General features: G+C 69.7%; 420 protein-coding genes and 12 pseudogenes (2 of these 432 cut by a window edge). 224 read left to right on the top strand and 208 right to left on the bottom strand.

The window, feature by feature from the left end; genetic code table 11:
- Nucleotides 1-710: the 3' portion of a lysophospholipid acyltransferase family protein gene (locus CDO52_RS15270; RefSeq protein ID WP_094932478.1), read on the top strand. It extends 49 nt beyond the left edge of the window; the window shows 710 of its 759 coding nt (coding positions 50-759); its start codon lies off the left edge, out of view; its stop codon occupies nt 708-710.
- Nucleotides 711-877: 167 nt separating this feature from the next.
- Here CDO52_RS15270 and CDO52_RS15275 read toward each other — a convergent pair whose 3' ends face one another.
- Nucleotides 878-1585 (bottom strand): metal-dependent transcriptional regulator, encoded by a 708-nt coding sequence (locus tag CDO52_RS15275; protein WP_026125866.1) that lies wholly within the window; start codon nt 1583-1585, stop codon nt 878-880.
- A 42-nt stretch (nt 1586-1627) separates the two neighbouring features.
- Here CDO52_RS15275 and CDO52_RS28740 point away from each other — a divergent pair, with 42 nt between their 5' ends.
- A complete protein-coding gene (locus CDO52_RS28740) occupies nt 1628-1765 on the top strand; it encodes a hypothetical protein (RefSeq protein WP_232524201.1) in 138 nt (45 codons plus the stop codon).
- Between the two features lie 39 nt (nt 1766-1804).
- On the opposite strand, the pseudogene CDO52_RS29500 reads toward CDO52_RS28740, so the two are convergent.
- Nucleotides 1805-1945: pseudogene (locus CDO52_RS29500) on the bottom strand (hypothetical protein); the annotation flags it as partial.
- A gap of 292 nt (nt 1946-2237) precedes the next feature.
- On the opposite strand from CDO52_RS29500, the gene CDO52_RS28745 reads away from it, so the two are divergent.
- From CDO52_RS28745 to CDO52_RS15300, 6 genes are all read left to right on the top strand, one after another.
- A complete protein-coding gene (locus CDO52_RS28745; RefSeq protein ID WP_017619048.1) occupies nt 2238-5804 on the top strand; it encodes a DNA polymerase III subunit alpha in 3567 nt (1188 codons plus the stop codon).
- 184 nt (nt 5805-5988) lie between these two features.
- On the top strand, nt 5989-6159 hold the full coding sequence (locus tag CDO52_RS27505; RefSeq protein ID WP_157745582.1) for a hypothetical protein: 171 nt from the start codon (nt 5989-5991) through the stop codon (nt 6157-6159).
- Nucleotides 6160-6204: 45 nt separating this feature from the next.
- Nucleotides 6205-7371 (top strand): IS30 family transposase, encoded by a 1167-nt coding sequence (locus CDO52_RS15285; protein WP_152471646.1) that lies wholly within the window; start codon nt 6205-6207, stop codon nt 7369-7371.
- A gap of 42 nt (nt 7372-7413) precedes the next feature.
- A complete protein-coding gene (locus tag CDO52_RS15290; RefSeq protein WP_232524202.1) occupies nt 7414-8103 on the top strand; it encodes a hypothetical protein in 690 nt (229 codons plus the stop codon).
- Between the two features lie 38 nt (nt 8104-8141).
- Nucleotides 8142-8480 carry a SelT/SelW/SelH family protein gene (locus tag CDO52_RS15295; protein ID WP_083919894.1) on the top strand — a complete coding sequence of 113 codons (339 nt, stop codon included), beginning with the start codon at nt 8142-8144 and terminating at the stop codon, nt 8478-8480.
- A gap of 85 nt (nt 8481-8565) precedes the next feature.
- Entirely contained in the window at nt 8566-9186 is a 621-nt protein-coding gene (locus CDO52_RS15300) for an HAD family hydrolase (RefSeq protein WP_017619053.1), read from the top strand.
- A gap of 477 nt (nt 9187-9663) precedes the next feature.
- Here CDO52_RS15300 and CDO52_RS15310 read toward each other — a convergent pair whose 3' ends face one another.
- Nucleotides 9664-10854, bottom strand: coding sequence for an ROK family transcriptional regulator (locus CDO52_RS15310; protein WP_017619054.1), 1191 nt, complete (start codon nt 10852-10854; stop codon nt 9664-9666).
- Nucleotides 10855-11027: 173 nt separating this feature from the next.
- Here CDO52_RS15310 and zwf point away from each other — a divergent pair, with 173 nt between their 5' ends.
- The 4 genes from zwf to eda are packed head-to-tail and all read left to right on the top strand — an operon-like array spanning nt 11028 to nt 15950.
- A complete protein-coding gene (gene zwf / locus CDO52_RS15315; RefSeq protein WP_094932479.1) occupies nt 11028-12506 on the top strand; it encodes a glucose-6-phosphate dehydrogenase in 1479 nt (492 codons plus the stop codon).
- A complete protein-coding gene (gene edd, locus CDO52_RS15320; protein WP_017619055.1) occupies nt 12506-14335 on the top strand; it encodes a phosphogluconate dehydratase in 1830 nt (609 codons plus the stop codon). The genes zwf and edd overlap by 1 nt, the downstream gene beginning before the upstream one ends.
- Entirely contained in the window at nt 14332-15315 is a 984-nt protein-coding gene (gene glk, locus CDO52_RS15325) for a glucokinase (RefSeq protein WP_017619056.1), read from the top strand. Before edd ends, glk begins: the two co-directional genes overlap by 4 nt.
- On the top strand, nt 15312-15950 hold the full coding sequence (gene eda / locus CDO52_RS15330; protein WP_017619057.1) for a bifunctional 4-hydroxy-2-oxoglutarate aldolase/2-dehydro-3-deoxy-phosphogluconate aldolase: 639 nt from the start codon (nt 15312-15314) through the stop codon (nt 15948-15950). The genes glk and eda overlap by 4 nt, the downstream gene beginning before the upstream one ends.
- 472 nt (nt 15951-16422) lie before the next feature.
- On the opposite strand, the gene CDO52_RS15335 is transcribed toward eda, so the two are convergent.
- Nucleotides 16423-17961: an FAD-binding protein gene (locus CDO52_RS15335; protein ID WP_051060773.1), complete on the bottom strand. Its 1539-nt coding sequence runs from the start codon at nt 17959-17961 to the stop codon at nt 16423-16425.
- 518 nt (nt 17962-18479) lie between these two features.
- On the opposite strand from CDO52_RS15335, the gene erm reads away from it, so the two are divergent.
- On the top strand, nt 18480-19292 hold the full coding sequence (erm, locus tag CDO52_RS15340; protein ID WP_017619059.1) for a 23S ribosomal RNA methyltransferase Erm: 813 nt from the start codon (nt 18480-18482) through the stop codon (nt 19290-19292).
- Between the two features lie 49 nt (nt 19293-19341).
- Entirely contained in the window at nt 19342-19518 is a 177-nt protein-coding gene (locus CDO52_RS27510; RefSeq protein ID WP_017619060.1) for a hypothetical protein, read from the top strand.
- A gap of 245 nt (nt 19519-19763) precedes the next feature.
- Here the strand turns inward: CDO52_RS27510 and CDO52_RS15345 are convergent, their stop codons facing one another.
- Nucleotides 19764-22007, bottom strand: coding sequence for an ATP-binding cassette domain-containing protein (locus CDO52_RS15345; protein ID WP_033300458.1), 2244 nt, complete (start codon nt 22005-22007; stop codon nt 19764-19766).
- Between the two features lie 189 nt (nt 22008-22196).
- Here CDO52_RS15345 and CDO52_RS15350 point away from each other — a divergent pair, with 189 nt between their 5' ends.
- From CDO52_RS15350 to CDO52_RS15360, 3 genes are all read left to right on the top strand, one after another.
- Complete coding sequence (locus CDO52_RS15350) at nt 22197-23009, top strand: TetR/AcrR family transcriptional regulator (protein WP_017619062.1); 813 nt, start codon at nt 22197-22199, stop codon at nt 23007-23009.
- Nucleotides 23010-23214: 205 nt separating this feature from the next.
- Nucleotides 23215-24372, top strand: coding sequence for a sensor histidine kinase (locus CDO52_RS15355; RefSeq protein WP_017619063.1), 1158 nt, complete (start codon nt 23215-23217; stop codon nt 24370-24372).
- A gap of 49 nt (nt 24373-24421) precedes the next feature.
- Nucleotides 24422-24688, top strand: a complete 267-nt coding sequence (locus tag CDO52_RS15360; RefSeq protein WP_017619064.1) for a response regulator transcription factor — start codon at nt 24422-24424, stop codon at nt 24686-24688.
- Here CDO52_RS15360 and pabB read toward each other — a convergent pair.
- The 3 genes from pabB to CDO52_RS15375 all read right to left on the bottom strand — a co-directional run bounded on the left by pabB (nt 24673) and on the right by CDO52_RS15375 (nt 27647).
- Entirely contained in the window at nt 24673-26907 is a 2235-nt protein-coding gene (gene pabB, locus CDO52_RS15365) for an aminodeoxychorismate synthase component I (protein WP_017619065.1), read from the bottom strand. The two genes, CDO52_RS15360 and pabB, sit on opposite strands and share 16 nt — an antisense overlap.
- A gap of 93 nt (nt 26908-27000) precedes the next feature.
- Entirely contained in the window at nt 27001-27420 is a 420-nt protein-coding gene (locus CDO52_RS15370; protein ID WP_083919893.1) for a type II toxin-antitoxin system VapC family toxin, read from the bottom strand.
- Nucleotides 27417-27647 (bottom strand): FitA-like ribbon-helix-helix domain-containing protein, encoded by a 231-nt coding sequence (locus CDO52_RS15375; RefSeq protein ID WP_017619066.1) that lies wholly within the window; start codon nt 27645-27647, stop codon nt 27417-27419. Before CDO52_RS15375 ends, CDO52_RS15370 begins: the two co-directional genes overlap by 4 nt.
- A 217-nt stretch (nt 27648-27864) precedes the next feature.
- On the opposite strand from CDO52_RS15375, the gene CDO52_RS15380 reads away from it, so the two are divergent.
- On the top strand, nt 27865-28125 hold the full coding sequence (locus tag CDO52_RS15380; protein ID WP_017619067.1) for a hypothetical protein: 261 nt from the start codon (nt 27865-27867) through the stop codon (nt 28123-28125).
- Nucleotides 28126-28284: 159 nt separating this feature from the next.
- Here CDO52_RS15380 and CDO52_RS15385 read toward each other — a convergent pair whose 3' ends face one another.
- Nucleotides 28285-29718, bottom strand: coding sequence for a sugar porter family MFS transporter (locus CDO52_RS15385; protein ID WP_094932480.1), 1434 nt, complete (start codon nt 29716-29718; stop codon nt 28285-28287).
- A gap of 330 nt (nt 29719-30048) precedes the next feature.
- On the opposite strand from CDO52_RS15385, the gene CDO52_RS15390 reads away from it, so the two are divergent.
- On the top strand, nt 30049-30612 hold the full coding sequence (locus CDO52_RS15390; RefSeq protein ID WP_017619068.1) for a TIGR03086 family metal-binding protein: 564 nt from the start codon (nt 30049-30051) through the stop codon (nt 30610-30612).
- Nucleotides 30613-30629: 17 nt separating this feature from the next.
- Here CDO52_RS15390 and CDO52_RS15395 read toward each other — a convergent pair whose 3' ends face one another.
- On the bottom strand, nt 30630-31838 hold the full coding sequence (locus CDO52_RS15395) for a cation:proton antiporter (protein ID WP_017619069.1): 1209 nt from the start codon (nt 31836-31838) through the stop codon (nt 30630-30632).
- A 279-nt stretch (nt 31839-32117) separates the two neighbouring features.
- Between CDO52_RS15395 and bioB the strand changes: the two genes are divergently transcribed.
- The 5 genes from bioB to CDO52_RS15420 all read left to right on the top strand — a co-directional run bounded on the left by bioB (nt 32118) and on the right by CDO52_RS15420 (nt 35815).
- A complete protein-coding gene (gene bioB, locus CDO52_RS15400) occupies nt 32118-33179 on the top strand; it encodes a biotin synthase BioB (protein ID WP_026125870.1) in 1062 nt (353 codons plus the stop codon).
- 149 nt (nt 33180-33328) lie between these two features.
- Entirely contained in the window at nt 33329-33976 is a 648-nt protein-coding gene (locus tag CDO52_RS15405) for a hypothetical protein (protein ID WP_017619071.1), read from the top strand.
- A 97-nt stretch (nt 33977-34073) separates the two neighbouring features.
- Nucleotides 34074-34505: an ArsR/SmtB family transcription factor gene (locus CDO52_RS15410; protein ID WP_094932481.1), complete on the top strand. Its 432-nt coding sequence runs from the start codon at nt 34074-34076 to the stop codon at nt 34503-34505.
- Nucleotides 34505-35194, top strand: a complete 690-nt coding sequence (locus CDO52_RS15415; RefSeq protein ID WP_017619073.1) for a cation transporter — start codon at nt 34505-34507, stop codon at nt 35192-35194. The genes CDO52_RS15410 and CDO52_RS15415 overlap by 1 nt, the downstream gene beginning before the upstream one ends.
- Nucleotides 35195-35401: 207 nt before the next feature.
- Nucleotides 35402-35815, top strand: coding sequence for a MarR family winged helix-turn-helix transcriptional regulator (locus CDO52_RS15420; protein WP_094932482.1), 414 nt, complete (start codon nt 35402-35404; stop codon nt 35813-35815).
- A 229-nt stretch (nt 35816-36044) separates the two neighbouring features.
- Here the strand turns inward: CDO52_RS15420 and CDO52_RS15425 are convergent, their stop codons facing one another.
- A complete protein-coding gene (locus tag CDO52_RS15425; protein WP_094932483.1) occupies nt 36045-37229 on the bottom strand; it encodes an acyltransferase family protein in 1185 nt (394 codons plus the stop codon).
- Nucleotides 37230-37562: 333 nt separating this feature from the next.
- Nucleotides 37563-38396: a DMT family transporter gene (locus CDO52_RS15430; protein WP_017619076.1), complete on the bottom strand. Its 834-nt coding sequence runs from the start codon at nt 38394-38396 to the stop codon at nt 37563-37565.
- 58 nt (nt 38397-38454) lie between these two features.
- On the opposite strand from CDO52_RS15430, the gene CDO52_RS15435 reads away from it, so the two are divergent.
- Both CDO52_RS15435 and CDO52_RS27515 read left to right on the top strand, forming a co-directional pair.
- The gene (locus CDO52_RS15435; RefSeq protein WP_193373675.1) at nt 38455-39915 is read left to right on the top strand and encodes an aminotransferase-like domain-containing protein; all 1461 of its coding nucleotides are present in this window, start codon (nt 38455-38457) and stop codon (nt 39913-39915) included.
- 30 nt (nt 39916-39945) lie between these two features.
- Complete coding sequence (locus CDO52_RS27515) at nt 39946-40083, top strand: hypothetical protein (RefSeq protein ID WP_017619078.1); 138 nt, start codon at nt 39946-39948, stop codon at nt 40081-40083.
- A gap of 92 nt (nt 40084-40175) precedes the next feature.
- On the opposite strand, the gene CDO52_RS15440 is transcribed toward CDO52_RS27515, so the two are convergent.
- Complete coding sequence (locus CDO52_RS15440; protein ID WP_017619079.1) at nt 40176-40811, bottom strand: TetR/AcrR family transcriptional regulator; 636 nt, start codon at nt 40809-40811, stop codon at nt 40176-40178.
- 44 nt (nt 40812-40855) lie between these two features.
- Nucleotides 40856-42409, bottom strand: a complete 1554-nt coding sequence (locus tag CDO52_RS15445) for an FAD-dependent monooxygenase (RefSeq protein ID WP_017619080.1) — start codon at nt 42407-42409, stop codon at nt 40856-40858.
- 147 nt (nt 42410-42556) lie between these two features.
- Between CDO52_RS15445 and CDO52_RS15450 the strand changes: the two genes are divergently transcribed.
- A complete protein-coding gene (locus tag CDO52_RS15450) occupies nt 42557-43213 on the top strand; it encodes a TetR/AcrR family transcriptional regulator (protein ID WP_017619081.1) in 657 nt (218 codons plus the stop codon).
- 295 nt (nt 43214-43508) lie between these two features.
- Nucleotides 43509-44669 (top strand): macrolide family glycosyltransferase, encoded by a 1161-nt coding sequence (locus tag CDO52_RS15455; protein ID WP_033300481.1) that lies wholly within the window; start codon nt 43509-43511, stop codon nt 44667-44669.
- A gap of 124 nt (nt 44670-44793) precedes the next feature.
- Here CDO52_RS15455 and CDO52_RS15460 read toward each other — a convergent pair whose 3' ends face one another.
- Nucleotides 44794-45573 carry a TetR/AcrR family transcriptional regulator gene (locus tag CDO52_RS15460; protein ID WP_033300468.1) on the bottom strand — a complete coding sequence of 260 codons (780 nt, stop codon included), beginning with the start codon at nt 45571-45573 and terminating at the stop codon, nt 44794-44796.
- A 302-nt stretch (nt 45574-45875) separates the two neighbouring features.
- On the opposite strand from CDO52_RS15460, the gene CDO52_RS15465 reads away from it, so the two are divergent.
- The gene (locus CDO52_RS15465) at nt 45876-46622 is read left to right on the top strand and encodes a hypothetical protein (protein WP_017619084.1); all 747 of its coding nucleotides are present in this window, start codon (nt 45876-45878) and stop codon (nt 46620-46622) included.
- Here CDO52_RS15465 and CDO52_RS15470 read toward each other — a convergent pair.
- Nucleotides 46600-46830, bottom strand: coding sequence for a hypothetical protein (locus CDO52_RS15470; RefSeq protein ID WP_017619085.1), 231 nt, complete (start codon nt 46828-46830; stop codon nt 46600-46602). The genes CDO52_RS15465 and CDO52_RS15470 overlap by 23 nt on opposite strands.
- Nucleotides 46831-46998: 168 nt before the next feature.
- Between CDO52_RS15470 and CDO52_RS15475 the strand changes: the two genes are divergently transcribed.
- Nucleotides 46999-48528 (top strand): sodium-dependent transporter, encoded by a 1530-nt coding sequence (locus tag CDO52_RS15475; protein WP_026125873.1) that lies wholly within the window; start codon nt 46999-47001, stop codon nt 48526-48528.
- Nucleotides 48528-48662, top strand: a complete 135-nt coding sequence (locus CDO52_RS15480) for a methionine/alanine import family NSS transporter small subunit (RefSeq protein ID WP_017619087.1) — start codon at nt 48528-48530, stop codon at nt 48660-48662. The genes CDO52_RS15475 and CDO52_RS15480 overlap by 1 nt, the downstream gene beginning before the upstream one ends.
- Nucleotides 48663-48791: 129 nt before the next feature.
- Here CDO52_RS15480 and CDO52_RS15485 read toward each other — a convergent pair whose 3' ends face one another.
- Nucleotides 48792-50696, bottom strand: a complete 1905-nt coding sequence (locus CDO52_RS15485) for a KedN5 family methylcobalamin-dependent radical SAM C-methyltransferase (RefSeq protein ID WP_152471649.1) — start codon at nt 50694-50696, stop codon at nt 48792-48794.
- A 656-nt stretch (nt 50697-51352) separates the two neighbouring features.
- On the opposite strand from CDO52_RS15485, the gene CDO52_RS15490 reads away from it, so the two are divergent.
- Nucleotides 51353-51826 (top strand): DUF2000 domain-containing protein, encoded by a 474-nt coding sequence (locus CDO52_RS15490; RefSeq protein WP_083919897.1) that lies wholly within the window; start codon nt 51353-51355, stop codon nt 51824-51826.
- A 95-nt stretch (nt 51827-51921) separates the two neighbouring features.
- Nucleotides 51922-52731, top strand: coding sequence for an SAM hydrolase/SAM-dependent halogenase family protein (locus CDO52_RS15495; protein WP_017619089.1), 810 nt, complete (start codon nt 51922-51924; stop codon nt 52729-52731).
- Nucleotides 52732-52910: 179 nt separating this feature from the next.
- Here CDO52_RS15495 and CDO52_RS15500 read toward each other — a convergent pair whose 3' ends face one another.
- Entirely contained in the window at nt 52911-53540 is a 630-nt protein-coding gene (locus tag CDO52_RS15500) for a LysE family translocator (protein ID WP_157745584.1), read from the bottom strand.
- Between the two features lie 102 nt (nt 53541-53642).
- Between CDO52_RS15500 and CDO52_RS15505 the strand changes: the two genes are divergently transcribed.
- The 3 genes from CDO52_RS15505 to CDO52_RS15510 all read left to right on the top strand — a co-directional run bounded on the left by CDO52_RS15505 (nt 53643) and on the right by CDO52_RS15510 (nt 54598).
- A complete protein-coding gene (locus CDO52_RS15505; RefSeq protein ID WP_017619090.1) occupies nt 53643-54119 on the top strand; it encodes an Lrp/AsnC family transcriptional regulator in 477 nt (158 codons plus the stop codon).
- A gap of 106 nt (nt 54120-54225) precedes the next feature.
- Nucleotides 54226-54372 (top strand): hypothetical protein, encoded by a 147-nt coding sequence (locus CDO52_RS27520; protein WP_017619091.1) that lies wholly within the window; start codon nt 54226-54228, stop codon nt 54370-54372.
- Between the two features lie 88 nt (nt 54373-54460).
- Nucleotides 54461-54598 (top strand): methionine/alanine import family NSS transporter small subunit, encoded by a 138-nt coding sequence (locus tag CDO52_RS15510; protein ID WP_017619092.1) that lies wholly within the window; start codon nt 54461-54463, stop codon nt 54596-54598.
- 81 nt (nt 54599-54679) lie between these two features.
- Here CDO52_RS15510 and CDO52_RS15515 read toward each other — a convergent pair whose 3' ends face one another.
- Nucleotides 54680-56107, bottom strand: coding sequence for an AMP-binding protein (locus CDO52_RS15515; protein WP_017619093.1), 1428 nt, complete (start codon nt 56105-56107; stop codon nt 54680-54682).
- 804 nt (nt 56108-56911) lie between these two features.
- On the opposite strand from CDO52_RS15515, the gene mtlA reads away from it, so the two are divergent.
- Together mtlA and CDO52_RS15525 are read left to right on the top strand one after the other, a co-directional pair.
- Nucleotides 56912-57949 (top strand): PTS mannitol transporter subunit IICB, encoded by a 1038-nt coding sequence (mtlA, locus tag CDO52_RS15520; RefSeq protein WP_269769144.1) that lies wholly within the window; start codon nt 56912-56914, stop codon nt 57947-57949.
- Nucleotides 57946-58254, top strand: coding sequence for a hypothetical protein (locus tag CDO52_RS15525; protein ID WP_017619095.1), 309 nt, complete (start codon nt 57946-57948; stop codon nt 58252-58254). Before mtlA ends, CDO52_RS15525 begins: the two co-directional genes overlap by 4 nt.
- Before the next feature lie 54 nt (nt 58255-58308).
- Here the strand turns inward: CDO52_RS15525 and CDO52_RS15530 are convergent, their stop codons facing one another.
- Nucleotides 58309-59256, bottom strand: coding sequence for a ribonuclease Z (locus CDO52_RS15530; RefSeq protein WP_017619096.1), 948 nt, complete (start codon nt 59254-59256; stop codon nt 58309-58311).
- Nucleotides 59257-59591: 335 nt separating this feature from the next.
- Between CDO52_RS15530 and CDO52_RS15535 the strand changes: the two genes are divergently transcribed.
- Nucleotides 59592-60698: a hypothetical protein gene (locus CDO52_RS15535; protein WP_017619097.1), complete on the top strand. Its 1107-nt coding sequence runs from the start codon at nt 59592-59594 to the stop codon at nt 60696-60698.
- A gap of 371 nt (nt 60699-61069) precedes the next feature.
- Nucleotides 61070-61462 (top strand): hypothetical protein, encoded by a 393-nt coding sequence (locus CDO52_RS15540; RefSeq protein WP_017619098.1) that lies wholly within the window; start codon nt 61070-61072, stop codon nt 61460-61462.
- A gap of 91 nt (nt 61463-61553) precedes the next feature.
- On the opposite strand, the gene CDO52_RS15545 is transcribed toward CDO52_RS15540, so the two are convergent.
- A complete protein-coding gene (locus tag CDO52_RS15545; RefSeq protein WP_017619099.1) occupies nt 61554-62105 on the bottom strand; it encodes a MerR family transcriptional regulator in 552 nt (183 codons plus the stop codon).
- A gap of 87 nt (nt 62106-62192) precedes the next feature.
- Between CDO52_RS15545 and CDO52_RS15550 the strand changes: the two genes are divergently transcribed.
- Nucleotides 62193-62987: an MBL fold metallo-hydrolase gene (locus tag CDO52_RS15550; RefSeq protein ID WP_232524204.1), complete on the top strand. Its 795-nt coding sequence runs from the start codon at nt 62193-62195 to the stop codon at nt 62985-62987.
- Nucleotides 62988-63111: 124 nt separating this feature from the next.
- On the opposite strand, the gene CDO52_RS15555 is transcribed toward CDO52_RS15550, so the two are convergent.
- The 3 genes from CDO52_RS15555 to CDO52_RS15565 form a co-directional block, all read right to left on the bottom strand.
- Entirely contained in the window at nt 63112-63831 is a 720-nt protein-coding gene (locus CDO52_RS15555) for a zf-HC2 domain-containing protein (protein WP_017619101.1), read from the bottom strand.
- Nucleotides 63828-64376 carry a sigma-70 family RNA polymerase sigma factor gene (locus CDO52_RS15560; RefSeq protein ID WP_017619102.1) on the bottom strand — a complete coding sequence of 183 codons (549 nt, stop codon included), beginning with the start codon at nt 64374-64376 and terminating at the stop codon, nt 63828-63830. Before CDO52_RS15560 ends, CDO52_RS15555 begins: the two co-directional genes overlap by 4 nt.
- 735 nt (nt 64377-65111) lie before the next feature.
- Nucleotides 65112-65585 carry a GbsR/MarR family transcriptional regulator gene (locus CDO52_RS15565; RefSeq protein WP_026125874.1) on the bottom strand — a complete coding sequence of 158 codons (474 nt, stop codon included), beginning with the start codon at nt 65583-65585 and terminating at the stop codon, nt 65112-65114.
- Between the two features lie 223 nt (nt 65586-65808).
- Between CDO52_RS15565 and CDO52_RS15570 the strand changes: the two genes are divergently transcribed.
- Nucleotides 65809-67080: a cytochrome P450 family protein gene (locus CDO52_RS15570; protein WP_017619104.1), complete on the top strand. Its 1272-nt coding sequence runs from the start codon at nt 65809-65811 to the stop codon at nt 67078-67080.
- An 89-nt stretch (nt 67081-67169) separates the two neighbouring features.
- On the opposite strand, the gene CDO52_RS15575 is transcribed toward CDO52_RS15570, so the two are convergent.
- Complete coding sequence (locus CDO52_RS15575) at nt 67170-67427, bottom strand: hypothetical protein (RefSeq protein WP_017619105.1); 258 nt, start codon at nt 67425-67427, stop codon at nt 67170-67172.
- A 149-nt stretch (nt 67428-67576) separates the two neighbouring features.
- Here CDO52_RS15575 and CDO52_RS15580 point away from each other — a divergent pair, with 149 nt between their 5' ends.
- The 3 genes from CDO52_RS15580 to CDO52_RS29250 are packed head-to-tail and all read left to right on the top strand — an operon-like array spanning nt 67577 to nt 68912.
- Nucleotides 67577-68446 carry a helix-turn-helix domain-containing protein gene (locus CDO52_RS15580; RefSeq protein WP_026125875.1) on the top strand — a complete coding sequence of 290 codons (870 nt, stop codon included), beginning with the start codon at nt 67577-67579 and terminating at the stop codon, nt 68444-68446.
- Entirely contained in the window at nt 68443-68631 is a 189-nt protein-coding gene (locus CDO52_RS15585; RefSeq protein WP_083919900.1) for a DUF397 domain-containing protein, read from the top strand. The genes CDO52_RS15580 and CDO52_RS15585 overlap by 4 nt, the downstream gene beginning before the upstream one ends.
- Entirely contained in the window at nt 68628-68912 is a 285-nt protein-coding gene (locus CDO52_RS29250; RefSeq protein WP_152471650.1) for a DUF397 domain-containing protein, read from the top strand. The genes CDO52_RS15585 and CDO52_RS29250 overlap by 4 nt, the downstream gene beginning before the upstream one ends.
- Here the strand turns inward: CDO52_RS29250 and CDO52_RS15595 are convergent.
- Nucleotides 68795-69439: an ArsR/SmtB family transcription factor gene (locus CDO52_RS15595; protein WP_017619107.1), complete on the bottom strand. Its 645-nt coding sequence runs from the start codon at nt 69437-69439 to the stop codon at nt 68795-68797. The two genes, CDO52_RS29250 and CDO52_RS15595, sit on opposite strands and share 118 nt — an antisense overlap.
- Before the next feature lie 124 nt (nt 69440-69563).
- On the opposite strand from CDO52_RS15595, the gene CDO52_RS15600 reads away from it, so the two are divergent.
- Both CDO52_RS15600 and CDO52_RS15605 read left to right on the top strand, forming a co-directional pair.
- The gene (locus CDO52_RS15600; protein ID WP_017619108.1) at nt 69564-70217 is read left to right on the top strand and encodes a class I SAM-dependent methyltransferase; all 654 of its coding nucleotides are present in this window, start codon (nt 69564-69566) and stop codon (nt 70215-70217) included.
- A gap of 264 nt (nt 70218-70481) precedes the next feature.
- A complete protein-coding gene (locus CDO52_RS15605) occupies nt 70482-71807 on the top strand; it encodes a jacalin-like lectin (RefSeq protein WP_017619109.1) in 1326 nt (441 codons plus the stop codon).
- A 346-nt stretch (nt 71808-72153) separates the two neighbouring features.
- On the opposite strand, the gene CDO52_RS15610 is transcribed toward CDO52_RS15605, so the two are convergent.
- The 4 genes from CDO52_RS15610 to CDO52_RS15625 form a co-directional block, all read right to left on the bottom strand.
- Complete coding sequence (locus tag CDO52_RS15610; protein ID WP_017619110.1) at nt 72154-72813, bottom strand: dioxygenase family protein; 660 nt, start codon at nt 72811-72813, stop codon at nt 72154-72156.
- A 122-nt stretch (nt 72814-72935) separates the two neighbouring features.
- Nucleotides 72936-73862, bottom strand: a complete 927-nt coding sequence (locus CDO52_RS15615; RefSeq protein WP_017619111.1) for a helix-turn-helix transcriptional regulator — start codon at nt 73860-73862, stop codon at nt 72936-72938.
- Between the two features lie 106 nt (nt 73863-73968).
- On the bottom strand, nt 73969-74241 hold the full coding sequence (locus tag CDO52_RS15620) for a hypothetical protein (protein WP_017619112.1): 273 nt from the start codon (nt 74239-74241) through the stop codon (nt 73969-73971).
- Between the two features lie 86 nt (nt 74242-74327).
- The gene (locus CDO52_RS15625; RefSeq protein ID WP_017619113.1) at nt 74328-74657 is read right to left on the bottom strand and encodes an SgcJ/EcaC family oxidoreductase; all 330 of its coding nucleotides are present in this window, start codon (nt 74655-74657) and stop codon (nt 74328-74330) included.
- Between CDO52_RS15625 and CDO52_RS15630 the strand changes: the two genes are divergently transcribed.
- Nucleotides 74637-74819: a hypothetical protein gene (locus CDO52_RS15630; RefSeq protein ID WP_017619114.1), complete on the top strand. Its 183-nt coding sequence runs from the start codon at nt 74637-74639 to the stop codon at nt 74817-74819. The two genes, CDO52_RS15625 and CDO52_RS15630, sit on opposite strands and share 21 nt — an antisense overlap.
- A 43-nt stretch (nt 74820-74862) precedes the next feature.
- On the opposite strand, the gene CDO52_RS15635 is transcribed toward CDO52_RS15630, so the two are convergent.
- A complete protein-coding gene (locus tag CDO52_RS15635; protein WP_026125876.1) occupies nt 74863-75297 on the bottom strand; it encodes an HIT family protein in 435 nt (144 codons plus the stop codon).
- Between the two features lie 940 nt (nt 75298-76237).
- Between CDO52_RS15635 and CDO52_RS15640 the strand changes: the two genes are divergently transcribed.
- The gene (locus tag CDO52_RS15640; RefSeq protein WP_017619117.1) at nt 76238-77428 is read left to right on the top strand and encodes a cytochrome P450; all 1191 of its coding nucleotides are present in this window, start codon (nt 76238-76240) and stop codon (nt 77426-77428) included.
- A gap of 6 nt (nt 77429-77434) precedes the next feature.
- On the opposite strand, the gene CDO52_RS15645 is transcribed toward CDO52_RS15640, so the two are convergent.
- Together CDO52_RS15645 and CDO52_RS15650 are read right to left on the bottom strand one after the other, a co-directional pair.
- Nucleotides 77435-80683, bottom strand: coding sequence for an ATP-binding protein (locus CDO52_RS15645; protein WP_017619118.1), 3249 nt, complete (start codon nt 80681-80683; stop codon nt 77435-77437).
- 74 nt (nt 80684-80757) lie between these two features.
- Entirely contained in the window at nt 80758-81579 is an 822-nt protein-coding gene (locus tag CDO52_RS15650) for an alpha/beta fold hydrolase (RefSeq protein WP_017619119.1), read from the bottom strand.
- 91 nt (nt 81580-81670) lie between these two features.
- Here CDO52_RS15650 and CDO52_RS15655 point away from each other — a divergent pair, with 91 nt between their 5' ends.
- Genes CDO52_RS15655 through CDO52_RS15670 form a run of 4 tightly spaced genes read left to right on the top strand, consistent with a single transcriptional unit; the run spans nt 81671 to nt 83428 of the window.
- Nucleotides 81671-82225: a CGNR zinc finger domain-containing protein gene (locus tag CDO52_RS15655; RefSeq protein ID WP_017619120.1), complete on the top strand. Its 555-nt coding sequence runs from the start codon at nt 81671-81673 to the stop codon at nt 82223-82225.
- Between the two features lie 27 nt (nt 82226-82252).
- Nucleotides 82253-82843, top strand: a complete 591-nt coding sequence (locus tag CDO52_RS15660; protein ID WP_017619121.1) for an AAA family ATPase — start codon at nt 82253-82255, stop codon at nt 82841-82843.
- Between the two features lie 10 nt (nt 82844-82853).
- Nucleotides 82854-83048: a DUF1772 domain-containing protein gene (locus CDO52_RS15665; RefSeq protein ID WP_094932484.1), complete on the top strand. Its 195-nt coding sequence runs from the start codon at nt 82854-82856 to the stop codon at nt 83046-83048.
- Between the two features lie 38 nt (nt 83049-83086).
- Nucleotides 83087-83428 (top strand): helix-turn-helix domain-containing protein, encoded by a 342-nt coding sequence (locus tag CDO52_RS15670; RefSeq protein ID WP_083919902.1) that lies wholly within the window; start codon nt 83087-83089, stop codon nt 83426-83428.
- On the opposite strand, the gene CDO52_RS15675 is transcribed toward CDO52_RS15670, so the two are convergent.
- The 3 genes from CDO52_RS15675 to CDO52_RS15685 form a co-directional block, all read right to left on the bottom strand.
- The gene (locus CDO52_RS15675; RefSeq protein ID WP_198345737.1) at nt 83407-84414 is read right to left on the bottom strand and encodes a helix-turn-helix transcriptional regulator; all 1008 of its coding nucleotides are present in this window, start codon (nt 84412-84414) and stop codon (nt 83407-83409) included. The two genes, CDO52_RS15670 and CDO52_RS15675, sit on opposite strands and share 22 nt — an antisense overlap.
- Nucleotides 84415-84479: 65 nt before the next feature.
- A complete protein-coding gene (locus CDO52_RS15680) occupies nt 84480-85652 on the bottom strand; it encodes a cation:proton antiporter (protein WP_017619123.1) in 1173 nt (390 codons plus the stop codon).
- 4 nt (nt 85653-85656) lie between these two features.
- Nucleotides 85657-86133 (bottom strand): cation:proton antiporter regulatory subunit, encoded by a 477-nt coding sequence (locus tag CDO52_RS15685; protein WP_017619124.1) that lies wholly within the window; start codon nt 86131-86133, stop codon nt 85657-85659.
- A 225-nt stretch (nt 86134-86358) separates the two neighbouring features.
- Between CDO52_RS15685 and CDO52_RS15690 the strand changes: the two genes are divergently transcribed.
- The 3 genes from CDO52_RS15690 (at nt 86359) to CDO52_RS15700 (ending at nt 90236) form a co-directional block, all read left to right on the top strand.
- Complete coding sequence (locus tag CDO52_RS15690; protein WP_094932485.1) at nt 86359-87798, top strand: FAD-binding oxidoreductase; 1440 nt, start codon at nt 86359-86361, stop codon at nt 87796-87798.
- A 136-nt stretch (nt 87799-87934) separates the two neighbouring features.
- Nucleotides 87935-88549 (top strand): TetR/AcrR family transcriptional regulator, encoded by a 615-nt coding sequence (locus CDO52_RS15695; protein WP_017619126.1) that lies wholly within the window; start codon nt 87935-87937, stop codon nt 88547-88549.
- 49 nt (nt 88550-88598) lie between these two features.
- Nucleotides 88599-90236, top strand: a complete 1638-nt coding sequence (locus CDO52_RS15700; protein WP_017619127.1) for an FAD-dependent oxidoreductase — start codon at nt 88599-88601, stop codon at nt 90234-90236.
- A gap of 46 nt (nt 90237-90282) precedes the next feature.
- On the opposite strand, the gene CDO52_RS15705 is transcribed toward CDO52_RS15700, so the two are convergent.
- Nucleotides 90283-90813, bottom strand: a complete 531-nt coding sequence (locus CDO52_RS15705) for a PaaI family thioesterase (RefSeq protein WP_051060776.1) — start codon at nt 90811-90813, stop codon at nt 90283-90285.
- A gap of 68 nt (nt 90814-90881) precedes the next feature.
- Here CDO52_RS15705 and CDO52_RS15710 point away from each other — a divergent pair, with 68 nt between their 5' ends.
- Nucleotides 90882-91340, top strand: coding sequence for a winged helix-turn-helix transcriptional regulator (locus CDO52_RS15710; RefSeq protein WP_017619129.1), 459 nt, complete (start codon nt 90882-90884; stop codon nt 91338-91340).
- Nucleotides 91341-91739: 399 nt separating this feature from the next.
- On the opposite strand, the pseudogene CDO52_RS15715 reads toward CDO52_RS15710, so the two are convergent.
- From CDO52_RS15715 to CDO52_RS15745, 7 genes and pseudogenes are all read right to left on the bottom strand, one after another.
- A pseudogene (locus tag CDO52_RS15715) lies at nt 91740-92560 on the bottom strand (IS5 family transposase).
- A gap of 111 nt (nt 92561-92671) precedes the next feature.
- A complete protein-coding gene (locus tag CDO52_RS15720; protein WP_094932486.1) occupies nt 92672-94405 on the bottom strand; it encodes a DEAD/DEAH box helicase in 1734 nt (577 codons plus the stop codon).
- Between the two features lie 764 nt (nt 94406-95169).
- On the bottom strand, nt 95170-96474 hold the full coding sequence (locus CDO52_RS15725; protein ID WP_017621794.1) for a purple acid phosphatase family protein: 1305 nt from the start codon (nt 96472-96474) through the stop codon (nt 95170-95172).
- 314 nt (nt 96475-96788) lie between these two features.
- Nucleotides 96789-97007, bottom strand: a complete 219-nt coding sequence (locus CDO52_RS15730) for a hypothetical protein (protein WP_017621793.1) — start codon at nt 97005-97007, stop codon at nt 96789-96791.
- 141 nt (nt 97008-97148) lie between these two features.
- Entirely contained in the window at nt 97149-97568 is a 420-nt protein-coding gene (locus CDO52_RS15735) for a hypothetical protein (RefSeq protein WP_094932487.1), read from the bottom strand.
- Nucleotides 97569-97625: 57 nt separating this feature from the next.
- Complete coding sequence (locus tag CDO52_RS15740; protein WP_017621791.1) at nt 97626-98489, bottom strand: hypothetical protein; 864 nt, start codon at nt 98487-98489, stop codon at nt 97626-97628.
- 632 nt (nt 98490-99121) lie between these two features.
- Nucleotides 99122-99772 (bottom strand): TetR/AcrR family transcriptional regulator, encoded by a 651-nt coding sequence (locus CDO52_RS15745; protein WP_017621790.1) that lies wholly within the window; start codon nt 99770-99772, stop codon nt 99122-99124.
- 180 nt (nt 99773-99952) lie between these two features.
- Here CDO52_RS15745 and CDO52_RS29505 point away from each other — a divergent pair.
- Both CDO52_RS29505 and mca read left to right on the top strand, forming a co-directional pair.
- Nucleotides 99953-100864 (top strand): annotated as a pseudogene (locus CDO52_RS29505) (DHA2 family efflux MFS transporter permease subunit); the annotation flags it as partial.
- Between the two features lie 90 nt (nt 100865-100954).
- Nucleotides 100955-101869 (top strand): mycothiol conjugate amidase Mca, encoded by a 915-nt coding sequence (mca, locus tag CDO52_RS29510; RefSeq protein ID WP_033302376.1) that lies wholly within the window; start codon nt 100955-100957, stop codon nt 101867-101869.
- On the opposite strand, the gene CDO52_RS15755 is transcribed toward mca, so the two are convergent.
- The 3 genes from CDO52_RS15755 to CDO52_RS15760 all read right to left on the bottom strand — a co-directional run bounded on the left by CDO52_RS15755 (nt 101859) and on the right by CDO52_RS15760 (nt 103496).
- Nucleotides 101859-102755: an MFS transporter gene (locus CDO52_RS15755; protein WP_026126424.1), complete on the bottom strand. Its 897-nt coding sequence runs from the start codon at nt 102753-102755 to the stop codon at nt 101859-101861. The two genes, mca and CDO52_RS15755, sit on opposite strands and share 11 nt — an antisense overlap.
- Nucleotides 102752-103069, bottom strand: coding sequence for an MFS transporter (locus CDO52_RS27530; protein ID WP_157745586.1), 318 nt, complete (start codon nt 103067-103069; stop codon nt 102752-102754). The genes CDO52_RS15755 and CDO52_RS27530 overlap by 4 nt, the downstream gene beginning before the upstream one ends.
- Nucleotides 103070-103241: 172 nt before the next feature.
- Nucleotides 103242-103496 carry a hypothetical protein gene (locus CDO52_RS15760; RefSeq protein ID WP_017621788.1) on the bottom strand — a complete coding sequence of 85 codons (255 nt, stop codon included), beginning with the start codon at nt 103494-103496 and terminating at the stop codon, nt 103242-103244.
- Nucleotides 103497-103538: 42 nt separating this feature from the next.
- On the opposite strand from CDO52_RS15760, the gene CDO52_RS15765 reads away from it, so the two are divergent.
- Entirely contained in the window at nt 103539-104195 is a 657-nt protein-coding gene (locus tag CDO52_RS15765) for a maleylpyruvate isomerase N-terminal domain-containing protein (RefSeq protein ID WP_026126422.1), read from the top strand.
- Nucleotides 104196-104307: 112 nt separating this feature from the next.
- Here CDO52_RS15765 and CDO52_RS15770 read toward each other — a convergent pair whose 3' ends face one another.
- Entirely contained in the window at nt 104308-104604 is a 297-nt protein-coding gene (locus tag CDO52_RS15770; RefSeq protein ID WP_269769198.1) for a Tn3 family transposase, read from the bottom strand.
- A gap of 273 nt (nt 104605-104877) precedes the next feature.
- Between CDO52_RS15770 and CDO52_RS15775 the strand changes: the two genes are divergently transcribed.
- Complete coding sequence (locus CDO52_RS15775; RefSeq protein WP_017621786.1) at nt 104878-105867, top strand: MBL fold metallo-hydrolase; 990 nt, start codon at nt 104878-104880, stop codon at nt 105865-105867.
- Between the two features lie 267 nt (nt 105868-106134).
- Here the strand turns inward: CDO52_RS15775 and CDO52_RS15780 are convergent, their stop codons facing one another.
- The 5 genes from CDO52_RS15780 to CDO52_RS15800 form a co-directional block, all read right to left on the bottom strand.
- Nucleotides 106135-106971 (bottom strand): alpha/beta fold hydrolase, encoded by an 837-nt coding sequence (locus CDO52_RS15780; protein WP_017621785.1) that lies wholly within the window; start codon nt 106969-106971, stop codon nt 106135-106137.
- A gap of 86 nt (nt 106972-107057) precedes the next feature.
- Nucleotides 107058-107429, bottom strand: a complete 372-nt coding sequence (locus CDO52_RS15785; protein ID WP_017621784.1) for a DUF1048 domain-containing protein — start codon at nt 107427-107429, stop codon at nt 107058-107060.
- 2 nt (nt 107430-107431) lie between these two features.
- Nucleotides 107432-107776, bottom strand: a complete 345-nt coding sequence (locus tag CDO52_RS15790) for a PadR family transcriptional regulator (RefSeq protein WP_198345738.1) — start codon at nt 107774-107776, stop codon at nt 107432-107434.
- A 440-nt stretch (nt 107777-108216) separates the two neighbouring features.
- Nucleotides 108217-108630, bottom strand: coding sequence for a zinc finger domain-containing protein (locus CDO52_RS29680; RefSeq protein WP_449406719.1), 414 nt, complete (start codon nt 108628-108630; stop codon nt 108217-108219).
- A 172-nt stretch (nt 108631-108802) separates the two neighbouring features.
- A complete protein-coding gene (locus CDO52_RS15800; protein ID WP_017621782.1) occupies nt 108803-110197 on the bottom strand; it encodes an MFS transporter in 1395 nt (464 codons plus the stop codon).
- 484 nt (nt 110198-110681) lie between these two features.
- Here CDO52_RS15800 and CDO52_RS15805 point away from each other — a divergent pair, with 484 nt between their 5' ends.
- Nucleotides 110682-111107, top strand: a complete 426-nt coding sequence (locus CDO52_RS15805; RefSeq protein ID WP_017621781.1) for an IS66 family transposase — start codon at nt 110682-110684, stop codon at nt 111105-111107.
- Nucleotides 111108-111267: 160 nt separating this feature from the next.
- Here the strand turns inward: CDO52_RS15805 and CDO52_RS15810 are convergent, their stop codons facing one another.
- Both CDO52_RS15810 and CDO52_RS29515 read right to left on the bottom strand, forming a co-directional pair.
- Nucleotides 111268-111708, bottom strand: a complete 441-nt coding sequence (locus CDO52_RS15810) for a hypothetical protein (protein WP_017621780.1) — start codon at nt 111706-111708, stop codon at nt 111268-111270.
- A 209-nt stretch (nt 111709-111917) separates the two neighbouring features.
- Nucleotides 111918-112457: a DUF4158 domain-containing protein gene (locus CDO52_RS29515; protein WP_086003485.1), complete on the bottom strand. Its 540-nt coding sequence runs from the start codon at nt 112455-112457 to the stop codon at nt 111918-111920.
- Between the two features lie 216 nt (nt 112458-112673).
- Between CDO52_RS29515 and CDO52_RS15825 the strand changes: the two genes are divergently transcribed.
- The 5 genes and pseudogenes from CDO52_RS15825 to CDO52_RS15845 all read left to right on the top strand — a co-directional run bounded on the left by CDO52_RS15825 (nt 112674) and on the right by CDO52_RS15845 (nt 119263).
- A complete protein-coding gene (locus CDO52_RS15825; RefSeq protein WP_017621778.1) occupies nt 112674-113162 on the top strand; it encodes a MarR family winged helix-turn-helix transcriptional regulator in 489 nt (162 codons plus the stop codon).
- A gap of 72 nt (nt 113163-113234) precedes the next feature.
- On the top strand, nt 113235-114377 hold the full coding sequence (locus CDO52_RS15830) for an MFS transporter (RefSeq protein ID WP_094932488.1): 1143 nt from the start codon (nt 113235-113237) through the stop codon (nt 114375-114377).
- Nucleotides 114378-115126: 749 nt separating this feature from the next.
- Nucleotides 115127-116032 (top strand): DUF4158 domain-containing protein, encoded by a 906-nt coding sequence (locus CDO52_RS15835; RefSeq protein WP_086003484.1) that lies wholly within the window; start codon nt 115127-115129, stop codon nt 116030-116032.
- A 353-nt stretch (nt 116033-116385) separates the two neighbouring features.
- Nucleotides 116386-118023: pseudogene (locus CDO52_RS15840) on the top strand (transposase); the annotation flags it as partial.
- A 223-nt stretch (nt 118024-118246) separates the two neighbouring features.
- Entirely contained in the window at nt 118247-119263 is a 1017-nt protein-coding gene (locus CDO52_RS15845; protein ID WP_232524206.1) for a phosphotransferase, read from the top strand.
- A gap of 139 nt (nt 119264-119402) precedes the next feature.
- Here CDO52_RS15845 and CDO52_RS15850 read toward each other — a convergent pair whose 3' ends face one another.
- Nucleotides 119403-120854: an amidase gene (locus CDO52_RS15850; protein WP_026126420.1), complete on the bottom strand. Its 1452-nt coding sequence runs from the start codon at nt 120852-120854 to the stop codon at nt 119403-119405.
- A 340-nt stretch (nt 120855-121194) separates the two neighbouring features.
- Between CDO52_RS15850 and CDO52_RS15855 the strand changes: the two genes are divergently transcribed.
- Complete coding sequence (locus tag CDO52_RS15855; RefSeq protein WP_198345739.1) at nt 121195-122193, top strand: recombinase family protein; 999 nt, start codon at nt 121195-121197, stop codon at nt 122191-122193.
- Nucleotides 122194-122382: 189 nt separating this feature from the next.
- Here the strand turns inward: CDO52_RS15855 and CDO52_RS15860 are convergent, their stop codons facing one another.
- Nucleotides 122383-123588, bottom strand: a complete 1206-nt coding sequence (locus CDO52_RS15860) for a cytochrome P450 (protein WP_017621770.1) — start codon at nt 123586-123588, stop codon at nt 122383-122385.
- A gap of 198 nt (nt 123589-123786) precedes the next feature.
- On the opposite strand from CDO52_RS15860, the gene CDO52_RS15865 reads away from it, so the two are divergent.
- Both CDO52_RS15865 and CDO52_RS27540 read left to right on the top strand, forming a co-directional pair.
- Nucleotides 123787-124437 carry a GbsR/MarR family transcriptional regulator gene (locus CDO52_RS15865; protein ID WP_017621769.1) on the top strand — a complete coding sequence of 217 codons (651 nt, stop codon included), beginning with the start codon at nt 123787-123789 and terminating at the stop codon, nt 124435-124437.
- 329 nt (nt 124438-124766) lie between these two features.
- Nucleotides 124767-124907 (top strand): hypothetical protein, encoded by a 141-nt coding sequence (locus tag CDO52_RS27540; protein WP_017621768.1) that lies wholly within the window; start codon nt 124767-124769, stop codon nt 124905-124907.
- Here CDO52_RS27540 and CDO52_RS29260 read toward each other — a convergent pair.
- Entirely contained in the window at nt 124886-125026 is a 141-nt protein-coding gene (locus tag CDO52_RS29260) for a hypothetical protein (protein ID WP_157745592.1), read from the bottom strand. The two genes, CDO52_RS27540 and CDO52_RS29260, sit on opposite strands and share 22 nt — an antisense overlap.
- 88 nt (nt 125027-125114) lie before the next feature.
- On the opposite strand from CDO52_RS29260, the gene CDO52_RS29265 reads away from it, so the two are divergent.
- Nucleotides 125115-125246, top strand: coding sequence for a hypothetical protein (locus CDO52_RS29265; RefSeq protein WP_017621767.1), 132 nt, complete (start codon nt 125115-125117; stop codon nt 125244-125246).
- Between the two features lie 114 nt (nt 125247-125360).
- Here CDO52_RS29265 and CDO52_RS15870 read toward each other — a convergent pair whose 3' ends face one another.
- Complete coding sequence (locus CDO52_RS15870; RefSeq protein WP_017621766.1) at nt 125361-126200, bottom strand: alpha/beta fold hydrolase; 840 nt, start codon at nt 126198-126200, stop codon at nt 125361-125363.
- A complete protein-coding gene (locus CDO52_RS15875; protein ID WP_017621765.1) occupies nt 126197-126628 on the bottom strand; it encodes a helix-turn-helix domain-containing protein in 432 nt (143 codons plus the stop codon). Before CDO52_RS15875 ends, CDO52_RS15870 begins: the two co-directional genes overlap by 4 nt.
- Nucleotides 126629-126948: 320 nt before the next feature.
- Between CDO52_RS15875 and CDO52_RS15880 the strand changes: the two genes are divergently transcribed.
- From CDO52_RS15880 to CDO52_RS15910, 7 genes are all read left to right on the top strand, one after another.
- A complete protein-coding gene (locus CDO52_RS15880) occupies nt 126949-127206 on the top strand; it encodes a hypothetical protein (RefSeq protein WP_017621764.1) in 258 nt (85 codons plus the stop codon).
- 678 nt (nt 127207-127884) lie between these two features.
- Nucleotides 127885-128331, top strand: a complete 447-nt coding sequence (locus tag CDO52_RS15885; RefSeq protein ID WP_026126418.1) for a helix-turn-helix transcriptional regulator — start codon at nt 127885-127887, stop codon at nt 128329-128331.
- Between the two features lie 5 nt (nt 128332-128336).
- A complete protein-coding gene (locus tag CDO52_RS15890; RefSeq protein ID WP_026126417.1) occupies nt 128337-128747 on the top strand; it encodes a VOC family protein in 411 nt (136 codons plus the stop codon).
- Between the two features lie 214 nt (nt 128748-128961).
- On the top strand, nt 128962-129090 hold the full coding sequence (locus CDO52_RS29115; protein WP_269769145.1) for a hypothetical protein: 129 nt from the start codon (nt 128962-128964) through the stop codon (nt 129088-129090).
- Between the two features lie 165 nt (nt 129091-129255).
- Nucleotides 129256-131643 carry an ATP-binding cassette domain-containing protein gene (locus tag CDO52_RS15900; RefSeq protein WP_017621760.1) on the top strand — a complete coding sequence of 796 codons (2388 nt, stop codon included), beginning with the start codon at nt 129256-129258 and terminating at the stop codon, nt 131641-131643.
- A gap of 252 nt (nt 131644-131895) precedes the next feature.
- Nucleotides 131896-132669, top strand: coding sequence for a hypothetical protein (locus tag CDO52_RS15905; protein WP_017621759.1), 774 nt, complete (start codon nt 131896-131898; stop codon nt 132667-132669).
- A gap of 51 nt (nt 132670-132720) precedes the next feature.
- A complete protein-coding gene (locus CDO52_RS15910) occupies nt 132721-133839 on the top strand; it encodes a GNAT family N-acetyltransferase (RefSeq protein WP_051060947.1) in 1119 nt (372 codons plus the stop codon).
- Between the two features lie 97 nt (nt 133840-133936).
- Here the strand turns inward: CDO52_RS15910 and CDO52_RS15915 are convergent, their stop codons facing one another.
- Both CDO52_RS15915 and CDO52_RS15920 read right to left on the bottom strand, forming a co-directional pair.
- Nucleotides 133937-135184, bottom strand: coding sequence for an aminotransferase class I/II-fold pyridoxal phosphate-dependent enzyme (locus CDO52_RS15915; RefSeq protein WP_017621757.1), 1248 nt, complete (start codon nt 135182-135184; stop codon nt 133937-133939).
- Between the two features lie 7 nt (nt 135185-135191).
- The gene (locus CDO52_RS15920; protein ID WP_094932489.1) at nt 135192-135551 is read right to left on the bottom strand and encodes a DUF4158 domain-containing protein; all 360 of its coding nucleotides are present in this window, start codon (nt 135549-135551) and stop codon (nt 135192-135194) included.
- A gap of 159 nt (nt 135552-135710) precedes the next feature.
- Between CDO52_RS15920 and CDO52_RS27555 the strand changes: the two genes are divergently transcribed.
- The 3 genes from CDO52_RS27555 to CDO52_RS15935 all read left to right on the top strand — a co-directional run bounded on the left by CDO52_RS27555 (nt 135711) and on the right by CDO52_RS15935 (nt 137885).
- The gene (locus CDO52_RS27555; RefSeq protein ID WP_157745594.1) at nt 135711-135899 is read left to right on the top strand and encodes a Tn3 family transposase; all 189 of its coding nucleotides are present in this window, start codon (nt 135711-135713) and stop codon (nt 135897-135899) included.
- Nucleotides 135900-135983: 84 nt separating this feature from the next.
- A complete protein-coding gene (locus CDO52_RS15930) occupies nt 135984-136694 on the top strand; it encodes a VOC family protein (RefSeq protein ID WP_017621755.1) in 711 nt (236 codons plus the stop codon).
- A 705-nt stretch (nt 136695-137399) separates the two neighbouring features.
- Nucleotides 137400-137885 (top strand): DUF1062 domain-containing protein, encoded by a 486-nt coding sequence (locus CDO52_RS15935; protein WP_017621752.1) that lies wholly within the window; start codon nt 137400-137402, stop codon nt 137883-137885.
- Here CDO52_RS15935 and CDO52_RS15940 read toward each other — a convergent pair.
- Both CDO52_RS15940 and CDO52_RS15945 read right to left on the bottom strand, forming a co-directional pair.
- Nucleotides 137882-138702, bottom strand: a pseudogene (locus CDO52_RS15940) (IS5 family transposase). The gene CDO52_RS15935 and the pseudogene CDO52_RS15940 overlap by 4 nt on opposite strands.
- Nucleotides 138703-138758: 56 nt before the next feature.
- On the bottom strand, nt 138759-138938 hold the full coding sequence (locus CDO52_RS15945) for a hypothetical protein (protein ID WP_094932490.1): 180 nt from the start codon (nt 138936-138938) through the stop codon (nt 138759-138761).
- Between the two features lie 656 nt (nt 138939-139594).
- Between CDO52_RS15945 and CDO52_RS27560 the strand changes: the two genes are divergently transcribed.
- A complete protein-coding gene (locus CDO52_RS27560; protein WP_152471536.1) occupies nt 139595-140080 on the top strand; it encodes a hypothetical protein in 486 nt (161 codons plus the stop codon).
- Between the two features lie 752 nt (nt 140081-140832).
- Here CDO52_RS27560 and CDO52_RS15955 read toward each other — a convergent pair.
- Nucleotides 140833-141501: a TetR/AcrR family transcriptional regulator gene (locus tag CDO52_RS15955; protein WP_017617695.1), complete on the bottom strand. Its 669-nt coding sequence runs from the start codon at nt 141499-141501 to the stop codon at nt 140833-140835.
- Nucleotides 141502-141742: 241 nt separating this feature from the next.
- Between CDO52_RS15955 and CDO52_RS15960 the strand changes: the two genes are divergently transcribed.
- Nucleotides 141743-142144, top strand: coding sequence for a cupin domain-containing protein (locus tag CDO52_RS15960; RefSeq protein WP_094932491.1), 402 nt, complete (start codon nt 141743-141745; stop codon nt 142142-142144).
- A gap of 170 nt (nt 142145-142314) precedes the next feature.
- Here CDO52_RS15960 and CDO52_RS15965 read toward each other — a convergent pair whose 3' ends face one another.
- The 3 genes from CDO52_RS15965 to CDO52_RS15975 form a co-directional block, all read right to left on the bottom strand.
- Entirely contained in the window at nt 142315-142758 is a 444-nt protein-coding gene (locus CDO52_RS15965; RefSeq protein WP_206539146.1) for a MerR family transcriptional regulator, read from the bottom strand.
- Nucleotides 142755-143042 (bottom strand): hypothetical protein, encoded by a 288-nt coding sequence (locus CDO52_RS15970; RefSeq protein WP_232524208.1) that lies wholly within the window; start codon nt 143040-143042, stop codon nt 142755-142757. The genes CDO52_RS15965 and CDO52_RS15970 overlap by 4 nt, the downstream gene beginning before the upstream one ends.
- A 218-nt stretch (nt 143043-143260) precedes the next feature.
- Nucleotides 143261-143752, bottom strand: a complete 492-nt coding sequence (locus CDO52_RS15975; protein ID WP_152471537.1) for a DUF6789 family protein — start codon at nt 143750-143752, stop codon at nt 143261-143263.
- 430 nt (nt 143753-144182) lie between these two features.
- On the opposite strand from CDO52_RS15975, the gene CDO52_RS15980 reads away from it, so the two are divergent.
- Complete coding sequence (locus tag CDO52_RS15980; RefSeq protein WP_033299554.1) at nt 144183-145394, top strand: FAD-dependent oxidoreductase; 1212 nt, start codon at nt 144183-144185, stop codon at nt 145392-145394.
- 59 nt (nt 145395-145453) lie between these two features.
- Here the strand turns inward: CDO52_RS15980 and CDO52_RS15985 are convergent, their stop codons facing one another.
- Entirely contained in the window at nt 145454-146251 is a 798-nt protein-coding gene (locus CDO52_RS15985) for an MOSC domain-containing protein (protein WP_017617702.1), read from the bottom strand.
- A 494-nt stretch (nt 146252-146745) separates the two neighbouring features.
- On the opposite strand from CDO52_RS15985, the gene CDO52_RS15990 reads away from it, so the two are divergent.
- Nucleotides 146746-147357 carry a hypothetical protein gene (locus CDO52_RS15990; protein ID WP_017617703.1) on the top strand — a complete coding sequence of 204 codons (612 nt, stop codon included), beginning with the start codon at nt 146746-146748 and terminating at the stop codon, nt 147355-147357.
- A 35-nt stretch (nt 147358-147392) separates the two neighbouring features.
- Here the strand turns inward: CDO52_RS15990 and CDO52_RS15995 are convergent, their stop codons facing one another.
- Both CDO52_RS15995 and CDO52_RS16000 read right to left on the bottom strand, forming a co-directional pair.
- Nucleotides 147393-148034 (bottom strand): DJ-1/PfpI family protein, encoded by a 642-nt coding sequence (locus tag CDO52_RS15995; protein ID WP_017617704.1) that lies wholly within the window; start codon nt 148032-148034, stop codon nt 147393-147395.
- 136 nt (nt 148035-148170) lie between these two features.
- Entirely contained in the window at nt 148171-149175 is a 1005-nt protein-coding gene (locus tag CDO52_RS16000) for a GlxA family transcriptional regulator (protein ID WP_026125604.1), read from the bottom strand.
- 211 nt (nt 149176-149386) lie between these two features.
- Between CDO52_RS16000 and CDO52_RS16005 the strand changes: the two genes are divergently transcribed.
- Both CDO52_RS16005 and add read left to right on the top strand, forming a co-directional pair.
- The gene (locus CDO52_RS16005; protein ID WP_017617706.1) at nt 149387-150232 is read left to right on the top strand and encodes a class I SAM-dependent methyltransferase; all 846 of its coding nucleotides are present in this window, start codon (nt 149387-149389) and stop codon (nt 150230-150232) included.
- A gap of 88 nt (nt 150233-150320) precedes the next feature.
- Entirely contained in the window at nt 150321-151331 is a 1011-nt protein-coding gene (gene add / locus CDO52_RS16010) for an adenosine deaminase (protein WP_017617707.1), read from the top strand.
- Between the two features lie 133 nt (nt 151332-151464).
- Here the strand turns inward: add and CDO52_RS16015 are convergent, their stop codons facing one another.
- Nucleotides 151465-151839: an ester cyclase gene (locus CDO52_RS16015; protein ID WP_017617708.1), complete on the bottom strand. Its 375-nt coding sequence runs from the start codon at nt 151837-151839 to the stop codon at nt 151465-151467.
- A 232-nt stretch (nt 151840-152071) separates the two neighbouring features.
- Between CDO52_RS16015 and CDO52_RS16020 the strand changes: the two genes are divergently transcribed.
- Complete coding sequence (locus CDO52_RS16020) at nt 152072-152941, top strand: RNA polymerase sigma factor (protein WP_017617709.1); 870 nt, start codon at nt 152072-152074, stop codon at nt 152939-152941.
- A gap of 161 nt (nt 152942-153102) precedes the next feature.
- On the top strand, nt 153103-153987 hold the full coding sequence (locus tag CDO52_RS16025) for a haloalkane dehalogenase (RefSeq protein WP_017617710.1): 885 nt from the start codon (nt 153103-153105) through the stop codon (nt 153985-153987).
- A gap of 102 nt (nt 153988-154089) precedes the next feature.
- Here CDO52_RS16025 and merB read toward each other — a convergent pair whose 3' ends face one another.
- On the bottom strand, nt 154090-154731 hold the full coding sequence (merB, locus tag CDO52_RS16030; protein ID WP_017617711.1) for an organomercurial lyase MerB: 642 nt from the start codon (nt 154729-154731) through the stop codon (nt 154090-154092).
- 80 nt (nt 154732-154811) lie between these two features.
- Here merB and CDO52_RS16035 point away from each other — a divergent pair, with 80 nt between their 5' ends.
- Nucleotides 154812-155183 (top strand): ArsR/SmtB family transcription factor, encoded by a 372-nt coding sequence (locus CDO52_RS16035; protein ID WP_017617712.1) that lies wholly within the window; start codon nt 154812-154814, stop codon nt 155181-155183.
- A gap of 124 nt (nt 155184-155307) precedes the next feature.
- The gene (locus CDO52_RS16040; RefSeq protein WP_017617713.1) at nt 155308-156108 is read left to right on the top strand and encodes a maleylpyruvate isomerase family mycothiol-dependent enzyme; all 801 of its coding nucleotides are present in this window, start codon (nt 155308-155310) and stop codon (nt 156106-156108) included.
- 64 nt (nt 156109-156172) lie between these two features.
- Here CDO52_RS16040 and CDO52_RS16045 read toward each other — a convergent pair whose 3' ends face one another.
- From CDO52_RS16045 to CDO52_RS16055, 3 genes are read right to left on the bottom strand one after another with little or no spacing between them, the layout of a single operon-like run.
- Nucleotides 156173-157429 (bottom strand): ATP-binding protein, encoded by a 1257-nt coding sequence (locus CDO52_RS16045; RefSeq protein WP_017617714.1) that lies wholly within the window; start codon nt 157427-157429, stop codon nt 156173-156175.
- A complete protein-coding gene (gene cseB / locus CDO52_RS16050; protein WP_017617715.1) occupies nt 157426-158121 on the bottom strand; it encodes a two-component system response regulator CseB in 696 nt (231 codons plus the stop codon). The genes CDO52_RS16045 and cseB overlap by 4 nt, the downstream gene beginning before the upstream one ends.
- 3 nt (nt 158122-158124) lie before the next feature.
- On the bottom strand, nt 158125-158724 hold the full coding sequence (locus CDO52_RS16055; RefSeq protein WP_157745598.1) for a hypothetical protein: 600 nt from the start codon (nt 158722-158724) through the stop codon (nt 158125-158127).
- A 104-nt stretch (nt 158725-158828) separates the two neighbouring features.
- Here CDO52_RS16055 and CDO52_RS16060 point away from each other — a divergent pair, with 104 nt between their 5' ends.
- The 3 genes and pseudogenes from CDO52_RS16060 to CDO52_RS16065 all read left to right on the top strand — a co-directional run bounded on the left by CDO52_RS16060 (nt 158829) and on the right by CDO52_RS16065 (nt 160572).
- Entirely contained in the window at nt 158829-159104 is a 276-nt protein-coding gene (locus CDO52_RS16060) for a polysaccharide deacetylase family protein (RefSeq protein ID WP_157745600.1), read from the top strand.
- A gap of 19 nt (nt 159105-159123) precedes the next feature.
- A pseudogene (locus tag CDO52_RS29520) lies at nt 159124-159258 on the top strand (polysaccharide deacetylase family protein); the annotation flags it as partial.
- Nucleotides 159259-159384: 126 nt separating this feature from the next.
- Nucleotides 159385-160572 carry a phosphatase PAP2 family protein gene (locus tag CDO52_RS16065; protein WP_094932494.1) on the top strand — a complete coding sequence of 396 codons (1188 nt, stop codon included), beginning with the start codon at nt 159385-159387 and terminating at the stop codon, nt 160570-160572.
- Here CDO52_RS16065 and CDO52_RS16070 read toward each other — a convergent pair.
- Together CDO52_RS16070 and CDO52_RS16075 are read right to left on the bottom strand one after the other, a co-directional pair.
- On the bottom strand, nt 160495-161424 hold the full coding sequence (locus CDO52_RS16070) for an SDR family oxidoreductase (protein WP_232524209.1): 930 nt from the start codon (nt 161422-161424) through the stop codon (nt 160495-160497). The genes CDO52_RS16065 and CDO52_RS16070 overlap by 78 nt on opposite strands.
- A gap of 130 nt (nt 161425-161554) precedes the next feature.
- Nucleotides 161555-162001 (bottom strand): ATP-binding protein, encoded by a 447-nt coding sequence (locus CDO52_RS16075; protein WP_017617721.1) that lies wholly within the window; start codon nt 161999-162001, stop codon nt 161555-161557.
- Between the two features lie 289 nt (nt 162002-162290).
- On the opposite strand from CDO52_RS16075, the gene CDO52_RS28175 reads away from it, so the two are divergent.
- Nucleotides 162291-163163 (top strand): helix-turn-helix domain-containing protein, encoded by an 873-nt coding sequence (locus CDO52_RS28175; RefSeq protein WP_017617722.1) that lies wholly within the window; start codon nt 162291-162293, stop codon nt 163161-163163.
- A 28-nt stretch (nt 163164-163191) separates the two neighbouring features.
- Here CDO52_RS28175 and CDO52_RS16085 read toward each other — a convergent pair whose 3' ends face one another.
- From CDO52_RS16085 to CDO52_RS29120, 4 genes are all read right to left on the bottom strand, one after another.
- Nucleotides 163192-163791 carry a TetR/AcrR family transcriptional regulator gene (locus CDO52_RS16085; protein ID WP_017617723.1) on the bottom strand — a complete coding sequence of 200 codons (600 nt, stop codon included), beginning with the start codon at nt 163789-163791 and terminating at the stop codon, nt 163192-163194.
- Nucleotides 163792-163911: 120 nt separating this feature from the next.
- Complete coding sequence (locus CDO52_RS16090; protein WP_017617724.1) at nt 163912-164745, bottom strand: NAD(P)H-binding protein; 834 nt, start codon at nt 164743-164745, stop codon at nt 163912-163914.
- Between the two features lie 177 nt (nt 164746-164922).
- Nucleotides 164923-165543, bottom strand: a complete 621-nt coding sequence (locus CDO52_RS16095; RefSeq protein ID WP_094932495.1) for a PadR family transcriptional regulator — start codon at nt 165541-165543, stop codon at nt 164923-164925.
- A gap of 86 nt (nt 165544-165629) precedes the next feature.
- Entirely contained in the window at nt 165630-166568 is a 939-nt protein-coding gene (locus tag CDO52_RS29120; protein WP_094932496.1) for a class I SAM-dependent methyltransferase, read from the bottom strand.
- Nucleotides 166569-166906: 338 nt separating this feature from the next.
- Here CDO52_RS29120 and CDO52_RS16105 point away from each other — a divergent pair, with 338 nt between their 5' ends.
- From CDO52_RS16105 to soxR, 3 genes are all read left to right on the top strand, one after another.
- Nucleotides 166907-168181, top strand: a complete 1275-nt coding sequence (locus CDO52_RS16105) for a YcaO-like family protein (RefSeq protein WP_232524211.1) — start codon at nt 166907-166909, stop codon at nt 168179-168181.
- 86 nt (nt 168182-168267) lie between these two features.
- Nucleotides 168268-169206, top strand: a complete 939-nt coding sequence (locus tag CDO52_RS16110) for an alpha/beta fold hydrolase (RefSeq protein ID WP_017617729.1) — start codon at nt 168268-168270, stop codon at nt 169204-169206.
- A gap of 31 nt (nt 169207-169237) precedes the next feature.
- Nucleotides 169238-169765, top strand: a complete 528-nt coding sequence (soxR, locus tag CDO52_RS16115; protein ID WP_094932497.1) for a redox-sensitive transcriptional activator SoxR — start codon at nt 169238-169240, stop codon at nt 169763-169765.
- Between the two features lie 28 nt (nt 169766-169793).
- Here soxR and CDO52_RS16120 read toward each other — a convergent pair whose 3' ends face one another.
- Both CDO52_RS16120 and CDO52_RS16125 read right to left on the bottom strand, forming a co-directional pair.
- Nucleotides 169794-170189 (bottom strand): VOC family protein, encoded by a 396-nt coding sequence (locus CDO52_RS16120; RefSeq protein WP_017617731.1) that lies wholly within the window; start codon nt 170187-170189, stop codon nt 169794-169796.
- 66 nt (nt 170190-170255) lie between these two features.
- Nucleotides 170256-170783, bottom strand: a complete 528-nt coding sequence (locus tag CDO52_RS16125; RefSeq protein ID WP_017617732.1) for a hypothetical protein — start codon at nt 170781-170783, stop codon at nt 170256-170258.
- Between the two features lie 208 nt (nt 170784-170991).
- Here CDO52_RS16125 and CDO52_RS16130 point away from each other — a divergent pair, with 208 nt between their 5' ends.
- A complete protein-coding gene (locus CDO52_RS16130; protein ID WP_017617733.1) occupies nt 170992-171963 on the top strand; it encodes an alpha/beta fold hydrolase in 972 nt (323 codons plus the stop codon).
- A gap of 268 nt (nt 171964-172231) precedes the next feature.
- Here the strand turns inward: CDO52_RS16130 and rnhA are convergent, their stop codons facing one another.
- Entirely contained in the window at nt 172232-172711 is a 480-nt protein-coding gene (gene rnhA, locus CDO52_RS16135) for a ribonuclease HI (RefSeq protein ID WP_017617734.1), read from the bottom strand.
- Between the two features lie 155 nt (nt 172712-172866).
- Between rnhA and CDO52_RS16140 the strand changes: the two genes are divergently transcribed.
- The 3 genes from CDO52_RS16140 to CDO52_RS16150 all read left to right on the top strand — a co-directional run bounded on the left by CDO52_RS16140 (nt 172867) and on the right by CDO52_RS16150 (nt 176324).
- Nucleotides 172867-173868 (top strand): adenosine deaminase, encoded by a 1002-nt coding sequence (locus CDO52_RS16140; RefSeq protein WP_017617735.1) that lies wholly within the window; start codon nt 172867-172869, stop codon nt 173866-173868.
- Between the two features lie 206 nt (nt 173869-174074).
- A complete protein-coding gene (locus tag CDO52_RS16145; protein ID WP_017617736.1) occupies nt 174075-175286 on the top strand; it encodes an MFS transporter in 1212 nt (403 codons plus the stop codon).
- 108 nt (nt 175287-175394) lie between these two features.
- Nucleotides 175395-176324 carry an MBL fold metallo-hydrolase gene (locus CDO52_RS16150; protein WP_017617737.1) on the top strand — a complete coding sequence of 310 codons (930 nt, stop codon included), beginning with the start codon at nt 175395-175397 and terminating at the stop codon, nt 176322-176324.
- A 61-nt stretch (nt 176325-176385) separates the two neighbouring features.
- On the opposite strand, the gene CDO52_RS16155 is transcribed toward CDO52_RS16150, so the two are convergent.
- Nucleotides 176386-177606 carry an RNA-guided endonuclease InsQ/TnpB family protein gene (locus tag CDO52_RS16155; protein ID WP_017617738.1) on the bottom strand — a complete coding sequence of 407 codons (1221 nt, stop codon included), beginning with the start codon at nt 177604-177606 and terminating at the stop codon, nt 176386-176388.
- 182 nt (nt 177607-177788) lie between these two features.
- Here CDO52_RS16155 and CDO52_RS16160 point away from each other — a divergent pair, with 182 nt between their 5' ends.
- The gene (locus tag CDO52_RS16160; RefSeq protein ID WP_017617739.1) at nt 177789-178103 is read left to right on the top strand and encodes a hypothetical protein; all 315 of its coding nucleotides are present in this window, start codon (nt 177789-177791) and stop codon (nt 178101-178103) included.
- A gap of 83 nt (nt 178104-178186) precedes the next feature.
- Here CDO52_RS16160 and CDO52_RS16165 read toward each other — a convergent pair whose 3' ends face one another.
- Together CDO52_RS16165 and CDO52_RS16170 are read right to left on the bottom strand one after the other, a co-directional pair.
- On the bottom strand, nt 178187-178993 hold the full coding sequence (locus CDO52_RS16165) for an alpha/beta fold hydrolase (protein WP_017617740.1): 807 nt from the start codon (nt 178991-178993) through the stop codon (nt 178187-178189).
- Nucleotides 178994-179052: 59 nt separating this feature from the next.
- Nucleotides 179053-179646, bottom strand: coding sequence for a Uma2 family endonuclease (locus CDO52_RS16170; RefSeq protein WP_017617741.1), 594 nt, complete (start codon nt 179644-179646; stop codon nt 179053-179055).
- A gap of 146 nt (nt 179647-179792) precedes the next feature.
- Between CDO52_RS16170 and mftA the strand changes: the two genes are divergently transcribed.
- The 9 genes and pseudogenes from mftA to CDO52_RS29525 form a co-directional block, all read left to right on the top strand.
- Nucleotides 179793-179930: a mycofactocin precursor MftA gene (gene mftA, locus CDO52_RS16175; RefSeq protein WP_198345741.1), complete on the top strand. Its 138-nt coding sequence runs from the start codon at nt 179793-179795 to the stop codon at nt 179928-179930.
- A 20-nt stretch (nt 179931-179950) separates the two neighbouring features.
- Nucleotides 179951-180262, top strand: coding sequence for a mycofactocin biosynthesis chaperone MftB (gene mftB, locus CDO52_RS16180; protein ID WP_017617743.1), 312 nt, complete (start codon nt 179951-179953; stop codon nt 180260-180262).
- Complete coding sequence (gene mftC, locus CDO52_RS16185; protein ID WP_094932498.1) at nt 180259-181548, top strand: mycofactocin radical SAM maturase; 1290 nt, start codon at nt 180259-180261, stop codon at nt 181546-181548. The genes mftB and mftC overlap by 4 nt, the downstream gene beginning before the upstream one ends.
- Nucleotides 181536-183560, top strand: a complete 2025-nt coding sequence (locus tag CDO52_RS16190) for a mycofactocin system FadH/OYE family oxidoreductase 1 (protein WP_017617745.1) — start codon at nt 181536-181538, stop codon at nt 183558-183560. Before mftC ends, CDO52_RS16190 begins: the two co-directional genes overlap by 13 nt.
- A 39-nt stretch (nt 183561-183599) precedes the next feature.
- Nucleotides 183600-185678 carry an oxidoreductase gene (locus CDO52_RS16195; protein WP_094932499.1) on the top strand — a complete coding sequence of 693 codons (2079 nt, stop codon included), beginning with the start codon at nt 183600-183602 and terminating at the stop codon, nt 185676-185678.
- Between the two features lie 367 nt (nt 185679-186045).
- Nucleotides 186046-187059 (top strand): mycofactocin-associated electron transfer flavoprotein alpha subunit, encoded by a 1014-nt coding sequence (locus tag CDO52_RS16200; protein WP_017617748.1) that lies wholly within the window; start codon nt 186046-186048, stop codon nt 187057-187059.
- Entirely contained in the window at nt 187056-188384 is a 1329-nt protein-coding gene (locus CDO52_RS16205) for an FAD-dependent oxidoreductase (protein ID WP_017617749.1), read from the top strand. Before CDO52_RS16200 ends, CDO52_RS16205 begins: the two co-directional genes overlap by 4 nt.
- Nucleotides 188381-188725 carry a ferredoxin family protein gene (locus tag CDO52_RS16210; RefSeq protein ID WP_017617750.1) on the top strand — a complete coding sequence of 115 codons (345 nt, stop codon included), beginning with the start codon at nt 188381-188383 and terminating at the stop codon, nt 188723-188725. The genes CDO52_RS16205 and CDO52_RS16210 overlap by 4 nt, the downstream gene beginning before the upstream one ends.
- Nucleotides 188726-188788: 63 nt before the next feature.
- A pseudogene (locus CDO52_RS29525) lies at nt 188789-189457 on the top strand (mycofactocin-associated electron transfer flavoprotein beta subunit); the annotation flags it as partial.
- A 10-nt stretch (nt 189458-189467) separates the two neighbouring features.
- Here CDO52_RS29525 and CDO52_RS27575 read toward each other — a convergent pair.
- On the bottom strand, nt 189468-189632 hold the full coding sequence (locus CDO52_RS27575) for a hypothetical protein (protein WP_157745602.1): 165 nt from the start codon (nt 189630-189632) through the stop codon (nt 189468-189470).
- Nucleotides 189633-189744: 112 nt separating this feature from the next.
- Here CDO52_RS27575 and CDO52_RS16220 point away from each other — a divergent pair, with 112 nt between their 5' ends.
- The gene (locus tag CDO52_RS16220) at nt 189745-190368 is read left to right on the top strand and encodes a TetR/AcrR family transcriptional regulator (RefSeq protein ID WP_017617752.1); all 624 of its coding nucleotides are present in this window, start codon (nt 189745-189747) and stop codon (nt 190366-190368) included.
- Between the two features lie 470 nt (nt 190369-190838).
- Here the strand turns inward: CDO52_RS16220 and CDO52_RS16225 are convergent.
- The 6 genes and pseudogenes from CDO52_RS16225 to CDO52_RS16250 all read right to left on the bottom strand — a co-directional run bounded on the left by CDO52_RS16225 (nt 190839) and on the right by CDO52_RS16250 (nt 195683).
- Nucleotides 190839-191817: pseudogene (locus CDO52_RS16225) on the bottom strand (exonuclease domain-containing protein).
- A gap of 124 nt (nt 191818-191941) precedes the next feature.
- Nucleotides 191942-192604, bottom strand: a complete 663-nt coding sequence (gene def / locus CDO52_RS16230; protein ID WP_017617754.1) for a peptide deformylase — start codon at nt 192602-192604, stop codon at nt 191942-191944.
- 202 nt (nt 192605-192806) lie between these two features.
- Complete coding sequence (locus CDO52_RS16235) at nt 192807-193220, bottom strand: RidA family protein (RefSeq protein ID WP_017617755.1); 414 nt, start codon at nt 193218-193220, stop codon at nt 192807-192809.
- Between the two features lie 88 nt (nt 193221-193308).
- On the bottom strand, nt 193309-193752 hold the full coding sequence (locus tag CDO52_RS16240) for an SMI1/KNR4 family protein (protein ID WP_017617756.1): 444 nt from the start codon (nt 193750-193752) through the stop codon (nt 193309-193311).
- A gap of 168 nt (nt 193753-193920) precedes the next feature.
- Nucleotides 193921-195030 carry a sensor histidine kinase gene (locus CDO52_RS16245; RefSeq protein WP_017617757.1) on the bottom strand — a complete coding sequence of 370 codons (1110 nt, stop codon included), beginning with the start codon at nt 195028-195030 and terminating at the stop codon, nt 193921-193923.
- Nucleotides 195031-195032: 2 nt separating this feature from the next.
- The gene (locus CDO52_RS16250; protein WP_017617758.1) at nt 195033-195683 is read right to left on the bottom strand and encodes a response regulator; all 651 of its coding nucleotides are present in this window, start codon (nt 195681-195683) and stop codon (nt 195033-195035) included.
- A 1063-nt stretch (nt 195684-196746) separates the two neighbouring features.
- On the opposite strand from CDO52_RS16250, the gene CDO52_RS16255 reads away from it, so the two are divergent.
- Nucleotides 196747-197508, top strand: coding sequence for an SDR family NAD(P)-dependent oxidoreductase (locus CDO52_RS16255; protein ID WP_017617759.1), 762 nt, complete (start codon nt 196747-196749; stop codon nt 197506-197508).
- A 134-nt stretch (nt 197509-197642) separates the two neighbouring features.
- On the opposite strand, the gene CDO52_RS27580 is transcribed toward CDO52_RS16255, so the two are convergent.
- On the bottom strand, nt 197643-197813 hold the full coding sequence (locus tag CDO52_RS27580) for a hypothetical protein (protein WP_157745604.1): 171 nt from the start codon (nt 197811-197813) through the stop codon (nt 197643-197645).
- 61 nt (nt 197814-197874) lie between these two features.
- On the opposite strand from CDO52_RS27580, the gene CDO52_RS16260 reads away from it, so the two are divergent.
- Both CDO52_RS16260 and CDO52_RS16265 read left to right on the top strand, forming a co-directional pair.
- Nucleotides 197875-198249 carry a MerR family transcriptional regulator gene (locus CDO52_RS16260; RefSeq protein ID WP_017617761.1) on the top strand — a complete coding sequence of 125 codons (375 nt, stop codon included), beginning with the start codon at nt 197875-197877 and terminating at the stop codon, nt 198247-198249.
- Between the two features lie 178 nt (nt 198250-198427).
- Nucleotides 198428-199399, top strand: a complete 972-nt coding sequence (locus tag CDO52_RS16265) for a hypothetical protein (protein WP_094932500.1) — start codon at nt 198428-198430, stop codon at nt 199397-199399.
- A gap of 27 nt (nt 199400-199426) precedes the next feature.
- Here CDO52_RS16265 and CDO52_RS16270 read toward each other — a convergent pair whose 3' ends face one another.
- The 6 genes from CDO52_RS16270 to CDO52_RS16295 all read right to left on the bottom strand — a co-directional run bounded on the left by CDO52_RS16270 (nt 199427) and on the right by CDO52_RS16295 (nt 205530).
- Nucleotides 199427-200173 carry an endonuclease/exonuclease/phosphatase family protein gene (locus CDO52_RS16270; protein WP_232524215.1) on the bottom strand — a complete coding sequence of 249 codons (747 nt, stop codon included), beginning with the start codon at nt 200171-200173 and terminating at the stop codon, nt 199427-199429.
- Between the two features lie 273 nt (nt 200174-200446).
- Nucleotides 200447-201229, bottom strand: a complete 783-nt coding sequence (locus CDO52_RS16275) for an SDR family oxidoreductase (protein ID WP_017617763.1) — start codon at nt 201227-201229, stop codon at nt 200447-200449.
- Between the two features lie 95 nt (nt 201230-201324).
- On the bottom strand, nt 201325-202338 hold the full coding sequence (locus CDO52_RS16280; RefSeq protein ID WP_017617764.1) for a LacI family DNA-binding transcriptional regulator: 1014 nt from the start codon (nt 202336-202338) through the stop codon (nt 201325-201327).
- Nucleotides 202339-202394: 56 nt separating this feature from the next.
- Nucleotides 202395-203258: a sugar ABC transporter permease gene (locus CDO52_RS16285; RefSeq protein ID WP_017617765.1), complete on the bottom strand. Its 864-nt coding sequence runs from the start codon at nt 203256-203258 to the stop codon at nt 202395-202397.
- Nucleotides 203252-204253: a carbohydrate ABC transporter permease gene (locus tag CDO52_RS16290; RefSeq protein ID WP_026125621.1), complete on the bottom strand. Its 1002-nt coding sequence runs from the start codon at nt 204251-204253 to the stop codon at nt 203252-203254. The genes CDO52_RS16285 and CDO52_RS16290 overlap by 7 nt, the downstream gene beginning before the upstream one ends.
- Before the next feature lie 8 nt (nt 204254-204261).
- Entirely contained in the window at nt 204262-205530 is a 1269-nt protein-coding gene (locus CDO52_RS16295; protein ID WP_017617767.1) for an extracellular solute-binding protein, read from the bottom strand.
- Nucleotides 205531-205876: 346 nt separating this feature from the next.
- Between CDO52_RS16295 and CDO52_RS16300 the strand changes: the two genes are divergently transcribed.
- Both CDO52_RS16300 and CDO52_RS16305 read left to right on the top strand, forming a co-directional pair.
- On the top strand, nt 205877-207154 hold the full coding sequence (locus tag CDO52_RS16300) for a sensor histidine kinase (protein WP_094932501.1): 1278 nt from the start codon (nt 205877-205879) through the stop codon (nt 207152-207154).
- Nucleotides 207106-207753, top strand: a complete 648-nt coding sequence (locus tag CDO52_RS16305; RefSeq protein ID WP_017617769.1) for a LuxR C-terminal-related transcriptional regulator — start codon at nt 207106-207108, stop codon at nt 207751-207753. The genes CDO52_RS16300 and CDO52_RS16305 overlap by 49 nt, the downstream gene beginning before the upstream one ends.
- 166 nt (nt 207754-207919) lie before the next feature.
- On the opposite strand, the gene CDO52_RS16310 is transcribed toward CDO52_RS16305, so the two are convergent.
- Complete coding sequence (locus tag CDO52_RS16310; protein ID WP_094932502.1) at nt 207920-209926, bottom strand: AMP-binding protein; 2007 nt, start codon at nt 209924-209926, stop codon at nt 207920-207922.
- Nucleotides 209927-210142: 216 nt separating this feature from the next.
- On the opposite strand from CDO52_RS16310, the gene CDO52_RS16315 reads away from it, so the two are divergent.
- Nucleotides 210143-211201: a M14 family metallopeptidase gene (locus tag CDO52_RS16315; RefSeq protein WP_232524217.1), complete on the top strand. Its 1059-nt coding sequence runs from the start codon at nt 210143-210145 to the stop codon at nt 211199-211201.
- 82 nt (nt 211202-211283) lie between these two features.
- Here the strand turns inward: CDO52_RS16315 and CDO52_RS16320 are convergent, their stop codons facing one another.
- Nucleotides 211284-211568, bottom strand: a complete 285-nt coding sequence (locus tag CDO52_RS16320; RefSeq protein WP_094932841.1) for a putative quinol monooxygenase — start codon at nt 211566-211568, stop codon at nt 211284-211286.
- Nucleotides 211569-211967: 399 nt separating this feature from the next.
- On the opposite strand from CDO52_RS16320, the pseudogene CDO52_RS29530 reads away from it, so the two are divergent.
- Together CDO52_RS29530 and CDO52_RS29535 are read left to right on the top strand one after the other, a co-directional pair.
- Nucleotides 211968-212191 (top strand): annotated as a pseudogene (locus tag CDO52_RS29530) (DUF2332 family protein); the annotation flags it as partial.
- Between the two features lie 106 nt (nt 212192-212297).
- Nucleotides 212298-212513, top strand: coding sequence for a DUF2332 family protein (locus tag CDO52_RS29535; RefSeq protein ID WP_394340793.1), 216 nt, complete (start codon nt 212298-212300; stop codon nt 212511-212513).
- A 290-nt stretch (nt 212514-212803) separates the two neighbouring features.
- On the opposite strand, the gene CDO52_RS16330 is transcribed toward CDO52_RS29535, so the two are convergent.
- Together CDO52_RS16330 and CDO52_RS16335 are read right to left on the bottom strand one after the other, a co-directional pair.
- A complete protein-coding gene (locus tag CDO52_RS16330; protein WP_017617775.1) occupies nt 212804-213184 on the bottom strand; it encodes a DUF3037 domain-containing protein in 381 nt (126 codons plus the stop codon).
- Nucleotides 213181-213948 carry a HipA family kinase gene (locus tag CDO52_RS16335; RefSeq protein ID WP_026125623.1) on the bottom strand — a complete coding sequence of 256 codons (768 nt, stop codon included), beginning with the start codon at nt 213946-213948 and terminating at the stop codon, nt 213181-213183. Before CDO52_RS16335 ends, CDO52_RS16330 begins: the two co-directional genes overlap by 4 nt.
- Nucleotides 213949-214250: 302 nt before the next feature.
- On the opposite strand from CDO52_RS16335, the gene CDO52_RS16340 reads away from it, so the two are divergent.
- Nucleotides 214251-214760, top strand: coding sequence for a hypothetical protein (locus CDO52_RS16340; protein WP_017617777.1), 510 nt, complete (start codon nt 214251-214253; stop codon nt 214758-214760).
- Nucleotides 214761-214808: 48 nt separating this feature from the next.
- Here the strand turns inward: CDO52_RS16340 and CDO52_RS16345 are convergent, their stop codons facing one another.
- Nucleotides 214809-215480 (bottom strand): alpha/beta fold hydrolase, encoded by a 672-nt coding sequence (locus CDO52_RS16345; RefSeq protein ID WP_157745606.1) that lies wholly within the window; start codon nt 215478-215480, stop codon nt 214809-214811.
- A 183-nt stretch (nt 215481-215663) separates the two neighbouring features.
- Entirely contained in the window at nt 215664-216233 is a 570-nt protein-coding gene (locus CDO52_RS16350; RefSeq protein ID WP_152471544.1) for a GNAT family N-acetyltransferase, read from the bottom strand.
- 196 nt (nt 216234-216429) lie between these two features.
- Between CDO52_RS16350 and CDO52_RS16355 the strand changes: the two genes are divergently transcribed.
- On the top strand, nt 216430-217203 hold the full coding sequence (locus CDO52_RS16355; RefSeq protein ID WP_017617780.1) for a metallophosphoesterase: 774 nt from the start codon (nt 216430-216432) through the stop codon (nt 217201-217203).
- Between the two features lie 163 nt (nt 217204-217366).
- On the opposite strand, the gene CDO52_RS16360 is transcribed toward CDO52_RS16355, so the two are convergent.
- The 4 genes from CDO52_RS16360 to CDO52_RS16375 form a co-directional block, all read right to left on the bottom strand.
- Nucleotides 217367-218440 carry an ABC transporter ATP-binding protein gene (locus CDO52_RS16360; RefSeq protein ID WP_017617781.1) on the bottom strand — a complete coding sequence of 358 codons (1074 nt, stop codon included), beginning with the start codon at nt 218438-218440 and terminating at the stop codon, nt 217367-217369.
- A gap of 122 nt (nt 218441-218562) precedes the next feature.
- Nucleotides 218563-219390 (bottom strand): ABC transporter permease, encoded by an 828-nt coding sequence (locus tag CDO52_RS16365; RefSeq protein ID WP_017617782.1) that lies wholly within the window; start codon nt 219388-219390, stop codon nt 218563-218565.
- Complete coding sequence (locus CDO52_RS16370) at nt 219378-220322, bottom strand: ABC transporter permease (protein ID WP_017617783.1); 945 nt, start codon at nt 220320-220322, stop codon at nt 219378-219380. The genes CDO52_RS16365 and CDO52_RS16370 overlap by 13 nt, the downstream gene beginning before the upstream one ends.
- Before the next feature lie 348 nt (nt 220323-220670).
- Nucleotides 220671-221831, bottom strand: a complete 1161-nt coding sequence (locus tag CDO52_RS16375) for an ABC transporter substrate-binding protein (RefSeq protein ID WP_232524218.1) — start codon at nt 221829-221831, stop codon at nt 220671-220673.
- Between the two features lie 478 nt (nt 221832-222309).
- Here CDO52_RS16375 and CDO52_RS16380 point away from each other — a divergent pair, with 478 nt between their 5' ends.
- The 6 genes from CDO52_RS16380 to CDO52_RS16405 all read left to right on the top strand — a co-directional run bounded on the left by CDO52_RS16380 (nt 222310) and on the right by CDO52_RS16405 (nt 230392).
- Nucleotides 222310-224718 (top strand): sensor histidine kinase, encoded by a 2409-nt coding sequence (locus tag CDO52_RS16380; RefSeq protein WP_017617785.1) that lies wholly within the window; start codon nt 222310-222312, stop codon nt 224716-224718.
- Entirely contained in the window at nt 224715-225167 is a 453-nt protein-coding gene (locus CDO52_RS16385) for a roadblock/LC7 domain-containing protein (RefSeq protein WP_017617786.1), read from the top strand. The genes CDO52_RS16380 and CDO52_RS16385 overlap by 4 nt, the downstream gene beginning before the upstream one ends.
- 5 nt (nt 225168-225172) lie before the next feature.
- Nucleotides 225173-225541 carry a DUF742 domain-containing protein gene (locus tag CDO52_RS16390; protein ID WP_026125627.1) on the top strand — a complete coding sequence of 123 codons (369 nt, stop codon included), beginning with the start codon at nt 225173-225175 and terminating at the stop codon, nt 225539-225541.
- A 13-nt stretch (nt 225542-225554) separates the two neighbouring features.
- Complete coding sequence (locus CDO52_RS16395; protein ID WP_094932505.1) at nt 225555-226127, top strand: GTP-binding protein; 573 nt, start codon at nt 225555-225557, stop codon at nt 226125-226127.
- 246 nt (nt 226128-226373) lie between these two features.
- A complete protein-coding gene (locus tag CDO52_RS16400; protein ID WP_017617789.1) occupies nt 226374-229577 on the top strand; it encodes a DEAD/DEAH box helicase in 3204 nt (1067 codons plus the stop codon).
- Complete coding sequence (locus tag CDO52_RS16405; RefSeq protein ID WP_017617790.1) at nt 229574-230392, top strand: SWIM zinc finger family protein; 819 nt, start codon at nt 229574-229576, stop codon at nt 230390-230392. The genes CDO52_RS16400 and CDO52_RS16405 overlap by 4 nt, the downstream gene beginning before the upstream one ends.
- 7 nt (nt 230393-230399) lie before the next feature.
- Here the strand turns inward: CDO52_RS16405 and CDO52_RS16410 are convergent, their stop codons facing one another.
- From CDO52_RS16410 to CDO52_RS16420, 3 genes are all read right to left on the bottom strand, one after another.
- On the bottom strand, nt 230400-230816 hold the full coding sequence (locus CDO52_RS16410) for an ACT domain-containing protein (RefSeq protein ID WP_017617791.1): 417 nt from the start codon (nt 230814-230816) through the stop codon (nt 230400-230402).
- Between the two features lie 136 nt (nt 230817-230952).
- On the bottom strand, nt 230953-231480 hold the full coding sequence (locus CDO52_RS16415) for a GNAT family N-acetyltransferase (protein ID WP_017617792.1): 528 nt from the start codon (nt 231478-231480) through the stop codon (nt 230953-230955).
- Between the two features lie 196 nt (nt 231481-231676).
- The gene (locus CDO52_RS16420) at nt 231677-231880 is read right to left on the bottom strand and encodes a cold-shock protein (RefSeq protein WP_017617793.1); all 204 of its coding nucleotides are present in this window, start codon (nt 231878-231880) and stop codon (nt 231677-231679) included.
- Between the two features lie 323 nt (nt 231881-232203).
- On the opposite strand from CDO52_RS16420, the gene CDO52_RS16425 reads away from it, so the two are divergent.
- A complete protein-coding gene (locus CDO52_RS16425; RefSeq protein WP_017617794.1) occupies nt 232204-234531 on the top strand; it encodes an FdhF/YdeP family oxidoreductase in 2328 nt (775 codons plus the stop codon).
- Here the strand turns inward: CDO52_RS16425 and CDO52_RS16430 are convergent.
- The 3 genes from CDO52_RS16430 to CDO52_RS16440 all read right to left on the bottom strand — a co-directional run bounded on the left by CDO52_RS16430 (nt 234528) and on the right by CDO52_RS16440 (nt 236981).
- A complete protein-coding gene (locus CDO52_RS16430; protein WP_094932506.1) occupies nt 234528-234776 on the bottom strand; it encodes a hypothetical protein in 249 nt (82 codons plus the stop codon). The genes CDO52_RS16425 and CDO52_RS16430 overlap by 4 nt on opposite strands.
- A gap of 92 nt (nt 234777-234868) precedes the next feature.
- Nucleotides 234869-235330 carry a DUF6234 family protein gene (locus CDO52_RS16435; protein ID WP_152471545.1) on the bottom strand — a complete coding sequence of 154 codons (462 nt, stop codon included), beginning with the start codon at nt 235328-235330 and terminating at the stop codon, nt 234869-234871.
- Nucleotides 235331-235559: 229 nt separating this feature from the next.
- On the bottom strand, nt 235560-236981 hold the full coding sequence (locus CDO52_RS16440; protein WP_033299616.1) for an amidase: 1422 nt from the start codon (nt 236979-236981) through the stop codon (nt 235560-235562).
- 85 nt (nt 236982-237066) lie between these two features.
- On the opposite strand from CDO52_RS16440, the gene CDO52_RS16445 reads away from it, so the two are divergent.
- Complete coding sequence (locus CDO52_RS16445; protein ID WP_017617798.1) at nt 237067-237654, top strand: TetR/AcrR family transcriptional regulator; 588 nt, start codon at nt 237067-237069, stop codon at nt 237652-237654.
- A gap of 19 nt (nt 237655-237673) precedes the next feature.
- Here CDO52_RS16445 and CDO52_RS16450 read toward each other — a convergent pair whose 3' ends face one another.
- Nucleotides 237674-239218 carry an NAD(P)/FAD-dependent oxidoreductase gene (locus tag CDO52_RS16450; RefSeq protein ID WP_083919764.1) on the bottom strand — a complete coding sequence of 515 codons (1545 nt, stop codon included), beginning with the start codon at nt 239216-239218 and terminating at the stop codon, nt 237674-237676.
- A 139-nt stretch (nt 239219-239357) separates the two neighbouring features.
- Here CDO52_RS16450 and CDO52_RS16455 point away from each other — a divergent pair, with 139 nt between their 5' ends.
- The gene (locus CDO52_RS16455; RefSeq protein ID WP_157745608.1) at nt 239358-241145 is read left to right on the top strand and encodes a hypothetical protein; all 1788 of its coding nucleotides are present in this window, start codon (nt 239358-239360) and stop codon (nt 241143-241145) included.
- Between the two features lie 52 nt (nt 241146-241197).
- On the opposite strand, the gene CDO52_RS16460 is transcribed toward CDO52_RS16455, so the two are convergent.
- Nucleotides 241198-243492: a tetratricopeptide repeat protein gene (locus CDO52_RS16460; protein WP_017617802.1), complete on the bottom strand. Its 2295-nt coding sequence runs from the start codon at nt 243490-243492 to the stop codon at nt 241198-241200.
- A gap of 41 nt (nt 243493-243533) precedes the next feature.
- Nucleotides 243534-244079, bottom strand: coding sequence for a hypothetical protein (locus CDO52_RS16465; protein WP_017617803.1), 546 nt, complete (start codon nt 244077-244079; stop codon nt 243534-243536).
- A 181-nt stretch (nt 244080-244260) separates the two neighbouring features.
- On the opposite strand from CDO52_RS16465, the gene CDO52_RS16470 reads away from it, so the two are divergent.
- On the top strand, nt 244261-244737 hold the full coding sequence (locus CDO52_RS16470) for an RrF2 family transcriptional regulator (RefSeq protein ID WP_017617804.1): 477 nt from the start codon (nt 244261-244263) through the stop codon (nt 244735-244737).
- A 117-nt stretch (nt 244738-244854) separates the two neighbouring features.
- A complete protein-coding gene (locus tag CDO52_RS16475; protein WP_017617805.1) occupies nt 244855-246048 on the top strand; it encodes a globin domain-containing protein in 1194 nt (397 codons plus the stop codon).
- A gap of 133 nt (nt 246049-246181) precedes the next feature.
- Here the strand turns inward: CDO52_RS16475 and CDO52_RS16480 are convergent, their stop codons facing one another.
- The 6 genes from CDO52_RS16480 to CDO52_RS16505 form a co-directional block, all read right to left on the bottom strand.
- On the bottom strand, nt 246182-246514 hold the full coding sequence (locus CDO52_RS16480) for a hypothetical protein (protein WP_017617806.1): 333 nt from the start codon (nt 246512-246514) through the stop codon (nt 246182-246184).
- A gap of 198 nt (nt 246515-246712) precedes the next feature.
- Nucleotides 246713-247777 (bottom strand): methyltransferase, encoded by a 1065-nt coding sequence (locus CDO52_RS16485; RefSeq protein WP_017617807.1) that lies wholly within the window; start codon nt 247775-247777, stop codon nt 246713-246715.
- A 72-nt stretch (nt 247778-247849) separates the two neighbouring features.
- A complete protein-coding gene (locus CDO52_RS16490; protein ID WP_017617808.1) occupies nt 247850-249277 on the bottom strand; it encodes a methyltransferase in 1428 nt (475 codons plus the stop codon).
- A gap of 74 nt (nt 249278-249351) precedes the next feature.
- Nucleotides 249352-250281: an NAD-dependent epimerase/dehydratase family protein gene (locus CDO52_RS16495; RefSeq protein ID WP_017617809.1), complete on the bottom strand. Its 930-nt coding sequence runs from the start codon at nt 250279-250281 to the stop codon at nt 249352-249354.
- Nucleotides 250282-250389: 108 nt separating this feature from the next.
- Complete coding sequence (locus CDO52_RS16500; protein WP_017617810.1) at nt 250390-253221, bottom strand: non-ribosomal peptide synthetase; 2832 nt, start codon at nt 253219-253221, stop codon at nt 250390-250392.
- A 457-nt stretch (nt 253222-253678) separates the two neighbouring features.
- Nucleotides 253679-254056: a DoxX family protein gene (locus CDO52_RS16505; protein WP_017617811.1), complete on the bottom strand. Its 378-nt coding sequence runs from the start codon at nt 254054-254056 to the stop codon at nt 253679-253681.
- 49 nt (nt 254057-254105) lie between these two features.
- On the opposite strand from CDO52_RS16505, the gene CDO52_RS16510 reads away from it, so the two are divergent.
- From CDO52_RS16510 to CDO52_RS16520, 3 genes are all read left to right on the top strand, one after another.
- Nucleotides 254106-254543, top strand: a complete 438-nt coding sequence (locus CDO52_RS16510; protein ID WP_083919767.1) for a winged helix-turn-helix transcriptional regulator — start codon at nt 254106-254108, stop codon at nt 254541-254543.
- Nucleotides 254544-254722: 179 nt separating this feature from the next.
- The gene (locus tag CDO52_RS16515; RefSeq protein WP_193373656.1) at nt 254723-255241 is read left to right on the top strand and encodes a hypothetical protein; all 519 of its coding nucleotides are present in this window, start codon (nt 254723-254725) and stop codon (nt 255239-255241) included.
- A 51-nt stretch (nt 255242-255292) separates the two neighbouring features.
- Nucleotides 255293-255538 (top strand): hypothetical protein, encoded by a 246-nt coding sequence (locus tag CDO52_RS16520; protein ID WP_017617814.1) that lies wholly within the window; start codon nt 255293-255295, stop codon nt 255536-255538.
- A gap of 206 nt (nt 255539-255744) precedes the next feature.
- On the opposite strand, the gene CDO52_RS16525 is transcribed toward CDO52_RS16520, so the two are convergent.
- On the bottom strand, nt 255745-256485 hold the full coding sequence (locus CDO52_RS16525) for a FadR/GntR family transcriptional regulator (protein ID WP_051060678.1): 741 nt from the start codon (nt 256483-256485) through the stop codon (nt 255745-255747).
- A 691-nt stretch (nt 256486-257176) separates the two neighbouring features.
- On the opposite strand from CDO52_RS16525, the gene CDO52_RS16530 reads away from it, so the two are divergent.
- Entirely contained in the window at nt 257177-258328 is a 1152-nt protein-coding gene (locus CDO52_RS16530) for a S1 family peptidase (protein ID WP_026125632.1), read from the top strand.
- Nucleotides 258329-258495: 167 nt separating this feature from the next.
- On the opposite strand, the gene CDO52_RS27600 is transcribed toward CDO52_RS16530, so the two are convergent.
- The 3 genes from CDO52_RS27600 to CDO52_RS16535 form a co-directional block, all read right to left on the bottom strand.
- Complete coding sequence (locus CDO52_RS27600; RefSeq protein WP_017617817.1) at nt 258496-258666, bottom strand: hypothetical protein; 171 nt, start codon at nt 258664-258666, stop codon at nt 258496-258498.
- A complete protein-coding gene (locus CDO52_RS27605; protein ID WP_157745610.1) occupies nt 258663-258809 on the bottom strand; it encodes a hypothetical protein in 147 nt (48 codons plus the stop codon). Before CDO52_RS27605 ends, CDO52_RS27600 begins: the two co-directional genes overlap by 4 nt.
- A 207-nt stretch (nt 258810-259016) precedes the next feature.
- Nucleotides 259017-259592 carry a thioredoxin family protein gene (locus CDO52_RS16535; RefSeq protein ID WP_017617819.1) on the bottom strand — a complete coding sequence of 192 codons (576 nt, stop codon included), beginning with the start codon at nt 259590-259592 and terminating at the stop codon, nt 259017-259019.
- 636 nt (nt 259593-260228) lie between these two features.
- On the opposite strand from CDO52_RS16535, the gene CDO52_RS16540 reads away from it, so the two are divergent.
- The 12 genes from CDO52_RS16540 (at nt 260229) to CDO52_RS16595 (ending at nt 278646) form a co-directional block, all read left to right on the top strand.
- Nucleotides 260229-261974: a fatty acyl-AMP ligase gene (locus CDO52_RS16540; protein ID WP_017617820.1), complete on the top strand. Its 1746-nt coding sequence runs from the start codon at nt 260229-260231 to the stop codon at nt 261972-261974.
- 5 nt (nt 261975-261979) lie between these two features.
- The gene (locus tag CDO52_RS29125) at nt 261980-267067 is read left to right on the top strand and encodes a type I polyketide synthase (RefSeq protein WP_094932508.1); all 5088 of its coding nucleotides are present in this window, start codon (nt 261980-261982) and stop codon (nt 267065-267067) included.
- 265 nt (nt 267068-267332) lie between these two features.
- The gene (locus CDO52_RS16550; RefSeq protein WP_094932509.1) at nt 267333-269522 is read left to right on the top strand and encodes a beta-ketoacyl synthase N-terminal-like domain-containing protein; all 2190 of its coding nucleotides are present in this window, start codon (nt 267333-267335) and stop codon (nt 269520-269522) included.
- 79 nt (nt 269523-269601) lie between these two features.
- Nucleotides 269602-270450 (top strand): 3-hydroxyacyl-CoA dehydrogenase family protein, encoded by an 849-nt coding sequence (locus CDO52_RS16555; protein ID WP_017617823.1) that lies wholly within the window; start codon nt 269602-269604, stop codon nt 270448-270450.
- A 14-nt stretch (nt 270451-270464) separates the two neighbouring features.
- Complete coding sequence (locus CDO52_RS16560; RefSeq protein WP_017617824.1) at nt 270465-270728, top strand: acyl carrier protein; 264 nt, start codon at nt 270465-270467, stop codon at nt 270726-270728.
- A gap of 5 nt (nt 270729-270733) precedes the next feature.
- Nucleotides 270734-271906, top strand: a complete 1173-nt coding sequence (locus tag CDO52_RS16565; protein ID WP_017617825.1) for an acyl-CoA dehydrogenase family protein — start codon at nt 270734-270736, stop codon at nt 271904-271906.
- 1 nt (nt 271907) lies between these two features.
- Nucleotides 271908-273023 carry an HAD-IIIC family phosphatase gene (locus CDO52_RS16570; protein ID WP_017617826.1) on the top strand — a complete coding sequence of 372 codons (1116 nt, stop codon included), beginning with the start codon at nt 271908-271910 and terminating at the stop codon, nt 273021-273023.
- A 163-nt stretch (nt 273024-273186) separates the two neighbouring features.
- On the top strand, nt 273187-274374 hold the full coding sequence (locus CDO52_RS16575) for an oxygenase MpaB family protein (protein ID WP_017617827.1): 1188 nt from the start codon (nt 273187-273189) through the stop codon (nt 274372-274374).
- A 264-nt stretch (nt 274375-274638) separates the two neighbouring features.
- The gene (locus tag CDO52_RS16580) at nt 274639-275103 is read left to right on the top strand and encodes a cupredoxin domain-containing protein (RefSeq protein ID WP_017617828.1); all 465 of its coding nucleotides are present in this window, start codon (nt 274639-274641) and stop codon (nt 275101-275103) included.
- A 168-nt stretch (nt 275104-275271) separates the two neighbouring features.
- Nucleotides 275272-275694 carry a hypothetical protein gene (locus CDO52_RS16585; protein ID WP_017617829.1) on the top strand — a complete coding sequence of 141 codons (423 nt, stop codon included), beginning with the start codon at nt 275272-275274 and terminating at the stop codon, nt 275692-275694.
- A 380-nt stretch (nt 275695-276074) separates the two neighbouring features.
- The gene (locus tag CDO52_RS16590; RefSeq protein ID WP_152471548.1) at nt 276075-277244 is read left to right on the top strand and encodes a chromosomal replication initiator protein DnaA; all 1170 of its coding nucleotides are present in this window, start codon (nt 276075-276077) and stop codon (nt 277242-277244) included.
- Nucleotides 277245-277491: 247 nt separating this feature from the next.
- A complete protein-coding gene (locus CDO52_RS16595; protein WP_017617831.1) occupies nt 277492-278646 on the top strand; it encodes a peptidoglycan recognition protein family protein in 1155 nt (384 codons plus the stop codon).
- A gap of 81 nt (nt 278647-278727) precedes the next feature.
- Here the strand turns inward: CDO52_RS16595 and CDO52_RS16600 are convergent, their stop codons facing one another.
- The 3 genes from CDO52_RS16600 to CDO52_RS16610 form a co-directional block, all read right to left on the bottom strand.
- Nucleotides 278728-279867 carry a FecCD family ABC transporter permease gene (locus CDO52_RS16600; RefSeq protein ID WP_017617832.1) on the bottom strand — a complete coding sequence of 380 codons (1140 nt, stop codon included), beginning with the start codon at nt 279865-279867 and terminating at the stop codon, nt 278728-278730.
- Nucleotides 279864-280931 carry a FecCD family ABC transporter permease gene (locus tag CDO52_RS16605; RefSeq protein ID WP_017617833.1) on the bottom strand — a complete coding sequence of 356 codons (1068 nt, stop codon included), beginning with the start codon at nt 280929-280931 and terminating at the stop codon, nt 279864-279866. Before CDO52_RS16605 ends, CDO52_RS16600 begins: the two co-directional genes overlap by 4 nt.
- A gap of 132 nt (nt 280932-281063) precedes the next feature.
- A complete protein-coding gene (locus CDO52_RS16610) occupies nt 281064-281297 on the bottom strand; it encodes a hypothetical protein (RefSeq protein WP_157745612.1) in 234 nt (77 codons plus the stop codon).
- Between the two features lie 258 nt (nt 281298-281555).
- Between CDO52_RS16610 and CDO52_RS16615 the strand changes: the two genes are divergently transcribed.
- The 3 genes from CDO52_RS16615 (at nt 281556) to pgi (ending at nt 287064) form a co-directional block, all read left to right on the top strand.
- The gene (locus tag CDO52_RS16615; protein WP_232524222.1) at nt 281556-283331 is read left to right on the top strand and encodes an ABC transporter ATP-binding protein; all 1776 of its coding nucleotides are present in this window, start codon (nt 281556-281558) and stop codon (nt 283329-283331) included.
- Nucleotides 283332-283446: 115 nt separating this feature from the next.
- Nucleotides 283447-285291: an ABC transporter ATP-binding protein gene (locus CDO52_RS16620; protein ID WP_017617836.1), complete on the top strand. Its 1845-nt coding sequence runs from the start codon at nt 283447-283449 to the stop codon at nt 285289-285291.
- Between the two features lie 111 nt (nt 285292-285402).
- Nucleotides 285403-287064: a glucose-6-phosphate isomerase gene (gene pgi, locus CDO52_RS16625; RefSeq protein WP_094932510.1), complete on the top strand. Its 1662-nt coding sequence runs from the start codon at nt 285403-285405 to the stop codon at nt 287062-287064.
- 196 nt (nt 287065-287260) lie between these two features.
- On the opposite strand, the gene CDO52_RS16630 is transcribed toward pgi, so the two are convergent.
- The 5 genes from CDO52_RS16630 to CDO52_RS16650 all read right to left on the bottom strand — a co-directional run bounded on the left by CDO52_RS16630 (nt 287261) and on the right by CDO52_RS16650 (nt 305132).
- The gene (locus tag CDO52_RS16630; RefSeq protein WP_017617838.1) at nt 287261-287470 is read right to left on the bottom strand and encodes an MbtH family protein; all 210 of its coding nucleotides are present in this window, start codon (nt 287468-287470) and stop codon (nt 287261-287263) included.
- Nucleotides 287467-297015: an amino acid adenylation domain-containing protein gene (locus CDO52_RS16635; RefSeq protein ID WP_332459822.1), complete on the bottom strand. Its 9549-nt coding sequence runs from the start codon at nt 297013-297015 to the stop codon at nt 287467-287469. Before CDO52_RS16635 ends, CDO52_RS16630 begins: the two co-directional genes overlap by 4 nt.
- Nucleotides 296990-302482 (bottom strand): condensation domain-containing protein, encoded by a 5493-nt coding sequence (locus tag CDO52_RS28800; protein WP_094932512.1) that lies wholly within the window; start codon nt 302480-302482, stop codon nt 296990-296992. The genes CDO52_RS16635 and CDO52_RS28800 overlap by 26 nt, the downstream gene beginning before the upstream one ends.
- 52 nt (nt 302483-302534) lie before the next feature.
- Nucleotides 302535-303545: an iron-siderophore ABC transporter substrate-binding protein gene (locus CDO52_RS16645; RefSeq protein ID WP_017617841.1), complete on the bottom strand. Its 1011-nt coding sequence runs from the start codon at nt 303543-303545 to the stop codon at nt 302535-302537.
- Nucleotides 303546-303659: 114 nt separating this feature from the next.
- Nucleotides 303660-305132 (bottom strand): lysine N(6)-hydroxylase/L-ornithine N(5)-oxygenase family protein, encoded by a 1473-nt coding sequence (locus CDO52_RS16650; RefSeq protein WP_017617842.1) that lies wholly within the window; start codon nt 305130-305132, stop codon nt 303660-303662.
- Between the two features lie 174 nt (nt 305133-305306).
- Between CDO52_RS16650 and CDO52_RS16655 the strand changes: the two genes are divergently transcribed.
- Nucleotides 305307-306254, top strand: a complete 948-nt coding sequence (locus CDO52_RS16655; RefSeq protein ID WP_017617843.1) for a methionyl-tRNA formyltransferase — start codon at nt 305307-305309, stop codon at nt 306252-306254.
- Between the two features lie 106 nt (nt 306255-306360).
- Here CDO52_RS16655 and CDO52_RS16660 read toward each other — a convergent pair whose 3' ends face one another.
- Complete coding sequence (locus CDO52_RS16660) at nt 306361-307008, bottom strand: HhH-GDP family DNA glycosylase (protein WP_094932513.1); 648 nt, start codon at nt 307006-307008, stop codon at nt 306361-306363.
- Between the two features lie 208 nt (nt 307009-307216).
- Here CDO52_RS16660 and CDO52_RS16665 point away from each other — a divergent pair, with 208 nt between their 5' ends.
- Nucleotides 307217-308527: a D-arabinono-1,4-lactone oxidase gene (locus CDO52_RS16665; RefSeq protein WP_017617845.1), complete on the top strand. Its 1311-nt coding sequence runs from the start codon at nt 307217-307219 to the stop codon at nt 308525-308527.
- 45 nt (nt 308528-308572) lie between these two features.
- Here CDO52_RS16665 and CDO52_RS16670 read toward each other — a convergent pair whose 3' ends face one another.
- The 7 genes from CDO52_RS16670 to CDO52_RS16700 form a co-directional block, all read right to left on the bottom strand.
- Nucleotides 308573-308833, bottom strand: coding sequence for an SHOCT domain-containing protein (locus CDO52_RS16670; RefSeq protein ID WP_017617846.1), 261 nt, complete (start codon nt 308831-308833; stop codon nt 308573-308575).
- A gap of 157 nt (nt 308834-308990) precedes the next feature.
- Nucleotides 308991-310082: a DUF2293 domain-containing protein gene (locus CDO52_RS16675; protein WP_017617847.1), complete on the bottom strand. Its 1092-nt coding sequence runs from the start codon at nt 310080-310082 to the stop codon at nt 308991-308993.
- Nucleotides 310083-310100: 18 nt separating this feature from the next.
- On the bottom strand, nt 310101-310517 hold the full coding sequence (locus CDO52_RS16680; protein ID WP_017617848.1) for a DoxX family protein: 417 nt from the start codon (nt 310515-310517) through the stop codon (nt 310101-310103).
- A 167-nt stretch (nt 310518-310684) separates the two neighbouring features.
- Complete coding sequence (gene xylA, locus CDO52_RS16685; RefSeq protein WP_017617849.1) at nt 310685-311842, bottom strand: xylose isomerase; 1158 nt, start codon at nt 311840-311842, stop codon at nt 310685-310687.
- A 55-nt stretch (nt 311843-311897) separates the two neighbouring features.
- Nucleotides 311898-313295, bottom strand: coding sequence for a xylulokinase (gene xylB, locus CDO52_RS16690; RefSeq protein WP_094932514.1), 1398 nt, complete (start codon nt 313293-313295; stop codon nt 311898-311900).
- Between the two features lie 137 nt (nt 313296-313432).
- Nucleotides 313433-314323 (bottom strand): homocysteine S-methyltransferase, encoded by an 891-nt coding sequence (gene mmuM / locus CDO52_RS16695; protein WP_094932515.1) that lies wholly within the window; start codon nt 314321-314323, stop codon nt 313433-313435.
- 20 nt (nt 314324-314343) lie between these two features.
- Entirely contained in the window at nt 314344-316113 is a 1770-nt protein-coding gene (locus CDO52_RS16700; RefSeq protein WP_017617853.1) for an FAD-dependent oxidoreductase, read from the bottom strand.
- A gap of 364 nt (nt 316114-316477) precedes the next feature.
- Between CDO52_RS16700 and CDO52_RS27610 the strand changes: the two genes are divergently transcribed.
- From CDO52_RS27610 to CDO52_RS16725, 5 genes are all read left to right on the top strand, one after another.
- Entirely contained in the window at nt 316478-316801 is a 324-nt protein-coding gene (locus tag CDO52_RS27610) for a hypothetical protein (protein ID WP_026125637.1), read from the top strand.
- Nucleotides 316791-318383, top strand: coding sequence for a HAMP domain-containing histidine kinase (locus tag CDO52_RS16710; RefSeq protein ID WP_017617854.1), 1593 nt, complete (start codon nt 316791-316793; stop codon nt 318381-318383). The genes CDO52_RS27610 and CDO52_RS16710 overlap by 11 nt, the downstream gene beginning before the upstream one ends.
- On the top strand, nt 318380-319039 hold the full coding sequence (locus tag CDO52_RS16715; protein WP_017617855.1) for a response regulator transcription factor: 660 nt from the start codon (nt 318380-318382) through the stop codon (nt 319037-319039). Before CDO52_RS16710 ends, CDO52_RS16715 begins: the two co-directional genes overlap by 4 nt.
- Before the next feature lie 191 nt (nt 319040-319230).
- On the top strand, nt 319231-320310 hold the full coding sequence (locus CDO52_RS16720; protein WP_017617856.1) for a DUF1611 domain-containing protein: 1080 nt from the start codon (nt 319231-319233) through the stop codon (nt 320308-320310).
- Nucleotides 320307-322175 (top strand): ATP-binding cassette domain-containing protein, encoded by a 1869-nt coding sequence (locus CDO52_RS16725; RefSeq protein WP_157745615.1) that lies wholly within the window; start codon nt 320307-320309, stop codon nt 322173-322175. The genes CDO52_RS16720 and CDO52_RS16725 overlap by 4 nt, the downstream gene beginning before the upstream one ends.
- Before the next feature lie 74 nt (nt 322176-322249).
- On the opposite strand, the gene CDO52_RS16730 is transcribed toward CDO52_RS16725, so the two are convergent.
- Entirely contained in the window at nt 322250-323122 is an 873-nt protein-coding gene (locus CDO52_RS16730) for an SDR family oxidoreductase (protein ID WP_094932517.1), read from the bottom strand.
- A gap of 186 nt (nt 323123-323308) precedes the next feature.
- Here CDO52_RS16730 and CDO52_RS16735 point away from each other — a divergent pair, with 186 nt between their 5' ends.
- Both CDO52_RS16735 and CDO52_RS16740 read left to right on the top strand, forming a co-directional pair.
- On the top strand, nt 323309-323740 hold the full coding sequence (locus tag CDO52_RS16735; RefSeq protein WP_017617859.1) for a winged helix-turn-helix transcriptional regulator: 432 nt from the start codon (nt 323309-323311) through the stop codon (nt 323738-323740).
- Between the two features lie 127 nt (nt 323741-323867).
- A complete protein-coding gene (locus CDO52_RS16740; RefSeq protein WP_017617860.1) occupies nt 323868-325154 on the top strand; it encodes a C15 family peptidase in 1287 nt (428 codons plus the stop codon).
- On the opposite strand, the gene CDO52_RS16745 is transcribed toward CDO52_RS16740, so the two are convergent.
- From CDO52_RS16745 to CDO52_RS16755, 3 genes are read right to left on the bottom strand one after another with little or no spacing between them, the layout of a single operon-like run.
- The gene (locus tag CDO52_RS16745) at nt 325141-326082 is read right to left on the bottom strand and encodes an ABC transporter permease (protein WP_083919770.1); all 942 of its coding nucleotides are present in this window, start codon (nt 326080-326082) and stop codon (nt 325141-325143) included. The genes CDO52_RS16740 and CDO52_RS16745 overlap by 14 nt on opposite strands.
- Entirely contained in the window at nt 326072-326842 is a 771-nt protein-coding gene (locus CDO52_RS16750; protein WP_017617862.1) for an ABC transporter ATP-binding protein, read from the bottom strand. Before CDO52_RS16750 ends, CDO52_RS16745 begins: the two co-directional genes overlap by 11 nt.
- A gap of 3 nt (nt 326843-326845) precedes the next feature.
- Entirely contained in the window at nt 326846-327898 is a 1053-nt protein-coding gene (locus tag CDO52_RS16755) for an ABC transporter substrate-binding protein (protein WP_017617863.1), read from the bottom strand.
- A gap of 270 nt (nt 327899-328168) precedes the next feature.
- Here CDO52_RS16755 and CDO52_RS16760 point away from each other — a divergent pair, with 270 nt between their 5' ends.
- Nucleotides 328169-329398 carry a styrene monooxygenase/indole monooxygenase family protein gene (locus CDO52_RS16760; RefSeq protein WP_017617864.1) on the top strand — a complete coding sequence of 410 codons (1230 nt, stop codon included), beginning with the start codon at nt 328169-328171 and terminating at the stop codon, nt 329396-329398.
- Nucleotides 329399-329453: 55 nt separating this feature from the next.
- Here the strand turns inward: CDO52_RS16760 and CDO52_RS27615 are convergent, their stop codons facing one another.
- From CDO52_RS27615 to CDO52_RS16770, 3 genes are all read right to left on the bottom strand, one after another.
- The gene (locus CDO52_RS27615) at nt 329454-329594 is read right to left on the bottom strand and encodes a hypothetical protein (protein ID WP_017617865.1); all 141 of its coding nucleotides are present in this window, start codon (nt 329592-329594) and stop codon (nt 329454-329456) included.
- Nucleotides 329595-329767: 173 nt separating this feature from the next.
- Nucleotides 329768-330160 (bottom strand): rhodanese-like domain-containing protein, encoded by a 393-nt coding sequence (locus tag CDO52_RS16765; protein WP_017617866.1) that lies wholly within the window; start codon nt 330158-330160, stop codon nt 329768-329770.
- A complete protein-coding gene (locus CDO52_RS16770) occupies nt 330157-330711 on the bottom strand; it encodes a cysteine dioxygenase (protein WP_017617867.1) in 555 nt (184 codons plus the stop codon). The genes CDO52_RS16765 and CDO52_RS16770 overlap by 4 nt, the downstream gene beginning before the upstream one ends.
- Before the next feature lie 717 nt (nt 330712-331428).
- Between CDO52_RS16770 and CDO52_RS16775 the strand changes: the two genes are divergently transcribed.
- The 4 genes from CDO52_RS16775 to CDO52_RS16790 all read left to right on the top strand — a co-directional run bounded on the left by CDO52_RS16775 (nt 331429) and on the right by CDO52_RS16790 (nt 334569).
- Nucleotides 331429-332379 (top strand): ring-cleaving dioxygenase, encoded by a 951-nt coding sequence (locus tag CDO52_RS16775; RefSeq protein ID WP_017617868.1) that lies wholly within the window; start codon nt 331429-331431, stop codon nt 332377-332379.
- A gap of 5 nt (nt 332380-332384) precedes the next feature.
- Nucleotides 332385-333155, top strand: a complete 771-nt coding sequence (locus tag CDO52_RS16780; protein WP_232524223.1) for an alpha/beta hydrolase — start codon at nt 332385-332387, stop codon at nt 333153-333155.
- Between the two features lie 213 nt (nt 333156-333368).
- Nucleotides 333369-334058 carry a sulfotransferase family protein gene (locus tag CDO52_RS16785; RefSeq protein WP_017617870.1) on the top strand — a complete coding sequence of 230 codons (690 nt, stop codon included), beginning with the start codon at nt 333369-333371 and terminating at the stop codon, nt 334056-334058.
- A 40-nt stretch (nt 334059-334098) separates the two neighbouring features.
- Nucleotides 334099-334569 carry an NUDIX domain-containing protein gene (locus CDO52_RS16790; RefSeq protein WP_017617871.1) on the top strand — a complete coding sequence of 157 codons (471 nt, stop codon included), beginning with the start codon at nt 334099-334101 and terminating at the stop codon, nt 334567-334569.
- A 73-nt stretch (nt 334570-334642) separates the two neighbouring features.
- Here the strand turns inward: CDO52_RS16790 and CDO52_RS16795 are convergent, their stop codons facing one another.
- Nucleotides 334643-335575: an MBL fold metallo-hydrolase gene (locus CDO52_RS16795; RefSeq protein WP_152471550.1), complete on the bottom strand. Its 933-nt coding sequence runs from the start codon at nt 335573-335575 to the stop codon at nt 334643-334645.
- A 177-nt stretch (nt 335576-335752) separates the two neighbouring features.
- Nucleotides 335753-336640: a serine hydrolase gene (locus CDO52_RS16800; protein WP_026125642.1), complete on the bottom strand. Its 888-nt coding sequence runs from the start codon at nt 336638-336640 to the stop codon at nt 335753-335755.
- Nucleotides 336641-336717: 77 nt separating this feature from the next.
- Here CDO52_RS16800 and CDO52_RS16805 point away from each other — a divergent pair, with 77 nt between their 5' ends.
- Nucleotides 336718-337680 (top strand): LysR family transcriptional regulator, encoded by a 963-nt coding sequence (locus CDO52_RS16805; RefSeq protein ID WP_017617874.1) that lies wholly within the window; start codon nt 336718-336720, stop codon nt 337678-337680.
- A 109-nt stretch (nt 337681-337789) separates the two neighbouring features.
- On the opposite strand, the gene CDO52_RS16810 is transcribed toward CDO52_RS16805, so the two are convergent.
- The 3 genes from CDO52_RS16810 to CDO52_RS27620 form a co-directional block, all read right to left on the bottom strand.
- A complete protein-coding gene (locus CDO52_RS16810) occupies nt 337790-338947 on the bottom strand; it encodes a hypothetical protein (RefSeq protein ID WP_017617875.1) in 1158 nt (385 codons plus the stop codon).
- A 247-nt stretch (nt 338948-339194) separates the two neighbouring features.
- Entirely contained in the window at nt 339195-340871 is a 1677-nt protein-coding gene (gene ctaD / locus CDO52_RS16815) for an aa3-type cytochrome oxidase subunit I (protein ID WP_017617876.1), read from the bottom strand.
- Nucleotides 340872-340880: 9 nt separating this feature from the next.
- A complete protein-coding gene (locus CDO52_RS27620) occupies nt 340881-341204 on the bottom strand; it encodes a DUF3040 domain-containing protein (RefSeq protein ID WP_017617877.1) in 324 nt (107 codons plus the stop codon).
- Between the two features lie 780 nt (nt 341205-341984).
- Here CDO52_RS27620 and CDO52_RS16825 point away from each other — a divergent pair.
- Nucleotides 341985-342641 carry a dienelactone hydrolase family protein gene (locus tag CDO52_RS16825; protein ID WP_033299667.1) on the top strand — a complete coding sequence of 219 codons (657 nt, stop codon included), beginning with the start codon at nt 341985-341987 and terminating at the stop codon, nt 342639-342641.
- A gap of 88 nt (nt 342642-342729) precedes the next feature.
- On the opposite strand, the gene CDO52_RS16830 is transcribed toward CDO52_RS16825, so the two are convergent.
- Nucleotides 342730-343437, bottom strand: a complete 708-nt coding sequence (locus CDO52_RS16830) for a pentapeptide repeat-containing protein (RefSeq protein ID WP_017617879.1) — start codon at nt 343435-343437, stop codon at nt 342730-342732.
- Between the two features lie 133 nt (nt 343438-343570).
- Between CDO52_RS16830 and CDO52_RS16835 the strand changes: the two genes are divergently transcribed.
- Nucleotides 343571-343954, top strand: coding sequence for a PH domain-containing protein (locus CDO52_RS16835; protein ID WP_094932518.1), 384 nt, complete (start codon nt 343571-343573; stop codon nt 343952-343954).
- Between the two features lie 25 nt (nt 343955-343979).
- On the opposite strand, the gene CDO52_RS16840 is transcribed toward CDO52_RS16835, so the two are convergent.
- Nucleotides 343980-345620, bottom strand: a complete 1641-nt coding sequence (locus CDO52_RS16840) for a PucR family transcriptional regulator (RefSeq protein ID WP_017617881.1) — start codon at nt 345618-345620, stop codon at nt 343980-343982.
- 248 nt (nt 345621-345868) lie between these two features.
- Between CDO52_RS16840 and CDO52_RS16845 the strand changes: the two genes are divergently transcribed.
- The 6 genes from CDO52_RS16845 (at nt 345869) to CDO52_RS29130 (ending at nt 354966) form a co-directional block, all read left to right on the top strand.
- Nucleotides 345869-346738, top strand: a complete 870-nt coding sequence (locus tag CDO52_RS16845) for an FAD binding domain-containing protein (protein WP_094932519.1) — start codon at nt 345869-345871, stop codon at nt 346736-346738.
- Nucleotides 346729-347268: a (2Fe-2S)-binding protein gene (locus tag CDO52_RS16850; RefSeq protein ID WP_094932520.1), complete on the top strand. Its 540-nt coding sequence runs from the start codon at nt 346729-346731 to the stop codon at nt 347266-347268. The genes CDO52_RS16845 and CDO52_RS16850 overlap by 10 nt, the downstream gene beginning before the upstream one ends.
- Nucleotides 347265-348617: an 8-oxoguanine deaminase gene (locus CDO52_RS16855; RefSeq protein WP_026125645.1), complete on the top strand. Its 1353-nt coding sequence runs from the start codon at nt 347265-347267 to the stop codon at nt 348615-348617. Before CDO52_RS16850 ends, CDO52_RS16855 begins: the two co-directional genes overlap by 4 nt.
- Complete coding sequence (gene pucD / locus CDO52_RS16860) at nt 348617-351013, top strand: xanthine dehydrogenase subunit D (RefSeq protein ID WP_017617886.1); 2397 nt, start codon at nt 348617-348619, stop codon at nt 351011-351013. Before CDO52_RS16855 ends, pucD begins: the two co-directional genes overlap by 1 nt.
- Nucleotides 351014-351355: 342 nt before the next feature.
- On the top strand, nt 351356-352810 hold the full coding sequence (locus CDO52_RS16865) for an NCS2 family permease (RefSeq protein ID WP_094932521.1): 1455 nt from the start codon (nt 351356-351358) through the stop codon (nt 352808-352810).
- A 248-nt stretch (nt 352811-353058) separates the two neighbouring features.
- Nucleotides 353059-354966, top strand: a complete 1908-nt coding sequence (locus CDO52_RS29130; RefSeq protein ID WP_198345744.1) for a serine/threonine-protein kinase — start codon at nt 353059-353061, stop codon at nt 354964-354966.
- A gap of 243 nt (nt 354967-355209) precedes the next feature.
- Here CDO52_RS29130 and CDO52_RS16880 read toward each other — a convergent pair whose 3' ends face one another.
- The gene (locus tag CDO52_RS16880; protein ID WP_026125646.1) at nt 355210-355428 is read right to left on the bottom strand and encodes a DUF3099 domain-containing protein; all 219 of its coding nucleotides are present in this window, start codon (nt 355426-355428) and stop codon (nt 355210-355212) included.
- A gap of 36 nt (nt 355429-355464) precedes the next feature.
- Nucleotides 355465-356373, bottom strand: coding sequence for an oxygenase MpaB family protein (locus CDO52_RS16885; RefSeq protein ID WP_017617890.1), 909 nt, complete (start codon nt 356371-356373; stop codon nt 355465-355467).
- Nucleotides 356374-356626: 253 nt separating this feature from the next.
- On the opposite strand from CDO52_RS16885, the gene CDO52_RS16890 reads away from it, so the two are divergent.
- Nucleotides 356627-357505, top strand: a complete 879-nt coding sequence (locus tag CDO52_RS16890) for a universal stress protein (RefSeq protein WP_017617891.1) — start codon at nt 356627-356629, stop codon at nt 357503-357505.
- A gap of 105 nt (nt 357506-357610) precedes the next feature.
- Here the strand turns inward: CDO52_RS16890 and CDO52_RS16895 are convergent, their stop codons facing one another.
- A complete protein-coding gene (locus CDO52_RS16895; RefSeq protein ID WP_017617892.1) occupies nt 357611-358333 on the bottom strand; it encodes a CBS domain-containing protein in 723 nt (240 codons plus the stop codon).
- A gap of 403 nt (nt 358334-358736) precedes the next feature.
- Here CDO52_RS16895 and CDO52_RS16900 point away from each other — a divergent pair, with 403 nt between their 5' ends.
- Nucleotides 358737-359534 carry a VOC family protein gene (locus CDO52_RS16900; RefSeq protein WP_017617894.1) on the top strand — a complete coding sequence of 266 codons (798 nt, stop codon included), beginning with the start codon at nt 358737-358739 and terminating at the stop codon, nt 359532-359534.
- 288 nt (nt 359535-359822) lie between these two features.
- Entirely contained in the window at nt 359823-361307 is a 1485-nt protein-coding gene (locus CDO52_RS16905; protein WP_017617895.1) for a catalase, read from the top strand.
- A 54-nt stretch (nt 361308-361361) separates the two neighbouring features.
- On the opposite strand, the gene CDO52_RS16910 is transcribed toward CDO52_RS16905, so the two are convergent.
- The gene (locus CDO52_RS16910) at nt 361362-362060 is read right to left on the bottom strand and encodes a Crp/Fnr family transcriptional regulator (RefSeq protein WP_017617896.1); all 699 of its coding nucleotides are present in this window, start codon (nt 362058-362060) and stop codon (nt 361362-361364) included.
- Between the two features lie 307 nt (nt 362061-362367).
- The gene (locus tag CDO52_RS16915) at nt 362368-362673 is read right to left on the bottom strand and encodes a hypothetical protein (RefSeq protein WP_017617897.1); all 306 of its coding nucleotides are present in this window, start codon (nt 362671-362673) and stop codon (nt 362368-362370) included.
- Between the two features lie 431 nt (nt 362674-363104).
- Between CDO52_RS16915 and CDO52_RS16920 the strand changes: the two genes are divergently transcribed.
- The 3 genes from CDO52_RS16920 (at nt 363105) to CDO52_RS16930 (ending at nt 365328) form a co-directional block, all read left to right on the top strand.
- Entirely contained in the window at nt 363105-363488 is a 384-nt protein-coding gene (locus CDO52_RS16920) for a DUF427 domain-containing protein (RefSeq protein WP_017617898.1), read from the top strand.
- A gap of 65 nt (nt 363489-363553) precedes the next feature.
- Nucleotides 363554-363955, top strand: a complete 402-nt coding sequence (locus tag CDO52_RS16925) for a hypothetical protein (RefSeq protein WP_094932522.1) — start codon at nt 363554-363556, stop codon at nt 363953-363955.
- Nucleotides 363952-365328, top strand: a complete 1377-nt coding sequence (locus tag CDO52_RS16930) for a dihydrolipoyl dehydrogenase family protein (protein WP_198345745.1) — start codon at nt 363952-363954, stop codon at nt 365326-365328. The genes CDO52_RS16925 and CDO52_RS16930 overlap by 4 nt, the downstream gene beginning before the upstream one ends.
- Nucleotides 365329-365335: 7 nt before the next feature.
- On the opposite strand, the gene CDO52_RS16935 is transcribed toward CDO52_RS16930, so the two are convergent.
- The 4 genes from CDO52_RS16935 to CDO52_RS16950 all read right to left on the bottom strand — a co-directional run bounded on the left by CDO52_RS16935 (nt 365336) and on the right by CDO52_RS16950 (nt 369702).
- Complete coding sequence (locus CDO52_RS16935; protein ID WP_017617901.1) at nt 365336-366715, bottom strand: dihydrolipoyl dehydrogenase family protein; 1380 nt, start codon at nt 366713-366715, stop codon at nt 365336-365338.
- Between the two features lie 74 nt (nt 366716-366789).
- A complete protein-coding gene (locus CDO52_RS16940; RefSeq protein ID WP_017617902.1) occupies nt 366790-367632 on the bottom strand; it encodes an SAM-dependent methyltransferase in 843 nt (280 codons plus the stop codon).
- Nucleotides 367629-369314 carry a radical SAM protein gene (locus CDO52_RS16945; RefSeq protein WP_017617903.1) on the bottom strand — a complete coding sequence of 562 codons (1686 nt, stop codon included), beginning with the start codon at nt 369312-369314 and terminating at the stop codon, nt 367629-367631. The genes CDO52_RS16940 and CDO52_RS16945 overlap by 4 nt, the downstream gene beginning before the upstream one ends.
- Before the next feature lie 37 nt (nt 369315-369351).
- Nucleotides 369352-369702: a glutaredoxin domain-containing protein gene (locus CDO52_RS16950; RefSeq protein ID WP_017617904.1), complete on the bottom strand. Its 351-nt coding sequence runs from the start codon at nt 369700-369702 to the stop codon at nt 369352-369354.
- Between the two features lie 227 nt (nt 369703-369929).
- Between CDO52_RS16950 and CDO52_RS16955 the strand changes: the two genes are divergently transcribed.
- The 3 genes from CDO52_RS16955 (at nt 369930) to CDO52_RS16965 (ending at nt 372638) form a co-directional block, all read left to right on the top strand.
- Nucleotides 369930-370400 carry a DUF3179 domain-containing (seleno)protein gene (locus CDO52_RS16955; protein ID WP_017617905.1) on the top strand — a complete coding sequence of 157 codons (471 nt, stop codon included), beginning with the start codon at nt 369930-369932 and terminating at the stop codon, nt 370398-370400.
- A 30-nt stretch (nt 370401-370430) separates the two neighbouring features.
- Nucleotides 370431-371813 (top strand): RNA-guided endonuclease InsQ/TnpB family protein, encoded by a 1383-nt coding sequence (locus tag CDO52_RS16960; protein WP_017617906.1) that lies wholly within the window; start codon nt 370431-370433, stop codon nt 371811-371813.
- A gap of 90 nt (nt 371814-371903) precedes the next feature.
- A complete protein-coding gene (locus CDO52_RS16965) occupies nt 371904-372638 on the top strand; it encodes a cytochrome c biogenesis protein CcdA (RefSeq protein ID WP_157745619.1) in 735 nt (244 codons plus the stop codon).
- A gap of 40 nt (nt 372639-372678) precedes the next feature.
- On the opposite strand, the gene CDO52_RS16970 is transcribed toward CDO52_RS16965, so the two are convergent.
- From CDO52_RS16970 to CDO52_RS16980, 3 genes are all read right to left on the bottom strand, one after another.
- Nucleotides 372679-373113 carry a hypothetical protein gene (locus tag CDO52_RS16970; protein WP_017617908.1) on the bottom strand — a complete coding sequence of 145 codons (435 nt, stop codon included), beginning with the start codon at nt 373111-373113 and terminating at the stop codon, nt 372679-372681.
- A gap of 112 nt (nt 373114-373225) precedes the next feature.
- Nucleotides 373226-373744 carry a hypothetical protein gene (locus CDO52_RS16975; RefSeq protein WP_017617909.1) on the bottom strand — a complete coding sequence of 173 codons (519 nt, stop codon included), beginning with the start codon at nt 373742-373744 and terminating at the stop codon, nt 373226-373228.
- A complete protein-coding gene (locus tag CDO52_RS16980) occupies nt 373741-375405 on the bottom strand; it encodes a multicopper oxidase family protein (RefSeq protein ID WP_017617910.1) in 1665 nt (554 codons plus the stop codon). The genes CDO52_RS16975 and CDO52_RS16980 overlap by 4 nt, the downstream gene beginning before the upstream one ends.
- A gap of 402 nt (nt 375406-375807) precedes the next feature.
- Here CDO52_RS16980 and CDO52_RS16985 point away from each other — a divergent pair, with 402 nt between their 5' ends.
- The gene (locus CDO52_RS16985) at nt 375808-376533 is read left to right on the top strand and encodes a Crp/Fnr family transcriptional regulator (RefSeq protein ID WP_232524225.1); all 726 of its coding nucleotides are present in this window, start codon (nt 375808-375810) and stop codon (nt 376531-376533) included.
- Nucleotides 376534-376689: 156 nt separating this feature from the next.
- Nucleotides 376690-377526, top strand: a complete 837-nt coding sequence (locus tag CDO52_RS16990; protein WP_094932524.1) for a class I SAM-dependent methyltransferase — start codon at nt 376690-376692, stop codon at nt 377524-377526.
- A 117-nt stretch (nt 377527-377643) separates the two neighbouring features.
- Here the strand turns inward: CDO52_RS16990 and CDO52_RS16995 are convergent, their stop codons facing one another.
- From CDO52_RS16995 to CDO52_RS17025, 7 genes are all read right to left on the bottom strand, one after another.
- Entirely contained in the window at nt 377644-378189 is a 546-nt protein-coding gene (locus CDO52_RS16995; RefSeq protein ID WP_017617913.1) for a carboxymuconolactone decarboxylase family protein, read from the bottom strand.
- Between the two features lie 26 nt (nt 378190-378215).
- Nucleotides 378216-378755, bottom strand: a complete 540-nt coding sequence (locus tag CDO52_RS17000) for a heavy metal-responsive transcriptional regulator (RefSeq protein WP_017617914.1) — start codon at nt 378753-378755, stop codon at nt 378216-378218.
- A gap of 10 nt (nt 378756-378765) precedes the next feature.
- Nucleotides 378766-379386 (bottom strand): DUF7482 domain-containing protein, encoded by a 621-nt coding sequence (locus CDO52_RS17005; protein ID WP_017617915.1) that lies wholly within the window; start codon nt 379384-379386, stop codon nt 378766-378768.
- On the bottom strand, nt 379383-381716 hold the full coding sequence (locus CDO52_RS17010; protein WP_232524227.1) for a heavy metal translocating P-type ATPase: 2334 nt from the start codon (nt 381714-381716) through the stop codon (nt 379383-379385). The genes CDO52_RS17005 and CDO52_RS17010 overlap by 4 nt, the downstream gene beginning before the upstream one ends.
- Nucleotides 381713-381934: a heavy-metal-associated domain-containing protein gene (locus tag CDO52_RS17015; RefSeq protein WP_017617917.1), complete on the bottom strand. Its 222-nt coding sequence runs from the start codon at nt 381932-381934 to the stop codon at nt 381713-381715. Before CDO52_RS17015 ends, CDO52_RS17010 begins: the two co-directional genes overlap by 4 nt.
- A 154-nt stretch (nt 381935-382088) precedes the next feature.
- Nucleotides 382089-383342 (bottom strand): cation:proton antiporter domain-containing protein, encoded by a 1254-nt coding sequence (locus CDO52_RS17020; protein WP_017617918.1) that lies wholly within the window; start codon nt 383340-383342, stop codon nt 382089-382091.
- Nucleotides 383343-383360: 18 nt separating this feature from the next.
- Entirely contained in the window at nt 383361-384095 is a 735-nt protein-coding gene (locus CDO52_RS17025) for a flavodoxin family protein (RefSeq protein WP_017617919.1), read from the bottom strand.
- Nucleotides 384096-384289: 194 nt separating this feature from the next.
- Here CDO52_RS17025 and CDO52_RS17030 point away from each other — a divergent pair, with 194 nt between their 5' ends.
- From CDO52_RS17030 to CDO52_RS29540, 5 genes are all read left to right on the top strand, one after another.
- A complete protein-coding gene (locus CDO52_RS17030) occupies nt 384290-385603 on the top strand; it encodes a bifunctional alpha/beta hydrolase/OsmC family protein (RefSeq protein ID WP_017617920.1) in 1314 nt (437 codons plus the stop codon).
- Between the two features lie 475 nt (nt 385604-386078).
- Complete coding sequence (locus tag CDO52_RS17035) at nt 386079-386351, top strand: hypothetical protein (RefSeq protein WP_152471553.1); 273 nt, start codon at nt 386079-386081, stop codon at nt 386349-386351.
- Between the two features lie 342 nt (nt 386352-386693).
- On the top strand, nt 386694-386891 hold the full coding sequence (locus CDO52_RS27625; protein ID WP_017617922.1) for a hypothetical protein: 198 nt from the start codon (nt 386694-386696) through the stop codon (nt 386889-386891).
- A gap of 316 nt (nt 386892-387207) precedes the next feature.
- Nucleotides 387208-387453 carry a hypothetical protein gene (locus tag CDO52_RS27630; protein WP_152471554.1) on the top strand — a complete coding sequence of 82 codons (246 nt, stop codon included), beginning with the start codon at nt 387208-387210 and terminating at the stop codon, nt 387451-387453.
- Nucleotides 387454-387702: 249 nt separating this feature from the next.
- A complete protein-coding gene (locus CDO52_RS29540) occupies nt 387703-388017 on the top strand; it encodes a hypothetical protein (protein ID WP_394296713.1) in 315 nt (104 codons plus the stop codon).
- Here CDO52_RS29540 and CDO52_RS27635 read toward each other — a convergent pair.
- Nucleotides 387995-388162, bottom strand: a complete 168-nt coding sequence (locus CDO52_RS27635; protein ID WP_017617923.1) for a hypothetical protein — start codon at nt 388160-388162, stop codon at nt 387995-387997. The genes CDO52_RS29540 and CDO52_RS27635 overlap by 23 nt on opposite strands.
- A 162-nt stretch (nt 388163-388324) precedes the next feature.
- Nucleotides 388325-388762, bottom strand: coding sequence for a hypothetical protein (locus CDO52_RS27640; RefSeq protein ID WP_017617924.1), 438 nt, complete (start codon nt 388760-388762; stop codon nt 388325-388327).
- 470 nt (nt 388763-389232) lie between these two features.
- On the opposite strand from CDO52_RS27640, the gene CDO52_RS17045 reads away from it, so the two are divergent.
- The 6 genes and pseudogenes from CDO52_RS17045 (at nt 389233) to CDO52_RS29690 (ending at nt 397725) form a co-directional block, all read left to right on the top strand.
- Nucleotides 389233-390558, top strand: a complete 1326-nt coding sequence (locus CDO52_RS17045) for a dicarboxylate/amino acid:cation symporter (protein WP_017617925.1) — start codon at nt 389233-389235, stop codon at nt 390556-390558.
- A gap of 425 nt (nt 390559-390983) precedes the next feature.
- A complete protein-coding gene (locus CDO52_RS17050) occupies nt 390984-391499 on the top strand; it encodes a hypothetical protein (protein WP_094932525.1) in 516 nt (171 codons plus the stop codon).
- A gap of 62 nt (nt 391500-391561) precedes the next feature.
- Nucleotides 391562-392454 (top strand): annotated as a pseudogene (locus CDO52_RS29685) (transposase); the annotation flags it as partial.
- Nucleotides 392455-395251: 2797 nt separating this feature from the next.
- Nucleotides 395252-396400, top strand: a complete 1149-nt coding sequence (locus CDO52_RS17060) for an iron-containing alcohol dehydrogenase (protein WP_083919775.1) — start codon at nt 395252-395254, stop codon at nt 396398-396400.
- A 146-nt stretch (nt 396401-396546) separates the two neighbouring features.
- Nucleotides 396547-396762 carry a hypothetical protein gene (locus CDO52_RS27645; RefSeq protein WP_152471555.1) on the top strand — a complete coding sequence of 72 codons (216 nt, stop codon included), beginning with the start codon at nt 396547-396549 and terminating at the stop codon, nt 396760-396762.
- A 62-nt stretch (nt 396763-396824) separates the two neighbouring features.
- Nucleotides 396825-397725, top strand: a pseudogene (locus CDO52_RS29690) (transposase).
- Nucleotides 397726-397913: 188 nt separating this feature from the next.
- Here the strand turns inward: CDO52_RS29690 and CDO52_RS17070 are convergent.
- Both CDO52_RS17070 and CDO52_RS17075 read right to left on the bottom strand, forming a co-directional pair.
- Nucleotides 397914-400190, bottom strand: coding sequence for a terpene synthase family protein (locus CDO52_RS17070; RefSeq protein WP_017617932.1), 2277 nt, complete (start codon nt 400188-400190; stop codon nt 397914-397916).
- A 453-nt stretch (nt 400191-400643) separates the two neighbouring features.
- Nucleotides 400644-402212, bottom strand: a complete 1569-nt coding sequence (locus tag CDO52_RS17075; protein WP_017617933.1) for an MFS transporter — start codon at nt 402210-402212, stop codon at nt 400644-400646.
- A 111-nt stretch (nt 402213-402323) separates the two neighbouring features.
- Between CDO52_RS17075 and CDO52_RS17080 the strand changes: the two genes are divergently transcribed.
- A complete protein-coding gene (locus tag CDO52_RS17080) occupies nt 402324-405140 on the top strand; it encodes a BTAD domain-containing putative transcriptional regulator (protein WP_026125653.1) in 2817 nt (938 codons plus the stop codon).
- 338 nt (nt 405141-405478) lie between these two features.
- On the opposite strand, the gene CDO52_RS27650 is transcribed toward CDO52_RS17080, so the two are convergent.
- From CDO52_RS27650 to CDO52_RS17095, 3 genes and pseudogenes are all read right to left on the bottom strand, one after another.
- The gene (locus tag CDO52_RS27650; protein WP_157745621.1) at nt 405479-408040 is read right to left on the bottom strand and encodes a tetratricopeptide repeat protein; all 2562 of its coding nucleotides are present in this window, start codon (nt 408038-408040) and stop codon (nt 405479-405481) included.
- Nucleotides 408041-408051: 11 nt separating this feature from the next.
- Nucleotides 408052-408444, bottom strand: a pseudogene (locus tag CDO52_RS17090) (hypothetical protein); the annotation flags it as partial.
- A 212-nt stretch (nt 408445-408656) separates the two neighbouring features.
- Complete coding sequence (locus tag CDO52_RS17095) at nt 408657-409253, bottom strand: ATP-binding protein (RefSeq protein ID WP_017617938.1); 597 nt, start codon at nt 409251-409253, stop codon at nt 408657-408659.
- 285 nt (nt 409254-409538) lie between these two features.
- Between CDO52_RS17095 and CDO52_RS17100 the strand changes: the two genes are divergently transcribed.
- From CDO52_RS17100 to CDO52_RS17150, 10 genes are all read left to right on the top strand, one after another.
- Entirely contained in the window at nt 409539-410312 is a 774-nt protein-coding gene (locus tag CDO52_RS17100) for a helix-turn-helix domain-containing protein (RefSeq protein WP_017617939.1), read from the top strand.
- Complete coding sequence (locus CDO52_RS17105) at nt 410309-410491, top strand: DUF397 domain-containing protein (RefSeq protein WP_017617940.1); 183 nt, start codon at nt 410309-410311, stop codon at nt 410489-410491. The genes CDO52_RS17100 and CDO52_RS17105 overlap by 4 nt, the downstream gene beginning before the upstream one ends.
- 79 nt (nt 410492-410570) lie before the next feature.
- Nucleotides 410571-411119 (top strand): isochorismatase family cysteine hydrolase, encoded by a 549-nt coding sequence (locus CDO52_RS17110; RefSeq protein ID WP_017617941.1) that lies wholly within the window; start codon nt 410571-410573, stop codon nt 411117-411119.
- A 665-nt stretch (nt 411120-411784) separates the two neighbouring features.
- On the top strand, nt 411785-412972 hold the full coding sequence (locus tag CDO52_RS17115; protein WP_017617942.1) for a phosphatidylserine decarboxylase: 1188 nt from the start codon (nt 411785-411787) through the stop codon (nt 412970-412972).
- A 23-nt stretch (nt 412973-412995) separates the two neighbouring features.
- The gene (locus tag CDO52_RS17120) at nt 412996-414402 is read left to right on the top strand and encodes a S10 family serine carboxypeptidase-like protein (RefSeq protein ID WP_017617943.1); all 1407 of its coding nucleotides are present in this window, start codon (nt 412996-412998) and stop codon (nt 414400-414402) included.
- A gap of 178 nt (nt 414403-414580) precedes the next feature.
- Nucleotides 414581-416119 (top strand): FAD-binding oxidoreductase, encoded by a 1539-nt coding sequence (locus CDO52_RS17125; RefSeq protein WP_017617944.1) that lies wholly within the window; start codon nt 414581-414583, stop codon nt 416117-416119.
- A gap of 279 nt (nt 416120-416398) precedes the next feature.
- Nucleotides 416399-416620, top strand: coding sequence for a VOC family protein (locus tag CDO52_RS17130; RefSeq protein WP_026125654.1), 222 nt, complete (start codon nt 416399-416401; stop codon nt 416618-416620).
- A gap of 1258 nt (nt 416621-417878) precedes the next feature.
- On the top strand, nt 417879-418082 hold the full coding sequence (locus CDO52_RS17140; protein WP_017617946.1) for a hypothetical protein: 204 nt from the start codon (nt 417879-417881) through the stop codon (nt 418080-418082).
- 314 nt (nt 418083-418396) lie between these two features.
- Nucleotides 418397-418807 carry a hypothetical protein gene (locus CDO52_RS17145; protein WP_017617947.1) on the top strand — a complete coding sequence of 137 codons (411 nt, stop codon included), beginning with the start codon at nt 418397-418399 and terminating at the stop codon, nt 418805-418807.
- A gap of 255 nt (nt 418808-419062) precedes the next feature.
- Entirely contained in the window at nt 419063-419659 is a 597-nt protein-coding gene (locus CDO52_RS17150; RefSeq protein WP_017617948.1) for a dihydrofolate reductase family protein, read from the top strand.
- A 76-nt stretch (nt 419660-419735) separates the two neighbouring features.
- On the opposite strand, the gene CDO52_RS17155 is transcribed toward CDO52_RS17150, so the two are convergent.
- Both CDO52_RS17155 and CDO52_RS17160 read right to left on the bottom strand, forming a co-directional pair.
- Nucleotides 419736-420539: an MBL fold metallo-hydrolase gene (locus tag CDO52_RS17155; RefSeq protein ID WP_017617949.1), complete on the bottom strand. Its 804-nt coding sequence runs from the start codon at nt 420537-420539 to the stop codon at nt 419736-419738.
- A 491-nt stretch (nt 420540-421030) separates the two neighbouring features.
- Nucleotides 421031-422464, bottom strand: coding sequence for an aminotransferase-like domain-containing protein (locus tag CDO52_RS17160; RefSeq protein WP_017617950.1), 1434 nt, complete (start codon nt 422462-422464; stop codon nt 421031-421033).
- Nucleotides 422465-422578: 114 nt separating this feature from the next.
- Between CDO52_RS17160 and CDO52_RS17165 the strand changes: the two genes are divergently transcribed.
- The 3 genes from CDO52_RS17165 to CDO52_RS17175 all read left to right on the top strand — a co-directional run bounded on the left by CDO52_RS17165 (nt 422579) and on the right by CDO52_RS17175 (nt 424723).
- On the top strand, nt 422579-422938 hold the full coding sequence (locus CDO52_RS17165; protein WP_051060688.1) for a cupin domain-containing protein: 360 nt from the start codon (nt 422579-422581) through the stop codon (nt 422936-422938).
- Nucleotides 422939-423302: 364 nt separating this feature from the next.
- A complete protein-coding gene (locus CDO52_RS17170) occupies nt 423303-423941 on the top strand; it encodes an ABC transporter ATP-binding protein (RefSeq protein ID WP_017617952.1) in 639 nt (212 codons plus the stop codon).
- 2 nt (nt 423942-423943) lie between these two features.
- Entirely contained in the window at nt 423944-424723 is a 780-nt protein-coding gene (locus CDO52_RS17175; RefSeq protein ID WP_017617953.1) for a hypothetical protein, read from the top strand.
- 104 nt (nt 424724-424827) lie between these two features.
- Here CDO52_RS17175 and CDO52_RS17180 read toward each other — a convergent pair whose 3' ends face one another.
- The 3 genes from CDO52_RS17180 to CDO52_RS17190 form a co-directional block, all read right to left on the bottom strand.
- A complete protein-coding gene (locus CDO52_RS17180) occupies nt 424828-426084 on the bottom strand; it encodes an MFS transporter (protein ID WP_157745625.1) in 1257 nt (418 codons plus the stop codon).
- A gap of 54 nt (nt 426085-426138) precedes the next feature.
- Nucleotides 426139-426420, bottom strand: a complete 282-nt coding sequence (locus CDO52_RS28825; RefSeq protein WP_017617955.1) for a hypothetical protein — start codon at nt 426418-426420, stop codon at nt 426139-426141.
- A 562-nt stretch (nt 426421-426982) separates the two neighbouring features.
- The gene (locus CDO52_RS17190) at nt 426983-427528 is read right to left on the bottom strand and encodes a hypothetical protein (RefSeq protein ID WP_152471559.1); all 546 of its coding nucleotides are present in this window, start codon (nt 427526-427528) and stop codon (nt 426983-426985) included.
- 475 nt (nt 427529-428003) lie between these two features.
- Here CDO52_RS17190 and CDO52_RS17195 point away from each other — a divergent pair, with 475 nt between their 5' ends.
- Complete coding sequence (locus tag CDO52_RS17195; RefSeq protein ID WP_152471560.1) at nt 428004-428987, top strand: hypothetical protein; 984 nt, start codon at nt 428004-428006, stop codon at nt 428985-428987.
- A 19-nt stretch (nt 428988-429006) separates the two neighbouring features.
- On the opposite strand, the gene CDO52_RS17200 is transcribed toward CDO52_RS17195, so the two are convergent.
- Together CDO52_RS17200 and CDO52_RS17205 are read right to left on the bottom strand one after the other, a co-directional pair.
- A complete protein-coding gene (locus CDO52_RS17200; RefSeq protein WP_017617958.1) occupies nt 429007-429609 on the bottom strand; it encodes a dihydrofolate reductase family protein in 603 nt (200 codons plus the stop codon).
- A gap of 20 nt (nt 429610-429629) precedes the next feature.
- A complete protein-coding gene (locus tag CDO52_RS17205) occupies nt 429630-430268 on the bottom strand; it encodes a TetR/AcrR family transcriptional regulator (protein WP_017617959.1) in 639 nt (212 codons plus the stop codon).
- 133 nt (nt 430269-430401) lie between these two features.
- Here CDO52_RS17205 and CDO52_RS17210 point away from each other — a divergent pair, with 133 nt between their 5' ends.
- Entirely contained in the window at nt 430402-430641 is a 240-nt protein-coding gene (locus CDO52_RS17210; RefSeq protein WP_017617960.1) for a hypothetical protein, read from the top strand.
- 8 nt (nt 430642-430649) lie between these two features.
- Complete coding sequence (locus tag CDO52_RS17215; RefSeq protein WP_198345746.1) at nt 430650-431240, top strand: hypothetical protein; 591 nt, start codon at nt 430650-430652, stop codon at nt 431238-431240.
- A gap of 21 nt (nt 431241-431261) precedes the next feature.
- On the opposite strand, the gene CDO52_RS17220 is transcribed toward CDO52_RS17215, so the two are convergent.
- From CDO52_RS17220 to CDO52_RS17245, 6 genes are all read right to left on the bottom strand, one after another.
- Nucleotides 431262-432341 (bottom strand): serine hydrolase domain-containing protein, encoded by a 1080-nt coding sequence (locus CDO52_RS17220; RefSeq protein WP_198345747.1) that lies wholly within the window; start codon nt 432339-432341, stop codon nt 431262-431264.
- Complete coding sequence (locus CDO52_RS17225) at nt 432338-433270, bottom strand: DUF6895 family protein (RefSeq protein WP_017617963.1); 933 nt, start codon at nt 433268-433270, stop codon at nt 432338-432340. Before CDO52_RS17225 ends, CDO52_RS17220 begins: the two co-directional genes overlap by 4 nt.
- Complete coding sequence (locus tag CDO52_RS17230) at nt 433270-434001, bottom strand: hypothetical protein (RefSeq protein ID WP_094932528.1); 732 nt, start codon at nt 433999-434001, stop codon at nt 433270-433272. Before CDO52_RS17230 ends, CDO52_RS17225 begins: the two co-directional genes overlap by 1 nt.
- Before the next feature lie 10 nt (nt 434002-434011).
- Nucleotides 434012-434236 (bottom strand): hypothetical protein, encoded by a 225-nt coding sequence (locus tag CDO52_RS27660; protein ID WP_157745627.1) that lies wholly within the window; start codon nt 434234-434236, stop codon nt 434012-434014.
- A gap of 520 nt (nt 434237-434756) precedes the next feature.
- Complete coding sequence (locus tag CDO52_RS17240; protein ID WP_017617966.1) at nt 434757-436334, bottom strand: BCCT family transporter; 1578 nt, start codon at nt 436332-436334, stop codon at nt 434757-434759.
- A 472-nt stretch (nt 436335-436806) separates the two neighbouring features.
- Nucleotides 436807-437721, bottom strand: a complete 915-nt coding sequence (locus CDO52_RS17245) for a sugar-binding transcriptional regulator (RefSeq protein ID WP_026125658.1) — start codon at nt 437719-437721, stop codon at nt 436807-436809.
- A 223-nt stretch (nt 437722-437944) separates the two neighbouring features.
- Between CDO52_RS17245 and CDO52_RS17250 the strand changes: the two genes are divergently transcribed.
- From CDO52_RS17250 to CDO52_RS17270, 5 genes are all read left to right on the top strand, one after another.
- Nucleotides 437945-438955 carry a zinc-dependent alcohol dehydrogenase family protein gene (locus tag CDO52_RS17250; protein ID WP_017617968.1) on the top strand — a complete coding sequence of 337 codons (1011 nt, stop codon included), beginning with the start codon at nt 437945-437947 and terminating at the stop codon, nt 438953-438955.
- A gap of 38 nt (nt 438956-438993) precedes the next feature.
- Nucleotides 438994-440358, top strand: a complete 1365-nt coding sequence (locus tag CDO52_RS17255; RefSeq protein ID WP_017617969.1) for an ABC transporter substrate-binding protein — start codon at nt 438994-438996, stop codon at nt 440356-440358.
- Entirely contained in the window at nt 440358-441320 is a 963-nt protein-coding gene (locus CDO52_RS17260; protein ID WP_017617970.1) for a carbohydrate ABC transporter permease, read from the top strand. The genes CDO52_RS17255 and CDO52_RS17260 overlap by 1 nt, the downstream gene beginning before the upstream one ends.
- The gene (locus CDO52_RS17265) at nt 441317-442234 is read left to right on the top strand and encodes a carbohydrate ABC transporter permease (RefSeq protein WP_033299693.1); all 918 of its coding nucleotides are present in this window, start codon (nt 441317-441319) and stop codon (nt 442232-442234) included. The genes CDO52_RS17260 and CDO52_RS17265 overlap by 4 nt, the downstream gene beginning before the upstream one ends.
- 168 nt (nt 442235-442402) lie before the next feature.
- Nucleotides 442403-443524 (top strand): ArsO family NAD(P)H-dependent flavin-containing monooxygenase, encoded by a 1122-nt coding sequence (locus CDO52_RS17270; protein WP_094932529.1) that lies wholly within the window; start codon nt 442403-442405, stop codon nt 443522-443524.
- 115 nt (nt 443525-443639) lie between these two features.
- On the opposite strand, the gene CDO52_RS17275 is transcribed toward CDO52_RS17270, so the two are convergent.
- Nucleotides 443640-444983: an FAD-dependent oxidoreductase gene (locus CDO52_RS17275; RefSeq protein ID WP_094932530.1), complete on the bottom strand. Its 1344-nt coding sequence runs from the start codon at nt 444981-444983 to the stop codon at nt 443640-443642.
- Between the two features lie 93 nt (nt 444984-445076).
- Here CDO52_RS17275 and CDO52_RS17280 point away from each other — a divergent pair, with 93 nt between their 5' ends.
- The gene (locus CDO52_RS17280; RefSeq protein WP_017617973.1) at nt 445077-445943 is read left to right on the top strand and encodes a helix-turn-helix domain-containing GNAT family N-acetyltransferase; all 867 of its coding nucleotides are present in this window, start codon (nt 445077-445079) and stop codon (nt 445941-445943) included.
- Between the two features lie 121 nt (nt 445944-446064).
- Here the strand turns inward: CDO52_RS17280 and CDO52_RS17285 are convergent, their stop codons facing one another.
- Both CDO52_RS17285 and CDO52_RS17290 read right to left on the bottom strand, forming a co-directional pair.
- Complete coding sequence (locus CDO52_RS17285; protein WP_033299695.1) at nt 446065-447033, bottom strand: cation diffusion facilitator family transporter; 969 nt, start codon at nt 447031-447033, stop codon at nt 446065-446067.
- 193 nt (nt 447034-447226) lie between these two features.
- Nucleotides 447227-448246: an NAD(P)H-dependent flavin oxidoreductase gene (locus CDO52_RS17290; protein WP_198345748.1), complete on the bottom strand. Its 1020-nt coding sequence runs from the start codon at nt 448244-448246 to the stop codon at nt 447227-447229.
- 300 nt (nt 448247-448546) lie between these two features.
- Here CDO52_RS17290 and CDO52_RS17295 point away from each other — a divergent pair, with 300 nt between their 5' ends.
- Nucleotides 448547-448801 carry a hypothetical protein gene (locus tag CDO52_RS17295; RefSeq protein ID WP_017617976.1) on the top strand — a complete coding sequence of 85 codons (255 nt, stop codon included), beginning with the start codon at nt 448547-448549 and terminating at the stop codon, nt 448799-448801.
- A gap of 133 nt (nt 448802-448934) precedes the next feature.
- Here the strand turns inward: CDO52_RS17295 and CDO52_RS17300 are convergent, their stop codons facing one another.
- Together CDO52_RS17300 and CDO52_RS17305 are read right to left on the bottom strand one after the other, a co-directional pair.
- Nucleotides 448935-449492, bottom strand: a complete 558-nt coding sequence (locus CDO52_RS17300) for a hypothetical protein (protein WP_017617977.1) — start codon at nt 449490-449492, stop codon at nt 448935-448937.
- Nucleotides 449493-449502: 10 nt separating this feature from the next.
- Nucleotides 449503-450540: a threonine ammonia-lyase gene (locus CDO52_RS17305; RefSeq protein ID WP_094932531.1), complete on the bottom strand. Its 1038-nt coding sequence runs from the start codon at nt 450538-450540 to the stop codon at nt 449503-449505.
- A gap of 62 nt (nt 450541-450602) precedes the next feature.
- On the opposite strand from CDO52_RS17305, the gene CDO52_RS17310 reads away from it, so the two are divergent.
- Nucleotides 450603-451208 (top strand): flavin reductase family protein, encoded by a 606-nt coding sequence (locus CDO52_RS17310; protein ID WP_017617980.1) that lies wholly within the window; start codon nt 450603-450605, stop codon nt 451206-451208.
- A gap of 270 nt (nt 451209-451478) precedes the next feature.
- Here the strand turns inward: CDO52_RS17310 and amaB are convergent, their stop codons facing one another.
- Together amaB and CDO52_RS17320 are read right to left on the bottom strand one after the other, a co-directional pair.
- Nucleotides 451479-453017: an L-piperidine-6-carboxylate dehydrogenase gene (amaB, locus tag CDO52_RS17315; protein WP_017617981.1), complete on the bottom strand. Its 1539-nt coding sequence runs from the start codon at nt 453015-453017 to the stop codon at nt 451479-451481.
- 140 nt (nt 453018-453157) lie between these two features.
- Nucleotides 453158-454066: a DUF4184 family protein gene (locus CDO52_RS17320; protein WP_017617982.1), complete on the bottom strand. Its 909-nt coding sequence runs from the start codon at nt 454064-454066 to the stop codon at nt 453158-453160.
- A 257-nt stretch (nt 454067-454323) separates the two neighbouring features.
- On the opposite strand from CDO52_RS17320, the gene CDO52_RS17325 reads away from it, so the two are divergent.
- On the top strand, nt 454324-455490 hold the full coding sequence (locus tag CDO52_RS17325) for a C15 family peptidase (protein WP_094932532.1): 1167 nt from the start codon (nt 454324-454326) through the stop codon (nt 455488-455490).
- Nucleotides 455491-455534: 44 nt separating this feature from the next.
- Here the strand turns inward: CDO52_RS17325 and CDO52_RS17330 are convergent, their stop codons facing one another.
- Nucleotides 455535-455804, bottom strand: the 3' end of a protein-coding gene (locus CDO52_RS17330) for a response regulator (RefSeq protein ID WP_017617984.1). 429 nt of this gene lie beyond the right edge of the window; the window shows 270 of its 699 coding nt (coding positions 430-699); its start codon lies off the right edge, out of view — the gene reads right to left on this strand; the stop codon is at nt 455535-455537.

Below are 455804 nucleotides of genomic sequence, written 5' to 3' on the forward strand. Positions count from 1 at the left end.
TATGGCAGCCCAGGGCGGAGGGGGTGGAGAACATCCCGCTGCACGGGCCGGCGATCATGGTCGGGAACCACCTGTCGGTCGCCGATCACTTCTTCGGCGCACTGCCCGTGCCACGCAAGATCAACTTCATCGCCAAGTCGGACTACTTCAGCGGCACCGGCGCCAAGGGGGCGATCGCCCGCCGCTTCTTCCGCGGGGCCGGGGCGATCCCGATCGACCGCTCGGGAGGCAAGGCCAGCGAGTCGGCGCTGCGCGCCGGACTGAAGGTGCTGGAACGGGGTGAACTCCTGGGCATCTACCCCGAGGGCACACGCTCGCCGGACGGGAAGCTCTACCGGGGGAAGACGGGCGTGGCTCGGCTGATCCTCGAGGCCAAGGTCCCGGTGGTTCCGATGGCGATGATCAACGCCGAGAAGATTATGCCGCCCGGCACGACCGTGCCCAAGCTCGGCATCCGTCCCCGGGTGAGGTTCGGCACACCGCTCGACTTCTCCCGCTATTACGGGATGGAAGACGACCACCTGGTACTGCGGTCGATCACCGACGAGATCATGTACGCCCTGATGCAGCTTTCCGGCCAGGAGTACGTCGATCGCTACGCCAAAGTGGTGAAGGAAGAACTGGAGCGGGCCGCCAAGGAGGAGCGGAAGGCGGAGAAAGCCGCGCGAAAGGCAGAAGAAAAGCAGCGAAAGCAGGAGAAAGGCGTGTAACCCGTGAATTGATCGCGCCGTTGCTCCCCCGCCCCTATTCCCCAGGGTTTCCTCCCGCCTTCCCTACCGCCCCTGTGCTCCGCGCAGGGGCGGTACGCACGAAACGCCACCGAGCCGCCGCACCACCCCGGTCCCGTGAAAAGCCCTCTGACCGGGGAAATCGGGCCTTAACTACCGCTGGCGTTCTCCGGCTCGGGCGCGATCCACAGGGCCTCGGCCGCGACCAACCCCAGCGCCTGGTCGCGCTGCTCGCCGGGCGCCCCGATCCGAATCAGCAGTGACCCGCCGAAGGGTTGGCGCTCCACCACCTCGATGCGCATGCCGATGCCGATCCGCTGGTCGGCAAGGTAGCGCAGCAGGTCGGGATCGGTGTCGTTGACCCGCACGATCACCCCGATGGTGCCGGCCTCCGCCTGGGACAGCAGATGGGTGTCGCGCTCCACGATCTGGCCGTCGCGGGTGGGGATGGGGTCGCCGTGCGGGTCCACCAGAGGGTTGCCCAGGTGTTCGGCGATACGGTCGACGAACTTGTCGGAGACGACGTGCTCCAGTTCCTCGGCCTCGTCGTGCACCTCGTCCCAGGAGTAGCCGAGCTCCTCGACCAGGTAGGTCTCCAGGAGGCGATGCCGCCGCAGCACGGCCAGCGCGGCCTTGGTTCCGGTGTCCGTGAGACGGACGTGGCCGTAGCGCTGGTGGTCCACCAGGCCGAGTTCACTGAGCTTGCGCAGCATGCCGGAGACCGAGGAATTGGACACCGACAGCCGCTCGGCCATCCCGGATATCGTCACCGGGCCCGAGCCGCGTTCCTGAAGGTCGTAGATCACCTTCACATAGTCCTCGACCGACGTGGACGGCCTGTCGGATGCGTTCCCCATGGTGGCAACGGTATCGCGAACCGGAAGGAGTCCCGGTTCTCCGTGATCGCCGCGGGCGGCACGGGAACCGGCGCGATCGCGGCGGACGCCCAAGACCCCGGGGCGTTCCGGAACGGCACGACCGCTGCGGTGGAGATCGCGGTGGGCGCGCTGCCAGAGCGGCACTACGTTCACGGCTGACTGTCCCCGCGAACCGACCTGGAGGTCGAACGCGACGCGACGTCCCTCGGCGATGGCCTCCAAGCCTCGGGAGACGCACGAGGAGTCGAAGCGGAGGGAGGGGAGGTCGCCGTCCGGGATGATGTATCCGAACCCCGTGTCAGCGTCGAACGATTCGACCGTGCCCGGGCGCTTGTCCATGAGCTGTCGCCTCCCTACCGGGAACTTCGTTACATAACGTTTCTATTAACTTACCCGGAGTATCGGCGCTATGGTCGGCGAAAGGCTGGTTCGGTCGATATCTGCACCTTCTCCCGGTGGTGTGGCGGCCGAGCGTGAGCGAGCCCACGACGCCTCCGGGTCATCTCCGCAGGCCACGGACCCCAGGGCGGAAGGTCTGCGCTATAATTCGTACATAGGTTCGATATAGGCCCGTCTTCCCCAGGTGCGCCTCACGCACCTCCGGCCACAGCACCAACCTCGGGGGGAGACATTGACGGACGCTTTCACCCACCTCAACGTGGCGTCGTCGGCGTCCATGCGGTACGGGACGGCCCACCCGCCCGCGCTGGTCGAGCGCGCGGCCGAGCTGGGCATGGACATGCTCGCGCTCACCGACCGCGACGGCGTCTACGGCGCCGTCAAACACGTGCGCGCCTGCGAGCGGGCCGGATTCCGGCCCATCCTCGGTGCCGACCTCGCTGTCGCCGCCCCCGAAGGCGGCCGCGTCACCGTTCTGGCCCGGGGGAAGCGCGGCTGGGCCTCGCTGTGCCGACTCATCACCGCCGCGCACGCCGCCGGAGCACGCGGCGTCCCGGCGATCACCCTCGACGCCGTCGCTGAGCACGCCGAGGGGCTGGTCGTACTGCTCGGCCCCGGCTCCGATGTCGGCCTGGCCGCGGGCGACCGCCACCTGCAGCGGGCGCGCCGCCTGCTCGACCGCTGGCGGGAGACCGCCGAGGTGGCCGTCGAGCTGGTCGACCACTACGACCCCGGCCGACACGCGCAGGCCACCGCGCTCCTGCGGCTGGCCACAGAGACCCGCACCCTGGCGGTGCTCAGCAACGCCGTCCGCTACCCCCGCGCCACCGACGCCGACGTCGCCCACGTCCTGGACGAGGTCCACCGCCGACAGCCCGGCGGTGGCGGTGCTCCTGTCCCGGCCGTCTCCCAGGCCTACCTGAAGAGCAGCGAGGAAATGGCCGAGGTCGCCGAGCGGATCTGCGGCCCCGACCGCACCGTGGCGCGGCGCCTGCTCGCCCACACCCGCGCACTGGCCGCCTCCTGCGCCCTGGCCCCCGAGACCGACCTGGGCCTGGACCGCCCCCACCTGCCGGAGTTCCCCGACGCGCGCGACCGGTTGTGGCGGGCCTGCGGCGAGGGCCTGACCCGGCTCGGCCTCCACCGCGACCAGCGGGCCCGCGCGCGCCTCGCCCGCGAACTGGAGATCATCGAGCACAAGGGCTTCTCCTCCTACTTCCTCACCGTCGCCGACATCGCCGACAGGATCCGCGCCCGGGGCATCCGCTGCTCCATTCGCGGTTCCGGGGCGGGAAGCCTGGTCAACCACCTCATCGGGATTTCCGCCGTCGACCCGCTGGCCCACGGACTGCTGATGGAGCGGTTCCTCACCGAGAGCCGCAGCGGGCTGCCCGACATCGACCTCGACGTGGAGTCGGCCCGGCGCCTGGACGCCTACGACGCGATCTTCGACGCCTACCCGGACGCCGCCTGCGTGTCGATGATGGAGACCTACCGCGCCCGCAGCGCCATTCGCGACGTCGGAGCGGTCATGGGGGTCCCACCCCACGAGGTCGACCGGCTGGCCAAGATGTTCCCGCACATCCGCGCCCGACAGATCCGCGCGGCCTGCGCGGACCTCCCCGAACTGCGCAGCGGAGGGCTGAGCGGCCCCTCCTCGGCCGCACTGTTCCAGATGGCCGAACGCCTCGACGGGCTCCCCCGCCACACCGCCCTGCACCCCTGCGGGATCGTCATCTCCAACTCCTCCCTGCGCGACCGCACCCCGCTGGAGCCCGGCAAGCTCGGTTACCACATGACCCAGTTCGACAAGAACGACGTCGAGGAGATGGGGCTGATCAAACTCGACGTCATCGGGGTGCGAATGCAGTCGGCGATGACCCACGCGCTGTCCGAGATCCGACGGACGGAGGAACAAGAGATCGACCTCGACGCGAGTGCGACGCAGCGAGCGAAGGCGTCGACGCCGATAGCCGTAGGCCCGAACGCGTCGGCGGTGCAGCGAGTGAGGAGTACGAGCGCGAAGGGGGGCACTGACGCGAGTGCGACGCAGCGAGCGAAGGCGTCGACGCCGATAGCCGTAGGCCCGAACGCGTCGGCGGTGCAGCGAGTGAGGAGCGCGAGCGCGAGCGCGACGAACAGCAACACCACTATCAAGGTTCCGGCGGACGACCCCGCCACCTACGCGATGATCCGCGACTCCCGCACGCTCGGCTGCTTCCAGATCGAGTCCCCGGGACAGCGCGAACTCGTCAGCCGCCTCCAACCGGCTGACCTGGGCGACCTCATTATCGATATCTCCCTGTTCCGACCGGGTCCGGTGAACAGCGACATGATCACGCCCTACATCGCCATCCGCGACGGCGAGCAGGAGCCGGAGTTCCCCTCCCCCGCGCTGTCCGACGTACTCGCCGAGACCGGCGGCGTGGTCATCTTCCACGAGCAGGTGATCAACGTTCTGCACGCGATGACCGGCTGTGGGCTGGACCAGGCCGAGGCGATGCGCCGCCAGCTGGGCACCGACGCGGGTAAGGAGGAAGTGCGCAAGATCTTCACCGGCATGGCCCAGGAATGCGGCCACGCCGAGGACGTCGTGGAGCGGGTGTGGGAGATCATCGCCGCCTTCGGCGCGTTCGGGTTCTGCAAGGCTCACGCCGCAGCGTTCGCGCTGCCCACCTACCAGTCGGCGTGGCTGAAGCGGTACTACCCGGCGGCGTTCTACGCGGGTGTGCTCACCCACGAGCCCGGGATGTACCCGCGCCGCGCGATTCTGGACGACGCCCGCCGCTTCGGGGTTCCCATCCTCGGGGTCGACGTCAACGCCTCCGACCGCGAGTGGCGGGTCGAGCGCACAGCGGACGGGGCGTGGGCGATCCGCGCGGCGCTGTCCGACGTCAAGGGCATCACCGACGCCGAGATCGACGCGATCGTGTCAGGGCGCCCCTACCTCTCACTGCCGGACTTCGCGAACCGGGCCCGGCCCTCCCGCGACGTGCTGGACCGGCTGGTGCGGGTGGGAGCCTTCGACGCGCTGTACCACGTCGGCGCTGACGGGGGTGTGAGCAGGAGGGACCTGCTGCTGCAGGCTGGCGCGGTGGAGCGTGCCGGACGCAGGACGCTGGGCGGCGGGCAGCTGCCGATCGGCCTGGTGGAGGAGACGCGCACTGGGGAGCTGCCGGAGATGACCATGGCGGAAGAGGTCCAGACGGAGCTGGAGGTCCTGGGCTACGACGCCTCCTGCCACCTGCTCTGCTGCTACACCGACCTGATCGCCGAACTCGTCTCCCACCACGGCGCGGTACGCGCCCACGACCTGCACCGGGCGCGGCCGGGGGAAGAGGTCCTCGTCCTGGGAGTGAAGGTGGCCACCCAGACCCCGGCGGTGCGCTCAGGACAGCGCATCATCTTCACCACCCTGGATGATGCGACCGGCCTGGTGGACCTGACCTTCTTCGAGTCGGTCCAGGACCGCTGCGCCGCGACCGTGTTCGGCTCCTGGCTGCTGGCCGTCCGTGGCCGAATCCGCAGGGTCGGCGGCTCCGGACTGCCCACCATCAACGCGACCCACGCCTACGACCTGGACGAACTGGCCGGGATCTGGACGGAGGAAGGCCGGGAGTCCCTCCACACCCGCCTGACCGCCCCTGGGGCGGCCTCCCCCGTCACCGGTGTCGGCGGCCACCGCATCCGCTACGCCAACGGCTACGCGCTGTCCACCTACGCCGACATCTCCCCCGCGGGCGCCGACTCCGCCCCCAGAAAATTGTGGCATGCCAGTCCAGGAAGTTCCGGCAGGTGAAAACCGACAGTTCTCAGTGCAACGCAGAAATCGTCTTAGCCACCACCTGCCTGGGATATCCGACCGTCCACCAGGCCAAATATCCTCATGCCCGACCTTTTCCCTTCCCGCCAAGCTGCTCCAGCCTGGAGCGATCTCACCAAAAGTGCTCCTGGCTAGATGGTCGTTCCCTAGCCTTCCTGCCGTGCCTTCTCCCCTTCACGACACACTCAACGAACTCTTCCGGGACCGCCCCTCCCTGGCCGTGGAGCTCATTCGCGAGCTGGACGATGTCGACCTGCCAGAGGGACTTCCAGTTCAGCTGGGGGACAACAACCTCAACGATCGCCCCTCAAAGGACGGCGGGCTCAAATGATCAGTGCACCACTCCATCGGTGATCATGTCGTGGTGGAGGTTCAGGTGCGTGACTACGGGTTCTCGGCGGTCCAGCAGGAGGAAATCTGGCGACGGTGGAGGGACGGCGAGTCCTTCAACGTCATGGGGCGTGCCCTCGGCGCCCCAATGCACCACGTCCGCAGGTTTCTCGCGCAGACCGGCGGCGTGCGGCAGATCCAACGGAGGCGCTCAGGCCGGCACCTGACGCACGCGGATCGTGAGGAGATCTCGCGCGGCATCGCAGCCGCTGAATCCGCCCGGCGCATCGCTGGCCGCCTGGGCCGCGCACCGTCGACCGTCTCACGCGAGATCGCACGCAATGGCGGCCGGAACCGCTACCGGGCCACGACTGCGGACCAGGAGGCGTACCAGCGCGCCCGGCGGCCGAAGGCGACCAGGCTCGCTTCCCTGCCCGTCCTGCGGGCCCTGGTCGAGGAGAAGCTCGCGCTGAGCTGGTCACCGGAGCAGATCTCCGGCTGGCTGGATCACCGCTTCCCCGGCAATCCTGCAATGCGTATCTCGCACGAGGCGATCTACCTGTCGCTCTACGACCCGCGCCGCCGCCAGGCCATCAATCGGAAGCTGACGCAACGGCTGCGGACCGCACGTCCGATGCGCCGGCCGAAGAAGGCCCGACGCCCCTCTGGGAGAGGCATCATCCGAGACATGGTCTCCATCAGCGAGCGCCCGGCGGAGGTCGAAGATCGTGCTGTTCCCGGTCACTGGGAGGGTGACCTGGTCATGGGCACGCGGCCGTCGGCCATTGCCACTCTCGTCGAGCGCACCAGCCGGTATACGGCGCTGGTCGCCCTGCCGGACGGGATCAAGGCGGAACAGGTCACCCCGCACCTGACGAGCCGCTTGCTCAGCATCCCTGTCCAGATGCGGCGAACGCTGACATGGGACCGCGGCAGGGAGATGGCCGAGCACCGGGCCATCACGATGACCACAGGAACGCCGATCTACCTCTGCAAGCCCCGCAGCCCATGGCAGCGCGGCACTAACGAGAACACCAACCGGCTTCTTCGCCAGTACCTGCCCAAGCGAGCGGACCTCCGCACGTTCAGCCAGGACGACCTGGACGCCATCGCTGCCGAGCTGAACGACCGTCCTCGCAAGGTCCACGGCTACCGGACTCCATCAGAGGTCTACGCTGAACTCCTGAAGAGCGGTGATGCATTGATCCCTTGAGTGCGCCAACGTTTCCCTGACACCGTCGTCCTCGTCGGCCCGGTGCACCAGCCGCTCCACGCGATCGTCGTGGAGATTCAGCAGGAGAAGTCCGAGTCCAAGCTCAGACAGTTGCCCAGGTACGCCGCCGCGCTGTGGTTGTTCCTGCAGTGTCCGGCCTCGGTCCTCGTCGTGTGCCCCACGCAAACGGCCGCTGAGGAGTACGCCAAACCGATACCGACGACACTTCCCGGCTACGTGCTCCAGTCCGTAGTGGTCGGACCCGATGACATACCCGTGCTCACCGATGCCGAGGCGGTCATCGCCGACCCACAGCTCGCGGTCATGGGGATCATGGCCCATGGCGCGCAGCGCCGGGTAGTGGAAGCCTTTGCTGCCGGGATCCGAAAGATGGATCCCGAGGTAGCTCCCCGATACTATGAGTACGCCTACCGCACAGCTGCGCGATCAGCGCGGCGGCTTCTGGAGGAGATCATGTCCTCGACGTCATGGCCCGTCTACAGCCCCTTCGCTCGGGAGCACTTCGGCCGAGGTAAGGAAGAGGGGCGAACGGAGGAAGCCACCAGGCTCCTTCTGCGGACGTTGGAGGTCCGGGCGATCAATATCTCTGACGAGATCCGCGACCGCATTACGACCTGCACTGACCTTGAACAGATCGAGACATGGCTGGATCGTGCCCTCATAGTTGAACGTGCTGACGACATCTTCGTCCCGGAAGAACCTCAGCTGTAAGGCGCCTGAGGCAGGCCGTATCCCGGGTGCTCGCGTCGATGAAGGAGGCCGACTCCTTCCCAGCTCGGCGCCATGTCCATACTGGGTACGTGGTGGATGAGAAGCCGAGACTTGAGATCGAGTACTGCGTCCAGTGCCGCTGGCTGACGCGAGCGGCGTGGATGGCGCAGGAGTTGCTGACGACGTTCGAGACCGAACTGGGTGAGGTTGCGCTCGTGCCCGGCACGGGTGGCGTCTTCGAGGTGCGGCTGAACGGAGAAGCCGTCTGGTCGCGCAAGAGTGACGCCGCCTTCACCGACGCCGCCGAGTTGAAGCGGTTGATCCGCGACCGGATCGCGCCCGGGCGGCCGCTCGGGCATTCGGATCAGTCGTCCTGACGTTGCCGGGCCCGCCTTCCTTCGTTCTCGAATGGTGGGCGGGCGCCCATAACCGGTCTCCTTCGGCCCTGGCAGACTCTCCGGCATGACGGGATCAGGGTTCGACGCGGTCCTCTGCGATATCGACGGGGTGCTGCGGTTGTGGGACCCCGACCACATGGGAGCGCTGGATCGGCAGCACGGCTTGACCGAAGGGACGCTGGCCGGAGCGGCGTTCGCACCGCACCGGATCACGCCCGCCATCACGGGGCAGACCACCGACGCGCAGTGGCGTACGGGCGTGGCCGATGACCTCGCGGAGGCTTGCGGTTCCCGCAGCCGCGCTGAGGCGATGGTGCGGCAGTGGGCGGCGGTGATGCCGCAGGTCGATCCCGAGGTGCTGCGCACACTGGCTGCGGTCCGCGAGCGGGCACGCGTCGTGCTGGTCTCCAACGCCACGACGCGGCTGGAGGAGGAACTGGACCAGCTCGGTCTGTCCGACATGGCGGACGCGGTGGTCAACTCCTCCCGGCTGGGCGTCGCCAAACCCGACCCCGCCGTGTACCGGGCCGCCGCTGATGCGGCCGGGGCGTCGGTCCAACGCTGCCTGTTCGTCGATGACGCCGCAGCCAATGTGGCGGCGGCCCGCAGGCTTGGCATGGCGGGCCTGCACTACACCGGGTTTCCGGGGCTGCGTGACGTGCTCGCCCCTCTCCTCCGTGGCTGACAAAGGCGAGGCGACGTCGACCACTGCGGCGGCTCAGCCGCCAGGTCGGGGCGGAGGGATCGGCCGTTCGAGGAGCGCGGCGCCCAGTGGTGTGAGGGTATGCAGGACGCGGCTGCCGACACGCTGGCTGTGAACCAGGCCCGCCGCCACCCCTCGAACGCCACACCGCCCTGTCGACCGCCGAGCATGTGCAGGCTGAGAACGATCTCCCAGGCCGGGTCAGGCCCCTCGGCCATGGTGGTGCGGGCCAGATCTTCGGCCGTGAAGTGAATCCGCAACATTGCGTCTCTGGTCCTGCACTCTGTGCATATGGTCTCTGACCTCCGAGTTTATGCACAGGGTAGTGGCGGGCACACAGCTATGTCCGATCTTGGCCTGTCTTGGCCAAATGTGAGGTTTTCTCAACCCTCTGTCGGGCCCGCTGCGCACGGGGCACGACCAGGGTGAATGGGGATGACGTCCGACTTCCGCTGGGACTCAGGAACGCGCGAGTTCCGCGTTGATCGCCTCCGGCGCGAGCAGCCGTTCGAGCACCATAACCGCGCACCCCAGCGGCCCGGCGTCGTCCTCCAGGCGGCTGGGCACGACGCGTAGCTGCCGCGTGGCCAGGGCGGTGGAGCGCTGGAAGACGACCTCGCGTACCCCCGCCACCAGGTGGTCGTAGGCCAGGGCGAGGTCGCCGCCCAGGACGATGACGGCGGGGTTGAGCAGGTTGACCGCCCCGGACAGGACTTCGCCGATCCGGCGGCCCGCGTCGCGGACGAGCCGCACAGCCTCGGGGTCGCCCTCCTGGGCGAGGGCGGCCAGCTCCCGGATGCCGGTGACGTTGCGGTCCAGAGCGGCCAGGTGGCGCAGTAGCGCCGGGCCTCCGGCCACGGCCTCCAGGCAGTCGGTGTTGCCGCACCGGCAGGGCGTGCCGCCGCCGTCGTGGACGGGGATGTGCCCGATTTCCCCGGCCGCTCCGAGGGAGCCGCGCAGAATGGCGCCGTCGGAAACGATGCCGGCGCCGATTCCGGTGGACACCTTCACGAAGATGAGGTCGTCGACCGTCTCGCGGTGCCGCGCCCAGTGCTCGCCCAAGGCCATGACGTTGACGTCGTTGTCGAGCAGCACCGGCACGCGGAAGCGCTCGGCGACCATCGGGCGGATCTCCACGCCGCCCCAGCTGGCCAGGACCGGCGGGCTCGCCGCGCGCCCGGTGGCGAACTCGACCGTGCCGGGGACGCCGATACCCGCGCCCCACACCTCGTCGGCGTTGCGTCCGGCCTTGGCCAGCAACTCCTCCCAGGTGTCCAGCAGCCAGGGCACCACGATGCTCGGCCCCTGCTCCACCTTCGGAGATCCGCTTGTGTGGGCGAGCACGTGCCCGGCGAGGTCGCAGACGGCGAACTGGCTGCGGGAGATGCCCAGCGCGGCGGTAAGCACGACGCCGCCCCCGGCGTTGAACTCCAGACGGCCGGGTGGGCGCCCGCCGCTGGAGGGGCCCTGGGAGCCCTCGCTGACCAGGCCGCGTGCCATCAGCTCGGCGAGGCGTGCGGCGACGGCCGGTCGGGACAGGCCAGTGACGCGGCCGATCTCGGCGCGGGTCACCGCGTCGCCGGTGCGGATGAGCTGCAGCACGTGGCCGCTGGTGGTGTTCGAGGGGGACGGGGCCGTACTGCGGGGCATGTGCCCCATTCAACCACGCTCGCGGCCTGTGGGGTGGTATGTGGGCAGCACTTTTGCCACACAATCGCCAGAAGTCCGACTTGTGCTGTTACGCAAGTTGCCGTTACATTTCGAGTGGTCTAAACCATAACCGGTCTCTGCCATCATTGCCCCAGGAAGGACCGAAGGACCAGATGCCTCACCACACGGCTTCCCCGCCGACCGACCTGGTCGTGTTCGGAGGCACCGGCGACCTCGCGATGCGCAAGCTGCTGCCCGCGCTGTTCCTGTGCGACCGGGACGGAGGCCTCGCCCCGGAGACACGGATCATCGCCGCCTCGCGAGATGGCCTGGCCGACGCCGACTTCCGCGACAAGGCCGCCGCGGCCGTGCAGGCCAGCCCCGCCGTGCTGCGGGCGGGCGACGTCGACCCGCTGACCCTGCGCCGCTTCATCGAGCGGATGCACCACGTCACCGTCGACGTCGGTGGTGAGCTCGCCGCGTGGAAACCCCTCGGCGACCTCCTGCACCCGGACCGTCCCCGCGTCTTCTACCTGGCGCTGCCCCCGATGCTCTTCGGCCGCATCTGCCGCGACCTCGGCGCGGCCGAACTGGTCACCGACGACTCCCGCGTCGTCCTGGAGAAGCCCCTGGGGCGCGACCTCGCCTCGGCACGCGCCATCAACGAGGAGGTCGGGGAGGTCTTCCCCGAGCACCAGGTCTTCCGTATCGACCACTACCTCGGCAAGGAGACCGTGCAGAACCTGCTGGCGCTGCGCTTCGCCAACATGTTCCTGGAACCGATCTGGAACAGCCGCTGGATCGACCACGTGCAGATCACCGCGGCGGAGACCGTGGGCGTCGGCAGCCGCCGCGGCTACTACGACGGCTCCGGGGCGATGCGCGACATGGTGCAGAACCACCTGCTGCAACTGCTCTGCCTAATCGCGATGGAGCCGCCCGCCAGCTTCGACCGCGAGGCCGTCCGCGACGAGAAGGTCAAGGTGCTGCAGGCCCTGCGCCCCCTGACCGATGGCGACGTCGCCGAGCACACCGCACGCGGCCAGTACGTCGGCGGGACGGTGGCCGCCCAGGACGTCCCCGGCTACGCCGACGAACCCGGCGGCTCCGGTGAGCCGAGCAGTACCGAGACGTTCGTCGCCCTGGAGGCCGGCATCGGCAACTGGCGCTGGTCCGGTGTCCCCTTCTACCTGCGCACCGGAAAGCGGATGGCGCGGCACTACTCCGAGATCGTCGTGCAGTTCCGCGACGTTCCGCACGCGATCTTCCCCGGACAGGCGACGGCCGCCAACCGACTGGTCATCCGCCTGCAGCCCGAGGAGACCATCCACCTGCACATGCTCGCCAAGGAGCCGGGCGCGGGAGCACTGAGACTGAGACCCGCCCCGCTCGAACTGAGCTTCGCCGACACGTTCGCCGAGCGCTCCCCCGACGCCTATGAGCGCCTGCTGATGGACGTGTTGGCGGGCAACCCGACCCTGTTCATGCGCCGCGATGAGCTCGAAGCCGCCTGGCGGTGGGTCGACCCGATCATCGCCGCCTGGGACGGCACCACGCCGGAGCCCTACGCGCCGGGCAGCACCGGCCCGGCGGGGGCCCACGACCTGATCGGCCGTTCGGGCCGCACCTGGCACGAAGAGGAACTCACCTGATGACCGACGCCCCGCAGACCCCCCATCCCCGCATCGCCGACGTCACCGAGCGGATCGCCGCCCGCAGCGCCGAGTCCCGCTCCGCCTACCTCGCCCGCATCCGCGCCGCTGCCGCCGAGGGCCCCGCCCGCACCGCTCTGGGGTGCGCCAACCTCGCCCACGGCTTCGCCGCCTGCGGACCCCTCGAGAAGAAGAGCCTCAGCGAATCGGTCAAGCCGAATATCGCCATTGTGTCGTCCTACAACGACATGCTCTCCGCGCACCAACCGCTGGAGACCTACCCGGCCCTGCTCAAGGCCGCCGTCGCCGAGGTCGGCGGCGTCGCCCAGTTCGCCGGAGGCGTCCCGGCGATGTGCGACGGCGTCACCCAGGGCCGCCCCGGAATGGAGCTGTCCCTGTTCAGCCGGGACGTCATCGCCATGGCCGCCGCCGTCGCGCTCTCCCACGACATGTTCGACGGCGCGCTGATGCTCGGCGTGTGCGACAAGATCGTCCCCGGCCTGCTCATCGGCGCCCTGTCCTTCGGCCACCTCCCGGTCGCCTTCGTTCCCGCCGGTCCCATGCCCTCCGGGCTGCCCAACGCCGAGAAGGCCAAGGTCCGCCAGCTGTTCGCCGAGGGCAAGGCCGGGCGCACCGAGCTGCTGCAGGCCGAGTCCGCCGCCTACCACGCCCCGGGCACCTGCACCTTCTACGGCACCGCCAACTCCAACCAGATGCTCATGGAGGTCATGGGCCTGCACCTGCCCGGCGCCAGCTTCGAGCAGGCGGGCACGCCGCTGCGTGAGGCGCTCACCGCCGAGACGGGGCGGCGGGTGACCGGCCTGACCGCGCTGGGCGACAACTACACCCCGATCGGCGAGGTCATCGACGAGCGCGCGATCGTCAACGCGGTGGTGGCGCTGCTGGCCACCGGCGGCTCGACCAACCACACCCTGCACCTGATCGCCGTCGCGGCGGCCGCCGGTATCGAACTCACCTGGGACGACTTCGCCGCGCTGTCCGAGGTGGTACCGCTGCTGACGCGCATGTACCCCAACGGCACGGCCGACGTGAACCGATTCCACGAGATCGGCGGCATGGCCTACCTGATCGGTCAGCTGCTGGACGCCGGACTGCTCCACGAGGACGTCGCCACCGTCACCGGGCCGGGCCTCGGCCGCTACCGCCAGCGCCCCGTCCTGGACGAAGCCGGCCTGAGCTGGGGCGACGAACCCAAGGAGAGCGCTGACACCACCGTGCTGCGCCCGGCCGACGACCCGTTCTCCGCCGACGGCGGACTGCGCATGGTCTCGGGCAACCTCGGCCGCGCCGTCATCAAGGTGTCGGCCGTCGCACCCGAGCGCCACGTCATCGAGGCCCCCGCCAAGGTCTTCGACAGCCAGGCCGCACTGCAGGAGGCGTTCGCGGCCGGTGAGCTCGACGGCGACTTCGTGGCCGTCGTCCGCTTCCAGGGGCCGCGCGCCAACGGCATGCCCGAACTGCACAAGCTCACCCCGCCGCTGGGCGTGCTCCAGGACCGGGGGCAGAAGGTCGCCCTGGTCACCGATGGGCGGATGTCGGGCGCCTCGGGCAAGGTCCCGGCCGCCATCCACGTCTCCCCCGAGGCCGCGGCCGGCGGCCCGCTGGCGCGGGTACGCGAGGGCGACCTCGTCCGGCTCGACGCCGCCGCCGGGACGCTGGAGGTCCTGGCGCCGGACCTGATGGAGCGCGAGCTCGCAGAGACGACCGTCGACTCCTCCACCGGCACCGGACGGGAGCTGTTCGCGGCGTTCCGCTCGGCGGTCGGTCCGGCCGAGCGCGGAGCCGCGGTGTTCGGAGCCGGCCGGTGAGCCGCCTCGCCGCTCCCACCCCGCAGCGGCCCTGGCTGGTGGCCGACATCGGCGGGACCAACGCCCGCTTCGGCTTGGTCGAGGCGTCCGGTGAGCGTCCCGTGCGGGTCCAGCGGATGCCCTGCGCGGAGCACGCCGACCTCGCCTCGGCCGCGTCGGCCTACCTGGAGCGCGAGGGCCAGGGCGCCCGGCCGAGCGCGGCCTGCGTCGCCATCGCGGGTCCGGTGGCGGGCGACCGCATCCGCCTGACCAACGCCAGCTGGGACTGCTCCGCCAAGGCGACGCGCCGCGCACTGGACCTCGACCACCTCGAGGTGCTCAACGACTTCGCCGCGCTGGCGCTCTCGCTTCCGCGGCTGGGCGACGACGACCTGCTACCGCTGGGCGGCCCCGCCCCGCGCACCGACCGGCCCATGGCCGTGCTGGGCCCGGGCACCGGGCTCGGCGTCGCCGGGCTGCGCCCGGTCGCGGACGGGTGGGCCCCCGTCTCCGGCGAGGGCGGGCACGTCGACGTCCCGGCCGTGGAGGAGCGTGAGCTGGAGGCGGTCCGCCTGCTCCGCGCCGAGCAGGGCACCGTCACCGCCGAGTGCGTGCTCTCGGGACCGGGGCTGAGCCGACTGCACGGCGCTGTCGCCCGCATGCACGGGGTGCGTGGTGATGCGCTCTCGGCGGCGGAGATCTGCGCCAACCCCGACGACGCCGTCTGCGCGGAGACGCTGGACCTCTTCTGCGCCCTGCTCGGCGGATTCGCCGGGAACGTCGCGCTCACACTGGGTGCCACCGGCGGGGTGTTCATCGGAGGCGGGGTGCCGCCGCGGATCAGTGGCATTCTGCTGCGCAGCGACTTCAGGCGCCGGTTCGAAGAGAAGCGGCGGATGATCGACTACGTCAAAGACATCGCCACGGTACTGATCGTGGCCCCCACCCCGGCGCTGCTCGGTACGGCGGCCCGGCTCGACCAGTGCTTGGAGACCCGATGAAGCCCGCTAGCAGTGACGACATCTTCGCCCTGGCACCGGTCATCCCGGTGGTCGTGCTCGAGGACGTGGAGACCGCGGTACCGCTGGCCCGCGCCCTTGTCGCGGGTGGCCTTCCGACCATCGAGGTGACCCTGCGGACCGAGGCCGCGCTCCCGGCCATCGAGCGCATCGCCGCCGAGGTCCCCGACGCCGCGGTCGGCGCGGGAACGGTGACCACGCCAGAGCAGGCCCAGGCCGCCGCCAACGCGGGCTCGGCCTTCCTGGTCAGCCCGGGATGCACCGACCGGCTGCAGGGCGCCCTGCACGACACCGGCCTGCCCTACCTGCCGGGCGTCGCCACCGCCTCGGAGGCCATGGCCATGCTGGAGCGGGGGGTGCGCGCCCTGAAGTTCTTCCCGGCCGAAGCAGCGGGCGGCCGGACCTACCTGAAGTCGCTGAGCGGCCCGCTCCCTCAGGCCCGCTTCTGCCCCACCGGCGGCATCACTCTGGCCACCGCCCCCGACTACCTGGCACTGCCCAACGTCGGATGTGTCGGCGGCACCTGGCTGACCCCGGCCGACGCCATCGCCACAGGCGACTGGGGCCGCATCAAGACCCTGGCCCGGGAGGCGGCGGCGCTGCGCCCGACGACCTAACCTGGGCCTGGGCGCCAGGCTGACCCGCAGGGCCCGTTGTCACCAATCAGTGACAACGGGCCCTGTCGTGTATGGACAAATGCCGCGGCAACCGCTTGCCCGTAATCCAGAGAATCGAATGCCACGCCATCAATTTTCGGCGTCGGAATTATAAATTCTTCCGATGCAAGCTCATTGTGAGGCGGCAGTGGCAACTGTGAAAGGTGATGCGCGAAGAAGGCGGCCGCCTCCGCCAAGCGGGAAGTGTCGAATCATTCGGCGCTCATTCAGGTTGCGTCAATATGTGACTACTTGATAAGCAGGAAACAGTCCTCCTGGGTATGCGCGACCGTCCGGCGTATATCTCCGACGCAGGTGCGATGGTCACCGGGATTTGCAGAGGGTGACCTGCGCCGACATCGATGGAGAGAAGCGGGTGGATGGATCGCCGAGCCTGGACCGCAGTACCGGAATCGACCCAAGGGTCGGGCGGCTATGCGTCCGGCAGGGCGGACTCGATCGACTGGGCGTGGGAGAAGACGTTGTTCGGGTCCCAGCGGTCCTTGGCCTGCTGGAGGCGCGGGTAGTCATCGCCGTAGTACAGCGTCGACCAGGGAACTCCGGACTTGTTCCACGTGTTGCTGCTGAGGTCGACGTCGGGATAGCTGATATAGCACCCGTCGGTCGTCTCGTTGGGGATCGGGACGCCACCGGTCTTCGTATACATATTCTGGTATAGCTTGCGCAGCCACTCGATGTGCAGGGCGCCGTCGGTATCGTTCTGCCAGTACACTTGGTGCTGGAGTTTGAGGATCGAATCGCGCTGGGGCACGGCGGTCTCGCCCGGTTTCACTCGGTTGACGGCCGAGCCATAGGAGTCGATCTGCACCACGCCATTGCGGACGCCCTCATACGGCTCTGTGAGGCCGTTCCACAGCGCGGTGACCTGGTCGGTGGGGAGCACCTGGCGCATGTAGGCCGACTTGTACTTGCCCGCTTCCTCGTTCACCGGTACCGGAGGCCTGTTCTTCATCAGTTCCCAGTCCACCACGGTGGCGTCCTTGCTGCCGATGAGCAGCGGGTGGTCACCGTAGTGCTCCTCCAGGTCCGTCAGCGGGGCCGACACGCCGTTGCCGACATAGGTGATGAAATCCCTGACCAGGAGCTCGGCGTCGGGAATATCGGCGTCGAGCTGCACGATCAGGCCGATCTTGTCCCGCGATTTGTGGGTCAGCAGCAGAATTCCGAACAGCGCCGAGTAAGGATCCTCAGCCGTCGCGGCGTTCCCCCGATGGTCCTTGAAGAACGTGCAGAAGTTGCCCACGAGAGTCCGGAAATCCTGCTCGTTGAGCTTCTCCCACTTCCATCCGGCCTCCGACCGCACGACCGCGCTGGGAACGCTCGGCAGGTCGCGGAACCAGTACCGGGTGACGATTCCGAAGTTGCCGCCGCCTCCGCCGGTGTGCGCCCACCACAGGTCGTGCAGGTCGCCGTCGTCGTCGGCCGTCGCCGTTATCAGCCGGACCTGCTTGTTCCCCGTGACGACGGCGACCTCCACCGCGTGCAGGTAGTCGATGGTCAGGCCGTGCTGGCGGGAAAACAGGCCGAACCCGCCGCCGGAAATGTGCCCGCCCACCCCAACTGTGGGGCAGGACCCGCCCGGCAGAAGCAGCCCAAGCTTTCCCGCGAGTTTGCCGTTGAGGTCGCCGTTGGTGGCCCCGGCCTCCACGCACACAGCGTCCATGTCCCTGTCGAGGTAGATGCGGTCCATCATGCCGACGTCGATGATGACGCGGACATCCGGCGAGCAGACGAAGTTCTCGTAGCAGTGCCCGCCGGAGCGGACGGTGATGCGGCGATCGAAATCGGGGTCCTCACGGACCGCCTCCCGAAGTGCGTTTCGGGTCTCCTCGGGGGTGCTGACCACCCGGATGTAGTCAGGGGTGGCGGTCCACCTGGGGTTATAGCCCCGACTCAAGGGTTCGTACCGGACGTGGCCGCGCTCGATCTTGACGCCTGCCGGATCCCACATGTCCACGTTTTTCGCGCCTTTCTCCTCGGGTCGGCAAAACCACTCCGACGACACCCTTCAGGTGCCGACGAAATGAGACACGAGAAGAATTCTCGATGACGAATTGAATCCCAAAAAGGGCTAGGTGGATATGGATATGATTTACACTCGGCCGGATCTGGAAAGCGTGGAATGCATATCTGACTAAGTAGGTTTTGCGGCGCCGTGCTGGTTTCCTTTCCGTTCGGCGGGGTTGCCGTGCCGTGGGCGGTCTCCGGCGGATGGCGCCGCTATCGGCCGGTTGCTCCCGGCCCTGGAAAAACCCATTGGGGCGCGCGCCGACACCCTGCTACAGTCCCCCGCATGTCCATGGGTATCTGCGTGAACAGCGTCTTCTTCATCCGGCCCCGCCGCGCCTAGCGGCGGCGGGCCACCCCACTTTCCCTAGTTCAGGCTCCGCCGCACTCCGGGACCATCGCCGGTGCGGCTACTTCGTGCTGCCCCGGCTCCGATCACACCCATCGCGGAGCACCACACCCATGCACTCGCACGCCCGACACCACGGCGGACGCCACGAACTGGGCCAGAACTTCCTCGTCGACCGCGGCGTCATCACAACGGTCACCGACCTCGTCGCACGGACCAACGGCCCCATCGTCGAAATCGGCGCCGGTGACGGCGCACTGACGCTCCCGCTGAGCCGATCCGGCCGCGCACTGACCGCCGTCGAGATCGACCCCAAGCGAGCCCGGCGCCTCGACCGGCGCGCGCCCGAGAACGTCACCGTCGTCAACGACGACATCCTTCGCTACCGCCTACCCCGCCACTCGCACGTGCTGGTCGGCAACGTCCCCTTCCACCTCACCACCTCCCTGCTGCGCCGCCTGCTGGCCGCCGACGCCTGGCAGGAGGCCGTGCTGCTGGTGCAGTGGGAGGTCGCCCGTCGACGCGCCGGAGTCGGCGGGGCCAGCATGCTCACCGCGGCCTGGTGGCCCTGGTACGAGTTCGCCGTACACTCCCGGATCCCCGCCCGCGCCTTCCGACCCATGCCCGCTGTCGACGGCGGACTGCTCACCATGACCCGACGCGACCATGCCCTGGTCTCCGACCGCCGCGCCTACCAGGACTTCGTCCGCCAGGTCTTCACCGGCCGAGGACGCGGCCTGCGGGAGATCGTGCTGCGCACCGGCCGCGTCGACGGCCGCGCCCTCGACCGCTGGCTGCGGGCACAACGCGTCTCCCGTCAGGCACTGCCCAAGGACCTCACCGCCCACCAGTGGGCCGCTCTGTGGGAGCTCGCCACCCCTCCCAGCACTAGGTCGTGTCGTTCGCATGTGAAAAGCACTTTCTAGCCCGGGCGCCGTCGGCGTCGGCTGGGACACCGGGCTGCTGGGGCTGGCCGTGTACCTGCGCGGCGAGACCTTCGATGAGGAGAGCTGGCAGCACACCCCCGAGGCGAAGGACTTCCTGACCCGCAGCAGCGAGCCGTGGGGCGATGTCTACGCCGCCACGGGCGCCCCGGCCGCCACGGTCGCCTCGGCGGTCAAGAACACAACGAGCTTCTTCGCACCCAGCTAGGGGTGCCGGTCGGAACATCGTGCGGACCAGACGAAGATGCCTGGGCGATGGCCACGCAGGCGGGTGGGGCGTCGGTGGGCAGGCGCGGCGGGCCGAGTTTCGGCTTCTGTTGGGCCAAGGCAGGACGTGGTCGTCCAGATGGACGTAGAGCACGGCCAGAAGGGCGTCCAGGGTGTTGGCCACATATCGACCGTGGACGCCCCTCGCCATGTGCGCAGGCGGTTCAGCGAGCTCCCATGAACGAGCTATGTGCCGAGCCCCGCGGCGTAGGTGCGCAGGTGCCGGGCGGTCAGAGAGTCGCCGTGGGCCACGAGGTCGGCGGGGGTGCCGGTGAAGACCACCTCGCCGCCGTCGTGGCCCGCGCCCGGCCCCAGGTCGATGATCCAGTCGGCGTGGGCCATCACCGCCTGGTGGTGCTCGATGACGATCACCGTGTTGCCCTGGTCGACGAGCCGGTCCAGCAGTTCCAGAAGCTGGTCCACGTCAGCCAGGTGCAGCCCGGTCGTCGGCTCATCCAGTACGTAGGTGGTGCCGTGGTCGGCCATGCGGATGGCGAGCTTGAGCCGCTGCCGCTCGCCGCCGGACAGTGTGGTGAGCGGCTGGCCCAGCCCGATGTAGCCCAGACCCACGTCGGCGAGTCGGTCGAGGATGGTGCGGGCCCGGCCGGTGGTGAAGAAGTCGCGGGCCTCGGCCACCGACATGCTCAGCACCTGGTTGATGTCCTTGCCGCGGAGCTTGTGGGTGAGGACATCGGGGGTGAACCGCTTGCCCTCGCACTGCTCGCAGGTGGAGGCGACCCCGGCCATCATGGCCAGGTCGGTGTAGACGAGGCCGATGCCCTTGCAGTTCGGGCAGGCCCCCTCCGAGTTGGCGCTGAACAGGCTGGCCTTGACCTTGTTGGCCTTGGCGAAGGCCGTGCGGATCGGGTCGAGCAGTCCGGTGTAGGTGGCCGGGTTGCTGCGCCGCGACCCGCGGATCGCGGACTGGTCGACCACGACCACCCCGTCCCGATCGGGCAGGGAGCCGTGGATCAGCGAGCTCTTGCCGGATCCGGCGACACCGGTGACCACGGTCAGCACCCCGAGCGGGATGTCGACGCTCACGTCCTTGAGGTTGTGCATGGTGGCGCCGACGATCGGCAGCCGCCCGTGCGGCTCGCGCACCTTCTCACGCAGTCGGGCACGGTGGTCCAGGTGGCGGCCGGTGAGGGAGCCGGAGGCGCGCAGACCGGCCACGTCGCCGGTGAAGCACACCTGGCCCCCGGCCGCGCCCGCTCCCGGCCCGAGGTCGACCACGTGGTCGGCGATGGCGATGGTCTCGGGCTTGTGCTCGACGACCAGGACGGTGTTCCCCTTGCCGCGCAGGCGCAGCAGCAGGTTGTTCATCCGCTGGATGTCGTGCGGGTGCAGGCCCACGGTGGGCTCGTCGAAGACGTAGGTGACGTCGGTGAGGCTGGATCCGAGGTGGCGCACCATCTTCACGCGCTGGGCCTCGCCTCCCGACAGGGTGGAGGACTCACGGTCCAGGCTCAGGTAGCCCAGGCCGATCTCGACGAGCGAGTCCAGAGTGCCGCTGAGGGTGGTGACCAGGGGCCGCACCGAGGGATCATCGATCCCGCGGACGAACTCGGCGAGGTCGCTGATCTGCATAGCCGAGCAGTCGGCGATGTTGCGCCCATGGATGGTCGAGGACAGCGCGGCGGGATTCAGCCGGGTGCCGCCGCAGGCGTGGCAGTCGGTGAACGCCACCGCTCGGTCCACGAACGCCCGGACGGGCGCCTGCATCGACTCCCGGTCCTTGGCGAGGTAGAGCCGCCGGACCTTGGTGACCAGCCCCTCGTAGGTGATGTTGCCGTGGTCAGTCTTGACCTTGGTGACGGGCTTGTACAGGAAGTCCTCCCACTGGGTGGGCGTGAAGTCCGCGAGCTTGATGTCGGGGTCGAAGAACCCAGAACCGGCGATGACCTGCCAGTACCAGGAACCCACGGCGAATCCCGGGGCGGTGATGGCCCCCTCGTTGAGGGAGAGATCGACGTCCACGACCTGCGTGATGTCGATGTCGGTCACCCGCCCGATGCCCTCGCACTGCGGACACATGCCCTCGGCGCTGTTGAAGCTAAAGGCGGTCGAGGTGCCGACGTAAGGCGTGCCGAGTCTGCTGAAGATGATCCGCAGCATCGTGTGGGCGTCGGTGGCCGTGCCGAGCGTGGAGCGGGAGTTGGTCCCCATCCGCTCCTGGTCGACGACGATCGCCGCGCTGAGGTTGTGCAGGGCGTCGACGTCCGGGCGGCCGACACTGGGCATGAACGACTGGACGAAGGCGGTGTAGGTCTCGTTGATCAGGCGCTGGGACTCCGCCGCGATGGTGCCGAAGACCAGCGAGGACTTGCCGGATCCGGAGAGGCCGGTGAAAACGGTGAGGCGGCGCTTGGGGATACTCAGCGAGACGTTGGCGAGGTTGTTCTCCCGAGCTCCGCGGACCTCGATCATGTCGTGGCTGTCGGCGGCGTGCCGGTGCCCGTTGGGCACCGGACCGGTTTCGGTGACGTGGAGGTGGTGCGTGTCCGTGTGGGCTGGTCGCAGGGTGGTGGGGTCCGGGACCATGGTGCCCTCTCCTGATATTCTTAGGGTGTAAAGAGATAGCTGGAGCACGTTAGTTTATTCCATAAGGAGTTGCAAGTGGTCGTCTTCGCCGGGCAGGGGGACGCACGCCGCTCGATGGCGCTGCTGTGGCGCGGTGCCAAGTCGCAGGAGGTGCGGACCAGCCCGGGACCGAAACCCGGGTTGAGCGTGGACGCGATCGTCGACGCCGCCATCGCCGTCGCCGACGAGGAGGGCATGGCGGCCCTGTCCATGCGGGCGGTGGGTGAGCGGCTCGGACGGACGGCCATGGCCCTCTACACCTACGTCCCCGGCAAGAGCGAGCTGGTCGACCTGATGTACGACCGGGTCCTGGTCGAGCTGCCCACCGACTACGGTGACGCGGCGGACTGGCGGGAGGGCGTGACCGCCTGGGCGCACGACTGCTGGGCGTTCTACCTGCGCCATCCGTGGGTGCTCCAGGTATCGCAGGCGCGTCCGGTGCTGGGCCCCAACGAGTACGTCGTGCTGGAGACGGTAGTGCGGATCCTCAACGGGACCGGGCTTCCCGCCGCCACCCTGCGGCGCGTCGTCGGCACGCTGTTCCACTTCGTGCGCGGGATCGCGAGCACGGCAGCCGAGGCGCGGCAGGCGGCAGCGGCGACCGGGATGTCCGACGACGACCGGTGGTTCACCCGTTCACCCCTGCTGGCGGAGGTCGCGCCCGACTTCGCCGACCGCTTCCCGATGCTGACCCGCATGGAGAGCGAAGGGGCCTTCCGCAACGAGGACGAGAGCGTGCCCTACCTGGAGCAGGAGGCCAAGGAGACCTTCACGGCCGGCCTGGGCGTCATCCTCGACGGCATCGAGGCGGCCCGGAGCCGCGCCGGGCTGACGGCTGCCACGGGCTGAGGTCGGAAGGGCCGCCCGCGAAGCCACCACACGCAGCCGCCCGGCCCCTGTTCCGCGGGCCCGTCGCGCCCGGACTCAGCGGTGCGCGGCACACCTGGCTCGGCCACATTGGCGCCGTCGCCTACCCGTGGTGGGGCTGGCCCCACCACGGGGACGCGTGTGTGGGGGAGTGATCGCGGCGCCCCGGCTCAATAGCGTCGGTGCCATGGAACTTCTCGACCACCCGATCGTGCACCGCCTCGGAAACGACACCCGCTACGTGCTGGTCGGCTTCCCCCTCGCCCTCATCGGGTTCCCGCTGATGGTGACCGGCTTGGCCGCCGGGGCGGGCACCGCCGTCGTCTTCGTCGGACTGTTCATCCTCTCCATGACACTGCTGATGGCGCGCGGCTTCGCCGAGATCGAGCGCGGCCGCCTACGCGAGGTGCTGGACCGGCCCGTGGCACGCGCGCACTATCGCAAACCCCCCAAGGGCGCCGGCCCCATCCGCAGGGCGCTCAACCCGCTCACCTGCGGTCAGAGCTGGATGGACCTGCTGCACGGCATCGTCAAGTCCCCGCTCCAGGTGGGCGCCTTTATCGTCACCGTCGTCTGGTGGCTCGCCGCGCTGCACGGCATCCTCTACCCCCTCTACGGCTGGTCGGTGCACCGCATCCCCGGCTACGTCGACCTATCCGAACTCATGGGGTTCGGCGAGGGCCTGCTGGTCGCCATCGCCTTCCACTTCCTCGTCGGGGTGGTCTTCGCGCTCACTCTTCCCTTTGTCGTGCGCACCTGCGCGATGATCACCGCGTCGCTCAGCCACGGCCTGCTGACCCCGGTCAACGGCCTGAACGACGACGAGATCGACGACGCCCCCGCCGGTCGGATCAACGGGTCGGGCGCACCCGCCGTCGCCGCACGTGCGGCCGAGCGCGTCGACGCCGCGGCCGTGCCCCGCGAGACCCTCGCCGAGCTGCGCGCCCTGTCGCGTGGCATCGCTCCCCCGCTGCTGACCGACCACGGCCTGAGCCCCGCCCTGACCGCGCTGGCCGACCGGTGCACCGTCCCGGTGGAACTCGACATCCAGACCGCCGAGCGCTTCCCCGCCGAGGCCGAGAACCTCGCCTATGTCGTGGTCGCCGAGTCCCTGATCAACGTGGCCGAGCACAGCCGCGCGACCAAGGGCACCGTGACCCTCAGCCACACCGACGGCCTGCTCAACGTCATGGTCGGTGACGACGGGGTCGGCGGCGCGCAGGTGGCCAAGAGCCATGGGCTGGCCGACCTGAGTGAGCGCCTGCGCGCGGTCGACGGCAAGCTCGCCGTGCACTCCCCGCGCGGCGGACCCACGCTGATCGTGGCCGAAGTTCCCTGTAGCTGAGCGAATCGACAGACGACGGTGCCATCCGGAGCGAAGGAGACGTGGAACAGTGCCGAAGCAGATGGACAGGGAGGTGGGCCGCGCGCGAACACGGCGGCACGAGAACCCCCTGGACGTACTCACCCCGAGGGAGCGCGAAGTTCTGGGCCTGATGGCCGAGGGCATGTCCAACACCGCGATCCACCGGCAGCTGATGATCAGCCATGGCGCCGTGGAGAAGCACATCCGCAGCATCTTCGCCAAGCTGCACCTCAACGCCCACGACGGCCAGCGGCACCGGCGGGTGCTCGCGGTGCTCACCTACCTGCGGTCATGAACGCCCACCGCGCCCCTTAGCCCGGCCGCCGGGACCGCCGCCTTGAGCAGCATCTCGGCGTACTCGTCCTCGGGGTCGGAATCCAGCACGATGGCTCCACCCGCACCGATCTCCAGCTCGGTGCCGCTGCGCACGGCGGTGCGAATGACAATGCTCAGATCCGTCGTACCGCCGAAGGAGACGTACCCCAGCGCGCCGGAGTAGACGCCGCGCGCCGAGGACTCCAGGTCATCGATGATCTCCATGGTGCGCAGCTTGGGCGCGCCGGTCATGGACCCGCCCGGGAAGCAGGCGCGGACCGCGTCGACCGCCGCCACATCGGGGCGCAGCCGCCCGCGCACCGTCGAAACGAGCTGGTGCACGGTGGCGTACGACTCGGTGTACATGAAGGCGGGGACATCGACACTGCCGACCTCGCAGACCCGCCCCAGGTCGTTGCGGAGCAGGTCGACGATCATCAGGTTCTCCGCGCGCGTCTTGGCGCCGGTACGCAGCTCTTCAGCGAGCCGCTGGTCGGCCGCGGGGTCGGCGCCGCGCGGCGCGGTGCCCTTGATGGGGCGGCTGTCGGCCACGCCCTCGGCGTCGATGCGCAGGAACCGCTCGGGCGAAGCACTGAACACGCTCGTCTCCCCCAAGCGGAGGAGGGCGGCATACGGTGCGGGCCTGCTACGGCGCAGCCGACGGTAGAAGGCGAGATCATCGGCCGGCGCGGGCAGGCGCACCCGGTTGGTCAGGCAGATCTCGTAGCTCTCTCCGGCGACGAGGTGACCCAGACACTCCTTGACATCCGTCAGGTAGCCCTCGCGGGGCCGCTCCAACCGCGACTCCCATTCGATCTCGGCTGACGCGGAGCCGGAGGCGGCTGACGGGGCTTCCAGCAGTGGGAGGGGCGGCAGGTCGGCGAGGTCGCGCGTGACCGAATCCAGCCAGGCGTCGTCCGCGGCGGCGTCGCCCACAGACACCACGTAGGTGCGGCCCTCGACATGGTCGACGGCGATGAACCGCGTGCAGCGCATCCAGACCGCGTCGGCGACTGCCGACTGATGTGCGGCCTGACCACCGCAATCGGCCTTGAGCTCATAACCGAAGAACCCGACGTATCCGCCGACGAAGTCGAAGGGCAGATCGGCGGCGGTACCGTGCGGCCGGACCGCCACCCGGCGGCGCAGCGCCTCGAAAATGGTTCCGGGCTCGTGGTGTTCATCGCCGTCCTGAGCCACGCTGACGGTTCCCTCCCCGACGCGGTAGGTCAGCACCTCACTCTCGGGGCCGTCGGCGTTTCCGAGGAAGGAGAACCGGGCGGTGCCGCCGACGCGGCTGCTGTCGAGCCAGAACGCGTAGGGCGATGCGGCGAAGAGGTGGGCGAAGGCGCGTTCGGTGTCGACGGCCTCGGACAGCGTCCGGAACCGGACCTCCCCCGATTGCGGCTGCGGGCCCGCTACCGAGGTTTCGGACATCTGCGCTTCGGATCCGCCCATTTCAGAGACGGGAATCGGGGTGTCGGGCGCTCCCACGGGAATTTCGGTCACCTGCCCAGCGGCACTCTCCCGCCGGGTTTCGGACATCGCCGCGACGCCGCTTGAGCCGGCAGCGCGTCCTTCAGCCGAAAGACGGACGGACGTCGAGCGCGCGTCCCGGGCCAGAGCGGCGAAGTTCGCGATGAGACCCCGCCCGTACTCACTGGCCACCGACTCCGGGTGGAACTGCACCCCCCAGCGGGGCAGCGATCGGTGCTCCAACCCCATGACGACGTCGTCCTCGGCCCACGCGGTCGCTGTCAGCAGGTCGGTCAACGGATCCTGCAGCGGGTCGGGCACGGCCAACGAGTGGTACCGGACGGCCGTGAATCCCTGCGGTATCCCCGCGAAGAGCCCGGTGCCGGTGTGCCGGATCGGACTGAGGTGCCCGTGCCGCGGCACCGGCGCGGAGTGCACCGGCTCGTCGGCGAAGTAGGCGATGGCCTGGTGTCCCAGGCACACCCCCAGCACCGGCAACCGCGGATCGGCCAACACCTGCGGCACCCGCCCCAGATCACGCGCATGCTGCGGCCGCCCCGGTCCAGGAGACACAACCGCCGCGTCGAACGCAGCCGGATCGATCTCCGCCCAGCGGGGATCGTCGTTGGTCACGACGACCGGCTCGGTGCCGAGCACACCGGCGATCAACTGGAACAGGTTGTAGGTGTAGGAGTCGTGGTTGTCCACGAGCAGTACGCGCATCCCACGCTCTTCCTCCCCGGGTGCTGATACCCCAGGTTAAGCCGCGCCAGAGAGGAGGAGTACCGGAATTCGATCAGGCGCTGTAGCCGCCGTTCAGCTGCCTGTTGGCAAGACCTCGATCGGACAACGCGCGACGCCGCTTTTCTCGATCCTTGCGTCGCTGGTGATCAAGGGAGTACCGAGAGCCTCGGCGAGTGCGACGTATTGGGCGTCATAGGCCGAAAGGTTCGTTGAGAGGTCGCGTACACGCTGCCACAGGTCGAGCGTTGGATAGCGGTCGATGGGCATAGCGCGAAACCCCTCAAACGCTCGCTGTAGTTGGGTTCTGGTGATCTTCGGTGCTCCACCTCGTCGGCCTCGCGCAAGGCCGACCATTGCCGAAACGATCTCGTAGTCAATTAGCCCGGGTGCGGCGATGATGTCCTCTCGCGCCACCCGCTCGCGCGCTTGCTCTCCTGCTGTGCCGACATCTGTGAAGAAGAAAACGAGCACCGAACAGTCGATGACGATCAACGTCGCTCCCGTGCGTCCTCGATAGCGCCGAGCACATCATCCGTAGTCAAGCTGACGTCTGCTTCTCGTCCAGCTCGGTCCGCTATCTCAGCGAGGGTGGGCTTCTTCGCTTCTCGGGTGAGGACGTCGAGCGCGTACGCCTGAAGGGACTTGCCCTCCTGCGCGGCGCGAACCTTCAGCGCGGTGGCGACGCTATCGCTGACGTTACGTATCGTGATGGCGATCATGCATGCATTATAGCTTCAATGCCTGCATTATGACTGCAAAAGTTGCAGAGGGCGGTTCTATCAGTGGGGCGGAGTACCGTTGGAGCGGAATCGCATGCGACGGCCGTCGTCCCGTTACTCATGGGCGGCCGTTCCGAGGGGTCCGCACTGATCCGGACGATCCGGCGTCAATGCCCTTCGTCAAGCTCGCGGGAATCTACCGCTTTGGGGTGAAGACATGACGCGCGCGATCGCGATTCGTTATCCAGACGGATCCATCCACATCCCGGTCGGTTTCGCTGATCCCTCAGCGCAGACCGTCGCCTGCGGCACCGACATCATCTGTCCCGGTGACGCCGACTACGAGTACTACGCGGCCCACGCGGTCCCAGTCGAGGAATTGCAGAAGCAGCCGGAACGCGATCCCGAACGTGCCGCGGCCCTGAAAGCCGAGTTCAGACGGCGCTATCGGCGGGATCATCGAGGACGCTCAGCCTGATCTCCGGATGCCTGCACGTGCGTTGAGAACGTCTTCCGTGGTCAACGTGGTGTTGGCTGCAGGCCCCGCTCACGTCGATGCGTGGGGAACATAACGTCGGCGGCTGTCCCGGTACCGGGACAGCCGCCGTTACTGACGAACGTAGCGCGGACGCGTCGGCTACTCCACCGCGGTTTGCTGTTGGCCCATCGACTCCAGGGTTTTGCCGTTGGTTTCCGAAATGAACTTCCAAACGAAGAGGAACGACAGCACCGCGAAGCCCGCGTACAGCATGTAGGTGCCGCCGAGGTTCCAGTCGCGCAGGCTGGGGAAGCTCACGGTGACCAGCCAGTTGGTGATCCACTGCGTCGCGGTGGCCACGGCCATCGCCGCCGCGCGGATGCGCAGGGGGAACATCTCCCCGAGCAGGACCCAGGTCACCACGCCCCAGGACAGGGCGAAGAACATCACGAACGCGCTGGCGGAGGTCAGCGCGACGGCGCCCCACCCGAAGGCGAGGGAGGCCGAGTCGCCGACGACGGTGGCGTGGCTGAACGCCCATCCCGTCAGGGCCAGGGAGACCGCCATTCCGGCCGAGCCGATCAACAGCAGCGGCTTGCGGCCGATCCGGTCGACGAGGCCGATGGCGATGAAGGTCCCGATGATGTTGACGATCGAGGTGAACAGGCTCAGCAGGAGCGAGTTGCCCTCGTCGACGCCCACCGACTGCCACAGCGACGACGAGTAGTAGAAGACGATGTTGATTCCGACGAGCTGCTGGAACGCCGAGAGCGCCATGCCGATCCACACGATCGGCAGCAGCCCGAACCGGCCGCCCTTGAGGTCGCTGAGCTTGGGGCGCACCTCGGAGCCCAGGGCCTCGTGGATCTCGGCGATCCGGCGCTCGACGTCGCCGCCCTCGACCTCGCTCAGGACCCGGCGGGCCTTGTCGTCGCGGCCGACGCGCACCAGGTAGCGGGGCGACTCCGGGATCGTCAGGGTCAGCGTGATGTAGAGCAGCGCGGGCAGCATCTCCACGCCCAGCATCCACTGCCAGGCCTGCAACGGACCGAGCGGGTTGAGGGCGCTGCCGTCGGCGGCCGCCGCCACGAGGTAGTTGACCAGCTGCGACAGGGCGATACCGAGCACGATCGCCAACTGCTGCAGGGAGGCGAGCCGACCGCGGTAGGCGGGCGGGGAGACCTCGGCGATGTAGGTCGGCGCGATCACCGACGCCATACCGATCGCGACGCCCCCCACGACGCGCCAGGCGGCCAGGTCGAAGATGGAGAAGGGGAGAGCCGAGCCGACGGCGCTGATCGCGAAGAGCACACCTGCGATCTGCATGGAGCGGATACGCCCGAGACGGTCGGCCAGTGTTCCCGCCACGCCCGCGCCCAGCGCCGAACCGAGTAGGGCGGCAGCGACCGTGAAGCCGGTCATGGCGGTGGTGACCTGGAAGTGCGCCTGTATGGCGTCGACGGCGCCGTTGATGACGGAGCTGTCATAACCGAACAGGAAACCGCCCATCGCTGCGGCGCTGGCGATCAGCGTCACGTGGACGATGTTCAGCTCACCGGCGGACTTCGCACCCACCGGATCCGATGTTGCCACGGCCTCTCCTTGTCGGACTCAGCCCCGGCCCGCGGGGCCGGGGGTCCGTCGAACAACTGCTCCGCCGATGACCGAGACCGGTCGGCAACCGGTACATGTCCGACACACTTCAGACACGTGACATGCGGCAGAAATTTACGATCACGAACCATATCGGACATCCTTATGGCGTGTATCACGAGACTTAGGTAACGATTTATTACAAAAGGGCCACGTCACCCACGAAAACCCCCGAGGGCAGGGCGTCGGGTGGAAGCCGCCGCCCCCAGCTGATTGGGTGGGAAGTGACCGCCATCACACACATGTCGTCCCGCAGAGGGAGTGACACCCATGCCAGAGCTACAGGACCTGCACGGTCAGGCCATGGCGGAGTTCGACCGCCGGGTGCGCGCCGTAAGGGCGACGCAGTGGGCCGATCCGACGCCGTGCACCAAGTGGGACGTGCACGACCTGGTCGCCCATCTGGTGCGCGAGCAGTTGTGGGTGCCGCACCTGCTGGCCGGCTGCGCGGTGGAGGAGATCGGCGACCGATTCGAGGGCGACGTCCTGGGAGAGGAGCCCGTCACCGTGTGGGAGGTGGCCTCCCGCGAGGCGCGCGCCGCGTGGCTGCAACCCAGCGCTCAGGACCGCACCGTCCACCTCTCGGCCGGAGACGCACCCGGTTCGGTCTACCTCTGGGAAATGACCTTTGACCTGGCCGTCCACGCTTGGGATCTGGCCCGTGCCATCGGCGCGGACGAGGCCATCGACCCTGACCTGACCGCAGCGCTGCTGGCATGGGTCGGTGAGGAGGGCATGGCCGGAGCGAACGGGCTGTTCGCCCCACCCGTCCACGTCCCCGAAGACGCCGACCCGCTGATCCGGCTGCTCGCCCTGACCGGTCGCCACGGCTGAGGGCACGGCGTCTCGCCTCACGTCGGGCTTGGGGCCGCCTCCGCAGCCTGGCTGGTCCGCCACAGCCGCAGGCCGATGACCGGCAGTACCAGGACGCTGAGCATGCCCGCCCCGACCAGCGCGGCGGCGACGGCCGGTTCGATGACTCCCGCTTGCGCGCCTATGGTCGTCAGCACCACCAGCAGCGGCAGGGCGGTGGAGGCGAACAGCGCGAGCGCCGGGGGCTGACGCCCGGAGAGGCTGTCGCGGGACAGCAGCAGTTCCGGAAGCCCGCGGACCAGGAGGAACAGCAGGAGGAAGAGCGGTATCAGCAGCACCGCGCCGAGGTCGGCTGCCAACGCCCCCAGGTCGAAGCGCACGCCGGTGACCACGAAGAACACCGGGATGAACAGCCCGAAGGAGACCGCCTCCAGCTTGGACTCGACCTCGTGGACCTCCTGCGGGTGGTTGGTCAGCAGCATCAGCCGCACGATGATGCCCGCGGCGAACGCGCCCAGCAACGTGTCCAGTTGCAGGACACTGGCCAGCCCCACCATCGCGACGATCAGGAACAGGGACAGCCGGACCGCCAGCTGCGCGCTGGTGCCCAGCGTCGCGCGGATCAGTCGGCCCATGCGCTCCGACGTCGGATGGGTGGCCCGCCAGGCCGCCCAGCCAGCGACAGCGAAGAACACCAACAGCAGCAGCGTCCCCTCCAACGGGCGGAATCCGCTGAGCAGCAGGGCGATGACGACGATTGGGGCGAACTCCCCCACCGTCCCCGATGCCAGGAACCGGGTCCCGAACGCCGTGCTCAACGCTCCCGCGTCGCGCAGGATCGGCAGGACCGTGCCCAGCGCCGTCGTTGTCAGGGCCAAGCCGATGATCAGCGTGGCCTGCGAGGCCCCGAAGACCGTCCACGCCGCCCCCAGCCCCAGCGCAAGCGAGCACAGCCACGCCAGCGTCGCCCGCCGCAGCGGCCGCCCCTTGACGCGGTTGAAATCGATCTCATATCCGGCCATGAACATGAGCAATGCCAGGCCGAAGTCGGCGAAGGCCGAAATGACTTCGGTCTCGTGGATCAGGCCCAGCCCGTCCGGCCCCAGAAGGATGCCCAGAGCGATCTCCAGCACCACGGCCGGAACGACCACCCACCGCCCCAGGTGGTCACTGATCAGCGGCGCCAGCACCGCCGCGGCCATGATGATGACCAGGATCCGCAGCGTCTCGGCCATTTCGGCGTGCATCGGAGCCCGCCCCCTTCCCCCTCCTCGCGGCACCCTACGCACCGGACGACCGAGGATCGGCGCAGGACACACGGGAACCGGGATTGTCGCCCACTGGTCGCGCCCCCAGACACAGCAGGAGCGCTATCGCCCCTGGTCACGGCCATGGCGACCCGCGCCGCCTCGGGGGAAGGCCCCCTATCCACCCCTGCCGGAGGGGAGGTCCACAAAACCCCGGCACCGAACTTTGGTGGCTTCAGGGGCTGCGCTCGGGCACCTCCGTGCCCCATGATCTTCGTCATGGTGAAATTCGACGCCCTGGCGGACAAGGCGCTGCGCCGAGAACCGCTCACCCACGACGAAGTGCTGTCCGTGCTCACGAGTTCCGACGACGACCTGCTCGAACTGGTCGCCGCCACGTTCCGGGTGCGGCGGCACTTCTTCGAGCGCCAGGTCAAGCTCAACTACCTGGTGAACCTCAAGAGCGGCCTGTGCCCCGAGGACTGCACCTACTGCTCCCAGCGGCTGGGGTCCTCCGCCGACATCGTCAAATACACCTGGCTGCGCCCCGACCAGACACGCGAGGCCGTCTCCTGCGGCGTCAAAGCCGGGGCGTCGCGCGTCTGCCTGGTCGCCAGCGGTCGCGGCCCCACCGACCGCGACGTCGACCGGCTCGGCCCCACCATCGAACAGATCAAGACCGACCATCCCGGAGTCGAGGTCTGCGCCTGCCTCGGCCTGCTGTCCGACGGGCAGGCCGAGCGCCTGCGCGACTCCGGCGCCGACGCCTACAACCACAACCTCAACACCTCCGGCGAGCGCTACGCCGACATCTGCACCACGCACACCTTCGACGACCGCGTCGACACCGTCGAGCAGGCCAAGCACGCGGGCCTGTCCCCCTGCTCCGGCCTGATCGCGGGGATGGGCGAGAGCGACAGCGACATCGTCGACGCGCTGTTCGCGCTCCGCGAGCTGGACCCCGATTCCGTCCCGGTCAACTTCCTCATCCCCTTCGAGGGCACCCCGCTGGCGGGCCAGTGGAACCTGACGCCGCAGCGCTGCCTGCGCATCCTCGCCGCCGCCCGGCTGGTCTTCCCCGACGTGGAGGTGCGGCTGGCAGCGGGCCGCGAGATCCACCTGCGCGGACTGCAGCCGCTCGCCCTCCACGTGGTCAACTCGATCTTCCTGGGCGACTACCTCACCAGCGAGGGCCAGGAGGGCAAGGCCGACCTGGAGATGATCCGCGACGCCGGGTTCGTCGTCCAGGGCGCCGGCGAGCAGACCCTGCCCGAGGAGCGCCTCGACCTGGTCAAGACGCGCCACCGCGGCGCTGGCACGGACCTGCCGCCCAACGCCTGATCCCAGCGCTCCGCACGGTCCGGTACGGCCCCGTCGGTTGTCCCGCGACGCCCGGCACCCCACCGGGGAGGGAGAGGGAACACGGTCGGTCTCGCCATCGGGCACACCGCTGATGGCGAGACCGACCGGCGCGGGGTTAGCGTTGCGGTATGCGCGCGATCCCTGCCGAGCCCGCCGCACCTGACCAGCTGGTCTGGTACGCGAGCTACGGGTCGAACATGGCGGCGGACCGGTTCGGCTACTACCTCGCGGGAGGTTCACCCCCCGACGGCGCGCGCACCAACCCCGGATGCCGCGACCGCACCCCGCCGCGCTCCCAGCGCGCCGTCTGGCTCAATGGCGGCGTCTACTTCGCGCTGACCTCGCGGATGTGGGGCGGCGGGCTGGCCCTGCTCGACCCGTCACTTCCCGGCGCCGCACCCGCCCGTGCCTACCTCCTCACCGCCGAGCAGTTCAGCGACGTGGCCGCCCAGGAGATGTACCGCGACCCCGGTGCCGAGCTCGGACTCGACACCGCCCTGCGCAAAGGCCGTGACGTCCTCGGTGAGGGCCGGTACGAGACGCTGGTCTACTGCGGCCGCCTCGACGGCCACCCCGTACTGACCTTCACCGCTCGCTGGTCGCGGCCCCACGTTCCGGTGGAAGCCCCGGCCGCCTCCTACCTCCGCCTCATCGGCGGGGGCCTCCGCGAGACCCACGGCTGGGCCGTGGAACGGACCGCCGCCCACCTGGCCCACCGGCCGGGTGCCAGGGGCGCCTGGACGTCGGCGGACGTGGCCACGCTGCTGTCGGCCTGAGCAGCGTCCGCATCCACGTCTTCACCTACCTCCACCCACGGGACGCCTTGTGGAATGCCTGGGGTGATATATGGCTGTTTTGGGTTAACATCGCCATATGGCGATGAATCAATCTGCGAGTGACCGGGCGGAGCTTGCTCCCGCCGCGTTGCTCTTCCACTCGCTCTCCGACCCGGTCCGCCTGGCGATCGTGCAGCGTCTCGCGGTGGGCGAGGCGCGCGTGGCCGACCTGACCTCCGAGCTGGGGCTGGCCCAGTCGACCGTGTCGAAACACCTGGCGTGCCTGCGCGACTGCGGGCTGGTCGACTTCCGCCCCGAAGGACGCCAGTCCTTCTACCACTTCGACCGGCCCGAGCTGCTCGACCTGCTGCGCAGTGCCGAGCGGCTGCTCGCGGCCACCGGCGACGCCGTGGTGCTGTGCCCGGTCTACGGCCCGTCCGCCACCGAAACCCCGGTGACGGACGAGGGGAAGCCGACCACCCCGCCCCCCGACGACGACACGCCCCGCGCGACGACGGAGGACGCTTGATGACCACCGCCCTTTCCCCCACCCGCCGCGCCACCCTCGTGCGCCGAGTCCGGCTCATCGTCGCGGCGACCATCGCCTACAACGTCGTCGAGGCCTTCGTGGCGATCACGGCGGGCGCCCTGGCCTCCTCCACCGCCCTGATCGCCTTCGGCCTGGACTCCACGATCGAAGTGGTCTCCGCACTGGCGGTGGCCTGGCAGTTCTCCTCCCGCGACCACGAGACGCGGGAACGTGTCACGCTCCGGATCATCGCGGTCTCCTTCTTCGCCCTGGCCGCCTACGTGAGCTGGGAGTCGATCAGCGGGCTGCTGGGAGCCGACCGGGCGGAGCACTCCACGGTCGGGCTGATCCTGGCGGCACTGAGCCTGCTCATCATGCCGTTCCTCTCGTATGCCGAGCGGCGCACCGGACGCGAGCTGGGATCGGCCACGGCGGTCGCCGACTCCAAGCAGACGCTGCTGTGCACCTACCTCTCGGCCGTGCTCCTCGCCGGGCTCGCACTGAACAGCCTCTTCGGCTGGTGGTGGGCGGACGCGGCCGCCGCGTTGGTCATCGCGGGTGTCGCGGTCAAGGAGGGGATCGAGGCGTGGCGCGGCGACGGCTGCTGCGCGACCTCCCCCTTGGCCGACCCCGTTGGTGCCGCAGCGTGCGGGTGCGCACCGGGCTGCGAGGACGACTGCTGCTCCTGAGCCCGATTCCGGATCCCCTTCGGAGGCTACGGGCCGCGTGTGTCGGCGCGCCGGGCACGCAGGCCCCCGGTCGCACGCGCAGAGCGCGGGCGACCGTCCTGGCCTGGTGGTCTGCATAGTGGCCTATATCGGACATGAAGAATGTTCGGCACAAGATCCGAAATTGCGGGATAATTGAGACCTGACCGACACGGGAGGGGATCCGGAATGGCGGGACGTTCCAGCCGATACTGGCTCCAGCACCTCGACCGCCTCATCGACGGCGGGTTCGACCGCATGCTGGAGGGGCGCGGCCTGACCCGCAGGCACTGGCAGATCGTGCACTCCCTGAACCAGGAGCCGCTTTCGGTCCAGGACCTGGAGACCCGGGTCGCCCCCTTCCTCGCCGACGACGTGTCGGACCTCGCCCCGGACATCGACGAGCTGCGCGAGCGCGGCTGGGTGGTCTCCCGGACCGATGGTCGCCTCGCCCTCACCGACAAGGGCGAGTCCGTCCACGATGAGCTGTGGCAGGAGGTCCAGGACCACCGCGCCCGCGTGACCCAGGACATCTCGGCGGAGGAGTATCAGGCCACCGTCGACGTGCTCTCCCGCATGGCGGGGAACGAAGAACGCCGCTGAGGCGGGCCGCGCCGCCGTCCATCGGCGCGGCCCGGACCCCGTTGCGGGAGAGTGGCCCCGGGCCCGATAGCCGCGGCGGCGGCAGAGGCCCTGCCAGGTGGGGTCGCGTCCTCACCACCGCCATCATCGACGGTGTCCGAGTTCGTGCCATGAGTACAGGTACCCATGCTGATCTGCGTCTTCGCCCGGAACGGCGTGAGTAGGAGCCCCCTGGCCCGCAGCGGAGGGATCAGAACACGCGCGTGGCACCGGGCAGACGACGCAGGAGATGGGCGGCGCCCCAGCACACGGGCAGGGCGACCAGAGCGACGACGGTGAACTTGGCGAGGGCGATGGCCTCCCAGCCGCGGAAGGCGACACCGAGTCCGACGAGCACCACCGGGTGCAGGAAGTACACGGCATACGCGTTGGCGGAGAGGAACCGCGCGACCCGTCCCTGGTGGTTGACGCGGGACCGGAACAGCACGAGCAGCGCGAAGACCACGCCAACGGCGAAGGTCGTCTCCCATGCCGCGACGGCCAGCGACTGCCAGGTGCCCGGCAGCATCGTCGCGTCACCGAGCCCGCTGATGGGGCCAGGGACATAGGCGAGCGCGGCCACAACGGCCGTCGCGAGCCCCGCCCATCCGGCCCATGTCGGGATGCGTTCCAGCCAACGGCGCCGGTAGGCGACCGCCCCGAGAGCGAACAGCGCCACGTACTGCGGCAGGAAGTTCGGGGTCGGCAGGCCGATGATGGGCCAGTAGCTGCCGATCGGGACCAGGATGCGCCACAGGTAGGTGATCAGCGCCAGGGCGACGGTGCAGCCGATGACGGCGGGGACGCCGGGCAGCGGACGTGTGGCCAGAGCCGGATCGGGCGCCCCGGCCCCCGGCGCCGGGATGGAGGCGCGCGGTCGGCGCAGTCGCCGGATGAGCACGTACCCCAGGCAGAACACCAGCAGCGTCTCGACGAACCACAGGGGGCCGGGGTCCCAGCTGACGATATAGAAGAGCCAGTACGGGACGTCCGAGGCGTGCTCTCGGTAGATGAATGCCGTGACGAGGGGCCGCAGCAGGAGCAGGAAGAGCAGCAGCGGGATGCCCAGCCGGACCAGGCGGGCGCGGAGGAACGCCCGTCCGCCCCTGCGGTCGCAGGCGCCCGGCACGAAATAGCCGGAGATCAAGAAGAAGAACCCCATGAAAAACGCCTGGTTGAACACGACCAGGACATCCAGCAGGCCGCCCGAGGCATCCTGGGCGGGCTCCATGTAGTACCACGCCGGGATGTTGCCGTAGGTGACGGCGACATGGTGCAGGACCACCAGCACCGTCAGCAGGATGCGCAGGTTGTCGAGGTAGAAGAGGCGGCCTGCCGGTGGTCCGGCAGCCGGTGGTGCCGGCCGGGAGTCCGGCAGCCGTGTCTGCTCGGTCATAGGTATGTCCCCCGTGTCTACCTGTGGGTCATCAGGGACCGGCCGCTGACGCGATCGCGCGTCTGATTGGCCGACAGGATGATTTTTTGGCCATGCGGCCAAAATCTAGCACGGCTGGTATGCCGTGCGTTCGGAATGGCCGTGATCGGCCGATGACCCGCCCCCCGACAGGGAGTCGGCGCGGCCACTTGCCAGAAGGGATGCAATGCACCGGTCAGAGCGGTGCATTGGGAAGCCCGAGGAACCGTTGACGCGAACGGTTCCCGCTCGAGCTCTGCCCCGGTCCGGCCGGCCGCGCCCGCGTTCGGCCGGGCCGGGGTGTGCCGTCGCACATCAGCGGGCGCGCTGCGTGACGACGATGCAGCCGAGGACCACGACGGCCGTCAGAGGGGCAGCGATCGACGGCTTCTCCCCCACCAGCAGCACCGCCCACATCAGCGCCAGCAGGGGCTGCGCGAGCTGGAGCTGGCTGGCCTTGGCCACGCCGATCAGCGCCATGCCCCGATACCAGGCCACGAACCCGGCGAATTGGCTGATGAGCGCGAGGTAGCCCACCCCCGCCAGGCTTGTCGCCGTCATGTGCACCGGCTCGACGGCCAACGCGATCACCATGGCCGGGATCATCACGGGCAGGGACGCAACGAGCGCCCAGGAGATGACCTGCCAGCCCGGCATGCGCGCGGCCAGCCGCCCGCCTTCCGCGTACCCCGCCGCGCACAGCACCAGCCCGCCGAGCAGGTAGAGGTCGCCCGAATCGAGGGTGCCCCCGCTGCGCAGCACGGTGAAGCCGATGACAGCCGCCGCCCCGACGAGTGCCGCCGCCCAGAAGGTGCGGGAGAGCCGCGTCCGACTGCGAGCGGCGCCGATCGCAGCAGTGGCGATCGGCAGCGCGCCGATAACGACGGCGGCGTTGGAGGCCGTCGACGTGGTCAATGCCAACGTGCTCAGCAGGGGGAAGCCCACCACGCAACCGACGGCGACGACGCTCATCCCGGACCACTGGTCGCGGCTGGGGAGCGGAACGCGGGCGAGACGCAGGCACCAGAGGGCGACCAGCCCGGCCAGTCCGCAGCGCAAGGCGGTGGTGCTCCACGGTCCGAACCCGTCCAGCGCCCACGCGGTCGCGGGGAAGCTCATCGAGAACGCGAGGACGCCGAGGGCGGCCAACGGGGTTCCACCGCGGACCGCTACTCTCGCGCTGGCGATAGCGCTATCATCTATTTTCATGAAACAGAGTAGCAGTGTGGCGGAACTGGCCGCTGCGCTCCGAAGCGACGTCAACCGCTACTCTCCTGGAGAGAAGCTGCCGTCAAGCCGCGCGCTCGTCGAGCGCTACGGCGTGAGTCCGGTGACCGTCTCGCGGGCCATCGCGACGCTCGCCGCCGAAGGCCTGGTCGTCACCCGCCCCGGCGCGGGAGCGTTTCGGGCGCGGCGCCCCACGGGTGTGCGGAAGGCCGCCGACACCTCGTGGCAGGAGGTCGCGCTCAGTGCCGAATCGGCATCCGCCTCCGGCGAACCGATCCCCCGCACCGTCGACGCCTCCGGTGTGGACGCCACCCTCGCTCTCCCCGCGCCGGGAGTGATCGCGTTCAACGTCGGCTACCTGCACTCGTCTCTGCAGCCCGAGCGTGCGCTGGCCGCGGCACTCGCCCGCGCCGGTCGGCGGCCCGGCGCGTGGGCCAGCCCGCCGCTCGAGGGCCTCGAAGAGCTCCGCGGCTGGTTCGCCCGCGAGATCGCCGGCCCTGACGACGGTGCCATCGGCGCTTCCGACGTGGTCATCACGGCGGGAGGACAGAGCGCCCTCACCACTGCGCTGCGCGCCCTCGCCCCGCCCGGAGCGCCCGTCCTGGTCGAATCGCCCACCTACCCCGGAATGCTGGCCGTGGCCCACGCCTCGGGTGTGCGTCCGGTGCCGGTTCCGGTGGACGCGGACGGCGTGCGGCCCGAACTCCTGGAAGACGCCTTCCGCGCCACCGGCGCCCGCCTCTTCATCTGCCAGCCGCTCTACCAGAACCCCACCGGCGCGGTACTGGGCGCCGGCCGCAGGAGCGAGGTCCTGCGCATCGCCCGCGCGGCCGGGGCCTTCGTGGTGGAGGACGACTTCGCCCGCTACCTCGTGCACGCCGACGCCGGAGCCCAGCCCCGCACCCTCATGGCCGACGACCCCGAGGGGACCGTCGTGCACATCCGGTCGCTCACCAAGTGCACCTCGCCCAGCCTGCGGGTCGGCGCGGTGGCGGCACGCGGCCCGGCCCTGGAGCGGCTGCGCGCGATCCAGGTCGTCGACACCTTCTTCGTCCCGCGCCCACTGCAGGAGACCGCGCTGGAGCTGGTCGGCTCCCCCGCCTGGGGACGCCACCTGCGGGCGGTCGCTGCCGGACTGACCGAACGCCGCCGCGCCATGGCCACCGCGCTCCTGAGTGAACTGCCCGACCTTCCTCCACCCGCCGTCCCCTCCGGCGGCTACCACCTGTGGCAGCGCCTGCCCGAGGGCACCGACGAGGCCGTCTTCGCTGCCGTAGCCCTGCGCGCCGGGGTCGCCGTCGCCCCCGGTCGGCCCTACTTCCCCGCCGAACCGCCGGCCCCGCACGTGCGACTGAGCTTCGCCGGAACGGCGGGGACCACCGAGATCACCGACGGGGTCCGGCGGCTGCGCACCGCCTTCGACCAGCTCGGCCTGGTGTAGAAGCGGCCACCACCGAGCAGGGCCAGCACGGTGTCGATCTCCGCGCGCAGCCGCCCCGATGCGGTCACCTTGGCCACCGCGAGCATGCCGGCGTGGGCGGCCTCGACGAGCAGGCTGGCCGCGCGCTTCTCCTGCTGCTCCGCCTCGGCGGAGAGCGAGTTGTCGTAGGGGCGGGTGATGTCGACGACGATGCCGCCGGGACGCAGCGCCGCCAGCGCCCCATCAGGCTCGTACGAGGCGGCGATGATCCTGCCGCCCGCTCAGTCCACGGGCTGCTGCGCCCGCGTGGCGTGGTCGAAGATGTCGGCCAGTTCCCGCGCGTGGGCCTCCAGGTCGTGATCCGGATAGGTCACCCAGTAGGCGAACATGCTGTCGATCGAGGCCTGCAGGCTGACGGCCATCACTCGGGTGTCGAACTCGCGGAACTCTCCCTTGGCCTGGCCACCGCGGAAGAGGTCTTCGAGGCCCTTGAAGATCTCCTCACTCGCCGCGATCCCGTAGCGGGGCGACCCGTCGGCGGTTCGGAAATTGACGAAGATCTCGCTCAGCGCCCGCAGGTGGGCACGGTGGCCGCGCATGTACTCCGCTACCGACAGGATGTGCGTGCGCAGCATGTCGGTAGCTGTGCTGGCGGCCATGATGCGCGGTACCACGTCGTCGGCGACGGCATGGTAGGTCTGCTCGACGACCTGCTCCATCAGCTCGTCCTTGCCGGCGAAGTGGTAGGAGATCACGCCCTTGCTGATTCCGGCGTGCTGGGCGATCCGCGCCAGGGAGGCCTTGGCGAAACCGACTTCGGCGATCACCGCGACGGCCGATTCGATGATCTGCGCCCGCCGCGCCTTCTCGATGAAGGAACGCTCGTGTTGACCACCCTGACCGACTTCTGACCGCATGGCCAAAATCTAGCAAGCTTCGCTGGTCGGGATGTCGAATCGGCTCAGTCCACGTCGAGGGAGCCGAACCACCGTCGCAGGGCCGCACCGAGCGTGTCCTGGAGTGCCTTGCCGTCCTTGCCCGCCGCCCAGGCGATGTGGCCGTCGGGGCGGACCAGGAGCGCCGTGGCCTCCACCGGGTCGATGGGGGCGGCGGTGAGGTGGTCGACCCGGTCGTTCCACCCTGAGGCCAGGTCGGCGTAGTGCGGGTCGCCGGGGGTGAACTCCACCAGCAGGCCGCGCCCCGGGCGCAGGAGGCGGGACAGGCGGCGCGGGCCGTGGGCGGTGTCGAGGTCGAGGTCGGGAGCGCGCTGTCCGATCAGCGGGTGTGCCGCGTGACGGGCGTCACTGGAGGCGTGGTGCGCGTCGGCGGCGGGACCTGGCGCCGGGTAGCGGATGTCGATCCCCGAGACCATGCCGGCCAGGTGCCGGTTGACGTCGGGCAGACGCATGAGGTCGACGAACAGCTCGCGCAGGGCCCGCTTCGGTGCCTCGTCGGTCCGGAAGAGTTCCCCCTGGATCCGCGTGTTGTCCAGAACCTGGGCGGCCACAGGGTGCCGCTCGCCCTCGTAGCTGTCGAGCACATGATCCGGGGCGTGTCCGCGCACGGCGGCGGCCAGGCGCCAGCCCAGCGCGAAGGCGTCCTGCAGCCCCAGGTTCATGCCCTGTCCTCCGGTCGGGAGATGGATGTGGGCGGCGTCGCCCGCGAGGAACGCGCGGCTGACGCGGTAGTGCTCGGCCTGGCGCGAGGCGTCGGTGAACCGGGAGGCGATGAGCAGCTGGTTCAGCTCGGCCTCGTCGCCGTACACGTCGGCCAGCACCTCGCGGACCTCCTCGGCCTCCACGGGCGCGTCCTTGTCGACGTCCTGGCGGGGTCCCATGAACAGCAGCCGGAAGATGCCGCCGGACCGCGGGTACAGAATCGCGGTGCTGCGCGATCCGCTCGTGAACCGCTGGCTGAAGTGTCGGTGCCGCACCGCCGCCCCGGCCGGGGTCCGCGACAGCCTGATGTCGGCGGCCACCATGGTGATTCTCCCGGGGAGGCCGGGGAACGCGACCTGGAGGAGGGAGCGGATGGTGCTGCGCGCGCCGTCGCACCCGGCGATGTAGGCCGCGCGGAGGGTCGTCGGGCCGTCGGGGGTGTCGAAGGCGGCGGTGACGCCCTCGGCGTCCTGCTCCAGCCCGGTGAGGCTGTGCTCGCGGTTGACGGTCACGCCAGATCGGCCGAGCGCCGCCTCCAGCTCGTCCTCGACCCGCGCCTGCTCGACGATCAGCTGGTAGCGGTGCCGGGTGGGCAGCGCGGAGAAGTCGAGCGGGACGGGGAGTCCGGCGAAGTGGCCGGTGGGCTGACGCGCGGTGGCGTGCTGGGCGATAGGGGCCAGAAGGTCGCGCTGGTCCAGGATTTCGCAGCTGCGTGGGTGGAGGTTGCCCGCCTTGGACTGCGGGGCGCGCGAGGCGAGTCGGTCGGCGACAGTGACGCGGACTCCTGCCGATGAGAGCTCGTTGGCGAGCATCAGGCCGGTGGGGCCGGCCCCCACCACGATGACGTCGGTGTCCATCTGGTCATCCTCCTGGGTTGAGGTGTGGACGCGTGGCGAGGCGCTCGACGCGTGTCAGCACACAGGAGAGCATGAAAACTTAACTCAGTCAAATAAATTATCTGGTTATATGTTTATCTCGGTCAATGTAATGGTTACACTGGGCGCATGGGAGAGCAGACGGGACTCAGAGAACGCAAGAAGCAGCGCACCCGCTGGGCCATCTCCAGTGCGGCGGTCCGGCTCTTCCAGGAGTCAGGGTTCGACCGGGTTTCCGTCGCCGACGTCGCGGCCGCCGCCGAGGTGTCCAAGCCGACGCTCTTCGCCTACTTTCCGACCAAGGAAGACCTGGTCCTCCACCGGTTCGCCGACCACGAGACCGAGGCCGCCCGCGTCGTGCGTGAACGTGCGGACGGCGAGGCGCCACTCGCGGCCCTGCGGCGCCACTTCCTCGACGGCCTCGACCGCCACGACCCGATCACCGGGCTCAACGACACCCGCGACGTGCTGGACTTCCAGCACCTGCTCTACTCCACACCGGCGCTCCTGGCCCGCATGCCCGCCTACATCCTCCGCGGCGAGGAGGCACTCGCCGACGCGCTGGCCGAGACCGACGGAACCGACCCCTTCGCTGCGCGCCTCGCGGCCGGCCACATCATCGCGACTCAGCGGGTCCTGTCCACCCGCAACGTGGAGGAGATGCGCGCCGGACGCGCCGCCACAGACGTCTACCCCGAGGCCGTCGCGCGCGCCCACGCAGCCTTCGACCTGGTGGCGAACGGCCTGGGCGCCGACTTCGGGGGCTCCTCGCGGACCGGAAGGTGACCGCGGGCGGAAGAATCCGCCCATGTGTCTGTTCGGTCCGAAAATTCGTTACCGATCCATCCCAAGATCCGTTATGTTGACCGACATGGCTTTCCAACAGCTCTACGAGTGATTCGAGCAGCGGGGCCCGATCGATCCCCGCCCACGCTCCCGGCGCATTCTCCGCGCGGTCCGGGCCGCAGGCACCACAGTCCCCTGCCCCGTTGAGCCCGCACGCGCCGGTTACATGTCCCTCGCACGCAGAACCGCCATGACTTCGTAAGGATCACCCGTGACCCGCCGTGCCCATATCGCCATGGTCTCCATCCCGGCTATCAGCCATGTCCTGCCCAGCCTGGAGGTCATCCGCGAGCTGGTGGCCCGCGGCCACCGCGTCACCTACGCCAACGACCCCCAGATGGAAGAGGTAGTGACCGGAGCCGGAGCCGAATTCGTCGGCTACTCCACGACCCTGCCCATCGAAGAGCACACCCACGACTGGCCGGACGACCCCGTCGCCGCGATGGACATCTTCCTCGACGACGCCATCGCGATGCTGCCGCAGCTGCGCGCCGCCTATGAGGACGACCGCCCCGACCTGTTCCTGCTCGACATCGCGGGGCTGCCGGCCCGCATCCTCGCCGAGCAGTGGAATCTGCCCGCCGTCCAGCTCTCCCCCACCTACGTAGCCTGGGACGGGATCGAAGACGAGGTCGGTGCGCACCTGAAACAGCTTCCTGGCGCCGATGCCCACATCAAGAAGTACCGGGCCTGGCTCACCGAGTATGGCGTCGAGGTCTCCGCCGCCCCCGATGCGTTCTTCGCGCAGCCGCCGACGCGCACCCTGGCGCTCATTCCGCGCGCTATGCAGCCGCACGCCGAGGGGGTGGACCCTGAGCTGGTCACCTTCGTCGGGCCGTGCATCGGCGACCGCTCTGAGCAGGGCACCTGGACCCGCCCCGCCGGAGCGGAGAACGTCCTGCTGATCTCCTTCGGCTCCGCCATCACCAACCAGCCCGACTTCTACCGGGAGTGCCTGTCGGCCTTCGGCGACCTGCCGGGCTGGCACGTGGTGCTGCAGATCGGCCGTGAACTCGACCCCGCCGACCTCGGCGACATCCCGGACAACGTCGAGGTGCACCCGTGGGTGCCCCAGGTCTCCATCCTGGAACAGGCCGACGCCTTCATCACCCACGCGGGCATGGGCGGCAGCAGCGAGGGCCTGTACTGCGGGGTGCCGATGATCGCGGTCCCGCAGATGACCGACGGGTTCAACAACGCCGACCACCTCGTCGAAGCCGGTGTCGCCCGGCGACTGGACAACGACGAGGCGACGGCCGAGACGCTGCGCTCCACCCTGCTGGAGCTGACCAGCGACCCGCAGGTCGCCGAAAGCTGCGCCGCCGCGCGCCGGGAACTGCGCGAGGAGGGGGGAACCCAGCGGGCCGCGGACATCATCGAGAAGATGCTGACCTGACACCTGGGTGCCGCCGGTGTCATCGCATCGTGGTGGGCCCGCCGTGTCAGAAGGTGCGGTGGCCGAGGGATCCGCATGGACCTCCAGGCCACCGCGCACGTGCGGTCACCGGCCGCTGCGCGGATCAGTCCTCCATGGGCGCCGACGACCGCTCGCGCACCAGGACCTCGATGCCGTCGAGGATCCGGCGTAGTCCGAACTCGAAGTCGCGGTCGGGATCGTAGGCGGACCCGTACTCGGCGCCCGCCGCCGCTCCGACTCTGGCCGCGGTCGGAAAGCGCGTCGGGTCGGCGACCCTGGCCAGCAGCGGCGCTTGGGCGTTCCACCACTCCTCGTCCGTCATGCCCGACCGCCGCACGATCTGGTCCGCCTCGACGGCGCCGCGCGCGGCGCCGTGGACGTAACCGGAGATGAGCGTGATGACGGAGTCCATCTCCAGCTCGGTCAGACCGATGCCGTCGACGGCCCGCAGCTCATAGTCGTACTTGGCGGTCTCGTTGGGCCCCAGCACCGGGCGGCCGGTCGCGACCTGCAGCATCCACGGGTGCCGGATGTACAGCGCGCGGTTCTCCCGCGCGATCCGCTCCAGCCGTGCCCGCCAACCACCGGTGTCCTCCTCCGGATGCTCTGCCTCGCCGTACACCGTGTCGAGCATGGCGTCGGTGAGGTCGGCTTTCCCCGAGACGTAGGTGTAGAGCGACATCGTTCCCACGCCGAGCCGGTCGGCGACCTTGCGCATGGACAGCGCCGCAAGGCCCTCGGCATCGGCGATCTCGATCGCAGCTCGCACGATCTTGTCCACGCTCAGATCCGACCTGCCCCTGCGCCCCGGAGCGCCCGAATTCCGCCACAGCAATGCCAGCCGCCGCGCGGAGTCACCGCTCCCCTTGTGCTCCGCCGACATCGTCGCCTCCTCGACCCTCGCCAGCCGTACGGTCCGCAAAGCGTACGGTACACCGTACGAAAACGATGGCGACGCCTCCGTTTCGGCGGCGGCCGCAACGAAAACCAGGTGACCCTCCCGCGCCCGTCCTGGCATTCTGTGCCTCCACCTCGCCTCCGCCCTGGAAAGGACATCCTCTGAGGACGCGTCACCCTCGACCGGCCGCCCGCCGCGACATCAGCGACCGGCTCAAACTGCATCGCCACGACCGGCGTCTCGACGGCCGCGACTACACGGTCATCACCCCGCGCCCCGGCACCGACGTGCGCTTCAGCACGAACAACTTCCACGACACCTGGCATATCCTCAGCGACCTTCGCGGAGCCCGGTTCATCGCCCGGCTGCTGTGGGGACTGTCCTACCAGCGCCGACCGAACACGATTGTGTGTATCGACCCGCGGTTCCTCGATACCAACCCCTTCGACGCCGAGCCGTCCGACGCGATCGTCTTCGCCCCGACACCGACGAGCCCATTCGGTGCGAAGGCCGCCCGCGACCTCGATTCCCGCATGCCCACAGGCGTCGGCGACGGCACCGTCCGCTGGCACACCCCAGGTCTGGACCGCTTCATCGACCACACCCGCCACGACGTCCAGGGGGCATGGGACGCCTGGACGGCCAAGGAGACCGGCCTCCACCGACACGGCGACGACCTGACCATCACCCGCCGCAAGGGACTCCTCGTCTTCGCCGCCGCCCCGGAAATCCTGCGCACGTGGGCACTGTGTGCCCAACGCATGTCCTTCGCCTACTTCCCCATGGACTACGAGTACCTCGACGCCTGGCGCACCACCCACCGCGGCGAGACCGGCGAACTGCAGGTGTTCGCCGAGTATCGCCGCATGGTCAGCACCGCCCGCATCGCCCGCCGTGAAGTCCTCTCCTCCTCCGACGCCCCGTCCGACCCGGAACACCAGCGCCCCGCCATCTGGGCCCACGGCGACCTCGTCAAACGGCGTTCCCTACGCCCACGCCTAGGAGCGGACCTCACGCGGACTCGCCCGCGCTGATCGCGTCGAGACGCGCCAGCGCCTCACGACGGGCGAGGGTCTCCTCAGCGGATTCCACCCGGCCAACGCCAGTAGATGCGAGCGCTTCCCGCGCCCATGCCCGCGCGTCGTCCGTCGGCGGCCCGTGCTCGGCGAACTGTTCGGCGAGGGCCCGCCGTGCCTCGTCCAGCTTCGCCGCGTGGCTGGCCGCGCTCTCGCTCATGGCCATGCTGACGTCCTCCCAACGCTGTCACCTCACCCGACGACGGGAGGCGAGATACAGATACGACCGGATCGTGATCGAGTGGTGCCCGACGTGGGGATGTGTATCAGAACACATTGCTGCTAACTTCGATCCGCTGTAATTCGGACGGACCTTTCAGAGGAGACCCCTGACATGGCAACGCAGCAGCGCGAGCAGTGGGGCACGCGCGCGGGATTCTTATTCGCGGCGATTGGGTCCGCAGTGGGCCTGGGGAACATCTGGCGCTTCCCCTACGTCGCCTACGAGAACGGTGGTGGGGCGTTCCTCATCCCCTATCTCGTCGCGCTGCTGACGGCCGGTATCCCGCTGCTGATCCTGGAGTACACGATCGGCCACCGGTTCCGGGGCTCGCCTCCGGCGGCCTATCGGAAGCTGGCGCGCCCAGCGGAGGCGATCGGGTGGTGGCAGGTTCTGATCTGCTTCATCATCTCGGCCTACTACGCCGTCATTATCGCCTGGGCGCTCCGCTTTGTCGGGTTCTCGATCGGCCTGCAGTGGGGCGATGACCCGGAGGGTTTCCTGTTCGGCGACTTCCTGCAGGTGGCTGACGCCCCCGGCGGCTTCGGCTCCTACGTTCCAGGCGTCCTGCTCCCCCTTCTCCTGGTGTGGGCCATCACACTCGGCGTACTCGCCCTCGGTGTCAAGAAGGGAATCGAGTGGGCGAACAGGATTTTCATTCCGCTGCTCGTCGTGCTCTTCGGCATCCTGGTCGTACGGGCGCTGTTCCTCGACGGGGCCGCCCTCGGCCTCAACGCGCTCTTTTCGCCCGACTGGTCGGCCATCACTAGCGGTAGCGTGTGGGTCGCGGCCTATGGCCAGATCTTCTTCTCGCTGTCGGTCGGCTTCGGCATCATGGTCACCTACGCGTCCTATCTACGACGCCGTGCCGACCTCACCGGCTCAGCGTTGGTCGCTGGGTTTGCCAACAGCTCCTTCGAGATCCTGGCCGGCATCGGCGTGTTCGCAACCTTGGGTTTCATGGCACTGGCCAGCGGAGTGCCCGTGGACGAGGTCGCTACCTCGGGAATCGGACTCGCCTTTGTCGCGTTCCCGCAGATCATCTCGGAGATGCCGCTTGGCTCCCTGTTCGGGGTCCTGTTCTTCGTTTCCCTGGTCGTCGCGGGGCTGTCCTCGCTGCTCAGCCTTGTACAGGTGGTCGTGTCCGCGGTACAGGACCGGACCGGAATGGCTCGGGTCCCGACTGTGTTGACGGTGGGCGGCGCGGTGGCGGTCGTCTCGATCGTTCTGTTCCCGACCGATCAGGGTCTGTACATCCTGGACGTCGCGGACCACTTCATCAACCAGTACGGGATCGCCCTCGCCGCGCTGGTCCTGGTGATCGTGGTCGCCTGGGTGGTGCGCGGCTTGAAGCCGCTGCAGGAACACGCCAACACGACCTCGGCGGTCCCGGTGGGCGCCTGGTGGCGTATCACGCTCGGCATCATCACCCCGCTCTTCCTGGGGTGGATGATGGCCCAGAGCCTCATCGGTGAGTTGACGGAGAACTACGGGGACTACGCAACCTGGTTCAACACCGCTGTCGGGTGGGGCGTGGCGATCGGCTCGATCGTCCTCGGCATCCTGATCTCCTTGGTGCCGTGGAAGAAGGGTACTGGGGCCGCAACAGATGAACCGTCCGCCGTCGAGGAAGGAAACCGCTGATGTCCGCCGGAGCCATCGTGATGCTTCTGATCTCCATCCTCATCGTGTGGGGTGGCCTGGTAGCAGCCATTGTCCTGCTGCGCAGGCACCCCGAAGAGCCGGAGGCTGACACACCGGCGGGTGCGGCAGACTGACGGTTCTCCACCGCGACACCTTCCAGGGCGGCGTCCCAGTCACGAGGCGCCGCCCTTTCGGTTCCAACCACCCAGCACGGTGTCATCGGAACAAGCCGCACCCGTCCCGGCCTTCGGGCCGCCATACGATCAACGGCTCAGGAAACTGGCCTCCCGTAGCATCTCCGTGCGCGCAATGAAATGTGCGGTCTCCTCATGGTTCGTCGATCCCGCCAGTTCCGCGAATCCGTCTCGGAATATCAGCCGGAGCTGGGTCCTTCCCGGGCTAGGGACGGATCCGAGATCATCGCTTGCCGACAGCCTGCGCATCAGCTGTGGCACGTCGTACCGATATTCCCGTTCTGCGGTCCAGTAGCCGACCCCCTCCATGGTCTGCAATTCTGCCTCCGGGTATCCGCGACGCACCGGGTCAGGCAAAGGACGCGTATCCAAGTCGAACGAAACCACCTCGCTGGCTACACCGCGCCATTTAGATGGGATCATTCCCAGCAACTCCTCATCGCGCCATCGCGCAACCAGTTCATCGAACTCCAGCGACGAGAAACAGAGCTCCAGTGCTGGCGATAGCGAGTCTGGGTCGGCGGTTGAGCTCTCGGCGGAACGTACCAGGAGCCTCGCCCCCGCGTCGTCCTGCTTCTCAATGAACCCCGCCAGAGACAGAATCAGCTCAGACTGGGTCACACCCCCGATTGCCCGTACGGCTGGAAACACGTTTCGCAGCACCATGTTCTCCGCCAGCAGGCGCGCCCAGAAGAGAAAACGCTGCATGCGAAGGTTCTCCTCAAGGCTCACATCCTTATTCGCCAATACATACTCGAAGTCATCCCGCTCTCCCCGAACAGTGATGAAACCGTACAGGTCACGCCTTTGCGTATAGTCAGTGTTGGGAAGAAGGAGAAGTGGGTATGCAGCTATTCGGGATACGTATCGTGAAAGTTCGTCATAGCCGGCGAGAAAAGTCTCGGGAGTCTCACCCGGAGCCCCCCAGATGAGTTCCGCATACGCATCAAGACCCTCCTGGTTCAGCCATTCGGCAAGCTCCTTCCACTGATTGATCTTCATGTTCCTGCGGTTCATGTTCTCCAAGGTGTTCGCATCGAGAGTCTGGAGCGCCAGGGTGAATGAACTCTGCAGGCCGGCATCGCGCATCAGCTTGACGATCTTGTAGAACATCGCGTTCTTGTTCTTGGCCCACGAGGTCTCCAGAGCCAGCGGATATCCGTACTCTTCCTTGACCTCGATAAGACTCTCGACGAACTCCATATCCTGCGGGAGCATCCCGAAGTTTGCGTCACACAGAACGATCGTCTCTGCTTTTGCCTGCGCCAACATGACCAACTCCGCCTTGAGCCGGTCCCGTGAGAACGCCCGAACCTTCTGTCCGACCGCGCCGCCCCAGTAGCAGAAGGAACAGTGGTAGGGACACCCCCTATTCGTCTCCATCAGGGCAACGTCGTAGCGGAACTCCCCGTCAGCATCCAGGAGGGGAATCGCTCCTGTCAGCACCGGTGAGGGGAGCTCGTCGAGATCCTCGATCCGCGGCCTCGGCGGTGTGGTCACCACGTGTCTGTCCTCGGATCGAAAGGAGATATCAGCGATCTTCTCGTAGTCGCCGCCGTCGAGAACAGTATCAAGGATTTCCTGTATGGTGAACTCACCTTCACCATTGACAATAACGTCGACGTGCGGACAGTTCCGGAAGACACGGTCCGCTTGATTGGCTACATGGTTCCCGCCAAAAATGATCAGGGAACGAGGATTCGCCTGCTTGAGCGTCTCGGCCACCGCGGAGAACTGATTGACATTCCACCCGAGCACCGAGAACCCAACAACATCGGGGGCGCCGCCTTCAAGTAGCCGAATCGCCATTTCGAGCGGCGTGACGCTACCAGGGAAGTTCTCGATCTCGACCTGGCACTCGTCGCCGAGCGTCGCGTTCTCTCGAATAGCTGCCGCCATGTAGCCGGCGGCGAGCGGCATCGACTCCTTCGACATATGCCATACGCCTTGCTGGACAATTTTCACTCTGAGCATGGAAAACACCTATCCGGAGGGAGGTGAGTCACGAGGGCTGGATGGCGGGATGGCCGGCATGCGGCTTGTCTACAGACGGAGAACTCGCCCTACAGTTCCGTGCCTTGGTGCGGCGGCACGGATCAAGCGCAGCTGCGACTGCGCCTGCGACTTCGAATTGATCGGGACCGTGGGGTGTTCATCCTCAGAGTGCACTCAGTCCTCTGTCAATAGTAAATATCGCTGCACGTAGCGTCCCCACGAACAGGTGGATCCTCTCTGGAGAACGCTCCATCCACGGCACTGAAGTGCGGAAACCACTTCGCAGGGCAACGCCATCGAACAAAACACGGTCTATGCGCGGAAGGTGCAGGTCACGGATTTCCGAGGATCTTCGAGCAGCGAATACTTTGAGCGTCAGGGCAGAGGAGTGCCCTTCGGTAAAAAATTCATGAAGTTCCGGCTTGGTCCCCGGCCTGTCGAATATTATTCAGCGTCTCAACGAATCAAGCAATAATGTTCAGGCGAGGTGACGAAGTCGATGTGAACTGGCAGGGTGCGGCTCTGCAGGGGAGAGGCCGATCGGCCTCTCCCCTGCAGAGTTGATTCGGTCGGCCGGATCCGGCTGACGCCCGTTTGATAGATCGGGTAGTGTTCCCCCGGCGAAGGAGGCATCGATGAATCAGAGTTCAGCTCTGCCTAACTCGGGGCACGCAGGCATCGCCACTGCCGCAGCGGCCCCCGTAACATCGGACGACCCTGTTCATTGTGTGGTGATCATCGATGACGCACTTCCCCGCTGGTTGGCCGCCAACACTGCGGCCGTACTCGGGGTCGCCCTAGGCGGCCATGGACTTATTGAGATCGGCCCAGGACTTCCTGACGCCGAAGGTGAACACCATCCTGGTATCGGAACTATGCCGCTTCCCGTTCTTACTGCGCAGCGAGAAGAGCTTTCTGCACTCCGCACCAAGGCTCGCGAACTCGGCCTGTACGTAATTGACTTCAATGATGCGGCGCGCCAGAGTCGCAACTACGATGAATACAAAGAAAAGCTTTCCGGAAAGCCCGTGGGCTACCTCGGGCTGGCCCTATATGGAAAGAAACAGGCCATCAGGTCCATCGCTGGAAATCTGAAGAGCCTGCGCTAGTCACGTGTGTCGCCAAGCCCTGTTCGACCTCAATTGCCAAGTCGAGATAAGTCATGATGCTTGACTATGCATCAACATTAAAGGAGGACGGGTAGATGGTTCCCAAGAAGTGGATAACGTTCACCACCGACTATGGTCTGGAAAACAAGTTCGTCGGAGTCTGTCACGGGGTCATGGCGAAAATCGCCCCCGAATCTCGAGTGCTCGATGTCACGCACCTCGTCCCCCGGGGCGACATCAAGCACGGCGCAGAGATCTTCCGTCAGGCGATCCCTTATCTTCCGGATGGAGTGCACGTAGCCGTTGTGGACCCGGGCGTCGGTACGGCGCGTAAGCCCGTAGTACTGGTCGTCGGGGAACAACTGTTCGTCGGTCCTGACAATGGGATGCTGCTCCGCGCGGCAGATGAACTGGGTGGCGTCGACGCCGCCTACGATATCTCGAATCCGGATTACCGCCTGATCGACGTGTCATCAACGTTCCACGGCCGCGATATTTTTGCTCCTGCTGGTGCGTATCTTGCTGCCGGGGTATCCCCGGCCGAGTTCGGTCCCCCTATTCCAGTTGACGACCTGATCAGGATCCCCCAGCCAGCGCGAAGTTTTGACGGCGCCGTTTTCCAGGGTGAGGTTCTCATCGAAGACAGGTTCGGTAACCTTCAGACGTCGCTGGACTCCGAATTCCTTGAGAGTAACGGAGCCAGGCTCGGCGCGACGCTCGAGGTCTCCACTGAGTCGAATAGATACAACATCCCCTATGTCGAAACCTTCGGCAGTGTGGGTGAAGGGGAACTGCTTGCACACGTCGACTCGGCGGACCGCCTGGCGCTGGCGGTTAACCTAGGGAGCGCATCACGAACACTTGGACTGCATGAAGGCGGCTCGTTCACCCTCCGGGTTGCCTAGCTCCAATCCACAACAGCAGCCGCAGTAGCAGCCCGGACCGAATATGGGGGCTGAGGTGGCGACCGACTCGGTCGCCACCTCAGCCTGGAGATCGGAGCATGCGAAAGAATGACCAGAAGGGTGTCTTCGATTGCGGTTGCAAAAAGGATGAAATGTAATGATCCGCAGTTCATTAATGGCTAGGCAAGACTTCTGGCGAGTGCCATCCATATACCGAGGGCCACGAGCGCCACTCCAGCAATGATATCTATTCCCGTGCGGGTCTTCTCATGTGCCAGGAGAGCACTCATCCGGCTGATCGCCGTGACGTATACTCCCCACCATCCTGCGGCACACATGACGACCAGAGCCCCCAGGATGAGGGTCTGAACCAGAACGGATCCCTCGGCTACGACGAATTGCGGCATAAGAGTCAGATAAAATACCAGTGCCTTCGGGTTGAGAACATTGTTCAGGAAGCCCTGTAAAACTGGGGTTCGACTATGCGCCTTTCTTGAGTGGCTTTTCGTGCCTCGTCCGGATCTCAGGATGGAGCCAATCGCAAGTGTCGCTCCGAGAAAGATCAAGTAGAGGGCCCCAAGAATTCGAAGTAGCGTGAGAAGTGTCGCGTTGGCATTGATGACCGCTGCCACGCCGCTTGCTGCGAGCAATGACAGGAACGCGAGTCCGCAGCATATTCCGAGCGTGGTCAAGTATCCTTGGATCCTACCACCAGAGAGCGCATTGCGCGTGACGATAACGAAATCCGGTCCAGGCACGATGAGCATCAGCAGAGTGACCGAAATGAACACAACGAGATGATCGGGCATGCTTCCCTCCGTGCGGCAGCCGTCCGCGAATATTCGCCGTTCGCGTCCAAGTATGGATGAACTTCTTGCGGCACGTAAGGTGGTGCGCATAGAATTCGGCGCATGCCCCTCTCGGTTGAACTTGATTCGGCTGATCTGAAGATCCTGATTGCACTTCAGAAGGATGCTCGGATCACTAATAAGAAGCTCGCGGCGGCCGCTGGTGTGGCAGCGTCGACGTGTCTGACGCGGATGAAGCGTCTACGGGATCTGGGCGTGATTCAGGGGTTCAGCGTGAAGCTGAACGAGCAAAGACTGGGCCGACCAGTCGATGCATTTCTTGCGATCCGCATGAACCCACATCGACAGCCACTTGTCGAGCCGTTCATAGAACAAACCTTGGACAGGCCGGAAGTCCGTGAGATATTTCACCTCACCGGGCCGGACGATTTCCTCGTGCGGGTAGCAGCGGAGGATCTAAGTTCGCTCCAGGGGCTGGTCCTCAATCACTTCACCGCCCGCAATGAGGTTGCCATGGTGCGGACCAACCTCATATTCCAGAAGTGGCAGGGAGATCCGATCCTTCCGGTCTCCGAGTAGTCAGAGTTGGTAGGTCGCGGATGTGCGGCGCCGGCCTGCCGCATGCATACGCGCCCTGCCAGCGATGCAGAACCAGTCCAACTCGACTCTGACAGTTCCTCCGGGCTTGTCGAGGCGCGTCACGCTGGACATCATCAGGCGGGTGGCGCTGGACTGGACGGTGAACGACAGCCTCGTCTGCGAGTTCCGCGAGAACTGCGGCTACGAGAGCTGGTTCATCGCCTCTCTGGGCTGGGGGTGGCCATCGGAGTGATTGTCCGTGGCGTCGTACTCACCTCCCCGCCCTGGAAGCGCGGCGGCACCGAAGAGGAATCGGACGTAGTCGAAGAAGGGACCCGCTGATGTCGGCCGGAGCCATCGTCATGCTGATCATCTCCATCGTGGTCGTGTGGGGCGGTCTGGCTACGGCCATGTACCTGCTCCACCGGCACCCCGAGCTGCCGGAGACCGATGAGGCCCCGGCCGACTCGGCGAGTTAGCGGAGCGAACCGACCGGAGAACGCCACACAACGGTGATCGGGTGGCGCCCCTGTCCGCTTGGGGCGCCGCCCGTCCGCGTTTCAGCGGATGCGGCCCCGACCCTCGGGCGGGGACGGGGGCAGGAACAGAGCGCCGTCGGTGTCGAGGCGGAGCCATCCGTCGTGAAACGCGTCGCGGGTGCGCTCGGGGGCGTTCCAGTACTCGCGGAAGACCTGTGGCCCGCGTACCTCGATTCCGCCGTCGAGGGCCGGTCGGACCTGTACGTCCGGCAGTGGGAGACCGACGCTTTCGGGGCCGTTGCGGCCACCGATGTCAAGGGTCAACGGGCCGCACGTCTCCAGGGTTCCGAAGCCGTGGACAACGGGCATCCCGGCCCCGGTGTAGAAGTGCGTGAGGCGTTCGGGCAGCGGCTCGATGCCCACGATGAAGCGCAGCCGTCCGCCGAGGCGGCTGCGGATGCGCGTATACAGCCACTCGTGCATGGCGTGCGATACGCGCCGCGCCAGCCCCTTGCGCCCGGCCCTGCCGTATTCGACGGCGTGGTCGACCGCGTCCTCGAACGCGCGCAGGTTGTCCCAGCCGGGGTTCTTCGATTTCTCCACCTCGACGGCGCGCTCCAGACCGTAGACGTGGTCGAGCAGGCGTTGCCGGGTGAAGAGGAACGCCGGGCGGAACTCGCTGACCTCCCGTAGGAGTAGGGAGCGGGTGGTCGGAAAGCCGACGCGGACGCGTGCCATGAGGCAGGCGATCAGGACGGTCTGCCCGAACAGGCCGGTCAGCGGTAGATGCAGCAGCGTCGCGGGCGGTGCCTCGGGGGCCTGGTGGAGCAGCGGGTACAGGCGGTCGACCAGGCCCCCGGCGGCGGCGAGGAGGTTGCCGTGGGTGAAGACGACGCCGTGCGAGGCGCGGGCGGTCGTCGGCGGGTGGAGGATCGCGGCGAAGTCCTCGCGGACGGTGTCCTGGCGGCGGAACAGGACGACGGAGGGGTCCATGTGCGCGCCGGCGGCGACGATCGCGCGCAGCCCCGAACCGCGGGTCGGCTCCGATCCATCCGGCTGGGGGCCGTCGACCCGCCAGACACGCGTGAGCGTGTTGAGGTCACCGTGGATGTCGGCCACGGCCCGCAGGTGCCGTCGGGTCTCCACGATCACGGCGCTCGGTGAGGTGTCGCGCAGGATGAACTGCAGGCGCGCGGGCGAGCACGCCGGATGGACGGGGACGAGGACGCCGCGTACCGCCCATACCGCGAACGCGATCAGTGCCCACTCATACCGTGTTCCGCACGCCAGGACGACGCGATTCCCCGGCACGATACCGGTGGCAATGAGCCCTTGGGCAACGGCGGTGACGCCGCTGGCGAATTCGTGGGCGGCGATGTATTCCCATTCGTTGTCCGCCTTGTACGCGAACCCTCCCTCGGACGGCGATGTTCCTGTCTGGTAGGGGAGATCGGAAAGCCCGTGGAACCGCATCCGCTGCGGAAAGGGGTGCGCGCGCCGGTCTCGCATGTCAGAGCAATCCTCCGCGCAGCAGGGAGATTTTCGGCGACGCGGCGCCGGGCCCTGCGGTTTTCTGGGGGGTTTACACGATCCCCCTACTTTCCTGCTTCGCTCGCTGGAAAGCAAATCGCCCGGCATGGTGAAAGTTGAAAATTGTACTTGAGGTGTGCGGGGGCGCGGCACGCGGGCGTGCAGTGTCGAGACCGCCGGTGCGGTGGGCGAATCGGGTGGAGGAGTGGGGCGCGGTGCGGCCCCCGAACCGCCGGGCGCGGCTGTGCGCAGGGTGGCCGACGGGAGGAGTCGTCAGTGGGCGATGGTGGCCCAAAAGGTCTGGCATCCGGCCATACCAAGATCACATCGCGGTCTTTTGCTGCACCGATGATGTCGCGTTCCTTGTCAATGCCATTTCTCCCTGGCTGATCTTCGCGGAACTGGACACCAATACGCGTCCGCATCTATTCTCCTGCAGGCGCGACCGGCCAGGTGAAAGGTGGAGAGGGTGAAGAAGGTGAGGACCGAGATGGCCGCTTCGGCTGCCATGATTAATCACCGACCTCACGCGCCCTGAAGGCGCCCTGCGAGGATTTCTGGCCGCACAGCCAGGACTTTGACAAAAGCACAGGTGATGCCGTGGCCGCACGAGCGCGCTCGAACGCTATCGATCACCCGCGTTCTGGCGGCGGACGAAACAACGCAACGCATTCTCCGTCCTGCGCGCCGCTCCCCTCACGCGCGCCCCACCCCCGACCCCCCTCTGGAGACCGCATTGACGGCACCCGCCCCTCTCCGCGCAGTTCCCGCATTCGCGCGGGTGTGCAGCGCATCGGCGGCAACCTCGCCGGGATGGTGATGCCCAACATCGGCGCGTTCATCGCCTGGGGCCTCATCACGGCGCTGTTCATCCCCACCGGCTGGTTCCCCAACGAGACCCTCGCCCAGCTCGTCGAACCGATGATCATGGTGCTACTGCCGGTGCTCATCGGCTACACCGGCGGGCACATCGTGCACGGCCAGCGCGGAGCGGTCGTCGGCGCCACCGCGACCGTCGGCATCGTCGCCGGCGCCGACGTGCCCATGTTCCTCGGAGCGATGGTCGTCGGCCCGCTCGCCGCCCAGATCGTCAAGCTCTTCGACCGCCTCGTCCAGCACCGCGTGCAGGTCGGCTTCGAGATGCTGGTGAACAACTTCAGCGCGGGCATCATCGGCGGGGCGATGGCCGTCTTCGGCATGCTCACCATCGGCCCACTGGTGGAAACGCTGGCCACCGCTCTGGGCGCCGGGGTGCAGTTCCTGGTCGACCTGCACCTGCTCCCCATCGTCTCGCTCCTCGTCGAGCCCGCGAAGGTGCTGTTCCTCAACAACGCGATCAACCACGGCATCCTCGGCCCGCTCGGGGCCACCGACGCCGCCGCGACCGGCCAGTCCATCGCCTTCCTCATCGAGACCAACCCCGGCCCGGGCCTGGGGCTGCTGCTCGCCATCCTGTTCTTCGGCACGCGCACCGCGCGCACCTCCGCCCCCGGCGCGATCATCATCCACTTCCTGGGCGGAATCCACGAGATCTACTTCCCCTACGTGCTCGCCCAGCCCCGACTGGTCTTCTCGGTCATCGCGGGTGGTGCGTCGGGCGTACTCGTGTTCATGCTGAGCGGGGCGGGCCTGGTCGCGACCCCGTCACCGGGCAGCATCATCGCCTACATGGCCGTCACCCCCAAGGGCGGCCACCTCGCCGTCCTGGCGGGCGTCGCCATCTCCGCGCTCGTGTCGTTCCTCGTCGCCGCCGCGCTGCTGCGCTTCGGCCGCGACGAGCGCACGGCCCGGTCCACCACCTCACCGGAGGCTTCCTCGTGAACACCATCAACGGATCCGACGTCCGCCGGGTCATCATCGCCTGCGACGCGGGGATGGGCAGCAGCGCCCTGCTCACGTCGCAGCTCTCCCAGGCGCTCGCCCCCTACGGCGTCGAGGTCGGGCACGCGCCCGTCGATCGCGTCCCCGCCGACGCCGATGTGGTGCTGTGCCACCAGGCGCTGGCCGACCGCGCGCGGGCCAGCGCGCCCAGTTCGGTCGTGAAGACCTTCACGGTGTTCCTCGGGGACCCCGTGTTCGACGAGATCGTGGCGTCCATCAAGGCGAACGCCCGGCTCACCGGCTGACGCCCGCGGTTCGGTCGACCATCCGGTCCGCCTGGACCGGCCCGAGCGGCGGCGTCAGCGCCGACGGCGGGGGACCGCGACCCGCTGCAGGTCCGCGGCGAGCACGATATCGCCGTCGAACTCCGCACCCGCCTCAGCGAGGAAGCGGGCGTCGTCGGCGGGCTCGTACCGCTCGGAGATGTGCGTCAACACCATCCGCCGGACCCCCGCCTCCGCCGCGATCCGACCCGCCTCGGCCGCCGTCAGGTGGGCGTAGTCCGCCGCCAGCGCCGCCTCGGACTCCAGGTAGGTCGACTCGATCACCAGCAGATCGGCGTCCTGGGCCAGCCGCACCGCGTTGGCGCACGCCGCGGTGTCCATGATGAACGCGAACACTTGGCCCCGCCGCGTCTCGGCGCACTCCTCCAGGTGCACGAGATCGCCCGCGGCGTTGCGCACCTGCCCGTCCTCCAGGAGCCTGCGGATCGCCGGACCGTGGACGCCCCGCGCCGCGAGCCGTTCGGGCAGCATGCGCGAGCCGTCGGGCTCGGCCAGCCGGTACCCGTAGGTCGGGAGCCGGTGGCGCAGCGGGCGCGCCGTCACAATGAGTTCCCCGCTACCCGTCCCCTCGGGCTCCCCGGTCAGGACCGTCTCCTCGCCGACGACCGGCTGCTCGGCGATGACGTCGGTGTCGCTGAAGGCCGTGGCGTGGCGGAGGCGGCGCCAGTACTCCTCACCCTCCCAGGGGAACACCGCGTGCACCGTGTGTCCGACCTTGTCGCGCGCGATCCGCTGCACGACCCCCGGGACCCCGAGGCAGTGGTCGCCGTGGAAGTGCGTCACGCAGATGCGGGTGATGTCGTGCGCCGAGAGCCCCGCGTAGCGCATCTGCCGCTGCGTGCCCTCGCCTGGGTCGAACAGGATTCCGTGGGAATCCCACCGCAAGAAGTAGCCGTTGTGGTTGCGCCGCTTGGTCGGCACGGCGCTGGAGCTGCCCAAGACCACGAGTTCTCGCGCTGACATGGGCGACATCATCGCAGCTCAAGCAGGCGGAAACGAATCGGTTTTCGCCGCGACGAACGGACGACCGATGGATTCCGGCTTCGGCGGGATCCGGCCAAAGCCATTTTCCCGCCCCGATCCGCGTTGCTTCTTTCGTCGGCCCGACCTGCGCATTCGCCCCGCATACCCGCGAACAAACAGCGGGAATCCGGGCACTCTCGGGCGATCTCCGGCAATTGATCTGAACCGTGCCTTCCACGGCTCCGTGTGGAGGTGGAACAAAGACGCGGCGGACGGCTTCGGGCGGGATTCCCGGCAGACGTCCGTGGTGGCGACTCGACGGAGAGGACATTCCCGTGCGACGCACGAAGAAGCTCATGCCCCTGGCAGTCGGGCTCATCGCGACCCTGTTGCTCGCCGGCTGCCAGAACGGCGACGACGCGGAATCCCTGAACCCGGCCAGTGATGGCCAGCAGAGCGAAGCCGAACAGGACGGCTACGGCGACGAGAGTAAAAAGAAGTCCGACCTGGCCTCGCCGACCAAGCTCAAGGTGAAGGAGGACGCCGAACTCGGCCAGATCGTCGTCGACGACAAGGGCTTCACGCTCTATCGGTTCGACAAGGACACCGCCGACCCGCCGACCTCCAACTGCGACGCCGAGTGCGAACAGAAGTGGCCCCCGGTGTGGGCCGGTGACGAGGTCACCATCGAGGGCGGTGACAACTCCAGGACCGGCACCCTGGAGTGGGAGAACGGCCAGGAGCAGGTGACGCTGGGCGGATGGCCGCTGTACTACTACGCCGGTGACACCGCTCCCGAGCAGACCAACGGCGATGCCATGGGCGACGCCTGGTGGGCGGTCAGCCCCTCGGGCAAGAAGGCCAAGGACGACAACGGCGCCGAGGGCGAAAGCGGAGACGAGGGCGCGGCCGCGGAGGAGCAGAACAGCGCCGCCGGCGGGGACAACGGTGGCGGTGGCGGAGAGCGCCAGTGGTCACCCGGCACGACCGTGCTGAAGACCAAGAAGGACGACAAGCTCGGCGAGATCATCGTCGACGGCGAGGGCCGGACGCTCTACCGGTTCGACAAGGACACCGCCGACCCGCCCGCCACCAACTGCGACGCCGAGTGCGAGGAGAAGTGGCCGCGGCTCATGGCCGGCAAGGACGTCGTGCTGGACGGACAGAAGGTCAAGTGGGACGGAAGCGACTCCGAGATCGGTCTCCTGGAGTTCCCCGACGGCTCCTGCCAGGTGACGCTGGGCGGATGGCCGCTGTACTACTACGCCGGTGACGAGAAGGCCGGCGACATCAAGGGCGAGGGTGTCGGCGACGTCTGGTGGACCGTGAACGCTACCGGCAAGCGCGCCAAGGACGACGACGGCAGTGGTGCGGACGCCTCCGCCGACAAGGGAGAGGGCGGCGGAGACGCCAAGTCCTACGGCGGTGGCGGCGGGTACTAAACCCGGGCTCCGCCCCTGCCACCTCACCAGACCGGGGTGCCGTGCGGGCCTGGCACGGCACCCCCTCGTGTGTCCGAGGTCGGGCATCGTCGCTCGCTCCTTTGGTGCCCCTCCCGAACACACGAATGCGGCGGCCCCTTCCGTCCGGGGTCGCCGCGTCGCTGTGCCATACCGCGGGCTGATCCTGGGCCGCATCGGCTGATCACCTGCCCACCTCTCCCGAGCCTCCGCCTCGCGGACGGCGTGCCCGCTGCCGATTTCGGCCACGCTCGGGGTATTGCCGGGCTTGTCCGCAGGCGACACAGTCGCACTGTCAGGACGCATGAGACCGCCGGGGTCTCGTGCGCCATCGTGGATCGAGGAGCCCTCACATGGACTCACGCTCCAGAACCGCCCTCATCGTCGGAGCATCCGCGCTTGCCGCGTTCGGCGGCAGTGGAATCTGGCTGGTACTGCGCGATGAACATCGGGGGCGTGAGAGTGGAGAAGCCATGGGGAAGTTGACGCTGGTGCCGCGGGACGACGGCACGGATGTCTTGCATGTCGTCGATTCTGCGAACGGGGCACTGGTGGGCCAGGCGATTCCCAGCGACGTCTATCCGGGGAAATGGCGGGCAGCGGTGAGGGATCCCGGGGCCGGCTTCAGCTTCGTGTGCGAGACCGGGGCCGGAGAGAAGTTGGTCGACCGCTCGCAGAACGGGACCGAGACCTTCGGCAGCGCGAAGAAGGCGAAGGAAGCCATCGCGCGGCACAGAATGTACTGAGAAGCCGGTCGGGGCTCGCAAAGACCGTCGAGCGCACTGCGCCGCACTCGCCGAACGGCGTGGGGCGGCATGGTCGCGTCGAGGTTTCCCCCTATGTCGGCGCGAGGACACCGTCAAGGGCGGGACGGCCTTGGGCCCTGCAGGAGGCGGCGTCCTCGCGTTCGGGCTCGCTCACCCGGCCTACGGCGCGCTTGAACTCGGGGCACTCGATGAGGGGCGTGTGTTCGCAGACGGCGGCGTGCCGCAGGCTGTCGCGCAGGCGTACCAGTCGGTCGATGGTCTCCTCCACCTCCTGGGCCTTGTCCGCCAGGCGTTCGCGCAGCACCCTGTCTTCGGGGGTGGCCGCGAGGAAGGCGCCGACCTCGGCGATGCTGAACCCCGCTCTGCGCGTGCAGTTGATCAGCCCGAGCCGGTGCATCACATCGGGCCGGTAGGCGCGGCGCAGTCCGTTGCGCGCCACCGGGGCGATGAGTCCCTTCTTCTCATAGAACCGCAGTGCCGACGGGGCCAGACCCGAACGCCGCGCCACCTCACCGATGTCCAGCAGCCCCTCCAACTCCTGACCTGCCTCGGCGCCCGCCGCTGCCGCGACGTCGTCGGGCGTCGATCCGCGCTCCAGCCCGTGTCCACTGTCCCTACCCATGCTCTGTCTCCCACCCGACATTGACTTGAACCGGACTTCAAGTCGCAGTGTAGGCGCATGCGGATTCACCACCTCAACACCGGGTCAATGCATCAGATCGATCCCACCTACGACGGCGTGAAGCCCCGCCGGGTCGTGTGCCACTCCCTGTTGGTCGAACGCGACGATGACGGACTGGTCCTGATCGAGACCGGGCTGGGCCTCAACGATGTGCACGATCCCCGCCGCTCCTTGGACGCAGAGTGGATGGAGCTGGCCGGTCCGGTGCTCGACCCCGACGAGACCGCGGTCCGGCAGGTCACCGCCCTGGGGTACGAGCCGACCGACGTCCGCGACATCGTCCTGACCCACCTGGACGTGGACCATGCGGGCGGACTCCCCGACTTCCCCTGGGCCCGGGTCCACGTCACGGAGGAGGAGCTGCGCGCCGCCCGAGCCGAGGCACCCGATCCCCGGTATCGGCCCGCCCACTGGTCCCACCGGCCGCGCTGGACCACCACCCCGGCCGACGGCGGCCAGCCGTGGTTCGGACTCGACGGTGCCCGTGAGCTGGACGGGCTGCCACCCGACATCCTTCTGCTCCCACTCGGCGGGCACACCCTCGGCCACGCCGGGGTCGCGGTGTGCGACGGCGACCGGTGGCTGCTGCATGCCGGAGACGCCTACTACTACCACCGCGAGCTCGATGCCGAATCTCCGCACGGCCATCCGCTGTTGGACGTCGTGCAGCTGGGCGCCCAGGTGGACGAAGCGCAACGGCTATCCACCCAGGAGGCGCTGAGGACGCTGGTCCGCGACCATGGCGACCAGGTCATCGTGTTCAGCGCCCACGACCCCTGGGAGCTCCACCGCCACCGGCAGGACTCCACTTCATGGCGCTGATGGAGACAGGAGAACCCCGTGGCACGACGATGCGGCGGCCCAACGCTCTCTGTGCGGGGCCGCCGCATAACTCGCTGTCAGGACCAAGCGGCTGCCACCATGGGCGCGCAGCGGTCCGGCCAGGTCAGACTTCGACGCGCAGGAAGCGGTCACCCTCGAAGTTCCACACCTCCACGGCCTCGACGTCCTCGGGGGCGATGAGGGCAGCGCCCTCCAGCGTGGTTCCCTCCTCGCCGTCAGCGGAAGTCAGCCAGCTCCCGGCGACCTCGCGTTCCTTGTTCTTTCCGGTCACGACGAGGCGGCACTTCTCCCCGGCGGGGATCCCGGAGATCGCCGCGTTGACGCGGACCCACCCCTTGGCGGGCTCTATCGTGACCTCTCCATTGGCTCCCGTCAGCGGGTCCTCTCCGGAGACGGTCACGGTTCCCTCGGGGGCGTCGGGTGGCTCCGTGGGTGCGGAGGGACTGGGGGCCGTCTGCGGGGGCACGTCGGGGCCCATGCCCCGTCCGGCCGCCACACCGCCACCGACGAGTACGGCCGCTGCGGCCGCCGCCGCGACCGACACGAGCACTCGGCGCCGCCGCCCCGCGCTCGCACGCTCCTCTCGGACACTGCGCAGTGTGCGCTGCAGCAACAGGTCGCCCCCCTCCGGCGGCCCGGTGAGCATCGCCTCTGGGGGCAGATCGCCGAGTGTCTCCTTCATTTCACGGAGTCCCGCCACCTCGCTGCGGCATTCGGCGCAGTCCGCCGCATGCCGCTCCACGACGGCCGCCTCTTGGGGATCCAGCGTGCCCAGGACATAGGCACCGAGAAGGTAGCCGTCCTGGTGTCGCGTGCCGCTCATCCCGCTGCCTCCTTCAGCACGACCTCTCGGCTCCTGAACATGTCTCTGAGCGCTCTGAGCGCGTAGTGGGACCGAGACTTGACCGTACCGGGTGGGACGCCCAGCACTTTGGCCGCCTCTCCGACGCTCCGGTCCCGGAAGTAGACCTCGACCAGCACGTCGCGGTGGTCGCCGGACAGCTGGTCGAGGGCCTCCATGACGACCATCGAGTCCACGACGGAATCGGCGTGGTCGCTCTCGACGGCGCTGATGGGTGTCTCGGCGACTTCCTTGGGGCGCGCCTCACGCGCTCGTATGCGGTCGGTGATGATGTTGCGGGCGACCGTGAGGAGCCACCCGCGCACCGAGCCTTTCCCGCTCACCAGGGCTTCAGAATGGCGCCATGCCCGGATAAGGGTTTCCTGGACGACGTCCTCCGCTGCCGCCCGGTCGCCTGTCAGCCGGGTGGCATAGGCCAGTAACGCGCGTCCGTGCTCCTCGTAGAGCGTCCGAATCAACGCCTCGTCGGAGGCCGTCATCCGGTCGCGGGACAACGCACGTGTCATCCCTACACTCCCTCCTATCCGGTGCGGATGGCACCGGCAGAACCGCATCGGCTCGTGTGGGACACGACTGCGGGTCAGGTTCGGTTCAACGGGGGTGCGGCCGATGAGCAGCAAATGTGGTGCCGAGGACCCAGCGTGCGGGCGGGGTCGTCGAAACCGCTCCGGCCGCTGTCACAAGGTGGGGTCGATCGCGAACGGGCGGGGCAGCTCGGGGAGCCGGGATCACGGGATATCGAGCCAGCTTCCGCGTGCCAGACGGCGTCAGTATGGCAACGCCATCGGCCGAGCCGAGAGGGGTGACCTCCCTCCGCGGAGGGGGTCTGGAATGAATCCGCCCAGGTCAGGCGCGATGCGGTGGCAGCGGTACGAGCGCGGCGGCGCCTGCGGCGAGGCTGCGACCGGGTATGCCCAGTCCTTCCGGTGGCACTCCGAATGTCGAGACCCGTGGCGGTGCCGGTGGACGGCGGGCCAGGGGGTGGGGGGAAGTGGTCATTGGGGGGTCTTCCCGGTCGGGGGGTCGGGAGCGACCCATAATGGCAGCGCCGTCCTGGGGTGGTCTAGAGGCTCATGTGGCTGATGCCGGATTTGGAGCAGGATCCGAACCGGCGGGGCCGCCACCTCTGTCACATCGCACAGCTCTGGCAGCGCTAGTCACCGACGAGCACGGCCCCCGCGAGCTTGCGCGGTGCGCTCCCGTGGATCTCGTGACCTCATTTGGGGCCGATGGATCAGGGGTTAGCGCTCCTTCTCCCGGTCCGCCTCGCGGTACCAGCGGTCGAGCAGCTCAGGCAGCTGGTCGAAGAGGAAGGCGTAGAAGTCGTGCATCCGCTTGAGGCGCTGCCCGGCGATGCTGTCCTCGCCGGTGGCCTCCAGCCCGGCCCGCGCCGCCTCCTGCATGGCCCCCACGATGTGGTTCTGCTTGGTGAACAGGGTGGCCCAGGCGTCCTTGCGGAGGCGGTGGTGGTCGCGTCGGCTGTTGGCGACGGGAACGCGTTCGAGGAGACCGACCGTGGTCAGCATCTTGATCGCGCCGGAGACCGATCCCGCACTGACGCCGAGCTCCTCGGCAACCTCGCCCTGGGTCAGGGTGGGCTGCTCGGTGAAGAGGAAGGCCGCCAGTACGCGGGCGGTCATGCGCTGCATACCGCCGTCGGTGAGGATCAGGGCCAACCGCTCGGCCGTCTGTCGTCGATCCTGCTCTGCGGACAATCCCTTTGTCTCCGTTCCTCCGCCTGTCGGCTTCTGACCTGCACCTCGAAGGATAGCCAAGATTCCGGAACCATGGAGTCTTCAGAAATTTCTGAAAATCGGATAGTGTGGTTCTCATCGAGCCCGCGAGCGAGCGGATGCCGATGGTGTGCCGGGAAGTCTGGTCGGCGAGTGATGTCCATCCCGTACTGCGGGCCACCACGGACCACGGAGGAATTGCCCGATGAACGCCACCAACCCGACCCCGACCGGCGCCGACGACAGGATCGACCTGGGCACCCCCGAGCTGACCCGCGACCCGTTCACCGCGTACTCGAAGCTGCGGGAGCAGGGCGCCGTGCTGCCCGGAAAACAGGCCGTGATCGGTGATCCCACGTGGATCGTCACGCGCTACGACGACGTCAAGACCGTGCTGGCCGACGCACGCTTCGTCAAGGACCGCACGTCCATCCCCGGCTTCGAGGCTGACGACAGCCGGTTCCGGTTTTTAACCGCCTTCGGCCTCCCCGAGGAGTACATGGGGTACATGGTCAGCCTGCTGGACCTGGACGGCGAGGAGCACACGCGGCTGCGCAAACTCGTGTCCCGTACGTTCACCGTGCGCCGGATCAGCGAGCTGCGACCCCGGATGGAGGAGATCGTCGACGGACTCCTCGACCGACTCCCTGAGCAGGCCGACGAGAACGGTGTCGTGGATCTGCTGAACCAGTTCGGCTACCCGTTCAGCATGACCGTCATCTGCGAGCTGGTCGGTATCGATGAGGAGGACCGGGCGGCGTGGCTTGGGTTCGGAGAGCAGCTGGGCTCCGAGGACCCCGCTGAGTTCGCCGGAGCTGTGCGGGGAGTGATCGACCACGTCCATGCCCTGATCGAGCGCCGCCGCAACGAGCCCGCAGAGGACCTGCTGACGGGGCTCATTCGGACGCATGACGAGGACGGTGACCGGCTCACGGACGCCGAGATGGTCACCATGATCTTCACGCTCGTCATGGCGGGGTACGGCACCACCGCCTCCTTCATCGCCAATGGGACGGTCGACCTTCTCACCCACCCCGACCAGTTCGAGCTGCTCAAGCGCGAGCCCGAGCTCATGCCCCGCGCGGTTCACGAGCTGCTGCGCCGGGTTCCGCCCGCCCAGTTGGTCGGGGTCCGGTACGCAGCCGAGGATGTCGAGATCGGCGGCACGACGATCAAGCAGGGCGACGGCGTGACAGCGATCCTGGGCGCGGCCAACTTCGATCCGCGCCAGTTCGACGAGCCGGACACGCTCGACATCAGGCGGGAGTCGGCGGGGCGAAGGGAGACACACGTTTCCTTCAGCCACGGCGCGCACTACTGCCTGGGCGCGGCCTTGGCCCGCCAGGAGAGCGAGGTCGCCTTCACGAAGCTGTTCGAGCGGTTCCCGAACATCATGCTGGCCGTTGGCCCTTCCGAGCTGCCCCGGTCCCACCAGCCGGGTGCCTGGATGCTGGAGGAGCTGCCGGTTCGGCTCTGAACCGGATAGTCAGAAACGGGCGAGAAGAGCGGTCCGGAGAAATCGCCTGTGGGGTGGTGCGCTATAGCGCACCACCCCACAGGTCGTACTCAGCCGCGGTCGACAAGGGGGTTGAGGGCCGAGGCTGCGGACGCGTCGGCCTTGGCCTGGGCTTGTGCCTGGGTGAGGACATCCACGATCGGGCCGACCATGGAGGGGTCGATGTCCAGGGTGACGCGCTCGTGCACTCCGAAGGACAGGGCGATCACCTCGCCTGCCCCCTCCGACCGGCAGTTCACGGTGGTACCGGCCGGGACTCTGATGCTGGAGTACGTACTGAGAGCGTCGTCGCTAAAGAGGCTGGTCACGGCGTAGACCTCGCTTCCGGCGATATGGTCAGGCTACGGAAAGCCAGCGATCACCAAGACTTGTTATAGCTTGGCTAACGCTTACAATAAGCCGTAAATGCCGATTCCGTCAGCGCTTCAGCGAAGTTCGTCGTGGTGGAGGTAAGAAGATGGCGAGGGCCAAGCCGACGGTTGCACGCCGACAGCTGGGCCTGACCCTGAGACGACTCCGAGAGCAGGCGCGACGCTCCCAGGTACAGACCGGCAATGCCATTGGTAGGACCGCTGCCAGAATCAGCCAGGTGGAAACGGGTGCCGGATCGTTGAGCGCTGACGATCTGACGGCCCTGCTGGACTTCTTTGGTGTCGAGGGCGAAGAACGAAAGACCGTGCTCTCTATCGGAACTGAGGCGCGTCGCCGTAGCCGTCGGGCCCCCTACACCGATTCGCTACCTGGATCTTTCCAACGACTGGCGGACCTTGAAGCCGACGCAGTCGAGATTTGCTCCTATGAAGCAGGCATCGTTCCAGGTCTTCTGCAGTCCCCCGATTACGCCCGGGCTACGATCCGGTCCTGCGACGGTATGTGGTGGGAGGAGTCGGAGCAGGAGATTGAGGACCGCATCGCCTTCCGCCAGAAGCGACAGCGCCGAGTATTCGACGCCGAGGCTTCCAAGCGACTCTCATTCGTCTTCACAGAGGACACCTTGGAGCATGAGATGGGCGGTCCGTCCGTGATGCGCGGCCAGATCCTGCACATACTTCAGCTGATGGAGAAGCTTCCGAATCTCAGCGTCCGAGTGATTCTTTCGGAAACCAAGAACAACCCACTACTGGGTGGTGGGATCATCGTCCTTGGATACAGTGATGCGCCGAGTATCGGCTGTGCAACAGTCGTCTTTGGGCCCTGCACCTATCATGACGATGAAGACGACACACAAGCACTGAAGCGGGGATTCCGTCGAGCGTCTGAGCTGGCATTAAACGTGCAGGACTCCCGCGAACTGCTTGTTCGTCAGCTAAAGGAGAGTTGGACATGAGGCATACGACCGGCTGGTTCAAGAGTAGTTACAGCGCCGGAGGTAGCAATGCCTGTGTGGAGGTCCGAATCTCCCGCGAAGGTATTGACGTCCGTGACTCGGTGAATCCGACGAGGTCTACTCTCGCCTTCAGCGACGCCGAATGGCGGGCGTTCCTTACGACTGTAGAGGACGGTCGGAGATGAGGCATGCCAGCGATTGGCTAAAGAGCAGCTACAGCGCTGGGGCGAGCAATGCCTGCGTGGAGGTATGCATCTCCCCGAGGAGAATCGACCTACGCGACTCCACTCACCCCACCGGTCCCGTCCTCACCTTCGACGACGTTGAATGGAACGCCTTTCTGAGAGGTCAGGCGGTGACGGGGAGACCCGCCGAGCGCCATTCGAGGATTCCCTCCTCGAGTAGCGCCGCATCGCGGCCGTTGGCGGTGAGCAGTCGCACGGCGTCGTACGACATCACGCAGTAGCGACCCCGGCAGTAGGCAACGACCTCGGTGTCCTCGGGGATCTCGGCCAGGCGATCGGCCAGCTCCTCCAGCGGTACGGACACTGCGCCGGGGATGTGCCCGGCGGCATACTCGTCGGCCGGGCGCACATCGAGCACCATCGCCCGGCCGGAGGTGGCCGCGGCCATGAGCTCGTCGCGGCCGACCATGCGCAGGTCGGTGTCGTCGAGGTGGGCGCGGCGTGTGGCCTCGACCTCGGCCCGATGCGCATCGGCCACCCGGCACAACAGCGAGGTGAGCGCGGCGACGTCGTCACCGGCCAGCCGGTAGAAGATCTTCGTCCCTTCGTTGCGCGCGGCCACCAGCCCCGCCTGGCGGAGGACCTGGAGGTGGGCCGAGGCGGTGGTGAGCTTCAGCTGTGCGGCGTCGGCGAGCTCCTGTACCGGACGCTCGGCCTGGGCCAGTAACAGCAGAATCTCCAGGCGTTTGCCATGCGCGAGGGCCTTGCCCGTGGCGGCTACTGCACTGAAGAGGTCGGTATGGTCCATGCTCGCACCTCGCTTTTCCATAATTCCATGGAATAATATGCGACTGATACCGCCGGTGCCACCCCCTTGCCGTCAGGTGCGGCGAGAAGCACAGGTGGGGGCGAGGAAGGGAGAGGACACGAGCATGAGTGACGATCTGGGGCAGGCTCAGCACGATCACTGGCAGAACGTCTATGAGCGCAGCCCGCACATGTACGGTTCCGAGCCCTCAGCGGCCGCCCGGCACGCCGCCGAGCAGTTCTCGGCCGGTGGCGCGCGCACGGTGCTGGAGCTGGGTGCCGGGCACGGCCGCGATGCCCTGTGGCTGGCCGAGCAGGGCTTCGCCGTCCAGGCCACCGACTTCAGCGCCACCGCCGTGCGACAGCTGGAGTCCGCGGCCGTCGAGCGAGGGATCGACGACCGCGTGCACACTCACGTCCACGATGTGCGTCGCCCGCTGGCCTTCGCCGATGCCAGCATTGACGGGGTCTTCGCGCACATGCTGCTGTGCATGGCTCTGTCCACCGCCCAGATCCACGCCGTTGTCACGGAGATCGGCCGAGTGCTGCGCCCGGGCGGGCCCCTGGTCTACACGGTCCGCCACTCCGGAGACGCCCACTACGGCACCGGGATCTCCCACGGCGATGACATCTACGAGCACGGAGGCTTCGCCGTGCACTTCTTCGGCCGCACGCTGGTCGACGACCTGGCCCGCGGCTGGCATCTGGAAGAGGTCCACTCCTTCACCGAGGGTGAGCTGCCGCGCCGACTGTGGCGGGTGACCATGGTCAGGCGCTGAGACTCCTTCCCCCGATCTCAGCTGGGGACCTCGCGTGCTGACGACGGGCTGGCAGGTCGACGCCGTGTGGTCACCCAATTGGCACCACGCGCCCGGAAATGAACCGATGGCTGAGCCGGGGACGGCCGTGCCCGCGATGATTCCGCGAGCCGGAACCCGCACAACCGGCGCGCCGAATATTTCTTCACAAATCATTGAAAGTTCAATGGTGACTCGCCAGAGTGAGCGGTGCATTTCCTCCATTTCCCCCACACCGGAGGTCACGTGTCCCGCTCAATCGCCGCTGTCACAGCGGCGCTGCTCTTCCTCGCGTCTCTCACCGCATTCGCGCCCGCGCAGTCTCCCGCGAAGGCGGCCCAAGGCGGCAGCATCTCTGTCCTCACCTACAACATCGCCGGGCTCCCCGAGATCGGCACCGACCAGAGGCCCAGTGTCAACACGCCGATCATCGGTGAGCGCATCGGCCGCAACGACATCGTCCATGTTCAGGAGGACTTCAACTACCACGCGGCGCTGTACGCGGCCAACGACCACCCGCACCGCACCCCCACCAGCGGGGGTGTCCCGTTCGGAGACGGCCTGAACACCCTCTCCCACTACCCCTACAGCGACTTCGAGCGGGTGAAGTGGGAGGACTGCAACGGTGTCGACTGTCTGACACCCAAGGGCTTCACCTTCTCGCGGATCCGCCTGACCGAAGGCGTCTACCTGGATTTCTACAACCTCCACACCAACGCGGGCGTTTCGTCAGCCGACCTCGCCGCGCGCCGCTCGAACATCACCCAGCTGTCGGACTACATTCAGCGCAACTCCCGAGACAACGCGGTCATCGTCATGGGAGACACCAACACCCGCTACACGCGCGCCAAGGACAACATCCGCGAGCTTGTCGACGACAACGGCCTGACCGATGCCTGGGTGGTGACCGAGCACGGCGGCCAGCCGCCCGCAGCGGGCGACCCCGCGCTGGTGTGCGACCCGGAGGCGCTGGTCGACGACTGCGAGGTCGTGGACAAGATCCTGTTCCGCGGCGACGCGTTCATCGACCTGGAGCTCACCGCCTACGCCAACGACCACACCGACTTCCTCGACAGCGCGGGCGAGATGCTGTCCGACCACTTCCCGCACTCGGCCGAGTTCACGTGGACGACGGACGACGCCATCCAGATGAGCGATGTCGCGGGTGGCCCGCACGGCACTCCCTTCACCGACATCGCCCGCGTCGCGGCGGACGCACAGCCGACCGCGCTCACCCTCCGGGGCGGATCGCGCCTTGACGCGATCGGGATGGCTTACGCCGACGGCACCCGCACCGGCCACGGCGGTACCGGAGGGACCTCCGCCGAGCTCATCCTGGAGGCGGGAGAAAGCCTGACCTCGGCGACCCTCTTCACCGGCAAGAGGAACGACCACACCCGCGTCTTCTCCGCCGAGTTCCGCACCGACCGGGGCCGCACCCTGACGGTGGGCACGCCCACCGACGACACGGTCACGTACACCGCACCGGCGGGATGGCGCATCGCCGGATTCCACGGCCGCGCGGGCGACGAAGTGGACAAGGTCGGTCTCATCTACACACCGATCTCCTGACCACCGACCATCACGGCCGGACACGACGTGGGCGGGCCTGCGGGACTGTGCTCCGCGGGTCCACCCACGTTCACATGCGCGCCGCTACCGCTCCCCCACGGATCTGCTGAAACTCCGTGAAACAGTGAAGGAACCGCGGTGAGTGCTGTGGCCCGCACGATGGGCGTCGCCGCGGCAATCGAGTCCGCCGCGGTGACGACGGGGGAGCAATAGGACCAGGCCATTCCTATCGAATGCGGCGATCGCGGCGCTCGGGTTGCGCACGTCGTTCGGTGCAGCGAGGTGGGGATGGAGATGGAGGGGCGGGGCTTGCCAAGGGCGACCGGCTTCGTGGCCGTCGTTGCTGTCAGGCGGTGGTGTCCAGGACGAAGTCGAACTCCGCCGCCTTGGATGAGCCGACATCGCGAACCTGCATCAGCAGGCGGGAGTCGAAGATCGGATCCGTACTGTTGCGCGGCTCGCCGGGGAAGTACAGCTGGGTCGTCAGTACCGGGCGGGACGGTGCCTGGACCTTCACATGGAGGTGTCGGGTCCGGCTCGGGTACAAGCCCGGGACGATCGTGGACAGCCGGAAGGCGCCGTCGGCTCCGGTGAACTGGTGGCCGCGGTAGCGGTACCCCACGTTGTCGTAGACGCCCGCGTCGTCGGCCTGCCAGAAGTCCAGCAGGGCGCCGGCCACCGGGCGGCAATCGAGGGCGAAGACATATCCGGAGACGGTGAGCAGGGTCCCGGGATCGCCGGGGATCACCAGGTCGGAGCGCTGCGGGGAGTTGGGCTTGAAGTAGGGCCCCTCGATCTGCGGGGGCGTCGGATCGTCGCCGTCGTCGCAGGACGGGGTGGGCGCCAGCGAGCGCGAGTCGGCGACGCGGTCGCGTGCCAGGGCGGGGGCGGCGCCGGTCGTGCCCAGAAGTGCGGCCGCGGGGCTCGCGACCAGGGCGGCTTTCAGTACGGTCTTGCGGCTGGGGCCCGCGGTTTCCGGGCCGGATCGGTCGGTGCTGTCTGCCACGGTGCGCTCCTCGTGCTGTCACTGGGTACACGGGTCGTGCTGTCGTCGAAGACACGGGGCCCGGCCGGGACGCCCTTGGGTGAGGACGACACTACGGTCGGTGGCACGGGGCGGGCGATGGACTAACGGTCGCGACCGTGGTGTATTTCGACACCGGCATAGGACCGGCTCCGGAACTCGCCGGGGCTGATGCCCGTCTCGCGGCGGAAGAACCGGCAGAAGTAGGCGGGATCGGAGAAACCGGCGCCCCGGGCCACCGCGGCGATGGTCATCTCGGTACCGGACAGCAGGCGCTTGGCCTCCAGCACCCGGGCGTCGCGGAGCAGCCTGCCGGGGGTACGGCCGGTGGCCCCTTTGACCGCGCTGGCCAGATAGCCCGACGTCACGCCGAGCTCGGCGGCCATCTGTCCGACCGAGCGGCCGACGGCAGTACCTCCGGGCCGGTCGAGCAAACGCAGGAAGCGCGCGGCCAGACGGCTGGCCTGGTCCGCCGGTGTCGGCGACGCGGACCCCCGACGTGTTGGGTCTCGGGCCGGGACCCCACGGGCGGGCAGGCGTGCCGTTCGGGTCAGCAGGATGTGTAGGTAGGCCCGCACGACCGAGGCCATGCCGGGTCGTCGAGCACGGGATTCGCGCAACATCTCGGCGAACACGGCCGCGGTGTCGGCCTCCGCCGCAGGATCCAGCACCTGCCACGGGCGCTCGACGGCCAGCCGGCGCAACAGTTCGCGGTCGGCGGGGCGGTCGAGCAGGAAGGCGTCCTCCAACAGCAGCACATGGCCGTCCAGCCCGCGGACTCGGTCCCAGTAGTGCACCTGCCCCGCGGCCATGATCCCGAGATTGGGCGGTTCGATTGGCCAGTGGTGCAGGTCGATGACGTGGCTGCCGCGACCGCCGGTGACATGGACGATCTCGTGGAACGTGTGCCGGTGGGGAAACGACGCCCGGGAGAGCGGGCCGAGGGAGTCGAAGGTCCCGACGGCGAACGGGAACAGGTGCGGGGCGGGCACCTCGAGCCGGTGCAACTCCAACGCGGAAGCGGACTCCATGGGCGCTCACCTACCCAGCCCGCGATCCCCTCATTGCGACGAAGGGACCCGTGGCGTCAGCGGCCGCCCCACAGAATTCTCCAAACAATTCTGGGGGAGCTGTCGATCAGGTCGTCACCCGTTCGACGAAAGGGTGAGTCGTCCGCCCATCGTCCTGCGCTGACGCGATGACGCCAGCCGGGTCGTCGGCGGGACTCAGGCCGACGGTCTGCTCCAGCCAGGCCAGGTAGTGCTCGTTTTCCACGAGGTCATCGCATTCGCGGATACCGAAGCATTCCCATTCGATGTCCGGCTCGCGGTCGGTCGGCAGCGCACCAAGGAGTTGAAGGAACTCCCGCACGTTACGGGCGACAATGTGGACACCGCCCTCGTCGCCCACGGGACCTCCATGGATGATCGCTGCGGGGTGCCACGAAGGCTAGCGTCGGGGGACGACAGACCGTCGCGGCAGCCGTCCCACCCAGCTCAGGCGGTCTTGACCTGGGTGTTCTGAGCGGCAACGATCCGCCACTCTCCTTCGTCTCCTTCCTCTTCCCTAGCCAGGACGTACACAGGGCGACCCTCGGGCAGTTCGGGAAGCGGTCGGCCATCGAGGTCGACCGGCCGCTGGTGGACGTTGACGACGGCCACATCGGGACGGACGAACAGGATGCGGACGACGTGGTAGGTGGCGGTCGACTCCTTCATCGCCCCGGGCAGCACCTTGTGAGTGAATTCGCTGATCACATCCCACCCCGACATGCGTACGCCGTGGGCGGTGGTCCAGACAGGGGCGTGCTTGCTGAACAGTTCCATGAACGCACCGGGCAGTTCGTTGAGGTCGTCGAACACCACGTCGCCAACGAACGTCAGCTACTCACCGACCTGACCATCGACGAGCAGACCCAGCTCGCCGCATTGCTCCGGCGCCTGCTCCTCTCCCTGGGAGACACGGGACACCCCATGGCCGACGATTGACGCAAAGCGTCTCCGGCGGCATCCGGCGTTGAGCCGAGAGGCGTTATGAGGAGAGCGTGGCGAGGCCTGCCCGGACAGCGGCGGCGCTTCTGTCGAGCTCGACGCGTTCTCGCACCCGCCAGTCGGCATCGACCCGGAAATTGTCGTTAGCAAATCGTGGGAAGACATGGAGGTGCGCATGGAAGACCTCCTGGAAGGCTGCTTCACCGTCAGCCAGAAACAGGTTGATGCCCGCACATCGCAGGCCTGAGCGGCGAAGCGCGCGGGCAAGCCGATGGGCCACCCTCCACATATGGACGCCGAGAGTCTCCTCAATCTCATCCAGGCCTGGCACGTGCTCCCAAGGCACGACCAAGAGATGCCCGGGAGTCACAGGCTGGATATCCATTAAGGCCACGGCCGTTTCGTCCTCATGCACCGTGCTGGCTTCTGCCTGACCTCGGACTATTTCGCAAACAATGCATTCGCTGACGTTCACGAAAATTCTCCTTACATGGGAATCGGCCCTATGACATCAGAACGTGGTGTTATCGGCATCGGCCCAGGGCCGCTCCTCGTTAGAGCTGGGAGTTCAGTCCACCCGGCAGGAACGCAGCAGCTGGGGAGGGCCCGCAGGGCTCTGCTCTGTGGGCCCTCCCCCACGTCCACCCACAGCACCCCCATCCGGTGCTCCCGAAACCCCATGAAACCGCGAAGAAACCGCGGTGAGTGCGGTGCCCCGCACGATGGGCGTCGCCGCGGCACATGAGGCCGCCGCGGTGACGACGAGGGAGCAAGATGACCAGTCCATTCCCATCGAATTCGGCGATCGCGGCACACGGGCTGCGCTTCACCGACCCGCGGTCGTTGGCGGCCGCCGCGCGGATCCTCAGTCCCACGTCGCACGACGGACGACGCGGCGGTCGAGATCGACGGGCTGTCCGTGCACACCCCCACCTCGACGACGGCTTCCTCATGCTCACCGGCCGCCCCGAAGGTGGGAAGGACATCCAGGAGGCCCAAACAGCCCGAGCCGTTAAAGAAACCGGGCGATAACCACGCTCACCTACGCAGCCCGCGAATCGGCGACCAATGCTGCGCCGCAACCTCCGCCACATGGTGCGCTACCCGTCCATACCCCTGATGCTCGTGCCCTTCCCGGGCAGCGGCTTCGTCCCTACCGAAGCGATGCCCGTCTAGCTGGGCTGGTTCGCCGAGTACCAGACGTTCACGCCTGTCATCGAGACGCTGCGCGGGCCCCTGCTCGGCACCCCGATCGGCGACAGCGCCCTGCTGGCCGTCGCCTGGTGTGTCGGTCTCTTCCCGGTCTGCTGCCTGTGGGCCAAGAGGCTCTTCAACCGCGAGCCCACGCGCTGACCGACCGCCTGCTCGCACCACGACCCACACCAACCACACCGCACGGAAGGAAAGGAATCGCGATGACCTCGACCTCGCTTGCCGACCGATGGGGCATCCAGCCGCAGCACGCCTGGCTGCGCGGCCAACAACCAGAAGCCACGGTCGAGTACGACGAGAAACAGCGCCACTGGAACGTCTTCGGCTACCCCGAGACCGTCGACATCCTCGCCGATCCGGCCACATTCGCCTCCGACGTGACACGGCTGTATCCCGATTCCATACCCGAGTCGTTGAAAGACGGCGACCTGACACTGATGGACGGAGCGGACCACCGCAAGCTGCGCAAACTCACCGTCCACGCGTTTACTCCGAGGACCGTGGCCGACCTCGAACCCCGGATCACCGAGATCTGCGGCGAACTCCTCGACAAGGTGGCCGAGCAGGAGCGGATCGAGCTGGTGAACGACCTCGCCTACTCCCTCCCGGTGATCGTCATCGCTGAGCTGCTGGGTGTCCCGAGCAGCGACCGCGACATGTTCCGGGAGTGGGCGGACGAAATGCTCGCCGCCCAGATGGAGTGGTTCGACAAGAAAGACCAGCCCCAGGGCGAGCAGATGCCGCTGGACTTCACGGCTCCCATCTCCGACTACTTCCGCGAACACGCGAATGAGCGCAGGAAGCGGCCCCGCCAGGACCTGCTGACCCGGCTGGTCGAGGCGGAGGTCGACGGGGAGCGGCTGACCGACGACCAGGTGACGACCTTCGCGGGCCTGCTGCTGACAGCCGGGCACATCACCACCACCATGCTCCTCGGCAACACGGTGGTGTGCCTGGACGCCCACCCCGAGCAGCAGGCGCGGGTGCGCGCGGACCGCTCGATGGTCCCGACCGCGATCGAGGAGGCGCTGCGCTTCCTCAGCCCGGTTGCCCACGCGATTCGGGCCACGACCACCGACGTCGAGGTCGCCGGGCAGCGGATTCCGGCGGATCAGTTGGTGATTGCGTGGATGTCGGCGGCGAACCGGGACCCGCGCCAGTTCGACCGGCCGCACGCATTCGACGTGACCCGCGACCCCAACCCCCACCTGGGGTTCGGGCGCGGTGTCCACTTCTGCCTGGGGGCGCCGTTGGCTCGTCTGGAGAGCCGGATCGCGCTGAACGCGCTGCTGGACCGGTTCCCGGCACTGCACACGGACCCCGGTGACCCGCCCGTCTTCATGGAGCACATGTCATTCACCGGGGTGCGGAGGCTGCCGCTGCGCATCCGATAGCGGGTTCTAGCGCTGGGTTGCTCTGGCGGATCCCCGGTCACGGAGCGCCGCCAGAGCTACGGCGCGCAGCTCGTCCCTGCCGAGATCGGCGTAGGCCGACACCGCGTCGGCGTACACCGGTCCGTCGGCTTTCTCAACGATGGTGCGGATGCGCGCGGCGGACATGGTGGGGTGGAAGTGCCGCAGGTAGGCGAACCGCTCGGCGAGGGCGATCATGTGCACGCCCGACCTCGTCGCGGACGCGTCGCCGGTGCGCGTCGCCCGATCCAGGTCCACCATGGCCAGAGCCAGCAGGGCCGTGCCGCAGATCGGAAGCTCCAGAAGGTAGATCGGCGGATGTGCCACGGGACGGGTGAGCATAGCGGCTAGGTCGTCTTCCAGGCCCTCGACGATCTCGGCGACGAGATGGAGTCGCCCGTGGTATGCGTGAGCGACCACGGCGACGGCGCGGGTCTCCACGGTCCATGTCTCCACGCCGGGCGGAGCGCCGTGCTCGGGCGGGGCTTCGTCCTTCTGCCAGGCCCGGGCGGCTTCACGCCACATCTGTAGCCCCTCCTCGACCTCGCCTCGCGCGAGCAGGATCTCCGCCCGCGCGCCGAGCGCGGTCGGCACCGCTCCCAGCGTCTCCTCGGAGGGCCCCGTCACCGCGTTGAGCCAGTGCTCCGCCTCGTCGATGGCACCGCGTTGCATGTTGGCGCCGACCATGACGAAACGCAGGCCGTCGACGATGGGATGGGGGTGGAGCCCCTCGGCCAGCCGCAGCATCTGCAGCGCGTGGTGCCGTGCCCGTTCGCCGTCGCCGACCCGCAGCGACAGATCTCCGATCCGGGCATGGGCCTGGTAGAGCATCCATGGGTGCGGGCTGCGCTCGAATACGTCGAGCGTCCGCTCGGCCGCCGCGAAGGCGCGGTCGAGGTCGTCATCCTGCTCGCGCAGGTAGCTCGCTGCGGCGTTGGCGACACCGGCGAGCAGCGGCTCGTCGCTGTCGCACAGGTGGCCTAACGTCGCGGCACGAGAACCCGGCACCGCAGGCAAGGCGAGCAGGACCACCGCGAAGGACCGGACGAGAGTGTCGGGCGAGGCCGCTGGCAGCCGGCGCAGCGCGGCCAGGGAACGCAGCTCATGTGGCCCCTGCATGCAGGCACTCAGGGCGCACACCGTCAGCGCCGTCCGGGCGACCTCCACGAGAGCCGAGGCGGGCGGCGGACGGAAGCGGGCCAGCGCCTCCACGGACTCCTCGGCCAGCTTGGCGAGGCGCGTGTAGCTGCCCTCAGCCACCCACCTCCCGCCGAGGAGGGCCACGGCGGCGGCGACGGTGGCGTCGTCGCCCCGGTCCAGACCGTGGCGCAGCGCGTGGACGAGGGTGTCCTGTTCGTCGCCGAGCCGCTGTACGGCCGATGCGTTGTCGGTGGCGGCGAAGACCGCGTCGTGGTCAGCCGCGGCGAGGTCGCGCACCCATCCCAGATACCCCTCCAGTGCGCGTTCGGTTTCTCCGGCTTCCTCGCGTCGGGCGGCGCTGAACTCCCGCACCGTCTCCAGCATCCGAAAACGTGTGCCCGAGGGGGTGTCGTCGACCTTGAGGAGGGACTGGTCGACCAGGTGCTCCAGGACGTCCGGTGGAGCCTTCCCCGGGCCCATTCCCGCGTGCTCGTCGCCGCTCTCCAGGAGCCGTCGCGCGGCGTCCGCCGTGAATCCGTCGGGAAAGACCGACAGGCGGCGCATCGCGGCCTGGCCATTCGGGGTGAGGAGGTTCCAGCTCCAGTCCACGACGGCGTGGAGCGTGCGGTGCCGCTGCGGTGCGTCCCGCGTACCGCCCCGTAGCAGGGTGAACCGGTCCTCCAGGCGGCGGGAGATCTCGGCGACCGACATGACGCGAACCCGGGCCGCGGCCAGCTCGACCGCGAGCGGCAGTCCGTCCAGTCGCTCGCAGAGCCGCGTCACCGCGGTGGTAGGGAGGTCGGCGTCCGGGCGGACGGCCCGCGCACGCTGATCGAACAGCTCGACGGTGGTCGGCAGGGGCAGTTCCGGCAACGGATACACGGCCTCTGAGGACAGGCCCAGCGGTGCGCGACTGGTGGTGAGGACCCGCAGGTTCTGGGCCATGGCGACCAGGGAACGGACCAGTTCGGCCGCGCCGTCGACGACGTGCTCGCAGTTGTCGAGCACCAGGAGCGCGGCGCCGGGGCCGAGCGCCTGGACGATGCCGACGAGGAGGTCGGTCCGGCTTCGTGGGCGACCGCCCCCAGCCGGGTACGTCTCGCCCGCGCCGAGGACCGAGGCGACTTCGCGGGCCACGTCGACGTCGGACGTGATCCCGGCGAGCGGCACGACGTGTACGACCCGGTGCTCGGCCTGGCGGCTGACGGCGTGTGCCAGGCGTGTCTTGCCCAGACCGCCAGTGCCGACGATCGTGGCGACGCGGCACGTCCGCAGCAGCTCTGCGACGGCGGCGATGTCGTCGGCGCGCCCCAACAGCGGGTTGGGCTCATGCAGGACGCCGTGCCGCAACGGGGGTGCCTGCTCCTCCAACAGGCGCTGATGCAGATCCCGAAGCTCAGGACCGGGATCGGCGCCGAGATCCTCGCGGATGGCCCTGCGGTAGGAGTCGTACCGCGCCAGGGCCGCGGAGGGGCCGGCCGTTGCCGACTCGCAGCGCAGCAGCTCCGCCATGACCTCCTCGTCCCGCGGGTGGTCGTCGACCAGGCTGGTCAGTGGTTCGAGCGCTTCGCCGCGCCGTCCCAGGCGGGCCAGGGACAGCGCGCGCACGCGTCGCAGGGACTGGCAGGTCGTGCGGCGTTCGGCTCGGAGCACCGCCACCGGGTCGCCGGGCGCGGCGAGCGCGTCGGTTGTGAGGTCGGCGTTCGCTGACCCCGCCCACAGGGCGAGCCCTGCTTCGGCGTGCGCGAGCGCGTTCGCGTGGTCACCGGCGCGGGCGCTGCGGACGGCCGAGTCGGCGCTGAGCACGGCGGCCGACGCGTCGACCTGCTCCTCGCACAGGGTCAGGCGGTAGCCGGTGGGGGTCCGCGCGATGAGGTCGGAGCCGAGCTGGGTGCGGGCACGCGAGACGAGGATCTGGAGCGCCTTGGTCGGGTTGGCCGGCTGCTCGTCCGGCCAGAGGCCGTCCACCAACCGGGCCGAACTGCAGCCCGTCCGCAGATCGCCGGCCAGGAGCGCGAGCAGTCCGCGCAGCCGCGGTCCGGTGATCTCCTGGCCGCGGCAGACAACCCGCGACAACAGGGTCAGCTCGATTTTCACGCGGCGAAGCGTAACACCGCGGGGTCGGCCAGCCCGTCATGGCGCTGGGGAGTGCGGCACCGCCCCGGCCACTCTCACTCACCGGAGAGGAAATCGGTGATCAGCCCCGTCACCCGCGCGGGAGCGTCCTCCTGGACGAGGTGACCGGCCGAGTCGATCCACCGCAGCTGTGCCTGCGGGATCCGCTCGGCCAGCCGTGCGGCGTGGTCCGGCGAGAGCCAGCCGTCCTCCCTCCCCCACGCGACGAGGACGGGACAGGCCAACTCGTGGTATCGGTCCTCGACCTCTGCGGTGAACCGCTCATCGGCTTGGGCGATCTGCCGGTAGAAGGCTGGCTGGCCCTCGTCGCCGAGCCAGGGGGCGGCCAGTGCCTCCAGCACGTCGGCGCGCAGACCGGGGTGGCTGGCCGTGGCGATGTAGCTGCGGACCAGCGCCTCGTGGAGGTGCGAGGGGAGCGCGGCGAAGACCTCAGCGTGCTGGTTGACCAGACGGAAGAACTCGCTACCCCAGGGGCGCAGGCTCACCGCGTCGATCAGGGCGAGGCGGTCGTAGCGGGCGCTGTCCAGCAGCGCGGAGCGCAGCGCGACCGCCCCGCCGAAGTCGTGGGCGATGACGGCGGGGCGGTCCAGGCCCCAGTGGGCCAGCAGCGCGGTGAAGACGGACTGCTGGGCGGCCAGGGAGACATCCTGCCCCTCGTACTTCGCTGAGCTGCCGTAGCCCGGCATGTCCCAGAGGTAGACGGTGTGCCGCCTGCTCAGTGCCGCGGCGATATCGCGCCACACGTAGGAGGAGAACGGCGTCCCATGGAGGAGCACGACGGGGCTGCCCTGGCCGTGACATGCCCAGTGGACGGTGCCGTGCGGTGTCTCGTAGCGCTCGGGAAGCACGTGATCCATTCCGGAACACTCCTTTCGTTACCGACTAATGACTATTGTCGGTAACGCCAGACGTTACCACCATAGCGAGCACGCCAGTAACCTCTGGCTCATGCCCTACACACGACCCGCGGCTCCGGGCGCTCTGGAACGGATCGAGACGTTCTGCAACTCGGCCCGCTTCCTCTATGACGAGGACGCGTTCACCGATCCCGACACCGCCCGCGCCTGGCTGCGTGCCCATGGCTGGTCGAACGTCGGCGACCTGGACGAACCCGCCCTCGGCGAACTGGTGCGGGTCCGCGAGGCCCTGCGAGAGCACATCGCAGGCGAGAGCGGCGAGCACGCCGCGTCCGCGCGCGACATCCTCAACGCCCACGCCCGCGCGGCCCTCCTCCCACCCCAATGGGGACGGGACGGCGAGCCGGAGATTCCCACCATCGAGAGAACCAGCGCAACCACCGCCCTCATCGGCTCGCTCCTGGCCACCCTCGCCAAAGAGGAACTCGCCGGGCGCCGCCCCCGGCTCAGGGTGTGTGCGTCTCCTGAGTGCCGATGGGTCTACTACGACCGCTCCCCCGGCAACAACAGCATCTGGTGTGCGATGGACATCTGCGGCGCCCGCCACAAAATGCGCACCTACCGCAGCCGCCGCCCCGCCCACTGACCCGGCCGGGGCCGGTAGCCTCCCGACATGCTCATCTGGATCAACGGGGCTTTCGGATCCGGGAAGACGCAGACCGCCTTCGAGCTGCACCGACGCCTGCCCGGAAGCTTCGTCTGCGACCCCGAGCACCTCGGGTTCGGACTGCACCGCATGCTCCCCCGCGAACGGCGCGGCGACTTCCAGGACATCGCGGCGTGGCGGCAGGGGGTCCACGAGGTCCTGGACGGCCTCCTGCGTGAGTTCGACGGGACCGTCATCGTGCCCATGACGATTGTCGTTCCGGAGTACCACCGGGAAATGTTCGGACGGCTCCAAGCGTCGGGACACGAGGTCCGCCATGTTTCCCTCATGACATCGCCCCAGACGCTGATGCGCCGGATCCACTCACGGGGCGAAGGGCGGGAAAGCTTCGCGGCCAGGCGGCTGGAGCATTGCCTGACCGCACTGCGGGAGCCGGACTTCGCCACACATCTGGACACCGACCAGCTCTCGATCGCGTCCGTCGCCGAGGCCATCGCCGACACGACCGGGCTCAACCTGGCCCGGGAGTCCGGGAACGCCTTGACCCGACGGGCACAACGCTGGTGGACCACGCTGCGCCACATCCGCTTCGACTGACCCCGACCCGATCACCTTCGCGGTCAACGTCCCCCTCAACAACACCCTCGACTCGGCCGGGACGCCGAACCAGGTCGACGACGTCGCATCGGTCCGCGATCACTTCGAGGCAACGTGGGTGCGCTGGAACATTGTCCGTGCGGTGGCATCAGCGGGTTCCTTCGCGTGCCTCGTCTGGTCCCTAGTGCTCTACGGAGGTAGCTGACTTCCCCCAACTCCCAAGTTCACGAGCAAGATAGGAACATGAGCGATCACCACTACGCCTGGGGCGCCGGACCCACGCTGAGCGGACGTGACACCGTCGAGGTTCAAGCTGGTCGAGACGAGGCGCGACGTGCGTACGACTTGGCAGTGGCTATTCGGACACGGCGCCTTGAGCTTGGGCTCTCGCAGACGGAGTTGGCTCGCCGCGCCGGCATGACTCAACCTGTAATTTCTCGCCTTGAGGAAGGCGGTGGGGTGCCGACCATTCGCGTGCTCGACAGACTTGCCGCAGCTCTGGATGCCGACCTTGTGGTGGCGTTCGCCCCACATGCGGCCTCAGGGCACAGTAAGCGCTCAGGTCACTGGTCTGATCCTGCGTAGAGTGCCGATATCGAAGCAGCGCCACGAAGTAGTTCGTCGCGTGCTTCGAGTGGACTCAGGACCTCCAGGTTCGCGCCGAACTGGAGGAGTTGGCGGACTCCGCCGAGGACGGGGTACGTGAGTTCGATGGGGACCCACTCGTCCGGATCGGGAACCCCGTTCTCATTCAGATCTGGCAGCTCGGGGAGGGACACCAGAGGCGGCGAGCCGAGGATGCGGACGGCCAGGTCCAGCCGGGAGCGCCGGATTTGCGCCTGGATGCGGACGCCTTCCGATCGGTTCTCTACCTCGTTCCGCAGTGCCGCCCACACCTCCTCCAGCTCCACGCCCTCCCGCCGCCGCACGGGCGCCTCGGTGACGGACGCGGCGGCTACCCGATCGGCCCGGAACGGCTGCGGCTTCCCTCGCCGGTCGGCGACCAGGTACCAGACCCCGGCCTTGGCCACCAGGCCGTAGGGGTCCACGGTGTAGGTCCGCGGACGGGTCTCGCCGCTGTGGCGGTAGCGGAGGCGCAGCCGGCGGTCGGCGAAGACCGCCGTGTGCAGGGTGTCCAGGTCAACACCGGGACGCGGCCCACGCATCCACCGGTCGGGGTCGACGAGGATGCGTCGGCTGGTGAGTTCGGCTGCGGGGCGGTGGGGCGCGGGTAGAGCGGCCATGACCTTGCGCAGTGCCGATCCGAGGGCCCTGTCCAGGCCGAGGGCGGTGTGTGCGCCCTGCGCCGCCAGGACGAACAGCGCCCGCGCTTCATCCGAGGTGAGCCCCGTGACGTCGGTGCGGAACCCGGGGAGGAGGGCGATCCCGCCGTTCCTACCGCGCTCGGCGTACACCGGGACACCCGCCGCCGACAGCGCGTCGACGTCGCGGTAGATCGTCCTCGGCGAGACCTCCAGGCGCTCGGCGAGCTCGGTCGCGGGGACGCGCCCCCGGGTCTGCAGGAGCAGCAGGATGGACAGGAGTCGATCGGCCTTCACGCGCTCCAGCATGCGCCATGAATACGACAGCCGATGTCCGGTTATCGGCCCGCACCCCGCCGTCGATCCGGTCCGCTTCACACACCCTCGGCGCGGTGCTCCGGTTCGGCCCGGTGCGGAATGAGGTCGACGAGGCGGGCGACGATCGGTCCCACCACCGCCAGGATGATCACGTAGGTGGTGGTCAGCGGGCCGATGATGCCATCGGTGGACGTGATGACCGCCCCGGCGATGATGATCGAGAACTCGCCACGCGCGATAAGTACCGCCCCGGCGCGCAGCCGACCGCGCGGGCCGACCCCGTCCCGCCTTGCCGCGTACCACCCGGTGCCCACCTTGGTGAGGGCGGTGACCACGGCGAGCCCGAACGCGATGGGAAGAAGGGGCGGCAGGGTGCGCGGGTCGATGGTCAGGCCGATGGTGAGGAAGAAGGCGGCGGCGAACAGGTCGCGCAGCGGGGCGATGACCTGGCGCGCGCGATCGGCGACCTGGCCGGTGAGGATGAGGCCGACGAGGAACGCGCCCACGGCGGCAGAGGCCTCCACCAGCTCGGCGGCCCCGGCCACGATCAGGGTCAGGCCGAGCAGGCGCAGCAGGAACTGCTCGGTGTCGGCGGTGTCGAGAAAACGGATCAGGCGGGCGCCGTGCCGGTGGGAGGCGGCGAAGGCGAGAGCAACGGCACCGCACGCGACCCCGACGCTCAGGAGAGCGTGCCACCAGGAGCCGCCCGCGGCCAGAACCCCCAGCAGCGGCAGGTAGGCCGCCATCGCGACGTCCTCCAACACCAGGATCGACAGCACCGAGGGCGTCTCCCGGTTACCCAGCCGCCGCAGGTCCCCCAGCAGCCGCGCGATGATGCCCGAGGAGGAGATCCAGGTGACCCCGGCCAGCGCCATGCTGCCGACCCACCCCAGCCCCAGCATCCAGCCGACGATCGCGCCGGGAGCGGCGTTGAGCACGAAGTCCACCGCGGCGGAGGGGACGTGGGTGCGGATACTGGTGGAGAACTCGGCCACCGAGAATTCCAGGCCCAGGGTCAGCAGGAGCAGGACCACCCCGATCGACGCGCCGATCTCGACGAACAGTCCGGCCGCCGGAACCGGAGCGACTCCGCCTTGACCGAGCGCGAGGCCCGCCAGCAGGTACAGCGGGACGGGCGAGTAGCCGAACCTGCGCGCCAGCGCACAGAGCACACTGAGGACGGCGAGGACGATGCCGAGCTCGAGTAGCAGCGCGTAGAGAACGGGCAAGCGGTCAGCCCTTCAGGATGGCGTTCACGCCCGCGATCCCCTCCTGGGTACCGATGACTACCAGGTTGTCGCCGGAATGCAGGACCTCGTCGGGTCCTGGCGAGGCGATGACGTCGTCGCCGCGGACGATTGCCACGATGGACGCGCCGGTTCGGGTGCGGGCTCGGGTGTCGCCGAGTCGGCGGCCGACGAACGGTGAGCCGACGGCCACGGGAAGATCCTCGGCTCTCAGCCCCGGGATCTCCTTGCTCAGGTCGGCGAAGCGTTCGGTGATCCGCGGCGCCCCGAGGATCTCGGCCACAGTGTCGGCCTCCTCGGTGGTCAGGCGGAACACCGGCTGTCCTACATCCGGGTCCGCGGCGTAGGAGACGAGCTCGACATCGCCTCGGCGACTGACGATGATGCCGATCCGATTGCCCTCGGCGGTGGTGAACTCGTAGCGCACCCCGACGCCGGGCAGCAGGACCTCGGTCACATCCATCCTGCCATTATGTCCGGCACTCCTTCGCCGTTCACGTGCCCACGCGAAAGTGTGAGCGTTCCCGAACCGACCGTTGGTCGCCAACCGTCGGAAAACATGACCGTGGTTGGCAAGTTAAGACGGGATTCTCTGCACGACCGTCGAGGTGGCCGGCGGCGCCGGACGGACGTGTCGGCGCGGCCTGTCGGCCTGCCTCATGAACACGAGACACGGGGAATTCCACTGATGACACACCACCCGGGGACCGCCTCCCGCACCCCCGCCACGCCCGCCGCGTCCGGCGCAGTCGCGACGGTCGACACCCTGGCCGACCGACTGCGCGGTCCGGTTCTGCGGCCCGGAAACGTCGGCTACATCGAGGAGTGCTCCGGCTTCCAGACGGCGTTCCAGCAGCGGCCGAGCGTGGTCGTAGGCGCCACCGGTGCCGACGATGTGCGGGCGGCGGTGGAGTACGCCGCGTCGCGCGACCTGCCCGTCGGAGTCCAGGCCTCCGGGCACGGAGCACCGTTCTCCGCCGAGGGCGGGGTCCTGATCACCACCAAGCGCATGGACGGTGTGCACGTGGACGCCGAAGCCCGCACGGCGCGGCTGGAGGCGGGCGTGCCCTGGAAGCGGGTGGTCGCCGAGGCGGCCCGCCACGGTCTGGCTCCGTTGAACGGCTCGGGCCCGAACGTCGGCGCGGTCTCCTACACCCTCGGCGGCGGACTCGGCCTGCTCGCCCGCCGCTACGGCTACGCGGCCGACCACGTTCGCGCCATCGACGTCGTCACCGCCGACGCCCGCCTGCGCCATGTCACGGCCGACAGCGATCCGGACCTGTTCTGGGCGCTGCGCGGAGGACGGGACAACTTCGGTGTGGTGACCGGCCTGGAGGTCGACCTTGTGCCGGTAGACCGGATCTACGGCGGCAGCCTGGTATTCGACAGCGACCGGGTCGAGGACGTGCTGCGCACCTACCTGGAGTGGACCCAGTCGCTTCCCGAGGAGCTGACCTCGTCGGTGGCGACGGTGGTCTACCCCGACATTCCGCAGCTCCCCGACCACCTGCGGGGACGCTACGTGGCCCAGGTTGGGATCGCCTACACGGGCGACGCCGCCGAAGGCGAGCGGCTGGTGGCGCCTTTGCGCGCGATCGGACCGCGACTGAAGGACACTTTGGCGGAGATGCCCTACGCGGAGTCGGGTTCCATCTACGAGGAGCCGACCACGCCGCACGCCTACTGCGGGGACAATGCCCTGCTCAGCGGGATCGACGCCGCGGTGGTACGGCCGCTCATGGACCTGACCGGTCCGGACGCGCCGGTGATGTGCGTCCTGGCGATCCGCCACCTCGGCGGGGCGCTGTCGCGGCCGCCGTCCACCCCGAACGCGGTTGGGCACCGCGACGCCCGCTACCTCGTGGGCATCCTGTCCCCGCTGGGTGACCCGGAGGTGGTGCGGCCGCTCCACGAGCGGGTGCTGACGCAGGTCGCGCCGCAGACGATGGGTACGAACCTGAACTTCGTCTTCGGCCACGGCGAGCGTCTGGCACCGGAACGCGTTCGAGCCTGCTACGAGTCGGCGGACTACGCACGTCTCACCGAACTCAAGGCGCACTACGACCCGGCCAACACGTTCCGCATCAACCACAACCTCCGTCCGGTCATGGAGGTCGGCTCACGCTGACCCGCAGGGGTCCGCCTCGGCGCCCTCTGTGCCGAGGGCCGCCCCCAGGGCCCCATGGATTTTCTATCAGTTGATTGACATCCGGCCCCGGGCGATCTAGCTTTCTATCAATTGATAGAAATCGAGGAGGGGCAGCGTGACGGCGAAGCGGGCGAAGCCAGGGCCCCGGTCGGAGGAGCGCCGTGAGCGGATCATCGCGGCGGGCTACCGCGCGATGGTCCGCTCCGGCTTGGCTGGTGCACGGACCCGCGACGTCGCCGCGGAGGCCGGTATCACGGTCGCGACCCTGCACTACTACTTCCCCACCAAGGACGACCTGGTACGAGCCGTCCTGGAGCACACGATCCGGGAACGGATGCTGGCCCCGCTGCGGCTGGAGGCCGACTGGGCGGATGGCCTGGCGGGGCTGCGGACGATGCTCACCGGCCTGTCCCAGCAAGCGGAGGCCGACCCGGGCCACTTCCGGCTGCTCCACGAGATGACCTGGATCTCACGCGAGGACCCGGCGGTGCGCACGATGCTCGCGCGCTGGCACGAGGACTGGCACCGCACGATCGCGGGCTGGCTCGACGCCGGCCAGCGGGACGGCCGCGTCCGCGCCGACCTCGACGCGCAGACGGTCGCGGGCATGGTCATGTACCTCGTGCTCGGAATGGTCATGCGTCCGCCCATGCCTTCCGGGGTGGACGGACGTCTGGCCATCGAGCTCGACCTGCTGCTGTCCCCGATCGCTCCGTCACCAGCCGACTGAGTGGGCGCCGGGTCCGCCGGTGCGCCCACGGAGGCAAGGAGATGACGACATGTCCCATGAACGAACACAGGTGGTGATCGTCGGCGGAAGCCTGGTCGGTCTGTGTATCGCCCTCTTCCTCCGCCGGTACGGCGTCGAGGTCGTGCTCGCCGAACGCCACCCCGGCACCTCCATCCATCCTCGGACCCCCGGATACAACGCGCGCACCATGGAGCTGTTCCGAGCGGCGGGGGTGGAGCACGCCGTGCGCGCGGCCGACCCCTGGCAGCTGACCGACTCGGGTTTGCTGTGGGCTGAGAGCCTGACGAGCCCTGAGTACCACTGGTTGCATCCGCCGAACGCGCGACGGGCAGAGGAGGGGTTCTCCGATGTCGGTCCGTGCGATGACATGGTCCTGTCCCAGGACCGGCTCGAACCCGTGCTCCGCGAGAACGCCGAGCGACTCGGGGCCGACCTCCGATTCGGCACCGAACTCACGTCGTTCACCCGTCAGGCAGACGGCGTGACCGCGATCCTGACCGACCGTGCCACCGGCACTCGCTCGACGGTGCTCGCCGATTATCTGGTCGCGGCCGACGGAGCCAACAGCTCAGTCCGCACTCGACTGGGAATCGGGAGGACGGGACTGGGCGTGCTGGAGGACGTCGTGAGCATCATGGTCCGTGCCGACCTCGGCGAAGCACTGCGCGACAAGCGTTTTGTCATCTGCCAGGTGGACAATCCACAATTCTCCGGGATGGTCCGTGTCACCGGGGACATGCTGTCGCTGTATGTGCCCTACCGCTCCGATCGGGGAGAGAGCGCGGACCAGTTCACCAGTGAACGCTGTGTGGAGCTGGCACGAGCCGCCGCGGGCCTACCGGACCTCGCGGTTGAACCACTCGGCGTCCAGGCATGGCAGGCCAGCGCCGCTGTGGCGGAGCGGTTCAGCGACGGCAGGGTGTTCCTGGCCGGGGACGCCGCCCACGTCATGCCTCCGGCCGGAGCCTACGGCGCGAACACCGGCATCCAGGACGCGGCGAACCTGGCGTGGAAACTCGGCTACGTCCTGGGCGGCTGGGCCGACGCGGCACTTCTGGGCACCTACGAGACCGAACGGCGTCCGGTCGCCGAACTGACCGTCGACCAGGCCCTGGCCACCGGGCGGGAGTGGTTCGGAGCCGATGTTCCTCCCGAAGTCGGGGAGATCGAGCTGATCGACGAGGTCACCCTCAAGTTCGGCTACCGCTACCCCGCCGACGGGGCTCCCGGACCCGCCCATGAGCCCTTTGAGGACCCCAGGAGTCCGACCGGTCGGCCCGGCACCCGGGCGCCGCACCTGTGGCTGGACATCGACGGGAAACGACTGGCGACAGCGGACCTGTGGGCATCGGGCTTCGTCCTGCTCACCGGGGATGACGGCGTCGCTTGGGTGGAGGCGGCCGGCACCATCGCCCGGCGCGACGGAGTGCCGCTCACGGCCTACCGTGTCGGCGGCGGCGACGGCGTGCCCTCCGAGGCGCCGCCCCTCCGGGACCGCGAGGGGCGCTGGCCCTCGCGGTTCGGGACCACCGGGAGCGGAGCCGTTTTGATCCGCCCCGACGGATTCATTGCGTGGCGCGCGTCGGCGGCGACCGGTTCGCATGATGTTTCCGCTCTCGATGACGCGCTCAGGCACGCACTCGGCTCCACGCGCGCGACCGGCTGATCAGCCTCGTCATGGGACCTGGGCGGCCCACCGGGCCGGCCCTGTCCTAACCTTCGAAGATCAGGCAGCTGCCAGAGGCGGTGGCCAGAACCTTTCCTGCGCCGTCGGTGACCTCGCCCTCGCCGAAGGCGACACGCCGTCCCGGCTTGGTGACCCAGCCGCGGGCGCGGATCTCACCGGTGTGCGCGTGGATCGGCCGCACGTAGTTGACCTTGAGCTCGATCGACGAGTACCCGGAGCCTGCGGGCAGGGTGGTGTGGACCGCGCAGCCGATCACCGAGTCGAGCAGGGTGCACACCACACCGCCGTGCACGAGGCCGATCGGGTTGTAGACCGATTCGTCGGGCGTGCAGGCCATGGTCACCTCGCCCTTCTCGGCCGTCATGCCGGAGAACCCGCCGAGGAGCTGGCTGATGGGAGCGGGCGGTAGTTCGCCCGCCGCCACGGCGCGCAGGTAGTCCAAGCCCGACATCTCAGCCCCGGCCTTGGCCGTGGTGATCGGGTCGTGCCACGTCACGGTCTTGGTCCGGGGCTCGCCCCATTCCTCTGGCGCCACAGGCGTGTCTTGGTTACTCATGAGAAGGAGCGTAGCATTTAAGTTCAGAAATTGAACCCAGGTAATCGCATTTTTTGGGAGGACATGGAATGCCCAAACCCCGGGTGTGCTCGGTCGCCCGCACGCTGGACGTGGTCGGTGAACGTTGGACGCTGCTGGTCCTGCGGGAGGTCTTCCTCGGCGTGCGACGCTTCGATCTGATCCACGAGCACACCGGGGCGCCGCGCGCGGTCCTGACCGAGCGGCTCCGCCGCTTGGTCGACGCAGGCATCCTCCGGCGCGAGGAGTACCGCGAGAAGGGGCGTCGCCCACGGTACGAGTACGAGCTCACCAAGGCCGGCCACGAGCTGCGCCCGGTACTGACCGCGCTTATGCAATGGGGTGACCGGTACCTTGCCGGGCCGGAGGGGCCGCCGCTCAAGCTCCATCACGCGGACTGCGGTGCCCGGGTCCGCACGGCCCTGATCTGCGAAGACGGCCACCATCTGCCTGACTCTGGGGAAGATCTCCGTGCTGTTCCCCGCCACCGTCCACCGCGGGAGAGCTGAGCCGGATCCGCGAAGTGCGGAACAACAGCCCTCGACTACCGCCGCCCCCTTGGCTTGGGACGGCAGCCGACGGGGTAAAGGGTCGACGCGTTGCAGCTCCGCCCGTTCGGGTGCTGAGGGGCTGTGTAGGTCGGCGCGGATCCGGAGGAACCTGTGGCTAGGCCGCCCTCGGCTCCCTCATGGTGGTGTCAGGTCCCTTCACGCTGCGCACGCAGCGGCTGGCCATTGTCTCCGACGAGGCGTTGCGCCGACTGGCCATGCGCGGGCTGGTGATCGTCGGTGGCCGCGATGCCATGGTCGATTCCCACGGGACCGCGAGTCCCCTACCCGGGACGGTCGCGGGCTTTCTGTTGGGGGTGGCGGATCCGCCACCCCCAACAGAAAGCCTCCCCAGTACTCCTAGGCAGTGTTTTTCGAACGGGTGAGGTCGCGTAGCCAGATCCGTATCGAGGCGAGCTGGACGGTCCCGTCGTAGATCGCGGCGCGCTTGTCGTACCTGGTGGCCACGGCCCGGTTCTGCTTGAGCAGGTTGATCGCCCGTTCTACAGTGTTGCGGCCGCGGTAGGCACCCCGGTCGAAAGCCGGGGCCGACCGCCCGCCGATCCCCTGCGCCTGCGATTGGCCCGCTGGTCGGCGGGCTGGGCAATGGTCGCCTTGATACCGCGCCTGCTCAGGTGGGAGCGGATCGCCGCTGAGGAGTAGGCCTTGTCCGCGAGCAGCCGGTCGGGCCTGGTCCGGGGCGCCCGACCGAGCGGGGCAGGTGCAGGGCGACCATCAGCGGCTCGAACATGGGCGCGTCACCGCGCTGGCCGGGGCTGGTCGCGGTCACCAGCGGCCGCCTGCGCTGGTCGGCGATCAGGTGGATCTTGGTGGTCAGCCCGCCCCGGGAACGTCCCAGTGCTTCCGAGCCGTCCGCTTCGTCCCGTACCGCTTCCCCTTTTTCGCGGCTCCGGCGGCGTGGGAGTGGGCGCGCACGCTGGTGGAGTCGATGCCGACCACCAGGTCTTCTCCGGTGGCGGCGTCGATGCGCAGCCGGTCGGCGATCCTTTGCCAGGTGCCGTCCAGGCACCAGCGGCGGTGGCGCCCGGCCGCGGTCTCCCAGGGCCGTAGCGTTCGGGCAGGTCACGCCAGGGGATCCCGGTGCGGGTTCGGAACAGCACGGCGTTGATGACGCGGCGGTGGTCGGCCCATTGGCCGCCTTTGGGCGGGTTGTCGGGCATGAGCGGGGCGAGCAGGGCCCACTCGGCATCGGTGAGTTCATGACGGCCGGACACGCTCACCAAGATTGCCAGCGCGAGCCCCACTCCACCCGCCGATTCAAAAAACAGGCCCTAGCGGCCGACGCGCTCTCCCGCGGATCCCGGCCGACGGGCATCGCGGCGGATCACGGTCTTGCGCCCCTTGATGGTGGTGCCCTTCATCGCGGCGATGACCCGGTCGGCGTCGGCCGCCGGGACCTCCACCAGCGAGAATCGGTCCGCGATCTCGATCGCTCCGATGTCGCGTCCGCTAAGCCCCGCCTCACCGGCGATCGCCCCGACCAGGTCCTGGGGTCGGACCTTCGCGCTGCGCCCGGCTCCGACGAACAGGCGGGTCACGCCCGCGGACCCGCCACGGGGACGCCGCTCGCCGCGGGCGCCACCGCGCCGGTCCGCCGCCTGCCGGTCCGTGCCGCGTCGGCCGCGCTTGTCGGGATCCGGCTTGAGGGAGACCGCGGGGATGTCCCGCTCGTCACTCGTCGGATGGAGTGCCTCGTGGGCGAGCTTCATCGCCGCCAGGGCGACGGCCTCGGCGTCGTACTCATCACCGAGCGATTCGAGCATGGCACGGAACTCCTCCAGTCCACCGTCCTCGCTCAGGTTCTCCAACAGAGTGGTGCGGGTCAGTTCCAGGCGCCGGGCCCGCATGTCCGCAACGGTCGGCACGTCCTCCACAGGGATCGTGTAGCCGGTCGTCCGCCGGATGTTCTTGAGCGCGCGGTGCTCGCGAGGCTCCATCAGCGTGACCGCCACACCCTCACGACCGGCCCGCCCCACCCGGCCCACGCGGTGCACATAGGACTCCGGTGCCGAGGGGACGCTGTAGTTGATCACGTGCGTGAGCTGGTCGATGTCGAGCCCACGCGCCGCGACGTCGGTGGCCACCAGCAGATTGGCCGATCCGGCGCGCAGCCGCCCCATAACGCGGTCGCGCTGCTCCTGGCTCATGCCGCCGTGCAGGGCCTCGGCACGGTGTCCCCGCTCGTTCATGGCGCTGGTGAGCTGGTCGACCTCTTCGCGGGTGCGGCAGAAGACGATCGCGGCGGCGGGCCGCTCGGCGTCCAGCAGACGCCCCATCGCCGCCGATCTGTATCCACGCGGAACGACGTAGGCGGCCTGACGCACCCTTGGCTGCTCGCCCGGGGCCTGCTCCTCACGAGCGATCTGGATCCGTACGGGGTCGCTCAGGTGTCGGCGAGCCATCGCGTCGATGCGCGCCGGCATGGTCGCCGAGAACAGCACGGTCTGGCAGTTCGGCGGCGTCTCCTCCAGGATGGCCTCGATGTCCTCGGCGAACCCCATGTCGAGCATCTCGTCGGCCTCGTCGAGGATGACCATCTCAAGGGCGTCCAGCGGAAGTGTGCCACGGCGCAGGTGGTCCAGTGCGCGGCCCGGAGTGGCAACCACGACGTCGACGCCGCGCTCAAGGCTCCGGAGCTGCCGTCCGATCGGCGTGCCGCCGTAGACGGGGAGCACCCGCGCGCCCAGGGAGCGGCCGTAGCTGTCGACTGCCTCGGAGACCTGGACGGCGAGTTCGCGCGTCGGGACCAGGATCAGTGCGACGGGCACGCTCCGGTCGCGGTCGGCGCGCAGGCGCTGGAGTACCGGGAGGGCGAATGCGGCGGTCTTGCCGGTGCCAGTGGCGGCCTGGCCGAGCAGATCGCTGCCCTCGACAAGGTGCGGGATCGCTTCACGCTGGATGGGAGTGGGCTGCTCGTACCCCAGTCCGGCGATAGCGTCGAGCAGCTCCGGCCGTAGCGGCAGGTCGGCGAAGCCGTTCGACATGTCGGTGGGGACGAGGGCCATGTTTCTTCTCCTTGTGCGGCTTGTGCAGGGTGATGCTGGTCGGTGGTGCGTGTCCGGGTGGGGGCCGGAGGTGGAATGCCGGAGCGCATGCCGGTACGTGGCCACGGCGGCGGGGCCTGTTCCAGGACTCGGGTGGCGCGGTGGGGCGCCTTTCATGTCGAAGGTCGGCGGCTCTCGGCGGGTCGGGCGGCAGGGCGAGTCAGGGCCATAACAACGGTCGCAGACGATGCGGGCCAACTCGACAGTGGCACGCAGACGCGCGTACCCGACGCGCTCCCGCCGACCCGAGACGGAAGCGGCGGCGTCGGGGCCATCTCGTTGCGGAGGGTGTGCTGACCGGCGGCTGCTACTCCAGGGTAGGCGATCCACGCGCCCCCTGGGGACCAGCTCATCGCGTCATTGCCCACGTTTCCGGGCACAGACGCGGCGCACGTTCCGCGGCCGGTGGGCTCGATTGGCCTGTCGTCATCCTCACAAGCTCCTGACGCCGGCCGAAACAACGTGATCGCCGACTGACGATCACGCGGACCGCTGCCATCACCGCGCGCGACCGATTAGGTCTGGGCAGTGACGACAGCGGTCGCCGTACAGCCGGGGACAGCACCGTCGTGGACTCGGCGGTCGTAGGAATCCGGTCGGTCAAGAGTCCGACGTACGCGCAGGGGTGATCCCACGTTCTCGGACGGCTTGGGCGTCGCGGTGTGGTGCGAAGCCGACGACGCCCGAGCCCGTGCAGGCCGGGCCCGGTTCGGCCGGGGAGAGCTCTAGTGGCGCGATGCGGAGGCGTCCGTAACGCTCTTGCCGTCGGCTCCCTTGGTGATGGTGAAGGCGTCGACCACCTCGCCGTCGGCGGTGGACGCGGTGTAGTCCATCCGGTCACCGTCGACCGTGACGGCCTGGTAGGTCTGTGTGTCGGCACGCTGGACGCGGGCCTCAGCGCCGTTGCGGACCCAGTTGGTGTCGCTGACGTCGTACATCTTGGGCCCGGTCACCGAGACGACGTAGACGGGGCCGGTCTGGACAGCGGGGTCATCGGTGCGGTTGGCGACGAGGTTGCCGCGGCCGTAGCTGTGGTCGTGGCCCTGCAGCACGAGGTCGACGTTGTAGTCCTCGAAGACGTCGAGCCAGTGGCGGCGCAGAGGTTCGTTGTCGCGGCTAGGGCTGTTGGAGAAGAGCGGCTGGTGGAAGGTGACGACGGTCCAGCGGTTGGGGTTGTCCGCCAGGACGTCGCGCAGCCAGCGCTCCTGGTCCTTCAGCCAGTCGGTGGAGGAGAACCAGGGAGCGTTGGTGTAGCTGGCGTTGAGCGCGATGAACCGGACGCCCTGGAAGTCGGTGTAGTAGGCGGTGCCGTCCAGGTCCTTGTTGTCGGGCCCGTTTCCGGCGCCGGGAAACTGCAGCGGCCAGTGGGGGGTGAGCCGCCAGCCGGAGTACTCGTGGTTACCGGGGGCGGCCACCTGATTGATGGCGGCGGTGGTGGGCGCGAAGGCGTCGTACCACTCGTCCCACTGATCGTCGTCAGTGCCCTGATTGACCAGGTCTCCGGCGTGCAGGGCCAAGCGGGCGTCGGGGGTGTCGGCGAAGGCGGCCTTGATGGTGGGGGCGGCGCCGCGCGTGATGTCGTTCTGGACGTCGCCGAAGTAGAGGAACGTGAAGGGGTCGGCGCTGTCGGCGGCGGTGGTGAAGGTGTGCCAGTCGCCGGCCGCGCCGCCGACGACGCGGTAGCGGTACTGGCGGCCGGGTTCGAGCTCGTCGGCGGTGGCCCGGTAGTAGACGCCGGAGGCTTCGCCGGTGCGCTTGCCCTCGATGCGGCGGATCCGTTCGGGGCCGTCGGCGGGCGCGATCTCCAGGACGGGTGCACCGTCGTTGGGAATGCGCCAGGTGACGGTCTGCGAGGTGCTGGGGTCGGCGGTGGGCGAGAGGGTGACCCGCTCGGGGGCGGCTGCGGCAGCAGCCGGGAGCGGCGCGGCCACGCTGGTGGTGGCGGCCACCAACGCCGCGGCCGTGACGCCTCTGATCAGGGCGAGCGCTCGGTGTGCGGGGGTACGGGGGTGGGTGATTCGTGCGGACATGGGGGCCTTTCCGCATATATGACGGTTTGGACCCAAACGACGGTAGCTCCCCCATGACAACGAAAGGTGAACAGGCGGGTACGGGCGGTTGCCAAGCCAGGCGCGCTGGCGCCCTGTCCGGACAGCCGACCATGCCCTGCACAGCGGACGAGCGCTGACAGACCTCCAGGATCCAACGGTGCCGCGGGTAGCCCCGGCGCGGGCCTGCCGGGTCGGAGGACCCTCCGACCCGGCAGGCCGATCTCTACAGGACCGCGAACATCACCATGTCCTTTGCTCACCTGGCATGCGCCGGGGCACGTGGACCCCGCGAATCACGTGGGCGTGCCACCGGCGAGGATGACGCCGGTGAACGATCCGCCGTGGCAGGTCATGGCTGCACCGTGATGCCCACCGCTGCCCCTGATCAGTTTGTGGATGCAGCTCAGCGCCGCTTCAGGCGCCTCGGTCTCTGCGGCCTGCGCGGTACCCGCGAGGGCTCCGACGAACACGAGGGCGACAGCTGTAGCGACGGCATGGCTGAGGATGCGCATGTCCTGCTGTCCTTCCTTCTGTCCGGTGGACGGGTGGAGTCGGCGTTTGGTGCCGCTGCCACCCGTCACCCTCGGGCTGTTTCTCTGGCTGGAACCGGCACGTTGGGGTGGTCAGCGGCCGTGGGACCTGCCTACACCCGATTACGGGAGGTTGGTCCACTGGTGGGAGGAGATGTTGTTGTTCAGCGCCTCCCCGGCGCCGGCGCCGCCGGGGTCGTAGGTCCATTTCCGGAGATCGTTGAGGACCACGCCGTTGTACACGCCGCGGCGCGCACCGGAGTGGTTGCGGCCCCAGTAGACCCACACGTCGTCGTAGTTGCCCGGGTAGCCGTTGTTCCACAACGACGACACCCGGTTGCGGCACACACCCCAGTCCTTGTCGTTGGACTCCCAGCCGTAGCAGTGGTTGGTGCGATTGAAGCCGTAGTAGCCGTGGAGCTTGCCGTCCGCCGCCTGGGTGTCGAACTCAGGCTGGGGCTCCTCGGCACTGGCCGCGGGAGTGGCTAGCAGGCTCAGGGCTGCCGCCGCCGCACCGGCGGCCAGGATCCGCGTGGCCTTCACTTGCTCACCTTCCTGTTCTGCGACTTTCCTCTTGCAGGGACGCGGGTGCGCCCCTGGTCACTCGCCACCGCCCGGCGCCTCCTCGGCGTTCTCCCCGATGACGGAATAGGCACGGGGCAGGGCGTCCAGCTGCAAACGACGCTTCTCGGCCAGGGCGGAGGCGTACTCCCGCCGGAGTTCGCCCGCGTAGTGGCTGTCGAGATCCGCGACCACGTCGGCAAAGCCCGATTCGACCGCGCAGCGAGCCTCCGCCGTCGCGAGGTCGACCTCGTCCTCTTTTGGCATCGGGGCCTCCGGTGGGGGCAGAGCATCGCGCAGCTCCAGCGGTGTGGCGTACTCGTGCCCTGCGGCGCTCATGCACGCCGCCCACGGCTTCGCGGCCTCTTTGTAGCGCGGATCGCCGATGACGCGCTGGTAGCGGATCTCCGGAAGGGAGTCGACTGTCACCCGCGCTTGGAACCAGGCGGGGAGATCGCCGTAGAGCTCGCGCTGGGCCTGTGATGTGCAGCCCTGGTCGCTGCGGTCGAGGCTCATACCATCAGGTGTGGTGGCCCTCAGGCCGACCGGCTGCGGACCGTTGGCCGCCCTTAGCGCGTCCGCTCTCCGCTCCTCTGGCAGACTCTCGAAATAGACCCGATTGGGATCCTTTTCTCTCAGCTCAGCGCGCTCGCGTTGGAGCTCGGAACCGTAGCCGTGCTTTTCGGCCCAGTCAGGGTCGTCGATCACGTAACGGTGATCCTTGGTTTCCGGTTGCGGCTCCTCGATCGCGATCCAGTACTCGAAGCCCTTGTCCTCCATGCACTCTTTGAGCAGCAGCTGCTCCGCCTTGGCCAGAGCCTCCTCCTCTTGCGGAGTGGGGTTGCGGGGCAGCGCGTCGCCGCTCGCCGTGTCGCTGGCCGCTCGCAGGGAGGCCGCGAACATTCCGGCTAGGGCTACTAGGAAAACCACTGCGACCAGCGCGATGGCCGCTGTGAGCAGGCGACGTCTCTGCCTCCTCGCAGCGTGGTTCTGACCCCCGCCCGGTCGTACGTGTCGTTCGCGCATGGTCCCCAGAGTCAGCGGGGAGGGGTGAACGAGCAATGCTTTTCGGGCTTCACCGAATGTCGCTGATGGGGACGGTGATCCAGATATCACCGGGTCGTCTGGTCAGAGAGCGCGGTGCGATGGCGGCGTACGTGCCAGGTGGCTTCTAGGACCAGGGCGAGCCACCTCGGAGCAGGTCACGACGATGGCCGGTTCGACTGGCTGCCCTCCCGAGCGCCACTAAGGCCGCGACGCGAATGACGGAGACCGAGCAACGCCCGCGTCCTCCTGGCCGCCATCGGCCATCGGCCGACCGCACAGACTCCACCACGAGTGGACCGCCGTACCCATTGCCTCTCCACCCTCAGAAGTCACGCACAGTGACCGACGCGGCTGGAAGAGCGGAATATGCCCACCCCTCGATCCGCAGCCTCTACCAGCTGCTGCCCCAAAAGGGGGTCGCTCTTGGCGTCTATGCGCCGCAGAACCTGGGACGAGTCGGTCAGATCTCGGCTCCCCCACGGCGTGCGTCACACCTGAGTAGATCCCCGGACCGCGTAGCGGCCGAGGCAGGGCCGGAGCTGGTCGAAGCTCGCACGGGTGGGCTCGGCGAGGCGTTCAGCGATGGAGTCGTTGGTCTCACCGGCCAGTGTGCGGCGGACGACACCCTTGAACACGACCCGGTGGACACCGTCGAGGTGCACGGCCGCGAGGCGGGGGGTCAGGTCGTCGCCAGCGGCACCGGTCTCCTGAGCCAGGGCGGCGGCGAGCCCCTCCTCGCGCTGTTCGTGGATCTCACGCAGCCGGGCCGACAGGTCCGGGCTTGCCGTGATCATGCCGGCGAACGCGGGGCTGGAGAAGCCGAGAGCAGGGTCGCACCTTTCGAGGGCGGCGAGGCAGGCGCGGCTTAGCGCGTCCAGAGCCGATTCACCAGGCGCGCGCTGGGTCACCGTGCGCGCGGGACCGGTGATGAGGTCCTCGTGGATGTCGAGGACGAGGTCCTCCTTAAGCGGGAAGTGGTTGGTCACAGTCATCTTGGCCACCCCCACCTCTGCCGCCACGTCGGCAATGGTCACGCTGTCGAAGCCGCGCTCGATGAACAGGCGCGTGGCCGCATGTGAGATCGCCTCACGCGTCCGCTGCTTGTTGAGCTCGCGCAGGCCGGGGGTGCCTCGTGTCATGCCCGCATCCTATCCACCTCTCTATGCTCGTGCCATTAATTAGGTTTGACCTATTTGATTGGTTGGACCTAAGTTTATGCGGCCGGCGAGCGCGTTGAGAGGAGCCGCCCCATGACCCAACGCCGTCACGGTCCCGACGTGGCACCGAACCGCGAACCGATCGAGCGCGGACTGCTGCGCATGGGGGCCGTTGTGGCCCTCGGCCCGATCATGGCGTTGCTGGACACAACGATCGTCAGCGTTGGAATCGACGCCATTGCGCGGGACCTGAACGGCGCGATGACCTCCATGCAATGGGTGGCGAGCGGCTACCTACTGGCCATCTCGATGACCATGCCTGTGTCGGGCTGGGCGGTCGCACGGTTCGGTGCGAAGACCGTCTGGATGGCGTCGGTTGCGCTGTTCGCCGCCGGATCCGCGCTGTGCGGCGTGGCGTGGTCGACCGGCAGCCTGATCCTCTTCCGCCTGCTGCAGGGCCTGGGCGGCGGCATGGTCCAACCGGTCGGCCAGTCGATCCTGGTCCGGGCCGCCGGACCGTCCCGCGTCGGCCGGGTGATGGGCACATTGGTACTCCCCATCACCTTCGCTCCGGCGCTGGGGCCGGTCCTTGGCGGTGTCATCCTGCACGGTCTGGGCTGGCGATGGATGTTCCTGCTCAACGTCCCGGTCGGGATCGCCACGCTGGCGCTGGCCGCCCGCAGCCTTCCTGGCGATCGCACCGACGCACCGCGTGAGCCCGCCGATCACCGCAACCCTCTCGATGTGCTCGGACTCGCGCTGCTGGCGCCCGGTCTGGGCACGCTCGTCTACGGCCTGTCGGCCGCAGGTGACAGCAGCGGTTACGGCGCTGTGCCCACCGTCTGGGCGCTGGCCGCCGCCACGGCACTGCTGGTCGGCTATGGGGCGCACGCACTGCACGCCCGAGCCACTCCGCTGATCGATCTGCGCCTCTTCGCCCACCGGGGGTTCTGCGTCGCAACCGCCAACTCGTTCCTGCAGGGGGCCGCGCTCTACAGCTCGATGTTCCTTGTGCCGCGCTACTACCAGCAGGTCGAGGGCGCCGGAGCCATAGAGGCAGGCCTTCTGGTGGGCGCTGGTGCTGTCCGCCATCCCCATCGGCTCCGCCCTGCTCTACCCCACCACGACGACCCGATGACCCCATCCACCACTTGGAGGAACACTATGAACCTGCGCGTCACCGATGCCGAACCGGTCCGGCTCCTGGCCGTGCACGCTCACCCCGACGACGAGTCGAGCAAGGGCGCGGCGACCCTGGCCCGCTACGCCGCCGAGGGTGTCGATGTCCTGGTCGCCACCTGTACCGGCGGAGAGCAGGGGTCGGTCCTCAATCCCCGCATGGATCGGCCGGAGGTCTGGAAGAACCTGACCCAGATCCGCCGCGCGGAGATGGCCGCCGCCCGGCAGATCCTCGGCGTCGACCAGCGGTTCCTCGGCTTTGTGGACTCCGGTCTGCTCGCCGATGGTGAGCCCCTGCCTGAAGGCTGCTTCGCCCTCCAGCCCGTGGAGGACGCCGCACGTCCCCTGGTCGCCCTCATCCGCCGGTTCCGGCCACACGTTGTCATCACCTATGACGAGACCGGGGGCTACCCCCACCCGGACCACATCATGACCCACCGGATCAGTGTCGAGGCGTTCGACGCGGCCGGTGACCCCGGTCGATACCCGGGAGCGGGCGGGACCTGGCAGCCCCTCAAGCTCTACTACCACCGCGCGTTCTCCCGGCAGTGGTTCCAAACCCTGCATGACGCGATGACCGCCGAGGGCCTCGACTCGCATATGGGGCCGATCCTCGCCGACTGGCCCGACGCTGCGAGCGTCCCCGCCCCCACCACACACGTCGCCTGCGCCGCCTATTTCGATGCCCGGGACCGCGCGCTGCGCGCTCACGCCACCCAGGTCGCCCCTGGCGAGGGCTTCATGGCCCACCCCCGCGAGATCGAGCGGCGGGTCTGGCCGACCGAGGACTACCACCTGGCGCGCTCCCTGGTTGAGACGGCGATTCCCGAGAACGACCTCCTGGCCGGCATTCGCACAGATCACGAAAAGGCGTGCCGGATGGGCAGGCCTACTCGGTGATGACCGCGCCCCTGAAACGTGGCGTGTACAGCGCCACCACCCCCGCCACAGCCGCTCCGGAGCCCCAGAGGACCAGAGCAACAGCTGCCGTGTGGCGCTGGGCGAGAAAACCGATCAGCGGATTGGCCAGGAGCAGCGGTAACCACTGGGCGAAGGCCACTACTGCCTGGACGCGACCGATCGCCTCACGAGGGGACGCGGCGACGAAGAGGGGACCCACATGGGTGGAGAAGACGCCGGTTCCGAGGCCGGCGACCAGGGCCGAGAACCAGAACACCAACGGCTCCGGGGCGGCCGCTGTGGCAGCGATCGCCATCCCTGCGGTGAGCATCCCGACCGAGGCGCTGAGCCCCGCCCGCTCGGCGGTCCCCCGCCATAGCACGCACACGGTCACACAGGCCATACCGACGCCGTAGGCGCCCGCCGCCACCCCCGTGGTCATCGCGTCCCAGCCTCGCTCGGTGGAAACGAGAGGCACCAGGGGTGGGGAGAAGGGGACGATGAACATGGCGAACGCCCCGGTCAAAAGCACGATCGCACGCAGCAGGGGCGTGGTGAACACCATCAGCAGGCCCTGGCCGACCTGCCTGCTCAGCGTGGCGCTCTGCGCGGCAGTCACCGTAAGCGTCGCCTTCGAGCGCACCCTCCAGAGCACCACCAGCATGCCCAGATAGCTGACCGCCCCAGCCCAGAACGTGGCCGACAGCCCCACGATGGCGATCGCGGCGCCTCCCAGGGGCGGCCCGCAGAGCATGGCGCCCTGCGTGAGTATCTGTCGAGCCGCCATGGCACGGCCGAGGACGTGCGCATCGACCAGCAGTTTGGGCACCGAGGCTGAGGCCGGAATGTTGAAGGCATCGACCGTGCCCAGGGCCACCGCGATCACGACCAGGGTGTTCGCCCCTGGAACGTCACCATCATGGCGAAGGCACCCGTGGCCGCCACGGCGCACAGGATCATGTTGGCGCCGATCATGACGGGAAAGGCCCCGATACGGTCGCTCAGCGCGCCTCCGTGCAGGGTCAACAGCACGCGGGGGATCACTTGTGCCGACAGCACCGTGGCCGTGAGGGTGGGGCTCACCAGGGCTGCGTGCCACACGAGCCCGAAGACCAGCATCTGAATTCCCAGCGACGTGCACCCGACGCCGGTGAGCCAGAACCAGTAAAGACGCGGCGGAGGCGCTCCGCTCGACCCCATCCATGCCCCTTTGACTGCGGCTGCTCCGGTGGGCGGTGCGCCCCTCTCCCTCCGGGAGGCCTGGGGCGCACCGTCGGAGCACGCTAGTGCGCGCATCCGACACAAAAGGGGGCGAGACTGGCAGGAGCGGTTGATCGAGTGATCTGTATCCTCCGTGGCCCCGGCGAGTGGATCACTGTTCGCGGTCGTCGGGGCGAGGCGGTTCAGGTCCTGCCAGCCTGGCAACGACCCGGGTCGCGGTCGTGTCGTGGAACCCGACGGCCCGGGCGATGACCGGGATGCGGGCCTGGAGCACGAGCTGGCTCAGAGCCGCGGTGCGAACCGCTGTTCCGGGGATGCCGATGTCGCGGATCAGACCGGGGAGGCTGTGCGGCTGCGTGGAGCGTCCGGTGCCGCTGTCCAGAAGCTGGTCGAGCCGACCGTCCAAATCCGCTTGTCCACCATTGCGGCACGGCACTACCTTGCCGATGTGGACCTCTTCTCACAAACTTGGACGGCGTTGCGCACGGCGGTTGCCGAACTCCCGGACGAGGACTTCGTACAGCCGTCCGGCTGTACCGGCTGGCTCGTGCGGGACCTGGTCTGCCATCTGGTCATCGACGCTCAGGACGTCCTGATCACCCTGGTGACCCCCGCCGATGCGGAACCGACCCGCGACGCGGTGACCTACTGGGACGTCGCCGAAACGCCGCCGACTGGCGAGGACCCGCTCGACGCGCTGATCGTCCGGTTGGCAGCCGCGTACGAAGAGCCTCGGCTACTCAAGTTCCACTTCGACGACGTCGGTTCCGCCGCCGACCGCGCCGCCGAAGTCGCCGACCCGGGCCTCCGGGTCGGAACCCGCGACGAGGTCCTCACCGCGGGCGACTACCTCTCCGCGTACGTCTTGGAGTGGACGCTGCACCATCTCGACCTGGTCGCGCACCTCCCGGACGCGTCGGACCCGCCCGCAGAGGGGATCGCCCGGTCCCGCGAGATGCTGGAGAAGATCGCCGGGACCGCGTTCCCCGCGTCGTTCTCCGACAAGGACGCGCTGCTGGTCGGAACCGGACGGCGTGCCCCGACCCACGAGGAGAAGGCCGAACTGGGCGAGCTGGCCGCGAAACTCCCGCTCGTCCTCGGATGATCGCCTGGCTGAACGGGACTTCGGCGCAGGAGAGACAACGGCGCGGGAACAGGCGGGCGCCATGTCCTCGGTGGCGGGGAATCCGTCGGCCCGCAACCGCCGGACGGCGGCGTCAAAGCAGAGGCTGGTCCACCACACCACCGTGCTGAGCGCCAGCAGGAGGGCGCCGAGCTGGTCCTCCAGGCTCTGGCGGTAGCGCAGCTTGAGTTCCCCCGCGGTTGTTGAAGCAGATCTTGCGGGCCACTCGGTGGCGGGACTCCGAGACGTTGACCTGGGCGGTGATCATGCGGCGGTAGGGCTCGCCGTGCAGGAACTGGAGCAGGTGCAATGTCTTGAAGATGCGGCCGTAGTGGGCGCAGGCGTCGCCCAGTCCGGTGGGGTGTCCCTCTCGGGAGAGCATGCGCGCCAGGCCGTCGGCGCGCTCGGCCCCGTGCTACGGAGCTGACGGGCGTCCTGGTTCAGGCCGCTGGCCGACGCGCATCGGGGCAAGGCCACACCCACCCATCAGCGGAACACGATCGCCTCTGTGAACCGTGTGAAGAAATGTCGCATTAACGACGAACCGGGCGCGGGCACGGGGCATCACAATCCTGCGGGTAGCGACACCGTTCCAGCCCTAAAGGCTCGCGTCATGGTGTCGCCCCTCCGTTCGTGTGCCATAAGAGCCAGCAGGAGTATCTCCGTGACGTCTTCACCCCACCACGACGGCGTAGCCGGCCACCTCTCGAGACGGCGCTTCGGCAACCTCGCTGCCCTCGGGCTCGTGGCCGGTGCCGGTGTGGCCGGTCTCGCTTCGCCCGCGGTGGCCTCCGGAAGCGACGGGCAGGTCTACTACGACCGTGCCCGCAGGCTGGCCGGAAAGGACCCGGTCCTGCGGGCCATCGTCACGGCGCTCACGCCTGACATCGACTTTCCGCGCCCGCCCGCGCCAGCGCCGGTGAAGCTGTTCGACAACCTCGCCATGCTGAGCGTGGGATTCGTGCACGCCATGGCGGTCCTGACCGACGACGGGATCGTCCTGATCGACGCGCTCAGGTCGCCCGAGGACGCCAAGAACACTCTCATCCCCGGGTTGCGCGAGCTCGGAGCCGATCCGGAGGCCATCAAATACGTCGTCGTCACCCACGGCCACTATGACCACTTCGGGGGCGCGCAGTACCTCGCCGACCGCTATGGGACAAGCGTGATGATGTCGCCGGCCGACTGGGACCTCGTCGCCCGCACACAGCCAGACAATGCCCCCACCCGGGACCTGGACATCGCGGACGGGCAACAGCTCACGCTCGGCGACACGACGTTCCAGCTGCACTACACCCCTGGTCACACGCCCGGCACCGTCTCCCCCATCTTTCCGGTGCAGGCGGGCTCCGAGCGCCACATGGCCATGCTGTGGGGCGGCACCAATCCGCCCGGAACGCTGACAGAGCTGCGGACCTTCCTGGCGTCCATCCGCTCCTTCCGGGAACGGATGCGGGAGGCGAAGGTGGCGGTGGAACTGTCCAACCACCCCAACGACTACGGACTCGAACGCGCGGAGCAGCTTCGCAGCCAGTCCGATGAAGCGAACCCCTTCGTGCTCGGTGAGCGGCGGGCGGACCGGTTCATGGCAGCGATGGACCTCATGCTGCGCGGGAGGATCGCCGACGCCGAGGCAGCCGCAGCCCGGGCCTGACAGAGCGCGCCACCGCACCGACGGGTGACCGCGGCGACGAAGCCTAGATCTCGCCGTACCTGACCGCTCGCATCCTGCGCTTCGGGGTCTACGCCGCCGACGAGGTCGCCCTAGCTCCCGATCCGTTCGACGCCCGGCTCGGCCTGCCCGTCGTGTCATGACGGCCCGCCGGCCGGGAGCGAGGCGGCGCGCATGGTGCGCGCCGCGCTTCGGGGCAGGTGCGACGTCACAACTCGGCGGGCCGGGCGGCGGCTGCCTGGCTGATTGTCAGTCCGCTGGTCCTGTCCTCAGCGCCCCGCGGCCGAGGCCGGCGACCTCGCGTACGGCCTCGGCGACGGCACGGTAGTCCTTGCGCAGGATCGCACCGTGGTTGCTGGGGACCTTCGCGCTGAGCCGGATGTTCGAGCTTCGCTCGAACACCGGATCGAGGTCTGCGCGAATGCGTTCCTGCTCATCGCCCTTGCTCCCGAAGGACACCCCCGAAGCGAGCACATACCGCACCGGGACAGTGATGTTGTCCAGCACGGGGCCCAGCTCGCGCTTGCGGGCGAGCTTCCCGAGCTCGATATTGCTGTTCGCCATCTGTTCGGCGGTCATCCGCGGGGTCAGGCCCGTCGGGCGCAGCAGCCACATCAACCAGCTCATCCGCCTGAACATCCTCAGCATCCGCTGCTGCATTTCCTCAGTGAGCCAGTCCGACGGTTGCGCGCCGTCGACCAGGACCGCTCCCACGGCACGGTCGGGATTGCGGCTGGCCCAGTGCGCCCCGACGAACGCTCCGTAGGACCAGCCCACCACCAGCGCCCGCTCCACACCCCTGGCCGCGAGAACGGCATCGACGTCCCGGACGGCGGCCTCGAAGGAATAGTCCGCCGACGTCTTCGATTTCCTGCCGCGATCCCGCTCGTCATAGGTGATGTGCCGCCACCCCGCCCCCAGGTCGGCGATGACCCGCCGCCAGTATCCCTGAGTGGCGAACTGCCCGTTGAGGTAGACCACCGGGATACCAGGACCGCCGGTGTCGGTGACGGCCAGGGCCGTATCGTCAACCGACACCATGCCGGTCCACGTCGAATCGGTCGGGGAAGTGCTGTCCTTCGTCATGTGTCCCACCTGGTCGCGTGAGGCGTCTTGTACGACTTCTCCAGGCCCGGCACGCGGATCGCCGGTTCCGGAGGTCGTACGCGCGGTCATCGGAGCCTCTCTTCCTCGGCGCGCGCGATGGCGTCGGTCAGCCGCTTCCGCTCACGGGTGGGGACGTAGCCACCCTCCGAGTAGTTCTGGACGAACGCCTCGACGAACTCGACCGGGTCCTCCCCGACGATCTCGCGGATCGGGGTTCCGTCCGCCGCGGCCTGTTCGAACAGGTCAGCGAGGTCTTCGAACATCGACGCATTGCTGTCGCCGTCGTTCGGCACGAATTGCATCAGGTACCGCTCGATCGCATCCACCGCCGTGCGATAGTTCGGCGGAAGTTGTCTCACGCGCGCCTTGTACTCCCGCCATCGCCGCTTGGGGCCGATCACCTTTGCGATGAAGCCGCCTTTTTCGGCATCGGACATGGTTACTTGCCTCCTTCGTGGAGCTGTTCGAGCCGTTCTACGAGGAAGCTCCAGTTCCTCCAGAACTCTTCGAGATATTCCCGTCCCTGAGTGTTGAGGGAATACACCTTGCGCGGCGGCCCCTTCCCGGACGGGACCTTCTCCACGTCGACGAGGCCGCGCTGTTCGATCCTGACCAGCAGCGCGTAGACGGTGCCCTCGGCGATGTCGGAGAAGCCCTGATTTCGCAGCCACGCCGTGATCTCGTAGCCGTACGCGGGCCGGCCGGACAGGATCGCGAGGACGATGCCCTCCAGGACGCCCTTGAGCATCTCCGTCGCCTGCTTGCCCACGGAATACCTCTTCATCTACTAAGTGACGCTGACTACTGGTACATAGTAACAATGAATAGCTCAGATACAAGCCGGGACCACAAGCATGTGAATCATCTGGGGCACCGACACCGCCCACCTACTGCCCAGGCTGATCGCCGGCCGCGAGCGCGGCCCCCTGTTCCTCTCGGAGCACCGGCCCGGCCCACACCGGCAGGCCACCACCGACCCCGAGGACATCTACCCCGAGACAGGCCGCGCCCGCCCGCCTCCCCGACAAGCTGCGCATCCCGATGGGGAACTGCGCTCTTTATGGCACGCGCGAGCAGACCCGCAGCGACCACCTGCGCGAGGTAGCCCGCCACCTGAAGTGGTGGCCGATGAAGGAGCAGCAGGCAAAGGAACTGGAAGGCCTACCTGCTCGCCCGCGCGATGGAGCACGACTCGCCCAGCGCCCTGTTCCGCGTCGGGGGCGATCACCTGCGCAGCTGCTGTGTGATCCGGCCTGGCCCGGTGTGGCTGCTGGAGCGGACTGCTGGCCTTCGAGGGTCTTCTCGCGGATGTAGTTGCGGTCGAGCTGGGCAGCGACGGCGAGCACGGCGAAAATCATCGCTCCCACGCCGTTGGGATCGTAGGTACCGGTGAGCGGGCCGGTGAGGAGTTCGAGCTGAGCGCCGGCGTCCTGGAGCTTGCCGGGAGAGGGTCATCAGCTCGGCGGCGTTGCGGGCAAGGCGCTTGAGTTCGTGGACGGTGAGAATGAAGCGGGCGGTGTGGTACTTCGTCGCGCACTCTCCGCTTCGGATACGGCAGGCACTCCCCGCCGGGGCTTCACATTTCGGACAGCCGTTTCGTTCTACTGCTTTTGCAGCTTGATCGGGCGTCAGATCCACCCCGACGGTCTGTCAGTACTGTCTCGCACAACACATCGGTGTTGAGAGGGTTCTGCCAACGGCGATCTGCGGATTCGTGATCGATCCGGGGTGTTCGCAGAACTCTCGCAACTGGTCATTTGTGAGAGCTCGGGGTGGGGACACATCCTTGTCCCCACCCCGAGCCGGGCGTTCAGGACCGGTGGGTGCGTGGGGTGGCCGGGCGGGGCAGGGAGAACATCAGGGCCCACATGGCCAGCAGGCCGCCGATCACGTACGGCAGCGTTGCGGTGAAGGCATCGACGACGGCGGTGCCGCGGGCGGCCGCGGTGTGGTCATGGGAGAAGAAGACCACCCCAGTGAGCACGACACCCAGGCTGATGCCGAGGTGGGTGGCGGTGTTGAACAGCCCGGAGGCCGATCCGGCGTGCGCGTCGTCGACGCGTCCCAGGGTGAGGTCGGTGAGCGGAGCGCCGATCATGCCCAGTCCAAGACCCAGTGCCAGGGCCGGCAGGGCCATGGCTGCCATCGACAGGTTGGTGCCGTATGTCGTGGCCAGCAGGTGGAACACGGCCAAGGCCAAGGCAGCGAGCAGCGCGCCGGCCTGAGGTGCGCGGCGTTGGTGCCGGGCGACGGCCGACATAGCCAGCCAGGCCCCGCCGATCTCGGCGAGTGTGAGGAAGAGGAAGCCGATCGCCGCCCGCGACGGGCTCAGGCCCAGGCCCTGCTGCATGAAGAGCGTCCAGCACAGAAAGAACAGGCCGGACAGCAGACCGAGGACCAGCTGGGCGGTCATCCCTCCGGAGAACGGCCGTCCGGAGAACAGGGACAGCGCCACCAGCGGGGAGCCGTCCTTGCGGGTCTTGCTCCGCTGCTGGAAGACCAGGCCCACCAGCACGGCCAGACCTGCGGCCATGGCCGTGAACGTCCACCACGGCCAGTGGTGGGCGCCGCCCGCGCTGAGGGGGTAGGCGATCAGCAGCAGCCCGAGCGCGGAGAGGACCATGCCCAGTGGGTCGAGGCGCAGGGCCTGCCTGTTACGGGACTCGGTCAGGTACCTGTGGCCGAGCAGGACCGTGGCGATGCCGAGGGGGACATTGATCAGGAAGATGGAACGCCAGCCGAGGCCGAACAGGTCGGCCTGGGTGAGGACGCCGCCCAGGACGGGCCCGGCGACGCTGCCGACCGACATGACGGTCCCGTACAGGCCGAACGCCTTGGCGCGGGCGCTGCCGGCGAAGGTGACGTGCAGGGTGGCCAGGATCTGCGGGATCATCACCGCTGCCCCGGCGCCCTGCACCACGCGGGCGGCGATCAGCGCGGTGGGGCCGGCGGCGAGGCTGCACAGCAGTGAGGCGGCGGTGAAGACGACGGCGCCCAGCAGGAAGATCCGTTTGCGGCCGTAGAGGTCACCGAGGCGGCCACCGGTGATCAGCCCTAGAGCGAGCGCGAGCCCGTAGGCGGCCTGGATCCACTGCAGACCGGCGGCTGAAGCACCGGTGTCCGCCTGGATGGAGGGCAGGGCGGTGTCGACCACCGATGCGTCCAAGACGGCCATCAGTTCGCCGAGTAGCACCACGGCCAGCATGATCCGGCTGCCAGGGCGCGAAGACGGTCCGGCGGAGATACCACCCGAGCGGGGCGGGAGGGGACAGGTGTCACGAGACACGGAGAGGGGTTCCTGTTCTGAACAGCAGGGACACGGGCAGGCCAAGACCCGTGTACGCCTACTGCGCACAGGAGAATGTCACGGAGCCCAGGCCATCGGGAACACCGTCTTCACAGCGGACAGCACCAACCGCCTGTCAACGCAGGCGGGGTCCGCGGGCAGAGAGCCCGGGAAGAACGGCTACTGGGCCTGGGATATAGGTCATCACCTTTAAGGGCACGCACACGCCCAGACTGGGCGATAGAAGAACTTATCCAGCATAATCGTCCGCCTGCCACTGAGGCGAACGGGCTTGGGTGTAGCTCTTCTGCAGGGACTGGCTGACCTGGGAAATCAAGAGTTGGCCTGCTGCGAAGACGTCGCGTCTCTTACCGTTTCAACCAGGAGCAACGAACCACACCCGATGGAGTTCGACCCCGCCCACGCGGACTGGTCCGCACACATGAAGGACGTGCTGATCGCGGCACGCGACCGGGCCCAGGGCCGCACCGCCTTGACCGGCGCGGAGCTGGCCGAAGTCCACCGCAGATACGCCCGCATCATCGCCTTCGCCAAGGCCGGGCAGCCGCATGCGCTGATCCGGCGGCTCGATGGCCGCCGCGAGGACTACCTGCGCTTCGCGGCCGACTTCGCCGTGCCCTTCACCTCCAACGGTGCCGAGCGGGACCTGCGCATGGTCAAGCCACAGGTGAAGGTCTCGGGCGCTTGGCGCACCCTAACCGGTGCCCGCTACTCCTGCCGGATCCGCTCGTTCATCTACACGGTGAGGAAGCAGGGGCACACGGTGCTGGCCAAGCTCACCGAATTGTTCGCCGGGAATGTCTGGTAATCAGCCACCACGTGAATAGTTACGGCGGTTCAATCCCTGTCCGGAAACAGCAGGACCCCTCAACAGGAGTCGACCAGGACTGTTGGACGCGGGCGGTTGCCGATCCGCCGTGGTTGGGATCGAGGTAAGCAGGTCTGGCAACCGCCCGCAGCTCACAGGGTCAGCCCGACCAGGCCACCAGCGCCAGGTGCGGAGTCTGGCTGATCGCCTTGACCTTCGGCGTGGCCAGGTTGTTGCCCCAGCTCACCGTGACCTTGCCGCTCCCGCCGCAACCCGCGTTGTACCACGTCGGCTTGTTCTTACTGTTGAATCCCAGGACCTTGACACACGCGGTGGTGTTCTGGCCCGACTGCACCTTCCACGAATAGCCCTTCTTAGCGCCGGGGTAGCCCGCGAAGCTGCACCGGCCCTTGACGGCCGGGCTCCACTTGCCCGGGTAGCCCACGACGCGGCCGCCGCAGTTGGCCGCCTTTGCTGATTGCGCGCTGGCCTGGACTTCTACGGGCTCTGCGGCAGAAGCGGTGCCAGCCGAGGCGCCCGCCAGGCCTCCGGCCAGGGCGGTAGCCATCAGGGCACCGGTGAACAGTCGGCGAATACGCATGGGTTGTCGCCTCTCCTGGGAATGGGTGATCCGTTCGAACGGATCTATCCCATCAGGGCCGGTTATCGCCTGGTTATCGCCGGAATCCGACGACCCACTGTGAGAACGCGAATCGACGCCCGGCCCTAAGGGGCGTAAACGTGTCCGACCTGCGCCGCCGATCGAGCTAGAACAAGCTTGGGTGTGGTTCGTTTCGAGGGAGGGTGTGATCAGGCCGACAGGGCGTACTCCTCCGGGCCACTGTTCCCATAGAGGCGTTCGTGCTCTCGCGCGAGGTGGTATCGCCGGTACGCGTCGAAATCGCCGTTGGCGCGCACCGCGCGGAGCTTGAGGACGGCTTCGGCTCCCTCCAGGCCCCACCGAGCCCCGGTGATGTCGAGCCGGTCACCGATCAGATGCCGACACGCCCCCTCGATCACCCCGGTCGCGATCGGCCAGCCCGCCTTCACAGCCCGGTCATAGACCAACACCTCCTCGTGGCCGCGCAGGTAACGCACGCACCGGTCCGCACCGCCCCGCTCAGGGGCGTCCAGCCCCTCGGCTCGATCCGCGATAGGGACAGCCACCCCCGCCGAGCCCCCGGCCAGCACCGCCATCCCCAGCCGGTGCGCGTCCGCACGACGCAACGCGATCAGATCACGGTCGTCATCGTCGAGGAAGAAGAACCGCTCCAGCTCCGGGCGCGTGGGCACCTCGGTGAACGTCCCGTACGCCTCGGCGTGCTCATCAGTCAGAAACTCCACCGGCACGAGCCGGACCGTAGCCAGCACCGACGCCTGCTCGGCGGGCTTTCCACGAATCCCAGCGGAGCCTCCAGCTGGTGTGCTAGGCGACCATGATCGTTCTCACCGGGATTTCCTGTACCTCAACCACTCACACCCGGCCTCGGGCAGCGCGGCGCCACCAGCATGGACGGGAATGGCGGAATTTGCTTAGTTAGGCTAGCTAAGCATAGTATCGCCGCCGTGCGCTCTCAACCTCACGACATCGCCCACGACCTCTCGCGGATCCTGCGCGACCTGGTCACTCTCATCCGCCGTGCCACCGACCCCAGCCTCCTGTCGGCCCCCCAGGTCAGCATCCTCAGCTCCCTGGAACACGGCCCGCGACGCATCACCGCTCTGGCCGGTGAACACGGTGTGCGCACCCCCACCATGACCACCCACATCACGCGGCTGCAGGCCACGGGCGCCGTCGACCGCGGCACCGATGACGCCGACGGACGCGCCGTCGTCGTCGAGCTCACCGACCATGGCCGCCACCTCCTCGCGACCGCCCGGCAGGCCCGCATCGACCACCTCGCGGCCCGCCTCAGTCACCTCACCGAGGACGAGCGCTCCGCGATCGCCGCCGCTCTGCCCCATCTCGCCAAGCTCACCGCCACACCGGCCCCGGATGTCCTGCCCCCCGCTGCCCGAACCCCTCAGGAAGATCAGGAAAACCAGGAGAACTGACGCACGATGACCGTCACCGAACCCACTGCTTTATCCACCCCATCCCGCCGCCGCAGCCCTTGGCACCAGCCGATGTCCGTTTACGCCACCGCCTTCGCCGCTGTCGTCGCCTTCATGGGCATCGGTCTGGTCGACCCGATCCTGCCCTCCATCGCCGAGGGGCTCCACGCCTCCGCGAGCCAGGTGTCCCTGCTGTTCACCAGCTACTTCCTGGTCACTGCCCTCGCGATGCTCATCACCGGCTTCATCTCCAGCCGTATCGGCGGCAAGGCCACCCTGCTGCTCGGCTTGGCCATCGTCGTCGTCTTCGCCGCCCTCTCCGGTAGCTCCGGCTCCGTCGCTGAGCTCATCGGCTTCCGAGCGGGCTGGGGGCTGGGCAACGCGCTGTTCATCGCCACCGCCCTGGCCGTGATCGTGGGTTCGGCCTCCGGTGGCATGGAGGCCGCCATCGTCCTCTACGAGGCCGCTCTCGGTGTCGGCATCGCCTCCGGCCCACTACTGGGGGCCGTCCTCGGCGACTGGCACTGGCGCGCCCCGTTCTTCGGCACCGCCACCCTTATGGCGGTCGGCTTCATCCTCATCGCCACGCTGCTCACCGCACCCGCTCGTCCCGCTACCAAGACCCGACTGAGCGACCCTCTGCGCGCCCTGGCCCACGGCGGGCTGTCCACCACCGCCGTCACCGCGCTCTTCTACAACTTCGCGTTCTTCACCATTCTCGCCTTCACTCCCTTCGTTCTGGGCATGTCGCCCTACGGCATCGGCGCGGTCTTCTTCGCCTGGGGTGTCCTCGTCGCCGTCTCCTCGGTGGTCGTCGCCCCGCGACTGCACCATCGCATCGGCGCCGTGCCCACGCTGCACACCGCACTCGGACTTCTCCTGCTCCTGCAGGCTGCCATCGCCGTCGCCCTGCTCGCCGACGTTCACCCGGTCCTCATCGTGCTGGTGATCGCCACGGGAATCCCCATCGGCCTGAACAACACCGTGTTCACCGAGGCCGCGATGGAGGTCTCCGACGCGCCACGGCCTGTGGCCTCCGCCGGCTACAACTTCGTCCGCTGGCTGGGCGGGGCCTGCGCCCCGTTCGTCGCCACCAAGCTCGGTGAGGACATCAGCCCGGTGTACCCCTACGCCCTGGGCGCTGCCTGCTGCCTGGTGGCCGTGGTCATCCTGCTGCTGCGCCGCCACCATCTCGCGGCGCTGCGTGCGGTCTAACGCGCGCTTCCCGGGCGGCGCTCGCCGATCGTCGGCGTCGGCTGCCGCGCACTCACGCGCGGGATGTCATCGCTGGTCACACGTTTGATGGCCGGGGGTGGGCCAGCTGGCCCACCCCCGGCCATCCACTTTCCAGTGGGCATGGTGGGTGATTTGTCCGTTTTTCTGGGTGGGGTCGGGAAAAATCGAGGCCACAGAATCGCCATGAACGGCACAACAGAGTGACCTGAAGGTAAGGACACGCCCGCCGGGGTCCAAATGATCTCCGTTCGACTCAGCGGCTCGATCTCGTTTTCTCCCATCGCGGCACCGCGCTGAATAACGTTGCAACGCTTCTCCGCCCCCCTGCGGCGCCATCCCACCGCTTTTAGTCCTGGCTTCCGATAAGGCCCGCTTATCGGAAGCCAGGAATCCCGTGCCTTCGGGCTTGATTCCGTGTGCTCAGAGCTTTATTACGTTACTTATTAACGTAATATACAAACGAAACGATTGGAGGGGCACCTGAGGGCGTAAGAGTGCTGAGACCCCGGTCCGACCCGGAACATCCGGGCCAGCAGGCCGGCCCTGGGCTTCTCGTGCTACGTCCCCGCGCGTCAGCGGGTGCCGATTTCTCACTCGTGTCAGTGAAGGGGCACGTTGCCGGCCTGCGGGACCCCAGTGGCCGGTGCCCGGTAGCGGTCCGGGGTTGAGGAACATCGGAACGGAACCCCGCTCTAAGCGTTTCGCGCCTGCTCGTAGCTTCTGGGGGCATGCCAGTTGAGTTCCTCACCGACGAGCAAGCGGCCCGCTATGGCCGCTACGCCGAACCGCCCTCGCGTGCGCACCTGGACCGCTTCTTCCATCTCGGTGACGCCGACTGGGAGCTGATCGCGCCCAAGCGGCGCGAGGCCAACCGCCTCGGCTTCGCCGTGCAGCTCTGCACGGCGCGTTCTCTGGGCACCTTCCTCACCGACCCCAGTGAGGTCCCCGAGAACGCGGTCGTCTACCTCGCCGAACAGCTCGGTATCGCTGACCCTGGCTGCCTGGCCGACTACGCCGCCCGTGAACAGACCCGTCTTGACCACGCCGAAGAGATCCGCGACGCATGCCGATCCGAGGACTTCGCGACCAAGCAAGCCGAGCTTCGGGCGTGGATGGAAGCCCAGGTATGGACCGCCGCCGACGGCCCCAAGGCACTCTTCGACGGCGCGGTGTCCTGGTTACTCCGCCACGCGGTGCTCCTTCCGGGGGTGACGACCCTGGCCCGGTTGGTCGCGCGGGTGCGCCAGGAGGTGACCGAGAGGTTGTGGACGCAACTGTGCACCCTGCTCACCCCCGGCCAGCAGGCCGGTCTGGGGCCCTGCTCGCCGTTCCCGACGGGGCACGGACCTCCAACCTGGAGCGGCTGCGCCGCGGGCCCACCCGCCGCTCGGGCCAGGAGATGGTGCGCGCCCTGGACCGAGTCGCTGAAATCTTCGGCCTGGGACTGGGCGGCCTCGACCTGTCGGGCTTCCCTGCGCGGCGCGTCACCGAAATGGCCCGCTATGGGCTGGCGGGCAAAGCCCCTCTCCTGCGGCGCCACGACGACCCACGTTGGTTGGCCACGCTGCTGGCCACGGTCGTGCACCTCCAATCCCGCGCCGTCGACGACGCCTTGGAGCTGCTGGACCTGCTGATGACCACCAAGTTGCTGGCCCAGGCCGAGCGCGAGTCGGTTTAGGAGAAGGTGAAGCGGCTGCCGCGTCTGAACTCCGAGTCGGCCAAGCTGGCGGCGGCCGTAGGTGCGCTGTTCGAGGCCACCCCGGGCCCCGGAGACGAGGTCGATGCCACCGCGGTCAACCTCGCCCAGGTGTGGGAGCGCATTGAGCGTCTGGTCCCGCGCGCCGATCTGGCTGCGGCGCTGCGTGCGCTGGAAGCGATGCGCCGCCTGCCCGAGTTGATCGGCCGCAAGAAGATCCGCGCCCGCGAGGTCGACACCTCGCTGGTGACCGGCTCCTGGCACAAGCTGGTGTTCGCCGAGGGGCCTGATGTGGTGCACAAGGCCTGGCACGAGGCCGTCACCGAAGCTGCCTCCGGGCAGGTGGAGCGCATCCCCTATGAGCTGTGCGAGGCCCTGCGCCGCCGGGAGATCTACGTCCAGGGCGCCAGCCGCTGGCGCGACCCCGACACCGACCTGCCCGGCGACTTCGCCGAGAACCGGGACGTGCACTACGCGGCGTTGAACAAGCCGGTGGAGCCGAACGCGTTCGTGGAGGGGGTGCGCACCCGGATGCGCGCCGCGTTGGACCGGCTGGATGGGGCGATCGCGAAGGGCACCTGCGGCGGGGTGCGGGTGGTGACCCGCAAGGGCCAGCCCTGGATCAGCGTCCCGAAGCTGGAGGCGTTGCCCGAGCCCCAGAACCTGCGTGCGCTCAAGGGCGAGGTGCTCAAGCGGTGGGGGACCCTGGACCTGCTCGACATCCTCAAGGACTCCGCGCTGCTGACCGGGTTCTGTGAGGAGTTCTCCTCGGTGGCTACCCGCAAGGCCGTCCCCAAGGCGGCGCTGCACCGGCGCCTGTTGCTATGCCTGTTCGCGCTCGGGACGAACATGGGCATCAAGCAGATGGTCGCCACCGGTGAGCACGGCGAGGACGAGGGGGCGCTGCGCCGCACGAGGGCCTCGCACATCACCCGCGACAACCTGCGCCGGGCCATCGCCCGAGTGGTGAACGAGACCTTCGCCGCCCGGGACGCCCAGTGGTGGGGCACCGCGACCACCACCGCCTCGGACTCCAAGCGGTTCGGGTCCTGGGAGTCGAACCTGATGACGGAGTTCCACGCCCGCTACGGCGGGCACGGGGTGATGATCTACTGGCACGTCGACAAGGGCCGGGCGTGCATCTACTCCCAGCTCAAGTCGTGCTCGTCCTCGGAGGTCGCGGCCATGATCGAAGGGGTGCTGCGCCACTGCACCGACGCCGAGGTCGAGGCGAACTACACCGACACCCACGGCGCCTCGATCGTGGGGTTCGCGTTCACCGAGCTGCTCGGGTTCAAGCTGCTGCCCCGGTTGAGGAACATCGGCGCGGTGCGCCTGTACAGCCCCGGCACCGGCCCCGCCACCTGGCCCAGGTTGGAGCGGGTGGTCAAGAACCGGCCCATCGACTGGGCGCTGATCGAGCGCAACTACGACCAGATGGTCGCCTACGCCACCGCCCTGCGCCTGGGCACGGCCGACACCGAGCAGGTGCTGCGCCGCTTCACCAAAGGGGGCGGCCCCAAGAACCCCGTCTACCAGGCCTTGGAGGAACTCGGCCGGGCGGTGCGCACCATCTTCGCCTGCGACTACCTGGCCGACGAAGCGCTGCGCCGGGAGATCCACGGCGGCCTGGAGGTGGTGGAGAACTGGAACGGCGCCAACGACACCTTCTTCTACGGCAAGGAGGGTGTGCTCACCGGCGCCGACCGCGAGCACGCCGAGATCTCCATGCTCGCTCTGCACCTGCTCCAGTCCTGCCTGGTCCACGTCAACACCCTGCTCCTACAACGGGTACTGGAGGACCCCGCCTGGGCGGGACGGCTCACACCTGAGGACCGGCGCGGGCTGAACCCGCTGTTTTGGACCCACGTCAACCCCTACGGCCGGTTCGTGCTGGACATGGACAGCCGCCTGGATCTGGCCGTTTGAGGAACCCCAACGAAAGGACCGAGGCGATGCACCCCTGGCGCTACGCCGTGAACCTGGCCGCAACCGAGACCGAACGCAAGGAGGTGGCCGAGCTGTTCAGTTCGATCCGATCAAGAATGGACTGCCCGTCCGGGACCGGAGGGGTCTCTGGAGCTTGCGCATCAATCGCACCTCGGAACGATCGGACAGCGTTGCCGCGGTTGAACCCAGTATGTTGCTCCGCATGACCAAGACCGAGATCGAGATCACCGCGGGTCTCATCCGCGACCTGCTGCGGGACCAGCATCCGGATCTGGCCGAGCTGCCCCTGCGCGAGGTGGAGGGCGGCTGGGGCAACCAGATGTGGCGCCTCGGGGACGAGCTGGCCGTGCGGATCCAGCGCATGGACACCGACCCCGGCCCTCAGCTCAAGGAGCGCCGGTGGCTGCCGCTGCTCGCCCCACGCCTGCCGCTGCCCATCCCCGTCCCGGTGCGGAGCGGTGCCCCCTCCGAGCGTTTCCCCAAGATATGGACGGTCATGACGTGGGTGCCGGGCCTGCCGCTGGACCGAGGGTCCCTCACCCGCGGCGAGCACGCGGCCGACACCCTTGCGGCGTTCCTCCGAGCGCTGCATGTGCCAGCGCCCGCCGACGCACCGGTTGCTACGGGCCGTGGCGCGCACCCCAAGGATCACACGGACGGCTTCGAGCAGTTCTTCGACTCCCTCGACGCTGACGCGATCGGCTCCGACGCCTCCGACGTCCGGGCCGTCTGGGACGACGCCGTCGCGGCCCCCGCATGGGAAGGTCCGCCGGTGTGGGTGCACGGCGACCTGCATCCCGCGAACGTCGTCGTCGCCAACGGGACATTGGCGGGCGTTGTCGACTTCGGCGATCTGTTCGTCGGCGACCCGGCGTCGGACCTGGCGGCCGCCTGGGTACTGCTGCCGGCGGGCGCGGCCGCACGCTTCTTCGCCGCCTACGCGGCGGCTGACGAGGCAACGGTCCGGCGCGCTCGCGGGCTGGCCGCGCTGAAGAGCCTCTTCCTGATGCTGATGGGACAGAACGGGGACCGCGGCCTGCCCGGCGGTAAACCGGCGTGGGGTCCGGCGGGACGGGCAGCGCTCGACCGGGTCCTGAGCGAGGGGTGGGAACCGAACGCCAGAAAGGGGCCGTGGCGGTTGTTCCCGCTGGTCGGTGGAAAGACAACGTCCTTGGTGGACCTTCGGTGTTCGCATCAGACGCGAAGGCTTCGCGTCTGATGCGAACACGATCCGGCTGTCGAGGCGACTGGACAGCCGGCATGGCCGGTCCCGCGTGCCAGGCCGCGAGCGTCAGGACCAGGCCCCAGCCTCGTTTGTCATCCGCACCTCGTCCTCGACGGACACCCGGTAGTACGCCCTACTTCGGTGCCTGGAAGCCGCCGATCTTCTGCTCGAGCAGTTCGGCCAGCCGCAGCGGGGTGCGGTCCTCGAACATCGGACCGATGAGCTGCACTCCCACCGGCAGACCCTCGGAGGGTCGGCCCGCTGGTATCGCGGTGGCGGGCAGGCCAGGCATGGTGGCCAGACCGGCCCAGACAAGCTGGTCGAAGTACGTGTACTCGACGCCATCGATGTCGATCTGGCGTTCCAACAGATCGGGGTTGTGGTCGTGCGGGAACGCGGGAGTCGGCGTGATCGGGCACACCACGGCGTCGAACTCGGCGAAGAGCTGCCGCCAGCCGTGACGGTGGAGCTCGCGATGGTTGTTCGCCTCGATCCAGTCGCGGTGGCTGAACACCATCCCGCGCAGCCGCGCCGCGTCGAGACTCTGGTCGTCCGCGCTCAGTCCGGCGGCGCGGGTCCGCATCTGCTCGTACGCTTCGACGGGAAAACGCGCAACGGAGCCCGAGAACAGCAACTGCGTGTAGAGCGTCGCGGCTTCGGCCAGGTCGGGCAGCAGCGGACTGCGCCGTTCGACGTGGGCGCCGCCGTCGACAAGTGCGTCGGCCACCCGGTTCACGCTGGCCCGCACAGCGGACCCGGTCGGAATGAGCGGATGCTCGTCGACGACCAAGACCCGGAAGTCGCCGAGCCGCTCGTGACGTGCGGGCGGCAGCGTCAGGTCGTGCGCCTTGCCGAGCGTCAGTGGGTCCGGTCCGGCCATGACGTCGAGCAGGAGCGTGAGGTCGCGGGCGGTGCGCGCCATTGGACCGACGACGGCGAGGTCGAGGTCGACCGGCAATGGCGGTGCCGGCGGCGCGACCATGCCGCGGGTTGCCGCCAGTCCGAGTGTCGGTTTGTGCGCATAGATGCCGCAGAAATGCGCGGGGGTGCGCAGCGAACCGGCGAGGTCGGAGCCGATGGACAGCGCGCAGAATCCGGACGCCAGGGCCGCCGCTGATCCGCCGGAGGACCCGCCCGACGTGCGAGCATGATCCCACGGATTGTTAGTGGTGCCGTAGATCTCGTTGAAGCTCTGGATATCTTGCAGCCCCAAGGGCACATTGGTCTTACCCAGCACCACCGCGCCCGCGGCCTTGAGCCGCGACACCTGTACCGCGTCCTCGGCCGGCACATAGTCCCGGTGTTGCGGCATGCCCCAGGTCGTGGGCAGCCCAGCCATGTTGTAGGACTCTTTGACCGTCACCGGGATACCGAGCAGCGGCCGGACCTCGCCGCGGGCGCGCGCCTGGTCGGCACCGCGCGCGGCGGCCCGCGCACGGTCGAAGTCCGGCACACAGATCGCGTTGATCACCTTGTCGTCGCGCTCGATACGGGCAATCGCCTCGTCGGTCAGTTCCGCCGAGGTCACTTCACCGGCACGCAAGGCAGCCGCGAGTTCTTCTGCAGTCTGAAAGTTCCACTCCATGAATCCGACCGTACTGAGCTCTGGCAGAGGTCATAAAATGCCGATTCGCACAACGGGATAGATGTCTCAACTCATCATGTTGCTCTCCGGCCACAGAAAATTCGCCCGACCGCTGGCCATGGCGAGGCGCGGCGGTCTGGCACACCTACGGAGATGGTCACGACGGCGGCGCCCCAGCGCCCCGATCGATGGCGATATGACACGGGCGCCCACCCCAACCAACGATTGCCGCGCACCGTGATTGTCATAAATGAACGGTTGTGAGAGGACCGCGAGAACCCCCAACCGTGCCCTATTTCCCCCGGTGATCGGTCGCAAAAGTCCTCTCTAAACCCGCACGTTGTGCGAGAGGGTTCTGAGGAGCTTCCGGCATGGAACTGACACCCGAGCAGGCCGCCAGCGCGGTCGAACGCCACGACTGCCCCAACTGCGCCGCACCCGCAGCGGCAAGACCGCCGCGAAGTACCACACCCCGCGCTTCGTCCTGGTGCCCGCGCTACGCGAGAACCTCGACGTGCCGGTTCCCGCCGACCGTCTCCCGGGGCGCACCTGGGCACCGGGGCCCGAGCTGACCGTCGTCCCCGCCGCCGGCGAGCAGCAGCCCGTGCGCATCGGCTACGCCCGCACCTCCACCGCCCGCCAGGAGCTGGCCAGCCAGCTTGAGGCCCTGCGCCAGGCCCAGTGCCACAAGATCTTCTCCGAGCAGATCAGCACCCGCATCAAGGTGCGCCCCGAGCTGGAGAAGGCGCTCGCCCTGGCCCGCCAGTTCACCGAGGCCGCACCCCACACGCCGGCCATCCTCACCGTGCACGAACTCAAACGCCTGGCCCGCGACGCCGCCGAGCGGATGACGCTCTCCAGCCAGCTCCAGGCCGCCGGGATCCGGCTCGAACTGCTCACCGGGTCGCTGACCGGGATCTACGATCCCAACGGCAGGGGCTCGATGCTGTTCGCGGTGCTGGCCGTGGCCGCGCAGCTCGACCGCGACTACATCCGCGACAAGCCCCTGGAAGGCCAGCAGGCGGCCGCGGCCAAGGTCATCGACGAGGACATGCTCACCTGCGCCATCGCGCTGAACGACAAGGGCGTGCCCGTGCCCGAGATCGCCAAGAAGCTCACCATCAAGACCGGCAAGAACGCGGGCACGTCCCCCTCGGTCGCCTCGCTGTACCGGGCCCTGGCCGAAGCCGGGGACCAGGAAGCCGACGACGGCCTGCCGGTCCGGCCCAAACCCGTGCGCATCCGGCGGCCTGGTGATCCGCTCCCGCCCGAACGGGCCGAACTTCACCAGCGCCTTGAGGACCAGGTCCTCCGCCCCACCAACCCAGAGGCGGATTAGCCGTCAGGGCAGGTCGCATTGCCTTGGACCAGCGGCTGAACCCTTAGCGCGGGTTTTCGTTCCGATGTTCCTCAACCCCGCGGTCGCCGGCAGCGCAGCAAGGCCTCCAGCAGACGATGGCCCGCAGCCACGTTGATACGGATAGCGAGACGACCACGCCCCCTCGCCTCACCCGTCAGTGGAACGCGGTCACACGTCCCAGGTGACCGGGAGGCTCTTCACCCCGTAGATGTCCGCGGTCTCCGGGCGCAGGCCGACCTCTTCAGCCGGCACGGCCAGGCGCAGCGTGGGGAAGCGGTTGACCAGCGCGGGGAACGCGACCCGCATCTCGACGCGGGCCAGCTGGTGACCCAGGCAATGGTGGATGCCGTGGCCGAAGGCCAGGTGCCCGTCGGCCTTCCTGCGGAGGTCGAGCACGTGGGGATCAGCGAAGCGCTCAGGGTCGCGGTTGGCGGTGCTGTACGACACGATGACCGCCGTGCCGGCCTCGATGGTCTGGCCGCCCAGCTCGACGTCCTCCAGCGCCGTCCTCATGAACGTCTTGGCGACGCTCAGATACCTCAGCAGCTCATCCACGGCCTGGTCGGCGAGCTCGGGATCGGCGCGCAGCGCGGCCAGCTGCGCCGGGTTGCGCAGCAGCGCGAAGGTGCCCAGCGCCAGCATGTTCGCGGTGGTGTCGAGCCCGGCCACCAGCAGAACCAGGCCGATCCCCCTCAGCTCCTCATCGGTCAGATCGCTGTCGGTGAGGTCGCTGAGCACGTCGTCGGTGGGGTTCGCGCGTTTGGCGGCCACCAGCTCCGCGAGGTAGTCCTGGATCGCGGTGTAGGCCGCTATCTGGTCCTCGTCGCTTGTCTCCCCGCTGTGGAACGACGTGGCCTGCTTCTGGAAGGAGCCCCGGTCCTGGTACGGCACCCCCAGCAGCTCACAGATCATGATGGCGGGGATGGGAGCGGCGAACGCGGTCACCAGGTCCGCCGGCGGCCCGGCCTTCTCCATGGCGTCCAGATGGTCGGCGGTGATCTGCTCGACGCGCTCGGTGAGCAGCCGCATCCGCCGTGCGGTGAACTTTCCCGCCAGCGGTTTCCGATAGCGGCCGTGCTGTGGCTCGTCCATGAGCACGAACTCGCCGGGCGGCGCCGGATGGACCTCCATGCCGGTGGTGTCGATGTACGGGTGGAGCATCAGCTCCCTGCGCGAGCTGAACCGCGAGTCGGCCAGGACCGACCTGGCCAGGTCGTATCCGGTGATCAGCCAGCCGGGTTTTCCCCCGGGGAAGGTGTAGCGGCTGATGGGGCCGTGCCGGCGGGCGTCGATCAGCTCTGCCGGCGGGTCGAAGGGACAGCCGGGCCGACGCGCCGTCGGCATCGTCGTGACGGTGTGGAGGGATTCACCCATGACCATTCCTCACATCGCGATAGTACGTGTTTGGCATAATTAAAAAGCTACGTTGCATTCAGAATGGCGTCAATCAATCGAAATGCGTTTGCCCAGGTGGATAGCGCAAAATTGATGCAATGACGCTGATCTCGAATGCAATACTGCGTTGCAATGAATGGCGGCGAAGACAATACTGACGGCATGCCAGGAGGACGGTTGACCCAGCAGGACCGCCAGCGCATCGCGGCCGGACTCGCCGACGGGCTCTCCTACGCTGAGATCGCCAGGCGGCTCGACCGGCCGACCTCAACGATCAGCCGGGAGGTCGGACGCAACGGCGGCCCCGGCGGCTACCAGCCCCAGCGGGCACACCGGGCGACGGCCCAGCGGGCGCGGCGCGGCACACCGGCGCCCCCGCGCGCGACCACACCAACGGACGGTATGACGGAAGAGGAGATCGAGAAGTTCGTCGAGATGGCGGTCAGGACGGGGCTGCCGAGGATGACGGCGCGCGTCCACCTCGACCTGCTGCTGTCCGAGGACGGCAGGCGCACCGCGGCCGAACTGACCCGCAGGCTGAAGGTCAGCCCCGCCTCCGTCTCCGTGGCCGTGAACTACCTGGTCCAGCACGGCTACGTCCGGCGCGAGCGCGATTCGCGGCGGCGTCGCGACATCTATGTGGTCGACGACGACGCCTGGTACCACGCGGTCGTGCTCAGCGCGCGGCACCTACTCGAGTCGGCGCAGGCCGCGATGGCGGGGGCGGAGACGTTCGGGCTCGACAGCCCGGTGGGGCAGCGGATGACCAAGGTAGGGGCGTACCTGGAGCGGGTCAGCCTGGACACGAGGGAGTCGGCCGACCGTTAGCGCGCCCTCCTAGAGTGATGGGTCCCAGCCGAACCATCTTGGGAGCTGGCAGACCAGTTCCTGCTGTTCGTGACCGACTCACGCCATGTGGCCGCCCACCCGCGAAGGACGGCCGACTCCCCGAACTCCCCCATCCCCGAGGAACCGATCGAGCTTCCCGCACCCTGACAGAGAACCGACGTTGAATACCCGACCCGCTGACATCCACCAGGGCCACCGACAACCACCGAGGCATAACAATGCCCCGTGACCTGAATTCCCAGGTTACGGGGCATTTTTCACGCTTAATAAGGTGTGGCTAGGGGCGGGACCGGAAAGTCCTGCAGGGGATGGTGACGAAGGCACCGGCGCCCTACAACCCGGGATGGTCGTTCCACATGGACGCCGCCACCAATGCGCCCAGGAGCCGCGACACGGTGTATCTGTTCCACGGCGGCTCCTGGCTCGGCTACCACACCACCGAAGAGTAGGTGACCGGTGCCGCGAATTGCCCGAGGAGGTGCGGCGTCTGCGCTACGCCGAGTCCCTGCTCGACCAGCGCGATCCGCTGGGCGCGCTCATCCTGCTGGCACCGCTGCGCGACTCCCACGGGTCCGATCCCAGCGTTGCGATGTTGGCGGCGCGCGCCTACTACCACTCCGCCCAGCTCAACGCCGCCCCGCCGAACACTGGAGCCGTTGGTCGCCGACAGGCCGAACGACTCCTACGCCCGGCTGCTCCTCGGCCGTACGCTGCAGCGGCAGAGCCGCGACGCGGAGGCCGCGCGCCACATGAAGATCGCCGGTGCCATGACGCCGGAGTTCGCATGAACGGCATACGAATGTCGTCGTGGATCGCAGACTCGCCTGCGATCCACGACGACGGTTGACACAGGCGCGCACCCCCCATGTACGCCTCAGGGCACCTGGTTTTCGCCCGAAGGGTCAGCCGCGGAGGAACTCGGCGACGGGCTCGGTCTGTCCGAGGATCGCGTGTCCGACCTCGGGCAGGAGGTTCACCGTCGCGTGCGGGACGCACTGGCGCACGCGACGCGCGGTCTCATGGGAGTCGAACATGGCGTCGCGGCCGCCGACGATTACCAGCACGGGCATGGTCAGGCCGCGCAGCGCCTCGTCGGGGAACACGGGCAGCCGCTCAGTGCGCGGGTTGAAATGCATGAAGGTGGCCACCACGGAATCGAGGACCGGCCCGGACTCCGGCGACTCCAGCCCCGTGGCGGCTCGCGCCGAATGACGCAGACCCCAGCGGCCGAACGGGCGCAGGAGCAGCGCCTTGACTATCCACCCCGTTGTCTGCCGCCCCAGGCCACCGGGGCAAAGCACAGCCAGACGCGTCACCCGCTCCGGCCGGCGGACGGCGTAGTCCACGGCCACCCAGCCGCCGAGGGAGGTCGCGACGATCGCGGCGCTGGTGATCCCGAGACCGTCCAGCACGTCGTCCAGCCACAGCGCGAGGGCGTCGGAGTTCAGAGGCGGACGCGACGGCGCGCTCAAGCCCGGCTCACCGATGAGGTCAACGGCGTAGGTCCGGAATTTCCGCGACCAGGAGGGGATGTCGTCCCGCCACATCGTCGTGTTGGCCCCTGAGCCGTGCAGCAACAGCACCGGCGGCGCGTTTCGAGGTCCGGAAGCGACGACGAAGGTCTCCCCTTCGCGGGTCGGCAGGCGCAAGTGCTCGGCGGGGACCGGCCAGGTGTCAAGGGCCTCCCGGTACAGCCGTTGGATCTCGCGCCCACCCGCCTCGGACTTGTAGATCGTGCTCACGACGCGAGCACCGCCTCGACGTAGCTGAGCAGCTGGGCGGTGTCGCCCGGGCTGCCCAGGACAATGACCTTCATACGCGCCCTTTCCTCGTCGTAGGCCGTCTCGATCCGCAGCGCCTCCCCACCGGCGCGACGGTTGGCCGCCGAGGCCGTCAGGAGCGTGGTCAGGCGGCTCGCGGTCTCGGGCGAAACCGCGTCGATCTCCACGATGGACGAAACCTCGGCGTGCCGCTCGGGCGGGACGGTGTCGCCCTGCGGTTCCACCACGGCGCGTCCGGTGAACGCTTCCAGATCCTCGTGCGTGATCCGGTACTGCTTGCCGATGCGGACCGCATTGAGCCGCCCGTCGCGGACGTAGTTGCGGACGGTGCGCACATGCAGGCCCAGGTGCTCGGCCACCTCGTCTACAGAGTAGAGACGTTTGTTCATATCGTTACCTTAGCTTCCTTCATTGGAGGAAGAAAGAGTAATTTTGAGGAAAATAGGGAGTCTTGGTGCGGCCGGTCAGAGCGATGGGTGCCAGATGACGCGCGAAGCGCCCGCAGCCGACGCAGGCTCGCCTTGTCCGGCGAAACGTCCGAGGCACGACCGGCCGGGATGCGTGCGGATGGACCGATGACTGATTAGGTTCGGATGCAGGAATGCCAGTCGATGGTCCGCGCCCGCCGCTGGGCTGCGGGGCCACGGCGGCGAGACACGCGTCGGGAACGGCTCTGAGCGAGACGCGTCCCGATAGGAGGGACGTTTCAATGGCTATCTGCAATACCTGCGGAAACGACTACTGGATGGCCTTCAAGGTCACGACGGTGAGCGGGGACCAGTACACCTTCGACTGCTTCGAATGCGCCATCCAGCGGCTGGCCCCGACATGCGAGCGCTGCGCCTCGCGCATCATCGGCCACGGCGTCGAGGTGGAAGGGCGATTCTTCTGCGGCGCGCACTGCGCCCGGGAGGGAGCGTCCGGCCTCGGCCAGCAGATCCGCGACTCCGTCGGTGCCCACCCGTAGACCTCATCAGCGCGAACGGCCGAACCATCACACCGAAATCCGATAATCCCGCGAAAAACATGGAGAGCGGCCAGGAGAAGGCCGACAACGCCGACCACTCATGCGGTGGGCGCGGGTCGTCTCCTGGCCGCACTCGGCCGCCACGCTGTCCTGGACCTGCACGTACACCGGAGACACCTGACCCCGAGCCTGCGGCTGAGACAACTGGGTGCGGAACCGACGAGCGATCCCGGGCGAGCGCCGCGGGTGATGCGGATCCGTCCTTTCACCCAGACTGACGCGCTGACCTTCGCGGACTGTTCAGCAGCGCAGGCGCGGCCGCTTCGTGTGCCTCGCTTTGGGGCACGCGGAGTCCGATATGTCCTTACGGCATGCCCTTGCCATGGGGGCGGTTGGGAGAAGGCAGACCGTCAGCGCTCGGGTCGATGATCGGCATGAGGCCAGCACCCGGGCATGGGCAAGGACACTGCCGCGCGCATCCAAATAGGCCGGTCCGGACCGACCGCCAGCTACCCGTTGCCCGAGCCCAGGTCGTCATTCTCAAAGTGACGCACATCCAGGGTGGAGACACCGGAAGAGAATCCGGCGGCACTCATGCTTTCCCTGGTCATGGGGTCTTGGTAAGAAGGGGGTCGGCGGTGAGCGGGGAAGAGGTCGCGTATGGGTAAGCACACTGAGATGGACACGGTTGCCGCGGCGCAGCACCTGCGCGACCTCGCGTGGCTGCGCCGCGCCCGCGACAGGATCGACCGGGAGTACGCGCAGCCACTGGACGTCGAGGCGCTCGCCCGCGGCGTGAACATGTCGGCTGGGCACTTCAGCCGCCAGTTCCGGCGCGCCTATGGCGAGTCGCCGTACTCCTATCTGATGACGCGGCGCATCGAGCGCGCGATGGCGCTGCTGCGTCGTGGCGATCTCAGCGTCACCGAGGTCTGCTTCGCGGTCGGCTGCTCGTCGCTCGGCACATTCAGCAGTCGCTTCACCGAGCTGGTCGGTATTCCGCCCAGCGCCTATCGACGCCAGGAGGCGCGCGCGATAGCCGGGATGCCGTCCTGCGTGGCGAAACAGGTGACCAGACCGGTCAGGAATCGAGAAGCGCCGGCCCCGAGCCGGTACCTAGCATGATCGCCATGGACATCACCATTCACGCAAGTTTCCTCCCGCACGACGACCCGGACGCCTCCCTGGCCTTCTACCGGGACACCCTCGGCTTCGAGGTCAGAAACGACGTCGGACGCGGCAAGATGCGCTGGATCACGGTCGGCCCCGCCGACCAACCCGACACGTCCATCGTCCTGGACCCGCCGACCGCCGACCCCGGCATCACCGACGACGAGCGGCGCACCATCGCCGAGATGATGGCCAAGGGCACCTACGCCATGCTTCTCCTGGCCACCGCCGACCTCGACAGCACATTCGCGCGGCTGCAGGCCAGCGACGCCGAGATCGTCCAGGAGCCGACCGAGCAGCCGTACGGAGTCCGCGACTGCGCCGTCCGCGACCCTGCGGGTAACCTGATCCGTATCCAGGAGCTGCGCTGAACCGCCCGGCGATCGCAGCAGCCATGACCTGCACAGGCAGCACTGCAACGGAGCCCGTACGCGACGCCGGTGGCGGCCGCCTGACGGCTTCCGTCACCGATCCCGATGGCAACGTCCCCCAACTGCTTCACGACCGAGAAGTGCCGCCGCCCGCTCCCGCGCTCAGCGTCGTCGCGACACCCAGCATCGGCTCACCTGCGATAAGGAGGCCCGGGTGCCAGTGCCGCGGCGGACGGTGCGCCGTACCTGGATCCGCATCTCCCCGCGTCGCATCCAGGCGCGGCGCGAGGTGAACGAGATGCCCGACCGAGAGCTGACGCGTGCCGGCGGCTGGCTGGTCTGACGTCTCGACTGGACGCGCCGCGTGGCAGGGGTCCAGAGGCTGCGCGGGCAGAATCGACGCAGATTCCGTGGTTCCTGCACCGAGCGCGCCCCGGCCAGCGCCACCCGTGCCGACACCGCCGATAGCGGCCCGCTGCCGCGACCGCGCCTAACAGATGGAGACACGATGAACATGGCCACGAGGACGGACACACCGTCGCCCGCGCAGCACGTTGCCGACAGCCACGAACTGATCCGCGTGCACGGCGCGCGCGAGAACAACCTCAAGGACATCAGCGTCGAGCTCCCGAAGCGCCGACTGACGGTGTTCACCGGCGTCTCCGGCTCGGGCAAGAGCTCTCTGGTGTTCGACACGATCGCCGCGGAGTCACAGCGGCTGATCAACGAGACCTACAGCACCTTCGTGCAGGGCTTCATGCCGACGCTGGCGCGGCCGGAGGTCGACGTCCTCGAGGGGCTGACGACCGCGATCATCGTCGACCAGCAGCCGATGGGCGCCGACCCCCGCTCCACGGTCGGCACCGCCACCGACGCCAACGCGATGCTGCGCATCCTCTTCAGCCGACTCGGCCAGCCGCACATCGGCTCGCCCAACGCGTTTTCCTTCAACGTCCCCTCGGTACGTGCGAGCGGCGCGATCACGGTCGAACGCGGTTCCAGCAAGACCGTAAAACAGACTTTCACCCGCACCGGCGGCATGTGTCCGCACTGCGAAGGCCGGGGCACGGTCTCCGATTTCGACCTCACCCAGCTCTTCGACGATTCCAAGTCGCTCACTGAGGGCGCGATCACCATTCCCGGCTACGGCGACAAGGGCTGGAACGTGCGGCTCATCAGCGAGTCGGGCTTCTTCGACCCGGACAAGCCGATCCGCGAGTACACCGAGACCGAGCTCCACGACTTCCTCTACCGCGAGCCGACCAAGGTGAAGGTCGCGGGCGCCAATCTCACCTACGAAGGGCTGATCCCGCGGCTCCAGAAGTCGTTTCTCGCCAAGGACCGGGAGGCGATGCAGTCGCATATCCGGGTGTTCGTGGACCGCGCGGTCACGTTCACCGCTTGCCCCGAGTGCGGTGGCACCCGGCTCAGCGAGGCGGCCCGGTCGTCGAAGATCAAGGGGATCAACATCGCCGACGCCTGCGCGATGCAGATCAGCGACCTGGCCGAATGGGTCCACGGCCTCGACGAGCCGTCGGTGGCGCCGCTGCTTGCCAAGCTGCATCACACCCTCGACTCCTTCGTGGAGATCGGGCTGGGCTACCTTTCGCTCGACCGGCCGTCGGGCACCCTGTCGGGCGGCGAGGCGCAGCGCACCAAGATGATTCGGCACCTCGGCTCGTCGCTCACCGACACCACCTACGTATTCGACGAGCCCACCATCGGCCTGCACCCCCATGACATCCAGCGGATGAACGACCTGCTGTTGCGGCTGCGCGACAAGGGCAACACAGTGCTCGTCGTGGAGCATAAGCCGGAAACGATCGCGATCGCCGACCACGTCGTCGACCTCGGCCCCGGCGCCGGTACGGCGGGCGGCACCGTCTGCTTCGAGGGCACCGTCAAGGAGCTCCGGGCTACCGACACCATCACGGGCCGCCATTTGGACGACCGGGCCGCCCTCAAGGAGACGGTGCGGACGCCCGCGGGGAAGCTGGAGATCCGCGGCGCGACAGAGAACAACCTGCGGGACGTCGACGTCGACATCCCGCTCGGGGTGCTCTGCCTGGTCACCGGTGTGGCGGGCTCCGGCAAGAGTTCACTCATCCACGGCTCCATCCCCTCCTCGGAAGGCGTGGTGTCGGTCGACCAGGCGCCCATCCGCGGTTCGCGACGGAGCAACCCGGCGACGTACACCGGACTGCTCGAACCGATCCGCAAGGCGTTCGCGAAGGCCAATGGCGTGAAGCCGGCACTGTTCAGCGCCAACTCCGAGGGCGCCTGCCCCAACTGCAACGGCGCCGGCGTCATCTTCACCGACCTGGCGATAATGGCCAGTGTCGCCACCACCTGCGAGGAGTGTGAGGGGAAGCGGTTCGAGGCATCGGTTCTGGACCACCACCTCGGGGGCCGCGACATCAGCGAGGTGCTCGCGATGTCGGTGGCCGAGGCCGAGGAGTTCTTCGGTGCTGGCGAGGCGCGTACGCCAGCCGCGCACAAGATCCTCACCCGGCTCGCCGACGTCGGGCTCGGCTACCTCAAGCTCGGACAGCCGCTCACTACGCTGTCCGGCGGCGAGCGGCAGCGGCTCAAGCTCGCTACGCACATGGCCGAGAAGGGCGGCGTCTACATTTTGGACGAGCCGACCACCGGCCTCCACCTCGCCGACGTCGAGCAGCTGCTCGCCCTGCTCGACCGGCTCGTCGACTCCGGCAAGTCGGTCATTGTCATCGAGCACCACCAAGCGGTCATGGCACACGCCGACTGGATCATCGACCTCGGCCCCGGCGCCGGGCACGACGGTGGCCAGATCGTCTTCGAGGGCACACCCGCCGACCTCGTCGCCGCCCGCTCCACCCTCACCGGCGAGCACCTCGCGGCCTACGTCGGTGCCTGAGCGAGGCCCTCGCGGACACCGTGAGACGCGTTCGCCCATCGGTTTCGACTCGTCCCAAGGGGTCGAGGAGGACCGGTACAGGATTTGGCAGTAGCACTCTTTGTGACATAGGTGACTGAGCGTGCAAGCACCGGATGGTGCTCCGGTACCGAGAGTTCTTTGAGCGCGATCGCCCTCTACGACTGGCAGGGATGATCGGCCAAGCGCAACCGCACCGAGATCCGCCGGGCGAGGAAGTTTCGGGAGTGCTCGGTGCCCGACGGCGAGAAGGTCGCGCTGTGGCTGGCCGAGAACGTGTGCGCCGAGGTCGTCACCACCGACGTCTCCGTGGTCATCGCTCGCGAGGCGGCCCGCGCTGCGGAGCGGGCCGGGGCGAAGCACGTCACGGCGCTGACCGCCGACGGCTACACCGGTCACCCGGAAGCGCAGCTCATACGACCGGATCGTCGTCCCCGTCGCACACGGCGGCTTCCACCGCACCTTCGCCGTCACCCGCGACGGCGACCGCGTCCTCGGCCGCGGCGTCGTCTCCAGCGACTTCATGAGCGCGGTCGGATCGCTCTCCACCTGGCCCGCCGATCAGACACGGGCCCCTACCGCGCCATTGCCCGCCCTGCCGCTCACCACCCGCAGGAACGTCGGCCGGTCCTGGACCCGGAGGGATACTACGACCTGTGGTTCCACCTCGCCTCCCGGTCGGGGCGCACCACCCGCGCCTACGTGGACGGACTCGACCCGTCGCTGGGTATGGCCTGCCTGCACGACCCGCAGCGCGGCAGCGCCTGGATCCAGCTCACGGGCGACTCGCACTTCGTGGGAGACCCAGGGCTCGGCGACGAGCTCGCGGTCCACGTGCAGGACTGGGCGGACCGTGACCGACCCCCGATCCCGGACCACTGTGCGGTGTTCGCTCGCCCGAGCGAGGAAGGGCCAGTGCTCCACCCCGGTGGCTGGCACATTGTGCGGGACGAGGCGGTCACGGCCCTGAGCCAGCGGCCGTGGCTCCCGGTGTGTGACGCTGCGTAACCCGGGTAAGCCTTGCGGTATTGGCGGTCTGACCTCTGGGTGAGTGGTGAGATGCGGGTAACGTCGGTGCGGGACCGTGCCGGGCGGTCGGACTTCCTGCGGTTGCCGTACCGGCTGCACAGCGGTGACGCCCGCTGGACGCCGCCACTGCTGCGAGAGCGCCGACGTTTTCTGGATCCGGCGGTGAACCCCTTCTTCGAGTTCGGTGAGGTCGAGCTGTTCGTGGCGTACCGCGACGGTGTGCCGGTGGGGCGGATTGCCGCGCTGATCAACCATCGTCACAACGAGCTGCACGACCCGAGTGTTGGCTTCTTCGGCCTGTTCGACGTGGTCGACGACGAGGCCGTGGCGCGGCGGCTGCTGGAGGCGGCAGCCGACTGGCTGCGCACTCGCGGGAAGGAGGCGATGCTGGGCCCGACGAACTTCACCGTCAACCACGAAAGCGGCGTCTTGGTGGACGGGTTCGACCGCGAGCAGTCCTTTCTGACCCCGTACAATCCGCGCTATTACCCGGCCCTTCTCGAGGCCGCCGGGCTGACCAAGGCCATGGACTTCTGCGGGTGGCACGGGCCGGTGCTCCCCGAGATGCCGGCGAGTGTGTGCCGGGCCGCGCAGTGGGCCGCGCGCAGGCCCTCAGTTCGGGTCCGCACTGTCCGCATGGGTGATTTCGCTGCCGAGCTGCGGACGTTCCGGGACATCTATAACGCGGCCTGGGCCGACAACTGGGGCTTCACGCCGATGACTTCCCGTCAGGTCACGTACCTCACGCGTCAGCTGCGCCCGGTGGTGCGCCCGGAGCTGCTGGTGGTAGCCGAGGTCGAGGGAGCGGCGGCGGGGATGGCGCTGGTGGTACCGGACATCTGCGTCGCGCTGCGCGCCGCCGGTGGCCGGTTGACCCGCTGGGGGCTGCCGGTCGGTCTGCTGCGGATGCGGCGGGCCGCCCGTCGCATCACCCACTTGCGGGTAGTGGCCGGCGGTGTCCGCCCTGAGCACCGCCGACTCGGCCTGGACGCCCTGATGTACACGGAGATGATGCGCACCTGGTACCGGCTGGGCTACCAGACCTTCGAGCTGGGGCCGACGCTGGAGGGCAACCTGCCGGTCATCCGCGTTGCCGACCGGATGGCCACACGAACCAGGACCTACCGGCTCTACCACGGGGGCATCTGAGCTCGCGGGGCCCGGACGACTGCCGGGACCAGCAGTGACCAGGCGCTATGAGGCCCCGTGGACAGCACTTCGCATGAGCCCTTACCCTGTCGGCCCGTCACTCCACGGTCGGCGGGGCCGCAGGGGTGGGCGCCGGTCGCCCGGTCATTGCCGCATACGCGGCCGGGATCGCCTCGAGCGTCTCGTCCACGTCGGCCGGTTCATGAGCGGCGGTCGGCACCAGGCGCAGCTGCACCACGTCCGGTGGCACGACCGGGTACGAGACCGCGGAACAGAACACGCCGTGTCGCAGGCGCATCGTTTCCACGAACTCGCCCGCCTGCGCGGCGGTCATCGCCAGGTAGACGGGTGTGATGGGGCTGGCCGTTCCTCGTACTTCCAGGCCCCGCTCGCGCAGCCCCGTTTGCAGGGCTTCCGCGATCGACCAGCAGCGCTGGCGCGGCTGCGGCCGGGATCGGATGAGGTCCAGCCGCACCCGGTTGCTCGCCACGATCGGCCACGGCACACTCTTCGCGAAGATCTGCGACCGCATCGTGTAGCGGAGTCGCCACACCACCTCGGCGCTGGATGCGACGAACGCGCCGATACTCGCGCCGGCTTTGGCGAAGGTGGCGAAATACAGGTCGATGCCGTCGTGAGCGTCCTGCGCCTCGCCCGTACCGCGACCGGTGGGGCCCATGACGCCGAAGCCGTGCGCGTCGTCGACCAGCAGCCGAAAGTCGTAGCGCTGCTTGAGTGCGACGATGTCGCGCAGCGGTGCGACGGCTCCGGACATGCCGAAGACGCCTTCGGTCACCACGAGCACCGCCTCGTCCGGCGCGCGCTCGCGCTCGATCCGGGCGAGCACGCCGGCCAGGCGCTCAACGTCGTTGTGCCGGAAGCCCCTCGCGCGCCCGTTGTGCATCCGTACGCCATCCAGGATGCACGCGTGGCTGCCGCTGTCGTACACCAGCCAGTCTTGCCGGGTCAGCAGCGCGTCGATCAGCGAAACCATGCCCTGGTAACCGTAGTTCAGGAACAGCGCGGCAGGTTTGCGGCAGAAGTCCGCCAGTTCGGTCTCGAAGGCCTCGAGGTCTTCGGTATCGCCGGACATCATCCGCGAGCCCATCGGCGCGGACAGGCCGTACCGGTCAACGAACTCGATGTCGAGGGCACGGACTTGGGGGTCGTCGGCGAGTCCGAGGTAGTTGTTGAGGCTCCACACCACCTGCGGCACGCCCTTGTACGTCATCCGGCTGCCGATGTTCCCTGTCAGTCTGGGGAAAGCCGCCGTGCCGTGGATGCTGCGGGAGAGGTCCGCGATCGGATTGCTGGTGGATTCCACGAACTTGGCGAACAGGTCCATGTGCTCCTCATTGCATGGTCGCGGAGAACGGAAGTCCAAAAATGAGGGGATGGTTGGCTGAATACTGGGCCCGCGCGTGCCGTAGGTCCGGCGGATCTGGTCGCGATGGTAACGCTCCGCCCGCGTCCCCCACGGGTACTTTGCCGAACATTGCCGTTTCCACCTCGACCTGAGCGGCAATGTGGGCGACGGCTGGATCGGGGATCTCCTCGCCGCAGGTGGGGAAATATTTTTCGAGCTGGAAGAACTTCAAGATCAGAGCGAACCCGAGCCGGGTCGCGCCGCTCTTGTTGCCGAGGAGTTTGCGGTCGCTGGGCTTCAGCGACCAGTGCTCGTCGAGTTCCTCCGGAGTCCACCTCTGCCGCATGCTCGCTCTGTGTCGTGCTGAATCGATATGAGCCAGCTTGGCCGGAACGGTTGCCAATACTTGCGAATTCGCACGATCTGTGACCCAGCGAGGATCCCCGAAAGCCACTAGCCGGTTACTTTTCCTCTCGCCGTAGCTACAGGAGTGGCGGGCCTCTACTTGTCAGCTGCCGTCGACCAGCTCCGCGCCGAGGGCGTCCCGGTCAAGGACGGGGATGTCGCCCGCCTCAGTCCGCTCGGCCACGCCCACATCAATTTCCTGAGCCGCTACGACATCACCGCCTCCGCACCCGCCCAAGGCCTTCGGCAGCTCGGCGAAGTCCCCGACCTGCCCGGTGCTGCCGATTGAGCCGAAGGCGTGCGGTTCCTCACGGTTCCTCATCCTCGCGGGCATAGGATCAGCGGCATGACGTTGCGGCTTATTCAGATTGCAATGAATGCTCAGGATGACTCCGCGCTCGGCCGGTTCTGGGCGGAGGTGCTCGGCTGGAGTATTTCCAGCGAGGAACCCGGCGTGACCAACCTGGAACCTGAGGGCTTCGTCTATCCCGACCCCGTCGCCCTCTGCATCGACGTCCTTCGCGTCCCGGAACCCAAAACGGTGAAGAATCGTGTGCACGTCGACCTCGCTACCACTTCTGTGGCTCATCAGGCGGAGCTGGTCGCGCGCCTTAAGGATCTCGGCGCGACGTTCGCCGACGTGGGCCAGGGCGACGTGCCGTGGACGGTCCTCGCCGACCCGGAGGGCAACGAGTTCTGCGTGTTGGAGCCTCGATCGATCTACCGGGACACCGGGCCGATGGCCGCGGTGGCGGTCGACTGCGCTGATCCGCGGGCCATGGCCCGGTTCTGGGGCGAAGCGATGGACTGGACCCTGCACGAGGTGACCGACGATCACGCGGTGCTGCGCTCCGCCAAGGGCGTCGGCCCGTATCTCGAGTTCCTCCGCACGCCCGACGTGAAGACCGTGAAGAACCGCGTCCATCTCGACCTCCGGCCGTACCCCGGTGACGATCAAGCGGCGGAGGTAGCCCGGTTGCGGGATCTCGGCGCCACCGATATCGACGTCGGCCAGGACGACGTGCCGTGGACGGTCCTCGCCGACCCGGAGGGCAACGAGTTCTGCGTCCTCACCCCGCTCTGACGCGGAGCCTTGCCGACCCTCACCGTGACCACCAGCGATGGCTGCCAGCCGGGCCTCGACGACATCATCGCCTTCGGCACGAGGAGCCCCGGTAGCACTGACGAAGTTTCGGTCGGATATAGCCACGACCTGCGGTGAAAACGATCTGGTTGGTTGAGGGGCTCGCGGCGCTAGCCGACGGACGCTGCTAGCGAAAGGCGATGTGTGACGGCCCCGACCGCGCTGGCTGTGATCGGGGCCCGTCGCGCGATCGCGGGCAGTCAGGTCGCGCCGGTCTTCCACGCGCCGACCAAGATCAGCGCCATCGGGAGCCTGTCGACGACGGCCAGTGCGAGGAAGGAGAAGGGGCCTTCCCCCACCATGACAACACCTGAGTTAGCGACAGGGACTACCGCCGCCGGAAAACCCTTTGAGCCTTCCCACCGCGTTCCCGTAGGTTGCCTGCGGCCCCCGTCGCAGTGAGGACAGAGGACAAACCGCGTGACCCCGCCTGCTCTTTAGACCTGACGCCTTCTTCCGCTCACCTCCAAGCCGACCCTCAGGTCGGCTCTGCCGGGCTGCCCGTGTGTGCCCGGTCATGCAGCGTTTGAGGCCGCGCGCAATCGGTCTTGTGTCAGGTCTAGAGAGATCATGTCTTCAAAACCTCATACTGTGCTGCCCTGGGTCATTCGTCGGACCAGGCTCCCTCTGCTGTCGTTGCGGTGCGTGGACTGCCGGTCGGAGTCGGCCACCACCGGCGAGGGCAGGTTCCGCGTCAACGCCAACGGCAAACTGCTGGACGTGTGGCTGCTGGTCCGCTGCGTGTCCTGCGATCGGACGCGCAAGCTCACCGTGCACGAGCGAGCGCCGGTCAGATCCTTCGATCCGGCCAAGCTCGACGGCTACCACACCAGCGATCCGGAGCTGGTGGCGTCCACGCTGCTGGATCCGCTACTCGCCCGGCGTAACCGCTTCACCGTGGACTGGAAGGGGGCCTGGCGGCTGGACATCCCGTCGGCATGGCTCGACGAGGCGTGGCCGGTCCAGCTGGAGGTCGTCTTCGAGGATCCGGCGTCGGTGCGCCCGGAGCGGCTCATCGCGCACGGGCTCGGCCTCAGCAGGAACGAGGTGCTGCGCCGGATCAAGTGCGACATTCCGCTGCGCCGTCCGACGAGCGCCGGGTTCACCTTTACCGTGATGGCCGGGGACTAGGCAGTGTTTTTCGAACGGGTGAGGTCGCGTAGCCAGATCCGTATCGAGGCGAGCTGGACGGTCCCGTCGTAGATCGCGGCGCGCTTGTCGTACCTGGTGGCCACGGCCCGGTTCTGCTTGAGCAGGTTGATCGCCCGTTCTACAGTGTTGCGGCCGCGGTAGGCACCCCGGTCGAAAGCCGGGGGCCGACCGCCCGCCGATCCCTGCGCCTGCGATTGGCCCGCTGGTCGGCGGGCTGGGCAATGGTCGCCTTGATACCGCGCCTGCTCAGGTGGGAGCGGATCGCCGCTGAGGAGTAGGCCTTGTCCGCGAGCAGCCGGTCGGGCCTGGTCCGGGGGCGCCCGACCGAGCGGGGCAGGTGCAGGGCGACCATCAGCGGCTCGAACATGGGCGCGTCACCGCGCTGGCCGGGCTGGTCGCGGTCACCAGCGGCCGCCTGCGCTGGTCGGCGATCAGGTGGATCTTGGTGGTCAGCCCGCCCGGGAACGTCCCAGTGCTTCCGAGCCGTCCGCTTCGTCCCGTACCGCTTCCCCTTTTTCGCGGCTCCGGCGGCGTGGGAGTGGGCGCGCACGCTGGTGGAGTCGATGCCGACCACCAGGTCTTCTCCGGTGGCGGCGTCGATGCGCAGCCGGTCGGCGATCCTTTGCCAGGTGCCGTCCAGGCACCAGCGGCGGTGGCGCCCGGCCGCGGTCTCCCAGGGGCCGTAGCGTTCGGGCAGGTCACGCCAGGGGATCCCGGTGCGGGTTCGGAACAGCACGGCGTTGATGACGCGGCGGTGGTCGGCCCATTGGCCGCCTTTGGGCGGGTTGTCGGGCATGAGCGGGGCGAGCAGGGCCCACTCGGCATCGGTGAGTTCATGACGGCCGGACACGCTCACCAAGATTGCCAGCGCGAGCCCCACTCCACCCGCCGATTCAAAAAACAGGCCCTAGCGGGGATGTAGCCGCGGCGCGCGATCCCCTCAAGCATCCGTGCGAAATACGCCTCGTCCAGCGGCGGCTCCGGCGGCATGGAGTCGCCCTGGACGACCACGGTGGGCGCGGAGCGGGCCATCTCGGTGATGCGTCGCGCCGTTTGGGTGCGATCAGTTCCCGGTCGGCTTCATCGAGGCGGAAGAAGCGGTCCAGGTGAGCGCGCGAGGGCAGCTCGGCATAGCGGCCAATAGCGGGCCGCTTGCTCATCGGTGAGGAATTCAGCTGGCATGCCCCAGAAGTTACGAGCAGGGGCGACGCCCTTAGCGCCGGATGCCGCTCGCTTGTTCCTCTGCCCCGACGCTGTAACGAGGACGAAAAGGGCGTCTCCGGCAGTTCACCGAATCACAACCAGAACTGCGCAGATCATCACGACTCAGCGAGCTCCGAGGCCTCTGACCAGCCCGTTGCCCCTTTCAGGATTATCTTGTCTGCCCCCGTACCATCACTACTCTCCCCATCGGCGTCCGGAACCCGTCGGCGTTTTCGCAGCCGACCGCCCGCGCGGCGGACCACCGGAGTCGCGCGCCGGTTCCCCGCCGTTCCACGCGGAGGCGTGGTGCGCGATGTGCCGCTGTTCGAGAAGAGAGAAGAGACCGCCCGGGGAGGGAATGACCAGCAGCGGCCGATTCATGTTCCCCTTCGCGTGCGCGGCAGTAAGGTTGCGCCGGTTATGCGGCGTTCCGCGCCCGCAACATCGCCATCACCCGAATTCGGTCACAGAAAGCGGAGGGAACAATGTCCAGTCGAAACCGCCGCGCCTTTCCGCGCGTCGCCATGATCGTTTCCGTCCTCACCGCTGGCCTACTGGTCTCGGCGAGCCCCGCCTCGGCCCACACGGTCGGGCAGGCGGTCCGCGCTCCCGCGGGCTGCGCCTGGATCAGCGGGGGCTACAGCACCCTGGACTCCTCACCAGTCAAAACGTCGTCGGGCACCAGATACGGGACTGTGTACCTGCTGTGGAGCAATGAATACAGGCAGAACTGCGTCATCACGCGCAAGACCGGTTCGCTCCATGGGACCTCGACATGGACCGACGCCACTCTGTACACCCAGGACGGTGGAACGTACTGGAACCGGGGCAACCTCTCCCACTACGCCGCCGCCACAGCCGCGGCCGCAGGAAAGTGCGTCAAATACCGCGGCATAATCCGCAGCGGAAAGGGCAGCACAGGCGGGACCAAGGCCCAGGGGGGCCGCGGCAGTTGGGGGAACTGCGGGTAGTCCTGTGCGCCGCGGCGCTGCCCCCGTCCTCCATCGGGGCGGTTTCGCCGGGGGACTTGACGGCGTCGCCGCGGCGACCGGAATAGCGTTTCCGAATCCGGCCGGGGTCGCTCCCCGGTCGGCCGGCTGGGCGATGGTCGCCTTGATCTTGTGCCTGCGCAGCTGGGCCCCGATCGCCGCTGAGGAGGAGACCTTGTCCCCCGACAGCCGGCTGGGGCGGGCCGCGATGGCCAGTGACCGCCGGTGCTGCTCGGCGAGCTGGTGGATCTTGGTGGTCAGCCCGCCCGGGGAGCGTCCGAGTGTTTCCGGTCCATCCGGTTCGTCCCGCGCCGTGTCCCCTTTTTCGCAGCCCCCGCGGCATGGGAGTGGGCGCGCACGCTGGTGGAGTCGATGCGCTGCCAGGTGCCGTCCAGGCACCAGCGGCGGTGGCGCCCGGCCGCGGTCTCCCAGGGGCTGTAGCGTTCGGGCAGGTCGTGCCAGAGGATATCCCGGTGCGGGTTCGGAACAGGATGGCGTTGATGACGCGGCGGTGGTCGGCCCATTGGCCGCCTTTGGGGGTTTGGCGGGCGTAAGCGGGGCGAGCAGGGCCCACTCGGCATCGGTGAGGTCGAAACGGCCCGACACGCTCACCGAGCCTGCCAGGCTGAGCTCCGCTCCACCCGCCGATTCAAGAAACAGAACCTAGAGCCGTCTGAGCTCCAGGTTGGGAGTGTCCGGTCAGCGGCCAGGCGCACATCGTCGGCGACGACCCCTCAGCGGGTGGTGAGGAGGCCATCCACCAGGGCTCGGAGGCCATCCACGTAGGTGTCCTCGGCGGTCAGCGGCGCCCACTGGTCCGCGACCTGCGCCAAGCGGGGTAGCTCGTCCGGGTCGAGATCGGCGAAGACTCGCTCCCGGAAGGTCGCACGGTCATCGTCTGCGCGCCGCCGGGCCGCTGTCGCCCGGACCACGATCTCTCCGGCGGTGTAGTACCAAATCGTGCGGTAACCGTGCACGGCCCGCTCGGGGGGCAGGCCGCATTCGACCAGGCCGTCGACGATCTGCTCGACGAACCATAGTGCGGACGTGGACATCAGGTCATCGGCGGTCAGCACCTCCACGATCCAGGGGCAGGCGGCGAGCGCCTCGTGGATCGCGGCAGCGGCGACGATGATCCGCTCGCGAGGCTGGGCGGGCAGTTCGGGTCGGTGCAGGGTCCGCGCGGCGTGGTCGTCCAGCAGCAGGACGAGCAGTTCTTCCTTGTTGCGGACGTGGTGGTAGAGCGCCATCGGCGTACTGCCGATCTCTGTGGCCAGCCGTCGCATGGTCAGCCGGTCCACGCCTTCTGCGTCCACGATCCGGCGGGCCGTCTCGACAACCTCCTCACGGGAGATGCGGGGAGGTCGGCCGAGGGTTTTGCGCGATGTGGACGGTTGCGGCATGCCCTCATCATCCCCCAGGTGTCGACAACGGCGTTCCCCTAACAGTACTTTCCTTACATGTATAAAAATTCACGAGGGCACCCCGGAGTGGTGCTGGCGGCGGTGGCCGTCGCCCAGCTCGCCGCCGCCCTCTTCGTTCTCGCGGTGGTCGTGGCGATCGGCGTGTTGCCCCCCGCCGGGCCGAAACACCGGCCCGGCGACCCGCCGCCCCCGCAAGGAACCGACTGGAAGGAACGCCGTCATGACGACCCCCATCTCATCCATCGACCTGTTCGCCTCGGCGCTGCACATCCACCCCGACGGCGATGTCCGAGCCGCCGAACGGCGCATGACGAGCAGCGATTCCGGCGCCTGGCAGATCGCGACATTCCACGTGGAGACCGACGCCGACGTTCACGCTGACTATTGGGAGATGCACCCGGAGGCCGAGGAAGCGGTGTGCTGCTTGACCGGCGGCGTCCGCCTCTGCTTCCGTGCCACCAGGCCCGGTGGCGGGGAGGACATGGTGCAGTTGCGGGCAGGCAGCGCCGTGATCGTTCCCCGTGGTCGCTGGCACCGCCTGGAGCTGGACGCTCCCAGCGACCTGGTGTCGATCACCCTTCGCCACGGCACCCGCCTCGAAAAGCGCACTGACACTCGCTGACCGGACTATGGCCCGGCAGATGCGCTGCCGGGCCACGCCGAGCAGGGGATCGGAGTCCTGGGCCGCGGTGTGCATACGGGCGCGCTCGTCGGGCAGCTCGCGGGGTGCGGCGCGTTCCACGGCCCCGGAGGTCCGGCGGTGTCCGGGTGGCAGTGGGGTGGGGGTCACGGTCAGGGGGCAGCCTGGCGGTTAGTTCCGGCGAGACCAGCGAACGGCAGCGGGCAACAGGAACTGTGGGCGCAGGCGGTCAGGTCATCGCAGCCCGCCGCCAGCGCTTCGGTCAGCGCCTGACGGATGATGGTGAGGTCGGCAATCTTCGCCTCGACCTCGGCGAGCTTTTCGTGCGCGCGCTCGCGCAGCCCGGCTCGGGGGCGGCCGTGATGGTGAGTGCCGGCCTCCAGCAGGTCGGCAACCTCGTTCAATGTGAAGCCGAGCCGCTGGGCCGCCTTGATGACCCGCAGTACGGCGACCGTCTCCGGCGGATAGAGCCGGTGGCCGCCGTTTGACCGTTGCGGCTCGGCCAGCAGTCCGCGGCGCTCGTAGTAGCGCAGTGTCTGGAGGTTCACTCCGGCCGCCTCGGCGACCTGCCCAGTGCGCATCGGCGGCCTGCTCACGGCGATTGCTCCAGCGCGGCGGAGGCCCGTGCGGCTAGCGCATCGAGCACCGTCTTCTGCGTCGGCGGCACGGTCATCTCCCAGTGCAGCCGATCCGCGTGGCGGGTGAAGGCGAAGGTGAAGAACGAGCAGCAGCCGCTTTCCCGCGCGGCCAGGTCCCAGGCCGCGGCCCCGTATCCGATATCCACGACCAGCCGCAGCCGGGTCGGCTCCAGTCGGGCCACGGCGCGCACCGCATCGGCGAACAGTGCATCGAACTGCGCAATCCGGTCGGGCAGCTGCACCACATCCAGCGTGCATTCTGCCGGTGCCCACACCGTCTGCGCCGATCGGTCACTCCTGTTCGGGGCCGCTACGGCTGCCCCAGCCCGGGCAGCGTCGCCATCGCCCGCTCCGCAGGCGCAGGCCCCCGCGGTCACGCACGCCGGGCCGCACGCGGCCTCCTTCTCCTCTGATACGGGGAAACGGGTGTTCCCGCCCGAGGCGCGCGCTTTATGGTCGTTCATCGACGGCCTCCTCCATCGCTCTGGGACCGGTCGAGCAGCAGGCCTAGCGTTGCCCCGTAGACCACGTGCAGGACCAGTGTGGCGATCGCGATCTTCGGGGTCTCGGCGGTGCCGAACGGCCCCCACCCCAGGTAGGGCAGCCACACCAGCCCCATCAGCGCCCACAGTACAGTCGCGTAGGCGACACCGATCAGCACCGTCACCCGGCGGAACAGCCCGGCGAGAAGCGCTCCGGCCGCCGCGCCGTAGGCCAGGTGGGCGGTGGCCGCCAGTGCGACCGCCCCGGGCTCCGGCACGGCCCCCAGGCCGTGGGATACCAGCGCCATCGGGACCGGCTTGGGCATCGGTGAGATGCCGGTCGCTGTCGCAGCCAGCATCGGCACGCTCATCGCCACCGTCGCCAGGGCGCCCCAGCCGATGCCGGCCACCAGTCGCTGCCGATCAAGCACCCGCCTCGGGCTGGTCGTCGTGTTTTGTTCTGTGGTCACGATGGCCTCTCTGTCTGTCGTCCTGGGCGCGCGCACGAGGGCCCGGCTGTCGCAGTTCCCTCGATTGCGACGTTAGGCCTGTACCTAGGTACAGGTTGCAAGTGTGGAGCCCCCGTTGACAGTCACTTTCTACGCGCGTCCTCTTCTTGGCGGACCGCCGACCGTCACTCGTCGATCGCCGAGCGGGTGGGCGACCTCCCTCCTCGCGGTCGTGGGCATCAAGCCCGACAGCGGGGGAGCCGCGTTCGTCCAGCCGCCGTTGGAACTCGTTGAAAGACTGGGCCTGTCGCGTGCGGTGAGCTCGCCCCTACGGGAGGGGCCGGACGTCCGTGCTCGCCAACCATGGCCGGATCTGGCCGAATCCTTGCCCAGCACCCCCTCCCTTGTAGTACTACGGAAAGTAGTACTACAAGCTGTAGAGGACGTGATCATGCGTGTTCTGATCGTGGGGGCCGGGATCGCAGGGCTGGCGGCTGCCCGGGGTTTGCTCGCCGCCGGGCATGAGGTGACCGTGCTCGAACGCGCACCCGCCCTGCGCGACGGCGGCTGCGGGCTCCTGCTCTGGAACAACGGCACCGCCGTCCTCAACGATCTGGGCGTACGGCTCGACGGCGCGGGGCAGCGCATCAGCGCCGTCGATGTCCGGAGCGCCCGTGGGCACCCGGTGATGGCGGTCGACGCCGAACGACTGGAGGCTCGGCTCGGTGCTCCGGTGGTGGTCCTCCCCCGCCGGTCCCTGCTGCGCCGAATCGCCGAGGGGCTGCCGGAGGGAACCGTGCAGTTCAGCGCTCGCTTCGCCCGCCTGCACGACGACGGGCGCTCCGTGCGGGTCGCGACCGAGGACGGCGCTGAGTACTCCGGCGACCTGCTCATCGGCGCCGACGGCGTGCGCTCCCAGGTGCGCGCGGCGCTCTTCGGCTCGGGTAGGGGTTCCAGTGTCGGCAGGGGCGCGCTGTTCACCGGTACGGCTGTCTGGCAGGGTCTGATCCCGGCGCCCGTTGAGCTGGGGTCCCGCGCCCTGCTGTTCATCGGGCGCACAGGGGATGTCGGACTGAACCCTGCCGGTAACGGGCTGCTGCAGTGGTTCATCGACGTCCCGTGGCGGCCGCGCGACGGCTTCGACCCTCCGGAGCGTGCGCTGCCCGCCCTGCGCCGACAGTACGGGGCGTGGGGCTCGCCCGTGCCCGAGCTGCTGGCGGCGCTGTCAAAGGAGGACATCGAATTCTTCCCGCACCACCGGCATCGGGTCCCCCGCCGCTGGGGGCGCGGCCGGTGCGTCCTGGTCGGCGACGCGGTGCACGCGATGCCGCCCACCCTGGCTCAGGGCGCCGGCCAAGCGTTGGAGGACATCGCGGCGCTGCTGCGCGGCCTCGAGGGCATCGATCGGCCGTCGGGTCTAGATGCGGCCGGTGGTCCGGATGCCGGTCAGGATCTGACCACAGCTCTGCGCTCCTATGGGAAGAGCCGTCGGCGGCAGGCCATGCTGGCCTCTTCGGTGGCCACCCGGAGCCTCGCGACCTCCGGGCCGCGAACCCTGTTCCAGGGGGAGGCCGCACTGCGCGCGGCCTCTGCTTCCATCTCCAGCCGCCTGGCAACCAGGTCGTTCGAGATGCTGGTCCGAGGGGTCAGCGACCGGCTCTGAGTCTGCGGCCAGCGGGGATGGCGGTCTCCGTCGCGATCAACGGCCGTAGACCGCTGACGTCATCCCGCGTCGATCGTCGACGTCTGGACCGTGTCCCCCACCGCGATCACCCCCGGGGCGCGGGGGACTCCGAGGCGACCGAACATGATCTCGCGACCGCCGTCGAAGTCCTGTGTGCGGTAGCTGGCCAGGGCGCGCAGGGGCTCGGGGGATTTGCGAGCCGAATCCTGGTCGATGTTGATGATCACGCAGCGGGCGCAGGGGCGGGCCAGGTCGATCTCGACGGTGCCGATGCGCAATGTGGACACCGTGTCCTCACCGTAGGCCCCGAGGCCTTCCAGCACGATGTTGGGTCGAAAGCGGTGCATCGGCAACCGACTGCCGGCACGCCGGTTCAGATCGTCCAAGGACTCACGGGACAGGACCGACAGCGGATAGCCGTCCGCGAACCGCAGTGAGCCGTCATTGCGCAGGGTGCGGCGTTCGCCGGTGAACCGGACGAGGCGGCAGGGGCAGCCCAGCGCATCGGAGAACCACGCGGCCGCAGCGTCACCCTGATCGATGCCCCGGCAGGGCCGCCCGTGCACGGTCACCTCCATGGCCGGTCCGTCCACGGGCACATGGACGAGGGGGAGCGCGGCGTGCGCCGCGTGCACAGTGAGCTTCACGCCGTCGTAGTCGGGCCGTAGGAGCGCGAGCTCGGGCACCTCGCGCTGCGATATGTGCCGTCGGTCCGGGCGGATCAGCATGAATTCGCGGTCGTGGAGCAGTCCGGTGGCGGTCACCTCAGCGGTGGTCAGCGAGTTTCCGCCCATGCTCTTGAGCGGAAAGACATTCAGCTCGCGGACGACGACCATTGCTTCTCCCCCGGGCCCACAGGTGTATCGGGCGGGACGACCGAGCCGCGCAGCGGCCCCGCGGCGCCCGCGAATCCCCTATCGGACGGTAGCCGCGGCGCGGGGTGCAGGCCAGGGCAGGCGCGTGCTTCTGACAGAACTTCGTCAGCTTGCGCGCTGGAGGGGGTCGACACAGCCCACGCAGAGCGCATGCCGGAATGGGGCGGCTTTTCCACAGGGAAACGATGTGGCTGGAAGCGCGCGGAGCTGTCCCTCTAGCGTGGTGGCAGCGTCGAGGAAGCACCATGGGAACCCGTCCCACGCGGGGGCGTCGAGCAGCGGAGCGGTGCCGAGCACGCAGCGCCTATGTCTACTCCATCCGCCCGCTGGTGACGAAGGGGTGCTTTCGCACAATGCATACTTCTCCTCCTACGGCCCCGCCCGCCTCCTCAGTTTCGTCGTCCTCCTCCCGGCCCTCCCCCACCCACGGACACACCCCCTCAGGTTCTCTCAGCGTGCCCGACCTCCGCCAGCGCGGCTGGTCGCCGGCGATGATCCGTGACCTGCTCGGCGAGCCTGACCACACGCGGCCCAACCCAATCTTCCGCTCGGGCGCGCCGATGGCGCTGTACCGCGTCTCGCGGGTCGAGGACGCCGAGGCCGGTTCCGACTTCACGCGGCGCGCGGAGCAGGCGGCCCGCAGGGCCGCCGCCGCACGGCACAACGCCCAACGGCGGCGCGATGCGACCCTGGAGATGATCCGCGCGGCACCGATCGATGTCCCCGACATGGATCGACGACTGCTGGCCGAACGTGCGGTGGCCCACCGCAACCGTCGGGTCGACTCCGACGCCGAGGACCCCGGCCTCTTCCCGTTCCCGGCCCGGGTGGAGGATGTTCCCACCGCGGTCCGGCACCGCTGGGAGGTCAACTACCTGCGCCACGCCCGCACGCCCTACGACTCACTCCTGGCGGATCTCCGTGGCCGGGTCGGCCGCGTTCAGGCCGAGTTGCTGCTGCGCCGCCGCATCTATGCGGCCATCGCCGCCTGCTATCCCGACCTGTCCGAAGAGTGCGACCGCCAGCTCGCCCGACGCATCATCATCGATCGGGACGAGCCGCCGTGACATCGTGCGGATGACCGTTGCCGTGCGCCGTCCGCTTACCGCGGCCGGGTGGCGAACCGGCTGCGGGCACGCAGGGCCGCGACGGCGTCGGCCGATGCGGTCGCAGGTGACCCCGCCGAATACGGCGGCTGCGGGTCGTACTCGATCATGAGCTGGATCTCCTGGGCGGCCTTGTCGCCGACAATGCGCCCGGCCAGGGCCAGTGCCATGTCGATCCCGGACGACACTCCGGCGGCGGTGACGTACTTCCCGTCGAACACGACCCGCTCCTCGCACGGCACCGCGCCCAACGCGCGCAGATTCCCCAGCGCGAGCCAGTGGGAGGTGGCGCGCCGTCCACGGAGGAGCCCGGCCGCCGCCACGATGAGCGAGCCCGTGCACACCGCGGTGGTCCAGGTGCTAGTGGTGTCGGCAGCGCGCAGCCACTCGTGCACCGGACCCTCGCGCATCAGGTCGGCCTGACCGGGACCACCCGGAACGACGATGATGTCGGGGGCAGGCACGTCCGCGAGTTCGGCGTCCACGGTGAGGCCGAGGCTGCCGGCGCTGGTGCGCACTTCTCCGCGGCGCTCTCCGACGTGAATCACTTCTGCTCCGGGAAGGCGGCTGAGGACCTCATAGGGGCCGATCGCGTCGAGTGCGGCGATTCCGTTGTAGAGAAGGATGGCGATACGCATGGTGGAAGTCCGTCCCTTTCGGTCCTGGGGGGTGAGCTCAGGCTGGTTCGATCGTCGGTGTCATTGATGTGGCCCTACCTTGGGCGCCGGTGGCATGAAGGGCCCCGCAACACGGCTGCGGTCGTGGTCCGCGCGGTCAGTGGGCCGCGGGCCGGAATCGGCGACGGTATTCGGCGGGCGAGGTGCCAAGCCCACGGATGAACGCCCGCCGCATCGCCTCGGGTGTTCCGTAGCCACACGCGTGTGCGGTGCGCTCAACCCCGTCATCGCTGTCCTCCAGCAGACGCCGCGCCGTCTCCAAACGGATCTGGTCGACGTAGCGGCCGGGGGTGACCCCGACCTCCGCAGTGAACACGCGGGCGAACTGGCGCGGCGACAGTTGCACACGCGCGGCCAGCGCCTCCACGGACAGATCCGCGTGAAGGTTCCCGGCGATCCAGTGCTGGAGTTCCCGCAGTGGTTCGCGTGCGGCGGTCTGGGCGGCGAGGTGGGCGCTGAACTGGGCCTGGTTGCCGGGACGGCGGAGGTAGACGACGAGATAGCGGGCGGTGGCCAGTGCCGTCGCCCGGCCCAGGTCCTCCTCCACCAGGGCGAGCGACAGATCGATTCCGGCGGTGACACCCGCCGACGTGGCGATGCGCCCGTCCCGTACGAAGATGGGGTCGGGGTCGACAGTGATGTCCGGGAAACGCTTGGCGAGCGTGGCGCACTGGGACCAGTGGGTGGTGGCCCTGCGCCCCGCCAGCAGCCCGGCTTCGGCGAGGAGGAACGCTCCCGTGCACACCGAGGTCACGCGGCGGGCGCGTGGAGCGTTGGCACGCAGCCACGCCACCAGGACCGGGGCGGGCGAGCGCGTCCCCGTCCCGCCGGGCACCACAAGAGTGTCGAACTCCCTGACCTGGTCGAGCGACGTGGTCGGAACCATGGAGAGCCCGCTGTAACTGCGTACCGCCCCACCGTCCACAGATGCGGTGACGACGTCGTAGCTGGCGTGTGTGCGGTGCACGGCAGCGGTGCCGGTGGAGGTCCGGCTGTCGTCCCCCGCGACACGGTTCGCGGTGTCGAAGACTTCCAATGGGCCGATCACGTCCAGCGATTGGAGATCGTCGAACACCGGGATCAGCACGGTTCGACTTGCCATGCCCCTGATCATGACGGGTCCGCTGGATGGCCACAAGGACGATTTCCCCACCATTTCCGCCATGCTCTGCCGACAGACGGGCGTCCACATCCGGCCGCCCCGAGGCGTTGGCCAGCCGTTTTCCCGTGGGCTGGCAGGGGCAGGCCAATGTGTGATCGATTGTGGGGCCACACCGTGCGCCCGGTACCGACGCGGAGAGGACGCCACCGCCATGTCCGAGACCAGCCCCTCCGAGGAACGCGGCGCCCTGCTCGCCTCCATGTACGGTTCCGAGGACCTGAGCTCGTTCTCTCTGTTCTCGGGAAACTTCATCAACTTCGGGTACTGGGCCGACGACGTCCTCGCCACCGGCGAACCCATCACCGTGGACCAGCGCACCCGCAGCCAGGAGGACCTGTACCGGGTGGTCGTCGACCAGCTCGACGTCCGCCCCGACGACATCCTGCTGGAGGCCGGGTGCGGGATCGGAGTGGGAACCGCGCTCGTCGTCCGCGAGTTCGGTCCCGCTGAGGTCCACGGCCTGGACCTGTCAGCCGACCAGCTCACCCGAGCCGAACGCATGAACGCCGAAGAGCTGCACACCTACCCCAAATGCCTGTTCTACCACCAGGGGTCGGCCCTCGACCTGCCCTGGCCCGACGCCTCCTTCACCGGTATCTACTCCGTGGAGGCCGCCCAGCACTTCTCCGACCTCGCCACCTTCGCCCGTGAGGCGCACCGGGTACTGCGCCCGGGCGGGCGGTTCGCGCTGACGACCTTCTTCACCCCTGACGACCAGGGGCCAGCGCACCTGGCCGAGTTGATCGAGACCGTGCGCGACGGCGTCGACGCCGTGCAGCCGGTGGACTCCTTCACCGCCGACCTCACCGCCGCGGGCTTCAGCGACGTACGCACAGAGTCCATCGGTGACCACGTCTGGCGAGGCTTCGACACCTGGATGGACCAGACCGAGTACCGGGACAGCTGGGGCCGCAACTGGCTGCACGCCTACCGGGCGGGCTGGGTCGATTACTACCTTGTGACGGCTCGCGCCGCCGCGGCCACGGCGACACGTTGACCCGGCTCCTCCTCGGGACGGAAGGGAGGGGGCGGGGTAGGCGAAAAGACGTGGTGATCGCGGTCGACGACTCCCTACACTCTCGCTCATGCGAGATCTGGCCCACCTGCCCAAGGCCCACCTGCATGTCCACCTGGAGAGCACCGTCAGGTGGACGACCCTCCGCGAGATCGCCGCGGGAAACGGAGTGGAGATCCCCGATCTCCCCGGAGACGGGCGCCTCGCCTTCAACGGCTTCCGCCAGTTCGCCGACCACAACGCGCTCGTGCGGGGCTGCCTGCGTCGATACGAGGACTTCGCGCGCATCGCCCGGGAATTCTGCGCGGACGAGGCTGCCCAGGGGACGCGCTATGCCGAAGTCACCTTCACCGCCGCCGCGCACGGCGAACGGCTCGGCCGACCGGAGATGCCCCTGGAAGCGGTTCTCCAGGGATTGGCCGAGGGGCGGGCGGCCCATGGCATCGAATGCCGCGTCATCCTCGATCACTCCCGACGCCGGTCCGTGGAACGCGCCCGGCGCACCCTCGATCTCGCCACGCGCTACACCGCCAACGGCGACGGAGGCGGTGTGGTCGGCCTCGGCATGGCCGGTGAGGAGAGCTACTCCCTCGCCCCCTTTGCCGAGGTCATCGACGAGGCACGGGACTCTGGACTGCACATCGTCCACCACGCCGGCGAAGCCTGCGGCCCAGCCAGCATCCGCGAGGCCATCGGGATCGGCCGCACCGAGCGTCTCGGGCACGGCATCCGAGTACTCGACGATGACGACCTCGTCGCGGAGGTCCGCGACCGGCAGCTCCCCCTGGAGGTGTGCCCGTCGTCCAACACTGCCCTCGGCTTCGCCCCGTCCCTGGGCGACCACCCGCTCCCCCGGCTACGCGAGGCCGGCGTCATCGTCACGGTGAACACCGATATCCCCGCCATCGTCGGCACCGACCTGACGCGGGAGTTCACCGCTCTGCGGGAGGTGTACGGCTATAACGACCCCACCATCGCCGAGCTCTCCCGAGCCGGGATCGACGCCTCCTTCGCCCCCGCGCCGACCAAGGCGCGGCTGCACCGGCTCACCGATGAATGGCTCGCGGCATCATCCGGTTGACACAACAGGGCGGGGCGGTTCGGGGGATGATCAACGCTTCCGCCCCGGCGGCGATCGCCGCCGGGGCGGAAGCCGCATGCTGACCGACTATGACCTGACGGGCGCTGCCAGGTCCGGCAACGGACCGTCCCGCTCAGCTGCCCGCGCTCGACGCAACCCAGTATTCGACGAAACGGCCATCGCGAACGAGCAGGATGTCGTTCCCGAAGAAGCTCATCTCGCCATCGGAGGTTCGCCCACGTCCTGTCCAGCGCCCCGCGACCAGGTTCTCCTCCACGAAGGGCCCTACCTGCAACTCGAAGCGCAGGTCGGTGAACATGGCCTGAGTTCGGCCGATCCGCTCGGCCAGCTCCGTGGGACCATGGACGTCCTGGTCCGGCCAGTGCCCCACGAAATCGTCCCCCACCAGGTCTTTTACGGCTTCCGGCGAGCCGTTCCACACGTCGTCGATCCAGCGCCGGTAGAGGTCGTGTATTGATGTTTGAGCCATGACCAGGAAGTCAATCACGCGCGTTCGCAGGAGACCAACAGCCACCCCCAGCCATGGGACGGCCCTCACCGCAGGGGCAAGCCAAGGAGCGTGAGGGCACGTCGGGGTTCCCTGGATCTTCAGCGGCGATGCGCCGGGCGGAAAACTTCTCCAGGGGTGCGGTCACACGAGAGGGGAACGCAGCGTCTAACCAGGTGTAGGGCTTGAGCGAATGGGGCACTGCGCGGGCGACCGAGAGCAAGGACGAACAATGCGGGAATCTTCAGGGGACCGGCACATCGACAACGTGGCGGCAGCCACCGACGGCGAGGCCGAGGCGCTAGAGCGGCTGGTCCGTGGCATTCAACCCGAGCTGTACCGGCTCGCGGTGCGCTTCTTCGGTGATCCCCGCGACGCCGAGGACGCTACCCAGGAAGCCCTTGTGCAGGTGGTGACCCGCCTCGACCGGTTCAACGGCGAGAGCGCCTTTTCCACCTGGGTCTATCGCGTGGCGACCAACAAGTTCTTGTCCTTGGCCCGCAGCCAGGGTGAACGCCGCGCCCTGAGCTTGGCGGAGTTCGACGAGGAGCTGTCACGCGTGCCGTCCACGCCCGCGGAGGCGACGAGTGCCCACGTGGCCGATCGCCTACTGCTGGAGGAGGTCAAGATTGGCTGCACGCTGGCCATGCTGCTGTGCCTGGACCGCGGCCATCGGATGGCCTACATCCTCGGCGAGATCATGGAGCTGGACCATGCCACTGGTGCGGCGATCCTGGACATCTCCGCAGCGGCGTTCCGTAAGCGTCTGCAGAGGTCGCGGACGAGGATCACCGACCTGATGCGGGCGCGGTGCGGGCTCATCGACCGGCGGAACGCCTGTCGGTGTCGATTGCGGGTGCCCGTGGCGGTCGAACGCGGCTGCGTCGACCCCCACGACCTGGTGTTCGCCTCCTCGAAGGAGCAGGCCCGCCAGTTCCCCGAGGTGCTGCGCGAAATCCGGCGTTTGGAGGAGGCCGACCGGGCTGGCGCCCTCTACCGATCGCATCCGGACACTCGGTCCACGGTTGACCTCGCCACGTTCGTTCACAAGCTGTTCGATCCGGGCACGTCCGCCGCCACGGGCAGCGCTCCGACGCGCTGAACCGTCCCTGTTCGACCCCGACCGGGTCCCGCCGCCCCCTTGCCCGATCCTGCCCACATCATCTGCCAATTGCTGCCCCGCACCAGGGCGGCTGGCTGCGCCATGCCCAGCCGCCGACCGCGATCAGCGATCCCCGAGAAATGGAAAAGGAAGTAGTCGCCATGAATTACAGGAAGAACACCGTCGCAGTCCGCGAAAGCACGATGGCCTACGTTGAGACAGGTGAGGGAGCGCCCATCGTCTTCCTGCACGGGAACCCGACGTCGTCCTACCTGTGGCGCAACATCGTCCCCGCCGTGGCCGACCAGGGGCGTGTGATCGCCCCGGACCTCATCGGCATGGGTGACTCCGGCAAGCTCGATGGAACCGGTGACGGGCGCTACCGCTTTGTTGAGCAAAGCGCATACCTCGACGCTCTCCTGGAAAGGTTGGGCGTGGTCGACGACGTTGTTCTCGTCGTTCACGACTGGGGGTCGGCTCTGGGATTCGACTGGGCCAGGCGTCACCCGGAATCCGTGGCCGGCATCGCCTACATGGAGTCCATCGTCCGTCCCTTCTCGTGGGAGGCGTTCGGTGACACCGCCGAGTACTTCCGTGCATGGCGCGGGGGCACGGGCGAAGAGCTCATCCTCGAGCAGAACTCATTCGTGGAGGGGTTCTTGCCCGCGGGCATCATGCGGACACTGACGGAGGAGGAGTCCGCGGAGTATCGGCGTCCCTTCGCCACTCCGGGCGAGGACCGTCGACCGACCCTCACGTGGCCGCGTGAGGTCCCCATCGATGGGGACCCCGCCGACGTCCACTCCATCGTCTCCCAGTACTCGGCGTTCATGGCCCAGACCGACATCCCGAAGTTGTTCGTCAACGCCGAACCGGGCATGGCCCTGATCGGCGAGGACCGAGAGTTCGCCCGGACCTGGAAAAACCAGACCGAGGTGACCGTCAAGGGGCTGCACTGCATCCAGGAGGACTCGCCCCAGGAGATCGGGGCGGCGCTGACCCACTGGATCGACACCCTTGACCGAGGCGGCGCGAAGACGCGCTGACCGGTCCGCCGCTGGTTCCGCTGTGGGGGACGCCCACGCCAGGTGCGACGCCATACCCCCTACAGCGGTGCCCTGTCGGCTGTGCCGCGGGCCGGTGGTCGCTCAGCAGCACTTCCTCGACGGGCTTGCGGCGAGGAGTTCCGCCATGATCGGCCGTCCGGCGTCGTAGGCCTCGGCGATGGGCAGGACCCGCGCGTCGGAGTGGTCAGCGAGCCAGTTCTTGGCGGCCTTGGCGCTGGTGAAGAAGTGGCTCTGGTTGCAGAACGAGGTGCGGACCGAGGTCGCGTGGTCGGGCGTGACGAGTGAGACCACGGCGGTGGCGGGTTCCACGTCGGTGGGGCCGTCCGGGGTCGCGGTGAGACGGACGGGCTCGCCAGTGGCCTGGCACGGGGAGGTGACCCGCGCGCTCTCCCCCAAGATGGCGGGAAAGACGAGCGTGTCCATCGCGCACCAGGTGTAGAACGTGCGGCCGCGCGTCTCGTAGCGGTGCGGCGTGGGATTGAAGGTCAGGCCGTAGCCGATGATGCGGCCCTGGGCGTCGTACTCGGTGTCGGGTAGGTCGGCCAGCGCCGTGCGGATCTCGTCCTCACTGTGTCCGACGGCGGTGGCGAGCTGGGCGATGGTGACCGGTTCGCCCGCGACCAGGAGCGACAGCAGAGGACGCAGGAGCGCGAAGCCCACGCCCGGAGCGGTGCGGACGGCCTCGGTGACGCGGGTGATGAACCGGCTCGTGTCGGTATCCATGGCGGGCCCCGTTTGGCGTGTAGGTCAACGACTCCATATTATGCGGATGGGCGAATAATTCCAGTCGAGGGAGGCCAGCGATGCCGCACAGCCCGGCCCCCACCGCCAACGAAGCCGCACCGGCTCCGTGCACGCACCTGAACACCACGGCCCGGTTCTTCCGTGCCCTGGCCGACCCCACCCGACTCAAGCTCCTGGAGTTCATCATGGCCGGTGAGCGCACGGCGGCCGAGTGCGTCGAGCACGTCGGGATCTCCCAGCCGCGGGTGTCGGTCCACCTCTCCTGCCTGGTGGACTGCGGTTACGTGGCCGCCCGGCGCGACGGCCGCAAGCTGCGCTACTCGGTCGGCGACCCAAGGGTGGCGGACCTGGTCGTGCTGGCCCGGTCGCTGGCCGTAGACAACGCCGCCGCGCTGGACTGCTGCCCCCGCATCCCTGACAGCCGCCGTTGACCACCATCCGCCCCGCCGCCCCCAACCGGCCGTGCGCCTGAGGGGCGGCGCATCGCCGCTACCCGCGATCCACAAGCGGCCACCCCGCGGCCCGGGGGCCGCGTCGCCTCAGTACCGTGACGCCATGACGAACCTCTCCTTCGACCGCTGCTGCGCCGAAATCGTCGCCCAGACCGACCTCCTGAGGACGCTGATCCCAGGCGCGGACATGGCGGCGCCGGTCCCGTCCTGTCCGGAGTGGAACCTCGGGCAGCTGCTGCGCCACCTCGGCGACGCGCACCGCCGGGTCGAAACGACCGTGGCGGCCCGGGCGACCGAACCCGCCTGTGACGCCCAGGTCGCCGACGTCACTGATGAGGACCCGATCGTCCTGGACGCCTGGCTCGCCGAGGGCGCCGCGCGCCTTGCGCAGACCCTGCGCGCCGCGGGTCCCGACGCGGTGGTGTGGACCGTGGTCGAGGACCGCTCCGCCGCCTTCTGGGCCCGACGAATGACGCACGAGACGGTCGTTCACCGGGCCGACGTGGCCCTCGCCGTCGGCGCGGAGTTCAGCGTCGGCGAGGAGGTCGCCCTCGACGCCGTGGACGAGTGGATGGGATTCGGAACGAGGCCGGAGGCCTTCGCATCCAAGCCGGGGGTGCCTGACCTGCTCGGCCCGGGTCGCACGCTCCACGTGCACGCCACCGACACCGCCCCGCAGGCAGCGGCGGAGTGGCTGGTCGACCTCACCGGCCCCGCCCCCACCTGGCGTCGCGCCCACGCGAAGGCCGCCGTCGCGGTGCGCGGCCCGCTGACCGACCTGCTGATGCTGATCTACGGGCGGCCGACCCGCAACGGGACCGTCGACATCCTCGGCGATGCGTCGCTGTTCGACCTCTGGCGCCAGCGGTCCGGCTTCTGGCTGGAGGCAGAGGATAAGGAATGAGCGCGGCTGCCTGCGGCGAACAGCCCGCGGGCACCGGTCGTGCGGGCATCGCCGCGGCAGCGCGCTAGGGCCGCGTTCGGGAGCGCTCCTCGCCCTGGGGCACCGTGGGGTGCTCGTCCGGGGCCAGGTCCACGGTGGCCAGGGCGCCCCCGTCGGCGGGGTTGGCGAAGGTGAGGCGTGCCCCCAGCACGTTGGCCTGGCCCAGGGCGATGGTGAGGCCCAGGCCGTGTCCGCCGGAGCCACCGGGCCACTTGCGGAAGCGGCTCGGCCCCTCCGACACCAGCTCGTCGGGGAAGCCCGAACCGTGGTCGCGGACCCCGATCCGCGCGCCGTCGACCTCGACGGCGACCGGTGGGGCGCCGTGCTTGAGCGCGTTGGTGATCAGGTTGACGAGGATGCGCTCCAGGCGTCGGGGGTCGGTGTCGACGACCGCGTCGGTGAGCACGTGCACCTCGACCTCGGGCGCATAGGGGGCGGCGCGGCGGGTGGTGAAGGCGCCGAGGGCGACCTCGGACATCTCGGCGCGCTCGGTCGCCGTGTCCAGCCGGGCCACCTCCAACACGTCCTCGACCAGGGCGCGCAGCACCCGCACCCGGTCGCGGACCAGTTCGGCCGGGCGGCCCGGCGGAAGGAGCTCGGCCGCCGTCGTCAGGCCGGTCAGCGGCGTGCGCAGTTCGTGGGCGATGTCGGCGGTGACCCGGCGCTCGGCCTCGATCCGGCTCTGCAGGGCGTCGGCCATCGCGTCGATCGCGTGCGCCAGCTCCGCGGCCTCATCACGCGACCCCGAACCGATCGCCGCGCTCACGCGCGTGCTGCGATCCCCATCGGCGACGCGCCCCGCGGCGACAGCGGCGCGGCGGAGTCGGACCGACAGCTGAGCCCCGATGACGACCCCCGCCCCGGCGCCCAGGGCGACAACGGTCAGGGCACCCATCACCAGGACCCGATCCAGCGAGGCCAGGGCACTGAGCTGCGGATCGTAGGGGGTACGCAGCGAGAGGATCTGCCGTTCCGAGACGGAGGCCGCCGCCCAGATGTAGGCGCCGTCGCCCGTGTCCTCCAGCAGCGTCGCGGTGTAGCCGCCCTCGACCGCCGCCCGCAGCTGCTCGGGGAGGTCCGGAGGGTCCAGGCGACTGCCGAGCGTGGGCTGCCCGGTGCGGCTGTACTCGCGCAGCGCCAGTTCGATCCGCTCCTGCTGTATCTTGCGGGCCTCGTCGGCCAGCCGGTAGGCGTAGGCGAGGTGCACGGTCAGGCTCAGCGCGACCGCGACGAGCACGCTCACCAGCGTGACCGTCGCGGTGATCTTCCAACGGAGGCTCACCGGTCCGGACCGACGAGCTTGTAGCCGAACCCGCGGACGGTCGCGATGCGCTCGGCGCCGATCTTGTTGCGCAGCCGCTGGACGTGCACGTCGACGACGCGGCTGTCGCCGCCCCACGCGTAGTCCCAGACGCTCTCCAGCAGGATGTCGCGGCTGAGCACGGTGCCCGGCGAGTCGGCGAAGCGCAGCAGCAGCCGCATCTCGGTGGGCGTGAGCGCGACGACCTCGCCGCCGCGCAGCACCCGCACGCCGTCCGGGTCGATCTCCACGTCCCCGAACCGCAGCGCCCCGTTGTCGGACCCGGTGTCGGGGCGGCGGCCTTCGGTGCGGCGCAGCACCGCGCGGATGCGCGCGGTCAGCACGGCGCTGTCGAAGGGTTTGGTGACGTAGTCGTCGGCGCCGGCCTCCAAGCCGACGACGATGTCGACCGGGTCGTCGCGCGCGGAGAGCATGATCACCGGGATGAGGCTCTCCTCGCGGATACGGCGGCACAGGCTGACCCCGTTCATCCCCGGCAGCATCACATCGAGCAGCGCCACGTCGGGCCGCGACGCGAGAAACTCCTCCATCCCCGCCCGACCGTCGGCCGCAACCGTGACCCGGAACCCGTCGCGCTCCAGGCTGAGCTGGGTCGTCTCGCGGATGACGTCGTCGTCTTCGACGAACAGCACGTGCGTCTGTGCCACGTTCACCTCTCACTCACCGGCCGCCACGAGCTTGCTGCCGTCCCAGCGCAACGGGACCATGTCCCCGCCGCTCGGGCAGGACGAGGGGTCGTTCGGCTGCCAGATCGGACGCTGCACAGACAGCTGGCCGCCCGTGGCGCTGACCTCGCTCAGCGCCTCCTCGGAGGTGTAGACGCGCTTGGTGCGGTCCTCCCAGAGCCGGTAGACGTAGCTGGCGCGGACACCAGGGCACGCCACCACGTCGGCGCACCCCTGCACATTGATGATCGCGACCCGCACATCGGTTCCGGTGAGGGTCGCGTAGCTGGTGTACACCGGGAACCAACCATCGCCGTACCCGTCGCCGGAACAGGGTTGGGCGATGAGGTCCTTGATGTCCTGGTTCACCCCAGGGTCCGCACGCAGCACCGCGACCGCGTCGACGCTGGGGGCCTCGCGCCGGCCAGGGCTGACACTCGACTCCGGGGTCGGGCTCGCCGTCGCGTCACCGCTTTTCCCCGTAACCCGCACACCGGTATCGACCACGCCGCAGCCGCTGACAATGGACAGCGTGCACACGACCCCCGCCGCCGTTATGGCGGGTGCCCTCCTGACATTCACTTTCGTCATGCTACAGCCGCTACGTCGGCTGTTACACAACCGATGGGTTGCTGCGGGAATTCCGCAACGATGGCTCAGGAGAGCCGATAATTTCCGTCCCTAGTGTGCCTTTCATGGCGCATGGAAGAGAATCGATGACGACCCGGCTGTGGGGGATGAGCGCACTTTTCGTGGCCCTCGTGTCCGCGCTCGCCGCGTGCACACCCCCATCCTCGGCCCAGCCCTCCCCAACCGCGGCGCCCCGCAACATCGACGACGCCGACTTCTTCCGCCGCCTGCGCGATGAGACCGGGGCGCAGATCGAGAACCACACGCTCGACCATCCCGATCTGACGAGCCAGTCGGCCACAGAGCAGCGTCGCCAGACGCGCGACCTCCGGCACCTATGAGGGGGAGTTCGGCCGCCGCCCCACGCTGTTGCGCCCGCCGTATGGCAGTTTCGACGATGACACGCTGCGCGCCGTCGCGGAATGCGGCGCGACGCACGTCGTGCACTGGAGCGCCGAGATTCTTCAACGGCCGGATTCAATTCGCCCCGGGTGATCGGCTGCGCCCCGGCGACATCGTGCTGATGCATTTCCGTGAGCAATTCCGCGAGGACGTCGACAGGTTCGTCCAGGAAGCGGAGGAATCCGGGCTGGAGCCCGCCCTTCTGGAGGACTACCTGACATGAGTTTTCCCCTGCACCGGTCCACGGCCGGACACCGGGCGGTGATGGGCGTGGCGGCCGCCGGGAGCGCCGCGGCCTTCGCGGTCACCTATGCGCTGCTGGTCCACACCCCAGCCGGGCAGCGTATCGAGGACGGGATCCTGGGCGACGCCTACGCCAACCTCGCCGTCTCCCTGCGGGGCGGGGTGACGGAGTGGGGTGCGCTGCTCAGCGGGCTGCACTGGCTGACCGCACCGATGATCCTCGTCGCCGGTCTCGCAGTGGTGGCGGTGACCGGCCTGGCCCAGCGGCGGGTGCGGGTGAGCGCCGTGGCGCTGGGCATGGTCGTCGCGGCGGCCGGGGCCACCTTCGTGCTGAAGGCGGGGCTGCTCTCGCGCCCGCCGCTGAACCCGGGGAGCGGGTGGGGAGGCGGCGGCAACAGCTTTCCCAGCGGGCATGTCACGCTCGCGGTGGCACTGGTGTTGGCCCTGCTGCTCGTGGTGCCCGCTCGCATTCGGCCCCTGGTGGCGGGCGCGGGGGCGCTGTGGTCGGGTGCCGTGGCCATAACCACCGTCGCCCAGGGCTGGCACCGGCCCAGCGATGTCATCGGCAGCACGCTGCTGGCGTTCACCGCCTTCTGTGTGGCCACGGCGGTCCTGAGCCCGCCGCGCCGCCGGGGTGTCCGCGTCGCTGCTGGCCGCCGCCTGGGCGTGGCTGCCCGTGTTCGTGCTGACCGCGGTCCCACTGGAGCTGCTCGCCCTGAGCCCGTCGGTGGGCGCTCCGGGCCTGGTCGGCGTCGACGTCGCCGCGTGGCTGGCGGCCGGGGTCAGTGCCGTGCCGCTGGTGACCGCGCCGGTCCTGCTGTCGCTGCTGGAGAGCGAGGAGCCCGACCCCGTAGTGGTGGGTCGGCGGGAGGCCCCGCCTGCGGCCGAGCGGCCGGTCGAGACCTGGTGGGAGATGCCGCGGGTGCCCTGATCCGCACCCCGCGCCCCGACGGCTCCCCGTGTCCCTGGGAGTGGGCGGGAACCGTGGTGGCGGTGGACCGGACGCGGTCCACCGCCACCACGGCCGAGGCGCGGGGGCGTCGCGCCGCACGTCGCGATGGTCGCGACGGGAGTCGGCCGGTGGGCCTACCGGTAGCCGGTGGCGTCGGCGGGTTTGCCCGTGGTCTGCACTTCGGTGATGTAGCGCCAGGCGTCGGGGCGTGATCCGTCGGTATCGGTGAAGCCGTAGACCTGGGCGAGGTGCCCGCTGGACAGCGTCTGTCCGCTCCAGCGGGCGACGTCGGGGTCGACGGCCAAGGCGGCGATGGCGCGCCCGACGAAGGCCGGGGACTCGGAGATACAGAAGTGCGGTTGGCTGCTCAGTGCGTCGCGCCAGGTGTCCTCGGTGACACCGAAGCCGTCGAGCATCGCTTCCGAGCGCAGCCAGCCGGGGGTCACGGCCACCGCCGTGGCGCCGTGCGGGCGCAGTTCGGCGGCTTGGGCCAGGGCCATGCGCTGAACCGCCACCTTGACCAGGTCGTAGAAGAAGCCGACGTCCGCGCGGTAGTGCGCGTTGAACTCACTGGTGCCGTCGGTCATCTCGACGACGAGTCCGCCCGGCTCGCCGATGAGCAGCGGGAGCGCGTAGTGGCTGGTGATGGCGTGGGTGTCGATTCCCAGGCGGAGCATGCGCAGCCCCTTGTCCAAGGACTGCTCCCACAGCGGGCGGTCCCACGCCAAGAAGATGTCGCCGCCCCAGATGTCGTTGACGAGCACGTCGAGGCGGCCGTGCTCGGTGCCGATCCGCTCGACCAACGCGCGCACCTCGTCCCGTTCCAGGTGGTCGACCCGAACGGGGATCCCGGTCCCGCCCGCCGCGGTGACCAGCTCGGCGGTCTCCTCGATGGTTTCGGGCCGGTTCATCTCCGAGCGCTGGTCGCGCGTGGTGCGCCCGGTGGCATAGACGGTCGCGCCCGACCGGCCGAGCTCGACGGCGATCGCCCGCCCCGCGCCCCGGGTGGCCCCCGCCACCAGTGCGACTTTTCCTGTCAGGCTGCCCTGCATCGTGGTCCCCATCTCCTCGGTGGTGCGCGTGTGCGCGGCCGTGGTGTCCGCCGCGCCGTCCTCTCCCCGCTGTTGTAGGGGCCGCTACCTGACATCCTGTGGCAGGCATGCGGTGATCGATGGGAAATCCTTCCGGGGAACCTCAGGCCAGTGGGGTGCGCAGTTCGCACCAGACGGTGTGGCCGCGCGGGTTGGGTGGGACCGTGAAGCCGCAGCGGCCGTCGCACAGTGCGGCGACGAATCCCAGACCGCGCCCGGACTCGCAGGTGAAGTCCGCGGACATGGAGTCGGAGATGTGCGGCACGCTCGGTGTGTCCGGCCGAGGGCCCATGTCGCGGACCTCCAGGCAGACGCAGCCGGGGCCCTGCCACATCGAGGCGGTGAAGACCCCGCCGGGAAGGCCCGAGCGCGAGTGCCGGATGGCGTTGGTTCCCATCTCGCTCGCGCAGATCACCAGGTCGTCGGTGAGCCTGGCCGGGTAGTCGTGGCGGCCGAGGCGCAGGTGCCGCGCCACCCAGTCGCGCAGGACGCCGACGCTCGCCGGCCGGCCCGCGAACGTCAGCTGGTGATCGGCCTCGTGGCGGCACATGCCAGGACAGCCCGGAACAGGGCGACCTGTTATGTTGTGCACGGTTCTACTCCCTGGTCGAGACAGGTGAGTCGGACTGAAATGCCCTGGCCGGGTGCTCCACCACCCGGTCAGGGCTGTTCTTTTCCCCATCACCTTCCTGGTTCGCCGGACACGTGCGGTGATGCGGGGCTACCGTTCCAATATCGCCCGACCCTTCATCGCCACGCAAGAGGTATGCGTGAACTCGTTAAAAAAGCACTAGTGCATGTACTCTGATTCCAGCTGACCCCAGCTTCGGAGGTGCATCGTGCCACGTAACAGCCCCACCGCAGCCCGCCGCACCCTGGCCCGCTTCCTTCGCGACAGGCGACGCGAAGCCGGAATCCCCCGCGAGAAGGTCGGCCAATACGTCGGCAAGAACCCCGTCACCATCACCCGCCTGGAGAAGGCCGAGGTCAGGGCCGAGGTCGGCACGGTCTCCATGATGCTCAACCTCTACAAGGTGCCCGAGGAGGAGCGCGCCTACTTCATCGACCTGGCGCGGGCCGCGCGCAAGCGCGGCTGGTGGCAGCGCTACGCCAAGGACATCCCCTCCTGGCTCAGCACGTACATCGGCCTGGAGGCCGATGCCAGCGAGATCCGCTGCTACCAGGTCGACCACGTCCCGGGCCTGCTCCAGACCGAGGAGTACACGCGGGCGCTGCTGCGCGGCGAACCGCAGCCGGTGGACGAGGGGGAGGCGCGGCGGCGCGTCGAGGTCCACGCGGCCCGGCAGCGGCGGCTGGCCGAGGAGGCCACGGCCGTGCGGATGTGGGCCGTCATCGACGAGAGCGTGCTGCGCCGGGCCGTCGGCGGCGTGGAGGTCATGCGCGGTCAGCTGCGGCGGCTGCTGGACGACGCCCAGCGCCCCGGGGTCCGGCTGCAGGTTCTGCCCTTCGCCTCGGGCGCGCATCCGGGGTCGCACGGGTCGTTCGTGACGCTGAAGTTCCCCGACCCGCGCGACCGGGAGCTCGTGTACATCGAGTACCGCATGGGCGCGGCCTATCTGGAGGAGGACGAGGAGGTCGCGGTTTACGACGCGGCGTTCGCCGAACTGGGGCGCCAGGCCCTGTCCCCCTCGCGTTCCCGCGCGCTCATCGGCCGGCTCCTCGACGAGCTGGCCGAGCCCCCGGCCTCCTGACTCCGGCCTCGGGGAGGGCGCCCGGCACTCAGCGTTCGGAGGCGGCCGCCGTGTCCTCCTCGGGGACGAGGCGGGTGACCAGCGCCGCGATCAGCTGGTCGGCGTCCTCGCCGTCCAGGACGCCGGGCAGGGTGAGGTGGTCGATCACCAGCCCGCTCATGGCCAGGTAGAGCAGCACGGCGGTGGTGCGGTCGCCGGGCAGTCCGGCCTCCAGGTGGCCGTGGACGTTGGCGTCGAGGTCGGCGCGGATGGTGCGGGTGAGCGCCGCGCGCAGTTCGGGGCGGCGGGTGGCCTCCAGGCGCAGCTCCAGCAGCGCGAGGTAGAGGTCGGGCTGGTCGGTGATGCGGCGCAGCGTCCACCGCAGCAGTTCGGTGACCATGGCGCGGGTGCGCGGCCCGCTCATGTGCTCGCTGACCTCGCGGGGGTCGGGGGCCATGCGCACGTAGACGTGGCGTCCGGCCTGGGTGAGCAGGTCGTCGCGGCTGGCGAAGTAGTTGGAGGCCGTGCCGGTGGGCACGTGGGCCTGGGTGTCCACGGCGCGGAAGGTCAGCCCGCGCGCGCCGTCGCGGGCCAGGACCGCCAGGGCGGCGTCGCACAGCGCCGCACGTCGTTGCGGATTGCGTGTCATCGGTCCCCCGCGTTGTCCTCTGCTGCCGGCCGCGAGCCACGATAGGCGAAGTGGTTGCGGGTGGTGGCATGGCGCGGGGCGGGGTCCCGGCACCTTCGGCGGTGCCGGGACCGGTGGGCATCAGCGGAAGGACGCGGCGTGGTCGGCGGCCCACGCGCGCAGGGTGCGGGCCGGGTGCCCGGTGATCTCTTCCACGGTGGGCAGCACCGTGGGCGGGGCGGTGGCCCACTCCTTCTGGTATTCGATGTAGTGGTCGGCGGCCATCTCGCCCCACTGTGCGACCAGTTCGGCGCGGCCCTCCTCCGGATTGAGGGCCTGGAAGCGCAGTTCGCGTCCGATACCCTGGCCGATGGCCCGCACCTGCTCGGCGGGGGTGAGCAGTTCGGGCCCGGTCAGCTCATAGACGGCCTTCGCGTGCCCGTCGCCGAGCAGTACGGCGGTGATGACGTCGGCGATGTCGGCCTCGTGGATGGGGCACCCCGGCGAGTCGGGGTAGGCGGACCGGGCCGCGCCCTCGGTGCGGATCGAGTGGCCCCAGTAGTCGATCTTGTTCAGCATGAACTCGCCCGGGTTGACGATTGTCCACTCCATCGTCGACCGCTGCACCGCCTCGAGCAGCTCGCCCTCGGCCGACATGACCACGAGCCTGCGCACTCCGGCCCTTTCGGCGGCGGCGACGGCGCCCGCGGAGGAGGCGTAGTCGTCGAGGAGCTCGGGTGTGGGAACCCGGTAGGCGAGGGGGAAGAGGAACATCGTGGCGACGCCCTGCAGGGCGGGGGTCAGCGTGTCGGGCCGCAGCAGGTCGCCCTGAACGACGTCCACCCCCTCGGGCAACCGCGCCGCCTGCGGGTTGCGGGTCAGCGCGCGGACGCGCGGCCCCTCTCCCTTCTCGACCAGCCCCTGGACCACGTTCCGGCCGATGTTGCCGGTGGCGCCGGTGACCAGAATCGTCATGTTCGCCTCCTGAGTTCGCTCATCGTGGCGTCGTTCGCCCACCCGGGCGGGGCTGTGCTCCGTCCCCACAACCCCTTACTCAAATTTGAGTGAGCGCCCAGCGTAGCCCCCTCCGACGGCCATATACAAGTTTGAGTAACGGGGTGGGGAGAACCCGGCCCGTGCGGCGAGGCGGGGCTACTCGGCGCCGTGGGACGCGGGGCGGATGAACTCGGGCAGGTGGGCGCTGCCCGGATCGCCGTACGCGGCGCCCTCGCCGGACATGACATACTCGCCGCTCTCCAGCCGGGCGATCAGGTCACGTGTCCACTCGATGCCGCCGGTGATCGACGTCATCCACAGCGCGAAGAGTTCGCGCACGTGCAGCGGCAGGCCGCCGGTGCCGGGGTAGGCGAATGCGTCGTCGACCTCGGCCCGCCCGGCCTCCAGACCGCGCAGGCGCTCGGTGAGCAGGGCGATCGCCTCCTCGCGGGGCAGCGCCGGTAGGAACGCCACGCCGGCCCCCAGCACATCGGGGCGGTCGGCCGATTGGCGTAGAGCATCGCGCAGGAGCCGCAGGAACTCCGCGTCGCCCGCCTCGGTGAGCGCGTAGTCGGTGCGCCCGGGCCAGTCGGGCACCTCCGTGGCGGTGAGCAGGCCCTCCTTGGCCAGCTGCCGGAGCGCGTGGTAGATCGAGCCCCATTTCACGTTGGCCCACTCGTCGGCGCCCCAGGTGACCAGCTCGGATCGGACGAGATAGCCGTGCGCCGTTCCGTGGGCGCGCACCACGCCCAGCACCAGTAGCCGTGTCGCCGACATCGTCTCCCTGTCTCACCTGTGCCTCGCCGTGGTTTCCCTAGGTTAACGGCCCCCTGGCCACCGGCGCGTGCGGCGGCGGGCGGCGTTCAGCCCGGGCGCCGGGCAACGACGACGGTGGTGGCCGGCGGGGGGAGTTCGATCTCGCGGACGTCGTCCAGTCCGGTCGCGGTCAGCCGCCGGGCGAGTTCGGCGGGGCTCCACGGGGTGATCCCGGCGCGGGCCAGCCGCCACCGGGTGACGGCCTCTCCCACGCCGCCGGTGGCGGCGTTCCGGCCGCGGGGTGCGGCCGTGGCGATGACCCGGCCGCCGGGGCGCAGTGCGGCGCACACGCGGGGCAGGGCGCGCTCGGCCGCCTGGGGGGCGAGGACGGTCAGCGGCAGCCACACCAGGTCATAGGCTCCGGTCTCGGCGAGGTCGGCGACGTCGCGGTGGCGAAGCTCGACGCGGTCGCCCACGCCCCGCGTGGCGAGGTGGTCATCGGCCAGGCGCAGGGCGCGCGGTGCGATGTCCAGGCCGACGGCGCGGGCGTGGGGCAGGCGGGTGACGACGGTGGCGGCGACGGCGCCGATGCCGGTGCCCACGTCCAGGACACGCAGGCCCGGGCGCCCGAGGAGGTCGCCGATGTCGGGCAGCTGGTCGACGAGCCGGTCCAGCAGGGCGCCGACGGCCTGCCCGGAGGCCTCGCCCTCGGCGATGAGGTCGGCGTCGCTCTCCTCCTCGGCACCGCCGGGGCGCCCGGCCGCCGCGTCGGACATCTGGCGCAGCATCCAGGCGATCTGGGCGGGCAGGGCCTGGGGGACCGGTAGGGCGTCGAGGGCCGCGCGGTGCTCGGGGCGCAGCCGCCAGCCGTCCGCGGTGCGTTCGGCGTACCCGGCGGCGCCCAGGACCGCGCCGTGTTCCTCGCTCAGCGGCGCCGTGGGGTCGGCGTCCATCGCGGCGGCCAGTGCGGCCAGGACCCAGGCCCCGGTGGCCAGCTCCTCGACGCTGTCGAGGAGGCCGGGTTCGTGTTCCGCCGGTGTGGTCATGAGCCGGAGTGTGCCAGGCGGGGGTGAGGGTGGGGGCCGTGGGGCCGGGGAAGCGCTCTCCCCCACAGTCCCATCGACGCTGCGTACCAATTTCATTACCTGGAGTAAATACCCGCGTGATTGGCCGCAAAATACCCGCAACATTCCACAAACGCACATGGTGACAAGTAGCGCGCAGGGATGTAGAAATGCCTCTGAACGATCTTCCCGTTCACGTCGAAATGACGAGGAGTTGACAATGGGCTGCGCGTATAAGTTCAACGCCGTCGACCTTGACGTTGTCGAGGACATCGCCGTCGAGGCCGCTGAAATGGACGAAGAGACCGACCAGGACACCGTTGAGTCCTGATCCCATCAGCACGGTTGGGGGGCCGGCCGCCAGCGTCGGCCCGCCAACCGGAACAGCCCCCGCCAACACCGAGCCCTGGGCCGGTGCGCGGGAACGCGAATTGCCGCTGGAACACGCCGAGAAACAGGCCCGGCGAGAAATCTCGCACCTGGGATGGCGCTCTGCCCTGCACGAATTCGATGCCACCGGCCCAAGCGCGGCGCGCTGTCGGCTGTACGGCCCCGAGGGCACCCTGATCCCTGATGGCCTGGGCAGCGGAAAAGGCTGCGCGGCCCCCGCCCGCGTGGGCGCTCTTTTTGAAGCCCTGGAGCACGCGTTCACCGGCCCCGGCATCCTTTCCACCCTGCCCGTGGAACTGCGCGACCTCGCCGAGCTGTCCACCGGACCGCTGCGCGCGGAACGCGCCATGGGCCGACTCGACGGCAGCGGCCGGCCACGCCTGGCCTGCCTGCCCTACGACGCCCTCGACGGCGGCTCCCCCATCGACGTCCCCCTGTTCCTGTGGGCGCCGTGGTACCCACTGCCCACCGGGCCGCTGCCCGCCCACCGCGCCCGCATCGGCGACACCGCCGACTACCGCCCGGTGCTCTCCTACAGCGTCAACACCGGCTGCGCGATCGGCGCCACCCGCGACGAGGCCCTCCTGCACGCCCTCAACGAGTGGGCCGAGCGCGACGCGCTCTCGGTGTTCCTGCTGCGCACCGTGCACGACGGCGGGCCGATGCCCGCCCGCCTGCCGGTCGCCGCCCTGCCGGCGTTCCTCCGCCAGCGGCTGGAGCAGGCGACCGACACCGTGCAGGGCCCCATCACGCTGCTGGACCTGACGACCGACATCGACCTGCCCGTCGTGCTCGCCCACGCCCCGCCGCTGCCCGGGGGCGGGGCGCGCTATGGGATCGGCGCCTCGCTGTCGGGTGAGAACGCGGTGGAGCGGGCCCTGGGCGAGCTGGTCCAAGACCACCTCATCGCCCAGGGCGCCCGCGACCTCGACACCGGCGCCGCCGCGCGCGCCCGGCTGGCCGACCACCCCGGCTGCTGGCCTGCGCGCGGCTGGCCATCGACGACCGCATCGACGACGCGCCGTGGGGCCCGCTGCCGCCGGAGACCGTCGCGCCCGCGACGCCGGTGGCCCAGCAGCGCGCCGAGGTCGTGCGGCGGATCACCGCCGCCGGGCACCGCGTCGCCGCCCGGGATCTGGCGGTCCTCGAACACGGCACGACGGTCGTGCAGGTGCAGTGCCCCGGCCTGGAGCGGTTCCACCTGATCACCGACGGACACCTGGCCCTGCCGGGGCCGCGCGGGCGCCGCCTGCGCGGCCGGGCGCCCCGGCGCGAGTGAGCCGGTGACGCCATGACCGCGACCGCGGCCCCGACCCGGCGCAGCGGATGGCTGCCCGTGGGCGCGGGCCATGTCCTGCGCTGGTGGGAGTCGGGCTCGCCCGGCGGTGTGCCGCTGCTGCTCCTGCACGGCGGGCCGGGCGGGCACAGCACCCGCGCGCAGCGCGCCCTGGCCGACCCGCGGCGGTTCCGCATCATCCAGGTCGACCAGCGCGGGTGCGGCGCCTCGCGCCCGCGCGGCGGGCTGGTGGCCAACACCACCGGCCACCTGGTCGACGACCTGGAGCGGCTGCGCACCCACCTGGGCGTGGAGCAGTGGGTGGTGCTGGGCCCCTCGTGGGGGACGGTGCTGGCCCTGGCGCTGGCGGCGCGCTCCCCGCGGGCCGTGAGCGCGCTGGTGCTCAGCGGGCTGTTCCTCGGCGCGCGCGAGGAGTACCGGCACCTGCTCGACGGGCAGGGCGTGGACCCGGCGGTGTGGGACCGGTTCGTCGCCCCGCTGGACGCCGCCGAGCGTGCCGATGTCCCCGCCGCCTACGCCCGCCGGATCCACGATCCCGCCCACCCCGACCACGCGAGGGCGGTGCGCAACTGGGTCGCCTTCGACGCCGCCCTGGGCGGTGCCGGGTTCGCCCCGTCGCGGATCCGGTTGGGGCCCGGCCTGGTCGCGAGTGCCGCGGTGGAGGCGCACTACGCGCGGCACGGGTTCTTCCTGCCGACCGAAGGGGTGTTGGGCCTGGCCGGGGCGGTCACGGCGCCGGTCACGGTGGTCCAGGGCACCGGCGACACCGCGGGTGCCGCCAGCGCTGAGCGGCTGCGTGCGGCCCTGGCGCACGCGCACCTGGGGTGGGTGGAGGCCGGGCATTCCGCGGTGGAGCCGCGGCTGGCCGCGCGCATCCGCGCGGCCCTGGACGGGGCCGCGGCCGCGGCCCCGGGGCGCGGGGCCACCCGGTAACGTCAACCTTGATTAAGGATCGACGATCGGGATGGTGAACGTGACGCAGGTGTCGTGGAAGGCCAAGGAGTTGACCGTCGGCCAGGTCGCCGAGCGCAGCGGCGTCGCGGTCTCCGCGCTGCACTTCTATGAGCGCAAGGGCCTGATCACCAGCCGCCGGACGGCGGGCAACCAGCGCCGCTATCGGCGTGACACGTTGCGCCGGGTCGCCTTCATCCGGGTGTCGCAGCGGGTGGGGATCCCGCTCAACCGCATCCGCGAGGCGCTGGCAGCGCTGCCGGAGGAGCGCACGCCCACGCGCGAGGACTGGGCGCGCCTGTCGGAGCAGTGGCGCACCGAGCTCGATGCGCGCATCCGGCAGTTGGAGAAGCTGCGCGACGACCTGACCGGCTGCATCGGCTGCGGCTGCCTGTCGTTGGAGCGCTGTGTGCTGTCCAACCCCTATGACGCGTGCGGCCAGGAGGGGCCGGGGCCGCGCCATCTTCTCGTGGGTGGGGCGCCCGGGGCACCCGACCTCCTGGAGCCTGCGCGCGGCTGCGCCGACGAGGGCGCCGAGTAGAGCCGGGCGGTGGGGCCCGGGGGCTGTGTCAGGGGCGGTAGCGCAGCGGGTGGTCGTCGGGGACCTCGACGATGAAGATGACCAGCCCGTCGGGGTCGGTGATGCGCATCTCGATCAGCCCCCAGGGTTCGCGCGTGGGCTCGCGCGCGATCGGCACGCCGCGTCCGACCAGGGCGCGGTGGGCCTCCCAGATGTCGGGGACCTGCAGCCACAGCTGGGTGGCGGTGGGTTCGGGCGGGCGCTCGGAGTGCCCGGACAGCTCCAGGAAGCCGCCGCCGAGGAAGAACACGGTGCCGCGCTGGCCGTCGCCGGTGCCGAACTCCCGGTAGATGGCCAGGCCGAGGATGTCGCGGTAGAAGGTGCGGCTGCGTTCGAGGTCGGTGGGGCGCAGCAGGATGCGGCTGCCCAGGACGTGGATGGCCATGGGGCGACTCTAGAGCGGGGCGGTGGCCGGGTGAAGCCTGTGCGCGACGCGTCGCGGCCGCAGGGGTCAGCCGCGGCCGCGGAGGGGCTCCAGTTGGGTCGCCGAGGTGATGCGGCGCAGGTGGGTGGGGTGCGGCCCGGGCGCGGGCGTGAAGATCCGCAGCAGGAACGGGCCGGGCAGGACGGTGGCGGCCACCCAGGTGTGCGCGGTGGTCAGGACGGTGAAGGTGTACGGGTCGGCGTCCAGGGTGATGCGGGCCTGCGACCAGGCGGCGTCCGGGGGCGGCCCGATGGCCTGGGCGCTGAGGGGGTCGCGCATGCGGCGCTCCATGAGGTCGCGCTCGGCGCAGAATCCCCGTAGTTCCCGCTCGCCGGGGGCGGTGCCGGCCTCCCAGGCGCGCGTGGCGATCTCCAGGTCGGGGCCGCTGTCGGGTCCCTCGGGGGTGGAGCCGAAGTCGACCACCACCTTGGTGGGCAGCGTGGCGCCGGGGTCGACGGTGGTGGAGCTGACGCGTCCGCGCCGTCGTTCGTCGACCGGGGCGTAGAGCGGAAGCGCGTGGAGGATGTCGGCGAAGGCGGTGGCGTCGTCGTTCATGGGCGGTGGTGGTCGTCCCCGGTCGGATCGTGGCCGGCCCGCAGCGGCCGGTCGGTCGTGTGGGCGCGACGTTACCGCACGTGGGTGGTGTCGCGGGGGCGGGGCGCGGCCGGAGGTCCGACCGGACCAAATCCCTTCCAATGGCCATTGTCATGGTTTAGGCTCGGGCAGCACTGGATGTGACTCGTCGGTAGCCACGAAAGGCGCCATGCTCATGGACAACGGACCGGCCTCCCCCGCCCCCTCGGCCGCTCGGACGGCGCCGGCGACTCCACGCCGCGACCTCAGCGTCCGCTCCGCCGACGGAACCCGCCTGCACGTGGAGGTGCACGGCCCCGACGACGCGCCGAGTATCGTGCTCAGCCACGGCTGGACGTGTTCCATCCCGTTCTGGGCCCCGGTCGTCAACGCGCTCGGCCCCGCCTACCGCGTCGTCCTGTACGACCAGCGCGGCCACGGCCGCAGCGCCCGGACCTCCCGCCACGCCTACGGTGTCTCGGCCCTGGCCGACGACCTGTGCGCGGTGCTGCGCGCCACGGTCCCGGCGGGCACGCGCGCCGTGCTGGGCGGGCACAGCATGGGCGGGATGACGCTGATGGCCGCCGCCCAGCGGCCGGAGGTGCGCGAACGGGCCGCGGCCGCGGCGCTGATCAGCACCGGATGCTCCGACCTGCTGGCCTCCGCCCGCGTCGTGCCCGGCGCCGCGCGCTTCCCCCGCCTCGGTACGGCCGGGCACCGCCTGCTCCTCGGCGCGCCTCTGCCCCTGGGGCCGATGACGCCGCTCACCCGGGCCGCGCTGCACTACGTGACGATGGCCCCCGACGCCAACCCGCGAATGGTCGACTTCTGCGCGCGTCTCGTCCACGCCTGCCCGTCTCTGCCGCGCGCTCACTGGGGCCGAGTGCTCGCCGAGCTCGACGTGGAACGCGAGGTTCGGGCACTGGAGTACCCCACCACGGTCGTCGCCGGCGGACGCGACCGCCTCACCCCGATCGCCCACGCCCACCGCATCGCCGCCGCCCTGCCCAACTGCGAGGGTCTGGTCGAGATCCCCGGGGCCGGGCACATGACACCGCTGGAGGACCCCGGCACGGTCGTGAGCGTCATCTCGGGTCTGGTCGACCGCCACCTCACAGCCGCAAAGAAGGGGAAGAAGAAGCCGACGCGGCAGACCGCCTGATGAGCGCCGCCGGGCCAGCCCACGGCGGAGCCCCGGGTGGCCCGGTCCCCGCACACCGGCCGACGGTGATCACTCGCGGCAATGGGGAACCCCGTGGTCGCCAGCCGGGTGCCCCCGAGCCGTTCGGGCCGGAGCACGGTGGCGCCGAACTCCAGACGCGGAACGCGCTGGTACGTAGGAATCCACGGGTCCGTGCCCCCACCCCCGTCCCACCGCGCGGAGCCGACCAGAACCCCGGCCGGGTCCCGCGTGCAGGACACGGGCCCGGTCAGGGCGCCGGCATCGCCGCGGCCTCGTCCCGACCCCGGCACGCCAAGGCGTCGGCGCGGTCGTTGCCCGGGTCGCCGCTGTGGCCCTTGACCCACCTCCATTCGATGTCGTAACGGGTGGCGGCCGCATCCAGGCGCTTCCACAAATCGGCGTTCTTCACCGGCTTCTTGTCGGCGGTCTGCCAGCCCCGGCCCTTCCAGGCGTGGATCCACTTGGTGATCCCGTTGCGCACATAGGTGCTGTCGGTGTGCAGGTGGACGGGGACCGGGCGCGTCAGGCCCTCCAGCGCCATGATCGCCGCCATCAGCTCCATCCGGTTGTTGGTGGTCTCGGCCTCGCCGCCGTAGAGCTCCTTCTCGTGGGCGCCGTAGCGCAGCACCACGCCCCACCCTCCGGGCCCCGGATTGCCGCTGCAGGCGCCGTCGGTGTAGATCTCCACGGCGCCCGTGCCCGGCGCCGTCCCCCCGCTGGTGTCCATGGCGCGCAATCTATCGCCCCGCCGCCCCGCCCGCACTGTGGCCGACCCAACGCGGCCCGCCCCGGCCCTACCAGAGCCGTCCGCCCCCTCCTGACGGGAAGAATGTCGGGGTACCGACCACCCACCGAGCAGAGAAGAATCGAGGCGGCGCGCCCATGTCCACCCCCGTCCCCATCCCCAAGGCCGAGCTGCACATCCACATCGAGGGGACGCTCGAACCCGAGCTGGCCTTCGAGCTGGCCGAGCGCAACGGGGTGCGGCTGCCCTACGCCACGGTGGACGAGCTGCGCGCCGCCTACTCCTTCAGCGATCTGCAGTCGTTCCTCGACCTGTACTACGCGCTGATGGCGGTGCTACGCACCGAGCGGGACTTCACCGATCTGGCCGATGCCTACCTGGCCCGGGCTACCGCCCAGGGGGTGCGCCACGCCGAGATCTTCTTCGACCCCCAGGCCCACGCCGTGCGCGGTGTCGGGATGGACGTAGTCGTGCGCGGGCTCGCGGCCGCACTGGAGAGCGCCGAGGAACGCCACGGGATGACGACACGGCTGATCCTGTGCTTCCTGCGGGACCGCCCGGCCGACGAAGCCCTGCGCACGCTGGAGGAGGCGCGCCCCTACTTCAATGTGATCAGCGGGGTCGGGCTGGACTCCGCCGAAGTGGGCAACCCGCCGGAGAAGTTCCGCGAGGTGTTCGCCACGGCGCGCGACGCCGGGCTGCACCTGGTCGCCCACGCCGGCGAGGAGGGGCCGCCCGCCTACGTGTGGCAGGCCCTGGACGCGCTGGGGGTCGAGCGCGTGGACCACGGCGTGCGCTGCATGGAGGACGAGGCCCTGGTCGAGCGGCTGCGCAGCGAGCGCATGCCGCTGACGGTGTGCCCGTTCTCCAACGTCCGGCTGCGCGTCGTGGACCGTCTGGAGGACCACCCGCTGCCCCGCATGCTGCAGGCCGGGCTCATGGTGACGGTGAACTCCGACGACCCCGCCTACTTCGGCGGCTATGCCGAGGACAACATGCGCGGCGTACGCTCGGCCCTCGGGCTGGGCGAGGAGGACGTGCGCACGCTGGCCCGCAACTCCGTCAACGCCGCGTTCATCGACGCCGACCGGCGCGCCGCCCTGCTGGCCGAAGTCGACGCCCACCGGTTCGCCGACTGACGGGCCGCCGCGGCCCGAGGCGGCGGTCACGCAGGGGCGAGAGCGCAATCACACAGCGAATCGGACGGATCCGGAATGAGATGCGGCGGGGCATTGCGTTGGCGCTAGTGTCTCCGGCTCGCCCGCACCCGATGCTGGCTGGGCGGCCGGTCGCCTCACCCCCCTTGACCCGACGCAATCCATTCAGCAACCGCTGAGGAGCCTCTGTGCCTATCGCCCTGCTCGCTCTGGCTATCGGAGCATTCGCTATCGGCACCACCGAGTTCGTCGCCATGGGGATCCTGCCCGATGTGGCCGACTACTTCGGGGTGTCGATCCCCACGGCCGGGTACATGATCTCCGGATATGCCATCGGCGTGGTGATCGGCGCCCCGCTGCTGGCCGCCGTGGGCGCCCGTATCGACCGCAAGCGGCTGCTCATCGCGCTGATGGCGCTGTTCACCCTGGGCAACATCGCCTCGGCGCTGGCCCCCACCTTCGACCTGCTGCTCATCTCCCGGTTCCTGACCGCGCTGCCGCACGGCACCTTCTTCGGGGTCGGATCGGTGGTGGCCGCCGCGCTGGTGCCGGTGACCAAGCGCGCCCAGGCGTTCGCACTGATGATCGCGGGGCTGACGGTCGCCAACATCGTGGGGGTGCCGCTGGCCACGATCGCCTCCCACCACCTGGGCTGGCGCAGCACCTACGGGATGATCGCGGCCGTCGGCGTACTCACCCTCATCCTGCTCATCCGCCTGGTGCCCGCCCAGCGCCCCCAGCCCGGCGCCTCGGTCCGCTCCGAGCTGAGCGCCCTGGCCCGCCTGCAGGTGTGGATGACGCTGCTGGTCGGCGCGGTGGGCTTCGGCGGCATGTTCGCCGCCTACAGCTACATCTCCCCGATGATGACCGAGGTGGCGGGCTTCGGCGCCCCGGCCGTGGCCGTCATCCTGGCCGTCTACGGCGTGGGCATGACGGTGGGCAACCTCGTCGGTGGGCGCGCGGCCGACCGGGCGCTGCTGCCCACGATGTATGTCTGCCTGATCAGCATGGCGGTGACGCTGCTGCTCCTGCACGCCCTGGCCCCGTTCAAGATCGCGGCGGTGGTGATGGTGTTCCTGGTCGCTGTCACCGGCACCGCCCTGGTGCCCTCCCTGCAGATCCGTCTGATGGACTCCGCCAAGGACGCGCCGTCGCTGGCCGCGGCGCTGAACCACTCCGCGCTCAACCTCGCCAACGCGGCCGGGGCCTGGCTGGGCGGGCTGGTCATCGCCGCGGGCTACGGCTACACCGCCCCCAACCTGCTGGGTGCGGGGCTGGCCGTGGCCGGTCTGGTGGTGGCCCTGGCCTCGGGCATGATGGACCGCCGCCTGCGCCGCCCCGCCCCTGCTTCCGCCAGGGCCGGGGACGGCGCTGAGCAGGAGTCGGCCACCACGGTGTGATGCCTATTTCGGGCAGGGGCCGATATTCGCCCTTGCCCCACTCGACACCCATCGGGCGCCGCGAGAGGGTGAGCGCCGAAGCATGACGCGGATGCGGAGGTCGAGGCGATGAGTGCGGCGAACGCGGGCCTGGTGGAGATCGTGCCGGGCGTGCACGCGTGGGTGCAGCCGGACGGTTCCTGGTGGATCAACAACGCGGGCGTCGTGCGCGGTGACGACGGCGGCGACGCCCTAGTCATCGACACCTGTTGCACAGCCGACCGCACGCGGCGCTTCCTCCAGGCCGCACGGCACGCGGTGGACGGGGCGGCCCTGCGCTTCGCGCTCAACACACACCTGCACGGCGACCACACCTACGGCAACTATCTGCTGCCGGAGGACACGACCGTCATCGCCCACGAGGCGACCCGTGCGGGCATGATCGCCGACCCGTTCATCAAGGGCTGTCCCCCGGTGTGGCAGCCCACCCCGGACTGGAGCGGGGCGCGCCTGCGCACGCCCACCCTGACCCTGACCGACGGGATGACGCTGCACCTGGGCGAGCGGCGGGTCGAGCTGCGCCATCCCGGCTATCGGGCGCACACCCCGGGCGACGTGGTCGCCTGGCTGCCGGACGAGCGCGTCCTGTTCACCGGTGACCTGGTGTTCCACCAGGTCACCCCGCTGGTGCTGATGGGGTCGCTGGAGGGGGCGCGGCGCTCGGTGGCCTGGCTGTCGGACTTCGAGGCCGACCACATCATCCCCGGGCACGGGGGGCTGCTCGAGGAGGGGGCGTTCCGCACGGTGCTGGCGGCCCACGACCGCTACTACCGCTTCATCCTGGAGACGGCGGCCTGGGGACGCAATGAGGGGTTGAGTCCGCTGGAGGCCGCCAACGGCGTTGAGCTGGGCGAGTTCGCCGACTGGCACGATCCGGAGCGGGTGGTGCTCAACCTGCACCGCGCCTATGCCGACGCCGACGGCAAAGAGCCCGACGTGCTGGCCGCGTTCGCCGATGCCGTCACCTACAACGGCGGTCCGCTGCGCTGTGTGGTTTGACTGCTCCCCTGCCTGAAGGGGAGGGGATTCTCTCCTTCAGGGCCAAGCGGGGATTCCTAGCTCAGGCAGCCAGATCAGGCAGCGCCTGATCTGGTCTTACGCCCTCAGCACTAGCCGGGGCCAGACCAGCCCGGACCAGCATCACACGCGCGGAGTTCTTGTCCCTCGGGGACACGGCCCCGCACGCGGTGCAGGCATACGTTCGTTCTGAGAGAGGCAGTGCGTGCTTGGTTCTCGCTGCGCACGACGCGCACTCCATGGTGGTATGCGCGGGATGCACGAGACGGACGTCCCGCCTGTGCTTGCGGCCCATCTCCACCAGCGCCCTCTTCGTGGCGCTAATGGCGGCGTCAGCCGCCTTGCGCGCCATGGTGGACTTGGCCAGGAACTTCGGACGAAAGTCCTCTACCGCGATCGCGTCGTGGTCGCGCACGACGCGCTTGGCCCATGTGCGCCCGGTGTCCTGCCGCTGCCTCGCCACCTTCCTGTGCAGCTTCGCGGCCTGCCGCTTCGCCGTCCGGTAGCCCTTCGAAGCGGGCTTGCCCTTCGCGGGTCTACGGCGGGCCATCAACCGCTGGTATCGGGCCAGCTTCGCAGCCGCCGTCTTGCCGTGCCCGGTGTGCGGAAGGTCGTGGGCGTCGGACGTGGTGGTCGCGGTCTCCTTCACACCCCAGTCCACACCGATCACCCGCCCGGTCTCCGGCATCGGTTGGACCTCGGCGGGAACCACGAACGAGGCATACCAGTGGCCGAGGTTGTCCTGATAGACGCGCACGCTGGACGCCTCAGCGGGCAGTTCCCGCGACCACACCACCCGCACAACGATCCCCCCGGCCAGATGCAAACGGCCGTCCTTGAGACGGAATCCGCGCCGGGTGTAGTTCAGACTCGGCAGGGATTGGCGCTTCTTCTTCCATCGGGGCATCCCCGCACGCTGCCGCATGGGCAGGCGTTCCTTGATGTCCTTCAGGGCCTTGGCGCGGGATTTCGCGAAATCCCGGATGGTCTGCTGCTGCGGGACGCTGCTTCCCTCGCGCAGCCACGCCGACGTCTGACGGGCCTGGGTCAGCATCGTGTCCAGCCGGGCCGGGCCGCATGTCACCTTCTGGCCGGTGGCCTTGTTGTGCGTGTGCACCTGTTTGGACTTGGCAACGCACTCGTTCCACACCCAACGGCACCGGTTCCACTCACCGATGAGGGCGGTGTGGGCGGTGGCCGACACGCGAAGCCGGTAGGTGTACCGGGCCTGCCCGGTATCTCCGGTGTTCTTCGGTGTCGCCATGTCCTGCAACGTATCGGGTGGGTGCGACAGGCGCCGTCTGGCCTATCGGCACGACGGCTTTCCTTGTCCCGCTACGCGGGGAACCGGATTCCCCCGGCCTGAACGCCGGGGCATCCTCCGGAAGGTTCGGTGACGAGGGAATCGGCCACCCCGCACCCTCCGTACCGTGCCGTCCGCCGCCCATGATCGCGGCGCCTGCCCGCATTCTCCCGGGCACAGTGCTGCGCAAGCACGCGGCCGCGCAGAGCCGACGGGCCCCGACGGTCTTCGCCCGCTCGGCGAACGGGGAGTTCGTGGCGGCCGCGGCGACCGTGCGTTCCTGCCTCTGCGTGGAAATCTACAACAGCAGCTTGGGCCCCTTGTCGCCCGGGTTCTCGCAGCCGAACTCCTCCAGACACAGAAGATCGACCTTGCTGTCGCGGGCGATCACCGACGAGGGCCGGTTGGCCGCCTCCCAGGACGAACCGCCCACGAGCGAGGACTTCGCCGACGCCTGAACCGCGCGGATCCCCGCTGGGGCGGCGGCACCGTCGGAAGCACCGCCCGGCCACCGAGGGGGCACACGCGTGTCGAGGAGTGGTTAGCGCGTGCCCGCGTAACGGCGATCCAGGAAGTCTCCGACGGCGCGGGCGAAGCGGTCGGGCTCCTCGGCATACAGCCAGTGCCCGCACCCGGGGAACACCACGGTCTCGACGTCGGGGCGCTCCCGGGCCATCGTGCGGGCGCGGTCGGCAGCGAGCATGAAGCTGTCACCCCCACGCAGCAGCAGCGCAGGTTGGGCGGCAGAGCACCAGTGCTCGCCGTGGTCACCGATCAGCGACTGCTGCGAGGCCATCATGTCCTGGTAGTCGAAGAGCAGCCCCCAGCCGTCGTCGAACTCGACGGCGCTGTCCATGAAGAACCACGCGGGCACCCCCTGCGCCGCGATAGCCGCAGCGAGCGCGTCGCGCGAGGCGGCACGGCGTGGCCATCCGGACACATCCAGGACCGGCTGCACCTCGGGCTCCTGGTTGACGGTGCCTATGTCGACGACGATCAGCGCCCCCACCAGATCGCGGTGGCGCGCGGCCAGCCGGTAGGCGATCACGCCGCCCATGGAGTGCCCCAGCACTGCGGCCTGTCTCAGGCCCAGCTGGCGGAGGAGTGCCGCCGCGTCGGCGACATAGGCCTCCGGGCGGAGGTCTCCGCCGTGGTCAGAGCGCCCGTGGGCACGCTGGTCGAGCGCGATCACGCGGTAGCGCCTGCTCAGTGCGCGCGCCAGTGGCGCGAAGATCCGCCCGCGCGAGAAATGCCCGTGCAGCGCGAGCAGGGGCGGCCCCTCACCGCCGAAGTCGAGGTAGGCGAGCCTGCGGCCGTTGACGTGAATGAAGGATTCGTCGGTCGTCACGGCTCTTGATCGTGCCTGAGCCGCTCGACGCGGCCAACCGAGTTTCCGTGGAGTGCGGGTCACCCGCCGCGTCGGCCGACGGCGGTGAGGTCGATGTCGATCGGGTAGGGGGCCGATGTCTTCAACCGGTCGTGGTGGATACCCCAGACCGCGTAGCAGGCCGTTACGGTATCGAGTTCGTAGAGGTAGGCAACAACCCGTGAACCCTCCTGCTCGATCCGCCAGTAGTGCTGGATTCCCGCCCTGGCGTACTTCTGCGGCTTGGTCTCGCGGTCACGCTCCCGGAATTCCGGAGACACCGCTTCAACGGCGAGGAGGACGTCCGACGCGAGATAGTGGGTCGCTTGGGGGTCGACCGCCTCGGCCGCGATAACGATGACGTCCGGTTCTGGCATCTGCCGTTCGCCGATACGCACCGACATCTCGCGGGTCGCCCGTAGGTGTTCAGGGGCCTGCCGGTCGAGTTCCTTACTGAACAGCTCGACGACCCAGCTGTGCCACTGCATCCGCGGACTCGCGAAAACGAGGCTGCCGTCGATGAGCTCGGTGTGCGGGGGAAGGCCGCGCATCTGAAGGAACTCGTCGGCGGTGAACCCACGAACCAGCCAGTCGGGAACCCGCTCGGTCGGCTCAGGAAGCGGCCCGGCAGCCATGGACTCAACCTATCCACACAGGGGGGACTCGGCAGGTGTTTCGCGCTCTCTTCCGTTCCGCCGTGAATACCGTTAACGTTTCGTGTGGTGGCGCGAATCACACGCTTGTGCGTGCTGTGGCGCGCACGGTCGGCGAAGGGAACACGATGAGCCCCGAACCCGCGATGCCCGTCCCCGCACCCCTCGACCCGCAGACCGGTCCCAGTGGCGACTACGAGGACCTGGTCGACGACGAACTCCTCGTGGAAGACGTCTCCATCGACGGCATGTGCGGCGTCTACTAGAAGCCCCAGGGATGCCGGCCATGCCCGAGCCCGCGGACCTCGACCTCGACCGCGCCTGGGATGTGCACCCCCAGGTCGCCGTGCGCCCCGAACCGTTCGGCGCACTGCTCTACCACTTCGGCACCCGCCGCCTGTCATTCCTGAAGGACCCCCGGCTCCTGGACGTCGTGCGCGGGCTGCCCGACCACCCCAGCGCCCGCGCGGCCTGCGCCCAGGCCGGCGTCACCGAGGCCGAACTGCCCCGCTACGCCCGCGCGCTGGCCCGGCTGGCCGCCACCCACATGGTCATCGAACGTCCCCACGCCCCTGCCCCCGCGAAGGACCGCCCGTGACCCATGCGACACCCCCACCGCCCGCCTCCGGCACGCGCCTGGTCGACCACTTCGAGCACGGCCTGTCCTCCCCCATCTGCCTGACCTGGGAGCTCACCTACGCCTGCAACCTGGCATGCGTGCACTGCCTGTCCAGCTCCGGGCGGCGCGACCCGCACGAACTGACCACCGCCGAAGCCAGGGCCGTCATCGACGAGCTGGCGGCCATGCAGGTCTTCTACGTCAACATCGGCGGCGGCGAACCCACCGTCCGCCCCGACTTCTGGGAGCTGCTCGACTACGCCACCACCCACCACGTCGGCGTCAAGTTCTCCACCAACGGCGTGAAGATCACCGACACCGTGGCACGCCGCCTGGCCGCCAACGACTACGTCGACGTGCAGATCTCCCTGGACGGCGCCACCGCCGAGGTCAACGACGCCGTGCGCGGCCCCGGCTCCTATGCCACCGCGCTGCGCGCCCTGGACCACCTGGCCGCGGCCGACACGGGCGGCGTCAAACTCTCGGTGGTGGTCACCCGGCACAACATCGACCAGCTGGATGCCCTGCTGGGGCTGGCCGACCGCTACGGCGCCACGCTGCGGCTCACCCGTCTGCGCCCGGCGGGCCGCGGGGCGCGCGTGTGGAACGAGCTGCACCCCACCCCCGCCCAGCAGCGTGCCCTGTACGACTGGCTGCTGGACCACGGCCAGCGGGTCCTCACCGGCGACTCGTTCTTCCACCTGTCGGCCTACGGCCACGCCCTGCCCGGCCTCAACCTGTGCGGCGCCGGGCGCGTGGTGTGCCTGATCGACCCACTCGGCGACGTCTATGCCTGCCCGTTCGCCATCCACGAGGAATTCTGGGCCGGGTCGGTGCGCGACCCGGGCGGGTTCACCCGGGTGTGGCGCTCCTCGGAGCTGTTCGCCCGGCTGCGCCGACCCGACACCGGCGGGGCCTGCGCCTCCTGCGACGCCTACGACGCCTGCCGGGGCGGGTGCATGGCGGCCAAGTTCTTCACCGGGCTGCCGCTGCAGGGACCCGACCCCGAGTGCGTCAAAGGGCACGGCGCCCACGCCCTGAACGGCGTCGACGCCGCCCGCACGCCCCGCCCCAGCCCCGACCACTCGCACCGGACCGGGCCGAGGGGCGCCCCTCCCGCCTCTCGGCCCCACGGCCGGTCGTCCCCGGGCCCCGTGCCGGTGACCATCGGCCGCCGCCCGCCGGCCGCACCGTGCGCCGAGCACCCCCTAGCCGACGTCCCCCCGACGCCCGAGCCGCCCGGTGGTCGCGCATGCGGGAGCTGACCGGCCCGGTGGAGCTGGCCGGCCGCCGGGCACCCGCGCGCGTGGTGTTCGGCCCACACGCGACCAACCTCGGCGACGGCCGCGCCCTGTCACCGCGCCACACCGCTTACTACGAGCGGCGCGCCGCCGGCGGGGCCGGGGTGATCATCACCGAGACGGCCTCCGTCCACGCCGACGACCACCCCTATGAGCGCGCCCCGCTGGCCGCCGCGTGCCGCCACGGGTGGGCCGCGGTGGCCGAGGCCTGCCACGCCCACCGCGCCCTGGTGCTGGCCGGGCTCGGGCACGCCGGCTCCCAGGGCTCCAGCGCCTACTCCCAGCGTGTGTTGTGGGCGCCCTCGCCCGTGGCCGACGTCATCAGCCGCGAGATGCCCGCGGCCATGGAACGCGAGCAGATCGCCGAGGTCGTGGCGGGCTTCGGCGACGCCGCCGCGCTGGCCGCGCAGGCCGGGCTCGACGGGGTGGAGGTCGACGCGGGCGCCTGGGCGCTGCTGCGCCAGTTCCACTCGGCGCTGACCAACACCCGCACCGACGCATACGGGGCCGACCGGCTGCGGCTGACCCGCGAGGTGCTGGCGGCGGTGCGGTCCTCCATCGGGCCGGGGCGCGTGCTGGCGCTGCGGCTGTCGTGCGACGAGCTGGCCCCCTGGGCTGGTGTCACCCCCGAGGCGGCGGCCGTCCAGGTGGCGGAGCTGGCCGGGGAGGTGGATCTGCTGACGGTGGTGCGCGGCGGCCCGTTGGCGCCGCGCGCCTACCGCCCCGACCTGCACACCCCGCCGGGGTTCAACCGCGAGCTGTGCGCGGCGATGCGCGCGGCGGCGGCCGGCCGGTGCGCGGTGGTGCTGCAGGGCAGCGTCGTGGACGCCGACCAGGCGCGCTCGGCGCTGGCCGCGGGGGTGGCCGACCTGGTGGAGATGACCCGGGCCCAGATCGCCGACCCGGACCTGGTGGCCTGGGCGCGCGCCGGGGCGGTGGAGCGGATCCGCCCGTGTGTGCTGTGCAACCAGGCCTGCCAGGTCCGCGACCCGCGCAACCCGGTGGTGTCGTGCATCGCCGAGCCGCGCAGCGGGCACGAGGGCCAGGACCCGCCCGTGGCCGGGGAAGCCCCCGCGCAACGCGAAGTGCTGGTGGTCGGCGGCGGCACGGCGGGGCTGGAGTGCGCCCGGGTGCTGGCGCTGCGCGGACACCGGGTCACCCTGGCCGAACGCGCCGGGCACCTGGGCGGAATGCTGCGCACGGCCACCGCCCCCGACAGCGGCGCCACGGCCTCAAGCCGCCGGCGGCTGGGGCTGCTGGTCGACTGGTGGGAGCGGGAGTGCCGCCGCCTGGGCGTGCGCGTGGAGCTCCAGCGGAGCATCGGCGTCGCCGACCTGGACGCGGCGGCCCAGGCGGGCCGCGACGTGGTGCTGGCCACGGGGTCGCGCCCCGCCGAGGGGCCCGCCCTGCCCCACACCCCCGGCCCGGGCGGGCACGACGAGGACGATGCGCCGGTGTGGCTGGATATCGCCGACGTGCTCGTCCGCCGCAGCCTGCTGCCCGCCGACGGGCCGCTGGTCCTGTACGACCCCGTGGGCGGACCGGTGGCGGTCGCGGCCTCCGAATGGCTGGCCGACCTGGGACGCGGCGTCCACCTCGTGACGCCCGCCCGCATCGTGGGCGAGCGGCTGGCGCTGTGCGGGGATCTGGCCGACGCCAACGCGCGGCTGCAGCGCGCCGGCGTCGCCCGCCACCCGCGCTCCCGGCTGTGCGCGGCGCGAAGGGGGCGGGTCGTGCTGGAGGACGTGTGGACCGCCCAGCGGCGCGAGATCGGCTGCGCCGGGGTGGTCGACTGCGGGCACCGGCTGCCCGAGGAGTCCCTGTACACCCTGCGCCCCGGCACGCCGCGCGCCGGGGACTGCGTGGCGCCGCGCACCGTGCTCGAAGCGGTCCTGGAGGGGCGCCGCCGCGCGCTGGACCTGGACGCGCCCGCACACCAGAAGGCGCCCCACCGGGCCGCCCCCGCGCCCCGGTGACCCCGGCCCAGGAGCCCACGAGCAGGAGAGGAGGCGCCGATGAACCCGCCCGGGCCCGCCGCCGGACGCGGCACCTACCGCCACCTGTTCACCCCGCTGCGCCTGGGCCCACTGACGGTAGCCAACCGCATCGTGTTCTGCGCCCACCTGACCAACTACGCCGACAACGGCCGCCCCACCGCCCAGCACGCGGCCTACTACGCCGCCCGCGCGGCGGGCGGGGCCGGGCTGATCATCACCGAGGAGCACTCCACCCACCCCACCGACCGCCCCTACGAAAAACTCATCGAGGGCTATGCGCCCGGCGTCGTCGACGACTACCGGCGCCTCACCGATGCCGTCCACGCCCACGACGTGCCGATCCTGGCCCAGCTCAACCACAACGGCGGGCAGGCCAGCTCCATGTACACCCGGCTGCCGGTGTGGGCGCCCAGCCCGATCGCCGACCCGCTGTTCGGCGAGGTGCCCAAGGCGGTCGAGGAGCACGAGATCACCGAGATCACCGACGCCTACGCCCAGGTGGCCGCCCACTGTGTGGCGGGCGGTTTCGACGGGGTGGAGCTGCAGTGCTCGCACTCCTCCATCGTCCGCGCCTTCCTCTCCCCGGCCACCAACCACCGCACCGACCGCTGGGGCGGCCCACTGCCCAACCGCGCACGGCTCCTGCTGCACCTCATCGACGCCGTGCGCGCGGCCGTGGGACCGGACCGGGTCGTGGGGGTGCGCCTGTGCGGGGACGAGCTGATCGAGGGCGGCACCACCATCGACGAGGCGGTGGAGGTGGCCCGGATGGTGGACGCCACCGGCCAGGTCGACTACCTCAACACCTCCATCGGGGTGGCCACCCACACCCTGCACATGGTCGAGGCGAGCATGCGCGTCCCGCCGGGCTATGCCGCCTACATCCCCACCGCGATCCGCGCGGCGGTGCGCCTCCCGGTGGTGGGGGTGGGCCGCTTCAAGGACCCGCTGCAGGCCGACCGGGCCCTGGGTGCCGGGCACGCCGACCTCGTCGGTGTGGTGCGCGGGCAGATCGCCGACCCCGACTTCGCCGCCAAGGCGCGCTCCGGCCACGCCGAGGAGATCCGCACCTGCCTGTCGTGCAACCAGGAGTGCGTGGGGCGCATGGGGCTCAACCGGTGGCTGGGGTGCATCGAGAACCCGCACGCGGGACACGAGGCGGCACCGGCAGACTCGGCGGGCGCCGCCGGGGCTGCCGGTGCGCGCGGTGAGAGCGGCGGGGTGGCGGCCCCGGCCGCGGTCTCCCTTCCGGCCACCGGGGCCGTGTGGGGGCGACCGGGGCGGCGCGTGCTGGTCGTGGGCGGTGGACCGGGCGGCCTGCAGGCCGCGGTCAGCGCCGCCGAGCGCGGCCATAGGGTCACCCTCATCGAGCGCGAGGGACAGCTGGGCGGCCAGGTGCCCATCGCCGCGCGGGCGCCCGGCCGCGCCGAGTTCCTCGACCTCACCCGCAACCTCGCCGCCCACGTCCGCCGCCTGGGCGTCGATGTCGAACTCGGGACCGAGGCCGATGCCCAGATGCTCGCGGCGCGGCGCCCGCACGCGGTGGTCCTGGCGACCGGCGCCGTGCCCGCGGCACCGTGGTGGGCCCACGGGCACGCGCGCGCGGTGGACGTCCGCGACGTCCTCCAGGGGCGGGCGGACCCGGCCGGGCGCGTGGTGGTCGTCGACGAGCTGGGCTTCCACCAGGCCACCTCGGTGGCCGAGCTACTGGCCGAACGGGGATGCGAGGTGGAGGTGATGACCCCGGCCCTGGTCGTCGGCCAGGACCTGGGGATCACCCTCGACCTGGAGACCTGGAACGTGAAGGCGGACGCACTGGGGATCCGCCAGAGCACCGACCGGGTGCCGATGGGCGCCGAGGAACTGCCGGGCCCGGCGGGCGGGGTGCTGCTGCGTCTCCAGCACCACCCCACGGGAGCCGAGGAGACGCGGGAGGTGGACTGGGTGGTGTGCGCCGTGCACCAGCGGCCCGACGACGACCTGTGGCACGCCCTGCACGGCTCCCCCTTCACCGTCCACCGCGTCGGCGACTGCCTGGCCCCGCGCCGCGCGCACGCGGCCGTCGCCGAAGGCCACGCCGTGGCGGTGGGCCTATGACCCCCCGGTCCTGCCCGCTGCGGGCGCTGGGTGGCCTCGGCCGTGAGCGCGGCCGCTGGCCCGCGGTCCCCCGCGTTGGCCCCGACCGGGCCGGTGCAGTATCCGCCTCGGGCGCAGGACGGACAGCCGTCCTCGACAACAACGCCCGGGGGCGACCGGAACCCGCAGCAACGCTGCGGCGGCACGCCTCAGCCGTCGCCGCCCGCGGGCGCGGAAGCGCCCACCCTCAGCACACGCGGCCTGGGAGGCGATCGCCTCCCGCCCACCACCCGGCACAACGCGACGCCGGCCCGGCGCCGACTGGCTCGTGCCCGCACCACCGGCCACCGCCCCCGGCCGCATCCCCGACGACCCAGCGAAGGAACTGATGACGTCCTCAGCCCACCCATCCGCGTCCCACGCCCTGCCCGCCGGGCGGCCTCTGGCCGTGGTCCACGCCCGGGACGGGGCGCTGCCCGCCGGCGCCGATGAGGCGGTCGCCGAGGCCCGCGGCCACGCTCTGGTGGTGGGGTCCGGGGCGCGCGACGCCGCCGAGGAGCTGCGCGGTGTGGCCGTGCGGTCGTGGTACGCCGAGACCGGCGCGCGGGCCGGGCCCGCCGCGCTGCTGGGCGGGCTCGTCGACGCGGTTCGTGACATCCCGCTGGTCATCTGCCCGGCCTCGCCGGACGGGCGCGATCTGGCGCCGCGCCTGGCCGCCGCCTGCGGGCGCGCCCTGCTGGCGGGGGCGATCCGGGTGGGGTTCGACCCGGTCAGCGGGGTCGTCGCCGCCGAGCTGGAGCGCCTGCAGGGGCGGGTGATCGTGGACGCCGACGCGCCGGCTCCGGCCGTCGCCACGCTCCTGCCGGGCGCACGGACGGTTGCGCCCGCCGCCGACGGGGTAGGAAGCGTCGAACCGGTGCCGATCGCACTGCCGGTCGCATCGGCCCGCGACGCTCAGTCCCTCGGCGTCACCGATCCCCGCCCCGAATCGCGGGAGCTGGGCGAGGCGGCCCGCGTGCTCGGCGGAGGCGCCGGATTGGTGCCGCGCGGCACCGTCGCGGACGAGGCGCGCCGAACGTTCGACCGCCTGGTCCGGGTCGCGGCCCGATTGGACGCCTCAGCGGGGGCGACCCGCGTGGCCACCGATGCCGGTTGGATGGACCCCGACCGTCAAATTGGCATTACCGGCGCCATGATTGGCCCGGAACTGTACATCGCCTTTGGGATCTCTGGGGCGAGTCAGCACACCGGCGGCCTGGGCGCGCCCCGGCACATCGTCAGCGTCAACACCGACCCCGCCTGCCCCATGACGCGCCGCGCCGACCTCGGGCTGGTCACCGACGCCCGCGCCCTGCTCGAGGCACTGGAGTGCCGCATGCGGGAGGAGGCCCCCGACCCATGACCCCGCCCCACACCCCCGACCCCGATGCTCCCCTCGACGCCGTCGTGGTCGGCGCGGGCCCGGCCGGCGCCGCGGCCGCCCTCGAGCTCGCCCGCGCCGGACGCTCCGTCACCCTGCTCGAACGCGGCCCCTACCCCGGCTCCAAGAACGTCTACGGCGGCGTGGTCTACGGACGCGTCCTCGACGACGTCCTGCCCCACTGGCGAGACGAGGCCCCCGTCCAGCGGTGGGTCGTGCGCCGCTCCACCATGCTGCTCACCGCCCAGCGCGCCCTGTCGGCGGACCTGCGCGCCCAGGACTGGGGCGCCCCGCCCCACAACGGCATGACCGCCTACCGCGCCGACTTCGACTCCTGGCTGGCCCACAAAGCCGTCGCCGCCGGAGCCCGCCTCCTGACCTCCACCGTGGCCACCGGCCTGCTGCGCGACCCCACCGGCAGCTTCACTGGCGTGCGCACCGACCGCCCCGCCGGCGACCTGACCGCCCGCGTGGTCATCGCCTGCGACGGCGTCAACTCCTTCCTCGCCAAACAGGCCGGGCTCCTGCCCGCCGCCGACACCGCCCACCACACCCTCGGCGTCAAGGAGGTCATCGGCCTGGGCCGCGACACCATCGACGAACGATTCGGCCTGCGCGGCACCGACGGCGCCGACATCGAGATGCTCGGCCACACCCGCGGCATCCCGGGCGGCGGGTTCCTCTACACCAACACCGACACCGTGGCGGTGGGCGCCGTACTCTCCCTGACCGGCCTGGCCCAGGCCGGCGTCCGCCCCGAGGAGGTCCTCACCGACCTCAAACGCCACCCCGCCATCGCCCCCTACCTCCGCGGCGGAACCGTCGAGGAGTACTCCGCCCACCTCATCCCCGAGGGCGGCTACGACCGCATGCCCCGCCTGGTCGACGACGGCCTGCTCATCGCCGGGGACGCCGCCGGGATGACGCTGGCCGCCGGGATCTGGCTGGAGGGCGTCAACTTCGCCATCGGGTCCGGACTGGCCGCCGGACGCGCGGCGGCCAACGCCCTGGCCACCGGCGACGTATCCGCCCGCGCCCTGGCCCCCTACCGCCGCGACCTGGAGTCGACCTTCGTCCTGGCCGACCATAAACGCCTGCGCGGCGCCCCGGGCCTGGTGCTGTCCGACCGGGTGCAGCACCGCTACCCCCACCTCCTCACCGACCTGGCCCACGGCGTGTTCACCGTGACCAACCCCGAACCCAAACCCGGCATCGCCGCGCTCCTGCGCCGCTCGGCGCGCCGCAACGGGGTGCGGCTGCGCCACCTGGCCGCCGACGCCTGGAGAGCCTGGAGGGTGTTCCGATGAGCCCCGACCCCGCCGCGCACCAGCGCGCCCACACCCGTGCCGACGACGCCGCGGGCTGGGACGACCTGTCCTTCACCGACCGCATGGGCACCGTGCACTTCCGCGTGGGCGAACGCCCGCACATCACCGTCGACACCCAGGTGTGCCGCACATGCCCGGCCCAACCGTGCGTGACCGCCTGCCCCGCCGACCTCTTCACCCCCACCGCCGACAGCGGCATCCTGTTCAACTACGAGCAGTGCTTCGAGTGCGGCACCTGCTACATGGTCTGCGACCAGCACGGCGCGATCTCCTGGAGCTACCCCGACGGCGGGCACGGCGTCGTCTTCCGACGCGGGTGAGCGCCCCGACGGGCGCCGTGGCCCCGCGCACCGGCGCGACGGCGCCGGACCGCTGGTCGTGGCGTGCGTGCGTCCCACCGACCCCCGCCCCGCGTCGACGCGCTGACCGGCGACATCGGCGTCGACGCGCGCTGCGCCGAGCTGCCACCAGGCGAGGCCGCGGCGGTGGAGCACGCGCTGCGGGTGGCCGAGGCCTGGTCGGGGCGGGTGCTGGTGGTCAGCGCGGGGCCCGCCGAGGTGGAGCCGGTGCTGCGCGAGATCCTCGCGCTGGGGGCCGCCGTACTGCGCGTCCACGGCGCCGAGCGCGACCCCGACTCCGCGGCCGGGATCGCAGAAGACGAGCAGGCACTGGCCGCCGTTCTGGCCGCGGCCATCACGCAGAGTGCCGCAGCGCCGCCCGCGCTGGTGCTGTGCGGGGCCGGGTCCCCCCACCGGGGCACCGGGGCGCTGCCGGCGCTGCTGGCCCACGAGCTGGGCGCGGCCCAGGCGCTGGGTCTGGTGCGGCTGGAGGCGCAAACCGGCACGGTCGACGGCGCCCCCCTGGTCGGCGAGCGCCGACTGGACGGCGGCCGCCGCGAACTGCTGCGGATCCCGGTGCCCGCGGTGTGCTCGGTGGAGGCGGGCGGGATGCGGCTGCGCCGCGCCCCGCTGGCCGGGGCGCTGGCGGCGGCCGACGCCCCCGTCCCCGGGCGGCGCCCGCACCGCCCCGCCGCCCGGGCGTGCGGGTCCGGGGGGTGCGCGCCTACCGCCCGCGCACCCGCCTGGTGCCGCCTCCCCGGGCGCGACGGCGCACGAGCGGCTGCTGGCCCTGACCAACGCCGCCCAGGACCGCGACCCGCCCACCGTCCTGGGCCCGCTGACGGCGGAGCAGGCCGCCGAGGAACTGCTGGCCTTCCTGCGCCGCCACGGCTACCGGTGACCGGCGCTCGCCTGCCCGCCCCTGCCCGGCGACCAGGACACCCGGCGGGGGGCTGCTGCGGGCCTTGCCGACCCCGACCCTGGTGGCTTAGCGTCACGCCATGCGACCCGAGAGTAGCCCGAACCCCCGCAAACCCCATTCGATCATCGAGGAGGCGCGGCGGCGGCAGATCGTCGACGCCGCGATCACGACGGTGGCCAAGGTCGGCTACGCGCAGGCGTCGCTCGCTCAGATCGCCGACAACGCGCGGATCAGCAAGAGTGTCATCTCCTACTACTTCGACGGCAAGGACGACCTGCTGGACCAGATCGTCGCCGAGATCTACGCCGACATCTGGGCCTTCATCGAGCCCCGGCTGGCGGCCGAGTCCCGGGCCCGCGACCGGCTGCGGGTCTACATCGCGGCGACCCTGGACTACATGCGGTCGCACCGGAAGCGCTCGATCGCGGTGATGACCATCGTCGGCAGCCACCGCCGGGAGGACGGGACGCTGCGCTTCGCCTCCCTGGGCGCCGACGATTCGATCACCGGTGAGCTGGTCGCGATCCTGCGCCAGGGCCAGCGCGACGGGGAGTTCCGCGACTTCGACCCCCAGGTGCTGGCCACCACCGTCAGCCGGGCGCTGACCGGGGCGCTGGCCACGTGGGTCATGCACCCGGAGGTGGATCTGGAGCAGTACGCCACCGAGCTGGTCGCCCTGTTCGAGCTCGCCACCCACCGCTAGATGGTTGATGGGAGATCTTCGGCCTGGCCGGTGGTGCCAGGCGAGCAGCGGACGCATGAGCGCGACGGCGCGCCCGCAGGCCTCCGGCGGTGCGTTTACCGCGCCACACCACCGCTCCCTCCGTTGATCTCGGCGTTATCGACGGAATTTTGGCGGGAATTCCGTCGATAACCCCGAGATCAACGGAGGGGAGGCGGGAAACCTGCCCGGGCTGGGCAGGGCCGCTCCAGCCGACTCTCATCACCGATCTAGGCGCCGCTCGATGCCCGCCCGCCGGGCCTCCAGGAACCGCCTGGGAAGGCCGGGGGCCACCGCATCAAGCGCGCAGAGGTCCGGCGTCGGCGACGCCCTCCCGGACGGCCCAGGCGCGCACGGCCCCCGTAGGGCGCTCCAGCGGGAGCGGCGGCCGCAGAGGTGTCGGGCCGACGCCGAGGGGGCCGGGGCTGCATCGGTGGAACGGCCTGGCCCTGTCAGGGGTGGGCCAGGGCCAGGCGGGCGCGGAATTCGGCCTCGGTGATGATGTCGATGCGCTGGCCGCGGGCCCGGTAGGCCTCGGCCCGGAGGTGCTTGCTGGTCTTGCCCGTCCCGTCGTGGGCGCCGATGACCAGGACGTCGGTGGCGCGGGTGACGTTCTTGGCGGGTCGGCCACCGGCCTCGGCGATGCGCTTCCAGGCCTCGGGTTTGTCCATGGCGTCCAGGTCGCCGGAGACGCACACGGTGCGCCCGTACAGCGGGCCGGTGGGGTCGGCGTGGGGGTCGGGTTCGGGCAGTGGGGCGCGGCTGGCCTCCTGCCAGCGGGCGAAGCGGTCCTGGGCGGCCGCGGCGGGCGCGGGGCCGGTGGGGAGCGGCCCTCGGCGCATCCGACGGCGCGGCGTGGTGCGCCTCCAGGCGGCCCAGGCGCAGGCGGGCGGCGCGGGCCAGGTCGCGCAGCGCGGTGGTGCCGAAGTGGCCCAGGGCGGCGATGACGACGCGCGCGGCGGCCTCGGCGTCGGCGTCGGCCCGGTGGTGGCGGGTGATCGGGTGGCCGATGTGGGCGCAGACCGTGGGCAGCCGGTGGTCGGGCAGGCCCTGCCAGGTGCGCCGGGCCAGGGCCAGGGTGCAGGCGTAGTCGAGCCCAGGCCAGCCCTGCCCGGTGTGGGCGCAGGCACCGCGCAGCACACCCATGTCGAAGGCCGCGTTGTGCGCGACCAGCACGCCGCCGTCGGCGAAGTCGAGGATGCGGGCGCGCACCTCGGGCCAGTGCGGCGCGTCGGCGACATCGGCGGCGGTGATGCCGTGGACGGCGGTGTTGTGGCGGGTGAAGAAGTCCACGGGGCGCGGCGGGCGGATCAGGGTGCTGTACCGGTCCACGACCGCGCCGTCGGCCACCCGCACCAGGCCGACCGCGCAGGCGCTGCCCCGGTCCTGGTTGGCGGTCTCGAAGTCGATCGCGGTCCAGGTGTCGGCCACGGGGCGCCTCCTGCGGGTCGCGCTGTGCGGTGCATCAGAGCGTGAGGCTACCGCTGTGCGGGGGTGGGCGCCGCGAAACGGGCGCATCCGCCCGGCGCCCGTGGCCGGGGCGGGCGGCCGGGGGTCAGGAGGAGGAGTCGGTGAGCTGGGCGGCGTTGGCTTCGCGCCGCGCGAAGACGTCGTTGGCCATCTCGTTCATCTGCTTGAGCACCTTCTTGCGGGCGCGTGCGGCCAGACGGTCGATGTAGAGGCGGCCGTAGGTGTGGTCGGTCTCGTGCTGCAGGCACCGGGCGAAGTAGCCGGTGCCCTCCACCACCAGGGGGCGGCCGTCCTTGTCGAAGCCGCGCACCACCGCGTGCTCGGCGCGGGGCAGCTCGGCGTGCGGGCCGGGCACCGACAGGCAGCCCTCGTTCTCCACCACCAGCGGGGTCTGGTCGGGGTCGCGCTCGTCGAGCACGGGGTTGATGACGTGGCCGACGTGGCGCACCCCGTCGTCATCGGGGCAGTCGTAGACGAAGATCCGCAGGTCCTCGCCGACCTGGTTGCCGGCCAGGCCCACCCCCTCGGCCACGTACATGGTGCGGAACATGTCGTCGATGAGCGCCGCGAGCTCCGGGGTGCCGAACTGGGCGGGGTCGACGTCCCGGTTGCGCCGGTGCAGCACGTCGTCGCCGACGACGGTGATCCGCAGCACCTTGCCCCGGGCGGCTTCGGGCGCCGTCTCGGGATAGGAGTCGACCGGTTCGCCTTGCACGCGCACCCGCGTGTCGATGGACTGCTCCGACATGCCTGATCTGCTCTTTCCGGTCCCGGACGGTTCTCGGCGCGCCCCTGCGGCGGCACGACCTTCGCAAAATAGCACGAATGTACAGATTGGGCCGGTCATGTGCGCCACCCGGCGGCACGCGCCCCCGCCCTCTGCCCACTATTGTCCCCGCCCGGCCGCCCCGGCCGGGCCACAACCGGCAACCGGCCGGGCGGGGAAGCGCTCAGGGGGCCACCGCCACCGCCTCGACCTCCACGAGCTGGTCGTCGTAGCCCAGGACGGCCACACCCAGCAGGGTGCCGGGGACGTCGTGCTCCCCGAAGTGCGCGCGCACGACGTCCCAGGCCGCCACCAGGTCGGCCTGCTCGCCGGAGGCCACATACACCGTGGTCTTGACGACATCGGCGAGCTGGGCGCCCGCGCCCTGCAGGGCGGTGGTGAGGTTGCGCATCGCCTGGTCGGCCTGGGCGGCGTAGTCGCCGACGCCCACGGTGGCCCCCGCGGCGTCCAGCGGGCAGGCGCCCGCGGTGAAGATGGTGCGCGGCGGGGCGTGCACGGCCGCGGCATAGGCGTAGTCGACGGTGTCGGTGAGGCGGTCGTTGCGGATGAGTTCGATGCGGTGATTCACGCCGCGCATGCTAGAGGCCCCCGCGGGGCGGGGCGAGGTATTTTTCCGCTGCGCGCCCCGCGGCGGACTCCACGGCCCGCGCGGGGCCGCCCCGCCGCTACCGGTGCCAGCCGTTGCCCTGGGTCAAGCAGCGCACCAGGTAGTCGCGCAGCGACACCACGGCCAGCCGCCGCCGGTCGGTCTCGTGGTCCCACACGACGATGCCCGGCCCGTAGTCGGTGTGCACGTAGGCGAACTGCGGGCCCATGTCGCTGTCGCCGAAGAAGATCATCTCGTCGAACGGCGCGTACAGCTCCAGGTAGTCGGGTTCGGCGCGCATGGCGAGGTTGTCCTCGATCAGCCGCTCCACCGGCCACACGATCGCGTCGCCGTAGGCGTTGTACACCCCGTCGCATTCGCGTAGCAGGGATCCCAGCTCGAAGGGCATCGGCAGCACCAGCGCCTTCTCCACCTCGGCCAGCATCGCCTCATCGGCCGGTCCGGGCAACTCCGCCTCGGGGTACAGTTCCACGATCAGTTCACGCCACACATAGGGAATCATCACAGGTCGTGGCAAGGCACGAGAAACCGACGGCCGCGAGTCGACAGAATCCGACCGGGAATTCACCACATCGGCACCCGTGGGCGATATGCGCGCCCAGTGCCCCAGGCGCCGCAGCCGCCCCAATCCTCCCGCCCCCACCCCGCGGCGCCGTGCGCGCGACGGTCCTCACGGGCGCAGCGGCAGCTGCGCGGTGAGCCGGTAGCCCCCACCCGGCGTCGGGCCCGCCCGCAGGGTGCCACCCAGACTCAGCGCCCGCTCCCGCAGCCCCGCCAGCCCGTGCCCGCCGGAGGGCAGCTCCAGCGGCGGCGCCGTGGGCGCGTCGTTGTCGACGTCGATGCGCAACCGGGCCTCGTCCTCCCCCAACCGCACCCGCACCGGCGCGCCCGGCGCGTGCTTGCCCGCGTTCGTCAACGCCTCCTGCACGATGCGGAACGCGGCCCGCTGCAGCGGCTCGGGCCAGGCCGGCCCCTCCTCGTCGGGCACCGAAAGGTCGGCGGTGATGTGCGGCCCAGCCTCCGCGATGAGGCGGGGCAGGTCGGCCAGGGTCGGCTGGGGCGCCAACCCCGTGGAGCCCGCCCCCGAGGCGCGCAGGACCGCGACCATGTGCCGCAGCTCGCCCAGCGTGGCCACACTGCGCCGCCGGATCTCCGCGGCGGCCTCGGTGACCTCCGCGTCGTGCGCGGCGACCTGCAACGCCCCGGCCTGCACGCTGATCAGACTGACCTGGTGGGCGACGACGTCATGCATCTCGCGGGCGAGCCGGGCACGCTCGGTGGCCAGCACCTTCTCCGCCATGAGCTCGCGCTCACTGGCCTGGCTGCGCTGCAGCTCGCACAACCGCTCCTCCAGCTCGGAGCGGGTGCGCACCAGCAGCCCCAGCGCGGCCGGGGCCAGCCCGGTCAGCACCGAGTACCCGGCGATCAGCACCACCTCCGACACATCGGCCCCGCCCAGGAACTCCCGCATCTCGCTGAGGGGGTAGGGCACCATGTCGAAGATGATGACCAGCACCATCCCCGCGGCCACCGCCCAGCGGCGCCGGTCATAGCGCGCCACCGTGTACAGCGCGACGATGGACGCCGACCACAGGTAGGGGATCCACAGCGCCGGAAGGGTCGCCAGCAGAACCGGCCAGGGCCAGCGGCGCCGCAGCGGAAGCACCGCGGCCGCGAACAGGGCGGTGCCCAGCTGCACCGGGCCCTCGCTGCCCACCAGCAGCAGCGACTCCACCACCGCCACGACCACCGGCAGCCCCAGCGCCGCCCACGTGGGCATCCTCACCCGCGACCCCACATCTCCACCGGCCCGGCGCGGTGCGCGATGACGGCGGCCTGCACCCGGTTGGCGGCGTCCAGCTTGTCCAGCAGCACACTCACGTGGTCCTTGACCGTGCCCAGCCCCAGGTGGAGGCGCTCGGCGATCTCGGCGTTGGAGCACCCTTCGGCCAGCAGCCCCAGCACGTCGCGCTCACGCGCGGTCAACCCCTCGACCCACGCCGGCAGCGGGCGCTCGGCCTCGGCGCGGGCGTCGACCATGCGGTGGGTCACCGCCGCGGAGAACGTGGTCCCGCCGCTGGCCAGCAGCCGCACCGCCTGCACCAGCTGCTCGGGGTCGGTGTCCTTGAGGAGGTAGCCGGCCGCGCCCGACCGCAGCGCACGCGTGATGAACTCGTCGGTGTCGAACGTCGTGAGCATCGCCACCACCGGCGGGTCGGCCTGCGCGCGCAGGCGCCGCAGCACACTCAGCCCATCAACTTTGGGCATGCGGATGTCCAGCAGGACGACGTCGGGGCGGGTGCGTTCGATGAGCCCGACCGCCTGCACCCCGTCCCCGGTCCCCACCACCTCGATGTCCCCACCTGACCGCAGGATCATGGACAGCCCCGTCTGGATCAGGGTCTCGTCATCGACGATCACCACGCGGATCACTGGTCCACCTTTACTGAGCAGGCAACATCTGGGCGGTGCGCGCAACGACTCTAAAGGCACGCACACCGCGCTGTCTCCTCCGCGAGGAGGAGGGCGATCCAGCCACTCGGCGGGGGTGCGACCGACGCTCAGCGGGTGCGCGCGGCTGAGACGAAGGAAATGATCACGCATGTGATCTTCTCCCCCGCACGCCGCCGGGCCGCGGCCCCACGGCGCGGCCGGCGCCCAGCGGGTCCGCCGCTCCCCTTCCAGCGGACCCCGCACGGCCGCAGGCGGCGGCACCCCACCGGGGCGGGTGGCGTGGTGGCAGACCGGCCCTAGGACGGATAGGGCCGACCTTCCACCACGGGGCAGGGGGAGGCAGCGGGGACTCCGCCGCTCCCTGCCCTGCTCCGCGCTCGACACACAAGCGCGGGACCTGCGGGTGGTGGGCGCGACCGCGCCCACCACCCGGGCGGGGCCGGCGGATCCCGGCCCCGCCCCGCCCCGAATCCCACCCCGCTGCGCACGACCCGCCGGACTGTGGCGATGCCCACGGTCCCCACGTTCTGCGGCCCTGGCGCCGCAATGTCCTGGTGCCCTGGCGTTTGAGGGCACCAGCGCGGGTGGCCCGCGACGGCGGGTCCGGGCCACCCGCCCCCCGGGGCGCGCCTCGCCCACTCTCCCCTCCCCGCCGCCTGCAGGCGGGATCCGGCGGGGCCCGCCCACGGGGGCGGCGGGCCCCGCACAAATATCCCCGGCCGGTGGAATATCATCGGGATACCCCCTGTTAGAGGGGGTGCGGGTCGGTGCGGTCAATAAGTGTCCCCCGGGCTCCATTCATTGCCTTCGCGGAATACCGCGCCCGTCCCACCCCGGTGGGCGGGCGGCCTTCGGAGCCGCGTTGTGCCCTACGCCGTGAGGCGACCGCCGTACCGACCCCGCAATTTCAGCAACGGGCCCCGCAGCACACACAGCTGCGGGGCCCGTTCGCGTCAGACGGCCCGTGTCCTCGCCACCCGCTCACGGCCGCGCTCCGGCCGGTTTGACCCTGACGTTGGCGTCAACGTTGTCGACTGCGCCCATGAACACGTCCACCACCCAGCTGCAGGACACCACCGTCATCGTCACCGGCGCGGGATCAGGAATCGGCCGCGCCACCGCACGCGCCGCCGCCGACCAGGGCGCCCGCGTCCTGGCCGTGGGCCGACGACACGACGCGCTTCAGGCCACCGCCCACAACCACCCCGGCATCGTCTGCCTCCCGGCCGACATCACCGCCCCTGACGCCCCCGACGCCATCGCCCAGGCCGCCCGCACCCGGCTGGGGCGCATCGACGCCCTGGTCAACAACGCCGCCATCCTCGGCGGCGGCCCAGTGGGCACCATCACCCGCCCCGAAGCCGTCCGCCTGTTCGACACCAACCTGATCTCGCCGATGCTGCTGGCTCAGGCGGTCCTGGGCGACCTGGAGGCCACGGGCGGGGTTGTCGCCAACGTCTCCACCGCGGTAGGGCAGCGCGGCTGGGCGGGCAGCGGCCTGTATGCCGCCTCCAAGGCGGCCCTGGAGGCGGTCACCCGCAGTTGGGCGGTGGAGGTGGCGCCGCGCGGCGTGCGCGTGGTCGCGGTGGCACCCGGCGCCATCGACACCCCCATCGGCGCGAACAACGGCCTGTCGCCCCAGCGCCGCGAGGAGATCCGCGCCTGGCAGATCGCCGCCACCCCGATGGGTCGCCACGGCCGCCCCGAGGAGGTCGCCTGGGCGCTGTGCGCGCTGATCGGCCCCCAGGCGTCGTTCGTCACCGGTGTGGTGCTGCCCGTGGACGGGGGCGCGGTCGTGGGCTGAGCAGCCCGGCGCCCCGCAGGACGCTCGGTGACTGCGGCCGCGCGCCCCCGCACCACTGGCCCACCCGGCCCGCTTCAGGCGCAGCCGGGCGGTGTGCTGGATCTGCGCGGCCATCACCCCAGCTCGACGACGGTCTAGGAGGTGTGCTCGCGCCACCCCCGGTCCACCTGGGGCAGCGCCGACAGCCCAACCTCCTCCAGCAGGTCCACCAGCAGCCCCCAGCTCCACCCTGTCCAGCTCACCCCCTGGTGCGGCTCGGCGCGCAGTGCGGGCCGCCGTGTCGTGCCGGCGCCTGGGGCGTGCACGCGGGGGCACCCGGTACCGGTGACAATGGGGCCGGGCGGGAGATCGACAAGGAGGCCGGGATTGCGCATCGGGGAGCTGGCCCACGCGGCGGGGGTATCGACGCGGGCCGTGCGCCACTACGAGCAGGCCGGGCTGATCACCAGCACCCGCGCGCACAACGGCTACCGGGTCTTCGACGCGCGTGCCCTACGGCGGGTCCGCAACATCTCCTTCCTCGTCGCAGCGGGGCTCACCCTGGACGATGTCGGGCACTTCCTGGAGTGCCTGGACGGCGATGTCTCCGCGGCGCCGCCCGCCCCGGCCAAGCTGGCGGTGGCCCGCGCCCGGCTGCGTGTGTTGGAGGAGCGCATCGCCGCCCAGACGCGGGTCCGCGACCGTCTGGCTGAGGTGTTGCGCGAGGCCGAAGCGGCGTCGCGGCCCCGGCATTCACGCTGAGGCCCTCGGCCCGGTGGGTGGCTGGGTCGGCCGGGATCGGGTGGATTCACCCGGGCTTGTCGGAGAACCGCCGAGACACGCCGCTTCCCCTCCTCGAGCCCTCCACCTGGGGCTTAATGGGAGCGTCACCCGTCCTCTGCCTTCGATCCACCACCAGTGCCGTTGGAGAGGGAAGCCGATGTCCGCCGTCCCGTCCGCTCGCCCCAGCCTCGCCTGGCTGGCCGCCGCCACCGCGACCGTGGCCCTCCTCTCGCTGGGAACGGCCGCCGCCCCCGCCTACCCCGGCCACACCGTGAGCCGCTACGTGCCGCTGTCCGGCGGCTCCGCCGACACCGACCGGGCCCGCAGCGACGGATGCACCGCGGGCACCACTGGGCGCAGCGGGGTGCGCATCCTCTTCTTCGGCACCCAGGAATCCGGTGGGCGACTCCGCCCGCCCGGCACGACCGCCGGCAACTCCGCCACCCGTGTGCCCGCCAGCCGCGCCATCGATGCCGCCGCGGCCTGGGCGCGGGGGTTCTCCTCCTGCCGCGCCCGCGGCGCCACCGCCACCCTGGCCCTGGGTGTCAACAACAAGGACGACGGCGGCGTGGGCGGCGCCGGTGCCGGCCGGGCCTGGGCGCGCATCGTCCAGCAGGCCGCATCGGCGGCCGAGAACCCCGCCGTCAGCATCGCCGGTGCTGTGGACGCCGAACCCGGCTGGTCCTCGCCCGGCTGGGGGCGCGGGTGGGTGCGCGCGTTCACCTCGGCCACCTCCCGCACCCTGTACGCGGCCGGTGCCGCCGGGGGATGCCCCACCTATGGGGCGGCATCAGTGCGGTGCAACAACGGCTGGACGGTGCCTGACGTGTATTTCGTGGCGGCCGGGGCCGCACCGACGATCCGCGCGATCCCGCAGATCTACCGGACCGACGGGATCCAGGCGCGCCAGTGGGCACACATCAGCTCGTGGGGGGCCAAGCGGGGGTCGGGCACGGTGCGGTTCGCCGGGTCGCTGTCGCAGTACGTGGCCTGCCAGCAGCGCAGCGGGTGCGCCACGACGGACAACACCGCCAAGGCGGCCTGGACCCAGCTGCGCGACGAGCTCAACGCCCACCCCGAGACGCGTGTCTCCGCCCTGCCCAACGCCACCGACGTCCGCTGGCCCTGACGCCGACCCGGCCACCGGGGCAGCGGGTTACAGCGTGTAGGAGGCGGTGACGGCGCGGTGGTCGCTGCCGGGAACCTCCCGCACCCCCGCCTCGACCGCCCGCAGGCCGCGGCCCAGCGCGTGGTCGAGCCGCACCAGCGGCACCGCGGCGGGCCAGGTGAACCCCAGCCCGCTGCCCGCCTGCTGCTGGGCGTCGGTGAAACCGTCGAAGGCATCCATCCGCCGGTCGGTTCCGGCGGTGTTCAGGTCGCCCAACACCAGGACACGCTCGGCGCGGCTGGCGGTGGCGGCCCGGGCCAGCCGGGCCAGGGAGGCGTTGCGGCGGGCACTGTGCCCGGGCCGGATGGAGGCCAGGTGCGCGGCATAGACCGTGACCGGCCCCTGGGGGGTGGCGACCTCGGCGCGCAGCGCCCGCTTCCACCCGATCCCCACATCGACGGGGCCGCTGAGGCTCAGGGGGAAGCGGCTCCACAGCCCCACGGTGCCGGCCGCGGTGCGGTACTCCAGGCCGGTGGGACACGTGCTGGCCGCCCCGGTCATCTCCTGGGCGGCGATGAGGTCGGCGCCCTGCGCGGCCAGGGAGCGCAGGGCGGTGCACGGGTCGGGGTTGTCGGCGCGCAGGTTCACCGAGGCCACCCGGAGGTCGGCGGGGGCGGCGGGGGCGCCTCCGGCCACAAACGCCGGCCCGAACACCGCCGCCCAGGAGGCGAGCGCGACCACGGCCGCCGTGGTGCCCGCTGCGGAGCGCGCCGCCGCGGCCAGGGCGGCCAGCACGGCGATGGGGGCGCCCAGCCAGGGCAGGCCGGTGTCCAGGAAGGTGCCGATCGGCTCAGGGACCAGCCGGTGGCCGATCAGCAGCGCGGCCGCGGCCAGGGCGGCGGCGCCGACGGCCCGCCCGAAACTGCGCCCGCGGGCCGGTGGCCGCCGATGGCCGCGCCGCCCCGATGCGGGGGCGGGGCCGGGCGGGTGGTGGTGTCCATACCGGCCACACTGGCCGGTGATTCTAAGAGCGGAATGAGAACCGCCCCGCGGGCCACCAGACCCGCGTCAGCCGCGGCCGAGGTAGGGCATGGTGGTGGCGGTGAGGGTGAGGAAGGGGATGTTGGCCTCCAGCGGCAGGGCGGCCATGGTCGCCACGGTGTCGGCGACGTGGGCGACGTCGAACGTGGGCTCCGGGGCGCGGGTGCCGTCGGCCTGCAGGGTGCCCTGGGCGATGGTGGCGGTCAGGTCGGTGGCCGCGTTGCCGATGTCGATCTGCCCGCAGGCGATGTTGTAGGGGCGCCGGTCCAGGCTCAGCGCCTTGGTCAGCCCGGTCACGGCGTGCTTGGTGGCGGTGTAGGCCACCGAGTGGGGGCGCGGCGCGTGGGCGGAGACGGACCCGTTGTTGATGATGCGCCCGCCCTGGGGGTCCTGGTCCTTCATCAGGGCGAAGGCGGCGCGTGCGCACCAGAAGGCGCCGGTGAGGTTGACGTCGACCGCCTGGCGCCAGGCCGCGTCGCTGACCTCGTGGGCGGGCGCCGGGACCGGCATGGCACCGGCGTTGTTGAACAGCAGGTCACACCGCCCGTAGGAGTCTTGCACCTGGGCGAACAGGGCGCGCACGGCATCGGGGTCGGCCACGTCGGTGGCCACCGGCAGCACAGCGGCCTCGTCTCCGGCCTGCTGGGCGGTCTCCTCCAGGCGGGACAGGCGGCGCCCGGCCAGGACGACGGCGTAGCCGTCGGCGGCCAGGCGCAGCGCCACGGCGCGTCCGATGCCGCCGCCGGCGCCGGTGACCACGGCCACGCGCCGCGGGCCGGACGCGGCGCGGGCGCGGTGGGTCGGGACCATGGGTGCGCTCCCCAGGGGGTGGTGTCGCTGCTGGTGGGCCGACATCCTATCGGGGGCGCGCCGGCGGGGGTGCGGGCCCCGTCCGGCCTGCGGGCTCACCGTGGGGCGGGGCCGGTGCTGGAGCGCACGACGAGTTCGGGGTGGAAGCACAGCCGCCGCGGGGCGGCCTCGGCGCCGTTGATGCCGTCCATGAGGGAGGTGACGGCGGCCTGGCTCATGGCGCGCACGGGCTGGCGCACGGTGGTCAGGGGCGGGTCGATGTAGGCCATGAGGGCCGAGTCGTCATAGCCGACGACCGACACGTCGCCGGGGATGTCCAGTCCGCGTTCTTTGGCGGCGCGGATGGCGCCGATGGCCATGGTGTCGCTGCCGCAGCAGATCGCGGTGCACCCGTCGTCGAGCAGCCGCAGGGCGGCGGCGTGCCCGCCTTCGACGGTGAACAGGGTGTGGCGGATCCAGGCGGCGCGCACCGCCCCGGGGCCCAACATCTCGGTCATGGCGGCCAGGTATCCGGCTTTCTTGCCGATCGAGGGCAGGTAGCGCTCCTGGCCCAGCGCCAGCCCGATGCGGTGGTGGCCCAGGCTGGCCAGGTGGCGCACGGCCAGCTGCACGGCCGCCTCGTCGTCGGTGGACACCAGGGGGGCCTCCAGGCCGTCGCGGTGGCCGTTGATGAGCACGATGGGCAGGCGGCGGCGCAGCAGCCGCTGGTAGCGCTCGGTGTCGGCGCGCACGTCGGCGTGCAGGCCGCAGACGAACACGATCCCGGCCACGCCGCGCTCCAGCAGCAGCTCGGTGTAGTCGTCCTCGGCGATGCCGCCGGGCTGCTGGGTGCACAGCACGCTGGAGTACCCGTGCGAGATGAGCCCGGATTCGAGGAACTGGGCGAAGGTGGGGAAGATCGGGTTGGACAGTTCGGGCACGATGAGCCCGATCAGCCCCGCCTTGCCCGTCCGCAGCCGGCCGGGCCGCTCGTATCCGCACACGTCCAGCGCGGTGAGCACGGCCTGCTGCTTGTGGGCCGACACGCCGGGCCGGCCGTTGAGGACGCGGCTGACGGTGGCGACGCTGACCCCGGCCTGGGCGGCGATCTCGGTGAGTGTGGCGCTCATCAGGCCAGCACCTTACCGAGATCGCCCCCGGGGCGCGGGGTGCGCGGCGCAATCGGTCACGACTTGGTGCTTCCAGCGCTCAGCCCGGCCACCAGGTGGCGCTGGACGGCCAGGAACACCGCGGCGGCCGGCGCGGCGATGAGGACGGAGGCCGCGCTGAGCATGCCCCATTCGGCCTTCTGCTGGCCGACGAACTGGCCCAGGCCCACCGCCAGAGTGGAGGTGGCGTCCGTAGTGAGGAACGCGGTGGCATAGGCCACCTCGCCCCAGGCGGTGATGAACGCATAAAACGCGACAACGGCCAGGCCGGGGCGGGCCAGCGGCAGGATGAGCCGCCAGAACGTGCCCAGCGGGCTGAGCCCGTCCATCCGCCCGGCCTCGTCGATCTCCACGGGGATGGTGTCGAAGGTGCCGCGCAGCATCCAGGCGGAGAACGGCACGGCGATGGTCAGGTAGGTGAGGATCAGCCCCAGGTGGCTGTTGATCAGGCCCAGCGTCGAGAGCACGTTGTACAGCGGGACGATGAGGATCGCCACGGGGAACATCTGGGTCACCAGCAGCATCCACAGCAGCGGCCGCATCCCCGGGAAGCGGAACCGGCTCAGTGCGTAGCCGGTGGTGGCCGCGGTGATCAGGGCCACCGCGGTGGTGCCGCCGGCGACGATGAGGGAGTTGGCGAACCAGGTGAGAAACGAGGTGGAGCCCAGCACGTGGGCGTAGTTGTCCAGGGAGGGGTCGTGGAACAGCTCGATGCGGCTGGACTGCCAGGCGCCGCGGGGTTTGAGTGAGGTGAGCACGACCCAGGCCACCGGCAGCACGGCGGTGGTGGCGGCGGCCAGCAGGGTGGCGTGCAGGGCCGCCGAGGCGGCGCGGGAGCGCACGCGCCGCGGCGCGCGGGTGCGGGGGGTGGCGGTTACCATGCGGTGCCTCCGCGTCGTAGGGCCCGCTGGTAGACCACGGCCATGGCCACCAGCAGCAGGAGGATGAGCATGCCGTAGGCGGCCGAGCCGCTGTAGTCGCGGATGCCCTCGAAGGCCATGCGGTAGGCGTAGGTGACCAGCAGTTCGGTGCTGTCGCCGGGCCCGCCGCCGGTGACCAGGTAGATCACCGGGAACTGGTTGAAGGTCCAGATCGTGCCGAGCAGCACCACCGGGGCGCTGACCGGGCGCAGCCCGGGCAGGGTGATGTGCACGAACCGCTGCCAGGCCGAGGCGCCGTCCACGCGCGCGGCCTCGTAGTGCTCGGCGGGGATGGACTGCAGGCCGCCGAGCAGCGCCAGCATCATGAACGGCACGCCCACCCACACGTTGACGCAGATGACGGCGATCTTGGCCGTCAGCGGGTCGTTCAGCCAGGCCACGGCGGGCAGCCCCACACCCCGCAGGGCGGCGTTGAACACCCCGTAGTCCTGGTTGAACAGGAACCGCCAGGTGAAGGCGGTGACGAACGGGGGCACCGCCCAGGGCAGCACCATGGCCACCCGGTAGGCGGCGCGCCCGCGCAGCGGCCGGTTGAGCAGCAGCGCCAGGCCCAGGCCCAGCCCGTAGTGGGCGCCGATGCACACCACGGTCCACACCAGGGTCCAGGCCAGGCGGGGCCAGAACGCGCCGGTCTCCCCCGACAGGATGGCGAGGTAGTTGTCGGCGCCGACGAAGGTGTAGGTGGCGGGGATCTCGTTCATCCCGATGGTGCGCCCGACGGTGGCCTCGGTGGCGTTGGTCAGCGACAGGTACAGGCCGCGGGCGAAGGGGATGCCGATGATGACGGTGGTGACGATCACCACGGGGGCGGCCAGGATCCAGGCGTAGGCGTGGGTGGCCAGGGCGCGGCGCAGCGGGCCCGAGCCGCCGCGGCGGGGGCGGCGGGGCGGTGCGGGGCTCGCCGCCCCGCGAACGGTGGGCAGGGTGGTGGTCATGGTGCGGTTCAGTCCCATCCCAGGGCGGCGCGGTAGTCGGCGGCCACGGCGTCCAGGGCCTCTTGTGCGGTGGCCTGCCCGGAGACGGCGGCGGGCAGCTGCTGGGTGAAGGGTTGGAAGAGGGTGCCGCCTTCGGGGATCCACATGCCGGGGTGGGCGGTGTCGATGACGGGCTCGAAGTCGCGGACGGTGGGGTGGGAGGCGACCTCCTCGCGCTCGTAGACCGAGGCGCGGGTGGGCAGCAGGCCCAGTTCCTTGGTGATGGTGGCCTGGCTGTCGGCCGAGGCCATGAACCGGATGAACGCGTACGAGGCGTCCAGCTCGCCCGATCCGGCATACACGGCGTAGTCGTGGCCGCCGGTGGGGCCGCCCCGGCCCTCGGGCCCGGCGGGCAGGGGGGCCACGCCCAGGTTGTCGGCCTCGTCGCTGAAGGCGTCGCCGGAGCGGATTTCGCCCAGGGACCAGGGGCCGTTGAAGATCATGGCGACGTCGCCGTCTTTGAAGGCGGTCTGCATGGTGGCGTAGGTGTCGGTCAGGGCGGGATCGGCGGCGGCGCCGGAGTCGATGAGGTCGAGGACCTCCTCCAGGGCGGCCACGCCGGCGGCGTCGTTGACGGTGATCTCCTGCTTTTCGACGTCGAGCAGGTTGCCGCCGTGGGCGTAGTAGTGGGGCAGCAGGAAGAACCCGTCGGCGGCGTTCAGGTACAGGCCGGTGGCGTCGGTGGTGTCGTTGACGTCCAGGGCGACCTGTTTGAGCTCCTCCATGGTGGCGGGGGGTTCCTCGTGTCCGGCCTGGGCCAGCAGGTCCTTGTTGTACAGCAGCGCCAGGGAGTCGGTGACCTGGGGGACGGCATAGGTGGCGCCCGCGTGGCGGGTACTGGACAGCGGGGTGGGCAGGAAGTCCTCGGGCTCCTGCAGGGCCGGGGTGTCGTCCAGGGGGGCGAGGTAGCCCAGGGCGGCCAGTTCGGCCACCCACCCCACGTCGGCGCGCATCACGTCGGGGGCGCCGGTGCCGGCCTGGGCGGCGGTCTTGAACTTCTCCTGGGCGTCGTCGAAGGGGACGTTCTCGTAGTGGACGGTGATGTCGGGGTGGGCGGCCTCGAAATCCTCGATGAGGCCGCGGAAGACGTGGGCCTCGGTGGTGGCGTCCGAGGTGTCCCAGAAGGTGATCTCTCCGGAGCCCGCGCCGGGCGCCGCGGCGCCCTCGGGGTTGGCGCCGCAGGCCGACAGGGCCAGGGCCAGGCCGAGCGCGGCCGCGGCGGTGGGCATCGGACGCATGGTGCCTCCTTGGGGGTGGGGGGTCAGGGGGGATGGTCCTCGCCGCCGGCCGTCCCCCGTGGCGGAAGGATTGCGCAGAAGCTAGCAAGAAATTTCAAAAACTGAAACCCTCTTGCAAAGCGCGCGGCATCACCGCCACCCCCGCAAAACACCCCCAACCAGCACAAACACCACCACACCACCCGCCACCAGTACCACAACCGCACCACCGCACCCCACCCCCCGCACGGCCACACACCCCCTCTGACCCGCCCCAAAGGGGAGCCACCACCCCTGCCAGCCCCACCCCCTCCGCCACAATGAAGGCAGGACACCCACGACCCAGCCACACCCGGGAGGACCCCACATGGCCGGCATCGACTACCGGCGCGCCAGCCGCACCAACCTGCTGGCCTGGTCACTGCTGTTCGTCGCCCACGCCGCCACCGGGCTCATCCTCCTCGTCCTCTACGCCCTGGCCACCGTCCTCTCCCTCATCTGGGTCGGCGTCCCCCTCATCGTCCTGCTCACCACCCTCATCCGCGGCCACGCCGACACCCACCGCACCATGCTCGGCCACTTCCTGCCCGACGGACCCGTCCCCTCCCCCTACGACCCACTGCCCCCCACCGGCGTCGGCCGCCGCGCCGGCGCCATCCTCACCGACCCCGCCACCTGGCGCGACCTCACCTGGCTCCTCGTCAACGGCCTCTTCGGCGCCGTCATCGCCGCCCTGCCCGCCCTCCTCATCGCCCAAGCCGCCCACCTCACCCTCTACAGCACCGTCCTGTGGAACGACGCCCCCAGCGGCTACTACAACCTCACCCCACCCCACGACCAGGCCGGCGCCCTCATCACCCTGCTCCCCGCCCTCCTCCTCGCCCTCGTCTACTGGGTCATCACCCCCATCAGCGTCAGCGGCTACGCCCACCTCAACCGCTGGCTCCTCGCCCCCAACGAAAAAGCCCGCCTCGCCCAACGCGTCGCCCACCTGGCCACCTCCCGCGCCGAAACCATCGACGCCCAAGCCTCCGAAGTCCGCCGCATCGAACGCGACCTCCACGACGGCGCCCAAGCCCGCCTCGTCGCCCTCGGCATGAGCCTCGGCATGGCCGAACAAATGCTCGCCCAGGACCCCCACACCGCCCAACAACTCCTCGCCGAAGCCCGCGACAGCACCCGCCAAGCCCTCACCGAACTCCGCGACCTCGTCCGCGGCATCCACCCGCCCGTCCTCGTCGAACGCGGACTCCAAGGCGCCGTCCGCGCCCTGGCCGTCACCCACCACCTGCCCATCGACGTCGACATCGACCTCCCCGGCCGCCTCGCCGCCCCCGTCGAATCCGCCGCCTACTTCGCCATCGCCGAAATCCTCACCAACGCCGCCAAACACTCCGGCGCCACCCGCGCCTGGGTCCGCATCAACCACGGCGGCGACCGCCTCGTCCTCCTCGTCGGCGACGACGGAAAAGGCGGCGCCGACCTCTCCAAAGGCACCGGACTGCAGGGCATCCGGCGCAGACTCGACGCATTCGATGGCACGATAAGCATTGTCAGCCCGGCAGGCGGGCCGACTATCGTCACAATGGAGCTCCCGTGCGTGTTGTCATCGCCGAAGACCTCGCCCTCCTCCGCGATGGACTGATCCGGCTGCTGCAAGCCCACGAATTCGAGGTCGTCGCCGCCGTCGACAACGGCCCAGACCTCCTCAAAGCCCTCCTGGAGCACCGGCCCGACGTCGGCGTCGTCGACGTACGCCTGCCCCCCACCTTCACCGACGAAGGACTCCAGGCCGCCATCGAAGCCAGACGCCACGTCCCCGGGCTGCCCATCCTCGTGCTCTCCCAGCACGTCGAACAGCTCTACGCCCGCGAACTCCTCTCCGACGACGGCGGCGCCGTGGGCTACATGCTCAAAGACCGCGTCTTCGACATCGGCCAGTTCATCGACGCCATCCGCCGCGTCGCCGCCGGCGGCACCGCCATGGACCCCGCCGTCATCTCCCAGCTGCTGGCCAAACACAGCGAAGACGGCCCCCTCGCCGCCCTCACCCCCCGCGAACGCGAAGTCCTCAGCGAAATGGCCGAAGGCCGCTCCAACTCCGCCATCGCCCAACGCCTCTTCATCACCGAAAAAGCGGTCAGCAAGCACATCAACAACATCTTCACCAAGCTCGACCTGCCGCCCTCCAACGACGACAGCCGCCGCGTCCTCGCCGTGCTCGCCTACCTCAACAACGCCTGAGCGCACCCGCGGCCGGGGGGACACACACCCCCGCACGCGCCGGTGCCGGCGCGTGGACGGTCCGCACCGGCACCGGGCCAGCCCACCAACGGGCTGCTGGCGCGCAAGGCGCCACAAACGAACCGCGGCCACATCCGGCCGCGCCGGGGCACCCCACGCCACCGCGCTACTCGCGCGGGCCCGCCTCCGGACTCCGGTACAACCCGTCGATCTCCTCAGCGAACGCCCGCAGCACCGCATCACGCCGCAACTCACCCGAGGGCAGCACCAACCCGCTCTGCGGCGTGAACTCCTCAGCCAGCACATGAAACGCCCGCACCGCCAACCCCGGCGGCACCGTCCCGTTCGCCTCATGCACGATCGCCTGGATCTCCTTCAGCAGCTCCGGGTCGGCCGCGATCTCCTCCGGCGCCATCGACAACGGCCGGTTGTTCACCAGCCGCCAGTACTCCAACTGGTCACGCACCAGCGTGATCAGCGCGCTGACATACGGCCGCCCCTGCCCGATCAGCATCACCTGGCTCACCAGCGGGTGCGCCTGCAACCGCTGCTCCAGCGCCGCCACCTGGTCCACCGCCGCACCAACCGCAGCCTGCGCCGGTGACGCAGGCGGAGCGGCAGGGGCGGGCGCCGGTGTCGGCTCCGGCTGCGCCTCCGACATCGCGGGCGCCGCCGCCTCCGGCTCCACCGCCGACATCGGACCGCTCTCCACCGCAGCACCCCCGCCCCGCGGCCCCCAGGGGCGCGGCTCCGGCGGCGCCAGCGGCGCCTCCAAGGTCGCCTGCGGGCGCACGCGCTGCGCCACCCTCACATACCCCTCGGCATCCATCTCACCGACGAACCCCGTGGCCAGCCACCCATCGCGGAACGCCGCACGACCGGCCGCCTCATCGCCCCAATACCCACCGAACACGCCCGCACCGCGCACATGCAGCTCACCCTCACGCGACAACCGCACCTCAACACCCGGCAACGGCCGCCCCTGCGCCCCCGCACGACGCTCCCCCGGAGCATTCACCACGAACGCACCACCGGACTCCGGGATCCCAAACGCCTGGTACACCGGGATCCCCGCACCGCTGTAAAACCGGTCCATCTTCTCGCTCAGCGGCCACCCCGCACACACGATGAACTGCGCCCGGCCACCCAACGACTCCCGGATCCGCGCATACATCCAGTCGTACATCGCCATCGACACCCGCTTCCAGGCGCCCTTGCGCTCGGCCCGGTCGAAATCCACCGCCAGATCCGTGGCCGCGTTATACGCGTTCAGACTGTCCCAGCTCGTCTCCCGCGCCCGCGCCCGCTCAACCGCGTGCACCGCCTCCAACAACCGCGGCGTGGCCACCACCACCGTGGGCCGAAACTCCCGCACCGCACGCAGCCACCCCGCACCCAGCGGCAACAGGCCCACCCGCACCTGCCCCACCAGGCACGCCACCAGCGCCGCCACCCCATGCACATCCGAAGGAGGCAGCTGCAGCAGCGCCGCCGCACGCCCCTCCTCGACATCCGCCAGCGCCGGGCCCAACCGGCCCACCACACCCTCGGCCGCCGCCAGCACATTCCCGTGCGTCAACACCGCACCACGGGCCCGCACCACACGCCCCACCGGGTAGGCGATCACCGCCGGATCCCCCCGACGCGTCTCCTCCCGCCGAAACCGCACCGCCGTGGGATCCATATAGGCGCCCGGACGCGCGATCGCCTCCAAGCCCCCCTCATCCAACCGCCACGTCCGCGCCAGCTCCGTCAACTCCGCCGAAATCCCCGCGACCGTGCCCGCATGGCGCCCATCCTCCAACACCACCGCGGCCGGACCGCAGTCCCGCAACACATGACGCAGCCGCTCCGCCGACGCCGACGACGGCACCGGCACCACCACCGCGCGCACCACCCACGCCGCGAACGCCACCAGCGCCCACTCATAGCGGGCACCACACACCACCACGATCCGGTCACCCGCACCCACACCCGCGGCGATCAGACCCTTGGCCAGCGACGTCACCTCACTGAGGAACTCACCCGCCGCCACATGCTCCCAGCCGCCCTCAGCACCACGACGCGCAAACACCTTGCTGCGCGCCGCCGTATTGGCACGGTGATAGGCGATATCCCCCAGCACCTCAAAGCGCGGGGCCTGCGCCACCCCATCCGAGCGCGACTGCCGCATGCCGGCTACTCCTCCACCTACGGGGGCCGCCACCCGGCCGCCACCCTCGCGTCGCAACAACGACGAACGTCACCTGAACGAGCCCTACTGTGCACGGTTTCCTCACCCAACGGCAACTCCCCACCACGCCCCGGACCTGCACGCACACCCCCACCACCGCTCGACACCAGGCCTTTGGTCCTTGAGCCCCGCCCACCCCCGGCACACTGACCCCCCATGACCCCCACACACAAACTCACCACCCTCCTGGCCGCCCTCACCCTGGCCACCACCCCCGCACCCACCGCACACGCCGACACCCCCACCCCACCCCCGCCACCGTGGCCACCTCCGGCCACCACATCGACCCCCGCCCCAGCACCGCCGAACTCACCCGCCGCCTCCACCGCCTCGAAAACCGCAGCCACGGCCACATCGACGTCACCGAAATCGGCCGCACCAACCAAAACCGGCCCATCTACAACGCCACCGTCGGCACCGGCCCCGACGCCTCCTCTACATCACCCAGCAACACGGCGACGAACCCCTCGGCACCCCCGCCGCCCTCGAATTCCTCCGCCACATCGGCACCGGCACCACCCCTGGCACCGCTGGATCCGCTCCCGCCTCACCATCGACATCGTCGTCCGCGCCAACCCCGACGGCTCCGAACTCAACTGGCGCTACAACCACGACCCCCACGCCGACCCCGAATACGGCCACAAAGGCAAGGGCTACGACCCCAACCGCTACCACGACCCCGCCCTACACCCCGACGACAACCCTGTCCCCGAATCCGCCGCCGTCCAACGCACCTACGCCCAAGCCGACCCCGACATCGTCGTCGACTACCACATGCAAGGCCGCTACACCGACGCCCACGGGCGCGAAATCACCGCCTCCGTCATGTGGCCCACCCACCCCGACGTCGACACCCGCACCACCGACCTCGCCCGCCAAGTCTCCGTCGCCGCCGCCCAGGCCATGAACGCCTCCCACCCCACCGCCAACGTCAGCACCTACCCCGGCGGCAACTACCAGGGCATCGCCCGCAACGCCTACGGCCTGCGCGGCAGCGGCAGCGTCCTCATCGAACTCAGCGCCATCGGCCCCCACGCCCAACAGCGCCAAATCCACTCCGCAATCGCCGCCATGACCGCCATCGCCCAACGCTCCGCCGACGGCTCCCTCACCCGCATCGACCCCGCCCGCGCCGACGACATCCCACCGCGCGGCGCCCCCATCCCCAGCAACGACCGCGCTCTGACCGCCGGCCCCGCCGACACCCTCGACTGACCCCCACCCCGAACACACCAGTGGCCTGCGAGTCCCGACCTCCAGACCCGCAGGCCACCCATGCCCTCGTCGTCAACCCCCCTCACGGGGCCTCAACCGCGGAAATCACATAGCGAGCCACCGACGCACCCACGATCGCCGCCTGCTGCTCCGACGTCGGCCCCGACCCCCGGAAGCGCTCCAGATCCTCCGCACGCTCCCACCGCTCATACACATTGATCCGGCCCGGCTCCACCAGGTCCGGTGACAACGCGAAGTCCCAACACCCCGCCGCCGACCGCGCCTGCTCCACCACGCCCCGGCACCCCTCCAGGTACGCGGCCCGCTCCCCCGGATCCACCTCGATATGACCAGCGACGATCAACACACCCGCCACCCCTCTCCAATCCCGCGACAACACGTGCCAAGCGCCGCCACCGTAACCACCCCCACCGACAAACCCCACACACCACCAACACCCACCTCCAGCCCCACACGCCCCGCGTTTGGCAGCAGTCACACCACGGGTACAAACCATCCCTAACCACCCCACACCAGCCGCTACCCCTGCCCCGGAAACGGCCCACCATGACCACCACCGCCATCGCCACCCGCTACCACCACTTCGCCACCCACGAAGCCACCACCTCCCCCTCTACACCGAACTCGCCCACGGCATCGCCGCCGACCCCACCCTCCTCGCCCTCCTCAACACCCTCCCCCGCGCTGCCACCAGCCCAACCTCCTCTTCGCCGCCACCCGCCACCTCACCGGCACCCCCACCTCCTTCCCCCAACTCCGCCGCACCCTCCTCGACAACTGGCACCACATCGCCCCCCTCATGCAACACCGCCGCACCCAAACCAACGAACCCGCCCGCTGCGCACCCCTCCACCCCCTCCTCACCGCCCTCCCCAACCCCTCACCCTCATCGAAGTCGGCGCCTCCGCCGGCCTCTGCCTCTACCCCGACCGCTACGCCTACGACACCAACGGCCACCTCACCGGCGACCCCCACTCCCCCTCCGCATCACCGCACCCGCCACCGGCCCCACCCCACCCACACACCCCCACCTCGACATCGCCGCACGCATCGGCATCGACCTCAACCCCTCGACATCAACGACCCCGACGACACACGCTGGCTCCACAGCCTCATCTGGCCCGAACACCACCAACGCACCAAACGCCTCGACGCCGCCCTCACCATCGCCCGCGCCGACCCGCCCCACCTCATCCAAGGCGACCTCAACCAGCGCCTCCCCGACGCCATCGCCCAAGCCCCGCCACCAGCACCGTCGTCGTCTTCCACACCATCGTCCTCAGCTACCTGACCGACGACGAACGCCACCGCTTCACCGAACAGATCCGCGCCCTCGACGTCCACTGGCTCGCCCAAGAACCCCCGCCGCCCTCCCCCACATCACCGCCCCGAACCCGACCCCCGCCCCGGCTACACCCACCTCCTCACCCACAACGAGCGCCCCCTCGCCTACACCGACCCCCACACCGGCGCCGCCCACTGGTTCACCTGACCCGCCCCGAACACACGTGTCCCCGGCGGCCACAACCGGCCACCGGGGACACACCACACCTCCGCGCTACCGAACTCAGCGCATCGACATCAGCGCACCAGCGAATCCAACAACCGCTCCAACTCCCCCTCCGGATCATCGGTCAACCCGGTGTGAATCGGCCCCGGCTGCACAATCGTGCTGCGCGGCGACGTCAGCCAACGGAACCTCCGCCCCGCCGACTCACCCCCCGCCGCACCCGCAGCACCACCGCCCTGGCACACCGCCTCCACCGCATCCAGAGCCCGACGCACCCCCGCCACATCCACCGAGGCGTCCAACGCCGACAACCGACCCTCATCCAACGCACACCGCGCCGCCAAGAACCCCCGCGCCTGGCAGTACACGATCACCCCCGCATTGACCTGCTCACCGCGCTCCACCCGCGGAACCACCCGCACCAGCGCGTACTCGAACACCACCTGCGTCACCGGGCCACCTCCGGCAACCAGCCGCGCTCCGCCACCCGCGCCAGCAAATGCGCAACGAACGCCTCACGCACCTCCTGCACCGAACCGAACCCCGGCTCCTCCACCAGCCACTCATCCGGCACCAGGGCCGTCACCTCCGACAGCAGCTCCTCCGTCACCAACGGCGCCAGCACCGCATCCGCCGCCACCACATCCGGCCCCGCCGGAAGCAGCACATGCTCCGACGCGTCATAGGCCCGCGCCACAGCACCGTCCGACCCCCGCCAGTTGTGCTGAAAGATCAGCGTCGCCCCGTGGTCGATGAGGTACGGCGCACCATGCCACACCAGCATGTTCGGGTTCCGCCACGTCCGATCCACGTTGCCGACCAGTGCGTCGAACCACAGCACCCGCCCGGCGAACGCCGCGTCCACCTCAAAGGCCAGCGGATCGAACCCCAGCGACCCCGGCAGAAAGTCCATCCCCAGGTTCAGCCCACCACTGGCCTTCAGCAGCTCCTGCACCTCCGGATCGGGCTCACCGCGACCGATCACCGCGTCGAACTCCACCAGCACCAGCTCCGGAACCGGCAACCCCAACGCCCGACCCAGCTCACCCGAGACCACCTCGGCGACCAGCGTCTTGCGCCCCTGCCCCGCACCCCGGAACTTCACCACGTACATGCCCAGGTCATCAGCCTCGACCAGACCTGGCAACGATCCACCTTCGCGCAACGGCAGCACGTACCGCGTCGCGGAAACTTCTCTCAACACGCCGATCAGCATACGGTCGCGCCCCTCCGCTAGATTGCGGACATGCGGCTCAGTGACGACCAACTCACCCACGACATCACCACCGCCCTCGCCGGCCTCCCCGGCGTCCAAGCCGTCACCTCGGCGGATCGCGCGCCACCGGCACCCACACCCCCGACAGCGACTTCGACTTCGCCATCTACTACCGCCGCGACTTCGACCCCGACCACCTGCGCGCCCTCGGCTGGGACGGGCAGGTCTTCGAGATCGGCGCATGGGGCGGCGGGATCTTCAACGGAGGCGCCTGGATCACCTACGACGACCGGCACGTCGACGTGCACTACCGCGACCTCGACGACGTGGAGCACCGCATCGCCGAAGCCCGCCATGGACGCTTCGACGTCGAACTCCTCGCCTTCCACCTCGCCGGGATCCCCACCTACCTCGTCGTCGCCGAACTCGCGGTCAACCGCGTCCTCCACGGTGACCTGCCGCGACCGGAGTACCCCGAGGCGCTGCGCCACGCGGCGCCCGCCCGGTGGTGGGGCCAGGCCGAACTGACGCTCGCCTACGCCCGAACCGCACACGCCCAGCGGGGCCATGTGACCGAGACGGCCGGAGCGATCGCCACGGCCGCGGCACAGAGCGCGCACGCCATCCTGGCCGGCCGGGGGACCTGGGTGACCAACGAGAAGCGGCTGCTGGACCTGGCCGACCTGCGCGGCATCGACAAGATCTGCTCCGACCTGGATCCGGCCCCGTCGGCTCTGGTGGACGGTGTGGACGCGGCGGCACGGCTCCTCGGCGAGGCCGTGGAGGAGGCGCGGCGACAGGCGGAGGGATAGCGGAGCGGTCGCGGGCGGGCGGCGCTGCCCCGCTGTCCTGCCGGGGCCCTAGCGGGCCGCTGTGCGGGAACCCGCCCATCCCAGGACGCGGCCGGTGAAGGCGACGGCCAGCTCATTCCACCGGCCGATCCGCACCATGGGGTGGGAGTCCACGTGGACGGGGACGAAGTCGGCGCTTGCCGCGACACCGCGGGCCCGGTCCACGTAGGCACGCGAGTCGGCCGGGCTGGTGGTGATGTCGAAGTCGGCGTGGGCGATGAGCAGGTGCCGATCCCGCAGCGGCTCCACGGGGTCGCCGTCGCAGATCCAGGGAGCAAGCCCCAGCACGCCCCGCACCCGTTGGGCGTCGGCGGCCTGGAGCACGGCGCGCCCGCCCATCGAATGGCCGGTGGTGACCACCGGGATCGGCCCGAAGCGGCGCTCGATCTCCTCCAGTGCCTGCCGTGTGTCGACCACGGCGTCAGCGGCGGTGCCGTTCCAGCCCCGCACGCGTAGCCGCAACCGCAGCACGAGCAGGCCGGAGTCGGACCAGGCACGGCGCAGCGCCCACGCGAACGGGATCATCCGCAGTACGGCGCCTTCCCAGGGGGTGGTCGGCACGGTGCTGGTGACGTCGCCGCCATGGAGGATCAGGACAGCTCCTCGCGGCTGGCGCGTCTCTCCGGAGACAGTCAACCATGGGCCGTTCGTCCCGATTCGCCAGGTTCGTTCCTGGGGCATGCAACCGTCCTTTGGGCGCTTAAGGAGAAGGGTGCGGCGTAGCCGCTCCATTTATCTTGGCGTGGTTCTGGTAGTGACCAGTACAGGCGCCTTTACAATGTAGATTTATAAGGGATTTCCAAGGAGGTGCCGCTACGCCGCACGCCCGAAACCGGCCTCCTCACCGCCGGACACCCTCCCGCACTACGGAGACGGCGACACGAAGACCTCGTACTCCACATGCTCGTGCGGATACCCGTCCCCCATGACCCGGCGCCGATGCACACCCGACGCACGAAACCCGCACTTCGAATAGAAACGGTGAGACTGCGGCGTGTCCCGCAGCGTCCAGGCGTGGACGTGCCGGAATCCCGCGGCGGACAAGTGCGCGAGCACGGCATCCATCAGCTGCCCAGCCAGGCCGCTCCCCCACGCGTCGGGGTGGCTGTAGAACGCGAAGATCTCGGCCACCCCCGTACGCGTCGGCGACGGCCCGGCGTAGCCGAACGCCAAAGCCCTGCCGTCGATGCGGGCCACCAGGAGAACGTCGCCGCTGCCCCCCAGTCCCGCGATCACCGGCAGCCACTTGGTTCGCTGCTGGCGGGCCATCGCGGCGAGGTACTCGGGTGCGAACAGGCCCCGGTAAGCCACGCGCCACGCCGTCGCGTGGATCTCTCCCACAGCCTCGGCGTCATCGAGCGTGGCCGGCGTGATCACCGGCGTCCCGCAGTCACGGCCGCGACCGCCGCCCTCCCGCGGCGACGAATCCGACATGTGCCCAGGCTCGCACACGCCCACCGGACGGGCCCATGCTCCAGCGGCCGACCTACGACGGGGGCCGCCCGCAGCAGCGCGGGGCGGCGATCCCGTGAAGCCAGCGACAGGGGCGCCGCCGCGTCACTATCGTCAACCGGGATGCCCCATCGGGAGCACGCCTCGGTCTGCCTCTCCACCTGCGAAGGAGCGCGCCATGTTCGTGATCGCCCATGTGAGCGACCCCCACATCGACACCACGGAGCGCAGCCGCCGACGATTCGGCCGCGTGTTGGACCACCTGACCGCCCTGACGCGCCCGGTGGACGCCATCCTGCTCAGCGGCGACGTCGCCGATCACGGGGCGGCCGAGGAATACGCGCTCGTGGCGAAGCTGCTGGGCCAGTCCGCCCCCGTGCTCATCTGCCCGGGCAACCACGACGACCGCGACGCGCTTCGGGAATCGGCGCTGCTCCCCCGGTCCGCCCTCGCTTTTCCCGACCAGCCCGGAGCACCCCTGCATCAGGTGCGCCAGGTCGGCGACATGTTGTTCGTGCTGCTCGACGTCACCGTCCCCGGTGAGCCTCACGGTGAGCTGCGGGCGGACGGTGTCACCTGGCTGCGCGCGCGGCTGGCGTCCGCGCCAGCGGGATCACCCGTCTTCATCGCCCTCCACCATCCTCCAGCGACGCTCGGCCACCCCGGCATCGACGACATGGGGCTGCGCGACGGCGCTCCGCTGGCGACCGTGATCGAGGAGTTCCCCGACGTCGTCGCGGTCCTGACGGGGCACGCGCACACCGCTGTGTCCACGACCTTCGCCGGTCGCCCGCAGGTCGGCGCGCCCGGCATCAATTCCACCCTGCGCCTGCCGTGGGAGGCCGGCGACGGCGGAACCGGCCGTACCGACCACAGTGCCCCGCCGGGCCTGGCATTCCACCTGCTCGACGGTGATCGGCGGCTGATCACCCACTTCCGGACGCTGGCCTGAGCGGCCCGGCAACCGGAAGCGGCCGGTCAGGGGCGTGTCCGCATGTGGGAGCAGAGGACGTGGCGCAGCGGCTCCGGTGTAGTGAAGTGGTGTGGAGCGGAATCCACACCACTTCCTTTACGTGGATTTCTTGAAGTGATTGGGGGCCGAGCGGCTGTGCCGGTTATGGCGTCGCAGCCAGCGCCGGGACCGGCCGGGGCGTGAGCGCCACCGCTGTCCCGGGCGTCAGGTCGGCGATCAGGGAACCGGCCACCTGCGCCACCACCAGACGGCCATCAGCCAGGCGCACCTGTACCCGGGCCAGCGACCCCAGGAAGCTCGACGCGACGACGCGCGCCGTCGCCGTCGCGTCGACGGCCAGCTCCAGCGCCTCGGGGCGCAGGAGCACGGTCACCTCCTCCCCTACGGCCGACCCCTCCAGCAGTGGGACGCGCCCACCCAGCACCTCCGCGTAGCCGTCGGCCGCGCGCCCCGGTACGCGGTTGGTCAGCCCCACGAAGTCGGCCACGAACTCGGTGGTGGGACGCGCGTAGATCGTGCCGGGGTCGGCGATCTGCTCCAGCCGCCCGGCACGCATCACGCCCACCCGGTCGGCCATGGCCAGGGCCTCCTCCTGGTCATGGGTGACGAACAAGGTCGTGGTCCCCACCTCCAGCTGGATGCGCCGGATCTCGTCGCGCAGCTGAGCGCGGACCTTCGCGTCCAGTGCCGACAGCGGCTCGTCGAGCAGTAGTACCCGCGGCTCGATGGCCAGCGCCCGGGCGATCGCCACGCGCTGCTGCTGGCCGCCCGACAGCTGGTGCGGGTAGCGCGCGGCGTGGGCCGACAGGCCTACCAGTTCCAGCAGTTCGCCCGCCCGTGCCCGGCGCTCGCCGGTGCCGCGACCGCGCAGCCGCAGGCCGAAGGCCACGTTGTCCACCGCTGTCATGTTGGGGAACAGGCTGTAGGCCTGGAAGACCATCCCCATGTCGCGGCGGTTCGCGGACAGGTGGGTAATGTCCTGGCCACCCACGTGCACCGAGCCCGCATCGGCGCGCTCCAGCCCGGCCAGCACCCGCATGGCGGTGGTCTTTCCGCACCCCGAGGGACCGAGTAGCGCCACCAGCTCTCCCGGCGCCATGTGCAGGTCGAAGCCGTCCAGCGCGCGCACTCCGGAGAAGGAGCGCACCAGCCCCGTCAACTCGACCGGAACGCCCCGCGCCCCGGTCCGCTCGGACGCGTCCGCAGCCGTCGTCATCGTCGTCTCTTCTCTTTCCGTCGATCGCGTGGACACGTTCTCTCCCCGGGTTGCCGGTGTCGCCCGCAACAGCGCCCCTCCCTCGTTCGCATGCGCCGGTGCTGTCCGCGCGCTCAGGCTCCTCATTCGCCGCCCTTGCGTCGGCGCCCGGCGAACGACAGCGCCAGCAGCAGGAGGAATCCGAACATCAGAGCGGCCAGCGAGACCGCCACCGACAGGGCGGCGTCGCGTTTGCCGATGTTGTTCACCTGCACCTGCAGCGTCGGGTAGTTGAGCAGGGAGGCGATCGTGAACTCGCCGAGCACCAGGGCCACCGAGATCAGCGCGGCCGACAGGATGGCGGCGCGCATGTTGGGCACCACCACGCGCAGCATCACCGACCACCACGACGCCCCGAGGCTCTGGGCGGCCTCGGCCAGTGTCTTGAGGTCGAAGGCGCGCAGCCCCGCGTCCAGCGCCCGGTAGGCGTAGGGCAGCACCAGGACGATGTAGACAAAGGACAGAGTGAGCGGGGTGTCGCCGATGAGGTAGCCGACCCAGGCGTAGATGGGGCCGAGGCCCACGACGATGACGATCGCGGGGATGGTCAGCGGCAGCAGGCAGACGAACTCCAGGAGGCGGTGCAGCCGCGGCAGGCGCAGTTGCACCAGCACCATGGTGGGGAGCAGCAGCACCAGCATTCCCACCACGGTCAGGGCGGCCAGCTGCAGCGATGTGGCGATGGCCGTCAGCAGCTGGCGGTCCTCGCCGATCGCCAGCCACGCCTCGGCGGTGCGCCCGTCTGGACCGCGCGTCGAGAACTCCAGCATGGCCAGCAGGGGAAACAGCAGGTAGGCGCCGATGACCAGCAGGATGGTCCAGCGCAGCAGGGCGGTCCCGCCGCGGCGCCGTCGGGCGGGGGCGGCCCCGTCGGGCTGTGCGGGAGCCGGGGTCGGGGTCAGCGCAGCCATCGTGCGGTCCGCCTTTGCAGCAGTGCGTACAGGGACATGACAACGGCGACGACCACGACCATCCCGAACGCCAGGGCGTAGCCGATGTCGGCCTGGCCGAGGATGACCTCGCTGGTCAGCGCGTTGCGGATCTGCAGCGTCACGATCGGCCCGCCCTGGGACACCAGCGCCGCCGCCGTGGCGAAGGAGGAGAAGGCGTTGGCGAAGAGCAGCAGGAACGATCCGGCGAACGCGGGGGCGAGGATGGGGCCGGCGACGTAGCGCCAGTAGTGCCAGGCGGAGCCGCCGAGGCTCTCGTTGGCCTCGCGCCACTGTTTGCGCAGGCCATCGAGGGCCGGGAGGAAGACGATGGTCATCAGTGGGATCTGGAAGTAGCAGTAGACCAGCACGAGTCCGGGCATGTCATAGAGCCAGTTGCCGGCGGCGAACAGGTCGAGGCCGAGGACGTCGCGCAGGATCAGGGTGAGCCACCCCTGCAGGCCGACGGTGGCCAGGAACGCGAAGGCCAACATGACGCCGCCGAACTGGGCGAGGACGCCGGAGAAGGCGGTCACGACGCGGCGCAGCCGACTCTCGGCTCCGGCGCTTCCGGCCCCGGAGGAGATGGCCCAGCTGAGCAGGGCGCCGGCGATCGCGCCGATCAGGGCGGTAATCAGGGACAGCCAGACCGAGCGGCCGAAGGCCGCCAGGTGCACCGATCCGGTGACCGCCGCGACGTTCTCCAGCGAGAACGTGCCGTCAGCGCCGGTGAGGGCGCCGGAGACGACGATCCCGGTGGGCCACAGCAGGAAGACCGCGACGAAGGCGAAGAAGGGCACCGCTCCGGCGTAGTCGCGTGCGGTGCGCAGCCAGGTCGCGGCCCGGCTGCGGGTGCGCGCGGGGCCGGGTGGTTCCGGTGCCCCCGCGTGCGGAGGGTCGTTGAGGGTACTCAATGGGTCTCTTCGTTTCTCGTTCACCTGGGCATCGGGACGGAGGATCTGCTCCGGCCGTGCGGGGTCGGGGGGAGAGGGTTTCGGTCTCCCGTGGCCTGGGGCGGGCGACGCGGATTCGCCTGAGGCGGATCAGCCCCCGCTGGAGGCGGCGGCGCCCGCGGGTCGGTCGCCCTTCGCTTCCAGGGCCAGCCTCTGGACCAGGGCGCATCGTCGCGTGGCGGAGGGGACGTCCCCGTGGTCGACGGGGGCGGACTCCGATGCGGCGCCGATCCGGTGGGATGGCTGCGGACCGACACCGCATCAGGGGCTGCTGCGCGGTGGCACCGCCTCACGGGTGGTCGGCGATGGCTAGGAGACCGCCGCGGCCCACTTCTCGCCGAGAATGCCGTTGGCCTTCTCGATCTGCTTCTCGGTCAGTTCGACCGGGTCGCCCTGTGCGGGGGGCAGCTTCGCGCTGGCGCCCTTGTCCAGGGTCCCGGCCTTGTCCATGGCGTCCATCCGCACCGCGCGGGCGAAGCCGTTGAGGTAGATGTTCTGTCCCTCGTCGGAGTAGACGAACTCCTGCCACAGGCGAGCCGCCGCCGGGTTGGGGGCGTCGGTGTTGATCGCCTGGTAGTAGTACGAGCTGACGACCGCGTCCTTGGGGATGACGACCTTCCAGTCGGCCTTGTCCTTGAGCTCGATGGTCTGCTGGGCGTTGGTGTAGTCCCAGTCGATGACCACCGGGGTCTCCCCGGAGGCGATGGTGGCGGGGGTCGGGTCGACCGGCAGGAAGTTGCCCGCCTTGTTCAGCTTCTTGAAGAACTCGACGCCCGGTTCGATGTCGTCGGCGCTGCCGCCGTTGGCCAGTGCGGCCATGACCACGCCGGAGAACGCGGCTCCGGCCTGGGTGGGGTCGCCGTTGAGGGCGACCTTGCCCTTGTAGTCGTCGCCGAGCAGGTCGGTGAGGCTCGTGGGCTCGGGCACCTCGTCCGCGTTGTAGCCGATCGACATGTAGCCGGTGTAGTCGGCGAGGTAGCGGCCGTCGGCGTCCCTGAGGTTGTCCGGGATGTCGTCCCAGTTCCCGACCTTGTAGGACGCGAAGTGCTTGTCGGCGTTGGCCAGGGCCACCGCCTGTCCCAGGTCGAAAACGTCGGGGGCGCGGTCGGTGCCCGCGTTCTGCTCGGCGGCGTTGATCTCCTCCTGGCTGGAGGAGTCGGGCGAGGCCGAGTTGACGGTGATCCCGTACTTCTCCTCGAAGGTGGAGATCATCTCGCCGTAGTTGGCCCAGTCGGGGGGCAGGGCGATGACGTTGAGCTCGCCCTCTTCTTTGGCCGCCTTGATGAGCGCGTCCATACCGCCGAAGTCCTCGGCCGACGTCGCGGTGGCGGCCTTGCCGCGGTCGCCGTCCTCGGCGGGGGTGGGCGGGGCGCCGCACGCCGAGAGCAGGAGCACTCCGGCGACGCCGAGGGCGGTCGTCGCGCTGAGCAGGTTCCGCTGGGTCGATGGTCGGGTGAAATCGTTGGCCACTGCGCGTCCTTTACATCCGGGGATGGGGGGATACCCGGGGGAGTTCGGTCATGGGAAACGATGAATGACAGGTGGAAGTGCGGGGGGAGACGACCGTCGGGCGGTCGGCGCGGGCAAGCCATCACGATGCCAGGTCAAATGTGGTGAAACGGTAACAATTCCGGGAACACGAATCCGACAATTCCGAAAAATCGGACAAACTATTTGAATGCCCCAGTTCTCCACCGCTCCAACCAGCAGTAATCACTTTCCATGACGCAAACGCCACAGAATGCCCACGCCCGGCATAGCTTGCGATATTCGCCGATCACCGGTTAGCTCAAGACGCTCACACCTTGAAGCTCCATCCCCAGATTCCACGTCCGTCCCCGACCGAAACCCCCGACCGAAAATCCCGCCCAGGTTCTCCCCCGCCGCCGGGCGCCACTCCCCCGAACCGCCCCGAACGCCCCCACCTGCACCCACGATGAGCACCCCCATGCCCACTGAGCAGCGCCAATCCCTCCGGGCGCGGCTGATCGCCCTGTCCCTCCTGCCCAGCGCCGCCCTGCTCGCACTGTGGGCCGTCTTCACCACCGTCCTCGTCCAGGACATGCTCGAACTGCGCGCCACCGCCACCTTCACCGAAGACGTGGGTACCCCGGTCCTCGACGTCATCGCCGAGCTGCAGACCGAGCGCCGCTACACCATGGAGTACATCGCGGGGGCCCGCGCCGAGAGCCGGACGCCCCGCTACGACACCATGGCGCGCATCCGCACCCAGACGAACGAGACCATCGACGCATTCCGCGCCTCCGTCGACGAGGACGCCCCCGCCCCGGCCGGAGCACGTGTCGAACGCTTCAACACGACCCTCGACGGGCTCAACGAGCACCGCACCACCCTGGACGAGGACCCTCCCGGCCGCGCCGAGGCCGCCGGCTACTACGACGACGCCATCGAACAGGCCCTGCGCATCTGGGACGCCCAAGCCGAACTCGTCGAGGGCCACCTCGCCCACAACACGCACAGCCTCACCTCCCTGCTGCGCGCCCGCGAGCACCTGGCGCGCGAGGACGCCCTGCTCACCTACGCCCACGCCGCGGAGAAGTGGACCACCGACGACCACGCCGCGTTCGCCTCCGCCGTCGGTGCCCAGCGCTACCTGTACTCCCAGATCACCCCCGACCTCAGTGACAGCGAACGCGCGATCTTCGACGACCTGGCCGACAGCGCGTTCTTCCGCACCGTGCGGTCCCTGGAGGACAAGGTCGTCGCCACCGCCCCGGAGCGCACCGCCCCGGTCCCGGTCAACGGCCAGTCCTGGAAGGGCGCCAAGGAGGCCGTGGACATCGACTTCCAGCGGGTCGAGGAGAACCGCACCGAAGCCGTCCTCAGCGACATCCGCGGCGGTGCCGCCTCGCTGCTGTGGCGGGCCATCGCCCTGAGCACGGTGTCCCTCATCGCCGTCCTCGCCTCGCTCCTGCTCTCGCTGCGCTTCACCCGACGCCTCGCCTTCCGCATGCAGAGCCTGCGCGAGGCCACCCTCGACTACGCCGACAGCCGGCTGCCGACCATCACCACCCGGCTGCGCGCCGGACAGCCGGTCGACGTCGAGGCCGAGGCCCCCGACATCCCCGTGCTGAAGAACGACGAGATCGGGCAGGTCACCGAGGCGTTCAACACCGCCCAGCACGCCGCCGTCACCGCCGCGGTCGAGGAGAGCCGACTGCGCGGCGGCGTCCGCAACCTGTTCCGCAACGTCGCCCGCCGCACCCAGACCCTCGTGCACCGCCAGCTGGGCCTGCTGGACACCCTGGAACACTCCGAGACCGACCCCGATGTCCTGGAATCGCTGTTCCGGATCGACCACCTCAGCACCCAGCTGCGGCGCAACGCCGAGAACCTGATGCTGCTGACAGGCGGCACCACCACCCGCCACACCCGCCCGGCCGACCCCGTCCCCCTCCAGGACACCGCGCGGGCCGCCTCCAGTGAGATCGAGGACTACCAGCGCGTCCGGCTGCTGCCCATTCCCAACGTGGCCCTGCAGGGGGAGGCCGGACGCGACCTCGTCCGGCTCCTCGCCGAGCTCCTGGAGAACGCCTCCTCCTTCTCTCCACCGCACACCAGCGTCACCGTGCGCGGCGAGTCCCTCGCCAACGGGGCCTACGCCCTGGAGGTCGAGGACCGCGGACTCGGCATGCCGCCGGACCGCTACGCCCGCGCCAATGAGCTCCTCGCCGCACCCCCGGACTTCGACCTGGCCGACATGCGCGAGGACTCCCAGCTCGGGCTGTTCGTCATCGCGACCATCGCCGACCGACACGGCCTGAAGGTCACGCTGCGGCCCTCCCCCTACAACGGGACGCAGGCCATCGTCGTGCTGCCGCCGCAGGTCATCGCCGACAGCGAGGCGGGGGCCAACCAGCACGCCGATGCCACCCCGTCCCCCGGACCAGACACGGCCCCGACGGCAACGACGCGGGCCGACGGCCCTCGGCGAGGACGCGCTGAAACGAGCACCGCCACCGACCAGCCATCGCCCACGACCGACCCCACACGGCCGTCGACACCCTCCGCATCACCGGCACTCTCCCCCGTCCCCGAGGCTTCGGGAACTTCCACGACCTTGGACACCGCGACCGCGGACCACACGCCGCCCCCTGCCGCCCCCACCGGCGACACCTACAAGGGGCTGCCACGGCGCATCCGCACGTCCCGGCGCCAAGGCCACTCCCTCCCCGCTCCATCGACCGAGGCACCGACGACCGAGGCAGCGGACGCGACGCGTCCGCTGGAGGAGATCCGCGACATGATGAGCGCCCTCCAAACGGGTACCCGTGAGGGCAGGCGCTCTGACCGCGGAACCGGAGACGACATGAACAACACCGAGGAGAGTCGATGAACGAGGCGACCACCACTCCACCGACCGCGTCCACGCACCTGGACTGGCTGCTGACCGATCTGGTGAAGCGGGTCGCGGGTGCCCGCGAGGCGGTCCTGGTCTCCGCCGATGGGCTGTTGCTCTCCGGATCCGCCGACATCGACCGCGACCGCGCTGAACGCGTCGCCGCGATCACCTCCGGCTTTTCCAGCCTGGCCAAGGGAGCGCGCAAGCAGCTGGGGGCGGAGGAGGTCCGTCAGACCATCGTGGAGATGGACAGCGTCTTCCTCTTCGTGCTGGCCGCCGGGTACGGCGCGCACCTGAGCCTGGTCGCCGACTCCAACTGCGACATCGGGCAGGTCGCCTACGAGATCAACCGGCTCGTCCGCCAGGTCGGCCCCTACCTGTCCGCGCTGCCCCGTTCATCGGGTCTCCGACCGGGAGCGGCTGAGAACGACCTGGGTGCGTGAACGCCATGGAGGTGGATGACAACGGCCCGGCGGCCGCCGACGACGGGCGGCTGATCAGGCCCTTCTCACTGACCGGAGGCCGTACCCGCCCCTCCCGCTCCGACTTCGCCATGACCTCCCAGGTGGTCGCGGTCCCCGCGATGGAACCCGCCGAGCTGGAGCCGGAACACCTGTCGATCATGCGCGAGTGCGCGCGCCCCGTCTCGGTCGCCGAGATCGCCGCGCACACCGACCTGCCGCTCGGGGTCCTGCGAATCCTCATATCCGACCTGCTCGACCGCGGGCACGTCATGGTGCACGTCTCGCCGTGGCAGCTGCACCGGCCCGATGCTGAGACTCTGCGATCCGTCATCGAGCGCATCCGCGCGCTGTGAAGGGGGACACATCATGTCCGACAACGGGGGAATCGTTCCCGACACCCTGAAGATCCTCGTCGCTGGCGGCTTCGGAGCCGGTAAGACCACGCTCGTGGCCGCGCTCAGCGAGGTCGAGTCGCTGCACACCGAGGAGGTGATGACCGAGGAGAGCATCGGTGTCGACGATCTCCAGGGGGTCGAGGCCAAGAACACGACCACGGTCGCGCTCGACTTCGGGCGGATCACGCTGGACGAGCGCACCGTCATCTACATGTTCGGCACCCCCGGGCAGGGGCGCTTCGCCTTCATGTGGGACGAACTGGCGGAGGGGGCCCTAGGCGCGATCGTGCTGGCCGACACGCGGCGACTGGCGGACTGCTTCGAGTCGATCGACTTCTGCGAGCAGCGACAGCTGCCGTTCGTGGTGGCGGTGAACTGCTTCGACGGGCACAAGTCCCATACGCCCGACGACGTGCGGGTCGCCTTGGACCTGGACGGCAACGTGCCGGTGATGCTCTGCGACGCGAGGGAGCGCGAGTCGGTCAAGGGTGTGATGGTCGACCTGGTATCCCACGTGCTGGAACTGGAGCTGTCCGGCGCCTGAGAGGGAAGGGCCCGGGCGGCCGCCCGGTGCCCCCCATGGCTAGTCAGTAGATGGACCACGTGGCCACTTTTACATTGTAGATTCATCCCTGTTGGCCGGAGTCCCCGGCCAACAGGGGTTTCTCTGTGTATCCGAGAAGCCCGCATGTCACGGGCGCGTGGTGGGATGGGCGTCAGCCCGGGCCACCGGCCCGGTAAGGTCGCGGTTCGGGGCGCGGCCGAGACGTCGGTCGGGGCCTCAGGTGCCATGGAGATCAAGGGGGAGACCGAGGTGCTGGTCCTGCACGGGCTCTGGGAGAGTGCGGCCGGCGACGGGACGGCGGATGGCGCCGGTTCCCTGGTCCTGTGGGGCGAGGACGCCACGCTCCCCGCCCGGACGGTCTCCCGGGCGACTATCCGGCCCCACCCCTATGCGGCGGCAGAGGCCAGACTGCGGGCGGCGATCACCTCGCTAACCGGGGCGCCCGACGCCAGAGCGGCATCGGCGGCGGAGGTGGACCTCCTTCTCCCCGGTTCACCCACACACCCCCTCCCCTCCCCCGCGCTCGGTCCGGTCGCCAGCGCGCCCACGGTCTCCGCGCCCCGACTCCGACGGTGGCGGATCGCGGGCGTGCGTATTCCCCCGGCCACGGCAGCGAGGATGCTCACCGGGCTGATGAGGGCGTCGAAGGCCCACACAGGCTCCCCCACGGCCCAGAGCATGGGCGACCTCGCCCTCGGCCCTGGGCTGCACCATCTCATCGCGGTGCACGAGTTCGCGGCGCGTCTCGCTTCCGAAGGCCGGGTCCTCCCCCGGATCATCGGTGACCCGCCCCGCGCCCGGTGGCGGCCGGTGCTCTCCGGGCCTGGCACGCGGCACCTCACCGCCCTCATCGGCGCGCTCCCGCCGGTCGCCCGCGCGCATCTGGACCCCGAGGGGACAGGGGCGGGAGAGCTGGTCCTCGCCGCTCTGCACGACCTGCTGGACGCCACCGCACGCGATCGGCTCGGCTCGCTCGGGCCCGGCCAGCGGCGCGGGCGCTCAGCGCTGACGACGGCGCTGACGAACCAGGACGGCGCATATCAGCCAGCCGCGGAAACCGCGGCGCTCGCGGCACAGCTGCGGGATTGGCACCACGCCGCTCAACGGCCGCGCGGCCGCGCGCGGCTCCTGTTCCGGCTGATCGAACCGGAACGGAACGACAGCGAGGAGGCCGCGGCACCGAAGAGCGGCGCGTCCCAGGACGACAGCGACGCCGGCACGGGTGCGGTCTCCGGTCGACCCGCACCCGGCGGCGAGGTGTGGCGCGTGGAGTTCTGGGTGCAGTCCGACGCCGACCCGAGCCTGCAGCTGTCGCTCGCCGACCTGTGGCTGGGCGAGGGCAGCACGTGGCTCCCCGATGACGTCGAATCCACTGTCCTGCGCGACCTGTCCCGGGCGGCACGGCACTACCCTGCGGTACACAGCGCACTGCGCGAGCTCGCGCCGTCCGCGATCACCATGGGGACCGGCGGCGCCTACGCCTTCATCCGCGATGTCGCCCCTCGCCTGAGCGCGGCCGGATTCGCCGTCGTGCTGCCAGAGTGGACGGGACGCGGGGCGCTCGGGCTCAGGTTGACCGCCCGGGAGCAGCAGCCATCCCCCGGCCGCGGCGGGATCAGCCCCACCGACCTGGTGGACTTCTCCTTCGATGCGGTACTCGGCGACGAAACCGTGGACCTCGAGGAGCTCGCCCAGCTCGCCCGCCTCAAGCAGCCGCTGATCCGACTGCGCGGCCGCTGGGTGGAAGTCGACCCGGCGCATCTGCGCACCGCGTTGGACTTCCTGCGCCGCCGGGGCAACGGCACCATGCGCCGCGACGAGGCGCTGCGCGCGGCAATGGCGCCGGACGCGGCGCCGCTGCCGGTCACCGATGTCGATGCCGACGGCGCGCTCGGTGCCCTGCTCAGCGGGGCGACGGAGCAGCGGCTCACCCCGATGTCCACGCCCGCCGACTTCGACGGGTCGCTCCGCCCCTACCAGCAGCGCGGCGCCGCCTGGCTGCGCTTCCTCGGCTCCCTCGGCCTGGGCGCGATCCTCGCCGACGACATGGGGCTGGGTAAGACCGTGCAGCTGCTGGCCCTGCTCACCCAGGAGAGGGCGGAGGAGACGACCAGCGAGACGCCGGCGCCCGGCCCGACACTGCTTATCTGTCCGGTGTCGCTGGTCGGCAACTGGCAGCGGGAAGCCGCACGCTTCGCACCGGATCTTCGGGTGCACATCCACCACGATCCGAGCCGACCGCACGGGAACGCGCTGGCCCGGATCGTCGGTGTCTCCGATCTGATCGTGACCACCTACGGTGTGGTGCTGCGCGACGCCGACGAGCTGGCCGCGATGCCGTGGCATCGCGTGGTGTGCGACGAGGCGCAGGCGATCAAGAACAGCGGGACCCGGCAGGCGCGGGCGGTGCGCGGCCTGAACGCCGACTGCCGGATCGCGTTGACGGGTACTCCGGTGGAGAACAATCTCGGCGAGCTGTGGTCGATCATGGAGTTCGCAAATCCGGGCCTGCTGGGCTCGGAGGCGGCGTTTCGGCAGGGGATCGCCGGTCGGGTGGAGCGCGAGGCGTCCGAGGCGGGATCCGTCGGTGGAGGTGAGAGCACCGCGCTGCTGAAGCGGATGACCGGACCGTTCATCCTGCGGCGGCTCAAGACCGACCGGTCGATCATCTCGGACCTGCCCGAGAAGCACGAGATGCGCACGTGGTGCACGCTCACGCCCGAGCAGGCGTCGCTGTACAAGGCGGCGGTCGACGATATGACCGAGCGGATCGACGGCGCGGACGGCATCCAGCGCAAGGGGCTGGTGCTGGCGACGATGGCGCGGCTCAAGCAGATCTGCAACCATCCGGCGCAGTTCCTCGGCGACGGGTCGGAACTGGCCGGGCGTTCGGGAAAGCTGGAGCGGTTGGCGGGGCTGCTGTCGGAGGCGCTGGCCGAGGGGGACAAGGCGCTGTGTTTCACGCAGTACACGGCGCTGGGCGACCGGTGGTCGCCCTACCTGGCGGCGCGGTTGGGCCGGGAGGTGCTGTGGCTCCACGGCGGCACGCCGCGTGCCCGGCGGGAGGAGATGATGGAGCGCTTCCAGACCTCCACCGAGCCGATGGTGTTCCTGCTGTCGCTGAAGGCGGCCGGTACCGGGTTGAACCTGACGGCGGCCAACCAGGTCGTGCACATCGACCGGTGGTGGAATCCGGCGGTGGAGGACCAGGCCACCGACCGCGCCTTCCGAATCGGGCAGCGGCGTGACGTGCAGGTGCGCAAGCTGGTCTGCGTCGGGACGCTGGAGGAGCGTGTGGACGAGATGATCGAGCGCAAGAAGGCGCTGGCTCAGGGCGTGATCGCCACAGGTGAGGACTGGCTGACCGAGCTGTCTACCGAGCAGCTGCGCGAGGTGATCCGGCTGGCTCCGGAGGCGGTGGCCCGATGAGCAGGGGCGATGGGGAACTCGGCCGTACCGGCGGAGCCGGTGGAGGCCGGTCGTGGTGGTCGAACCGGTTCGTCGAGGCCGTGGAGTCCGGCGCCGAGGCCGGACGGCTGGAACGCGGACGCGGCTACGCGGCCCGGGGCGCGGTGCGGGACGTCAAGGTCGCGCCGGGCGAGGTGCTGGCGAAGGTGCAGGGGTCGCGTGCCCGTCCGTACCGGGTCAGCCTGATCCTGCCGACGCTGGATGAGGAGCGGTGGTCGACGGTGATCGCGGCGCTGGCCGGGCAACCGCTGTTCCGCGCCCGGCTGCTGGCGGGCGACCTGCCACCGGAGGTCGAGCGGGTCTTCGAGATCCTCGGAATCGCCATGTTCCCGCGTGGGCTGGGCAACCTGACGTTGACGTGCTGCTGCCCCGACTGGGGCTACCCGTGCAAGCATGTGGCGGCGGCGCTGTACGTGCTGGCCGATTCGCTGGATTCCGACCCGTTCCTGCTGCTGGCCTGGCTCGGCAAGGAACGCGGCGCGTTCCTCTCCGAGCTGCGCCGGCACGCGCACGCGGCCGTGACACCGGAGGGTCGATCGGACGCGGGGACTGCCCCCTTCGAGGATCTCGCCTGCCCCACGCATCCGGCTCTGCCTCCGCTTCCGGAAACCGCCACTGACTTCTGGTCCGCACCAGAGCTGCCCGCGCGGCCGATGCGCCAGGGGCCGCCACAGCCGGTCGTCCTCACGACGGACCCGCCGGGTGACGACGAGAGGGCGCTGGCACGCGAGCTGGAACCGCTCTACGAGCGGTTGATCGCCCCTGAGAACCCGTAGGGAGGGTTCACCGCTTCACCGTGCCGTTTCCCGAGCGGGCGGCAAGGGATCGGAGGAGGTCCACGGCCTGAGGACCGTCGTCGTGGGAGACGAAGAGGTGGTCGTGGTAGTAGCCGGCGATAACGTTGCACGACATGTCGGCCTCTGCCAGGACGCTGGACACCGCGGCGGTGAGGCCGACGGCATCCAGGGCGGAGTGGATGCGCAGCGTGACCCACGCGGCCACGTAGTCGTACGGCAGGCCCGCCGCGTCGGCCTCCTCCTGGGCACAGACGATGGTGAGGGCTTCGTCCTCGGCAACGGTGACGACCGGGTGGAGGCCCTCGGGAACCCGCTCGGCGTGGGTGAAGACGTAGCGACCGGGGCGAAGTTCAGGTTCCATGCCGGTCAGCAGGCGCGTGAGGTCGCGCTCGGAGGTGCTCAAGAGATCCTCTTCTGTCATTCCTCGTGATCACGCGTACGCACGTCACGCGGTCCGGCCCGGGGGGCGTCCAGCGCAGGGGGCGACGGCAGATTCCGTATCGGCCGCACACCCACGCGTTTCCGGGCTGGTCTCCGCGCTAGGCGCTCGCGGGGCGGATGCGAAAGACCTGCAGGCGGCGGTCGTAGTACTTGTCGGTCTCACCGACCCATTCCATGCCGAGCCGCCGGGCGGTGGCGATGGCCCGGTCGTTGTCGGGGCGGGCGACGGCGAAGAGTTCCTCGATGCCCTGGTCGAACGCCCACGCGATGATCGCCTGGCTGGCCTCGGTGGCGTAACCGTTGCCCCAGGCATCGGGGCGGAGCTGCCAGCTGAGCTCGAAATCCTCGTCATAGGGCGGCAGCTGTCGCAGGGAGAGTCCGCCGATGAGTTCTCCATCGTCGGCACGGACGATCGCCCAGCGGCCCGCGGGCGGAATGAGGTTGGGCTGGGCCTCGATCCAGGCGTGCAGAACCGACCGCATCGCGGCGGAGTCGCGCACGGCATGCATCTGGGGGGTCAGCCACCGGGCGACTTCCTCGGCACCGTAGATGCCCAAGGCAGCATCCGCGTCGGAGATATCCCAGTCGCGGATGATGAGGCGTTCGGTGCGTACTTCAGCGGTCATGTCCCGAATCGTAACCGCACGCGGATCGATCCAAACGGTTGGGCGCCAGGGTCACTGGCTGCACCCGCGCCTCAGGTGCCGCTCACTCTCATCCGTTCCTCTGGCTGAGGTGTCGTCGGCCCCAGAACGCACGCGGGGGCCGCCCGGTTCCCCGGACGGCCCCCACCGCAAGACTTATGAGTAACGCAAGGCAGGCTTAGAGGCCCTGGACGTTCTCCGCCTGCGGGCCCTTCGGGCCCTGGGTGATGTCGAACTCGACACGCTGGTTCTCTTCCAGGTTACGGAAGCCGTTGCCGAGAATGTTGCTGTAGTGCACGAAAACGTCGGGGCCACCGGCGTCCTGCTGGATGAAACCATAGCCCTTTTCGCCGTTGAACCACTTGACGGTTCCCTGCGACATGCGCGATCTCCTACCTTCTGAAGATCAGTTCCAGACCCGCACTTTGCGGTTCTGCAGGTGCTGCGAACCTTCTCCTTCAGAAAAGAAAAACGCCCGCTTGTCAAAAACTCCGCGGGCGATCACATGCGATCAGGCGAAATCAAGACTGCAACCTGGTTGTGACGTTACCACACCAGCCCCTCGCGCGTCATGTGAGCGTGGTCACCACCGCCGTGCTGCCGTCCCCAGGAGGTGATGGCGGGCCATCAGCCGCCAGGAGTGCCAGAATGAAGGGAGAGACACCGTCATCGGCAGCGTGTTCGCAGAAGAGGGATGAGCCGCCCATGTCCACCGCACCGAGCGAGGACCCGCGCCAGGACGACCCTCGGGTCGAGGATCCTCAGCGCGAGGCCGTCGGTATCCCCGCCATCGTGAACAGCCTGCGGGTCGTCGGTGAGCAGTCCGGGGCCAAGCGCGGCCTGCTCACCCTCGTCAGCGTCAACCAGAAGCAGGGGTTCGACTGCCCCGGCTGCGCGTGGCCTGAGCCCGACCACCGCCACCCGGCGGAGTTCTGCGAGAACGGCGCCAAAGCGGTCGCGGAGGAGTCCACCCGCCGCGCGGTCACGCGGGAGTTCTTCGCCCGCCACACGGTCGCCGACCTCGCTGAGCGATCCGGCTACTGGCTGGGCCAGCAGGGCCGCCTCACCGAACCCATGTACCTGGCTGACGGCGCCGACCACTACGAGCCGATCGGATGGGACGAGGCCCTCGGGCTGGTCGCCGACGAGCTCGGCGCGCTGGACTCTCCCGACGGGGCCGCCTTCTATACCTCCGGGCGCACGAGCAACGAGGCGGCGTTCCTCTATCAGCTCTTCGCCCGCCGGTTCGGCACCAACAACCTGCCGGACTGCTCGAACATGTGCCACGAGTCCTCGGGCTTCGCGCTGACCGAGACGCTCGGCATCGGCAAGGGCAGCGTGCTCCTGGACGACATCTATCAGGCCGATCTGATCATCGTCGCGGGTCAGAACCCGGGCAGCAACCACCCGCGCATGCTCACCGCACTGGAGAAGGCGAAGCGGGCGGGCGCGCGGATCATGACGGTCAACCCGCTGCCGGAAGCCGGGATGCAGCGGTTCAAGAACCCGCAGGCCGCCCGCGGCCTGATCGGGCGCGGCACCCAGCTCACCGACCACTTCCTGCAGATCCGGGTGGGCGGGGACCTCGCGCTGTTCAGCGCTTTCAACCGCCTGCTGCTGCAGATCGCCGAGCAGGGCGTCGGGAGCGAACGTGCCGGCGGCACGGACGTGATCGACCGGACGTTCATCGCGGATCACACCCACGGCTTCGAGGAGTTCGCCGAGCGGCTGCTGGAGGCGGACGAGGAGACCTTCTGGGCCGACGTGTCCCGGGCCTCCGGGCTGTCGCGGGAGCAGATCGACGAGGCACTGGCCATGGTGCTGGCGTCGAAGCGCATCGTGGTGTGCTGGGCGATGGGCCTCACCCAGCACAAGCACGCGGTCCCCACCATCCGCGAGATCGTGAACTTCCTGCTGCTGCGCGGCAACGTGGGACGCCCCGGCGCCGGGGTGTGCCCGGTGCGCGGGCACAGCAACGTCCAGGGCGACCGCACCATGGGGATCTTCGAGCGCCCCGCCCCGGAGTTCCTGGACGCGCTGGCCAAGGAGTTCGACTTCGAGCCGCCGCGCGAGCCCGGGTTCGACACGGTGGACACCATCCGCGCGATGCGGGATGGGCAGGTGAAGGTGTTCTTCGCTGTGGGCGGCAACTTCGTGTCGGCCACGCCGGACACGCACGTCACCGAGGACGCGATGCGGCGCTGTCGGCTGACCGTGCACGTGTCAACCAAGCTCAACCGCTCGCACGTCATCACCGGCACGCGTGCGCTGATTCTGCCCACGCTGGGCCGCACCGACAGAGACGCGCAGAAGGGTGGGGACCAGTTCGTGACCGTCGAGGACTCGATGGGCATGGTGCACGCCTCCCGGGGCAAGGTGGCCCCGCTGTCTGCGGAGATGCGCTCTGAGGTCGCGATCATCTGCGGCCTGGCCCGCCGCGTCCTGGGAGCGGACGACGCGGTCCCGTGGGAGGACTTCACCGCCGCCTACGACCGCATCCGCGACCGAATCGAACACGTGGTCCCGGGCTTCGACAGCTTCAACGAGCGAGCCCGCCACCCGGGCGGCTTCGCCCTCCCCCACGCGCCCCGCGATGAGCGCGAGTTCCCGACAGCCACCGGCAAGGCCAACTTCAGCGTCAACCCCATCACCGCCCCGGAGGTCCCGGAGGGACGGCTGCTGCTCCAGACCCTGCGCTCGCACGACCAGTTCAACACCACGATCTACGGACTCGACGACCGCTACCGCGGCATCCTCGACGGCCGACGGGTAGTGCTCATCAACCCCGATGACTGCGCCGAACTCGGCGTCACGGGCGGCCAGTACGTCGACGTGGTCAGCGAGTGGGAGGACGGCATCGACCGCCGCGCCCCCCACTTCAAGGTCGTCGAATACCCCACGACCAGGGGATGCGCGGCCGCCTACTACCCGGAGACCAACGTGCTAGTCCCACTGGACTCCACCGCCGATGTCTCCAACACACCGACATCCAAGTCCATTGTGGTCCGCTTGGAACCCGATTCCGGACACTAGGCCGCGAGACCCGGAACCTCGTGCTCGGCGGCGTCCTCATCGGCGCTGAGCCAGCTAGAGTCAGCAACTGCCGGGTCCTGCCCGGCGATCAACCGCTCGTAGCGGTTGGCGAGGAACGCCAGTCCCCTGCTGAAGGAGCTCGGCACCTCGTGCCCATAGATACGCCGCGTAGTCGTCACGAAGTCGTAACCGACCCACCGGGAGACCTCATTGATCGGGGTAGCGCCCGCCAGGAGGTCGCTCACCCACGCGTGGCGAAGGTCGTGTGGCCGCATCGTCGGAGGCAGGTCCGTCTGCAGCGCACCCCGCGCGAAGCCCCGGCGACCCGAAGGTCACCTCATCCTCCGCTCCCCTGGCACTCCTCGCTGTCCCCACCGCTACGGCACTGGCCGCCGGGGCCGGTGTACTCATCACCGTGCCCAGGGGCCGGACTCTCGGGCCGGTGCGTCGCTACCGCGCCGCCCACCACAACGACCACCAGCGCCATCGCGACCAGGACCTGGGTGACCCCCGCGATCCGCCACCGCCCCCGGAAGAACAGGACGGCGGCGCCCGCCGCGAGCAGGCCCAGGACACCGAGGGCGATCAGGGCGCTGTCCTGCCGCGTCAACCCCTCGGAACCCGAGCCCCCGGCGGCACCGTTCAGCGCTTCGCCCAAACCGGCAATGAGGGCGATGTACCCGATCACCACCACGGCGCCGGCTTCCAAGAGGAACATGAGGACAGCTACCAGCAGGTCGGCGCCCCAGGAAGGACGTGATCGGGTCGTAGTGGGGACCGATGGGGAGTTCGTGGTCATGGGACGATACTTCCAGGGCGCCAGCGCCGGGGCCTGAGTACGGATACTCAGGCGCACCGACCATTGGGGCCGTGCTCCGGTATCCGGGACGGCCGGTTGGAAGACTCGCGGACCCGGCGACCTCATCGTGCAGGTCCTGGTCGCCTTCGCCCACGACGACATGGGCCTGACCGCCCCTTGGCCGGCCAACGCCCCCGCACCGGAGACAGGGCAGCCCCGCTCGCCGCCGCTATGCGGCGGGACTGGTCGGCGTGAGCACTCCCAGCCGTTCTTCGACGGCCGCCGCCGCGTCCAGGCACACGTCCTCGCGGTAGGGGCGACCGATCAGCTGCACGCCGGTGGGCAGCCCCGCGGCGAGCCCGGTCGGCACCGCCACCGCCGGGACTCCGACGAAGCTCGTCGCGGAGCACAGCCGCATGGCCGTACTCACGCGTTCGTGCCCGGCTTCGTCGCGGGACTCCAGGCCGGGCGGGACGGGCGGCTCGGTGAACACCGGGCCGAGCACGAGCGGGTACTCGTCGAGGAACCGCGCCCAGGCCCGCCGGAGGCTGAGGTGCACGCCGGTCAGGCGCTGGTACTCGGCCGCGTCCACCGGCCCCTCCTTGGCCGTCGACATCTCGATGTAGCGGTGTCCGCCCTCGCCGAGCAGCGTCTTCACCACCGGCCAGGACGGGGCGAACTCGGTCATCAGCATGCTGCCGTAGGCCGCGAGCGCCTCCTCCAGCCGCGGCACGTCGGCCACCTCCTCGACCGCGTAGCCGGCATCCCGCAGCGCGTCGGCCGCTCGGTCCACCGCGCGCCGCACCTCCGGGTGCACGCCCCGGCCGCCCGGGTCGGCGACCACCGCGACGCGCACGGGGTGCTCCAGCGGCGCACCGCGCAGCGGCACCGGCACGGCGCGCGGATCCGCCGGGTCGGCACCCGCCAAGGCCTCGAAGGCGAGCCGCAGGTCCGCGACGGACCGCGCGATGGGCCCGTCCACCACGCACACCTGGGCTCCGAACGGGGGATCCTCCGGGCCCATGCGGTGGTCGGCGGCGAACCGGCCGTAGGTGGGCTTCAGTGCGGCGACCCCGCAGAAGGAGGCCGGGATGCGCACCGAGCCGCCCGCATCGTTGCCGAGTCCAAGGCCCGCCATCCCACAGGCCACCGCCGCCGCGTCGCCCCCACTGGAGCCGCCCGGTGTGCGGCCGGGGTCCCACGGGTTGGCCGTGTCGCCGAAGAGCTCACTGCGGGTGTGCATTCCGGCCAGGGTGAGCGTAGGCATGTTGCTGTGCGCGATGGGAATCGCTCCGGCCGCACGCAGCCGCGCCACGGGCGGCGCGTCGGCCGCCGCCACGGCGTTGGCGAAGTGCGACGCTCCGTGCGTGGTGGGCACGCCTTCGATGGCGATGCTCTCCTTAACGGTGAAGCAGGCCCCGGCGAGCGGCCCCGGGTCCTCGCCCCGGGAGCGCTGGCGGTCCAGTTCGGCCGCTGTTTCGCGGGCTCGGTCAGCCAGCAGCTGGGTGACAGCGTTCACGGCGGGGTCGACCTCGGCGATGCGGGCGAGTTGGCTCTCGACGATCTCCGCAGCCGACGCGCCGCCGCTGCGCACCGCCGCGGCCTGCTCCCCCGCTGTCGCCGACCACCATGTTCCTGTTGTCCGGTCCATGTCTCCATCCGTTTCCGATGCGATTGCATCGCTATACTAGCCCGTACCGATGCAACCGCATCGCAACCGGATGAGGAGGATCTTCATGCCCCGCCAGGTGGACCACGACGGCCGCCGCCGCCAGATCGCCGATGCGGTGTGCCGACTGGCCGACGAACGCGGCGTGGAAGGGGTGACCCTGCGGGACGTCGCCAACCGCGCGGGCGTCTCCATGGGGGCGGTGCAGCGCTGCTTCGGCACCAAGGAGGAGATGCTCGTATTCGCACTCGGCCACATCGGCGAGCGGCTCACCGCCCGGATCCGAGCCCGGACCACCGAAAGCCCGGCGCAGTCGGCGGGAACCGCATTGGGCCACGCGGTCACCGAGATCGCCCTGCTGCGCGAGGAGCACCGCGCCGAGGCCCGCGTCTGGCTCACTTTCGTCGCCCAGGCCGCCGTCAGCCCCTCGCTGGCCGCCGTCCTCAGGTCCAGCTATGCCGACCTGCAGCAGATGCTCACTCGGCTGATCGGCGAGTCCACCGGAACCAACGACCCGCAGGCAGCCGCCCGCGCGCTGATCGCCCTCGCCGACGGCCTGACCGCCCACGTCCTCGTCGGCCATCTCACGCCCGAAACCGCCCTCGACACCCTCGACCACCACCTGAGGACGCTGGTCAACAGCGCACCGGCCTGACCCCGGCCTGGAGGAGGCCTCACACTCGTTCCGGAGACCGTTCCCGAAGGGCGCGCAGGCTTTCGGAGAGCTTCGCCATCTGGTGATCGTCGGCGTCGATCACGGCACCAAGGATCTCCGGCCTCAGACCGATCGGCGTACCCAGCCGATCGAGGGCGTCGCGCGCCGCCTGCCTGTACACGCGCTCACCGGCGTCGACTCCAGTGAAATAGGGCGTGTGCGCCCCGAAGTCGATGGTTGTGGACGCTTCCTCCTCGGCGTAGCGTGCCACCGCCGCACCGACGTCGAGCGTTTCGATCGGGACACGACCAGGAAGGAAGTGGTCGAACGGCCCCGGTTCGGTGTCCGATGCTGTCAAGAGGGTGGCCATGTGCCGGGCGATCACCGGTGAGCAGTGGAAGCCGTCCCGGTAGGTTCCGGTGGCGAACAGCAGGCCTGACACCGGAGTGCGGCCGATGAGCGGATAGGTGTCGAGCGGGACGGGCCGATGGCCGTAGTGGTAGCGCAGCATCTGGGAGAAACCCAGCCGCCGGTCAAACTTGTCCACGGCGAACTGGAGCATGGCCTGGGCGATGCCGAGCCCCGGGCCCTCCGGGGGATCGAGGTGGACGACGCTCGTGGCTCCGATGTACTCGCGTCTGTCCCCTAACGGGACGACATGGATACCGCAGCTTCCTGCACGGAGAGCGGTGCGGACCACGTGGCCGAATCCGGCTCCGCGCTGACGACGCGTTTCGGCCGCAAATCCGGTGCCGAGGAACAGCGGCTGAACCGTACCGGCGGGAAGATGCTCGATACAGCGTTGCGTACCGGTACCCGCAGCGAGCACGACCGCTCCCGCAGCGACCGTCTCCCCCGTCGACAGGCGGACTCCGGTCACCCGACCGTTTGCTTCGACCAGGCCCGCGACGGTGTCATCGCGGATCACGAGCCCGCGACGCCTGACCGCGGTCTCCAGAGAGGCCACAACAGCACGTGCGTCAACCACTCCTTCCCGCTCCAGGTAGATGGCGCGGATGGGGGGTTCGTGCGGGGCGGCCCGCACTTCGTCGAGGTCCTGCGGATCGAGTTCCTGGTGCGGTTCGCTGTACTGCTTCAGGGCGGCGTGAACGGCTTCGAAGTTCTTGGTGGTGTGGGATGTCGACCGCGCGACGAGCAACAGCAGAGTGCCCGGTAGCCACGTCGCCGAAGCGGAACCGTCGCCATCATCGTCGAGACGCTCAAGCCACGCGGGCCAGGCGTCGAGGGCATCGCGGGCGATAGCGAACTTGGCCCGGGAAGCAGGGTGCTCGTCGGTGGCACTCGTGACCTCCGCGAAGCAGTTGAGCATGGCTCCGGCCGCCGTGGTCGCCGCAGTCGGCCGCGCGTTGGGGCCGATCACCACGATGCGCAGGCTGGGGTCGCGGAGCGCGGCCTCGTAGGCGATCGACAGCCCGAGAACGCCGTTGCCGACGATGACCACATCGACAGTCGCCCCTGCCATTGGTGTCCCCCTTTCCCAGGGCATCTCTGCTGGACATGCCCAAACGTATTCATTAACAAACTCTCTGTAATCGACCTCCATGTGGAACGCGAGAGTCGTAGATCAATACCCTGTGTAGTGCCAGCGCTTGTTCCAAGTAGGGCGGGAGAGCCGTGCCGCTGTTCCACACAATGGGTTAGATACGCTGTGCCGTCGCGTTGATGGGAATCGGGAGGGTGCCTTGTCGGTCGATGAACGGCTGCGAGTGCCGATCGGGGAGGCGTCAGGCAGCTGGTCGACGCTTCCGGACTGCCGCCGGGTGCTCGTCGTGGCCCACACGGTGACGTCGATGACCCGCTTGCTCGACATCCTCCCGCTCCTGGAGTCGGATCCGCGTATTCAGATCGTCTTCACGCGTGCTCGGACGTCGAACTTCCGCGAAGGCGTGACCGAATACCTGAACGATCTCGGCGTTGTGGTCGCCCCATGGGAACAGGCCATCGAAGAAGAATTCGATCTCGCGATTTCAGCGAGCTTCGGCGATGACATGCATGCAATCAAAGCGCCTTTGGCTGTCGTTTCCCACGGGGCTGGGTACAATAAACTGATGGAAACCGAAACCGGAAACCGGAAACCGGAAACCGGAAACCGGAAACCGGAAACCGGAAACCGGAAACCGGAAACCGCCACGCCGCAGGGCGTGTTCGGGCTTTCTTCGGCGACCCTGATCCGCAACGGGCAGCTGGTTCCCTCGATGCTCGTGCTCTCGCATCCCGAGCAGCTCGACCGGTTGCGCGAGGCCTGCCCCCAGGCGGTCGATGCGGCCGTCGTCGCGGGCGATCCCACCTATGACCGGATCCTCGAGGGTCGCCGCTGGAGATCGGAGTACCGCAAGTCGCTCGACGTCGGCGAACGCCGCTTGGTTCTGGTCAGCTCGACCTGGGGACCGTCGTCCCTGCTTGGGCGCCGACCTGAGCTGTTGAGCGAGCTGCTGGAGGAACTTCCCGTCGACGAGTACCGCGTCGCCTTCGCCGCCCACCCGAATACCTGGCACGGGCACGGTCCATGGCAGGTTCGGTATTGGCTGGCCTCCTGCGAGCGCGCGGGGCTGCGGGTCCTGCCACCCCGCCACGGCTGGCAGGCCGCCGTGGCGGCGGCCGACCACATCATCGGAGACCACGGGTCGGTGACCTTCTATGGGGCGGCGATCGGCACACACACCATGCTGGGCACATTCCCCGACGAGGAACTCGCGGAAGACTCCCCCATCGCGGAGTTCGGCCGCACCGCGCGTCGGCTCACGCACCGTCGTTCGCTGCTCGACCAGCTAATGGAGGACGCCGCCGTCCACACCCCCGGCCGCTTCGACGCCTCCACGCGGATGCTCAGCTCCCTCCCTGGACAGTCGGGCGACGTCCTGCGCGCCGCCTTCTACCGGCTCCTGGGACTCCCTGAACCCCGCCACCGGGTCCGGATCGTTCCGCCCGAGCGCCCCACGCCGTACGTGCGCACCTGGCCGGACGTGGGCGGATTGGTGCCCCTGGTCGTGTCGGCCGAAGGCGACGACATGGAGGTGCGGGTGGAGCGCCGTCCCGCCGCTCTAGTGAGTGGCGGCCACCGGGTCCTCCAGCGTCCGCACGTGGTCGCCAGCGCGGACGAGCCGGACTCGCACTGGCTCGATTCCGCCGACATTCTGGTGTGCGGCGCTGGTGGATACGAGCCCCGGCATCACGATAATCCCGTTGATCCCTGGGAACGGATTTCGCGGGTTTTTTCCGCCCACCCCAACGCACGGTTCGCTGTCATGACAGCGCCGGGCGAATGCCTCGTCGCAACGCGCGGAAACAAACGTTACCGCCTCAGCTCGGAAACCGATTCGGGTGGGATCGATCCCCTCGTGTTCGCATCCGCGTTCTGGCGTGTCCACACGCACCTTCGTGGGGAGATTGTTTCCAGTTCGGTCAAGGTGGGCGTCGGGCAGCACCAGGTGGTGATGCGGGTCGTCCCGGAAACCCGGGAGGCGACGTGACCGGCGGGGGGCGAAGGCGGTGTCAGCCTCAGCGTGCTCCGGCCCAACGGCCTCAGATCATGTCGGCCAGGCGCCGGATCGTGTCCTGTGCCTGCTGCTCCGCACCGGCTTCCCGGTAGAGCCCGATCGCCGTCCGCAGTTCGCTACGAGCCGCGTCGGGAGCGGTTCGCCGCAGGGCCTCGGCGCGCTTGACGTGGACGTCGGCCATCCGGCGGGAGTCTCCCAGCTCGCGGTGGAGACCGATGGCGGCGTTCCAGTGGTCCATCGCGAGCGTGGTGTTCCTGGTCAGCTGTGCCAGGTCGCCCTTGCGGGTCCGGATACGCGCCTCGTTCTGGACGTCCCTGACCGGTTGTTGGGACACGAGCGTCCATGCCCGGTCCAGTAGCTCTCCGGCCTCGTCGAAGCGCCCTTCACTCATTCGTGCCTGGCCCAGCTTGCACGCCGCGTTGTAGACGGCCCGCTGGTTTTCCGGCGATGGGGTGAGGGACTCGGCGGTCTCCAGGACATCGGCGAGGAACGCGCCCGCACGGGCGAACTCCTTCCGTTCCTGGTACACGTCGCCGACCGCCTCCAGGGCGGTGAGCAGAGCCAGCGGGTGTTCCGGACGCGCGGCCCTGGCGAGGTCAAGTCCGGTCTCGGCATCCGCGAGCGCCCGATCGTACTCGGCGTCCCGCCGGTAGGCGATGGAGCGCTGCACGTATATGCGGGAAAGCCGGGCCGGCGGAAGCTCGGACGTCGGTGCGACCGCATTGATGAGGGCGGTATGCGTGTCGACCACGTCATCGAAGTGGCCGCCGAGGAACCAGAAGGCCCACAGCGCTTCACACAGCTGGAACCCCTCGCGGAAGCGCCCCTCGCGAGCCGCAAGGACAGCCATCGCCTTGACAGCCGCACGTTCGGTTCTGAGGCGTCGACGCGCCTCGTCCTTGCTCTCGAACACGACGCCATCCGGCGGCGGGGTGATTCCCTGGCCATCCAAGTCCTTGTGGAGCCACCGGCCGGGCAGCAGCACACGGTGCGCGGTCAAGGCGAGCTCGAGGTAGTAGGCGAGCAGGTCCGCGACGACATCGGAGCCCTCGGTGGCGACGCGACGGGCAATCTTGACCGTCCGGTCGGACCGGAATCGGTAGCGGGGCTCATCTGCCGGGCTATCGGCGTTCGCACGAGCCGGGGGCGGCGGAACGTTCTCCAGGATGTCGTCAGCGACCAGGCCAGCCAGCAACCGTCGTGTCTCGGCTACGTCCCGACCGGAGACCCGTGTAGCGGCTCCGAGCCCGAAGTCAGCGTCGGGGTGCCAGGCCAACTGGACACAGAAGCGGCGCGCGTCGGCGGGGAGGCCGTCGAGCAGAGCGCCATGGTCGGGCGCCATGTCCCCGTCCTCGCGTGGGTGGGTGCCGAGGATTTCCTCATGGATGACCGCGAGTCCGGACCCGCTGTGGTGATGTTCCGCGTGACGAATCCGGGTACCGATGCGAACGAGGACGTCGGGCGTTCCACCAAGGAACTCGGCAATCGCCCGCGCCATGCTTCGCTCCTGCCGCGTCCCCCATTCCACCTGCGCTCTGGCGCTAAGGAGTTCGAGCGAATGGGAGCTGGACAGCGGGCCGAGCTGGATCTCCCTTTCGTCGATGTGTCGGAACGTCGCCGTGTCCGGATCGCCGTCGTAGAGGGGGTCGAAGACACGGGACGACGCGATGATCGCGAGGCTGCCGGGGCTGACCGGAACGAAGGGGCGGATTTGGGCGAGGCTGTCGGGACCGTCAATGAGGATCGCGACGGCGTCTCGGGCATCGATCCTGTCCCGCAACCGCTTCGCCCGTTTGTCGAGGGAGGCGGGAATCTCGTCATCCGTGTCCCCCATGTCCCGCAGGAGTCGACTGATCGATTCCGGAATCCCTTGGCGTCCGGGTTCGACCTGGTAATAGCCACCGGGAAAACGCTGCGGTTCCTCGTCGTGAACGACCTTCGCGACTTTTCGGCCAAGGGCGGTGGTGCCAATCCCTCCACGGCCCCAGAGCGTGACCACCGTCGCCACGGAACCGCCGTTGTCGATGATGCACCGAATGCGCTCCAAAACCGCACACTGATTGATGTACAGGGGCGGAGCGGGAATCCGGTAGTCCACCTGGGGACTGAGCGATGGCCCCGGCTGACCGCCGATGGTGGCGTTGAGGTTGAGGATCGTGTGCGCTTGGATTCCCAGACCGCTGTTGGTGTCGATGGTGTTGCGGACTCGCTGATCAGAGGGGGAATCTACGGTGTTCTCCGCGGAAGCGGATGCGAGATCGGGATCGGTGGCGGCGTCGTTTTCCTGCCCGTCACCGCCGAGATCGTCGCCATCACGCATGAACCCCACCTCACGAGGACCGAGGAATTGTCATCGGCAGCCTATCTATTGTCCGCGGCACTGAAGGCGTATACGCGGCGCCGGTAGTAGGCGAAGGTGACGGCCGCCAACAGCGGTCCCCACGCCAGCGTTGGGGCATAGGCCGCAGCCAGCCATCCTCCGGGAGGCTCAGCGTCGAAGGGCGTGGAGGAGCCCATGAGATCGGGGCTCACCGCGCGCGCCTGCTCCGGCGTCACGAAGTGGAAGAGCCAATTGAGCAGGCCGTAGCCGGTGATCAAGGCGACAGCGAGCGTGCCGAGTACAGCGGGCACCACCGCCGCCATGACCGGGATACGCCGACCGCCCACCAGCGGGACCCACCGCGGCACCCCTTCTCCCCACGGGTACACCAGACCCAGCGTCAGCAGCCCGAGCCCCACCTCGGTCACGCTCAACATGACCGGGTACCAGCCGCCCGGCATCGCCGCCAGGTGCAGGCGCCACAGCGACGAGGGCAGCAGGCACAGCGGCACCGCATAGGCGGTCCAGAGGGCCCAGCGCGGTGGTCGGACAGCGGCATGGTCGGCGGCAGTGTTCGAGGTCGGCACATCGTCCCCCGGCGGTCGTTTCCTCGCTCCAGCTCCGGCCGCCTTGATGCGGCCGGATACGGCCCATCGTCTGCCGTTCCGCCCTGGCGCGCTTCCCTCCCATGGGGGATCCGAATCCGTCCGACGGTTGACTACAGCATCGGCATCCGCGCCGACGGTCGGCTCCGCCTAACGTGGAGGCATGCGCCTGACCGCTTTCACCGATCTCTCGCTCCGCATCGTGATGCGGCTGGCCGTCGCGGAGGACGAGCTGCTGACCACCCGGGACGTCGCGGGCATGGTCGCGATGCCCTATACCCACGCGGCCAAGGCGGTCGCGCGGTTAAGTGACATGGGGTTGGTGGAGGCCCGTCGGGGGCGCGGTGGTGGGCTGCGGTTGACCGATGCCGGGCACCGGGCGTCGGTCGGGTGGATCGCGCGGGAGTTGGAGGGTGCGGGGGACGTCGTCGGTTGTGAGGACGACCCGCCGTGCCCGCTGCGCTCTGCGTGTCGGCTGCGGACCGCGCTGCGCAGGGCCCAGGAGGCGTTCTTCGCGTCGCTCGATCCCGTGACGGTGGATTCTCTCGTGGCCTCTCCCGCCGGGGCGGTGCTGGCCACGCTCCGGGCGTCCGACCGGGGATCGACACCCGAGGAAACGGCGCCCGAATCTCGCGTGTGACCTGCTGAGTCATCGGATACTGCGCCCCGGTGCGGCGGGTTGGGCCTCCGGACTTAATATGCATCTGAAACTCCAGTTAAAGGAGTCTCGCTCCCCCTTCACTCCCTTGGAGGTCGCATGCTGTCCGCGGAATCCGCGAAGGTCGTACAGGCCACCCTGCCGGTCATCGGCGCGTCGCTCGACGCCATCACCGACCGCTTCTACTCGACGATGTTCGCCGAGCGCCCCGACCTGCTGGACGGGCTGTTCAACCGGGGCAACCAGGCCAGCGGGGAGCAGCGCCGAGCGCTGGCCGCCTCCATCGCGGGCTTCGCCACCGCGCTCCTGGACAACCCGCTGGAGCGCCCCGACGCCCTGCTCTCCCGCATCGCGCACAAGCACACCGCCGTGGGCGTCACCGACGACCAGTACATCATCGTGCACAAGTACCTGTTCGGCGCGATCGCCGACGTGCTCGGCGATGCGGTGACGCCCGAGGTCGCTGCCGCCTGGGACGACGTGTACTGGCTGATGGCCGGCGCGCTCATCGCCCAGGAGGCGCGCATCTACGCCGAGGCCGGTGCCGAGGACGGGCGCACGTGGCGCCAGTGGACCGTCGTCCGACGCACGCAGGAGACCCCCGACGTGGTCTCCTGCACGCTCCGCCCCGTGGGTGACGCCCCCGTCCCGGCGGCGCGCCCCGGCCAGTACGTCAGCGTCCGCGTCCTCCTCCCCGACGGCACGCACCAGCTGCGCCAGTACTCGCTGTCCGGCGGCACGGGCGCGGGGCTGCGGCGGATCACCGTCAAGCGCATGCGGGACGATGCGCCCCCGCCGGGCGAGGTGTCGAACCTGCTGCACGACACCGTCCGCGAGGGCGACGAGCTGACGCTGTCCGCCCCCTTCGGCGACCTCCGGCTGGAAGACGGCGAAGGGCCGGTGGTCCTCGCCTCCGCCGGGATCGGATGCACACCGATCACGGCGATGCTGCACCATCTGGCCGAGACCGAATCACAGCGCCGCGTTCTCCTCCTACACGCCGACCGGTCGGAGCGCACCCACGCCCTGCGCGTCGAGGCCGAGACTCTGATCGAGCGAATCCCCCGTGCTGAGCACGTGTTCTGGTACGAGGACGCCTCCGGCGGCCCCGCGGCGCGGCCCGGACGGATGGACCTCGGCGGCGTCACCGTTCCCCGCGACGCCGAGGCGTACCTGTGCGGCCCGCTGCCCTTCATGCGCGACGTGCGTGCCCAGCTCCTCGCCACCGGAGTATCCGCCGCGGCCGTGCACTACGAGGTGTTCGGCCCTGACCTGTGGCTCGGCACCGACTGAGCGGCTGGCCCAGGTGGGACCACCAGCGTCGAGCGGTGGCCTCGCAGGCTACGGCGCGCTCGCGAGCGCCGAGGGCCAGCGGGTTCCGGTCGTTCCGCCGGGGCGACCAGCACCGTCCCGGCGGGTGCCGGCTTTATGGGACCGGGCCGAATTTCACCGAGGCGACGATGTTCTCTCGGGACGACGAACCCGGGGGCAGCGACTGGACGTCCCTCTGGCAGGAGAGGTCAGAGTAGGCCACCGCCGCCGTGTCCGTCCTGTTGTGCACCACGCGGGCCGGGAACACCGGGAAGGCCGGCTCCCCGACCTGGATGCACCTGCCATCCGGAGGATTGCTGATGCTCTTCGTCTGCCCCGTGTTCGTGACCCAGACCAGCCGTCCCTCCGCGGCATAGGCGGGCATGGGCAGTGCTACCGCTGCGGCCATGGCGGCGGTGGCGGTGGCCAGCGCGAAACGACCAAGCATCTCTGATTCCCCCGATAGGTCGCGCTTCCGGTCACGATCGACGACCGTGCTGCCCGGCCCTTTGCCCGGAGGAGCCCGGGATCATTCGCGGCTGGCCGCTTCCGGACCGTGCCCCGACCGTCGTGGCCCCGGGAGCGCTGCGCCCGCCCCGGGGCCGGGGCGGGCGTTCGAGCGGGACCTCCTGACGGGTCCGACGGCTCAGGCCGAGACGGCCTCGATGAGGCTGAGGGGCGAGGCAGTCGGGACGATCCGATGCAGGCGCAGGTCGGCGTCGGCGAGGAGGGTCGCGAACTGCTCCTCGGTTCGTTCGCGGCCGTTGACCAGGGTGAGCATGGAGAAGTCCATGGTCTTGCCGGGGTGGGGGGTGTCGCCAGGCGGGATCACCTGCTCGATGATCAGGACCCGGCCGTCGGGGGCCATGGCGTTGCGGCATCCGCGCAGGATCGTGGCGGCCTGGTCGTCGGGCCAGTCGTGGAGGATCCACTTCAGCAGGTACAGGTCGCCGTCCTCCGGGGCCGTGTGGAAGAAATCGCCGCCGACGACGCTGCAGCGGTCGGCGAGGCCTTCGGCGCGGAGCTTCTCCTGGGCGGCCTCGGCGACGTGCGGGGCATCGAAAACCACGCCCCGGCTGTCGGGGGTGCTGCGCAGGATGGCGCTGAGCAGGGAGCCGTTACCGCCGCCCACGTCGACGATTCGGCGGGCATAGGAGAAGTCGTAGGCGTCGAGCACGGCGCGGAGCATCGGCCGGCTCATCTCCCGCATGGCGGCGTTGAAGAGGTCACCGTGCTCGGGGTGGCCGGCCAGGTAGTCGAAGAAGGACGTGCCGAACGTCGTGGGGAAGGTCGCCTCCCCGGTGCGCACGCTGTGCAGGGAGTCCAGGAACACCTGGGCAGTGGCTCCGCCGAATGCCAGCGTGGCGTGGACGCTGTAGGGGTGGTCGGAGCGCAGCGGCGCGCCCAGGTCGGTGAGGGCGAAGCAGCCGGGGTCGGTCTCGGTGAACACCCCGCGGGCGGCGAGCATGCGCAGCATGCGGTACAGCGCGTCGGTGTGGGTGTCGGTGGCTGTGGCGAGGTCGGCGGCGGTGCGGGGGCCGTCGGCGAGGAGGTCGCCGATCCTCAGCTCCGCGGCGATCTGCAGCGCGCGGGCGTGGATGAGCTGCTCGTGCATCTCCAGCAGGCGGACGGCGGCCTCCGACGGCTCCGCCTGCCCCTGCCGCTGGGCCTGCTCAGGCTGCTCCACCTGGTCGGTCTGCTCAGCGGGCAACTGCTGTCCTCCTTGACGTGGTGTCCGGCGGCGTCGTCGCGTTCACGTTGGGGTTCGCGGTGGTGCTCGGCCTCACTTGGTGCCCACGGCCATGGATTCGGGTCCGGCCAGGTGTTCGACGTAGCAGTCGCGGAATCCGGCCTCGGCCATCCAGCCGAGGCAGTCGGCGCCGGTGTAGTCGAATCCGCCGGGGCTTTCCACGAGCATGTGCAGGCTCATCAGCAGCGCGAAGGTGTTGTGTCGGCGCTCGTCGTCGATGAGTGCCTCGTAGACCACGACGCGCCCGCCCTCCGGCAGCGCCTCGTAGGCCTTGCGGAGCAGCATGCGCTTGGTGTCCAGGTCCCAGTCGTGGAGGGTGTGGCCGAGCACGATGACGTCGGCCTGGGGCAGCGGGTCGGTGAAGAAGTCGCCCGGCTGGAAGGACATGCGGTCGCCGACCCCGGTTTCGGTGGCCGTCTCGTCGAAGTACGGTGCCACCGCCGCCAGGTCGAAGCCGGTACCGGTGAGGTGCCCGTGCCGCCGCAGGAGGCGGCTGATCAGCGCTCCTTCGGCGCAGCCGATGTCGGCGACGGTGCGGTACCGGCTCCACGGGATCTTGTCGATGATGGCGGCGATGCTGCCGGTTGAGCCGCCCGTCATGGCGCGCTGGAAGAGGCGGGTGCGCTCAGGGTCGGCGTAGAGCGCCTCGAAGGGGTCGCCCATCCCCCCGTTGACATTGTCCTGGGGCTCTCCGCTGCGCAGCGCCTCGCTCAGGCGCCCCCAGGGTTCGTACCACTGTTGGGAGGCGACCTCCAGCAGCCCGCCGATGTAGGAGTCGGTCTTGGCCCGGTCCAGGAAGGTGTCGGTGGACGGCAGGTTGCGGTAGCGGCCGTCCTCACGCTCCAGCAGTCCCAGGGAGACCAGGGTGTCCAGGAAGTCGCGCAGGCCGCGCCCGTGCAGGCCGAGGCGGGCGCGCAGCTGTTCGGCCTCCAGTGGTCCGGCGGCCAGCTCGGTGAACAGTCCCAGTTCGACGGCGGTCTGCAGCACCCTGGCCGACCAGAACCCGAGTCCGGCCTCGATGATCTGGCCGGGCGAGTCGAGCGGTGCGCGGCGCGGAGATCCGGACGGCTCGACGATGCGGCGCACGTCGTGGGTGTCGTGGAGGTCCTCGAAGTGCGTCACCTTGCCGTCGGCCACCCGCCAGGAGTGCACCATCCGGACCGTGCCCGACACGCCGCTGCGGGCGCCGCGCATGTGCAGGACGCCGAGCACCACGACCCGGTCGCCGGATTCCAGGAACTCCCAGGGTTCCTGGCGGAGTTCGCTGAAGACGGTGCGTGCGCGGGCCATGAACGCCCGCACCTCGTCGAGGCCCTTCTTCGTGCCGCCGAGGCCGTAGTCCGCCATGCCGTCGGGGTGGGTCCAGGTGACGTCGGGGTGGAACACGGACAGTGCGGCGTCGATGTCGCCGCGCTGGAACGCAGCATAGGAGGTGCGGATGAGATCGGTGTTGGTGGACACGCTGGCCTTCCTTGGGGGCGGGTGGGGGCGATCCGGGTCGGACGGGCGAGGTGCGGGGCGGTGGTCAGCGGCGGTCAGCCGTTCGCGGGGGTGACGGTGATGTCCGGCAGGTGGGCCTCGAGGGTGCGCCGCAGGCCGCTGCGCCAGTCGACCTGGCAGTCGCCGATCAGGGCGCGGCGCCGGGTGTTGTCGAAGGCGTGTGTGCCGCGGGTGACGTCGCTGGATTCGAACCGCGCCTTGGTGCCGGTGATGTCGGCGAGGTGGGTGAGCATGTCCTGGACGCCGACGATGTCGTCGCCGCCCCAGTTCACGACGCGGGCGGGGGCGGTGGCCGCGTCCCACAGCAGCGGGACCTGCCGGGTGATGTCGTCGGTGTGGATGGGGTTGCAGTAGTTCTGGCCGTCGCGGGGGACCTCGATCGGTTCTCCGGCGAGCAGGCGGCGGAACAGCAGGATGGGGACGCCGCCGTGGCCGTGCGGGCCGTAGGCGACGTTGAGCCGGGCGATGGTGGTGGGCAGGCCGAGCGTCGTGGCGAACGCGCGGACGGTGCCCTCCACGGCGAGCTTGCCCACGGCGTAGGTGGGCAGCCAGGGCGTCTGGCCGCCCAGGGGGTCGGTCTCGGTGTGCGGGTGGTCGAGCTCCTGACGGGCGTAGATCGCGCCGGTGGAGACGTAGAGGAAGGCCGTGGCGCGGCGGCAGTGGGTCATGAGCCGCCCGGTGGCCGCGCAATTGATTTCCAGGGCGGCGTCGAAGTCGGTGCCGTCGCCGCGGTGGGCGGCGGCGTGCAGTACGTGGGTGAAGTCGTCGGGGAGGCCGTCGAGTGTGTCGGTGGCCATGTCCCACCGCCAGGTGCGGATGCCGCGTGCCAGGAGCTCGTGTTCGACGTCGGGGTCGCTGAACCGGGCCAGGCACCACACCTCGTTGTCATGCGCCAGGCTCTCGGCCACTTCGCGGGCCACCTGGCCGGTCGCCCCGGTGATGAGGATCTTCTTCGTCGTGGGCACGTGCGCCTCCTGCGTCGCCGGACTGTGGGGTCGCCGGTCCCGGTTCCCGGAGGGGCCGGGACCGGCGACCCCAGAATCATAGGATCATCGGTTATTGCGTCGGGGTGGTCAGCCCCCGTTCAGCGTCCGGTCCAGCTCATCGCGCAGAATCGCCTGGAACGAGGCGACGTGCTCGGGCCCCATGAGGGTGTAGTGCTCACCGGGGACATCGATGTAGCGGTTCTCCTCCCGCGCGAAGTCGTCCCAGACGCGGAGCTGGTTGTTCAGCCAGTCCTCCTTGGTCCCGCGCAGCGGGATGGCGTAGAAGACGCTGAGCGACCGCACGTCACCGCTGGGCTCATAGGTCGCGCCCAGCCGCACCAGCGACTGGGCGAGATCGACCCAGTTGCCGAACTTCTCGACATCGAGGTCGAGTTCGGCGAGCCGCCTCGGGGGCGCGATATCGATGAGGTACTCCAGCTGCTGCCGGCGGGTGAGGCCGTCGCGCAGCAGCCCCGGCAGTTCGAGGGACTGCTCCTTGGTGATCAGCGACAGGAAGAACGCCAGGTTGACCGCGCCCTCGACGAAGTCGAGCTCGTGCATGCGGTCCTGAACGTGCGGCGGAAGGTTGAAGATCCCCACGAAGTCGACCCGCTCGCCCTGGGACTCCAGCGCCTTGGCGATCTCGAAGGCGACGATCCCGCCGTAGGAGTACCCGGCGATGGCGTACGGACCGGTGGGCTGTTCGGCGCGGATGGCGGTGACGTAGCACTCGACCATCTCGTCGAAGGTGGAGAAGTAGTCCTCGCCCGCGCCGAAGCCGCGGGCGCGCAGCGCGTAGAAGGGGCGTTCGTTGACGAAGTACTTGGCGAGGTTGACGAACACCAGGACCTCGCCGACTCCGGGGTGCACGCAGAACAGCGGGGTCTTGTCCCCGCTGAGCTGCAGGGGCACCAGCGGGTCGTAGGCCGCGTTCCCGCCCTGAGCGCCTGACGCGCCCTCGGGGACCTCGGTGCAACCGACCCGCACGGCCAGCTCGCGGATGGTCGGGGCGCGCAGGATCTGCACGACGGGGACGTCGCTCAGGCCGAAGGTGCGCTCGATGTGGCTCTTCAACCGGAGGATGTCCAGCGACGTGCCGCCGAGGTCGAAGAAGCTCGCCGTGGCGCTGATCTCGGCCGGGTGGGCGTCGAACATCTCGGCGTAGATCTCGGCGAGCGCGATCTCGGCGTCATTACTCGGGGCCGTGTAGCCGCCGAGCTGGCGGGTGATGAGGTCGGCGACGCTGGCCTCGGCCTCGGCGAACTCCCCGGCTTCCAGGCGTTTGCGCAGCTGGGAGCGTTGAATCTTGCCGAGGCTCGTCTTGGGGATCGCCGACGTGGGCAGCGGGAGGATGAGCGAGGGGCGGAACCCCCAGTGCATCACGGCGCTGCTGCGGATGGCGACGAGCAGGCGGTAGAGCTCGGCCTCGCCCTCCTCCGCCGCCGCGTCGGCCTCGCGCCGCAGCGGGATGCCGTGCGGGGAGAAGAGGATGGCGAGCTGCTCGGTGTCGCTGCCCGGTGGGCGGATGGGGAACGCGGCGACATACGACTTCTCCACCCCGTCGAGGCGCTCCAGCACCGTCTCCAGGTCGTGGCTGAAATAGTTGACGCCGTTGACGATGATGCTGTCCTTGCTGCGGCCGACCAGGGTCAGCCGCCCGTCGTCGAGTCGGCCGCGGTCGCCGGTGCGGAACCACCCGCCCGGGGCGAAGGCCGCGCACGTCGCCTCCTCGTTGTTGAGGTAGCCGCCGAAGACCATCGGGCCGCGTACGTGCAGCTCGCCCTCCGCGCCGTCGGGCAGCGGCTCCTCGTCGTCTCCGACGACACGCATCTCCAGCCCCGCGACGGCGTGGCCGAGGGAGGCGAACTCCTGGCCCTCGTCGGCGTCGGGGAAGTCGAGGGAGAAGACGCTTCCGGCGCAGGTCTCGGTCATCCCGAACCCCGGGGCGACGACACCGCGGTCCAGCCCGAAGGGGGCGAGCCGGTCGAGGAACGCCCGCACCGTGGCGCAGACGGTGGCCTCGCCGCCGGAGATGATGCGGCGCAGCGCGGACAGGTCGAGGGTGAAGTCGTCGTCCTGCCGGTCCAGCGCACGGTTGATCTGGGCGAAGAGGAAGTTGGGGGTGAAGGTGAGGGTGATCCGGTGGGCGTCGGCGAGGAGAAGGAAGCGCAGCGGGTCGCCGAGGACGGCCTCAGGGGCGACCTGGAGCTGGGTGGCGCCGACGCTCATCGGGAGCAGGTGCATCTCGATGGCGGAGATGTGGTCGAAGGAGATCCAGTTCATCGGGGTGTCGCGCGCCGTGGTCCCCAGGCGCTCCGCCTTCGCGGGCAGGGCGGCCAGCAGGTTGGCGTGCGAGAGCCGCACGGCCTTGGGGTGGCCGGTCGAGCCGGACGTGAGCATGAGCAGGGCGGTGTCGTCACGATCCGCGCGGTGGTATGCGCTTTCCGGAGTGGCTGCCGAAAGCTCCTCCAGGCAGCGCACGGTCAGCTCCGCGACGCCGGGCGCCTGGGGCAGGTCGTCGCGCAGGCCCTTGGTGGTCAGCCACAGGGGCTGCTCTAGGAGCGCGTCGACGTGCCGCAGCTGCTCGGTCCACCGGGCGGTGTCGGCGCCCTGCGGGCGCAGCGGGCAGGGGACGAAGCCGCCGAGCACACACGCCCAGAAGGCGGGGACGTAGTCGTCGGGCCGCTCCAGCAGGAGGACGACGTTGTCGCGGGGGCGCAGGCCGGCGGCGCGCAGTCCGCCCAGCAGGCGGGAGGCCTCGGTGAGGAGGGCGGGGTAGGACTGGTGGACGGACTCGCCCGGGGCGTCGGCCGCGGGGTATCGGACCCCGGCACGCGGCCAGTGCTCGGCGGCGTGGACGAGGAGGTCAGCGATCGTGCGGAAGGACGTCCAGGGTGGTGCGTCGGCGAAGGGCGCCACACCGAGTCCGATGTCGGACGCGGAAGGAGTGGCCCCCGTATCGGCATTTCTTTGAAAGGAAAACTGATAAGACATCGTTCTTCTCCCCGTGGTCGTGTCTCATCTTCCGCTCCAGTATTCGGACCCCGTGTTGGCAATAGGTGGCCATGATCGGCTGCGATGCAAGCGCCGCCATCCGGATGACGATTCAACGATCATTAGCTCCGTGAAAGCGCACGGCGAGACATTCGACCTTCTCCGATCCAGCGTCAAAACACCAGCGCAATCACCCTGGAACACCAGCCGAAGATGCCATTGAACCCCGCTGCCCAGGCATTTTTAATAACCTCCTGGAATCCGGGTTCAAGGGCAACACACGCGCGAGATCAACTCAATGTGCCGTGTCTCACACCCCGATTGTCTACGGCGCTTATCCTGCGCCGATCCGGATGGTTGACACAGAACTGGAGGCACGGAGTCACATCGCCATGAGCCGGGTGATCAAAGCGGCGGCCGAGAGCACCAGCAAGACCGCCGAGGGCGCCATCCGCTGCACGGGATCCCGCTTGGTGACGTGGAAACCGAGCGCCAGAACCATGAGCACCACCAGACCCACCGTGGCGGCGACACCGAGCCATACGGCCCACGCGATTCCCAACCACTCCCCCGCGATCCCGACGATCAGGCCGACGCCTCCGAGGACTTCGAACACCCCGGTCAGCCGCATTATCCGCAGGTCGAGCCCGAGGCCGACCGTCTGGTCCACAGCAGTTTTCAGCGCCAGCGCCTTTGGTACACCGACGGCCAGCACCGCCACGGCGAGGAGAATGGCCAGGACCATGGCAGCGATCAGCACGCACGCCTCCCATATTCTTGATCAGGAATCCAAAGATGCGAGGACCATGATGAGTGACACCACGCACTTGACGAAAGACGGAAAATCCGTGTTCCTAACGAACACCGATGTTTCCCACCAGGTCCCGGGGCATGGGGGGCGCTGCAATGTCCGCGATGTCCTCGACCGCATCGGGGACAGGTGGAGCGTTCTGGTGATCACGATGCTGGGGGACGGCCCCCTCCGCTATTCGGAACTGCGTCGCAGGATCGACACCGTCTCCCAGCGGATGCTGACGCTGACGCTGCGGAACCTGGAACGCGACGGCCTGGTCACGCGCACGGTGACCCCCCAGACACCGCCCCGGGTCGACTACGCCCTGACGGAGGCCGGGTCCACGCTGTGCGAGCGACTGTCTCCCCTGATCGACTGGGCGGAGGAGAACCACCCCCACATCGCCGCCAGCCGTGAACGCTACGACAGCGCACTGAAGGCTGAAGGACGGTAGCTGAGACGGTGACGGCCCCCAGGCGGCCACGGCCTGGGGGCCGACCAACCGAATCCGGCAATGTCCTCATCATCGGGCCCACATCGCCCCGGTTCGGTGGTGAGGCCGCGGGTGCGGTATCTGTAGGCAGGGCTCAGCTGTGGCCGACACGGCCCGCCCCCGATTCGAAAGCGATCCGGATGAGAAGACTCGCGCCCTGCGCGCTCATGTTGATCTTGGCGCTCACCGCCTGCGGCGGCGATTCCGACAAGGCCACGGAGAAGCCCGCCGATTCTCGGCCTGATTCGCAGCCGGAGACCGGCGTCGAGGACGAGAACAAGGCGGCGGCCCGCACCGCGGCCGAGGACTTTCTTGAAGCGCTGCGCACCGGCGACGGCGAGGTGGGCTGCGCGCTCATCGACGAGGAGGCGCACGCCTCGGTGACGCTCACCACGATGAACACGCAGGCCGCCACCATGGAAGAGGAGTGCGAGCCCGCCTTCCCCACCTACGCCGAGGGTTTCGTCGGCGCCGACGTCGCGAAGATCGGTGGGATTGAGATGGGCACCGACACGCGGGGCGAGACCCCGATCGCCACCGTCGACCTCGTCTATTCCGATGAGGTCGAGGGTGACACCGCCGACGACCTGCTCTTCTGGCTGATGGACGACGGCGAGTGGCGCATTCGCACGGTCCCCTTCGGCGGGCTCACAGGCTGACGGGGATCGTGCTCCACCTGTCGGGTCGCGGCACCGACGGCAACGGGGCCGGTGGCGCGGCCCGAGCACCCGATCGAGGGCTTCTGGCTCCCCGGCGGCCTGCAGGGCTCGCATCCCCTCGGCTGGAACGAGTGCTTCGCCCACCAAGCCCACGACATCCTCGGCCTGGCCTCGGGCGAACTCACCGAGTCCGTCGCCGCGACGTTCGAGGACGGCTACCGGGTCGCCGAGATCGTCGACGCCACCCAGTCCTCGGCCGATGCGAGGTCTGCGGTAAAGGTTCCCTTCCGCTCGTAGCGGGGAACCAGGGGAGCCACGGGTGCGGGGAGAGACGGCTTCTGAGAAGGATCGCCGTGCGGGCGCCTCCGGCCCCAAGGGGCCGGGCCGGAGGCGCCCGTGGCGCGGCTCTTCATCGGCCGTGGCACCGACCGCCGCCCTCTCCCCGCGCTTCTCGTCCCCTCTTCACCGAACGCATGGCGGCGGGCGAGGCCGAGAGCTGGGGGTCAGGCGCTCTTGTCGGTCTCGTCTTCCTCGTCGGGCATGCTCGCCTGCAGCCGCCGCGTGGCCCGGTCCATGTGCGCGGTCATCGCCGCCCGCGCCGCCTCCGCATCCCCCCGCTCGACAGCCTGCAGGATCGGTTCGTGCATGGCCAGGGAGGTCTCGGTCTCCCCGGCGGTGCGGATGACGCGGGAGGCCCATGCCCGCAGCAGCGAGCGCACGCTACTGAGCACGCTGGCCAGCGTGGTGTTCCCGCTCATCTCGGCCAGCTGGCGGTGGAAGGCGATGTCGGCCTCGACATAGGCCTCGAAGTCGTCACTGGCACTGCGCATCTTCTCGGCGATCGCACGCAGCTCCTCCAGCTGCTCCTCGGTCCGACGCTCCGCCGCCCACCCGGTCAGCTGCACTTCCAGGTAGTAGCGGGCTTCGAGGAGATCGTCCAGGCGTTTCTCGCCCAGCAACAGGCCCCACTCGATCACCTGGGGCAGCAGGTCCGAACTCGACCGGCTCAGGTAGGTCCCGTCCCCGACCCGCTGTTCCAGCAGGCCCAGCAGGCTCAGGGACTTGATGGCCTCGCGCACCGTGGACCGGCCGGCCGACAACGCTTCGGCCAACTGGCGCTCCGACGGAATGCGCTGCCCCGGCCTCACCTCACCGGACAACAGGTACTCCAGCAGCCTGCGGGTGAGTTCGACACCCGGGCCCTCACGTCGTGTGCCCGACGACTGCGGCAACGGGATAGCCATGTGACCCCCAGGGAGAGCAGTGGTGGACCGGTCACCCAATTTTACAGCATGAGCGGACGACCACCGAGGCGGCGGATGGATCCCATCACAATCCACCGTCCATAGCCGCCGAGATGGAACACCGTATCGGCGGTCACTCCAGTACGACCAGCATCAGTCCCACGCTGGTCGAACGCTTGGCGGCGTCGGGCCACCGGCGCGACGGGCTTCGGGGACCTCGCATGGCGTCAGCATCGCATGCAAGGGTGCGGCTCTCATGGGCCCAGGAGGTCGCGGTTTGTCCCCTGAATAGCTAACGGCTTCGCACGCCCTAAACCTCGGCAAGCCACATTGGCCGTATCCGGCCAACGCCTCCGACGTGCGATCTAGACCGAACGTTGACACCCGAACAGACCGTGATCACGCGGCACGTATTTGCCCAGTTCGATTGATCGATCATTGTCCGAATAGTCACGTCCGGTGATCATCTTTCGTCCCATCCTCCAAATGCGCTCATTTGCGTAACTTTCTCCACCCCTAGCGCTTTCGTCGCAAGATGTTCTAGATTTCCCGACTGTTCACCAGGTTTCTGCTGAACAGCACCGGTCGCCGCGCGTCCCACAAGGTCCGCTGCGACCAGGAATCCGGGCTCTGCCCTGGCAATCCGGGGCTCGGTTTCCGAATGATTTCCCCCTTATGAAAGGGCAGAAAATTGTCAACATCCCCCACAGTCCGCACCATCGGCGGAACCGTCCTGGCCCTTGGGCTGACGTTCGCCGTGGCACCGGCGGCGCACGCCGCTCCTGAGCCGCCGGTCGCCTCCCCCGAACAGCTCGACGCGATGCAGCGCGACCTCGGCCTCACCAAAGCCGGAGCCGTCGATCTCATCGAATCCGAGACCGAAGCGCAGGCCGTCGAAAAGAAGCTGCGCAAGGCCCTCGGCGACGACTTCGGCGGCGCCCTCTTCGACATCGAGGACCAGGAACTCACCGTCCAGGTGACCGACACCAAAGCGGTGAAGAAGGTCAAGGCCGCCGGTGCCGAGGCCGAGGTCGTCGAACACGGCGAGGCCGAACTCGACAGGGTCATGGACGCGCTCGACGACAGCGAAGAGGCCGCCGACGCTGCCATCGCCGGGTGGCGCGTGGATCCGGCCAGCGACGCCGTGGTCGTGACCGTCGCCAAGGGCGAGGCCGCCGAAGCCGAGGACTTCATCGCCGACGCCGGAGTGGACGCCGACGCGGTGAAGATCGAGGAGAGCTCCGAGAACCCGCGGACCTACGCCGACCTCATCGGCGGAAACCCGTACTACTTCCAAGACGGCGGTTCGTGGTACGTCTGCTCCGTGGGCATCCCGGTCGTGGGCGGGTATGTCACGGCCGGCCACTGCGGTGACGCGGGCAGCTCCACCTGGGAGCGGCCCAACAACAGCACCCAGATCGGCACCGTGGTCCAGTCCAACTTCCCCGGCCAGGACTCCGGCTTCGTGCGGGTGACCAACTCCAGCTTCACTGCGGTCCCGCAGATCAACGACTACTCGGGTGGCACGGTGGACGTCACCGGTTCGGCCGAGGCCTCGGTCGGCGCTTCCGTCTGCCGTTCCGGCCAGACCACCGGCTGGCACTGCGGCACCATCCAGTCCAAGAACCAGACGGTGCGCTACCCCGAGGGCACGGTGCGCGGCCTGACCCGCACCAACGTCTGCGCCGAAGGCGGCGACTCGGGCGGCTCCTGGGTCAGCGGTACCCAGGCGCAGGGCGTCACCTCTGGCGGCTCGGGCAACTGCACCTGGGGCGGCACCACGTACTTCCAGCCGCTCAACCCGATCCTGAACCAGTGGAACCTGAACCTGCTCACCCGCTGATGGGCTGAGGCGCTCCCGGGGAGGCCCCCTCCTCGTTCTCCCTCCTCGGGTCCGCCGCTCCCAACAGCGTCCCCGGCCGACCGGTGCACCACCCTCCGCACCGGTCGGCTTCACTCTGTCCGGCCTGCCGTGACCGGGGAACAGCGGTCCCGCCTGCGGGGCCGGGGTCAGCTCCCGGTTCCCTCCGCCAACTCCTGGATGCCGCCGAGGTTCGCCTCCATGGCGGAGCGCAGCTGGTCGAGTCGGTAGGCCACGATCCGCTCCTCGTTCTCGGGGTCGCGCTCAACGGCGAGGTCGATCCCGGACGGCGCGGGGCCGAGGCGGACGGACTGGCTCAACCGGGTACCTCCGTTCTCCGAGTGAGCGTGTAGCGCCAGGTGGCCATCGGCAGCTCGATATCGGTGACCAGGTCCCACACCCCGCCCGACCCCGCCTCGATGTGCACATCGGCGTGCGCGCCACGCCTGTCCACTGAACGCATCCCGTCCCCTCTCGACCGGGGCAGGCTAGTGCGCGCGTGGCGTCGGCTCTCGCTTCCGCCCTACCACTGTGGGCGGGCGTCATCCGAGCCGCACTCGTATCCGCGAGGACGGCCGGGGAATCGGACCTCGATCAGTGGGGCTGTGCGCGGTCGCCTTCGTTCTCGCGGCTTACTTGGTGGGCCTGCAAGTCGATCCCAACAGAGTGTCTACCGCTCGTCCGGGTCGTTTCCGGGCTTCCATTTGATGCCGCAGCCGAGGCTCGGTGTCTGCGGTTCGGGCACCGGCTTGCCCGCCAGCAGCGCGTCCAGTGCGGCCCGCAGGCTCGCGCCGTCGGCCGGGAGGTCGTTGCCGGGACGGGCGGCGTCGAACTCGCCGCGGTAGGCCAGGCGGCGCTGGGCGTCGTAGACGAAGAAGTCGGGGGTGCAGGCCGCGCGGTAGGCCAGGGCGACCTCCTGGGTCTCGTCGACGAGGTAGGGGAAGGTGAGCCCGGCGCGCTCGGCCTGCTCGGCGAGGTGGCCGGCGGCGTCGTCGGGGTAGTTGACGACGTCGTTGCTGCAGATCGCGACGGCGGCGACGCCCCGGTCCCGGTTCTCGGCGGTCACCGTTCCGATGCCCTGCTCGATCCTGCGCACGTAGGGGCAGTGGTTGGACAGGAACATCACGACCAGGGCCGGGGCGCCGTCGAAGTCGCCGAGCGACACCGTGCCCCCGCCGACAGCGGGGAGCGTGAAGTCCGGAGCGGGGGTACCGAGGTCGACCATGTAGGAGTTCGTGGCTGCCATGGCGGCAGTCTCGCATATGCCGCGGGTCACAGCGCAGAGACGAGCCGAGCGGTGGTCGGCCGACATGCGCCGGGAGGGGAGCCACCGGCGCGGACCGCGACACAGGGGCGGCAACGGGCGCCGGTACTCCACGGATAAACGAGGTCCCGACGTTTTCCATTGGACCGTTTTCCATCAAATGAATGATCAAGAGCCACCACCCCTCTAGGCAAGCGGCAAGCCAACGAATAGAACTTTCGACCGCGCGTGACGAACGCCACTGCATATGGCTTTGATGAAGCTTGGGCGAATTCCCGCCAATCCAGCCACCGACACTGCAAAAGATTCAAATATTGATCTTGTTCCATCTGGCCACCCGGGTTAGTCCAGAGCACTTATTAATATCTTCACTACCATCTTGAGCTGGGCGTACATGGGGACCACTCCGAGCGTTACACGCATTTAACAAATCTCTCGCGGATGATCTTGCAGGCCCCTGGAAAAACACATCACTGACAGGTACTTTCCTGTTACCGCTCGCGTTTGATTTCCGTGGGCCTGCGCGGCCGCACTTCTCGATCACCCTCGCTGAGAAGGCGGCACGCGAATGAACGGCGCACCCCCTGCTGCATATTCACTTCTGACGGAGTAACGGCCATGCTCGCATCAACGACGCTGTATGACCTGTGCCGGAACCGCGCCGAGACGCGGCCCGAGACGACTGCCTTCGGCTTTCTGTCCGAGGGCGATATCACCGCGGACATCACCTATCAGGGCCTGGACGCCGCCGCGCGCGTCATCGCGGCCGGCCTGCGCCCTCTCGCACAGCCCGGGGACCGGGCGCTGCTTCTCTATGAGCCGGGCCTGGACTTCATCACCGCCTTCTACGGCTGCCTGTATGCCGGGCTCATCCCCGCGCCGGTCCCCCCACCCAACACCCGCAAGACCGGCCAGGCGGTCGCCCGGATCGCCGCCATCGCCGCCTCGGCCGGGACCTCCCTGCTGCTGTCCACCAGCGGCCTGCTCGCACGGCTGGCCGTTCCCCTCGGCGCGGACAGCGGTGCGCACGCCACCGCCATCACCCCGCTGGCCACCGACCGGCTCACCGCCGACCCCGACGACTGGCGGCCGCCCCGGCCCCGCCCAGAGGACGCCGCCTACCTGCAGTTCTCCTCAGGATCGACCGGCGCGCCCAAGGGCACGGTGATCACCCACTCCGCCGCCCTGCACAACCTCGACCAGATCAGCCGTACTCTCCGCCTCGACCCAGAGCAAGCGCTGGTCAGCTGGTTGCCCATGCACCACGACACCGGCCTGGTCGCCGGTGCGCTGACACCCCTCTACGACGGCTTCCCCGCCTGGCTCATGTCGCCGTTGGAGTTCATCCAGCGGCCCGCCTCCTGGCTGTCGGCGATATCGAAGCTGTCGGCGACCGGCACGGTCGCCCCCGACTTCGGATACGAGCTGTGTGCGCGCCGGGTCAACGAACGCCAGCGCGCCGACCTCGACCTCTCCGGCCTTCGCCTGGCGCTGAGCGGCGCCGAACCCATCCGCCCCACCACCATCGAGCGGTTCTCCCGGACCTTCGAGCCGTGCGGATTCCGCACCACCGCCTTCTTCCCCTGCTACGGCCTGGCCGAGGCCACCCTGCTGGTCAGCGGCGGACCGGCGGATACGGGGGCGCAGACGCTCGTCTGCGACACCGAGGCGCTCGCGCGCCACGACGTCGTCCCCGTCCCGCCCGGCGCGCCGGGGTCGCGCACCCTGGTGGCGTGCGGCCCGGTGGTCCCCGGCGTCGACCTGGTGATCGTCGACCCCGCCACCGCCCGCCCCTGTCCTCCCGGCCGCGTCGGGGAGATCTGGCTCAGCGGCCCCAACGTCGGCAGCGGCTACTACAACGACCCCGAGCGCACCGCCGAGACGTTCGGTGCCACGCTCGCCGAGGCCCCCGAGCGCACCTATCTGCGCACCGGCGACCTCGGCTTCCTCCACGACGGCCTGCTCTACATCACCGGCCGGATCAAGGACGTGCTCATCGTCGACGGCCGCAACCTCTACGCCCAGGACCTCGAACTCACCATCCGCGAGAGCGACCCGGCGTTGGACACCCACGCGTGCGCGGTGTTCCCCATCGACGACGGCACCCGCGAGGAGATCGTCGCCGTCGTCGAGGTCGACCCCGATGACGGGATGAGCGAGGACCGGCTGGCCAAGATCGTGCGGGAGGCGGTCGGTGCCGAGCACGGCGTGCAGCTCGGCCGCGTCCTGGCCCTGCGGCCCGGCAGCATCCCCCTCACCTCCAGCGGCAAGGTGCAGCGTTTCGCCTGCCGCGACGCCGTCCTCGACGGCACGTTCGACTCCGCCCGCACCACCGCGCTCACCCGCGTCCAGGAGGAGGTCTAGCAACCATGGCCGACGACACCACCGGCCCGACACCGCCGCCGGACGCGGCGCGGATCCGGGCCTGGCTGACCGAACGGGTCGCCGACCTCAGCGGCATCCCACCGCGGGACGTGGACCCACGCGACACATGGCAGAGCTACGGCATGGCCTCGGCCGACGCCGTGAGCCTCTCGGGCGAGCTGGAGGAGTGGCTGCAGCGCCCGCTGCCTCCCACGCTGGTCTACGAACACCCCACGATCGACGCGCTGGTCGCCTACCTCACCGCCCCGGAGGGCGACTCCGCCCCGCCCGCGGTCGAGGCGGCCACGGCGCCGCGACCGGTCGCGACCGCCGCCGCTGGTGGCGGCGGCGACGCTGCCGACCCGGTGTGCGTGGTGGGCATCGGCTGCCGCTTCCCGGGCGGGGCACACGGCCCCGACGGCTACTGGGACCTGCTGGCGGGCGGCCGCCACGCGGCCCGCGAGGTGCCGCGCGAGCGGTGGGACGCGAGCGCCTACTTCGACCCCGACCCGGACCGTCCCGGCGGCGCCTACACCCGCCACGGCGCGTTCCTCGACGACGATGACGCTGCCGGGTTCGACGCCGGCCTGTTCGGCATATCGCCCGGTGAGGCGCTGCGGATGGACCCGCAGCAGCGGCTGGTGCTGGAGGTCGCCTGGGAGGCGCTGGAGCACGCCGGGATCGCGGTGGACGGGCTGCGCGGCAGCCGCACCGGCATGTTCCTCGGCATGATGGACACCGGACAGTACTCCCAGCTCCAGCTCGATCAGGACGGGCGCGCGTGCCTGGACGACCCGAACTTCGGGATCGGCGCGGCACCCAGCGTGGCCGCTGGACGCCTGTCCTACCTGCTGGACCTGCGGGGGCCGACGCTCAGCGTGGACACCGCGTGCTCGTCCTCGCTGGTCGGCCTGCACCTGGCCGCCCAGGCCCTGCGCCAGGGCGAGTGCGACCTCGCCCTGGCCGCGGGCGTCAGCGCGCTGGCGCACCCCGACGGAATGGTCCAGGCGTGCCGGATGCGCATGCTCGCCGCCGACGGGCGCTGCAAGACCTTCGACGAGACGGCCGACGGCTTTCTCATGGGCGAGGGCTGCGGCGTCGTGGTCCTGGAGCGGCTCAGCTCCGCGCGCGCCAACGGCCACCGCGTGCTGGCGGTGCTGCGCGGCTCCGCGGTCAACCAGGACGGCCGCAGCAACGGGCTCACCGCACCGAACAAGCAGGCCCAGACCGAGGTGATCCGCGCGGCACTGGCGACGGCCGGGACCGCGCCCGGCGACGTCGACTACGTGGAGGCGCACGGCTCGGGTACCCGGCTGGGCGACTCCCTGGAGATCGAGGGCCTGGCCGAGGCGTTCGGCCCGCGGCCCGCCGAACGGCAGCCGCTGGTCGTGGGCGCGGTCAAGACCAACGTCGGCCACCTGCTGGGCGCGGCGGGCATGGCCGGGCTGATCAAGGCGGTGCTCGTGCTCCAGCACGGGGAGGTCCCGCGCAACCTGCACCTGGAGCGGCCGATCCCGGCGGTGAAGGACGCCGCAGCCACCCTGGTGCTGCCCGAGGACCCCCTGCCGCTGCCCGATGACGGCGGCCCGCGTGTGGCCGGGGTGAGCTCGTTCGGGTGGTCGGGGACCAACGCCCACGCGGTACTGGAACAGGCGCCCTCCACCGGGTCCGCAGCTGTGTCCGAGGCCGAGCAGCACCATCCGCACCTGCTCACTCTGTCGGCGGCCTCGGACTCCGCGCTCGCCGCGGCAGCCGGACGACTCGCCGATCACCTGGGCTCCGCCGAGAGCGGCGGCAGCACCCCCGCCATCGGCGATGTCGCCCACACGCTGCGCACCGGCCGCAGCGCGCTGGACCACCGCCGCGCCCTGGTCGTCCGCGACACCGGCGACGCGCGCGCCGCCCTGGCCGACCTGGCCCAGCAGGCGGAAGGCGGCGTCGGCATCGGCGTGCGGGCCCGAGCGGCGGCGCCGGTGGTGTTCATGTTCCCCGGCGTCGGCGACCAGTACGCCGGAATGGGGCGGGGCCTCTACGAGCGCTTCGAGGCGTTCAGCGCGGCGGTGGACGAGTGCGCCGAGATCCTGCGGGCGCCGCTCGGCCGGGACATCCGCGACCTGGTCTTCACCGACACCGGGGAGCGCGAGGGCACCGGGTCGCCGCCCGGCGGCATGGACCTGCGCGCCCTCATGGGCCGTGCCCAGGCCGATGCCCCGAGCTCCCCGCTGCACCGCACCGATATCGCCCACCCGGCCGTGTTCGTGACCGAGTACGCGCTGGCCCGGCTGTGGATGAGCCAGGGGGTACGCCCCTCGGCGCTGATCGGCTACAGCCTGGGCGAGTACGTCGCGGCCTGCCTGTCGGGCGTGTTCTCCCTGCACGACGCGCTGCACCTGGTCGCCGAGCGCGCCCGGCTGATCCAGGAGACCGCCGCGGGCGCCATGGTCGCGGTGGCGGCGCCGGAGGAGCAGGTCCGGGCCATGCTGTGGCCCGGCCTGTCGGTGGCGGCGGTGAACGGTCCGGCGATGACGGTGGTGAGCGGCGCGTCCGCGGACGTCGCCCAGTTCGAGGCGCAACTCAACAGCGTCGCCCGTCAGCGGGTGCGGACCACCCACGCCTTCCACTGCGACCTGCTGGCTCCCGTGGCCGAGCGGTTGGAGGAGGTCGTGCGGGGCGTGCCGCGCTCCGCCCCGCGGATTCCGTTCGCCGCCAACCTCACCGGCGTCTGGATCACGGACGCGGAGGCGCGCGACCCGGGCTACTGGGCCGCGCACACGTGCTCGACCGTCCGGTTCGCCGACGGTCTGGCGACCGTGGGCGAGGGCGTCGCGCCGGTCCTGGTGGAGGTGGGGCCGGGGCAGACGCTGTCCGGGTTGGCGATGCAGGTGCTGCGCGACGGCGCCGCCACGGTCGCCTCGATGCGCCCCGAGCACCAACCCGACGACGACGCGGAGGTGCTGCTGCGCGCGGCCGGGCGGCTGTGGGAGCAGGGGGTCGAGCTGGACAGCCGGGGCCCGGCCGGTCGGCTCGTGCCGCTGCCCACCTACGCCTTCCAGCACACCCGCTACTGGCCGTCCCCCGTCGACGGCGGGGACCGTCCCCGGGGCGCGCCTGCCCGCCCGGCGGTCCGGCCCGAGGGCAAGCTGCCCGACCTCGCCGACTGGTGCCACTCCCCCGTATGGGAGCAGACCCCGGCTCCCCGCCCGCCGCGCCCGGCCGAGCCCGAGGTGTGGCTGCTGTTCGCCGACGCCGACGGCGTGTGTGACGGCGTGGCGGCGTGGCTGACGTCGACGGGCACGGGCACCCCGGTCGTGGTCCAGCCCCGCACTGGCGACGCCCCGGGGACGGAGGCGGCCACCGGTGCCGGTCCCACCCCCGCACCGCTGTCCATCGACCCCGGCTCGGCCGAGGCCTATGCCGACCTGGTGCGGGAGGTCACCGAGCGGCACGGCCCGGTGCGCCGGATCGTGCACGCCTGGTCCCTGCGCGAGCAGCGGACCGGCCGGGCGGGTGCCCCCGCCGCGATGGCGGCAGGACCGCACAGCCTGGTGTTCCTCGCCCAGGCGCTGGGGCGGACCATGCCGGGCGCGCCGGTGGAGCTCGTCGCGTTGACGGCCAACGCCCTGGCGGTGACCGGCGACGACGGCCGCCACCCGGAGCGCGCGACCGCGCTCGGCGTGTGCCGCTCCATCGACCTGGAGTACCCGAGCGTCCGCGCGCGGGTGGTCGACCTCGACCTGTGCGAGCCGTGGGACATCCCGGAGTCGGCCCAGCGCCTGGGCCGGGAGGTCGCGCTCGCCGACTCCGCCGAGGTCATCGCCTATCGGGGCCGCCGCCGGTGGACCCGGGGGTGGAAGCACACGCCCGTCCCGGCCGCCGAGCCCGGCGAGGTGTGGCGCGAGCGCGGCAGCTACCTGATCACCGGCGGGCTGGGCGGGCTGGGGCTCGCCCTGGCCGAACACCTGGCGCGCACGGTGGCCGCCCGGCTGACCCTGGTCGGCCGCACACCGCTGCCCGCGCGCGACCACTGGCCGGAGCTGCTGGCCTCCGAGGACACACCGCCGGAGGTGCGCCGCAGGCTCCAGGGCATCTGTGACCTGGAAGCGGCCGGTGCCGAGGTGGTGGCGCTGGCCGCCGACGTCGCCGACCCCGACCAGGCCCGGTCCGTCGTGGCCGCCGCCCGCGAGCGCTTCGGAACCGTACACGGCGTCGTCCACGCCGCCGGTGTGCCCGGAGAAGGCCTGGTCCAGGCCAAGACGACCGAGCAGATGGACCGGGTGCTGCGGCCCAAGGTCGCCGGCACCCTCGCGCTGGCCGAGGCTCTGGCGGAGCAGGAGCAGCCGCCCGACTTCATCGCGCTGTACTCCTCGGCCACCGCCATCCTCGGCGGCTTGGGCGAGAGCGACTACTGCGCGGCCAACGCGTTCCTCGACGCCTACGCCCAGGCGGCACCGCCGGGATGCCGGGTGGTGGCGATCGACTGGGGTCCGTGGCGCTGGGACACCTGGCAGGCGGCCGTGCTCGCCGACCGCCCCGAGGGACTCGCGGCCGTCGAGCAGCTGCGCGAGCGCTACGGGATCACCTTCGACGAGGGCCACGACCTGCTGCCACGGATCCTCGCGGCCGACACGGCCCAGGCCCTGGTCATCCCGCAGGCCATGGAGGCGGCCGCGGAACAGTGGGCGGGCCTGGCGGAACTGCCCGGGGAGAGCGCCGTCCCGCTGCAGCGCTATCCGCGGCCGCAGCTGCGCACGCCCTACGTCGCCCCGCGCACCCCGACCGAGGAGCGCGTCGCCGGCCTGTGGCAGGACCGCCTCGGTATCGACCGGGTGGGGATCGACGACCCGTTCCTCGACCTCGGCGGCAACTCCCTGGTCGGCCTGGCCATCGTGGCCGCGATCGAGAAGGAGACGGGCGTGCGGCTGTCTGCGGCGGCTCTGCTGGAGGCACCGACGGTGCGCGGCCTCGCCGGTCTCGTCGAGGGCGACCCGCCCGACGGCGCGACCGCCACGGAGGAGCTGGACGCCGATGCCGAACGCGGCCGGATGCGCCGCCAGCGCCTGCTGCGCCGCGCGAACCGGGGGGAGGCGTCCTAATGCCGGTGTCACGCCACGGCAGTGGCCGTCGGCGGGGGGTAGCGGCACCGAACGCCGCCGAACCGCGCCCACGGCACGCCGCCCCGACGGAGGACCGATGCCAACACGGTCCGGGCACGCGGCGTACGCCCGGCCCCCGTGCGCTCGCGGGACCAGCGGGCCTCCACTCGGCAGCAGACCCTGAGCAGAGCGGAGCCGGTGAGCCCGCGGTGACGGCGACGGCCGCCTCCCTCCTGGGTCGGACCGCGCGAAGGGAGGTCCTCGCATGAGTATCGACCTCGACTCCGCCGTGGCGATCGTGGGGCTGTCCGGGCGCTTCCCCGGCGCCGACTCCGTGGGCGCCCTGTGGGACAACCTGGCGGCCGGAGTGCGGTCGATCCGACCGCTCACCGACCAGGAGCGCCGTGCCCTGGCCCCCGAGGCCGTGGCGGACCCCGCGTTCGTTCCGGTGACGGCCGATGTGGCCGGAGCGGAGTACTTCGACGCCGAGTTCTTCGGCTTCACGGCCGACGAGGCCGCCGCGATGGACCCGCAGAACCGGCTGTTCCTGGAGTGCGTGTGGGAAGCCATGGAGGACGCCGGGCACGACCCGATGGGGCCGAGCATGCCCGTCGGCCTGTTCGCCGGGTGCGGCTTCCCCTCCTACCTGGCGCGGCTGAGCGGACAGCGGGGCGTGGACGTCGCGCCGGAGCTGCGGCGCGAGTCCGAGCGGATGCTGTACGCGGTCGGCAACGACCGGGACTCGCTGTGCTCGATGGTGTCGTACAAGCTCGACCTGCGCGGTCCCAGCATCGCCGTGCAGACGTTCAGCTCCTCGGCGCTGACCTCGGTGCACCTGGCGTGCCAGAGCCTGCTGGGCTACGAGACGGATCTGGCCCTGGCCGGGGGCGTGGCGATCCACACGCCGCAGGCCACGGGGTACCGCTACGACGAGGTCGGCACCCAGTCCCCCGACGGGTCGTGCCGCAGCTTCGACGCCGACTCGCGGGGCACCGTGATCGGCAACGGGCTGGGCGTGGTGGCGCTGAAGCGGCTCGCCGACGCGCACGCCGACGGCGACCACGTCTACGCGGCCGTCCTGGGCACCGCCGTCAACTGCGACGGCGGTGCCCGCGCCGGGTACGCCGCACCCGGGCGGGGCGGCAAGGCGCGGGTGGCCGCCGAGGCGCTGGCCAACGCCGGGGTGGCGGCCGGGGAGGTCGACTACATCGAGGCGCTCGGGCTGGGCGTCATGGTGATCGACACGATCGAGCTGAGCGCCCTGGCCCAGGTCTACGCCCCGGCACACGCGCCGCGCTCGTGCCCCATCGGCGCGCTGAAGCCCAACATGGGCCATCTGGAGCACGCCTCGGGGATCGCCAGCCTGATCAAGACGGCGCTGATGCTGCACCACCGCACCCTGCTGCCGACGATCGAGCACACCGAACCCAACGCGCTCCTGGCCGCGCCGGACAGCCCGTTCCGGATGCAGACCACGGCCGCGCCGTGGGAGCGCCGCTGCGGCAGTCCGCGGCGCGCTGCGGTGAACAGTTTCGGCATCGGCGGCACCAACGCCCACGCCATCCTGCAGGAGGCGCCGGAGCCGCCGGAGCGACCGCGTCCGCACGCGGGCGCGCCGCACCTGCTGCCGGTGTCAGCGCAGACGCCCGAGGCGCTGGAGGCGGCCGTCGCACGGCTGCGCGCACACCTGCAGCGCCGACCCGACCTGGACCTGCGGGACGTCGCCCACACCCTGCAGACCGGCCGCACGCCCTTCGCGCACCGCAGGTTCGTCGTCTGCCGCGGCGTGCCCGAGGCCATCGCGGCGCTCGGTGCCGACGATCCGGCCCGGACCTCCGCCGAGGCGGGGGCGGGCGCCGAGGGCGAGGGCGTGGTGCGCCTGCCCGACGACGACGCCCTGAGCGACCTCACCGCCGAACTCCGCGCGGTCGACCCCGCCTACGGCGCGGCGGCCGAGGAGTGCGAGGCGACCCTGCGCGCGTGCGCGGGGCATGAGGAAGCGCCGGGCACCGGCCCGGAGGTCGCCACGTTCGTCGCCCACTACGCCCTCGGCCGGACGATCACCGCGCTCGGGGTGACGCCGCGGCTGGTGACGGGGCAGGGCGTCGGGCGCCTTGCGGCCGGGTGCCTCGCCGGGACGCTCACGATGTCCGACGCGCTGGAGTGCCTGCGCGCCGGCGGCCCGTGGCCCACCGACGATCACTGCGCGGCGGTCGAGCCCGACGGCGTCGTCATCGAGGTCGGCGCCGCCTCCGCGGCGCCGGGGGTCATCCCCGCGTTCTCCCCTGACCTGTGCCGCGCGGAGGGCGCCCGCTTCGCGCTGTACGAGCTGGCCGGCCGACTGTGGCTGGCCGGTTTCCGGATCGACTGGGCCGGGCTGCACCCCGACGGACCCGGTCGCCGGATCCCGCTGCCCACCTACCCCTTCCAGAGCCGACGGCACTGGATCGACTAGGGGCGAGGGGGCCGGCGGCGCGCGGCGCCGCCGAGAAGACCCGAGAACCCCGAGTGAACCGAGAGAAAGGAGTGTCCGCATGTCGCTGGTCGGAATCGTCGGCTCCGGAGTGATGGGAGTCGGCACGGCCCAGAGCCTCGTGCAAAGCGGTCATGACGTCGTCATGGTCGACGTGAGTGAGGAGATCCTGGACCAGGCCGCCGCCGAGCTGGCGCGCAACACCCGGCTCAGCCGCCTGCTGGCCAGGCCCGGCGCGGAGCCAGCGATGACCACCGCGGGGAAGGTCGAGTACTCGGTCGAGTACGACGCCCTCGCCCCGGTGGACTTCGTCGTCGAGAACATCACCGAGAAGTGGGAGCAGAAGTTGGACCTCTACCCCGTCCTGGACACGGTGTGCCGGGCCGATGTGTGCTTCGCCGCCAACACCTCGTGCACATCCATCACCCGTCTCGGGTCGCTGACGTCGCGACCGTCCCAGGTCATCGGGATGCACTTCATGAACCCCGTCCCGCTGAAGCCCTCGGTCGAGGTGATCATGGGCCACCACACCTCCACCGCCACGCTCGACACCGCCAAGGAGCTGCTGTCGACGATGGGCAAGGAGGCGATCGTGGTCAACGACTCCCCCGGCTTCGTCTCCAACCGGGTGCTGATGCCCACCATCAACGAGGCGATCTACCTGGTGCAGGAGAAGGTCGCCGAACCGGCGGAGATCGACCGGCTGTTCGAGCGGTGCTTCGGGCACGCCATGGGGCCGCTGCAGACCGCGGACCTGATCGGCGTGGACACCATCCTGCACAGCCTCGAGGTGCTCTACGAGGACTTCAACGACAGCAAGTACCGCCCGTGCCCCCTGCTGCGCCGCATGGTCGACGCCGGCCTGCACGGCCGCAAGTCGGGCCAGGGTTTCTTCACCTACCAGAGCTGAAAACGGGAGCAACGATGACGACAGAGCAGATCAAGGCCGCCCTCCGCGAGTTCATCCTCGGCCGCTACCCCGACCTGGACCTCCGCGACGACGAGGACATCTTCCGCCTCGGCTTCGTCAACTCCCTGTTCGCGATGGAGCTGGTGCTGTTCATCGAGAGCAACTTCCAGCTCAGCATCCCCAACGAGGAGCTCGCCCTCGACGGCTTCCGCACCGTGGACGCCATGGCCGCACTCGTCGAGCGCGTCTCGGGCCGTGACGTCGCGGCGAAGGGGTGAGGGGAGTGGCCGATACCCTCGCGACCCTCGCCCGCACCCGAGAACGTTTTCGGGCGTTCGCCGATGGCGAGATCGTCCCGCACGCCGAGGAGTTCGACCGGGAACAGCGCATCCCGTCGGAGCTGATCAAGCGCCTGGCCGCGGAAGGCTACCTGGGCGCCATCCTGCCCGCCGAGGCGGGCGGCCCCGGGATGGACCGGGTGACGTTCGGCGCCCTGCACGAGGAGGTCGGGCGCGCCTGCTCCTCGGTGCGCAGCCTGCTCACGGTGCACAGCATGGTGGCCTTCGCGGTGCACCGCTGGGGCACCGCCGAGCAGAAAGCGGCCCGGCTCCCCGGACTGGCCAGCGGCGACAGACTGGGCGCGTTCTGCCTGACCGAACCCGAGGCGGGCAGCGACGCCGGGCGGATCGCCACCACGGCGGCCCGCACCGACGACGGGTTCCTGATCAACGGCACGAAGAAGTGGATCACCTGCGGGCAGATCGCCGACGTCTACCTGGTGTTCGCCAAAGCCCCTACCGGCATGTCGGCGTTCCTGGTCGACCGCGCCACGCCCGGGCTGTGCGTCCGACCGCTGACCGACATCATGGGGACCCGCGGCAGCATGCTCGCCGAGCTGGAGTTCCGCGACTGCGAGGTGGGCCCGGACGCGCTGCTCGGCCCGGAAGGCATGGGCCTGTCGCTTGTGGGCACCGGCGCCCTCGACATCGGGCGCTACAGCGTGGCCAGCGGATGCGTGGGGATCTTGCAGGCGTGCGTCGACGCCTGCGCCGACTACACCGCGCGACGCGTGGCGGGCGCGGTACCGCTGCGGGAGCACCAGCTCATCCGGCGGATGCTGAGCGACATGGTGACCAACCTGGAGGCCGGCCGCCTGCTGTGCCAGCGCGCCGGGACCCTCAAGGACGAGGCGAGCCCCAAGACGGTGATGGCCACGTGGATGGCCAAGTACTTCGCGTCGACAGCGGCCATGAGCGCGGCCTCCGACGCGGTGCAGATCCACGGGGCCAGTGGCTGCGGCGGCGGTGCGGCGGTGGGCCGCTACTACCGGGACGCCAAGATCATGGAGATCATCGAGGGGAGCTCGCAGATTCAGCAGCTCACGATCGCCGAAGAGGCATTCCAGCAGGCGGCTGCGCGTGCGACCCCCTCCCTGTCCGGATCGGAGGACCGCTGAGATGTCCACCAACCAAACCGAACCGGTCGTCGGCACCGCCTCGGCGGGAGCAGGCGGCGCCCACGCCCCCGCCAAGCCCCGCCAGGGGCGCGTCAAGTGCGTGGTCTGGGACCTCGACAACACCGTCTGGGACGGCACTCTGCTGGAGGACGGCCAGGTCATCCCGCGCCCGGAGGTCGTTGAGGCGATCCGGACCCTTGACGGTCGCGGCATCCTCAACTCGATCGCCAGCCGCAACGACCCCGACGCGGCGATGGAGCGGCTCACCGCGTTCGGGCTCAGCGAGTACTTCCTGTACCCGCAGATCGGCTGGAACCCGAAGTCGTCGAGTATCGCCACCATCGCCCAGCGGCTCAACCTGGGCATCGACGCGATGGCCTTCGTCGACGACCAGCCGTTCGAGCTGGCGGAGGTGGAGTTCACCCACCCGGAGGTGGTGTGCGTTGAGGTCACCGAGCTGGAGGAGGCGCTGGAGCGGCCCGAGCTGGTGCCGCGCTTCATCACCGACGAGTCGCGCCTGCGCCGCCGGATGTACCAGAGCGGTATCGAGCGGGAGCAGGTCGAGCAGGAGTTCGTCGGCACCAACGAGGATTTCCTCGCCTCGCTGCGGATGACGTTCACCGTCAGCGCGGCCCACGAGGAGGACCTCAAGCGGGCCGAGGAGCTGACCGTGCGCACCAACCAGCTCAACTCCACCGGGCACACGTTCTCCTATGACGAGCTGGACGCGTTCCGCTCGTCGCCCGACCACCTGCTGCTGGTGGCCGACCTGGAGGACCGCTTCGGGCCCTACGGAAAGATCGGCCTGGCACTGGTGGAGAAGGGTGTGGAGCACTGGCGGCTGCGGCTGATGCTGATGTCGTGCCGGGTGATGGCGCGGGGTGTGGGCAGCGTGCTGCTCAACCACGTGATGTGGCTGGCGCGCGACAACGGCGTCGGCCTGCGCGCCGACTTCATCGAGACCGGGCGCAACCGGCAGATGTACGTCACCTACAAGTTCGCCGGATTCCGCGAGGTCCTCCGGGACGGCGCCCGGACGGTCCTGGAGGCGGATCTGGCACGCGTCCAGGAGCCGCCGGAGCACCTGACCTTCCGAGGTGTGCCGGACGTCGGGTAGCCGGGCGGGCCGCGGCGGCCTCGTCCCCCGCCGCGGCCCGCACACCGCGACGGGGGAAACCCGGTGTCCGGCCGCCGATCGCGTCATGGAATGATCACGGGTCGACGTCCTACCCCCCGGTAACCACACCTGTCGCGCTTCCCGACAACGGAGGACCTGCCGCATGCCGCACGAGCCCGTGCCGACCGCCCCTGCCCGACTCGTTCGCGAGGAGGACGCCCGCGAGCGTCACCACTCCCAGGCCGTCAGCCTCGTTTCCCACGGCCTGCGGCGCGGCGACCCGGTGGCCGACGCCGCGATCGCCGAACTGGACACGCTGGGGCGGGAGGGGCGCGCGACCCTGGACGCCGGGCTCCGCCACGGCCTGGGCGCGCTCGACTCCGCGCCCCCGGCGATCGCGGCGCTGCTGCGGGAAAGCGAGACGCCGCCCTTCCCGATCGACGCCGAGATGCTGCGACGGGGTGACACCACCAGCCTGTCGGTCGACCCGTTCTGGAGCACGATCGCGTTCGCGCTCGGGTCCCTCGTCCACACCTACAGCGCGCCCGGGATCGCGCGTGTGCTCACCGGCACCGGGAAGCTGACCGTCACGGCCGCGCGCCGCCTGGCCGAGACCGGGCTGTGGCGCACCAACGCGATCCTGCCCGGCGGGCTGCTGCGCGGCGCCCCGGGTTACCTCGACACCGTGCACGTGCGGCTGCTGCACGCCCGCGTGCGCGCCGGCGCGCTGCGCCGGGGGTGGGACACCGACACCTGGGGGATCCCGATCAACCAGACGGACACGGCCCGCACCTGGCTCGACTTCACCGTCATCCCGTATGCGGCGCTGCGCAAGGTGGGGATCGCGACCAGTGCCGAGGAGGAAGCCGAGCTCTACCGCTACTGGGCGTTCCTCGCCCACCTGCTCGGGCTGGACCCGGAGTGGTACCGGCCCGTGACCGACCACGCGTCGGCTGACGCGCTGCTGTCGGCGATCGACGCCACCAACGCCGAGCCGGACGACAACGCGCGCCGACTCGTGGCCGCGCTGCTCGACGTGCTCACCGACGGGCCGCTCGGGCAGTCCCTCGGGATGGAGCGGGCGCACACGCGCGCTCTGCTGGCGGCGCTGACCCGGCTGTTCCACGGCGACGCCACCGCCGACGCACTCGGCATCGAACGCGTGGACGTGGCTCCGTTCCTGCCGGTGATCGCGATGGGCAATGCGCGGGCGCGGCGGTGGCAGCAGTTCAGCGCGGCCTCGCGCGATCTCGCGATGGTCGAGACGGTCGCGCACCGCCGACAGGAGTTCGCGGGGCTGGGACGGACCGAGTACCAGGCCGAGGTGGCGCCCGACGGCGACCGGGGATAGGCCGGGCATACCCAGGGGACCAGCGTGGTGGGTATGCCCATGCGGCACCGGACCGCTGCCGACGGGTTCGGGGACCGCACCCGGGCTCCGGGAATCGGTTGACCGAGATCCGGGTAGTTGACTCGGAAAAAGTTCCGATGTGTAGTTTCGCGCCGAGATCGAACTGACCGGGCACGTCAACCGTGTTCCTTACCGAGAGCGCAATCGTCTCCAGATAGGAAAACGCGCGCTTCCGGCGCTCGATATCGAAGGAGCTGGTCCCCTATGTCCCGTCTCGCCTTGAGCGCGGCAGCACTCGCCGCCCTGCTCGGTCTGGCCGCCTGCGGCGGCCAGGAACAGGAGCCCACCGCTGAGGACACCATCACCACAGAGCAGGAAACAGAGCAGGACACGGGAGGCGGCACGGCGGGCGACACAGAAGACACAGGAGAGGAGACGCCCGACGACGAGACCACCGCCGAGACGGTTCCCGTCAAGGCCAGTGAGTTCTCCTTCGCGGGCATTCCCGACACCCTCCCGGCCGGAACGATCAAGTTCGACTTCGACAACGTGGGCCAAGCGCAGCACAACCTCGTGATCGAGGAGATCGGCGACCAGAAGGTGGTCGAGGCCGGACCGGGCGAGCAGGCCAGCGGGACGGTCGACCTGGAGCCGGGCGAGTACACCATCTACTGCTCGATCGGCAACCACCGCGAGCAGGGGATGGAGACCACGGTCACCGTGGAGTAGGCGCCGCGAAGCCGACCGGCGCACCGCCCACCGCCCGGCCGGATCAGCCCGGGGCCGATCCGGCCGCCCGCGTCCAGGCCCCCGCTCACCGCTCCGTTTCCACCCCGCTCCCCCATCCCTCCCACGCCGCCCGCTCGGGCCGCGGACGACACAACGGAGGCTTCCGCCATGTCCGACACCCGCCTCACCACCGCCGCCGGCACCGCCCCGACAACGACGTTCCTGTGGGGGCTGCGGGTGACCGTGCTGCTGCACGCTGCACTGCTGGTGGTGGAGTTCGTCAGCGCCGGCCGCATCCTCGTACAGGACGACTCGGCCCTTCCCATCCATGGGGTCGGAGCCATCATCGTGCACGTGGTCGGCGGTCTCCAGATCCTCGCGGCGGCTCTGCTCTGGCGTCCGGGCAACGGCCCGCTGTGGCCCGCTGTCGTGAGCGCCGTCGCCTTCGGCGCCGGTTTCGCCCAGGGGTACTTCGGCAGCCACCTCATGCTGGAGCTTCACGTTCCCGGGGCGATGCTCCTCGTCATCCTGGTGACCTGGATTCTGGCCTGGTCCTGGACGGCGCGTTCGACCCACCGCCCGACCGGCTGAGCACTCCCGCCCGCATTCGGCTGATTCGCATAACGACGACGGATGAGACCTCTTTCACTCGCTCTCCAGAATTCGATAGGGTCGCGGCAGTCACTCGGAGAGGTGGCCGGATCGCACCGGGCGATCAACGCTGGGTGAAGGCACCCCCACAACCATGTAACCCGCTGTGCCCAGCGTCAGAGACGACTCCGCCGAACGGCTCCCCGCACGTCCGTGCGATCGGGGCCGCGCGTCCGACGGACGACCCCGGTGCGCCAGGGCCTCGGGCGGACGAGTGAGACCGCACATGCGGGGACTGCCGCTCACAGTCCCCCACCACGTTGTTCTGCGCGTCCGACGCGTCCGCCACCCCTCGGAGGGGCGCGGAAAGGGAGGGCGCGATGGCGAAGTCCACGTGGTGGTGTCCACGGTGCGACTTTTACAACAACCTCGACCGTAGAACATGCCTGAACTGCGGTGATCTACGGAAGACCGGCGCGACGACCGAATCCGGCACGGCCACCGCCCCGCAACCGGCGGCCGACGGGGAGCCGCGAGCGGTGCCCCCGCCCGCCGGTGCGTGGCGCTGTCAGGTCTGTGCCAGCGGCAACGACACACGGGACGGCACCTGCCGGTACTGCGGCAACCGCCGACCGCCGAAGGGCCGCCCGATCGACGACGCCCACGGCATCCGATCGACACTGGCGGAGCCGTCGGGCCGTGAAACGAGCGAGGAGCCCGCCCCGGGGCGCGACGGCGATCTGCTCGCCACCCCGTGCACCCCCGGCGGTCCCCGAGAACCGTGGGCGGACGCCGACGCCGCCAGCGGTGACGTCCCCCCACCCGCCGGCAGGGGGCCGGACACAGCCCCCCTCCCCCACGTCCCCGGGGAGTGCCCCTCCGGGCCACAGGACGCGACGGAACCGGGAATCCTCTCCGGATTCGACACGCCAGAGCTGGCGGAGCTGCGGCACGGGCGCCATGAGCGCCACGCGTCGATCACCGACTCCTCGTTCGTCGGACGGGTCCGCCGGAACCTCACCTCCGCCGGTCTCCTCGGACTGCTCGTGCCGCCCCTGCTCCTCCTGCTCCTGTACGGCTGTGCGCACCAGGGCGACGAACCCGCGAACTCCGGGGCGGGGGCGGCGCGGCCCGCGGCACCGGCCCCGACGCCGGGCGGCGATGACGAGCGCGCCTCCTCGGCGCCGGACGAATCCGACTGCCCGGCCCGCATCGCCCGACTCTTCCCGCAGCCCGAGGAAGGCACCCTCGTCGAGGCGTTCATGTCCGCGGACAAGCTGATCACGCTGTGCCGGACCGAAAGCGGCCGCCTCTTCTACTACGGGGAGTACTATGCCGAGCCGGAGAGCGGGACGCTCGTACCCGCCGAGGTGACCGATAACGGGTACGTCGCCGAGAGCGGCCCCTTCCGCTACGAGATCTCCGGCGACGAGGTCGTCGTCTTCCGCAACGGCGAGGAGCTGTCCCGGGACATGCTCATGCCCCTGACCGAGCCGCGTCCGCCGTCCCCGACCGTAGGGGACGACACGGACCTCGGCGTGGACGCGTGAGAACCCAAGCGGCGTCGATCCGACGGTCGGCACTCCCGGTTCCAAACCGTCCATTCCGCCCGCGCCGCCGCATGTGTGCCATTACCGAATCGTCATGGACACGCCCCACAATCTGGTCTCCGCCGCGGACCGGGTGCCGTACGGTCGTCATCCGGAAATCCATCCACGCGGGTCCCACTGGCGCCTCCGGGGCCACGGACCCGATCCCCACGACGGGTGGCGACACCACCCCTGGAATGGAGACCTTGTGCGACGGCGCAACTTCCTCGCGGCGAGTACCACGGCCGGAGTCGCCATGGCGACGCTCGGCAGCACGGCGGCCGCGAACCGGTCCACCCCGACCGAGTCGGCCCCGACACCGGGCACCACGCCCGGTGAGCGCGGCGTTCCCCAGACCCTGACCGAGCGGTCCACCGCGAGCACCACCACACCCCGCATGGTGCGGCCGGAGGCCGGCTTCGACTACGTCGCGGTCCGTTCTGGCGAGAACGCGCCGCGCAGCGCCGCGATCCGCTTCGAGGCCCCCGATGGCCTGACCGAATGGCGGTCGCTGCACTTCCACGGAGACGGGCGTGACGACAGGCCGGCCACCCCGGCGGCCCTCACGCCGGTCCCCGCTGGATGCACCGGATACGAGATCAGCGCGGAGGGCACGGACCGTGCCGAGTGTGTTGCGATGAACCTGCACGACGGGGGCAAAGTGCGTATGGGCGGCAGGCCCGTGGGCGAACTCTACGACGACACCGACACCGATCCCAAGGGCGGCCTGCTGGTCAAGTACCGCACCCGGGCGGGGTGGGGCGCCGACGAGTCGCTGCGGTTCAACGACGAGGGCGAGGAGGAGTGGCCGACCGCGTACTACCCGGTCCAGGCCATCACGGTGCACCACAGCGCCTGGGAGATCGGGGACGACGGCGCCGCCGCCAACGTGCGGGCGATCTACCACCTCCACGCGGTGGAGAACGGGTGGGGCGACATCGGCTACCACCTGCTCATCGACCCCGACGGCACGGTCTACGAGGGGCGCTGGTCCGGAAGCGACCTGATGCCGATCTTCCGTACGATCCCGCTGCCCGGGCGGGCGGAGGCGGTGACCGCGGGCCACGTCTACCAGTTCAACTCCGGCAACATCGGGATCTGTATGCTCGGTGACTTCACCGACCGGATGCCCACCCAGAAGGCCCAGGACAGCCTGGTGCACACGCTGCGCGCCCTGTGCTGGATCACCGGCGTGGACCCGGTGGAGGAGGTCGAGTACGTCAACCCGGTGAACGGGAAGAAGGCCACCCAGCAGGGCGTGTCACGCCACCGCGACTGGCTTCCGACCGAGTGCCCGGGCAACACGTTCGCCGAGCACTTCGACACGGCGATCCGCCAGCGCGTCGCGCGCGGCCTGGTCTGACGGGCGTCGATCGCCCACCGAGCACACCACGGTGTCTCCGGGGACCAGAGCCGCCCCGGAGACACCCGCCGGATCGCGGTGTCAGCCCCGGCCCCGCCGCCACTCGGCGATGAGCAGCCAGATGAGGTAGAGCCCGCCGATGAGGCCGGTCGCGGTACCGACCGGAAGGGCCGCGGTGCTGAAGAGCCGCTGCACCGCGAAGTCGCCCACCAGCAGCAACAGCGCACCCATGAGGGCAGCCGGAATCAGGCCGGGACCCGGTGACCCGGTGAGGCGTTGGGCCAGCTGCGGGGCGGCCAGCGCCACGAAGAGGATCGGCCCGGTCGCGGCGGTCGCGATCGCGGCCAGCACCACGCTCACCGCGATGAGCACCAGCCTGCTGCGCTCCACACCGACGCCGAGTGCCTTGGCCGCGTCATCGCCCATGCCGAGCAGGGACAGGGCGCGGCCGTGGTAGACGGCGACCGGGAGGAGGACCGCCAGCGCCAGGCCGACCGCCACCGCCTGCTCGGTCCCGACCTTGTTGATGCTGCCGACCAGCCAGGCCTGGGCGGCCAGGGCGTCCGTCAGGCTGGCCCGGGTGATCAGGTAGGAGTTGGCGGCCAGCGCCATGGCGGCGATGCCGATGCCCACGAGGATGAACCGGCTGCCGCGCACGCCGCGGGTGAACGCCAGCAGGTAGATGATCACGGCGGTGACCACGCCGCCGACCAGGGCGCCCAGCGCGACCTGGAGCATGCTTCCGCTCACCAGCACGATGACGATGAGCGCACCGGTGGCCGCGCCGTTGGTGAAGCCGATGATGTCCGGGCTGCCCAAGGGGTTGCCCGACAGCCGCTGCAAAATGGCGCCGCTGACCGCCAGGGACGCGCCGACGAACAGCGCGGTGAGCAGGCGCGGCATGCGCAGCGTGAAGACGATGAACTCGTGGCCGGGACTACCTTGACCGGCCAGGACAGAGACGACCTCGGACGGGCTGAGGGGGAAGTCGCCGACGGTGAGGGCGAGGACGGCCATCCCGAGGAGTCCGGCGGCCAGCACCGCGCACGCCACGACCGTCCGGACATGGACGCGCAGCGCGACCCTCTCGCCCCGGGTACGCAGTGGGGCATACCCGGTCGGCGTTCCGGCGGATTCGGCGCGGGCGCGCGGGATGCGGGCGGGAGGACCCATGGTGGCGACCGACCGGTTGTGGGGCGCGCGCCCCTGCGGCGCGGTCACAGCGCGGCCAACCGGCGACGACGGCACAGGGCGATGAACACGGGAGCTCCGATGAAGGCGGTGACGATGCCGACCTGCAGCTCGCCCGGCGCGCCGAGCACGCGGCCCACGACGTCGGATCCGAGGAGCAGAATCGGGGCGAGCAGCAGGGAGTAGGCCAGCACCCAGCGCTGGTCGGGGCCGACGATCAGCCGGGCCACATGCGGGACGGCCAGCCCGACGAACGTGATCGGCCCGGCGGCGGCGGTGGCGGCCCCGCACAGGAGCATGACCGCGACGGCGCCGAGTACGCGGGTGCGCCTGATGCGGACGCCCAGGGCACTGCCCATCTGGTCGCCGAGCGCCAGGGCGTTGAGCGGCCGCGCGAGGGCCAGCGCGATGACCGTACCCACGATGATGAAGGGCGCGACGGGCAGCAGGACGTTGAAGTAGCGGCCGGCGAGCGACCCGACGTTCCAGAACCGGAACTCGTCGAACGCCCGCGGGTTGATCAGCAGCATGGCGCTGTTGAAGGCGTACAGCACGGCGGTGATCGCCGCCCCGGCCAACACCAACCGGTCCGGCGTCGCCGCCCGCCCCCCGGTCGACCCGATGGCGTAGACGACGACGGACGCCACCACGGCACCGGCGAAGGCGAACCACACATATCCGGTGACCGCCGAGACCCCGAAGAACGCGATCGCCACGACCACCCCGGTCGAGGCGCCCAGGCTCACCCCGAGAATCCCGGGATCGGCCAGCGGGTTGCGGGTGAGCGCCTGCATCAACGCGCCGGAAAGCCCCAGGGCGATCCCCACCAGCGCACCGAGAATCGTCCGGGGGATCCGGTAGTCGTGCACGATGACGGCCTCGCGGGATCCGTCAGGGTGCCACAGCAGCTCCCAGACCGTGGCTAAGGGAATGTCGCTGGTCCCCACCCAGATGCTGAGCAGGGCGACGCACCCCAGCGCCGCGAGCGCCACCGGTATCCCGAGACGGCGCACGATCGGATCACGGGAACGCCGCTCCGTCCGCTCATCGGGGTCGGCGACGCTCCTCTCCTGCGAGCGAGCGGTGACCGACACCGGCGACCTCCTGAATGGGCGACGCAGTCCCGAATTGTTCCTAAGGTGAGGCTAACCGAACCGCGATGCTAACGGAGATCGCGGGTGGGGATCAACGTTCTGAATAAATGCCGAATATCACGCGAACAAGGACTAATGGGATATCCCATCACCGCCGAGGAACGGACGATCGCTGGTCGCTCCCGGGATGTGGAGCCGACGCCCGAGCGACTCCTGCTCCGTGATGTCACGGTGGCCGACCGAGGGAGCCATGCGGCCACAGGGGAAGGAGTAGTGGGCGACACCCTCGGCCACCACCGCGTCGAGGGAAGGTTCACGGACGGCGGAGACCGCGCCCGTCGTGCCCACGGGTACCGGCCGCGACACGGCGCCCTCAGCGTCAGCCCGTTCCAGCCGCCCACAGCGACGGAGTCTTTCCAGCTCAGCCCTGTGACATCGCGTCGCGATGCGTCGATGGCGCCGAGCGGCGGCAGAGCGGCGCAGAGGGCATCACGCGACGCCCCGAACCCGCGCACTCACGCGCCGTAGATCTGGGAGTCCGATGAATGCGTGAAGTGCGATCTTAGACTAGCCTTACCTAACCGATTGCTAACCGTGCCGGGCGACCCGTCGGAGGTAAGTGGAGTGGTGCGCGCAGAAGAGCCTGCCGAAGGGGCGGGCGGCTCCGCAGCGAGTTGGACGGGGCGTCGCGTGGTGCTGCGCGCGGTTTCCGGGCAGCGGCGGTTGATCACCGGGGCATCCGTGCTCGCCGCTTCGCACCAGGCGTGCGAGGCGCTGGTCCCGGTCGTCATCGGTGTGCTGATCGACGAGGCGGTGTCGACGGGGTCGGTCGCCGCGCTCGTCCGCTGGCTGGTGATCCTGGCGGTGCTGTTCACGGTGCTCTCCTACAGCTACCGGTTCGCCGCGCGCGGTGCCGAGCGGGCGTCGGAACAGGCGGCGCACCGGCTGCGGATCGAGCTGGGTGAGCGGGTTCTCGATCCCCAGGGCGGTGCCGAGGCCGGGCGGTTGCCCGGTGCGCTGGTCAACATCGCGACCGAGGACGCCAAGCGCGTCGGCCGGGTCAACGGCGCGGTGCCGTTCGGCGTCGCCGGGGTGGCCGGGCTGTTGGTCAGCGCCGTCGCACTGCTGGTGATCTCGACCCCGCTGGGTCTGCTCGTTCTCCTGGGAACCCCTCCCCTGCTGTGGCTCGCGCACGTGATCGGTCGTCCGCTGGAGCGCCGCAGCGGCGTGGAGCAGGAGCGTGCCGCACACGCCTCCGGGACCGCGGCCGACCTGGTGTCCGGGTTGCGGGTCCTCAAGGGGATCGGTGCGGAGAACGCGGCGGTGACCCGCTACCGGGAGGCGAGCCGGAACTCTCTGGCCGCCACGCTGCGCGCCACGCGCGCCCAGGCCGGGCACGACGGGGCGCTCTTCGCCCTCACCGGAGGGTTCATCGCACTCGTCGCCCTGGTCGGCGGCCACCTGGCGATCGGCGGATCCATCAGCATCGGCGACCTGGTCGCGGCGGTCGGCCTGGCGCAGTTCCTCCTCGGTCCGTTCCAGATCTTCTCGTGGGTGAACGGAATGCTGGCCCAGGGCCGCGCTTCGGCCGAGCGGGTGGCCTCGGTTCTGGCGGCGCCCCCGGCGGTGGCGGCCGGTGACGGCCGACTGCCGCAGGAGGTCACCGGCCGCCTGCGGCTGAAGGGCGTCACGCACGGCGCGCTGCACGACGTGGATCTGGACATCGCCCCCGGACGCCTGACCGGTGTGGTCGCCCCCGACCCGGCCGCCGCCGCGGCCCTGTTGGAGTGCCTGGGACGCGACGCCGACCCGGCGACGGGCTCGATCGAACTCGACGGCGTGGAGCTGTCGGGACTCCACCCCAGCGACGTACGCGCCGCGATCCTGGTCGCCGCGCACGACGCCGACCTGTTCGAAGGCACGCTGTGGGAGAACGTGACAGCGGCCGTCTCCGGAGCGGCGGAGGAGAAGGCGGAGGACACCGATCCGAGCGCGGCGATGAGCGCGGGGGTCGGGCGGGCACTGACCGCGGCTGCCGCCGACGAAGTCGCCAGCACCCTGCCGCACGGCGTCGACACGACAATCACCGAGCGCGGCCGCTCCCTCTCCGGTGGCCAGCGCCAGCGCGTCGCCCTCGCCCGGGCGCTCGCCGCCGATCCGCCGGTGCTGGTGGTCCACGACCCGACCACGGCCGTCGACGCGGTCACCGAGTCCCGCGTCGCCTCCGAGATCGCCGAGGTCCGCCGGGGACGCACGACCGTGCTGGTCACGACCAGCCCGGCACTGCTCGCGGCGACCGACCGCGTGGTGGTGATCGACGGCGGCACCGTGACCGCCGCGGGCACGCACACCGAACTCCTGCACACCGACCCCGCCTACCGCTCGGCAGTGCTCACGTGAGCCCGGCCGCAGCCAGCACCAGCGGGACACCCCGGCGCGCGACATCGTGGCGCCGAGAACCCCATGTCCCCCACCGCCACCACTCTGACCACCAACGACCGCAGAGGGATCCCCGATGACCGCAACGTCTGATCCGGCACGGGAGCTGCTGCCCACCGCCACCGGGAAGCGGACCGCCGCGGTGGTGGGCGGGTTGCTCCGACGCAACCGGGTCATCGCCGTAAGCGCGTTCCTGGCGATGGTCGGGGCCACCGGCATCGGACTGCTCACCGCGCCGCTGCTGGGGCACATCGTCGACATCGTCGCCGAGAAGGGCGGGGTCGGGGCCATCACCGTGCCGGTGGTGCTGCTCGCCGTCGTCGCGCTCGCGCGAGGGGCGGCGACCTCGGTGGGGCTGACCCTGGTGGCGCGACTCGGCGAGGGCATGCTCGCCACGCTGCGCGAGCGGTTCATCGACAAGGCGCTGCACCTGCCCCTCGAACAGGTGGAGCAGGCCGGCTCCGGGGACCTGACCGCGCGCGTGACCAGTGATGTGGCCGAGGTCGCCAAGTCGGTGCGTGAGGCACTGCCCGAGCTGGGTCGGTCACTGCTGACCATCACCCTGACGCTGGGCGCGCTCGCCGTGCTCGACTGGCGGTTCCTCGTGGCAGCGCTCCTGGCCGCCCCCATCCAGCTGCTGACCGTGCGCTGGTACCTGCGCCGCGCCGTCCCCCTCTACGCCGCCCAGCGCGTCGCCATCGGCGCCCAGCAGCAGCAGCTTCTCGACACCGTCGGCGGCGCGCGGACCGTGCGGGCCTTCCGGCTCACCGATGACCACGTGGAGCGGGTCTCCCAGCGCTCGCAGGGCGCCGTCGACCTGTCCCTGCGCGGCATCCGGCTGGTGACCGGCTTCTTCGCCCGGCTCAACCTGGCCGAGTACATCGGCCTGGGTGGTGTCCTGGCCACTGGTTTCCTGCTCGTCAACAACGGTTCGGCGAGCATCGGTACGGCGACCGCGGCGGCGCTGTACTTCCACAGCCTCTTCAACCCGATCAACGCGGCCCTCGTCCTCCTGGACGACGCGCAGAAGGCCGGGGCGAGCCTGGCCCGGATCATCGGGGTGGCCGATCTCCCGGGCGAGACCGACGACGCCCTGGAGGGGCGACCCGGCGTGTCGCGTGGCACCGACGAGGCCGCGGCCGAGCGGCCCGTCGTGCCGGTCGATGCCTCGGTGAAGGTGGCGGGGCTCGGCCATGCCTACAAGCCCGGCCACGACATCCTGCACGACGTGGACCTGCACATCAGCGCGCGGGAACGGGTCGCGCTGGTGGGGGCCAGCGGTGCGGGCAAGACCACCCTGGCCAAGCTGATCGCGGGCATCCACCGTCCCACCTCGGGAGCGATCGCGCTCGGCGGGGTGGGTATCGACGAGCTCGGCCCCGCGTCCATCCGCTCCACCGTCGCTCTGATCAGCCAGGAGGTGCACGTGTTCGCCGGTCCGCTGCGCGACGACCTGCGCCTGGCCCGGCCCGGCGCCACGGATGGGGAACTGCGCGAAGCTCTGGCCCGAGTCGGCGCTCTGACCTGGGTCGATGCCCTTCCCGAGGGCCTGTCGACGGTGGTCGGCGACGGCGGGCACCGGTTGACCGTGGCGCAGGCCCAGCAGCTGGCACTGGTCCGGCTGGTGCTGACCGACCCGCCGATCGCGATCCTCGACGAGGCCACCGCCGACGCGGGCAGTGCCGGCGCCCGCGAGCTGGAGGAGTCGGCCGCTCGCGCGCTGGAGGGGCGCACCGCCCTCATCGTGGCCCACCGCCTCACCCAGGCGGCCAGCGCCGACCGGGTGGTGGTGTTGGACGCCGGACGGGTCGTGGAAACGGGAACCCACGACGAGCTCGTCGCGGCGGGCGGGCGTTACGCGGCCCTGTGGGAGGTCTGGGCGGACAACCGCCGGGATGTGGATACGGAGACGGAGGGGTAGGCGTGTGACCTGGGCCGCTTCTGGACACACTGGGGTCTGGTCTAGGCCAATGTGTGGTACACACCGGGCGGAGGCATTTTGATTCACGTGCCCAGGACAAGGAGCGGAGCCATGCCGGAGACAACCCCTGCCGAAAGCACGCGCCTCGACCAGCGTGCGGAGTGGAACGCGCTGGCCGAGCACCGCGAGAAGCTGGGCGACACGCACCTACGGGACCTGTTCGCCGCCGATCCCGGGCGGGCCGGACGCTACGGCCTGCGGGTCGGCGACCTCCACCTCGACTACTCGAAGAACATCGTCACCGACGAGACCCTGCGTCTGCTGCGCGAGCTCGCGACCTCCACCGGGGTGACCGAGCTGCGCGACGCGATGTTCCGCGGCGACAAGATCAACTTCACCGAGCACCGCGCCGTACTGCACACCGCGCTGCGCGCCCCCCGCGACGCTGTGATCGAGGTCGACGGGCACAACGTCGTCCCGGACGTGCACGCCGTGCTGGACCGGATGTCCGACTTCGCCGAACGCGTCCGCTCGGGTGCGTGGACGGGCCACACCGGCAAGCGCATCACGCGCGTCGTCAACATCGGCATCGGCGGATCCGACCTCGGCCCGGCCATGGCCTATGAGGCGCTGCTCCCGTTCACCGCGCGTGCGACCGACGTCCGTTTCGTCTCCAACGTCGACGGCTCCGACCTGCACGAAGCGCTGCGCGGCGCCGACCCCGAGCAGACGCTGTTCATCATCGCGTCCAAGACCTTCACCACCATCGAGACCATCACGAACGCCACCTCCGCGCGGACGTGGCTGCTCGACGCCCTCGGCGGTGACGCCTCCGCCGTTGCCAAGCACTTCGTGGCGGTATCCACGAACGCGGAGAAGGTCGCCGAGTTCGGCATCGACACCGCCAACATGTTCGAGTTCTGGGACTGGGTGGGCGGCCGCTACTCCTACGACTCGGCGATCGGGCTGTCGCTGATGGTCGCGATCGGCCCGGACCGCTTCCGCGAGATGCTCGACGGCTTCCGGCTGATGGACGAGCACTTCCGCACCGCCCCGATCGAGGCGAACGCGCCGCTGCTGCTCGGCCTGCTCGGGATCTGGTACGGCGCCTTCTTCGACGCCCAGTCGCACGCCGTACTCCCCTACAGCCACTACCTGTCGCGTTTCACGGCCTACCTGCAGCAGCTCGACATGGAGTCCAACGGCAAGGCCACCGACCGCTCCGGGCGACCGGTCTCCTGGCAGACCGGCCCGGTGGTCTGGGGCACGCCGGGCACCAACGGCCAGCACGCCTACTACCAGCTGCTGCACCAGGGGACGAAGATGGTCCCGGCCGACCTCATCGGCTTCGCCCGCCCCTCGGCCGAGCTCAGCCCCGAGCTGGCCGCCCAGCACGATCTGCTGATGAGCAACCTGTTCGCCCAGGGGCAGGCGCTGGCGTTCGGGAAGACGGCCGAGGAGGTCGCGGCCGAGGGGGTGGCGGCGGAGCTGGTTCCCCACCGCACCTTCCACGGCAACCGCCCCACCACGACCATCCTGGTCTCCGAGCTGACCCCATCGGTACTCGGCCAGCTCATCGCGCTCTATGAGCACAAGGTCTTCGTGCAGGGCGCGGTGTGGGGCATCAACAGTTTCGACCAGTGGGGTGTCGAGCTCGGCAAGATGCTGGCCAAGCGCGTCGAGCCCGCCCTGACCGACGGCGCCGAGGTGAGCGGACTGGACGCCTCCACCGCCGATCTCGTCGCGCGCTACCGCGAGCTGCGCGGACGTTGATCTGACATCGATCGACGGCGGATCGGGGCCTGGGTCTGCTGGGTCGGCCCGGCCCCTCACTGCTGTCGCCCTCGCGGGTTTACACCACAGCGCGGGAAACGATCCCTCCTTTCCTCATGCCGACACGGGCGTGCCCGCCCCGCGATGCGCTGCGGGGCGGGCACGTCGTCGATGAAGGAGCAGCGTCGAGCGCCCTTCAGCTCCCCATGGCCTCGACGAGGCTCTTGGGGCGCAGGTCGGTCCAGTTCTCCTCGACGTAGGCCAGGCAGGCGTCGCGCGTGTCCTCCCCGAAGACGGTCGTCCATCCGGCCGGGACCTCGGCGAAGGACGGCCACAGGGAGTGCTGTCCCTCGTCGTTGACCAGGACCAGGAAGCGGCCCTCGGCGTCGTCGAACGGGTTGCTCATGATTGGTTCCTCCTCAGGATGTCCGAGAGAGACAGGCCGGGGTCGGCCGCCGCCCCCTCCAGTACGGCTAGCAGGTCGTTGACCAGGCGCTCGGCAGTGGCCCGGTCGAACAGGTCCGTGGCGTAGATGAGGCCGCAGTGCACGGCCCCGCTCCCCCGCGGCTCGTAGAAGCTCAGCGTCAGGTCGGCGGGTGCCGTACCCGTCGCCACCGCGTCGAGTGTGCCGAGCTCGCCCTCCAGCTGCGTTCGCTCGGCCTGCTCGTGGTGGATGACCAGCACCTGCGGCCCCTCCCACCCGAGCTCGCGCGCCACGTCCTCCAGCGGGGTGTCCTGGCGGTCGAGCGCGCTGAGCGTGGTCTCGCGGACGCGCGCCAGGAGGTCGGTGAAGGCCGGGTCGCCGGTGGTGTCGGTCCGCAGCACCAGGGTGTTGAAGAAGCAGCCGACCAGGTCCGCCAGCTTGTCGTCGGTGCGCCCGGCCACCAGGGTGCCGATCGGCAGGTCCGACCCGGCCCCATGGCCGGTGAGCACCGTCGCCAGGGCCGACTGCAGGACCATGAACATGCTCGTCCGCGTCGCGTGGGCGAGCTCGTCGACGGCCGCGTGGATCCGCTCGTCGAGGACGAATTCGACGACCTCGCCCCGCCCACTGCGCGTGCCAGTACGTGCGCGATCGGCGGGCAGGGGCAGCTCGGTGGGGACGCCTCGCAGGGTGCGGCGCCAGTAGTCGAGCTGGCGGGATGCGAGGCTCTGCGGGTCGGCGGGGTCACCGAGCACCTCGTGCGCCCACTTGGTGTAGTCGCCGTAGCTGACCGGCAGGGGCTCCCAGGCCGGTGCGCCGCCCCGCAGCCGCGCCGCGTAGGCCGTGTTCAGGTCGCGCAGCAGCGGCACCACCGACCACTCGTCGACGCCGAGGTAGTGCAGGGTCAGCAGCAGCGCCTGCTGGCCCTCGCCCTCGCCTGGCACCAGGAGCCGCGCCCGCATGGGGGGCTCTGCGGCCAGATCGGGCTGCGCGTGGGCACGGCGGGCGAGCTGCTTCTCCACATCGTCGCACTGTTCCACGACCAGCTCGGGGGGCTCGACCGTGCGCTGGTACACGGCGCCGTCCCGCTCGACGAACACCGTGCGCAGCGGCTCATGGCGCTCCACCACATCGCGCAGCGCGGCGGAGAGCACCTCCGCGTCCAGTCCGTCGGGCGCGCGCAGCACCAGCGCGTGGTCGTAGGCGGGCAGCGCGCGGTACCGCGACCACCGCCACCGCTGGGCAGGGGCGAGCGGCAGCTCGTCGGGACGCTCCCGTTCCCGCAGTTCGGGCCGGGCCGCTTCGGCGCCGACGAGCTTCTCCACGATACCGGCCACGGTCGGGGCGTCGAAGACGTCCCGGATGGTCAGTTCGGCGCCGAACTCCGAGCGGATGCGGCCGAGCAGCCGCATCGACGACATCGAGTGTCCACCGAGCATGAAGAAGTCGTCGTGGACACCGATCTCCTCGATGCCCAGCCGGTCGAGGTCGAGGATCTCGCCGAAGAGCCGCGCCAGCAGGCGCTGCTCGGGCGTCGAAGGCCGCGTGTCCCCGGCCAGGTGGCTCCAGTCCGGTTCCGGCAGCGCCTTCTTGTCCAGCTTGCCATTGGGCGTCAGCGGCAGCGGGCCGTCCAGTGGCACGACGATGGCCGGAACCATGTACTCGGGCACCAGCCCTGCCACGTGCGCGCGCAGTTCGGCCGGGTCCAGCGGTGCGCCGCCGGTATCGGCCGGGACGGCGTAGGCGACGAGCCGCACGATGTCGCCCGCGCGGTCGGCGATGACCGCCGCCTGCGCCACCCGCGGGTGGGAGGCGAGGGCGGCGATGATCTCGCCGGGCTCGATGCGGAAGCCGCGGATCTTCACCTGGTCGTCGACACGGCCGAGGAAGTCGAGGTTCCCGTCGGTCCGCCAGCGCGCCCGGTCACCGGTGCGGTACATCCGCGACCCGGGCGGGCCGAACGGGTCGGCGACGAACCGCTCGGCGGTCAGCCCGTGCCGGGCGAGGTAGCCGCGGGCCAGGCCGCGGCCGGACACGTACAGCTCACCGATCACGCCGGGCGGTACCGGGCGCAGTCCGGCGTCGAGCACGTAGCACCGGGTGTTGGGGTCGGGGATGCCGATGGGGACGCGGGCGGTCGGGCCATGGTCCGGCTCGGGCACCCACAGGGTGGAGTTGACCGTGGCCTCGGTCAGCCCGTAGGCCGCGATCAGGTTGACCCTCCCCGCCCAGCGGTCGAACAGGTCCGGCGGCACGGTCTCGGTGCCGACGAGGATGGTCGATCCTTCCGGCAGCTCGCATTCGGCGGGCAGCGCCGACACCAGCGACGGCGGCAGGATCATGTGCGTGATGCCCTGCTCGGCGAGGAAGTCGGTGAGCGCGGCCCCCGCCACGCGTGCCTCCTCGGGGATGAGCACCAGGCGCCCGCCGTAGCACAGCGCCATGGACAGCTCGAACGCGAAGACGTCGAAGCCGATGGAGGCGAACTGCAGCACCGTGCTATCGGGGCGCAGTCCCATCTGGTCAACCGCGGTGGCGACCAGGCTGCCGATGCCCTCGTGGGAGACCACCACGCCCTTGGGGCGGCCGGTAGATCCGGAGGTGTAGATGATGTAGGCGGCCTGGTCCAGCGAGGTGACGCCGGTGGTCGGTTCAGCCGCACTGCCGACGGCGGCCTGCTCGGCGATGATGTCCGGAGCGTCGAGCAGCAGCGTGGCCACGCCCGCGACCTCGGGGATCTTGCCGGCCGTGCTCTCGGTGCCCACGACGATGCGCGCGCCGGAGTCGCCGATCATGTAGGACAGTCGGTCGCCCGGGTGGGACAGGTCGAGCGGCAGGAACGCGGCACCGAGCCGGAGCGTGCCCAGCACGGTGGCGATCATGTCGGCGGTGCGGGGGACCGCGACGCCGACAATGCTCTCCGGGCCGACGCCGCGCCGCCGCAGCAGCCGCGCGATCTCATCGGCGCGGGCGTCGAGCGCGGCGTAGGTGACCTCGCGCCCCCGGTCGACCACGGCGACGGCCTCGGGCTGCTCGGCGGCGCGCCGGGCGAACAGGCCGGGGACGGACAGCTCCTCGACCGTCCGCCGGGTGGCGTTGAAGTCCTCCAGCACCAGGCGCCGCTCGTCCTCGGCGAGGATGTCGACGGCACTGACCGGTGCCTCCGGTGCGGTGGCCACCGCACCGATCAGACGGGACAGGCGGTCGCCGAGCCGGGTGACGGTGGCGGCGTCGAACAGCTCGGTCGCGTACTCGATCCGGCACGAGATGCGGCTGCCGTCGGCGGCGTCCGTGTCGGTCGCCTCCGCCGCCGTTTCCATGTACTCGGTGAAGCTGAACACGAGGTCGAACTTGGCGGTGCGCGTCTCGTAGGGCACGCCCTCGACCCGCAGGCCGGGCAGTTCCAGCAGGTCGCCGGAGCGTGCGTGGTAGCCGACCATGACCTGGAACAGCGGGTTGCGGGCCGGGGTCCGCACCGGGTTGAGCCGTTCCACGACCGCCTCGAAGGGCACGTCGGCGTGCGAGAAGGCGGTGAGGTCGGTGTCCTTCACGCGCGCCACGAGCTCGCTGAAGCTCGGGTCACCGGAGACGTCGGTGCGCAGCACCAGCGTGTTGACGAAGAACCCGACCAGGTCGTCGAGGGCCTCGTCGGTGCGTCCCGCGATGGGGGCTCCCAGCGGGATGTCCTCCCCCGCCCCCATGCGGTGCAGCAGCGTGGCGACCGCCGCGTGCAGCAGCATGAACATGCTGGCGCCGGTCTGCTGGGCGAGCGTTCGCAGGGCCCGGCAGGTGGCGGGGTCGAGCTCCAGGTCGAGGTCGGCCCCCGCGAAGGTGGGGCGGGCCGGACGCGCCCGGTCGAGGGGCAGTTCGATCTCCTCGGGCGCGCCGTCCAGCGCGCGGGCCCAGTGGCCGAGCTGGCGGGCGGCGCGGCTGTCCGGGTCCGCGGCGTCGCCGAGCAGGCGGCGCTGCCACAGCGCGTAGTCCGCGTACTGGACGGGCAGCGGCTCCCAGTCGGGGGCGCCGCCGTCCCGCCGGGCGGCGTAGGCGGTGGCGAGGTCGCGCAGGAACGGGCGGTCGGACCACTCGTCGGTGGTGATGTGGTGCAGGAGCAGCACGACTACGTGGTCCTCGGGCCCGAGCTCGGCGATGGTCACGCGCAGCGGCAGCTCGCGGGTGAGGCCGAAGGGGCGTGCGACGGCGTCGCGGACGATCTCCTCCACCTCGTCCTCGTGGGCGGAGCGCGCCACGATCTCCGGTCGGGCCTGATCCGCGGGGACGATCCGCTGGAACGGCACCCCGTCCCGCTCGCCGATGAGTGTGCGCAGCGCCTCGTGCCGCGCCACGACGTCGCCCAGGGCGGCGCACCAGGCGTCGATGTCGAGGCCACCGCGCATCCGCAGCACCAGCGGGAAGTTGTAGGCAGCCGACGTGCCCTCCAGCTGCTGGATGACCCACAGTCGCTGCTGGGCGTGCGAGAGCGGGAGCTCGGCCGGGCGCTCGGCGGCGACCAGCTCGGGCCGGGGGGCCATACGCTCCTCGCTGCCGTCCCCCTGGGCGCGGCGCACCAGCTCGGCGACGGTCGGCGCCTCGAACAGGTCGCGGATGGCCAGTTCCGCCCCCAGCGCGGTGCGGGCCCGGGCGATCAGCCGGGTGGCCAGCAGCGAGTGGCCGCCGCGGTCGAAGAAGTCGTCGTCGATCCCGACGCGCTCGACTCCGAGGGCCTCCGCGAACAGCGCGCACAGCTCCCGCTCCTCCGGCGTACGGGGCGGACGGCTCTCCTGTGCCGCCGTGAACGCGGGGGCGGGCAGGGCCCGCACGTCGAGCTTGCCGTTCACGGTCAGGGGCAGGGCGTCGACCGCGACAAGGGCGGCCGGGACCATGTAGTCGGGCAGCCGCGCCTTGAGGTGGTCGCGCAGTTCGGCGAGGAGTTCCTCGTCGCACACGGCGTAGCCGATGAGCCGCTTGTTGCCGCCGGGCCCGGAGGCGTCGGCGATCACGGCGGCCTGCCGCACACCGGGGTGGACCTCCAGCTCCGCGGCGACCTCGCTCGGCTCGACGCGGTGCCCGCGGATCTTCACCTGGTCGTCGGTGCGGCCGAGGAAGTCCAGGTTGCCGTCGGGGCGGCGGCGCACGAGGTCGCCGGTGCGGTACATACGGTCGCCGGGTTCACCGAAGGGGTCGGCGACGAACCGCTCGGCGGTCAACCCGTGCCGGTCGTGGTAGCCGCGCGCCAGGCCGACCCCGGCGATGTACAGCTCGCCGGGGCTCCCGGGCGGGACGGGCCGCAGTCGGGAGTCGAGCACGTAGCCGCGGGTGTTCCAGATGGGGCATCCGACGGTCGGTGTCGCGCTGTCGAACGTGGAGCCGCCGAGGGTGTTGATGGTGTACTCGGTGGGGCCGTAGAGGTTGTAGCCGTAGGTGCCCTCGGTGTCGCGCAGCCGCGACCACACGGCGTCGGAGACCGCTTCCCCGCCGAGCAGCACCAGCGACGGGCGGTGGCGCCCTCCGGTGGCGCCGCTATCGGGCTGCTCGTCCTGTTCCAGCAGCCCCTCCTCGATGAGCAGCTGGGCATAGGTCGGCGTCACGTTGACGACATCGATGCGGTGGGCGTCGCAGTAGGCCACCAGGGCCTCGGCGTCGCGGCGCAGCTCCTCGTCGCACACGTGCACCTCGTGTCCTTCGACGAGCCACAGCAGCTCCTCCCAGGACATGTCGAAGGCGAAGGACACGGTGTGGGCGATGCGGAGACGTCGCCCCGCCGACGCGAGGGCGTTCGAGCGAGCGGAGCCGTCGATGCCGACAGCCGAAGGCTGACTCGCATCGGCGGCGGAGTCGAGTGAGGAGCCCGAGCGCGCAGGGGACACTGCTGCGGCAATGGCCGGGCCGAAGATGGCCTCCTGGTGGTTGAGCTGCATGTTGGTCAGCCCCCGGTAGGGCGTGACGACGCCCTTGGGGCGGCCGGTGGAGCCGGATGTGTAGATGACGTAGGCCGGGTGGTCCATCCGCCCGGGCCGACCGTGGGCGAACTCCGGCCGCTCGTCGTCGGTGACCCCGGTGCCGGGCAGCGCGTCCAGCTCGGCCCGGACGTCCGGGTCGTCGATGAGCACTGCTGGTACCTCAGCCTCGGCCAGGCCGGGGGCCACAGCGGACGTGGACAGCAGGCACAGCGGGCCGGTGTCCTCCAGCATGAGGGTGAGCCGGTCGGCCGGGTGGTCGAGGTCCAGCGGCAGGTAGGCGGCTCCGGTGCGCAGCACCGCGAACAGCGCGACCACCATCTCGATCGAGCGGGGCAGCGCCAGCGCGACCACGCGCTCGGGGCCGGCGCCGCGTGCCAGCAGCAGCCGTGCCAGCCGGTTGACGTGGGCGTCCAGCTCGGCGTAGGTGAGCGCCCGCTCCCCCGCCACCAGCGCGGTGGCGTCGGGCGTGCGCCGGGCCTGGTGGGCGAGCATGTCGGCGACGGTGTCGTCGGGCAGGGGCCGCCGCGTGGAGTCCCACTCCTGTTCCAGGGCGCGGCGCTCGGCCGCGGGCAGCGCGTCGACCGCGGCGAGGGGGGCGGTGAGGTCGGCCGCCAGGTTCTCCAGCGCCGTGGTGAACCGGGACAGCACGGCGGTGGCCGCGTAGGTGTCGAACAGGTCGGGGCGCGCGGCCAGGGTGATGCGCAGGCGGCGCTCGCCGGGCGTGACGATGAGGGTCAGCGGGAAGTGCGTGCCGTCCACGTTGGACACACCGGTGATGCCGTGGCGGCGGCGCAGCCCCGCCTGGCGCTCGTCGCCGTCGGCGTTGCGCAGCACGAACAGCGTGTCGAACAGCTTGCGGTGACCGGCCTCGCGCTGGATGTCGCCGAGGCCCACGTACTCGTGGGGCATCAGCGCGGCGCGCTCGGACTGGGCGCGGCGCAGCAGGTCGAGCACGGACTCGCGGGCGTCGAAGGTGAGACGCGTCGGCACGGTGTTGAGGAACATGCCGATGACGCTCTCGACGTTGGGCACCTCTACCGGCCGCCCGGCCACCGCCGTGCCGAAAACGACGTCGTCGCGGCCGAGCATGGAGGCCAGCACCAGTCCCCAGGCGGCGTTGAGCAGCGTGTTGAGGGTGAGGCCGTTACCGCGGGCCTGCTCGCGCAGCCGCTCGGTCAGCTCCTCCGACAGCCACGTGTCGACGTCGGCGGGGATGACCGGCTCGCGGCCGCGGTCGTCGGCGGCGACGAGCGTGGGCTCCTCCAGCCCGGCCAGCGCTTCGCGCCACGCCGCGGCGGCGGCTTCGGCGTCCTGGCGTTCCAGCCAGGCCAGGTAGTCGCGGTAGGAGCCGGGGACGGACAGCCCGGTGTCGTCGCCCGCCCGCTCATAGAGCGTGAACAGCTGCTCCAGGAACAGCCAGGCGGACCAGCCGTCCCACAGCACGAGGTGGTGGGTGATCAGGAGCCGGTCCCGACCGTCGGCGAGCCGGATGAGGCGCAGGCGGCACAGCGGCGGCCGGGCCAGGTCGAAGCGCTCGCGGCGGTCGTGGTCCATCAGGTCGGCCAGACACGAGGCCCGCTCGTCCTCGGGGAGACCGGACAGGTCGACCTCGGTCAGCGGAACCTCGGGTGCGGCGGCGATGAACTGCACCGGCCGCGGCACGCCGTCGCTGGTGAAGCCCGCGCGCAGGCTGGGGTTGCGGGCCAGCAGCGCCGCGCAGGCGGCACGCAGCCGGTCGGCGTCCAGGCGCCGGTCGAAGTCGAGGGCCTCCTGGGACATGTAGACGTCGAGGGCGCCCTCGTCGTAGCTGGCGTGGAAGTACAGGCCCTCCTGCAGGGGCGAGAGCGGCCAGATGTCCTCGACCGGGGCGGGGCTGAGTTCTTCGACCCGGGCGGTCTCCTCGGGGGTGAGCGCGAAAGCGGACAGGCTCAGGGCGTCGTCCGCGCCGGTCTCCGGGGCGGCCCCCTCCGCCGCCACCGCGGCGGCGAGCGCGGCCGGGGTCGTGTGCCGGAATACGTCGCGCGGGCTGATCTCCAGTCCGGCGGCCCGTGCCTTGCTGGAGACGCCGATGGAGGAGATGCTGTCGCCGCCGAGGATGAAGAAGTCGTCGTCGATACCGACCTCGGGCAGCCCGAGGACGTCGGCGAAGCTCGCGCACAGCAGGCGCTCGCGGTCGTCGCGCGGGCCGCGCGAGGACGTGGGCGCGGCAGCGGCGGGAGCGGGCAGCGCGGCGGCGTCCAGCTTGCCGCTCGGCGTGAGCGGGAGGTCGTCGAGGATGACGAACGCACTGGGCACCATCGGCGCGGCCAGCCGGTCGGACAGGTCGGCGCGCAGCAGCTCGGGATCGAGGTCGTCGTGTCCGCGGCCGGGGATGACGTAGGCGACGAGCATGCCGTCGCGGGCGACCACCGCCGCCCGGGCGACGCCGGTGGTAGAGGTGAGCGCGGCTTCGATCTCCCCGGGCTCGATGCGGTTGCCGCGGATCTTGATCTGCCGGTCGGTGCGCCCGAGGTATTCCAAGGCGCCGTCGGCACGCCGGCGGACCAGGTCCCCGGTGCGGTACATGCGGTCGCCGGGGGCGCCGAAGGGGTCGGCGACGAACCGGTCGGCGGTCAGCTCGGGGCGCCGGTGGTAGCCACGCGCCAGCTGGACCCCGGCGAGGTACAGCTCCCCGGGGACGCCCGGAGGCACCGGCCGCAGGCAGGCGTCGAGGACGTGCAGGCGGGTGTTGGACACCGGCCAGCCGATGGGGACCGAGGAGAGGGGGTCCGGGACGGCGGCGTCCTCCTGGGTGGAGAACGGGTACCAGGTGACGTCGACGGCCGCCTCGGTGGGGCCGTAGAGGTTGTGCAGCGGGACGCCCGTGAGCGCGTCCCAGCGGGCCGCGGCGTCGGTGCCCAGCGCCTCACCACTGCTGAAGACGCGCAGCAGGCTCGACGCCCACCCCGGGTCTGCGGTGACCTCGTCGGCGCGGAGGAACGCCTCCAGCATGGAGGGCACGAAGTGCAGGGTCGTGATGCCCCGGAGTCGGATCAGGTCGGCCAGGTAGGCGGGATCGCGGTGGCCGTCGGGTCGGGCGAGCACGACGGCGGCCCCCTCGCACAGCGCCCAGAAGAACTCCCACACCGAGACGTCGAAGCTGGAGGGGGTCTTCTGCAGCACGCGGTCGTCGGCGGTGAGGCCGTACTGGTCCTGCATCCAGGCCAACCGGTTGACGATCGCCCGGTGGGTGACGGCGACCCCCTTGGGGCGGCCGGTGGAGCCGGAGGTGTAGATGAGGTAGGCGGGGTCATCCGGGGCGGCCTGCGCGGCGGTGCTCCCCGCATCGGCTGCGGAGGCTCGCGTGCCGTCGGCCCCGGGACGGTTGTCAGCCGCACCGGACGCCGAAGCGGGACGAACGCCGTCCGCAGCGGACCCGGTAGCATATCCGGCGCCCAGACCGTCGAGCGCCCCACCGCGGTCGCCGCGGGTATCCACATCGGCCGCAGAAGCCCCCTTGCCATCGACATCACGACGACGGACGCCGTCCGCGCTCGACAAGGGCTCAACGGCGCCGGAAAGCGGCTCCACTTCCTCCGATCGCGCCGACGACGCGGGGACCGTCGCGGCGGCACCAGCGGCCCCTGTGGCACTGTCGGCGCCTGGGCTGTCGAGCGCCCCACCGTCGTCGGCGCGGGCACCCGCATCGGGGGCGGAGGCACGCGTGCCCTCGACGTCGAAACGGTCGTCGGCCGAGACGGCGGCCGCGCTTGGCACCGACGCCGGACGGACGCCGTTCGCGCTCGACGAGGGCTGGGCAGTACCGGGAATCGGCTCCGCTGCCTCCGGACGCGCCGACGACGCGGGGACCGCTGCGGCGGTCGGCGCCGAATCGGGGCCCTTGGTCGGCGGCCCGGCCCAGGACGAGCGGCTCCAAGCCGTCGAGGTGCGGCAGGCGGTCGGCGGAGTCGGGGACGGTGATGACCGTCCGCGCGCCGGAGTCGGTGAGCATGTAGGACACTCGGTCGGCCGGGTAGTCCAGGTCGACGGGGAGGTAGGCGGCGCCGGACTTGAGGACGCCCAGGAGGGCCACCATCAGTTCGGCGGAGCGCGGGACGGCGACCGCGACGACGTGTTCCGGTCCGGCGCCGCGTGCGCGGAGTCGGCGTGCGAGCGCTTCGGCCCGCTGGTCGAGTTCCGCGTAGGTGAGGGTCGTGCCCGCGTCGTCATCGGCGACGACCGCGATCGCCTCGGGTGTGCTGGTCGCCTGCGCGGTGATCAGTTCGGCGAGCGTGCCCTCCGGGATGTCGTCGCGGGTACTCGCGTTGAACTCGCGCAGCAGGTCGTGCTCGTGTTCGGAGAGCAGGTCGAGGCGGGCGATGGGCCGCGCGGGGTCGGCGGCCACGGCGGTCAGGACGCGCACGAGGCGGTCGGCCAGTTGCCGCACCACGGGTTCGGGCAGGCGGGCGGCGTCGTGCTTGAAGCGGAGTTCGAGGCGCTGCTCGCCCTTGGCCCCGTCCGCGCCCTCGGCGTGGCCGCCGGCGGGCATCACGATGAGCGCGAGGGGGTAGTGCACCGCGTCGTGCACCTCGATGCCGGTGATGTCCAGCGCCCGGTCGGCGCCTGCGGCCGTGCCTGCGTCGGCATCGGCGTCGGGCTGGTTCTCGACGACCACCAGGGTGTCGAAGAGCTCACCGAGCCCGGCCATGCGCTGGACCTCGGCCAGGCCGATGTGGTGGTGGTCGAGGAGCGCGGACTGCTCGTCGTGCAGCCGGGTGAGGGCGTCGGCGATCGTGTCGCCGGGGCGCCAGCCCATCCGCATGGGCAGGGTGTTGATGAACAGGCCGACCATCGACTCGATGCCCGCGACATCGGCGGTGCGCCCGGACACGGTGCTGCCGAACACGACGTCCGACCGCCCGGTCAGCGCGCCCAGCATCAGGCCCCAGGCGCCGTGCACGACGGTGCTCAGGGTCAGGCCGTTCTCCCGCGCGCGCGCCGTCAGGTCGGCGGTGAGGCGTGCGGGCAGCGCGGTGGTCACCACTTCCGGCTGCGGCGCCCGCTCCTCGGGGGCCTCCACGAACCGGGTCGGCTCGTCCACTCCGGCCAGCGCGGCCTGCCAGGCCTCGCGGGCGGCCCCGTGGTCGCGGCCGGCCAGCCAGGACAGGTAGGCGCGGTGGCCGGTGGGCTCCGGCAGGTGCCCGTCGGCGTAGCCGACGCGCAGGTCGCGCAGCATGATCCCGACCGACCAGGCGTCGGCGATGATGTGGTGCAGGGTGAGGACCAGCTTGCACCCGCCAGCTTCCGCGCCGTCTCCGGTGCGGATCAGCATGGCCCGCAGCAGCGGGGGCCGCTCCAGGTCGAAGCGCTCGGCGCGGTCCCGCTCCAGCAGGTCGTCGAGCCGGGCGTCCGACGCGTTCGCGCCGGTGCGGTCGATCTCCTGCCAAGGCAGGTCGACCCGCTCGGCCACGCGCTGGACGACGCGGCCGTCGGGCAGGCGGTGGAACCCGGCCCGCAGCAGCGGGTGACGGTCGAGCACGCCCTGCAGGGCGCCGCGCAGCGCGGCGGCGTCCACGTCTCCGGCGAGGTCGAGCACCTCCTGCACGGCGTAGATGTCGGCGGCGCCCTCGTCGAAGACCGCGTGGAAGTAGAAGCCTTCCTGCAGCGGGGACACCGGCAGCGCCGCGTCGTCGAGTTCGACCGGCGTGGCGGCGGCTGCGACCGGCGCGTCCCCGTTCGCCGCGGCGGCGTCGACGGTGTCGGCCAGTGCTGCCACCGTGCGGCGCGAGAAGACGTCGCGCGGTGTGATGGCGAACCCGGCACGCCGGGCCTCGTTGACGAGGCGGATGGCGATGATGCTGTCGCCGCCCAGCTCGAAGAAGCCGTCGTGGATGCCCACGGCTTCCAGGCCGAGCACCTCGGCGAACAGGTCGGCCAGCGCCCGCTCGGTGGGCGTGGTGGGGGCGGCGTCGCCGACGAGCGCGTGCCAGTCGGGCTCGGGCAGCGCCTTCTTGTCGAGCTTGCCGTTGGGGGTCAGCGGCAGCGGGCCGTCCAGCGTGACCACCGCCGAGGGCACCATGTACTCCGGCAGCGCCGCGGCGGCGTGGGCGCGCAGGTCACCGGCGCCCGCCGCACCCACGGCGTAGGCGACGAGGCGCTTGGCGCCGCGCTGGTCCTCGCGGATGACCACGGCGGCCTGGGCGACCTCGGGGTGGGCCATGAGAGTGCTCTCGACCTCGCCGGGTTCGATCCGGTAGCCGCGGATCTTCACCTGGGCGTCGGTACGGCCGAGGAAGTCGATGTTGCCGTCGGGGCGCCAGCGGGCGCGGTCCCCGGTGCGGTACATGCGCGCCCCGGGTTCGCCGTAGGGGTCGGCGACGAAGCGTTCGGCGCTCAGCGCCTGGCGGCCGAGGTAGCCGCGGGCCAGGCCGCGTCCGGCGACGTAGAGCTCGCCCTCGACGCCGACGTCGACCGGGCGCAGCGCGGAGTCGAGGATGTAGCAGCGGGTGTTGGGGTCGGGGACGCCGATGGGGACCCTGCTTTCGGCGCGCTCAGGCTCCTCGCTCGTCTCCGCCGCCGACGCGTCGGGCGCTTCGCGCCTCGGCATCGACGGCTCCGCTCGCTCGCTCACCTTCGCGTCGCGGTCACCGGGGTCGGCGGCGTCAGCCCCCATGCCCACGACCCACAGGGTGGAGTTGACCGTGGCCTCGGTGAGCCCGTAGGCGGCGACGACGCGCAGCCGCTGCGACCAGCGGGCGATCAGCTCGGTGGGGACGGTCTCGGTGCCGACGACCAGCACCGCGCCCTCGGGCAGCTCGCACTCGGGGGGCAGCGCGGCCACCAGGGACGGCGGCAGGATCATGTGTGTGCCGCGCTGCTCGGCGATGTAGTCGGTGAGTTCGGCCCCGGCGACGCGGCGCTCGGCGGGCACGATGACGCTGCGGCCACCCACACCCAGTGCCATGGTCAGGTCCCACACCGCCACGTCGAAACCGACGGAGGCGAACTGGATGACGCGACTGGTCGCGTCGACGCCGAGGCGGTCGACCGCAGTGGCGATCAGGCTGCCGATGCCCTCGTGCGAGACAACCACGCCCTTGGGGCGGCCGGTGGAGCCCGAGGTGTAGATGACGTAGGCGGCCTGGTGCAGGTGGGGGGTGGCGGGCGGCGCGGCGTGCTCGTAGCCGGAGGTGTCGGCCGTGTCGAGGAGGAGGGTGGCCGGTGCCGTCAGGTCGGCCGGCTCCGGGAGGTCCGCCGGTCCGGGCAGGTCGCCGGTGAGGCCGGAGGTGGTGATGGTGAGCCGCGCGCTGGCGTCCGACAGCATGTAGGCGATGCGCTCGCGCGGGTGGTCCAGGTCGATCGGCAGGTAGGCGGCGCCCGCCTTCATGACCGCGAGCAGGGCGACGACGAGGTCGGTCGATCGGGGCAGCGCCACGGCGACGACGTCCTCGTCGCACACGCCGCGCTCACGCAGGAGGTGGGCGAGGCGGTTGGCGGCGGCGTCCAGCTCGGCGTAGGTGAGGCGGTCGGCTTCGCACACCACGGCGATGTTGTCGGGGGTGCGGGCGGCCTGGCGTTCGACGGCGCCGGGCCAGGTGACCTCCTCGACCTCGCGCGGGTCGGCCCCGAGGTCCTCCAGCAGCCGTCGGCGCTCGGCTTCGGGCAGCAGCTCGATGGCCCCGATGGGGCGCTCCGGCTGCGCGGCCATCGCGTCGAGCACGGCGAGCAGCCGGTACTCGTGCCCGGCCAGCTCCTCGGCGCCGCACACGGCGACGTCGGCGTCGAGGCTGATGGTCAGGCCCGGGCCGTCGGCCTGCTCGTTGACGGCGATCGAGAGGTCGTTGACCGGTCCCAAGGCCAGGCTGCGGTGCTCGACGTCGTGGTCGCCGAAGCGCATCCCGTTGCCGGTGAAGCCCATGACGTTGATGGTGGGCCCGACGAGCTGCGGCAGGCCGTCGGTGAGGCCGAGTTCGCGGGCAAGGTCCTCGCCGCGGAAGCGGCTGTGGGCGACGGTGTCGCGGACGGCCGCGTCAACGGCACGCACCAGCTCGTCCGGTGTGGTCTCGGGACGCACGGCCAGACGCAGGGGAAGGACGTTGGAGGCCATGCCGGGCACGTCGCGTGTCGCGGCGTCGAGGCGCGCGGTGACGGGCAGGCCGAGGATGACGTCCTGGGTGCCGGTCGCGCGGTGTACGTAGGCGGCGACGGCGGCGATGGCGACGCGCGACAGCCGGGTGCCGCTCTGCTCGGCCGCTGTGCGCAGCGCCTGGGCGCGGGCCGGTGGAAGGTCGACCGTGCGACGCAGGAAGCGGCGCATCTGGTAGTCGGAGCGCTCGACCAGGCGCGCCGGTTCGGGCCGGTCAGCGAGCAGCGCGTGCCAGTAGTCGCGGTCGACGTCGTGGTCGGGCGAGGTGAGGTAGGCGGCGTCGGCGGCTCTCAGCCGGTCCAGGGGGCCGTAGCCGTTCAGCTCCGGTCCCGCTGCGGCCGACGCCGCCTGCTCTCCCTCCCCAGGGCTTGTTGCGGCGATGCGGTCCGTGTCCTCCGTGAGGGACGCGGTGTAGAGGGCGGCGGCCCTCCGCGTGATCAAGGTGCCGCCGTAGGCGTCCATCACGAGGTGGTGGTAGCGCTGGTACCAGCGGACGTGCTGCTCGTTGAGGCGGATGAGCGCCTGGGTGAACAGCGGGCCGTGTTCGAGGTCGGCGACCCGGTCGAGGTCCGCGCGCATCCATGCGTCCGCGGCGGCCTCGGGGTCGGGCTCGGCGCTGAGGTCCAGCAGCCGCGGCGCCGGGTCGGCCGGCGCCGCGGTCTGCCGCGGAGTACCGTCGGTCCCGTCAGAACCGTCGGTTGGGGCGGTCCCGTCGGCGGTGGGGAACACCGTGTGCACGCTCTCGGCCTCGGCGACCGCGCGCCGGACGGAGGCGGCGAGCCGGTCGAGGTCGACACGGCCGCGGATCTCCACGCACCATGCGATGTTGTAGACAGGGTTGTCCGGCTCGACCTGCTGGGCATGCCAGACACCGGTCTGCGCACTGGTCAGGGGCTGACCATCGAACACCATCGGGACGCCTTTCCGGCTACGGTGACTTCGGGTACTTCGGTGGGGGTATTCGCTACTTGTCGTCAGCCGTCAGCAGCGGGACGGTCTCGTCGACCGCGTAGGGGATCGACAGGACGGTGTTGAAGGAGAAGGCGGCGCCGATGTCCGGGTCCTGATACGGGATGAACAGGTCGTTGCCGTCCTTGACCACGTCAAGGCGCTGGTAGAGCTTCTCGCCCTTGATGCGGTCGTTGGCCTCCTCACTGGAGGTCACCCACACCACGCGGTCGGCGGAGTCGAGCAGGTCGAGCTTCTCGGAGCCGAACTCGGCGACGTTCATGTTGTTCTCGACGAGCTTGTCGACGTCGTCGGAGAGCTTGAAGCCCAGTTCCTTGAAGAAGATCGCCTTGGGGTCGGTCTTGGCGAAGGCGGAGTAGACACCGGGCTCGAAGCTGTCAGCGACGATCACGGTCTCGTCGGCGAACTCCGGGTGCTCCTCGCGGACCTTGGCGAACTTCTTGTCGGTGTCCTTGATCAGCTTGTCCATCTCGGCTTCCTTGCCCAGGGCCTTGCCGATCCGGCGGGACATCTCCTGCCAGGGCGCCGCGTAGTCGGGGTAATCCTTCGGCTGCGCGACGACCGGAGCGATCTTCGAGAGCTTCTCGTACTGCTCCTTCTGCATGCCGGAGTACTGGGCGATGATCACGTCCGGCTCAAGCTCCGCGACCTTCTCCATGTTGTACTCGTCGCGCTCGCCGACGATCTCGGGCTTGTCATCGCCCCAGCGGTCCTTGGTCCACGGCCACTTGCCGTAGGGGTCCTCCTTGAACCAGTCGACCGCGCCGACCGGCTTCACGCCCAGGGCGAGCACGGCGTCCTGGTCGGACAGGCCGAGGGTGACGACCTTCTTCGGCTCGGAGGTGATCTCGGTCTTGCCGTACTTGTGCTCGATCGTGACCGGGAAGGCGCCGTCGCCGGAGGCGTCGCCGTCGGACGACGACGCGTCCTGGCCACCGCCGCCACAGGCGGTCAGCGCCATGGCGAGCGTGAGCAGCAGCGCCGCGAAGGCGTGCTTGGGGGACATCGGTTCCACCTTTCGAACAGTGCGGTGCAGGGTGCGAGCGGGGTCAGTAGGGTGCCCTGGGCCGCAGTGAGGGCGCCCCAGGGCACGGTCAGGGGGTTGGTCGATCGACCCCGGTCAGCCGGTCGCCCCGAGCGCCTCCGGCTGCCGGGGAAGCGCGGCCGGAGTGCGCTCGGTGACCGACCGGAGGATGTCCGCGGAGCGGATCGACACGTTGGAGAGCAGCGAGGAGGTGATGCCGTGCGTGTGCTCGGTGCCGCCCTGCAGGTAGAGGCCGCCGTTGACGCCGGGGGTGGTCGCCACCCGGTAGTCGCGGTCGACGCGCAGGCGCCCTTCGTCGTCGCGGAGGCAGTCGCGGGCGAGGTCGCCGAGCAGCCCGACGGGGGAGGCCGGGCGGTAGCCGGTGGCGAAGACGGCGATGTCGGCGTCGAGCACGTCGACCTTGCCGGTGCTGGCCGATTCGAGCGTGGCGCGCACGCCCCCCGCGGACTCGGCGATGCCCGTCACCCGGGTGAGATTGAGCATGTGCAGCCGCTGCTGGCCGAGGACCTTCTCCTGGTAGCTGCGCCGGTAGAGGTCGTCGATGAGTTCGATGTCGACCACGGAGTAGTTGGTGTTGCCGTGGTAGTCCATGATCCGCCGCTTGGTCTCGGCCGGCGCCTGGTAGAAGTCGTCCACGGCCGCCGGGTCGAAGATGCGGTTGGCGAACGGGGAGTCGTCGGAGGGGCTGTAGCCGTACCGGGAGAAGACGGAGTAGACCTCGGAGGTGGGGAAGCGCCGGTGGAGGTAGGCGGTGGCCTCGGCGGCGCTCTGGCCGGCGCCGACGACGACGAAGCGCTTGGGATCCTCGGTGTCGTCCGCGGCGAGCTTCTCGACGTTGGGGACCAGGTCGCGGTTGTGCCAGACGCGCTCGGAGGCGGTGACGCCCTCGGGGAGGGAGGGGCGCAGCCCGGTGCCGAACACCAGGTTGCGGGCGCGGTAGACGGTCTCCTCGCGCTCCTGGGCGGCGTGGTCGGCGGGCACGGCGACGACGTCGAAGTACTCCACCGTGCCGTCGACGGTCACCGGGCGCACGGTGAGGACCTCGCTGCTGTAGGAGACGAGGTCGGACAGCTTGGCCGCGGCCCATTCGAGGTAGTCGTGGAACTCCACGCGCAGCGGGAACAGGTTCTTGTGGTTGATGAAGTCGACCAGCCGGTCGGCGCTGTGCAGGTAGTTCAGGAAGCTGAACTCGCTGGTCGGGTTGCGCAGGGTGACCAGGTCCTTGAGGAAGGAGACCTGCATGGTGGCGTCGTCGATCAGCATGCCCCGATGCCAGCCGAAGCGGGGCTGCCGTTCGAGGAAGAGCGCGGTGAGGCCGTCCCCGGCCCTGCTGTCTGCGCGCTCGGGCTCCTCGCTCGCTCCGCCGCCGGCCCACTCGAGCCTTCGGCCGTCCGGGGCCGACGACTTCACTCGCTCGCTCGCCCTCGCGTCGGAGGCCTTCTCGTTGCGCTCCGTGACCGCGATCGCCAGCGCCAGGTTCGAGGGGCCGAAACCGATGCCGATGAGGTCGTAGAACGGAACCCCATCGTCGGGAATTGCCAGTGACATACCTGTCCCATCACTCGAGCGAGTATCACTCAGTTGGTCGGAGTCTTGGAGTGTGCGGGCATGGCTCAACACACACTGCTGAACGAAGCCTAACCTAACTAAGGCATTGCTTACTTAGGTGAGTCTTGCTTAACTTGGTCACGATCGTCAATCCCTGTACAAGGAGGAGGCCCCATGCGGGTCGTCATGTTCGGGTACCAGACCTGGGGGCACCGCACGCTCCAGGCGCTTCTGGAGTCCGATCACGAGGTCGTCATGGTCGTCACGCATCCCAAGAGCGACCACGCCTATGAGCGGATCTGGAGTGATTCGGTAGCCGAGCTCGCCGAGGAGCACGGGGTTCCCGTGCTGCTCCGCGACCGCCCCGACGACGACGAGCTGCTGCAGGCGCTCAAGGAGGCCGAACCCGACATCATCGTCGCCAACAACTGGCGGACCTGGATTCCGCCGCGCGTCTACGACCTCCCCCCGCGCGGCACGCTCAACGTCCACGACTCCCTCCTGCCCGCCTACGCGGGCTTCTCCCCCATCATCTGGGCGCTGATCAACGGGGAGAAGGAGGTCGGCGTCACCGCGCACCTGATGAACGAGGATCTCGACGCGGGCGACATCGTCAAGCAGCTGGCGGTCGAGGTCGGCCCGAAGGACACCGCCGCCGACCTCGTCGCCAAGACCGTGGACCTCATCACACCGATCGTCACCGAGGCGCTCGACCTCATCGCCGCGGGCCGCACCGACTGGCAGAAGCAGGACCCGTCGCAGGCCAGCTTCTTCCACAAACGGTCCATCGAGGACAGCCGCATCGACTGGAACTGGCCGGCCGAGGACCTGGATCGGCTCGTGCGCGCCCAGTGCGACCCGTATCCGAACGCCTTTACGCACTACAAGGGCGAGCGGATCCGGATTCTGGAGGCCGACGTCTCGCAGAAGCGCTACGGCGGCACGCCGGGGCGCATCTTCATCCCCGAAGGCGACGGTGTGGCGATCGTCGCAGGCGCCGACGCCCGCACCGGCCGCAACCACGCCCTGGTGATCAAGCGCGTGCGCACCGACGACGGCACGGAGTACGCGGCCACCGAGTACTTCCGCAAGATGGGCGGCTACCTCACCGCCCACCCGTAGCCCGCGACTGAACCGAGCACGGCTGGGGCCTCCTCCCGCGCCTGTGGCGGGAGGAAGGCCCCAGCCATTCGACAATGGTGGATCGACGCACGCCTGGAGACTCTGGTCACCCGGCGCCGCCGCGCACCCGCTCGGCGAGGTCGGCGTCGCGGGCGATGCTCACCAGCCCGGCAGCCAGAGCGGCGGTGTCCTGCTTGGGGACCAGCCCGCCCAGTTCCGGCTCCGAGGCGGGCAGCCCGACGCGTTCGGCGCCGCGCAGGCTGAGGTCGTCGGCGAAGGGGCACAGCCACGCCCACACCGCCTGGGCCTCGCGGCAGAACATCGTCGCGCCCGTCGGGCCGATCCCGGGGAAGCGGCGCAGTGCGGTGCTGAGCGGGCGGCGATCGCCGCCCGCCTCATCCGCGAGTCGGCGCAGGTCGCCGTTGTACTCGTCGAGCACGATCCGCGCGCACTCGCCGAGCCGGGTCGCGGTGCTCTCGTCGTAGCGGACATAGCGGCCGCGCCCCAGCGCGTCCACCCTGTCCTGCCAGTCGAGTTCGGCCATCCCGGCCGGGGTCGCGCCACCGGCCGCGTAGAGTTCCCGTGCCGCGGCGATCGCGATGTCGGCGGAGATGCGCGCGGAGAGCAGGTTCACCAGCACCAGCAGCTGCCACAGCGGCTCGGGACGGTCCGCCATGCGGATCCCGGCCCGCTCCGCCAGCGTCTGACCGGCCTCGCGGACCACGGCCCGAGCGATGTCGGTAGGGGTGGTCATGGCGTCCTCCCTTGTCCGGTGTCCATACACGGAGGTTGTCGGTCCCACCGCTATCCCTACCCGGCCGCCCCGGGCCATCTGCCGAGGCGGCGCCCGGTGGGGCGGCAGCGGGCGATCCGCGCCGTGCCGCGAGGGCCGGAAGGCCCTGTCGGCACGGAATCGGGCTTGTTAGGCTCCACGCCGAATCGCGGCGCGGAAGGGGACCCGGATGGACCGGCGGCGGACGAACTGGGCGGGAAACATCACCTTCCGCGCGGCGCGCATGCATTTTCCCGCGTCGATCGAGCAGCTGCGGCACCTCATCGCGCGCAGTACCAGGGTGCGCGCCCTGGGGTCCGCCCATTCGTTCAGCGACATCGCCGACGGGCCCGGGGATCTGGTCTGCCTCGACGACCTACCCGCCACGATCGAGGTGGACGGCGAGCGCTCGACCGTGACCGTCGGTGCGGGCGTGCGCTACGCGGAGCTCGGGCGGCTGCTGCACGAGAAGGGCTACGCTCTGCACAACCTCGGTTCGCTGCCGCACATCTCGGTGGTCGGATCGTGCGCGACCGCGACGCACGGCTCGGGGGACGCCAACGGCGGTCTCGCCACGGCCGTGCGCGAGATGGAGATGGTCACCGCCGAGGGCGACCTCGTCGTTCTTCGTAGCGACGATCCGGACGACCGGTTCAACGGGGCGGTCGTCGGTCTGGGTGCCCTCGGCGTCGTTGTCCGGATGACCCTCGACATCGGGCCGACGTTCGACATGCGGCAGCACGTCTACGAAGGGCTGCCGGCCGAGGCCCTGGACGACCACCTCACCGAGATCACGTCCAGCGGCTACAGCGTCAGCCTGTTCACCACCTGGCGGGGGCCGCTGATCGACCAGGTGTGGGTCAAGCGCAAGGTCGACGGTCACGGCACCGAGCCGACGGGCGCCACCGGCACCACGGCGCCCGATCCCGCGCCGCCGGGGCCGGACCGGTTCGGGGCGCGGCTCGCGGACGCTCCCCGCCACCCCATCGTGGAACTGTCGGCGGTCAACTGCACCGAGCAGCTGGGAGTGCGCGGCCCCTGGTTCGCGCGGCTGCCGCATTTCCGGCCCGACGTCACCCCGAGCAGCGGTGAGGAACTGCAGGCGGAGTACCTCGTGCCGCGCCGCCACGCGGTCGCGGCGTTCCGTGCGCTGGACGCCATCCGTGCCCGCATCGCGCCGGTCGTGCAGGTCAGCGAGATCCGCACGGTCGCCGCCGACGAGCTGTGGATGAGCCCCGCCTACCGCCGCGACGCGGTCGCGTTCCACTTCACCTGGATCGCCGACGCCGAGGCGGTGCTGCCCGTGATGGCGCTGGTCGAGGAGCGGCTGGCACCCTTCGAGGCGCGCCCCCACTGGGGGAAGCTGTTCACCACGCCGCCGCGGGTGCTGCGCCCGCTCTACGAGCGCCTGCCCGACTTCCAGCGGCTGGTGCACGACTACGACCCGACCGGGAAATTCGGCAACGACTTCCTCGGCCGCAATCTCCTCGGCGGCGCGTGACACGCGCTTCGGTGCCTCGCCCCGCCGCGCGGGGCACCGCCCGCGTCAGTGGCTCTGACCCGTCGCCGAACGCAGCATCCGCAACTGGTCCTGGTACTCCTCAGCGTCGATCTCACCGCGCGCGAACCGCTCGCCGAGCGTCTGCTCCGCCGCCTTGTGCCACGCTTCTCCGTCCCGGTGCCCCTCCCGGACGGCATATCGGACCAGAAGAACGAAGGCCACGATGATCAGGGCCCAGAACACCACCGTGCTCAGGCCCATAAGAACGTGCCCCCACGAGCCCAACACCTCGTACCATCCGTGCATCTCGCGCTCCCCTCACGCTTCCACACGTCCACTGGGCCGCACCCCCGTACTTCCGAGAGTGCCCGACGACGCCGCTCACGGGCCACTACCGAAAGTCGTACTTCGGCCCTCCAGAGGTCCCGGGGCGGGCCCGCCCCGGCGCGAGGCACGGCAGGGCTCAGGCGGGTGAGGACCAGCCGGCGAGGACCCGGTCGATGTCGTCGGCGATCCGCGCGCGGGCCTCCTCACGGGCGACGCCCGCCATCAGCATCGCGTCGTAGCCGGTCTCCTCATGACGCACTGACGCGACGACGGCGCGCCGTACCGCCTTCGGCTCGACCTCCCGCCCGGCCGCCGAGCGGCCGACGCGGCCGCTGCCGCGGGTCGCGGTGTGCCGGGCGATGCGCTGCGCGCGCTCCTCCGGACAACCGGGGAACTGGCACAGGATCTCTTTGGTGATGCGCGCCTCCAGCTCCACGTCCTGTTCCGCCCGACGGACGGCGTCGCGCTCCCGCCGCCGTGCCCGCAGGTCCTCGTCCGCCAGGCACTGCTCCTCGGCGCGCTCCAGCGCGGTCGCTTCGACGAGGATGCCGCGCCGCTGGTAGCGCTTGCGACGACGGTCCCACCGGACGGTCACCGCCGACAGCCCGCTCGCCTTCTTCGCGCGGCGGGTGAGCGTGGCGTTGCCGGACGGCAGGAGGACGAGGTGGTCCATCTCCGCGCAGAGCAGACAGATCCGCTGGCCGTCCTCCAGCAAGAACAGGTCGCCACCATCGGCACCGCCGTCGCCGCACTCGGCGCAGGACCAGTCCCCGTCGGCCACGACGACCATCAGATCTGGCGCCGTGGCGCGCTTTTGCTCGATGCGCCTGCGCTGCGCCTCGGTGAGATCAGGGGCGAGCCAGTGCGTCCGGTAGGCCCGCTCCAGCGCCGGGTCCCCCTCAGCGGTGAAGCGCAGCTCCCGCCGGTCGCGGGTGGCGGCGGCGTAGGAGGCCTCCTCGGCGTTTAGGCCGTGCTCCCGCGCCCACGCGCGCAACAGCGCCGCGGCACGCGCGAGCTTGTCCGGCGGCACCTGGACGGCCTGCTCGAGGTGGTCGATCCGGCCCTGATGCCAGGCGTCCACCTGGTTTCCCGACAGCCAGCCGATACCGGTCAGCACGTCGACCGGCGAGACAGAGCCGCGCCGAGCGACCGCCTCCTGCGCCGCAGCGGCGACGCGCTGGCCGAGCTTGGTGGTGTGAAGATCGTTGTCCGGGCTCTCCTTGTGCACCGGGAGAGCCTAGCGCCGTCAGACGATGGTGAAGAGCGGACCGGTGATCGTCAGCCCGAGATCAGGCGTGGCGGCGAAGAAGGCGAACAGCATCAGCGCCGCACCGGCCAGGCCGATGTCCTTGTTGAACTGGATCATCTCCGTCTGCCGCGCCTCACCCTCGCTCTCCTGCCAGAAGGAGTGCATGAGCAGCGCGGTGGGGACCAGGAAGACCACGAGCAGCAGCGCCCCGAGGTCGGGCCAGATCCCGAGCAGGACACTGAGCCCGCCCAGGGCGAGCACGATGCCGCTGACGAACACCGCGGCCGTGGGTGCGGGAACCCCCTTCGACTGCGCGTAACCGGCCATCCCCTTGGGCTGGGTGAGGTGGCCGGCTGCCGAGGTAAGGAAGATGATCACGAAGAGAACACGTCCGATGAGCACCACGATGTCCATCACTGCCCCCTGTCAGGAATGGTTCGCTCTGGTACTCCCTACCCGCCACCCACTCGCTACGAACAGTGATTAATTCGTTTCATTTTGATTTGGGTTCGGGGGCGTGCTCTCGGCTCGCAGCAGGGCAGTCGCCAATCGACGCACCACGATTCGCCAGGAGGCGCGGATCAGCGCACGCCGAGGAGGTGGTCCAGGGCGAGCTGGTCGAGGCGTTCGAAGTGGTACCCGCGTGGCCCGGCCGCGTCCAGGTCCAGTTCCTCGGACAGCAGGTCGGTGACCGACTCTCCGGGTCCGAGTGTGGGGCGATCCAGCTCGCCGACGTGGGATGCCTCCAGTGCCGCCGCGACTTCCGGATCGGCGCGGAAGGCCGCGGCCTTCTCCTTGAGGATCAGGTAGTTGCGCATGCACCCGGCGACCGAGGCCCACACGCCGTCCATGTCCTCGGTGCGCGGGGGCTTGAAGTCGAAGTGGCGGGGGCCGTCGTAGCCGGACCGTTCCAGCAGGTCGACCAGGAAGAAGGCCTCTTTCAGGTCGCCGGCGCCGAAGCGGAGGTCCTGGTCGTACTTCACCCCGCGCTGCCCGTTGAGGTCGATGTGGAACAGCTTGCCGTGCCACAGCGCCTGAGCGAGGGCGTGCGTGAAGTTGAGCCCGGCCATCTGCTCGTGGCCCACCTCGGGGTTGACGCCCACCATGTCCGGGTGTGCCAGCTCGGTGATGAAGGCGAGCGCGTGGCCGACGGTCGGCAGCAGGACGTCGCCGCGCGGTTCGTTCGGCTTGGGCTCGATCGCGAAGCGCAGGTCGTACCCCTGGTCGCGGACGTAGCCGCACAGGATGTCGAACGCCTCCCGCAGCCGGTCCAGTGCCGCGCGGTCGTCCTTGCCCGCCTCGGTCTCCGCGCCGTCCTGGCCGCCCCAGCAGACATACGTCCGCGCCCCCAGTTCGGCGGCGAGGTCGATGTTGCGGATGACCTTGCGCAGCGCGTAGCGGCGCACGTCGCGGCGGTTGGAGGTGAAGCCGCCGTCGCGGAAGACCGGGTGGGAGAAGAGGTTGGTGGTCACCATGGGCACGACCATCCCCGTCGCGTCCAGGGCCGCGCGGAAGCGCTTGAGGATGCCGTCCCGGTCGGCGGGAGGCGATCCGGGCGGGATGAGGTCGTCGTCGTGGAAGGTGACGCCATAGGCTCCCAGGTCGGCCAGCCGGTGGACCGCGTCGACGGCGTCGAGCGGGGGCCGTATGGCCTCCCCGAAGGTGTTCACTCCACGCCAGCCGACCGTCCACAGGCCGAAGCTGAACCGGTCCTCGGGCGTGGGCTGGTGGTCGGTCATGTGGGCTCGTTTCCCTGTCCCCTGGGGTTTCCGATGGGCTGTATCGGAGGTCCTGTCACGCCACGGCCGACCGCAGTGACTCCCGCGCCGCCGCGTACCGGTCGCGGACTTCGGGGACGGGGGCGGCCTCATGGTCTTCGGCGAGGCGGGGCTCCCAGGCCGGTGCGGTTCCCGCGAGTGCCCACGCCGCCTGCCGGGCGGCGCCGTCGGCGACGTACTCCCCCGGTTCGGGGACGGTGACGGTACGGCCGAAGATCTGCGGGGCGATGGTCCGTACGGCGCGGGAGCGCGCTCCGCCGCCGATGAGCAGGATGCGCCGGACGGGCACCCCTTCCCCGGCCAACGCGTCGACCGCGTCGGCGAGCCCGCACAGCATCCCCTCGACGACGGCCCGCGCGATATTGGGCGGAGCGAGGTTGGCGCGGGTCATGCCGTCGATACGGCCGGTGGCGTCAGGGAGGTTGGGGGTGCGTTCGCCGTCCAGGTAGGGCAGGAAGGTCAGTCCCTGGGCGCCGGCGGGGGCGGATCGCGCCAGGGCGTCGAACTCCTCCAGGCCGACGCCGAGCATCGCGGCACCGGCGGTGAGGGCGCGGGCGGCGTTGAGGGTGCATACGAGCGGCAGGAAGCGTCCGGTGGCGTCGGCGAACCCGGCGACCTGGCCGGAGGGGTCGGCGGTGGCGGCGTCGGTGGCGGCGAAGGCCGTGCCGGAGGTGCCCAGCGAGACGACGACATCCCCGGGCCGCACGTCGAGGCCCAGCGCGGCGGCCATGTTGTCGCCGGTGCCCGCCGACACGACGCCGATCGGCGGGAGGCCGGTGGCGTCGACGGCGGGGCCGGGCTCGAACGGCGCGGCGACGCGCGGCGTCCCGACCTCGCGGCCGAACGCGAGGCGGAGCAGGTCGGGGCAGTACTCTCCGCGGTCGGGCGCGTAGTAGCCGGTTCCGGAGGCGTCGCCGCGGTCGGTGACCGCCTCCCCGCAGCCGGTGAGTCGCCAGGTCAGCCAGTCATGCGGGAGCAGGACCCGCTCGACGCGTCGGCTGTTGTCCGGTTCGTGTTCGGCGAGCCAGCGCAGCTTCGTCACGGTCAGGCTCGCGACCGGAACGGTTCCCACCGCTTCGGCCCAGGCTTTCGGGCCGCCGAGTTCGGTGACCAGGTCGGCTGCGGCGGTGGCGGAACGGGTGTCGTTCCACAGCAGTGCGGGGCGCACCACGCGCCCGTCGCCGTCGAGGGCCACCATGCCGTGTTGCTGTGCGGCGACGCCGATGGCCGCGACCCCGTCGAGCAGGCCGCTCTCGGCGGCGCTGAGCAGGGCGGTCCACCAGTGCTCGGGGTCGATCTCGGTTCCTTCGGGATGCTTGGCTCGCCCCTCGCGGACCAGCGCTCCGGTGTCGGCCCGGCGCACCACGACCTTGGTGCCCTGGGTGGAGGAGTCCACCCCGGCGACGAGCGTCATTCGGCCCTCCCAGCCCGCACTCTCTCCAACCATATCCGGCACATGCGCTGATTAGTTTGGACGCTAGACTAACTGAAAGTCAATGGCCCGGATCCTCGCGTCGTCCTCGTCGGCCCAGGTCCGCGCAGACCGGCGGATCAGCCGAGGTGAGCGCGGATCTCCCGGATGTGGTCGGGCGTGGTGCGGCAGCAGCCGCCGACGAGGCGCGCACCGGCCGCGTGCCAGTCGCGGGCCTCGGCGCCGAAGCCCACGGGGTCGCTCCACCCGGTCCAGCGGCGGTTCTCGGCGTCCCAGGTCTCCCCCGAGTTGGGGTAGACGACCACGGCGGTGCCGCTGGTCGCCGCTTCCCGGATCAGGGAGGGGATATAGCGGGGCGCGGTGCAGTTGGCGCCGACGGCGATCACCGCGTCGAGGCCGGAGAAGAGTGCCGCGCAGTCGGCCAGAGGTGTGCCGTCGCTGATGTGCCCGCCGTCGCGGCAGGAGAAGCTGACCCAGGCGCGGACCTCCGGCGTCTCGGCGAGCAGGCGGGCCAGGGCACGGGCTTCGGCGTAGGAGGGGATGGTCTCGCAGGCCAGCAGGTCGGCTCCGCTGTCGGCGAGGATGTGCCACCGGTCGCGGTGCCAGGCGGCCAGGCCGTCCTCGTCGAGGTCGTAGGCGCCGGCGTACTCGGCACCGTTGGCGAGGTAGGCGCCGTACGGGCCGACGCTCGCCGCCACCTGTCCGGCACCGTGGTCGTCCCGGGCCTCGGCGGCGAGCGCCACGGACCGGCGGATGAGGTCGGCGGCCTCCCCTACGCTCAGCCCGCGCCGGGTGAGCGCCGGGACGCTGGCCTGGTAGCTGGCGGTGATGGCGACATCGGCGCCCGCCGCGAAGAAGTCGCCATGCGCCCGCCGGATCAGGTCGGGATCGTCCATGAGCAGGCGGGCCGACCAGAGTTCGTCGCTCAGGTCGCAGCCGAGGTCCTCCAGCCGCGTGGCCAGCCCGCCATCAAGAACGAGGACGTCGCGGTCGTCGAGCGGTGTGCGCACGATTCGACCCTAGTCCGGCATCAGGTGAGCGTGCCCTCGGGCCGCTCCCACCCCAGCAGGCGCCCCAGCACGCGAGCGAGAATCCCGGCCGCGTCCTCGGCGGTGTCGAAGGAGCGGAAGGCCACGTGGTTGTCCGGACGGACCAGCAGGGCGCCGGAGTCGGTGATTCCGCGCAGCCGGGCCCAGTCGCCGTACGGGTCCTCATAGTCCTGGCCGGGGCCGATGACCGCGGTGGCGATGTCCAGGCCGAACTCCTTGCCGGCCAGGCGGGCCGCGTCCGTCCAGCACTCGCCGCCGATGCCGGTGATCAGGGTGAATCGGCCCTGCCCGCCCAGGTCGAGGGTGGACAGGTTGCGCGTCCCCGCGGTGAGCCAGGCGTGCGGGAGCTTGGCACCGGGCCGGGTGGTGGGTTGGTAGTGCAGCTCGGGGTCGCGGTCGAAGCCCGGGTCGGGCGTACCGTCGGGGATGATGGCGGCTGAGGTGTAGCGGTGGTTGAGGTCCACGCCGTGCGCGTTGAACTCATACACCTTGCGCGCGATCGCCTCGCGCAGCCGGGCGCGCTGGTCGGCGGCCTCAGGGGTGTCGGACTTGCGGGCGGCGATGTTGCGGAGCAGCTGCTCGGGTGTCTGCGGGGCCAGGCCGTCCAGCGCCTCGAAGATGGGGGCGGTCTCGACAATGGACTTGTTGGCGCGTTCGACGATCTGCTTGCCGATGGGGGCGCGCTCGGCGTCGTAGCTGTCCAGGAGGGACGGTGCGGCGGTGCCGTACAGGACCAGCTTCAGCTTCCAGGCCAGGTTGTAGGAGTCCTGGATGGAGGTGTTGGAGCCCAGTCCGTTGGACGGCGGGTGCCGGTGGGTGGCGTCCCCGGCGCAGAACACCCGCCCGTTGGAGTACCTCTCGGCGTACATCTCGTTGACCGTCCAGGCGGAGCTGGAGGTGATGGTCACCGGGATGTCGTCGTCCCCCACCAGCTTGCGCACGACCGCGCGGGCGTAGTCCTCGGTGAGGTCCGGCGGCTCACCCGCCACGTCGTACCCCCACACGATCAGCCACTCGTTCCACGGGCGCACGCAGCGGACCAGGCCCGCGCCGATGCCGCCGACGGTCGCGCCGGGCGCCAGCACCCAGTACAGGGTGCTGGGGCGGTGCGCCACGTACTTGGACAGGTCCGCCCGGAACACGATGTTGATGCTGCCCGCGACGCCCATCCGACCGCTCATCGGCAGCGCGGCGTGCTCGGCGACGCGGCTTCGTCCGCCGTCCGCGCCGATCAGGTACTTGGCGCGGATCCGGTAGGTGTCGCCGCGCAGGCGGTCGTCGACGGTGGCCGTCACCCCGTGGTCGTCCTGTTCGAAGGACGTGTAGACGGTGTGGAAGCGCAGCCGGGTGCCGCGCTCGACGGCGGCGTTGACCAGCACCGGCTCCAGCAGGTGCTGGGGCATGTCGCACATGCGGGTGGGGCTGGCGAGCTCGTGTTCGGCCTGGACGAGCGGGTCGTTGCCCCAGGAGCGCACGCGGCCGAGCTCCTCGCCGGCGAGGGCAGTGCAGAACACCGTGTTGCCCATGAGGTGTTGCGGCGTGGCCTTGGCGGCCACGTCCTGCTCGACGCCCAGATCGCGCAACACCTCCATGGTCCGCTGGTTGGTGATGTGCGCCCGGGGCGTATCGGCCAGCCGCCCGTAACGGGTCACCAGGATGTTGTCGACGCCGTAGGTGCTCAGGGCGAGGGCGGCGCTGGCGCCCGCGGGCCCGCTACCCACGATCAACACATCGGTTTCCACCGTTGTCATCGGGTGCTCCTCCTGATTCGGCGGCGGACCGTCGGCCCGCCACCACACGGGGTCGTGGTGCAGTCGCAGTCGATTATCGGACACGGGGCGCAACCGTTGCCGCCACGCTGAGCTACCGTAACCCACACATCGAAAGCACATGCCTTGGGTTAGTGCAGTGAAGTCGTAAGTGCAGGTGCGCGGTGGTGTGGGTGCGGGAGCGACAGCGCCGATCCCGTTCCTCCCCGCCCGGTTCGACGGTGAGGTCGCGCGGCGGGGCGCATCCACGACCGCGGGTTCGCCGACCTGGCGGGGGCGCCCGGATGAAGAATTCTTCATCCCCGTTTCATGTCGGCCACCGTCTCGTCAGGCATGATCGGCGAGCATGAGACCCCTGTACCGCAATGCCCTGGTCGGGCTACTGGCAGCCGTTCTCGTCGCGTCGGCCGCCCTGGCCTGGGGAACAGGGCGACAGGAACCGGACCCGCGTCCTCCCCGCGAGGTCGTCGTGGGCGAGTCCGTCGATCCGAACGCCTCCCCCTCGGAGCGGCCGTCCCCCGACGTCCGCCCCTCCCCGAGTCCCGAGCCGACCGACTCCCCCTGCCGGTGCGACGACGATGACGATGACGACGACGTGGTCGACCCGCCCCCGGCCGTCACCGATGACGATGACGACGGTGACGACCAAAGGGACGACGATGACGACTGACGGCCGCGGCGCCCGCCCCGCCGAAGGGGACGCCACCGACCCCGTCGGCGGCACCGCTCCCGGAGACGCCGCCCCGCCCCCGGCCTCACCCGAGGACACCCTCACGCTGTCCCGGGAGGAGGCCGACGCCGTCCAGACCCGTGCGCTCCCCGCACGGGCGCGCATCATGGCCTGGGTGCTGCTGCTCATGACCACTGTCCTGCTCCTGGTGAACGTGGTCACCTGGCAGGCGCTGCGCGCCGAGGTCGACGACCGCGTCGACCGCGCCCTCACCCAGGAGGCCGACGAGTTCCAGGAGTTCGCCGCGATCGGCACCGACCCCTCCACCGGGCGGCGGTTCGCCGACGTCGACACCCTGTTCCGGACGCACCTGAGCGGCCAGCACCCGGACCGAAACGAGATCATCTTCGGCTACGTGGACAAGGCGGCCGGGGCCACCGTGCCCACCGGCCGAGTCCGGCAGGGCCAGGAGCCGCTGTTCGACGTCTCCGCCGACCGCGCCGCGCGCCGCAAGATCCTCGACAGCCCCAACGCGCGCGGCGTCATCGAGACCCCTGAGGGGCTGCTGCGCTGGGAGAAGCTGCGGGTCGAACCGCCCGGCAGCGGCACCGCGGCGAACCCCGGCGGCTGGTTCGTCATCGGCTACTTCGTCGACGCCGACATGGCCGGTGTCAACCGCACCGTGCGGACCCTCGTCCTGGTCAGCCTGGCGGGCCTGGTGCTCACCGGCGCGGCGGCGTGGTGGGTGGCGGGGCAGATCCTCGCTCCGATCCGGCTGGTCCGGCAGACCGCCGCGCAGATCACCGAGGAGGACCTCACCCGGCGCATCGCGGTGCCCGGCAACGACGACGTGGCGGCGCTCGCCGAGCAGTTCAACGCCATGCTCGACCGCCTGGAGGACGCGTTCTCCGCCCAACGGCGCTTCGTCGACGACGCCAGCCACGAGCTGCGCACCCCCATCACCATCGTCCGCGGCCACCTGGAGGTCATGGGCGACGGCCCCGAAGAGCGGCGCGAGGTGGTCCGGCTGGTCACCGACGAGCTCGACCGCATGGCCCGCATCGTCGAGGACCTGCTCCTGCTCGCCAAGGCGCAGCGACCCGACTTCCTGCACCCGCTGCGGGTCCCCGTCGCCGAGCTGACCAGCGACGTGGACGCCAAGGTGCGGGCGCTGGGCGACCGCGCCTGGCGGCTGGACGAGATCGGCGAGGGCACGGTGCACCTCGACCCGCAGCGCGTCACCCAGGCCATGGTGCAGCTCGCGTCCAACGCCGTGCGGCACACCGTTCCCGGCGACGAGATCCACATCGGCTCGAAGGTGTCCGATGACGGGTCCACCGTGACGTTCTGGGTGGGCGATTCCGGCCCCGGCATCGCCGCCGAGGAGCAGGAGCGCATCTTCGAGCGGTTCGCCCGGGGCGACACCGGCAGGGGGGACCGCCCCGGTGCGGGGCTGGGCCTGGCTATCGTCCGGGCCATCACCGACGCCCACCATGGCACCGTGGACGTACGGTCCGCCCCCGGCGCGGGGGCGGTGTTCACTCTGGCCTTCCCTGCCGACGTGAGGAGCGCGCAACCGTGAGCCGGATCCTGATCGCCGAGGACGAGGAGCGGATCTCCTCCTTCGTCCGCAAGGGCCTGACCGCGAACGGCTTCGCGACCACCGTGGTCACCACCGGACGCGACGCCGTCGACTACGCGCTCACCGGGGACTTCGACCTCATGGTGCTCGACCTGGGGCTGCCCGACCAGGACGGTTTCACCGTGCTGCGCAGCTTGCGCGAGATGGGCTCGGGCCTGCCGGTGGTCATCCTGACCGCGCGCGACGGCGTCAGCGACACCGTTACCGGCCTGGAGATCGGCGCGGACGACTACATGACCAAGCCGTTCCGCTTCGAGGAGCTGCTCGCCCGTGTCCGGCTGCGGATGCGGAGCGAGCGCGGCACCGAGCTTACCGTGCTGCGTGTCAGGGACCTCACCCTGGACCTCCGCACCCGCCGGGCCTCCACCGACTCCGGAACCATCGACCTCACGGCGCGCGAGTTCGCGCTGCTGGAGCTGTTCCTCCGGCACCACGGCCAGGTCCTCACCCGCCAGCAGATCCTCTCCCAGGTGTGGGGCTACGACTACGACCCGGGGTCCAACGTGGTCGACGTGTACATCCGGTCGCTGCGCAAGAAGATCGGCGGTGAGCGCATCGAGACGGTGCGCGGGATGGGCTACCGGCTGGTGGCGTGACGGGCGGCGGGCGGACGTGTCGGGCGTCGGTCCGGCGCTCTGGTGGTGGACCGGCGCGGGGGTGGCGGGCGCGACGGGCCGGATGAAGGTTTTCTCATGATCGGTTCAGGCTCGGCTCATCGGGGGGTTGGAGGATCTCAACCGTTCCCGGCGGACCGCCGCCCCCACCGACAACAGGAGACACGATTCTCATGCCCGCCTCCTCGATCCTTGAGCTCTCCGACACCCGGCGCGCCGCGCTGAAGGTCTCGTACACGGCCCGCGCGCTCGACGCGGACCGCCCCGCGCGGGTCCGCACCGGGCCCGGCGTGCGCCCGAGGTACGGGGACCTCGTCGTCGCGACCGTCACCGAAATCGGCAAGCACACCCGCCTGGAGTCGGCCCAGGGCAGGCGCCGCCACCTCTTCCCCGGCGACGAGGTGCTGGTCGCCTACGGGGCGCGCTACGCACCCGACCAGTTCGAGGCCGAACCGCCCCAGGACCTGGGCCCCTGCCACCTGGTCGCGGCCGGGGGCATCGCCTCGGTGATGGTCAGCTCGCACGCCGACATCGCCGCGCCGACCTGCCTGGAACCGGTCGGGCTGGCCGCCGACGTCCGCGGAGAGCCGATCAACATGGCCGACCTCGCCGCCCCGGAGGCGCCCTCCGCGCTGCGCACCGTCCCCACCATCGCGGTCGTGGGCACCTCGATGAACGCCGGGAAGACCACCACCGGCGCCACTCTGGTGCGCGGGCTGACCGCAGCGGGGTACAGGGTGGGCGCCGCCAAGATCACCGGCACCGGGGCGGGCGGCGACCGGTGGATGTTCCACGACTCCGGCGCCATCACCACCCTCGACTTCACCGACGCCGGGCTGGCCACCACCTACCGCGTCCCGGTCGACCGGATCGTGCGAACCGCCCGGGACCTGCACGGGCGGCTGACCATGGCCGGGGCCGACGCCATCGTGCTGGAGGTCGCCGACGGGCTCATGCAGCCCGAGACCGCCGAGCTGCTGCGGCGCGATGCGCTGCGGGGGCTGGTGGACGGTTGGGTGTTCGCCGCCGGTGACGCGGCGGGCGCGCTGTACGGCCGTGAGCGGCTGCGCGCGGCCGGGCTGCCGGTGCTCGCGGTCGGCGGCAGGTTCACCGCCTCCCCATTGGCGGTGCGCGAGGCCGCGCAGCTGCTCGACGTACCGGTCTACGGCCTGGCCGACCTCGCCGCCCCCTCCGTCGCCGCCCACCTGGCATCCCGCCCGGTCGTGAGCGCCGTGGCGGAGTGGTCCGCGTGACAGCCGACCATCTCGGCGGCTCCGAAGAGCCGACCGGGCACCGGGCGGACGAGCGATCCGAGGACGAACTCCAGGGTCGGACACGAAGCCGACCCGACGCCCCGGCGGCGCACCGCACCCCGGAGCACCACCACGAGCAGACCAAGGATCGGGCCGGGGCCCGGTCCCGGAACGCAGTGGAGCCGCCCCGGTTGCTCTCCGGGAACCGGCGCTGGAGCTTCGCCGCCCTGGTCGCCGTCGGTTTCGGTCAGGCGGCCGCCGCGATCGCCTGGTCCACGCTCGTCGGACGGCTCGCCGGTGGCGCGACCGGGCCGGGCGCCGGGGCCTCACCCCTCCCCTCCCTGCTGCCCTGGATCGCCGGGCTGGTGCTGCTCTCCGCCGCCCTGATCTTCGCCGAGCGGGTCCTGGCCGAGCGCCTCGGCCAGTCCTGGGTGTCCGCCGTGCGCACCGCCCTGTTCCGCCAGGCCACCTCCGCCCCCGAGCGGCAGGCCGGCCGGGGGCGCTCCACCGGCGGCGCGTCGCTGCGCATGATGGGCAACCTCAGCGCGCTGCGCCGCTGGGCGAGCCTGGGTCTGGCCAAGCTCGCCGTGGCCGTCCCGCTGCTGGTGGGCTGCCTGGTGGCGTTCGCGGTGATCGCACCGTCCGTCGCCATCGCCGTGGCCGCGGTCTCCGCCTGCGGGCTGGGTGCCACGGCCGCCCTGTCGCCGTGGCTGCGCGCCTCGCACCGCGCGGCCCGGCGGCGGCAGGCCCGGGTCGCCTCCCATGTGGTGGAGCGTGTCGGCAAGAACCTCGTGGTCCAGGCGTTCGGACGGGAGCGCGGGGAGCGGCGGATCCTGTCCCGCCGCTCCCGGCGGCTGGCCGAGGCACAGGTCCGCCGCGCCCGCGCGGTCGGCACCGTGCGCGCTATCGGCGAGGCGACCACCTTGTCGGCCACGGCGGCGGTGCTGGTGGCCGCCGCCGTGGCAGGTGTCGGCCCGGCCGCCGCGACGGCGGCGATCGCCGTCGTCGGCATCATGGTCACCCCGCTGCGCGAACTGACCCGAGTGAGCCAGTACCGATCCGCGTGCGCGGTCGCCATGCAGCAGATCCGCACCGAACTCGCCCGGCCCCGGCGCGGCCTGCCCGGAGGCGACGCGCCCGATCTTCCGGAGGGAGGCGGCGCGCTCCACCTGGAAGGGGTGCGTGTGGAGGGGGTGTTCACACCGGTCACGGCGCACGTCCCGGCGGGCGGCGTCGTCGCGGTCACCGGCCCCAACGGCAGCGGCAAGTCCACACTGCTGTCGGTGCTCGCCGGGCTGACGCCACCGGACGGCGGCCGGGTGCTGCTGGACGGCGCCGACATCAACGAATGCCGCGCGTCGTCCGTCCGATCCGCGATCGGTCTCGCGGGCCCCCACCTGCCGCTGCTGCGCGGCACGATCGGCTCGAACGTCCGCTACGCCGACCCGAAGGCCGATGGCAAGCGCTTCCACGAGGCCGTCCGTGCCAGCGGCCTGGACGCCCTGATCGCCGAACTGCCCCTGGGGCTGCAAACACCGGTCCGCGAGAACGGCGGCGGGCTGTCCGCAGGTCAGCTACAGCGGGTGGCCCTGGCCCGTGCCCTGCTCAGGCGGCCGCGCCTGCTCCTCCTCGACGAGGCGGACTCCCACCTCGACGCGCACGCCGCCGACGCGGTCGACCGGATGATCGCCGAGTTCCCCGGGACCGTCGTGATCGTCACGCACCGTCCCGAACGCCTGACCACCGCCGACACGGTGTGGTGGCTGGCCCGCGGCACCCTCCGCGTCACCCGGCCCGAGGCCCCGTCGCCGTCGTCCCGTACGGATCCGAACCCGCGGCCTTGTCTTGTCCGGGGCGGTCACTGATCACGCGAATGTGGGAGGGGGTGGATGCCCCCGCGCTTCCCGACATGGGGGCACCCACCCCCTCCCTCAGCTCGTCAGGCGCCGAGCAGGGTCTGCCGGTTGGCGGTCAGGTAGTCGGCAAGCGCAGGGGCCTTGCGGCCGGAGAGCCGCTCGACGGCGTCGGAGACGCTGTTCAGGTAGCCCTCGCGCGTGGCCTGGCCGACGGTGGCCATCACGTGGGCGAACGCCTCCGGCATGCCCGCGTCGATCGCACCAGCGGTGTACTGCTCGTCGGTGAGCGGCTGGTAGCGCACCGGCTTTCCGGTGACGTCGGCCAGGAGATCGGCGATCTCGGCATTCGTCAGCGCCGCCGGGCCGGTGATGTCCAGCAGTTCGCCCTCGTGTCCGCCCGAGGCGAGCAGCCCGGCCGCTGCCGCCGCGCAGTCCTCACGGGTGACATAGCCGGTGGCCCCGTCACCGCTGTTGACCGCCAGCACGCCCGAGGCGACCGCCGCAGGTCCCGACTGGAGCAGCAGCTCGGAGTAGAGGCTGTTCCTCAGCACCGTGTAGGCCAGACCGGACTCGGCGAGCAGCTTCTCGGTCGCGAGGTGGTCGGGGACGAGCAGGCTCGGGTTGCCCTGCGCGCTCGCTTCCACGATGGAGGTGTAGAGCACATGCCCGACCCCGGCCTTGGCCGCCGCCTCGATCGCGTTGCCGTGCTGGCGGACCCGGGTTCCCTCGCCGTCGAGCTGGTCGGTGCTGATGATGAGCAGCCGCTCGGCCCCGTCGAAGGCCTTGACTAGGGAGTGCGGGTCGTCGAAGTCGGCGGCGCGGGCGGTGACTCCCAGGTCGGCGATCTTCTCGGGGGTGCGGCTCAGCGCCACGATACTGCTCGCGTCTCCGCGCTCCTTGAGCAGTTCGACGGTACGGCGGCCCAGCTGCCCGGAGGCTCCGCTCACGACGATCATCTGTTGTTCTCCCTGCTGCTGCGGACTGCTGACGGTGACTGACGGCGGACGTGTCCGACACGGCGCGGCCATACGGGCCGTGCCGAGGGTCGGCGCCCCGCTGAAGGTTAAACTAACTTTTAGAAAGTGACAAAAAATAGTTAGTGCCACGAATTCCACAGTGCCTGCGAGAGGTAGACTGCGGCCATGAGCGGAACCGCCGAGACCTCCTCCTCTCCCGCCGTCGAGCCGAGTGGCCCCGAGGGCAGCTTTGACGACCTCGCGTTCGACGTCTTCGCGAAGCGGTGCCCGTCACGCGCCACCCTGGAGAACATCACCGGCCGCTGGGGTGTCCTGGTCCTGGCCGCGCTGAACGACGGCCCCTACCGCTTCAACGCCCTGCGCAGGCGGGTCGACGGCGTCAGCGAGAAGATGCTCTCCCAGACCCTGCACACCCTTGAGCGCGACGGTTTCGTCATCCGCGACGTGCAGCAGCAGATCCCGCCGCGCGTGGAGTACCGCCTCACCCCTCTCGGCGCCACCACCGCGGACAAGCTCCTGGACCTGGTCGAGTTCCTCGAAGCCCGCATGGACGAGGTCCTCGCCGCACGCACCACCTACGACGCAGCGCGCGACTGAGAGCCCGCCGCCCCTCGCCCGGCCGACGCCGGCGTGTCTCGACGCGCGCGAAGTTCGCGTAGTACCTTCCGGAACCAGTGATTTGCCGCATACGCGTATTCAGGGACGGAAGGGGCGGCGGAGCCACATGGGGTTACTGCGGATCGTGACACGGGTTTCCACCAGCGCACTGATCACGCTTCCGGTACTGGCGGTCGCGCTACCCGCGCACGCCGCCGCGGAGGTGCCCGTGTCCGCCTGCCAGGGGGACGGGGAGGTCACCGTCGAGGAGTCCCGGCTCAGCGATCGGGTACCCCGGGAGATCCTGCGGCGCTCGGGGTTCGACGCGGCCGCCGCCGACTTCGCCGATGCCCTGTGCGGCACGCGGAACCTGCGTGCCGCCGAGGCCGTTGTGCGGCACCACGGCTCGCACCTGTGGCGCGCGGCCGTGCGGCGGGTGCAGGAGGAGGGGCGGGCGACCGGTCACCTGAGTGCCGGGGACGACCGCCCCCTGTACTGGGCGCGGCTCGGGATGACGGCGGCGCTGCGCGTCTGGGAGCCGTCGTTCGAGCTCGGCGACGACGAGCGTGCCGAGCTCATCGCGTCGCTGGAGCGGTGGTCGCGCGGGCACAACCAGATGCGCTTTCCCGCCGACTCCGACGTCACCCGCGTCGTGGTCACCGGGTTCGACCCCTTCCGCCTGGACAATGACATCCGCCAGGCCAACCCGTCGGGGGCCGCCGCGCTCGCTCTGGACGGCACGACCATCGAGACCGACGAGGGCACCGTCGTTATCGAGACCGCGATGTTCCCCGTGCGCTGGCGGGACTTCACCGGGGGCATCGTCGAGCACGCGCTGCTCCCCCACTACACCGGTCAGCGGCCGGCCGACGCGGTGATCACCGTGAGCCAAGGCCGCGAGGGGCGCTTCGACCTGGAGGCCTACAACGGGGCGTGGCGCGGCGGGGGCACCGACAACCTCATGGTCGGCGTCTCCGGGCAGATCCCCATCCCCGAGGGCGTGCCCACGGTCGAGCCGCAGTCGCAGTGGAGCTCCTCCACCTTGGACCGCCAGGCGATCGTCGACGCGACGACCGGGCCCTTCCCCGTCATCGACAACACCCAGGTCACCGAGATCCCGGCCGGGGAGACCGAGCCGGTGGTCCGCCCCGACGGCCCCACCCCGGGGTCGAGGGCCGTGGAGGGCGGCGGCGGTGACTATCTCTCCAACGAGATCGCCTACCGCAACACGCTGCTGCGCGACGCGACCGGCCGCGACATCCCGGCCGGGCACGTGCACACCCCGATCCTGCACTTCGGCGCGGACAACGACGGGGACGTCACCGATAACGTGTTCGAGCGCAACCGCGCGGAGATCGTCGACCAGGTGCGCCGCATCGTCGCCGAGGCGGTATCGCCGGTCAGGTCGCGTTGAGCCCCCAACGCTTGCGGATGCTCGCGTCGGCCCGGCTGAACACGATGTCGATGAGGATGCCGATCGCCAAGACGACGAAGATGTAGGCGAGCAGCCGGTCGGCGTCATTCATGGCCCGCGACTGGCTCAGCGCCCACCCGATCGAGTGCTGCTGGTTGATGATCACGAGCAGCTCGCCGGCCATGAGCGACCGCCAGGCGAACGCCCACCCCTGCTTGAGCCCGGAGACGAACATCGGCAGCGACGCCGGGACGATGAGGAACCGGTAGAAGGCGATCCCGCGCAGGCCCATGACCTGACCGGCGCGCCGCAGGGTCGGCGGGACATAGTCGGCACCGTTGGCTAGACCGTTGGCGATGGAGGGGGCGGCGCCCAGCACGACGACGAACATGATCGCGGCCTCGCTGATGCCGTACAGCAGCATCGCGAAGGGGAACCACACAATCGACGGCATGGTCTGCAGGCCGGTGATCAGCGACCCGAGGGCGTTGCGCAGCACCGTGAACCGGGAGATCAGCAGTCCGACCGTGCCGCCCACGGTGAACGCGAGGGCGAAGCCCGCCACCGCGCGCTCCATCGTGGTGCGCACCGCCTCCCAGAAGGCGCCGGATCTCAGTTCCTCCAGGAGGGTGCCCAACACCCGGTCGGGGCCGGGCAGCACGTAAACGGGCTTCCACCCGATCCACACCACCGCCTGCCAGGCGACCAGCACGACCGCGACGGCCAGGAGCTTGGGCCAGGCGGCCGACCACAGCCGGAGGGCCAGGACCGCCGCCCCGCGCTCCGCCTCCGCCCGGTCGGGGCCCAGTTCCAGGGCGTCGAGGCCTTGGACCCGTCGGTTCCCGGCGTCGGCCGCCGATTCCTCGGCGCCCAGCGACGCGCTCTCGGTCGTGGCCCGCACGGGGCTGGGGCTGGGTTCAAAAGGCATGACGGGAGACCTCCGCACGGAGACGATCGGTGATGACGGCGGCCTGCTCGGCGATCTCGGCGGAGTCGATGCGCCGCGGGCGCCGCCCGGTCACGGCGAACTCCTCCATGACCCGCCCCGGTCGGCTGGACAGGAGGACGACCCGGTCGCCCAGCCGCACGGCCTCGCGGACGTTGTGCGTCACGAACAGCACGCTCAGGCCGCGCTCGCGCCAGATCCGCTCCAGCTCGTCGTGGAGGATGTCGCGGGTCATCGCGTCCAGGGCGCCGAAGGGCTCGTCCATCAGCAGCACGTCGGTGTCCTGGGCGAGGGCGCGGGCCAGCGCCACCCGCTGGCGCATGCCGCCCGACAGCTCGTGCGGGCGCTTGCGGGCGAATCCGCCAAGCCGGACCAGGTCGAGCAGCTCTTCGACCCGGCGCCGCCGCTCGGACTTGGCGACTCCGCGCACCTTCATCGGCACCTCGATGTTGCCGCCCACGGTCAGCCACGGGAACAACGCCGCCTCCTGGAACATCATGGAGACCCGGTGTCCGTTCACCGAGACGGTGCCCGCGGTGGGCTCGTCGAGTCCGGCGACGAGCGAGAGCAGGGTGCTCTTGCCGCACCCCGAGGCGCCGAGGATGGAGACGAACTCGCCCTGCCGCACCGTGATGGACAGGCCGTCGATGGCGGTCAGCGTGTGCTGGCCGCGCCCGAACACCTTGGTGACGTCGTCGATGGAGACCGCGGTACCGACGGATTCGGCCGTGAGGACACTCATCTGTCAATCGCCTTCCAGTCCGCTGACCCGGTCGTGACCGGCGTCGGAGAGCAGTTCGTTGAGGATGTCGAGGGCGTAGACGCCGTCGAGGTCCACCGGGTCGAGCAGACCGGCGGCCTCAGCGTGCTCGGCGCTGCCGCGCAGGGTGGGGGCGATCGGGTCGACGGTGAAGGTGAGGTTGGCGAAGGCCGCGGTGAGGAGGTCGTCGTCGAGCCGCCGGCCGCTGAGTTCCGCCAACTGGTCGGCCGTGGCCCGCCGGGCGTCCTTCGGGTCGGCGTTCATCCGCTCGATCGTCGCGATGTGGCCCTTGAGCAGCCGCCGCACATTGTCGGGATGGGCCTTGAGGTAGTCGGCGTTGACGATGAGCTGGGTCGTCACGAAGCGGCCGCCGGTGTCGGGCCATTCGTCGGATTCGTCGACCAGGACGTGCCCGCCGCCCTTGATCACCAGGCGGCTGAGGTAGGGCTCGGGCACCCAGGCCCCGTCGATTCGGTCGGTGAGGAAGGCATCGACGATCTCGGAGTTCTTCTGCGGGATGATCGAGATGTCGCCGCCGCCCGCTGTGTCGAATGTCCACCCCTGGTTGGTGGCCCACCAGCGCAGCGCCACGTCCTGGGTGTTGCCGAGCTGGGGGGTGGCCAGGGTCGCGCCCTTGAGGTCGTCGACCGAGGTGATGTCCGGGCGGACCACGAGTCCGCTGCCGCCGGACGTCGAGCCGGCGATGACGCGCAGGGCGGCGCCCTCGGACTCCGCCCACCCGTTGATGGCGGGGTTGGGGCCGACGAACGCGGCGTCGACGTCGCCGGAGAAGACGGCGTTGACGGCGTCGGGTCCGGCGTTGAAGGTCTGGGTGGAGAAGTCGATGCCGTCGCCGAGCGCGTCGGCGTAGATGCCTTCCTTGACCCCGACGAGCGCGGGTGCGTGGGTGATGTTCGGGAAGTAGCCCAGGACCAGGCGATTCTCCCCGGCGGAGGCGTCGCCGCCGCACGCGGTCGCGGTCAGCCCGAGAAGGAGGGAGGTGGCCGCGGCGGCTCGGCGTAACCTGCGCACGCTCATGCTGTGGAGCCCCTTACGTCTGTGACCCTGACTCAGAACTGCGAAAATCCTACTTAATAAGTAGGATTAATGGAAGTGATCTTGCACTCGTACCACCTACTCTCGCCGCCGAATCCCCGCAGCGCACCGAACAGCCCCGACACGCCTGCCTCGCGGGGATTCCGGGGCCAAGGGCGAGCGCCCGCATGGCGGTGTTAGATTCGCCGACTGGTGGCGAGGATGCCGGGTTCCTGCCACTTTCATGCTGATCTTCCGAGTACGGGTGGACCCATGCGCAGAATCCTCATCGTCGGTGCGGGGCAGTCCGGCCTGCAGGTGGCGATCGGGCTGCTGGCGGACGACTACGACGTCACGCTCGTCAGCCTCCACGCCCCAGACGAGATCCGGGCCGGTCACGTGATGTCGACCCAGTGCCTCTTCGGCTCGGCACTACGCGACGAACACCGCCACGGTCTCGACATCCACAACGAGCGGGCGCCGCGCATCGGCGGGATCGGCGTGGGCATCGCCGGCAGCGACGGCCGGCTCGGCGCCGACTGGCTGGGGCGGCTGCGCGAACCGGCGCGGTCGGTCGACCAGCGGCTCAAGATGGCCGCGTGGTTGGAGGAGTTCGAGCGCCGGGGCGGGCGCCTGATCATTCACGGCGCCACCGTCGCCGACCTGGACCGGTTCTCCCGCGCCTACGATCTGGTGGTCGTGGCCACGGGCAGGGGCGAGCTCGGCGAGCTGTTCGAGCGCGACCGTGACCGCTCGGAGTTCAGCGCACCGCAGCGCACCATCACCACCGCCTACGTGCACGGGATGGCGGAGCACGCGGCGGGCACCGTGCTGCGCCGCAACATCCTGCCCGGCGTCGGCGAGATCATGGTCACGCCCTCCTACACGCTCAGCGGCCCGTGCCACGCGATCACGGTGGAGGGTGTCCGCGGCGGCCCGATGGACGCCGGACCCGGGCCACTGGGTGACGTCGACGCCGTGCTCGCGCACATCCTGGAGGCGATGCGCGAGCACGCGCCCTGGGAGTACGAGCGGTGTGGCGACGTCGAGCTCACCGACGGCCGCGCGGTGCTGCAGGGCGCGGTCACCCCGGTGGTGCGCAAGCCGGTGGGGCGACTGCCCGGCGGAGGAGCGGTGCTGGCGATGGGCGACGCGGTCGTCAGCAACGACCCGATCACCTCGCAGGGCGCCAACAGTGCGGCCCAGTGCGCGAAGGTCTACCGGCGCGCCATCGTCGACCACGGCGGCCGACCGTTCGACGAGGAGTTCATGCGCGCGGCGTTCGACGCCTACTGGCAGCACGCACGGCACGTCGTCGCCTGGAGCACGGTCATGCTCAAGATGCCGCAGCATGCCCAGGAGCTGCTGCACGCCGCGCACTACAGCCAGGAGACGGCGGACCGCTTCGCCAACGGGTTCGCCGACCCCGCCGACTTCATCGGCTGGTTTCTCCACCCGCGGCGCGCGTCGGAGTACCTCACCAGCCTGCCGATCCCCCTCTAGCCGCCCCGCTCGGGGTCGGCACCGTACCCACCCCGGCCCCCGCGGGGCGCGGGACTCATCGGGGCGCGCTGATGACCAGGGGTTCTCCGCTGTCCAGGGCGGTCAAGCCGCGTTCGACGACGACCTGGTCGGAGTGGACCGAGGCGAAGGGGTCCTTGGCGGCGTCGGCAGGGGCCGGCGACCCAAGGCCGAACACGGCGGCCCCGAAAAGAGCTGCACAACGCTCCACATCTATCCAATCACTCGACGTGACGAAGGTACTTCCACTCTCCATCACCCCGGTGGGAACGACCTAGCCCGGCATCGACCCGAGACCCAGAAAGCACCTGACCGTATCCGGGTATGGCCCGAAAAATCCCATAAACCCGGTCATCTGGTCACCTCATCCCCCTCGACCGGCAAGCCGGAGGCGGCCCAGGCGCGAAATCCGCCGATCATGTCGGTGGCGCGGCGCAGGCCGAGGTCGCGCAGCTGCGCGGCGGCGAGGCTGGAGGCGTACCCCTCGTTGCAGAAGAGGATGATGCGGCGGTCGGTGCGGTCGGCCTCGGGGATGCGATGCGGACTGCTGGGATCCAGGCGCCATTCCAGGACGTTGCGGTCGACGATCACCGCACCGGGGATGACGCCCTCGGCGGCGCGGTTGACGACCGGACGGGTGTCCACGAGGAGCGCCCCTGCCGCCTGGGCGGCGTGCGCGTCGCCGGGCGCCACCCGGTCGAGTCCGTCGCGGCTGCGGCGCAGCAGGGCGTCGATCGCACTCACCGGCTCGCCTCTCCGGCGGGCGCCGCGCCGATCGTGGGAACGTCGTCGAGGGTGACCACGTCGGGCTCGGGGTCGTGGGTGAGGACGCTGTGGGTGCGGCGCAGCCTGCCGCCGTCCAGGTCGTAGTAGGACATGGCGGTCAGCGGCGGCGAGTAGGCGTGCACGCTCACCGCGGGCTCGGAGGCGCGGTTGACGACGTCGTGCACGTGGCCGAGGGGGAAAGCGGCGCCGTGGCCGTTCGCGATGGTGCGGTCGCGCAGGCCCGAGGCCCAGTAGTGCTCGGTGAGCGTGCCGCTGACGACGGTGAGGGCGCCGAGTGATCCGGCGTGGTCGTGCAGGGCGGTGGACTGGTCCTGGGTCCAGGTGATCAGCCAGACGTCGGCGTAGGCGTCCCCGCGGAGCCGGACCGACCAGCGGTTCTCGGCGTCGAAGCGGATCTCGTGCAGTCCGGCGCGGACGTCGGCCGCGGTGGCGGCGGTCAGCTCGATGAGCCGGTCGAGGGTGAGGGGCGTCGGTGCCGTACCGAGGGCCGGGAAGGTGTCGATGCTCATGGGTGTCGTTCCAAGTCGTCTAGGGAGCGGACGGGTGCATGCGTCGCCCCTGACACCCCTCGTCGAAGGTGAGACTGCGCCGCCGCGCCGGGCGGCCAGTACCGATGACGTCCATGACCGTAGTTAACCATATTCCCTACATGGTTGGTGGGTTATCTCCGCCACACCCGAACGCCCACCACCCCTGTTGTGAACTGCCGAAACGCGAATTTCCTACTTTCTTGGTTGACAAAGGGGGCTTCGCGCTCAACGCTGGACAGGCGACCCTGCGATGCGCGGAACCAGGGCCGCCCGGAGCGGCGTCGCCACCACGCGGGAGGTGGCCGACCCGGGTCGGGACATCAACGCCCCGTCCCCACCCAGACCGCACCGGATCACCTCGGTCGGAGGGCCGCTCCACGCGTGCGGAGCCGGGCGGCCCTCCGACCGGGCCACCCAATCGCCGCCACAGTGCGTGAGATGAGTTTCACTTTCGACGTCACAGACGGCGTCGATAGCTGAATCCTTGGCCTGGCGATACCCGACCAAAGGGAATGGTCACCCAGGTGCGGAGTGGTCGTCGTGCGCGCCCGCACCCGCGTTGCCCCACCCGCCGCCCCTCACTGCGCGTCTCCTCGCCACCGCCCGTCGCTTCGTTCGCCGGGAATTTGGTTTATATTTCAACCGTTTCCCGATCACGAGAGACCGAACAGCCACACGCTGTGCGAGGAGACCCACATGGACGTCCGCCCGGCCGGACTGCACCACGTCACCGCCATCGCGAGCGACCCGCAGGCCAACGCCGACTTCTACCTGAACGCGTTGGGGATGCGGCTGGTCAAACAGACCGTCAACTTCGACGATCCGGGCACCTACCACCTCTACTACGGCGACCGGGCCGGCAATCCGGGCACGATCATGACCTTCTTCCCGTGGCCGGGCGCTCCCAAGGGGCGGATCGGCGCGGGCCAGGCCACCACCACCTCCTTCTCCGTGCCCGAGGGTTCACTCGGCTGGTGGCAGCAGCACCTGGCCTCGCTCGGGATCGAGGCCACCCGTCCCGCCGAGCGGCTCGAGGAGGACGTGCTCACGCTGCGCGATCCCGACGGCCTCGCCATCGAGCTCGTCGCCAGCACCGACGCCCATGACACCGACCCGTGGGACGGCGGCCGTGTCCCCGTCGAGCACGCGATCCGCGGCATCCGCGCGGTCACGTTGACCGAGCACGACCTGGAGCGCACCGCGGGCATGCTCAGCGGACAGCTGGGCTTCCGCCTGGTGGCCGAGGACGGCGACCGCTTCCGCTTCCACACCACGGAGGCGGGCGCCGGCGTGGGCACGGTCGTCGACGTCATCGCCGACCCGTCCGCCCAGCCGGGCCTGGTCGCCGCCGGGACCGTGCACCACATCGCCTACCGCGCCCCCGACCCGTCAGCCCAGCTTTCCTGGCGCACCAGACTGGTCGAGGGCGGTGTCGGCGTCACCGAGGTCCGCGACCGCACCTACTTCCAGTCCATCTACTTCCGCGAGCCCGGCGGTGTGCTGCTGGAGATCGCCACCGACGGCCCCGGCTTCGACTACGACGAGCCGCTGCTCGAACTCGGCCGCAAGCTCCGGCTCCCGCCGTGGCTCCAGCCGGACCAGGCCCAGATCGAGGCCGCGCTGCCGCCGCTGAAGATCGGAGCGTGAGGCCGATGGTCCGCCAGGACGGGACGCCCCAGATCGGCGCCAGCGAACGTCTGGACTCCGACTTCCCCTACGTCTTCCACCCCGCCACCGCGCCCGACGCGCCCGTGCTGCTCCTGCTGCACGGCACCGGCGCCGACGAGCACGACCTCATCGGGCTCGGCCGGGCGCTGTCGCCCGGCTCGGCCCTGCTGTCACCGCGGGGACGTGTGAACGACGCGAGGGTGAATGAGCGCGCGGAGTCGTCGATCGCGACCGGCCGCAGGCCCGAAGGGATCGGCGGCGGAGCAAGCGGTGAGCCCGAGCGCGCAGGGGGCAGCGAGTTCGGCGCCAACCGGTGGTTCCGACGGCTGCGCGAGGGCGTCTTCGACGTCGACGACGTCATTGCCCGCGCCCATGAACTCGCCGACTTCGTGGCGGCGGCGGCCGACTTCCACGGCCTGGACACCCAGCGCCTGGTCGCCGCAGGGTTCTCCAACGGCGCCAACATCGCCGCCGCGATGCTGCTGCTGCGCCCGGGCCTGCTGCGCGGCGCCGCCCTGTTCGCGGCCGCCGCGCCGCTGCAGGAGCGCACACCCGAACCGGTGGACCTGGCGGGGACGTCGGTGTTCGTCAGCGCCGGACACGCCGACACCATCACCCCACTCGACCAGGCCCAGCTGCTGGCCGGCCAGCTCACCGAGCGCGGCGCCGCTGTCCGCTTCCACGAGCACCCCGGCAGCCACAGCCTGCCGACCTCCGCCCTCCACGGCGCGCGGGAGTGGCTGGACGGCCGCTGAGCGACAGCCGCGACGTGGGAGCACCCGGCGACTGATCGGCCGTCACGGACCGACCTCGGTGCGTAGCTACCTATTCCCGCCCGGAGGAGAACACTTCTGTCTCCTCCGGGCTACGTGCACGATCGATGCATATGCAGCAGTGTCATCCTATGTCCGGCGTCCCTTGGGGCGACGGATGATCGGGCGCCATACGAGAAGAAACGGACACGGACGATGCTGCAGGTCATCGGCGCAGGCATGCCGCGTACCGGGACCGCCTCGATGAAGGCGGCCCTGGAGCAGCTGGGGTTCGGCCCCTGTCACCACATGTACGAGGTCATTCAGCACCCGGAGCAGGCCCGCCGGTGGAGCGGGGTGCTGACCGACGATCCCGTCGACTGGGAGTACTTGTTCGAGGGATACCGATCCGCCGTCGACTGGCCCGGCTCCTATTTCTGGCGGGAGCTCGTGACCGCCTACCCCGACGCCAAGGTCATCCTCACCCGGCGTGACCCCCAGCGCTGGTACGCGAGCTGCAAGAACACGATCTTCGAGTTCTGTGCGGCCACAGCCCGCGGCGACGCCCCACCGCTCAGCCCCGAGCACGGTGAATTCCAGATGAAGGTGCTGGACCGGCTGTTCCGGACCAGCTTCGGCGCCGGTATGGCGGACTTCCCCGCGGAGGAACCTTCCATCGCGGGGTTCGAGCGGAACAATGCGGCGGCCATCGCGACCGTCCCCGCCGACCGCCTCCTGATCTACGAGCCCGGCGACGGCTGGGAGCCGCTGTGCGAGTTCCTCGGGGTCCCCGTCCCAGCCGATACGCCCTATCCGCACCTGAACGAGGGCGCGGAGATGCGGCGCATGCTCCAGGAGGCGAGGAGCAAGGGCACGATCCCCAGCCCCTTCGGTTCCGCTTCCTGAGGAAAAGACGACGGCACGTCAACTCGGCTAGCCTGCCGGTATGCCGCAAAACTTCCTGCCCCCCGAGCAGTGGTTCGCCACCCTGCCGACCGCCTACCTGTCCTCCTTCGGGCTCATCACCGACGAATCGGGCAACGTCCTGATCGTGGACCCCAACTACCGGGACCACTGGACGCTGCCGGGCGGGGTCGTGGAGGAAGGGGAGGCGCCGCACGTCGCGTGCGAGCGCGAGGTGGCCGAGGAGGTCGGGCTGCGGCTGACGCCCGGTCCCCTGCTGGCGCTGCACTGGAGCGCACCCCAGGGAGTCCGTCCCAAGCCGTTCGTGGCGTTCATCTTCGACTGCGGGACCGTCGCGTCCGACGCGGAGATCACCCTGCAGGAGGAGGAGCTCGACGCCTACGCCTTCGTCGAGCCGGAGGAGGCCGCGCGGATGCTGCCCGCGCCGATCTCGCCCCGTCTCGAGGCCGCGCTGCGCGCCCGCAAGGCGGGGAACACCGTCTACGTGACGTAGCAGGGACCGCCCCGTCCCCGGTACCGGCCCCGCACCGGCGGTCCCGCGTCCTCCGGTGCGGGGGGCGGCGCCGCTAGTCGAACGTGTAGGGCGTCAGGTACTCGGGGGTGATGACCTCGGTGCCGGGGCTGACCTGCTGCACCTCGTCGACGAACTTCTCCAGGCGGTCCGGCAGCCCGGCCGTGACCGGGTTCTCCAGCGGCGACTCGAAGTCGTCCCAGTGGACCGGTACGACGGTCGCGGGGTGGTCCAGCGCCTCCATCAGCCGGTGGGTGTAGGCGTGGGTGGCGTCGGTTGACGGCACGGCGACCATGGCCACGTCCGGCTCCAGGCCCTCCAGGTCGCGCTCGACGAAGTCACTCGCTCCCATGAAGAACACCGACGGGCCGTCGTCCACCTCGACCTGGAAGGTGAGCGTGTCGCCCTCCGGCAGGTCCGCGATGGTCTCGGGGCGTTCGGGCGGCTCATCGCGATACCCGGGGAACGCCATCGAGTAGTTGGCGTTGCGGCTGTGCAGACTGGGGACGACCTCCACCGCATAGTCGCCGAAGTCCAGCACCTCGCCGCCCTTGACCGGGGCGAGCTGGGCGGTGTCGACGCCGAAGGCACGGGCAAGGTTGTAGGTCGTCCAGGTTCCGACGACCCGTGCCCCCGTCGCCTCGGCGATGTGCGGAACATCGGTGAAGTGGTCCCAGTGCGAGTGGGTGACCAGCACGGTCTCCGCGCCGGCGGTGTGCTCGTCGACCGCATCCGTGTCGACCGTCAGCTCGGTCGTCGGGTCGAACTCACCCTCGGCCAGCCCCGTGTCGAAGCGGCTCACGTACGGGTCGACGAGCAAGGTCGAATCCCCGATGTCGACCCGCCAGCCGGAGGTCCCCAGCCAGGAAAAGGTCGCCTCCGGCGCGTCGTCCGCCGACGCCGCCGTGCAGGCTGTCGTGGAGGCGAGTGCCAGCGCTGCCGCCCCGGCCAGGGCCCGCAGCAGATTCTTCTGATCCGATCCGGACATGTCGATGGTCTCCCTGTGGTGTCGGTGGCCGGTCATCGGTGTCGGTCACCGTGTTCACCGGGGATCCGACCACCCCGCCACGGGGCGCGTCCAAGACGGTTGCACGCACCCCCTCATATGCGAACGCGTATCGGACCACGGCGAGGGCATCGGCCCGACTACCGCAAGTGGCGTGGATCACATACCGATGGACCGCAGCGCGTCCACCGCCGCCCGCGCGGCCCGCCCCATCGCCAGATCGATGTCGATGCGACGCGTGGCCAGGTCCCGGGTGCGCGCGAAGACCGCCATCGCGTACCGCCCGCCGTCGGGGTACTCGGCGACCCCGGCCTCCATGTGCAGTCCGGGCAGCGTCCCGGTCTTGGCGGCCACCCGCACCTCGGGCGGAAAGCCCGAGGCCAGCCGGGTCCAGAAGATCTGCCGGTGCATGTACTCGCGCACCGCCGCGCACGCCCGCGCGGGACCGGCCTCATCGCGCCAGATCATCGCCATCAGGTCGGTGACCTCGCGAGCGGTGCTGGAGGTGCTGTGGGCCGGGTCCAGCACGCGCATCGCCCGCACCCGTTCCTCCGAGAGCGTCGGGAAGATCCGCGCGAACTCGGCGTCGTCGCGTGCCCCGGCGTCGGCGAGCATCGTCTCCAGCAACTGGCGCGGACCGCCGATGACCCGGGTGCGCCGCATGCCCAGCTCCTGGGCCAGGATCTGGACGATGTCCAGGCCGACCCGGCGCATCAGCAGGTCCGCGGCGGTGTTGTCGCTCACCGACATCGCCGAGTAGGCGAGGTCGCGCAGCGACATCTCCACGTCGTCGGAGCATCCGGCAGTCCCCCAGCCGCCCAGCCGGTCCGCGGCACCGATGAGGACGCGCTCTGTGGGGTCGAGCTGCCCCGCCTCGACCTGCCGCGCGAACTCCAGCACCAGCAGCACCTTGAAGATCGACGCGATGACGACCTGTTCGTCGGCGCGGACCGCCACCTCCCGCCCATCGGCGATATCGACGACGCGCACCTGCGCGTCCACCCCTGCCTCGGCGAGGATGTCCTCCACCCGTTCCCCGATACTCACCCGCGCAACGCTAGCGGGGCACCACGCGTGGCCGACGCCGCTCCCATATGCGATCGCCTATGGTCTGCGGAGTGGACATGTCCCGCCATCTGCGCCACTTCCTGGCGGTCGCCGAGGAGATGCACTTCGGCCGCGCCGCCGAGCTGCTGGGCATCGCCCAGCCTCCGCTCAGCCAGTCGATCCAGCGGCTGGAGCGCGAACTCGGGGTCGAGCTGTTCGACCGCTCTCGGCGGCGGATCGAGCTGACGACCGCCGGCCGTCTCCTCGTCGACGAGGCCACCGCGCTGCTCGCCCGTGAGGAGCGGCTGCGCACGGTCATGCGCAAGGCCCGCGACGGCGAGCTGGGGACACTGCGTGCGGGGGTCCCGCCCGACACCCCCGCCGTGGTGCTGCAATCCCTGCTGCACCGGCTCGCGGAGGAGGCGCCCGGGCTCGACGTGGACCTGCAGGAGCTCGCCAGTGCCGAACAGGTACGGCTGCTCGCCGCCGCCCAGCTGGACGTCGGGCTGCTGCACCACCCGGTCGACGCCGCCGACCTCCGTTTCGGCCCTGTGGTGGAGGTCGCGCTGGGCGTGGTGCTGCCCCGTACCTCACCCCTGGCGCGGCTGCGCGAGATCGCCCCGGCCGACCTGGCCGGGCACGACCTGATCGCGTTCCCACGCGCGACCGCTCCCGGCTGGTATGACCGCATCCTGCGCACCGCCCGCGAGCACGGTTTCACCCCCGCCCGCGTGCGCCACGCGGGAAACCCCGAGTTTCTGCTGGGGCTGGTGCTGGCCGGCCACGGCGTGGCCTTCGAGCAGGAAGCGATCGCACGCCGCGAGCCGCGCGTGGCCTGGCGCCCGCTCACCGGGACGCCGCTGCGGCGCCGCGTCTCAGCGGCCTGGCCGCGTCAGGGCGCCCATCCGGCCGCACCCCGCTTCGCCGCCATCGCCGCGTCGATCCTGGACGAGCAGGAACCCGCCGCCTCACCGTCCTCGGCGGGTCCCGTGGGCGCCCGCCCTTGGACGGTGGTGTACACACCGCCCGAACACCGCTGAGCCGCCTCGGCCCCACCCGGTCCGGACACGAAAAGGCCCGTCGGGACCGTCCGTCCTCCGGTCCCGACGGGTTGCTGTGCTTTCCCCGGGGCACACAGACCTGGGCTATTCAGGCCGCGTACTCTCCGGCGGAAACGCGAACAGTCTCCCCCCGACCACAGACAGAACAGGCGCCGCGGCGGCGGTAGTAATAGGCCAGCGTCGCCACGCCGAGCGCCACGCCCCACAGCGGGAACAGCGCCGTGGGCAGCACCGCGAGCAGTCCCATGCCCTCGTCGGATCCGCTCACCGCCTCGCCGACCATCTCCGCGTAGCCCGACCACATCGCCACACCGCCGACGGCCAGCAGCACCGCCACGATCGACGCGGGAACCACGGCGAGCGCGACCGGCACGCGTCGCCCGGCCAGCCTGACCATCCAGCGCGGGAACACCTCGCCCCAGCGCTGGATCAGGCCGAGGGTGAGAACGGCGCCGACGAGCCCGAAGGACGCCAGGAACACCCCGGTGGTCCACATACCGAGCTCCTGTCCTTCGCGCAGGAACTCCTCGCTGATCCCCAACGGCAGGCCCAGCGCCCAGGCGAAGCGGGTCAAGGCGTATACGACGGGCGGGACGATGGCCAGGTAGACGGCGACACGGCCCCAGCGCGCGGCGCTCGCCGGGCTCCGCCAGCCCTCGGCGCCCTCCAGTCGGCCGCAGCGCGGGCAGGCGCCACTGCTACGACGGGCATAGGCGAGGGTGGCCAGCGCCCAGAGGAACCCGCCGACCAGGCAGAACAGCTGGTGCAGCACGCCCGCCTCCGCGGCGGTGCGCGCGTAGGCCGCGGCGACCTCGGGTTTGGTGACCAGGCTGACCAGCGCGTAGGGCGTGTAGCCGACCAGGGCCAGCAGGTCGACAGTGGTCATCAGCAGCAGGAGCTGGACCGAGACCAGCGCACCGAGAGTGATGAGCACCGGCCGGGCGGTCCGGACCCCACGGAGCATGACCGCACCCAGCACCGCCGCCGGGGCGCCGACCACGACGACCGCACCCCAGGCGACGTCCGGACCGAACCGCCCCACAAGCGGTCCGGTGACATCCGACGCCGCATCGGACGCGTAGGGGAAGCCGTGACCGGTCACCGCCCAATACGCCGCCAGCCCCGTATAGATCACCGACCACGCCACGGCGGCGTAGCCGGCATACCGCGCACGCCTGGTCGCCCGCGCCACCCCGTCGGGCGACGTCGGCGCCGTGCCGCGCGCCTGGTTCGATCCCTGTCCCATGACTTTCCTCCCGGTTCCCCCGCAGGCCCGCGACTCGATCCCGCGGGCACCCCTGTCAACGAGGCCGCATCGAGCATCTCAGCGCGAGTCGCGGCCGGGCCTCCCCTGCGGTGGTGGTCCCGCGGATGGGGCTCCCCCGTGAGAGGGACATGGACGTGGGAGATGAGAAGAGAGCGGGCAGCGGCGGCAGTCGTCCTGTCTGACGTCGGACCGCCCCGTGGCACCCGACCGCACCAGCGGGCGCGGGTCAGGCGGGCTGGTCGGGCCGGGCCTCGGACGACGGACGGTAGGGGAACTTGAGGTCGAAGGCGGGACGCTCGCTGCGGATCCGCGGGAGGGAGCGGAAGTTGTGCCGCGGGGGCGGGCAGGAGGTGGTCCATTCAAGCGAGCTGCCGTAGCCCCACGGGTCGTCGGCCTCCACGCGCTCGGCGTGGCGCGTCGTGTAGTAGATGTTGCCGAGGAAGATCAGGGTGGAGGCGCCCAGGACGAACGAGCCGACGCTGGAGATGGCGTTGAGCTCGGTGAATCCGTCGCTGGGCAGGTAGTCGGCGTAGCGGCGCGGCATCCCCGCAGCTCCGAGCCAGTGCTGCACCAGGAACGTGGCTTGGAAGCCGATGAACAGCGTCCAGAAGTGGAACTTGCCCAGCCCCTCGTGCAGCAGGCGCCCGGTCATCTTGGGCCACCAGAAGTAGAACCCGGAGAACATCGCGAAGACGACGGTTCCGAACAGCACGTAGTGCATGTGCCCGACGACGAAGTAGGAGTCGGTCGCGTGGAAGTCGATGGGCGGCGAGGCCAGGAGGACCCCGGTGAGCCCGCCGAAGAGGAACGTGACCAGGAATCCCATCGCGAACAGCATGGGTGTGGGGAAGGTGAGTTGGCCCCGCCACATCGTGCCGATCCAGTTGAAGAACTTGATGCCGGTGGGAACGGCGATCAGGAACGACAGCAGGGAGAAGAACGGGAGCAGGACCGCACCGGTGGCGAACATGTGGTGCGCCCACACCACCATCGACAGCCCGGTGATGGCCATGGTCGCGCCCACCATGGTCTTGTAGCCGAACAGCGGCTTGCGGGAGAAGGCCGGGATCACCTCGGTGATGATCCCGAAGAAGGGCAGCGCGACGATGTAGACCTCGGGGTGGCCGAAGAACCAGAACAGGTGCTGCCAGAGGATCGCACCGCCGTGGGCGGCGTCGTAGACGTGTGTGCCCAGCATGCGGTCGGCGCCCATGGCCGCCAGGGCCGCGGTGAGCACGGGGAACGCCAGCAGGACCAGCACGCTGGTGAACAGCGTGTTCCAGGTGAACAGCGGCATCCGGAAGGGCGTCATGCCCGGCGCCCGCATGCACGCGATCGTGGTGATGAAGTTGGTCGCGCCGAGGATGGTGCCCAGACCGGACACGATCAGGCCCAGCACCCACAGGTCGCCGCCCAGGCCGGGGGTGCGCACGGCGTCCGACAGCGGCTGGTAGGCGAACCATCCGAAGCTCGCCGCGCCGCCGGGCGTGAGGAACCCGCCCATCACCATGAGCCCGCCGAACAGGAAGAGCCAGTAGCTGAACATGTTCATCCGCGGGAACGCGACGTCCGGCGCGCCGATCTGCAGCGGCATGACGACGTTGGCGAAGCCCACGAACAGCGGAGTGGCGAAGAGCAGCAGCATGATGGTGCCGTGCAGGGTGAACAGCGCGTTGTACTCCTGCGCGGTGACCACCTGCATCCCCGGCCACAGCAGCTCGGCGCGGATCAGCATCGCCATGGCGCCGCCCGCGAGGAAGAAGCCGAAGGAGGTGATGAGGTAGAGATGGCCGATGAACTTGTGGTCGGTGGAGCCGAGCCACCGCACGACCGCCCATCCCTGCTCGACGGTGGGGGTCACGGCGACCTCGGTCGCGTTTCTGTGGGCCTCCGTCTCGGTCATCGGACCATCTCACTCTTGCCCGGCCACGACGCCGGGGCGCAGGTCGTACACGGACACGTCGGACGAGGTGGGTTGGCTGCCCTCAGCGGGATCGGACGCACCGTCCCCTGTGGCGCTCATGACGAGGGCGAGGATCAGGGCCAGGGCGATGGCGGCGATGGCCGCCCACAGCATCAGCGGCACGGGCAGGGGGGCCGACGGGGCCGACGCCGGATCGACTTCGGGGATCCGCTCGGCGCACCGTTCCAGGTGATCGGCGAACTCCGGATCCTCCACACGGAGCTGCTCCTCGATCGCGCGGAGCCGCTCCCTCTCGCTCCTGGACAAGGACATGGCGCCCGCCCCTCCCCGCCGCGTCGCATACATCGGCCGTAGGAAGAATGGACCCCTCACTACCCGCGGTGAGCGAGCACTAAACGGAGCGGCCCACCGGCTTCGTGGGGCCGACCGCGGTCCACAACGGATCGCGCTGATATTAGTACCCGCGCAGCGCGACCCGAACGCCTCACACCGCCCACGTTCGCTCATTGGACCCCGCGGAATGGGCGGGGCCGCAGAGCCGAGAAAGTTGAATATGTAATGACATCTCCCCCGCACGGTGTCCCCGCCATCCCGAAATCCACCCGGCGCCCCTGCGCAGCGCCAGGGCAGGCGCACCAGGCCGCGCGACCCGTCGACCGCCGCGCCGGTCGCGGCGCCCACCTCCCTCACCTGGACCATATACCGCGACCTGCACGGATTCCGTCATCGCCATTCACGTTGCGCGCACAGTCGAGAATTGACACCGACGTACGCATCCCCTTTCCCTCTCCCCCGAATAATCGTCAAAACGGCGCATACCTGGTCCCCTGATTTTCGATCCCGGGAAATCACTGTGCGCCCATTTTTGGCGCTTATGGAATGACCATAATCGGCGCGTTCCCGACACGCCGAACATGCCGCCGGACAAGCGGACCCGACTCTGGCACGACGATCGGTAAAGGTCGGCATCGGGGGAAGAACCTAGAGGGAGAGCACGAAGAGGAGGCACGGGGCACGGCTTCCTCTTCCGTCCGACGGGGGCGGCGCAGCAGCGGCACCCGCCCCGCCGGACATCGCCGACCGGGGGGACTCATGACGAACACGAAACCCGTGACCCTCGGGCCGCCGGACGTTCAGCTCGCCGGTGATCTGGCGATTCCAGCTGGAGCGTTCGGGATGGTCCTCTTCGCGCACGGAAGTGGCAGTTCCCGGCACAGCCCGCGGCAGAAGGCGGTGGCCTCCGAGCTCAACGAGCGCGGGCTGGGCACGCTCCTCTTCGACCTGCTCACCGATGAGGAGGAGGACATCGAGGCCCGCACCGGTAGCCGCGACTTCCGCTTCGACATCACCCTGCTGTCAGAACGGCTGACCGAGGCACTCGACTGGCTGGCGAGCACCGAGGAGACCTCCGGACTGCCCGTCGGGCTCTTCGGAGCCAGCACCGGCGCCGCCGCCGCACTCCGCACAGCGGTGCGGCGACCCGACCGCGCGCGGGCGGTGGTGTGCCGCGGCGGACGAGTCGACCTCGCGCAGGAGACCCTGGAGCGGATCAGCGCCCCCGTTCTCCTCATCGCCGGAAGCGCCGACGCGCCGATCGTGCGGATCAGCCACGAGGCCGCGCGGCGGATCCGCGCACCCCATCAGGTCTACATCGTGCTGGGCGCCACCCACCTGTTCATGGAGCCCGGCGCGCTGGATGAGGTGGCGCGGGTCTCGGGTGAGTGGTTCGAAAGGTACCTCAGCGCGTGAGCGTCGCGGGCGGGACGCGTGGGCGTTCGGGCAGGGCGGTAGCGAACAACGGGCACCTTTACAATGTAGATTCACTTGGGCTGTCGCGTTATTCGACGACCTGGACCCCGATCCCCGCCAGCAGCATGTTCGCCTGGCTCGGTGAGACCGTGGCGCCCCGCAGTACCTGGGCGTCGTTGAGGTCGATCTCGCCCAGGTCGGCACCGCGCAGGTCGGCACCGGCGAACCGTGCTCCGCGCAGGGTCGCGCCGCTCAGCCGACTGTCCTTCCACACCGTCTCGCGCAGATCGGCCGTGCTCAGGTCGGCGTCGTCCAGCCGCAGGCCGTCGATCTCCTGGCCGCGCAGGTCGATCCCCTTGAGCCGGGACAGCATCAGGTTGCACCTGGCGAAGCTGTAGTCGATGCCCCGGCACCCAGCGAGGTTCGCCCCGGTCATACGGCACCCGTTGAAGCTGGTTTCGGAGAGCAGCGCGTTGGACCATCGCGTGTTGGCCAGGTCCACTCCCTCCAAACGCGCCTCCGCGCACTCCGCGCCGGTGAAGGCCGCCCCCGGGGCGCCGCCGCCCTCCCACCGCGATCCGTCCAGTGCCACCTCGTCCAGCCGTGCCCCGTCGAGGCGGCACCTGGTGAACACCGCGTCCACCAGGTGCGCCCCACGCAGGTCTGCCTCCCTCAGGTCGCATTCCACGAACACGCGGGGCCGCTCAGGCTCGGTCCGCAGGAGCCGGGTGAGGTCGCGCTCGGACAGGTCGGCGCCGCGCAGTTCGCCGCCCGCGGCCAGGGTCTCGTCGGTCATGCGGGGGAGGCTATCCGGCGCCGCTGACATTCCGCGTGGCCACGGGAATCGCCGGATTCTCAGCGCAGATTGCATAGAATCGCAGGAATCGCGGAGATCGCCGGTTTCTCCCTATGCCACGTGAGGAGTCCGCATGACCAATGCCGATGTCGCCTACGATCGCCCGGAGCAGCTTCAGCAGATCCAGAGCGGCCTGATGCCGGGCGAGCGGATCCTGGCGGTCTACGACGCCATCGGCGTGGGAACCGGATTCATCGGGCTGACCGACCGGCGGGTGATCATCCAGGACAAGAGCTTCGCCGGCCAGAAGGTCGCGATCACCAGCATCCCGTACCACAGGATCACGTCGGTGAGCGTGCTGAGCAACCGCTCCTGGGCGGGCTCGTTCTTCTCCTCCGGCTCGATCGCGATCAACGTGGGCACGCAGGTCTACGAGGTGGACTTCCGCGGCGAGAACAAGAGCCACCACGTCCACAACATCATTCTCCACTACCTCACGGCGGGTGCCGGGGCCTGACGGCCGCGACGCCCGCTGCCCCGCCTCAGTCGCGCAGCTTCAGCGCCAGGAACAGGTCGACGCGGTGCTCCAGGTTGCTCAGGTCGCGGCCGGTGAGCTCCTCGATCCGGCCGATGCGGTAGCGCAGGGTGTTGACGTGGACGTGCATGGCGGCGGCGCAACGCTGCCAGGAGCCCGAGTGCTCCAGGAAGCGCTCCAGGGTGCGCACGAGCTCGGAGCGGTGGTCGTGGTCGTAGGTGAGCAGCGGGCCGAGCAGCCGGTCGCGGTAGGAGGACTGCACCTCCTCGGGGACGGAGGCCAGGAGCAGCTCGTGGGAGTCGATCTCGGCTCCGGCGATGATCTGGGCGCGGCCGTCGCGCAGTTCGGCCAGGCGGCGAGCGTGGCGCGCCTCGACCGCGGCGCCGCGCAGTTCGGGGATGCCGCGGACGGTGGACCCGATGCCGATGGCCAGCCGGTGGTCGGTCAGGCCCGCTTCCAGCACGCGCGCGGCGTCGCCGATGTCGCGGCGCAGGCGCTCGGCGGCACCCGTCCCGGAGTCGGCCCGAGCCCCGGTCTGAGCGCCGCGGGCGCCTCCGCGCGTGCCCGTCTCCGCGGTCGGCGCGGCCTCTGGCACCGGGACGACGGCGAGGACGTCGTTGTCGCCGGTCACCACTGCGCCCGGCCATTCGGCCAGCAGCTCGCAGACGATCCTGCGGGCGAGGTCGGGCACCCGGGGCTCGGGCTGCACCATCGCGCTGATGACGATGTGCCCGGTGTCTGGGGCGCCCTCGGCGCCGACGTGGAGCAGCGCGGCGACCTCGTCGAAGCGCTGGGCGGCCAGCAGCCGGGGCAGGCCCTCGACATGCCGTGCCTCGTTCAGCGCGTTCTCCTCGATCCGGCTGCGCGCGAGCACCGCGATGGAGGAGAGCTCGGCGACCGCCTCGCGGGTCTCCTCCGGCCAGTCGGCGTGGTCGCCGGAGCACACCAGCGTCCACCCGGCGAGCGGGTGCGATTCGCGGGTCTGCACCGGTACGAGCGTCACCGTGCGCGTCGTGGCGGGATCGGTGGTGGTGGGCATCGCCGTCGCGAAGGGCGAGGCGGGCCGGGTCAGGGCGCGCGCGGCCAGCCACGCGCGGTCCTCGGTGGACATGTCGGGTCCGGAGGCGGCGACCTGGCGCCCGGTGCTGGCGATGACCCACGCGTTGATGCCGGCCTCGGCGGCGGCCGCGGCGAACACCTCGGGGAAGTCCGCGCCGGCGGCGACATCGGCCATCAGCTTGCGGTGCCGGTGGTGGGTCTCGGTGATGGTGGTGAAGCGGTGCTTGGTGAGCAGCCGCAGCACCTCCTCGGTGACCGCGCCGAAGGACGTCTGGCTGGGGACTTCGAGGAGCGGGAGGTCGTGTCGGCGACAGGCCTCGATGAGGTCGCTGGGCACCTCGCCCAGGGCCGTGCCCGCGGCGAGGCAGGCGACATCGGCCTCCACGAGCGAGCTGACGAAAGTCTCGGAGTCGGCCGGGCTGTTGTGCCACATCATCCCGGTCAGCACGAGTTCGCCGCCGCGGAGGTAGCGCTTGGGCTCGAGCAGGTCGGTGGTGTAGGCCAGCCGGATGTCCCGGTGCACCTGCTCTGACCCGCTCAGGAAGCGCAAATGCAGCCGCGGAATGGCGAGCAATTCACTGATCTGCATGGACTTTCCCTCACGTCACCATCATCGCACCGATCGACCGGACCACGCGGTCCGCGTGGCGGACACGTTAGCCCACCACACCACTTGTAGAAAACAACGAAGGAGTGGTGTCCACCTGCTGATCACTTCATGCCATCGCGACCTAGCAGTCACTCGGTGACGAGTGGTCTACTTCACATATACGCCGAACGTTGGGTGAATTGCACTCAACGGACATTCCGCGACACGGCTGATAAACGAGGACAAGTATGGAATTCATGAGCCCTTCCACGTGGCAGGAAGCGCTCGCCGCCAAGGCCGAGCACCCGGACGCGGTGCCGATCATGGGCGGGACCGACGTCATGGTGGAGCTGAACTTCGACAAGCGTCGCCCGCCGGCGCTGCTCGACCTCTCGCGGGTGCCTGAGCTCGCCGAGTGGGGGCAGGACGGGGCGCACCTGCGTCTGGGGGCCGGGGTTCCCTACACCACCATCATCGAGCGCCTGGGCAGCCACGCCCCCGCGCTGGCCCAGGCCTCCCGCACGGTCGCCTCCCCGCAGATCCGCAACCGCGGAAGCGTCGGCGGCAACCTCGGCGGCGCCTCCCCGGCCGGTGACGCCCACCCGCCGCTGCTGGCCACCGACGCCATCATCGAACTTGCGTCGGTCCGCGGGGTCCGGCACGTGCCCGCCCGCGAGTTCTACCTCGGACTGCGGCGCACCGCCCGCCAGGACGACGAGCTCATCGCGGCCGTACTGCTGCCCGAGCCCGCCGGCCCCCAGCACTTCAGCAAGATCGGCACCCGCAACGCGATGGTCATCGCCGTGACCTCCTTCTCCCTCGCGCTGGACGCAACGAACCGCAGGATCGGTACCGGCATCGGGTCGGCCGCGCCCACCCCCGTCCGCGCCACGGAGGCCGAAGAGTTCCTGGCCGCGGAGTTCGACTGGGACAACGGGACGGCGCCGAGCGAGGCCGCGGTGCGCCGCTTCGGCGAGCTCGTCGCCTCCGCCGCCCGCCCGATCGACGACGTCCGCGGCAGCGCGGACTACCGCAAGCACGCCCTGTCAGTGATGGCCCGCCGCACGCTCGCCTGGTCGGTCACCGACTACCGGAAGGAGAGCAAGCGATGCGCGTGACATTCACCGTCAACGGTGAGGAAGTGACCGCCGACAACGTCTGGGCGGGAGAGAGCCTGCTCTACGTCCTGCGCGAGCGGCTCGGCCTGCCGGGCAGCAAGAACGCCTGCGAACAGGGCGAGTGCGGCTCGTGCACGGTCTACCTCGACGGCGTGACCGCCTGCTCCTGCATGATCGCCGCCGGGCAGGTCGACGACCGCGACGTCCGCACGGTCGAGGGCCTGGCCGAGGAGTCGGGCAAGGGCTCCGACAAGCGGCTGGGCCATGTCCAGGAGGCCTTCGTCGAAGCCGGCGCCGTGCAGTGCGGCTTCTGCACGCCGGGGCTGCTGGTGCAGAGCGACGACCTGATCAACCGGACCGTGGGCGCGGGCAAGGGCGTCCCCGAGGACGCCGAGATCCGCGAGGCCCTCGCCGGAAACCTGTGCCGGTGCACCGGCTACGAGAAGATCATCGAGGCGGTGCGGCTCGCGGCCGAGCGCGAGGCCGAGACGGTCGGCGGGGCCAGCGGAAGCGCCGGGAGCGGCTCGTGAGCACCCTCATCATCGACGGCGCCTACATCGCCACCGTCAGCGGCGCCGAGTACGTCAACGGCCACATCGTCGCCACCGACGGCCGCATCACCCAGGTCGGCTCGGGCGCGGCACCGGACGTGCCCGGTGCCCGGCGCATCGACGGGCGCGGCTGCATCGCCACACCCGGCCTGGTGAACACGCACAACCACCTCTACCAGTGGGCGACCCAGGGCCTGTTCGCCGACGGCACCCTGTTCGAGTGGCTGACCGGCTCCTATGAGATCTGGCACCGGCTGGACGCCGAGGTCGTCTCCCAGACCACCACGGCCGCGATGAGCTGGCTGGCGTTGTCGGGCTGCACCACCGCCTCCGACCACCACTACATCTTCCCCTCGGGCCGCGGCGACATCGCCGCCGCCGAGGTGGAGGCCGCGCGCCGGGTGGGCATCCGCCTGGACCTGGCCCGCGGCTCGATGGACCGCGGCCGGTCGGCCGGCGGGCTGCCGCCGGACAGCGTCGTGGAGACCCTGGACGGCGCGCTCGCCGCCACCGAGGCCGCGATCGACGCCCACCACGACCCTGCCTTCGACGCCATGACCCGGGTCACGGTCGCGCCGTGCTCGCCATTCTCGGTCAGCCGCGACCTGATGACCGGCGCCGCCGAGCTCGCCCGCGCCAAGGGCGTCCGGATGCACACCCACCTCGCCGAGACCCTCGACGAGGAGGAGAAGTGCCTCGCCGAGTTCGGCTGCACCCCCGTGGAGTACGCCGAGAAGCTCGGCTGGCTCGGCTCGGACGTGTGGTTCGCGCACGCCGTGCACCTCTCCGAAGACGCCATCGCCCGCATCGCCGCCACCGGCACCGGCGTCGCCCACTGCCCGACCTCCAACGCCCGTCTCGGCGCCGGTATCTGCCGCACGACCGAGCTGCTGGAGGCCGGAGCGCCGGTCGGGCTCGGCGTGGACGGTCCCGCGTCCAGCGAGCTGACCCCGCTGTCCGGCGAGATGCACCAGGCGCTGCTCATGGCCCGCGCCCGCAAGGGGCCGCAGGCGTTCAGCTCCCGCCAGGCACTGCACATGGCCACTCTCGGCGGCGCGCGCTGCCTGGGCCGCGACGCCGAGCTCGGTTCCTTGGAGCCGGGCAAGCTCGCCGACATCGCACTGTGGCGGGTCGACGGGTTCGGCTACGACGTGATCGACGACCCTGTGGTCGCACTGACCTTCGGTCCCACTCCCCCGCTGGAGCGGCTGCTGGTCGGCGGCGAGACCGTCGCCGAGCGCGGTGAGCTCCGCACCGTCTCCGCAGGCGAGGCCGCCCGTGCCGGCCGCGCCGCCCACCGGACTCTGCTTCAGGAGGTGAGCCGCTGATGGCCGGCTCCGCCACACGCACCCCCACCGACCTGTCCAGCACAACCAAGGACGGGGTGGGCGCCAGCCCGCGCCGCCCCGACGGCACGCTCAAGGTGACCGGTGAGTTCGCCTACTCCTCCGACATGTGGATGGAGGACATGCTCTGGGGGATGACGCTGCGCAGCCCCCACCCGCACGCCCGGATCCGCGGGATCGACATCACCGAGGCGGTCAAGCTGCCGGGCGTCTACGCGGTGCTCACCCACGAGGACGTCCCCGGCGAGAAGTGCTACGGCCTGGAGTACCAGGACCAGCCGGTGCTCGCCTACGACAAGGTGCGCTACAAGGGCGAGGCGGTGGCCATCGTCGCCGCCGACCACCCCGAGACGGCGCGCCGCGCGCTGGACCGCATCAAGGTCGACTACGAGGTGCTGGAACCGGTCAGCGACGCGCGTCGGGCCGTGTTCGACGACGCCTGTCCGCGCGTCCACGAGGAGGGCACGCTCCCGCTCCACGAGGAGTACAACCAGCGCGGCAACCTCGTGCGCCACCAGCCGATCCGCACCGGCGCGTTCACCGCCGACACCCCGGTGGAGGAGCTGCGCGCCCAGGCCGACGCCGTGGTGACCACGGACTACGAGGTCGGCATGCAGGACCAGGCGTTCCTGGGCCCGGAGTCGGGCCTGGCGGTGCCGGCCGAGGACGGCGGCGTCGACCTCTACATCGCCACCCAGTGGCTGCACGTCGACCAGCGCCAGATCGCCCCGTGCCTGCGGTTGCCCCAGGACAAGGTGCGGCTGACGCTGGCCGGGGTGGGCGGCGCGTTCGGTGCCCGCGAGGACCTGTCGATGCAGATCCACGCGTGCCTGCTGGCGCTGCACACCGGCAAGCCGGTGAAGATCGTGTACAACCGCGAGGAGTCGTTCTTCGGGCACGTGCACCGGCACCCGGCGACGATGCGGTTCGAGCACGGCGCCAAGAGCGACGGCACGCTCCTCTACGCCACCCTGGAGATCATCGTCGACGGCGGCGCCTACGCGTCGGCGACCCCCGCGGTGGTCGGTGTCGCCTCCTCGCTGGGCATTGGCCCCTACGAGGTGCCCAACGTGAAGGTGGACGCCTACGGCGTCTACACCACCAACCCGCCGTGCGGCGCGATGCGCGGTTTCGGCGCGGTGCAGGCCTGCTTCGGCTACGAGTCGCAGATGGACAAGCTCGCCGCCGAGCTCGGTATGCATCCGGTCGACCTGCGGATCAAGAACGCCATGTCGCAGGGGTCCCGGATCATCACCGGGCAGGAGATCGACATGCCGCTGCCCATGGCCGACATGCTGCGGCGCGCCCGCGAGCTGCCGATGCCCCCGGCCCGCCATGAGCTGCCCGACCCGGCCGACCTGCGGACCCTGCCCGGCGGCGTGGCCAACACCAGCCACGGCGAGGGTGTCGTACGCGGCGTGGGCTACGGCGTGGGGTTGAAGAACCTCTGCTTCTCCGAGGGCTTCGACGACTACTCCACGGCGCGGGTGCGCATGGAGGTCATCGGCGGCGAGCCGGCCGTCATGGTGCACACCGCCGCGGCCGAGGTGGGCCAGGGCCTGGTCACCATCAAGGGCCAGATCGCCCGCACCGAGCTGGGCGTGGAGCGGGTGACCATCCACCCCTCCGACACCCAGGTCGGCTCGGCCGGGTCGTCCTCCGCCTCCCGCCAGTCCTACATGACCGGCGGCGCGGTGAAGATGGCCTGTGAGGCGGTGCGCGCGCGGATCTTCGACCTGGTGCGCGAGCGCGGCCTGGTCTCCGCGGACCACCCCGTCAGCGGGCTGAGCCTGGTCGGCGGCAAGGTGGTCTCCGAGACCGACGGGGTGCTCGTCTCGCTGCCCGACCTGCTCGGCGGCGCCGTCGTGGAGGAGACCCGCGAGTACCACCACCGGCCCACCGAGATGCTCGACCCGACCCAGGGCCAGGGCTCCTCGCACACCCAGTTCGGGATGTGCGTGCACCGGGCGGTGGTCGATGTCGACGTCGAGCTGGGCCTGGTCAAGGTCGTGGCGCTGGACGCCGTGCAGGACGTCGGCAAGATCATGCACCCGCAGCAGCTCGCGGGGCAGATCCAGGGCGGCGCCACCCAGGGGCTCGGCCTGGCACTGATGGAGGAGATCCAGGTCTCCGACAGCGAGATCCGCAACCCGTCGTTCACCGACTACCTGATCCCGACCATCCTCGACACGCCGCCGATGCGGATCGACGTGTTGGAGCACCCCGACCCGCACTCGCCCTACGGCCTGCGCGGGGCGGGCGAGCCGCCGACGCTGTCGTCGACCCCGGCGATCATCGCGGCCGTCCGCGACGCCACCGGCAGGCCGCTCACCCATGCCCCCGTCCGCCCGGAGGACATCGTGGGTATCGAGCTGTAGCGGCCCGGCCGGCGTAGGCGTTCACCGACCTCGTCGCCCCCGTCACCGCGGGTTGACGAGCGGGACCTGCCCGCCCCGAGCCGCCGGCGCCCTCGGTGCCGGGGCGGGCAGCCGTCCCAGATACCTCCGCCCGGTTCGTCCCGCCGGAAGCGTGTGAGCATGACCCTCAGCCTTCCGGCTCGCGGATCCGGCGCGAGCGGTCCCACCACCGAATAGCCACCACTGCGCGCTTAACAAAAGATTTCACCAGTGATGACTTCGGAAAGTGACGACTTGAATACGTAAAGAAATCACGACCGGACACTCCGTGTCCGATCCCCCCATTTCCCTCCAGGAGGGGACATGACTCGTCTCGACACAGCGGGCTCCCAACCGCAGCCGCAATCTCCTGCGGACGCCCGGCCGACTCGATCCTGGCTCGATCGGTTCTTCTTCATCACCGAACGCGGCTCCGGCATCGGGCAGGAGATCCGCGGTGGTCTCACCACGTTCATGGCGATGGCCTACATCATCGTCCTCAACCCGATCATCCTCAGCGGTGTCACCGACGTGAACGGCGACACCCTCTCCGCCGCACAGCTGACCACGATGACGTGCCTGTCAGCGGGCATCGTCACCATCCTCATGGGGGTGGTGGGACGTGCCCCGATCGCCTGCGCCGCCGCTCTCGGCGTCATGGCGGTCGTCGCCTACCAGGCCGCCCCGCAGATGACCTGGGCCGAAACCATGGGCCTGGTGGTCTGGCAGGGCATCGCCATCATCCTGATGGTGGTCACCGGCGTCCGAACGGCGGTGATGAACGCGCTACCGCACAATCTGAAGCTGGCCATCGGTGTCGGCATCGGCCTGTTCGTGGCGCTCATCGGCTTCACCAACGCCACCTTCGTCAGCGCTGGCGAGGGCAAGCTGCTGCAGCTCGGCACGGTCGGACACCTGGCCGGCTGGCCGGTGGTCGTGTTCCTCATCGGCCTGGGCACCTCGGCGGTCCTGCTCGCCCGCCGGGTCCCCGGAGCGATCTTCTACGGCATCATCACCGCCACGGTGGTCGCCGTCATCGTGAACTACGCGTTCCAGGTCCCCGAGGAGTCCTGGGGCACGCAGTCCCCCCAGCTCCCCAGCAGCCCCTTCTCCTCGCCCGACTTCGGCCTGCTGTTCCAGGTCGACATGTTCGGCGCCTGGCAGTCGGCGGGCGTGGCCAGCGCGGGCGTCATCCTGTTCACCCTCGTCCTGGCCGGGTTCTTCGACGCGCTGGGCACCATCCTGGCCATCGGCAAGAAGGCCGACCTCACCGGCGAGGACGGGCAGATGCCGCGGGTCAACCACATCCTCGCCACCGACGGTGCGGGTGCCATCAGCGGCGGTCTGACCAGCTCCTCGGCCACGCTGGTGTTCGTCGAGTCCACCGCGGGCGTCAGCGAAGGCGCACGCACCGGTCTGGCCAGCGTCGTCACGGGCGGGCTGTTCCTGCTGGCACTGTTCTTCGCCCCGGTGTTCAGCGTGGTCCCGGCCCAGGCGGCCTCGGTCGCCATGGTCCTGGTCGGCGCCATGATGATGATGCACGTCGGGCAGATCGCGTGGGACGACATCACCATCGCCGTCCCGGCGTTCCTGACGATCGTGGTCATGCCGTTCACCTACGACATCGCCCACGGCATCGGCGCCGGCATCATCGCCTACACGCTGATCAAGACCGCCAGTGGCCAAGGCCGCGACGTGGGGTGGCTGATGTGGGCGCTCAGCGGTGTCTTCGTCATCCACTTCGGACTGGCGGGGATCGAGAAACTGCTGGGGCTCTAGCGGGCCCCTGCCCGTCGGCGACCAGGTCCCCGTCGCCGTCCAACCTCCCATCACCCATTGACCGGGCCGCGCCCCTCCCCTCGGGGCGCGGCCCTATGCGTGGTCCCCGGCCTGATCCCAATTCGATCAAGCAAGGCAACTGTGGCGTCAGGGTCAAGGGGCCAGGGCAGCACCGCTGCGTCCAATGGGAGACAGGGACGATCACGCCGTGCCACACCGCGCGTCGTGCGATGGGAGGGGACACCTGCATGACGAGTCCGTTGAAGAAGGGGGACCCGGCGAACATCGGGCCCTATGAGTTGAGCGCGAGGATCGGCAAGGGCGGCCAGGGGACCGTGTACCTCGGCCGGGCGCCCGACGGCGACGAGGTCGCGATCAAGGTGCTGACCAGCGAGTGGGCCGGAGACGCGCGCCAGCGCGCCCGATTCGCCCGCGAGCTGGAGTCCGCCCGCAAGGTCGCGCCGTTCTGCACCGCCGCGGTGCTCGACGCCGACCTCGACGCCCCCGACCCCTACATCGTCAGCGAGTACGTGCGGGGGCCCAACCTGCGCGAGGCCGTGCTGCAGGACGGTCCGCGCCGCGGGTCGGCCCTGGACCGGCTGGCCATCGCCACGGCGACCGCGCTGGTGGCCATCCACCAGGCGGGCGTGGTGCACCGCGACTTCAAGCCCGCCAACGTGCTGTTGAGTGACGACGGACCGCGCGTCATCGACTTCGGTATCGCCCGCAGCTCCGACAGCACGATCACCCAGACGAACTCGGTGACGGGCACGCCCGCCTACATGGCGCCCGAGCAGATCCGCGGTGCGGACATCGGTCCCCCGGCGGACATGTTCGCCTGGGCCGGCGTCATCGCGTTCGCCGCCGCGGGCAACGGGCCCTTCGCCGCCGACAGCGTGCACACGGTCATCCACCGCATCCTGAGCGAGCCGCCCGACCTGGCGGAGGTTCCCGACAATCTGCGCCCGCTTCTGGCGGCGTGCCTGAGCAAGGACCCGGAGCAGCGTCCCACCGCCGCCAAGGTCCTGGGCCTGCTGGTGGGGCATGACTTCACCGACGGGGCGCCCGCGTCGGGCCCCGCCGACCCGGTCACGGCCGTCCTACAGGAGGGCGCGACGGCCGCGGTCAACGAGCAGACGCGCATCGAGACGATCGAGATCTACTCCCAGGGCCAACGGCCCGGTCCCGCCGTGTCGCCGGTGCCGACTCCCCCGACTGAGGAGGCGACGGAGCGGCAGGAGAGCCGACAGCCCACGCGGCACGACAGCGGAGCACGCGGCGCGGGGACGGAGACCGTCGAGCGGACCACCTCCCGGCCGGAGGCCGGTGCGGGCTCCGGGGGGCAGGAGACCACCACGCGGGAGGGCCGTGTCCCGGGCCGCTGGCTGGGCGCCCGTCGGACCAAGCGGGAGCCGTCCCCGGCGATTCCGCTGGATCCGGCAGGGCGCAGCGGATCGGAGGGGACCGGCCCGCGGCACGGCACGCCCCGCAGGTTCGGGCGGCGCCTGCTGGTGGGCCTCTCGCTGGTGTGGCTGCTGCTCCTGGGCGGAGCGGCGGTCTGGGCCCTGATGAGCGACGGCGGGATCGCGGGGTTCTCCACCCGCATCAGCCCGTCCGACGGGACCGATCCCGACGCGGGAACCGGCGGTGGATCCGATACCGGCGGCGACGGCGGCGCCGACCCGGAGGGAGGTGACGGCAACCAGCCCGTGAACGACGGCGGCGGTGGTAACGGCAGCGGTGGCGAGGGCTACGGCGGTGGCGGCGACACCGACGGCGGTGCGCACGAGGAGGGCGGCACCAACGACGGCGACACCGATGGCAACGGAGGCGGGAACGGTGACGGTGCCGACGACGGCCACGGCGACGGTGGCGGTGGCCAGAACGGCGGCGGCGACAACGGCGACGGTGGCGGTGGCCAGGACGGCGGTGATGGCAACGGCGACGGTGGCGCAGGGAACGGCGGCAACGGCGACGGGGGCTCGGGAGGCGGCACCGGCGGCCCCAGCCCCCGTGGGCCGGATCCTGGCAACGGCGGAACGAACGGCGACCCCCCGCCGCCCAACACCGACCCCGACCCCGGCACCCGCAACGATCCCGAGCCCAACGACGGCCCCACAGGCAAGCAGGGTGCGGAAGACGGAAAGGACGACTGAACGGGTCGAGGTCCGCGAACTCCTCAGGCGACCCGGCAAGGGAAAAGGACGCGGGGCGACACGCGCAATTGGTATGACACGCACCCGACGAGACACAGTGCGATCGCGCATGTCCTTACGCGGCTATCCGGCCCCGCAGGGTACATAGTGCCAGATGTCGTACCGGGTCCGCGCACAGCGCCGCACTGTGCGCACCACCCGGGTGCCGTGAACCGGAAACGCACGCCGCACCACGCGGGCCCGTCAATCCGCGTACGGGCCGAAAGGCGTGTCGCGGTCCTCGGGGTCGGTGGGGTCGGGTGTGTTGGCCACGATCACCGCGACGGGCGGGCACACCATGGCGATCAGGCACATCGCGACGGCCGGGACCACACCGAAGAGGTAGTAGACGGGCAGTGACCCGGCGAACAGCGTCAGGCAGGTTCCCATGAGCCACGCGTAGCGGCGGACACGCCGTCTCATCTCTCCAGACTAGTCCCCCGCGTCACACCGCCCCTCTCACGACGCGGGGGCCATCGCGGGTCGATGGCTCGGTTTCCCGACGCCGACGAGTCCGTCGCGCACGTCATAGCCGGCGTCGGCCAGGCGTTCCCGGGCGGCCAGGGCGCTGCGCAGGGTCTCCTCGTCGAAGATCCGGTTGTACAGGGCGTCGGGGGTCGCGTTCAGGGTTCGCCGCAGTGCGGCCAGCCCCGCCGTGGTCGCGGCCTGGCCGCCGGGGAGTTCGGGCAGGACGCGGTACACCCGCCGTGCGCAGTCGGGGAGGCTGTGGTAGGCCATCGCGCCGATGGGGAACCACAGCGGTTTGACGGCGGCCAGAGCCCTCAGCCGGTCGGGGACCGTCGGCCACAGCAGGAACCGCACGGCCTGGACCGCCTCCGGTGTCACCCGCAGCTGCGGGCGGATCTCCGCCAGGTACCGGCGCATCGCGCCCAGGGACGCGGGAACATCGTCCGGGCTCAGGCCGACGTAGGTGGCGGAGTGCGCCTGTTCTGCGATGTACCGGTCGGCCTCGGCCGGGGTGACGGGCAGACCGGCGCGGGCGACGACTTCCAGATAGGACGCCACCTCGGCGCAGTGCACCCATACCAGCAGGTCGCGTTCGTCGACCCGATGCCGGCGGCCGGTGCGGGGGTCGGTGAAGGACAGCCGGGCGTGGACGCGCCGGATCCGCTCTCCCAACGCGTCGGCCTCGCGCGGACTGCCATAGGTGGTGACCGCGACGAAATGGGTGGTGCGCAGCAGCCGCCCGGTCGGGTCGTCGAGGAAGTCCGACCGCTGCCACACGCCCTGCATGGCCACCGGGTGGAGCGCCTGCAACATCAGCGCGCGCACGCCGGCCACCCACATGGCACGGTCGAGATGGATACGCCAGGTGATGCTCTCCGGAGGGGCGACCGTCGGCCGCATATGAGCCCACCTCTCCTTTCCATCCTTGCCACGGGCCGCCGCTCGGGAGCGGCGGCCGTGTCCTAGGGGACGTCCGCCAGTCTAACGACCGCTTGGTTGGCGGATCCTCGGGGGGCGGGCGCGCCGACGGCTCCGGGGCGGCGGGACAGATCAGGGTCCAAGGCCCTGTGTTCGCGGGCGGTTGGCCCCAGGCGCTCGGCCGCGGGTGCGGGGAGTCTGCGAGGGGAAGGTGTCTCACCAGGGAGGTCGAACCATGGCGTCATCGGTCCTTGTCGGAGTTGACGGTTCGCAGGAGAGTCTCATCGCCCTGGACTGGGCGACCGAGGAGGCGGCGCTGCGGGGGAGCCAACTGCGGCTGCTGTGCTCGTCGTGGGTCCCGGCGCTGGAACCGGTTTTCATCCGGGACGCGGAGAGCTGGAACGGCCACACCCAGCGCGTGCTGGACGAGGCCGCGGAGCGCGTGCGGCAGACCAATCCCGATGTGCGGGTGGAATCGACGATCGGGTATGACGAGCCGGCGGCGGCCACGCTGATCCACGTCGGTCGCGAAGCGGACCTCATCGTGGTCGGCCTGCGGGGACGCGGGGGCTTCCCCGGGATGAAGATCGGTTCGGTCGCCTATCAGGTGGCCGCACACGCCACCACGCCGGTGGTGGTCGTCGGCCCCGAGGCGCGGCCGGTCACCAAGACCCCGCAGATCGTCGTCGGGGTCGACGACTCCGACCACGGCCAGGCCGCACTACGCGCGGCCTTCACCGAGGCGCGGCTGCGCTCGGCGCGCCTGCGCGCGGTCTACGCCGTGCGGGTGCCGCCGGACATCCTGGCGGTGGCCACACTCGGCGGCTATGACCTCGAATCCATGCGCGCCGATCGCGAGCGGCTCACGCACGACACCCTGAAGGTGGTGCGCGACGAGTTCCCCGACGTCCAGGTAGAGACGGACATCCAGTGGGACGACGCCACGCACGCGCTCAGCCGGGCGTCGACGTCGGCGCACCTGGTGGTCGTCGGGGCACGCGGACGGCACGGTTTTCCGCTGCTGGCCCTGGGCTCCGTCGCACACGGCATCCTGCACCACGCAGTGTCGCCGGTCATGGTCGTGCATGTTCCCGCCTCCGACGGTGAGAGGTGACAGTGGTGGCGTAGACAATCTGGGGCGGGTCCCCGGCCGTTTGGCCGGGGACCCGCCCCACCTCTTATTCTGCTTCTTCTGTCTCTCGCTCACGCGGCTCCGCGCCTAGGGCAGGTACGGCGTCCGCGGCCGGACCAGGTCGTCGATCTTCCAGGTCAGCTTGTCGTGCACACCGACGACACCGTCGACCGCGTGGATCAGCTGGAGCAGCACCGAGCAGTGGCTGTGCTGTTCGACGCGGCCCTCCACGGTGACCATGCCGTCGGCGACGGTGAAGTGGATATCCCCCGCTTCCAACCATCCGGGCGCCCGGGACAGTGCGGCCCCGACGTCGCGCGCGATGTCCTCGTCCGAGCGGACGAAAACGCGCAGCAGGTCACGCCTGGTGACAATGCCGAGCAGATGCTGGTGCTCGTCGACGACCGGGAGCTGCTTGACGTCGTGGCGATCCATGAGGCGCGCCGCCGTGACGACGGTCGCGTCGTGCCGCACGGTGACCACGTTGGGGCTCATGAGCCGATCGGCCTTCTCCGCCAGGGCCTTGTCCCTGCTGGATCCTCCCCCGGCCGCGCCCAGCGCGTGGCGCAGCCAGGCACGCAGGGGTTCGCGGTAGCCGCCGCCAAACTGGCCCTGGTCCCCCTCGGGCTGGAACTCCGCCTTGTGCACCAGGTCGGTCTCGGTGACGAGCCCGACGACTCGGCCCCCGTCGACAACGGGCAGTGCGGCGACGTTCTTGGCGATGATGCAGTTGGCGATCTCCTTGAACGTGGTGTCCCGGCTGATCGTCACCACGTCGGTGGTCATGACGTCGCGAACGGTGGCAGTCATGTGGCTCCTCCTCAATTCGTGGTTGCGTGCGGCCGGGCTGTCGTCGCAGCCGCGGGGAGCGCCGGAGGAGATCCGCACCTGTTCCAGGCCCTACCCCGCCCGACCGTGCCGCTCACGTTCGCCCCGGCTCGGACTGCGAGAACAAGCGCGAGGGAGCCGGTGGTCGGACTGCCGTCGCTTCCAGGCAATCCCGATCCTCGTCGCGGGATGAGTGCCGGACGGCGCGACGATCGCGGGCCTCATGTCCCGTCGGCAGCACGGCCGGAGCGGTTGGGCGAGAGTTTGCCGCATCGGGACGAAGGAGTGTCAGTGGTCGGCGCCACACTCGGGGAGGGAGGCGAGAGAAGCGTACGCGAACACCGCCGCCTGAGCTCTCACACACCTGACGCACAGGGAGACCACCATGATCACCACCGACTTCATTCCCGGCTCACCCTGCTGGATCGAGCTGGGCACACCGGACGTCGAGGCCACCGTCGCCTTCTACCGCGGGGTCATCGGCTGGGACGCCGTCTCCGCCGGACCCGACACCGGCGGATACATGCTGTTCCAGAAGGACGGGAAGGCCGTGGGCGGCGTCGGCCCGCTCATGACGGAGGGGACCCGGTCCGTCTGGACGGTCTACTTCACCTCCCCCGACGTCGACGCCACCGCCCGCACCGCCGAGGGCATCGGGGGCACGGTGCACACACCGCCGACGGACGTGCTGGACCTCGGGCGCATGATGGAGGTGGCCGATCCGCAGGGCGGGCGGTTCGGTGTGTGGCAGGCGGGCACCTTCCCCGGATTCGAGATCACCGACGCGCCCGGAAGCGTGTGCTGGACCGAGCTGTACACCCCCGACGCCAAGGGTGCCAAGGAGTTCTACGCCGACCTGTTCGGCTGGGGCTTCCAGGACATGGGGATGCCGGGGGACAGCTCGCAGACCTACACGCTCCTCGCCCCGTCCGGGGCCGGAGAGGACCGGATGCACGGCGGGCTCATGCAGGCGGACACCGCCGCGATGCCCGGGACCGGTGGCCGCGCCTACTGGCACCCGGTGCTGGCCGTGAACGACTGCGACGCCGCCGTCGCCCAGGTGAGGGTCGGGGGCGGGCAGGTGCTCATGGGGCCGGAGGACGCCGAAGGTGTCGGCCGACTGTGTGTGGTCCACGACCCCTTCGGGGCCGAACTCGTCCTGCTGACGCCGTCTCCGGAGTGACCCCACCACGCCACCGTCCCGCCCGCGCGCAAGCCCGGGCGGGACGGTGGGGGCGCCGACCGATCCCAGGACCCCTCCTTTTGACCTTCCGTAGCGGCGGTTGGGACACGCTTGGCATTAGTGCGCGCCGTGGGTGGGGACGATGCAGCCGAGGGTCCAGATCTGAAGAGTAGGTTGAGGTTGTACCGTCGACGCGGCCCTTCGACAACAGGGCCGGGGCGTGGCGCCTGTGCAGCACTGCGGGGCCGCTGGATCGACAGGACAGCCTGATCATAGGAGGTCCGAAAGATGCCCGCCTACGGCGTGCCCGAACACGGAAACCCGATCACCACCACCGGCGCGGGCGTCCCCGCGCCCAGCGACGAGCAGTCGCTGAGCGTCGGGCGCGACGGGCCGCTGGTTCTACACGACGCCTATCTCATCGAGAAGATGGCGCAGTTCAACCGGGAGCGCGTCCCCGAGCGCGTCGTGCACGCGAAGGGGACCGGAGCCTACGGCGTCTTCCGCGTGACCAACGACGTCACCGCCTACACCTGCGCCGACCTGTTCCAGCCGGGGCGCGAGACGCCCATGCTCGCCCGCTTCTCCACCGTCGCCGGAGAGCAGGGCAGCCCGGACACCTGGCGCGACCCGCGCGGTTTCGCTCTGAAGTTCTACACGCGCCAGGGCAACTACGACCTCGTGGGCAACAACACGCCCATCTTCTTCATGCGTGACCCGCAGAAGTTCCAGGACTTCATCCGCTCGCAGAAGCGCGACCCGCGGACCGGGCTGCGCGACCACACGATGCAGTGGGACTACTGGTCGCTGTCACCAGAGTCGGCGCACATGGTCACCTGGCTGATGGGCGACCGCGGGATCCCGCGCTCCTACCGCCACATGAACGGCTACGGCTCGCACACCTACATGTGGGTCAACGCGGAGGGGCGCCGGGTGTGGATCAAGTACCACATCCACACCGACCAGGGGATCGACTTCCTCACCCAGGACGAGGGCGACCGCCTGGCCGGGGCGGACGCCGACTGCCACCGACGCGACCTCTACGACGCCATCGAGCGTGGCGACTACCCGTCGTGGACGCTGAAGGTCCAGGTCATGCCGCTGGAGGACGCGGAGAACTACCGGTTCAACCCGTTCGACCTCACCAAGGTGTGGCCGCACGGCGACTACCCGCTGATCGAGGTCGGCCGGATGACCCTCGACCGGATCCCGGAGGACTTCTTCATCCACGTGGAGCAGGCGGCGTTCGAGCCCAACAACCTGGTACCGGGGGTGGGGCCGTCACCGGACAAGATGCTGCTGTCGCGCCTGTTCTCCTACTCCGACACCCACCGCTACCGGATCGGCGTCAACTACAACGAGCTGCCGCCGAACCGGCCGGAGGTGCCGGTGCGCTCGTACGCCAAGGACGGCCGGATGCGCTCGTTCAAGCCCAACACCGGGGCGGTGTACCACCCGAACTCCTTCGGCGGGCCGGACACCGCCGTGCAGGAGGGCACCGAGCATGCCTGGTGGACGGTGGAGGCGGGCGACCTGGTACGCGCGGCCTACACGGACCACCGCGAGGACGACGACTTCGTCCAGGCCCGGACGATGATCAACGACGTCCTGGACGACGCCGCCCGGGACCGCCTGGTCTCCAACGTGGCCGGGCACATGTCCAAGATCACCGACGACGGCGTGCTGAACCGGGCGATCGCCTACTGGCACAACATCGACGCCGAGATCGGCGACAGGATCGCTGACCGCGTGGGCGTCAAGCAGCCGGTGTAGCCGGTCGCCGGACGACCGCGGGCGACTCCCCGGAGGCCGTCGGCCGCCGGGGAGTCAGTGGTGCGTGCGACGCAGATCATCCAGGTCGAGGACGACCACGCTGCCGCGGCGCAGCCGGACCAGGCCCATGTCGGCCAGTTCGCCCAAGGCCTTGGTGGTGCGCTCGCGGGTGGTTCCGGTGAGGCGGGCGAGCTGCTCGTGGGTGAGCTTGATGGGGGCTGGGCGGCCGTCACCCGCGGGATCGGCGAGGGCACACAGGGTCGCGGCGGTGCGCTCGGTGACGTTCTTGCTCATCACATCGGTCAGCCTCTGCTCGCAGTCGGCCAGTCGCTGTCCGAGCTGCTCGACGATGCGGGTGGCGACGCGCGGGTCGGAGAGGAGCAGGCGGCGCACGTCGGCATCGCTCATCAGGCACAGCATCCCGGGGCCCATCGCCTCGGCCCAGGTGCCGTTCATCCGCAGGCCCAGCACCCGCATCTCGCCGAAGATGGTGCCGGGACCGGCGATGGCGGTGGTGATCGTGCGCCCGTCCTCGGCGACCCGGAACAGCCGCACCCGGCCGCGCTTGACGATGTAGAGGGTCTGCGCCCGCGTCGCCGGGGAGTAGACGATCTGCCCCGCGCGCAGCGAGTGCGCTGGAGCCTGGGAGCCAATGGCCTTCATCTCCACCTGACTGAGGTCACGGAAGACCGCGACCTCCGACAGGCACCAGTGCCCCTCCGGAGCCGGATCCCGGCGGTGCGAGAGCTTCACCGGGTCTCCTTCAAGGATGTCCCCGGCTTGAGCCGGGGGAGGAATCGCCCCCCTGCGGAGCGGGGCAAGAACGGGATTTCGCCAAAGACCGCCCGCGTGATCGGGTAACGTGTGCCGCGTGCGTTGCGAGAACCAAGCGCGTACACCGTGCCGGTCGAGAACCAAGACGGCACAGAAGTACTCAGCTTTGCCGTATCAAACCGGGCAGGTTCCGTCCCGGCTGGTGTTGAGGGAGTAAGACCTTTCAGGTCGCTGGCCTGCGGGGCTTCCTGAGCCAGGAATCCCCCTGCTTTAGCTGGGGGAGGGTTCAACAGATCTCCACTTTCCCAGGGACGGCGGGGTCACCCAGGTCAGTCGTACCGCCGGTGTCGGGATCGTCGAGCTCGGCGAGCAGCTCCAGGTAGGCCGGATTGCCCTGGGAGAGCATCCGGTCTCCGAGCAGGAAGGTCGGGGCGCCGATCACCGACGCGGGGACACAGTCCGCAGGGTGCGCTAGGTCGATGACCTCCACCGGTTGGTCCGGGCGCGCCCTGCGCACCCGTTCGACCAGGTCGAGCGCCCGCCCGCAGCCCAGGCAGCCGGGGGCAACGAAAACGCGCAGTACGTGTCGCACGCGCTACACCTCGCGCCAGCTCAGGCCGTACAGCGCAGCGGCGGTGACGAGTCGGTGACATCCCCTCGCGACTGTGGACAGGGCTATTCCCCTCCCTGACATTCCCGCGTCCGCAACCTACGGACGAGGGCATGCGGCCAGGATCTCTGGGCCCCGCGCCCGCCGTCGGCCTCCTCGTCGCACAGCACCGCGCTGACCGGGCACGCCCGACGCCACCCCTGGGCTCCGGGCGGTGCCCCTGACCGCATCCGTTATTGCATCCCGCGGCCCCTGTCACACACCTGATCCCTGTCTCCTCGCTGACACTCTTTCCGAGTGCACCGGGAAAACCGGGCGTACTTGAAGCGGTAGGTGGTACACAGCCGGAGCTCGATGCGGCCGCGCACCAGACCGACCACCGCCACGAGTCGGACCGAAGGGAGTGATCGCCGATGATCCGCGCGGTGTGGAACGGTGTCGTACTGGCCGAGGCCGAGCGCACCGTCAGCGTCGAGGGGAACCACTATTTCCCGCCCGACTCCCTGCGCCGGGAGTACTTCACCGACGGGTCGACCCGCACGCTGTGCCCGTGGAAGGGCGTCGCCCGCTACTACGACGTCACGGTGGAGGGGCAGACCTACGCCGATGCCGCGTGGTACTACCCGAACCCCACCCCGCTGGCCCGCAAGATCCGGGGCTATGTCGCGTTCTGGCCCGGTGTCGGGATCGAACGCGTCGAGACCCCCGCCGATGTGCTGGGCTCGACCGAGCATGGCGCGGCCACGAACACTCCGAAGCGCAGCTGGTGGAGATCACTGCTGGGCAGAGAGGCTTGAGGCCGTCCCTCGCACACCCCCTTTCCTCCCCGGCCCGACGGCCACCGCACCCTCCGGAGCACCAGGTGAACCTCGTCCGCCCCGACCGCGATTTCGTCTCCGTCCCCCGTCGCGGCACCGCACCCCCCGATGGGAAGCTGCCCCTGGGCCGGATCGGCATCGCCGGAGGCCTGGTCGGGATCCTGTGCTGCGTCGGCCCCACCGCCCTCGCCCTGCTGGGGGTCGTGAGCGCCGGAACCGCCTACGTGTGGGCCAACGACCTCTATGACGGGTACGCCTGGTGGTTCCGGCTGGCCGGGCTCGCCGTCATCGGCGTGCTCGTGTGGTCGTCGCTGCGCCGCCGCGGCCGGTGCTCCGTGGCGGGGGTCCGCGGCGTCCGCTGGCGACTGCTCGCCGTGGTGGGGGTGGCGGTGGCGACCTACGGTGCCCTGTACGCGCTCACGACCTGGTTGGGAACCTTCGCGTGACCCATGATCTGCTCATCATCGGCGGCGGCTCCGCCGGTCTCGCCGCGGCCCGCACGGCCGTGGCCCGTGGGGCGCGGCCGCTGATGGTCTCCGAGAGTCCGCCCGGAGGCGACTGCACGTTCACCGGGTGCGTCCCGTCGAAGACCCTGATCGAGGCGGCGGCGCGGGGCAACGACTTCTCCACCGGCCTGCGGCGCGTGCGCGGGGCGGTGGCGCGGATCGCCGGAACCGAGGACGAGACGGCACTGGCCGGCGAGGGGATCGAGGTACTGCGCCGACGCGCGGCGTTCCGCTCTCCCCGCGAGGTCGAGGTCGACGGGCGCGTGCTGGCGGCCGGCCGCGTGGTGATCGCGACCGGAAGCGAACCGCGGATTCCGCCGATCCGCGGCCTGGACGACCTGGACTACCTGACCACCGACACCGTGTTCCAGCTCGACGCGCTGCCGCGCCGCCTCGCGGTCCTGGGAGGCGGGGCCGTCGGCTGCGAGCTCGCACAAGCCTTCGCCCGGTTCGGCGCCGAGGTCACCGTGATCGAGGAGCGGGAGCGGTTGCTGCCCGGCGAGGACGCCGGGGCGTCGCGGGTGCTCGCCGACCGGTTCAAGGCGGAGGGCATCACTGTGCGCACCGGCGCCTCGGTGGCGCGGGCGCGTCAGCTGGAGGGATGCTGTCGGCTGGAGTTCGACGGCGGGGAGCCGGTCGACGCCGAGCGCGTGCTGGTGGCGGTCGGACGCAACCCGGTCACGGCGGGCCTGGGCCTGCGCGCGGCGGGGGTGGCGGTCGACGAGGGCGGTGCGATCCGCACCGATGCCTACCTGGCCACCACGTCCCCGCCCGGCATCTACGCCGCGGGCGACGTAACCGGCAGATCTCTCTTCACACATGCCGCGCATCTCATGGGACGCATCGCCACCGCCAATGCACTGCGGAAAGGGCGGCGCGGCCGCTTCTCCGCGTCCTCGATCCCCCGCGTGATCTTCACGTCGCCCGAGGTGGCCCAGGTCGGCCCGACCGAGGAGCAGGCCGCGCACACCGACGCCGACGCGCGCGTGGCCTACCTTCCGATTTCGGAGGTCGACCGTGCCATCGCGACAGGCCAGACGGACGGTTTCGTCAAGATCGTCGCCGCCCGGCGCCCATGGCTCGGCAACCTCGGCGGCGGTCGCGTACTCGGCGCCACCATCGTTGGCGAGCGAGCGGGCGAACTCATCCATGAGATCGCCCTGGCCCGCCAGACCGGGATGTTCACCGGCCGCCTAGCCCAGACCACGCACGCCTACCCCACCCACGCGGTGGCGATCCAGCAGGCCGCCGCACAGTTCTTCACCGAGTACGGCGGCCGCCGGGCCCACCTGGTCCGGAGTTCGGCGGACTGACCCGGGGTCACCGCGCCGCGAGGTCGTTCAGGGCGTCCTCGATGGCGCGGTGGAAGGTCGGATACGCGTAGATCATCGAACGCAGCCGCTTGGTGGGGACGTGGGCGTGCACGGCGACGGCCAGTGCGCCGAGCACCTCTCCCCCGTTCGGGCCGATCGAGGTCGCGCCGATGAGGACGCCCGTGTCGGCGTCCTCGACGAGCTTGATGAGGCCCTCGTTGCCCGCCTTGTGGATCCAGCCGCGCGCGGAGGACGGGACGCGCGCGGTGCCCACGCGGACGTTGACCCCGATGTCGCGGGCGTGGGACTCGGTCACGCCGACCGCGCCGACCTCCGGGTCGGTGAAGGTCACCCGGGGGACGGCGTGGTATTCGGCGCCCGGCCCGTGCTGTCCCAGGATGTCGGCGGCGGCGATCTTCGCGTGGTAGACGGCCATGTGGGTGAACGCGCCCTTGCCGACCACGTCGCCGATCGCCCACACGCCCGGCGCCGCCCGCAGGTGGTCGTCGACCTCGACTGCGCGGGCGCCGGGGTCCTGGCCGATGGTGTCCACGCCCATGTGGCGCAGGTCCGCGCGGCGGCCGGTGGACACCAGCAGGGCCTCGGCGCGCACCTCGCCGTCGCCGATGTCGAGGCGGAAGCCGGAGCCGTCGTGGGCGACGCCGCCGGTCTTCACCCCCGTGTGCACGGCGATGCCCTCGCAGCCCAGCACCTCGGTGATGAGTTCGCTGGACTCGGGTTCCTCGGGGCCGAGAATGCGGTCGAGCGCCTCCAGGATGATCACCCGGGCACCGAAGCGGGCGTAGGCCTGGGCCAGTTCCAGCCCGACGGCACCGCCGCCGATGACGCACAGCGACTCCGGTACCTCGGTGGCCTCGATCGCCTCGCGGTTGGTCCAGTACGGGGTGTCGGCCAGGCCCGGGATCGGCGGCACGGTGGCGACCGTCCCCGTGGCGATGACCACCCCGCGGCGCGCCTCGAACTCGCGGGTCCCGTCATCGCCGTCGACGTCAACGGCGACGGTGGTCGGGGCGAGGAGGCGGCCGGTACCGCGCACGAAGCGGGCGCCCTTGCCGGTGAGGCGGTCCACCGCGATCTTGTCGTCCCAGTTCGTCGTGGCTTCCTCCCGGATCCGCCGGGCCACGGGCGCCCAGTCCGGTGTGACGCTGCTCGTCCCGGCCAGCTCGGGAACGCGCCGCCCCTCGGCCAGGGCGTCGGCCGCGCGGACCATCATCTTGCTGGGGATGCAGCCCCAGTAGGGGCACTCACCGCCGACGAGGGTGGACTCCACCCCGACGACGTCGAGCCCGGCCTCGGCCAGGTCCCCGGCGAGCGCTTCGCCGCCCGGCCCGAGACCGATCACGACCACGTCCGCGGATTCCGTCATTGTGGGTCACCTTCTTCGTTGGGTGTTGGCTGCGGGGGCCGGGGCCGTTCTCGGTCGTGGGACCCCGCAGGCCTCTACTCGACCGCCTTCTCCGCGACGATCAAGGTGTAGCCGATCACTCCCTCGTCGACCGCGCGCCGCGCCGCCCGCAGGTAGGGCGTGACCGCGCCGGGGTCGACCCCGGCGGTGGACAGCCGGTCCGGGGCAGTCATGCGCAGCACCGCCATACGGGCGTCGATCTGGTCGATCATCCGGCCGACCGCGGCGTCGTGCCGCTCCATGCGCACCGGCCGCAGCCCGGCGTCGCGCAGCAGTGCGCCGTACTCCTCGGCGGGGCGGGCGTCGGCGATGCAGGCCACCCACCCGGCGATTCCGGCCAGCTCCTCCGGTAGTCCGTGCGGAGCGAGGGTGACATCGGTGATCCCGACACGGCCGCCGGGGCGCAGCACCCGGGCGAATTCCGCGGCGGCGGTCGCCTTGTCGGGGAAGGTGCAGAACGCGCACTCGCACACGAGGGCGTCATAGGCGGCGTCGGGCACCGGGAGGTGTTCGGCGTCGCCGTGCAGGAAGCGGACCCGGTCGGCGAGCCCGGCCTCCGCTGTCGCCTCCTGGGCGCCGCGGACGGCGTCCTCACCCAGGTCGACACCGTCGACGGCCGCGCCGTACTCGCTGGCCAGCAGGCGCGCGGTGGTGCCGGGGCCCGACGCGATGTCGAGTACCGACCGGCCCTCGGACAGCCCGAGGACGTCGGCCAGGCGGCGGGTGAGACGGAGTCCGCCGGGGTGGTAGGAGGCGCCGAGCAGCAGCGCGACGGCGTCGGTGCTGTAGGCGGCGGCGCAGCACGACTTCAGCTCGTCGGCCTGGGAGCCGGGGACGGCGGCGGGGCCGGGGTTCGCGGGGATGGGGCGGATGGTCATGACTCCACCGCCTGGGTGCCGACGTTGGTGGTGTCCGGAGCGATGGGGGCGTCGGAGGCGGGTGGGGCGGCCGACGCGGCAGGTGCCGCAGCCCCGTCGGGGGCGGGGAAGGCGACGCGCGAGCCGTAGGGGGAGTCGATGGTGACGTCGGCGAGTTCGGCGGAGTTGGGCACGACGCCGGCGACGGGCACCCCGGACATCTGCGCGCGCACCTGCTCGCGGTAGCCCACCGAGTTGTAGGCGCAGAAGGGGATGATCCGCCCGTCGGGGGTGATCTCGTCGACGCAGCACTTCATCAGCTGTTTGACGTTGAGGGTGTAGGGGTCGAGGAAGTCCTGCACGACGATCATGAACGCCTTCTCGCCGAGGTCCTTGGCGGCCTCGGGCAGGTCGATGCCGCACGACGCGCACTCGGCGGCGGCCGTCGCGGTCTGCAGGCTGCCCATGGTGCCGGGCGTCCCCATGAACGCCGACGCGCTCCACAGCCGCTCCAGGGCGGCGCGCAGCTCAGGGTCGGGCATGACCCGGTTGCTGACGTAGTCGAGGTGGTCGTCGATGTCGACCAGGCGGGGGATCGGCACGACGTCGGTCCGCTCCGGTTTGCGGTCCACCAGCAGGTAGGTGATGGACCGGCAGGTCGGGAAGCAGCACGGGACGGGGAAGAAGTCGCCGGGGCGGAACCACTCGGGGCACTGCTTGTTGACCAGCTCGATCACATCGGAGTTGGTCAGTCGGGTCAGCGGGTCGAACTCCACGTGCCGCCCGGAGTGGGTCACCGGCTGGAAGGAGACCGACCGCACGGCCGGGTGGTCGATGCCGAACCGGATGATCTCGCCGACCTCGTGGTCGTTGAGGTCGCGCTCGATGGCGGCGACCAGCGTGACGGTGAGCCCGGCCTCGGCGCAGTTGTCGAGCGCCCGTTTCTTGCGCTTCCGCAGGTCCGTGCCGCGGATGGCGCGGTGGGTGGCCTCGTCGAAGCCGTCGAACTGCAGGTAGATGTTGAGCGAGGTGCCGTTGTGCCCGTCGCGCGCGGCCAGCGCCTCGACGAAGCGCCGGTCGGAGGCCAGCCGGATGCCGTTGGTGTTGAGGTTGACGACCTTGATGGGACGCTGCTGGGCGAGGTCGATGAAGTCGAGGATGTTCTTGTGGATCGTGGGCTCGCCACCGGAGAACATCACCACCTCGGGTTCGCCCTCGGCTGCCACGAAGGTGTCGAGCATCCGCTCACACTGCTCGTGGGTAATGGAGTAGCCGCCCGCCCGTTGCCCGCCACCACCCCGAGCGGAGCCGCTGCGCGGCGCAGTGTTTCCCTGGTGGCCGGAGTCAGCGAAGCAGATGGGGCAGTCGAGGTTGCAGCCGGTGTTCACCTCGATGATGCCGAGGCAGGCGTGCTGCTTGTGCTCGGGGCACAGCCCGCAGTCGGAGGGGCAGCCGTCCTTCACCTCCGTTTGGAAGGCCAGCGGGAGCGTGCCCGGCTTGTTGAACCGGGACGACTCCAGGTACAGCTGCGCGTCACCGTAGACCAGGGCCTCGAACTTCCCGTGCTCTCGACAGCGTTTTCGCAGGTATACCTTGTTGTCGCGAATGTTGACCTGCGCGTCCACCACCACCTTGCACACCGGGCAGATGCTCTTGGTGTACTCGACGAACACCTCGTCACGATCGCGTCGGCTCTCGGGCACTCGCACCACTCTCCCAGTCTCTTCGACGACCGTGTCTCTAACGCCCGCACCACGCCGACAGCCGCGCCAACCACGCGCGCGGACCGCGCGCGGGCGGTTCGGCGGCCTGTGCCCGCTGCTCCAGCAGGCGGGGCGCCTGGTCCCGGACCGCCTCCACCACCTCCGCGGAGCGCGGGTTGACCATGGCGACCGATCCCACGGCCACCGTGGGCACGGTCTCGTCCCCGCCGGTGATGTCGCGCACCCGGGCCGCGGCGGCGCCGTCCTCCCAGATGTTGATCTCGCGGAGCGGCAGGCGTTCCTTGCGCAGGCGTCGGCGCAGCGCGATGCAGAACGGACAGCCCGGTCTCCAGTAGAAGTCGATGGTCTCGGTGTGGGTTTCGGCCATGCCCCGCCCCTATTGGTGTGCTGTCGTCTCAACCGTTGCGGCCCATCCTCACGGATCGGGCAACACACGCCGGGAGACTGTCCGGGGCCTGACACATCACCGGCGCGCGGTCAGCTCCGAATCAGAAACTGGAAGCGGGGTCGCCATGCGGAGACGACCGCCGTAACAGGCCGGGAGGACGGGAAATGAGGGCGCGGGCTCCGAGACGGCGACGAGCACCACTGGGGGTGGCCGCCGCCACCGTCGCACTGGGTCTGCTCCTGTCCTCCTGTGCCACCCCGGCGCCCGAGGACGCGGTCGATCAGCGGACGCCGTCGCCCGACCTGGAGCTCGGGCCGTTCGAGGACGTCCTGTCCGCCATCGACGATCCGACGGCCGAGGGCCTGCCCGAGCCCCTGATCGACGTGGACCGGCTGATCAGCGGCGGGCCGCCGCCCGACGGCATCCCGGCGCTCGTCGATCCGGTCTATGAGGACGCCGCCGACGTCGACTGGCTGGAGGACCCCGAACCGGTCCTGGCCATCTCCTTGGACGACGACCACCGCGCCTTCCCGGTACGGGTTATGGTCTGGCACGAGATCGTCAACGACACCATCGGCGATGTTCCCGTGGCCGTCACCTACTCATTTCAGCGAGAGTGCTCTGGCGTTCAGGCCGGGAGTGGAGCACCTCAGCAAATTGTCGTACCCCTCTCCTAGTGTCGACCCGGAACACTGAAGGGGTGGCATGTGAAGCACAACCGCGGCCACAAGGCCCGCTTGTACCCGGAGCCCGAGCAGGCAGCACAGCTCGAAGACCAGGGGCACGTGGCCCGGGCTGTGTGGAACCTTCTTCACGACTGGTGGACCATGGCGTCGGAGAACCGCCGGGTGTCGCTGAAGGATGCGGATACGGCCATCCGCCAGGCGCGCAAGGAGATCGGTTGGCTGTCTGTTCTTCCAGCGCAGGCGGCTCAACAGGTCCTGAGGACGTATTTCAAGGCCTGGCGAAACTGCTGGGAGGGGCGCGCCGAGGAGCCGAAATTCAAGACGCGGTTCCGCTCGCGAATGGCTATCGACGTCCCACAGGGCGAAGGACTGGGTGTCCCGCGGATCACCCGCAGGTGGGGGATCGTGAAGGTCCCCAAGGTCGGTGCTATCCGCTTCCGGTGGACCACGGACCTGCCCGTGGGCAAACGAGCGGACGCGGACAACAAGGTCACGGGTGCCCGGCTGGTGAAGGAGCCCGATGGCTGGTATGTGGTGTTCCGCGTCCGAACCGAGGTCAAGGAGCCGTCCCCGCACACCGGGCCCGGGATCGGCATCGACCGGGGCGTCAACAAGCCGCTCGCCTTGTCCGACGGCAGCTTCCGTGAGCACGGGCCGTGGCTGGGAAGGGCCGAGGCCGAGCGGCTGCGTCGGTTGGAGAAGAAGGCCGCCCGCCAGAAGCGCGCCCGCAAGAGCGGTGGGAAGACCTCGAACCGGCTTAAGCGAACATATGACCAGATCGCGGGCGTGCGCGCGAGAGCCAAGCGCCGCGCCCTGGACTGGCAGCACAAGACGACCACCGCACTTGCCGAGACTTTCGGTGTGGTGACCGTTGAGGACCTAGACATCTCGAACATGACCAGGTCGGCCCGGGGAAGCGTGGAGGCACCTGGGAAACACGTCCGGCAGAAGGCCGGGCTGAACCGGGCCGTCGCATCCGAGGCGTGGGGCCGCACAGTCACCATGCTTGCGTACAAGCTCGCCGACCGGGGCGGACACCTGGTCAAGGTGCCCGCCGCTAACACGTCGAAGCGCTGCCACGCCTGCCGCACCATCACCGAGGGCAGCCGCGAATCGCGGGAGCGATTCGTGTGCAAGAACCCCGGGTGCGGCTGGGCGGGCGACGCCGACACCAATGCGGCGTGCAACGTCGCCGAGGATGCCAAGGAGCAAGCGCCCCAGGACATTGCGGGTGCCAGGACGTGGAGCCCTCGGGGGTGCCCGGGCGACGAAGCGTCAACCATCAGCTGTGGACAAGTTCCGTCGGCTGAATCCTCCCACCTTCGAGTGGGAGAGGATGTCAATGCCCGCTGTGCGACTCCCCTCCAGCGTTCGACCGGACTGTCGGCGGGGCGGCGCTGCTGACGACTCGGACGGCGAAGGGCCGCGTTCGCCACCGCGTCGAGCGCGCCATGCTGACGCCCCCTCGGTCGGGCGCTGGCCACGACCGCCGCCATGACCGGCGGGTTCGTCGCCGTGTTCGCCGCCTTCGGGCTGGCCGTCATGCCGCTGGCGCTCTCGGTGGAGCGCTACCTGCCCTGGGCGACGGTCGTCATCGGCGTCGTGCTCGTGGGACTGGGCGCGTGGCTGCTCAGCGGGCGGGAGGTCAAGGTGCTGCTGCCGACACCGACGCCGGGCCGCCCCACGCGCTCCCTGCGCTGGGCGGCCACCTACGGGGTCGCCTACGCCGTGGCGTCGCTGTCGTGCACGATCGGCCCGTTCCTCGCGGTGACGGCAAGCGCGCTGCGCTCCTCCACCCCCGTCGGGGCGGTGGGCGTGTTCGTGGCCTACGCGGAGGGGATGGGCCTGGTCATCGGCGTCCTCACGGTGGCGGTGGCGTTGGCCCGCGAGGGTCTCGCCGCCCGGCTGCGCCGGGCGCTGCCGCATCTGGCGCGGGGCGGCGGTGCGCTGCTCGTCCTCGCCGGGGCCTATGTCGCCTACTACGGTGTCTCCGAGCTGCGGGTACTGTCCGGCGCGTCGGCCGCGGATCCCGTGGTCGGAACAGCGACCGCGATCCAGTCGACGTTGGCCCGGCTGCTGGACTCCATCGGCCCGGGGTGGTTCGCGCTCGCCCTGCTCGGGCTGGTCGGGCTGGGCGCCGCGCGCGCCCTGCGGCGTTCCCGGCGCGGTCGGGCCTCCTCCGCCTCGTCCCCCGACACGGATCCCGCGGAGTCCTCCACGCAGGAGTGAGGAGGTGAGGGGCGGCGGGACACCGCCCCTCACCCTCGGCTCATGCGGAGCGGCGGCTGAGGAAGAAGAACGCCACCGCTGTCATCAGGCCGTAGATGATGTGGCCCATCAGGCTCATCATCGCCGTCTGGGTGATGTTGAACAGCGGCATGCCCATCATCATCGGCATGATCACCAGGGGGCCGAGGACCCACCAGACGACGCCGTAGGCGGCGCCGGCGCCGAGCAGGGGGCCGATGCGCTGGGCCAGGGAGCCGGCGATCACTCCGAAGACGAGGCCGATGAAGGCCGAGATCATCAGGTGGATCACCGCCCCGACCACGGCGCTCTCGCTGCCCATCATCGAGGCGATCATCTTCAGCATGCCCATCATGGCCATGAGCACCCCGAAGACGATGCCACCGGCGATCCCGGCCACCGCGCCCTTCCAGGCGTAGGTCACCACCGGTGACGCGGACTGGGTGGTCGACGACATGAAATACCTCCAGCTCAGAAATGGGGCACGCACCCCATTGACGGGTTCGCGCCCCACCCTGTCGAGCTGGATGTGCGGTCTTCGGTACCCCAGGTCACACAGCGGGAATCCGTTACGCATCCGCCTTCAGGTTGGCCTGCGGGACACCGACGAGCAGGGTCAGGACGTAGTTGGTCGGTCCGGCCGGGAGGCCGATCTGGCTCGGGTCGTCCGTCGGCGGGTCGGGGTCGAGGCAGACCGCCACCGCGCCGATCCCGGTCAGTCTGAAGTCGAAGGTCTCGATGGTCGAGGTCCCGTCGATGCGGCCCTCGTTGGGGAACTCACCGGTGCCGATGAGCTCGGCCCGTCCACCGAGCGGGAGGTTGGGCACCTTCGTGGGCTGGCAGTCCTCGGGCTCGCGGACCTTCCAGTGCACGGGCGTCGCGGGCATCTGGACCTGGATGTGCGCGCCCGGGGGCACGGTCTGCGGCAGCCAGGTGCCGCGCCACCAGTACAGGTCGTCGCGGTGCTGCTGGGTGAACAGGTAGACCCACTCGTCGGGCGTGGGTGAGCTGGAGGCGGTCAGGGTCATCGTCAGCGCGGCCGCCGCGGCCGCGATTCCGATCGGTCGTAGGCGCTTCGTCGCCTTCATCGCCGTGCCTCCCCCTCGGCCGGGCTGATGAGCAGGGTCCCCATCATCCCGTTGTCCTCGTGCGGCAGGATGTGGCAGTGGAAGACGGTCTTGCCGGTGATATCCGGACGGAAGAAGGTGCGGATGGTCACCTCTCCCTCGGGCGGCAGCCGGAAGGTGTCCCACCAGATGTCGGGGCTGGTCTGCCAGGAGGTATCGCCCTCCGGGATGCCCTGGACGTCGATCACCTGGAACGGGTTGACGTGGATATGGATGGGGTGCTGGAACACGTCCTCGTTGACCAGCCGCCACTCCTCCACGGTCCCGGCGACGACTTCCTGGTCGATCCGGTCCTGGTCAAAGAGCTGGTCGTCGATGAAGAAGCGCACGCCCATGCCCTCTTGACCGGAGATGTCGCCGCTGAACTTCAGTTCGCGCCGGTTGGCGACGGCCAGGTCGGGGATCCGCGGCGGCTCGACGAGGTCGACGGGGATCTTGCCGTCGGCGGGTTCGCCCTCGACGACGAGGGTACCCAGGTCGACCCTGGGGCGGTCGCCGCCCGGGTGGCCCTGGTCGTAGGCCTCGGCGTAGATCGTGTAGCGGCCCGGGGAACCGCCCTTGACGATGAACTCCGCCCGGTTGGCCGAGCTCAGCATAATCGAGGGGACCTCGCGGGTGCGGCCGAAGGGGATGCCGTCCTGGCCGATCTGGTGCAGCGGGTGCTCTTCGACATGCAGCCAAATGTTGCGGTGCGGGCTGGCGTTGAGCACGCGCCAGCGCTGGGTCTCGCCGGGCCGGATGGAGACGTCCGGCTGGTACTGGCCGTTGAGCGGGAAGAGCATGCTGGTGGGCACGGCCGGGATCGACGAGAACGGGGTCTTGCCGGCGGTGGGGACGACGACGGCCATGGGCACCTCGCCGTCCTCGTTCAGCCACATCTCGTTGATGACGATGACGCGTTCACGCGCCGCTTTGACCTCGGGCACCTCGTCGATGTCGCCCTCGACGACGATCGGCCCCGACAGGCCCATCCACCCCTGGTGGGAGGTGCTGCCGTGGAAGTGCGGGTGGTACCAGTGGAGCCCGGCCGGGTGATCCTCGGGAATCTGGTACTCGTAGTCGTGGCTCTGCCCCGGTTCGATCCGCAGGAAGACGTTGTCGGACGGGTCCTCCGGGGACACCTGCATGCCATGGGTGTGCAGGTTGCTCGACAGCAGCATCTGCGGCAGGGTCTCGCCCTCCTTCAAATGGCCCATGAACGCGGGAACGCACTCCAGCGGTCCGCCTGCGTTCTCCCCGGGCCGCGTGGCGCACATCGGCGGGGCCGCGTTCAACGGCAGGCCCATCGGCCGCATGCCGTTGTGAAACCCGATCCGCACCGTGTCCCCGGGACGGATCCGCCACATGGCGCCGGGCAGCATCCCGTTGTAGGCGTCGACGTGGAGGCGTCGGCCCGCAACGGTGAAGCGGGCGGGTGCCACGTGCAGGTCGTAGTCGAGCACGCCGTTCTCGCTGCGGATCACCGGTAGGTCGCGCAGCGGCTCGCCGACGTGCTCCTCCCTGCCGAGCAGCACCGCGTCGCGCAGTCGGGCACGCACGGAGTCGGGGAGCAGCCACCCGCCCGACAGCAGGGCTCCCGCCGCGAGACCCCCTCCGGCCAGCAGTAACGACCTTCGACGCATGTGTCCTCCCATGACGGGTCAGTGACCAATCGTTTCGTGGAAATCACCAAGAGCAACCAAGGGATGGGTGAAGTTTCCTTGGAGCTCCGTCTGCGGGTGGCCGCGCCCGCCGTAGCGCAGACGTGGCCATCTGAGGACATTGCCCCGCACAGGGAGACCACAGAAACCTACTGTCAGTCAGGAGACACTACTGTCGGCTATAAGTTATGGTCTATCCACTTTTGCCGTTTTGGCCCTGCGCTTCGGGTGGCGCGCAACCACCACAATGCGCCGCACGCACCGCCGATACCTCCCCACATCGGGCGACCACGTCGAGTACTTTCGAATCATCACCGGCACCTCGCGCCATGCGCCGAACCAGGCGCAGGGGTGTCGCGGACGATGAGGGGTGCGAACGACAGCATGAACGGCGCACACGGATCGGCAATGGACCGCGCCCTCCAACTCCTGGGCGGGCAGAGCGATCAGCAGCTGCAGCAGGCCGCCTGGGTGGCGCGCTGTGTCGGCCGGGGCGCGTCGGCGCCGCTCACCTCCGAGGACGTCTCCGCACTGGCCGCGACGCTGAGCCGTAGATCCGTGACGCGCGGCGCGGTCGCCTTCGGCGGGCGGGGCGACCGGCCCGGGGTGTGGATCGTCCGGTCGGGGCGACTGGAGCTGGCGGCGGGTTCCGGGGCCGGGCGCGTGGTCGTGCAGATCCTGCGGGACGGTGACGTCGACGGCGACATCCAGCTGCTGCTGGACATGCCCCTCCCCTACACCGCCCGCGCCCTGGACGACGTGGAACTCCTCCACCTCAATCAAGAAGACTTCGAGCGGCTGCTGGCCACCCGCCCGCCGATCGCGCGGCGCTGGCTGTCCAGCGTGGCCGAGCGGCTCAACACCAGTCACATGCGGATCCTGGGGCTGCTGGGGCGGACCCTGACACAGCAGACCGCGCAGCTCCTGCTCGACGAGGCGGTCGAGGGGGACATCGCCCTGCCGCAGCGCACGCTGGCGGCCATGCTCGGCGTGCGGCGCCCGTCGCTCAACAAGGTCCTCAAGGAGCTGGAGAAGGACGGCCTGATCCAGGTGCGCTACTCCGCCATCGAAATCCTTGACCGCACGGTGCTGGCCCGGCGCGCGAGGTGAGACCGTGCCCGCGGTGCCCCGCCCCACCGGCAGCGGTGCCGGGGACCGGACGCGGCGAGCGGACGTCCGTTCTGCTGCGCTCCGGCCAGGACGGTGATCAGGTCGGATGAGAACCGGCTCGGGCGGGCGTGACCGGTCAGCGGGGGAGGCGATCGTGTGGACGAGCAGGAGTGGCGCCGCTTCCTGGCGGAGTTCCACCATGCGCGGCCCGCGATCACCGAGCGCCTGCTGGAGCGCGCCGACGCCGCACCCTATGCCTGGGTGGCCGCGCCGCTGCGACCGGTGTCCGGGGTCGTCGTGGACCTCGCGTGCGGATCCGGACCGACACGCCCGGAGCTGCCCGGTGCCCGCTGGGTCGGGCTGGACTCCTCGGCCAAGGAGCTGCTGTACGCGGCGGCCCGCCGTCGCGGCCCGCTGATCCGGGCGGACGCGGCGGCCCTCCCGTTCGGCCGGGACACGGTCGCGGCGGTGTGTGCGGCGATGAGCCTGCAGGTGGTGACTCCCCTCGACGCGGTGCTGCGGGAAGTCCACCGCGTACTGCGGCCCGGCGGGGTGATCGCCACGCTCACCCCCGCCCGGCTCGGCACCTCGCCCGCCGGGCTGTGGGGCTGGCTGCGGGTGCTGCGGTCGGTGGGCGTGCTGCGGCTGCCCTGGCCCAACCCGCACGCCTGCGACAAGGCGCCCGACGTGCTGCGCGCGCACGGGTTCGCCGTCGTCTCCGACGAGCGGCGCGTCTTCCACCTGGACCTGTCCACGCCGGAGGCCACCCGGCTCCTACTGCACAGCCTCTACCTGCCGGGCGTCGACGCCGACCGGCTCGCCGCGGCGGATGCCGCCCTGGCCTCCTGGGCACGGACCGGCCGGACGCTGCCCCTGCCGCTGCGGCGCGTGGTCGCCCGGATCCCCGAGCGCCTGGAGGCGGCCGGGTCAGAGGACCAGGAAGAAACCGCGCGTGGGACGAGCGAAGCCGGAGAGGAGCGGCCCGCGGCCTGACCAGCCGGTCAGGCGCCACTGAGGGCCGCCGCCAGAAACCGCTGCGGTACGTCCACCGCACCACGACGCCGACCGCTCCCCTCCGGGGCTTCCGGTGGTTCCACCGACGTGCGGTGCTCAGTCCAGGCCGGGCGCCTTGGGCAGGTCCAGCTCGGTCTGGGCGTAGTGGTTGAAGTAGTTGGTGAACATGTTGACCACGACGTGGGTGTAGAGCTCGGCCAGCTCGGCCTCGCCCCACCCGGCCTGTCTGGCGGCCTCCCACGTCGCTGCGGACACTTCGCCCTTGTCGGCGGTGATCTCGCGGGCCACGGCCAGCAGCGCGCCCAGACGCGGATCGGCGGTGAAAGTGCCCGAGCGGATGTCCACGGTCTCGTCCAGGCTCCACCCGGCCGCCCGTCCGGCGGCGGTGTGGGCGGACTGGCAGTAAGCGCAGTCGTTGGCGGCGCCCACGGTCAGCGCGATCGCCTCGCGGGTGCGCGCGTCGAAGCTCCCGTGGTCGGCGATGGCCTGGTTGATGCCGTGGTAGGCGGCGAGGACGATCGGGGCGTGCGCCATTTCGCCATGGATGTTGAGCACCATGCCGAATTTCTTCTCCAGCGCCCGCAGCGTCTCGCGGGCCGCCTCGGGGGCGTTGTCAACGGTGTGCACGGGGATACGCGGCATACGTCCTCAGCTCTTTCGCTTCGTCGTCATCGCGGAACGGCACGGGCCCGGTGGGGCCCTGCCTCGGCAGTCGCCGATTCCCCTGTCCTAACTTCCCGTCGCGGACGCATCGCACCGGAAGTGTCAGCGAGGTGTCCAACTTCCGCGGCGTGGCCGCAGGCGTGCTCGATGAGGGGGCAGCCCGGGTCCTGGGCACCGGCGCCGACGCGCCCCTCCTCGGGCAGCCGGTCGGCCAGGGCGTCGAGGGCGACCAGGTCGTCGCGTAACCGCTGGAGGTCGGCGATGCGCTGGTCGATGTCGGCGACCTGGCGGCGGACGGTCGCGCGCACGTAGTCGCATGGGAGTTCGCCCCGGTCGCGGAAGGCGAGGATCTCGCGGACCTCATCCAGCCGCACGCCCAACCGCTGGGCGGACTTGATGAACGCCACCCGCTCGACGTCGGCCTCGGTGTAGACGCGGTAGCCCGCCGAGGTGCGCTCTGCAGGCGGGAGGAGCCCGATGCCCTCGTAGTAGCGGATGGTCTTGCGATTGACCCGCAGCCGGGAGGCGAGTTCTCCAATGCGCATACCGATCACCTCACCGCTGCCCGTCGGGCCAGTCGACGACGGGCATGGTCACCACGATACCGGGCTCGGTGATGGCGACCTCGCCCGCGCGTTCGGCGGCGGCGACGGCATCGGCCGAGGTCAGCGTGCGGGGCTCGGCGCTGGGCCGCCACTCGACGAGGTGCACCGACCGCAGCGGGGTGTAGGCGTCGTCGCCGGGAACGCTGGCGAACACGTCGGGCTGGAAGCCGAACGGGCCGGCGGCGCCATCGGGTTCGATGCCGTTGATGAACACGTAGACGGGTCCGTGCAGCGGGTCGGGGGTGTCCGCGAGCGCGGGAACGTGCACGACCGGAGAGTCCATCATGTCGGTGAGCAGGTCGGCGACCTCGGCATCCGAGGCCTCGGTGTGCAGAAACCGGATGGGTTCGTCCGCGTAGTAGCCCGTCACGGGCGGCGGCATGCCCTCGTGCATCGCGCCGCTCATGGACGCGGGCACGGCGCCCAGCCCGTAGATGGCATACGAGCCGCCGCCGATGACCAGGGCGGCCGCGACCAGCGCGGTCAGCCAGGGCGTCCACCACGACCACGGCGTGCGGGGGCGGTCAGCGGAGTGGTCGTCGTGCTCGGTGCCGGATGTCGGGGTGCTCATGCGGGGACCTCCTGTGGTGCGGTGGATCGGCTGTCGTCGTCGGCGGCCGACGGGCGGGTGGGGTCGGCGAACCGCCGGTAGGTACGCGGGGAGAGCACGCGCAGGCCGAAGGAGTTGAGCAGTACCACGGTCACGCTGGCGGCCATGGCGGCCATCGCCCAGGCCGGGTGCACCAGGCCGGTGGCGGCCAGTGGCACGCCCACACCGTTGAAGGAGAAGGCGAGCGCCAGGTTCTGCTTGGTGCGCCGGTAGGAGGCGCGGCCCACGTCCCAGGCGTCCACCACGGCGTCCAGCCGGTCGGCGACGAGAATGACGTCGGAGCTCTCGATGGCGATGTCGGTTCCGGCGCCGAGGGCGATGCCGATGTCGGCCTGCATCAGCGCGGGGGCGTCGTTGATGCCGTCGCCCACCATGGCCACGCGGTGGCCCTCGGCCTGCAGCCTGCGCACATGCTCGGCCTTGGCGTCCGGCGGCGCCTGGGAGTACACATCACCGATGCCGGTCTGCTCGGCGATGGCCGCCGCAGTACGGGGGTTGTCCCCGGTGACCACCACCGGCTCGACCCCGCGGCGACGCAGGCGCCGCACGACGGACGCGGCCTCCGGCTTGACGGGGTCAGCGATCGCCACGACCCCGCGCACGGTGCCGTCGACGAGCACGACGACGACCGTGTGGGCGCGCGCCTGCAGCCGCTCGATGGATTCGGCGAGCTCCTCCCCGATCGCCGCCGGACCGCCGATGTCGGGCTGTTCGGCCATGGCGGGGCTGCCCACGGCGACGCGGCGGCCCGCGACGTACCCGTGGGCGCCGCGGCCGGTCAGCGACGCGAAGTCGGTCACGTCGGCGATCTCGATGCCCTCGTCCTGGGCCGCCGCGACGACCGCGCGGGCGAGGGGGTGCTCAGAGGGGTCCTCCACGGCGGCGGCCAGGCGCAGCAGCTCCCGCCGGTCCTGGCCGGGCACGGTCTCGACGGTGACGACGCGGGGGTGGCCGCGGGTGAGGGTGCCGGTCTTGTCGAGGACGATGCGGTCGATCCTCCCGAAGGTGGCGAACGCCGAGGCTGAGCGCATGAGGATGCCGCGTTCGGCGGCCTGCCCTCCGCCGCGGATCATCGCCAGGGGTGTGGCCATGCCCAGAGCGCACGGGTAGCCCATGACGCCGACCGCCAGGGCGGCGAAGACGGCGCGGGCGTACATCGGCGTTCCGGTGAGCAGCCACGCGCCCAGGGTCCAGACCAGCAGGGCGAGGCCGGCGATGGCGAGCACCGAGGGGACGTAGACGCGCAGGATGCGGTCGACCAGGGCGAGCAGCCCGGGTTTGAGGGCGCGGGCCTCCTCGACGTAGCGGACAACGGTGGCGAGGAAGGAGTCCTCCCCGGTCCGGTTCACCCGCACCAGCAGGGTGCCGGTCTGGTTGACGCTGCCGCCGATCACCTCGGCGCCCACGGTCTTCTCCTCGGGGACGGACTCGCCGGTGACCAGCGAGGTGTCCACACCGGAGGCGCCGTCGGCCACGGTGCCGTCGACCGGGATGGCCTCCCCGGGCCGGACGCGCACCAGGTCACCGACGGCGACCTGCTCGATGGGGATCTCCTGGTCGTATCCGTCGCGGACGACGCGCGCGGTGGGCGGTTGCAGGGCCAGCAAGCGGCGCACGGCCGCCGACGCGTGGGTGCGGACCTTGAGCGCCACGAACGCCGACAGCAGGTGGTAGGTGGAGATGAGGATCGCGGCGGCGAAGAAGTCAGAGGACGGGAAGTCGGGGTGGACCAACCCGATCAGTCCGCCGAGGAGGCCACCGAACGCGCCGAACTCCATGAGCACGTGCTGGTTGAGGATGCGCCGGCGCACGGAGGCGACCGCCATCCGCAGGATCGGCCACCCGGCGACGAAGACGACCTGCACCGCCAGCGCGAGCGTGATCCAGGGCAGCAGAGCGAACCCGCGTCCCGTCGCCATCAGCAGCATCAGCCACAGCGCGGCCGCGGCGGCCACAGCGGCGGCGGCCAGCCGGACGCGCGCCTCGGACAGCTCCGCCTCGGCCTCCTCGAACGCCTGGGTGCGGCGCGGGTCGCGGATGGTGTAGCCGAGGTCGCGCAGCAGGTCGCGGACCTCGGTCGCGCGCACGCGTTCCGCGTCGTGGACGACCAGCGCCTCCTCATGCGCCAGCGACACGCTCACCTGCTCGACACCGTCGAGGCGCCCGACGGCGCGTTCGATGGTGTGGGCGCAGAATCCGCAGTGCAGCCCGCCGATCTTGAGCAGGAGGCGATCGGGGGCGGTTCCGCGCGGCGGCCGCTCCCCCGGTGCGGTGGGCGCGGCCGTGCTCACGGCGCCTCGCTCGCGGACGCGGTGAACCCCAGCCGCTCCAGGTGCGCGGCGATGTCGTCAGCGCTCAGCCGCCGGTCGTCGAAGCGCACGTGGACGAGCCGCGTCGTGGCGTCGGCGCTCACCTGGCGGACTGCGTCGAGGCGGATCAGTCCCGCCTCGATGTTGCCCGCGCATTTGTCGCAGTGCATCCCGTCGACGGTGAATGCCTGTTCGGACATGGTGTGCCCCTCCCTGTTCCTGTTGCGACCAGGGTGCACCTTCCACCCGGCGGGAAGGTCAAGTCATTCGAAGGGCCGCTTCCCCCCTGTGGGGGCGGTGACGCAATGCCGGTCGATCCGTGTGGCATCGGATCGGTGAGACCGGGGCGGGCTGTCAGCGCTGCCGCACGTGGTGCTCGGCCATCGGGAGGTTCTCCGGCGCCGAGGGGGCGAGCGTTCCGGCGCGGCGGGCGAAGCCGCGTGCCCAGGGGGCGGCGGTCAGTCCGTGGGCGTACACGCTCAGCAGCACGGTCACGCCGGTGACCAGCATGATCCGGTCTGCCGCGGCGATGCCTGAGGCCTCGACCACCAGCAGGGCGAACAGGATCGATGCCAGTCCGCGCGGCCCGAACCAGCCGAAGAAGGCGACCGTCTCCCAGCGCACCCTCGCCCCGATCATCGCCACGGCGACCGCGGCCGTGCGTACGACCGCCAGGCTCAGCACGGCGTAGCCGAGTACCGGCCCGGTGATGTCTCCGAGGCGGGGACCGATGATGATCGCGCCGAACAGGGTGAAGGTCACCATCCCCAGCAGCTCGCCCTCCCGCTCGGCGAACTCGTGGACCGCGGGGCAGTGGGGGCGTGCCACCGATCCGAAGGCCAGCCCGGCGACGAAGGCGGCGACGAAGCCGTTGCCGCCGACCACCTCGGCGCCGGCGTAGGCGGCGACCGCCAGGGCGAGCACGAACAGGCGGCGGTAGGTCGCGCTCACCCACCCGGCGGCGTCCATCCGGACGAGGCCCCATCCGCCGACGGCACCGAGGGCTACCCCTGCCAGCGCGCCGAACCCGATCTGCTGGGCCGCGAAGCCGATCCAGGACGAGGGAGAGCCGATGTCGCCCTGCGTCGTCGCCGCGACCGCGACCAGCGTCATCACGATCGGCAGGGCGATGCCGTCGTTCAGCCCGCTCTCGACGTTGACGGTCTGGCGGATGCGCACCGGCAGCCGCTGGTCGGAGATGACGGCCGCGCTCAGGGCGGCGTCGGTCGGGATCAGGACCGCCGCCAGCAGCGCCGCAGCCCACAGGCCCAGACCGGGGAAGATCACCCAGGCCAGGAGGGCACCGATGGCGATGCCCACCGGCATCCCGACCCCCAGCAGCCGCAGCGGGAACTCGTACTCGCGCCGCAGCACGCGCAGCTCGATGCGGACCGCGTCGGTGAACAGCACCAGCGTCAGGGTCGCCTCGGCGAGGATGCGCACCATGGGCGCGGTGGCGGTGCCGCTGAGCGCACCCACCCCGCCGCCACCGAGGATCAGCCCGGCGGCGACGAACACCATCGGCGCGGTCAGCGGTGTTCCCTGGGTCCGCCCGGAGATCAGGGCGTAGCCGAGGACGACCCCGGCCAGGAGCAGCAGATCGGTCACGGCACGGCCGCCCGTCGGCTACCGGTAGTCGGGATTGTCGAACCCCGCATGGCACCCGGCGTCCCACGCCGACCGCTGGTTGCCGTAGGCCGGGACGCCGCCGGCACGCCGCAGCATCGCGGCCAGGTGCATCAGGTTGTAGGTCATGAACGTGGTGTTGCGGTTGGTGAAGTCGTTCTCCGGGCCGCCCGACCCCTCGTCCATGTAGGAGGGGCCGGGGCCGGCCTCGCCGATCCACCCGGCGTCGGCCTGCGGCGGGATCGTATACCCGAGGTGCTGCAGGCTGTAGAGGACGTTCATCGCGCAGTGCTTGGCCCCGTCCTCGTTGCCGGTGATCAGGCACCCGCCGACCCGCCCGTAGTAGGCGTACTGCCCGGCGTCGTTGAGCAGGTGCGAGCAGCCGTAGAGCCGTTCGATGACCCGCTTCATCACCGAGCTGTTGTCGCCGAGCCAGATCGGCCCGGCCAGCACCAGGATGTCGGCGGCCAGCACCCGCTCATAGATCCGCGGCCACGCGTCGCTCGGCCACCCGTGCTCGGTCATGTCGGGGTAGACCCCGGTCGCGATGTCGTGGTCGACCGCGCGCAGCTGCTCCACCTCGATGCCGGACCGGCGCATCAGGTCGGCGCTGCGGTCGATCAGCCCCTGCGTGTGGCTCAGCGCCGGTCGGGGCTTGAGCGTGCAGTTGATGAAAAGCGCACGCAGGCCGTCGAACCGCGGAGCCTGGCCATCGCCCTCGACCTGTTCGTTCATGGCGTCCTCCCGCTTTCCTCGGCGACATCCTGTCAGCGCCGATCGAGGAAATCGACGATCCCGCGGCGCGGTGTCGCGATCCGTGCGCGGCGTTTTCGATCGGTCCGGATGTGGAGGTGTCGGATGTGTCAGCGATCTGGCGATTCGGTGTTGCGCGAACAGCTTCTCGAATCGGTGAATGTCAGGATGCTCCTATGGCTGCCGAGAGCGAGAAGAGCAACAGCAGACGATGGGAATTCCCCGGGTCGCAGGGGGCGCCGCTGGCGGCGCGGCTCGACCTTCCCGATACGGCACCGCGCGCGTACGCGCTGTTCGCGCACTGCTTCACCTGCAGCAAGGACGTGTTCGCCGCCGCCCGGATATCGCGGGCGCTGACCGGTTTCGGGATCGCGGTGCTGCGGTTCGACTTCACCGGCCTGGGGCAGTCCGGCGGGGATTTCGGCAACACCGATTTCAGCTCCAACGTCGCGGACCTGGTGCAGGCGGCCGCTCATCTCCGCGAGGAATTCGCCGCGCCCACGCTGCTCATCGGGCATTCACTGGGCGGTGCGGCGGTGTTGGCCGCCGCGCACCGGATTCCGGAGGTGCGGGCCGTGGCCACGATCGGCGCTCCGGCCGACCCGGCCCACGTCACCCGCCTGCTGGCCGAGAACCGGGAGGAGATCGAGCAGCGGGGCGAAGCCGAGGTGTGCCTGGCCGGGCGCACCTTCCGGATCCGGCGCCAGTTCCTCGACGACATCGCCTCGCAGCCGCAGGCCGAGCGCATCCGGCGGCTGGGAACCGCGCTGCTGGTGATGCACTCGCCGATCGATGAGTCCGTCGGAGTGGACAACGCCCGGCGGATCTTCGACACGGCCCGCCACCCCAAGTCGTTCATCGCCCTCGACGGCGCCGACCACCTGCTCACCGAGCGCGCCGATTCGGAGTTCGCGGCCACCGTGCTCGCGGTGTGGGCGGGCCGGTACGTCTTCGGGCCGGACACCGGCCGTGAGACGGAGGGGCGGGAGGAGCCCCGGGCCGCCGAGGGGTTCGTGACGGTGGCCGAGAGCGGCACCGGTCCGCTCGGGCAGCGCGTTACAGCGGGCCGACACGTGTTCGGCGCCGACGAGCCCCAGCCGATCGGCGCCGACACCGGCCCCTCGCCCTATGACCTGCTGCTGTCGGGGCTGGGCGCATGCACGTCGATGACGGTGCGCATGTACGCGCAGCGGAAGGAGTGGCCGTTGGAGAAGGTGACGGTGGCGCTCCGCCACTCCCGGATTCACGCCGAGGACTGCGCGGACTGCGAGACGCGCGCCGGAAAGATCGACCGGATCGAACGGGTGGTCAGCTTCGAGGGTGATCTGGATGCCGAGCAGCGTCAGCGGCTGCTGGAGATCGCCAACAAGTGTCCGGTCCACCGGACCCTCACCACGGAGACCATCATCGATACCACGCTGGACGGGGCCGCCGACGCGGGCGCCGGAGGCGGGGACGGAGCCAGGACCGCGTCGCCCTCCCCTGGCTGATGCCGTCCGGCGCGCGTGGGCTGCTCCCCCTGTTCAGGAGGCGCAGCAGGACGGTTCGGTGACGGCGCAGGCCAACGCCTGCGCGGCCGACCGGAAGGCCTCCGCCATGGTGAGGGAGGGGCCACGGGTCGGCGATCTCCCCCACGGTCATGCGGGTGGTGGAAGGCGTGGACGGCGGTCGTGATGAGCTTCCCCACCGCCGCCGACGCCCGCGTCATCCAGTTCGCCGCCCGCATCCCGACCCTGGCCGCCGACAACGGGAAGCCCTCGCGACGTGCCGCCGTATCGGGCAGGTCGAGCCACGTGGAGCGGGCAGGGGAGCCCGCTGGTGAGCGGCCGCGGCGAACAAGGTCACCATACTTACATTTTTCTTATCTCCCCTGGTCGACCCACCAATCTGGACATATGAGCACGTCCGTCACACAGGACACGCAACGGACGTCTCATCGATTCAATGGAGCATTGGGGGGCGATCATGAAGGGCAAGGTAGGGAAGACCGCAGGGACGCTCGCAGCCACGGCGGTGCTGACCGGCGCGATGGCGCTGGGCGCGGCCCCGGCCTCGGCCTCGACGTCGGCCGCGACGTCGGCGTCCAGCCAGTCGGCAGGTTGCTGCTACTACTACGGACACTATGGACATCACGGACACGGCCACCACGGCTTCGGCCACCACCACGGGCACCACGGACACTTCGGGCACCACGGGAGCTTCAGCAGCGGCGGGTTCTCCGTGAGCATCGGCAGGTGAGGTGATTCCAGCACGCAGCGGCGCGTCGGGCCCATTCGGGTCCGACGCGCTCTTATGCACGGCCCAGCGGAAAGGATATGGAAAGAATGTGGTTGGCGCGCCAATGCCCCTTGTTTCTATCGCGGCCCGCGCGGAGCTCCCACCATTCGCGTCAATAGATGATCTCCTGAACGGACGCAACCACCCACGCCGGGTGCCCCAAAAAAGAAGGTCACCTTACTTCGATTTTCTTTATCACACCTGGCAGATGCGCCATTCTGGATACGTCCGCATGTCCAGCATCTACATCGCAGTACGGACGTAGCGGACAGCTCCATGCAACGACGCATTTGGGGAGGGGACATGAACAGCAAGCTTGTCAAGACGACGACGGCCGTCGCCGCTAGCGCAGTACTGACCGGAACGATGCTGATGGGCGCGACTCCGGCCACGGCCGCGACGTCAGCGTCGGCACAGACGCCCCACGGTTCGTCGAAGTTCTGTCCGTACGTGTACTGGTACTACGGCTGGTGCACCCCGATCCATCACCACCACCGCTAGGGAAAGGGTGATGGCACTGGGACGCAAAGATGCGTCGGGTCGATTCGGGCCCGACGCATCCTCCATGCCGGACCTGACCAAAACGACACGGCTGGCACCTCGGCGGCCTGCATGAGCACCGCACCCCGCAGAGCACCCCAGCCCCGGGCAGAGACGCACCGGACATCGTTTCTGCAGCAGTAAAAATTCCCATACTTACATTTTTCTCTCATTTCCCGCAATGCCTGAGAATCTGGACATATCGGCATATCTGCCACTGACGACACCCGGTGGACGCAGCCGACACTTCCATGCAACGGAGCATTCGGGAGGAGACATGAACGGGAAGACAGGAAAGACCGCAACGGCCCTCGCCGCCACCGCCGCACTGACGGGAGCGATGCTGCTGGGCGCGGCTCCGGCCGCAGCCTCGACGTCAGCGTCGGCATCGAGCTCGGCGTCCAGCGCATCCGGGACCTGCCACTACAAGTACTGTTACCACGGACACGGGCATCATGGGCATGGCCACCACCACGGCAGCAGCGTGTCGATCTGTCTCCTGCTCTGCATCAGCGCCCGGTGACGCGGCAAAGCCGACACGCAGAGGCGCGTCGGACCATCTCGGCCCAACACCCGCGGGTGCCCGGCTGCGCCGAAGAGGTCCGGCCAGCGGAACAGCGACCCCTGTCACCGCCCCACCGACCCGCGAGGAAGAAAACTCGGACCAGAACGTCCAGGTCAGGCTGGTGACTCACTGAGGACGGCCCCGAACGCCGGGTGTCCTTCCTCGTCGGCTCTGAGTCCAGGCTCACCCTTGGTCCGCACACGCCCTGTGTCGTCCGCAAGGACTCCGCCGCAACGCCACCCGGCTCCTCCTTTTCGGCCGTGCCAGAGAGACGCCGCAGGAACGGACGTCGGCGGGCGAAGCGCCCCACGGGCCGACGATCAGGGGCGCGAGCGGAGCGACGGGAAAGAGCAGCTTGACCTGCGCAACGCGCTCTTCCAGCAGTGGGAGGCGATGCTGACCAACCGCGACAAGCGGCAGTCCCCCGGCCTGTTCCTGATCCGGGGGTCTGTCCCATCATTCCGGAAGTCGACCACGGGTGGCCGCTCCACCGTCTGCTCTACCCGGCCGACCAGCGCATGATCGAGGAGAGCGGTGTCCCGATCCGCATCGTGGGAACCGACGCGCGCGGGTCGACCACCATCAGCTCGTGCAACCGCACGGTCCCCACACCGCTGGTCATCGGCAACGAGCCCACGGGCATGACCAGCCAGATGGCACGAGGCATGCGACGAAATCGTCAACATCCCCATCGGCGGCGTCGCCGACTCCCTCAACGCTGCCGTCCTTGGGATACTCCTGCTCTACGAGGCCGCCTACCAGCGCGGCTTTCCCGCAGAAGCTCCATGGAGTGGGGAATCACCACGCTCACGCGGAGGCTCATCTCTTATCAGAACCTCGTGCATTCATGCTTGTTGCATGCGCGGGTGAGAAACTCCTTCACTCGGTAGTACTTGCCCTTTCTCGGGATGTCGATGATCCTGCCGTCCAGCCAAGCCTGCACTTTGACGTGCTTGCCCTTCCACCAGAAGCTGCCCTTGTAGTAGCCGCCACCGATGGAATACCACGTGCGGCATGCTCTCGCCCATCCCTTGCCGTGAGGGTTGTGCTTCCGGCACGCCTTCCCTGTCGCAGCGGTTACCCCCTCGGGCACGGCGGCGGTGAGCGACGCGCCCTCGGCATGCGCCGGACTCGTCGTCACTGCGGCGGCCTGTGTGGCGAGCCCTGCGGCCTGCGGTTGCGTGACCGCACTGGCCGGAACGATCCCGAGCGAGAGGACCAGCCCCGTCGTGGTGACGCCGACCGCCAGTGTTCTGATCGGTGTCATGGACGACTCCCTCATTGAGCGCCGAAAAACGAGCGAGAATCGACATTTACATTGATCGCCTTCGCATACATGCGATATTCAATTGAATCCACACCTTCGCGGATTGCGTTGAATTCCCCGCCATGGGCCACATATCGATGATGTTGAAAAGCGAGCCCTCGCCTGTGCGTCGTCAGGCATAAGAATGAACCCTGACGTCCGCTCCAGCGCACCGTCGGCCTCAGTCGGCGCCGCTCGACGTTCCCCGCCTCCTGCGGCACCGGTGGAGGTCCCCTGGATGATCCGCCCGAGGGAGCCCCGCACCGGACGCTCGGGGATCAATGTGATAAGCGCGTCAGGCAATCAGACGAATCTGACCCGAGGATGCGCGTGTGACCTGCGAAATTTCGTCCGCCAAGCGGTAATCGTGGTTCGGGCACTGTCCCCGGTCCGGTCCAATGGTTACCGGGCTAATACGACAAAGGAGGACAATGTCCACACAGACCTCGAGTAAATCGAGCAGGTCGCTCTGGCGGCGCTACCTCGATTTCCCCCTGATCTGGAAGCTGGCGATCGGGCTGGTCGCCGGCGCTGTGGCGGGTCTGGCCATCGGCGAGCCCATCACCGTCATCGCTCCCTTGGGCGACCTCTTCCTGCGCCTGCTGAAGATGTTGGTGATGCCCCTGATCATCGTCACCCTCATCGCGGGCGTCTCCTCGGTCACCCCCGCCGCCCTGGGGCGCATCGGATTCAAAGCGTTCCTCTTCTACCTGGTCACATCGGCCTTTGCCATCACCATCGGGCTCGCGCTCGCACTGGCGGTCGCGCCGGGCTCCGGGCTCAAGATGCCGGGCGAGACCGTAGAGGGCAGTGAGCCGCCGCCGGTGTCGGAGACCCTGCTCAACATCGTTCCGGACAACCCGTTCAAGGCCCTGGTCGACGGGAACGTCCTCGCGGTCATGTTCGCCGCGATCGTGGCCGGCCTGGCGCTGACCTACATGCGCGGCAGCGACGACGACCGGGTCCGGGAGCTCGGCGACTTCCTTCGGCGCGGCGTCGACGGCGCCGTGGAACTGATCTTCCTGGTGATCAAGGGCGTGCTGCAGTACGCGCCGATCGGTGTCTTCGCCCTGATCGCGGTGGTCATGGGCGAAACGGGTGTCGAGTCGATCGTCCCGCTGGCCAAGCTCACCGGCGTGGTCTACGGCGGCATCGCCCTGCAGATCGCCGTCTACACCGGCATCATGCTGCTCTTCCGCGTCGGAATCCGCCGCTTCTTCGCTGCCGCCAAGGACCCCATGCTGACCGGCTTCGTCACGCGCTCCAGCAGCGGTACGCTCCCGGTCTCCTCCCGGGCCGCCGAAAAGCTCGGCGTGCAGGAAGGCGTCTACAGCTTCACCCTCCCACTCGGCGCGACCGTCAACATGGACGGAACGGCCATCTACGTCGGCGCCGCCACCGTCTTCGTCGCCAACATCTCCGGGGTGGACCTCACCGTCTCCCAGCTGCTGACGGTGGTCCTGGTGGGGGTGCTCGCGTCCATCGGCACGGCGGGCGTGCCGGGTGCGGGACTGATCATGCTGACCATGACGGTCTCCCAGACCGGTCTGTCCATGGCCCCGGTCGCCCTGGTCGCGGGCATCGACGCCATCCTGGACATGGCCCGCACCTCCTGCAACGTCACCGGTGACCTCGTCGGCACGCGCATCATCGCCCAGACCGAACGCGGCATGCTGCGCGACCCCGACACCACCGACGCGCCCGAGCCTCCGGACGACTCCGGCACCGACGCGCACTCCGTCTCCACGGCCACCTAGGGCTTCCTGCCCAGTGCCATGTCCACGGGGTGGGACTGCGCCCTAGAGGCCTCGGTCAATGCTCACCGCGGTGGAAGCGGAAGGCTCCCGCTCGGCCGCCGAGGGCGCAGCCACCCCGTGAAATCTCTTTTGTTTTCAATTGCAGCAAAGAATAACGTTGCGATTTCACAATGTCCGGATCCGGCCACACAAAGGGGATCGAGAGGCCGACAATATTCGGATATCTTCACCGAACAGAACGTCGATCTGCATGGACTGTGTGAATATCACTGAATCACCAACGTCCACTGCAGCCATGCACCGTTGATCGAATATAGGTAGATTCGCTGCCTCCAGGTGCGGCGAGCCAGGGATCGCGGTGCCGCATTCATTCTCTCCCAGGAAACTGGAAAAAGTTCCAAGGTTAACGAAGGGAGAACACAGAAATGCAACACACCCTGCTCCGCCGCAGCGCCGTCGTGGCCAGCGGGCTCGGCCTGGCCGCTGGATTGATGGGCGCCCCCGCTGCCGCGGCCGACGCTCGACCTCTGTCGGCGCCGGCGGCGGCCAACGTGACCGTGCAGTCGGCCCCCCGAACCTCCGAGGCCGCCGCCGAGGCGAAATGCCGGACCGCCCGGAGCAAGATCCATGGCGCCCGCATCAAGGGAAAGATCTGCTGGTCCAACCGCAGCGGCGGTGGCTGGAAGAACGCGAGTATTCAGGGCTGGGTGAAGGACACCAAGGGGGACGGAAACTACGCCCAGTTCCGCATCCACTACCGGACGAAGGTCTGGCACGGGTGGCAGACGAAGACGAAGGTCATTAAGTCGACCAAGGGCCGCAAAGCACCGGTGACGAAGAGCGCCCACTGGTACTACAACGGCAAGGGTGTCAAGGACGTGTGGATCCAGGTCTGCAAGAAGGGACGCGGCGGACGCATCTGCGACAACAGATGGCGCTAGATCGTTGATGGGGGTTCGCTGAATCGCCTGCGGACATGGCGAAGGGCGCCGAGGATCGGAATGTGACAACCAACCTTGACGCCCTTCTCACCGCACTCTACGTCCATCTCGACGACCACGTCCTGCCCTCTGGCGAACAACCTCGCACACCCGGACCCTCCCGGCTTCTCACCGACGCCGAACTCGTATGCGTGGCCATCGCCCAAGTTCTCCTGGGCTGCGACTCCGAGCGCCGCTGGATGCGCACCGCCCCGACACGGATCGACCACCTCTTCCCGCGCCTGCCCGGCCAGTCGGAGTACAACCGCCACCTGCGCGCCCTGGCCCCGCAGCTCCTCGCGACCTGCCTGTGGCCCGCCCACGCGGTCCCCACCTGGCGGGAGCGTCTGCGGCTGATGGACGGCACCCCCTCCGGTGCGGCGCCTCCCGCGTCACGGTCAACCGCTGGGGGCTGGGCGAGATCGCCGCCTACGGGCGCGACGCCTCCCACCACGCCTTCTACCCGGGCGCACAACTGCTGATCATCACCACCGCCGAAGGGGCCGTCACCGCGTTCTCCCGGCCCATCCCAAAGAGCTGGACGAGCGCAAGCAGGCCCTGCACCCGGCCCACGTCCAGCAGATCGCGCCCGGCCCCTGCCTCATCGTGTGCGATAGGGGGCCGCCGGGGCCGGGATCGAGACTGCCATGGCTGCCCTAGGCCATGTGCTGGTCCGCCCGGTGCGCGACGATGAGACCGAACCCGGGGTGAGGGTGTTCCCGGGCTGGCTGCGCCAACGGGTCGAGGCGGTGATCTGGACACTGAAGAACCAGCTGGGCCTGGAGCGGCACAACGCCCGCACCACCGAGGTCTGTGGGCGCGGGTCTGCCGGCGGATCTGCGCGCTCAATGCCGCGATCTGGCACAACTGGCTCATCGGTGCCCCGGTCAAGCGGTCGCTGATCGCTTATGACCACGGACCAGGGCACACAACCCCCATCAACGATCTAGGGGAGCCCAATCAAACGGTCACCCCGGCGCCCGCCGCCAACTCACGGTCCGTGCGGCGCTACCGCTAAGAGCTCATCTTGTCTCGTACCGGGTTTAGTGGAGGCTTGGAACCAACGCGTCAGCGTCTGCTGACGTCTGATTGCGCAGGTTGACTTCGGCTTCGAGCTCGGCCTGGGTAACACAGTTGCGCAGGGTTTCGGGGTTGAAGTCCAGCAGCTAGGCGATCTGTGTCAGGGCGCCGGGTCGTGTGGCCGGGCCCCGCACGCGTCCACGGCCATCCTGGTCGCGCGTTGCCGCAACTTGTCGGGGTATTTCCTCGGTGCTGCCATGACTCTCATCCTTCCCAGGAATGAAAGCCTCCCTCATACCCGGCACGAGACACCGCGACCTCTCCATACACCGCAGTCTCGCGTTTCCGTACCCCATCGCGGAGGCCGGGGCTGAGCTCGCCCAGCGTGATGGACACCACCTCCTGACCATGGTGTGCAATGACGAACAGGTTAGGGAATGCGTACGCCCCGACCCGGAAGGAGCTGGCACAGCCGCCTTCGCAGCACAGGTCAGCCGATTCGTGTCCCGGTTCTCCATAGCTCATCCAGGGGCGGGGAAGCCTCGCATCACGGCCGTCCTCGCCCTCGGCAACGGCCTCGGTCCTTCGCCGCAACGACATACCACCACGGCCACAGACGGAACCACGATCCGCCAGGCACGGCAGAAGCCAGCTATGCCTGGAACGGGCGTCCGCACTACGCGCCCCCGCACAAAGAGGAGAAGACGGAGCTCAGTGGACTCCCGAGAGGACGGATGTTGCCACGGACGGACAGCTGACGCATCCGGACATCGCGATCGTGACCCCTTGTAATTGACCGCGGACAAAGCTGAGAGGATGGCTCGTTCGAAACACTCATCTGTTTCAGGATGTGCAACCCAGCGCGAAAAAGAGGAAGCATTCTTTCCGGCTCATGGGATTCTAAACTCTGCAGCTGGCATCAGGTGTGTGAGTGCAGGTCGTCTGTCCATCGAGAGTGGTGTGTGCACTTGAACGGAGTGCTCACCCTGTGTTTCCAAAGGCACGGAGCAGCTGCGTTGCATGACCTACGGGAGCTGCTTCAGGTTGATTCGACGTTGAAGGCGAGAGTAGAGTCAGGGCTGCCCGTAATCGGACGACTACGCCTTATTTATAGGATGTCTTTGGAAATTGCATCCTAGTGAGGGGCCTAGGGAGGAAATATGAAAATTAAACTCGGATACGATGCCGACTGCCTGAGCTGTAGCACGATTGCTGGACAGCTTGTTCAGGTGGTAGGAGAAGAAATAGAAATCGTCCCTCTTCGTTCTGTGAGAATGCAAGAATGGCGGAGAGAAGCCCTCGGTGAAGACGCCCCATGGGCTCCAACCCTTGTACGGTTGGGAGAGAAGGGTGTGGAGGCATGGACCGGGTGGAGGATTGCCTCTGTGCTATCGCGTGTCCTGGGGCCCAAGAAGACATGGGATGTTCTTGGAGTACTGGGAAGCCGCGCTTTGGACGGACAACCGAGCCGTAGCACCTTAGGAAAAATTAGTAGAAGCGGATTCTTTAAGGTCGGGTTCGGTGCGATTATAGGTGTGGGACTCCTATCAAAGGGGGCAACTGCGTCTGCTCAATCCGTCAACGGTATGAGCGGCGATGTTCGGCCGGAGCAGATCAGTGACCTGCATGGGAGAGAGCTGATCGATGCAGCCCTCAAGCACCTCCGAAGTGAAGACATGGAAAATGTTGTCGACCCTGCTCTTCTTTCCATGGGGAACTCTCGGGTGGGGGATGCTCGGGAAGCTGTTCCCGCCATGCTTAAGGCGGGAACAGCAGAAACGGGAAATGTGCCCCCCTCTTCGGGAGAGATCGAGGTATTTGGGAAACTCATTCAGCATCCTGGCGGTCAGACAGAGACTGCGATCGTCCTCTATCAGCATGAGCAGAAGCTGTTTGTCCACTCTCAGGAATTCAGCTCCCCAATGGACGACATGGCCAGCAGAGTTCGTAGGATGCACGTGGAAATGGACGAGAACGATGAACCAGAATTGAAGCCGGTATCACTCAGCGTGAACGGCCACATTCCCACGCCAGTTCCAGAAAGTGATCTTTCTACCCTCGCTCAGGACCCATGTGGAGGCTGCGGAGGGGAGGGACCCGGCTCCTCAAAGAAGGGGCGTATTGCGTCTCAATGTAATACGAGCTACACGTGGTCGTGTATAGCGAACCTGGGTGGATGTGCCGCCTGCACGGCATGCGGTGGCTGGGTAGCGTGCCTGTCCTGCGCAATCCTGTCGTGTACGACTTTGGCAGACTCGTGCTGTAATGGTCACAGCAATATCTGCACCTACTGCATGGGACAGACTTGATCAAAGTATCCTAGGAAAAGCCCTATCCGAGGGTATTGCATCCAATCGTGGGCAGGGTTTTTCTGGAAGGATGGAGTGGGGTCATATTGATGGGGAGGGCGCATATGGCGTCGGTTCAGCGTAACGTGAGCGATATTGCGGTATCGCTATCAATGGTATTGATGATAGGAGTAGCGACAGCAAGGTTCATAGAAGAAGGAATGAACATCTACTTCTGGTGGTGGATCATACTTTTGGGTGCTCCACTCGTCTTGGTGGTTACCATAGTCAGAAGGATCACGCTCGAGAAGAATGCCCGCTTGCCCAAGGGGGAGCGTGACTGATATGGGGACACAAATGTTTGAACCCATTGAGCCATATAATTCCAGGTGGCATCATAATTAAATGATTCCAGGCCCCCGACTAGAGGCGCTTGACTCTATCCTCGCATGCAGAGACCCGCAATCCGCTCTAATCGTTACTGACGGATTTATTGGAGATCACGTACGTCGCTTCGATGCCCATCTGGCTGCGGTGCGAAATAGGGTCCCCCGCGTGAATATGTGCGTAATTCGGCCAGACAGCTTGGCCACCCTTGATTCTGTAATTGAGGTCAATGGTCACCTACGGCGTTTCTCGCCAAGGATCATAATTGCCGTTGGCGGCGGATCAGTAATCGATGCGGTGAAGCTCGGCAGGGCTGCTGAAAGCGAGCCCTGGCTACTTGACCGAACTGTTTGGCGATCCCATAGCGGCCACCTTCCGTTCGTAACATCGTCGCTTCGGCGTCAACGTCCCCTCATTGCGATACCGACGACACCTGGCACTGCATCGGAGGTTTCCCCGATTGCAGCGATTTCTGTGGCCCATGGTGTCCCGCGCCAGCTGGTTTCTGGAGAGTCTCTCGTTCCTGATCACGTCGTTATAGATGAGGGATTCTCAGCAACGCTGGGAAGAGAATTCGTAGACGCGTCTCTAAGCGAGATCGTGTTCCGGCTCCTCGGTCCATATTTAGTGACCGATGTCAGTGACGAGTTAACGGACAAAGCTGCGATCAGCGTTCTCGCTGAATTGATTGAACTTGGCGACATGAGGGTTAATGGAACGGTTCTCGATGCAGGACAGGTGAGGCGTCTATATATTCTTGGCATGGCAGCTTCGAAAGGTTATTTGGCTAAGGGGTGGCGCCCATCGATACATCCATGGTGGTGTATTCAAAACACATTGTCCACCGTGCTCAACGTAGGAAAGGGTGGCTTGACGGCTCGCGCATTCTCAGGAGTATTGCGGGAAATGCGTGATTGTGGTGGGGCTCTGGGAAAACTGGGTAGATGGGATTCCCTGGATCACTTTTCTCCACCTGGGTTTCAGATGACGGAGATGGTTTTGCGCTACTTCGATTCGGCGCGTGGGTCGAAGATTCCCCTTGAGGAGATCAACGAATCGCTTATCTCCCGAATTTCCGAGATGACCTTCTCCTCGTGGGGAGCGGTTCCCGGAATCAGGAGGCTCGGGGCGGGAGGTATTGCGAAGGTGCTGAACTCCGCTCTATGAGCTTGTCCGGCGCGTCAAGGTCTACCCACGCCCCACCCATTGACGTCTCTAATCCCTCACCTCGGATTTCGCATCAGCGCGTCCTGTCGGCTTCATGGGGGCGTTAGGGCGAAGGAGACGGGTGAGCGGGCCCATACGGATATGGCGTGTTTATTCGGGAGTGTGGGTATTGGCCGGGGTGGCGGGCCTGGTGGCTGCGGGCCTCCACAGGGGTGGCCACGCCGGTGCTCAACGTGTGGGATTCGGTGTTCACCACCGCTCGGGAGGGACACCTGCGCTGGGAGGTCGATGCGGGTGGGGTACTGCTTCACGCCATCGCCCCGGTCCTGCTGATCCTTCTGGCCGATGCTGCGACCCGCTAGATCGTTGATGGGGGTTTGCTGAACCGCCTGCGGGCATAGTGAAGGGCGCCCATGATCAGTGTGTGAAAACAAACCTGGACGCCCTTCTGACCGCACTCTACGTCCATCTGGACGACCACGTCCTGCCCTCGGACCAACACAAGCCCAAACCCGGGCCGCCGCGCCTGCTCACCGACGCCGAACTCCTCTGCGTGGCCATCGCCCAGATACTGCTGCGCTGCGACGACGAGCGCAGGTGGCTGCGCGTGGCGCCCGGCAGGATCGGCCACCTCTTCCCGCGCCTGCCCGGCCAGTCGGAATACAACCGCCACGTCCGTGCCCTGGCGCCGGTGCTGCTGGCGACGGCGATTGTGGCTGGCCCCCGCGGTGCCCGGGTGGTGGGACAAGCTGCAGCTGATGGACGGCACACCGGTGCGCTGCGGTGCCTCCCGGACCACGGTCAACCGCTCGGGCCTGGGCGAGATCGCCGGGTATGGCATGGACAAGTCCCATCACGCCTTCTACCGGGGCGCCAAGCTCCTGATCGCCACGACCGCCGAGGGGGCCCTCACCGCGTTCAGGCTGGCCCACCCCAAGGAGCTGGACGAGCGCAAGCAGGCCCTGCACCTGGCCCATGTCCTAACCATCGCGCCCGGGCCGTGCCCGATCGTGTGTGACACAGGGTTCGCCGGGGCCGGGATCGAGGCGGGCATGGCCGACTTGGGGCACATGCTCATCCGCCCCGTGCGCGCGGACGAGCCCGAACCAGCGGTGCAGGTGTTTCCCTCCTGGCTGCGCCAACGGACCGAGGCGGTCATTTGGACGCTGAAGAACCAGCTCGGCCTGGAACGGCACAACGCCCGCACCGCCGAGGGCCTGTGGGCGCGCACCTGCCAGCGGATCTGCGCGCTCAATGCCGCGATCTGGCACAACTGGCTCATCGGTACCCCGGTCAAGCGGTCACTGATCGCCTACGACCACTGACCAGGACACACCAACAACCCCCATCAACGATCTAGGCCGTGGTCCGGCCCCAGTGCCGGTCCTCCCGCACTGACGCTGATGGTGTGTCCGGCTCCCCCGAGTTCGGAATGGAGCCGGACACGCGTGCAGCGCCGTAGGCAACGTTCTGCCCGGTTCCGGACCCTGTACGGCCCGCCTCAACCCCGGTGTCAGCTAACCAGGCGGGCACCGAACTCTTCGGCGACGCGGGCCGCCGACGTTCCCAGGCCTGTCGGCCCTTGGAGCAGCTGACCGGCGGCCGCGTCCGGCTTCACCCCTCCTTCAGGCCCCTCCTGCTGTCGCCGGAGGTAGTCCTCCTTGTACCGGTCGACCTCGCGGTGCCACTCAAAGATCCCCGCCATGTATTCCGTGAGGTTGTGGGCGTGCCAGTCGAGGGCCTCCCGGGCAGCGGCGTCCAGCTCCAGCTCTTCGTACAGCCGGGGCAGATCGTTGTCGACGATGTGCTGGAACTGGTCGACCCGCGAGCCCATCAGGTCGATCACTATGTCGCGCGCGGTAAAGCGGTCCACGTCGAGGAAGTTCTGGACGACCAAGACCAGATTGTGCACCTCCCCCTCGAACTGGATCTCCTTCTGGTAGGAGTGCAGGTCGTTGGTCATCGTCGCGACGTCCTGCGCAGCAGTCTCCAGCTCGTGGATGACCCGGGTCTGGTAGACAGCGGGATCGACCACATCGTCGTGGGCGAACCGGGCCAGGGCCATGGTCATATCCCCGCCGAAGGTGCGACGGCGCATCTCCACGTAGTCCACCGGATCGGGAATCCGGTTCGCGGCCTGGTTCTCCACCTCCCATTCCCACGCCGTGAGCATGCTCAGGACAGCTGCCCGCAGCCGTTCCCTCTGGGCGAGCGTCATGGGCGTCGCGGTCCGCTCCCAGAGATCGGTCAGACCACGTTCCAGCTGTGTGGACGGCACCACGGTCGGGACCATGTCCACTGGCATGCACTGGGCCAGGCGCTCGGTGCACAGCTTGGCGGCCTGCACATCTCGCGCCGCCCCGAACACCCGCGGGTAGACGTCATCACCGTAGGTGCCCCAACCCAGCCAGTCGGTCGACAGGTCGAGCTGGTCGGGCTCGGCGTCGGCGTGGATCCTCGCCGCACAGTGGGCGAGGTCGGCCGCGTCGTAGATCTCCTCGTCCCATACCGCGCCCACGTCCACACCAGGGACGGACTCGAAGAAGCCCATCCGCCGCGCCCACTCTTTACCGTGGTGGCGCGATGCCGGAAGGTGCGCGCTGACGCGGACCGGAAAGGGAATCGGCAACTCGGGGAGCGGCAGGTGGCCGACCGGCTCGTAGAGCGGTTGGGTGTGCTGCTGTGTACGGCGGGCGAGGCCGGGGCCGACCGACAGCATCGGGAGCCGGGCCGTCTCGGTGCCGAGCCCGACCGGGACGAGGGGGACGGCAGGCTGCCGGACCGCGTCCCCGTTCATGTACCGGCTGGACCGGGCGTGCCATTCGTGCCCGCCCGACTGCCAGTCCTGCAGGCCCTTGACGTAGGCGGCCACCCGCGCCGCGTCGTCGGGGGACGCGGCACTTTCGGCCAGGAGCGGGGGCACCTCGCTCAGCGCGGTGTTCTCGAACTGGACCAGGCGGGAGGTGAGCAGGTCGTTGACCTTGTCGGCGGCCTCCTGGGTGGTCCAGTCGAAGAAGCGCTCGAACACCAGCACGGCGTTGGAGTTCTCCCCCTCCTCCCGCACCTCGCGCTGGTAGGAGAAGAGGTCGTTGCGCAGGTGCACGGCGTCGGCGAACGTATCGGTGAGAACGCGCACCGGCCGGGAACTCACCAGGTAGTCGGGCAGTTCCGCCCCGGCGGCGACCTCCACCAGGTTCGCCGACCAGGGGGCGCCGCCCACCCTGCGGCGCATCTGGATGTACTCGACGGGATTGGCGATCCGGCCCCGGTCGATGTTGTCCAGCTCCCACATCGACTCGATCATCAGGTTGTAGGTGCTGCGCTTGAAGCGCTGGCGCCAATCACCCGACATCATCGGAACCGTGCGCCGCCAGAGGTCGTCCAGGGCGGCTTCGGCGGCGTTCTCCGGTTCGGGCGCCTGGTCCTCGGCCCCCTCGTCGGTCATGAACATCTCAAGCCGGGCCAGGTAGGCCCGGGCGCCTTCCATGTCGCGCGAGTACTTGAAGCGCGCGAGGAAGTCGTCGTCGAAGAAGAACACCCACACGTACCAGTCGGTGATCAGGTCCAGCATGGGGCCGTCACAGTCGGGGTGGATGTAGGCGCACATGAGCGCGTAATCCATTGCGGCCAGCGCTTCCTCATCCCACACCGTCCCGCCCTGGGGCGACGGGGCGTCGAGGATGCCGATATCGCGAGCCCATTGCATGGTGTGCGCGCGCGAGCGTTCCAAATGCGGGTTCAGGCGCGCCGGGTAGGGGAGGTAGAAGTCGGGCAGTACGAAGGCGTCCATATACACCTGTTCTCTCGTCAGCTGACCAGAACTGCTGGCGCGCCTAGAAGGGTAGGTGTGACTTTAGGATTATCGGCTCTCTCGTCGCGAATCTCCCCGAAACCCATCCCTTTCATGGACAACATCCCGATTTCTCCACCCGTTTCGGGCGGCCCACAGCCCGGCCCAATACGCCGCCCGATACCGGGGCGACCGGTCCCATATCCGCCTCTCACGGCCCATGAGCCCCATCGTTCGTCGGCTGATCGGTCGTTCGGCTTTATGGACATGCGCTGCCCCTCGGGGGTACCCAGCTTGTAGTTCAACCCCCGTGGCTGGCCGATAGGGCCGACCATCTACAGAATCCAGCCTTCACGGGGCAACACGATGGCCTCCGCGTGATCGTGTGCATCGACCGAGAAACACCTGAGCACAACGATGGCCGTACGCATGAGGACGCGGGGGCGACCCTCCTCATTTCGCGGGTTCGCCGATCGGTTCTCCCGCCCGTTCGTCGGCGCTTGTGGCCTCGGCGCCGCCGATGGTGCCGATGTGCCGCAGTGTCACGGCACTCAGCACCGCCAGCGCAAGGATCGCGGCCGCACCGGTGGCACCCGCGATGTTCACACCCGCGGTGAAAGCCTCCCTCGCCTGTTCCAGGGGACCAGCGGGCATCCGGTCCGCTACCGAGACGGCTCCGGAGAGGCTGTCGCCGAACGAGTGGGCGACATCCGTGGGAAGGCCTGTCGGTAGCTCCTCGCTGATCTGTACGCGGTAGACGGCGGTGGCCAGGCTTCCCAGGAGCGCGATCCCCGCGGCTAGGCCGAGCTCCTGGACGGTCTCCGACATCGCCGAGGCGGAGCCGGCTTTCTCCGGTGGTGCCGCACCGACCACAAGGTCTGTCCCCAGCGCCGCGATCACCCCCAACCCCAGGTAGACCAGCGAGAAGGCAATCACCACCATCGGGACACCGTGGGTGCTCTCGACGAAGGCGAGGAGCACGTAGCCACCCGACGAGATCGCCAATACGCAGGCCACGACGTACCCCGGACGGATACGCTGCGCGACCAGCGGCGCCACGATCGAGGACAGCATCATCATTAGAGCAGGTGGCCCGTAGAGCAGCCCGGCGGTCAACGGCGGCACGGATTCCACGAGCTGCAGGTACTGGGTGACCAGGAACATGGTTCCGCCGACGCCGACGAGCCCGGCGAGCATCATGCCCAGCGCGACGATGAAGGCCCGGTTTCTGAACAGGCCGACGTCCAGGAGTGGATCGGTGAGGACCCGCTGACGCCGGACGAAGACGACCGCGAAGACCAGCCCCGCCACGAAGGCGCCGACCACGTACGGCTGGAGGCCGTCCTTGGAGAACTGCTTGATGCCATAGATGATCGGCAGGATGGCGGCCAGGGAGAGCGCGACGCTGAAGAGGTCGATCCGACCACTGTGCGGGGCACGGTACTCCGGAAGCACGAGGGGGGCGGCCAGAAGCATGATCCCGACCATCGGAAGTGCGGGTAGGAACGACGCTCCCCACCAGAAGTACTCCACCAGGATGCCTCCGACCAGAGGCCCAGCGGCCATGCCGAAAGCGAAGAACGTCGCCCACAGGCCGATCGCCAACGCTCTCTGGCGTGCATCGGCGAACATATTGCTGATCAGGGCGAGCGTTGAGGGCATGAGCGTCGCACCGGCCACTCCCAACGCCGCGCGTGCGGCGATCAGCATCTCGGCACTGGTGGAGTAGGCGGCCATAAGAGAGGCCAGAGCGAACGCGACGCCTCCGATCATCAGCAGCCGGCGGCGGCCGATGCGGTCCCCCAGGGTTCCCATAGTGATAAGGAATCCCGCGATTAGGAATCCGTAGGCGTCAACGATCCACAGTTCCTGAGTACTACTCGGGCGCAGGTCGACCGCCAGTGATGGCAACGCCAGGTGCAGGATGGTGACGTCCAGCCCCAGCAGCACGGTGGGCAGCGCCAGAACCGCAAGACCGGCCCATTCCGCGAGGCCGGCTCGGTGTTCGGTGGTGCGGCTCAATGAGGGCTCCTTCTCTCTCGGTGGAATCGCCTCCACGGTGCTGAGCCGCACGCACGATTTAGGCATGATTCACGCACGAATCGCTGAGGGTGCCGACGATAGGCTGCGTCCATGCGTTACGGAGTGCTCGGCCCCCTGGCCGTCTGGGACTCCCAAGGGCACCAGGTGAAAATCCCTGAAGCCAAGGTGCGAGCCCTCCTGGCGATCCTCCTGGTGCACCGTGAGGGGCCCGTCTCGGCTGACCGGCTGATTGACGATATCTGGGAAGGGAACCCCCCGGGTGGACCGCTCAACACGCTCCAGACCAAGATCTCCCACTTGCGACGAACGCTGGGGCGCGACCAGGTGGTCAGCCAGCCCACGGGCTACCGCCTAAAGGTTGACGACGAAGACCTCGACGCCTCATTGTTCGCTGATCTGGTCGAGCGGGCGCAAGACGCCCGAACCTCCCGAGCCAGGGCGGAGCTGCTGAGCGGCGCCTTGGAGCTGTGGCGGGGACCGGCCTACGCCGACGTCGCCGATCGCGCGTTCACGCGGGCCGAGGTCACGCGCCTCGAAGAACTCCGGTTGGCCGCAGTCGAAAGCCTGGCCGAGGCGCGCCTCGAACTGGGCGAGAATCACGCTCTCACCACTGATCTCGGCGGATTGGTGCAGCGCCACCCCTTGCGCGAGCGGCTGCGGGCCGTTCACATGGAGGCCCTGTATCGAGCCGGGCGTCGGGGAGAGGCTCTTGACAGCTTCCAGGAGCTGCGGAGGCGACTGGCCGAGGAGCTGGGAGCCGACCCGGGGCCGGAACTCTGTACGCTGCACGAGGCGATCCTGCGGCACGAACCTCGGCTGGCTGCCGTCGAGGCGACCGTGACGCCTCGCCGCACGAACCTTCCCACGCCGCCGACCCCGTTGATCGGCCGAGATATGGCGGTGAAGGAGGTGCATGAGTTGCTGTCCACCGCTCCGGATGTCCGACTGCTGACGCTCACCGGCCCCGGGGGTGTCGGCAAGACGCGGCTCGCGATATCGGCCGCCCGTGCGATGGCCGATGCCTTCGCCGACGGGGCGTGGCTGGTGGAGCTCTCCGGCTTGGACCGCCGTGCCGACGCGGGGGACGTCGCCGAGCGGATCATCACCGCGCTCGGCCTGTGTGAGACGGCCGCCGACTCCGACGCGGTCGACCTCGTGGCCTGGCTCTGCACGGCATTGACGGAGAAGTGCGTGCTGCTTCTCCTCGACAACTGCGAGCATGTGGTGGAAGCGGTCGCCGAGGTGGCCACCGCCCTGCTCTCGTCCGCTCCCAGGGCACACGTGTTGGTCACCAGCCAGGAGGCGCTCAGCATCCCTGGCGAGACCGTGGTCCCCGTGCCTCCGTTGGCCCTGCCGGATCCCACTGCCCACCACGACAGCGAGCCTGGGACCACCGTCCGGTCCACCGCAGTGGACCTTTTCCTGGAACGAGCACAGGCCTCCGTTCCCGGGTTCACACTCACCACCGACAATGCGGCAGCGGTCTCGGCGATCTGCCGTCGACTGGACGGTGTGCCCTTGGCGATTGAACTGGTGGCCCCTCGGCTCCGCGTTCTCAGCCCGGAACAGATAGCGGACCGCTTGGAGGACCGCTTCGCTCTGCCGACGGGGCCGGCTCGCGGCCGCCCGGCGCGTCAGCAGACGCTGCGGGCAATGATCGACTGGAGCTGGGAGCTGCTCGGCGAGACCGAGCGCGCGGTGCTACGGCGCCTGGCTGTGAACGTGGACGGCTGCACGCTGCGGGCGGCCGAGGCCATCTGCTCCGCCGGGAGCATTCCGGCGGAAACGGTCCTAGGCGTACTGACCCGGCTGGTAGACCGGTCGCTGGTCGTCCGTGACGGAGAGCGATTCCGCCTCCTGGAGTCAGTTGCCGCCTACTGCACGGAGCGTCTGGAGGACGCCGAAGAGCTGGCGCGGTTCCGTCGTAGGTTCGTCGGCTTCCACGCCGAGCAGGCGGAAGAGGCCGATCGCAAGCTGCGTGGTCCGGAGCAGACTCGGTACCTGGCACTCCTCGATGCCGAGACCGTCAACATGCGTCGTGCCCTGGACAACGCTCTGCAGGCCACCGCCGTCGCCGACGCACTGCGTCTCGTGAACGCCTTGGCGTGGTACTGGGTGCTGCGCGGTCGTCTCACGGAGGCGCGCCGGTCGCTTCGTGCGGCGCTTGATCTCCAGGGCGGTACGGCACACGCGAGGGCCGCGGCCGAGGCTTGGTTGGCCGGTATGGAGATGCGGAAAACGTCGGTGGACATCGGTGATCCCAGGCTTCGGTGTCGGCTCCGCTGGTTCCTGGGGACCGCGCTTTACCGTGCCGGACGTCACCGAGAGGGACGTGCCCTGGTCGAAGGCGGCCTGGCTGATGCCCGTTCGTCCGGGGACTCCTGGGGCCAGGCCATCGCGCTCGCGGAACGCGCCGACCACTACCTGGACCGCCATGACGCGTCGGCCGCGATGAGCGATGCGGAGGCCAGCGCAAAGCTCTTCCACGACCTTGGGGACCGCTGGGGCCTCCTCCGGGCGAAACGGTCGCTGGCGCGCATCGCCGAGGTCGGCGGGGACCACGCGGGAGTAGCCAAACTCCTCGGCGAATGCCTGGACGTGGCCGAGGAACTGGGGTTGTGGGTCGAGGTGGTCGAGACCCTCACCTGGCTCGGCAGGGCTGTCCTCGCCGACGGCGACGCCGACAGGGCCAGACTGCTTCATGAACAGGCACTGCAGGTCGCGTCGGAGCGCTCCTACACCCAGGGAGAGGTACAGGCCGCGACATGGCTGGGGCATAACGCATTGCACAACGGAGACAGGGACACCGCGGAGTTCCACCTGCGCCGTGCCGTAGAGCGGGGACACCTACTCGGCACTTCCTCCAGAGCCGCAGCGGCACTGGCCGAACTGGACTCCACTGCCTGAGCCCGGACAGTCCTGGCGGTCAGGGACCCGGACGGCCGCCCCGAGCGGCTCCCCCCGTCCTGGATCGCCTGACTGCTCACCTAACCGCATCGTCTGCCTGCAGGTCGACGGCATCACCCGCAACGCCCTCGCGGAGGTCTTCATCCGATTGTGTGACCCGCCCACATCGGCTCCTGAACCGCTCGCCGCGCTCCTCCTAGCTCGCCAGGAGCGGGCGACCATGAACACCGCAAAACCCCGACCGCTGCTGATTGTTCCAGGAGCGTACGGCCGGACAGTCTCTGAAGCCGGGCACACTGGCCGACCAACTGAGTGCGGGGGATTCAGGTGGTGCTGGGTCAGATCGGTGGCTTGGGTGAGATTTTTCCATCCGTTGTCATGCCGAATATTCTCAAATGCTCGACATCGCTGTCACGTCCTTGCTCTTCGAGGAGCTGAAGGAGCTCTCTGAAGGCATACACATTCCCTTGGTCTATTTGACTGAACAGATCTCCTTCTCGACCAAGTTCTCTGAGTAGTTCTGCAAGGCGAGGTTGCCAATAACCGTCTTCGGTTTTGCTCTTATCAATCAAAAGTTGGACCGCTTTTTCGGTCTCCCCATGGGACTTGAGGGCAGCGACCAGTTCCCCCGTTTCGAATCCATGGATTGCTCCGGTGCTTTCCAGAAGGAGTGCTTCGTCAAATTCTTCGCGCTCGATGAGGGCCTTGCTCAAGTAGCTGCCCGCTGCCCAGCTTCCGGCATCGGCCCACCGGCGAAGCTCCTTCAGGTGCCCGTGCTTGCCAAGGAGCTTCGCTAACTGGGAGACAGCGCGAACCTCCCCATCCTCCGCAGGAGGAGTCAAGGCGCGGATCGCCTTTTCGCTCTCACCAAGCAGCTCGAGCAGTTCGGCATACTTGACGATTGCCTCAAGATTTCCACGCTCCGCTCTTATGATGAGTTCGTCCACCATGTCGTTCTCGACGAGGAAGTCTGAGAGCAGCCAGTCCACCTCCCCGCTTCCCTGGTCGGCGAACTCCCTGAGTAGCTCCAATGCCTCAGTAGATTCGCCGTCGCGGATGAGCAGTTGGGCCCGACTCAATGCGGCAGCGAAATACCCAAGCTCGACAAGTTGATCGAGTCGCTCCGCCTGTCCTTCCTGTTCGAGAAGCTCGCAGAGGAACGTCGCGGCCCATCCATGATCGAAGTCCAGGTCAACGTACCCCTCGAGAACCTCAATGGCCAGTTCGTTTTTTCCTTCATCATGCAGTAGTTCGGCTATCCTGTACCAGGATCCGGTGTCTTCGGGGGTGATATCCTCCAAAAGGAGGAGGATGGCGTGGACTGGATCGCCCTCCTCGATGAACTGGCTGATCGCGTATTCGTTTCCTGATTTCGCGAGGCTGTAGATCTCCTCATAATCAAAGCCAGCGCGGATGACCCGGTAAAGAGGTCCGTCTGGCTCTGATGACTCCGACAGCCGATTGGTGATTTCCTCTGCCTCATCGTATCTGCCCAGTCGCTCATACAGGTTCGCCAATTCGTGCATCGCTGACGGCGAACCAGATTTCGCTGCCTGCTGGAGGAGTGGAAGCGCCACACTCAGCCGCTGGCAGGCCATGGCAAAACGGCCCACTCTTGCGGCATCGGATCTTTCCTTGAGGTGCCTTTCGCAGGCGCCCCAAAATGCAGCAGGGGTAGATGCTGAACGGAGTTCGGGGCCGAGTTGCTGGACCAGATAGTCAGCCACCTGAAAGCTTTCCTGTTCTCCCATGACGTCACCGAAGCCAATGAGTGGCGCTGTGGCACCTACTAACTCCTTACAGGAGTAAGATAGGGCCTTTTCAAACCAGTCACTCGGCGCCATTGCCTTCTCGCTCCGATTGCAGTAGCCAGGGGCTGCCATCCGTAACAGTTCCTTCGGGACGCCGTTCCGCACCCCCGCCAGGGTCGCTTCGACCGCAACAGAGATGACCCCACGAGCGTAGGCGTTTGCGCTGTTCCAACGGAGCATGAGTTCGGGCGCAGCCGCGAGAACCTGGGTGACTCCGAAATCGTCAGAATCCAAAGCCACTCTCAGCCTGGAGTCGGTATCAGCCACCGAGCGGGCACGCTCCCGTTCGGAGGTCGAGAACTCTGATCCCACGTGCAGCACTGTTGCGAGCTTCAGCAGAGCCCGTTCCACCGAGTAGACGTCACCTTCACCGGATGAGGGCAGAGTGGTGTAGTCGGAGTAGTAGTTCGGCCAGAGTGTGGCCACCACGACCACCTGGTGGGGTGGAGCAAGGAGAGCTCGTACAGCGGTGGCGGTGAGACCACCATCACGGCCCACATGATTCTGAAGTTCGTCCAACCACAACACGAGTCGGCGTGGTTCGAGCCCGATCAGTTCATGGATCCGTTCGGCTGACGCGGGGCGAAACAGCCACCAGTCTGGTAGCAGTTGCTGGACCGCCTCGTACAGCGAACGTGTTTTCCCCACGGAAGAGCCGCCGAGGAGGAGCACGAGGCCGTGACTCTTGCTCGCGGCGTGGATTGCTGCGTGCAATCCTCCGCCTAGGCTGTCGATATCTCTCGGGACGTAGGCCGGCAGTCGGCGTTCGTTGTCTTCGGAACAGCGCACAGCATGGTGTACACCCAGCATGAATGGATCGGCGTCGGCAACTCGAACCAGTCCTAGTGACCGATGGAGCGCACTGGGCTCTTCCTTCTCGGTCCAGAACCCTGAAGGAAGCGGGGGCTCGTTCAGAGCCGGATGGGTGGACTTCTGAGGCTGTGTGAGCCCCTGAGAGACAGTGATGTCGCCATAGATCGTGTCGGCCTGTACAACCTGACCACGGAGATCATCAGTGGTCACACGGTTGCTGAGAGAGTTGGTAGGGCTGTCTTCCATAGGAGTGAATGGTCCTTCGGCATCGATCACTTAGGAGAACGCTACCGCTGCAAACCCGACACTCCAGTTGTTGATTCGTTTTGCCGTGATTCACCGGCCGTCTGTCTGCGGTAATGGCAGCGCAGGGCATGTGCCTGGTGAGAGCGGCTGAACACCGACCAAGCCAGGACGTACTCGCCGCTGGAGCGGGACGGAAACAGGGCATGTAGCAGATGGGCGTTCGCGTCGCAGCTCATCACGATCGACCCCTCCGGGACCGGCCGGTGGCGGCCCTCCCAGACCCGGCAGACAGCGACGAAGGCGTAGGCGATCACGGCCAGCATGCTCCACCGGTGCCAGGAGGTCCACGTCCTGGCCTGGTGCTCGTCCACTCCGGCCAGGCCTTTGCCCTGTTGGAAGGACTCCTCCACCCGCCATCGGCAGCCTGCCGACCGCGGACCAGATCACCGCCCTTGTCGATCGCTTTGCCCCTCCTGGATCGCTAGGCCGAACCGGCTAACACCGCTCCCCGGGTCCCGGGCTGGGCTGCACATTAGGAGGGCCTCCCGGCTCCATCCCGAGGCGGTCTGGGCCGGGAGGCACCCTCTTCCCCTCCCCGCTCTCCTTACTCCGAACTGTGGTGCGGAGAAGGAGAGGTGTAGCGGTCCTACCTGTCGACTTCTGCCCAGACGGTGGTGCTCTGCCTCTGGGCCCCGGGCACGGCGCCCCACCGCCGGGAGCACGCTTCCACGAGAAGTAGGCCTCGGCCGTGCGTTTGGTCGCTATGCGGAGCACGCACCCGGGGGAACGTTCCCGGGATCAGCGGACCCTCGTCGGTGACCTCGATCAGGACAGAATCGGGACGGCGGGTCAGAGCGATGTCGATGTCGCCACCGGCCCCGGACCGTGTGTGATGGAGCGCGTTGGTGACCAGCTCGCTGACGACCAGCTCAGCCCAGCCCGTCCGACCGCCGATGCCGGTCCCGGCCTCGCGGACCCATTGCCGTGCCAACCGCACCGACTTGGGAACGCAGGGGAAGCTCTTGCTACGGGGCTGCCCGCGCCGAGGGAGAAGCGGGTCGTTGAGGAACGCGGATACGGCGGTGAGGTGGTCGAAGCTGATGAGGTGGCCGCTGCTGGAGTTGCGGAGTGTGTAGCGGTAGCCGTTGGTGGTGCGGTGCCGGTCGAGGTCATAGCCCAGGGCCCGGGCATCGGACTCGACCGACGCGAAGTCGCCCGCGCGTGCTGGGGATTCGGTGGCCATCACAGGTCACCCCTCCCCCAGGACGCGTGCTCACTGCTGTGTGGAGCGGTGTTAGCATTTCGCATGTTCTCGCCTGCCTTACTCAGGTGGGAGCCACGCCTCGGGGCTAATTGGGTGGCCGCCGAGGCTTTTTTCATGCGCTAACCACAATGCCCACACACCCTCTGACCTGCCATGGAAGCCACATATAAAGTCATTTCTGTTGATGGCGTGGCGATCTGTGAAGCTATCGTGTAGGCAAGTGGCATGAATCCTGAGGTAAATCCTGCATGGGAGAGGTTCGGCGTGGAGGTCAAGAAGCTCCGCTCCAAGGCCGGACTTACACAGGTCCAAATCCACAGCAAGACCGGCATCTCAGCCTCGATGCTGTCCGCCATCGAGAATGCGACACGCGCCCCAAAACGGAATCACGCGGAACTACTGGACAAAGCTCTCTCCACAGGCGGGGCTCTAGTCAGACTCTGGCTCGACATTAACGACAGCGTGAACGTGCCCGACTGGTGGCGAAATATCGGGATCATGGAGCGCAACGCGGTGGAGATCCGTGAATATCAGATGGTCCTGATCCCTGGACTGCTACAAACTGACGCATATGCTCGTACCGTCATGCGGACCGTGCGCCGCTGGGATCCCCCCGAAGTCATCGAGCAGGATGTCGAGGCGCGAATGTCTCGCTGGGACAAGCTGCGCGACGACGTGTTCCTGTGGTTCGTCGTTGACGAATACGCCCTCACGCGTGTCGTTGGTGACACGCAGATGATGCGAGATCAGTTGGACCGAGTACTCGACCTGATCTCCAAGGAGAGGATTTCGTTTCAAGTGATCACCCAGCCGAAGCCCCTCCATCCTGGGATGAGCGGACCTCTACGTCTCCTTGACTTCCACGACCGGAGCCCGGTAGCGCTGGTGGAGCATCTTGTAGGCGAAGAGGTCGTGGACGATTCCAACCGTTTCCGAGTCCGGCACTGCCGGACACTCTTCGGCGCACTCCAGGCGGAAGCACTGTCCCTGTCCGAGTCTGCGAGCATGCTCAAGAAGATCAGAGAGGACTATCAATGATCAGATCCCAGTGGCACAAGTCAAGCTACAGCGGCGGCAGCACCGGGGCATGCGTTGAGGTCTCTGAAGGCCAGACGACCGCCGTGCGCGACACACAGCACCGCGACCATGGACACCTTGCGTTCCCCAGCGCAGAGTGGACAGCGTTCCTCACCTCGGTGAAGGACAGACACTTGTAACAGCCGACCAGGAACGGAGGCTCCGCCCCCAGACCCCGCGTGGAGTCTCCCCGTCGGCCCGGCGCGGAAGCGAGCGACGGTGGAACCAAGTACGCGCGACGTTCTGGTCCTCATCGACATGCAGAACGGCTTCATCCGACCCGCATCCGCTCATGTCGTGCCCGAGGTCGTCGGACTGGTCCACGACTGGGTGGCGGCCGGGGGCGCGGTGTTGTTCACTCGCTACCTCAACTACCCGGGCAGCCCCTACACCCGCATTCTCGACTGGCACAAGTGCCAGACCTCGCCCGAGGTCGACATCATCCCCGAGCTGATCCCCTACATCGAGTCCGGCGTGGTGCTGAACAAGACCGTCTACTCCGTCTTCACCGAGGAGGGCTCAGTCCTGGTCAAAGAACACGGCTGGGAGAACCTCTACTTCTGCGGCATCGACACCGAAGCCTGTGTCATGCAGAGCGCCATCGGCGCGTTCGAGCGCGGGCTGACCCCACACGTCATCACCGACGCCTGCGCTTCGCACGACCACGCCGACCTCCACCGCGCCGGACTCATGCTCCTCCGCAAGAACATCGGACCCCGGCAGCTGATCACCCGGGCCGACCTCTCCCTCAGGCCCACAGAGGCCTAAATCTCCGAATTACCCATTTTGTTCTTTTTATTCGGCTTGGTCGACCCACGACCAAGCCCTCCTTGCGTTGCATTATGTTGGTCTGTCCGGACATTTCGTCTCTTTCGGATGTTCGCACTCTCCCGCCCAGCACTAGAGAGCTTGCCGACACGTCACAACGCGCCCAACGTGACTGCTGAATTTGTGGCTCACCAGCGCTCCAGCAGCAACAAGACACAGAAATCCTCTCCTGCTGCCCTTGGCGTAGGAATTTAATCAATCAACAACAGTTGCACGTTAAACAAAAGATGCATTGCGCAAGGGCTTGCATGAAGCACTCTCGCGTGCGAGCATCAGATTCAGACTTCTTCGCCGAACGATAAAACATTCATCGAAACCGATCCTTACCAACCATTCGGATTTCTTTTCCCTTGACACCAGTTCCCCTTTTCGCGCCTGCTTGTGAATTTATGGCCGTCGCCCACAATCACGAGAGGCACGAAGGGGAATGTTTTCGCGCTCATCGCAATGGGATAGCCACAGGAGCGACGACTGTCGGAACCACCACGACTGCCGACACCTATCGCGAACCGCGCAAACAAGAGAAAGAGGCTTCTGAGGCCCATCACGCCTACAGGAGAAATCCCCTCCTGCAGGATTCGACAACTCAAATGCAAAGGCAAGAAATGACACACAACGAATTTGAGCCCAGCGCCACGATCGATGACTTCATCGAGAAGATCCGTCGTTGGTACGAAGAGGACTATCAAGGGTTTCGTACCATGTATGACGCGGCGGTCGAGAACGTGAAACCGCTTCCTGATGACACGCCGGACGAAGTCAGCTACGACTGGAGAAATAACACCATCGAGGACCTGTGTAACTTCTTCCGCAGTTGGTATGAGTGGAAGCCAGGGGTCCACGACGGGCTGAACTATATCGAGATGTTCAGCTGGCTCAGCTACGAGAACGACTACGGGATGGTCTTCTTCACTTCCGGTCCGGGATACCAAATGACCGCTGAGTTCACGGAGCTGCAGGGACAGTACATGGACTCCCCGGACTCACTCCCGCTTGTGAAGGCGTGGGAAGATCAGCTCGGGCAGAGCATGGATGACTATGTCATCCCGCCCGAGGGCTTCAAGAACTTCAATGAATTCTTCGCCCGCGCTGTGAAGCCGGGTAAGCGGCCGATTGATGCGCCCGACGACAAGTCGGTAGTGGTCGCGCCGGCCGACTGTGTCATCAACATGATCGTCGATGAGTTGACTGAAACCACGCCCATCCCGGTCAAGACGGTCACCATGAACGTCAAAGAACTGCTCGGCGATTCCCCCTATGCCGACAAGTTCATCGGGGGCACCGCCGTATCCTGCATCCTCATGCCCGATATGTACCACTGCTACCACGCTCCGGTCGAAGGCAAGGTGGTGGAGTCACGCGATGACGTCGGCGGGATCTACTACGGGATGCGGGACTTCCCCGACCTTCTCAACAAGGGAGACGTGGGCTACGGATACGACTACAGCATGTTCGACAACTTCCGTCGAGGCTATCTCGTTATCGACACGGAGGACTTGGACCGCGGGCATGTGGGAATGGTGCCTGTCGGACTCAACTCGATAGCCTCCGTCCAGTTCCTGGAGAAGTTCAAGAGCGTCTCGCGCCCCCAACGAGTCCCGGTGGACAAGGGGGAGAAGATCGGATTCTTCAAATACGGCGGGTCACTGAACATCCTCCTGTTCGAGAAGGGGCGGTTCCCTGCACTCCGACTGCACCAGGGCCAGCGCATCGGGCACTTCGAGAGCAAGGAAACATCGCTCGGGCTCTTTTCGGGTTCCTGGCGTACGCCGTCCAGGCGACGCCGGTTCTGATTTCCTCTCTTCTCACATACCGAATGGACGGTGACCACGTGTCTTGGGATCTCGTCACCTCAATCCCGTCGAACCTCGGGAACACCCTTCCTATTGATCTGTATACCGCAGGAACCAAGAAGTCCCGCTCCTACGCCGGGCATGTCGACATCGACAGCAAGGTGCATCGCGGCAACAAGAATCACCTCTTCTACTGGTTCTTCGAGAGTCAGACGTGCAGCCCGCACGTCTCCGTCGCTGATCAGCAGGAACTGATCAGCGAAACCCCACTGATCATCTGGCTTAACGGCGGCCCGGGCGCCTCCTCGCTGCTGGGTCTGTTCCTGGAGAACGGGCCGTTCACCATCAGTGGCGACGCGACCGGGACGATATCCGTGAATCCCGCCAGCTGGAACCAGGAGGCGCACGTCGTCTACTGGGATCAGCCCATCGGCACCGGATACAGTTATGCAGAATCTCGGGAGTATGTGCACAATGAAGAAGACCTCAGCCAGATGTTCTGGGAGGGTCTGCAGGAGTTCTTCAAGCTGCACCCCGAGTACGCGGAATGCCCGGTCTACCTCTGCGGCGAAAGCTATGCCGGAAAATATGTTCCGGCGATCGCCCTGAAGATTGACGAGCAGAACAACAGGGCCGCGCAGAAGGATGTGCCGATCAAGCTTCATGGAGCATCCGTCGGCAACGGCTGGATCAAGCCCGAGCTGTCACTCCGGGTGATGATTGACTATGTCTATGCGACCGGGTTCATCGGAGGCGCACAAAAGAAGAAGCTGCAAGAATCATACGCCGAATTCCAGAAGGCACTGCACGCAGGCGACATGGAGCGAGCCACCAAGCTCGGAAATGACCTTGTGGTCACGACGCTGGCGTATGGAGGCAACTTCGATCTTTACGACGTGCGGCGTTGGGACGACCTGTCCATGGGAGCGCTGGACTCATATCTGAACAGCAATGACGTCAAGAGCGCCCTGCACGTTCCCTGGGAAGTGACCTGGCAATCTGCGGACAATGAGGGGCCGGTGGCAGAAGCCCTTGTGGAAGACAACATGAAGGACTGCTCCGGACTTTTCGCAGAGCTCCTCGGCAAGGACTATCGGCTTCTCTTCTACACTGGGAACTTCGACACAGCGTGCGGGTATCAGAGCACGGAGGAGATTCTGTCCGACCTCAATAAATGGGGAGACAGCACGGAGGACGAGCACTGGTTCAACGCTCCTCGGCGGATCTGGACACAGGCGCAGGGAAATCCGAAGGGGTTCGTCCGCCAGTACCGGAACCTAATGCAGGTCAGCGTGCCGGGCTCCGGACACCAGGTACCCGCTTTCCAGCCGCAGATATGCCGGGAGATGATCTACAACTGGATCTTCAAGCACCCCTTCCCAGGCTACGATCCAACAGCGGCCGCTCAAGGCGACAGTTTCAGCGGGTAGAGGAATTCGCCTCTGCGAGCCCAGCGAACAGAAGGTGTCTGAAAAGGTCCAGGGTGGCATTCAGGCAAGGCGGCGCAGTCGAATCATATTCATCGCGATGCCGACGCTTGCCCTTCCTCAAGAGCAGCGAAATCAACCATGCCTGACAGCGCCATCAGCTATGCGAGGAGAGGTCAGCATGACCGACGGGAGCCAATTGCCGCAGCGCGACGCGACGACCACAGCAGGGACGGCCGCCGCCGGCGACGTGGACTGGGCCAGCCTCCAGCAGCAGTTGCAGAAGGCCGATGCCGGAACGCTGTACCTGCCAGGGGATTCCAGTTACTACCCGCTGAGCATCCCGCAGAACCACCGGTATGCCGACGTCCGGCCGCAGGGTGTCGTCTGCCCTGGCAACGACACCGGGGAGAACGGCGCCGAAGGCGTCAGTATCGCGATCAAGTGGGCCCACGAGCAGGGCTTGCCAGTCGCGCCGCGCTCCAACGGGCACAACTACGCTGGCTACAGCACCACCCCCGGTCTGTTGCTGAACCTAAGCCGCCTGAAAAACCCCTGCCTTATACCATCCAACGGCGACACCCCGCTGTTGAAGGCCGGTTCCGGCACCACCAACGCCGACGTCTACCCGTGGCTGCGGCGCCAGTCCGCCCCGCATGTGGCCATCCCGACCGGGCGGTGCCCCTCCGTGGCGCTCGGCGGGCTGGTACTTGGTGGAGGCATCGGCTTCAGCGACCGCAAGTACGGCCTGACCTGCGACACCCTGGTGGAGACCACCGTGGTCCTGGCCGATGGCAGGATCGTGACCGCCAATGAGCACAACGAGTACAGCGACCTGTTCTGGGCCTGCCGGGGCGGAGCGGGCAACAACTTCGGCGTCACCGTCGACTTCACCTTCAAAACGCACCCAGTGCCCGCCCAGTTCTCCGTCTTCGACCTGAAGTGGCCCATCAAGGACACCGTGGCGGTCGTCCAAGCCATGCAGAACCTGATCGCCGACGCGGGCACACCGGATGGCTTCCACCTGCGGCTCGGTATTGGCACCTCCGGCCGCAGCCCCGCCGAGTCTGCCGAGAACGCCAACTGCAACGCCATGGGCGAGTTCTACGGCACAGCAGCAGATCTGAGAAAGCTCCTCAAGCCGGTCCTGGACTGCGCCTCACCCACGCTGAAGAGCCGAATCGAGGACATGGATTTCTGGCGCGCCACCGACTACACCTTCGCCACCACACCGGTCCTGCAATGGGGCGGCAAGTCGGCGATCGTTAACGAGAAACTCACCCCGGACCAGATCACCGCCTGCGTCGACGCGATGAAAACCTGGCCGGGCAGTCGCAACGACGACGGCGCCGGAATCGCCCTCTTCGCCATGGGCGGGGCGATTAACGAGGTCAGGCCGGACGCCACCGCGTTCTTCCACCGCAACGCACATTTCATCATGGCCCTCGAGTCCAGCTGGGCCGACGACGACTCCTCTGCCACCGCGCAAGCCTGCCGCGACTGGCTGAATTCGCTGTACACCCAGGTCTGGGGTGCCAACGGGCCCGACCACTGCTACCAGAACTTCCCCGACCCGGACCTGACCCGCTGGAGCGAGCGCTACTACGGCAGCAACTACAACCGACTCGTCGAGGTGAAGAAGAAGTACGACCCTGCTGGCATGTTCCATTACGGCCAAAGCATCGGCAACCAATCCCAGATCAACCCGGACCCTGCATGACACCACCCATGAGCTCCAGGCCTACCGATAGAGGATCGGAGCGGCCTGGAGTCTCCTCCGTCCGACGGACGGGGCACCGCTAGGTCGTGTCTCAAAGTCAGTTTTCCTACTGCATGGCCAATGGCCTTTCCCGGATGCCCGGACAAGATCGGCCCTAAACTCATTTCGCCTGTGCTCGCCTCGTCCGATACGATCGCGGGATTGTTTTCACTGCTGGGAGATCATGAGATTCGCGTGTGGCCTCCCCTGAAGTTCCCAAGCTGAAAGCAGGTTTCGTTCATGGCATGTCGTATCAGTGAACTCGTGCTCGGTTGCCGCGACCCTGAGGTGCTGGCGAGGTTCTGGTGCGAGGTCCTGGACTTCGTAGTGCTCGATCGCCTTCTGAAGCTCGGTGCGCGCCCGGCCGACATCGGCCAGACAGGGCAGGAGCAGTGGCATGTCCTGGCCGACCCCGAAGGAAATGAGTTCTGCCTGCTCAAGGCCCGCCTCAACCCACTCTGACGCTTATCGGTCACGCCTCGGCACCAGCTACCTAGGGTCTGCCTCGAAGTCCGGTGTGACCGGCGTGTCGTGATCGTGAAGTAAGCGAGATCTCCGGTCGAGGGTTCATCGACCAAGAAAAACCTGACACCGGAGACCTCGTGGCCACCCAAGCGGTGACGAGGCGGCTTGACCTGACTGATGAGCAGTGGGCGCGGCTGGAACCGCTGTTGCCTGTGCCCACGCGGTCGGGTCGGCCGTCGCCGTGGACGAAACGGCAGACCAACAACAACACCCCAAGAACTGCGGCCGCCGAGGCCGCCGCCCTCCCAGGTTCAGCCCGGACGACTACCGAGCACGGCACGCCGTCGAATGCGGAACCCACCGAACTCGACAGGGTCGGAGTCGCGCAGGGGTCCGGCGGAGTGCTCATACTTTCGGGGCTCCAGGGGCCGGCATGGGCACGGGCGGGGGAAGCACCGTGTCGGCATCGACCTTACGCACACCGCTATATTCCGACCGCCGTCGCGGGTGCGCTCGGCGTCCCCGTCAGGCTCCGCCAGGCCGGATAAGGACGCGTCAGGGCTGTATCAGTCCGTCTCAGGCCATTGGTCGGCGCTGCCAATAGCAGAAGAGACGGCGACGAAACCGACCGCGGTCTTCGTGCCGAGCCCCCGGCCGACGTGTTCCTCCGTGCGACCGGGGGCTCAACGCATGGAGATCGGCCGCATCACGCCGGTCGGGGTCTCCTCTTCCCGACCGGCGCGGCGAGATCCAGGCCTACCGATGCCTCCGAGGTCTCCGCTGCCTCCGCCACGGGTTACGGCGTGTGCCTAACCCGATATTCGATCGCCCGGAAAGAATCCGTCATTCCTTCCGAACTTGCCAGGATCCTACTTTCTCTGATCAACACTCTCAAAATCCCCTGAGCATGCCAGGACAAAGAAAGACGTCGCAAAACACGTCCGAACGTTCCTGAACACCCCTGAACATAGACGACAAATGCGCGTACACAGCCACCTCCACGCACACGAAGAACCGCATGCGACGCATGGGGGGAACTGTCCGACAATCGACGTCAAAAGGGGCTCGACGCCCGGGGGAGTTGCTGTACATTCGCCTCACGGCCAACCGCCCGCGCTCGTGGCACGCCGTCTCCTCCCGTCTTCACTGGCGCGCCGCATTGTTTCCCGCATCCCCAGAGCGCTGTCGGTCCGATCCAGGCCGGTCCAGTGCCCCGGGAACAATCGGGGCCACCCCGAGAAGTGAAGGAAGTTCCATGCTTCTGAGAATCAGTCGCAGCCGCCCCCATGCCCACCGTCCCCTGATTCTGTTCGTCGTGGTGTTGATCGCCTGCGGGCTGCTGATCGGCGGCGACAGCATCGCCACCGCCCTGCTGGTCAGCCTCGGCGCGCTCGCGATCGTCGCCGACCTCACCCCACGCCTGACGCCACGCTCGAACGGGGTGGGGGGAGTCGCATGAGTTTCCGCGATCTCCTGGAACCGACCGGCCCCCAGCGGACCTCGCGCTCGCAACGTCCCTCCACCGTCTACCAGATCGCCCCCGATGCCTATCCGTGCCGCGTTCGCCGCGCCGCCGACGGGACACTGATGGGTGAGGTTCCGGTCGTGCCGGTCGCTCACGATGACCGGGATCCCCGTAATCAGCGTGACCAACGAGAAGCCCGGGATCAGCGGGTCCGGCGACAGCAATTTCGTACCGGCGCACCGCGCGTCGCCGGGGAGGACGGCGACGATCCTCCAGAGCCCTCAGTTCGGAGGCAGCGAGCCATCGCCGTGCGCGACGTGGAGGGATTCGACCTGCGTCCCGACCCCCTGCAGACAAGCACACCATCGGAATTCGTCGAAGCGATGCGGCGCTACCGCCGCTGGGCCGGCAACCCGTCCTACCGAACCATGGCGACGAACTGCGGCTACACGTGCTCGGCCGCGGCCTTCCATGCCGCCCTGAAGAGCGAGGGGTTGCCGAAGTTCACCCAGCTCAATGCCTTCGTCATCGCCTGCGGCGGGGACGAGGCCGAATTCCAGCGATGGGCGACGGCCTGGCGCAAGCTCGACCAGAGCCGCCAGGGAGCCACCCGAGCGCCCATCGTTGTGCTCTCCCAGTCCCTCGCTAGTAGCGGCAACGACAGCACGGACGACGGCACCGCTGACGACGACAAAGGGACGGAAGACGACGAAGAGTAGCCGTAGCGCCCGCGCCCAGCGCGGCCGATGATGTCTCTCGGCCGTGTGGCCCCGCAGGGAGACCTGGGGGCCACACGGCCGAAGCAGTCGCCATGCTCGACGCCCGCCGCCGTTCTGTCGGCGGGGAGTGCCACGATGTGCCCCACCTCACGAAAGAGGGAAGGGGGACAGGTGGGGCGCGCTGATTTCGGAGCGCCGCAACGTTCTCCCGTGCCCTCTCCCCCAACACGAGGAACAGGAAGAGGAGCGAGTCCCGTGCGCATCGTGATCATCGAGTTCATGAGTTTGGACGGCGTCGTGCAGGCCCCGGGAGGAGCCAAGGAGGACACCGACGGTGGCTTCGCCCATGGCGGCTGGACTGCGCCGTTCTTCGATCCGGAGGTGGTGGGCGGCGCCTTCGACGACGCTCTGTCCAAGGCCGAGGCGCTGCTGTTCGGGCGCCGCACCTGGCAGACGATGGCGGCGGCGTGGCCCGGGCGGACCGACGACCCGTTCGCCGACCGGATGAACGCCATCCCGAAGTACGTCGTGACCGGGACGCTGGGCGATGACGACCTGACGTGGAACAGCACCACGCGCATCCCCGGCGGCGAAGCCGTCGCCCGCCTCCGGGACCTGCGTGAAGAGAGCGGTGGCGACCTGTTGGTCATGGGGAGCTCCACGCCCGCACGCACCCTCCTGCGCGAGGGTCTGGTCGACGAGCTCCGGCTCATCATCATGCCGGTGCTCCTCGGCGGCGGAAAGTCGATCTTCCCGGACGACGGCGCCAAGCGCCCGCTGGAGCTGGTCTCCAGCGTCAACAGCGGCACGGGGGTGCACGTCTGCACCTACCGGCCGGTCGCCGAAGGATGAGGCTGAGCACGGCAGCGGCGGAGACGAAAGTTACGCCCGTGCTCCCCCACCCCTCTCGGGCAGGCCTGTCCGGTCCTCACAGGTCCACTCCAAGTACGGAGGTCTTGCGGTCACCGCGCTGCTTGGGCATGGATCGGGCATCGGCTCGAAGCCCTTGGGCGGTGATGTCAAAGGTCTGCCCGTCGGCGGGGAAGATGATGTTCGGGCGTGCGGAGTGCGTGACGTCATCGCCGCGGTGCGTGGCGATGAGGTGCAGGTCCGGCCATTGGTCCGCTACCCCTTCCACATCGTCGAGGCCCATATGGCCTACCCGGCCCGTCGGGAATGAGGTGTCGAGCAGCAGCACCGAGGTGTCGGCGGCGAGCTCGTCGACGGAGGGGCAGCGGACGGTGTCGCCGGTGTAGCCCAGTCGGGCGCCTGCCGGGTCGGTGATGTGGTAGCCCAGCGCCGGGACCGTGTGCTGCATGGGGAGGGCGCGGATGGTGTAGCCGCCTTCGGAGCACTCGCCGCCGTCGGCGGGGTCGAACTCGACGTAGCGGGGGCGGACCTTGTCCTCCATCTCGTCCCACGAGCCGGGGTAACTGAGTTCGAAGAGCTGGTCAACCCGGTCGGCGAAGCCGGCGGGGCCGATCAGGACCAGGTCGCGGTCCCGGGTTTGCTGCAGTCCCTGCTCCAGAAGCAGGAAGATGATGTCGAAGAAGTGATCGGCGTGGAAGTGCGTGATGAGGCAGAAGTCGACGGAGCATGGGTCGAGCCCCGCTCGACGCATCGCCTTCATGGATCCGTTCGGCGTGTCGATGAGGAGCTTGTCGTCGACGAGTGCTGAGGCGCTCATGCGGGCGGTCAGAATCGATCCGGTCCCGATGAGTTGCAGCTTCATTGTTCAGATCCTTCCTTCGCGGGGATGACCACAGGCAATACATCACAGTACGGACCGGGACCACTACGCCAGCTTTCTGCGGGATCGGCATTTCCTCAAAACTTCCCAAAAAGGGACTGAGCCCTTCTGCACGCCCTCACGGGCGCAGCATTCCCACGAGAGGCGTCTTGGTTGCGGCCGCCACGTCGGAGATGCGATCGAACTGCCAGGCATGGCCGGTTCCCGGAGGAGCGGGTGGATGAATGTGCGTGGGCGGAAGTCCGATCGAATAGCCGATCTCACTACCGTCCAGCTCCGCTTCGTCGAGCAGTTCAGCGTCTTATGGATGGATATTTACCAGGCACGAGAGACGACCGAGAAAACCCGGAAATATCCCTCAAAGTGACATCGTAGTGAACAAAGATCTATTCGTTGCATGGGTGATGTCGGCCTCGTGTAGGGCGTGGACGACAAGGGTCTCCGTTCGGTTCGACCCGCCGCCTTGTCGCCCTCTACACGGCCAGGCGCGCGGAGGCCGTGCTCGTCGTCACTGCCGATGGTTGGAACGCCCGCCATGCCTCCGCCAGGCGGCGGACGGCCTCGCTCAGCTCCTCGGGTGGCGCCGCGAAATGGAGGCGTACGTGGTCGCGGCTGCCACCCGACGCGTCGAGGCCGACACCCGGCAGAACCGCCACGCGGTGGCGGAGGGCCACCTGGGCGAAGGCACCGCCGTCGGCATGCGGTAGGCGCACCCACAGTGTCTGCCCGCCCGGGACGGGGGGAGCGTCCCAGTCCGGAAGGTGGCGAGCCAGCTCCGCGCGTAGATGGTCGTGGCATGCCTCCCGTTCAGCGGCCCGGCGGCGCCGCAATGGCTCAAGGCGCGGCAGTAGGTCAGCGGCGGCCAGCTGCGCGAGGACATTGCCGCCGAGGTCGTGCACCGCCCGCAGCCGCGCGAGTCGGGTGACGAGAGCGACGGGGGCGCGTACCCACCCGACACGCAGGCCGCCCCAGACGATCTTGCTCAGCGAGCCGACCGATACCACGGCGTCGCTGTAGGCGGCGACCGGCGGCGGAGGCTCTTCTTCTGGGAATCCCAGGTCGGTCAGCACCTCGTCGTCGATCAGGGGCACGTCGGCCGCGCCCGCGACCTCGGCCAGGCGGCGTCGCGCCAGCGCCGGTAGCACCGCTCCGGTGGGGTTATGGAAGGTCGGCACCACGTACGCGAGCGATGGCCGGTGCTCGCGCACCGCCGCCTCGATGCCCTCCAGCCCGACGGGCAGCGCGCGCAGGACCGCGCCTTCCTCGCGGAACGCCTCCACGGCACCGGGGTAGGTGGGGGCTTCCACCAGCGCAAGGTCGCCCGGCCGGAGGAGGGCGCGGGCGAGTAGGGACAGTGCCTGCTGGGCGCCGGTGGTGACCAGGATCTGCTCTGGTCGAGTGGGGACACCGCGCCGCTCGTAGTCGTCGGCGATCGCACGGCGCAGTCCGGGGTGGCCCTGCGGGTGGTACCCGATGTCGCCGGTCGTCTTCGCAAGCTCGGGCAGGACCCGCGCATAGGCCTCGGCCAGTTCCGGGGGAACGGCGTCCGGCGCGGCGCAGCCGAGCAGGATCACGTCGTCGCGTGGCTCCAGCAGGTGGAGGAAGACCGGAGCGTCGGTGGTGTGGTCCGGCGGCGCCGCGGTCGTCGGCTCCCCGGCCACGCGGGTGCCGCTCCCCTGCCGCCGAACGATTCGGCCTTCGGTGCGCAGGAGGTCGTAGGTGGCGACAACGGTGGAGCGCCCGACCGCCAGCGACGAGGCAAGTGTGCGATCCGGCGGCAACAGCGTGCCCGGCGGAAGTTCACCGGTGTCGATCAGCTGGCGCAGCCGCGCGGCGAGCAACAGGTACAGCGGCCCGCGCCCCGACGACCAGCGGCCGAGGCGCTCGGCCAGGTCGATTGGTTTCATAGCCAGACCAATTATGCACCGATTGGCTCTGGGAACGGCTCCCGCCCCGCATCCACGATGGTCGTCGTCAGGTCGACGGTCACCGTCGACGGCCAACGACGCAAGGAGCGCAACATGGCTACACCGAGCCGACAGACGCAGCACCCGGAAGCGGGCGGGCCCGTCTCGATCACGGAGGTCGTCGCCGCCCTGCCCGGTCCCTGGCAGCCGCAGGAACTCGCTCTGGTCAACGACTCCGTGGTGCGCATCGCCCGCTTGGAGGGCGAGTTCCCCTGGCACCACCACGACGAAGACGAACTCTTCCTCTGCTGGGACGGGACGTTCCGCCTCGACCTGGAAGGGCGGGAGCCGGTGGTCCTCACCCGTGGCGGCATCTTCGTCGTGCCACGGGGCCTGCGGCACCGCCCTGTCGCCGAACGACCCGCGCACGCCCTCATGGTGGAGCGGCCCGAGACCAAGCAGTACGGAAACTAGGTCCGTCGTGGGACGCGTTCCGCCCGCCCAATGATCGTGGCCTGGGCAGGGCCGTGACAGGAGGACCGGCACGCCCGGCCCAGCGCACCCCGCATCGCTGCCGGCTCTTCCGCACCCCTGCACCACACGGCGCGGCAGAGATTCCCACGGGACAGGTCGGGCTGCCACCCCCATGGCGCTGAGGTGTGCGCAGGACGGCCGGTGCAGTCGGCAGCAACCGGCAGCGGATTCCGGCCCTGTCAGTCAGGTAGCGGGATGACAGTTTCAACCAATCCCACACACCTAGAGCGACATGTTTAATACACTGTGTAATCACGATCGCTCTGACCTACGGCGACTGCGGGAGATCCTCGAAAGGAGCCGCTTGAACCTGCTCGATTCCTTGACGCTCCGCGTCCATGATCTCCACAAGTCCTATGGCGACCACCATGTGCTCCGCGGAATCCACATGGACCTTCCGCCGGGCTGCCTGGGTGGCGTGGTCGGCGAGAACGGCTCCGGCAAGTCGACGCTCCTCCAGATACTCGCCGGGCAGCTTTCCCCCGATCGTGGCACCGTATCCTACCCCGGAGGGCTCGGCTACTGCCCCCAGCACACGGTCCTCAACCCGACGTTCACCGTCGACCAGCACCTCAGATTCTTCCAGGTCGCCTATGACCTCCCCGACCTGCGGCGCGGGTGGGAGCTGCTAGAGATTCTCTCCTTCACCGAATACCGCCACCATCGGATCGGTGCCCTGAGCGAAGGCACGCAGCAGAAGCTCAATCTCGCCCTCGCCCTCATGCACGATCCGCCACTGCTCCTCCTGGACGAGCCGTACCAGGGCTTCGATTGGAAGACCTATGAACGCTTCTGGGAGCTGGCAGCCGAACTGCGCGACCGTGGCCGCTCCGTTCTGGTGATCTCCCACATCGCCTTCGACATCGCCCGGTTCGATCGCCTCTGGCACTTGGACGGCGGGCGACTGACGCCCACGTCTGCCGACGCTGTGAAGGACGGGTAACCATGCAGCGCGCCTGGATCCGCTACCGCACCGCCACCGGGTTCGCGCTTACTGAGCACGTGCGCAACCGACTGGCGCTGGTCATGGTGGTGGTGTTCGTGCCGATCTGGATGTACGTGGTGTACGGGGTCTACGCCGACGACCAGGTACGCATCTTCCTGCGCGCGTCCAACGACCATGTCACCGCACACGGCAACTTCATCGGCACGGTCTCCGGGGCCATCAATGCCGTCACGGTGATCGTGGGCTTCATGATGTTCATCGTCACCTTCCGATCGGCCTGGTTCGACCAACGCCTGGTCATGGCCGGCTACCCCTTCCCCCACCTCCTCGCCGCCAAGTTCACCGCACTGGTGGCCGCCGCCGCGTCCGTATCCGTCTACTCGGCGGCCGTGATCTTCGTGTTCTGGGTCCCCGAGCAGCCGATACTGATGTGGGCGCCGCTGTTCGGGGCCGCGCTGGCCTACGGGGGGCTGGGGGTCGCCCTCGGCGTACTGCTTCGCGGAGAGCTGGAGGGGATGTTCTTCATCATCATGCTCAGCATCATCGACGTCGGGCTCCAGAACCCCATCAGCAACCCGACCGGCGAGAGCGACATCGTCCAGTACTTCCCCTCCTACGGGGCCATGCAGAGCGCCCTGTCCGCGGGATTCCTCGACACCGTCCCCACACTCCACCTGCTCCTGGGACCCGCGTGGTTCCTGGGCGCCATCGCCGCGGCCGGGGTTGTCCTGCGCCTCCGCACCCGCGACCGCAGGATGTCCCTGCTCCCCGTCTCCTGAACAAGCCCAGATCAGCATTCTCAAGCAGTCGAGGCGGCCCACCTGGCCGCGCGCCCGCCGAACCCTGAGGCCCCGGAACGCGCGGACCACGGACGGACGGTGTCCTACCCCGTCCGCTGTTCCGCACTGTCGCGCAGGACATGAGTCGGCAGTCGGCCCTCCAGAAGCAGGAGTCCAGCGATGGTCACAGCGTTCGCCAGCCCCAGCGCGAGCCAGGGCGCCGCATGGTCGACCTCGAAGAGGGCACCGAAGAACGCCGGGGCGGCGATCGAGGCGATCGAGGCGATCGTGAAGGAGTACTGGAAGACGGCGAGGTAGCGGCCGCGCGCCTGGACCGGGGCCATACTCGCGGCCAGCCCGTTGGATACCGGCGCGTGCGTCAGCTCCGCCGCCGTGAAGAGCAGGGTCGCGAGCAGCAGGACCGGGATCACCCATCCCAGCTGCCCGGGCACGAGGGTGGCCATGAGCGCACACCAACCGGACCACAGCACCGCCGCCCCGACGAGACTCCGGGTCCGGCGTCGCCCCGCCAGGCGGCGCGCGACCGGCGCGGAGAGGACAGCGATAAGGATGGCGTTACCCGCGAGGATCGACGCCGTCAGCCATGACGGCCCCTCGATTCCACTCAGCACCACGGTGGGGAGGGCGAGGCCGAGCATCAGGCTCGACAGCGCGTAGACGGTGTTGAGGGCGACCAGCCCGAGGAAGGGGCGGTCGCGCACCAGCGCCGCGTACCCGGGGCCGGGTGCGGTCGATGGCCGGCGCCGGGGCTGACCGGTGCGGACGAACGCGGCGATCAACACGGCCGCGAGGGCGAAGCAGACGGCCGCGCCATAGGCGACGGCGCGGTAGGCGGCCTCGCGCCCGTCGGCGACGACCACTCCGGTCAGCAGGCCGCCCGCCGCGAGCCCGGCGGTTCGTGCCCCGTTGCTGATCGCGTACCAAGTGTCCGTGCCGCGCTGCGAGGTGCTGTTGTCGGCGTAGTCCGCGACCGCGGTGAAGATGGCCGACCAGAAGAAGCGGACGCCGAGCGCCACCAGGCTCGCGGCGAGGAAGATCCCAACGGGCCCGCTCACCCACGCGTAGGCGAAGAATCCCACCGCCTGCATCACTTGGGCCGCGACGACAACGGGGAGGGCACCGAACCGATCAGCCATGGCGCCGGCCCAGACGGGGATCGGGAGGGTGATGAGGTTCGCGACACTGAGCAGCACGCCGAGAAGCGCCAGCGGGACTGGAGTGAGCTCGGTGAAGTAGACCAGCGACAACGGCAGGAACAGCCCCTGGCCGAGCGAGTCGATCGCGAGAGCGGCGACCAGCACACCGCCGCCCCGGCTCGCTCCACCGGTACCGCTACTCACAGGCATACGCTCCCCCAGATCGTCCGACGGGCGGCAGTGGAAGGCCGGGCCACGTCAGCCGCACGCTGTTCCGCTGGGCGCGTCGACGTCGTGGTGCGTGTTTCTCCCGCTCGCGGCGATATCCCGCGTGGTCAGAGCCGTGGCGATCGGGGTCCCCGTGCGTTCGGCCGCCACCAGGCGCTCCTTGACCTGCCGCAATGTGCGCGGCCGCCAGCCGGGACCGTCGCAGCACCTGGAGTGGAAGGTCACCCCTGCCCGCAGGAGGGCCGACAGCACGCGCCATCCAGCGTCGTCCCCGCTCTTGGGGACCTCCAGGTCGTTGCCAGCGTCGATCAACCGACCTCTGCAGTTCGGGCACGAAAGAACCGGCTCCGTCACTGCGTCACGCGGGGGCCGTTTGAACGCGACACAGCAGGCCAAGCAGACGAAATGACGCCCTGGGGCGGTGGAGCGTTCGCACATGCGGAACAGTATCGCCGCACTCGATACGCGCGTGCCAACGGGTTTCCCGCCGCTTGCTACTCGGTGATCACGGCGTATGCCGGCGTCGTACAGAACCTCGTCTAGGCCCGGACCCCTTGAGGAACCGAGCCACGTCGCGCCGCCCCCAGGGGTTTCGATCCTGATCGAAATGCCTTGCGCCGTGCGCCTGCGGGGCCACACCGTGGGTCGACGACGGCATCCGGTAGATAGGGGGCGTGTGCCATGTATTGGACGCAATCGGTCGCTCGGGCGGCCGTAGTTGTGCTCATCGCAGCGGGTAGTGGTGCGGTCGCCGCTGGGGCCGCTGCGCACGATGACGACGGCGGGCCTGGTGGTGGGGGCCGCATCGCGCCCGCTGACGACGACTGGAGTTAATCGCGCTCGGGGTGGTGCCGTCGGTACGGGCAGACGTACGTCAGGTGATCTTGGCGTAGGCCGTGGGCACCTCAACCTGGCAGGTTCCGCCCCAGTGCAGGGTGGTGGTCCCCCAGAGGGACGTGACGACTTCTCCACGCCCGACCGAGCGGCTGTACTCGGAGTGGTAGGCGGGCGAGGGAATCCCCTTCGTGTTGTCCCAGAAGCTGTCACTGACCTCGGTGTCGGCGTTGGTCCACCGGATCGTCAGTTCGTGCGAGATGACCACTCCCGCGATGGAGCCATATCCGTACTCCCAACGCGCTCGGCCGTAGCCCTCGTTGTAGATCGAGATATGGCTGTAGCCACACACACCCCACCGAACATCCTGAGGCGCGGAATCGCCTCCCTCAGCGGCCTTCTCGCAGTAGCCCTTGTCAACGGCGTAGTCAAAGGCGTCATCATTCAGTCCGGCACAGTCGAGCAGCATCGCCGCTCGGACCGTGGCGTCCGGTTCCCTGTCTGTTTCCGCAACCGCCGGAGGTGTCGGCAGCATCGCGGCAAAGGCGCCGAACATTGCGAGACCTGCAAGAACATTGCGCAGCACGCGGTTTCACCCGTCCCTTCGCGTCGCGTTAGAAACAGCACGAAGGACGGTAGTTGTGCACGCTCTGTGATCGCCAGCGAGATAAATGTCCCGGATGCGCTACTTCCTCATCACCGTTATCACCCGTTAAGACTGATCACCTTTCCGTCAGCAGGGCGATGAAGGGCCCCTCCGCGGATCAGTTTGCCCTTCATGCGGCGGCGACATAAGCTCCGCAGGATCTGCGACCGTTGTAAGGGCGACAATGCGTTTGAACGTCACTGGCCCCTTTCCCGCCTTTCCCTGGCCTCCTTACGAGATCCGCTTCCCTACCGCCACCGACTGGACCCGATTCGTCGACCCCGAAACCGCGGACGCAGACCTGCTTCCTCTCCCGGTCATCCCTCGGCCCACGGGAAACCCCGAGGCTGCCCGACAATGGCGGGAGTGGCAGGACGCGCTGCTGTCCGGGCAGTGTCCGACGGCACGCCCCCGCATGTTCATTCCGCCAGACTCCCACGACGCCGCCAGCCAGCCACCGCCCGATTTCCACCAGCTCGCGCGTTGGCCCGAGCTGCGCCAGCACTGCCGCGCTTCATGGGGGTCCTTCCAGCGCTGGCGGATCGCTTTCTTCCACCGGTTGGTAGAGCTCCACGCCAATATGCCCCACTCGCAGATGGTCGAGAGCGTGCGCTCGATGGCCCCCGGGCAGTCTGCCGTCATCAACATCATCGGGCTGGCCGAACCGACCGTCCTCCGCGAACAGCCCGGCGACGCGACGATCACCCTCGGATTCTTCGGCTCGCGTCACTACCTGCCCTGGCTGAGCGCGTTCGCTGCCACCGCTCCCCAACGCGAAAGCCCGCCCGACTGGTTCACCCCACCGCCGCCCCCTCCACTTCCTGGCGGCGGCCGCGCGCCCACGGAGATCGGGACTCCCAGGGTGACCGTTGGGAGCAGTACGTACGCCGACTGGTTCGCCTTCACGTGCCCCGACATCGCAGCTTCCGACCTGATCGAATCCCCGCTGGGGTGCCCCGAGTCCGACGAGCGCCTGGCTCGTCAGTGGCACAGCTGGTGGGAGCAGGCGCGAACCGTCCCGGAGGGGCGGCAAGGGCTGGACGAGCTGCTCATGGGCTTCGCCGAGGCCCACCCCGATTTCAACCCGATGACGCCGTGGCCAGAGCTACGCGCCTACTGCCGCGCGGCCTGGCCGACATTCCGCGACTGGCATCCCCGTACTCGGCGCCACGTGGAGGAGGCGGCGCGCCAGGCCACGCGCAGGATCACCGACCTGCACGCCCTCCACCCCGGCTGGAGCAAGGTCGCGCCCCGCCGCGACGTCATCGACGTGGTTCCCGTGAGCAGCGCGCGGGTCGTGGCACAGGAACCCGGCCATGCCGTGATCACAGCGGGGCTGGTCGGCTCGGCGGACTTCGCCGACTGGGTGCTGGACTTCACCGCCGACCCTGCTGGCTAGTCCGTGGCCTCTGCCGAGGTCAGCGGCGGCTGTAGCGCAGGCCCACGGCGCCCGTGGCGAACACTGTTGTCCCGGCGAGCTGCCACGTCGAGGCTGGGATGTCCTCGGAGAACAGGCGCAGGCCGCCACCGAGTACGGAGGGCAGCAGGTTCACGCGAAGTTCGTCGACCAGGTCGGCGCGCAGCAGCGCCTGGATGATGCTGGCGCTGTTGAGGACGAGGATGTCCCGCCCCGGTGTGCTTTTGAGTGCGGCGACCTCCGCTTCGAGATCACCCGCGGCGATGCGCGCGTTACGCCAGCTCGCGCTGGACAAGGTGCGCGAGAAGACGACCTTCTCAACGTCGTCGAGCCACACGGCGAGGTCGCGATCGCGCGCGGGGCTCTCGGGGTTCTTCGCCACCGTCGGCCAGAACTGGGAAAAGCCCTGGTAGTTCCTCCGGCCCAGCAGCACCGTGCTCGCACCGCGCCAGACGCCCTCGAAACTCTCCATCATCTCGATGGCGTGCTCGACGAGCCAGTCCATGGCGCCGTCGGGCCCAGCGGTGAACCCATCCATGGACACGTGCACCCAGGCGACCAGCTTGCGCTGCGCCCCCGAATCGACGTTCTCCGAGCCTGTCATGGCAGAGGTCTCCGTTCGTCTCATGGTGGCGGTCGCAAGCCCGCGAAGGTGACCTTGACGAGACGGTGGGCTGCCGCCTCGGAGTGCAGGCCGCGGGCCGCCATGAGGGCGTTAACGCAGTAGCTCGCGAGTTCGTCGGGGGCGACGTCGTCTCGGAGGTCTCCGTCGCGTGCCCCTTCGGCCAGCAGGTCGCGGATCATGTTGTGGAGCCGTTGATGTGCCACGGTGGCCTGCTCGCCCTGGTGGAGGAAGGCCGAGAGCTCGGCCCCGTGGCCGCCCTGTTCTCCATGGCCTGCGTGGTCCCCGTGGCCTTTATGGTGACCGTGATTCCCATGGGGTCGGTGGGCCAGGATGACGGCGAAGGCCTCCAGCACGGCTTCGAGCCGCTCCCCCGCCGTGCCGCCGGTCTCCTCGCGGACCTTGGTGAGGTATTCGAGGTGGCCGGTCACCTTGCGCTCGTGCCAGGCGAGCAGGATCGATTCGACGTCCGGGAAGTACTTGTAGAGGGTCGCCCGCCCGATGCCGGTCTCCTTGGCGATCCGCGACATCGTGACCGACGTCAGCCCGTGCTCGGCGACCAGCTTCGCCGTGGCGTCCAGGGTGGCCTCTCGCACCGCGCGGCGGTGTTCCTCGATCGTCTCGTTCCACAGCTTCGGCACCGCCTCAGTCTAGGCAATGCCACCGACAAGACACTGTGAATCGACAGCGACACTTTGTATCGATAAAATGAGAGTGCCATGGCGACGGCCCGACGCCGACGATCATCCCCCCTCGACCTCAGGGAGCCCACCCATGACCGACCAGCAGCCGCGTCGCGCCGACGACGCCACCGGTACAGCACCAGATCAGCCCCCCATCACCGGCATGCCGCGCTGGGTGAAGGTGTTCGGCATCCTCGCAATCGCCGTGCTTGTGACCATCGCCATCGTTCACCTGGCCGGTGGCGGTATGGGGAACCACGGACACGGCGCAGGCGACGCGGCGTCCTCTGGCGCTGTCGCGGAGCAGCAGCAGAGCGCGCAGCGGTCGTGAGCGTGCCCATGACCATGCCGCCCCGGCTCCGCAAGGTCGCTCTTACCGCCCACGTCACCTCGTCCGTCGGCTGGCTCGGAGCGGTCGCCACCTTCCTCGCCTTGGCCGTCGCCGGGCTGGCGGTCCAGGACACCCTGACCGCGCGGGCCGCCTACCTCGCGATGGAGCTCACCGCGTGGTTGGTCATCGTCCCGCTGAGTTTTGCCTCCCTACTGACGGGGCTCATCTCCTCGCTGGGCACCACGTGGGGCCTGTTCCGGCACTACTGGGTGCTGATCAAGCTCCTGCTGACCGCCGTCGCCACGGTCCTGCTTCTGGTGCATCTGCAACCGATCGGCTTCATGGCCGGAGTCGCGGAGGACACGACAGCGGCCCTGGCCAGCACCGACCACACCGCCGTGCGAACGCAGCTCGTGTTCGACGCCGGCGCCGCCCTGGTGGTCCTGCTCGTGGTCACATCGCTGGCTGTGTTCAAACCGCGCGGCTTGACACCCTACGGGCAGCGCAAGCAGAGCGCGCTGCGCGTGGGCACCGCCCGCGCCTCGCGGAACCTGGAGGTTCGTCGAACCGACACCGGGATCACGCGCCAGAGGTCATAGAGGCGAGGCCGCTCGCAGCTCTCAGAAGGAGCCATCGGGAAACAGCACGGCGCGGAACAGGCGACGGGCCGCGCGTGTGGCGGGTTGCCGCCAGGTGGGCGTGGCGTTGGCGAGCACGGCCACGGCCGCGTCGGCGGTCGGGCTGAATCCGACGAACGCCGTGAAGCCGCCGGTGCCACCGGTGTGCCACAGCAGGGTCTGCCCGCCGATCACGCGGTGGTTCCACACCAGGCTGATGCTGGTCCCGGCGGCACCGGCACGCCCCGCCATGAGACGGCGTGGGACGCGGGCCGCCCGCAAGGCGTCGGCGAGTGGCGGTTTGATCATCTCTGGGCGCAGGTGGGCACGCAGGTAGATCAACAGGTCGGCGGCGGTGGACCGAACGGCTCCCGCGCCGGCGAGGGCACCGAAGTGCCAGGGGCCGACCGGCCGACCACGGCGGTGGCCAGTGGCAGAGCGCGTCGCCGGGGCGATCGCGGGTGGCGCGCCGCTGTCGTCCATCCCGAGCGGGCCCATGATGCGCTCAGCGACCAGCTCGGGATAGCTGGTCCCGGCGGCGTCGGCCAGGAGTTGGCCCAGCAGGCCGACCCCGAACGTGGAGTAGTGCGGCGGAGGCGGCGTCGCGGGTGCGGGCCGCAGCCGGGCGGTGGCGCGGTGCAGGTCGTCGCGCGAGTAGCGGGCATACGGGTCGGCGAGCCATTGGGCGACCGCCCCCGGGAACAGGTTGCGCGGCAGTCGGGGCATCCCGGCCGTGTGGGTGGCCAAATCGAGCAGCGTGATCGGGCGCTCACCGCGGCGCGGCCGGGCGTCGGGCGGCAGGTAGGTGTCGATCGGGTCCTTGTAGTCGACGTCGCCGTTGGCGGCCATCTCGGCGAGCAGCAGGGCGGTGAAGGTCTTGGTGACCGAGCCCGTTTCGAAGGTCGTGTAGGGGTCGACCAGGTCCGGCAGCCCGCGCCGCTGGAAGCCGACGGCCCGCACCGCCTCCTGCGTCCCCCGGATCACGGCTGCCGTCGCAGCGGGCACGCGCGTCTCGGCGAGCAGGGGACGCATGTGGATGTCGAGCAGGGTGGAGAGGCTCTGAGTCTGGGCCGATGTCGTCACGCCGCACCTCCCGATGCCGCCGAGCTGGTACTGAGCGCACGCGACACCGTCATTGTCGCGGCAAGGACGGCGACGATCGTTGGGTGGTGATGGTTGCGGAACGCGCGCTGGGCGTCGCTCGATGGGCGGGTGACACCGTTCGGGAGCATGCCGTCGTCCTTCTGGGCCTGTGCCAGGTGGGCCCACACATGCGGGTAGAAGAGCGGGTGCCGCAGACAGGTACCGACGATGAGGAATTCACCGAGCAGGTCCCAGAACGAGGTCTCGTTGAAGACCTCCACCCAGACCGGTAGCCACTGGTGGAGGTAGTCCTCCAGCTCTCGCGGCAGTCCGTCGGGGTGGGCGCCCCAGTCGGTGAGGTGGAAGACGGTGTGGGTGACGCCGTAGGCGTTGTGGGCGTCCAGCATCCACGGTTCGGGGGTGCCGCCGAGCCAGGTGAGTGCGGTGAGGTCGGCGGGATCGTCGTAGAGGGGAATGCCGGTTCTTCGGGCCGCGGCGAGCATCGCTAACCGTCGGTTGGGCACATGTTCGGGCACGCGTGAGGCACGCAACCCTGCCAGATGGGCGGCCAGTTCTTCCAGTTCGGGGTGCTCGTAGCCGCCAGCCGCGAAGATGGAGTAGATCTCCAGCGGGTGGGTCGCGGCAGGGGTGTGCTGCTGCAGCCGGAAGAGGAGGTCGCCTTCGCGGAACTCGCGCCAGGCGAAGTCGAACAGGGAGTCGGCGATACCCGAACTACGCGGTCCGAAGACCGCCTCGCGCCGGACGAGGCCGGCGGCCAAGGCGAGCTCGCTCAGCGACTTCAGCGCGTCTCCGTCGATCTCGTGGTCGGGCACGTCCCGGGCCAGCGCGAAGCACGAGCGGACCTGGTCGAGCCAGTCCAGGGCACTGTCACCGACCCGGTGGGCGGATCCGATGCTTGCGGCATCCATCAGCGCTTCGGTTCCTTGAGGAGGTGGGCGATCGTCAGTTCCAGCGCCGTGCGGGGCTCGCCCGTGGCGAGCATCGCCATGTGCTCCAGCGCAGGAGTGAGCAGCGGTTCCGGCGCGGTGCTGTGGTCCAGGGCAAGCCAACGGGCCAGGCGCGCGGCGGTGAGGTGGTCGCGGCGCAGCATCGAGCGGACCATGCCCCGGCTGAGGTCGGCGCGCCGACGTCCGGCCTCGTTGCGGGTGGCGCCGACGAGTCCGGGCAGTGCGAGTGGGGACAGCCGCGCGTAGGCGACCGACCAGGCGGGCCAGCGCTCGTCGATGCTGGCCGCGATCCCCTCGCCCGAGTCGCTGTCGACGGCGGCGGCGGGCGACAATCCCTCCCATGTCGTGGCATCGACGGCGAAGCGGGCCAGCACGCGCCGCAGGGCCCAGTCACGGGCGGCCCAGACGAGGTCGGGGGTGGGCGAGACCGGCGGCGCGGGATAGGCCCGCGCCGCCTCGCGGACCACAGCGATGTCATCGTCCCCCGGGACCCGGTCGCACAGGACGTAGGGGGCGAGGATGTCGGCGCCGAGGACGCGGACCGCCCCCAGGCCCGTGCCGCTGTCATCGAGTTCGGCGACGCGCCGTTGCAGCGTGAAGGCGCGGCCAGGGGCCGCCAGGGCGCTGGCCGCGTCGGCGGCCAGGACCTGGGTGGCTTCCTCGACTCGGGCCGAGGGCGATGAGGTCAGCATGGGCGAATTGTCAGAACGCCCGGGCGCAGGCGAGGTTCTGGATCACGCCGCCGTGGGTGTCCTCGATCGGATCGTCGTTGGGGTTGGCCGACAGCAGAAGACTGAGATTGGCACTGAGATCCGCACGTGGTGCCGCGTACGGGGGAGCCTCGGCCGTTTCTCCAGCGTGTACGAGTGTCTGCACCGCCAGTTGGTCCTCAGCCTTCACCCCCGCGCCATGGAGTTGTGAGGACATGTGCGCTGCCATACCGATCCCCCCTGCGAATTGGAACGAATCTGATCGCACCAAGAATGACGGCTGCCGACAGGTTGCGACAAGCGCCCGCCATTCCCAATATCGCGTTCTGGCTGACGCCTAATTCATCCACTAAAACACCCGACGTGGCGCGTCATCGCATGTCAAGACCGGGGGCAACAGATCGTTTCACGGCGAGGAATGCCGCCGCATATGTCCGACAAAATCTCCCTATCTCCCAGCGACTCCTACCGATACCGTATCGCGCGAACCGGCCCGCATTTCGGTCAGCGGGAATAGCGGCGGAGTCTGTCTGGCCACTCTCCTGGCCGGGACACCCAGTGTCCAGGACAGCGGGACTGAGATCTCGTCGCATGTGGTGCGTCCGCGGTAGCGGATCAGCGTGCAGGCGATGCGGCAGAGCCTGGGAAACGGACCGCCTCGCGCTCGTGGCGGCGGTGCAGTCGGAGCCCTTGTCGTCGCGGAGTGCTGCGCCGACGCCCGGACACCTCCGTCCGGCTCAGCTCCCGGCGGTGACCGACTCGGCCTCCGGCTGCTCCGCTGCCTCCTTCGGCGAAGGACCGGTCGTCCCCTCCGCGGCGTCCGCAGATCGGGGCGGGCCGGTGATGCCCTGCTCGGCCGCCATCTCCATGACCACGCGTGGGCCGGTCCACAGGGTCGGCAACAGGATGAAGCCGACGGGGACGGCCGCGACCACGATGAACGACTGAAGCGCGTCGACCCCGCCGTCTCCGACGCCCAGCAGGGCAGCTCCCGCCAGTCCCATGCCGAGGCACCAGAACATGCGGACCCACCCCGTGGGTTCACCCTGGTGCATGCTCGACGCCGAGATGGTGTAGGACATGGTGTCCATGGTGGAGGCTAAGAACACCAGCGACACGACCACCATGATCACACCGAGCACGGCGGTGAAGGGCAGCGCCTGGATGATGGACATCGCCGCGGCGGGGAGCCCGTGCTCGGCGTAGGGATCCGAGATGACGCCGGGTCGCTGCAGTTCGAGATAGAGGCCCGTGCCTCCAAGCGCGCTGAACCACATGTTGGTGACGACCGCGGGAAGGACGGTCGCGCCGAGGAAGATGTCGCGCACGGTGCGGCCGCGGGAGATTCGGGCGATGAAGATCGCCATCATGGGCGCGTAGCCGAGGAACCAGCCGAAGAAGAACACGGTCCAGTAGGCGAGCCAGTCGCCGTCGCCGCGGAACAGCGACATCGTGACGAACTCGCGGGCGTAGACCGCGCTCGCCTGGAGGTACGCGTCGACGACGAACGCCCCCGATCCGAGGGCGACGATGGCCAGGAGGAGGGCGACTGCCGCCCACACGTTGATCCGACTCAGCAGCTGGATTCCGCGCGAGATCCCGCTGAGCAGGGAGATCGCGGCGACCACGGTGATGCTGAGGATGATGCCCGCCTGGACGGCGTAGCCGTCGGGCGTGCCGAAAAGGATGCCCGACATGTAGGACACCTGCAGACCGAGGAAACCGAGCGGTCCCACGGTGCCGGCGACGGTCGCCGCGATGCAGGCGATGTCGGTTACCGTCCCGAGCCAGTGCGTGCGGATCCGCTCGCCCATGAGCGGGTACAGGAGCGTCCGCGGACGCAGGGGCATGCCCTTCTGAACGCCGTGCATCATGACCAGGGTGGCGAGCGACCCGCCGATGGCCCAGGACCCGAAACCCCAGTGCGTGAAGCTCTGGGCGAGCGCCACGGCGACGCCGGCCATGGGCCCATCGACGGAGTCGGCGTACTGCGGCGGGGTCGTGGTGTAGTGGGCGATCGGCTCCGCCGCGGCCCAGAACACGCCGCCGGCCGCGAGGAGGGTCGTCAGCACCATGGCGACCCACCGGAAGCGGCTGAACTCGGGCGTAGCGGTTCCGCCCATGCGCACCCGGCCGTAGCGGGAGAAGGCGAGCACGGCGGCGACCGCGAAGGTGGCCAGCAGGAGCAGTTGCCAGTAGGCGCCGAACCAGTCGGCTGACCAGGTGAACGCGGCGCCCACGGCCGCCCCGGCGGTGTCGGGCGCGATGAGGGTCGCGCCGACGAAGGCAGCCAGCAGACCGCCGCTGACGGTCATGACCCAGACGTCCGCCCGTCCGGTTTTGGCCAGGGGCGAACGCTGATCGTTGATCGTGGGGATTGGAGGACACTCCTCGAAGTCCGTCCACGGCCGGAATGACACATCGGCCCGTGGAGCCGGCACGCGGGCCGGTGGCAGGCAAGGAAAGCGAAGCTTTCCGACAAACCTCCGATATTACCCTCCGCAGTCCTGCCGACGCGGGTGACGCGATTCATGCGCGCCCCGTCCGACCGGCTGACAAGGGGCTGCGCACCGATGTGCCGTATCCCACCCGGTGGTGCGGTTCAACGCGTGCGGGGCCCGTGCCGCGCAGAGCACCGCGCGACCGTGGGTGCACGCCAGGACGTCCACCTGCCGCGCGCGACTCCCGGGCAGGGACCTCGATGGGGACCCCACGAGCACCGCGCATGCACGGAGTCGCCGTTGGCGAGCGGTGCGGGGAGAGCTGTCCCTCCCCCGGTCAACCGGCCTACTCCGCCAACAGCACCCGGGCCACCGAGGCGTCGGTGACAAGCGAAGAGATGAGCCCGGTGCGCAGCATGATCCCAATGGCCTCGGCCTTGGCAGCGCCCCCGGCGACGGCGATGACCTCGGGAACGCGGCGCAGCTGCTCGGCGCGCACGCTGAGCACGCGGTCGTCGAGATCGGTGCGTACCTGCTCCCCCTTGGTGTTGAAGAGCTGGGCCGACATGTCGGCGCGCACGCCCATCTCCGCGTAGCGGGCGCGCTCGTCGGGGCTGACGGCCTGGTAGACGGTCGAGGTCTGCTCGTCCCAGCCGCCGATCGCGACGACGGCCTTGGTCAGGCGTTCGAAGTGGCCGAAGGCGGCGGCGATGCCGGGGTCGGCGCGCAGCGTGCGCGCGGTGGCGGCGTCGGGGAGGACCAGCGGCGCGTAGATGGGGTAGGCGGATCCCCCCGAGATGTGCGCGGCGCGGCGCACCGTCTCCACCGGCCCCGTGTCGTTGGGTTGGTCCGAGATGACGCCGTTGAGCTGCACAATCGTGCAGGGTTCGAGCCGGGTCAGCTCGGCGCACATGATCTCCAGGGTGCGCCCCGAGGTGAGCCCGAGGACGTCATCGGGGGTGACGATCTCACTCAGCAGGTCGGCGGCGACCGTACCGACCTGACGACGGGTCTGGAGAGGGTCGCCGGACTCCGCCACAACGATGGCGTGGTGCAGACCGAAGGCCTCGCGCAGTCGATCGGAGCGTTCGGCGTCGAGTTGGGCGGGCAGCCGGATGTCGATGCGCACGATGCCGCTCTCACGGGCCGTCTCCAGCGCCCGGGCCACCTTGAACCGGCTGAGCCCGAACTCCTTGGCGATCTCCACCTTGGAGCGGCCGTCGAGGTAAAAACGCCGCGCGATCGCGGCCACCTGAACCAGCTCCGCCGGGCCGCGCGCCGGGGCCGCTTCCGCGTTCCCGAGGACGGTCTCGCCTTCCGCAGACCGTCGACCTGTCGTTTCGCTCATGTGAGTCCAACCGTGCTCATAGGTAAAGCATACATTGACATCGGGTTTCGCATGTGTTTTGAATGACATTAGTCATATGAGAACACTACCGCTCAGATGAGCACATACCTGTCTGGGCGGACAGCGAGGAGCACCCGTGCGCGCAGCCATCATCGAGCAACCTGGATCGATCACCGTCGGTGAGCGGCCCGATCCCGTACCCGGTGCGGAGGGGGTGGTGATCCGCGTCGGTGCCTGCGGCATCTGCGGCACCGACCTGCACATCGCCGACGGCGAGTTCCCGCCCAGCCCCTACCCGCTGGTTCCCGGGCACGAGTTCGCCGGTGAGATCGTCGCCGTGGGCGGCGGAGCGCCCGGCGGGCTCCGCGTCGGCGACCGAGTGGCCGTCGATCCGTCCCTCTTCTGCGGGCACTGCGCGTTCTGCCGCGCCGGACGCGGCAATCTGTGCGCCAACTGGGGCGCCACCGGCGACACCGTGGACGGCGCCTTCGCCGAATACGTGGCCGTGCCCGCCGCCAACTGCTACCGCATGCCCGAGGAGATGGGCTTCCGCGAGGGCGCCCTTATCGAACCGCTGTCGTGTGCGGTGCACGGGGTCCGCCGCATCGGCGTCAGCGCGGGCGAGCGGTTCCTCCTCATCGGCGCCGGGACGATGGGCCTGCTGCTGCAGCAGCTGCTCCAGCAGAGCGGAGCCCGCGTCACCATGGTCGACCGCAACGCCGAGCGGCTGAAGATCGCCGCCGAGCTCGGCGCGCACGCCGTCGCCACCGACACCGCCGACCTCCACGACGAGCTCTTCGACGCCGCCGTGGACGTCACCGGAGCCCCGCCCGCGATCGAGACCGCGTTCAACGCGCTCCAGCGCGGCGGACGCCTGCTCATCTTCGGCGTCGCCGCCGACGACGCCCGGGTCAGCCTCTCGCCCTTCCGCATCTACAACGACGAGATCACCGTCGTCGGCTCGATGGCCGTGCTGAACAGCTTCGGTGCCGCGCTGGACCTGCTGGCGTCGGGAGCGCTGCGCACCAGCCCGCTGCTCAGCCACGCCCTGTCGCTGGACGACTTCCCCGCGGCCCTCGACCTGACGCGGTCGGGAGCCGGGGTCAAGGTCCAGGTCGTTCCCGACGCCGCCGCGGCGCGGCAGTAGCGCTTCGGCCGCTCGACAGGTTCGGGAGGATCCCCCTGATGCACAGAACTTCGCGCAACGCCATCGCACCGACCGCCGCGCTCGCCGCTGGAGCGCTGCTGCTCACCGGCTGTGCCGGAGCCGGTGCCATGGCGGCCGGGGACGGCGACGACACGATCGTCATCGCCATCGTGGCCAACCCGCAGATGCAGGACGCCATTTCGCTGCAGTCACGCTTCGAGGCTGAGCACCCCGGCATCAACGTGAACTTCGTGTCGCTGCCCGAGAACGAGGCGCGCGCCAAGATCACCACCTCCATCGCGGCCGGTGGAGGAGAGTTCGACGCGGTGATGATCAGCAACTACGAGACCGCCCAGTGGGCGGAGTTCGGCTGGCTGGAGAACCTGCAGCCCTACATGGACCGCACCGAGGGCTACGACTCCGACGACTTCATCCCCTCCATCCGCGAGGACCTGTCCCACCAGGGCGACATGTACTCGGTGCCGTTCTACGGCGAGACGTCGTTCGTCGCCTACCGCAAGGACCTGTTCGACAAGGCCGGGGTGGAGATGCCGGACAACCCCACCTGGCCGGAGATCGCCAAGCTGGCCGCGACCGTCGACGGCACGAAGCCGGGCGTCTCGGGCATCTGCATGCGCGGCCTTGCCGGGTGGGGCGAGGTGCTCGCGCCGTTCAACAGCCTCCTGCACACCTACGGCGGACGCTGGTACGACGAGGACTGGAACGCGCAGCTGGACTCGCCGGAGTTCCGCGAGGCCGCCGAGTTCTATGTGGACCTGGCCCGCGAGCACGGCCAGCCCGGCGCGTCCAACAGCGGCTTCGGGGACTGCCTGAACCGCTACAGCCAGGGCCGTGCGGCGATGTTCATCGACTCCACGTCGATGGTCAGCACCGTCGAGGACGAGGACTCCAGCACCATCGTCGGCAAGAGCGGCTACGTCCCCGCACCGGTCATGCGCACCGACCAGGGCGGCTGGCTCTACACCTGGTCGCTGGGCATCCCCGCCACCTCGCAGCACAAGGAGGAGGCCTGGAAGTTCCTGTCGTGGATGACCGACAAGGACTACATCAAGCTGGTCGGCGAGGAGTACGGCTGGCAGCGGGTGCCTCCGGGCAACCGCCTGTCCACCTTCGACATCCCCGAGTACCAGGAGGTCGCCGGGGCCTACGCCGAGCCGATGCTGAACGGGATCCAGAGCGCCGATCCCGCCAACCCCACGACGGAGCCCGTTCCCTACACCGGCATCGGCTTCCTGGCGATTCCGGAGTTCCAGGACCTGGGAACGCGGGTCAGCCAGCAGTTGAGCGCGGCCATCGCCGGGCGCATCAGCGTCGATGAAGCGCTGGAGCAGAGCCAGCGCTATGCCCAGGCCGTGGGCGACACCTACAAGGAGGAATCCTGATGAGCCCCACGACGACGGCGCGGGCGGAGGCGGTGCGGCCGGCAGCGGTCGAGCGGCGTCTGGACCCGCGGTCGGCGGAACGGGCCCGCGGGTGGTCGCGGCGCGCCCCGCTGATGCCGGCGCTGATCTTCATGATCGCCGTGACCCAGCTCCCGTTCCTGTTCACCATCTTCTACTCGCTGCAGTCCTGGAACCTGCTGCGCCCCGGATCGCAGGCGTTCGTCGGCCTGGCGAACTACGCGGCGGTGCTGACCGACACCCAGTTCCTCACCGCCGCGCTGAACACCGTGGTGATCACGGCGTCGTGCGTGCTGGTCGCCATGGCGCTGGGCATCGGCCTGGCCCTGCTGCTGGACCGCAAGTTCCTCGGGCGGGGCGTGGTGCGCACGATGCTGATCACCCCGTTCCTGATCCTGCCGGTGGCCACGGCGCTGCTGTGGAAGCACATCATGTTCGAGCCGGTGTTCGGGCTGATCAACTTCCTGCTGAGCCCGTTCGGGGTGGGTGACATGGACTGGGTGTCCAACTACCCGGTCATCGCGGTGGTCACCGCGCTGGTTTGGCAGTGGACGCCGTTCATGATGCTGCTGGTGCTGGCCGGGCTGCAGAGCCAGGGCCGCGACGTCATCGAGGCCGGGCAGGTCGACGGCGCCAACCGGTGGCAGATGTTCGTCTTGATCACCCTGCCGCACCTGCGCCGCTACATCGAGCTGGGCGTGCTGCTCGGGTCGATCTACGTGGTCAACACCTTCGACACGATCTACATGATGACGCAGGGCGGCCCCGGGACCGCCAGCGCCAACCTGCCCTTCTACATCTACCAGAGGACGTTCCTGGGCTTCGACATCGGCCAGTCGGCCGCTATGGGCGTCATCGTCGTCATCGGCACCATCATCCTGGCCATGCTCGCGCTGCGGTTGATCTTCCGGTCGTTCATGTCCGTGCAGGAGGGGATCTCATGACCACCGCAGCTCTGCCAGAGCCGATCACGGAAGGGGAGAACAGCGTGGCTACTGCTCCACGCCGTGCCGACCGGCCGCGTTCCGCTCGGCACGGGGAAGGCGGACGACGCGCCGCCGGCACCGCTCTGACCGTCGTGACCTGGGGCACCGGCCTGCTGTTCGTCTCTCCTGCGCTGTGGATGGTGTTGACCGGCTTCAAACACGAGAGCGACGCCGCCACCGACCCGCCGCGGGCACTGTTCCAGCCGACCTTGGACCGGTTCAGCACGGTGGTCGACTCCGGCATATTGCCCTACCTGGGCAACTCGGTGATTGCCACCGTGGCCTCGACGGCACTCGTGCTCTTGCTGGGAGTCCCGGCCGCCTACGCGCTGTCGATCAAGCCGGTACGGCGCACGCAGGACGCGCTGTTCTTCTTCATCTCGACCAAGATGCTGCCCGTGGTGGCGGTCGTAGTCCCGCTGTACGTCGCCGCCGCGGAGGTGGCGATGCTCGACAACATCTGGACACTGGTCATTCTCTACACGGCGATGAACCTGCCGATCGCGGTGTGGATGCTGCGCTCGTTCTTCCTGGAGGTGCCCACCGGCATCGTCGAGGCGGCGCAGATGGAGGGAGCGGGGCTGCCGCGGGTGCTGTGGTCAGTGATGCTGCCGGTCATGGCACCCGGCATCGCCGCCACGGCGCTGATCTGCGTGATCTTCTCCTGGAACGAATTCTTCTTCGCGGTGAACCTGACGGCGGTGCAGGCGGCCACGGTCCCGGTGTTCATGGTCGGGTTCATCACCAGCGAGGGCCTGTTCCTGGCCCAGCTGTCGGCCGCCGCCACGCTGGTGTCGCTGCCGATCGTGATCGTCGGCTGGATCGCTCAGCGCCAGCTGGTCCGCGGTCTGTCGATGGGCGCGGTGAAGTAGTCGGCCGCTCGGCGACGCCGGGGAAGGGCGGGAGCGGATCACGCGGCGACCAGCGCCGTTTGACGCCGCGACGGACAGGTGGTGGTATCAATCCATGTTGATGCGATCCCTGGCGGGTGCGAACGGCACCGCTCCCGCCGCCCCCACCCTCCCCTCGGCCGGTGACCGATGACGGGCCCGACATCGTCGGCACCCCTGGATGCCGTGGTCATCGGCGGCGGACAGGCGGGCCTGGCGACGGGATACTTCCTGCGCCGGGCCCACCTCGACTTCGCCATCCTGGACGCCGAGGAACGGCCTGGCGGCTCCTGGCAGCACTACTGGGACTCGCTGCGGCTGTTCTCTCCGGCCGAGCACAGTCCGCTGCCTGGGTGGTGGATGCCCCGCGAGGAAGGCGCGGAGTTCCCGTCGGCCGCACACGTCGCGGACTATCTGGCCGCGTACGAGACGCGGTACGAGCTTCCGCTGCGGCGGCCGGTTCGGGTCAGCCGGGTGCGGCGCGATGCGGGAGCGCTGGTCGTGGAGTCGGACGCCGGGACCTGGCGGGCGCGGCACGTGATCAGCGCGACGGGGACGTGGCGTGCCCCCTACATCCCCGCCTACCCCGGCATGGACGGCTTCGCCGGGCGGCAGCTGCACACGGTCGCCTACCGAAATGCGCGTGAGTTCGCGGGGCAGCGGGTGCTGATCGTGGGCGGAGGCAACTCGGCGGCGCAGATCCTCGCCGATGTGTCGCAACCCGCCGAAACCACCTGGGTGACGCTGCGCCCGCCCCGCTTCCTGCCCGACGACGTGGACGGCCGGGTGCTGTTCGACGTGGCCACGCGGCGCGCGGCGGCACGACGGATGGGGGTGTCGGATGACGGCGGTGTCGAGGCACTTGGCGACATCGTGATGGTGCCGCCCGTGCTGGAGGCCCGCGACCGCGGCGTGTTGAAGGCACAGCCGATGTTCGAGCGCCTCACGCGCCGGGGCGCTCACTGGTCGGACGGCAGCGAGCAGGAGTTCGACGCGGTCATCTGGTGTACGGGGTTCCGCCCGGTCCTGCGGCACCTGGGGCCGCTGGGCGTGCGCGGCGAGGGCGGGCGCATCGAGGTGCGGGGCACCCGCAGCGTCGTCGAGCCGCGCCTGCACATGGTCGGCTACGGCGACTGGACGGGTCCCGCCTCCGCGACGCTCATCGGCTCGGGCCGCGCCGCCAAGTCCGCGGTCGCCGACATCGCCGCGTCCCTGCGCGAGGAGGGGCGGGCGCCGGACGGCACCGTGGGACGGAGCGCCAGAGCCGGCTGAGGGGGGCGAGCGCCCGGTGCCCGGGGTGCCGCCCCGCTCGCTGAGGACATCGGCGAGGGGACGGCACCGCGGGATGCGGGCCCGGCGGGCGGGACGGCAGGTCCGGCCGCAGCGGTCAGGCCGAGGCGGACGTGTCGCGAGCGGTGAGCTGGATCGTCGCGGGCGGGCCGCAGCAGCCGACCTCCTCGGTGGGATCCGGCTCTTCGAAGAGGCCGGAGCCACCGCACACCCCGGTCTCGGGCAGGGTGAGCTCGACCCGCGCTGCGGCGGCGTGGTCGCCCGCGATCTCCGCCGCGATGCTGCGCACCTGTTCGAACCCGGTCAGCGAGAGGAACGTCGGGGCGCGGCCGTAGGACTTCATGCCGACGAGGTAGAAGCCCGGTTCGGGGTGGGCGAGCTCCGCGGCGCCGTGCGGGTAGACCGTGCCGCAGGAGTGCACGTTCGGGTCGATGAGGGGGGCCAGCTTCGCGGGGGCCTGGAGCGTGGGGTCCAGGCCGAGCCGGATCTCGGAGAGCCAGGACAGGTCGGGGCGGAATCCGGTCAGGGTGAGGACCTCGTCGACCGGGTCGAGTTCCCGGCCGCTCTCGTCGACCAGCACGATCCGGGCGCCCTCGGGCCGCACCCCGGCTGTCCTGAATCCGGTGACCACCTCGATGCTTCCCGCGTCGACCGCGGCCTTCGCGCGCATGCCCAGCGCACCGCGTGCCGCCAGCTGGTCGGCCTCTCCGCCGCCGAAGGCGTCGCCGATCTCGCCGCGGCGCAGCACCCAGAGCGCCCGCGTGCCCGGATCGCTCTGGGCCAGTTCGGCCAGGGCCACCAGCGCCGTCAGCGCCGAGTGGCCGCGCCCCACGACGGCCGTGCTCCGACCGGCGTAACGCCGCCGGTCCTCGGCGCTGCCGAGGTCGGGGATGCGTGTGGAGATGCGGTCGGCGAGGTCGGCCGCCCGCTCCCCCTGGGCGGGCAGCCCGTCGGCGCCGAGCGGGTTGGGGGTCGTCCAGGTGCCCGAGGCGTCGACGACGGCGCGGGCGAGGATACGCTCTTCGGTTCCATCGGCCGTCCGGGCGTGCACCGTGAACGGCTGCTCGTGGCGGCCGGCGTCGACCACCCGGTCCCGGCCGCGCCGCCCCACGCCGATGACCTCCGTGTTGAAGCGGACCCGGTCGCCGAGGACATCGGCGAGGGGACTCAGGTAGGAGCGCGCCCACTCCTCCCCGGTGGGGTATGTCGCGTCGTGGGGGCGCTGCCAGCCCGCGGCGGTGAGCAGTTTCTCGGCCGCGGGGTCGACCAGGTCACGCCACATGGAGAAGAGGCGGACGTGGCCCCACTCCCGGACGGTCGCTCCGGCGGTCGCGCCCTTTTCCAGGACCAGCACCGGCAGGCCGCGCTGGTCCAGCTCCGCTGCCGCGGCCAGTCCCACCGGCCCGGCGCCGATCACAACGACCGGCAGTCCGTCGTCCATGACATATCCTTCCATCGATGAGAATCGATCAAGTTGAACTATATCGATCCACATCGATGGAATCAAATATCGACTGTGGTCGATAATGAAGGTATGACCGTGACGACGCCCAGAGACGACGCCCCGACACTCGACCCCGCCGACGCCGCGACCTACGCCTCCTGGTTCGCCTGCCTGGCCGAACCCACGCGCGTCCGGCTGCTGCACGCCATCGCGTCGCGCCCGGGGACCAGCGGTGTCGGCGAGCTGGCCGACGCCCTCGGCATCGGGCAGCCCACTATCTCCCACCACCTGCGCAAACTCGCCGACGTGGGCTTCGTGACGCTGACCAAGGAGGGCACGTCGACACAGGTCGCCATCAACGCGGCCTGCTGTTCGGGGCTGCCGCACGCGGCCGACGCCGTCATGGGGCTGCTGGCCTCCCGCCCCTGCTGCCCCACCGACCTGCCCGGCGATGTGGCGGTGCGCGCCATGCGGTCCGGCGACATCGACGCCGTGCGCCGCATCTACGCCGAGGGCATCGCCACCGGAAACGCCACCTTCGAGACCGAGGTCCCCGACACCGCCACACTCGACGCCGCGTGGCTGACGGGCCACCGCTGGGTGGCCGAGATCGACGACGAGGTGGTCGGCTGGGCCGCCGCCACCCGCGTCTCAGGTCGGGAGGTGTACGCCGGCGTCGCCGAGACCTCGATCTACGTCGGCGAGGCCGCGCGCGGGCGCGGGGTGGGCAAGGCCCTGATCCACCGGCAGGTCACCGAGGCCGACCGGCAGGGGCTGTGGACGCTGCAGACCTCGATCTTCCCGGAGAACAAGGCCAGCCTCGCGCTGCACCACATGGCCGGGTTCCGCACGCTCGGCGTCCGCGAACGCATCGCCCGGCACAACGGCCAGTGGCGCGACACCGTCCTGCTGGAACGCCGCTGCCCGGAGGGCGAGGCGTGCGGCAAGGGGGGCTGAGGGCCTCCTCGCCGCCGCTGGGTTCCCGCCCGTCAGCCCGACCGAGAATCCGCCCGTACAACAGCTATCGCGCCGACCGTCGAGCGGTCGGCGCGATAGCTGCGCGGCATCGGGGCCGGCGTCAGCGCTCCGCGCCCTGGCCTTCCGCCCCGGGCGTCGGCGCGCCGGTCGGCTGCTCTCGACGCATGATGTCCGGCTCGAGGTAGATCATGCACGCGATCGGAACCGCGGTGCGCACGCGCCCCTCGGCGCTGTCGACGGTGCGCGCCACCTCCCGCGCGTCGTCGGTCGCGTCGACCGCGATCTTGGCCGCGACGAGCAGCTCCTCCGGCCCCAGGTGCATGGTGCGCAGGTGGATCACGCCCTCCACTCCCTCAGTGTCGGCGAGGGCGCGCTCGATCGACCGCACGTGCTCGCGGGTGGCCGACTCGCCCAGCAGCAGGCTCTTCATCTCCACCCCGAGGACCGCCGCGATCACGACCAGCAGAAGGCCGATCGCCGCCGTGCCCAGGCCGTCCCAGATGCCGTCACCGGTGATCAGGGTCAGCCCCACACCCATCAGCGCGAACACCAGGCCGACGAGCGCCCCGGCGTCCTCCAGCAGGATGACCGGCAGTTCCGGCGACTTCGACCGCCGGATGAACGTGAACCACCCGGTGTCGCCGCGCACCGCGTTCGACTCCTTGATCGCCGTGCGCATCGCCAACGACTCCAGGATGATGGCCACCACAAGAATCACCACCGGCACCCACCGCCACTCGGTGATCGGATGCGGGGCGCTGATCTTGTGCCACGCCTCGTACAGCGCGAACAGGCCGCCCACCGTGAAGAGCACGATCGACACGATGAACGCGTAGATGTAGCGCTCCCGGCCGTAGCCGAACGGGTGCTCGGGCGTGGCCTCGCGCCGGGCGCGCTTCCCGCCGACCAGCAGCAGCACCTGGTTCCCTGAGTCGGCCACCGAGTGGATGGCCTCGGCGAGCATCGCCGAAGATCCCGTCAGGCCCGCTGCCGCGAACTTCGTCGCAGCGATCCCAAGGTTCGCCGTCAACGCGACGACCACCGCTTTCGTACTTCCTTCAGCACTCACCGACAGTCATGCCTCTCGTCTCGACCGGTGTCCCCCGCACCCGGATATGTCCCGTTGCCAAGGACATCGTTGCGGGATAACCGTGTGATCACCAACTCAGCTATGGCGTTGCGGGCGGAGCGGAGGTTCCCATTCCGGCGACATCACCCCTGGGTCGGACGACGGCGAGGTGCGCGGTGAGCTCCCGGCGCCGTTACAGCCCGTCGGCGATACCGTCCACGATCGCGGCGGCGGGGACATCGGCGGCCGACCGGAAGCCCGTTCCCGCCCACAGGTGGAGGGTGTCGGCGTCGCCGGCCCTGGCCGCGGCGGCGCGCAGCGGGCCGGTCAGGTAGTGCACCTGCGGGTAGGCGCCGGGGGCGGCGGTGTCGTGGGTGCGCAGGAAGCGGTTGACCAGGCCGCGGGCACGCCGACCGCTGAACGCGCGGGTGACGGCGGTTTCCGTGAAGCGGTCGTCGGCCAGGGCCTTCTTGTGTGTGGGGTGCGCCCCGCTTTCGTGGGAGCGCAGAAAGGCGGTGCCGAGCTGGGCGGCGACGGCGCCGCCGGCCAGGGCGGCGCGGACGCCGTCGGCCCCTGTGATGCCGCCTGCCGCCACGAGGGGGACGTCCACCGCCGCGCGCACCTGGGCGAGGAGATCGAGTGTCGGCACGGTGCGTTCCCCGTCGTCGACGAACGACCCCTGGTGGCCGCCCGCCTCGGCACCCTGTACGCACAGCACGTCGGCCCCGGCCTCCACGGCGGCGCGGGCCTCGGCCACGGTGGTGACGGTGACGAGGACGGCGCTGCCCGCCCCGCGCAGCAGCGCGATGTCGCGCGCTTCGGGACAGCCGAAGGTGAAGCCGACCACCGGGACCGGCGTGGCGAGGAGGGCGTCCAACTTCGCCGAGTAGTCGTCATCCCGCCACTCGGCCCGACCGGGCTCCACGCCCAACCGCTCGGCTTCGGGGGCGATCCGCTCCCGGTAGGCGGCCACCCGCGCCTCGGGAACAGCACTGTCCCGGTCAGGGACGAAGACGTTGATCCCGAAGTCGCGCGAGGTCAGGGCCCGCGTCTGCTGGATCTGCTCGGCCATCGCCTCGGCGCTCTTGTATCCAGCAGCGAGAAATCCGAGCCCGCCCGCTCCGTTCACCGCCGCGACGAGCTCCGGCGTACTCGTCCCACCCGCCATGGGTGCCGCCACGACCGGAACGTCGACTCCGTCGAGAATCCCCACTGTCCACTCCCCCGCGCGTGATCGAAGAGGCCGATATGAAAAGTAAGGATCAGGCTGTCACACCACGGTTGACGGCGGCGGTCCGGGGCCTCCGGACGGGGCCCCGACCTCCTGGACCTGGCCTGAGGCTCCATCACCGCGGTCGGCCGCGCTTTTCGGCCGCAGCGCGGCCGATCCGAGGCGGACACGCCGATATGACACGGTTCACTCTCGCAAACAGTGACAACTACAGTTAACGGTGATTACTCTTGGAGGTGTCAACGGAACCACCCGCGCCCCCAGCGCGGAGATAAGGCGGAGATGATCCCCATGATCGACACCGCGCTTCTGACCACCGTCATCTGGATCACCCTCATCGGCATCGGGCTGGCCTTCGCGATCGGTATCGCGATCGTCGCCGACCAGGCGCTGCGGCACCGCGAGTCCCGCACGGGCGGCGCTGCCCCGGCCGAGTCGGGCGCGCCCACGGGTGCCCGGACGCTTGCGGCCGACGCCGCAACCACCGCCGATGTCGCGGCCACCGACCAGGCCGCCTCTGAGAAGCAGCCGGCCTGAGACGGCGGCGGGTCCGCTTCGGCCGACCCGTCCCGCTCGTCGGGCCGATGCCCTCCCCGGAGCGGCGCTCCTCGTCGGGGCGTCCTCACGCGGAGGGCGGCCCGTGTCGGGTGGGCACCGGCGCCCGCGCGGATCAGACCTTTCCGGAGAGCACGTTCTCGCGCCACGCCGCGATGCCGACGTCCAGGTCGTCCGACATGACGACGTCCCTGTGGAGGGCGTCGCGTTCGTGGGCGATCACCGCCAGTTCCCACAGGCACGGTGAGAGACCCGCCGGCCCGGGACGCAGTTCCTCCGGTCGGCCGAGCGGCCCGGTGAAGATCCCGGTGCGGCTCATGAAGCCCTCAGTCCAGTTCAGCACGATGACGTAATCGCCATCGCCACCCCGGTGCAGGATGACCGTCCCGAGACCGAGCGCGCCCACGGCCATATCGGCCCGTGTCCGCAGCGCCGCCAGTTCCCGGCCCCGGTCCAGCAGCGGGGTGTCGACCTGCTGTCCGGGCACACAGATCGCGTACACCTTGAGCAGGGATCCATCGAGGTCCCAGACCCCCAGGGGGCGGACGTCGCGGGGAGCGTAGTCGGCGGCCAGGGTGCGCAGGCCCGCCCGGTCGATACCCGTAGCGCGGCGCCGGGCGTTCCTGTCGATGCTCCCGGTGGAGATGACCGGTCCGCTCGTCTCCGGTTCCATGCGCGGCTCCTCATCGGTGGTCGGCCTGCTCGGGCAGGATCGTCTCGGCGAGCAGTGCCGGGGCGACGTTGCCGCCCGAGACGACGGCGACCGTACACCCCGACGGTGCCCGCCCCGACAGGGCCGCCGCCGTAGCGACGGCCCCGCTGGGCTCGGCCACGACGTGCGCCTCACGGGCGATCGTGCCCATCGCGGCACGGATCTCCTGCTCGGTGACGGTGAGGATGCCGTCCAGGCGGGCCCGCAGGTGCGCGAACGTCAGATCCGACAGTCCGACGCGCACCCCATCGGCGATGGTGCGCTCGGTACGCTCCGGAGGCCAGACGACCCGCTCCCCGGCGTCGAGGCTCTCTGCCGCGTCCGCCGCCAGCTCGGGCTCCACCCCGATCACCCGGGTGCCGGGGTCCAACTCCTTGACCGCGGTGGCGACCCCCGAGGCCAAGCCCCCGCCACCGACCGGGACGAGCACGGTGTCGACGGCCGGCAGGTCCTCCAGGATCTCCAGCCCGATCGTCCCCTGCCCGGCGATGACCCGGGCGTCGTCGAACGGCGGGATCAGGGCCAGGCCGCGCTCGTCGGCCACCCGCCGCGCCGTGGCCAGGCGGTCGGCGGGATCCACCACGACCAGTTCGGCGCCCAGCGCCCGCATCGCGTCCGTCTTCACCTTCGGCGCCCCGTCGGGGACGACCACGATGCAGCGGACCTTGGCGGCGCGCGCCGCGTAGGCGAGCGCCCGCCCATGGTTGCCGGAGGAATGCGTCACCACCCCCGCCGCACGAGCGTCGGCGTCCAGGAGCGCGAGCGCGTTGGTGGCCCCCCGGATCTTGAAGGCGCCGACGGGTTGCAGGTTCTCCGCTTTCAGCCAGAGAGGACCGTCGAGGCGAGGGACGGGCAGGGACAGCAGCGGGGTGCGCAGCACGTTCCCCGCCCCTGACCGCACGCCGCCGCCCTCGGTGGGAGCGGCACGCGCCACGCCCCCGGCCTTGATGCGGTCGGCGGCGGCACGGATGTCGGCCAGTGAGATGAGCTGGGTCTCGGGTCGTTCCATGGGGTCGGTATTCCCACACCACGCGCGTTCGCTCGCCACGCGCGTGGCATGATCGTGATCTGATGCGTACTGATCTGACTCCCGAGGACCTGCCCGGCCGCGCCTTCTACCGGTTGCTCACGGCGGTGGTCGTGCCGCGCCCTATCGCGTGGATCTCCACGACCTCGGCGGCCGGGGTCGACAATCTTGCCCCCCACTCGTTCTTCACCATCTCCTGTGTGGAGCCGCCCATCGTGCAGTTCACCTCGGTCGGCCGCAAGGACCACCTGCGCAACATCGAGGAGACCGGGGAGTTCGTGGTGAACTTCGCTCCGGAGCGGCTACAGCGGGAGATCAACGCGACCGCCACCGACTATCCACCGGAGGTCAGCGAGTTCGACGCGGTGGGCGTGGCGCGGGAGCCCAGCAGCGTGGTCAAGCCGCCGCGGGTGGCGTCCTCCCCCGTGGCGCTGGAGTGCCGGCTGCACTCGACGATGCTGCTCGGGGACTCCACCGTGGTCTTCGGGCGCGTCGTGCATGCGGCGGTCGAGGACGAGGTCCTCGTCGATGGCCACCCCGAGATCTCCCGGCTGCACCCGATCGCCCGGCTCGGTAAGGACGAGTGGGGCGCCATGGGGGAGATCACCTCGCTGCCGCGCGTCCGCTACGCGGATCTCCCCCGGGACTGACGTCTCCGGGCCACCGCCAGCCCGGTGTGTCCGGTTTTCTCCCGCAATTGGTTAATATTCCTTTCAATTCCCCTCAATCACGGCATCAATGGGGTTCCCGCTGCTCGTCGGCGGCGGTAGCGTTCCCGCCGGGGTGGTGCCGCGGTTCCCCCTCCCCGCGGCACCGCCTTCCGCACTGCGCCTGCCGCCGCCACTCGCTTCAGCCCCTCGACGGCTGCTCCACGTCGCCGGTGCCGCCGCTCCTCGGTGGGGCGACGGCACCGGCGGCGACTACAGGAAGTTGACCCCCTGGGCCAGCGGCAGCTCGTCGGAGTAGTTCACCGTGTTGGTCGCCCGCCGCATGTAGGCCCGCCAGGCGTCCGAACCCGATTCGCGCCCGCCGCCCGTGTCCTTCTCTCCGCCGAACGCGCCACCGATCTCGGCACCGGACGTGCCGATGTTGACGTTCACGATGCCGCAGTCCGACGCGGCGAGGAAGCGCTCGGCCTCCCGCTGGTCCTGGGTGAAGATGGCGCTCGACAGCCCCTGTGTCACTCCGTTGTGCAGCTCGATGGCCTCGTCGAGGGTGCGGTACGTCAGCACGTAAAGGATCGGCGCGAAGGTCTCCTCGCACACGATCTCGCTCTGCGACGGCATCCGCACCACCGCCGGTTCGACGTAGTACGCGTCGGGGGCTTCCTTCTCCAGGCACCGCTCCCCACCGGTGAGGACCCGGCCGCCGTCGGCCGCCGCACGCTCGAGCGCACCGTGCAGCGCCGTGTGCGCGCGCTCGGCGATGAGCGGGCCCACCAGTGTGTCGTCGTCGAACGGGTCGCCGATCCTCGGGCGCAGCTGCCCGTAGGCGCCCACGATCCGATCGGTGAGCTGGTCCGCGATGTCCTCGTGCACGATGACCCGGCGCAGGGTGGTGCAGCGCTGCCCCGCCGTCCCGGCCGCCGCGAACACGGTGCCGCGGACGGCCAGGTCCAGATCGGCCGACGGGGCGATGACCGCCGCGTTGTTGCCGCCGAGTTCGAGCAGGCACCGTCCCATGCGGGCGGCGACCCGAGGGCCGACCTGCTGGCCCATGCGGACCGATCCGGTCGCTGACAGCAGGGCGACGCGCGGGTCGTCGACGAGCCGCGCGCCGACCTCGCGTTCGCCCAGCACCACCTGGTGCACCCCCATGGGGGCGCCGACGTCCTGACAGGCGCGCATCAGCAGCCCGTGGCAGGCGAGCGCGGTCAGCGGGCTGAGCTCGGAGGGCTTCCACACGATGGTGTTGCCGCAGACGAGCGCGACCGCCGTGTTCCACGACCACACCGCGACGGGGAAGTTGAAGGCGGTGATGATGCCGACGACGCCGAGCGGGTGCCACGTCTCCATGAGGCGGTGGCCCGGCCGTTCGGAGGGCATGGTGCGCCCGTAGAGCTGGCGGGAGAGGCCGAGGGCGAAGTCGCAGATGTCGATCATCTCCTGGACTTCGCCGGCCGCTTCGGACCGGATCTTTCCGGCCTCGATGGTGACGAGGTCGGCGAGATCGTCCTTGTGCTCCCGGAGGAGCTCGCCCAGGCGGCGCACGAGGTTCCCGCGCTGCGGGGCGGGAGTGTCCCTCCAGACGGTGCGAAACGTCTCCTGCGCGGTGCCGATGGCCTGGTCGGTCTCGGCGCTGGTGGAGTAAGCGATGTCGAAAAGGGGCTCGCCGGTGATGGGTGTGCGCGCACTCTGCCCGGTCGGAGCCGGTGCCTCGAACCCCGAGGCGCCGCACCGCTCCAGGGCGGTCCGCGCGCGTTCGGTGAGCTGGGCGGTGGTGGGGAGGGTCGTCATCATCGTCTCTCTTCGTTGAGAGGATCAGGTCAGGATGCGGGAGTTCACGTTCCCTCCCCCAGGCCCGGTTAACCGTTCGAGCGTGTGCGGCGTCGTGCCCTCGGCGGCTCCTTCACCACTGCCCGGACACGCGGCGGCCGACGTCACTCCCGCATGCCCAGGTGCTGCTGGGGACCCGTGGTCTGGGGCTGTGGTCCGGTCGTCGCCCGCAGCGGGTGCGGACCTGGGAGGGTCGTCCGCTCACGACCGTCGGCCCGGGAGCCGCCCCGGCCCTGGCGAAGGGTAGCGATCAGCTGGAGGGCGGTATGGATCAGCGCGTAGACGAACACGCTGAATGTCAGCGCCATCACCGTGTCCACGGCGAGCATCGCCAGCTTGGTCCACACCAGATCGGCTTCGGTCTGCCACCGGTTGATACGGAACGCCTCGGCGGGCACCAGGGCGAAGTTGAGGGCGGCCAGGCCGACGAGGAGGGCCATCCCGGTCCACACTGGGACCCGCCACCAGCGGAGCGGGCCCACCTGCGGCTCCTCCTCAGCGGGAATCGCGCGCACCATCCACCTCACGCACCAGGCGATGATCGCCACCCCCAGCACGATGCTCAGACCGTCCTGCACCACCTGCTGCCGGGAGACACTGCCCACCACGGTGTCGGTCGTCAGGAATGGCAGGATGTCGCCATGGGTGACGCCGTCCAGCACGATGTGCGTGATGGCACCGAGGAACACCGAGAGCGCCGCCCAGCCCAGCGTCCGCGCGCTCCAGCGGAAGCCCTGGGACGGCCCGGCGAGCCTGCGGCGTGCCCAGCCCGGTGCCAGCGCCACCAGGGGCCGCTTGAGCAGCGCCTGAAAGACGACGAAGACGCCCATTCCCATCAGGGAGCCCAGAACGAGTTCGGACATCTGGTGGCCGAGGCTTCCGATCTCCGGCAGCGTCACCGGCACGAACTTCACGAAGTCCGGCGACATCGCGCCGATCGCCAGCGCCGACGGCACCAGTCTGTCTCGGGACATCGGAATCGCCACAGCGGCGTGGCAGATCGTGAACGGCACAGTACATCTCCTTTTCCTTCAGAGCCGAGTGCCGCCGCGTCATCCCCTCCGTCGACGCGAACGGCTCGGCCCGTAACACGACTCCTATCGCCACCCACCAGCGGGAAGGTTCGGGCCCCGAACGCGATCCACGTCATACCGCGCCCCGACCCGCGGCGGTCGCGGCCGGGTGAAGGCGGCGCGACCCGTGACAGGTAAACTCCGCACCGGCTCCACCGCCCATCCCCCTCGCATCGCCAACCCGGACTGGACACCGCGTGAACGCCACCGACCCGACCGTGGAGGAAAGCCGAGTCGAGCTGGAGGTGCCCCAGCAGCTCCTGCGCCGCTCCGGATTCGCAGCCGCGGCCCCCCTGTTCTCCGCCGATCTGGCCAGTGCCGGGAGCCTGGACGAGGCCGAGCAGGTGGTCACGTCGCACGGCCGCCGACTCTGGTCGGAGGCCGTACGCAAGGACGGGACGATCATCGACGACCGTCCGCTGTACTGGGCGCGGCTGACGCTCAGCACCCGGCTGCACGCCTGGCGTCCGGAGTTCCCGGTCGACGATCGGGACCGCGCCGCGCTCCTCACGCGCCTCGAACATGCCTCACGCGGCCACGACGACCTCGTCTTCCCGCCCGGCGACCGCAAGCTGCGCATCATCGTCACCGGATTCGACCCCTTCGGGTTCGACACCGACATTCGCGTGTCCAACCCCTCCGGCGTCGCGGCCCTGAGCCTGCACGACGCCACGTTCGAGGTCGCCGACCACACCGCCGTCGTGCGCACTGCCCTCTTCCCGGTGCGCTGGCGCGATCTCACCGACGGCATGGTGGAACGCGTCCTGCTGCCCCACTACACCGCCGACCCCGGCAGCTCCGCGGCGGCCGACGCCGTCATCACGGTCAGCCAGGGGCGCGAGGGCCGCTTCGACCTGGAGGCCCACAACGGTGCCTGGCGCGGCGGACGCGCCGACAACGAGGGCCGCACCGCGCCCGGCCTGATCCCGCTCGGCGCCGAGGCTCCCCGCATGGACCCGCAGCCGCAGTGGAGCCCCTCGTCCCTGCCCCGGCAAGCCATCGTCGCGCGGGCCGCCGGCGGTTTCCCCGTCTACGACAACACCGAGGTCATCGAGATCCCGGCCGATGCGGGTTCCGAAGGAGAACCCGTGCGCCGCCCGAACGGACCCACCCCCGCCTCCGCAGCTCGAGAGGGTGCGGGCGGCGACTACGTCTCCAACGAGATCGCCTACCGGAACACGGTGCTTCGCGACGCCACGGGCCGCTCCATCCCCGCCGGGCATGTGCACACGCCGGTGTTGAGTCTCGGCAGCACCGACCCCGGCCTGCTCACCGACCCGGCCTTCGAACGCGACCGCGCCGAAATCGTCGAGCAGCTGCGCACCATCGTCGGCGCCGCCGTGCGCCCGGCCGCCCCGGAGTAGTCGGGACGGGGAGGAGACCAGAGGGGCCGCAAGGCCCGCCGCCGTCACCGCCGCTCGGGCTGCCCCTCGCCCTCGGTGTCCGCGTCCATCAGACCGGTGCGGTACGCCCACGCCGCGATCTCCACGCGGTTGCGGGCGCGCAGTTTGCCCTGGATGCTCGCGAGGTGCGTCTTGACCGTGCTCAGCGAGACGAAGAGCCGATCGGCGACCTCCACGTTGGTCAGCCCCCGGGCGACCGCGCGCACGATGTCCACCTCGCGCTCGGTCAGCCCCTGGTCGCGGGGGTCGACGGCGCGGCGCGCCCCCGCGCCGCC

Source organism: Nocardiopsis gilva YIM 90087, assembly GCF_002263495.1.
GTDB classification, from domain to species: domain Bacteria; phylum Actinomycetota; class Actinomycetes; order Streptosporangiales; family Streptosporangiaceae; genus Nocardiopsis_C; species Nocardiopsis_C gilva.

Excerpts from the sequence above, each read along its gene's own strand:
- CDO52_RS16775 (WP_017617868.1), top strand. The coding sequence starts at position 331,429 with ATGGACGTCCGCCCGGCCGGACTGCACCACGTCACCGCCATCGCGAGC.
- CDO52_RS16865 (WP_094932521.1), top strand. The coding sequence starts at position 351,356 with ATGACTCGTCTCGACACAGCGGGCTCCCAACCGCAGCCGCAATCTCCT.
- CDO52_RS15410 (WP_094932481.1), top strand. The coding sequence starts at position 34,074 with ATGGCGATGAATCAATCTGCGAGTGACCGGGCGGAGCTTGCTCCCGCC.
- CDO52_RS16425 (WP_017617794.1), top strand. The coding sequence starts at position 232,204 with ATGTCCACCGCACCGAGCGAGGACCCGCGCCAGGACGACCCTCGGGTC.
- CDO52_RS17125 (WP_017617944.1), top strand. The coding sequence starts at position 414,581 with ATGACCGACGGGAGCCAATTGCCGCAGCGCGACGCGACGACCACAGCA.
- CDO52_RS16755 (WP_017617863.1), bottom strand. The coding sequence starts at position 327,898 with ATGAGCGTGCGCAGGTTACGCCGAGCCGCCGCGGCCACCTCCCTCCTT.
- CDO52_RS16450 (WP_083919764.1), bottom strand. The coding sequence starts at position 239,218 with ATGGAGGTCGATTACAGAGAGTTTGTTAATGAATACGTTTGGGCATGT.
- CDO52_RS17015 (WP_017617917.1), bottom strand. The coding sequence starts at position 381,934 with ATGTCCGAACAGGCATTCACCGTCGACGGGATGCACTGCGACAAATGC.
- CDO52_RS16210 (WP_017617750.1), top strand. The coding sequence starts at position 188,381 with ATGAGCCCCGACCCCGCCGCGCACCAGCGCGCCCACACCCGTGCCGAC.
- CDO52_RS15670 (WP_083919902.1), top strand. The coding sequence starts at position 83,087 with ATGAGCGATCACCACTACGCCTGGGGCGCCGGACCCACGCTGAGCGGA.
- CDO52_RS16440 (WP_033299616.1), bottom strand. The coding sequence starts at position 236,981 with ATGGACCGGACAACAGGAACATGGTGGTCGGCGACAGCGGGGGAGCAG.
- CDO52_RS27640 (WP_017617924.1), bottom strand. The coding sequence starts at position 388,762 with ATGACACCGATCAGAACACTGGCGGTCGGCGTCACCACGACGGGGCTG.
- CDO52_RS16515 (WP_193373656.1), top strand. The coding sequence starts at position 254,723 with ATGAGAAGACTCGCGCCCTGCGCGCTCATGTTGATCTTGGCGCTCACC.
- CDO52_RS16405 (WP_017617790.1), top strand. The coding sequence starts at position 229,574 with ATGAGCAGGGGCGATGGGGAACTCGGCCGTACCGGCGGAGCCGGTGGA.
- CDO52_RS16475 (WP_017617805.1), top strand. The coding sequence starts at position 244,855 with ATGCTGTCCGCGGAATCCGCGAAGGTCGTACAGGCCACCCTGCCGGTC.
- CDO52_RS15310 (WP_017619054.1), bottom strand. The coding sequence starts at position 10,854 with ATGCCCCGCAGTACGGCCCCGTCCCCCTCGAACACCACCAGCGGCCAC.
- CDO52_RS15580 (WP_026125875.1), top strand. The coding sequence starts at position 67,577 with ATGGCGAGGGCCAAGCCGACGGTTGCACGCCGACAGCTGGGCCTGACC.
- CDO52_RS16570 (WP_017617826.1), top strand. The coding sequence starts at position 271,908 with ATGTCCACCAACCAAACCGAACCGGTCGTCGGCACCGCCTCGGCGGGA.
- CDO52_RS15585 (WP_083919900.1), top strand. The coding sequence starts at position 68,443 with ATGAGGCATACGACCGGCTGGTTCAAGAGTAGTTACAGCGCCGGAGGT.
- CDO52_RS17005 (WP_017617915.1), bottom strand. The coding sequence starts at position 379,386 with ATGAGCACCCCGACATCCGGCACCGAGCACGACGACCACTCCGCTGAC.
- def (WP_017617754.1), bottom strand. The coding sequence starts at position 192,604 with ATGTCGGAGCAGTCCATCGACACGCGGGTGCGCGTGCAAGGCGAACCG.
- CDO52_RS17155 (WP_017617949.1), bottom strand. The coding sequence starts at position 420,539 with ATGAAGCTGCAACTCATCGGGACCGGATCGATTCTGACCGCCCGCATG.
- CDO52_RS15530 (WP_017619096.1), bottom strand. The coding sequence starts at position 59,256 with ATGTCAGCGCGAGAACTCGTGGTCTTGGGCAGCTCCAGCGCCGTGCCG.
- CDO52_RS27560 (WP_152471536.1), top strand. The coding sequence starts at position 139,595 with ATGTCCAGTCGAAACCGCCGCGCCTTTCCGCGCGTCGCCATGATCGTT.
- CDO52_RS15835 (WP_086003484.1), top strand. The coding sequence starts at position 115,127 with ATGCCAGTTGAGTTCCTCACCGACGAGCAAGCGGCCCGCTATGGCCGC.
- CDO52_RS15390 (WP_017619068.1), top strand. The coding sequence starts at position 30,049 with ATGCCAGAGCTACAGGACCTGCACGGTCAGGCCATGGCGGAGTTCGAC.
- CDO52_RS16200 (WP_017617748.1), top strand. The coding sequence starts at position 186,046 with ATGACGTCCTCAGCCCACCCATCCGCGTCCCACGCCCTGCCCGCCGGG.
- CDO52_RS16195 (WP_094932499.1), top strand. The coding sequence starts at position 183,600 with ATGAACCCGCCCGGGCCCGCCGCCGGACGCGGCACCTACCGCCACCTG.
- CDO52_RS15725 (WP_017621794.1), bottom strand. The coding sequence starts at position 96,474 with ATGTCCGCACGAATCACCCACCCCCGTACCCCCGCACACCGAGCGCTC.
- CDO52_RS15345 (WP_033300458.1), bottom strand. The coding sequence starts at position 22,007 with ATGATCGAGGTCCGCGGAGCTCGGGAGAACAACCTCGCCAACGTCTCG.
- CDO52_RS16745 (WP_083919770.1), bottom strand. The coding sequence starts at position 326,082 with ATGCCTTTTGAACCCAGCCCCAGCCCCGTGCGGGCCACGACCGAGAGC.
- CDO52_RS16535 (WP_017617819.1), bottom strand. The coding sequence starts at position 259,592 with ATGGCAGCCACGAACTCCTACATGGTCGACCTCGGTACCCCCGCTCCG.
- CDO52_RS27605 (WP_157745610.1), bottom strand. The coding sequence starts at position 258,809 with ATGCGTTCAGTGGACAGGCGTGGCGCGCACGCCGATGTGCACATCGAG.
- CDO52_RS16730 (WP_094932517.1), bottom strand. The coding sequence starts at position 323,122 with ATGATCGTCGTGAGCGGAGCCTCCGGGCAGCTGGGCCGCCGTACCGTC.
- amaB (WP_017617981.1), bottom strand. The coding sequence starts at position 453,017 with ATGATGACGACCCTCCCCACCACCGCCCAGCTCACCGAACGCGCGCGG.
- CDO52_RS17095 (WP_017617938.1), bottom strand. The coding sequence starts at position 409,253 with ATGGCCACCGAATCCCCAGCACGCGCGGGCGACTTCGCGTCGGTCGAG.
- CDO52_RS15785 (WP_017621784.1), bottom strand. The coding sequence starts at position 107,429 with ATGTCCGATGCCGAAAAAGGCGGCTTCATCGCAAAGGTGATCGGCCCC.
- CDO52_RS15470 (WP_017619085.1), bottom strand. The coding sequence starts at position 46,830 with ATGGCCATGAGCGAGAGCGCGGCCAGCCACGCGGCGAAGCTGGACGAG.
- CDO52_RS16095 (WP_094932495.1), bottom strand. The coding sequence starts at position 165,543 with ATGTCGGCGACACGGCTACTGGTGCTGGGCGTGGTGCGCGCCCACGGA.
- CDO52_RS16435 (WP_152471545.1), bottom strand. The coding sequence starts at position 235,330 with ATGACCACGAACTCCCCATCGGTCCCCACTACGACCCGATCACGTCCT.
- CDO52_RS16150 (WP_017617737.1), top strand. The coding sequence starts at position 175,395 with ATGAGTGCGGCGAACGCGGGCCTGGTGGAGATCGTGCCGGGCGTGCAC.
- CDO52_RS16040 (WP_017617713.1), top strand. The coding sequence starts at position 155,308 with ATGACGAACCTCTCCTTCGACCGCTGCTGCGCCGAAATCGTCGCCCAG.
- CDO52_RS15960 (WP_094932491.1), top strand. The coding sequence starts at position 141,743 with ATGACGACCCCCATCTCATCCATCGACCTGTTCGCCTCGGCGCTGCAC.
- CDO52_RS16645 (WP_017617841.1), bottom strand. The coding sequence starts at position 303,545 with ATGTCCCCCAAGCACGCCTTCGCGGCGCTGCTGCTCACGCTCGCCATG.
- CDO52_RS15445 (WP_017619080.1), bottom strand. The coding sequence starts at position 42,409 with ATGGACACCGACGTCATCGTGGTGGGGGCCGGCCCCACCGGCCTGATG.
- CDO52_RS16060 (WP_157745600.1), top strand. The coding sequence starts at position 158,829 with ATGGCGCATGGAAGAGAATCGATGACGACCCGGCTGTGGGGGATGAGC.
- CDO52_RS17280 (WP_017617973.1), top strand. The coding sequence starts at position 445,077 with ATGACCGTGACGACGCCCAGAGACGACGCCCCGACACTCGACCCCGCC.
- CDO52_RS16560 (WP_017617824.1), top strand. The coding sequence starts at position 270,465 with ATGACGACAGAGCAGATCAAGGCCGCCCTCCGCGAGTTCATCCTCGGC.
- CDO52_RS15790 (WP_198345738.1), bottom strand. The coding sequence starts at position 107,776 with ATGAAGAGGTATTCCGTGGGCAAGCAGGCGACGGAGATGCTCAAGGGC.
- CDO52_RS16735 (WP_017617859.1), top strand. The coding sequence starts at position 323,309 with ATGAGCGGAACCGCCGAGACCTCCTCCTCTCCCGCCGTCGAGCCGAGT.
- CDO52_RS16035 (WP_017617712.1), top strand. The coding sequence starts at position 154,812 with ATGCCGCACAGCCCGGCCCCCACCGCCAACGAAGCCGCACCGGCTCCG.
- CDO52_RS16665 (WP_017617845.1), top strand. The coding sequence starts at position 307,217 with ATGGACCGGCGGCGGACGAACTGGGCGGGAAACATCACCTTCCGCGCG.
- mftB (WP_017617743.1), top strand. The coding sequence starts at position 179,951 with ATGCCCGAGCCCGCGGACCTCGACCTCGACCGCGCCTGGGATGTGCAC.
- edd (WP_017619055.1), top strand. The coding sequence starts at position 12,506 with ATGACCGACGCCCCGCAGACCCCCCATCCCCGCATCGCCGACGTCACC.
- CDO52_RS16300 (WP_094932501.1), top strand. The coding sequence starts at position 205,877 with ATGGCCGGCATCGACTACCGGCGCGCCAGCCGCACCAACCTGCTGGCC.
- CDO52_RS16935 (WP_017617901.1), bottom strand. The coding sequence starts at position 366,715 with ATGACGGAATCCGCGGACGTGGTCGTGATCGGTCTCGGGCCGGGCGGC.
- CDO52_RS15380 (WP_017619067.1), top strand. The coding sequence starts at position 27,865 with ATGACGCGCGCGATCGCGATTCGTTATCCAGACGGATCCATCCACATC.
- eda (WP_017619057.1), top strand. The coding sequence starts at position 15,312 with ATGAAGCCCGCTAGCAGTGACGACATCTTCGCCCTGGCACCGGTCATC.
- CDO52_RS16380 (WP_017617785.1), top strand. The coding sequence starts at position 222,310 with ATGCCCACTGAGCAGCGCCAATCCCTCCGGGCGCGGCTGATCGCCCTG.
- CDO52_RS15805 (WP_017621781.1), top strand. The coding sequence starts at position 110,682 with ATGGAGTTCGACCCCGCCCACGCGGACTGGTCCGCACACATGAAGGAC.
- CDO52_RS17160 (WP_017617950.1), bottom strand. The coding sequence starts at position 422,464 with ATGAAACCAATCGACCTGGCCGAGCGCCTCGGCCGCTGGTCGTCGGGG.
- CDO52_RS17000 (WP_017617914.1), bottom strand. The coding sequence starts at position 378,755 with ATGCGCATTGGAGAACTCGCCTCCCGGCTGCGGGTCAATCGCAAGACC.
- CDO52_RS16650 (WP_017617842.1), bottom strand. The coding sequence starts at position 305,132 with ATGTCACTGGCAATTCCCGACGATGGGGTTCCGTTCTACGACCTCATC.
- CDO52_RS16120 (WP_017617731.1), bottom strand. The coding sequence starts at position 170,189 with ATGGCCATCCACGTCCTGGGCAGCCGCATCCTGCTGCGCCCCACCGAC.
- CDO52_RS17035 (WP_152471553.1), top strand. The coding sequence starts at position 386,079 with ATGAAGGGCAAGGTAGGGAAGACCGCAGGGACGCTCGCAGCCACGGCG.
- CDO52_RS16335 (WP_026125623.1), bottom strand. The coding sequence starts at position 213,948 with ATGCTGATCGGCGTGTTGAGAGAAGTTTCCGCGACGCGGTACGTGCTG.
- CDO52_RS16825 (WP_033299667.1), top strand. The coding sequence starts at position 341,985 with ATGACGAACACGAAACCCGTGACCCTCGGGCCGCCGGACGTTCAGCTC.
- CDO52_RS16480 (WP_017617806.1), bottom strand. The coding sequence starts at position 246,514 with ATGCTTGGTCGTTTCGCGCTGGCCACCGCCACCGCCGCCATGGCCGCA.
- CDO52_RS15275 (WP_026125866.1), bottom strand. The coding sequence starts at position 1,585 with ATGGGGAACGCATCCGACAGGCCGTCCACGTCGGTCGAGGACTATGTG.
- CDO52_RS16265 (WP_094932500.1), top strand. The coding sequence starts at position 198,428 with ATGTCCGCCGTCCCGTCCGCTCGCCCCAGCCTCGCCTGGCTGGCCGCC.
- CDO52_RS17265 (WP_033299693.1), top strand. The coding sequence starts at position 441,317 with ATGACCACCGCAGCTCTGCCAGAGCCGATCACGGAAGGGGAGAACAGC.
- CDO52_RS15415 (WP_017619073.1), top strand. The coding sequence starts at position 34,505 with ATGACCACCGCCCTTTCCCCCACCCGCCGCGCCACCCTCGTGCGCCGA.
- CDO52_RS15555 (WP_017619101.1), bottom strand. The coding sequence starts at position 63,831 with ATGAGCGGCACGCGACACCAGGACGGCTACCTTCTCGGTGCCTATGTC.
- CDO52_RS16460 (WP_017617802.1), bottom strand. The coding sequence starts at position 243,492 with ATGCGTGATGGCGACGATCTCGGCGGTGACGGGCAGGAAAACGACGCC.
- CDO52_RS17080 (WP_026125653.1), top strand. The coding sequence starts at position 402,324 with ATGCGTTACGGAGTGCTCGGCCCCCTGGCCGTCTGGGACTCCCAAGGG.
- CDO52_RS15515 (WP_017619093.1), bottom strand. The coding sequence starts at position 56,107 with ATGCGAGACCGGCGCGCGCACCCCTTTCCGCAGCGGATGCGGTTCCAC.
- CDO52_RS16590 (WP_152471548.1), top strand. The coding sequence starts at position 276,075 with ATGGCGAAGTCCACGTGGTGGTGTCCACGGTGCGACTTTTACAACAAC.
- CDO52_RS27630 (WP_152471554.1), top strand. The coding sequence starts at position 387,208 with ATGAACGGGAAGACAGGAAAGACCGCAACGGCCCTCGCCGCCACCGCC.
- CDO52_RS29250 (WP_152471650.1), top strand. The coding sequence starts at position 68,628 with ATGAGGCATGCCAGCGATTGGCTAAAGAGCAGCTACAGCGCTGGGGCG.
- CDO52_RS16065 (WP_094932494.1), top strand. The coding sequence starts at position 159,385 with ATGAGTTTTCCCCTGCACCGGTCCACGGCCGGACACCGGGCGGTGATG.
- CDO52_RS15500 (WP_157745584.1), bottom strand. The coding sequence starts at position 53,540 with ATGCCCGATCATCTCGTTGTGTTCATTTCGGTCACTCTGCTGATGCTC.
- CDO52_RS16790 (WP_017617871.1), top strand. The coding sequence starts at position 334,099 with ATGCCGCAAAACTTCCTGCCCCCCGAGCAGTGGTTCGCCACCCTGCCG.
- CDO52_RS16170 (WP_017617741.1), bottom strand. The coding sequence starts at position 179,646 with ATGGCTGCCGGGCCGCTTCCTGAGCCGACCGAGCGGGTTCCCGACTGG.
- CDO52_RS16235 (WP_017617755.1), bottom strand. The coding sequence starts at position 193,220 with ATGCGCGGCGTGAATCACCGCATCGAACTCATCCGCAACGACCGCCTC.
- CDO52_RS16205 (WP_017617749.1), top strand. The coding sequence starts at position 187,056 with ATGACCCCGCCCCACACCCCCGACCCCGATGCTCCCCTCGACGCCGTC.
- CDO52_RS16075 (WP_017617721.1), bottom strand. The coding sequence starts at position 162,001 with ATGTGCCGCCACGAGGCCGATCACCAGCTGACGTTCGCGGGCCGGCCG.
- CDO52_RS16760 (WP_017617864.1), top strand. The coding sequence starts at position 328,169 with ATGCGCAGAATCCTCATCGTCGGTGCGGGGCAGTCCGGCCTGCAGGTG.
- CDO52_RS15480 (WP_017619087.1), top strand. The coding sequence starts at position 48,528 with ATGTCCGCCGGAGCCATCGTGATGCTTCTGATCTCCATCCTCATCGTG.
- CDO52_RS17130 (WP_026125654.1), top strand. The coding sequence starts at position 416,399 with ATGGCATGTCGTATCAGTGAACTCGTGCTCGGTTGCCGCGACCCTGAG.
- CDO52_RS16920 (WP_017617898.1), top strand. The coding sequence starts at position 363,105 with ATGATCCGCGCGGTGTGGAACGGTGTCGTACTGGCCGAGGCCGAGCGC.
- CDO52_RS16985 (WP_232524225.1), top strand. The coding sequence starts at position 375,808 with ATGAACGGCGCACACGGATCGGCAATGGACCGCGCCCTCCAACTCCTG.
- CDO52_RS16365 (WP_017617782.1), bottom strand. The coding sequence starts at position 219,390 with ATGGCTGCGCTGACCCCGACCCCGGCTCCCGCACAGCCCGACGGGGCC.
- CDO52_RS16620 (WP_017617836.1), top strand. The coding sequence starts at position 283,447 with ATGACCGCAACGTCTGATCCGGCACGGGAGCTGCTGCCCACCGCCACC.
- CDO52_RS15570 (WP_017619104.1), top strand. The coding sequence starts at position 65,809 with ATGAACGCCACCAACCCGACCCCGACCGGCGCCGACGACAGGATCGAC.
- CDO52_RS15690 (WP_094932485.1), top strand. The coding sequence starts at position 86,359 with ATGACACACCACCCGGGGACCGCCTCCCGCACCCCCGCCACGCCCGCC.
- CDO52_RS15845 (WP_232524206.1), top strand. The coding sequence starts at position 118,247 with ATGACCAAGACCGAGATCGAGATCACCGCGGGTCTCATCCGCGACCTG.
- CDO52_RS17070 (WP_017617932.1), bottom strand. The coding sequence starts at position 400,190 with ATGGACGCCTTCGTACTGCCCGACTTCTACCTCCCCTACCCGGCGCGC.
- CDO52_RS16390 (WP_026125627.1), top strand. The coding sequence starts at position 225,173 with ATGGAGGTGGATGACAACGGCCCGGCGGCCGCCGACGACGGGCGGCTG.
- CDO52_RS16280 (WP_017617764.1), bottom strand. The coding sequence starts at position 202,338 with ATGAGCGCCACACTCACCGAGATCGCCGCCCAGGCCGGGGTCAGCGTC.
- pgi (WP_094932510.1), top strand. The coding sequence starts at position 285,403 with ATGCCGGAGACAACCCCTGCCGAAAGCACGCGCCTCGACCAGCGTGCG.
- add (WP_017617707.1), top strand. The coding sequence starts at position 150,321 with ATGCGAGATCTGGCCCACCTGCCCAAGGCCCACCTGCATGTCCACCTG.
- CDO52_RS16415 (WP_017617792.1), bottom strand. The coding sequence starts at position 231,480 with ATGACCGCTGAAGTACGCACCGAACGCCTCATCATCCGCGACTGGGAT.
- CDO52_RS27610 (WP_026125637.1), top strand. The coding sequence starts at position 316,478 with ATGAGACCCCTGTACCGCAATGCCCTGGTCGGGCTACTGGCAGCCGTT.
- CDO52_RS15710 (WP_017619129.1), top strand. The coding sequence starts at position 90,882 with ATGCCCAAACCCCGGGTGTGCTCGGTCGCCCGCACGCTGGACGTGGTC.
- CDO52_RS15885 (WP_026126418.1), top strand. The coding sequence starts at position 127,885 with ATGGACACGGTTGCCGCGGCGCAGCACCTGCGCGACCTCGCGTGGCTG.
- CDO52_RS16295 (WP_017617767.1), bottom strand. The coding sequence starts at position 205,530 with ATGCGTCCGATGCCCACCGCCGCGGCCGCGCTCGGCCTGGCCCTGGCC.
- CDO52_RS15705 (WP_051060776.1), bottom strand. The coding sequence starts at position 90,813 with ATGAGTAACCAAGACACGCCTGTGGCGCCAGAGGAATGGGGCGAGCCC.
- CDO52_RS16070 (WP_232524209.1), bottom strand. The coding sequence starts at position 161,424 with ATGGGGACCACGATGCAGGGCAGCCTGACAGGAAAAGTCGCACTGGTG.
- CDO52_RS15450 (WP_017619081.1), top strand. The coding sequence starts at position 42,557 with ATGGGAGAGCAGACGGGACTCAGAGAACGCAAGAAGCAGCGCACCCGC.
- CDO52_RS15440 (WP_017619079.1), bottom strand. The coding sequence starts at position 40,811 with ATGCGGTCAGAAGTCGGTCAGGGTGGTCAACACGAGCGTTCCTTCATC.
- CDO52_RS16245 (WP_017617757.1), bottom strand. The coding sequence starts at position 195,030 with ATGCCCACGTGGGCGGCGCTGGGGCTGCCGGTGGTCGTGGCGGTGGTG.
- CDO52_RS16555 (WP_017617823.1), top strand. The coding sequence starts at position 269,602 with ATGTCGCTGGTCGGAATCGTCGGCTCCGGAGTGATGGGAGTCGGCACG.
- CDO52_RS16510 (WP_083919767.1), top strand. The coding sequence starts at position 254,106 with ATGAGTGACACCACGCACTTGACGAAAGACGGAAAATCCGTGTTCCTA.
- CDO52_RS16540 (WP_017617820.1), top strand. The coding sequence starts at position 260,229 with ATGCTCGCATCAACGACGCTGTATGACCTGTGCCGGAACCGCGCCGAG.
- CDO52_RS17240 (WP_017617966.1), bottom strand. The coding sequence starts at position 436,334 with ATGACCGTCAGCGGCGGTCTGCTGGCTGCCTTCGTCGGCGCGACCCTC.
- CDO52_RS16240 (WP_017617756.1), bottom strand. The coding sequence starts at position 193,752 with ATGATTCCCTATGTGTGGCGTGAACTGATCGTGGAACTGTACCCCGAG.
- CDO52_RS16840 (WP_017617881.1), bottom strand. The coding sequence starts at position 345,620 with ATGCAGATCAGTGAATTGCTCGCCATTCCGCGGCTGCATTTGCGCTTC.
- CDO52_RS16420 (WP_017617793.1), bottom strand. The coding sequence starts at position 231,880 with ATGTCGCAGGGAACCGTCAAGTGGTTCAACGGCGAAAAGGGCTATGGT.
- CDO52_RS16850 (WP_094932520.1), top strand. The coding sequence starts at position 346,729 with ATGCGCGTGACATTCACCGTCAACGGTGAGGAAGTGACCGCCGACAAC.
- CDO52_RS16980 (WP_017617910.1), bottom strand. The coding sequence starts at position 375,405 with ATGCGTCGAAGGTCGTTACTGCTGGCCGGAGGGGGTCTCGCGGCGGGA.
- CDO52_RS15595 (WP_017619107.1), bottom strand. The coding sequence starts at position 69,439 with ATGGACCATACCGACCTCTTCAGTGCAGTAGCCGCCACGGGCAAGGCC.
- CDO52_RS16055 (WP_157745598.1), bottom strand. The coding sequence starts at position 158,724 with ATGACGAAAGTGAATGTCAGGAGGGCACCCGCCATAACGGCGGCGGGG.
- merB (WP_017617711.1), bottom strand. The coding sequence starts at position 154,731 with ATGGATACCGACACGAGCCGGTTCATCACCCGCGTCACCGAGGCCGTC.
- CDO52_RS15995 (WP_017617704.1), bottom strand. The coding sequence starts at position 148,034 with ATGCGTATCGCCATCCTTCTCTACAACGGAATCGCCGCACTCGACGCG.
- CDO52_RS15850 (WP_026126420.1), bottom strand. The coding sequence starts at position 120,854 with ATGGAGTGGAACTTTCAGACTGCAGAAGAACTCGCGGCTGCCTTGCGT.
- CDO52_RS15295 (WP_083919894.1), top strand. The coding sequence starts at position 8,142 with ATGAAGGAGGCCGACTCCTTCCCAGCTCGGCGCCATGTCCATACTGGG.
- CDO52_RS16110 (WP_017617729.1), top strand. The coding sequence starts at position 168,268 with ATGACCGCGACCGCGGCCCCGACCCGGCGCAGCGGATGGCTGCCCGTG.
- CDO52_RS16220 (WP_017617752.1), top strand. The coding sequence starts at position 189,745 with ATGCGACCCGAGAGTAGCCCGAACCCCCGCAAACCCCATTCGATCATC.
- CDO52_RS16795 (WP_152471550.1), bottom strand. The coding sequence starts at position 335,575 with ATGTCCGGATCGGATCAGAAGAATCTGCTGCGGGCCCTGGCCGGGGCG.
- CDO52_RS16660 (WP_094932513.1), bottom strand. The coding sequence starts at position 307,008 with ATGACCACCCCTACCGACATCGCTCGGGCCGTGGTCCGCGAGGCCGGT.
- CDO52_RS16525 (WP_051060678.1), bottom strand. The coding sequence starts at position 256,485 with ATGGCTATCCCGTTGCCGCAGTCGTCGGGCACACGACGTGAGGGCCCG.
- CDO52_RS17060 (WP_083919775.1), top strand. The coding sequence starts at position 395,252 with ATGATTCCAGGCCCCCGACTAGAGGCGCTTGACTCTATCCTCGCATGC.
- CDO52_RS15485 (WP_152471649.1), bottom strand. The coding sequence starts at position 50,696 with ATGCTCAGAGTGAAAATTGTCCAGCAAGGCGTATGGCATATGTCGAAG.
- CDO52_RS15335 (WP_051060773.1), bottom strand. The coding sequence starts at position 17,961 with ATGTGGGATCCGGCAGGCGTCAAGATCGAGCGCGGCCACGTCCGGTAC.
- CDO52_RS17295 (WP_017617976.1), top strand. The coding sequence starts at position 448,547 with ATGATCCCCATGATCGACACCGCGCTTCTGACCACCGTCATCTGGATC.
- mca (WP_033302376.1), top strand. The coding sequence starts at position 100,955 with ATGAACCTGCGCGTCACCGATGCCGAACCGGTCCGGCTCCTGGCCGTG.
- CDO52_RS15655 (WP_017619120.1), top strand. The coding sequence starts at position 81,671 with ATGCCCTACACACGACCCGCGGCTCCGGGCGCTCTGGAACGGATCGAG.
- CDO52_RS27625 (WP_017617922.1), top strand. The coding sequence starts at position 386,694 with ATGAACAGCAAGCTTGTCAAGACGACGACGGCCGTCGCCGCTAGCGCA.
- CDO52_RS27620 (WP_017617877.1), bottom strand. The coding sequence starts at position 341,204 with ATGTCCTTGTCCAGGAGCGAGAGGGAGCGGCTCCGCGCGATCGAGGAG.
- CDO52_RS15910 (WP_051060947.1), top strand. The coding sequence starts at position 132,721 with ATGCGGGTAACGTCGGTGCGGGACCGTGCCGGGCGGTCGGACTTCCTG.
- CDO52_RS15455 (WP_033300481.1), top strand. The coding sequence starts at position 43,509 with ATGGTCTCCATCCCGGCTATCAGCCATGTCCTGCCCAGCCTGGAGGTC.
- CDO52_RS27540 (WP_017621768.1), top strand. The coding sequence starts at position 124,767 with ATGGTGACGAAGGCACCGGCGCCCTACAACCCGGGATGGTCGTTCCAC.
- CDO52_RS29130 (WP_198345744.1), top strand. The coding sequence starts at position 353,059 with ATGACGAGTCCGTTGAAGAAGGGGGACCCGGCGAACATCGGGCCCTAT.
- CDO52_RS29125 (WP_094932508.1), top strand. The coding sequence starts at position 261,980 with ATGGCCGACGACACCACCGGCCCGACACCGCCGCCGGACGCGGCGCGG.
- CDO52_RS17255 (WP_017617969.1), top strand. The coding sequence starts at position 438,994 with ATGCACAGAACTTCGCGCAACGCCATCGCACCGACCGCCGCGCTCGCC.
- CDO52_RS15650 (WP_017619119.1), bottom strand. The coding sequence starts at position 81,579 with ATGGATCACGTGCTTCCCGAGCGCTACGAGACACCGCACGGCACCGTC.
- CDO52_RS27635 (WP_017617923.1), bottom strand. The coding sequence starts at position 388,162 with ATGCCTCGTGCCATCTGGCTGGTCATGCCCGTGGGCTCGTTGCCGATG.
- CDO52_RS15405 (WP_017619071.1), top strand. The coding sequence starts at position 33,329 with ATGCGCGCGATCCCTGCCGAGCCCGCCGCACCTGACCAGCTGGTCTGG.
- CDO52_RS15685 (WP_017619124.1), bottom strand. The coding sequence starts at position 86,133 with ATGGATGTGACCGAGGTCCTGCTGCCCGGCGTCGGGGTGCGCTACGAG.
- CDO52_RS16575 (WP_017617827.1), top strand. The coding sequence starts at position 273,187 with ATGCCGCACGAGCCCGTGCCGACCGCCCCTGCCCGACTCGTTCGCGAG.
- CDO52_RS16885 (WP_017617890.1), bottom strand. The coding sequence starts at position 356,373 with ATGCGGCCGACGGTCGCCCCTCCGGAGAGCATCACCTGGCGTATCCAT.
- CDO52_RS16025 (WP_017617710.1), top strand. The coding sequence starts at position 153,103 with ATGAATTACAGGAAGAACACCGTCGCAGTCCGCGAAAGCACGATGGCC.
- CDO52_RS16890 (WP_017617891.1), top strand. The coding sequence starts at position 356,627 with ATGGCGTCATCGGTCCTTGTCGGAGTTGACGGTTCGCAGGAGAGTCTC.
- CDO52_RS15890 (WP_026126417.1), top strand. The coding sequence starts at position 128,337 with ATGGACATCACCATTCACGCAAGTTTCCTCCCGCACGACGACCCGGAC.
- CDO52_RS15740 (WP_017621791.1), bottom strand. The coding sequence starts at position 98,489 with ATGTTCGCGGCCTCCCTGCGAGCGGCCAGCGACACGGCGAGCGGCGAC.
- CDO52_RS16750 (WP_017617862.1), bottom strand. The coding sequence starts at position 326,842 with ATGAGTGTCCTCACGGCCGAATCCGTCGGTACCGCGGTCTCCATCGAC.
- CDO52_RS15550 (WP_232524204.1), top strand. The coding sequence starts at position 62,193 with ATGCATCAGATCGATCCCACCTACGACGGCGTGAAGCCCCGCCGGGTC.
- CDO52_RS17030 (WP_017617920.1), top strand. The coding sequence starts at position 384,290 with ATGGCTGCCGAGAGCGAGAAGAGCAACAGCAGACGATGGGAATTCCCC.
- CDO52_RS17195 (WP_152471560.1), top strand. The coding sequence starts at position 428,004 with ATGTTCATTCCGCCAGACTCCCACGACGCCGCCAGCCAGCCACCGCCC.
- CDO52_RS17230 (WP_094932528.1), bottom strand. The coding sequence starts at position 434,001 with ATGCTGACCTCATCGCCCTCGGCCCGAGTCGAGGAAGCCACCCAGGTC.
- CDO52_RS16580 (WP_017617828.1), top strand. The coding sequence starts at position 274,639 with ATGTCCCGTCTCGCCTTGAGCGCGGCAGCACTCGCCGCCCTGCTCGGT.
- CDO52_RS16810 (WP_017617875.1), bottom strand. The coding sequence starts at position 338,947 with ATGGGACAGGGATCGAACCAGGCGCGCGGCACGGCGCCGACGTCGCCC.
- CDO52_RS15915 (WP_017621757.1), bottom strand. The coding sequence starts at position 135,184 with ATGGACCTGTTCGCCAAGTTCGTGGAATCCACCAGCAATCCGATCGCG.
- CDO52_RS16255 (WP_017617759.1), top strand. The coding sequence starts at position 196,747 with ATGAACACGTCCACCACCCAGCTGCAGGACACCACCGTCATCGTCACC.
- CDO52_RS15435 (WP_193373675.1), top strand. The coding sequence starts at position 38,455 with ATGAAACAGAGTAGCAGTGTGGCGGAACTGGCCGCTGCGCTCCGAAGC.
- CDO52_RS15700 (WP_017619127.1), top strand. The coding sequence starts at position 88,599 with ATGTCCCATGAACGAACACAGGTGGTGATCGTCGGCGGAAGCCTGGTC.
- CDO52_RS17115 (WP_017617942.1), top strand. The coding sequence starts at position 411,785 with ATGACACACAACGAATTTGAGCCCAGCGCCACGATCGATGACTTCATC.
- CDO52_RS15510 (WP_017619092.1), top strand. The coding sequence starts at position 54,461 with ATGTCGGCCGGAGCCATCGTCATGCTGATCATCTCCATCGTGGTCGTG.
- CDO52_RS16965 (WP_157745619.1), top strand. The coding sequence starts at position 371,904 with ATGACCGGCGGGTTCGTCGCCGTGTTCGCCGCCTTCGGGCTGGCCGTC.
- CDO52_RS16275 (WP_017617763.1), bottom strand. The coding sequence starts at position 201,229 with ATGGTCCCGACCCACCGCGCCCGCGCCGCGTCCGGCCCGCGGCGCGTG.
- CDO52_RS16805 (WP_017617874.1), top strand. The coding sequence starts at position 336,718 with ATGTCCCGCCATCTGCGCCACTTCCTGGCGGTCGCCGAGGAGATGCAC.
- CDO52_RS15490 (WP_083919897.1), top strand. The coding sequence starts at position 51,353 with ATGAATCAGAGTTCAGCTCTGCCTAACTCGGGGCACGCAGGCATCGCC.
- CDO52_RS16835 (WP_094932518.1), top strand. The coding sequence starts at position 343,571 with ATGACCAATGCCGATGTCGCCTACGATCGCCCGGAGCAGCTTCAGCAG.
- CDO52_RS15920 (WP_094932489.1), bottom strand. The coding sequence starts at position 135,551 with ATGCGGCAGAGGTGGACTCCGGAGGAACTCGACGAGCACTGGTCGCTG.
- CDO52_RS15660 (WP_017619121.1), top strand. The coding sequence starts at position 82,253 with ATGCTCATCTGGATCAACGGGGCTTTCGGATCCGGGAAGACGCAGACC.
- CDO52_RS15830 (WP_094932488.1), top strand. The coding sequence starts at position 113,235 with ATGTCCGTTTACGCCACCGCCTTCGCCGCTGTCGTCGCCTTCATGGGC.
- CDO52_RS16710 (WP_017617854.1), top strand. The coding sequence starts at position 316,791 with ATGACGACTGACGGCCGCGGCGCCCGCCCCGCCGAAGGGGACGCCACC.
- CDO52_RS16550 (WP_094932509.1), top strand. The coding sequence starts at position 267,333 with ATGAGTATCGACCTCGACTCCGCCGTGGCGATCGTGGGGCTGTCCGGG.
- CDO52_RS16285 (WP_017617765.1), bottom strand. The coding sequence starts at position 203,258 with ATGGTAACCGCCACCCCCCGCACCCGCGCGCCGCGGCGCGTGCGCTCC.
- CDO52_RS17120 (WP_017617943.1), top strand. The coding sequence starts at position 412,996 with ATGGACGGTGACCACGTGTCTTGGGATCTCGTCACCTCAATCCCGTCG.
- CDO52_RS16950 (WP_017617904.1), bottom strand. The coding sequence starts at position 369,702 with ATGGCCGAAACCCACACCGAGACCATCGACTTCTACTGGAGACCGGGC.
- CDO52_RS16130 (WP_017617733.1), top strand. The coding sequence starts at position 170,992 with ATGCTCATGGACAACGGACCGGCCTCCCCCGCCCCCTCGGCCGCTCGG.
- CDO52_RS15505 (WP_017619090.1), top strand. The coding sequence starts at position 53,643 with ATGCCCCTCTCGGTTGAACTTGATTCGGCTGATCTGAAGATCCTGATT.
- CDO52_RS15300 (WP_017619053.1), top strand. The coding sequence starts at position 8,566 with ATGACGGGATCAGGGTTCGACGCGGTCCTCTGCGATATCGACGGGGTG.
- CDO52_RS17175 (WP_017617953.1), top strand. The coding sequence starts at position 423,944 with ATGCAGCGCGCCTGGATCCGCTACCGCACCGCCACCGGGTTCGCGCTT.
- bioB (WP_026125870.1), top strand. The coding sequence starts at position 32,118 with ATGGTGAAATTCGACGCCCTGGCGGACAAGGCGCTGCGCCGAGAACCG.
- CDO52_RS29120 (WP_094932496.1), bottom strand. The coding sequence starts at position 166,568 with ATGACCACACCGGCGGAACACGAACCCGGCCTCCTCGACAGCGTCGAG.
- CDO52_RS17215 (WP_198345746.1), top strand. The coding sequence starts at position 430,650 with ATGACCATGCCGCCCCGGCTCCGCAAGGTCGCTCTTACCGCCCACGTC.
- CDO52_RS16895 (WP_017617892.1), bottom strand. The coding sequence starts at position 358,333 with ATGACTGCCACCGTTCGCGACGTCATGACCACCGACGTGGTGACGATC.
- CDO52_RS16720 (WP_017617856.1), top strand. The coding sequence starts at position 319,231 with ATGCCCGCCTCCTCGATCCTTGAGCTCTCCGACACCCGGCGCGCCGCG.
- CDO52_RS16140 (WP_017617735.1), top strand. The coding sequence starts at position 172,867 with ATGTCCACCCCCGTCCCCATCCCCAAGGCCGAGCTGCACATCCACATC.
- CDO52_RS15945 (WP_094932490.1), bottom strand. The coding sequence starts at position 138,938 with ATGGCCCGCTCCGCGCCCACCGTGGTCGTCCAGGGCGACTCCATGCCG.
- CDO52_RS15625 (WP_017619113.1), bottom strand. The coding sequence starts at position 74,657 with ATGGAACTGTTCAGCAAGCACGCCCCTGTCTGGACCACCGCCCACGGC.
- CDO52_RS16470 (WP_017617804.1), top strand. The coding sequence starts at position 244,261 with ATGCGCCTGACCGCTTTCACCGATCTCTCGCTCCGCATCGTGATGCGG.
- CDO52_RS15800 (WP_017621782.1), bottom strand. The coding sequence starts at position 110,197 with ATGCTGGCCGTGGTGCTACTCGGCGAACTGATGGCCGTCTTGGACGCA.
- CDO52_RS15780 (WP_017621785.1), bottom strand. The coding sequence starts at position 106,971 with ATGACGAAGGACAGCACTTCCCCGACCGATTCGACGTGGACCGGCATG.
- CDO52_RS17300 (WP_017617977.1), bottom strand. The coding sequence starts at position 449,492 with ATGGAACCGGAGACGAGCGGACCGGTCATCTCCACCGGGAGCATCGAC.
- CDO52_RS15460 (WP_033300468.1), bottom strand. The coding sequence starts at position 45,573 with ATGTCGGCGGAGCACAAGGGGAGCGGTGACTCCGCGCGGCGGCTGGCA.
- CDO52_RS16125 (WP_017617732.1), bottom strand. The coding sequence starts at position 170,783 with ATGAACGACGACGCCACCGCCTTCGCCGACATCCTCCACGCGCTTCCG.
- CDO52_RS17210 (WP_017617960.1), top strand. The coding sequence starts at position 430,402 with ATGACCGACCAGCAGCCGCGTCGCGCCGACGACGCCACCGGTACAGCA.
- CDO52_RS16670 (WP_017617846.1), bottom strand. The coding sequence starts at position 308,833 with ATGCACGGATGGTACGAGGTGTTGGGCTCGTGGGGGCACGTTCTTATG.
- CDO52_RS16975 (WP_017617909.1), bottom strand. The coding sequence starts at position 373,744 with ATGAAGGCGACGAAGCGCCTACGACCGATCGGAATCGCGGCCGCGGCG.
- CDO52_RS15745 (WP_017621790.1), bottom strand. The coding sequence starts at position 99,772 with ATGACACGAGGCACCCCCGGCCTGCGCGAGCTCAACAAGCAGCGGACG.
- CDO52_RS15985 (WP_017617702.1), bottom strand. The coding sequence starts at position 146,251 with ATGGTCGTCGTCCGCGAGCTGAATGTCTTTCCGCTCAAGAGCATGGGC.
- CDO52_RS15980 (WP_033299554.1), top strand. The coding sequence starts at position 144,183 with ATGCGTGTTCTGATCGTGGGGGCCGGGATCGCAGGGCTGGCGGCTGCC.
- soxR (WP_094932497.1), top strand. The coding sequence starts at position 169,238 with ATGGTGAACGTGACGCAGGTGTCGTGGAAGGCCAAGGAGTTGACCGTC.
- CDO52_RS16785 (WP_017617870.1), top strand. The coding sequence starts at position 333,369 with ATGCTGCAGGTCATCGGCGCAGGCATGCCGCGTACCGGGACCGCCTCG.
- CDO52_RS16700 (WP_017617853.1), bottom strand. The coding sequence starts at position 316,113 with ATGACAACGGTGGAAACCGATGTGTTGATCGTGGGTAGCGGGCCCGCG.
- pucD (WP_017617886.1), top strand. The coding sequence starts at position 348,617 with ATGGCCGGCTCCGCCACACGCACCCCCACCGACCTGTCCAGCACAACC.
- CDO52_RS16680 (WP_017617848.1), bottom strand. The coding sequence starts at position 310,517 with ATGGACATCGTGGTGCTCATCGGACGTGTTCTCTTCGTGATCATCTTC.
- CDO52_RS15615 (WP_017619111.1), bottom strand. The coding sequence starts at position 73,862 with ATGGAGTCCGCTTCCGCGTTGGAGTTGCACCGGCTCGAGGTGCCCGCC.
- CDO52_RS17305 (WP_094932531.1), bottom strand. The coding sequence starts at position 450,540 with ATGGAACGACCCGAGACCCAGCTCATCTCACTGGCCGACATCCGTGCC.
- CDO52_RS16970 (WP_017617908.1), bottom strand. The coding sequence starts at position 373,113 with ATGTCGTCGACCACCCAGTCCGCGTCACCGGTGGTGACCTACGCCTGG.
- CDO52_RS16310 (WP_094932502.1), bottom strand. The coding sequence starts at position 209,926 with ATGCGGCAGTCGCGCTCGGATGGGGTGGCGCAGGCCCCGCGCTTTGAG.
- CDO52_RS15475 (WP_026125873.1), top strand. The coding sequence starts at position 46,999 with ATGGCAACGCAGCAGCGCGAGCAGTGGGGCACGCGCGCGGGATTCTTA.
- CDO52_RS16905 (WP_017617895.1), top strand. The coding sequence starts at position 359,823 with ATGCCCGCCTACGGCGTGCCCGAACACGGAAACCCGATCACCACCACC.
- CDO52_RS15640 (WP_017619117.1), top strand. The coding sequence starts at position 76,238 with ATGACCTCGACCTCGCTTGCCGACCGATGGGGCATCCAGCCGCAGCAC.
- CDO52_RS16995 (WP_017617913.1), bottom strand. The coding sequence starts at position 378,189 with ATGCCGCGTATCCCCGTGCACACCGTTGACAACGCCCCCGAGGCGGCC.
- CDO52_RS15810 (WP_017621780.1), bottom strand. The coding sequence starts at position 111,708 with ATGCGTATTCGCCGACTGTTCACCGGTGCCCTGATGGCTACCGCCCTG.
- CDO52_RS16090 (WP_017617724.1), bottom strand. The coding sequence starts at position 164,745 with ATGACGATTCTGGTCACCGGCGCCACCGGCAACATCGGCCGGAACGTG.
- CDO52_RS16350 (WP_152471544.1), bottom strand. The coding sequence starts at position 216,233 with ATGTCGGATTCGTCGCCGCGGGAGGGCGGCGGTCGCGGCCGTGACTGC.
- CDO52_RS17225 (WP_017617963.1), bottom strand. The coding sequence starts at position 433,270 with ATGGATGCCGCAAGCATCGGATCCGCCCACCGGGTCGGTGACAGTGCC.
- CDO52_RS16345 (WP_157745606.1), bottom strand. The coding sequence starts at position 215,480 with ATGCCCCAGGAACGAACCTGGCGAATCGGGACGAACGGCCCATGGTTG.
- CDO52_RS16360 (WP_017617781.1), bottom strand. The coding sequence starts at position 218,440 with ATGACGACGGCTGCGGACGCGTCCGAGCGGACCGGGGCGCGGGGCGTT.
- CDO52_RS16190 (WP_017617745.1), top strand. The coding sequence starts at position 181,536 with ATGCGGGAGCTGACCGGCCCGGTGGAGCTGGCCGGCCGCCGGGCACCC.
- CDO52_RS16880 (WP_026125646.1), bottom strand. The coding sequence starts at position 355,428 with ATGAGACGGCGTGTCCGCCGCTACGCGTGGCTCATGGGAACCTGCCTG.
- CDO52_RS15395 (WP_017619069.1), bottom strand. The coding sequence starts at position 31,838 with ATGCACGCCGAAATGGCCGAGACGCTGCGGATCCTGGTCATCATCATG.
- CDO52_RS16155 (WP_017617738.1), bottom strand. The coding sequence starts at position 177,606 with ATGGCGACACCGAAGAACACCGGAGATACCGGGCAGGCCCGGTACACC.
- CDO52_RS17260 (WP_017617970.1), top strand. The coding sequence starts at position 440,358 with ATGAGCCCCACGACGACGGCGCGGGCGGAGGCGGTGCGGCCGGCAGCG.
- CDO52_RS17165 (WP_051060688.1), top strand. The coding sequence starts at position 422,579 with ATGGCTACACCGAGCCGACAGACGCAGCACCCGGAAGCGGGCGGGCCC.
- CDO52_RS15540 (WP_017619098.1), top strand. The coding sequence starts at position 61,070 with ATGGACTCACGCTCCAGAACCGCCCTCATCGTCGGAGCATCCGCGCTT.
- CDO52_RS15560 (WP_017619102.1), bottom strand. The coding sequence starts at position 64,376 with ATGACACGTGCGTTGTCCCGCGACCGGATGACGGCCTCCGACGAGGCG.
- CDO52_RS16445 (WP_017617798.1), top strand. The coding sequence starts at position 237,067 with ATGCCCCGCCAGGTGGACCACGACGGCCGCCGCCGCCAGATCGCCGAT.
- CDO52_RS16395 (WP_094932505.1), top strand. The coding sequence starts at position 225,555 with ATGTCCGACAACGGGGGAATCGTTCCCGACACCCTGAAGATCCTCGTC.
- pabB (WP_017619065.1), bottom strand. The coding sequence starts at position 26,907 with ATGCGCGTACTGCTCGTGGACAACCACGACTCCTACACCTACAACCTG.
- CDO52_RS17275 (WP_094932530.1), bottom strand. The coding sequence starts at position 444,983 with ATGGACGACGGACTGCCGGTCGTTGTGATCGGCGCCGGGCCGGTGGGA.
- CDO52_RS27660 (WP_157745627.1), bottom strand. The coding sequence starts at position 434,236 with ATGTCCTCACAACTCCATGGCGCGGGGGTGAAGGCTGAGGACCAACTG.
- xylA (WP_017617849.1), bottom strand. The coding sequence starts at position 311,842 with ATGACCGACCACCAGCCCACGCCCGAGGACCGGTTCAGCTTCGGCCTG.
- ctaD (WP_017617876.1), bottom strand. The coding sequence starts at position 340,871 with ATGACCGAGACGGAGGCCCACAGAAACGCGACCGAGGTCGCCGTGACC.
- CDO52_RS16900 (WP_017617894.1), top strand. The coding sequence starts at position 358,737 with ATGATCACCACCGACTTCATTCCCGGCTCACCCTGCTGGATCGAGCTG.
- CDO52_RS17310 (WP_017617980.1), top strand. The coding sequence starts at position 450,603 with ATGCGTACTGATCTGACTCCCGAGGACCTGCCCGGCCGCGCCTTCTAC.
- CDO52_RS15730 (WP_017621793.1), bottom strand. The coding sequence starts at position 97,007 with ATGCGCATCCTCAGCCATGCCGTCGCTACAGCTGTCGCCCTCGTGTTC.
- CDO52_RS15900 (WP_017621760.1), top strand. The coding sequence starts at position 129,256 with ATGAACATGGCCACGAGGACGGACACACCGTCGCCCGCGCAGCACGTT.
- CDO52_RS16655 (WP_017617843.1), top strand. The coding sequence starts at position 305,307 with ATGCGGGTCGTCATGTTCGGGTACCAGACCTGGGGGCACCGCACGCTC.
- CDO52_RS15720 (WP_094932486.1), bottom strand. The coding sequence starts at position 94,405 with ATGGCCCTCGTCCCCACCGACATGTCGAACGGCTTCGCCGACCTGCCG.
- CDO52_RS16085 (WP_017617723.1), bottom strand. The coding sequence starts at position 163,791 with ATGACACGCAATCCGCAACGACGTGCGGCGCTGTGCGACGCCGCCCTG.
- CDO52_RS16770 (WP_017617867.1), bottom strand. The coding sequence starts at position 330,711 with ATGAGCATCGACACCTTCCCGGCCCTCGGTACGGCACCGACGCCCCTC.
- CDO52_RS17025 (WP_017617919.1), bottom strand. The coding sequence starts at position 384,095 with ATGAACGAACAGGTCGAGGGCGATGGCCAGGCTCCGCGGTTCGACGGC.
- zwf (WP_094932479.1), top strand. The coding sequence starts at position 11,028 with ATGCCTCACCACACGGCTTCCCCGCCGACCGACCTGGTCGTGTTCGGA.
- CDO52_RS15425 (WP_094932483.1), bottom strand. The coding sequence starts at position 37,229 with ATGACCGAGCAGACACGGCTGCCGGACTCCCGGCCGGCACCACCGGCT.
- CDO52_RS16630 (WP_017617838.1), bottom strand. The coding sequence starts at position 287,470 with ATGAGCAACCCGTTCGACGACGCCGAGGGCCGCTTCCTGGTCCTGGTC.
- rnhA (WP_017617734.1), bottom strand. The coding sequence starts at position 172,711 with ATGGACACCAGCGGGGGGACGGCGCCGGGCACGGGCGCCGTGGAGATC.
- CDO52_RS15930 (WP_017621755.1), top strand. The coding sequence starts at position 135,984 with ATGAATGCTCAGGATGACTCCGCGCTCGGCCGGTTCTGGGCGGAGGTG.
- CDO52_RS16355 (WP_017617780.1), top strand. The coding sequence starts at position 216,430 with ATGTTCGTGATCGCCCATGTGAGCGACCCCCACATCGACACCACGGAG.
- CDO52_RS16400 (WP_017617789.1), top strand. The coding sequence starts at position 226,374 with ATGGAGATCAAGGGGGAGACCGAGGTGCTGGTCCTGCACGGGCTCTGG.
- CDO52_RS15375 (WP_017619066.1), bottom strand. The coding sequence starts at position 27,647 with ATGATCGCCATCACGATACGTAACGTCAGCGATAGCGTCGCCACCGCG.
- mftA (WP_198345741.1), top strand. The coding sequence starts at position 179,793 with ATGAGCCCCGAACCCGCGATGCCCGTCCCCGCACCCCTCGACCCGCAG.
- CDO52_RS15495 (WP_017619089.1), top strand. The coding sequence starts at position 51,922 with ATGGTTCCCAAGAAGTGGATAACGTTCACCACCGACTATGGTCTGGAA.
- CDO52_RS17270 (WP_094932529.1), top strand. The coding sequence starts at position 442,403 with ATGACGGGCCCGACATCGTCGGCACCCCTGGATGCCGTGGTCATCGGC.
- CDO52_RS28800 (WP_094932512.1), bottom strand. The coding sequence starts at position 302,482 with ATGGTGTTCGATGGTCAGCCCCTGACCAGTGCGCAGACCGGTGTCTGG.
- CDO52_RS15955 (WP_017617695.1), bottom strand. The coding sequence starts at position 141,501 with ATGCCGCAACCGTCCACATCGCGCAAAACCCTCGGCCGACCTCCCCGC.
- CDO52_RS17050 (WP_094932525.1), top strand. The coding sequence starts at position 390,984 with ATGCAACACACCCTGCTCCGCCGCAGCGCCGTCGTGGCCAGCGGGCTC.
- CDO52_RS16940 (WP_017617902.1), bottom strand. The coding sequence starts at position 367,632 with ATGACCATCCGCCCCATCCCCGCGAACCCCGGCCCCGCCGCCGTCCCC.
- CDO52_RS16780 (WP_232524223.1), top strand. The coding sequence starts at position 332,385 with ATGGTCCGCCAGGACGGGACGCCCCAGATCGGCGCCAGCGAACGTCTG.
- CDO52_RS15545 (WP_017619099.1), bottom strand. The coding sequence starts at position 62,105 with ATGGGTAGGGACAGTGGACACGGGCTGGAGCGCGGATCGACGCCCGAC.
- CDO52_RS15600 (WP_017619108.1), top strand. The coding sequence starts at position 69,564 with ATGAGTGACGATCTGGGGCAGGCTCAGCACGATCACTGGCAGAACGTC.
- CDO52_RS15875 (WP_017621765.1), bottom strand. The coding sequence starts at position 126,628 with ATGAACAAACGTCTCTACTCTGTAGACGAGGTGGCCGAGCACCTGGGC.
- CDO52_RS15420 (WP_094932482.1), top strand. The coding sequence starts at position 35,402 with ATGGCGGGACGTTCCAGCCGATACTGGCTCCAGCACCTCGACCGCCTC.
- CDO52_RS15675 (WP_198345737.1), bottom strand. The coding sequence starts at position 84,414 with ATGCTGGAGCGCGTGAAGGCCGATCGACTCCTGTCCATCCTGCTGCTC.
- CDO52_RS16020 (WP_017617709.1), top strand. The coding sequence starts at position 152,072 with ATGCGGGAATCTTCAGGGGACCGGCACATCGACAACGTGGCGGCAGCC.
- CDO52_RS17140 (WP_017617946.1), top strand. The coding sequence starts at position 417,879 with ATGCTTCTGAGAATCAGTCGCAGCCGCCCCCATGCCCACCGTCCCCTG.
- CDO52_RS17200 (WP_017617958.1), bottom strand. The coding sequence starts at position 429,609 with ATGACAGGCTCGGAGAACGTCGATTCGGGGGCGCAGCGCAAGCTGGTC.
- CDO52_RS16005 (WP_017617706.1), top strand. The coding sequence starts at position 149,387 with ATGTCCGAGACCAGCCCCTCCGAGGAACGCGGCGCCCTGCTCGCCTCC.
- CDO52_RS17105 (WP_017617940.1), top strand. The coding sequence starts at position 410,309 with ATGATCAGATCCCAGTGGCACAAGTCAAGCTACAGCGGCGGCAGCACC.
- CDO52_RS15860 (WP_017621770.1), bottom strand. The coding sequence starts at position 123,588 with ATGGGTGAATCCCTCCACACCGTCACGACGATGCCGACGGCGCGTCGG.
- erm (WP_017619059.1), top strand. The coding sequence starts at position 18,480 with ATGCACTCGCACGCCCGACACCACGGCGGACGCCACGAACTGGGCCAG.
- CDO52_RS17045 (WP_017617925.1), top strand. The coding sequence starts at position 389,233 with ATGTCCACACAGACCTCGAGTAAATCGAGCAGGTCGCTCTGGCGGCGC.
- CDO52_RS16845 (WP_094932519.1), top strand. The coding sequence starts at position 345,869 with ATGGAATTCATGAGCCCTTCCACGTGGCAGGAAGCGCTCGCCGCCAAG.
- CDO52_RS16385 (WP_017617786.1), top strand. The coding sequence starts at position 224,715 with ATGAACGAGGCGACCACCACTCCACCGACCGCGTCCACGCACCTGGAC.
- CDO52_RS16585 (WP_017617829.1), top strand. The coding sequence starts at position 275,272 with ATGTCCGACACCCGCCTCACCACCGCCGCCGGCACCGCCCCGACAACG.
- CDO52_RS16160 (WP_017617739.1), top strand. The coding sequence starts at position 177,789 with ATGATCGCGGCGCCTGCCCGCATTCTCCCGGGCACAGTGCTGCGCAAG.
- CDO52_RS16290 (WP_026125621.1), bottom strand. The coding sequence starts at position 204,253 with ATGACCACCACCCTGCCCACCGTTCGCGGGGCGGCGAGCCCCGCACCG.
- CDO52_RS16000 (WP_026125604.1), bottom strand. The coding sequence starts at position 149,175 with ATGGCAAGTCGAACCGTGCTGATCCCGGTGTTCGACGATCTCCAATCG.
- CDO52_RS16830 (WP_017617879.1), bottom strand. The coding sequence starts at position 343,437 with ATGACCGACGAGACCCTGGCCGCGGGCGGCGAACTGCGCGGCGCCGAC.
- CDO52_RS27530 (WP_157745586.1), bottom strand. The coding sequence starts at position 103,069 with ATGGGGTCGAGCGGAGCGCCTCCGCCGCGTCTTTACTGGTTCTGGCTC.
- CDO52_RS16315 (WP_232524217.1), top strand. The coding sequence starts at position 210,143 with ATGACCCCCACACACAAACTCACCACCCTCCTGGCCGCCCTCACCCTG.
- CDO52_RS15355 (WP_017619063.1), top strand. The coding sequence starts at position 23,215 with ATGGAACTTCTCGACCACCCGATCGTGCACCGCCTCGGAAACGACACC.
- CDO52_RS15880 (WP_017621764.1), top strand. The coding sequence starts at position 126,949 with ATGGCTATCTGCAATACCTGCGGAAACGACTACTGGATGGCCTTCAAG.
- CDO52_RS16740 (WP_017617860.1), top strand. The coding sequence starts at position 323,868 with ATGGGGTTACTGCGGATCGTGACACGGGTTTCCACCAGCGCACTGATC.
- xylB (WP_094932514.1), bottom strand. The coding sequence starts at position 313,295 with ATGACGCTCGTCGCCGGGGTGGACTCCTCCACCCAGGGCACCAAGGTC.